The organism is Amycolatopsis heterodermiae (assembly GCF_034929455.1).
Lineage (GTDB): Bacteria > Actinomycetota > Actinomycetes > Mycobacteriales > Pseudonocardiaceae > Amycolatopsis > Amycolatopsis heterodermiae.
In genome coordinates this window covers 226,319-598,490 of the sequence record NZ_JAYFSI010000006.1, presented here as the reverse complement: position 1 = coordinate 598,490, position 372,172 = coordinate 226,319, and the positions used below count along the sequence as shown (strand labels likewise).

The 372,172-nt window shown below is 72.4% G+C and carries 364 protein-coding genes, 4 pseudogenes and 3 riboswitches (1 of these 371 only partly in view); of the genes and pseudogenes, 164 read left to right on the top strand and 204 right to left on the bottom strand.

The features are described 5' to 3' along the window. Nucleotides 1-144, top strand: a pseudogene (locus VA596_RS27820) (cellulose binding domain-containing protein); the annotation flags it as partial. Nucleotides 145-173: 29 nt separating this feature from the next. Here VA596_RS27820 and VA596_RS27815 read toward each other — a convergent pair. The 3 genes from VA596_RS27815 to VA596_RS27805 form a co-directional block, all read right to left on the bottom strand. After that, the gene (locus tag VA596_RS27815) at nucleotides 174-1,478 is read right to left on the bottom strand and encodes a sugar ABC transporter substrate-binding protein (protein ID WP_323331116.1); all 1,305 of its coding nucleotides are present in this window, start codon (nucleotides 1,476-1,478) and stop codon (nucleotides 174-176) included. A 309-nt stretch (nucleotides 1,479-1,787) separates the two neighbouring features. Next, nucleotides 1,788-3,596, bottom strand: a complete 1,809-nt coding sequence (locus VA596_RS27810; RefSeq protein ID WP_323331115.1) for a sugar phosphate isomerase/epimerase and 4-hydroxyphenylpyruvate domain-containing protein — start codon at nucleotides 3,594-3,596, stop codon at nucleotides 1,788-1,790. After that, nucleotides 3,586-4,434: a shikimate dehydrogenase gene (locus VA596_RS27805; protein WP_323331114.1), complete on the bottom strand. Its 849-nt coding sequence runs from the start codon at nucleotides 4,432-4,434 to the stop codon at nucleotides 3,586-3,588. The genes VA596_RS27810 and VA596_RS27805 overlap by 11 nt, the downstream gene beginning before the upstream one ends. Before the next feature lie 114 nt (nucleotides 4,435-4,548). Here VA596_RS27805 and VA596_RS27800 point away from each other — a divergent pair, with 114 nt between their 5' ends. Together VA596_RS27800 and VA596_RS27795 are read left to right on the top strand one after the other, a co-directional pair. Next, nucleotides 4,549-5,193: a TetR/AcrR family transcriptional regulator gene (locus tag VA596_RS27800; RefSeq protein ID WP_323331113.1), complete on the top strand. Its 645-nt coding sequence runs from the start codon at nucleotides 4,549-4,551 to the stop codon at nucleotides 5,191-5,193. 132 nt (nucleotides 5,194-5,325) lie between these two features. Continuing rightward, nucleotides 5,326-6,645, top strand: coding sequence for an MFS transporter (locus tag VA596_RS27795; RefSeq protein WP_323331112.1), 1,320 nt, complete (start codon nucleotides 5,326-5,328; stop codon nucleotides 6,643-6,645). Here the strand turns inward: VA596_RS27795 and VA596_RS27790 are convergent. From VA596_RS27790 to VA596_RS27780, 3 genes are read right to left on the bottom strand one after another with little or no spacing between them, the layout of a single operon-like run. Then, entirely contained in the window at nucleotides 6,623-7,168 is a 546-nt protein-coding gene (locus VA596_RS27790) for an FHA domain-containing protein (protein WP_323331111.1), read from the bottom strand. The two genes, VA596_RS27795 and VA596_RS27790, sit on opposite strands and share 23 nt — an antisense overlap. Nucleotides 7,169-7,218: 50 nt before the next feature. Further along, the gene (locus VA596_RS27785) at nucleotides 7,219-9,318 is read right to left on the bottom strand and encodes a (Fe-S)-binding protein (protein ID WP_323331110.1); all 2,100 of its coding nucleotides are present in this window, start codon (nucleotides 9,316-9,318) and stop codon (nucleotides 7,219-7,221) included. 30 nt (nucleotides 9,319-9,348) lie between these two features. After that, nucleotides 9,349-9,783 (bottom strand): hypothetical protein, encoded by a 435-nt coding sequence (locus VA596_RS27780; protein WP_323331109.1) that lies wholly within the window; start codon nucleotides 9,781-9,783, stop codon nucleotides 9,349-9,351. A 233-nt stretch (nucleotides 9,784-10,016) separates the two neighbouring features. On the opposite strand from VA596_RS27780, the gene VA596_RS27775 reads away from it, so the two are divergent. After that, complete coding sequence (locus VA596_RS27775; RefSeq protein ID WP_323331108.1) at nucleotides 10,017-10,679, top strand: nitroreductase family protein; 663 nt, start codon at nucleotides 10,017-10,019, stop codon at nucleotides 10,677-10,679. Between the two features lie 199 nt (nucleotides 10,680-10,878). Here VA596_RS27775 and VA596_RS27770 read toward each other — a convergent pair whose 3' ends face one another. The 3 genes from VA596_RS27770 to VA596_RS27760 all read right to left on the bottom strand — a co-directional run bounded on the left by VA596_RS27770 (nucleotide 10,879) and on the right by VA596_RS27760 (nucleotide 15,579). Next, on the bottom strand, nucleotides 10,879-12,990 hold the full coding sequence (locus VA596_RS27770) for a putative bifunctional diguanylate cyclase/phosphodiesterase (protein WP_323331107.1): 2,112 nt from the start codon (nucleotides 12,988-12,990) through the stop codon (nucleotides 10,879-10,881). A gap of 89 nt (nucleotides 12,991-13,079) precedes the next feature. After that, the gene (locus tag VA596_RS27765; protein WP_323331106.1) at nucleotides 13,080-14,171 is read right to left on the bottom strand and encodes an alpha/beta fold hydrolase; all 1,092 of its coding nucleotides are present in this window, start codon (nucleotides 14,169-14,171) and stop codon (nucleotides 13,080-13,082) included. A gap of 73 nt (nucleotides 14,172-14,244) precedes the next feature. Further along, nucleotides 14,245-15,579 (bottom strand): cytochrome P450, encoded by a 1,335-nt coding sequence (locus tag VA596_RS27760; RefSeq protein ID WP_323331105.1) that lies wholly within the window; start codon nucleotides 15,577-15,579, stop codon nucleotides 14,245-14,247. 110 nt (nucleotides 15,580-15,689) lie between these two features. Between VA596_RS27760 and VA596_RS27755 the strand changes: the two genes are divergently transcribed. The 11 genes from VA596_RS27755 to VA596_RS27705 all read left to right on the top strand — a co-directional run bounded on the left by VA596_RS27755 (nucleotide 15,690) and on the right by VA596_RS27705 (nucleotide 29,923). After that, a complete protein-coding gene (locus VA596_RS27755; RefSeq protein ID WP_323331104.1) occupies nucleotides 15,690-16,505 on the top strand; it encodes an SAM-dependent methyltransferase in 816 nt (271 codons plus the stop codon). A gap of 390 nt (nucleotides 16,506-16,895) precedes the next feature. After that, a complete protein-coding gene (locus VA596_RS27750) occupies nucleotides 16,896-17,903 on the top strand; it encodes a LacI family DNA-binding transcriptional regulator (protein WP_323331103.1) in 1,008 nt (335 codons plus the stop codon). A 34-nt stretch (nucleotides 17,904-17,937) separates the two neighbouring features. Further along, a complete protein-coding gene (locus VA596_RS27745) occupies nucleotides 17,938-19,161 on the top strand; it encodes a sugar ABC transporter substrate-binding protein (protein ID WP_323331102.1) in 1,224 nt (407 codons plus the stop codon). Further along, nucleotides 19,158-20,078, top strand: coding sequence for a carbohydrate ABC transporter permease (locus VA596_RS27740; protein WP_323331101.1), 921 nt, complete (start codon nucleotides 19,158-19,160; stop codon nucleotides 20,076-20,078). The genes VA596_RS27745 and VA596_RS27740 overlap by 4 nt, the downstream gene beginning before the upstream one ends. Before the next feature lie 53 nt (nucleotides 20,079-20,131). Further along, a complete protein-coding gene (locus tag VA596_RS27735; RefSeq protein ID WP_323331130.1) occupies nucleotides 20,132-20,872 on the top strand; it encodes a carbohydrate ABC transporter permease in 741 nt (246 codons plus the stop codon). A 9-nt stretch (nucleotides 20,873-20,881) separates the two neighbouring features. After that, on the top strand, nucleotides 20,882-22,885 hold the full coding sequence (locus VA596_RS27730; RefSeq protein WP_323331100.1) for a glycoside hydrolase family 31 protein: 2,004 nt from the start codon (nucleotides 20,882-20,884) through the stop codon (nucleotides 22,883-22,885). Between the two features lie 216 nt (nucleotides 22,886-23,101). Further along, nucleotides 23,102-24,082: an ABC transporter permease gene (locus tag VA596_RS27725; RefSeq protein ID WP_323331099.1), complete on the top strand. Its 981-nt coding sequence runs from the start codon at nucleotides 23,102-23,104 to the stop codon at nucleotides 24,080-24,082. Continuing rightward, on the top strand, nucleotides 24,082-25,092 hold the full coding sequence (locus tag VA596_RS27720) for an ABC transporter permease (RefSeq protein WP_323331098.1): 1,011 nt from the start codon (nucleotides 24,082-24,084) through the stop codon (nucleotides 25,090-25,092). Before VA596_RS27725 ends, VA596_RS27720 begins: the two co-directional genes overlap by 1 nt. After that, nucleotides 25,089-27,224, top strand: a complete 2,136-nt coding sequence (locus VA596_RS27715) for an ABC transporter ATP-binding protein (protein WP_323331097.1) — start codon at nucleotides 25,089-25,091, stop codon at nucleotides 27,222-27,224. The genes VA596_RS27720 and VA596_RS27715 overlap by 4 nt, the downstream gene beginning before the upstream one ends. 39 nt (nucleotides 27,225-27,263) lie before the next feature. Then, nucleotides 27,264-28,958: an ABC transporter family substrate-binding protein gene (locus VA596_RS27710; protein WP_323331096.1), complete on the top strand. Its 1,695-nt coding sequence runs from the start codon at nucleotides 27,264-27,266 to the stop codon at nucleotides 28,956-28,958. Nucleotides 28,959-29,047: 89 nt separating this feature from the next. Beyond that, on the top strand, nucleotides 29,048-29,923 hold the full coding sequence (locus VA596_RS27705) for a hypothetical protein (RefSeq protein WP_323331095.1): 876 nt from the start codon (nucleotides 29,048-29,050) through the stop codon (nucleotides 29,921-29,923). A 184-nt stretch (nucleotides 29,924-30,107) separates the two neighbouring features. Here the strand turns inward: VA596_RS27705 and VA596_RS50715 are convergent. Then, nucleotides 30,108-30,497 (bottom strand): annotated as a pseudogene (locus VA596_RS50715) (pentapeptide repeat-containing protein); the annotation flags it as partial. A 377-nt stretch (nucleotides 30,498-30,874) separates the two neighbouring features. On the opposite strand from VA596_RS50715, the gene VA596_RS27695 reads away from it, so the two are divergent. Further along, the gene (locus VA596_RS27695; protein ID WP_323331093.1) at nucleotides 30,875-31,495 is read left to right on the top strand and encodes a TetR/AcrR family transcriptional regulator; all 621 of its coding nucleotides are present in this window, start codon (nucleotides 30,875-30,877) and stop codon (nucleotides 31,493-31,495) included. A 61-nt stretch (nucleotides 31,496-31,556) separates the two neighbouring features. On the opposite strand, the gene VA596_RS27690 is transcribed toward VA596_RS27695, so the two are convergent. Beyond that, on the bottom strand, nucleotides 31,557-32,114 hold the full coding sequence (locus VA596_RS27690; protein ID WP_323331092.1) for a YceI family protein: 558 nt from the start codon (nucleotides 32,112-32,114) through the stop codon (nucleotides 31,557-31,559). A gap of 106 nt (nucleotides 32,115-32,220) precedes the next feature. Between VA596_RS27690 and VA596_RS27685 the strand changes: the two genes are divergently transcribed. Both VA596_RS27685 and VA596_RS27680 read left to right on the top strand, forming a co-directional pair. Beyond that, the gene (locus VA596_RS27685) at nucleotides 32,221-32,709 is read left to right on the top strand and encodes a MarR family winged helix-turn-helix transcriptional regulator (protein WP_323331091.1); all 489 of its coding nucleotides are present in this window, start codon (nucleotides 32,221-32,223) and stop codon (nucleotides 32,707-32,709) included. Further along, nucleotides 32,706-33,698 (top strand): glutathione S-transferase family protein, encoded by a 993-nt coding sequence (locus VA596_RS27680; RefSeq protein WP_323331090.1) that lies wholly within the window; start codon nucleotides 32,706-32,708, stop codon nucleotides 33,696-33,698. Before VA596_RS27685 ends, VA596_RS27680 begins: the two co-directional genes overlap by 4 nt. On the opposite strand, the gene VA596_RS27675 is transcribed toward VA596_RS27680, so the two are convergent. Then, a complete protein-coding gene (locus VA596_RS27675) occupies nucleotides 33,685-34,635 on the bottom strand; it encodes a helix-turn-helix transcriptional regulator (RefSeq protein WP_323331089.1) in 951 nt (316 codons plus the stop codon). The genes VA596_RS27680 and VA596_RS27675 overlap by 14 nt on opposite strands. Before the next feature lie 62 nt (nucleotides 34,636-34,697). Here VA596_RS27675 and VA596_RS27670 point away from each other — a divergent pair, with 62 nt between their 5' ends. Continuing rightward, nucleotides 34,698-35,828, top strand: coding sequence for an epoxide hydrolase family protein (locus VA596_RS27670; protein ID WP_323331088.1), 1,131 nt, complete (start codon nucleotides 34,698-34,700; stop codon nucleotides 35,826-35,828). Here the strand turns inward: VA596_RS27670 and VA596_RS27665 are convergent. After that, on the bottom strand, nucleotides 35,825-36,355 hold the full coding sequence (locus VA596_RS27665) for an LmrA/YxaF family transcription factor (protein WP_458364016.1): 531 nt from the start codon (nucleotides 36,353-36,355) through the stop codon (nucleotides 35,825-35,827). The two genes, VA596_RS27670 and VA596_RS27665, sit on opposite strands and share 4 nt — an antisense overlap. Continuing rightward, nucleotides 36,288-36,950: a GNAT family N-acetyltransferase gene (locus tag VA596_RS27660; RefSeq protein ID WP_323331087.1), complete on the bottom strand. Its 663-nt coding sequence runs from the start codon at nucleotides 36,948-36,950 to the stop codon at nucleotides 36,288-36,290. Before VA596_RS27660 ends, VA596_RS27665 begins: the two co-directional genes overlap by 68 nt. 302 nt (nucleotides 36,951-37,252) lie before the next feature. Here VA596_RS27660 and VA596_RS27655 point away from each other — a divergent pair, with 302 nt between their 5' ends. The 4 genes from VA596_RS27655 (at nucleotide 37,253) to VA596_RS27640 (ending at nucleotide 42,770) form a co-directional block, all read left to right on the top strand. Further along, nucleotides 37,253-38,479 carry a glycosyltransferase gene (locus tag VA596_RS27655; RefSeq protein WP_323331086.1) on the top strand — a complete coding sequence of 409 codons (1,227 nt, stop codon included), beginning with the start codon at nucleotides 37,253-37,255 and terminating at the stop codon, nucleotides 38,477-38,479. Nucleotides 38,480-38,511: 32 nt separating this feature from the next. Beyond that, nucleotides 38,512-39,960 carry a rifampin monooxygenase gene (gene rox, locus VA596_RS27650; protein WP_323331085.1) on the top strand — a complete coding sequence of 483 codons (1,449 nt, stop codon included), beginning with the start codon at nucleotides 38,512-38,514 and terminating at the stop codon, nucleotides 39,958-39,960. Next, nucleotides 39,941-42,100: an RNA polymerase recycling motor ATPase HelR gene (gene helR / locus VA596_RS27645; protein ID WP_323331084.1), complete on the top strand. Its 2,160-nt coding sequence runs from the start codon at nucleotides 39,941-39,943 to the stop codon at nucleotides 42,098-42,100. The genes rox and helR overlap by 20 nt, the downstream gene beginning before the upstream one ends. A 70-nt stretch (nucleotides 42,101-42,170) precedes the next feature. Continuing rightward, nucleotides 42,171-42,770, top strand: coding sequence for a hypothetical protein (locus VA596_RS27640; protein WP_323331083.1), 600 nt, complete (start codon nucleotides 42,171-42,173; stop codon nucleotides 42,768-42,770). Nucleotides 42,771-43,025: 255 nt separating this feature from the next. Here the strand turns inward: VA596_RS27640 and VA596_RS27635 are convergent, their stop codons facing one another. The 10 genes from VA596_RS27635 to VA596_RS27590 all read right to left on the bottom strand — a co-directional run bounded on the left by VA596_RS27635 (nucleotide 43,026) and on the right by VA596_RS27590 (nucleotide 52,621). Next, complete coding sequence (locus tag VA596_RS27635) at nucleotides 43,026-43,214, bottom strand: Z-ring associated ZapG family protein (protein ID WP_323331082.1); 189 nt, start codon at nucleotides 43,212-43,214, stop codon at nucleotides 43,026-43,028. Nucleotides 43,215-43,318: 104 nt separating this feature from the next. After that, the gene (gene groL / locus VA596_RS27630; RefSeq protein WP_323331081.1) at nucleotides 43,319-45,010 is read right to left on the bottom strand and encodes a chaperonin GroEL; all 1,692 of its coding nucleotides are present in this window, start codon (nucleotides 45,008-45,010) and stop codon (nucleotides 43,319-43,321) included. A gap of 10 nt (nucleotides 45,011-45,020) precedes the next feature. After that, nucleotides 45,021-46,046: an NAD(P)-dependent alcohol dehydrogenase gene (locus tag VA596_RS27625; protein WP_323331080.1), complete on the bottom strand. Its 1,026-nt coding sequence runs from the start codon at nucleotides 46,044-46,046 to the stop codon at nucleotides 45,021-45,023. After that, a complete protein-coding gene (locus VA596_RS27620; RefSeq protein ID WP_323331079.1) occupies nucleotides 46,043-46,759 on the bottom strand; it encodes an iron-sulfur cluster assembly protein in 717 nt (238 codons plus the stop codon). The genes VA596_RS27625 and VA596_RS27620 overlap by 4 nt, the downstream gene beginning before the upstream one ends. After that, a complete protein-coding gene (locus VA596_RS27615; protein ID WP_323331078.1) occupies nucleotides 46,756-47,793 on the bottom strand; it encodes an amidohydrolase family protein in 1,038 nt (345 codons plus the stop codon). Before VA596_RS27615 ends, VA596_RS27620 begins: the two co-directional genes overlap by 4 nt. A gap of 101 nt (nucleotides 47,794-47,894) precedes the next feature. After that, on the bottom strand, nucleotides 47,895-48,269 hold the full coding sequence (mimD, locus tag VA596_RS27610) for a propane 2-monooxygenase effector subunit MimD (protein ID WP_323331077.1): 375 nt from the start codon (nucleotides 48,267-48,269) through the stop codon (nucleotides 47,895-47,897). Then, the gene (locus tag VA596_RS27605; protein WP_323331076.1) at nucleotides 48,266-49,435 is read right to left on the bottom strand and encodes a ferritin family protein; all 1,170 of its coding nucleotides are present in this window, start codon (nucleotides 49,433-49,435) and stop codon (nucleotides 48,266-48,268) included. Before VA596_RS27605 ends, mimD begins: the two co-directional genes overlap by 4 nt. Nucleotides 49,436-49,453: 18 nt before the next feature. Beyond that, on the bottom strand, nucleotides 49,454-50,497 hold the full coding sequence (locus VA596_RS27600; RefSeq protein WP_323331075.1) for an NADH:ubiquinone reductase (Na(+)-transporting) subunit F: 1,044 nt from the start codon (nucleotides 50,495-50,497) through the stop codon (nucleotides 49,454-49,456). 87 nt (nucleotides 50,498-50,584) lie between these two features. Continuing rightward, nucleotides 50,585-52,237, bottom strand: coding sequence for a ferritin family protein (locus VA596_RS27595; protein ID WP_323331074.1), 1,653 nt, complete (start codon nucleotides 52,235-52,237; stop codon nucleotides 50,585-50,587). 144 nt (nucleotides 52,238-52,381) lie between these two features. Continuing rightward, nucleotides 52,382-52,621, bottom strand: a complete 240-nt coding sequence (locus tag VA596_RS27590; RefSeq protein WP_323331073.1) for a hypothetical protein — start codon at nucleotides 52,619-52,621, stop codon at nucleotides 52,382-52,384. 160 nt (nucleotides 52,622-52,781) lie between these two features. Between VA596_RS27590 and VA596_RS27585 the strand changes: the two genes are divergently transcribed. Continuing rightward, nucleotides 52,782-54,563: a sigma-54-dependent Fis family transcriptional regulator gene (locus VA596_RS27585; protein ID WP_323331128.1), complete on the top strand. Its 1,782-nt coding sequence runs from the start codon at nucleotides 52,782-52,784 to the stop codon at nucleotides 54,561-54,563. Nucleotides 54,564-55,277: 714 nt separating this feature from the next. Here the strand turns inward: VA596_RS27585 and VA596_RS27580 are convergent. Then, nucleotides 55,278-56,432 carry an FAD-dependent monooxygenase gene (locus VA596_RS27580; RefSeq protein ID WP_323331072.1) on the bottom strand — a complete coding sequence of 385 codons (1,155 nt, stop codon included), beginning with the start codon at nucleotides 56,430-56,432 and terminating at the stop codon, nucleotides 55,278-55,280. A gap of 92 nt (nucleotides 56,433-56,524) precedes the next feature. Here VA596_RS27580 and VA596_RS27575 point away from each other — a divergent pair, with 92 nt between their 5' ends. Both VA596_RS27575 and VA596_RS27570 read left to right on the top strand, forming a co-directional pair. After that, nucleotides 56,525-57,097 carry a TetR/AcrR family transcriptional regulator gene (locus VA596_RS27575; RefSeq protein WP_323331071.1) on the top strand — a complete coding sequence of 191 codons (573 nt, stop codon included), beginning with the start codon at nucleotides 56,525-56,527 and terminating at the stop codon, nucleotides 57,095-57,097. Next, nucleotides 57,094-57,528, top strand: coding sequence for a DUF5655 domain-containing protein (locus tag VA596_RS27570; RefSeq protein ID WP_323331070.1), 435 nt, complete (start codon nucleotides 57,094-57,096; stop codon nucleotides 57,526-57,528). Before VA596_RS27575 ends, VA596_RS27570 begins: the two co-directional genes overlap by 4 nt. On the opposite strand, the gene VA596_RS27565 is transcribed toward VA596_RS27570, so the two are convergent. After that, a complete protein-coding gene (locus VA596_RS27565; protein WP_323331069.1) occupies nucleotides 57,523-58,065 on the bottom strand; it encodes a TetR/AcrR family transcriptional regulator in 543 nt (180 codons plus the stop codon). The two genes, VA596_RS27570 and VA596_RS27565, sit on opposite strands and share 6 nt — an antisense overlap. Nucleotides 58,066-58,167: 102 nt before the next feature. Between VA596_RS27565 and VA596_RS27560 the strand changes: the two genes are divergently transcribed. Continuing rightward, nucleotides 58,168-59,076 (top strand): NmrA family NAD(P)-binding protein, encoded by a 909-nt coding sequence (locus VA596_RS27560; RefSeq protein ID WP_323331068.1) that lies wholly within the window; start codon nucleotides 58,168-58,170, stop codon nucleotides 59,074-59,076. Here VA596_RS27560 and VA596_RS27555 read toward each other — a convergent pair. The 3 genes from VA596_RS27555 to VA596_RS27545 are packed head-to-tail and all read right to left on the bottom strand — an operon-like array spanning nucleotide 59,058 to nucleotide 64,461. Beyond that, nucleotides 59,058-60,275 (bottom strand): FAD-dependent monooxygenase, encoded by a 1,218-nt coding sequence (locus VA596_RS27555; protein WP_323331067.1) that lies wholly within the window; start codon nucleotides 60,273-60,275, stop codon nucleotides 59,058-59,060. The two genes, VA596_RS27560 and VA596_RS27555, sit on opposite strands and share 19 nt — an antisense overlap. Nucleotides 60,276-60,306: 31 nt before the next feature. Next, nucleotides 60,307-63,312: an ATP-binding protein gene (locus VA596_RS27550; protein WP_323331066.1), complete on the bottom strand. Its 3,006-nt coding sequence runs from the start codon at nucleotides 63,310-63,312 to the stop codon at nucleotides 60,307-60,309. 18 nt (nucleotides 63,313-63,330) lie between these two features. Beyond that, entirely contained in the window at nucleotides 63,331-64,461 is a 1,131-nt protein-coding gene (locus tag VA596_RS27545) for an epoxide hydrolase family protein (RefSeq protein ID WP_323331065.1), read from the bottom strand. Between the two features lie 62 nt (nucleotides 64,462-64,523). Between VA596_RS27545 and VA596_RS27540 the strand changes: the two genes are divergently transcribed. Continuing rightward, nucleotides 64,524-65,489 carry a helix-turn-helix transcriptional regulator gene (locus VA596_RS27540; protein ID WP_323331064.1) on the top strand — a complete coding sequence of 322 codons (966 nt, stop codon included), beginning with the start codon at nucleotides 64,524-64,526 and terminating at the stop codon, nucleotides 65,487-65,489. On the opposite strand, the gene VA596_RS27535 is transcribed toward VA596_RS27540, so the two are convergent. Genes VA596_RS27535 through VA596_RS27525 form a run of 3 tightly spaced genes read right to left on the bottom strand, consistent with a single transcriptional unit; the run spans nucleotide 65,458 to nucleotide 67,510 of the window. Continuing rightward, entirely contained in the window at nucleotides 65,458-65,955 is a 498-nt protein-coding gene (locus VA596_RS27535) for an SRPBCC family protein (protein WP_323331063.1), read from the bottom strand. The genes VA596_RS27540 and VA596_RS27535 overlap by 32 nt on opposite strands. 1 nt (nucleotide 65,956) lies before the next feature. After that, the gene (locus VA596_RS27530; protein ID WP_323331062.1) at nucleotides 65,957-66,292 is read right to left on the bottom strand and encodes an ArsR/SmtB family transcription factor; all 336 of its coding nucleotides are present in this window, start codon (nucleotides 66,290-66,292) and stop codon (nucleotides 65,957-65,959) included. A gap of 30 nt (nucleotides 66,293-66,322) precedes the next feature. Continuing rightward, nucleotides 66,323-67,510, bottom strand: coding sequence for an amidohydrolase (locus VA596_RS27525; RefSeq protein WP_323331061.1), 1,188 nt, complete (start codon nucleotides 67,508-67,510; stop codon nucleotides 66,323-66,325). Between the two features lie 115 nt (nucleotides 67,511-67,625). Here VA596_RS27525 and VA596_RS27520 point away from each other — a divergent pair, with 115 nt between their 5' ends. After that, nucleotides 67,626-68,714 (top strand): carboxylate-amine ligase, encoded by a 1,089-nt coding sequence (locus tag VA596_RS27520; RefSeq protein ID WP_323331060.1) that lies wholly within the window; start codon nucleotides 67,626-67,628, stop codon nucleotides 68,712-68,714. A 6-nt stretch (nucleotides 68,715-68,720) separates the two neighbouring features. Here the strand turns inward: VA596_RS27520 and VA596_RS27515 are convergent, their stop codons facing one another. Genes VA596_RS27515 through VA596_RS27505 form a run of 3 tightly spaced genes read right to left on the bottom strand, consistent with a single transcriptional unit; the run spans nucleotide 68,721 to nucleotide 72,359 of the window. Next, complete coding sequence (locus VA596_RS27515) at nucleotides 68,721-70,577, bottom strand: CheR family methyltransferase (protein ID WP_323331059.1); 1,857 nt, start codon at nucleotides 70,575-70,577, stop codon at nucleotides 68,721-68,723. A gap of 10 nt (nucleotides 70,578-70,587) precedes the next feature. Next, the gene (locus VA596_RS27510; protein WP_323331058.1) at nucleotides 70,588-71,352 is read right to left on the bottom strand and encodes an ATP-binding protein; all 765 of its coding nucleotides are present in this window, start codon (nucleotides 71,350-71,352) and stop codon (nucleotides 70,588-70,590) included. Further along, nucleotides 71,349-72,359, bottom strand: a complete 1,011-nt coding sequence (locus tag VA596_RS27505) for a chemotaxis protein CheB (protein ID WP_323331057.1) — start codon at nucleotides 72,357-72,359, stop codon at nucleotides 71,349-71,351. Before VA596_RS27505 ends, VA596_RS27510 begins: the two co-directional genes overlap by 4 nt. A gap of 265 nt (nucleotides 72,360-72,624) precedes the next feature. Between VA596_RS27505 and VA596_RS27500 the strand changes: the two genes are divergently transcribed. Next, a complete protein-coding gene (locus tag VA596_RS27500) occupies nucleotides 72,625-72,984 on the top strand; it encodes a hypothetical protein (RefSeq protein WP_323331056.1) in 360 nt (119 codons plus the stop codon). Nucleotides 72,985-73,184: 200 nt separating this feature from the next. Here VA596_RS27500 and VA596_RS27495 read toward each other — a convergent pair whose 3' ends face one another. The 4 genes from VA596_RS27495 to htpG form a co-directional block, all read right to left on the bottom strand. Next, nucleotides 73,185-74,777 carry a phytoene desaturase family protein gene (locus VA596_RS27495; protein WP_323331055.1) on the bottom strand — a complete coding sequence of 531 codons (1,593 nt, stop codon included), beginning with the start codon at nucleotides 74,775-74,777 and terminating at the stop codon, nucleotides 73,185-73,187. Between the two features lie 122 nt (nucleotides 74,778-74,899). Further along, on the bottom strand, nucleotides 74,900-75,334 hold the full coding sequence (locus tag VA596_RS27490) for a DUF6292 family protein (RefSeq protein ID WP_323331054.1): 435 nt from the start codon (nucleotides 75,332-75,334) through the stop codon (nucleotides 74,900-74,902). Nucleotides 75,335-75,453: 119 nt separating this feature from the next. Then, nucleotides 75,454-76,089: a phosphoribosyltransferase gene (locus tag VA596_RS27485; protein ID WP_323331053.1), complete on the bottom strand. Its 636-nt coding sequence runs from the start codon at nucleotides 76,087-76,089 to the stop codon at nucleotides 75,454-75,456. Between the two features lie 117 nt (nucleotides 76,090-76,206). Beyond that, entirely contained in the window at nucleotides 76,207-78,129 is a 1,923-nt protein-coding gene (gene htpG, locus VA596_RS27480; protein ID WP_323331052.1) for a molecular chaperone HtpG, read from the bottom strand. A 158-nt stretch (nucleotides 78,130-78,287) separates the two neighbouring features. Between htpG and VA596_RS27475 the strand changes: the two genes are divergently transcribed. The 4 genes from VA596_RS27475 to VA596_RS27460 all read left to right on the top strand — a co-directional run bounded on the left by VA596_RS27475 (nucleotide 78,288) and on the right by VA596_RS27460 (nucleotide 81,937). Then, entirely contained in the window at nucleotides 78,288-79,241 is a 954-nt protein-coding gene (locus VA596_RS27475) for a CE1 family esterase (RefSeq protein WP_323331051.1), read from the top strand. A gap of 121 nt (nucleotides 79,242-79,362) precedes the next feature. After that, entirely contained in the window at nucleotides 79,363-79,824 is a 462-nt protein-coding gene (locus VA596_RS27470; protein ID WP_323331050.1) for an HNH endonuclease, read from the top strand. 376 nt (nucleotides 79,825-80,200) lie between these two features. Next, a complete protein-coding gene (locus VA596_RS27465) occupies nucleotides 80,201-81,556 on the top strand; it encodes a protein kinase domain-containing protein (protein WP_323331049.1) in 1,356 nt (451 codons plus the stop codon). A 51-nt stretch (nucleotides 81,557-81,607) separates the two neighbouring features. Next, nucleotides 81,608-81,937 carry a hypothetical protein gene (locus VA596_RS27460; RefSeq protein WP_323331048.1) on the top strand — a complete coding sequence of 110 codons (330 nt, stop codon included), beginning with the start codon at nucleotides 81,608-81,610 and terminating at the stop codon, nucleotides 81,935-81,937. Here the strand turns inward: VA596_RS27460 and VA596_RS27455 are convergent. Beyond that, nucleotides 81,928-82,848 (bottom strand): LysR family transcriptional regulator, encoded by a 921-nt coding sequence (locus VA596_RS27455; protein ID WP_323331047.1) that lies wholly within the window; start codon nucleotides 82,846-82,848, stop codon nucleotides 81,928-81,930. The genes VA596_RS27460 and VA596_RS27455 overlap by 10 nt on opposite strands. Before the next feature lie 72 nt (nucleotides 82,849-82,920). Between VA596_RS27455 and VA596_RS27450 the strand changes: the two genes are divergently transcribed. Beyond that, nucleotides 82,921-83,859 carry a DMT family transporter gene (locus VA596_RS27450; RefSeq protein ID WP_323331046.1) on the top strand — a complete coding sequence of 313 codons (939 nt, stop codon included), beginning with the start codon at nucleotides 82,921-82,923 and terminating at the stop codon, nucleotides 83,857-83,859. Here the strand turns inward: VA596_RS27450 and VA596_RS27445 are convergent. The 6 genes from VA596_RS27445 to VA596_RS27420 all read right to left on the bottom strand — a co-directional run bounded on the left by VA596_RS27445 (nucleotide 83,765) and on the right by VA596_RS27420 (nucleotide 92,005). Then, nucleotides 83,765-85,591 carry a sialidase family protein gene (locus VA596_RS27445; protein ID WP_323331045.1) on the bottom strand — a complete coding sequence of 609 codons (1,827 nt, stop codon included), beginning with the start codon at nucleotides 85,589-85,591 and terminating at the stop codon, nucleotides 83,765-83,767. The genes VA596_RS27450 and VA596_RS27445 overlap by 95 nt on opposite strands. A 63-nt stretch (nucleotides 85,592-85,654) precedes the next feature. Further along, nucleotides 85,655-86,578, bottom strand: a complete 924-nt coding sequence (locus VA596_RS27440; protein WP_323331044.1) for a dihydrodipicolinate synthase family protein — start codon at nucleotides 86,576-86,578, stop codon at nucleotides 85,655-85,657. After that, complete coding sequence (locus VA596_RS27435; protein ID WP_323331043.1) at nucleotides 86,578-87,537, bottom strand: ABC transporter ATP-binding protein; 960 nt, start codon at nucleotides 87,535-87,537, stop codon at nucleotides 86,578-86,580. The genes VA596_RS27440 and VA596_RS27435 overlap by 1 nt, the downstream gene beginning before the upstream one ends. Continuing rightward, nucleotides 87,534-89,438, bottom strand: coding sequence for a dipeptide/oligopeptide/nickel ABC transporter permease/ATP-binding protein (locus VA596_RS27430; protein WP_323331042.1), 1,905 nt, complete (start codon nucleotides 89,436-89,438; stop codon nucleotides 87,534-87,536). The genes VA596_RS27435 and VA596_RS27430 overlap by 4 nt, the downstream gene beginning before the upstream one ends. Continuing rightward, nucleotides 89,435-90,394, bottom strand: coding sequence for an ABC transporter permease (locus VA596_RS27425; RefSeq protein WP_323331041.1), 960 nt, complete (start codon nucleotides 90,392-90,394; stop codon nucleotides 89,435-89,437). The genes VA596_RS27430 and VA596_RS27425 overlap by 4 nt, the downstream gene beginning before the upstream one ends. Before the next feature lie 15 nt (nucleotides 90,395-90,409). Then, the gene (locus VA596_RS27420; protein ID WP_323331040.1) at nucleotides 90,410-92,005 is read right to left on the bottom strand and encodes an ABC transporter substrate-binding protein; all 1,596 of its coding nucleotides are present in this window, start codon (nucleotides 92,003-92,005) and stop codon (nucleotides 90,410-90,412) included. A 142-nt stretch (nucleotides 92,006-92,147) separates the two neighbouring features. Here VA596_RS27420 and VA596_RS27415 point away from each other — a divergent pair, with 142 nt between their 5' ends. The 3 genes from VA596_RS27415 (at nucleotide 92,148) to VA596_RS27405 (ending at nucleotide 96,307) form a co-directional block, all read left to right on the top strand. After that, nucleotides 92,148-92,873 (top strand): FadR/GntR family transcriptional regulator, encoded by a 726-nt coding sequence (locus VA596_RS27415; protein WP_323331039.1) that lies wholly within the window; start codon nucleotides 92,148-92,150, stop codon nucleotides 92,871-92,873. 138 nt (nucleotides 92,874-93,011) lie between these two features. Further along, nucleotides 93,012-95,141, top strand: coding sequence for a hypothetical protein (locus VA596_RS27410; protein ID WP_323331038.1), 2,130 nt, complete (start codon nucleotides 93,012-93,014; stop codon nucleotides 95,139-95,141). 35 nt (nucleotides 95,142-95,176) lie between these two features. Continuing rightward, nucleotides 95,177-96,307 carry a S53 family peptidase gene (locus VA596_RS27405; protein ID WP_323331037.1) on the top strand — a complete coding sequence of 377 codons (1,131 nt, stop codon included), beginning with the start codon at nucleotides 95,177-95,179 and terminating at the stop codon, nucleotides 96,305-96,307. A gap of 39 nt (nucleotides 96,308-96,346) precedes the next feature. Here VA596_RS27405 and VA596_RS27400 read toward each other — a convergent pair whose 3' ends face one another. The 5 genes from VA596_RS27400 to VA596_RS27380 all read right to left on the bottom strand — a co-directional run bounded on the left by VA596_RS27400 (nucleotide 96,347) and on the right by VA596_RS27380 (nucleotide 100,813). Next, nucleotides 96,347-96,982 carry a response regulator transcription factor gene (locus VA596_RS27400; protein ID WP_323331036.1) on the bottom strand — a complete coding sequence of 212 codons (636 nt, stop codon included), beginning with the start codon at nucleotides 96,980-96,982 and terminating at the stop codon, nucleotides 96,347-96,349. A gap of 2 nt (nucleotides 96,983-96,984) precedes the next feature. After that, nucleotides 96,985-97,386: a hypothetical protein gene (locus VA596_RS27395; RefSeq protein WP_323331035.1), complete on the bottom strand. Its 402-nt coding sequence runs from the start codon at nucleotides 97,384-97,386 to the stop codon at nucleotides 96,985-96,987. 45 nt (nucleotides 97,387-97,431) lie between these two features. Further along, nucleotides 97,432-98,646 carry a cytochrome P450 gene (locus VA596_RS27390; protein ID WP_323331034.1) on the bottom strand — a complete coding sequence of 405 codons (1,215 nt, stop codon included), beginning with the start codon at nucleotides 98,644-98,646 and terminating at the stop codon, nucleotides 97,432-97,434. A gap of 160 nt (nucleotides 98,647-98,806) precedes the next feature. Continuing rightward, nucleotides 98,807-100,201, bottom strand: coding sequence for an aspartate aminotransferase family protein (locus tag VA596_RS27385; protein WP_323331033.1), 1,395 nt, complete (start codon nucleotides 100,199-100,201; stop codon nucleotides 98,807-98,809). Between the two features lie 117 nt (nucleotides 100,202-100,318). Next, complete coding sequence (locus tag VA596_RS27380) at nucleotides 100,319-100,813, bottom strand: Lrp/AsnC family transcriptional regulator (RefSeq protein WP_410171930.1); 495 nt, start codon at nucleotides 100,811-100,813, stop codon at nucleotides 100,319-100,321. A 171-nt stretch (nucleotides 100,814-100,984) separates the two neighbouring features. Here VA596_RS27380 and VA596_RS27375 point away from each other — a divergent pair, with 171 nt between their 5' ends. Then, nucleotides 100,985-102,361: an APC family permease gene (locus VA596_RS27375; protein ID WP_323331031.1), complete on the top strand. Its 1,377-nt coding sequence runs from the start codon at nucleotides 100,985-100,987 to the stop codon at nucleotides 102,359-102,361. Between the two features lies 1 nt (nucleotide 102,362). On the opposite strand, the gene VA596_RS27370 is transcribed toward VA596_RS27375, so the two are convergent. After that, a complete protein-coding gene (locus VA596_RS27370; RefSeq protein WP_323331030.1) occupies nucleotides 102,363-102,509 on the bottom strand; it encodes a hypothetical protein in 147 nt (48 codons plus the stop codon). A 126-nt stretch (nucleotides 102,510-102,635) separates the two neighbouring features. Between VA596_RS27370 and VA596_RS27365 the strand changes: the two genes are divergently transcribed. The 5 genes from VA596_RS27365 (at nucleotide 102,636) to VA596_RS27350 (ending at nucleotide 106,194) form a co-directional block, all read left to right on the top strand. Next, nucleotides 102,636-103,109 (top strand): hypothetical protein, encoded by a 474-nt coding sequence (locus tag VA596_RS27365; protein WP_323331029.1) that lies wholly within the window; start codon nucleotides 102,636-102,638, stop codon nucleotides 103,107-103,109. Further along, on the top strand, nucleotides 103,102-104,274 hold the full coding sequence (locus VA596_RS27360; protein WP_323331028.1) for a PPE domain-containing protein: 1,173 nt from the start codon (nucleotides 103,102-103,104) through the stop codon (nucleotides 104,272-104,274). Before VA596_RS27365 ends, VA596_RS27360 begins: the two co-directional genes overlap by 8 nt. Next, complete coding sequence (locus tag VA596_RS50710; RefSeq protein WP_410171929.1) at nucleotides 104,271-104,660, top strand: type VII secretion target; 390 nt, start codon at nucleotides 104,271-104,273, stop codon at nucleotides 104,658-104,660. The genes VA596_RS27360 and VA596_RS50710 overlap by 4 nt, the downstream gene beginning before the upstream one ends. A 302-nt stretch (nucleotides 104,661-104,962) precedes the next feature. After that, a complete protein-coding gene (locus tag VA596_RS27355) occupies nucleotides 104,963-105,646 on the top strand; it encodes a hypothetical protein (RefSeq protein ID WP_323331027.1) in 684 nt (227 codons plus the stop codon). After that, the gene (locus VA596_RS27350; RefSeq protein ID WP_323331026.1) at nucleotides 105,643-106,194 is read left to right on the top strand and encodes a hypothetical protein; all 552 of its coding nucleotides are present in this window, start codon (nucleotides 105,643-105,645) and stop codon (nucleotides 106,192-106,194) included. Before VA596_RS27355 ends, VA596_RS27350 begins: the two co-directional genes overlap by 4 nt. A 4-nt stretch (nucleotides 106,195-106,198) precedes the next feature. Here the strand turns inward: VA596_RS27350 and VA596_RS27345 are convergent, their stop codons facing one another. Next, nucleotides 106,199-106,984 carry a helix-turn-helix transcriptional regulator gene (locus tag VA596_RS27345; RefSeq protein ID WP_323331025.1) on the bottom strand — a complete coding sequence of 262 codons (786 nt, stop codon included), beginning with the start codon at nucleotides 106,982-106,984 and terminating at the stop codon, nucleotides 106,199-106,201. 48 nt (nucleotides 106,985-107,032) lie between these two features. Between VA596_RS27345 and VA596_RS27340 the strand changes: the two genes are divergently transcribed. Continuing rightward, nucleotides 107,033-107,806: an ESX secretion-associated protein EspG gene (locus tag VA596_RS27340; RefSeq protein ID WP_323331024.1), complete on the top strand. Its 774-nt coding sequence runs from the start codon at nucleotides 107,033-107,035 to the stop codon at nucleotides 107,804-107,806. 16 nt (nucleotides 107,807-107,822) lie between these two features. On the opposite strand, the gene VA596_RS27335 is transcribed toward VA596_RS27340, so the two are convergent. Genes VA596_RS27335 through VA596_RS27320 form a run of 4 tightly spaced genes read right to left on the bottom strand, consistent with a single transcriptional unit; the run spans nucleotide 107,823 to nucleotide 110,269 of the window. Further along, a complete protein-coding gene (locus VA596_RS27335; protein WP_323331023.1) occupies nucleotides 107,823-108,251 on the bottom strand; it encodes a hypothetical protein in 429 nt (142 codons plus the stop codon). Then, complete coding sequence (locus VA596_RS27330; RefSeq protein ID WP_323331022.1) at nucleotides 108,248-108,517, bottom strand: YbaB/EbfC family DNA-binding protein; 270 nt, start codon at nucleotides 108,515-108,517, stop codon at nucleotides 108,248-108,250. The genes VA596_RS27335 and VA596_RS27330 overlap by 4 nt, the downstream gene beginning before the upstream one ends. Continuing rightward, nucleotides 108,514-109,542 (bottom strand): CHAP domain-containing protein, encoded by a 1,029-nt coding sequence (locus tag VA596_RS27325; RefSeq protein WP_323331021.1) that lies wholly within the window; start codon nucleotides 109,540-109,542, stop codon nucleotides 108,514-108,516. The genes VA596_RS27330 and VA596_RS27325 overlap by 4 nt, the downstream gene beginning before the upstream one ends. Nucleotide 109,543: 1 nt before the next feature. Then, nucleotides 109,544-110,269, bottom strand: a complete 726-nt coding sequence (locus VA596_RS27320; protein WP_323331020.1) for a transglycosylase SLT domain-containing protein — start codon at nucleotides 110,267-110,269, stop codon at nucleotides 109,544-109,546. Nucleotides 110,270-110,407: 138 nt separating this feature from the next. On the opposite strand from VA596_RS27320, the gene VA596_RS27315 reads away from it, so the two are divergent. The 8 genes from VA596_RS27315 (at nucleotide 110,408) to VA596_RS27280 (ending at nucleotide 116,706) form a co-directional block, all read left to right on the top strand. Further along, nucleotides 110,408-110,917 (top strand): L,D-transpeptidase, encoded by a 510-nt coding sequence (locus VA596_RS27315; RefSeq protein WP_323331019.1) that lies wholly within the window; start codon nucleotides 110,408-110,410, stop codon nucleotides 110,915-110,917. Nucleotides 110,918-110,937: 20 nt separating this feature from the next. Continuing rightward, nucleotides 110,938-111,711, top strand: coding sequence for a putative protein N(5)-glutamine methyltransferase (locus tag VA596_RS27310; RefSeq protein ID WP_323331018.1), 774 nt, complete (start codon nucleotides 110,938-110,940; stop codon nucleotides 111,709-111,711). Nucleotides 111,712-111,872: 161 nt separating this feature from the next. Continuing rightward, nucleotides 111,873-113,090 carry a transporter gene (locus tag VA596_RS27305; RefSeq protein ID WP_323331017.1) on the top strand — a complete coding sequence of 406 codons (1,218 nt, stop codon included), beginning with the start codon at nucleotides 111,873-111,875 and terminating at the stop codon, nucleotides 113,088-113,090. Between the two features lie 43 nt (nucleotides 113,091-113,133). Next, a complete protein-coding gene (locus VA596_RS27300; RefSeq protein ID WP_323331016.1) occupies nucleotides 113,134-113,616 on the top strand; it encodes an RNA polymerase sigma factor in 483 nt (160 codons plus the stop codon). Further along, a complete protein-coding gene (locus VA596_RS27295; protein ID WP_323331015.1) occupies nucleotides 113,613-114,206 on the top strand; it encodes a methylated-DNA--[protein]-cysteine S-methyltransferase in 594 nt (197 codons plus the stop codon). The genes VA596_RS27300 and VA596_RS27295 overlap by 4 nt, the downstream gene beginning before the upstream one ends. A 918-nt stretch (nucleotides 114,207-115,124) precedes the next feature. Beyond that, entirely contained in the window at nucleotides 115,125-115,838 is a 714-nt protein-coding gene (locus tag VA596_RS27290) for a 2OG-Fe(II) oxygenase (RefSeq protein WP_323331014.1), read from the top strand. After that, the gene (locus tag VA596_RS27285; RefSeq protein WP_323331013.1) at nucleotides 115,835-116,212 is read left to right on the top strand and encodes a hypothetical protein; all 378 of its coding nucleotides are present in this window, start codon (nucleotides 115,835-115,837) and stop codon (nucleotides 116,210-116,212) included. The genes VA596_RS27290 and VA596_RS27285 overlap by 4 nt, the downstream gene beginning before the upstream one ends. Further along, on the top strand, nucleotides 116,212-116,706 hold the full coding sequence (locus VA596_RS27280) for a methylated-DNA--[protein]-cysteine S-methyltransferase (RefSeq protein ID WP_323331012.1): 495 nt from the start codon (nucleotides 116,212-116,214) through the stop codon (nucleotides 116,704-116,706). Before VA596_RS27285 ends, VA596_RS27280 begins: the two co-directional genes overlap by 1 nt. Here the strand turns inward: VA596_RS27280 and VA596_RS27275 are convergent, their stop codons facing one another. After that, nucleotides 116,707-117,309: a LysE/ArgO family amino acid transporter gene (locus VA596_RS27275; RefSeq protein ID WP_323331011.1), complete on the bottom strand. Its 603-nt coding sequence runs from the start codon at nucleotides 117,307-117,309 to the stop codon at nucleotides 116,707-116,709. It lies immediately after the preceding gene. A 70-nt stretch (nucleotides 117,310-117,379) separates the two neighbouring features. Here VA596_RS27275 and VA596_RS27270 point away from each other — a divergent pair, with 70 nt between their 5' ends. Next, on the top strand, nucleotides 117,380-118,258 hold the full coding sequence (locus VA596_RS27270; RefSeq protein WP_458364017.1) for a LysR family transcriptional regulator ArgP: 879 nt from the start codon (nucleotides 117,380-117,382) through the stop codon (nucleotides 118,256-118,258). Nucleotides 118,259-118,275: 17 nt separating this feature from the next. Here the strand turns inward: VA596_RS27270 and VA596_RS27265 are convergent, their stop codons facing one another. Further along, nucleotides 118,276-118,899 (bottom strand): TetR/AcrR family transcriptional regulator, encoded by a 624-nt coding sequence (locus VA596_RS27265; RefSeq protein ID WP_323331009.1) that lies wholly within the window; start codon nucleotides 118,897-118,899, stop codon nucleotides 118,276-118,278. A gap of 65 nt (nucleotides 118,900-118,964) precedes the next feature. On the opposite strand from VA596_RS27265, the gene VA596_RS27260 reads away from it, so the two are divergent. Together VA596_RS27260 and pip are read left to right on the top strand one after the other, a co-directional pair. Then, nucleotides 118,965-120,473 carry an FAD-dependent oxidoreductase gene (locus VA596_RS27260; RefSeq protein WP_323331008.1) on the top strand — a complete coding sequence of 503 codons (1,509 nt, stop codon included), beginning with the start codon at nucleotides 118,965-118,967 and terminating at the stop codon, nucleotides 120,471-120,473. Between the two features lie 466 nt (nucleotides 120,474-120,939). Continuing rightward, complete coding sequence (gene pip / locus VA596_RS27255; RefSeq protein WP_323331007.1) at nucleotides 120,940-121,878, top strand: prolyl aminopeptidase; 939 nt, start codon at nucleotides 120,940-120,942, stop codon at nucleotides 121,876-121,878. Here pip and VA596_RS27250 read toward each other — a convergent pair. From VA596_RS27250 to VA596_RS27235, 4 genes are all read right to left on the bottom strand, one after another. After that, nucleotides 121,865-122,257, bottom strand: coding sequence for an RDD family protein (locus VA596_RS27250; RefSeq protein ID WP_323331006.1), 393 nt, complete (start codon nucleotides 122,255-122,257; stop codon nucleotides 121,865-121,867). The genes pip and VA596_RS27250 overlap by 14 nt on opposite strands. 33 nt (nucleotides 122,258-122,290) lie before the next feature. Beyond that, nucleotides 122,291-123,316: a 4-hydroxy-2-oxovalerate aldolase gene (dmpG, locus tag VA596_RS27245; protein ID WP_323331005.1), complete on the bottom strand. Its 1,026-nt coding sequence runs from the start codon at nucleotides 123,314-123,316 to the stop codon at nucleotides 122,291-122,293. After that, nucleotides 123,313-124,212, bottom strand: a complete 900-nt coding sequence (locus VA596_RS27240) for an acetaldehyde dehydrogenase (acetylating) (protein WP_323331004.1) — start codon at nucleotides 124,210-124,212, stop codon at nucleotides 123,313-123,315. Before VA596_RS27240 ends, dmpG begins: the two co-directional genes overlap by 4 nt. Nucleotides 124,213-124,275: 63 nt before the next feature. After that, nucleotides 124,276-125,223 (bottom strand): LysR family transcriptional regulator, encoded by a 948-nt coding sequence (locus VA596_RS27235; protein WP_323331003.1) that lies wholly within the window; start codon nucleotides 125,221-125,223, stop codon nucleotides 124,276-124,278. Between the two features lie 100 nt (nucleotides 125,224-125,323). Here VA596_RS27235 and VA596_RS27230 point away from each other — a divergent pair, with 100 nt between their 5' ends. The 7 genes from VA596_RS27230 to VA596_RS27200 all read left to right on the top strand — a co-directional run bounded on the left by VA596_RS27230 (nucleotide 125,324) and on the right by VA596_RS27200 (nucleotide 128,747). After that, the gene (locus VA596_RS27230; RefSeq protein ID WP_323331002.1) at nucleotides 125,324-125,560 is read left to right on the top strand and encodes a hypothetical protein; all 237 of its coding nucleotides are present in this window, start codon (nucleotides 125,324-125,326) and stop codon (nucleotides 125,558-125,560) included. Further along, entirely contained in the window at nucleotides 125,561-126,436 is an 876-nt protein-coding gene (locus tag VA596_RS27225) for an AAA family ATPase (protein ID WP_323331001.1), read from the top strand. Further along, nucleotides 126,429-127,529 (top strand): vWA domain-containing protein, encoded by a 1,101-nt coding sequence (locus VA596_RS27220; RefSeq protein WP_323331000.1) that lies wholly within the window; start codon nucleotides 126,429-126,431, stop codon nucleotides 127,527-127,529. Before VA596_RS27225 ends, VA596_RS27220 begins: the two co-directional genes overlap by 8 nt. Beyond that, nucleotides 127,526-127,915: a hypothetical protein gene (locus VA596_RS27215; protein WP_323330999.1), complete on the top strand. Its 390-nt coding sequence runs from the start codon at nucleotides 127,526-127,528 to the stop codon at nucleotides 127,913-127,915. The genes VA596_RS27220 and VA596_RS27215 overlap by 4 nt, the downstream gene beginning before the upstream one ends. After that, nucleotides 127,894-128,301 (top strand): OsmC family protein, encoded by a 408-nt coding sequence (locus VA596_RS27210; protein WP_323330998.1) that lies wholly within the window; start codon nucleotides 127,894-127,896, stop codon nucleotides 128,299-128,301. The genes VA596_RS27215 and VA596_RS27210 overlap by 22 nt, the downstream gene beginning before the upstream one ends. 61 nt (nucleotides 128,302-128,362) lie before the next feature. Continuing rightward, the gene (locus VA596_RS27205) at nucleotides 128,363-128,575 is read left to right on the top strand and encodes a hypothetical protein (protein ID WP_323330997.1); all 213 of its coding nucleotides are present in this window, start codon (nucleotides 128,363-128,365) and stop codon (nucleotides 128,573-128,575) included. A gap of 16 nt (nucleotides 128,576-128,591) precedes the next feature. After that, a complete protein-coding gene (locus tag VA596_RS27200) occupies nucleotides 128,592-128,747 on the top strand; it encodes a hypothetical protein (RefSeq protein WP_323330996.1) in 156 nt (51 codons plus the stop codon). On the opposite strand, the gene VA596_RS27195 is transcribed toward VA596_RS27200, so the two are convergent. The 13 genes from VA596_RS27195 to VA596_RS27135 form a co-directional block, all read right to left on the bottom strand. Further along, nucleotides 128,748-129,140: a hypothetical protein gene (locus VA596_RS27195; RefSeq protein ID WP_323330995.1), complete on the bottom strand. Its 393-nt coding sequence runs from the start codon at nucleotides 129,138-129,140 to the stop codon at nucleotides 128,748-128,750. 70 nt (nucleotides 129,141-129,210) lie between these two features. After that, nucleotides 129,211-129,471: a hypothetical protein gene (locus VA596_RS27190; protein WP_323330994.1), complete on the bottom strand. Its 261-nt coding sequence runs from the start codon at nucleotides 129,469-129,471 to the stop codon at nucleotides 129,211-129,213. A 46-nt stretch (nucleotides 129,472-129,517) separates the two neighbouring features. After that, nucleotides 129,518-129,862 (bottom strand): hypothetical protein, encoded by a 345-nt coding sequence (locus VA596_RS27185; protein WP_323330993.1) that lies wholly within the window; start codon nucleotides 129,860-129,862, stop codon nucleotides 129,518-129,520. Beyond that, nucleotides 129,859-130,107, bottom strand: a complete 249-nt coding sequence (locus tag VA596_RS27180) for a hypothetical protein (protein WP_323330992.1) — start codon at nucleotides 130,105-130,107, stop codon at nucleotides 129,859-129,861. Before VA596_RS27180 ends, VA596_RS27185 begins: the two co-directional genes overlap by 4 nt. 1 nt (nucleotide 130,108) lies before the next feature. Beyond that, nucleotides 130,109-130,351, bottom strand: a complete 243-nt coding sequence (locus VA596_RS27175) for a hypothetical protein (RefSeq protein WP_323330991.1) — start codon at nucleotides 130,349-130,351, stop codon at nucleotides 130,109-130,111. Beyond that, the gene (locus VA596_RS27170; protein WP_323330990.1) at nucleotides 130,348-130,575 is read right to left on the bottom strand and encodes a hypothetical protein; all 228 of its coding nucleotides are present in this window, start codon (nucleotides 130,573-130,575) and stop codon (nucleotides 130,348-130,350) included. Before VA596_RS27170 ends, VA596_RS27175 begins: the two co-directional genes overlap by 4 nt. Before the next feature lie 13 nt (nucleotides 130,576-130,588). Continuing rightward, nucleotides 130,589-130,843, bottom strand: a complete 255-nt coding sequence (locus VA596_RS27165) for a hypothetical protein (protein ID WP_323330989.1) — start codon at nucleotides 130,841-130,843, stop codon at nucleotides 130,589-130,591. A 9-nt stretch (nucleotides 130,844-130,852) separates the two neighbouring features. Next, complete coding sequence (locus VA596_RS27160; protein ID WP_323330988.1) at nucleotides 130,853-131,419, bottom strand: SRPBCC family protein; 567 nt, start codon at nucleotides 131,417-131,419, stop codon at nucleotides 130,853-130,855. Next, nucleotides 131,413-132,306: an XdhC family protein gene (locus tag VA596_RS27155; RefSeq protein ID WP_323330987.1), complete on the bottom strand. Its 894-nt coding sequence runs from the start codon at nucleotides 132,304-132,306 to the stop codon at nucleotides 131,413-131,415. The genes VA596_RS27160 and VA596_RS27155 overlap by 7 nt, the downstream gene beginning before the upstream one ends. Continuing rightward, on the bottom strand, nucleotides 132,306-134,696 hold the full coding sequence (locus VA596_RS27150; protein WP_323330986.1) for an aerobic carbon-monoxide dehydrogenase large subunit: 2,391 nt from the start codon (nucleotides 134,694-134,696) through the stop codon (nucleotides 132,306-132,308). Before VA596_RS27150 ends, VA596_RS27155 begins: the two co-directional genes overlap by 1 nt. Next, a complete protein-coding gene (locus VA596_RS27145) occupies nucleotides 134,693-135,223 on the bottom strand; it encodes a (2Fe-2S)-binding protein (protein ID WP_323330985.1) in 531 nt (176 codons plus the stop codon). Before VA596_RS27145 ends, VA596_RS27150 begins: the two co-directional genes overlap by 4 nt. Then, on the bottom strand, nucleotides 135,220-136,080 hold the full coding sequence (locus tag VA596_RS27140; protein ID WP_323330984.1) for an FAD binding domain-containing protein: 861 nt from the start codon (nucleotides 136,078-136,080) through the stop codon (nucleotides 135,220-135,222). The genes VA596_RS27145 and VA596_RS27140 overlap by 4 nt, the downstream gene beginning before the upstream one ends. 5 nt (nucleotides 136,081-136,085) lie before the next feature. Then, nucleotides 136,086-136,313, bottom strand: a complete 228-nt coding sequence (locus VA596_RS27135; RefSeq protein WP_323330983.1) for a hypothetical protein — start codon at nucleotides 136,311-136,313, stop codon at nucleotides 136,086-136,088. A 220-nt stretch (nucleotides 136,314-136,533) separates the two neighbouring features. Between VA596_RS27135 and VA596_RS27130 the strand changes: the two genes are divergently transcribed. Then, complete coding sequence (locus VA596_RS27130) at nucleotides 136,534-136,812, top strand: WhiB family transcriptional regulator (protein ID WP_323330982.1); 279 nt, start codon at nucleotides 136,534-136,536, stop codon at nucleotides 136,810-136,812. Here VA596_RS27130 and VA596_RS27125 read toward each other — a convergent pair. Beyond that, on the bottom strand, nucleotides 136,809-137,645 hold the full coding sequence (locus VA596_RS27125; protein WP_323330981.1) for a helix-turn-helix transcriptional regulator: 837 nt from the start codon (nucleotides 137,643-137,645) through the stop codon (nucleotides 136,809-136,811). The genes VA596_RS27130 and VA596_RS27125 overlap by 4 nt on opposite strands. An 85-nt stretch (nucleotides 137,646-137,730) precedes the next feature. Here VA596_RS27125 and VA596_RS27120 point away from each other — a divergent pair, with 85 nt between their 5' ends. Together VA596_RS27120 and VA596_RS27115 are read left to right on the top strand one after the other, a co-directional pair. Next, nucleotides 137,731-138,483: an SDR family NAD(P)-dependent oxidoreductase gene (locus tag VA596_RS27120; protein WP_323330980.1), complete on the top strand. Its 753-nt coding sequence runs from the start codon at nucleotides 137,731-137,733 to the stop codon at nucleotides 138,481-138,483. A 57-nt stretch (nucleotides 138,484-138,540) separates the two neighbouring features. Next, on the top strand, nucleotides 138,541-139,341 hold the full coding sequence (locus tag VA596_RS27115; protein WP_323330979.1) for an alpha/beta fold hydrolase: 801 nt from the start codon (nucleotides 138,541-138,543) through the stop codon (nucleotides 139,339-139,341). 41 nt (nucleotides 139,342-139,382) lie between these two features. Here the strand turns inward: VA596_RS27115 and VA596_RS27110 are convergent, their stop codons facing one another. From VA596_RS27110 to VA596_RS27100, 3 genes are all read right to left on the bottom strand, one after another. Further along, nucleotides 139,383-140,126 carry a pyrimidine reductase family protein gene (locus VA596_RS27110; protein ID WP_323331127.1) on the bottom strand — a complete coding sequence of 248 codons (744 nt, stop codon included), beginning with the start codon at nucleotides 140,124-140,126 and terminating at the stop codon, nucleotides 139,383-139,385. Beyond that, complete coding sequence (gene folP, locus VA596_RS27105) at nucleotides 140,123-140,992, bottom strand: dihydropteroate synthase (protein ID WP_323330978.1); 870 nt, start codon at nucleotides 140,990-140,992, stop codon at nucleotides 140,123-140,125. The genes VA596_RS27110 and folP overlap by 4 nt, the downstream gene beginning before the upstream one ends. Before the next feature lie 76 nt (nucleotides 140,993-141,068). Beyond that, nucleotides 141,069-142,610, bottom strand: a complete 1,542-nt coding sequence (locus VA596_RS27100) for a family 43 glycosylhydrolase (RefSeq protein WP_323330977.1) — start codon at nucleotides 142,608-142,610, stop codon at nucleotides 141,069-141,071. 110 nt (nucleotides 142,611-142,720) lie between these two features. Between VA596_RS27100 and VA596_RS27095 the strand changes: the two genes are divergently transcribed. After that, nucleotides 142,721-143,137 (top strand): DUF6892 domain-containing protein, encoded by a 417-nt coding sequence (locus tag VA596_RS27095; protein WP_323330976.1) that lies wholly within the window; start codon nucleotides 142,721-142,723, stop codon nucleotides 143,135-143,137. A gap of 3 nt (nucleotides 143,138-143,140) precedes the next feature. Here the strand turns inward: VA596_RS27095 and VA596_RS27090 are convergent, their stop codons facing one another. The 5 genes from VA596_RS27090 to VA596_RS27070 form a co-directional block, all read right to left on the bottom strand. Then, complete coding sequence (locus VA596_RS27090; protein ID WP_323330975.1) at nucleotides 143,141-144,022, bottom strand: SAM-dependent methyltransferase; 882 nt, start codon at nucleotides 144,020-144,022, stop codon at nucleotides 143,141-143,143. Further along, on the bottom strand, nucleotides 143,974-144,621 hold the full coding sequence (locus tag VA596_RS27085; RefSeq protein ID WP_323330974.1) for a cysteine hydrolase family protein: 648 nt from the start codon (nucleotides 144,619-144,621) through the stop codon (nucleotides 143,974-143,976). The genes VA596_RS27090 and VA596_RS27085 overlap by 49 nt, the downstream gene beginning before the upstream one ends. After that, the gene (locus VA596_RS27080; RefSeq protein WP_323330973.1) at nucleotides 144,618-145,694 is read right to left on the bottom strand and encodes an isocitrate/isopropylmalate family dehydrogenase; all 1,077 of its coding nucleotides are present in this window, start codon (nucleotides 145,692-145,694) and stop codon (nucleotides 144,618-144,620) included. The genes VA596_RS27085 and VA596_RS27080 overlap by 4 nt, the downstream gene beginning before the upstream one ends. Next, nucleotides 145,695-146,228: an EF-hand domain-containing protein gene (locus VA596_RS27075; RefSeq protein WP_323330972.1), complete on the bottom strand. Its 534-nt coding sequence runs from the start codon at nucleotides 146,226-146,228 to the stop codon at nucleotides 145,695-145,697. A 172-nt stretch (nucleotides 146,229-146,400) separates the two neighbouring features. Next, nucleotides 146,401-147,075, bottom strand: a complete 675-nt coding sequence (locus VA596_RS27070; RefSeq protein ID WP_323330971.1) for a TetR/AcrR family transcriptional regulator C-terminal domain-containing protein — start codon at nucleotides 147,073-147,075, stop codon at nucleotides 146,401-146,403. A 90-nt stretch (nucleotides 147,076-147,165) separates the two neighbouring features. Between VA596_RS27070 and VA596_RS27065 the strand changes: the two genes are divergently transcribed. Further along, nucleotides 147,166-147,705: an ester cyclase gene (locus VA596_RS27065; protein ID WP_323330970.1), complete on the top strand. Its 540-nt coding sequence runs from the start codon at nucleotides 147,166-147,168 to the stop codon at nucleotides 147,703-147,705. Here VA596_RS27065 and VA596_RS27060 read toward each other — a convergent pair. After that, nucleotides 147,702-147,860: a hypothetical protein gene (locus tag VA596_RS27060; RefSeq protein WP_323330969.1), complete on the bottom strand. Its 159-nt coding sequence runs from the start codon at nucleotides 147,858-147,860 to the stop codon at nucleotides 147,702-147,704. The genes VA596_RS27065 and VA596_RS27060 overlap by 4 nt on opposite strands. A gap of 53 nt (nucleotides 147,861-147,913) precedes the next feature. Next, complete coding sequence (locus VA596_RS27055; protein ID WP_323330968.1) at nucleotides 147,914-148,951, bottom strand: NAD(P)-dependent alcohol dehydrogenase; 1,038 nt, start codon at nucleotides 148,949-148,951, stop codon at nucleotides 147,914-147,916. A gap of 97 nt (nucleotides 148,952-149,048) precedes the next feature. On the opposite strand from VA596_RS27055, the gene VA596_RS27050 reads away from it, so the two are divergent. Continuing rightward, nucleotides 149,049-149,633: a TetR family transcriptional regulator gene (locus VA596_RS27050; RefSeq protein ID WP_323330967.1), complete on the top strand. Its 585-nt coding sequence runs from the start codon at nucleotides 149,049-149,051 to the stop codon at nucleotides 149,631-149,633. 89 nt (nucleotides 149,634-149,722) lie between these two features. Here VA596_RS27050 and VA596_RS27045 read toward each other — a convergent pair whose 3' ends face one another. Together VA596_RS27045 and VA596_RS27040 are read right to left on the bottom strand one after the other, a co-directional pair. Then, nucleotides 149,723-150,382, bottom strand: coding sequence for a hypothetical protein (locus VA596_RS27045; RefSeq protein WP_323330966.1), 660 nt, complete (start codon nucleotides 150,380-150,382; stop codon nucleotides 149,723-149,725). Between the two features lie 57 nt (nucleotides 150,383-150,439). Next, nucleotides 150,440-151,141, bottom strand: a complete 702-nt coding sequence (locus tag VA596_RS27040) for a helix-turn-helix transcriptional regulator (RefSeq protein WP_323330965.1) — start codon at nucleotides 151,139-151,141, stop codon at nucleotides 150,440-150,442. A 125-nt stretch (nucleotides 151,142-151,266) separates the two neighbouring features. Between VA596_RS27040 and VA596_RS27035 the strand changes: the two genes are divergently transcribed. The 4 genes from VA596_RS27035 to VA596_RS27020 are packed head-to-tail and all read left to right on the top strand — an operon-like array spanning nucleotide 151,267 to nucleotide 155,256. After that, nucleotides 151,267-151,506, top strand: coding sequence for a hypothetical protein (locus VA596_RS27035; protein WP_323330964.1), 240 nt, complete (start codon nucleotides 151,267-151,269; stop codon nucleotides 151,504-151,506). Between the two features lie 57 nt (nucleotides 151,507-151,563). Continuing rightward, entirely contained in the window at nucleotides 151,564-152,430 is an 867-nt protein-coding gene (locus VA596_RS27030) for an FAD binding domain-containing protein (RefSeq protein WP_323330963.1), read from the top strand. 1 nt (nucleotide 152,431) lies between these two features. Continuing rightward, nucleotides 152,432-152,902, top strand: a complete 471-nt coding sequence (locus VA596_RS27025) for a (2Fe-2S)-binding protein (RefSeq protein ID WP_323330962.1) — start codon at nucleotides 152,432-152,434, stop codon at nucleotides 152,900-152,902. Continuing rightward, nucleotides 152,899-155,256 (top strand): aerobic carbon-monoxide dehydrogenase large subunit, encoded by a 2,358-nt coding sequence (locus VA596_RS27020; RefSeq protein WP_323330961.1) that lies wholly within the window; start codon nucleotides 152,899-152,901, stop codon nucleotides 155,254-155,256. Before VA596_RS27025 ends, VA596_RS27020 begins: the two co-directional genes overlap by 4 nt. Before the next feature lie 38 nt (nucleotides 155,257-155,294). Here the strand turns inward: VA596_RS27020 and tuf are convergent, their stop codons facing one another. Continuing rightward, a complete protein-coding gene (gene tuf / locus VA596_RS27015) occupies nucleotides 155,295-156,482 on the bottom strand; it encodes an elongation factor Tu (RefSeq protein ID WP_323330960.1) in 1,188 nt (395 codons plus the stop codon). A gap of 244 nt (nucleotides 156,483-156,726) precedes the next feature. Here tuf and VA596_RS27010 point away from each other — a divergent pair, with 244 nt between their 5' ends. After that, nucleotides 156,727-157,719 (top strand): methyltransferase, encoded by a 993-nt coding sequence (locus VA596_RS27010; protein ID WP_323330959.1) that lies wholly within the window; start codon nucleotides 156,727-156,729, stop codon nucleotides 157,717-157,719. A gap of 57 nt (nucleotides 157,720-157,776) precedes the next feature. On the opposite strand, the gene VA596_RS27005 is transcribed toward VA596_RS27010, so the two are convergent. Then, complete coding sequence (locus tag VA596_RS27005; RefSeq protein WP_323330958.1) at nucleotides 157,777-158,424, bottom strand: FG-GAP repeat domain-containing protein; 648 nt, start codon at nucleotides 158,422-158,424, stop codon at nucleotides 157,777-157,779. Nucleotides 158,425-158,563: 139 nt separating this feature from the next. Here VA596_RS27005 and VA596_RS27000 point away from each other — a divergent pair, with 139 nt between their 5' ends. Further along, on the top strand, nucleotides 158,564-159,340 hold the full coding sequence (locus VA596_RS27000; RefSeq protein ID WP_323330957.1) for a hypothetical protein: 777 nt from the start codon (nucleotides 158,564-158,566) through the stop codon (nucleotides 159,338-159,340). Between the two features lie 348 nt (nucleotides 159,341-159,688). After that, the gene (locus tag VA596_RS26995) at nucleotides 159,689-160,699 is read left to right on the top strand and encodes an ABC transporter substrate-binding protein (protein ID WP_323330956.1); all 1,011 of its coding nucleotides are present in this window, start codon (nucleotides 159,689-159,691) and stop codon (nucleotides 160,697-160,699) included. Between the two features lie 55 nt (nucleotides 160,700-160,754). On the opposite strand, the gene VA596_RS26990 is transcribed toward VA596_RS26995, so the two are convergent. Further along, a complete protein-coding gene (locus VA596_RS26990) occupies nucleotides 160,755-163,451 on the bottom strand; it encodes a BTAD domain-containing putative transcriptional regulator (protein WP_323330955.1) in 2,697 nt (898 codons plus the stop codon). 205 nt (nucleotides 163,452-163,656) lie between these two features. After that, the gene (locus VA596_RS26985; RefSeq protein WP_323330954.1) at nucleotides 163,657-165,279 is read right to left on the bottom strand and encodes a phospholipid carrier-dependent glycosyltransferase; all 1,623 of its coding nucleotides are present in this window, start codon (nucleotides 165,277-165,279) and stop codon (nucleotides 163,657-163,659) included. Nucleotides 165,280-165,409: 130 nt separating this feature from the next. Between VA596_RS26985 and VA596_RS26980 the strand changes: the two genes are divergently transcribed. Together VA596_RS26980 and VA596_RS26975 are read left to right on the top strand one after the other, a co-directional pair. Then, nucleotides 165,410-166,972, top strand: a complete 1,563-nt coding sequence (locus VA596_RS26980) for an alpha/beta fold hydrolase (RefSeq protein WP_323330953.1) — start codon at nucleotides 165,410-165,412, stop codon at nucleotides 166,970-166,972. Between the two features lie 141 nt (nucleotides 166,973-167,113). Further along, nucleotides 167,114-168,478, top strand: coding sequence for an endo-1,4-beta-xylanase (locus tag VA596_RS26975; protein WP_323330952.1), 1,365 nt, complete (start codon nucleotides 167,114-167,116; stop codon nucleotides 168,476-168,478). Between the two features lie 11 nt (nucleotides 168,479-168,489). Here VA596_RS26975 and VA596_RS26970 read toward each other — a convergent pair whose 3' ends face one another. Then, nucleotides 168,490-170,085 (bottom strand): tannase/feruloyl esterase family alpha/beta hydrolase, encoded by a 1,596-nt coding sequence (locus VA596_RS26970; RefSeq protein WP_410171933.1) that lies wholly within the window; start codon nucleotides 170,083-170,085, stop codon nucleotides 168,490-168,492. Nucleotides 170,086-170,133: 48 nt separating this feature from the next. Continuing rightward, nucleotides 170,134-171,522: an MFS transporter gene (locus VA596_RS26965; RefSeq protein WP_323330950.1), complete on the bottom strand. Its 1,389-nt coding sequence runs from the start codon at nucleotides 171,520-171,522 to the stop codon at nucleotides 170,134-170,136. 142 nt (nucleotides 171,523-171,664) lie between these two features. Between VA596_RS26965 and VA596_RS26960 the strand changes: the two genes are divergently transcribed. Beyond that, nucleotides 171,665-173,428 carry a helix-turn-helix domain-containing protein gene (locus VA596_RS26960; protein WP_323330949.1) on the top strand — a complete coding sequence of 588 codons (1,764 nt, stop codon included), beginning with the start codon at nucleotides 171,665-171,667 and terminating at the stop codon, nucleotides 173,426-173,428. Between the two features lie 6 nt (nucleotides 173,429-173,434). Here VA596_RS26960 and VA596_RS26955 read toward each other — a convergent pair whose 3' ends face one another. From VA596_RS26955 to VA596_RS26920, 8 genes are all read right to left on the bottom strand, one after another. Then, nucleotides 173,435-175,072 carry a long-chain fatty acid--CoA ligase gene (locus tag VA596_RS26955; RefSeq protein ID WP_323330948.1) on the bottom strand — a complete coding sequence of 546 codons (1,638 nt, stop codon included), beginning with the start codon at nucleotides 175,070-175,072 and terminating at the stop codon, nucleotides 173,435-173,437. A 97-nt stretch (nucleotides 175,073-175,169) separates the two neighbouring features. Continuing rightward, nucleotides 175,170-175,736 carry a TetR/AcrR family transcriptional regulator gene (locus VA596_RS26950; protein WP_323330947.1) on the bottom strand — a complete coding sequence of 189 codons (567 nt, stop codon included), beginning with the start codon at nucleotides 175,734-175,736 and terminating at the stop codon, nucleotides 175,170-175,172. Between the two features lie 190 nt (nucleotides 175,737-175,926). After that, nucleotides 175,927-176,136 carry a hypothetical protein gene (locus VA596_RS26945; RefSeq protein ID WP_323330946.1) on the bottom strand — a complete coding sequence of 70 codons (210 nt, stop codon included), beginning with the start codon at nucleotides 176,134-176,136 and terminating at the stop codon, nucleotides 175,927-175,929. 208 nt (nucleotides 176,137-176,344) lie between these two features. After that, nucleotides 176,345-178,387, bottom strand: coding sequence for an MGH1-like glycoside hydrolase domain-containing protein (locus tag VA596_RS26940; protein ID WP_323330945.1), 2,043 nt, complete (start codon nucleotides 178,385-178,387; stop codon nucleotides 176,345-176,347). Between the two features lie 113 nt (nucleotides 178,388-178,500). Further along, on the bottom strand, nucleotides 178,501-179,457 hold the full coding sequence (locus tag VA596_RS26935; RefSeq protein ID WP_323330944.1) for a pyridoxal-phosphate dependent enzyme: 957 nt from the start codon (nucleotides 179,455-179,457) through the stop codon (nucleotides 178,501-178,503). Then, nucleotides 179,454-180,098 carry a helix-turn-helix transcriptional regulator gene (locus VA596_RS26930; RefSeq protein WP_323330943.1) on the bottom strand — a complete coding sequence of 215 codons (645 nt, stop codon included), beginning with the start codon at nucleotides 180,096-180,098 and terminating at the stop codon, nucleotides 179,454-179,456. Before VA596_RS26930 ends, VA596_RS26935 begins: the two co-directional genes overlap by 4 nt. Beyond that, a complete protein-coding gene (locus tag VA596_RS26925) occupies nucleotides 180,091-180,438 on the bottom strand; it encodes a RidA family protein (protein WP_323330942.1) in 348 nt (115 codons plus the stop codon). Before VA596_RS26925 ends, VA596_RS26930 begins: the two co-directional genes overlap by 8 nt. 313 nt (nucleotides 180,439-180,751) lie before the next feature. Further along, a complete protein-coding gene (locus VA596_RS26920) occupies nucleotides 180,752-181,624 on the bottom strand; it encodes a ketopantoate reductase family protein (protein ID WP_323330941.1) in 873 nt (290 codons plus the stop codon). 58 nt (nucleotides 181,625-181,682) lie between these two features. Here VA596_RS26920 and VA596_RS26915 point away from each other — a divergent pair, with 58 nt between their 5' ends. Then, complete coding sequence (locus tag VA596_RS26915; RefSeq protein ID WP_323330940.1) at nucleotides 181,683-182,303, top strand: TetR/AcrR family transcriptional regulator; 621 nt, start codon at nucleotides 181,683-181,685, stop codon at nucleotides 182,301-182,303. A 21-nt stretch (nucleotides 182,304-182,324) separates the two neighbouring features. Here the strand turns inward: VA596_RS26915 and VA596_RS26910 are convergent, their stop codons facing one another. Next, nucleotides 182,325-183,626: an amidohydrolase family protein gene (locus tag VA596_RS26910; RefSeq protein WP_323330939.1), complete on the bottom strand. Its 1,302-nt coding sequence runs from the start codon at nucleotides 183,624-183,626 to the stop codon at nucleotides 182,325-182,327. An 82-nt stretch (nucleotides 183,627-183,708) separates the two neighbouring features. On the opposite strand from VA596_RS26910, the gene VA596_RS26905 reads away from it, so the two are divergent. Together VA596_RS26905 and VA596_RS26895 are read left to right on the top strand one after the other, a co-directional pair. Continuing rightward, a complete protein-coding gene (locus VA596_RS26905; protein WP_323330938.1) occupies nucleotides 183,709-184,176 on the top strand; it encodes a MarR family winged helix-turn-helix transcriptional regulator in 468 nt (155 codons plus the stop codon). A 148-nt stretch (nucleotides 184,177-184,324) separates the two neighbouring features. After that, on the top strand, nucleotides 184,325-185,272 hold the full coding sequence (locus VA596_RS26895; RefSeq protein ID WP_410171928.1) for a cold-shock protein: 948 nt from the start codon (nucleotides 184,325-184,327) through the stop codon (nucleotides 185,270-185,272). Nucleotides 185,273-185,447: 175 nt separating this feature from the next. Here VA596_RS26895 and VA596_RS26890 read toward each other — a convergent pair whose 3' ends face one another. After that, nucleotides 185,448-186,035 (bottom strand): helix-turn-helix domain-containing protein, encoded by a 588-nt coding sequence (locus VA596_RS26890; protein WP_247052756.1) that lies wholly within the window; start codon nucleotides 186,033-186,035, stop codon nucleotides 185,448-185,450. Nucleotides 186,036-186,113: 78 nt separating this feature from the next. On the opposite strand from VA596_RS26890, the gene VA596_RS26885 reads away from it, so the two are divergent. The 3 genes from VA596_RS26885 (at nucleotide 186,114) to VA596_RS26875 (ending at nucleotide 188,413) form a co-directional block, all read left to right on the top strand. Continuing rightward, on the top strand, nucleotides 186,114-187,067 hold the full coding sequence (locus VA596_RS26885; RefSeq protein ID WP_323330937.1) for an NAD(P)/FAD-dependent oxidoreductase: 954 nt from the start codon (nucleotides 186,114-186,116) through the stop codon (nucleotides 187,065-187,067). Between the two features lie 37 nt (nucleotides 187,068-187,104). Further along, on the top strand, nucleotides 187,105-187,563 hold the full coding sequence (locus tag VA596_RS26880) for a group II truncated hemoglobin (protein ID WP_323330936.1): 459 nt from the start codon (nucleotides 187,105-187,107) through the stop codon (nucleotides 187,561-187,563). Nucleotides 187,564-187,831: 268 nt separating this feature from the next. Further along, nucleotides 187,832-188,413 (top strand): TIGR03086 family metal-binding protein, encoded by a 582-nt coding sequence (locus tag VA596_RS26875; protein ID WP_323330935.1) that lies wholly within the window; start codon nucleotides 187,832-187,834, stop codon nucleotides 188,411-188,413. Here the strand turns inward: VA596_RS26875 and VA596_RS26870 are convergent. Both VA596_RS26870 and VA596_RS26865 read right to left on the bottom strand, forming a co-directional pair. Next, nucleotides 188,385-189,293, bottom strand: coding sequence for an NAD-dependent protein deacetylase (locus VA596_RS26870; protein ID WP_323330934.1), 909 nt, complete (start codon nucleotides 189,291-189,293; stop codon nucleotides 188,385-188,387). The two genes, VA596_RS26875 and VA596_RS26870, sit on opposite strands and share 29 nt — an antisense overlap. Before the next feature lie 9 nt (nucleotides 189,294-189,302). Then, complete coding sequence (locus VA596_RS26865; protein WP_323330933.1) at nucleotides 189,303-190,184, bottom strand: bifunctional helix-turn-helix transcriptional regulator/GNAT family N-acetyltransferase; 882 nt, start codon at nucleotides 190,182-190,184, stop codon at nucleotides 189,303-189,305. Nucleotides 190,185-190,420: 236 nt separating this feature from the next. Between VA596_RS26865 and VA596_RS26860 the strand changes: the two genes are divergently transcribed. Then, complete coding sequence (locus VA596_RS26860) at nucleotides 190,421-190,894, top strand: CAP domain-containing protein (protein ID WP_323330932.1); 474 nt, start codon at nucleotides 190,421-190,423, stop codon at nucleotides 190,892-190,894. A gap of 1 nt (nucleotide 190,895) precedes the next feature. Here VA596_RS26860 and VA596_RS26855 read toward each other — a convergent pair whose 3' ends face one another. Beyond that, nucleotides 190,896-191,807 carry a glycoside hydrolase family 43 protein gene (locus VA596_RS26855; protein ID WP_323330931.1) on the bottom strand — a complete coding sequence of 304 codons (912 nt, stop codon included), beginning with the start codon at nucleotides 191,805-191,807 and terminating at the stop codon, nucleotides 190,896-190,898. Between the two features lie 294 nt (nucleotides 191,808-192,101). Here VA596_RS26855 and VA596_RS26850 point away from each other — a divergent pair, with 294 nt between their 5' ends. Then, nucleotides 192,102-193,541, top strand: a complete 1,440-nt coding sequence (locus VA596_RS26850; RefSeq protein WP_323330930.1) for a serine/threonine-protein kinase — start codon at nucleotides 192,102-192,104, stop codon at nucleotides 193,539-193,541. Here the strand turns inward: VA596_RS26850 and VA596_RS26845 are convergent. Beyond that, nucleotides 193,531-194,451 carry a DUF3800 domain-containing protein gene (locus VA596_RS26845; RefSeq protein ID WP_323330929.1) on the bottom strand — a complete coding sequence of 307 codons (921 nt, stop codon included), beginning with the start codon at nucleotides 194,449-194,451 and terminating at the stop codon, nucleotides 193,531-193,533. The two genes, VA596_RS26850 and VA596_RS26845, sit on opposite strands and share 11 nt — an antisense overlap. Before the next feature lie 168 nt (nucleotides 194,452-194,619). Here VA596_RS26845 and VA596_RS26840 point away from each other — a divergent pair, with 168 nt between their 5' ends. Next, nucleotides 194,620-196,272, top strand: a complete 1,653-nt coding sequence (locus tag VA596_RS26840; protein ID WP_323330928.1) for a hypothetical protein — start codon at nucleotides 194,620-194,622, stop codon at nucleotides 196,270-196,272. Here VA596_RS26840 and VA596_RS26835 read toward each other — a convergent pair. The 3 genes from VA596_RS26835 to VA596_RS26825 are packed head-to-tail and all read right to left on the bottom strand — an operon-like array spanning nucleotide 196,269 to nucleotide 197,918. Beyond that, complete coding sequence (locus VA596_RS26835; RefSeq protein ID WP_323330927.1) at nucleotides 196,269-196,676, bottom strand: Rieske (2Fe-2S) protein; 408 nt, start codon at nucleotides 196,674-196,676, stop codon at nucleotides 196,269-196,271. The two genes, VA596_RS26840 and VA596_RS26835, sit on opposite strands and share 4 nt — an antisense overlap. Before the next feature lie 10 nt (nucleotides 196,677-196,686). Then, nucleotides 196,687-197,238 (bottom strand): DUF6529 family protein, encoded by a 552-nt coding sequence (locus VA596_RS26830; RefSeq protein ID WP_323330926.1) that lies wholly within the window; start codon nucleotides 197,236-197,238, stop codon nucleotides 196,687-196,689. Continuing rightward, the gene (locus VA596_RS26825; protein ID WP_323330925.1) at nucleotides 197,238-197,918 is read right to left on the bottom strand and encodes a hypothetical protein; all 681 of its coding nucleotides are present in this window, start codon (nucleotides 197,916-197,918) and stop codon (nucleotides 197,238-197,240) included. The genes VA596_RS26830 and VA596_RS26825 overlap by 1 nt, the downstream gene beginning before the upstream one ends. Nucleotides 197,919-198,053: 135 nt before the next feature. On the opposite strand from VA596_RS26825, the gene VA596_RS26820 reads away from it, so the two are divergent. Next, a complete protein-coding gene (locus VA596_RS26820) occupies nucleotides 198,054-199,076 on the top strand; it encodes an alpha/beta hydrolase-fold protein (RefSeq protein WP_323330924.1) in 1,023 nt (340 codons plus the stop codon). Nucleotides 199,077-199,356: 280 nt separating this feature from the next. Next, a complete protein-coding gene (locus VA596_RS26815; protein WP_323330923.1) occupies nucleotides 199,357-200,181 on the top strand; it encodes an alpha/beta fold hydrolase in 825 nt (274 codons plus the stop codon). Here the strand turns inward: VA596_RS26815 and VA596_RS26810 are convergent, their stop codons facing one another. Continuing rightward, nucleotides 200,182-200,520: a DoxX family protein gene (locus tag VA596_RS26810; RefSeq protein WP_323330922.1), complete on the bottom strand. Its 339-nt coding sequence runs from the start codon at nucleotides 200,518-200,520 to the stop codon at nucleotides 200,182-200,184. Between the two features lie 159 nt (nucleotides 200,521-200,679). Between VA596_RS26810 and VA596_RS26805 the strand changes: the two genes are divergently transcribed. Continuing rightward, nucleotides 200,680-201,189, top strand: coding sequence for a hypothetical protein (locus tag VA596_RS26805; protein WP_323330921.1), 510 nt, complete (start codon nucleotides 200,680-200,682; stop codon nucleotides 201,187-201,189). A 1-nt stretch (nucleotide 201,190) separates the two neighbouring features. Here the strand turns inward: VA596_RS26805 and VA596_RS26800 are convergent, their stop codons facing one another. From VA596_RS26800 to ligD (VA596_RS26775), 6 genes are all read right to left on the bottom strand, one after another. Further along, the gene (locus VA596_RS26800; protein WP_323330920.1) at nucleotides 201,191-201,655 is read right to left on the bottom strand and encodes a GNAT family N-acetyltransferase; all 465 of its coding nucleotides are present in this window, start codon (nucleotides 201,653-201,655) and stop codon (nucleotides 201,191-201,193) included. Beyond that, nucleotides 201,652-202,080, bottom strand: coding sequence for a GyrI-like domain-containing protein (locus VA596_RS26795; protein WP_323330919.1), 429 nt, complete (start codon nucleotides 202,078-202,080; stop codon nucleotides 201,652-201,654). Before VA596_RS26795 ends, VA596_RS26800 begins: the two co-directional genes overlap by 4 nt. 40 nt (nucleotides 202,081-202,120) lie before the next feature. Further along, a complete protein-coding gene (gene ligD / locus VA596_RS26790; RefSeq protein ID WP_323330918.1) occupies nucleotides 202,121-203,104 on the bottom strand; it encodes a non-homologous end-joining DNA ligase in 984 nt (327 codons plus the stop codon). A gap of 33 nt (nucleotides 203,105-203,137) precedes the next feature. Next, entirely contained in the window at nucleotides 203,138-203,557 is a 420-nt protein-coding gene (locus tag VA596_RS26785; RefSeq protein WP_323330917.1) for a DUF6292 family protein, read from the bottom strand. Between the two features lie 61 nt (nucleotides 203,558-203,618). Then, nucleotides 203,619-204,023: an STAS domain-containing protein gene (locus VA596_RS26780; protein WP_323330916.1), complete on the bottom strand. Its 405-nt coding sequence runs from the start codon at nucleotides 204,021-204,023 to the stop codon at nucleotides 203,619-203,621. 247 nt (nucleotides 204,024-204,270) lie between these two features. Further along, complete coding sequence (gene ligD, locus VA596_RS26775) at nucleotides 204,271-205,191, bottom strand: non-homologous end-joining DNA ligase (protein ID WP_323331125.1); 921 nt, start codon at nucleotides 205,189-205,191, stop codon at nucleotides 204,271-204,273. Nucleotides 205,192-205,278: 87 nt separating this feature from the next. Between ligD (VA596_RS26775) and VA596_RS26770 the strand changes: the two genes are divergently transcribed. Continuing rightward, nucleotides 205,279-205,500: a hypothetical protein gene (locus tag VA596_RS26770; RefSeq protein WP_323330915.1), complete on the top strand. Its 222-nt coding sequence runs from the start codon at nucleotides 205,279-205,281 to the stop codon at nucleotides 205,498-205,500. A gap of 7 nt (nucleotides 205,501-205,507) precedes the next feature. Here VA596_RS26770 and VA596_RS26765 read toward each other — a convergent pair whose 3' ends face one another. The 4 genes from VA596_RS26765 to VA596_RS26750 all read right to left on the bottom strand — a co-directional run bounded on the left by VA596_RS26765 (nucleotide 205,508) and on the right by VA596_RS26750 (nucleotide 208,006). Next, a complete protein-coding gene (locus tag VA596_RS26765) occupies nucleotides 205,508-205,660 on the bottom strand; it encodes an MmyB family transcriptional regulator (RefSeq protein WP_323330914.1) in 153 nt (50 codons plus the stop codon). A gap of 65 nt (nucleotides 205,661-205,725) precedes the next feature. After that, the gene (locus VA596_RS26760; protein WP_323331124.1) at nucleotides 205,726-206,556 is read right to left on the bottom strand and encodes a fumarylacetoacetate hydrolase family protein; all 831 of its coding nucleotides are present in this window, start codon (nucleotides 206,554-206,556) and stop codon (nucleotides 205,726-205,728) included. Then, entirely contained in the window at nucleotides 206,556-207,428 is an 873-nt protein-coding gene (locus tag VA596_RS26755; RefSeq protein WP_323330913.1) for a fumarylacetoacetate hydrolase family protein, read from the bottom strand. Before VA596_RS26755 ends, VA596_RS26760 begins: the two co-directional genes overlap by 1 nt. Continuing rightward, on the bottom strand, nucleotides 207,425-208,006 hold the full coding sequence (locus VA596_RS26750) for a carboxymuconolactone decarboxylase family protein (RefSeq protein ID WP_323330912.1): 582 nt from the start codon (nucleotides 208,004-208,006) through the stop codon (nucleotides 207,425-207,427). Before VA596_RS26750 ends, VA596_RS26755 begins: the two co-directional genes overlap by 4 nt. 125 nt (nucleotides 208,007-208,131) lie before the next feature. Here VA596_RS26750 and VA596_RS26745 point away from each other — a divergent pair, with 125 nt between their 5' ends. The 4 genes from VA596_RS26745 to VA596_RS26730 are packed head-to-tail and all read left to right on the top strand — an operon-like array spanning nucleotide 208,132 to nucleotide 211,658. Then, the gene (locus VA596_RS26745) at nucleotides 208,132-208,860 is read left to right on the top strand and encodes an SDR family NAD(P)-dependent oxidoreductase (RefSeq protein ID WP_323330911.1); all 729 of its coding nucleotides are present in this window, start codon (nucleotides 208,132-208,134) and stop codon (nucleotides 208,858-208,860) included. A 9-nt stretch (nucleotides 208,861-208,869) separates the two neighbouring features. Then, a complete protein-coding gene (locus VA596_RS26740; protein ID WP_323330910.1) occupies nucleotides 208,870-209,634 on the top strand; it encodes an SDR family NAD(P)-dependent oxidoreductase in 765 nt (254 codons plus the stop codon). A 36-nt stretch (nucleotides 209,635-209,670) separates the two neighbouring features. Continuing rightward, nucleotides 209,671-210,930, top strand: coding sequence for an amidohydrolase family protein (locus VA596_RS26735; protein ID WP_323330909.1), 1,260 nt, complete (start codon nucleotides 209,671-209,673; stop codon nucleotides 210,928-210,930). Continuing rightward, the gene (locus VA596_RS26730; RefSeq protein ID WP_323330908.1) at nucleotides 210,927-211,658 is read left to right on the top strand and encodes an alpha/beta hydrolase; all 732 of its coding nucleotides are present in this window, start codon (nucleotides 210,927-210,929) and stop codon (nucleotides 211,656-211,658) included. The genes VA596_RS26735 and VA596_RS26730 overlap by 4 nt, the downstream gene beginning before the upstream one ends. On the opposite strand, the gene VA596_RS26725 is transcribed toward VA596_RS26730, so the two are convergent. From VA596_RS26725 to VA596_RS26715, 3 genes are all read right to left on the bottom strand, one after another. After that, nucleotides 211,636-212,544: an alpha/beta hydrolase fold domain-containing protein gene (locus VA596_RS26725; RefSeq protein WP_323330907.1), complete on the bottom strand. Its 909-nt coding sequence runs from the start codon at nucleotides 212,542-212,544 to the stop codon at nucleotides 211,636-211,638. The genes VA596_RS26730 and VA596_RS26725 overlap by 23 nt on opposite strands. A 5-nt stretch (nucleotides 212,545-212,549) precedes the next feature. Next, the gene (locus VA596_RS26720; protein WP_323330906.1) at nucleotides 212,550-214,358 is read right to left on the bottom strand and encodes a glycoside hydrolase family 3 protein; all 1,809 of its coding nucleotides are present in this window, start codon (nucleotides 214,356-214,358) and stop codon (nucleotides 212,550-212,552) included. A 61-nt stretch (nucleotides 214,359-214,419) separates the two neighbouring features. Continuing rightward, the gene (locus tag VA596_RS26715; protein WP_323330905.1) at nucleotides 214,420-215,211 is read right to left on the bottom strand and encodes an IclR family transcriptional regulator; all 792 of its coding nucleotides are present in this window, start codon (nucleotides 215,209-215,211) and stop codon (nucleotides 214,420-214,422) included. A gap of 106 nt (nucleotides 215,212-215,317) precedes the next feature. On the opposite strand from VA596_RS26715, the gene VA596_RS26710 reads away from it, so the two are divergent. From VA596_RS26710 to VA596_RS26700, 3 genes are read left to right on the top strand one after another with little or no spacing between them, the layout of a single operon-like run. Further along, nucleotides 215,318-216,598 carry an MFS transporter gene (locus VA596_RS26710; RefSeq protein ID WP_323330904.1) on the top strand — a complete coding sequence of 427 codons (1,281 nt, stop codon included), beginning with the start codon at nucleotides 215,318-215,320 and terminating at the stop codon, nucleotides 216,596-216,598. Further along, nucleotides 216,598-217,056, top strand: coding sequence for a DUF3237 family protein (locus VA596_RS26705; RefSeq protein WP_323330903.1), 459 nt, complete (start codon nucleotides 216,598-216,600; stop codon nucleotides 217,054-217,056). The genes VA596_RS26710 and VA596_RS26705 overlap by 1 nt, the downstream gene beginning before the upstream one ends. Continuing rightward, complete coding sequence (locus VA596_RS26700) at nucleotides 217,053-219,638, top strand: family 78 glycoside hydrolase catalytic domain (RefSeq protein ID WP_323330902.1); 2,586 nt, start codon at nucleotides 217,053-217,055, stop codon at nucleotides 219,636-219,638. The genes VA596_RS26705 and VA596_RS26700 overlap by 4 nt, the downstream gene beginning before the upstream one ends. Here the strand turns inward: VA596_RS26700 and VA596_RS26695 are convergent. Then, nucleotides 219,613-220,029: a hypothetical protein gene (locus tag VA596_RS26695; RefSeq protein WP_323330901.1), complete on the bottom strand. Its 417-nt coding sequence runs from the start codon at nucleotides 220,027-220,029 to the stop codon at nucleotides 219,613-219,615. The two genes, VA596_RS26700 and VA596_RS26695, sit on opposite strands and share 26 nt — an antisense overlap. A 178-nt stretch (nucleotides 220,030-220,207) precedes the next feature. Here VA596_RS26695 and VA596_RS26690 point away from each other — a divergent pair, with 178 nt between their 5' ends. Further along, nucleotides 220,208-221,533, top strand: a complete 1,326-nt coding sequence (locus tag VA596_RS26690) for a DUF5919 domain-containing protein (RefSeq protein ID WP_323330900.1) — start codon at nucleotides 220,208-220,210, stop codon at nucleotides 221,531-221,533. Here VA596_RS26690 and VA596_RS26685 read toward each other — a convergent pair. Beyond that, complete coding sequence (locus tag VA596_RS26685) at nucleotides 221,530-222,141, bottom strand: DUF3159 domain-containing protein (protein ID WP_323330899.1); 612 nt, start codon at nucleotides 222,139-222,141, stop codon at nucleotides 221,530-221,532. The two genes, VA596_RS26690 and VA596_RS26685, sit on opposite strands and share 4 nt — an antisense overlap. 64 nt (nucleotides 222,142-222,205) lie before the next feature. On the opposite strand from VA596_RS26685, the gene VA596_RS26680 reads away from it, so the two are divergent. Genes VA596_RS26680 through VA596_RS26670 form a run of 3 tightly spaced genes read left to right on the top strand, consistent with a single transcriptional unit; the run spans nucleotide 222,206 to nucleotide 224,184 of the window. Then, a complete protein-coding gene (locus VA596_RS26680) occupies nucleotides 222,206-222,667 on the top strand; it encodes a MarR family winged helix-turn-helix transcriptional regulator (protein WP_323330898.1) in 462 nt (153 codons plus the stop codon). Between the two features lie 32 nt (nucleotides 222,668-222,699). Further along, nucleotides 222,700-223,881, top strand: a complete 1,182-nt coding sequence (locus VA596_RS26675; protein WP_323330897.1) for an FAD-dependent oxidoreductase — start codon at nucleotides 222,700-222,702, stop codon at nucleotides 223,879-223,881. A gap of 3 nt (nucleotides 223,882-223,884) precedes the next feature. Next, nucleotides 223,885-224,184, top strand: a complete 300-nt coding sequence (locus tag VA596_RS26670; RefSeq protein WP_323330896.1) for an antibiotic biosynthesis monooxygenase family protein — start codon at nucleotides 223,885-223,887, stop codon at nucleotides 224,182-224,184. A 657-nt stretch (nucleotides 224,185-224,841) separates the two neighbouring features. Here VA596_RS26670 and VA596_RS26665 read toward each other — a convergent pair. Together VA596_RS26665 and VA596_RS26660 are read right to left on the bottom strand one after the other, a co-directional pair. Then, on the bottom strand, nucleotides 224,842-225,231 hold the full coding sequence (locus VA596_RS26665; protein WP_323330895.1) for a RidA family protein: 390 nt from the start codon (nucleotides 225,229-225,231) through the stop codon (nucleotides 224,842-224,844). A gap of 2 nt (nucleotides 225,232-225,233) precedes the next feature. Next, the gene (locus VA596_RS26660; RefSeq protein WP_323330894.1) at nucleotides 225,234-226,040 is read right to left on the bottom strand and encodes an SAM-dependent methyltransferase; all 807 of its coding nucleotides are present in this window, start codon (nucleotides 226,038-226,040) and stop codon (nucleotides 225,234-225,236) included. Between the two features lie 105 nt (nucleotides 226,041-226,145). On the opposite strand from VA596_RS26660, the gene wrbA reads away from it, so the two are divergent. Continuing rightward, nucleotides 226,146-226,772 carry an NAD(P)H:quinone oxidoreductase gene (wrbA, locus tag VA596_RS26655; RefSeq protein WP_323330893.1) on the top strand — a complete coding sequence of 209 codons (627 nt, stop codon included), beginning with the start codon at nucleotides 226,146-226,148 and terminating at the stop codon, nucleotides 226,770-226,772. A 3-nt stretch (nucleotides 226,773-226,775) separates the two neighbouring features. Here wrbA and VA596_RS26650 read toward each other — a convergent pair whose 3' ends face one another. Beyond that, nucleotides 226,776-227,246, bottom strand: coding sequence for a MarR family winged helix-turn-helix transcriptional regulator (locus VA596_RS26650; protein WP_323330892.1), 471 nt, complete (start codon nucleotides 227,244-227,246; stop codon nucleotides 226,776-226,778). 59 nt (nucleotides 227,247-227,305) lie between these two features. Here VA596_RS26650 and VA596_RS26645 point away from each other — a divergent pair, with 59 nt between their 5' ends. Beyond that, entirely contained in the window at nucleotides 227,306-227,854 is a 549-nt protein-coding gene (locus VA596_RS26645; protein WP_323330891.1) for an SRPBCC family protein, read from the top strand. A 14-nt stretch (nucleotides 227,855-227,868) separates the two neighbouring features. Here the strand turns inward: VA596_RS26645 and VA596_RS26640 are convergent, their stop codons facing one another. Then, nucleotides 227,869-228,651 (bottom strand): hypothetical protein, encoded by a 783-nt coding sequence (locus VA596_RS26640; RefSeq protein WP_323330890.1) that lies wholly within the window; start codon nucleotides 228,649-228,651, stop codon nucleotides 227,869-227,871. Nucleotides 228,652-228,659: 8 nt separating this feature from the next. Continuing rightward, the gene (locus VA596_RS26635; RefSeq protein ID WP_323330889.1) at nucleotides 228,660-229,340 is read right to left on the bottom strand and encodes a papain-like cysteine protease family protein; all 681 of its coding nucleotides are present in this window, start codon (nucleotides 229,338-229,340) and stop codon (nucleotides 228,660-228,662) included. 268 nt (nucleotides 229,341-229,608) lie between these two features. On the opposite strand from VA596_RS26635, the gene VA596_RS26630 reads away from it, so the two are divergent. Further along, the gene (locus VA596_RS26630) at nucleotides 229,609-230,460 is read left to right on the top strand and encodes a hypothetical protein (protein WP_323330888.1); all 852 of its coding nucleotides are present in this window, start codon (nucleotides 229,609-229,611) and stop codon (nucleotides 230,458-230,460) included. Between the two features lie 170 nt (nucleotides 230,461-230,630). On the opposite strand, the gene VA596_RS26625 is transcribed toward VA596_RS26630, so the two are convergent. After that, on the bottom strand, nucleotides 230,631-231,377 hold the full coding sequence (locus tag VA596_RS26625) for a DUF899 family protein (RefSeq protein ID WP_323330887.1): 747 nt from the start codon (nucleotides 231,375-231,377) through the stop codon (nucleotides 230,631-230,633). Nucleotides 231,378-231,459: 82 nt separating this feature from the next. Next, on the bottom strand, nucleotides 231,460-231,960 hold the full coding sequence (locus VA596_RS26620) for a DUF6630 family protein (protein WP_323330886.1): 501 nt from the start codon (nucleotides 231,958-231,960) through the stop codon (nucleotides 231,460-231,462). Nucleotides 231,961-232,035: 75 nt separating this feature from the next. On the opposite strand from VA596_RS26620, the gene VA596_RS26615 reads away from it, so the two are divergent. Next, nucleotides 232,036-233,610 carry an amidase gene (locus VA596_RS26615; RefSeq protein WP_410171927.1) on the top strand — a complete coding sequence of 525 codons (1,575 nt, stop codon included), beginning with the start codon at nucleotides 232,036-232,038 and terminating at the stop codon, nucleotides 233,608-233,610. A 3-nt stretch (nucleotides 233,611-233,613) separates the two neighbouring features. On the opposite strand, the gene VA596_RS26610 is transcribed toward VA596_RS26615, so the two are convergent. Continuing rightward, nucleotides 233,614-234,477, bottom strand: coding sequence for an AraC family transcriptional regulator (locus tag VA596_RS26610; protein WP_323330884.1), 864 nt, complete (start codon nucleotides 234,475-234,477; stop codon nucleotides 233,614-233,616). A 23-nt stretch (nucleotides 234,478-234,500) separates the two neighbouring features. Beyond that, complete coding sequence (locus VA596_RS26605; protein ID WP_323330883.1) at nucleotides 234,501-234,923, bottom strand: tautomerase family protein; 423 nt, start codon at nucleotides 234,921-234,923, stop codon at nucleotides 234,501-234,503. A gap of 133 nt (nucleotides 234,924-235,056) precedes the next feature. Between VA596_RS26605 and VA596_RS26600 the strand changes: the two genes are divergently transcribed. The 3 genes from VA596_RS26600 to VA596_RS26590 all read left to right on the top strand — a co-directional run bounded on the left by VA596_RS26600 (nucleotide 235,057) and on the right by VA596_RS26590 (nucleotide 237,470). Continuing rightward, complete coding sequence (locus VA596_RS26600) at nucleotides 235,057-235,950, top strand: isocitrate lyase/PEP mutase family protein (RefSeq protein WP_323330882.1); 894 nt, start codon at nucleotides 235,057-235,059, stop codon at nucleotides 235,948-235,950. An 84-nt stretch (nucleotides 235,951-236,034) separates the two neighbouring features. Next, on the top strand, nucleotides 236,035-236,853 hold the full coding sequence (locus VA596_RS26595; protein ID WP_323330881.1) for an alpha/beta fold hydrolase: 819 nt from the start codon (nucleotides 236,035-236,037) through the stop codon (nucleotides 236,851-236,853). Between the two features lie 44 nt (nucleotides 236,854-236,897). After that, nucleotides 236,898-237,470, top strand: coding sequence for a TetR/AcrR family transcriptional regulator (locus VA596_RS26590; RefSeq protein ID WP_323330880.1), 573 nt, complete (start codon nucleotides 236,898-236,900; stop codon nucleotides 237,468-237,470). 192 nt (nucleotides 237,471-237,662) lie between these two features. Here the strand turns inward: VA596_RS26590 and VA596_RS26585 are convergent, their stop codons facing one another. The 5 genes from VA596_RS26585 to VA596_RS26565 all read right to left on the bottom strand — a co-directional run bounded on the left by VA596_RS26585 (nucleotide 237,663) and on the right by VA596_RS26565 (nucleotide 244,010). After that, nucleotides 237,663-238,220: a TetR/AcrR family transcriptional regulator gene (locus tag VA596_RS26585; RefSeq protein WP_323330879.1), complete on the bottom strand. Its 558-nt coding sequence runs from the start codon at nucleotides 238,218-238,220 to the stop codon at nucleotides 237,663-237,665. Nucleotides 238,221-238,341: 121 nt separating this feature from the next. Beyond that, nucleotides 238,342-239,835, bottom strand: a complete 1,494-nt coding sequence (locus VA596_RS26580; protein WP_323330878.1) for an aldehyde dehydrogenase family protein — start codon at nucleotides 239,833-239,835, stop codon at nucleotides 238,342-238,344. A gap of 106 nt (nucleotides 239,836-239,941) precedes the next feature. Next, the gene (locus tag VA596_RS26575) at nucleotides 239,942-240,418 is read right to left on the bottom strand and encodes a hypothetical protein (RefSeq protein ID WP_323330877.1); all 477 of its coding nucleotides are present in this window, start codon (nucleotides 240,416-240,418) and stop codon (nucleotides 239,942-239,944) included. Nucleotides 240,419-240,483: 65 nt separating this feature from the next. Then, on the bottom strand, nucleotides 240,484-243,213 hold the full coding sequence (locus VA596_RS26570; protein WP_323330876.1) for a molybdopterin-dependent oxidoreductase: 2,730 nt from the start codon (nucleotides 243,211-243,213) through the stop codon (nucleotides 240,484-240,486). Then, nucleotides 243,210-244,010: an FAD binding domain-containing protein gene (locus tag VA596_RS26565; protein WP_323330875.1), complete on the bottom strand. Its 801-nt coding sequence runs from the start codon at nucleotides 244,008-244,010 to the stop codon at nucleotides 243,210-243,212. The genes VA596_RS26570 and VA596_RS26565 overlap by 4 nt, the downstream gene beginning before the upstream one ends. A gap of 114 nt (nucleotides 244,011-244,124) precedes the next feature. On the opposite strand from VA596_RS26565, the gene VA596_RS26560 reads away from it, so the two are divergent. Continuing rightward, nucleotides 244,125-245,588, top strand: a complete 1,464-nt coding sequence (locus VA596_RS26560; protein ID WP_323330874.1) for a PucR family transcriptional regulator — start codon at nucleotides 244,125-244,127, stop codon at nucleotides 245,586-245,588. 18 nt (nucleotides 245,589-245,606) lie between these two features. On the opposite strand, the gene VA596_RS26555 is transcribed toward VA596_RS26560, so the two are convergent. From VA596_RS26555 to metE, 4 genes are all read right to left on the bottom strand, one after another. Then, nucleotides 245,607-246,737 carry a PrsW family intramembrane metalloprotease gene (locus VA596_RS26555; RefSeq protein ID WP_323330873.1) on the bottom strand — a complete coding sequence of 377 codons (1,131 nt, stop codon included), beginning with the start codon at nucleotides 246,735-246,737 and terminating at the stop codon, nucleotides 245,607-245,609. After that, a complete protein-coding gene (locus tag VA596_RS26550) occupies nucleotides 246,734-247,372 on the bottom strand; it encodes a hypothetical protein (RefSeq protein ID WP_323330872.1) in 639 nt (212 codons plus the stop codon). Before VA596_RS26550 ends, VA596_RS26555 begins: the two co-directional genes overlap by 4 nt. Nucleotides 247,373-247,438: 66 nt before the next feature. Further along, nucleotides 247,439-248,365: a methylenetetrahydrofolate reductase gene (locus VA596_RS26545; RefSeq protein WP_323330871.1), complete on the bottom strand. Its 927-nt coding sequence runs from the start codon at nucleotides 248,363-248,365 to the stop codon at nucleotides 247,439-247,441. Next, nucleotides 248,362-250,671, bottom strand: a complete 2,310-nt coding sequence (gene metE / locus VA596_RS26540; protein WP_323330870.1) for a 5-methyltetrahydropteroyltriglutamate--homocysteine S-methyltransferase — start codon at nucleotides 250,669-250,671, stop codon at nucleotides 248,362-248,364. Before metE ends, VA596_RS26545 begins: the two co-directional genes overlap by 4 nt. A gap of 117 nt (nucleotides 250,672-250,788) precedes the next feature. Then, nucleotides 250,789-251,024: riboswitch (cobalamin riboswitch) on the bottom strand. Between the two features lie 51 nt (nucleotides 251,025-251,075). On the opposite strand from metE, the pseudogene VA596_RS50705 reads away from it, so the two are divergent. Both VA596_RS50705 and VA596_RS26530 read left to right on the top strand, forming a co-directional pair. Further along, a pseudogene (locus VA596_RS50705) lies at nucleotides 251,076-251,270 on the top strand (short-chain fatty acyl-CoA regulator family protein); the annotation flags it as partial. Nucleotides 251,271-251,357: 87 nt separating this feature from the next. Continuing rightward, nucleotides 251,358-251,531, top strand: a riboswitch (cobalamin riboswitch). A gap of 97 nt (nucleotides 251,532-251,628) precedes the next feature. After that, nucleotides 251,629-252,402, top strand: a complete 774-nt coding sequence (locus VA596_RS26530; protein ID WP_323330869.1) for an enoyl-CoA hydratase — start codon at nucleotides 251,629-251,631, stop codon at nucleotides 252,400-252,402. A 189-nt stretch (nucleotides 252,403-252,591) separates the two neighbouring features. Here the strand turns inward: VA596_RS26530 and VA596_RS26525 are convergent, their stop codons facing one another. The 7 genes from VA596_RS26525 to VA596_RS26495 are packed head-to-tail and all read right to left on the bottom strand — an operon-like array spanning nucleotide 252,592 to nucleotide 261,470. Then, a complete protein-coding gene (locus tag VA596_RS26525; RefSeq protein ID WP_323330868.1) occupies nucleotides 252,592-253,611 on the bottom strand; it encodes a prenyltransferase/squalene oxidase repeat-containing protein in 1,020 nt (339 codons plus the stop codon). Then, a complete protein-coding gene (locus VA596_RS26520) occupies nucleotides 253,608-254,471 on the bottom strand; it encodes an ECF transporter S component family protein (protein WP_410171926.1) in 864 nt (287 codons plus the stop codon). Before VA596_RS26520 ends, VA596_RS26525 begins: the two co-directional genes overlap by 4 nt. Then, nucleotides 254,468-256,060: an ABC transporter ATP-binding protein gene (locus VA596_RS26515; RefSeq protein ID WP_323330867.1), complete on the bottom strand. Its 1,593-nt coding sequence runs from the start codon at nucleotides 256,058-256,060 to the stop codon at nucleotides 254,468-254,470. Before VA596_RS26515 ends, VA596_RS26520 begins: the two co-directional genes overlap by 4 nt. Then, complete coding sequence (locus VA596_RS26510) at nucleotides 256,057-257,181, bottom strand: energy-coupling factor transporter transmembrane component T (RefSeq protein ID WP_323330866.1); 1,125 nt, start codon at nucleotides 257,179-257,181, stop codon at nucleotides 256,057-256,059. Before VA596_RS26510 ends, VA596_RS26515 begins: the two co-directional genes overlap by 4 nt. Beyond that, nucleotides 257,181-258,119 carry an ABC transporter substrate-binding protein gene (locus VA596_RS26505; protein ID WP_323330865.1) on the bottom strand — a complete coding sequence of 313 codons (939 nt, stop codon included), beginning with the start codon at nucleotides 258,117-258,119 and terminating at the stop codon, nucleotides 257,181-257,183. Before VA596_RS26505 ends, VA596_RS26510 begins: the two co-directional genes overlap by 1 nt. Beyond that, nucleotides 258,116-258,970 (bottom strand): ABC transporter substrate-binding protein, encoded by an 855-nt coding sequence (locus VA596_RS26500; protein WP_323330864.1) that lies wholly within the window; start codon nucleotides 258,968-258,970, stop codon nucleotides 258,116-258,118. The genes VA596_RS26505 and VA596_RS26500 overlap by 4 nt, the downstream gene beginning before the upstream one ends. 4 nt (nucleotides 258,971-258,974) lie before the next feature. Beyond that, nucleotides 258,975-261,470: an RAD23 family protein gene (locus VA596_RS26495; RefSeq protein ID WP_323330863.1), complete on the bottom strand. Its 2,496-nt coding sequence runs from the start codon at nucleotides 261,468-261,470 to the stop codon at nucleotides 258,975-258,977. A gap of 68 nt (nucleotides 261,471-261,538) precedes the next feature. Then, nucleotides 261,539-261,685: riboswitch (adenosylcobalamin (AdoCbl) riboswitch) on the bottom strand. Nucleotides 261,686-261,892: 207 nt separating this feature from the next. Here VA596_RS26495 and VA596_RS26490 point away from each other — a divergent pair. Continuing rightward, nucleotides 261,893-262,462, top strand: coding sequence for a methyltransferase family protein (locus VA596_RS26490; protein WP_323330862.1), 570 nt, complete (start codon nucleotides 261,893-261,895; stop codon nucleotides 262,460-262,462). A 5-nt stretch (nucleotides 262,463-262,467) separates the two neighbouring features. Here VA596_RS26490 and VA596_RS26485 read toward each other — a convergent pair whose 3' ends face one another. The 3 genes from VA596_RS26485 to VA596_RS26475 form a co-directional block, all read right to left on the bottom strand. Next, nucleotides 262,468-262,713 carry a hypothetical protein gene (locus tag VA596_RS26485; protein ID WP_323330861.1) on the bottom strand — a complete coding sequence of 82 codons (246 nt, stop codon included), beginning with the start codon at nucleotides 262,711-262,713 and terminating at the stop codon, nucleotides 262,468-262,470. Between the two features lie 11 nt (nucleotides 262,714-262,724). Further along, on the bottom strand, nucleotides 262,725-264,659 hold the full coding sequence (locus VA596_RS26480) for a potassium transporter Kup (protein WP_323330860.1): 1,935 nt from the start codon (nucleotides 264,657-264,659) through the stop codon (nucleotides 262,725-262,727). A gap of 133 nt (nucleotides 264,660-264,792) precedes the next feature. Next, a complete protein-coding gene (locus VA596_RS26475; protein WP_323330859.1) occupies nucleotides 264,793-266,601 on the bottom strand; it encodes a YncE family protein in 1,809 nt (602 codons plus the stop codon). A gap of 120 nt (nucleotides 266,602-266,721) precedes the next feature. On the opposite strand from VA596_RS26475, the gene VA596_RS26470 reads away from it, so the two are divergent. Continuing rightward, on the top strand, nucleotides 266,722-267,420 hold the full coding sequence (locus VA596_RS26470; protein WP_323330858.1) for a hypothetical protein: 699 nt from the start codon (nucleotides 266,722-266,724) through the stop codon (nucleotides 267,418-267,420). A gap of 10 nt (nucleotides 267,421-267,430) precedes the next feature. On the opposite strand, the gene VA596_RS26465 is transcribed toward VA596_RS26470, so the two are convergent. Then, nucleotides 267,431-268,210 carry a methyltransferase gene (locus VA596_RS26465; protein ID WP_323330857.1) on the bottom strand — a complete coding sequence of 260 codons (780 nt, stop codon included), beginning with the start codon at nucleotides 268,208-268,210 and terminating at the stop codon, nucleotides 267,431-267,433. 531 nt (nucleotides 268,211-268,741) lie between these two features. Between VA596_RS26465 and VA596_RS26460 the strand changes: the two genes are divergently transcribed. The 5 genes from VA596_RS26460 (at nucleotide 268,742) to VA596_RS26440 (ending at nucleotide 276,323) form a co-directional block, all read left to right on the top strand. After that, a complete protein-coding gene (locus tag VA596_RS26460; protein WP_323330856.1) occupies nucleotides 268,742-270,463 on the top strand; it encodes a non-ribosomal peptide synthetase in 1,722 nt (573 codons plus the stop codon). After that, complete coding sequence (locus VA596_RS26455; protein ID WP_323330855.1) at nucleotides 270,460-270,846, top strand: hypothetical protein; 387 nt, start codon at nucleotides 270,460-270,462, stop codon at nucleotides 270,844-270,846. The genes VA596_RS26460 and VA596_RS26455 overlap by 4 nt, the downstream gene beginning before the upstream one ends. After that, nucleotides 270,843-271,550, top strand: coding sequence for a thioesterase II family protein (locus tag VA596_RS26450; RefSeq protein ID WP_323330854.1), 708 nt, complete (start codon nucleotides 270,843-270,845; stop codon nucleotides 271,548-271,550). Before VA596_RS26455 ends, VA596_RS26450 begins: the two co-directional genes overlap by 4 nt. Beyond that, nucleotides 271,550-272,728: a cytochrome P450 gene (locus VA596_RS26445; RefSeq protein WP_323331122.1), complete on the top strand. Its 1,179-nt coding sequence runs from the start codon at nucleotides 271,550-271,552 to the stop codon at nucleotides 272,726-272,728. Before VA596_RS26450 ends, VA596_RS26445 begins: the two co-directional genes overlap by 1 nt. Before the next feature lie 208 nt (nucleotides 272,729-272,936). Then, nucleotides 272,937-276,323, top strand: coding sequence for a S8 family serine peptidase (locus VA596_RS26440; RefSeq protein ID WP_323330853.1), 3,387 nt, complete (start codon nucleotides 272,937-272,939; stop codon nucleotides 276,321-276,323). A gap of 65 nt (nucleotides 276,324-276,388) precedes the next feature. Here the strand turns inward: VA596_RS26440 and VA596_RS26435 are convergent, their stop codons facing one another. Further along, nucleotides 276,389-276,784: an STAS domain-containing protein gene (locus VA596_RS26435; RefSeq protein WP_323330852.1), complete on the bottom strand. Its 396-nt coding sequence runs from the start codon at nucleotides 276,782-276,784 to the stop codon at nucleotides 276,389-276,391. Between the two features lie 133 nt (nucleotides 276,785-276,917). Here VA596_RS26435 and VA596_RS26430 point away from each other — a divergent pair, with 133 nt between their 5' ends. After that, nucleotides 276,918-277,727 (top strand): class I SAM-dependent methyltransferase, encoded by an 810-nt coding sequence (locus VA596_RS26430; protein WP_323330851.1) that lies wholly within the window; start codon nucleotides 276,918-276,920, stop codon nucleotides 277,725-277,727. Nucleotides 277,728-277,907: 180 nt separating this feature from the next. After that, nucleotides 277,908-281,090 (top strand): TIM-barrel domain-containing protein, encoded by a 3,183-nt coding sequence (locus VA596_RS26425; RefSeq protein ID WP_323330850.1) that lies wholly within the window; start codon nucleotides 277,908-277,910, stop codon nucleotides 281,088-281,090. Here VA596_RS26425 and VA596_RS26420 read toward each other — a convergent pair. The 9 genes from VA596_RS26420 to VA596_RS26380 form a co-directional block, all read right to left on the bottom strand. Next, nucleotides 281,081-281,431, bottom strand: coding sequence for a nuclear transport factor 2 family protein (locus VA596_RS26420; protein ID WP_323330849.1), 351 nt, complete (start codon nucleotides 281,429-281,431; stop codon nucleotides 281,081-281,083). The genes VA596_RS26425 and VA596_RS26420 overlap by 10 nt on opposite strands. A gap of 14 nt (nucleotides 281,432-281,445) precedes the next feature. After that, entirely contained in the window at nucleotides 281,446-282,288 is an 843-nt protein-coding gene (locus VA596_RS26415; RefSeq protein WP_323330848.1) for an SDR family NAD(P)-dependent oxidoreductase, read from the bottom strand. Nucleotides 282,289-282,345: 57 nt separating this feature from the next. Further along, nucleotides 282,346-283,347, bottom strand: a complete 1,002-nt coding sequence (locus VA596_RS26410) for a proline racemase family protein (RefSeq protein WP_323330847.1) — start codon at nucleotides 283,345-283,347, stop codon at nucleotides 282,346-282,348. Continuing rightward, complete coding sequence (locus tag VA596_RS26405; protein ID WP_323330846.1) at nucleotides 283,347-284,258, bottom strand: dihydrodipicolinate synthase family protein; 912 nt, start codon at nucleotides 284,256-284,258, stop codon at nucleotides 283,347-283,349. Before VA596_RS26405 ends, VA596_RS26410 begins: the two co-directional genes overlap by 1 nt. Beyond that, entirely contained in the window at nucleotides 284,245-285,891 is a 1,647-nt protein-coding gene (locus VA596_RS26400; protein ID WP_323330845.1) for an FAD/NAD(P)-dependent oxidoreductase, read from the bottom strand. The genes VA596_RS26405 and VA596_RS26400 overlap by 14 nt, the downstream gene beginning before the upstream one ends. Further along, nucleotides 285,888-286,142 (bottom strand): (2Fe-2S)-binding protein, encoded by a 255-nt coding sequence (locus tag VA596_RS26395; RefSeq protein WP_323330844.1) that lies wholly within the window; start codon nucleotides 286,140-286,142, stop codon nucleotides 285,888-285,890. Before VA596_RS26395 ends, VA596_RS26400 begins: the two co-directional genes overlap by 4 nt. After that, nucleotides 286,139-287,305, bottom strand: a complete 1,167-nt coding sequence (locus VA596_RS26390; RefSeq protein ID WP_323330843.1) for an NAD(P)/FAD-dependent oxidoreductase — start codon at nucleotides 287,303-287,305, stop codon at nucleotides 286,139-286,141. The genes VA596_RS26395 and VA596_RS26390 overlap by 4 nt, the downstream gene beginning before the upstream one ends. Nucleotides 287,306-287,355: 50 nt before the next feature. Then, nucleotides 287,356-287,961, bottom strand: coding sequence for a helix-turn-helix domain-containing protein (locus tag VA596_RS26385; protein WP_323330842.1), 606 nt, complete (start codon nucleotides 287,959-287,961; stop codon nucleotides 287,356-287,358). 71 nt (nucleotides 287,962-288,032) lie between these two features. After that, nucleotides 288,033-289,442, bottom strand: coding sequence for an aminopeptidase P family protein (locus VA596_RS26380; RefSeq protein ID WP_323330841.1), 1,410 nt, complete (start codon nucleotides 289,440-289,442; stop codon nucleotides 288,033-288,035). A gap of 93 nt (nucleotides 289,443-289,535) precedes the next feature. On the opposite strand from VA596_RS26380, the pseudogene VA596_RS50700 reads away from it, so the two are divergent. Together VA596_RS50700 and VA596_RS26375 are read left to right on the top strand one after the other, a co-directional pair. Continuing rightward, nucleotides 289,536-289,601, top strand: a pseudogene (locus VA596_RS50700) (hypothetical protein); the annotation flags it as partial. A 106-nt stretch (nucleotides 289,602-289,707) separates the two neighbouring features. Beyond that, a complete protein-coding gene (locus tag VA596_RS26375) occupies nucleotides 289,708-290,583 on the top strand; it encodes a LysR family transcriptional regulator (protein ID WP_323330840.1) in 876 nt (291 codons plus the stop codon). Nucleotide 290,584: 1 nt separating this feature from the next. Here the strand turns inward: VA596_RS26375 and VA596_RS26370 are convergent, their stop codons facing one another. After that, nucleotides 290,585-291,100, bottom strand: a complete 516-nt coding sequence (locus VA596_RS26370; RefSeq protein WP_323330839.1) for a bifunctional nuclease family protein — start codon at nucleotides 291,098-291,100, stop codon at nucleotides 290,585-290,587. 193 nt (nucleotides 291,101-291,293) lie between these two features. Here VA596_RS26370 and VA596_RS26365 point away from each other — a divergent pair, with 193 nt between their 5' ends. Beyond that, nucleotides 291,294-291,767, top strand: coding sequence for an SRPBCC family protein (locus tag VA596_RS26365; protein ID WP_323330838.1), 474 nt, complete (start codon nucleotides 291,294-291,296; stop codon nucleotides 291,765-291,767). An 80-nt stretch (nucleotides 291,768-291,847) separates the two neighbouring features. Continuing rightward, the gene (locus VA596_RS26360; protein ID WP_323330837.1) at nucleotides 291,848-293,254 is read left to right on the top strand and encodes an MFS transporter; all 1,407 of its coding nucleotides are present in this window, start codon (nucleotides 291,848-291,850) and stop codon (nucleotides 293,252-293,254) included. A 24-nt stretch (nucleotides 293,255-293,278) separates the two neighbouring features. On the opposite strand, the gene pdxR is transcribed toward VA596_RS26360, so the two are convergent. Further along, nucleotides 293,279-294,688 (bottom strand): MocR-like pyridoxine biosynthesis transcription factor PdxR, encoded by a 1,410-nt coding sequence (pdxR, locus tag VA596_RS26355; RefSeq protein WP_323330836.1) that lies wholly within the window; start codon nucleotides 294,686-294,688, stop codon nucleotides 293,279-293,281. A gap of 81 nt (nucleotides 294,689-294,769) precedes the next feature. Between pdxR and VA596_RS26350 the strand changes: the two genes are divergently transcribed. Continuing rightward, complete coding sequence (locus VA596_RS26350; RefSeq protein WP_323330835.1) at nucleotides 294,770-295,993, top strand: MFS transporter; 1,224 nt, start codon at nucleotides 294,770-294,772, stop codon at nucleotides 295,991-295,993. Here VA596_RS26350 and VA596_RS26345 read toward each other — a convergent pair. After that, nucleotides 295,968-297,416, bottom strand: a complete 1,449-nt coding sequence (locus VA596_RS26345) for an AAA-type ATPase lid domain-containing protein (protein WP_323330834.1) — start codon at nucleotides 297,414-297,416, stop codon at nucleotides 295,968-295,970. The genes VA596_RS26350 and VA596_RS26345 overlap by 26 nt on opposite strands. A 154-nt stretch (nucleotides 297,417-297,570) precedes the next feature. On the opposite strand from VA596_RS26345, the gene VA596_RS26340 reads away from it, so the two are divergent. After that, nucleotides 297,571-298,584 carry an amidohydrolase family protein gene (locus VA596_RS26340; protein WP_323330833.1) on the top strand — a complete coding sequence of 338 codons (1,014 nt, stop codon included), beginning with the start codon at nucleotides 297,571-297,573 and terminating at the stop codon, nucleotides 298,582-298,584. A 1-nt stretch (nucleotide 298,585) separates the two neighbouring features. Further along, complete coding sequence (locus VA596_RS26335; protein ID WP_323330832.1) at nucleotides 298,586-299,257, top strand: iron-sulfur cluster assembly protein; 672 nt, start codon at nucleotides 298,586-298,588, stop codon at nucleotides 299,255-299,257. Between the two features lie 95 nt (nucleotides 299,258-299,352). Here VA596_RS26335 and VA596_RS26330 read toward each other — a convergent pair whose 3' ends face one another. Both VA596_RS26330 and VA596_RS26325 read right to left on the bottom strand, forming a co-directional pair. Further along, nucleotides 299,353-300,147: a hypothetical protein gene (locus VA596_RS26330; RefSeq protein ID WP_323330831.1), complete on the bottom strand. Its 795-nt coding sequence runs from the start codon at nucleotides 300,145-300,147 to the stop codon at nucleotides 299,353-299,355. 87 nt (nucleotides 300,148-300,234) lie between these two features. Continuing rightward, the gene (locus VA596_RS26325) at nucleotides 300,235-301,728 is read right to left on the bottom strand and encodes a CehA/McbA family metallohydrolase (protein WP_323330830.1); all 1,494 of its coding nucleotides are present in this window, start codon (nucleotides 301,726-301,728) and stop codon (nucleotides 300,235-300,237) included. Nucleotides 301,729-302,058: 330 nt separating this feature from the next. Here VA596_RS26325 and VA596_RS26320 point away from each other — a divergent pair, with 330 nt between their 5' ends. The 9 genes from VA596_RS26320 (at nucleotide 302,059) to VA596_RS26280 (ending at nucleotide 313,320) form a co-directional block, all read left to right on the top strand. After that, nucleotides 302,059-302,382 carry a PadR family transcriptional regulator gene (locus VA596_RS26320; RefSeq protein ID WP_323330829.1) on the top strand — a complete coding sequence of 108 codons (324 nt, stop codon included), beginning with the start codon at nucleotides 302,059-302,061 and terminating at the stop codon, nucleotides 302,380-302,382. After that, complete coding sequence (locus tag VA596_RS26315) at nucleotides 302,379-303,113, top strand: hypothetical protein (RefSeq protein WP_323330828.1); 735 nt, start codon at nucleotides 302,379-302,381, stop codon at nucleotides 303,111-303,113. Before VA596_RS26320 ends, VA596_RS26315 begins: the two co-directional genes overlap by 4 nt. 2 nt (nucleotides 303,114-303,115) lie before the next feature. Continuing rightward, nucleotides 303,116-303,334, top strand: coding sequence for a hypothetical protein (locus VA596_RS26310; protein WP_323330827.1), 219 nt, complete (start codon nucleotides 303,116-303,118; stop codon nucleotides 303,332-303,334). Nucleotides 303,335-303,436: 102 nt separating this feature from the next. Next, a complete protein-coding gene (locus VA596_RS26305; RefSeq protein ID WP_323330826.1) occupies nucleotides 303,437-303,676 on the top strand; it encodes a hypothetical protein in 240 nt (79 codons plus the stop codon). 267 nt (nucleotides 303,677-303,943) lie between these two features. Continuing rightward, complete coding sequence (locus tag VA596_RS26300; protein ID WP_323330825.1) at nucleotides 303,944-309,424, top strand: ATP-binding protein; 5,481 nt, start codon at nucleotides 303,944-303,946, stop codon at nucleotides 309,422-309,424. 129 nt (nucleotides 309,425-309,553) lie between these two features. Continuing rightward, on the top strand, nucleotides 309,554-309,880 hold the full coding sequence (locus VA596_RS26295) for a hypothetical protein (protein ID WP_323330824.1): 327 nt from the start codon (nucleotides 309,554-309,556) through the stop codon (nucleotides 309,878-309,880). A 19-nt stretch (nucleotides 309,881-309,899) separates the two neighbouring features. Continuing rightward, entirely contained in the window at nucleotides 309,900-311,153 is a 1,254-nt protein-coding gene (locus VA596_RS26290; RefSeq protein WP_323330823.1) for a hypothetical protein, read from the top strand. Between the two features lie 21 nt (nucleotides 311,154-311,174). After that, nucleotides 311,175-311,876, top strand: a complete 702-nt coding sequence (locus VA596_RS26285) for an ESX secretion-associated protein EspG (protein ID WP_323330822.1) — start codon at nucleotides 311,175-311,177, stop codon at nucleotides 311,874-311,876. A gap of 124 nt (nucleotides 311,877-312,000) precedes the next feature. Beyond that, a complete protein-coding gene (locus tag VA596_RS26280) occupies nucleotides 312,001-313,320 on the top strand; it encodes a M14 family zinc carboxypeptidase (RefSeq protein WP_323330821.1) in 1,320 nt (439 codons plus the stop codon). 1 nt (nucleotide 313,321) lies between these two features. On the opposite strand, the gene VA596_RS26275 is transcribed toward VA596_RS26280, so the two are convergent. The 3 genes from VA596_RS26275 to VA596_RS26265 form a co-directional block, all read right to left on the bottom strand. Beyond that, nucleotides 313,322-314,359 (bottom strand): class I SAM-dependent methyltransferase, encoded by a 1,038-nt coding sequence (locus VA596_RS26275; RefSeq protein WP_323330820.1) that lies wholly within the window; start codon nucleotides 314,357-314,359, stop codon nucleotides 313,322-313,324. Between the two features lie 527 nt (nucleotides 314,360-314,886). Next, complete coding sequence (locus VA596_RS26270) at nucleotides 314,887-315,696, bottom strand: PadR family transcriptional regulator (RefSeq protein ID WP_323330819.1); 810 nt, start codon at nucleotides 315,694-315,696, stop codon at nucleotides 314,887-314,889. Between the two features lie 70 nt (nucleotides 315,697-315,766). Then, nucleotides 315,767-316,666 carry a LysR family transcriptional regulator gene (locus VA596_RS26265; RefSeq protein WP_323330818.1) on the bottom strand — a complete coding sequence of 300 codons (900 nt, stop codon included), beginning with the start codon at nucleotides 316,664-316,666 and terminating at the stop codon, nucleotides 315,767-315,769. A gap of 70 nt (nucleotides 316,667-316,736) precedes the next feature. Between VA596_RS26265 and VA596_RS26260 the strand changes: the two genes are divergently transcribed. Then, nucleotides 316,737-317,711 carry a YeiH family protein gene (locus VA596_RS26260; RefSeq protein ID WP_323330817.1) on the top strand — a complete coding sequence of 325 codons (975 nt, stop codon included), beginning with the start codon at nucleotides 316,737-316,739 and terminating at the stop codon, nucleotides 317,709-317,711. Between the two features lie 123 nt (nucleotides 317,712-317,834). Beyond that, nucleotides 317,835-319,316 carry a sialidase family protein gene (locus tag VA596_RS26255; RefSeq protein WP_323330816.1) on the top strand — a complete coding sequence of 494 codons (1,482 nt, stop codon included), beginning with the start codon at nucleotides 317,835-317,837 and terminating at the stop codon, nucleotides 319,314-319,316. Between the two features lie 87 nt (nucleotides 319,317-319,403). On the opposite strand, the gene VA596_RS26250 is transcribed toward VA596_RS26255, so the two are convergent. Continuing rightward, entirely contained in the window at nucleotides 319,404-319,994 is a 591-nt protein-coding gene (locus VA596_RS26250) for an MmpS family transport accessory protein (RefSeq protein ID WP_323330815.1), read from the bottom strand. Nucleotides 319,995-320,160: 166 nt separating this feature from the next. Here VA596_RS26250 and VA596_RS26245 point away from each other — a divergent pair, with 166 nt between their 5' ends. From VA596_RS26245 to cpt, 3 genes are read left to right on the top strand one after another with little or no spacing between them, the layout of a single operon-like run. Further along, nucleotides 320,161-321,369, top strand: a complete 1,209-nt coding sequence (locus tag VA596_RS26245; protein ID WP_323330814.1) for a sensor histidine kinase — start codon at nucleotides 320,161-320,163, stop codon at nucleotides 321,367-321,369. A 9-nt stretch (nucleotides 321,370-321,378) separates the two neighbouring features. After that, entirely contained in the window at nucleotides 321,379-322,038 is a 660-nt protein-coding gene (locus VA596_RS26240) for a response regulator transcription factor (protein ID WP_323330813.1), read from the top strand. Further along, nucleotides 322,035-322,601 carry a chloramphenicol phosphotransferase CPT gene (gene cpt, locus VA596_RS26235; RefSeq protein WP_323330812.1) on the top strand — a complete coding sequence of 189 codons (567 nt, stop codon included), beginning with the start codon at nucleotides 322,035-322,037 and terminating at the stop codon, nucleotides 322,599-322,601. The genes VA596_RS26240 and cpt overlap by 4 nt, the downstream gene beginning before the upstream one ends. On the opposite strand, the gene VA596_RS26230 is transcribed toward cpt, so the two are convergent. From VA596_RS26230 to VA596_RS26220, 3 genes are all read right to left on the bottom strand, one after another. After that, nucleotides 322,552-323,847: an MFS transporter gene (locus tag VA596_RS26230; RefSeq protein ID WP_323330811.1), complete on the bottom strand. Its 1,296-nt coding sequence runs from the start codon at nucleotides 323,845-323,847 to the stop codon at nucleotides 322,552-322,554. The genes cpt and VA596_RS26230 overlap by 50 nt on opposite strands. Nucleotides 323,848-323,924: 77 nt before the next feature. Continuing rightward, complete coding sequence (locus VA596_RS26225) at nucleotides 323,925-324,431, bottom strand: flavodoxin domain-containing protein (RefSeq protein WP_323330810.1); 507 nt, start codon at nucleotides 324,429-324,431, stop codon at nucleotides 323,925-323,927. A 74-nt stretch (nucleotides 324,432-324,505) separates the two neighbouring features. Continuing rightward, the gene (locus VA596_RS26220) at nucleotides 324,506-325,606 is read right to left on the bottom strand and encodes a nitric oxide synthase oxygenase (RefSeq protein ID WP_323330809.1); all 1,101 of its coding nucleotides are present in this window, start codon (nucleotides 325,604-325,606) and stop codon (nucleotides 324,506-324,508) included. Nucleotides 325,607-326,092: 486 nt separating this feature from the next. On the opposite strand from VA596_RS26220, the gene VA596_RS26215 reads away from it, so the two are divergent. Both VA596_RS26215 and VA596_RS26210 read left to right on the top strand, forming a co-directional pair. Further along, nucleotides 326,093-327,094, top strand: a complete 1,002-nt coding sequence (locus tag VA596_RS26215) for a CobW family GTP-binding protein (RefSeq protein ID WP_323330808.1) — start codon at nucleotides 326,093-326,095, stop codon at nucleotides 327,092-327,094. Nucleotides 327,095-327,165: 71 nt separating this feature from the next. Continuing rightward, nucleotides 327,166-327,447 carry a hypothetical protein gene (locus tag VA596_RS26210; protein ID WP_323330807.1) on the top strand — a complete coding sequence of 94 codons (282 nt, stop codon included), beginning with the start codon at nucleotides 327,166-327,168 and terminating at the stop codon, nucleotides 327,445-327,447. Nucleotides 327,448-327,784: 337 nt separating this feature from the next. On the opposite strand, the gene VA596_RS26205 is transcribed toward VA596_RS26210, so the two are convergent. The 3 genes from VA596_RS26205 to VA596_RS26195 are packed head-to-tail and all read right to left on the bottom strand — an operon-like array spanning nucleotide 327,785 to nucleotide 330,313. Further along, entirely contained in the window at nucleotides 327,785-328,231 is a 447-nt protein-coding gene (locus VA596_RS26205; protein ID WP_323330806.1) for a GNAT family N-acetyltransferase, read from the bottom strand. Between the two features lies 1 nt (nucleotide 328,232). Then, the gene (gene ligD, locus VA596_RS26200) at nucleotides 328,233-329,237 is read right to left on the bottom strand and encodes a non-homologous end-joining DNA ligase (protein WP_323330805.1); all 1,005 of its coding nucleotides are present in this window, start codon (nucleotides 329,235-329,237) and stop codon (nucleotides 328,233-328,235) included. Then, on the bottom strand, nucleotides 329,234-330,313 hold the full coding sequence (locus VA596_RS26195) for an ATP-dependent DNA ligase (RefSeq protein ID WP_323330804.1): 1,080 nt from the start codon (nucleotides 330,311-330,313) through the stop codon (nucleotides 329,234-329,236). Before VA596_RS26195 ends, ligD (VA596_RS26200) begins: the two co-directional genes overlap by 4 nt. 54 nt (nucleotides 330,314-330,367) lie before the next feature. On the opposite strand from VA596_RS26195, the gene VA596_RS26190 reads away from it, so the two are divergent. Beyond that, nucleotides 330,368-330,874, top strand: a complete 507-nt coding sequence (locus tag VA596_RS26190) for a DinB family protein (RefSeq protein ID WP_323330803.1) — start codon at nucleotides 330,368-330,370, stop codon at nucleotides 330,872-330,874. After that, on the top strand, nucleotides 330,874-331,812 hold the full coding sequence (locus tag VA596_RS26185; protein ID WP_323330802.1) for a prenyltransferase/squalene oxidase repeat-containing protein: 939 nt from the start codon (nucleotides 330,874-330,876) through the stop codon (nucleotides 331,810-331,812). The genes VA596_RS26190 and VA596_RS26185 overlap by 1 nt, the downstream gene beginning before the upstream one ends. Here VA596_RS26185 and VA596_RS26180 read toward each other — a convergent pair. Then, nucleotides 331,809-332,969, bottom strand: a complete 1,161-nt coding sequence (locus VA596_RS26180; protein WP_323330801.1) for a DUF1015 family protein — start codon at nucleotides 332,967-332,969, stop codon at nucleotides 331,809-331,811. The genes VA596_RS26185 and VA596_RS26180 overlap by 4 nt on opposite strands. Before the next feature lie 125 nt (nucleotides 332,970-333,094). On the opposite strand from VA596_RS26180, the gene VA596_RS26175 reads away from it, so the two are divergent. Next, a complete protein-coding gene (locus tag VA596_RS26175; RefSeq protein ID WP_323330800.1) occupies nucleotides 333,095-334,609 on the top strand; it encodes an MDR family MFS transporter in 1,515 nt (504 codons plus the stop codon). Here VA596_RS26175 and VA596_RS26170 read toward each other — a convergent pair. Next, a complete protein-coding gene (locus tag VA596_RS26170; protein WP_323330799.1) occupies nucleotides 334,575-335,474 on the bottom strand; it encodes an AraC family transcriptional regulator in 900 nt (299 codons plus the stop codon). The genes VA596_RS26175 and VA596_RS26170 overlap by 35 nt on opposite strands. 87 nt (nucleotides 335,475-335,561) lie before the next feature. On the opposite strand from VA596_RS26170, the gene VA596_RS26165 reads away from it, so the two are divergent. Beyond that, the gene (locus tag VA596_RS26165) at nucleotides 335,562-336,458 is read left to right on the top strand and encodes an MBL fold metallo-hydrolase (protein WP_323330798.1); all 897 of its coding nucleotides are present in this window, start codon (nucleotides 335,562-335,564) and stop codon (nucleotides 336,456-336,458) included. Here the strand turns inward: VA596_RS26165 and VA596_RS26160 are convergent. Together VA596_RS26160 and VA596_RS26155 are read right to left on the bottom strand one after the other, a co-directional pair. Continuing rightward, nucleotides 336,455-337,336 (bottom strand): TIGR03854 family LLM class F420-dependent oxidoreductase, encoded by an 882-nt coding sequence (locus VA596_RS26160; RefSeq protein ID WP_323330797.1) that lies wholly within the window; start codon nucleotides 337,334-337,336, stop codon nucleotides 336,455-336,457. The genes VA596_RS26165 and VA596_RS26160 overlap by 4 nt on opposite strands. Nucleotides 337,337-337,391: 55 nt before the next feature. Further along, nucleotides 337,392-337,829, bottom strand: coding sequence for a MarR family winged helix-turn-helix transcriptional regulator (locus VA596_RS26155; protein WP_323330796.1), 438 nt, complete (start codon nucleotides 337,827-337,829; stop codon nucleotides 337,392-337,394). A 70-nt stretch (nucleotides 337,830-337,899) separates the two neighbouring features. On the opposite strand from VA596_RS26155, the gene VA596_RS26150 reads away from it, so the two are divergent. The 3 genes from VA596_RS26150 to VA596_RS26140 are packed head-to-tail and all read left to right on the top strand — an operon-like array spanning nucleotide 337,900 to nucleotide 339,626. Next, nucleotides 337,900-338,292, top strand: a complete 393-nt coding sequence (locus tag VA596_RS26150) for a DUF5313 family protein (protein ID WP_323330795.1) — start codon at nucleotides 337,900-337,902, stop codon at nucleotides 338,290-338,292. Nucleotides 338,293-338,308: 16 nt separating this feature from the next. Further along, entirely contained in the window at nucleotides 338,309-339,247 is a 939-nt protein-coding gene (locus tag VA596_RS26145; RefSeq protein WP_323330794.1) for an RluA family pseudouridine synthase, read from the top strand. 43 nt (nucleotides 339,248-339,290) lie between these two features. Next, nucleotides 339,291-339,626, top strand: coding sequence for a DUF3253 domain-containing protein (locus VA596_RS26140; protein WP_323330793.1), 336 nt, complete (start codon nucleotides 339,291-339,293; stop codon nucleotides 339,624-339,626). An 80-nt stretch (nucleotides 339,627-339,706) separates the two neighbouring features. Here the strand turns inward: VA596_RS26140 and VA596_RS26135 are convergent, their stop codons facing one another. Then, entirely contained in the window at nucleotides 339,707-340,990 is a 1,284-nt protein-coding gene (locus VA596_RS26135) for a serine/threonine-protein kinase (RefSeq protein ID WP_323330792.1), read from the bottom strand. A 136-nt stretch (nucleotides 340,991-341,126) separates the two neighbouring features. Further along, complete coding sequence (locus VA596_RS26130) at nucleotides 341,127-342,071, bottom strand: collagenase (protein WP_323330791.1); 945 nt, start codon at nucleotides 342,069-342,071, stop codon at nucleotides 341,127-341,129. Between the two features lie 295 nt (nucleotides 342,072-342,366). Here VA596_RS26130 and VA596_RS26125 point away from each other — a divergent pair, with 295 nt between their 5' ends. The 6 genes from VA596_RS26125 (at nucleotide 342,367) to VA596_RS26100 (ending at nucleotide 349,402) form a co-directional block, all read left to right on the top strand. Beyond that, nucleotides 342,367-345,030, top strand: coding sequence for a helix-turn-helix transcriptional regulator (locus VA596_RS26125; RefSeq protein ID WP_323330790.1), 2,664 nt, complete (start codon nucleotides 342,367-342,369; stop codon nucleotides 345,028-345,030). Between the two features lie 109 nt (nucleotides 345,031-345,139). Next, nucleotides 345,140-346,219, top strand: coding sequence for a sensor histidine kinase (locus VA596_RS26120; RefSeq protein WP_323330789.1), 1,080 nt, complete (start codon nucleotides 345,140-345,142; stop codon nucleotides 346,217-346,219). Beyond that, complete coding sequence (locus tag VA596_RS26115; RefSeq protein ID WP_323330788.1) at nucleotides 346,212-347,330, top strand: hypothetical protein; 1,119 nt, start codon at nucleotides 346,212-346,214, stop codon at nucleotides 347,328-347,330. The genes VA596_RS26120 and VA596_RS26115 overlap by 8 nt, the downstream gene beginning before the upstream one ends. Further along, nucleotides 347,315-347,965, top strand: a complete 651-nt coding sequence (locus VA596_RS26110; RefSeq protein WP_323330787.1) for a response regulator transcription factor — start codon at nucleotides 347,315-347,317, stop codon at nucleotides 347,963-347,965. The genes VA596_RS26115 and VA596_RS26110 overlap by 16 nt, the downstream gene beginning before the upstream one ends. 165 nt (nucleotides 347,966-348,130) lie before the next feature. After that, the gene (locus tag VA596_RS26105) at nucleotides 348,131-348,751 is read left to right on the top strand and encodes a hypothetical protein (RefSeq protein ID WP_323330786.1); all 621 of its coding nucleotides are present in this window, start codon (nucleotides 348,131-348,133) and stop codon (nucleotides 348,749-348,751) included. Nucleotides 348,752-348,790: 39 nt separating this feature from the next. Further along, nucleotides 348,791-349,402, top strand: a complete 612-nt coding sequence (locus VA596_RS26100; RefSeq protein WP_323330785.1) for a helix-turn-helix transcriptional regulator — start codon at nucleotides 348,791-348,793, stop codon at nucleotides 349,400-349,402. A 16-nt stretch (nucleotides 349,403-349,418) separates the two neighbouring features. On the opposite strand, the gene VA596_RS26095 is transcribed toward VA596_RS26100, so the two are convergent. The 3 genes from VA596_RS26095 to VA596_RS26085 all read right to left on the bottom strand — a co-directional run bounded on the left by VA596_RS26095 (nucleotide 349,419) and on the right by VA596_RS26085 (nucleotide 352,935). Next, entirely contained in the window at nucleotides 349,419-349,580 is a 162-nt protein-coding gene (locus tag VA596_RS26095) for a hypothetical protein (protein ID WP_323330784.1), read from the bottom strand. A 122-nt stretch (nucleotides 349,581-349,702) separates the two neighbouring features. Then, nucleotides 349,703-352,189, bottom strand: coding sequence for an FtsX-like permease family protein (locus tag VA596_RS26090; RefSeq protein WP_323330783.1), 2,487 nt, complete (start codon nucleotides 352,187-352,189; stop codon nucleotides 349,703-349,705). After that, nucleotides 352,189-352,935 carry an ABC transporter ATP-binding protein gene (locus VA596_RS26085; protein WP_323330782.1) on the bottom strand — a complete coding sequence of 249 codons (747 nt, stop codon included), beginning with the start codon at nucleotides 352,933-352,935 and terminating at the stop codon, nucleotides 352,189-352,191. The genes VA596_RS26090 and VA596_RS26085 overlap by 1 nt, the downstream gene beginning before the upstream one ends. Before the next feature lie 92 nt (nucleotides 352,936-353,027). Between VA596_RS26085 and VA596_RS26080 the strand changes: the two genes are divergently transcribed. Both VA596_RS26080 and VA596_RS26075 read left to right on the top strand, forming a co-directional pair. After that, complete coding sequence (locus VA596_RS26080; RefSeq protein WP_323330781.1) at nucleotides 353,028-353,702, top strand: response regulator transcription factor; 675 nt, start codon at nucleotides 353,028-353,030, stop codon at nucleotides 353,700-353,702. Next, nucleotides 353,695-355,176, top strand: coding sequence for a sensor histidine kinase (locus VA596_RS26075; RefSeq protein WP_410171925.1), 1,482 nt, complete (start codon nucleotides 353,695-353,697; stop codon nucleotides 355,174-355,176). The genes VA596_RS26080 and VA596_RS26075 overlap by 8 nt, the downstream gene beginning before the upstream one ends. Before the next feature lie 74 nt (nucleotides 355,177-355,250). On the opposite strand, the gene VA596_RS26070 is transcribed toward VA596_RS26075, so the two are convergent. Next, the gene (locus VA596_RS26070; RefSeq protein ID WP_323330779.1) at nucleotides 355,251-356,735 is read right to left on the bottom strand and encodes an FAD-dependent monooxygenase; all 1,485 of its coding nucleotides are present in this window, start codon (nucleotides 356,733-356,735) and stop codon (nucleotides 355,251-355,253) included. A gap of 62 nt (nucleotides 356,736-356,797) precedes the next feature. Here VA596_RS26070 and VA596_RS26065 point away from each other — a divergent pair, with 62 nt between their 5' ends. Next, nucleotides 356,798-357,424 carry a TetR/AcrR family transcriptional regulator gene (locus tag VA596_RS26065; protein WP_323330778.1) on the top strand — a complete coding sequence of 209 codons (627 nt, stop codon included), beginning with the start codon at nucleotides 356,798-356,800 and terminating at the stop codon, nucleotides 357,422-357,424. A 63-nt stretch (nucleotides 357,425-357,487) separates the two neighbouring features. On the opposite strand, the gene VA596_RS26060 is transcribed toward VA596_RS26065, so the two are convergent. Beyond that, complete coding sequence (locus VA596_RS26060) at nucleotides 357,488-358,324, bottom strand: helix-turn-helix transcriptional regulator (RefSeq protein ID WP_323330777.1); 837 nt, start codon at nucleotides 358,322-358,324, stop codon at nucleotides 357,488-357,490. 180 nt (nucleotides 358,325-358,504) lie between these two features. On the opposite strand from VA596_RS26060, the gene VA596_RS26055 reads away from it, so the two are divergent. Further along, nucleotides 358,505-359,449 (top strand): SDR family oxidoreductase, encoded by a 945-nt coding sequence (locus VA596_RS26055; RefSeq protein WP_323330776.1) that lies wholly within the window; start codon nucleotides 358,505-358,507, stop codon nucleotides 359,447-359,449. A 12-nt stretch (nucleotides 359,450-359,461) separates the two neighbouring features. On the opposite strand, the gene VA596_RS26050 is transcribed toward VA596_RS26055, so the two are convergent. The 6 genes from VA596_RS26050 to VA596_RS26025 all read right to left on the bottom strand — a co-directional run bounded on the left by VA596_RS26050 (nucleotide 359,462) and on the right by VA596_RS26025 (nucleotide 365,650). Beyond that, nucleotides 359,462-360,004, bottom strand: coding sequence for a cysteine hydrolase family protein (locus VA596_RS26050; protein ID WP_323330775.1), 543 nt, complete (start codon nucleotides 360,002-360,004; stop codon nucleotides 359,462-359,464). Between the two features lie 17 nt (nucleotides 360,005-360,021). Further along, nucleotides 360,022-360,504, bottom strand: a complete 483-nt coding sequence (locus VA596_RS26045; RefSeq protein ID WP_323330774.1) for an SRPBCC family protein — start codon at nucleotides 360,502-360,504, stop codon at nucleotides 360,022-360,024. 100 nt (nucleotides 360,505-360,604) lie between these two features. Beyond that, nucleotides 360,605-361,834, bottom strand: a complete 1,230-nt coding sequence (locus VA596_RS26040) for an RNA polymerase sigma factor (RefSeq protein ID WP_323330773.1) — start codon at nucleotides 361,832-361,834, stop codon at nucleotides 360,605-360,607. After that, on the bottom strand, nucleotides 361,831-362,166 hold the full coding sequence (locus VA596_RS26035; RefSeq protein WP_323330772.1) for a YciI family protein: 336 nt from the start codon (nucleotides 362,164-362,166) through the stop codon (nucleotides 361,831-361,833). The genes VA596_RS26040 and VA596_RS26035 overlap by 4 nt, the downstream gene beginning before the upstream one ends. Further along, nucleotides 362,163-362,723, bottom strand: coding sequence for a dihydrofolate reductase family protein (locus tag VA596_RS26030; RefSeq protein WP_323330771.1), 561 nt, complete (start codon nucleotides 362,721-362,723; stop codon nucleotides 362,163-362,165). Before VA596_RS26030 ends, VA596_RS26035 begins: the two co-directional genes overlap by 4 nt. A gap of 71 nt (nucleotides 362,724-362,794) precedes the next feature. After that, nucleotides 362,795-365,650: an AfsR/SARP family transcriptional regulator gene (locus VA596_RS26025; RefSeq protein WP_323330770.1), complete on the bottom strand. Its 2,856-nt coding sequence runs from the start codon at nucleotides 365,648-365,650 to the stop codon at nucleotides 362,795-362,797. Nucleotides 365,651-365,745: 95 nt separating this feature from the next. On the opposite strand from VA596_RS26025, the gene VA596_RS26020 reads away from it, so the two are divergent. Continuing rightward, nucleotides 365,746-366,201, top strand: a complete 456-nt coding sequence (locus tag VA596_RS26020; RefSeq protein WP_323330769.1) for an SRPBCC family protein — start codon at nucleotides 365,746-365,748, stop codon at nucleotides 366,199-366,201. A gap of 8 nt (nucleotides 366,202-366,209) precedes the next feature. Here VA596_RS26020 and VA596_RS26015 read toward each other — a convergent pair whose 3' ends face one another. The 4 genes from VA596_RS26015 to VA596_RS26000 form a co-directional block, all read right to left on the bottom strand. After that, on the bottom strand, nucleotides 366,210-367,691 hold the full coding sequence (locus VA596_RS26015) for a class I adenylate-forming enzyme family protein (protein ID WP_323330768.1): 1,482 nt from the start codon (nucleotides 367,689-367,691) through the stop codon (nucleotides 366,210-366,212). Between the two features lie 76 nt (nucleotides 367,692-367,767). Then, nucleotides 367,768-369,075, bottom strand: coding sequence for a serine hydrolase domain-containing protein (locus tag VA596_RS26010; RefSeq protein ID WP_323330767.1), 1,308 nt, complete (start codon nucleotides 369,073-369,075; stop codon nucleotides 367,768-367,770). A 27-nt stretch (nucleotides 369,076-369,102) separates the two neighbouring features. Next, nucleotides 369,103-369,990, bottom strand: a complete 888-nt coding sequence (locus VA596_RS26005; RefSeq protein WP_323330766.1) for a recombinase family protein — start codon at nucleotides 369,988-369,990, stop codon at nucleotides 369,103-369,105. Between the two features lie 60 nt (nucleotides 369,991-370,050). Beyond that, complete coding sequence (locus tag VA596_RS26000; protein ID WP_323330765.1) at nucleotides 370,051-370,668, bottom strand: dihydrofolate reductase family protein; 618 nt, start codon at nucleotides 370,666-370,668, stop codon at nucleotides 370,051-370,053. A 107-nt stretch (nucleotides 370,669-370,775) separates the two neighbouring features. Between VA596_RS26000 and VA596_RS25995 the strand changes: the two genes are divergently transcribed. Beyond that, entirely contained in the window at nucleotides 370,776-371,657 is an 882-nt protein-coding gene (locus VA596_RS25995; protein WP_323330764.1) for a LysR family transcriptional regulator, read from the top strand. Nucleotides 371,658-371,681: 24 nt separating this feature from the next. Here the strand turns inward: VA596_RS25995 and VA596_RS25990 are convergent, their stop codons facing one another. After that, nucleotides 371,682-372,172, bottom strand: partial view of a hypothetical protein gene (locus VA596_RS25990; protein WP_323330763.1) — the 3' portion only. Its footprint extends 28 nt past the window's final position; the window shows 491 of its 519 coding nt (coding positions 29-519); the start codon falls outside the window, past its right edge; its stop codon occupies nucleotides 371,682-371,684.

Here is a 372,172-nt window from a genome sequence, read left to right as displayed (position 1 = left end):
ACGGTCAAGAACACGTGGAACGGCAACGTCGGCAACGGCGGTAGCGCGAGCTTCGGCTTCAACGTGACGTACTCGGGGTCGTACGCCCCGCCGTCGAACTGCAAGCTCAACGGCGGGGGGGGGGGGGGCCGGGGGGGCCCCCCCCGCCGGCATCGTCACATTGGCGGTCGCTGTCATCCGCCGATGAGCTTGTTCAGCGCTGCGTTGGCGTCGGCGGTCGCCTGGTCGAGCGTCTTCTTGCCGGTCAGGTACGCGGTCAGCATGTCCTTGACCGGGTTCTGGCCGGACTCCACGTCACCCCACTTCGGGCTGGCCGGCACGGCCTTGCCGTTGGTGGAGGCCTTCGCCATCACGCTGCCCATCGGGTCCTTGTCCAGGCCGGTGAGGTCGGTCGACGTACCGGGCACGACGCCGGCGGCGGCGAGCTGGCTCTGGTACTTCGGGCTGGAGAGCAGCTTGATGTACTCCTTGGCCGCGGCCACGTTCTTGCTGTTGGCCGGGATGGCCAGGTTCGAGCCACCCAGGAAGACCGGGGCGCTCTGGCCGGCGGTCTTGCTCGGGATCGCGAACGCGCCGGTCTTGGCGGTCAGGCTCGGGTCGGTCTTCGCGGCGGTCGCGACCTCCCACGGAAGGCCGATCATCATGGCCACCTTGCCGGCACCGTAGACGGTCGCCTGCTGCGGCTTGGCCTCGTCGGCGTCCTTCGGCGCCTTGGTGCCGGAGGTGTCGACGAGCTTCTTGTAGAAGTCCAGGCCCGCCTTCGCACCGGCGCTGTCCAGCGTCGCCTTGAAGTTCTTGCCGTCGGGCTGGGCGATGTCGCCGCCGTTGTCCCAGATGAACGAGAGCAGCGCGTACCAGTTCTGACCCGGCATGTAGAGCGCCTGGAAGTCGGGGTCGGAGCCGAACTTGGTCTTCAGCTTGCCGATCGCGTCGACCCACTCGTCGTTCGAGGTCGGCGTCTTGGTGATGCCGGCCTGCTCGAACATGTCCTTGCGGTAGATGACCTCACGGTTGGCCGCGTAGAACGGGACGCCGTAGACCTTGCCGTCGTAGGTGCCCGAGTCGGCGAGGCCCTTCAGCCACTGCGAGCCGTTGAAGCTGTCCTTGTCGGCCGTCAGGTCGGTCAGGACACCGTCGTTCGAGGCGAACGCCGCGGTCTGCGTGTTGCCGATCTCGATCACGTCCGGCGGCGCGCCACTCGCCAGCGCGGTGGTCAGCTTCTGCTGGATGCCGTCCCACTGCTGGACTTCGTACTTGACCTTGACGCCCGGGTGGGCGGCCTCGAACTCCTTGTTGAGCGCGTCGGTCAGCGTGGCCGGGGCGGAACCCGTCATCAGCCAGACCGTGACGTCGCCGGTGATCTGCGCGGGAGCACCGCTCGACGAAGCGGCGGTGTCGGTGCCGCTGGAACCCGCGCATCCCGCGGTCGCGAGGGTGACTGCGGCGGCGCCCGCCGCCAGCTTGAGCCAGCGTTTCACTCGTTGCCGTCCTTTCGATGCCCGGCCACCGTGGCCAGGCGCCCCAAATGGTGTAGACCAATGTTGGGGTTAGAGTGGTACGTACCACAGGCCCTGTCAAGGCGGTTGCCAAGACGTTGTAATTGCTCCAGGCACTCTGACACGGAGTAGTCACACCGTTACCGCGACCTGCGCGAAAGGTGGCGGAAGTCGTCCGAATAGGAGGGTGTCCCGGACGTTTTTCACCGGCCCGGGTGGCTATTCCGGTACGCCGGAATAGCGCGGCGCGGGCGAAAGAAAGCCGCCCCGGGACGGGTCCCGGGGCGGCGGTCAGGCGAGCGTTGCGCCTGGTGGGACCGGGTGCCGGCGGGCGCGGTGCGCGGCCATCCGCACCGGCGCGTTGACGACGCCGAAACCGCGATAGCCACCGATCCGCTGGACCACCTCGAAGAACACGCGCGCGCCCGCGAGGGCGGTGTAGAAATGCAGGAACTCGCCGTGTTCGTCACGGTCGTGGAGCACGGAGTGCGCGCGCAACCGCGCGATCCGTTCGGCAGGCAGATCGAGCCGGGCGGCGAGGTCGTCGTAGTAGTTGCCCGGGATCTCCAGCAGCGGCGCGCCGAGCGCGAGCATCTTCCCGGCCGCGGCGACGGCGTCCGCGCACGCGAAGGCGACGTGCTGCGGCTCGGGCACCGCAGGCGCCCACTCCCCGCGCCGGACCAGGGCGCTGTCCAGGGTCAGCCGGACGTCCCCGGCCGTCACCACGCGGCTGCGCACCAGCCCGAACGGCGCGGCGAACTCCACGACCGGGGACGGCGCCAACCCGAGCACCGAGCGGTAGAACAACGCCGCCTCGTCGAAGTGGTCGAACGGCTGCGTAAGGGCGACGTGATCGATTCCGAAAACCCCGGTACCCACGGTCGTTTCGCCGGTCGGCTCGAAGTCGCCGCGCCACTCGTCGTTGCCGCAGAGGAACAGTTGGGTGCCGTCCGGCGCGGCGACCGCGGCGAGGTCCGCTTCCCGCGGTCCGTGCGTGCGCGGCAGGACCGGCGCGAGCAGCGCTTCGGCGCGGCGGGCCGAGCGTGCGGGGTCGGCGCTCGCCAGCGCGACCGCCCCGATCGCGCCGCCGGTGTCCCCGCCCTCGTTGACCAGCACCCGGGCCTCGCCCTGTTCCCACAGCTCGACCGGCTTGCTGCGGTGCACGCCCGTGCGCGCGAAGCCGAGTGACGCCAGCACCGCGCCGGTCCCGGCGCCCGCGCCGCCGACGACCTCGGCGAAGGCGTGGCCCGACAGGCGGGGCGCCGGCGGCAGGTCCAGCACGCCGAGGGACTCCTTCAGCGCGAGCAGCGAGCGCATCGCGTCGACCGCGGCCGGGCGCGGGTCGGACTGGCGGTAGACGTCGTTGAAGACCTCGAGCGACAGCGGGCCTTCGTAGCCGGTGGCGAGCACGTGCCCGGTGAACGCCGTCAGGTCGAACTCGCCCTGGCCGGGGAAGAGCCGGTGGTGGCGGCTCCACGGCAGGACGTCCATCGGGAGCCGCGGGGCGTCGGCCAGCTGGAGGAAGAAGACCTTCTCCCCCGGGATCGCGCGGATCGGCGCCGGGTCGTGACCCTTCGAGAGGATGTGGAAGCTGTCGAGGCAGACGCCGAGCGCGGGGTGCGCGGCCCGACGGACGATCCGCCACGCGTGCTCGTACCCGCTGACGTGCCGGCCCCAGGCCAGCGCCTCGTAGGCGATCCGCATCCCGCGTTCCGCGGCGCTCTCGGCGAGCGTGTGCAGCTGTTCGGCGGCCAGCTCGTCGTCGTCGATCGCGTCCGGCGACACGGACGAGCAGACCAGCACGGTGTCCGCGCCCAGCTCGGCCATGACGTCGAACTTGTGCGCCGCGCGGCGCAGGTTGGCCCGGTGCAGCGGCGGCGGCACCGCCTCGAAGTCGCGGAACGGCTGGTAGAGGTCGATCGAGAGGCCGAGGTCGTCGCAGCGCTTCCGGATCTCGGCCGGGCCGCTCGGCGAGACGATCAGGTCGTTCTCGAACAGCTCGACGCCGTCGAACCCGGCCGCGGCGGCCGCGGCGAGCTTGTCCTCCAGCGTGCCCGAGAGGCAGACGGTGGCGATCGCGGTACGCGGTTCAGGCCGCACGGGCGGTCCCTCCGTCCAGGGTGTCGAAGTGGCGGAGCATGCGCGCGGGGTCCGGTTCGACGCCGGTGAACAGCCGGAACGACTCGGCGGCCTGCAGCACGACCATGCCGCCGCCGTGCAGCACCCGGCAGCCGCGGGCGCGGGCGGCCTCGAGCAGGGCGGTCTCCAGCGGGCGGTAGACGATGTCGGCGACCCACAGCTCCGGGCGCAGCAGCTCGGCCGGCAGCGGCGTGCCGGGGTGCGCGGCCATGCCGGTGGGGGTCGCGTGGACCAGGCCGTCGGCGTCGCGGACGGCGTCCAGGCCGCCGGTGACCGCCCGGTCCGCGCCGAACCGGTCCCGCAGCGCGCCGGCGAGCCGGGCCGCCCGCTCGCCGTCGACGTCGTGGACGGTCAGCCGCCCGATGCCCGAGGAGAGCAGCGCGTGCGCGACGGCCGCGCCCGCTCCCCCGGCGCCGAGCAGGACGACGTCGTCACGCCGGACGTCCGGCAGGCCGCGGCGCAGGCTGCGGGCGAAGCCGGTGGCGTCGGTGTTGTGCCCGGTCGCGCGGCCGCGGTCGAAGACCACGGTGTTGACCGCGCCGAGGGCTTCGGCCTCGGGCGAGAGCTCGTCGAGGTGCGGGAGCACGGCCTGTTTGGCCGGGTGGGTGATGTTCAGGCCGTCGAACCCGGCGAGCCGGGCGGCGTCCAGGACGTCGGCGACCGGGCGGCGCAGGACGTCGAGGTCCAGGAGGCGGTAGACGTAGCGCAGGCCGAGCTCGTCGGCCTCGCGCTCGTGCAGGGCCGGGCTGGCGGACGGCCCGATGCCCGTGCCGACGAGCCCGATCAGGTAGCTGGTCACGCGGCACCCCTCCGGATTAATGTACGAACTAGTGAGTTCACAGTAGCGCGGCGCCCGCCCGTCCGGAAGTCCTCGACTAGAGTGAGGGCGTCGACCAGCAGCGGAGGGAGCCCGGTGGCCGCACCATCGTCCGAGGCCGAACGGCAGCGCGACAAGGAACGCACGCGCGCCGACATCCTCGAGGTGGCCACGCGGGAGTTCGCGGACAAGGGCTACACCGGCGCCCGCGTCGACGAGATCGCCGCCCGCACCAGCACGACCAAGCGGATGATCTACTACTACTTCGGCGGCAAGGAACAGCTCTACCTCGCGGTGCTGGAGCGGTCGTACGCCGCGATCCGCACCCTCGAGTCGCAGCTCGACGTCGAGCACCTCGAGCCGGAGGAAGCCCTGCGGGAGCTGGCCGCGCTGACGTTCGACCACCACGAGGCCCACCCGGACTTCATCCGGCTGGTCAGCATCGAGAACATCCACCACGCGGAGCACCTCAAGCAGTCGGCGATCCTGGCCGGCCTGGCCGACCCGGCGCTGGGCGGGCTGACCCGCATCCTCCAGCGCGGCCGCGCGGCCGGCCGCTTCCGCGCGGACGCCGACCCGCTGGACATCCACATGCTGATCAGCTCGTTCTGCGTGTTCCGGCTGGCGAACCGCCACACGTTCCAGGCGATCTTCAGCCGCGACATGCTGGACCCGGCCCGGCGCAAGCACTACCGCGAGATGCTGGGCGACCTGGTCGTCGGCTACCTGACGGCGCTCTAGCCGCCCCCGAAAAGGATCTCTTGACTCTCGAGGCCTCTTCTTCCACTCTGTATTAACTAACCAGATCGTACATTAGCAACCCGCTTCCCCGCCGACTCTGAGCAACGAAGCACGGACGTCAGGAGCACCCCTGTGACCGCATCGATGCCCCGCAAGGCGGCGCTGGCCGCCTGGATCGGCAGTGCGCTCGAGTACTACGACTTCTTCATCTACGGCACCGCCGCCGCACTGGTGTTCAACAAGGTCTTCTTCCCCGCCTCCTCCCCCGCGACCGGCACACTGCTCGCCTTGGCCACCTTCGGCGTCGGGTACGCCGCCCGGCCGGTCGGCGCGTTCATCCTCGGCCACGTCGGCGACCGCTTCGGCCGCAAGCGGGTCCTCGTCTTCACTCTGCTCTTGATGGGCTTCGCGACCTTCGCCGTCGGCTGCCTGCCGACCTACGCGACCGTCGGTGTGCTCGCGCCGGTCCTGCTGGTCGTTCTCCGCCTGCTGCAAGGACTTTCCGCGGCCGGCGAGCAGGCGGGCGCGAACTCGATGTCGCTGGAACACGCTCCCGAACGCCGTCGCGCGTACTTCACCAGCTTCACCCTGAGCGGCACGCAGGCCGGGCAGATCCTGGCCACCGCGATCTTCCTGCCCGTCGCCGCACTCCCCCAGGCCGACCTGCTGACGTGGGGCTGGCGGATCCCGTTCTGGTGCAGCGCGGCCGTCGTGCTCGTCGGCTTCGTCATCCGCCGCAAGCTCGACGAAACCCCGGTGTTCGCCCGCACCGACGTCGCGAAGCTGCCGGTCGCGGTGCTCTTCCGCAACCACTGGGCCGACGTCCTGCGCGTGGTCGTCGCCGCCACGATCGCCTCGGTCAGCACGATCTTCACCGTCTTCGCGCTGAGCTACGCGGTCAACACGATCGGCCTGGCGCGAACCCCGATGCTGTGGGTGGGCGTGCTCGCGAACATCGTGGCGCTGGCAGCGATCCCGCTGCTGGCCGGGCTCGCCGACCGGGTCGGGCGCAAGCCGGTGTTCATCACCGGCTGCCTCGCCTGCGGCGTGCTGATCTTCCCCTACCTGTGGTCGATCTCGATCGGCTCGTACGCGCTGCTGTTCGTGCTCGGCATCGTCCTCTTCGGCGTCGCGTACTCCGGCGTCAACGGCGTCTGGCCGTCGCTGTACGGCGAGATGTTCTCGGCGCGCGTCCGCCTGTCCGGCATGGCGATCGGCACCCAGCTCGGCTTCGCCGTAGCGGGTTTCGCCCCGAGCGTGGTGGCGGCGATCGGCACCGGAAAGTCCGACCGGCTCGGCGTTTCCATCTTCACGGCGGCGGTCTGCGTGGTGGCGGCGATCGCCGCGGCGACGGCCCGGGAGACCTACCGGGTGCCGACCGCGGAACTCGGCGGCAAGCCCCCGGCCAGCACCCCGGAGTCCACCATGGTCACCTCCACTGTGGACGGTTAGCCAGCACCAGCCCGAGCACCGTCACCACGACGCCCGCGGTCAGCAGGGTGCCGCCCAGGCCCACCTCCGGTCCGGCCGCGAAGTACCGGAGGAGCCTGGACGCGCCCAGCCCGAACCCGGCCACCACCAGGACCGGCCCGAGCACCAGCGCCACCCGGCCGGTTCCCGGCACCCGCACGACCTTCGCGAACACCGGCGGCTCGTCCTCGTCCGCCGGATCGGTGCCGCGGTAGACGGCGGTGATCGGCCCGAACGTCACCCGGTCGCCGTCGCGCAGCAACCGGGCCTGCCGCGGCGCCAGGGCCTCGCCGTTGACCAGGGTGCCGGTGCGCGAACCCGCGTCGGACACCCAGGTGCCGCGCGCGTCACGCCGGATCCAGGCGTGCCGCGGGCTCACCCGGTCCGAATACAGCCTCAGGTGCGCCTCCGGCCCACGGCCGACCAGCCACGAGCCGCGGCGCACCGCCAGTCTCGCCACGGCCCCGTCGAGCGTCTCGATCGTCGCCGTCTCCCGTTGTCCCATCGCCCCTCCCGCCGTTTCCCGGCAGAGCCGGGAAACGGCGGGAAGATACGTCAGGGTTTGGGCGCGGGCTCCGGGGCCTTGACCCGCTCCAGCAGCAGCTGCGCGACGTCGCGGACGTCGACGTTCTCCGCCTTCTGCTCGCTCTGGCGCTGGACCAGGCCGTCGGTGAGCATGGAGCGGCAGAAGGGGCAGCCCGTCACGATCGTCTCGGCGTCGGTCGCGATGGCCTCGTCGACGCGCTCGAGGTTGATGCGCTTGCCGATCTGCTCCTCCATCCACATCCGCGCGCCGCCCGCGCCGCAGCACAGCGCGCGGTCCGCGTGGCGGGGCATCTCCTCCAGGGTCGCGCCCGTGGCGCCGACCAGCTCACGCGGCGGGGTGTAGACCTTGTTGTGCCGCCCGAGGTAGCACGGGTCGTGGTAGGTCACCTTCGGGCCGTCGTCGACCGCCTTGACCGGCGTCAGCTGCCCGCCGCGCACCAGCCGGTTGAGCAGCTGCGTGTGGTGGACGACCTCGTAGTGCCCGTCGAGGTCCGGGTACTCGCGGTTGAGGGTGTTGAGGCAGTGCGGGCACGTCGTGACGATCTTGCGCAGCCGCTCCTCACGGCCCTCGAACACGGCGTTGAGCGTCTCCGCGGTCTGCTGCGCCATCATCTGGAAGAGGAACTCGTTGCCCGCGCGCCGCGCCGGGTCGCCGGTGCAGGACTCCTCCTTGCCGAGCACGACGTACTTCACGCCGGCGATGTGCAGCAGCTCCGCGGTGGCGCGGACGGTCTTGCGGGCGTTGTCGTCGAACGCGCCGGCGCAGCCGACCCAGTAGACGTACTCGACGTCCTCGGCCAGCTCGCCGTCGAACACCGGGACGTCGAAGCCGAGGTCCTTGGTCCAGGCGAGGCGTTCCGAGTTGTTCTGGCCCCAGGGGTTGCCCTTGGTCTCCAGGTTCTTGAACAGCCCGCCCAGCTCGGTCGGGAACGCCGACTCGATCATCACCTGGTAGCGGCGCATGTCGACGATGTGGTCGACGTGCTCGATGTCCACCGGGCACTGCTCGACGCAGGCGCCGCACGTGGTGCACGACCAGAGGACGTCCGGGTCGATGACGCCGTTGTCGGCCTCGGTCCCGACGAGCGGGCGCGCACCCTCGTGCTCCTCACCGCTGAGGATGTAGGGCGCCTCCTCGAACATGTTGTCGCGCAGGCTCATGATGAGCAGCTTGGGCGACAACGGCTTCCCGGTGTTCCAGGCCGGGCACTGCGACTGGCAGCGGCCGCACTCGGTGCACGTCGAGAAGTCGAGCATGCCCTTCCACGTGAAGTCGCCGATCTTGCCGCGGCCGAACGTGTCGTCCTCGCCCGGGTCCTCGAAGTCGATCGGCTTGCCCGCGGACTCCATCGGCAGCAGCGGGCCGAGCGCGTCCGGCAGCCGCTTCGCGGTGACGTTGAGCGGGGCCAGGAAGATGTGCAGGTGCTTGGAGTAGAGCACGATCGCCAGGAACACGAGCATCACGCCGATGTGCAGCAGCAGCCCGACGGTCTCCAGCACCTCGGTCGTCCCGTGCCCGAGCGGCTCCAGGAGGTTCCCGACGCCGAGCGAGACGTACGCGCCCGAGTCGTAGGGGAAGTTGCCGGACGCCGAGGAGGCGCCGCGGAAGAAGAACATCGTCCACACGACGTTGAAGATCATGAACAGGATCAGCCACGCGCCGCCTGTGTGCGAGCCGAAGAACCGCGACGCGCGGTCCTTGCGCTCGGGGGCCTGCTGGATCCGGAGCACGGCGAACACGCCCAGCGAGACGGCCACCATGACGGCGATGAAGTCCTGCAGGAAGCCGAGCACCGCCCAGTGCCCGATCCACGGGATCGCGAAGTCCTCGTCGAAGAGGGCGCCATACGCCTCGAGGTAGACCGAAGCGAGGATCACGAAGCCCCAGAACGTGAACAGGTGCGCGAGGCCGGGCACCGACCACTTGAGGAGCTTGCGCTGGCCGAAGACCTCGCGCAGCTGGGCGGCGGCGCGCTTGCCCAGCTCGCCGGAGCGTTTGGTGTCGGGCTGGCCCGCCTTGATCAGGTGGTACAGGAACAGGACCCGGCGCCCCGCGACGGCGAGGCCGACGGCGGTCATGAGCAGGCCGAGGATGAGACGAACGAGCACGGGTCCTCCGGACGTACTTTGAAGGAAGGCTCAGTGCGAGCCGGTGTAGTAGCGGCACGCCTTGCACGCGTACCGCATCTTCGCGACCCGCCAGTGTTTCCGGTACAGATCGAGGTCGGGCGACCGGCGGACGCCGAGGCGCTGGTAGCGCCCGGGACGGCGGCGGCCGGTTTCGTACTGCTCGGTCGCGCGGCCGAGGTGGGCGCGCCGCAGCACGCACCCCCGCGTCCGGCAGCGGCCGAGGGCGGTGCGGCAGAACCGGTGCAGCAGCACCAGGTCCGGGGCGGGCCCGTCCCCGGCGATCTGCTCGACCACGCCGTAGCCGGGGTGGTCGCCGGGTCCGGTCAGCCGGACCGGCAGCCCGCAGTACACGCATTTGAGGGTGCAGGTGAGGCAGCCGGTGATGTGCCTGAGCCGCGGGTCACGCCGGTCTTCGGAGGGGTTTCCCCGGACGCGCGACGTCATGGAGCCTCCTCCGGCGACTGTGAACGGCTGTGATCGGCACCACTTCGTTCTACTGGAGAGTAATGACGGGCTCACTGCACGCGACAGGTCCGAACGGCCTAGTTATATTGAGCCGCACGGCGTAATTTTTGAGGCAAGGCATGCCTAACTGTCCGCCTGCCGGACGCTGCTATGTCGCAAATCGTACGTTCGGCCCTGCTGCGCCGAAGGTGTCCCCCGCCACAATCCTGGGCATGACCTATCACCCGGTCCCCTACCGGCCCGCCCGCCTGCCCGCCGCCGAAGCCACGTCGAACGTCGCCGAACTCCGGCAGCGGATGGAGCAGCGCCGCTCGGTCCGGATGTTTTCCCCCGACCCCGTCCCCGAAGACGCGGTGCTGGACGCGATCGCCGTGGCCTCCACCGCCCCCAGCGGCGCGCACCAGCAGCCCTGGACGTTCGTCCTCGTCTCGGACCCCGAAGTGCGCCGGACGATCCGCGAAGCCGCCGAAGCCGAGGAACAGATCTCCTACGACGGCCGGCTCGGCGACGAGTGGCTCGAAGCCCTGCGCCCGCTGGGCACCGACGCCGTGAAGCCGCACCTGACGGACGCGCCGTACCTGATCGTCGTGTTCCAGCAGCGCTTCACCCTCGACTCCGGCGGCGGCGTCCACAAGAACTACTACGTCGACGAGTCGGTGGGCATCGCGGTCGGCATGCTGCTGACGGCGCTGCAGGTGGCCGGCCTCGCGGCCCTCACGCACACGCCGTCCCCGATGCGCTTCCTGGGCGAGCTGCTGGGCCGCCCCCGCAACGAACGGGCCTTCGCGGTGATCCCGGTCGGCTACCCGGCCGACGACTGCGTGGTCCCGGACCTGCGGCGCAAGTCCCTGGACGAGGTCCTGGTCCGCATCTGACGCACTGGTCGTGAGCGGGAAACCGTGTTCTGACGGACCGGCGTTGGGCGACCTGCCGGAACACCGCTGGTCCGCGACAAGCAAGGCGGCACCCAGCCACCCCCACCGCACCAGAAGTCACACGCGCCACGCCGGTACCGGTCGTGAGTGTTCAGAAGGGTTCTAACCCTTCTAAACACTCACGACAGCCGCGGCAGATTCAGCAAGTGGGTAGGTCGCCCGGCAGCTGCGCGAACACCGGGCCCGACCCGTAGTCCGCGCCGTGGTCTCGCCACCACTGCGCCTCCTCGTAGGTTTCCACGCCCGCCACCGACACCTTCGCGCCCGCCAGGTGGGCCACCTCGGTCAGGGCGGCCAGTGAGCGCACGACGAGCGGGTGGCTCCGGCGCGACACCAGCGTGCCGGCGATCCGGACCGTGCGGATCGGCAGGTCCGCCAGGAAAGTCACGTCGCCGGCCGCGCCGAAGTCGTGGATCTCCGCCGGGATGCCGATCTCCGCCAGCACCTTGAGGCTGTCGACCGCGTCGCCGGGCTCGGCGAGCAGGGTCTCCGCCGGGAAGGCGGGGCGCAGGCGCTCCGGCGGCATGCCCGTGTCGTCCAGCACGCGGCGGATCTCGCCGACCAGGTCGGGGTCCGCGGCCTGGTGCGGGCCGAGCTCGACCACCAGCGGCACCTCGACGCCCGCCGCGGTCAGGCGTTCGGCCGCCGTGCGCAGGAGCCACGTGCCCAGCGGGAGCGCCAGCCCGGTCTCGCCGGCCAGCCGGACGCACGTCTCGTGCGGCAGCACCCCTTCGACCGGGTGGGTCCAGCGCAGCCGCGCCTCGATCGCGGCCGGCTCGCCGTCGGCCAGGTCGGCCAGCACCCGGTAGCCGATCTCGACCTCGCCGTTCTCCCACGCGCCCGCCATCGACGCGGCGAGGCCGAATTCGTGGCGGTCGCGGCGATCGTGCTCGCGGTCGTAGAGGCCCCACTGGTTGCCCGCCCGCTGGGCGCGGCGCAGGGTCAGGTCCGACGCGCGGAGCAGCTCGGACGGCGCGATCTCGCGCGGCGGCCGGTGCACGACACCGATGCTGGCCGAGACGGCGACGCCGTGCCGGCCGTCGACGTACTCCGGTTCGGCGAGCTCGTGGTTGATCCGGCGGACCAGCGTCCCGACGTCCGGGGTGTCCTCGCCGTTCTGCACGACCACGCCGAACTCGTCGCCGCCGATCCGCGCGATGAGCGCCTTCTCGTCCTCGAACACCATTTCCAGCTTCCGCGCGACGCCGCGCAGGAGCTTGTCGCCGGGGTCCTGGCCGAGGCCGCCGGTGATCAGCGAGAAGCCGTCGAGGTCGAGGTGGAACAGCGTGATGCCACGGTCCTGGTCGGCCTCCCGCAGGGCGTTTTCCAAGCGGGTGCTGAAGAACTGCCGGTTCGGCAGGCCGGTCAGGACGTCGTGCAGGGCCTGGTGGCTCAGCCGGCGCTGCAGCAGGGACACCTCGGTGTCGTCGTCGACGAGCGTGATCAGCTGCTGGGCCTCGCCGGTGGCGTCGCGGACGACCGAGGCCACGAAGGTGGCCCACATCGGCTCGCCGTCCCGGCCGATCAGCCGCCGGCCCGCGCGCAGCTTGTGCAGCCGGCCCGACAGCAGGTCCGCGTACCCCTCCCGCAGCACGTCGACGTCCTCCGGGTGGACGAAGTCGAACAGGGTCCGCGACGCGATCTCGGCCGGGGTGCGGTTGAGCGTCTTGGCGAGCGCCGCGTTGGCGCGCAACACCCGGCCGTCCAGCTCGGTGACCGCGACCCCGCTGGCCGAACCGGTGAAGACCTCCTCGAACTGCGCGCGCGTGATGACCTGCTTGCGCCGGGTTTCCTGCTCCACCTTGAGCAACGCGCGGCTCAGGCCTTCCTGTCTCTTCTGGATGTCTTCACGCAGCGATTCGCTGTAGCCGGAGCTGAGGGCACCGAGCACCAGCACGACGCGTTCTCCGAGCTTGTCGAGGCCGCGCAGCTCCGGCTCGCGCAGCAGGCCCTTGCCCAGCACCTCCATGGTGCGGCGCAGGCTCTCCGGGCCGACGCAGCGCAGCTCGACCAGGCGCCCGCCGGCGGCCGCGGCCTCCTCGGCACCCGGCGGGTCGCTCGCGACCGCCTCGAAGAGCCAGCCGGTGAGGATCGTCAGCTCGGCTTCGATCTCGTCCGGCGTGTGCGGCAGGTAGGCGGTGGTGCTGACCAGGTAGGCCCACTTGCGCGCGAGGGTACGGAGCCGCCGCGCCGCTCGTTCGGCGGACGGCTTCGCGCGCGGGGCGCCGCCGCGGGGATGGGGAGCAGTCACTTCAGCCTGTCCAAGGGTCTGGTGCGCACTCCGGCTCGGGTAACCGACACATCCTGTCGTGAAATGGTGTCACGCGCACTGATCAGTGTTCATCCAATCGAGTGATAACCCTGAGCAGTTATCCCCATTCGGTCGTGCAGCCACGACCGGGTGGCGTCCCGGTACAGGCCCGCGTTTTCGTGCAGCGCAACGGAATGACCCGCGCCCGGCAGGACGAACATCGACAGTTTCGACGGATCCCGGTAATACGGCGCCTCCTGCGCCCGCAGCGTCGCCGCGCTCGAACAGTCGCGCAGGGCGAGCAGCCCGCAGAAAAGCACGTCCTTTTCCCCGACGACCTGGAAAACCGGGACGGTGATTCCCCACGTCGCCGGCAGCACGATGCCGAACAGCGCCACCGTGCCCATCCCGGGCACCGAGACCTGGTCCTTCGTGGCCTCGTCGGCCGCGATCACGGCCGGATCGGCGTCACCGGCGGCGTAGAACAGCCCGGCACGCGCGCCCGGCCGCGTCGTGAAGTACAGCGGGTCGCTGCCCAGGTGGGAGAGCTGGCCGTCCAGCAGCGCCGGTTGCAGGCCGAGCGCCGCGCCCAGCGCCAGCACCGGCAGCGCGGGCAGGTGCGTGATGCCGGTCAGGATCACGCCGTCGACGTCGTGGTAAGTGCCCGCCTCCACGGCGACCACCCCGGACCCGACCGAATGGCCGACGATGACGACCTTCGTGAACGACGTCCCCCCGGCGCGCCCGGCCCACAGGTGGCCGATCACCTCGTGCAGCGCCTCGGCTTCGGCCTGCACGGTCAGCGGCAGGCTGAGCGGGCGGCTGCTGCCGCCGGCGCCGAGCTGGTCCGCGGCGAAGGTCGCGTACCCGTGCGAGGCCATGTCCCGCTGGTAGGAGTAGCGCTCCGGCTGGTACGGCAGGTCCCAGTACGCGCTGTTGTACGTGCCGCCGTGCACCAGCAGCTGGACGCTGTCCGGCACGGCGCCGGCGGGCAGGCACAGCCGGCCGTGCACCTTCGCGGGCGCGCCCGGCACGAGCGGCGGCAGCCCGGGGCCGGTGACCGGCAGATCCGTGTCGGCGCAGGAGATCGCGGCCGCCTCGGCCGGCACCGCGGCGGTCAGGGACCCGAGCAGGACCGCGCAGGCGAACAACGCCGACGTCAGCTTGACCGGCAGTCTCACGCCGTTCTTCCCTCCGGACGGGTGACGAGCTGAGGACCACGAAACACTACACCTGGTAGCCGATCGGGCACCGTCAGGTCGGCCGCGGCACGACCGTCATCGGCAGCCGGTTCGGCTGCATCGTGGCCTTGAGCTGCGCGTGGACCTTCTTGCCCGGCACCGGGACCAGCCGCCAGCGGGCGCCGATGGTCGCGGCGACGATGCCGATCTCGGTCGGCGCGAACACGTGCCCCGGGCACAGCCGGGGCCCGGCACCGAACGGGATGTACGCGCCCTTCGGCAGCTCCGCGGTGCGCCCGGGCGCCCACCGGTCCGGGTCGAACCGGCCGGGATCGGGGAACCAGCGCGGATCCCGGTGCAGCGTGTGCTGGCTGACGGCGACCTCGCTGCCCGCGGGGATCCGGACGCCGCCGAGTTCGACGTCTTCGCGAGCCCGGCGCATGAGGATCAGCGGCGGGGTGCGGCGGACGATCTCGTTCACGATCTGGTGCGTGTACCCGAGTTCCGGCAGGTCCTCGAACCGCGCGGGACGGCCGCCGAGGACGTCGTCGACCTCCGCGTGGAACCGGCGCTCGACTCCCCTGTGCTGCCCGAGCTCGTGGAAGAACCAGGCCAGCGCCACGGCCGTCGTCTCGGCGCCGGTGGTCAGGATGGTGATGACCTCGTCGTGCACCTGGCGGTCGGACATGCCCTCCCCGGTGTCCTCGTCCCGGACCGCCAGCAGCATCGACAGCAGGTCACCGTGGTCGGCGCCGTCCTTCCGCGCGGCGACGACGGCCTTGCCGATCACGTCGCGCAGCCGGGCCGCGGCGGCGTCGAACCGGCGGTTCGCCGGGATCGGCAGCCGTTCCACGAACTTCGGCGAGAACGCCCGGACCAGCACGTACTTGAGCATGACCGGGATCGAGCGGCGGATCTCGGCGAGCACGTCGTCGCCGAGGGTGGTGGAGAACAGCGTCTGCCCGGCGATGGTGAGCACCAGGTCCTGCATCCGCTGGTCGAATTCGACGACTTCACCGGGCTGCCACGAACTCGCCAGCTCGTCGGCCAGCGTGGTCATCGTGTTCTCGGCGTAGCCCTCGATCCGCGCCCGGCCGAAGGCGGGCATGACCATGCGGCGCTGACGGCGGTTGTGCTCACCGTTCGACGTGGCCAGGCCGTCGCCGAACAGCGGGCGCATCTTGTCGAAGACCAGGCCCTTGTCGAACTTGTCGGCGTCGGTGGCCAGCACCTGCCAGGACAGCTCCGGGCTGGTGACGACGTGCACCGGCAGCGGGCCGAGGCGGAGGGTGACGACATCTCCGTGCGCGGGCAGGGAACCGAAGAGCTTCAGCGGGTCGCGGAGCAGGGCGACCGTGTGCCCGAGCACCGGCCAGCGACCGGGGACGGCGCGCGGCTCGTTCGTCACCGGGCACACCCTAGGACCGGCGGGGAGAACGGCGGCAGTCCCGCCACACGAACGGATGAGCGGCGCTAGACTCCGCCACGCCGCAGGGGTTCACGAGGGTGGGAGGGCACATGGCCGGGGAACGGGGCTGGGTACCGCCGGAGGTCGACACCACGGTGCCGAACCCGGCGCGGGTCTACGACTTCTGGCTCGACGGCGACCACAACTTCGCCGCCGACCGGGAACTCGGCGAGCAGATCCTCCGGATCATGCCGGGCATCCGCGACGCGGCCCGGCTCAACCGCGCGTTCCTGCGCCGCGCCGCGCGGTACATGGTCGACGCCGGCATCCGGCAGTTCCTCGACGTCGGCGCGGGCATCCCGACCGTGGGGAACCTGCACGAGATCGTCCAGCAGGCCGACCCGTCGTGCCGCGTGGTGTACGTCGACCGCGAATCGGTCGCGGTGGCCCACAGCGAGCTGCTCCTGCAGGACAACGACCGCTGCGCGGTGCTGCAGGCCGACCTGCGCGACGTCGACGAGATCTTCGCGGGAGCGGGCAAGCTGCTCGACCCGGACCAGCCGACCGGCGTGTTCATGTTGCTGCTGCTGCACTTCGTGCCCGACTCGTGGGACCCGGCCGGCATCCTCGCGCGGTACCGCGAGCGGCTGGCCCCGGGCAGTTTCCTGGCGCTGACGCACGTCGCGGCGGACACCGAGTCGACCGGCCTCGACGAGGCGATCGAGGTCTACACGAACCGCCAGAACCAGCAGAACCAGCCGTTCCCCCGCACGCACGACCAAGTGCTGCGCTTCTTCGACGGCTTCGACCTGGTCGAGCCGGGCCTGGTCGGCTGCGCGATGTGGAACCCCCAGGGCGCCGGCGACATGTCCGACGACCCGGCGATCAACACCCTCCCGTACGGTGGCGTCGGCCGGAAACCCTAGAAAGCCGGAGCCCGAATCCCGAAAATCCCGATTTCCGAATATCCGCGGCCGCCCGGAATCGTCGAAACGTTTCGACGTCGCGCCGCGGAACATTCGCGTCGCCCCGGCGGACAGTGACGCCTATTGCCGCGATGTCACTACAGGTCAACCCCTCCTGGGCGCGCTCCCACAGAATCGTGACACTGGACAAAAACTGGCCGTGAGCTGGAGAAAGATCCGCTATCAGCGGCGTTCGACGAATTCGACACAAGGGCCTCGTCGAATACGAATCGAATTATTGGCAGACTGATAACAGTGCTTGTGTTCCGGGCTGGTGTCCCTTATCTTCTTGCCATCGTCGATGCGCTTCGACTCGCACATCCCTACCGCCATGCCCTCAGGAGGCCGCCCGTGGTCACGATCAACGACGTCGCCAATGCCGCGGGGGTGGCCCCCAGCACGGTGTCGTACGTGATCAGCGGCAAGCGCTCGATCTCGCCGAAGACGCGGCGACTGGTCGAGGAGAGTATCCGCAAGCTCGGGTACCACCCGCACGCGGGGGCCCGCGCGCTCGCCAGCAGCAAGACGAACGTGCTCGCCCTGGTCGTCCCGCTGCGCACCGACCTCAACGTCGCCGTGGTGATGGAGTTCGTCGCCGCGGCCGTCACCGCGGCCCGCGCGCACGACCAGGACCTGTTGCTGCTGACCAAGGACGAAGGCCCGGCCGCGCTGCAGCGGGTGGCGTCCTCGGCCATCGCCGACGCGCTGATGGTGATGGACGTCGAGGCCGCCGACCCGCGCGTGCCGATGCTCATCGCGCTCGACCTGCCGGTGGTGCTCATCGGCGTGCCCGACCACCCGGCCGGGCTGAGCTGCGTCGACCTGGACTTCACCGCGGCCGGCGCGGCGTGCGTCGCGCACCTGGCCGACCTCGGCCACCGCTCGATCGCGCTGATCGGTCCCTCCCCCGCCGTGTACCGGCGCGGAACCAGTTACGCGACAAGGTTCCTGCGCGGCTTCGACGAAGCCGCGCAGGGCCGTGGTGTCCGCGCGGTGAGCCGGCCCTGCGCGCACTCCTACGAAGCGGTGAGCGCCTGCCTGGACGAGCTGCTCGCCGCCGACCCGGGCTTGACCGGACTGGTCGTCCACAACGAGGCCGTGCTTCCCGGGCTGCTCTCGGACCTGCGCCACCGCGGTCTGCGCGTGCCGCAGGACATTTCGGTCGTCGCCGTCTGCCCGGACACCATGGCCGAACAGCATCCGGTCGCGCTGACCACCGTCGCCATCCCGGCCGAGGAGGTCGGCGCCCAGGCCGTCGAGATGACCATGCGCCGGCTCGGCGGCCACACCACGCCGGAGGTCCGGCTGCTCGGGCCCCGCCTGACCCGGCGCGACAGCACCGCCGCGCCGCGCACCTGACCCGGTTCTGCTCCGCCGCCGAAGGGGAATCACCATGTCCGTAGCCCGTCGCGCCCTTTTGCTGGCCGCGAGTGCCGCGCTCCTGGCCGCGTGCAGCCCCGCCCCCGCCCCGCAGACGGCGAACGCCCCCGCCGCCACGTCCGTCACCGAACTCGACTACTACGCCGACGAACAGGGTTCCGCGGCCTGGCAGAAGATCCTCGACGCGTGCGCCGCGCAGACCGGGATCAGGATCGAGCGGCAGACCGTGCCGACGGCGCAGATGCTGCCGAAGATCCTGCAGGGCGCGAGCTCGAAGACACTGCCGGGCCTGCTCTTCACCGACAACCCGACGCTGCAGCAGGTCGCCGCCACCGGCGCGCTGACCCCGCTGTCGGACTACGGCATCTCCGCCGACGGGTACTACCCGGGCATCGTGAAGGCCGGTACCTACCAGGACAAGGTCTACGGTGTCGCGCCCGGGGTGAACGGGCTGGCCCTGATCTACAACCAGGACCTGCTGACGGCGGCCGGGGTGCGGCCGCCGTCGACCTGGGACGAGCTGAGCGCCGCCGCGGCGAAGCTGACCAAGGGCGGCAAGTACGGGCTCGCCTTCTCCGCGATCCCTTCGGAAGAGGGCACCTGGCAGTTCCTCCCGTTCTTCTGGAGCAACGGCGCCGAACTGTCCCGGCTGGACTCCCCGCAGGGCGTACAGGCCCTGACCTACGTCACGGGCCTCGTGACGAGCGGGTCGGCGTCGAAGTCCGTGGTGACGTGGAACCAGAACGACGTCGCCGACCAGTTCGTCGCGGGCAACGCGGCGATGATGGTCAACGGCTCGTGGAACCTCGCCCGCCTCGACGAGCAGAAGGCGCTGCACTACGGCGTCGTGCCGATCCCGGTGCCGAAGGCGGGCGCCAAGCCCGTGGTCGCCCTCGGCGGCGAGGTCGGGGCCGTGCCCGTCACCAGCGGGCCCACGCAGCAGGCCGCCGGGAAGGTGCTGTCCTGCATCCTCTCCGAACCCACCATGCTGCGGTGGAGCAAGGCCCACGCCTACATCCCGTCGAAGACGGCCGTCGCGGCGAAGTTTGGCGCGGAGCAGCCGGCGATGCAGGCGTTCGTCGACGAGGTCGGCTCCGCCCGCTCCCGCACCGCCGAGCTCGGCGAGAGGTACCCGAAGGTCTCCCAGGCGCTGGCCGACGCGGTCCAGGCGTCGCTCACCGGGAAGCAGTCCGCCGACCAGGCCCTCAAGACCGCGCAGCAGGCGGCCGGGTCGTGAACCTCGCGGCCCCGGTGCCGCGGCGAAGACCACGGCGGGACAACCGGTTCACCGCATGGGCGTTCCTCCTGCCCGCCGTCGCCTACGTCCTGGTGTTCTTCGGCTACCCCCTGGTCGCGAACCTGGTGATGAGCACGCAGGACTACACCGTCAAGTCGTTCTACACCGGCGAAGCGCCCTTCGTCGGCTTGGCCAACTACGCCGCCGTGCTGACCGCCCCACTGTTCACGACGGCGGTGCTGAACACGGTGCTGTTCACCGCCGGGTCGCTCGTCTTCCAGTTCGGCATCGGCCTCGCGCTGGCCGTGTTCTTCACCGGGCGCTTCCTCGGCAGCACGCTGCTGCGGTCGCTGCTCCTGCTCCCCTGGCTGCTGCCGCTGGTGGTCAGCGGCGCGGTGTGGCGGTGGATGTTCGACCAGGACCACGGCGTGCTCAACGCCGCGCTGCGCCTGACCGGCGTCGGCGCGGTCCCGTGGCTGAGCAGCACGGGCTGGGCCCTGCCGGCGGTGATCCTCACCAACATCTGGATCGGCATCCCGTTCAACCTGGTGATCCTGCACGGCGGCCTGCGCGCGATCCCCGCGTCGCTGCACGAAGCCGCCGCACTCGACGGCGCGGGCGCGTGGCAGCGGTTCCGGCACGTCACCTGGCCGCTGCTGCGCCCGGTCACCGGGATCGTGCTCATGCTCGGGCTGGTCTACACGATCAAGGTGTTCGACGTGATCATGGTCGTCACCGGCGGCGGCCCGGCCAACGCCACGCAGACGCTCACCACGTGGTCCTACCGGCTGTCCTTCCAGGACTTCACGTTCGGGCGGGGTGCCGCGGTCGGCAACCTGCTCATCCTGGTGGCGACCGGGTTCGGCCTGCTGTACCTGCGCTCGGCGAAGGCGACCCTGGCCGAGGCGGCGACGTGAAGACCGCGGCCGGGGTGGTGATCGTCGCGGTGCTGCTGTTCCCGCTGTACTGGATGGTCAACGCGTCGCTGCAGCCCAGCGGCGCGCTGCTGCGGCCGGACCCGGCCTTCTTCCCCATCGGAGGCACGCTCGACGGTTACCGCAGGGCCCTCGCGACGCAGGGACCGAACCTGGTGTCCAGTGTGGTCGTGGCACTGGGCACGGTGCTGGTGTCGCTGGTGGTCGCGGCGCCGGCGTCGTACGCGCTGGCGCAGCTGAAGGTCCGCGGCGGGCCGGTGCTGGTGTTCGTGCTGATCGTCGTGCAGATGATCCCGGGCATCGTGATGGCGAACGCGCTCTACACGGTGTTCTCCAACCTCGGCCTGATCGACAGCTACCTCGGGCTGGTGCTGGCGGACTCCACCGCGACCATCCCGTTCGCCGTGCTCCTGCTGCGGGCGTTCATGATCTCGGTGCCGCGGGAGCTCACCGAAGCGTCCCGTGTGGACGGTGCCGGGTACTGGCGGACGTTCTTCTCGATCATCCTCCCGGTCAGCCGCAACGCGCTGGTCACGGCCGGGCTGTTCGGGTTCCTGTTCGCCTGGGCGGACTTCCTGTTCGCCGTCACCCTCACCACCGGGCAGTCGTTCGAGCCCATCACGGTGGGCATCTACCGGTTCGTCGGCAACCAGTCCGCCGACTGGAACGGGATCATGGCCACCGCCGTCCTCGCCGCGATCCCCGCGGCCGTGCTGCTCGTCGTGGCCCAGCGGTACGTCGTCGCCGGGCTGACCAGCGGCGCCGTCAAAGACTGAGGAGTCCGCGTGATCACGACGACCGAAGACGGCCGCTCGATCGAAGTGCGGGTACGCCACGAGGTTCTGCTCGTCGAGCCGTGGGGCGCCGACAGCCTGCGGGTGCGAGCCGGGCGGCACCGGATCCTCGACGACGTCCCCGGCGCGCTCCTGCCCGCGAAGCCGTCCGCCGCCACGGCCGAGGCGGACGAGCGGACCGGCCGGGTGGTCAACGGCGCGCTGACCGCGCTCGTCCAGGTGGTGGACACCGACACCGGGCCCGACGCGCAGCTGCGGTTCGTCCGCACGGACACCGGCGAGGAGCTGCTGTCCGAGCAGCGGGCGCACTTCTGGTGGCCCGGGTCGCGGCTGTTCATGCCGTCGCGCAACGGCTACGGCCGGCTCGAGCAGCGGTTCACCGCCTACGACGGCGAGCGGATCTACGGCCTCGGCCAGCACACCCACGGCCGGCTGGACCAGAAGGGCCTGGTACTGGACCTGGTGCAGCGCAACGCCGAGGTGTCGGTGCCCTTCCTGCTGTCCAGCCGCGGGTACGGCTTCCTCTGGAACAGCCCCGCGGTCGGGCGGGTCGAGCTGGCCGCCAACGGCACCCGCTGGGTCGCCGACGACGCCCGCCAGGTGGACTACTGGATCACCACCGGCGACGACCCGCGCCGGCTGCTGGGCCACTACGCCGACGCGACCGGGTACGCGCCGATGCTGCCGGAGTGGGCGACCGGCTTCTGGCAGTCGAAGCTGCGCTACCGCTCGCAGGCCGAGCTGCTGGCCGTGGCCCGCGAGTACCACGAGCGCGGGTTGCCGCTTTCCGTGATCGTCGCGGACTTCTTCCACTGGACGCACCTGGGCGACTGGAGGTTCGACCCGGACGGGTGGCCCGACCCGGCCGGGCTCGTGCGGGAGCTGGCCGCCCTGGGCGTCAAGCTGATGGTGTCGGTGTGGCCGTCGGTCAGCCCGCTGTCGGAGAACTACCGGGAGATGCAGGAGCAGGGCCTGCTCGTCGCGGCCGAGAACGGCGTGCCGGCGCACGCGCCGTGGAAGGACAAGGGGTTCGACGTCGAGCTGCCGGTGGCCTTCTACGACCCGACGAACCCGGCGGCCCGGCGGTTCCTCTGGGACAAGGTCAAGGAGAACTACTACGACCTGGGCGTGCGCGCGTGGTGGCTGGACGGCGACGAGCCGGAGCTGCAGCCCGGCCACCCGCACAACCTCGGCTTCCACGCCGGCCCGGGCGCGGAGGTCGTCAACCTCTACCCGCAGGTCCACGCCCAGGCGTTCCACGACGGCATCCGCGGTGAGGGCGACGACGAGGTCGTGCTGCTCAGCCGCTCGGCGTGGGCCGGCAGCCAGCGCTACGGCGCCGCGCTGTGGTCCGGTGACGTCCCGGCGACCTGGGCGTCGCTGCGGGCGCAGGTACGGGCGGGCCTGAACGTCGCGATCGCCGGGATCCCCTGGTGGACCACGGACATCGGCGGGTTCCACGGCGGCGACCCGGACTCGCCGGAGTACCGCGAACTGCTCGTCCGCTGGTTCCAGTACGGCGTGTGCTGCCCGCTGCTGCGGCTGCACGGCTTCCGCGACCCGCGGCCGCCGTTCGGGCCGGAGATGACCGGCGGGCCCAACGAGGTGTGGTCCTACGGCCCCGAGGCGCTGGGCTTCATCGAGGACGCGCTGCGGCTGCGGGAGCGGCTGCGGCCGTACCTGGCGGCGCAGATGCGGGTGGCGCACGAGCAGGGCGTCCCGCCGATGCGGCCGCTGTTCGTCGACTTCCCCGCCGACGCCGTCGCCTGGGACACCGACGACCAGTTCCTGCTCGGCCCGGACCTGCTCGTGGCGCCGGTGCTCGACGCCGGCGTGACCCATCGGGCCGTGTACCTGCCCGAAGGTGCACTGTGGACGGACGCGGTGACCGGGACCCGGCATTCGGGTGGTACCAGCGTCGACGCGGCGGCCCCGGCCGGGCGCATCCCGTTGTTCCTGCGCGACTCCGCGCGGCTCCCGATCGGGAAACCGTGACCCGCTGTCCATTACGGGCAGTTCGTCCCCGGCCGCCTACACCGCCTCTCGCGGCGCGCGCAACATACCTACGTCGGGTATTGGGCGAAAGGTAACGAGACGCTCACATTCACAGCCGGATCGTAACTATCGGATTGTTCGCGGGGCGCGAAAAGAACCGCCTGTTCCCCTTATGCTGCGCCGACTACGAGCGTAAAGACTCTTGAAGGGCAGCAGGTGATCGGCTTCCTCCTCCGCCGTCTCGTCAACTACGTCGCGCTCTGCCTGGTCGCCACGTTCGCGGCGTTTTCCCTGGCCTCGCTGGCTTTCAGCCCGCTCGACGGCCTGAAGCTGCGCAACCCGCCGCCCCCGCAGGCGACGATCGACGCCAAGGCCGCGGAGCTCTACCTGAACCAGCCGATCCCCGAGCGGTTCTTCACCTGGCTCGGCGGCGTCTTCCAGGGCGACTTCGGGCGGACCATCACCGACCAGCCGATCACCGACGAGCTGCTGCGCCGGATGGGCGTCAGCCTGCGGTTGTTCGTCCTCGGCATCACCATCGGCATCGTGATCGGCGTGCTGGTCGGCGTGGTCAGCGCCATCCGCCAGTACAAGATCAGCGACTACCTCGCGACGACGTTCTCGTTCGTGGTGCTCTCCACCCCGGTGTTCGTCATCGCGACCATCCTCAAGGCCGGCGCCCAGTCGGTGAACGACAACCTGCTGGACGGCTACCAGTTCTTCATCGTGCAGGGCGAGAACTCCAGTGGGCTGAGCGGCGGGTTCGGGGAGGCGCTGCTCGACCGCGTGCAGCACCTGATCGTGCCGACGCTGGCGATCGTGCTCACCCAGGTCGCCTACTACAGCCGGTACCAGCGCTCGGCGATGCTCGACGTCCTCGGCTCGGACTTCCTGCGGACCGCGCAGGCCAAGGGCCTGACCCGGCGCCGCGCGCTGTTCAAGCACGGCCTGCGCACCGCGCTGATCCCGATGGCGACGCTGTTCGCGTTCGGCTTCGGCCTGCTCGTCACCGGCGGCATCTTCACCGAGAAGATCTTCGGCTGGTACGGCATGGGCGACTGGCTGGTCACCGGGATCCAGCAGCAGGACACCAACATCGTGGCGACGGTGACGCTGTTCATCGCCGTCTGCGTGCTGTTCGCCGGCTGGCTGTCGGACGTGCTGTACGCCGTGCTCGACCCGAGGGTGAGGATCTGATGTCGGCCTCCGTGAACGAAACCGAGGCGGCCGCCACCCCCGCGGGTGCCCCCGTCGACCTGGCCGTCGCCGGCCCCGCCTCGCCCGGTGCCGGGCGCGGCAAGCTCGTGCTGCGCCGCTTCCTGCGCAACCGCGCGGCCGTCGCCGCGCTCGGGTTGATCGTGCTGTTCTACGTGCTGGCGTTCACCTACACCTGGTACTCGCCATGGGCCTACGACGAGCTGGACCCGACGTCCTACCTGCTGCCACCGGACGGCTCGCACTGGTTCGGCACCAACCAGATCGGCGGCGACGTGTTCGCGCAGACCCTGCGCGGGCTGCAGAAGTCGCTGACCATCGGGCTGCTGGCCGCGCTGTTCTCCACCGGCGTCGCCTCGGTCGTCGGGGCCGCGGCGGGCTACTTCGGCGGCTGGACCGACCGGATCGCCATGTGGGTCGTCGACCTGCTGCTGATCCTCCCGCCGTTCCTGATCATCTCGATCCTCTCGCCGGCCTTCCGCGGCAGGACCTGGCTGATCCTGGTCGGGCTGATCGCGCTGTTCCAGTGGATGATCACCGCCCGGATCGTCCGCGGCATGACGCTCACCCTGCGCGAGCGGGAGTTCGTGAAGGCGGCCCGGTTCATGGGCCAGCCGGCGCGGCGGATCATCGCCAAGCACATCGTGCCGAACATGGCGTCCCTGCTCATCATCGACGCCACGATCAACGTCGGCGTCGCGATCATCACCGAGACTTCGCTGTCGTTCTTCGGCTTCGGCGTCCAGGCCCCGGACGTCTCGCTCGGCACCCTGATCGCGGCCGGGTCCGACGCCGTCCGCACGTTCCCGTGGCTGTTCTACATCCCGGCGGGCTTCCTCGTGGTCACCGTGCTCGCGGTGAACTTCGCCGGTGACGGCCTGCGAGACGCGCTGGACCCGGCGTCGAGCCGGTCGCGGCGCAAGGAGCGCAAGCGCGTCGAGGCCGCCACGAAGTCCCCCGCCGAGACCGTTTCCGCTGGAGCCGTTTCATGAGCAGCACCGCACTCGCCCTGGGCGCGGAGACCGGCAAGCCGACCGGGACCGTGCTGGAGGTGGCCGGCCTCGACGTGTCGTTCCCGTCCGAGTCGGGCCGGGTGCACGCCGTGCGCGGGCTGTCCTACCAGGTCGCCGCGGGCGAGGTGCTCGGCATCGTCGGCGAGTCCGGATCGGGCAAGTCCGTGTCGTCGCTGGCCGTGATGGGCCTGCTGCCGCCGCAGGCGCGGATCTCCGGGTCGATCCGGTTCCAGGGCAGCGAGATCATCGGCCGCTCCGACACCGAGCTGTCCCGGCTGCGTGGCAAGAAGATCTCGATGGTCTTCCAGGACCCGCTGTCTGCGCTCACCCCGGTGTACCCCGTTGGCGCGCAGATCGCCGAAGCCCTGCTGGTGCACGGAAAAGGGGTGGTCACCAAGGCGCAGGCGAACGCCCGCGCGGTCGAGCTGCTGGACTTGGTCGGGATCCCGAACGCCGCGCAGCGCGCGAAGGCGTTCCCCCACGAGTTCTCCGGCGGCATGCGCCAGCGCGCGGTGATCGCCATCGCGATCGCCAACGACCCGGACCTGATCATCGCCGACGAGCCGACCACCGCGCTGGACGTCACCGTGCAGGCGCAGGTGCTGGAGGTGCTCAAGACCGCGCAGGAGGTCACCGGCGCCGGCATCGTGATCATCACCCACGACCTCGGCGTGGTCGCCGGGTTCGCCGACCGGTTGATGGTGATGTACGCCGGGCGCGCGGTCGAGCAGGGGCCGGTCGAGACGATCTACGCCCGGCCGCGGATGCCGTACACGCTCGGGCTGCTGGGCTCGATCCCCCGGGTGGACGCGCACGAGAAGCAGCCGCTGGTGCCGATCGAGGGCCAGCCGCCGTCGCTGGTCGGCCTGCCGCCGGGCTGCCCGTTCTCGCCGCGCTGCCCGCTGGTGACCGACGACTGCCGTACGGCGGAGCCGGAGCTGCTCACCATCACCCCCGGGCGCCCGGACACGAGCGTCGACACCTCGCACCGCGCGGCCTGCATCCACACCGAGGTCCTCGACCGGCCGGACGCCGACGCGGCCGAGGTCTACGGCGCCGAACTCGTCGAGGAGCCGCCGCTGGCGGCGCTGCCGCGGGCCGAGCGGACGACCGTGCTCGACGTCCGGGACCTGGTCAAGCACTACCCGGTGACCAAGGGCCAGATCCTCAAGCGCCGCGTCGGCACCGTCCAGGCCGTCGACGGGATCAGCTTCGACATCGTCGAGGGCGAGACCCTCGGCCTGGTCGGCGAGTCCGGCTGCGGGAAGTCCACCACGCTGATGGAGATCCTCGAGCTGGTGAGCCCGGCCGCGGGCTCGGTCGCCGTGCTCGGCCAGGACGTCGCGAAGCTCGACGGCAAGGCGCGCAAGGCGATCCGCCGCGACCTGCAGGTGGTCTTCCAGGACCCGATGGCCGCACTGGACCCGCGGCTGCCGGTCGGCGACATCATCGCCGAGCCGATGCGGGTGCACGGCTACGACCGGGCGGCGATCGACCAGCGGATCCCCGAGCTGCTGCACCTGGTGGGGCTGCGGGCCGAGCACGCCGAGCGCTACCCCGCGGAGTTCTCCGGCGGGCAGCGCCAGCGCATCGGGATCGCCCGGGCGCTCGCCCTGGAGCCCAAGCTCATCGTGCTGGACGAGCCGGTCTCCGCGCTGGACGTCTCCATCCAGGCGGGCGTGATCAACCTGCTCGACGAGCTGAAGGCGAAGCTCGGCCTGTCGTACCTGTTCGTCGCGCACGACCTGTCGGTGGTGCGCCACATCGCCGACCGGGTGGCGGTGATGTACCTGGGCAAGATCGTCGAGATCGGCGACGTCCGGACCGTCTTCGAGCAGCCGCAGCACCCCTACACGCAGGCGCTGCTGTCCGCCATCCCGATTCCGGACCCGGTCAAGGAACGCGAGCGGACCCGGATCATCCTCACCGGCGACCTGCCCAGCCCGGCGGACCCGCCGTCCGGCTGCCGGTTCCGGACCCGCTGCTTCGTGTTCGCCCAACTGTCCGAAGAGGACAGGCAGCGGTGCGTCGAGGTCGAGCCGCCGCGCGAGCCGCGCGCCGCCGACCACGACGTCGCCTGCCACTACGCCAAGACCCGCGAAGTCGTGTAGCCACGCATCCGTTGGCGCACAGGAAAAGAGAGGTACCCGATGAACCGACGGAGGATGGCCGCCGTCATCGCCCCGGTGGTGGCGCTGACCCTCGCCCTCGCCGCCTGCAGTGGCAACTCTGGTGGCGGGAACAACGCGCTCCAGGACCAGGGCGCCCAGGGCGTGAAGACGGCCGACATCAACGAGAAGCCGCTCGACCAGGTCAAGGACGGCGGCGACTTCAAGTGGCCGGTCGACCAGCTGCCGGACAACTGGAACGTCGACCAGGTCGACGGCACGCCGCTCGACGGCCAGAGCATGTTCGGCGCCATCTTCCCGTACGTCTTCACGCAGAACGCCGACGCGACGGTCAGTGAGAACCCCAACTACGTCACGTCGGTCAAGCTGGTGAGCACCGACCCGCAGGTCGTCGAGTACCAGCTCAACCCCAAGGCCAAGTGGAGCAACGGCCGCGCGTTCTCCTGGGAGGACTTCGCCGCGCAGGCCAAGGTGCTCAACGGCAAGGACCCGGCCTACGAGGTCTCGCAGACCACCGGCTACCAGGACATCGCGAAGGTCGAAAAGGGCACGAGCGACCTCGACGTGAAGGTCACCTTCGCGAAGAAGTTCGCGGAGTGGAAGTCGCTGTTCGCGCCGCTGTACCCGAAGGAGCTCAACGCCGACGCGGAGACCTTCAACAAGTCGTTCGCGACCGAGCCGAAGATCACCGCCGGCGTGTTCAAGGTGCAGAAGATCGACCAGACCGCGAAGACCGTGGTCCTCGAGCGCGACCCGAGCTGGTGGGGCACCCCGGCCAAGCTCGACACGGTCACGTTCAAGAAGGTCGAGCGCCCGGCGCTGGCGGACGCGTTCGCCAACGGCCAGATCGACTTCTACAACCTCAACAACGACGTCAACGCGTTCAAGCGCGCGCAGGGCGACCCGAACACGGTGATCCGCCAGTCCACCTACCCGGACTACACGCACCTGACCTTCAACGGCGCGAGCTCGTCGATCCTGGCCGACAAGGACCTGCGCCTGGCGATCGTCCGCGGCATCGACACCGTCGCCATCTCCAAGGCGATCCTGGGGCAGATGCAGAAGGACACCCAGCCCCTGGGCAACCACATCTTCCTCAAGGGCGCCAAGCAGTACGTCGACAACTCCGGGCCGTACAAGTTCGACGCCGAAGCCGCGAAGAAGCAGCTCGACCAGCTCGGCTGGAAGACGGCCGGTGACTTCCGGGCCAAGGACGGCAAGCAGCTGAAGGTGCGGCTGATCATCCCGACCGGCACGCCGATCAGCCAGCAGACCGGGCAGATCCTGCAGTCGCAGCTCAAGGCCATCGGCGTGAACCTGGACATCCAGGCCGTGCCGAGCACCGAGTTCTTCAAGAACTACGTCAACGTCGGCAACTTCGACGTGACGCTGTTCCGCTGGATCTCGACGGCGTTCCCGATCGCCGGCGGCCAGGGCATCTACTACAACGACCCGAAGAACATCGGCCAGAACTACGGCCACGTCGGCGACGACAAGATCAACCAGCTCTACGACACCGCGGCCCAGGAGCTGGACGACAGCAAGCGGGCGGCGGACCTGAACGAGGTCGACAAGGAAATCTGGGCGGTCGGCCACCAGCTGCCGATCTTCCAGTCGGTCGGCGCGTTCGCGGTCCGCAAGACGGTCGCGAACTACGGTTCGCCCGGCTTCGCGAACACCCCGTACGACTTCGCGAAGATCGGCTTCGTGAAGTAACGGTCCTCTTCGAGGGCGGGCGGTGCTCCGGTACCGCCCGCCCTCCGTATCCGAGGCTTTTGGTGAAGACTCTCCTGACGCTCCGGCCGGTGCGGCACATCCTCCTGACGAGCGCCCTGGCCCTGCTGGCCTGCGCGCTCGTGTTCGCGGTGCAGCTGGCCGAGTACGCGGCCGCGGCCGGCGAGCTGCGCGGGATGACGGCCCGCTCGACCGCGACCGTCGTCCGCCTGGACGGCGATTCCGCGGTGATCCACATCGCCTCGCCGGACGCGACGGCCACCGTCGAGATGGACGTCCGGCCCGCGCCCGGGAGCACGCTCCCGGTGTTCTACGACCCGGCCGACCCCCGCCGCGCGGCGATCCGCGGCGCGACCCCGCTGGTGACGACCGACCGGACGACCACGTACGCGACGGCCACGGTGGTGGCCGCGGTCGGCGTGCTCGTGGTGGACGCCCTGGTGTTGCTGACCCGCTTCGCGCGCAGCTCCGGTGTGCGCCGGACCGTGCCGATCCGCCGGGTGAAGGTGCAGCGCGGCCTGCTGACGCGCTCGTGGCTGGAGCTGGAGACACCTCAGCCGGCGTGGCTCCCGGTGTACTTCTCCCCCGAGCTGATCGGCCTGCCTTCCCCTTCCATAGCCGAGCTGACCGGCGACCGCCGGGTACTGGTGCGCGCCGGCGGCACGGTCCTGTACCCGGCGGGCAGGCTCCGCCTCACCGAGCCCCGCGGCCGCCGCCTGGACAACCCCGCCGAACCGGACGACGAGCGCCGGGCGGCGGCCGTTCGTCCGGTCACCCTGCGCCGCCAGCTGCGGACCGACCTGCCGGTACTGGCCGTGGCCCCGGTGGTCGGGGTGTTCTGGGCCCTGGTCGACGGCACGGGAGTGGCGGGCTGGCTGGCGGTGACGATCCTGACCGCGGCCTTCGGCTTCTGGTGGGCCGCCCTGCGCGGCTCCGACCCGTCCTAGCTCTCGCGCACCTCGGCCCATAACTCCGGCGGCCGCGGCTCCGCCAGGTCCACCCCTTCGGGCCAGTCGCGGACGACCCGGACGTTCGTGCGGGCCCTCGCCCCGGCGAACCGGAACTCCCCCGCCGTGCCCCCGCGAAGCCGACGTGACTGCCGAACCGGGCGTCGGGGAACCTGGCTCCGGCGGCGAACCGTGCGTCGCGGAACGTCGTCGGGCCCGCGAATCCCGCGCCCAGGAACGAAACGTCGGCCGCGAACTCCGCGCCGGTGAAGTCGGTGCGGGCCGAGAACCGGGCCCCGTCGAACCCCGTGACGCCGCCGGCGGTCACCCCCGCGAACGACGTGTTGCCGGCGAACGTGGCGCCTGCGAAGTCCGCGCCCGTGCGGAAGCGGGTGCCGCGGAAGAACGCGTGGTACTCGAACCGGGACCGCTCGAAGGTCACCGAGCCGGTGAAGGCGACGTCGTCGAACCGCGTGCTGCCCAGGAACCGCGTGCCGCGGAACACGGCGTCGCGCACCTCGCAGCCGCGCAGATCCGCGTCGACCAGGTCCTGGGACTCCGCGCGCAGGTCCATGCCCGGCCAGAACCCCGGGGAGCCCGGCCGCAGGTGCGAGGCGAGCAGCCGCCACAGCCCGGCCGCGTACCAGTGGCCCCGCAGCAGCGCGACCGCTTCGTCGACCCAGGCCTGGCGCAGCACGGGATCCGCTTGGGCCCGCTCCGCGAACTCCCGCAGCGGACCGATGTCCTCTTCGGGTTCGTCCAGGACCAGCACCGATCCCGGCGGGGCCGGCACGACCTCGGCCCAGCCGCTGTCGCGCCGGGACCGCACCCACGCGATGATCCCGCCGCCGACCAGCGAGACCGTGATGAGCACCGGCAACGGGATGATCGTGGACATTTCGCCAGTGTGACCGCGTGGCCGCGACGGCGACAGCGGATTAAAGTGGACCCGTGAGTCCAACGCAGGCGAAGCAGCTGACCGCGAAGGGCGCCGCCACGCGGCAGCGGATCATCGAGGGCGCGGCGGCGGAGATCCGCGAACGCGGGGTCGCCGTGACGACGCTGGACGACGTCCGGGCGCGGACGGGCACCAGCAAGAGCCAGCTGTTCCACTACTTCCCCGACGGCAAGGACGAACTGCTGCTGGCCGTGGCGCGGTTCGAGGCCGACCAGGTGCTGGCCGTGCAGCAGCCGCAGCTGGGCAACCTGACGTCGTGGGCCGGCTGGCGGCGCTGGCGCGACACCGTCGTCTCGCACTACCGCGGACGGGGGCAGCACTGCCCGCTCAACGTGCTGATCTCCCAGCTGGGCCGCGCCACCCCGGGTGCGCAGGCGGTCGTCGGCGAGATGCTGCGGCTCTGGCAGGACGAGATCGCGGCCGGCATCGTCCACCTGCGCGACGCGGGCGAGGTGGCGCCGGACGTCGACCCGGAACGCACCGCGGCCGCCCTGCTGGCCGGCATCCAGGGCGGCGTGGTGGTGATGCTGTCCACGGGCCGCATCGACCACCTCGAAGCGGCCCTCGACGTCGGCATCGAAAACCTGCGCACCGGCAAGGCCCGAAATCCGTGAAGGCCACATTGAGGGACTCTAAGTCCCTCAATGTGGCCTTCACGGACGAAAAGTGCGGGGGTCAGGCGTTCTTGATCGCCGAGATCTCGAACTCGAGGGTGACCTTGTCGCTCACCAGCACGCCACCGGTCTCGAGGGCGGCGTTCCAGGTGATGCCGTAGTCCTTGCGGCTGATCGTGGTGGAGCCCTCGAAGCCGATCCGGTCGTTGCCGAACGGGTCCTTGGCGGAGCCCTCGAACGTGAACGGGATGGTCACCGAACGGGTGACGTCCTTGACGGTCAGGTCGCCGGTCACGTCGAAGTCGGTCTCACCGGTCTGCTTGATCTCGGTGGTGGTGAAGGTGATGGTCGGGTACTCGTCCATCGACAGGAAGTCGTTGCTCTTCAGGTGCCCGTCGCGGTCCGCGTTGCGGGTGTCGATGCTGTGCGCCTGAATGGTCACCTGGGCGGACGACTTCTCCGGGGCGTCACCGTCGATCGTGGCGGTGCCGGTGAACTCGTTGAAGCTGCCGCGCACCTTGGTCACCATGGCGTGCCGGGCGTTGAACCCGATCCGCGAGTGGGCGGCGTCCAGGGTGTACTCACCGGTCAGCTGGGGGTAGGTGGTCGCGCTGGTCATGCTGTCTTCTCTCCTCGGTGGTGGCGCCCCCCAGTGATTGAGGGCTCAACGACACTGTACTCATTTTCACTGGTTGCGCAAGCAAGCTTTCGCTAGACTCGCCGGTATGGGTGAACAGTCCGCGCTCGACCACGACGAGGCCCCGTTCTGGCGGTCCCTGATGCGCATCACGACCGCGCTGCCGCGTGCGCTCGAAGACCAGTTCCTGCCCGAGACCGGCCTCGCGATGACCGACTACGGCGTGCTGGTCGCGCTGTCCGAGGCGCCGGACCGCCTGCTCCGCATCTCCGCGCTGGCCGCGGCCACCGGCCTTTCGCTGAGCCGGATCAGCCGGGTCGTCGACGACCTCGCCCGCCGCGGGCTGGTCGAGAAGCGCAAGTGCGCCGACGACGGGCGCGCGTCCAACGCCGTGCTGACCGACGCGGGACTGGCCAGACTGGAGGCGGCCTACCCGACCCACCTCGCCCGGGCCCGGGCGGCGGTGTTCGACCACCTGAGCGCCGAGGACATCCGCACCGCCGGGCCGGTACTGGCCCGGCTGGCCGCGGCCCTCGACGCCGACCCCCTGTCCGAAGACTGCGAAGGAGCCCGATGAGCGACGACGTCCAAGGCGAGTTCAAGCGCGACCTGAACTACATCCCCGACCGGATCACCGCCGACGGCCGTGACGGCTGGCCGGTCGAGGCCGGCCGCTACCGCCTGGTCGTGGCCCGGGCGTGCCCGTGGGCGAACCGCGCGGTGATCGTGCGGCGGCTGCTCGGCCTGGAACCCGCGCTGTCGATGGGCATGGCCGGGCCGGTGCACGACGAACGAAGCTGGAGCTTCGACCTCGACCCGGACGGGCGCGACCCGGTACTCGGCATCGAGCGCCTGCAGGAGGCGTTCTTCAAGCGCGACCCGGAGTACCCGCGCGGCATCACCGTGCCCGCGTTCGTCGACGTCCCGACCGGCCAGGTCGTCACCAACGACTTCGCGCAGATGACGCTCGACATGTCCACCGAGTGGACGGCGTACCACCGCGACGGCGCGCCCGAGCTGTACCCGGACAAGCTGCGCGACGAAATCGACGACGTCGCGCAGAAGGTGTTCACCGACGTCAACAACGCGGTGTACCAGTGCGGTTTCGCGCGGTCGCAGGAGGCGTACGAGCACTCCTACCGCAAGCTGTTCGCCCGCCTGGACTGGCTGTCCGAGCGCCTCGCGGACCAGCGCTACCTGGTCGGCGACACGATCACCGAGGCCGACGTCCGCCTGTTCACCACACTGGTCCGCTTCGACGCGGTCTACCACGGCCACTTCAAGTGCAACCGCCAGAAGCTGAACGAGCTGCCGGTGCTGTGGGCGTACACGCGCGACCTGTTCCAGACGCCGGGTTTCGGCGACACGATCGACTTCGCGCAGACGAAGGAGCACTACTACGTGGTGCACCGCAACATCAACCCGAGCGGCATCGTCCCACTGGGCCCGGACGTGACGGGCTTCCTGACCCCGCACGGCCGCGAGCAGCTGGGCGGCCACCCGTTCGGCGACGGCACGCCGCCGGGCCCGCCGCTGGAGGCCGAGCGGGTGCCTAGCCTGGTTTGACGGCGTCGGCGTAGCGGGCCGACAGCGTCCGCAGTCGCTCCACCAGTTCGGGTGGTGACTCGACGGTGAACGGGACGTCCAAAGTGGACACCACGAACGCGATCAGGTCGAAGGAGTCCGAAGCCAGCTCCAGCAGGCAGCTCCGGTCGTCGAGCGGTGTGACGTCGCCGTCCACCCGGCCGCGGATGAGGTCCGCGGGCGCCGCCACGACGAGGCGGGCGCGGTAGGGCCACAGCTCGCGGCCCATCGTGCGGTTCAGGTACGCCGTCAGGTCGCCGTCCGGCGGGGCGCGGTGGGTGAAGCGCGGGCCGTTCGGGGTGCGCAGGGTCAGCCGGTCGGCGCGGAACGTGCGCCAGGCCGCGCGGCCGGTGTCCCAGCCGACCAGGTACCAGCGGCGGCCCCACGAGACGAGCCGGTGGGGTTCGACGTCGCGGCGGGACTCGGTGCCGTCGTGGCTCACGTAGTCGAAGCGCAGCGTCTCCGCGGCGCGGATCGCCGACGAAACGGACGTCAGCACGGCCGCTTCGACCACCGGGCCGCGCACCGGGAGCGCCAGCGAAGCCGCGCCGAAGGCCTCAACGCGGTGCCGCAGCCGGGACGGCAGCACCTGCTCGACCTTGTTCAACGCCCTCAGCGACGCCTCCTCCAGCCCGGCGACCCCGCCGGACGTGGCGCCGTGCAGGCCGACCGCGACCGCGACGGCCTCGTCGTCGTCCAGCAGCAGCGGCGGCAGCTCGGCACCCGCGCCGAGGCGGTAACCGCCGACCGGCCCCATCGCCGCGTGCACCGGGTAGCCCAGCTCGCGCAGGCGGTCGACGTCACGGCGGACCGTCCGCGTCGTCACGCCCAGCCGCTCGGCCAGCTCGGTGCCGGACCAGTCCCGGTGCATCTGCAGCAGCGACAGCAGCCGGAGCAGCCGGCCAGGGGTTTCCCGCATGCGTCCCAGGATGCCAGACGACTAGGACCGATCCTGTCCTACACGTGCGTGAGGCTACGGCCATGGATCCCTTCCGCATCGACGTCCCGCAGGCCGACCTCGACGAGCTGCACCACCGGCTCGCCCGCACCCGCTGGCCCGGCGAGCTGCCCGGCGCCGGCTGGGCGTACGGCGTGAGCGAGCCCTACCTGGCCGAGCTGGCGGAGTACTGGCGGACGGGCTTCGACTGGCGTGCACAGGAGGCCCGGCTCAACGCGTTCCCGCAGTTCACGACCACGATCGACGGCCAGCGGGTGCACTTCCTGCACGTCCGCTCCCCCGAGCCGGACGCGACCCCGCTGATCCTCACCCACGGCTGGCCGAGCACGGTCGCCGACTTCCTCGACGTCCTCGGCCCGCTCACCGACCCGAGGGCGCACGGGGGCGACCCGGCGGACGCGTTCCACGTCGTCGCCCCGTCGGTGCCCGGCTTCGCCTTCTCCGGGCCGACGAACGAACCCGGCTGGAACACCCGCCGGATCGCGCGGGCGTGGGCCGAGCTGATGCGGCGGCTGGGGTACGAGCGTTACGGCGCCCAGGGCGGCGACTTCGGCAGCATCGTCTCCCCCGAGCTGGGCCGGACCGCTCCCTCGGAGGTCCTCGGCGTGCACGTCAACGCCGTCGCGAACGCCGGTGTCCCGACCGCGCCCGGCGACCTCGAACGACTGTCCGAAGAGGACCGCAAGCGGGCGCAGGAGAACCAGGTGTGGTGGTACGCGCATTCCGGCTACGCCACGCAGATGGCGACCCGGCCGCAGACGCTGGCCTACGCGCTCAACGACTCCCCCGCCGGGCAGCTGGCGTGGAACCTCGAATGGTTCGTCGACTGGGATCCCACGGCCACCCCGCAGGCGCCGGTGTCGCGCGACGCGATCCTGACCAATGTGACGATCTTCTGGCTCACGGGCACCGCCGGCTCGGCCGCGCGCCTCTACCTGGAGGCGGGCCAGGACGGCTGGGGTGAGCGCCCGGCACCGTCCGGGGTGCCGACGTCGGTGACGAACTTCCGCGGTGACCACGCGATCCGCGGCCTGGCGGCGCTGTCCAACACGGTCACCCGCTGGCGGGAGTACGACTCCGGCGGGCACTTCGCGTCGCTCCAGGCGCCCGAGCTGCTGGTCGAGGACATCCGCGAGTTCTTCCGCGACCTCTAGTCCACAGTGGACGCGCGGCGGCGCCGCCGGTCCACGGCGCCGTCAAGCAGGGGCCGCAGCTCCTCGACCACCGTGTCCAGCGGCGCGACGTCCTGGTGCGCCCGCGCCAGGACGATCGCGCCCTCCAGCGTGCTCAGCATGAGCACCGCCAGTGACGCGCTGCGCGCCGACGGCACGCCGAACTGCTCCAGCGTCTCGGCCAGAGGTCGTTGCCAGCCCTCGAAAGCCTTGCCGACGGCGTCGCGCAGGCTCTCGCTCGTGGCCGCCGCGTCCGCGACCGTCGCCACCAGCGGGCAGCCCGCGTCGAAGCCGGTCGCCGTGAACTCGTCGCGCCACTGCGCGGCCATCGCGGCGAACAGCTTGCCTGGCGTCGGGTCCTCGAGCTTGGCCGCGACCCGCGCGACGCGGCGGGCGGCGTACCCCCCGGCCCAGGCGACGGCTTCGGCGATCAGCTGGTCCTTACCGCCCGGGAAGTAGTGCTGCAGGGACCCCCGCGGCGCCTCGGCGTGCGCGACCACGTCCCGCATGCCGGTCGCCCCGACACCCTGGATCCGCACCAGCTGCGCGGCGCTCAGCACGATCCGCTCGCGTGGCGTCCTCGTCATCGGCTGCCTCCTTCATGACACTCGTCATGGTAGCCCAGTGGGGCACGACCAGCGCGAAGTCGCGCTCGCCGCGTTCGTAGGCGGGCACCGGGCGGAAGCCCTGCCGCAGCAGCAGCGCCTCGGCGCCGGTGTTCCCGGCCTGCACGGTGGCCCGCACCGTCCACGCCGGCCACCGCCCGGACGCCCACAGCCACCGGCTGAGCGCGCTCGCGATCCCCCGCCGCTGCCAGGCGTCGGCGACCAGAATCCCGAGTTCGGCCTCCCCCGGTGCCTCCGAGACGAAGTTGAGCAGCCCCACCGGAATCCCGCCGGACGTGGCCAGCAGCGCGACGCCGCCGGGTGGGCCCGCGAGCAGGAACCGCTGGTAGCGCCGGAAGATCTCGCCCGGTTCGGCCGGGCCGCCCATCATGAAGCGCCGCCGGAGACTGCCCGGCGCACAGGCCGCGACCAGCGCGGTCACGCACTCCCGGTCTGCAGGACCCTCGCCCAGCTCCCGGATCTCTATGACAGCTGTCATAGAACCATGGGAGCACAGTCGGGCCGGGCGCACACTATGACGGGCGTCATAGATCGACTCGACCCGGCCGGGGATCCGTCGTTCAGGTGATCAGGAAAGCGCCACTCGACGACCGGCGGTACGAAGAACCATGCTGGAGGTGCGGAGAGGTCCGCGAGGAGGGCAGGAGGAAGAACCACTCCCTTCCGTATTAAACGTATACCGCACCCCAGGGCTTGTGGCAAGACCCCGGTCGTGCCGCAGAATCATCGGCCGTAGCCGTGAACTGCGGCTACGGGTTCGAATCAAACGGGGGTTTGCGAGTGCGTGTGCTGTTGTCGACCTACGGTTCGCGGGGAGACGTCGAACCACTGGTGGGGCTCGCGGTGGCGGTGCGGGCCCTCGGCGCGGAGGTCCGGGTGTGCGCGCCGGCGGACGAGGACTTCGCGCGGCGGCTGGCCGATATCGGGGTCGAGTTCGTGCCGGTCGGCCCGTCGGCCCGGGAACTGACCAGGGCGGCCCCGGCGCCGTCGTCCCTGCCGGAGCGCGCCGCGCAGCTGATCGCGGCGCAGTTCGAGGTGCTCCCGGCCGCGGCCGAGGGCTGTGACGTGCTGGTGGCGACCGGCATGCTGCCGACCGCCGCCGGCGCGCTGTCGGTGGCCGAACTGCTGGGCATCCCGTCGGTGTTCGTGGCCTTCCAGAAGTCCACGCTGCCGTCGCCGCACCACCCGCCGCTGGCCTACCCGGGCCGGCCGCACCCGCCGGGCGTGACCGGCAACGGGCAGCTGTGGGGGCTGGACGCCGAAAGCGTCGACGTGCTGTTCGAGGCCGCCCTCAACACCAACCGGGTGGCGAACGGCCTGCCCCCGGTGGAGGGCGTCCGGGACTTCGTCATCGGCGACCGGCCGTGGCTGGCGACCGACCCGGTCCTGGACCCGTGGCGGCCCACCGGCCTGAACGTCACGCAGACCGGGGCGTGGATCGTGCCGGACGACCGGCCGCTCCCCCGCGACCTCGAGGCGTTCCTGGCCGCCGGCACTCCGCCGGTCTACGTGGGTTTCGGCAGCATGCCGATGCACGCGGCGGCGGACGTCGCCGGCGTGGCCGTCGAGGCGGTCCGCGCGCAGGGGCGCCGGGTCCTCGTCCTCAAGGGCTGGGCGGACCTGGACGCGGTCGACGAACGGGACGACTGCTTCGTCGTCGGCGAGGTCAACCACCAGGCGCTGTTCGGCCGGTGCGCCGCCGTCGTGCACCACGGTGGCGCGGGCACCACGACGACGGCCACCCGGGCCGGCGCGCCCCAGGTGGTGGTGCCGCAGGCGACGGACCAGCCGTACTGGGCGGGGCGGGTGGCCGACCTGGGCGTCGGCGTGGCCCACGACGGGCCGGCACCCACCGTCGAGTCGCTCTCGGCCGCGCTCCGGACGGCCCTGGCCCCGGAGACCCGCGCTCGTGCGGCCGCGGTGGCGGCCACGATCCGCACCGACGGCGCGCAGTTCGCCGCGCGGCTGCTCGTCGATGCCGTCGCGCACGAAAAGGCCCTCGCGTGAACGATTCTTTTGCCAACAACCAAGGGGGATCCGTGGTCGACGTGATCGTGGCCGGCGGCGGCCCGACCGGCGTCATGCTGGCCAGCGAGCTGCGCCTGCAGGGCGTGGACGTGCTCGTGCTGGAGCGGGAGCCGCGGCCGTCGCCGGTGGTGCGCGCGCTCGGCATCCACGCGCGCACCATCGAGGTCATGGACCAGCGCGGGCTGCTGGACCGGTTCCTCGAGGCCGGCAAGAAGTACCCGCTCAACGGGTTCTTCGCCGGGATCAGCAAGCCGCAGCCCGCGCACCTGGACACGTCGCACCCGTACGTCCTGAGCATCCTGCAGCCCGTCACCGAGCGCCTGCTGAACGAGCACGCCGACGAGCTGGGTGTCGAGATCCGGCGCGGCTGCGAGGTGACCGGGCTGGTCCAGGACGACGACGGGGTGACCGTCGACCTGGCCGACGGCACGCAGCTGCGTTCCCGTTACCTCGTCGGCTGCGACGGCGGCCGCAGCACGGTGCGCAAGCTGCTCGGCGTCGGCTTCCCCGGCGAGCCCACGCGGGTCGACACGCTGCTGGGCGAGATGGAGCTGACCGAGGACCCCGAGACGCTCACCGCGGTGATGACCGAGATCCGCAAGACCCAGAAGCGGTTCGGGGTCGGGCCCATCGGCGACGGCCTGTACCGCCTCGTCGTCCCCGCCGACAGCGTCGCCGAGGACCGCTCGGCGCCGCCGGACTTCGAGGAGTTCAAGCGGCAGCTGCGCACCACCGCCGGCACCGACTTCGGGGTGCACTCGCCGCGTTGGCTCTCCCGTTTCGGCGACGCCACCCGGCAGGCCGAGCGGTACCGGGTCGGCCGCGTGCTGCTGGCCGGCGACGCCGCGCACATCCACCCGCCGATGGGCGGCCAGGGCCTCAACCTCGGCCTCCAGGACGCGTTCAACCTCGGCTGGAAGCTGGCCGCCGAGGTCGATGGCTGGGCGCCGGCGGACCTGCTGGACAGCTACGAGGCCGAACGGCACCCGGTCGCCACGCAGGTCCTGGTCAACACCCGCGCGCAGATGCACCTGACGTCCCTCGACGCGGGACCGCAGGCCGTGCGGCAGCTGCTGACGAAGCTGATGGACTTCGAGGACGTGAACCGGTACCTGACCGAGCAGCTCATCGCGGTCGGCATCCGCTACGACTTCGGCGACGGGCCCGACCTGCTCGGACGGCGGCTGCGGGACGTGGCGCTCAAGGACGGGCGGCTCTACGACCGGATGCACGACGGCCGCGGGCTGCTGCTCGACCAGGCCGGCCGGCTTTCGGTCGCGGGCTGGGCGGACCGCGTCGACCACGTCGTCGACGTCAGCGAGGAACTCGACGTGCCCGCGGTGCTGCTGCGCCCGGACGGGCACGTGGTCTGGGCCGGGGAAGACGGCGCACAGCTGCCCGCCGCGTTGCGGAAGTGGTTCGGGGAGGAGAAGGGGGACCGTGTCAGCACCGGGGTATGACGAAGAACTGGGGTCCGAGCGCGAGTACGTCGCCGGGCTCTACACGCGGCTCGACGCCGAGCGCGCGCGGGTGCAGGGCGAGTACCAGGCGGCGCTGGGCGGCAAGGGCCTCGGCGCCATGGAACGCGACGTCGGCGTGCGCGCGCTGGGCCGGGAGTCGAAGCGGCTGGACGTCGTCGACAACGGGCTGTGCTTCGGCCGGATGGACGCGATTTCGGGCGAGCGGTCCTACATCGGCCGGATCGGCCTGTTCGACGAGGAGCACGACTACCGGCCGGTGCTGCTCGACTGGCGGGCGCCGGCGGCGCGCGCGTTCTACACCGCCACCGGCGCGAACCCGGAGGACATGCGGCGGCGCCGGCAGTTCCACACGCGCGGGCGCCAGGTGCTCGGGTTCACGGACGAGGTGCTCGGCCGCCCCACCGAGGGCGACCAGGGTGACGCGGCGCTGCTCGCGGCGATCAACGCGCCGCGCGGGGAGGGCATGCGCGACATCGTCGCGACGATCCAGGCCGAGCAGGACGAGATCATCCGGCTCGACCACCCCGGCGTCCTGGTGATCGAGGGCGGGCCGGGCACCGGGAAGACCGTGGTGGCGCTGCACCGCGTCGCCTACCTGCTCTACACCCAGCGCGAGCGGATGGAACGCCACGGCGCCCTGGTGGTCGGGCCGAACCCGGCGTTCCTCAGCCACATCGGCCGCGTCCTGCCGTCGCTGGGCGAGACCGACGTCGTCTTCACGACCACCGGCGGTTTCGTGCCCGGCCTGCACGTCACGGCCGAGGACACCCCGGATGCCGCGCGGCTCAAGGGTTCCCTGAAGATCCTCGACGTCCTCGCGGCGGCGGTCGCCGACCGGCAGCGGCTGCCGGAGGAGCCGCTGCCGATCGAGCTGCGGGACGTCACCGTCCGGATCGACGCCGAGACGGCGGAGTGGGCCCGGCAGGAGGCGCGCGACAGCGGGCAGCCGCACAACGAGGCCCGCGCGGTGTTCACCGACATCGTCACCTACGTGCTCACCGAACGCGCGATGGGCCGGATCGGCCGCGGCTGGCTGTCCCGCGACGACAAAGCGGAGTGGGAGTCGCTGCGGAAGGACCTGCTCGGCGAGCTGGCGGCCGACGAGAAGTTCACCGCGGCGCTGGATGCGCTCTGGCCGGTCCTGACACCGGAAACGCTGCTGGCGCAGCTGTACGAGTCCGCCCCGGCGGACTCGGGGTTGTCCCGGGCCCGTGGTGACGCCTGGACCGTCTCGGACGTCCCGCTGCTCGACGAGCTGGTCGACCTGCTCGGCCACGACAAGTCGGCCGAGAAGGCGGCCGACGCGGCACTCGCGCGCGAGCGGAAGGCCGAGGCCGAATACGCCGAAGGCGTCTTCCAGACGATGAAGCTCGACCGGGAGGAGATGGACGAGGACGTCATGCTGTCCGCCGAAAACCTGCTCTACGCCGAGGATCTGGCCGACCGCTTCGTCGAGGCCGACACGCGCAGCCTCGTCGAACGCGCCACCGCCGACCGGGACTGGACCTACCGCCACGTCGTCGTCGACGAGGCCCAGGAACTGTCCGAAATGGACTGGCGGGTGCTGATGCGGCGCTGCCCGGGCCGGTCGTTCACGGTGGTCGGCGACCTCGCGCAGCGCCGGTCGGAGGCCGGGGCGCGGGCGTGGGACGACGTGCTGGCGCCGTACGTGCCCGGCCGCTGGGTCTACCGTTCGCTCACGGTGAACTACCGCACCCCGGCCGAGATCATGGCGGTCGCCGCCGCGGTGCTCGCCGAGTTCGCGCCCGGCGTCCGGCCGCCGGAGTCGGTCCGCGCGTGCGGCGTCCCGCCGTGGTCGAGGCACGTCACCGACGGCGAACTGCCCGCGGCGATCGAGGAGTTCGTGCGCGACGAAGCCGGCCGCGAGGGCACCAGCATCGTGATCGGGCCGCCGGGGGTGCCGGGCACGGTGCCGGCGTCGGAGACGAAAGGCCTGGAGTTCGACGCGGTCCTGGTCGTCGAGCCGGCGAGGATCCTGGCCGACAACGCGGCGGACCTCTACGTCGCGCTCACCCGGGCGACGCAACGCCTCGGCGTGCTGCACCGGGAGCCGTTGCCGGCGGCGCTGAGCGGGCTCGCGGAGGCCGTCCGGACCTAGCGGGATTCGCCCCGGGGGTGCGCGGGTACGTTGCCGTGGCCCGCGCTCCCCCACCGCGAAAGGCGTCCCGATGCAGTTCTACGCCGAACGGCCCATCCGCCGCACCGCCCAGCTCGTCAGCGACCTGCTGGCGTTGCTGCTCGTCGTGTTCGCGGTGTGGCTGGGAACCACGGTGTACGACGAGGTCATGAAGCTGCGCGCGCCCGGCGACGGGCTCGTGAGCGCCGGAACCGGGCTGACCGGGACGTTCGACTCCGCCGCGAACTCGGCCGACGGGATCCCGCTGATCGGCGACGCGCTCGCCAAGGCGCTGCACGGCGGTTCGGACGTCGGCACCAAGTTCGCCGACGCCGGCCGCTGGCAGATCGAAGCCGTCGAGAACCTGGCCTGGTGGATGGCGGCGATCATCATCGCCCTGCCGATCCTGACGCTGCTGGCGACGTGGCTCCCGATGCGCTGGCACTTCGCCCGCCGCGCGTCGGCGGCCGCCCAGCTGCGGGCCTTGGGCGACGAGGGCCTGGACCTGCTGGCGCTGCGCGCGTTGACCACCCAGCCCCTGCGACGGTTGGCCAAGTCCGGCGAGATCGCCACGGGCTGGCGGGCGCGGGACAAGGAGGTCATCGCGGTCCTGGCCGGGCACGAACTGGCCCGGCACGGCCTGGTCTCCTGACCTCGCCCGTCGCCGTGTCGTCCATCCAGGTACGCGTGTCGTCCACTCAGGTACGCGTGTCGTCCATCCAGGTACGCGTGGTGGCCATTCCGGCTCGCTCGCTCCGGACGACCGGGCCGCCGCCCTCGTGTCCAGCCGGGCATCACCCGTGATCCGAGCGGCATCGCGCGTGATTGAAGGGGCATCACTCGTGCTCGGCCGGACGACACGCGTACCCAGCTGGACGACACGTGTACCTGGACGGACGACACAGGCTCAGCGCGGGCCCTGGTTGCGGCCCACCGCGCGGCCGATGAAGAAGCCCAGCAGCAGGCCCACGATCAGGCCGATCGCGATGAAGAAGATGACCGTGGCCGCGGCGATCTTGCCGACCGTGCCGAGGAAGCCCTTGGCCTCGAGGTCCTGGACCGTCGCGAGGGTCTGGACGAGCGTGTAGTGCGTCATGATCACCAGGGTGACAGCACCGGGGCCACCCTGCACGCCGCGAAGGTCCCCCACCGGTGCTCAGGACACCGGTGGGGAGACCCCCGCACTCCGCGGGCCCGAGATCAGCCGACGGAGGGGCCCATCCCGAGCGACTGCGGCGTGCTGGCGTCGGGCGAGGGCTGGTGCAGCCCCTCGTCCAGCGGCCCGAACTCGGTCATCAGCGCCGCGCTGCCGCCCCACGGCGTCGCTTCCTCGGCGATCAGCGAGTTCGTCGTCAGCAGCAGGCCGGCCACCGAGGCGCCGTTCTGGATCGCCGAACGGCACACCCGCAGCGGGTCGACCACGCCCAGGGCGATCATGTCGCCGAACTGGTCGTTCAGGGCGTCGAAGCCCTCGTCCGAGCCGAGCTCCCGGGTGCGCGCGACGATCTCGTGCGCCGGGTGCCCGGCGTTGTGGGCGATGAGGAACGCCGGTTCGGCCAGGGCGCGGCGGACGATCTCCACCCCGATCGCCTGGTCGCCTTCCAGCCCCAGGCCCTCCAGGGCCTTCTCGGCGTGCAGGAGCGCCGCTCCCCCGCCGGCCACGATGCCCTCGGCCATCGCCGCCCGCGTCGCGGACAGCGCGTCCTCGACCCGGTGCTGCAGCTCCTTCAGCTCGGCCGGGGTCGCCGCCCCGACCCGCACCACCGCGACCTTGCCGGTCAGCGCGCCGATCCGCTCGGTCAGCACGTCCTCGTCGATGCCGAACTGCGCGCGCTCCAGCTCCGCCCGCAGCTGCCCGACCCGGAACTCGACGGCGTCGGACGTGCCGCCGCCACCGACGATCGTGGTGTTGTTCGCGGTGACCCGGACCTGCTTGGCCCGGCCGAGGTGCTCCAGCGTCATCGTCTCCATGCTGAAGCCGGACGTCTTCGACAGCACCGCGCCGCCGACGATCGCGGCGAGGTCGTCCAGCTTGTGCAGCCGCCGGTCGCCGAACCCGGGCGCGCGCACGGCCACCGACTGGAACGTGCCGTTCACGTGGTTGTGCACCAGCATGGACAGCGCCGTGCCCTCGATCGACTCCGCGATGATCACCAGGGGCCGCGGAGCCCGCATCACCTTGTCCAGCAACGGCATCAGCTGCTGCACCTTGGTGATCTTCTCCGCGGACATCAGGATGTACGGGTCGTCGAGCACCGCCTCGAGCCGGCCGGGGTCGGTGACCAGGTACGGCGAGATGTAGCCGTTGTCGAACTCGAAGCCCTCGACGAAGTCGACGCTCATCCCGATCGCCGGCGACTCCTCGACCGTCACCACCCCGCCGTCGCCGACGGTGTGCAGGGCCTTCGCGATGACGGCGCCGACCGTGTCGTCGTCGTTCGCCGAGATCGCCGCGACCCGCGCGTAGTCCGCTTCGGACACCACCGGGTGCGCCTGCTTCTCCAGGTACGCCACGAGAAGCCCGACGGCGTGGTCGATGCCGCGCTTGACGAGCACCGGGTTGCCGCCGGCCGAGATCGCCCGCATGCCTTCGTGGACGATCGCCTGGGCGAGCACGGTGGCCGTGGTGGTGCCGTCGCCGACGACGTCGTTGGTCTTGATCGCCGCTTCCTTGACCAGCTGCGCGCCCATGTTCTCGAACTGGTTCTTCAGGTGGATCTCGCGGGCGATGGTGACGCCGTCGTTGGTGACCACCGGCGAACCGGTGATCTTCTCGATGATCACGTTGCGGCCCTTGGGGCCGAGGGTGGACTTGACCGCTTCGGCCAGCTTGTCGACGCCCGCCAGCAGCAGGTCGCGGGCGTCCGAGCCGAACCGCAGTTCCTTCGCCATGTTCCTGCTCCTAGGGTGTGAGGATGGCCCGACCGCGCACGCGTCCGGCATCGAGGTCGGCGAGTGCGTCGAGAGCCGCGTCCAGCGGGTACTTCTTCGTGTGGAGCGTGACCTTCCCGGCCTGGGCGAGCACCATCAGCTCCACGAGGTCGTTGTACGTGCCGACCAGGTTGCCGACGACGCTGCGCTCGGTGGAGATGATGTCGATGGTCGGGATGTCGATGTTGCTGCCGTAGCCGATCACGAAGTGCGACCCGGCGCGCCGGGTCATCGCGAACGCGTCCTGCTGGGCGCCCTGCTCGGCGACGAAGTCGAGCACGACCTCGGCGCCGTTGCCACCGGTCAGGTCGAGCACGGCGTCGACCTGCTTGCCGTCGCCCAGCACCGTCTCGTCGGCGCCCAGCTCGGTCGCCAGCTTCAGCGCGTCGGCGTTGCGGTCGACCACGATCACGCGGGTCGCGGTCAGCGCCTTCAGCGACTGGATGCCGATGTGCCCGAGGCCGCCGGCGCCGTTGACGACGCAGGTGGTGCCCGGGTACAGCAGCGGGACGGCCTTGCGCACCGCGTGGTAGGCGGTGATGCCCGCGTCGGCCAGCGCCGCGACGTCCTCGGGCTGGGTCGACGGGTCGAGCTTGATGCACGCCCGCGCCGACGTCAGCAGGTACTCGGCCATGCCGCCGTCGCTGTCGATGCCCGGGAAGCTCCCGTTCGGGCAGTGCATGTCGTCACCCGCGCGGCAGGCGTGGCAGAGCCCGCACGTCGGGGTCGGGTGCAGGATGACCGTGTCCCCGACTTCGACGTTCGTCACCGCGGGGCCGACCTCGTGCACCCAGCCGGCGTTCTCGTGCCCGATCGTGTAGGGCAGCGTGACACCCGACTTGTCCCGCCACTGCTCTTCGATGATGTGCAGGTCGGTGCGGCACACGCCGGCACCGCCGATCTTCACGACGACGTCGAAGGGTCCGGTCGCGCGCGGCTCCGGTACGTCTTCGATCACCGGTTGCTGGTGGTACTTCTGCAGCCGCACGGCCTTCATCCCGTGCCCTCCTCATCTGACGTCAGCGAATACCGGGCGCGCAGCATGCCGCGGCACACGCCCGAGTTGGCCTCCATGCTCGTGCGGGTCAGCCGGGCGAAGGCCAGGTGCCGTTTCGCCTCGGCCGGCGCGACCGGCTGCCCGGTCGCCGGGTCGAGCAGCAACGGGTCGGCGTCGCCGGCGGGCAGGCCGAGCTCGCGGCGGCGGGCCCGCAGCCGGTCGAGGTCCGGGCTCGCCGGGACCTGCCCGAGGGTCAGCTCCGCCGGGTTCAGCCCGGTGCCCGACAGGGTCCGGCAGACCCGGTCGGTGCCGGCCAGCACGGCCTTGCGCACGAAGTCGTAGCGCAGCGTGTCGAGCTCGTCGACGGCCTCGCCCTCGAACGACGCGACGAACCCCTGCCGCGCCGCGACCCCGCGGTTGATGACGTCGGAGGCGAAGTGGTCGTCGAGCCGGATGTCGAGCCCGGTCAGGCCCGGCACCCCGGCGACGGCGTCGTAGGCGTCCGCGACCATCAGGAACGCGAAGTTGGGCGCGCAGAAGTAGGTCGGCAGCCGCAGCCGGATGAGGGCGTGGCCCGCCGCGCTCACCTCGCAGCGGGCCACGAAGCCGAGATCGGTGAGGGGCTCGTCCAGTTCGGGATCCCGGACCGTGCCCAGGGCAGACCACACTTCGGCGTGGCCGGCCCGGACACCCCGTTCGTCGAGAGCCGTCATGAGTTCGGCACGCCGACGGGCTCGACGTTCTCCGGGTCCTTGATCCGCAGCTCCTCCGGCACGTCGATGTCGTAGAGGCGCGCGGCGTTCAGGCCGAGGATCTTCCGCTTCTGGTCGACCGTGAGCGGCGCGAAGTCCGAGAGTTCCTCGTCACCCGGCATGTTCCAGTCGACGAAGCCCTCGACCTGCCACTTCGGTTCCCAGATGGCGTAGTCGGCGCCGAAGATCAGCTTGTCCTCGCCGATCCAGAACATCAGCTCGCCCATGACCTTCGCGAAGAACTTCGGCCGGGCGTGCATCAGGCCGCCGATGACGACGGCGAGGCCGGCGTAGACGTTCCGCTCCTGGGTGGCCATGAAGCAGAAGTCCTCGATGCGCGGCAGGCCGACGTGCTCGACGATGAAGTTCAGGCCCTGGAAGTTGGTCGCCACGTGGTCCACATCGGACACGTCGAAGGCGTCCTTGTCGAGCGGCCAGATCGTCGGTCCCTTGTGGATGTGGACGTTCTTGACGCCCAGTTCCTCGCACTTCTCGAGGTACTTGGCCGCTTCCGGGTCCTTGAGGCTCCAGCCGCGGGAGTCCCCGCGCCACTCGGCCGTGTAGAGCTTGACGCCCTTGCAGCCGTACTTCTTGACGCGCTCCTCGAACGCCTTCATGCCCTCGTCGCCTTCGCGCGGGTCGAAGGTGGTGTTGACGAGGAACTTGCCCGGGTGCCGTTCGGCCATCGCGCCGTCGGCCTCGGTCGTGTTGAACCCGTTCGTGTACCACTGCCGCAGGTTCGTCGGCTGGAAGATGGCCGTGTCGACGTGCCCGACCTCGAACAGGTCGTGCATCATCAGTTCCTCGGAGTACTTCTGGAACCGGTCGATCGGCCAGTGCGTCTCCTTCGGGCCGAGACCCTGGTAGGCGTGGAAGCACTCGATCCACCCCTTGGCGTATTCCTCCTGCCCCTTGACCCAGTTGTCCGGGCTGGCGTCCCAGAAATGGGTGTGGGCGTCGACCACGAAATACTTTTCGCCATCTTTTTCGTACATGGGTGACCCTCCTGAGCGGATCGAGTGCTTCTTGCCTGTGACATCCGGGGCTTCGCCCCGGGCCGGGGGCTCCGCCACCCGGAGCCCCCGAAAGCGTTTAACTACTTGGTGATGACCTTGAGGTCGAAGTCGAGGTACTCGGCCGCGTCCTCGGGGTTGGCGAACATGATCGTGCGGTCGTCCTCGTGGATCATCCGCCCGTAGTGGGTGGACATGCTCTCCTCGAACTCGGCCGCGTTGAACCAGCCCTCTTCCTCGCCGGCGGCCTCGTCGACCTCGGCGTAGATCAGGTCGGTCCGGCCCTTCGCGTCGACGCGGATCATCGACGGCAACGGCGTCACGGTCACGTTGTCCTTGCCGGCCATGACTTCCGCGATGATCGCGCCGACCTGGTTGTTCATCAACGTGAAACCGCACATGTTCGAGGCGGTGTTGTTGACCTTGTACGGGCTTTCCGAGGTTTTGAAGACGGTCACTGGCCCAGCTCCTCCGGTGCTTTGAGACCCAAATCGGACAGGATTCCGGCGAACCGGCTCTTCACGCGGTCGAGGCCGTCCTCGAACCGGATCGGCTTCGCGTCGGGCTGCGACCACAGGGGCTGCAGGGCGCGCGCGGCGGAGATGCACCGCGGAACCCAGTCCTCGAGCCACTTCTGCGCCAGCGCCTTGTTCTGGTCGGCGAACTCCTTGTCGTTGATCAGCAGGTCGAACATCGCCTTGGTGTAGCGGAGGTCGCGTTCGGAGAAGTCGAACTCCTCCGCGCCGATCAGCGTCGGGGTGACGAAGTCGCCGTTCGCCGGCGCCGCCTGCTGCACCAGGTTGCTGCGGAACAGCTCACCCACCAGCGGCTCGAAGACGATGTTCGAAGCGAAGATCGCCTCGCACCAGTCCCAGATCCCGGTCAGCTGCTCGGCGGTCTCCCGCACGCCCTGCCAGGCCGGGTCCTCGTTCCACGTCGCCAGGTGCGCGCCGCCGTCGAAGCCCGGGACCTCTTCGGTGAGCGTCAGCGTGTAGAGCGCCAGGTCCTGCGCCGCGCGGATCCGGTGCATGCTGTTCACCGAGATCGCGTTGTTGTGCATGTTGGTCGGGGCGCGGCGGTTGGCGTTGGCGTACAGGTACAGGCCGAGCCCGTGGTCCACGTGCATCCAGGCGCCGACGTGCTTGGCGACGAAGTCGACCCAGTTCGGGTTCCACTGCTCGAACGCCTTGGCCTGGCGGGCCGCGTCGATGTTCTGGTTGAGCTGGCGCACGACGTTCGCGTTGTACCGGTAGAGGGTGAGCTCCCACTCCTCGTTGGGGTCGCGGAACTCGTGCCAGCCGTGCGCGGGCCAGTCGTAGCCCTTGCCGCCGGAGCCGGGGCTGCGCTCGGGCACCGGTCGGTCGGACCCCCACGCCTTCATCGCCGTCCACTCGAGCGGGTAGCCGCCCTTGCCGTCGGCGAAGGCGTAGAGCCAGCCCTGCGACAGGTAGTGCCGCGGGTCCGGCTGGACTTCGACGGTGACGTCTTCGTAGTGACTCTGCTTGCGCTTGGCCGGGGTGAAGTAGTTGTACTGGCGGGCGCTGGAGTCCGGGAAGACCTTGGCGCCTGCCTCGGCGTCGGTGAACGCCGGCTTCGGCACACTGCGTTCGGAAGTGGCTGTCATGGGATCCGTCCTCTGGTGTCAGGCGTCGGATTCGCCCGTGGTGGTGAACTTGTCGTAGAAGACGCGCTTGTCGGGGACACCGAGCGCGGGCAGCAGCTCCAGCGCCGCTTCGACCATCGGCGGCGGGCCGCAGACGTAGGCGTCGGCACCTTTCAGGTCGAGGCCGGCCTGGCGCAGGACGTCGGTGATCAGGCCGGTCTCGCCGTCCCAGTCGTCGTCACCCGGCTCGGAAAGCGCCGGGACGTACCGGAAGTTCGGCAGTTTCTCCTCCAGCTCCCGCAGTTCGGCCTCGAAGCAGAGGTCCTGCCGGCGTCGGGCGCCGTAGTAGAAGGCCGCCTTCCGCTCGATGCCGCGCTCGGCCATGGTCCGCAGCAGCGCGAGGATGGGTGCCATCCCGGCCCCGCCGCCGACGAAGACCAGGTCCGCGCTCGGGTTGTCCCGGAGGGTGAACACCCCGAACGGGCCGGTGATCCGGAGCCGGTCGCCGACCGCGACTCGCGCGTCCAGGAACCGGGAGAACAGCCCGTCGGGATAGATCTTGATGACGAACTCCAGGAGCCCGTCGCGCGCCGAGGTGTTGGCCATCGAGAACGACCGGGACTCCTCGGTGTCCGGGATCGCGAAGTCCACGTACTGGCCCGGGAAGAACTTCAGCGGCTGGTCCGGGTCCGTCAGCTTGACCACGAGGTGACGCAGGTCGTGCGTGACGTTGTCGTTCGACACGACCTCGACTTCCGCCTCCTGGATCGGCAGCCCGGACTGGATCATCTCCTCGTCGTAGTTGAGGAGCTCGATCGTGAGGTCTTCGTAGGCGTGGGCCCGGCACAGCAGGGTGAAACCCTCCTCCTTTTCGTAGTCCGGCAACGCGAAGGTCGAGTACTTGTCGTGTTCGACGTCGTCGCCGTCGAGGATGAACGACTTGCAGGCCGCGCACTGCCCTTCCTTGCAGCCGTGCATGAGCATCACGCCCTGCTCGGCCGCGGCACGCAGGATGGTCTGCTCCTCGGCGACGTCGATCTCGATCCCGACCGGCTCGAACCGGACGCGGTGTTTCTCCGACATGCCAGCCCCGTCCCGTTCCGGCACTTTCACGTGAAAGCGCCCACCTGGGGGCGGCACTTTCACGTGAAAGTGCCGCCCCTGTGGTTGTCAGGCCTTCTGCGGTGCCGGGCGCCCGGCCGGGCCCTGGCGGTTGTAGTCGGCCACGAACGCGGCGCGCTCCTCGTCGGACATCTGGTTCAGCAGCACGTTCGGCGACTGCACCTCGGGCATCCGGCGCAGGTGGTCGAGCGTCCACATCTTCTTCGGGTCCAGGTCGAGGTGCGGCTGCGCGACCATGGTCTTGCCGTCGTCGCGCACGAAGCCCATGTCGGTGACGACGTCGGCCCAGTTCCAGCCGTGGTACAGCGTCTCCCACTCGCGGGCCCCGACCAGCTTGCCCATGTTCGGGGTGTTGCGGCCCTGGTAGGTGGGCCGGAACGCCTCGGCGTCGGTCCAGCGGCACGTCTCCGAGCAGTACGTGCGGTGCTGGCCGTCGACCTCGTCGACCACCATGTCCTCACGGATGAGGCACGGCACCATGCACGTCCAGCAGCGGTGCGGGTACACGTAGTTGACGTCCTCGGCGACGATCGGGTGGTGCCCGTTCGGCGTCGCGAGCCGGCTGTAGTTCTCCCACCAGGCGCCGTACTTGTCGTACCAGCCGGGGTACTTGTACTCGAACCACTCGAAGTCCTCGTCGGTCATCGGGTCGATGCGCCAGTAGTTGGCGAGCCACCCGGTGGCGAAGAACTGCGCGACCTCGTGGACGTAGCCCTTGTTCCAGATCCGGTTCCACGCCTCCTCGATGAGGTCGTGCGGGATGACCAAGCCGTACTTCTCGAGCGGGACGAGGTAGCTGCGGTAGTAGTCGTCGTAGATCCAGCGACGCCACATCTCCGCGTAGCTTTCCCGGTCCTTGCGGCGGTCCTTCGTGCCGTACTCGATGAACGTGCCGATCGCGGCGTCGACGACGGCGTGGTTGTTCCACCACGCGTACCGCAGGTCGCGCTCGAGCAGCTGGTGGTTGCTCTCGTCCGACAACGCCATCAGCAGCGTCGCGTAGCCGTTGCTGATGTGCCGGGACTCGTCCGACTGCACCGAGTGGAACACCGTCGGCAGCAGGTAGTCGCCGTTCGCGGCGGCTTCGGCCGGCATCGCCACGAACAGCGTGTTGGTGAACGCCGTCTCCGCCACGATGGTGAGGTAGATGCTGGCTGCGGTGATCGCGTCACCGGTGATGAAGCCTTCCGCGAACTGGCGGCCGATGGTGCCGCAGTAGTCGTTCTGGAAGTTGCGCAGGCTCGAGTTGAAGCCCGCCGGGTCGATGTAGTTCTGCATGTACAGGCGCTTGAGGTTCTGCTGGATCGTCGAGTGCCGGACCTCGTCGATCATCTGGATCGCCTGGCCGTTGTGCAGTTCCGGGTTGGGCACCGTGCGGAACAGCAGCGGCATCGCCCGCGCGGCGGAGATCTCCGGCAGCGGGATGATCGACAGGAACAGCTTCTGCCATTCCAGCCACCGTTCCTGCACCTGGCGGAACATGTTGCCGCGGATCGCGCCGTCCTCGGCGCCGTAGACCCGGTGGTCCTTTTCTTCCTGCATCGGGAAGTACGAACGGAGGACCTGCTTCAGCGGGTCCTTCTTCTTGGCCTTCTGGAAGGTGTAGTCGGTCCCGTAGTGCGAAACCGGGGTGTGGTACGCCGGTTCCCACGACAGTTCCTGGATCTTCTGGTGGGCTTTCGCCACACTCTGGCGACTCATGGATCACTCCTTATCCGTGGCTCCTGCCTACGGCGGCCGAGCGGCTCCCCTCCCGGCCGGGGGATGCGGGGCGCACGTCCTGCGCTCACCATTCAAGGGGCGGCCCGAGGTGACGCGGGTCTCAATCTGAGACAGAACCGCTGCTCAGGGCTCTTCACGCTCACTGAACATCCGGGCGCGCAGCTCGGCGAGCTCGTTTTGAACGCCGTTCCGCACCCGCGCGTCTCCTTCGACGGTCGGCGTGATGCCGAGCGCGCGCAGCAGCGCCGCCGCCGGTTCACCCGGGTGGCCTTCACCGCCGAACACGGGATGCAGGCCCTGCTCGGCCAGATGCGTGAAAACCAGGTTCACAATCGTCCACGGGTTGTACGTCTCAGCGGCCATGACTCCATCGCACCGCTGCCCCGCCGGCCAGAGCGTCTCAATTTGAGACACCGTGACCGGCCTAACGCGCTTAGGCTGGACGGGCGGCACAACGGGTGTGCCCGCACCCACGTGGGCCGCGGGATTCAGGAGGTTCTGCGTGGACGACAAGGTGCCCGGCATGCTGCTCGCGGACGACGAGCTCGCCCGGACCCGGGTGCGGTTCCTCACCGCCGAGCAGGTCCCGGCCGGCACCGTCCGGCAGACCATCCTCGCCTCGTGGCGGCGTTCGCGGGAGTTCCAGGTCGAGGCCGACCGGATCGACCCGCTGTACCTCGGCGACCAGAACCTCGACATCCCCCTGATGCGCGGCGCGGAGCCGGTCCTGGGCAAGCTGAGCGAGCAGTTCGACGGCCAGCCGATCAGCCTCATCCTCACCGACGCGAACGGCGTCGTGCTGACCCAGCGGACGGGCGACGGCGACCTGCGGCGGCACCTGGAACGCGTCGAGCTGGTCCCCGGGTTCAGCTACGGCGAGCAGTCGGTGGGCACGAACGGGATCGGCACCGCGCTGGAGGACGGCCGCGCGACCACGGTGTTCGGCCACGAGCACTACGCCGAGCACCTGGAGAACCTGGCCTGCGCCGGCGTCCCGATCCACCACCCGATCTCGGGCAAGAAGATCGGCGCCGTCGACCTCACCTGCTGGTACAAGGACGCGGGCGGCCTGCTCATCGCGCTGGCCCGCTCGACCGCCGAGCAGATCCGGCAGGCGCTGCTGCGCCACAGCGACCTGCGGGAGATGATCCTCTTCCAGGCCTACCTGCAGACCTGCCGCCGCTGGACCGGCATCGTGCTGGCGTTCAACGACGACATCGTGATGATGAACGACCGGGCGCGGCAGCTGCTCGACCCGTCCGACCAGTCCCTGTTGCTGGGCTACGCGACCGAGGCCCTGGCGGACGGCCAGCGGACGTCGGCCATGCTCGCCCTCTCGAGCGGCCTGCGCGTACGGGTGTACTGCCGTCGCGTGCCGGGCCAGCGCGAGACGGACACCGCGGGCGGCGTGCTGTCGGTGAAGCTGATCGAGGCGGAGGAGACCCTGGCCGCGTCGACCCCGATGCTGCCGATGTACCTGCCGGGCGTCGTCGGCTCGGCGCCGCTGTGGCTGCGCTGCGGCCACGAGCTGGACGCCGGCCTCCAGCGCGGCGAGTGGGTCGCGCTGGAGGGTGAGCCGGGCACCGGCAAGCTGACCCTGGCCAAGGGCCTGCACCAGCGCCACCACCCGGCCGCCCGCCTGCTGACCGTGGACGCGGCGGTCGCCACCGGCCCGGACTGGACGGAAGCGCTGCTGCGCGAGCACGCCGAGACCCCGATCCGCACCTTGGTGATCTGCCACGCCGACCGCCTGTCGGTAGCCGCCGCGACGGCGCTGGCCGGCGTGCTGCGCGACCTCCGCGAACGCGAAGACGCGCCATGGGTGGTGGCAACGCTCGCCCCGGGCGCCGAGACCAAGCCGGCGCTGGCGGAGCTGCTGAAGTTCTTCCCCCGCACGGTCCGGGTACCCCCGCTGCGCCACCACGTCGACGACCTGGCCGAGCTGGTCCCCCTGGTCCTGAGCAAACTAGGCTACGGCGGCAGGCTGACCTGCTCGGCGGCGGCGCTGCACCTGCTGATGAGGGCGGAGTGGCCGGGCAACACCGGGCAGCTGTACCAGGTCCTGCGCAAGGTGGCCCAACGCCGCCGAGCGGGCACCATCCGCCCGGGCGACCTCCCAGCCGAGTTCCACGCGGTGACGCGCCGTCCGTTGAACCGCTTTGAGTCGATCGAGCGTGATGCGATCGTGCGGTGCCTGGAGGACGCGGACGGCAACAAGGTGCGCGCGGCGAAGCTGCTGGGGATTTCGAGGGCGACGATTTACCGGAAAATCCACGAGTACGGGATCGTTCCCCCGACCCGGTGAGCCCGGGGTCGGTCGTCGGGGCCCACACGTTTGGATGATTCCCAGCGGGTCTTGTGTGCCTGAGGCCGGACCTCGCTCGATTCGCCGCGGAACCCACGCATTTCGCGACCGATCTCGCGAACCTGGCGCCGGAACTCGTGAGTGCCGCAAAGGCACTCGCATGTCCGGAGCCGGACCCCACGTGACACCCGGCGGATCTTGCGTGGTTCTCGGCCGAACCCGCGCATTTAACGACCGAACCCGCGAACCTTGCACCGGAACTCACAAGCACTGCAAAGGCACTCGCATGTTTGGGAACCGGATCCACGTGATCCGACGGGTCTCGCGTGATTCCCGACGGATCCGGCGTGTCCGAACCCGAAACTCACGTTTCTGGAACCGGACCTCGCTTGGTCGGAGCCCGACCTCACGTGATCCGGTGGGACCTCGATTGCCCGGAACTGAATCGAGTTCGCCGCCAAGCGGCTCAAATCACCCTCGCCGAGCCCGCATCGCAATCGTGTGCGCCGGACCGGAACCCGCGTGATTCCGAGCGGATCCGGTGTGGCCAAGGCCGGACCTCGCGTGGCTCCCGGCGGAACTCGCGTGCCCGAAAGCGGATCTCGCGCGTCCAGAGGTGCATCACCCGTGTCCAGCGGGGCATCACCCGTGTCCAGTGGGGCATTGCGCGTGATTGCCGGGGCATCACGTGTGTCTGGAGGGGCATCGCGAGAGTCAGCGGGCTGCCAGTTCCGCCAGCTGGTAGGCCATCTTCGAGCGGACCGGGGGCAGGCCGAAGGCCAGCTTCATCACCGTGTTGCGCAGCAGGCGCGCGGGGCGGGGGCGGAGGGTCGCCAGGCGGGTCATGCGGTCGGTGAAGGCGACCACGCCCGTCGCCACCGGGCGGCGGGTCTGCTCGTAGGTGTCCAGCAGCGTGTCCGGCGAGCCGGCGACCACTCGGGCCAGCAGGCGGCCCAGCACCACCGCGTCCTGGATGCCCGTGTTCATGCCCTGGCCGCCGGCCGGGCTGTGCACGTGGGCCGCGTCGCCCGCCAGCAGGATCCGGCCCGCGCGGTAGCGGTCGGCCACCCGGTGGTGCACCCGGAACCGCGAGCTCCACAGCACCTCCGTCACCCGCGACCGCGCCCCCTCCGGGCCGCGATTGTCCACAATGGACTGGATGTCCTCGATGCCCGGCTTCTCGACGGCGGAGGCAACCGTCGCGACGAGCCGGTAGCGGTCGTCCGCGCCGGGCAGCGGCGCGACCACCGTCACCCCTTCCGGTGACAGGTGCAGGCTGACCTCCTCGCGGTCCAGCGGCCAGCTCATCCGGACGTCGGCGAGCACGAACGACTCGCCGTACGACGCGCCGGTGAAGCCGATCCCGGCCTGGTCGCGCACGGTGCTGTGCATGCCGTCGGCCCCGATCACGTACTTCGCGCGCACCGTGCCGCCGGTCGTCGTGACCGTGACGCCGGTGTCGTCGCCCGCGACCGCGGTGACCTCGTACGGCCGGTGGACGTCGCCGCCGGCCTCGCGCAGCCGCTGCAGCAACACCGCCTCGGTCCGGTCCTGCGGCACCATCAGCGTGTACGGGTACGCGGTCGGCAGCCCGCCGAACGGCACCCGCGCCAGCACCGTGGCGCCGTCGCGGACCGTGAACGTCGGGACCACGACGCCCAGCTCCTTCAGCCGCTCGGTGACGCCGAGCTCGGCGAGCACCTCCAGCGTCCGGGCGTGGATCACGCAGGCCCGGGACGTGTTCGCGCCCTCGGCCTGGCGGTCGAGCAGCACGAAGTCGATCCCGGCCTCGGCCAGCGCGATCGCGGCGGCGAGCCCGGCGGGGCCGGCTCCGGAGATCAGGACGTCGGTGCGGGCGGGCAGGTTCATGACGGTCTCCTCGAGTTTGCCAACAACTGTTGGCATCCACGTAAGCACCGCCGCGCTGGCTTGTCAACAAGTGTTGGCCTACACTTGTTGACATGAGTGCCGAGCCCTCCCCCCGCCGCTCCGACGCCACCCGCGCGGCCATCCTCGACGCGGCGCGCCGCCGGTTCGCCGCCGACGGCTTCCGCCGCGCGACCATCCGCTCGATCGCGGCCGACGCGGGCATCGACCCGTCGATGGTGATGCGCTACTACGGCAGCAAGGACGGCCTGTTCGCGGCGGCCGTGGACGTCGCGCTCGACCTGCCCGACCTCGGCGAAGCCGACCCGGCCACGGTCGGCGAGCTGCTGACGCGGCAGTTCCTCGTGCTCTGGGAGCAGCCGCCGACCGACGAGATCCTGCTGACGCTGCTGCGCTCGGCCGTGGCCGACGACGCCGTCGTCGAGAAGATCCGCGAGGTGTTCGCCGGCCAGGTGACACCGGCGGTCCTGCGGTTCGGCGCCCCGGCCGACGCACCCCGCCGCGCCGGACTCGTCGTGGCCCAACTGTTCGGCCTGGCGCTGACCCGGTACGTCCTGCGGCTGCCACCGGTGGTCGCGCTGACGCCGGCGGAGATCGTCAAGGAGATCGCCCCAACGATCCAGCGGTATCTCACCTCGGCGGGATGAGTGCCATCCTGGACGGCATGCCGACCCGGTGGACGTGCCCGCGTTGCGACCGCGAGTTCGCGCGCGCCGGTCAGGGGCACACGTGCGTGCCGGGCTGCACGGTCGACGACACCTTCGCCGGGCGCTCCCCGGGACAGCGCGCGGTGTACGACGCGATCGCCGCCCACCTGCGCACCCTTGGCGAGTTCCACGAGGACGCCGTCAAGGTCGGCGTGTTCCTCAAGCGCGACCGCAAGCTCGCCGAGGTGCGCCCGCGCTCCCGCGACGTCCTGCTGTACCTGTTCCTGCCGGGCCCGGTCGAGACGGCCCGGATCCGCCCGGCATGGGGCACCGACGGCGCGCGGGTCGGGCACCGGGTGAGCCTGCGCGAGGTGTCCGATGTGGACGACGAGGTGCGCGGCTGGCTGACCGCCGCGTACGACTTCTCATGACGGGCTGATCCCCCGCACCGCCAAACCCAGCAGCCGCAACGCTTCCCCCGCCGGGTCACGCCCGTGCTCGGTCGCCAGCACGATCCCCGTGACCACCGCGACCAGGTCCGCCGACGTCACCCCGGCCGCCACCGCGCCCGCCTCGATCGCCCGGCGCAGCAACGGTTCGCCCGCGTCCGTGAGGCGGACGCAGACGTGGTCGCGGTCCGGGGCCTCGTCCTGGATCAGCGCCGCGGCCATGCCGCGCGCGGAAGCGGCGTACTCGGTCAACGCCGTGAGCCAGTCGAGCAACGCGGCCCGCGGGTCGTCGGCGTCGGCCAACTCCAGGGCACGGCCGTCCAGCGCGTCGACCCGCTCGCGGAAGACGGCGTCCAGCAGGGCGCGCCGGCTCGGGAAGTGGCGCCGCACGGTCGCCGAGCCCACCTCGGCGGTGCGGGCGATCTGCTCGAGGGACGCGTCCGCGCCGTGCTCGGCGACCTCCCGCTCGGCGACGGCGAGGATCCGCGCGTAGTTGCGCTGGGCGTCGGAACGCGGCACGGACACCTCCCGGAAACGGAAGTGGCGGGGGCCGCCACTTAGTGGCTATCGTAGCGGACACGAAGTGGCGGGCCCCGCCACTTAGCCGTCGAAGGAGTCCCCATGTCCCCCGTCCTCGTCACCGGCGCCACCGGCAAGCAGGGTGGCGCCACCGCCCGCGCCCTGCTCGCCGCGGGCGCCGAAGTCCGTGCGCTGGTCCGCGACCCCGGTACCGAACGCGCCGAGGCCGTCCGGGCGCTCGGCGCCGAGCTCGTCACCGGCGACCTGTACGACCCCGGTTCGCTCGCCCCGGCGCTCGAGGGGGTACGCGGCGTGTTTTCCGTGCAGCTGCCCGACATGACCGACCTTGACGGCGACTCCGAGTGGGTCCAGGGCCGCAACCTGGTCGACGCCGCCCGGGACGCGGGGGTGCCGCAGTTCGTGCACACGTCGGTCTCGGGCGCCGGGCAGCACCGCACTGCGCCGGGCTGGAAGGAGGGCCGCTGGAAGTCGATGGAGCACTACCTCGAGACGAAGACCGCGATCCAGGACCGCGTCCGCGAAGCCGGTTTCGCGCATTGGACGGTGCTGGAGCCGGGGTTCTTCATGGAGAACTTCCTCCCGCCGTCGTTCCTGCTCCCCCACGGCGTCGGCGGCGGGATCGTCACGATCATCAAGCCGGACACGGAACTCGCACTGGTCGCGGTCGACGACATCGGCGCGGCGGCCGCGGCGGCCTTCGCCGACCCGGCCCGCTTCGACGGCGTCGAGCTGGAGCTGGCGAGCGAGCGCCGCACGATGGCGGCCGTCGCCGAGGTGCTCTCCCGCGCCTTCGGCACCGATCTCACCGCGCCGGACCTGACCGCCGAAGAAGCCCTGGCGGCCGGCGCGCCGGCGTTCACGCTGCGGCACGAGTGGCAGAACGCGATCGGCCACCCCGCCGACCCGAAGTTCGCGCGGGACCTCGGCATCCCCCTGACGTCGTTCGCGGACTGGGCGAGCGCGCACCTGCCTCACGCGGCGACCGCGTAGTCCTTCAGCACCAAGGCGTTCGCCGCGTCACGGATGGGGGCGGCGATCTGCTCCAGGATGCGGTTGCGGCCCGGCAGGTAGGGCATCAGCTTGATCATCCGGGTGTTGAACCACGCGAACGCGCGGGACTGCGGGATGATGCCGCGCAGGGCCGCCTTCGCCAGAGCCTGGTTCTTCTCGATGTACGGCCGCATTTCCGCTTCGTACCGCTCGAACGCCAGCTCGTGGTCGCCCGCCGCCGCGGCGAGTTGGCCCGCCAGGACGTACGCGCCCGCCAGGGCCAGGCTCGTGCCCTGGCCCGAGGCCGGGGACGGGCAGTAACCCGCGTCGCCGACCAGCGTGACGCGGCCGGCCGACACCCGGTCCATCAGGATCTGGCACACCGGGTCGAAGTAGAAGTCGCCGGCTTCGCGCATCGAGTCCAGCAGCTCGGGGATCTGCCAGCCGAGGCCCGCGAACTGGTCGGCGACGAGGTTCTTCTGGCCGTCGACGTCGCGGCGGTCGTACGGCAGATCCTTGCCGGTGAACCAGAACGCGGCCTTCGCGTCGTCGGCGCGGGCGGTGCTGTAGACGTTCACCATCTTGCCCGGCGCCGCCGAGTGCAGCAGTTCCCAGCGGTCCAGGTCGAAGCTGTTCGGCACGGTCGAGATCGAGATGTAGGCGTCGAACCGCTTCAGGAACTCCTCCTCCGGGCCGAACGCCAGGGCGCGGACGCCGGAGTGCAGGCCGTCGGCGCCGACGACCAGGTCGAACCGGCGGGGCGCGCCGTGGGCGAAGGTGACGTGGACGCCGTCGGGGCGCTGGTCGAGGCCGGTGATCCAGTCGCCGAAGACGTACTCGACGTCGTCGCGGGTGTGGTCGTAGAGGATCTTCGCCAGGTCGCCGCGCAGGATCTCGGTGTCGTCGCCGTCGCGGAAGCCGAACGTGTCGGCGTCCAGCTTCGCGATCTGCTTGCCGCGCTTGTTCACGAACCCGGCGCCCCGCATGTCGGTCGCCACCGCGTGGACCTCTTCGAGCAGGCCCATCCGGCGGACGACGTCGACGGCGGTGCCGCGGATGTCCACCTTGTACCCGCCTTCACGCAGGCTGGGGGCGCGTTCGACGACGGTCGGGCGGAAGCCGTGGTGGTGCAGCCACCAGGCGAGGGCGGGGCCGGCGACGCTGGCGCCGGAGATCAGGATTTCTCGGTTGTTCGTCATGCCCCGCAGCGTGGGCGCGGCCGCTGACCGCTCACGAACCGAGCGCCGACCGCCACTGACCGAAATCCTGAAGCGCCTGGTCAGGCGGCATTTCCCGGCCCTGCTCGAAGGCCTTGACGTAGGCGTCGCCGCCGATGCGGGCGCGGACCGTGCTGGTCACCGCGGCGACGTCGGTGTCCCCGGTGACGTCCGTGCCGCGCAGCCCGACGGCGACGCCGAGCAGGAACGCCGCCCGCTCGTCCTCGGCGCGCGCGGCCAGCACCCCGGCCAGCCCTTCGACGGCCCGCGCCGCGCCCGGCAGGTTCGCGTGCTCCAGCGCCGTGGCCAGGGCCTCCTGGTGCAGCTCGGTCGCTTCGTCGAGGTCGCCTTCGGCCGCGGCCGTCCAGCCGAACCCGGTGTACAGCCCGATCCGCGTCTCGCCGCCGGTCACCGGATCGGCGGCCAGGCCGACCGCCGAGGTGTACCAGCGCCGGGCCGCGGCCAGGTCCCCCGCGTGCCGCGCGAGCTCGCCGAGCCCGCCGCGCGCCCGGGCGAGGGTCAGCGTCGTGCCCGCCGCCCGCGCCAGCTCCGCCGCGGCTTCGTAGTCCGCCTGCGCCCCTTCGGTGTCGTCGGCCCGCAGGGCACCGTCGGCGCGGCGGCAGAGCAGGTCGGCCGCGTCCTCGGCGGCGCCGAGCTCCCCGGCCAGCCGGACGGACTCGTCCATCAGCTCGCGGAACCGCGCGTGGTCGCCGCGCCAGTCCGCGAACTCCGCGAGCTTCTCCAGCGTGGTCGCCTCGCCCCAGCGGTCACCGAGCTCGCGAAAACCTTGCAGTGACGCCGAAAAGTGCGCCTCGGCGTCGTCGAGCCGGCCGCGGTACTGCGCGCCGAGGCCGTCGCCGATCCGCGCGAACGCCCGCGACCAGGTGTCCTGGCCGATCAGCGCGGCCAGCCGTTCGCCTTCCTTCGCCTTGGTGCGCGGGGAAAACGCCCACAGCAGGAAGAGGTACGGGTGCCGCAGGGGGCCGTCGAGCGCCTGCATGATCGGCTCGATCCCGACGTCGGTGGCCGACGCGTGGATCAGGCAGACGACGTACTCCTCTTCGAGGCCGGGCGGCGGCTCCGGGCCGACGGCGGCGAGTACGGCGTCGGCGAACGGCCGGGCCTCGCTGCGCAGGCCGCGCAGCCACCAGTACCACGTCAGGGCCGCGAACAGCCGCAACGCGGTTTCCGGGGCCTCGGCGGCACTCCAGCGCAGGGCCGCGTGCAGGTCGGCGTGCTCGGCGGTCAGCTGCGCCAGCACGGTGAGCTGGTCCGCGCCCCGCAGTTTCGGCTCGGCCGCGCGGGCGACGTCCAGGAAGTACTTCGCGTGCGCCGCGGGGTCGGCGGTGCCCTGCTCCGCGCAGAACGCCCGGATCGTCTCCAGCATCCGGTACCGGCCGCCCGCGTACTCGACGAGGGACTTCTCGACGAGCCCGGTGAGCAGGCCGTCGGTGTCCCCGGCGGCGCAGACCCGCTCGACGGCGTCGAGCCGCGCCCCGCCGGCGAACACCGCGAACCGGCCGGCCAGCAGCTGTTCGTCCGGGTCGAGCAGGTCCCAGCTCCACTCGACGACCCCGCGCAGCGTCCGGTGCCGCGGCTCGGCGGTCCGCTCGCCCCGCGACAGCAGCCGGAAGCGGTCGTCGAGCCGGGCCGCGACGTCTTCGGCGGCCATCGACCGCAGCCGCGCGGCGGCCAGCTCGATCGCCAGGGGCAGGCCGTCGAGCGCGACGCAGATCCGAGACACGGTCGCGGGATCGAGGTCCACGCCTGGGACGACGGCCGCGGCGCGGTCGGTGAACAGCCGCTGGGCCGCGTCGGCGGACAGCGCGCCGACCGGCACCAGTGTCTCGCCGGTGAGGCCGAGCGCCTCCCGGCTGGTGGCCAGCACCCGCAGGCCGGGGCACGCGCCGAGTAGCCGCCGGACGAGCCGCGCGGCGTCGGCGACGACGTGTTCGCAGTTGTCGAGGATCAGCAGCAGCGGCCGGTCGGCGAGGCCCGCGACCAGGCGGTCCGCCGGGTCCGCCGCCGCACCCGGCGACAGCACGCCCTGTTCGCGCAGGCCCAGCGCGGCCAGGACCGCCTGCGGCACCTCGGTCGTCGTCGCCAGTTCGACGAAACACACTTCGCCGGGTTCGCGGGACGCGGCTTCGACGGCGAGCCGCGTCTTGCCCGCGCCGCCCGGGCCGGTGAGCGTGACGAGCCGGGCGTCGCGCGTCGCCGTGGTCAGCCGGTCGAGTTCGGCGCGGGCGACGAACCCGCCGATCGGCACCGGAACCCGGCGCGCCGGGGCGGGCGCGGCGGCCCGCAGGACGGCGACGTGCGCGTCCGCGAGGTCCGGCGACGGGTCGGCACCGAGTTCGTCGGCGAGGCGTTCCCGGATCTCGGCGAACACGGCCAGGGCCTCGGCGGACCGGCCGCTGCCGTGCAGCGCGCGCATCAGCTGGGCCACGAGCCGTTCGCGCAGCGGGTGCTCGCCGGTCAGCTCCCGCAGCGGCGCGACGAGCCGCTCGTGGTGGCCGAGGGCCAGCCCGGCTTCGATCCGGTCCTCGGCGGCGGCCACGCGCAGCTCCGCCAGCCGGGCCGCGCGCGGCGGGTCCGCGAGCCCGTCGAGCGCCGGTCCCCGCCACAGCGCGAGCGCGTCACCGAACAGCTCCAGCTTGGCTGCCGGGTCCGCGGTGTCCCGCGCCCGCGCGGTGAGCGCCTCGAAACGGTGGACGTCGACGTCCTGGGGGTCCACGGCCAGCCGGTACCCGGCGGGGGTGAACTCGACCAGGCCGTCGGGGGCCCCGCCGTCCCGCAGCCGCCGACGCAGCCGCGACACCTGGGACTGCAACGCCTCGGCGGCGCCCTCGGGCGGGTTTTCGCCGTGCAGGCCGTCGATGAGCCGCTCGGCGCTGACGACGCGCCCGGCGTCGAGGGCCAGCAACGCGAGCAGCCCGCGCAACTGTGGACCACCGAGGGCGACGGGGGTCCCGTCCGGACCATGGGCTTCGACCGGCCCGAGAATGGCGAACTGCACGCCGCCGAGTATGGCGACTCAGGCGCGCAGCTTGCGGAAGAACGCGCGAACGTCGGCCACGAGCAGCTCCCCCGCCTCCATCGCCGCGAAGTGGCCGCCCTCGGTGAAGTCCGACCAGTGCTCGATCTTCTCCTCGGGATCCATGATCCGCCGGACCACGGGCGAGCTGTTGAACACCGCCCAGCCCGCCGGGACGTCCGAGGGGGCCAGCCAGCCGTGGCCGGAATGGGCGGCCTCGTAGAGGAACCGGGCCGCGGTCGCGCCGCTGCGGGTGAACCAGTACAGGCTGACCGTCGTGAGCAGCCGGTCGCAGCCGATTCCGCCGTCGGCGTTCGTCCACGCCTCGAACTTCTCGGCGATCCAGGCGAGCTGCCCCACCGGCGAGTCGGTGAGCCCGGCGGCGAGCGTCTCGGGCTGGTGCGACTGGAGGTCCAGGTACCCGCGCCCGGCCTTCCACGCCTCCCGGGCCGCGTCCAGTTCGGACTGTTCGGCCTCGGTCAGGTTCTCCGGCATCGGGAGCTGCTCGCCGGCGAGGGCGATGGTCCCGCGGTCGCTGTTCACGTGCGTGCCGAGGACGCGCTCCGGGTACAGCGCCGCGAGCCGGCCGGTGACGCCCGCACCGATGTCGCCGCCCTGCGCGGCGAAGCGGTCGTAACCCAGGCGCGTCATCAGCACGGCGAAGGCGTCGGTCGTGCGCGCCAGCTCCCACCCGGGCCCGCTCAACGGCGTCGAGAAGCCGAATCCCGGCAGGGACGGGACGACGACGTGGAAGGCGTCCGGGCCGGGCTCGGTCAGCGGGCCGAGCACGTCGAGGAACTCGGCGAACGAGCTGGGATAGCCGTGGGTGAGCAGCAGCGGCATCGCGTCGGCGCGGGGCGAGCGGACGTGCAGGAAGTGGATCCGCTGACCGTCGATCTCGGTCGTGAACTGCGGGAAGGCGTTGAGCGCGGCCTCCTGCGCGCGCCAGTCGTAGCCGGTCCGCCAGTACTCGGCCAGCTCGCGGACCCGCGACGGCGGGATGCCGCGGGACCAGTCCGGCCGGTCGCCGGGCACCGGCTCGGGGTAGCGGGCGTCGGCCAGGCGCCGGTGCAGCTCGTCCAGCTCGGCCTGCGGGATCTCGACGCGGAAGGGGCGGATGTCGTTCGTCATGGACAGGACGTTAGGGACGATTGCGGAAGGGTTCCTTCCGCAATTTCTGGCATCCTCGAACGATGTTGCAGACCTCCGCGCGGCTCCTGCGGTTGCTGTCGCTGCTCGAAACGCGGCGCGACTGGACCGGCGCCGACCTGGCCGGCCGCCTCGGCGTCACCACCCGCACCGTCCGCGCCGACGTCGGCAAGCTGCGCGACCTCGGCTACCCGGTCGAGGCCTCCCCCGGCGTCCAGGGCGGGTACCGGCTCGGCGCGGGCGCGCAGCTGCCGCCGTTGCTGCTGGACGACGACGAGGCGGTGGCCGTCGCGGTCGGGCTGCGGACCGCCGCCGGCGTCGCCGGGATCGAGGAGACGTCGGTGCGTGCGCTGGCGAAGCTGGAGCAGGTGCTGCCGTCGCGGCTGCGGCACCGGGTGCACGCGCTGCAGGCCGCGACGGTCGCGGTGCCCGGCACCGGCCCGGCCGTCGACGCCGACGTGCTGAGCGTGATCGCGTCGGCGATCCGGGCCGGTGAGCGGCTGCGGTTCGGCTACACCAGCCACGAGCGGGCCGAGAGCCGCCGCGACGTCGAGCCGCACCGGCTGGTCAGCTGGGGACGGCGCTGGTACCTGGTCGCGTGGGACACCGGCCGCGAAGATTGGCGCACGTTCCGCGTCGACCGGATGACGCCGCGGACGCCGAACGGGCCGCGGTTCGCCCCGCGCGAGCCGCCCGAGGGTGACGTCGTGCGGTTCGTGCAGCGCAGCGCGGGCGCCGCGACCTGGCGGTACCACGCGAAGGTGCGCCTGCACGCCTCGGCCGGGCACGTGCGGGCCCGGCTGCCGCTCGCCGTCGACGTCACGGCCGAAGGTCCGGACCGGTGCGTCGCCGAGGTCGGCTCCGACCACGCGCCGATGCTCGCGCTGTACCTCGGCCTGCTCGAAGTGGACTTCGAGGTGCTCGACGCGCCGGAGCTCGCCCGGGAGCTGGCGAAGACGGGCGAGCGGTTCCTGCGGGCTAGCGCAGCGAGTTCGCCAGCTCCTCGATGAGGTTCATCTGCTCCTGCATCCCGGTTTCCATGCCGGATTCGATGATCGTGTCCCGCAACGCCTTGCTCGTCGTCTGCGTCAGCAGGTGCACGACCGTGCGGTCGCCTTCGAGGGCGGTGAACGTGACGGTGGTGACCGGCACGTCGGCCTCCGGCAACGGGTCGGCGCCTTCGAACATCTCGGTGAAGACGAGCTTTTCGTCTGGCACGATTTCGCGGTACTCGCCGTGGAACGCGACTTCGAAGCCCCCGTTCGCCGTGATCACGTACCGCCAGCGGCCGCCGGGCCGCAGGTCCATCTCGACCTCGGTGGTCGTGCCGCGATGCCCGGCCCACCAGCGCTTCACCAGCTCGGGCGTGGTCCACGCGCGGTAGACCAGGTGCTTCGGCGCGTCGAACTCGCGCGTGATCAGGATCTGGTCGTCCGCAGGCAGGGTGATCTTCGCGCTGCTCGCCGTCTCCACCATGTCACTTCTCCTCTTGCTTCAGTTCGTCCAGGACGTCGTCCAGCAGCTCGAAGCGTTCCGACCACGTCCGCTCGTAACGCTTCACCCAGTCGTGGATGGGTTTCAGCGCGGCGCCGTTGAGCCGGTAGACGCGCTGACGGCCGTCCTCGCGCACGTCCACCGCCCCCACCTCGCGCAGTACCCGCAGGTGCTTCGACACCTGGGGCTGGGCCAGCCCGAGCAGGCCGACGAGGTCGCCGACCGACCGTTCGCCGGCCATGAGCTCGTCGAGGATCTGCCGCCGCCGGGGTTCGGCGACCGCGTTGAAGGTGTCCGCCGTCGTCGCTGCTCGTGCCACGCGGCAATCATATGCCCATATGGGTATGCGTCAAGACCCGGTGCGCTCCTGGGCGCGGAAGTGGTCCCAGGCCCGGCTGACGAGCGACGGGTGCGTCCGCAGGTCGATCGCCGTGCGGGCCAGCGCGGACGCCGAGGCCAGCATCGCCGCGCGGCCCCGCGGCGACGCCGCCGCTTCCGCGAACTCCCGCGTGTGGTCGGGGTACTCCTGGGCCGCGATCGCCACGAACGGGTGGATCGCCGGGACGCGGAGGCTGACGTCGCCGATGTCCGACGAACCCAGGTACACCCCCGGCTCGGGCGGTCCGGCGTGGATGCCGCACGCGGCGAGGTGCTCGGTGAACCGCTCCGACAGCACCGGGTTGTCGCGGAAGTGCGCGTAGCCGCGGCCGAGGCGTTCGACGTCCACCTTCGCGCCGGTCGCCATGGCCGCGCCCTGCACGCAGGTCGTGACGTCTTCGACCAGCCGGTCCAGGGCCTCCGTGGTGAGCGCGCGGAGGCCGAAGCGGCCTTCGGCGCGGTCGGGGACCACGGTGGTCGCCTCGCCGCCGTCGGTGACGATGCCCTGCACGTGCGAGCCCGCGGGCAGCCGCTGGCGCAGGGCCGACAGCGCGCCGAACGCCTGGATCAGCGCGGCGAGCGCGTCGACGCCGTGTTCGGGGTCGCCGGTCGGGTGCGCGGCGCGGCCGTGGAAGGTGACCTTCAGCTCGACCCGCGCGGTCAGCGGCGCCCACGACCACGAGTGCACTCCCGGGTGGACCATCAGGACGGCGTCCACGTCGTCGAAGATCCCGGCCTCGGCGAGCGCCTGCTTGCCACCGCCGCTCTCCTCGGCCGGTGCGCCCACGGCGAGCAGCGAGCCCCGGCTGTCGCCGAGCACGTCCTTGGCGGCCAGCGCGGCGCCGAGCCCGGCCGCCGCGACCAGGTTGTGGCCCGAAGCGTGGCCCAGGCCGGGCACCGCGTCGTACTCCAGCAGCAACGCCACGCACGGACGCCCGGTGCCGGCGCGCGCGACGAACGCCGTGGGCATCCCGGCGGTGCCGGTCTCGACCTCGAAGCCGTCCGCGGCCAGCTCGCCGGTCAGCAGCTTCGCCGCGGCATGCTCCTCGAAGGACGGTTCCGGCCGCTCGTGCAGCCTGGCCGCCACGGCCCACAGCCGCTCGTCCAGGCGCTCGACGCACTCGTCGGCGCGCTCGTGCAGCTCCTCGTGCCACTCCATGCCCTCGGAATACCCGCAGTGGGCCCGGTCACACAAGAGTAGTCGTCCGGTCACGCGGTTTGCCCCATACCGCGTGCGGGTATCCAGGCGGTTCCCCATCCCCAGGAGAACCCCGGTGACAGACCAGGTATTGACCTTCGGCGTCGAAGAGGAGTTCTTCGTCGTCGACCGGCGTGGACTGCTGTCCCACGCCGGGGACGACGTCGTCGACGCCGCGGAAGCGGCCGGCGGCGACCAAGGCGAGCTCCAGCACGAGCTCACGCGCACCCAGGCCGAGGCCGCCAGCGACGTCTGCCGGACCCATTCCGGTGCGCTGAGCCAGCTCCGCGGGATGCGCGCCGACCTGGCCTCCGCCGCGGGCAAGCGCGGGCTCCGGCTGCTGCCCAGCGGCTGCGCACCGCTGTCCGAAGAGGACCTGCCGGTGATCTCGCCGACGCCGCGCTACCAGCAGATGGCCGAGCACTTCGGCGCCACCGCGCGGACGTCGCTCACCTGCGGCTGCCACGTGCACGTCGCGATCCCGGACAAGGAGACCGGGATCCGGGTGCTCGCCCGGGTCCGGCCGTGGCTGCCGGCGCTGCTCACCGTGACCGCCAACTCGCCGATCGCCGACGGCTACGACACCGGCTACCACAGCTGGCGCTACCAGCAGTGGAGCCGCTGGCCCTCGGCCGGCCCGCCGCCGAAGTTCGGCTCCCTCGACGAGTACGAGAGCGTCGTCGACGCGTGGCTGCGCGCGGGCTCGATCCTCGACCGCGGGATGGTCTACTGGGACGTCCGGCTCTCGGAGAACCAGCCGACGCTGGAGTTCCGCATCGCCGACGTCGCCGCCACCCCGGAGGACGCGGTCCTGCTCGCCGTACTGGCGCGCGGCTTGGTGGCCACCGCGCTGGACGACGACGCTCCCCCGCCGGACCTGCCCAACGAGGTGCTGCGCGCCCAGCTGTGGCGGGCGTCGCGGGACGGCGTCTCCGGCCGCTGCCCGCACCCGCGCACCGGTGACCTGGAGCCGGCCTCGGCGGTGCTCGACGACCTGATCAAGCTGACGAGCACCGCCCTCGAAGCGGCGGGCGACCGGGAGTTCGCTTTGGAGGGAACGGCTCGCCTGGCCACCGGTGAGGGCGGAGCCGACCGGCAGCGGCGCTCGTTCGCGAAGCGGCAACGCGGGGAGGACGTCGTCGACCTGCTGGCCGTGACCGGCTGACCGGCGCTAGCCGGGCCGGCCGACCTCCTCCATCATCAGGAGCGCGCCCTGGCTCTTCCCGGCCGCGCCTCGCAGCGCGCTGCACAGCAGCCGGACCACGACCGCCCGGCCACGGCGGTTGATCGCGTCCAGGGTCAGCTCGGCGCTCGACTCGGCGTCGCCCAGCGCGTCGCGGACCACCGGGCGCAGCTCGGCGAGCGGCAGCCCGATGTCCAGGTTCAGCAGGTGGGTGCCCTCGGCCTCTTCGCGGCGCACGCCCCAGAGCTCCTCGGCACCGCGGTTCCAGGCCTTGATCCGCATCTCCGTGTCGAGCACGACGATCCCGGCCTGGATCGAGGTCAGCACCGACTCCAGGAAGTCGTTGAGGTCGTCGAGCTCCAGGCTGCGGTCACGCAGGGCGTCGTTGATCGTCTGCAGCTCGTCGTTGGTGGAGTGCAGCTCCTCGTTCATGGTTTCGAGCTCTTCGTTGGTGGACTGGAGCTCCTCGTTCGTCGTCTCCAGCTCCTCCACGGTGGACTGGAGCTCCTCGTTGGTGGTCTCCAGCTCCTCGTTGGTGGACTGGAGCTCCTCGTAGGCCGATTCGAGCTGCCGGTTGGAGTGCTCGAGCTCGGTGAGCAGCAGCCGCGCCCAGCTGACGTCGTGGAACACCACCGACACGCCGAGCAGGCTCTTCTCCTTGCCCAGCAACGGGTTGACGTGCACCTCGTACCACACCACGTCCCCGGCGCGGCGCCACTCGACGTCCTTGATGCGCAGCGACCGGCGCTCCAGCCGGGCCTGCTCGACGTAGGGGCGCAGGGCGACCGGGCGGTAGGAGACGTCCAGGTCCCACAGCTTGCGGCCGATGTCGCGTTCGGACAGTCCGAACGCGATCTCCGCCTGCTGGTTGATCAGCGCCGTGACCTCTTCGCCGGTCACCACGATCTGGGCGACGGGACTGGCCGAGAACGCGTGCTCGCGCAGCTGGTCCAGCCCCGAGACGTCGGCCGGGCGCCGGCCCGGGTAGCCGTGGGAGACGAAGTGGCTGTACCCGACCGGCGAGTTCGCCACCTTGCGGAACACCCGCCGCTTGAGGTCGAGCGGCTCGAAGATGCGGGTGTGGCTGAGCAGCATCTCGGCCTTGCCCAGGAACATCATGCCCCGCGGGGCGAGCGCGAAGTGGAACCGCTCGAGGATCTTCGTCTGGGTGTCGGCGTTGAAGTACATCAGCGTGTTCCGGCACACCAGGAGGTCGATCCGCGAGATCGGGGCGTCCTGCACGAGGTCGTTGCGGCCGAAGATGACCGAGCGGCGCAGGTCCTTGCGGAAGCTGTACCGGCCGCCGTACTGCTCGAAGTACTCCTCGAGCTTGCCCTCCGGCAGTCCTTCGAGCTCGGCCGCGGTGTAGGACGCCTGCCGCGCCTGGGCGAGCGCCTCTTCGTCGACGTCGGTCGCGTAGATCTTGACCCGCTGGCGGAAGGCGTCGACACCGATCGCCTCGGCGAACGCGATCGCGAGGCTGTAGGCCTCCTGGCCGGCCGCGCAGCCCGCGCTCCACACCCGGATCGGCTCCTCCGGGGAACGCTCGGCCAGCAGCGCGGGGATCACCTGGTCCCGCAGGTAGTCCCAGGCGTCGGGGTCCCGGAAGAACCCCGTCACGTTGATCAGGATCGTGTTGAACAGCGCGACGAACTCGTCCGCGTTGACCTGGAGCTGGTCGATGTAGTCGGCGAAGGTGCCGGCCCCCACCTGGCTCATCCGCCGCTGGACCCGCCGCATGAGGCTGGTGCGCTTGTAACCGGTGAAGTCGAACCCCCGGGACTCCTTGAGGTAGGCGAGCACCGATTCGAACTCGTCGTCGGCTTCCGGTGGGGGATTTGTCACCTGGGACACGCTACCCGTGCGGGCTCGCGGGCCGTCCGCGCCTGGTCAGCACCGCCCAGACCACCTTGCCGCCCGACCAGGACCGGCTGCACCCCCACACCCGGGCGACCTGCGCGACCAGCCGCAGCCCGATGCCGGCTTCCCCGGGGTTGAGCCGCTCGTGGAGCACGGCCGGGTGCGGATCGTCGTCGCCGACCGCGATGGTGAACAGGCCGCGCCTCAGCTCCAGCCGCAGCCGCGGCGCGGAGACCGTGTGCCGGATCGTGTTCTCGACCAGCTCGGTGGCGACGAGCCTGCCGTCCTCCTCGTACTCCGGCACGTCCCACTGCGCGCAGACCCGGCTGACGAACTCCCGGGCGAGGGCCGAGGCACCGACGGTGGGCGCGAGCAGCTGCACCGCGCGGCGCCGCCGCGGGCAGTCCCGGGCCGCCTCGGCCTCGCCGACGCCGGCGTGCACCGCCACGAACCGGTCGATCACGCGGCTTTCGAACAGCTCCAGGTGTTCCGGCCGCCTCGAGACGAGCGAGAAGGGGATGCCGGGCCAGTCGCTGATCCGCATGGCGATGACGGAGAAGACGCTCGCCAGGCTCGCGTCGCGGATGCGGAGGCCTTCGATGTCGGCGATCACGCCGTCCGGGGCGTCCGTGGCGATCTTGAGCAGGCCGTCGCGCAGGTCCGGGTAGCTGTGCAGGTCGAGCGTCCCGGTCACCGTCACCACGGTCGAGCCGGGGCGGTGCACCGGCACCAGGCTCACCGCCGCGCCCTCGCCGGTCATGCGGGCGGCCCGGTCTCCGGGTGCTGGGCGATGAGGAACCTCCGGAGGGTTTCGGCGGCCGTCGTGCATTCGCGCGCGGTCGTGTCGTACCGGCTGGTCAGCCCGGCCAGTCCGCGGTGGGTGGAGTCGCGTTGCATGCGCTGGGCCAGTGCCGCCTTCTCGTCGAGCGAACGCAGCGCCGTCCACAGCGCCCGCTCGAACTCGGCGTCGTGCGCGTTCAGCAGGGCTTCGGCCGACCACGCGTGCCCGATGCGGCAGCGGTACCGCCCGTGCGGGTGGTCGATCTCCAGCAGCGTGCCCTGGCAGTCCGGGCAGCTGTACCCGGACGCGGGGGTCCCGTCGCCGGGCACGACCGCGTCCAGCCGGACGCTGTCCCGGGCGATCCGGTCTTCGAGCAGCAGCCCCGGTGACGGCGGGTTCGCCGGGGCCTGGTCGACCGGGACGCGCACCAGCTGGTCGAGCACCTTGCCGAGCACTTCGGCCGGGTAGACGTGCTCGGTCGGGGTGAGGGCCAGCGCGTTCGCGGGCATCCCCGGGTAGAGCGCCTCCTCCGGGTCCTGGACCATCGCCAGGCCACCGCGCTCCACCACCGAGCAGAGCCCGGCCGCGCCGTCGTCGAGCGCCCCGGAGAGCACGACGCCGATCGCCGCGGGGCCCGCGGTGACCGCCGCCGAACGGAGGGTGGCGTTGACGGCGGGGCGGTGGCCGTTCTCCGTCGGGCCGTGGCTGAGCAGCAGGGTGCCCTCGTCGATGAGCAGGTGGAAGTCGGGCGGCGCCACGTGGATGACGCCGCCGGTCAGCGGCCCGCGGTGCTGCGCGGGAACGGCCGGCAGGGCGCCGGAGCGGCTCAGGATCTGCGGCAGGGCGCTCGACGCGCCGGGCGAGAGGTGCATGACGACGAGGACCGCGGCCGGGAAGTCCGCCGGCAGGGCCCCGACCAGGCTGCGGAGTGCCTCGACGCCGCCGGCGGAGGCGCCGAGCACCACCACGTCACGCTGGAAGGGCACGTCGACCACCTCCTCACCCCGTCACGGTAGTCGCCTCGGCGGCGGCGGGTAACCGGGGCGGGCGGATCGATATTGTCCACAGTGGACTTCCGGTGGGGTCGACCGATTCGGGTCCCCGCCGCGATCCGTGGTTAAACATCACTCGGACGGGGAAGATCTTGACGGTACCGAGGTCCCGCACGCGCCAGGGGGCACCGTGAGTGAACGTCGAACCATGCGAACGTGTAATGGCCCGCGGACCCGGTCGTCCGGGACCCTTGACGGGATGTCTGAAGGCACGGGACCCGACCGGCGGAGCACCGCCACCGTGCGCTGGCGTGCGTCGATCGGCTTGACCGTCGGCGCCGGCGGCCCGGTGTCGAGCATCGTCGAATCCGAGCACGGCAGCGAAGGGTCCGCCCGCGAGTGGATCGAACGAAAGCTGCCCGGAACCCGCTTCCCCGCCTGGATCCCGGCCGCCCGCCGAGCGGACGGCATCGAGTTGTTCGGCCGCGTCGCCCGGGGCCGGATCGTCACGGGCCGCTTGGTCCCCACGTGGGAATCGGACACGGCCACCGAAATCTGGCACGCGGACCGGACCGGTGACGAAGTCCAGTGGCGCCGCTGCGCCGCCGAAGACCACTAACAGCCCCGCGCGCGTTCCCGGCAGAGACCGATCTTTCGCCGAGAAAGATGCGTTTGGTGAGACCGGGGTTTCACTATGTGGGCCGCAACTCCGCCTGGCGTCGGCGTGCCGGCCTCTGGAACAGCGAAATGGCGGTTGCGGCTGCCATTAGCTGCGATCCGTGCGGGGCCTTGAACTCCGGCAATGTGACTCCGGGCGGGTCAGCTGTAGAGGGCTCGGTGGGCCGCCCTGATCACCGCCGCGTAGCCGCCGCCCAGTTTGCCTGCTCGGGCCAGAGCCGCTCGGGCCGCGTTGGCTCCCGGGCCGCCGTGGACCGCTCCGCCCGGGTGGGCCGACGCGCCCGCCAAGTACAGGCGGTCGACCGGGGTGTCCGCGCGGCCCGTGCCCGGGACCGGGCGGAAGAAGAGCTGCTGGTGGATCGCCGTCGTGCCGCCGTTGATCGCGCCGCCGACCAGGGCCGGGTTGTGCTGCGCCAGCTCGGCCGGGCCCTGGACGTGACGGTTCTTGATCAGGCCGGCGAACCCCGGCGCGTGCGCCTCGACCGTCTCCTCGATCCGCTTGACCCGCCGCTCCAGCGCACCCCGGCCCGCCATCGAGCCCCGCGGCACGTGCGTGTAGGCCCAGGCCGCCTCGGTGCCCGCGGGCGAACGGTCCGGGTCGCTGGTCGTCATCTGGCCGAACAGCAGGAACGGGCGGCGCGGCGTCTTCCCCCGCGCGAGCTCACCGCCGAAGGCCGACAGGCCGTCGAGGTCCGCGCCGAGGTGGATCGTGCCCCCGCCGCGCGCGTTTTCGGCCGTCCACGGCACCGGGCCGGACAGCGCCCAGTTCACCTTCACCGTCGCGCTGTCCCACTCGAACGTCCGCAGGTCGTCCAGCAGCCGCGACGGCAGCCACTCCGACGCGACCAGCCCGCCGTACAGCACCGGCGCCGGCACGTCCGCGAGCACCGCGCGGTGCGCCCGGACCGGGTCACCCGCGGCGTCACGCACCCCCAGGGCCCGTCCGCCGGCCACGAGCACCTCGCCGACCGGGCGTCCACAGTGGACTTTCCCGCCGCGGGACTCCAGGCGCCGCACCAGCGCCGCGGTCAGCTCCCCGGCGCCACCCGCGGGCACCGGGAACCCGGTGTCCTGCCCGACCATCGCGAGCAGCCAGCCGAACACCGCGCTGCCCGCGTTGTCCACGGAAAGGTCGCTGTGCGCGGCATTCCCGGCCAGCAGCAGCTTCGCGCCTTCGCCGGTGAACAGCTCGTCGGCCAGCCGCCGCGCCGGCAGCGTCAGCATCCGCGCCAGGCGCACGGCGTCGCCCGTGCCGGTGCGCCGCAGCAGTTTCAGCGCCGGGCGAACGGGCGGGAACGGCGTGAACAACGCGGCCAGCAGCGGGTCACGCAGCTCTTGCCACTGCTCGGACAACCGGCGCCAGGCGGCGCCGTCACCCGGCGCGAACTCGTCCACGGACGCGGTGGTGCGATCGAGGTTCCGCGACAGCACCGCGCACCGGTCGTCGGGCAGCACGTGCGCGAGCACGTCGGGGGCGTGCCGCCACCGCAGGCCGTGCTCCTCGAGCCCGAGTCCCCGCAGCACCGGCGACACCGCGCCGAGCGGGTAGAACGAGCTGAACAGGTCGTTGTGGAAGCCGGGTTCGGTGAGCTCGGCGGTCTGGACCGCGCCGCCCGGCTGCTCCGTCGCCTCCAGGACCAGCACCGACCAGCCGGCGTCGGCCAGGAGGTTCGCCGCGACCAGGCCGTTGTGGCCGGCGCCGATCACCACCGCGTCGGCGGCTTCCGTGCTCACTCGGCCTCCCGGCTGGTCGGGACTCGTGACTGGTCCCTCCAGCGTAGTGCGGCCGGCGTCCGGACGGGGGACGGTTTTCGCCCGGCCGCCACGTTGTGTCCGATGTGGACGGACCGCGAACCTCAGGCCTGGCCTTCCGGCAGGCAGACGTTCTTCCCGGCGTAGGCGGCGAGACGCTCGTCGAAGCCATCGGCGCTGCCCGGTCTTCGGAAGTTCGGCGGATCGGGCTGCCCCGGATACTTGTCGCCGTAGAGATCGCGTACGAATTCCGCGACGGCGCACGGGTCCGGCAGCAGATCCTCGCCAAGGTAGGCCAGCACCACCACGTCTTCGCCGGACGCCGACTCGACGGCCGCGGCCCAGCCGTCGCGCTCGTCCCACAGCAGCGCCGTCTCGTGGTCCGGGAACCGCTCGAGCCGTTGTTCGAGCGCGAGGTAGGCGGTGGCGGGCACCTCGACCTCGCAGAACCAGGCGGGCGCGTCGAGCTTGCTCGCGACCGCGAGCAGGTACTGCCGCAGTCCGAGCGCCGGTGCGCCGAGTCCGTCCCGTTCCGCCATGACACCTGCCCATCCGTCGGATCCCCGGCCCGGAGATACCCCGCCACCGGCCCGCTCAACCGGGCGTTCCCCAGGTGGAGCAGCACGTCACGGCGCGTCCTCAGTGGATCGGCCGAGGGTCACCGGGCGAGCAGGGCCAGCACCTCCTCGTCGCGGGTCTGGCGGAAATCGGCGTACCACTGACCGACCGCGCGAAACTCCGGCGGCTCGACGACGCAGACGACGTCGTCGGCCTCGGGCAGCAGCGCGGCCGCGCCCGGGGCGCACACCGGCGCCGCGAAGACGAGGGTGGACGGCCTGCCGGCCCGCAGATCGCGCAGGGCGGCCCGCGCGGTGACGCCGGTGGCGAGCCCGTCGTCGACGAGGATGACGTCCCGGCCGGCGCAGACCACCGGCCCGCGTCCCGCGCGATAACGCTCGAGACGCCGGCGCGCTTCGGCCCGTTCGCGGTTTTCCGCCCGCGCCAGCCGGCCGGTGGTGAGTTTCAGCGCGTGCAGGCTCGCTTCGGCGTAGATGGCCGGGCCGTAGGGCGTCACCGCGCCGACGCCGTACTCCCGGTGCCCCGGCGCGCCGATCTTCCGCGCGACCGCGACGTCCAGCTCGGCACCGAGCACCCGCGCGACGACGGCCGCCACCGGCATCCCCCCGCGAGCGAGGCCGAGCACCAGCGGATCGGCCCACGTGCGGCGCGCGAGCTCCCGTGCCAGCCGCCGCCCGCCGTCCTCGCGGTTGGTGAACACCTGCGAAGCGGGCACGAGAAACTCCTCTCACCCGTGGTGCGCTCACGGGTGAGTGTCCTCCTCCCCCGGTGGCACCGCCGCGAGCGAAGACCGCGGGCCCGGGCGAGGAAGTCCTCGCCCGGGCCGCCGGTCTCAGAGGGTCTTCTCCAGCCGGTTGGCCAGCAGCTTGATGAAGCGGCCCGGGTCACCCAGCTCGCCGCCTTCGGCGAGCAGGGCCATTCCGTAGAGCAGCTCGGCGGTCTCGGCCAGGCCCTCGTCTTCCGGGCGCGCGGTGTGCGCCTCGCGCAGGCCCGTGACCAGGGCGTGCTCCGGGTTGAGCTCCAGGATCCGCTTGATCGGCGGCAGCTCCTGACCCATCGCGCGGTACATCTTCTCGAGCGTCGGGGTCAGGTCGTGGGTGTCGCCGACGATGCAGGCCGGGGACGTCGTCAGCCGCGACGAGAGCCGGACCTCCTTGACGTCCTCGCCCAGCGACGTGCCCATCCACGAGAGCAGGCCCTCGAAGTCCTTCTGCTGCTGCTCGCGGGCGACCTCGGTGGCCTTCTTGTCCTCGTCCGAGTCCAGGTCGACCTGGCCCTTCGCGATGGACTGGAACTGCTTGCCGTCGAAGCCCGGGACCGCGTCGACCCACATCTCGTCGATCGGGTCGGTGAGCACGAGCACCTCGTAGCCCTTGGCCCGGAATGCCTCCATGTGCGGCGAGTTCTCGACGGCCGAACGCGACTCTCCGGTCATGTAGTAGACGTGCTCCTGGCCCTCCTTCATGCGCTCGACGTACTCGCGCAGCGAGGTCGGCTTCTCGGCGTCGTGCGTCGAGGGGAACGACGAGATCTCGAGGATCGCCTCGCGGTTCTCGAAGTCGTCGAGCAGGCCTTCCTTGACCGCGCGGCCGAACTCGCGCCAGAACGTCGCGTACTTGTCGGCGTCGGAAGACATCATCGACTTGACCGTCGAGAGGACCTTCTTGACCAGGCGGCGGCGGATCAGCTGGATCTGGCGGTCCTGCTGCAGGATCTCCCGCGACACGTTCAGCGAGAGGTCCTGCGCGTCGACGACACCCTTGACGAACCGCAGGTACTCGGGGACGAGCGACTCGCAGTCGTCCATGATGAAGACGCGCTTGACGTAGAGCTGCACGCCGCGCTTGCGCTCCCGCAGGAACAGGTCCATCGGCGCGTGCGACGGCAGGAACAGCAGCGCCTGGTACTCGAACGTGCCCTCGGCCTGCAGCCGGATGGTCTCCAGCGGGTCCTGCCAGTCGTGGCTGACGTGCTTGTAGAACTCGCTGTACTCCTCTTCGGTGACCTCGCTCGACGACCGCGCCCACAGCGCCTTCATCGAGTTCACGGTCTCGACCGCCGGCTCGGCGGGCTCTTCGCCCTCGGCGGCCGGCGCGGCTTCCGCCGTCATCCGGATCGGCCAGGTGATGAAGTCCGAGTACTTCTTCACGATCTCCCGGATCTTCGCCGGGGACGTGTAGTCGTACAGCGCGTCTTCGGTGTCCTCCGGCTTGAGGTGCAGCGTGACCGCGGTGCCCTGCGGCGCGTCCTCGACCGGCTCGATCGTGTAGGTGCCTTCGCCCTCGGACTCCCAGCGGACGCCCTCGGCGCTGCCCGCGTGGCGCGTCACGAGGGTGACCTTGTCGGCGACCATGAAGCTCGCGTAGAACCCGACGCCGAACTGGCCGATCAGGTCCTGCGACGCGGCGGCGTCCTTCGCCTCCTTGAGCTTGGCGAGGAAGTCGGCGGTGCCGGACTTCGCGATCGTGCCGATGAGGCCGACGACGTCGTCGCGGGTCATGCCGATGCCGTTGTCCCGCACCGTCAGCGTGCGCTCGGCCGGGTCCGACTCGATCGTGATGTGCAGATCGGCCGTGTCCGCCACGAGGTCCTTGTCGCGGTACGACTCCAGCCGCAGCTTGTCGAGCGCGTCCGAAGCGTTCGACACCAGTTCCCGCAGGAACGTGTCCTTGTTCGAATAGATCGAATGGATCATCAGCTGGAGCAGCTGACGCGCCTCGGACTGGAACTCGAGCGTCTCGATCGGGGTGGTCACGGGCTTCCTTCCGGGTTTCGGCGAACGGCCCGATCGTACCGAGGGGGTCCGACGGTCCCGGCCGTCACCCGGCCGCGCACTTTATGAACGCAATGTAGGCGGGTGACGACGGCCGGTGTGATGCTGGCCACGCCCTGCTGCCGATCAAGGAGGATCGAGTGCCCGGACGCTTCCCCCGGCCCCGGTGGGCGGCCGCGTTCGCCGCGGCCTGCGCGCTGACCACCGGCTTCGCCGCACCCGCCGCGGCCGCGACCCCGTCGCGCGTCGTCGACCACCCCGTCCGCACCACCGGCTGCGGCCGCACCGCGCCCGTCCCGGCCGGGGTGACGACGACCCAGCACCTCACCTCGGGCGGCCTCGACCGCACGTACACCGTGCACCTGCCGGCGCACTACAACCCGCGCAGGTCGTACCCGCTGCTCCTGTCGTTCCACGGGCACAAGCGCACGTCCGCGTACCAGGAGGAGCTGTCCGGCTTCTCGGCGCTGGACGCGATCTCGGTCTACCCGCAGGGCCTCGTCGGCACCGACGGCGAGACCGCCTGGACCGGCGCGCCCTACTCGGCGGCCGCGGACGACGTCCTGCTCACCAGCGACCTCGTCACGAAGCTGCAGAAGACGTTGTGCGTCGACGCGAACCGCGTCTTCGCCGCCGGGAAGTCCAACGGCGGCGGGTTCGTCGGCGTGCTGGCCTGCCGCCTGGCGAGCCGGATCGCGGCGTTCGCCCCGGTGTCCGGCGCCTTCTACCCGCAGGGCGGCGCGTGCCACCCGAGCCGCTCGGTGCCGATCCTCGACTTCCACGGCACGGCCGACACGACCATCCCGTACACCGGCGTTCCGGAGAAGGGCCTGCCGCCGATCCCCGACTGGCTCGCCGCTTGGTCCACAAGGGACGGTTGCCGCGCGAAGCCGGTGTCGTGGACGCCGGTGAAGGGCGTGGTCGCGCAGAAGTGGCTCGGCTGCGACCGGCGCGGCACCGTCGAGCACTACCGCGTCGAGGGCGCCGGGCACGTCTGGCCGAGCACCAAGCCGAACCTCGATTCGGCCACGCCGACGGTCATCGACGCGACCCCGGTGATCTGGCGGTTCTTCCGGAGCCACCCGCTGCGCTGAAACGGGATTGACGCCCTTCGCGAAGCTCGGCGACCATGAACGGGTCGCTTCGCGGAAAGCCGCCCGGATCACCGCGATCCGGGCGGCTTTTCGCGTCCGTTCCGAAGAAAGAAGTCGCGCCATGGGGGTTCTCGTCCTCAACGCCGGTTACGAGCCGCTGCACACCGTTTCCGTCCCGCACGCCATCCGCATGCTGGTCCGGGACGTCGCCGTCGTCCACGAGGCCGAGGACGGTCTCGCGTACGGCCTGTTCCCGCGCCCGAAGATCGTGCGGTTACTGCGTTACGTCGTCATGAAGTGGCGATATACGCAGCCGCCGCGCTGGTCCCGGCGCGGTGTGCTGGCGCGCGACGGGCACCGCTGCGCCTACTGTGGCCAGCGCGCGACGACGATCGACCACGTGGTCCCGCTCAGCCGCGGCGGCGCGCGCACCGACTGGCTCAACACGGTCGCCGCGTGCGGCGGGACCGCGCGCAGCTGCAACGCCCGCAAGGCCGACAAGCTGCCCGCCGAGGCCGGCATGAAGCTGCGGATCACCCCGCGCGTTCCGTCGTGGGACCAGCTGCACCCGCTCGGCACGTGAGCGTGGCGACGGCCTGCTCGTCGGCGCGGCGGGCAGGCCGTTAAGCCGGGTGCTCGGACCGACCCGCTCTACACCGTCGCGGCGTGCGGCGGGACCGCCCACATCGTCCGTTCCGGAGCCAAGCTGCGCCCGCTCGGCGCGGGAACGCGGCTGCAGCCGGGGCGCCCGGACCGACCCGCTCAACCCATCACCGCGTGTGCGGCGGGACGGCCCGCATCGCCCTTCCCGGAACCAAGCCGCACCCCTCGGCGTGGGAACGCGGCGGCGGCCTGCTCGTCGGCGGGGCGGCGGGCAGGCCGTTAAGCTCGAACCGATCGGTCCCCGGATCCGTGTCACCGGGGAAGGCCTGGGCGAGCACCGGTACCGGAGGGTCGTCGTGACCGAGGCAGGACAGCTGATCGCCGGGCGCTACCGGCTGGTCGACCGGATCGGGCAGGGCGCGATGGGCGTCGTCTGGCGTGCCCGTGACGAGCGGCTCGACCGGGTCGTCGCGGTGAAGCAGCTGGGCTACGACCCGTCCGGCGGCGGCCAGGGCGGCCCGCGGGCGCTGCGCGAGGCGCGGCTCACCGCGCGGCTGCGGCACCCGCACGCCATCACCGTGCACGACGTCGTCGAGCACGACGGCGCGCCGTTCCTGGTCATGGAGTACCTGCCGTCGCGCAGCCTCGCGGACGTCCTGCTGGAGCGGGAAACCCTGCCGGCCGACCAGGTCGCGCGCATCGGCGAGCAGGTAGCTTCGGCGCTCGCCGCCGCGCACGCCGAAGGCATCGTGCACCGGGACGTCACGCCCGGCAACGTCCTGCTGGCCCCCGACGACGTCACGAAGATCGCCGACTTCGGCATCTCCCGCGCCACCGGCGAGGGGGCCGTGACCGGCGGCGGGTTCATCGCCGGCACCCCCGCCTACCTGGCGCCGGAAGTCGCCGGGGGCGCCGAGGCCGGGTTCCCAGCGGACGTCTTCTCCCTCGGCGCGACGCTCTACCGCGCGCTGGAGGGCACCCCGCCGTTCGGCACCGAGGACAACACCATCGTCCTGCTGCGGCGGATCGCCCAGGACGACGTCATCCCGCCGAAGCACACCGGCCCGCTGGCCGAGGTGCTCGGGCGGCTCCTGCAGCGGGATCCCGTGCAGCGGCCGGCCATGGCCGAGGTGCAGGAGCTGTTCGAAGCCGTCACCGGCGGCCGTCCGCTGCCGCCGCCCCGCGTCACCCCTCAGGTCGGGACGCGCCTGCTGCAGGTCCGCAAACCACGGCGGCGGCTCGTCCTCGCCTGCGCGGCGGGCGCGTTGCTGCTGGCCCTGGGGGTCCTCATCGGCACGGTCCTGGTGCCCGACAGCACTCCGGCGGCCGCCCCGGCACCCGTGCCGCCCACCACCGCTCCCCCGTCGACTACTCCGGTCACCACCTCCTCGACGCCGGCGGACCTCGGGTGCGCGGCCGACTACCGGGTGACGAACTCCTGGCCCGGCGGCTACCAGGTCGAGGTGACCGTCCGCAACGACCGGGCGGTCGGCCTCCTCGGCTGGCGCGTCTACTGGACCCTGCCCCGCGGCCACCACATCACCGGCCTGTGGAACGGCACCTTCACCGTCGACGGCTCGACCGTCACGGTCGACAACGCGGACTGGAACGCGAAGCTCGACGCGAACGGCTCGACGTCGTTCGGCCTGACCGCGCTGACGGGCCAGGGCAGCGGCTCCGCGCGCCCGGAGCTGACCTGCAAGACGCTCTGAGCACCCGGAAGCACCTGTCCCCCGGGGTCCGCGCTCTGCGATAGTCGGACGGTGCATCTGAGAGCCAGGCGCCGATCGCTCCGCTTCGACGGCCACACCGTCACCCTCAGCATCGCGACGAAGAGCTTGTTCATCCTCCCGGGCGACACCAAGAACACGTTCCCGGTCGAGAAGATCAGCAAGATCCAGCACACGCCGCCGACCACGTGGAAACCGGGCAAGATCGTTTTCGTGGTGCCGGACGCGAATCCGGACGTCGTGACGAACGTGCCGCTGTTCGCCGACAAGCTGGCCGGGAACACGTTCCTGTACCCGTACGGGATGCGCGCGAAGGTCGCGAAGTTCCTGGACGCCGTGGAGAAGGCGCGGCCTCAGAAGTAGCGTCCCGTCCAGTCCCGGGCCGAGCGCTCCAGGTGGTCGAGCACGGTCCGGATGTCCGGGCGCCGCGCGGTGCCCGTCCGGGTCAGCGCGAACACCTTGCGCGTCAACGGTTCCTCGAGCGGGTGGAGGCTCACCCCCAGCGGACCGTCCGGCAACGCCATGGCGGGCACCAAGGCCACGCCCGCGCCGGACGCGGCGAACGCGACGAGGACCGCGAAGTCGCTTGCCTCCGCCGTCACCGGCGGGACGAAACCCGCCGCGCCGCACGCGCGGTGGATCATCTCGCGGCAGGAGAGATCGGCGGCGGGGACGAGCCACGGATGATCCGCGAACCGCTCGAGCCGCACGGGTTCGCCGGGTGCGAGGCCGGCGGCGCGAGCCGGGTCGAGCGCCAGCAGGACCGGGTCCTCCAGCAGGCGCCGGTCCTCGCAGCGCGGCGGGATGCTGCGCGGCAGCAGCGAATAGCTGTGCACCAGCGCGATGTCGACGTCCTGGCGGCGCAACGACTCCAGCGCGTCGTCCGGCTCCTCCTGGACCAGGCGCAGCGAGACCGTCCCGGCCTCCCGGAGCCCGGCCCACGCCGACGGCAGCAGCTGCCGGGCCGCCGAGGCGAACGAGGCCAGCCGGACCGTGCCGGTGCCGCCGTTCTCGGACACGGCCGCCATCGCCGACTCCGCGGCGGCGAGGTCGTCGAGGATCACCTCGGCGTGCGAAACCAGCAGCCGCCCCGCCGGGGTGAAGGCCAGGGTGCGGCCCTGCTTCTCCAGCAGCGGCGTGCCCGCTTCGCGTTCGAGGGCGGCCAGGTGCTGCGAGACGGCCGGGCCGGTCAGGTGCAGCGCGGCCGCGGTCGCGGCCACCGTCCCGTGCTGCGAGAGGCCGTGCAGGATGCGCAGGCGGCGGAGATCCAACATTAAGTCCGGCTTTCTCTTGAGCGAAGAAACCGTAACTGGTACTTCAGCTTTGTCCGGCCGACGATAGACGCCGTGAAGCGCACTCTCAAGGCAACCCTCGCCCTGGCCGTCACCGTCGTCCTGTGGGCCTCGGCGTTCCCGGCGATCAAGGTGGGTCTCGACGGTTACGGCGTCGCCGGACTGTCGTTCGCCCGGCTCGCGGTGGCCTCGGCCGTCCTCCTGCTCGCCGCGCCGCTGCTGGGCGTACGGCGGCCGCGCGCGGCCGACCTGCCGCTGATCGCGGTGTGCGGGCTGGCCGGGATGAGCGCGTACCAGCTGCTGCTCAACTGGGGTGAGGTGCACGTCCCGGCGGGCACGGCGAGCCTGCTCGTGTCGGTGGCACCGGTGTTCAGCGTGCTGCTCGCGACGGCGTCCCTGGGCGAGCGGCTGACCGCGGCGAAGGTGGCGGGCAGCGCGGTGGCCCTCGGCGGCAGCGCGCTCATCGCGATCGGCGGCGGCCTCGGGTACACGGGCGCCGCTTGGGCCGTCCTGGCCGCCGCCGCGGTCCAGGGCGTCTACCACTTCGGCAGCAAGCCGCTGCTCAAGCGCTACACCGGGCTCGAGGTCGCCTGCTACGCGATGTGGGCCGGGACGCTGTTCCTGCTCCCGCTCGCCCCCGCGGCCCTGCGCGGTGTCGAAGCGGCGCCGCCGGGCGCGACCCTCGCCGTCGTGTTCCTCGGCGTGCTGCCCTCGGCCGCCGGGTTCGTCGCGTGGGGTTACGCCGTCGCGCGGCACACGATCGCCGTCGCGACGGGCGCGCTCTACCTCGTTCCCGCGGTCGCGCTGCTCGTGGCGTTCGCCTGGCTCGGCGAGACGCCGACCTGGGTGGACGCCGCCGGCGGTGCGCTCAGCATCGCCGGCGTCGTCCTGCTGTCCCTCAGCCGCGGACGCGGTCGAAGGGCAGCCGCAGCACCTGACCGGCCGGAACCGGCGCGTTCCGCAGGCGGATCGCGTCGAGTTCCGTCGCTGTGAGCGCACGGCGGTAGAAGCGGACTTCGTCGAACGAGCCGTTCCAGCGGTAGGCGTTGTCCAGCCGCTGGCCCAGCTGCAGCTGGAACGACACGGTCTGGCTGACCGACCCGGCGGCTGCGGCGCCGGACGCGACCTGGGTGCCGTCCACCCACAGCAGCAGCTTGCCGCCGGTCCGCTCCAGGACGACGTGGTGCCAGGCCTGGTCGTCGTAGGCCTCGGTCGACGAGACCGACGCGCTCCCGGCCGACGTCGTCATCATCGCGATCAGCCGGTGGTTCGCCGGTTCCCCGCGCAGCCAGAGCTGGGGCGCCGTCGTGCCCATCCCGCCGAGCCAGAAGAGCACCTGGTTGCCCTTGGTGGCGCCATAACGGAACCAGCCCGTCCACGTCAGGTCGCCGTCGCCCGGCGGCTGCGCCGGGTCGTACGGCACGCGGACGTAGTCGTCGACGCCGTCGAGCGTCAGGCCGCCGCCGAACCGCCCGGCCGCCACGGACGCGCCGCCCAGCACCCGGGCATCGGCGTGCCCCGAAACGTCTGGTGTGGACGGTCCGGCCGAGTTGTGCCGTCCCAGGTACTCCTCGTTGAACCGCGCGAAACGAATCTCGTCACGCGCGTCCACCGCGCCGCCTTCGTATAGGAGCCCGATGTCCGAGCGGTCGATCACCACCAGGTCCGAATAGCCGGACCAGTCCGTCGTGATCCGGGTGCCCTGCTCGGCGTTGTCCCAGGTCCGGCCGTTGTCGTAGGACGAGCGGATCATCATCCAGCGGCGGCGGTCGGTGTCCGACGGCGACGAGAACAGGAGGCGGTCGCCGACCCGGACGATCGCCCCCTGCACCATCGGCGTCACCAGGTCGGGGATGGTGGTGAAGGGCCTGGTGAACGTCTCGCCGCCGTCGCGGCTCAGGGCGTGGTCGCGGTTGCCGATGTCGGTGCCGCCCTGCTCGCGGCCGCCGGCGTAGATCGTGCCGTCGGCCAGTTCGACGACGGTGACTTCGGACGGCTTCTGCGTGTACGTCCCGCCGACCGGATGCGGGTAGCTGCTGACGGCGCCGACGTGCCAGCTGCGGCCGCCGTCGTCGCTGTAGACGAGCCCCGCGTGGTTCTCGATCGAGTTCGTGCCGTCGCTGGTCTCGGCGTTGAAGCCGAACACCAAGCGCCCGGCGTGGCGGCCGTGGGCCAGCTGGATCCCGTGCACCGGCCCCGAGGCGTACCAGGCGTCCCAGCCCGGCAGCTTCGCCTGGGCGCCGATGTCGACCGATGCCGACCACGTGCGGCCGTCGTCGTCGCTGTACTGCGAGTGCGGGGTGCGCGGGCACGGGACGTCGCACGCCTTGTCGTCGTCACGGCCCTTGTTGTACGTGGTGATCAGAACGATCCGGCCGGTGCGACTGTCCACAATGGGCACCGGGTTGCCGTGTGTGTCGCCACCGCCGCGGTTGACGACCTGCAGCGGCGACCACGTCCTGCCGCCGTCGGCCGAGCGTTTCAGCACCAGGTCGATGTCGCCGGTGTCGCCGCAGTTGTCGATGCGGCCCTCGGCGAAGGCCAGCAGCGTGCCGTGGGTGCTCTTGACGATCGCTGGAATCCGGAAGCAGCTGTAGCCGGGGTCTTGTGCGGCCTTGAACAGGACCTGCTGGTCGAACTGCGGCGCGGCCTGGGCCGGGCCGACGGCGAGCAGCGCACTCGCCACCAGGGCCACCAGCGCGGCACCTCTCCCCAGTGTTCGCATTCTCATCCCTTCAGGACGGCGACATCTCGCGAAGCGAGCCGGACCCGGCCCCGTGGCGGATCATCAGAGCAGGCCCGCCTCGGCCAGCTTCTCCTTGATCCGCAGCAGTTCCTCGTCGTCCAGCGGCAGCTGCGGCGGGGCCATGACGGCGTTGTCGATGAAGCCGCGCATCTTCATCGCGGCCTTGAACGCGCCCAGGCCGGCCGAGCCGCGGCCCATCCGGCTCGGCGGCGCCACCGACGTGATCGAGAACAGCTTCAGCAGGCGCTCCTGCTCGCGGCGCGCCGCGGCGAGGTTGCCGGACTTGAAGTGGTCGTGGACGAGGACGTACCCGACCGGGTCGACGTTGCCGAGGCCCGGGACGGCGCCGTCCGCGCCCATCGCGAGCGCCGCGTCCACGACGAGCTCGGACCCGGTGAAGACCGAGAAGGCGTCGAGACCGCGTTCGCGCTTGCCGAGCAGCACCGAACGGAACGCCGCTTCGTCGCCACTGGAGTCCTTCAGCCCGGCGATGACCCCGTCGGCGGCGAGGTCGAGCACCATCGCGCCGTCGAGCTTCGTGTGGACCGCGACCGGGATGTCGTAGGCGACGATCGGCAGCGACGTCCGCTCGCGCAGCAGCCGGAAGTGCCGGTCGATCTCGGCGACGTGCGTCCGCGTGTAGTACGGCGCGGTGACGACCACGGCGTCGGCCCCGGCGGCCTCGGCGGTCTTGATGTGCTCGGCGACCCGCAACGTCGTCATGTCGATACAGCCGGCCAGCACCGGGACGCGCCCGGCGACCTGCTCGACCGTCGTCTCGACGACCACACGACGCTGGGCGTCCGGGAGGAAGGCGACCTCGCTGGAGGAGCCGAGGACGAAGACACCGTGCACGCCGGCGTCGAGCTGGACCTCGACGTGGCGCCGCAGCGAGTCGGTGTCCACGCTGAAGTCGTCGTGGAATGGCGTGCACAGCGGCGGGACGATTCCGGCGAACTTCGGCATCAGGCGCTCACTCCGGTCGGGATCTCGGGATGGATGCAGCGGTAGGTGTGCCCGGCCTCGCCCTCGGCGACGGCGAGCGGCGGCAGGTCGGCCGCGCACTCGCCGGTCGCCTTCGGGCAGCGGGTGCGGAACGCGCAGCCGCTCGGCGGGCGGGTCGCCGACGGCACCGGGCCGGTGAGCACGATCGGCTCGACCTGGTGCAGCAGGCTGGGCGTCGCCGAGAACAGCGCCCGGGTGTACGGGTGCCGGGCGGCCTCGGGCAGCTCCGGGGCCGGGGCCTCTTCGACGATCCGGCCCAGGTACATCGTGACGATCCGGTCGCTCATCTTCTTGACCGTCTGGATGTCGTGGGAGACGAACACCATCGCCAGCCCGAGCTGTTCGCGCAGGTCGAGCAGCAGGTTGAGGATCTGGGCGCGGACCGAGACGTCGAGCGCGGACGTCGGCTCGTCGGCGACCAGCAGGGCCGGGCGCAGGGCCAGCGCGCGAGCGATCGCGACGCGCTGGCGCTGGCCGCCCGACAGCTGGCCGGGCACCGCGTCGGCGACGCTGTCGGGCAGCCCGACCAGCGTCATCAGCTCGCGGACCCGGTCGTCGCGCTCGTCCGGCGTGCCCACGCGGTGGACGTCGAGGGGGTCACGGATGATCTTGGCGACGGCCAGCCGGCGGTTGAGCGCGGTGGCCGGGTCCTGGAAGACCATGCCGACCTCGCGGCCGAAGCCGCGGCCCAGCGGCTCGCCGCGGAACCGCACGGTGCCCGCGGTCGGGCGCTGGAGGCCGACGATCACCTTCGCGAGCGTCGACTTGCCGCAGCCGGACTCGCCGACGACGCCGATGGTCTCGCCCGGGTTGACGACCAGGTGGGCGTCGGTCAGGGCGTAGACGTTGTCGTGGCCGAAGAGGTTCGCGCCGCGGATCCGGTGGACGACGTGGACGCCGTCGAGTTCGAGCAGGTTCACGCGGTCGCCTCCTTCTCGCGGGACAGGTCGACGGCCGGGAAGTGGCACGCGACGAGGTGCTCGACCGGCTCGCCGAAGCGGACCGGCGGCTCGTCGTGGCACTTCGCGCGAGCCGCCGGGCAGCGGTCGGCGAACCGGCAGCCCGCCGGGAACTCGGCCGGGGCCGGTACGACCCCCTTGATCTGGGTGAGCCGCGCCTCGTTCTCCTCCAGCGAGAGCACCGCGCTGAGCAGGCCGCGCGTGTAGTGGTGCCGCGGCGAGCCGACGACCTCGGCGGTGGTGCCCAGCTCGGCGACCTGGCCGCCGTACATGACGACGACGCGGTCGGCGATCTCCGAGACCAGCGCGAGGTCGTGGGAGACGAGGACGAGCGCGAACCCGAGCTCCTCCTGCAGCCGCAGCAGCAGCGCCATGATCTGCGCCTGCACGGTGACGTCGAGCGCGGTGGTCGGCTCGTCCGCGACGATCAGCTTCGGGTCGCGGGACAGCGCCATCGCGATCAGGACCCGCTGCCTCTGCCCGCCCGACAGCTCGTGCGGGTAGGCCCGCAGCGTCCGGCCGGGGTCGAGGTTGACCAGGTCCAGAAGCTCGGCCGGGGTGCGGGTGCCGCCGCGGCGGGTGAACTGCTTGAGCTGCGCGCGGATCGTCATCGCCGGGTTGAGCGAGCTAAGCGCGTCCTGGTAGATCATCGCGATGTCGTGGCCGAGGTGCCGCCGGCGCTCGCCGGGGCGCAACGCGAGCAGGTCGCGCTGGGCGAACCGGACCTGGCCGGTCACCGTGGCCGTCGGCGGCTGGAGGCCGAGGATCGACAGCGACGTCAGCGACTTGCCGCAGCCGGACTCGCCGATCAGGCCGAGCACCTCGCCCGCGCGCACGCTGAACGAGACGCCGTCGACGACGTTCACGCCCTCGTGGCGGCCGGGGAAGGCGATCGCCAGCCGGTCGACCTCGAGGACCGTCTCGCGGTGGTCCAGGGAGCGGGCGCGGCGGGCGAGCCGCTCCCCCGCCTCCCGCAGCCCCGCGATCGGCAGGACGGGTGCCGTGTCGGCGTCTTCACGCGCGGCGACGGCCTTCGCCACCGCGCCGGCCCGGGCGGAGCGGGCTGAGGGCGCGGCCCAGGCGTCGGACACCCGCTCGGACAGGATGTTCAGCGCCAGCACGGTGATGAGGATCAGCAGGCCGGGGAACAGCGTCGCCCACCAGCCGCCGGTGAGCACCAGGTCCTTGCCGTCGGCCAGGACCGAGCCCCACGACGGGTCCGGCGGCTGGATGCCGGCGCCGATGAACGACAGCGACGCCTCGAACACGATCGCGTCGGCCACCGTGACCGTGCAGTAGACCAGCACCGGGGCGGCGCAGTTGATCGCGACGTGCCGGGTCAGCACGAAGAACCGGCGCGCCCCGATGACGCGTTCGGCCGCGACGTAGTCCTCGCCGTACTGGGCCAGCACGTTCGCCCGGATCACCCGGGCCACCGGCGGCGTGTTGAGGAACCCGATGGCCAGGATCAGCACCAGGATCCCGTGCCCGAAGACCGCGACCAGCACCGCGGCCAGCGCGATGCCCGGGAACGCCATGACGACGTCGAGCACGCGCATCACCACCGCGTCCACCCGGCGGCCCGAGGTCGCCGCGAAGGCCCCGATCACCGCGCCGGACACGAGTGCGAGCGCCACCGCCCCCAGGCCGATGGCGAGCGACCAGCGTGTCCCGGCGACCAGCCGGGAGAAGATGTCCCGGCCGGACTGGTCGGTGCCGAACCAGTGCGCGGCGCTCGGGCCGCCGGTGTCGGTGCTCAGCGCGTCCGGGTTGTGCGTGGCGACGAGCGTGCCGACGACGGCGACGAGCAGCAGGACACCGAGGATCGCGAGCGCGGGCCAAGCTCCGCGAAGGCGCTTCACGAGTGGCTCCGCAGGCGCGGGTTGGCCATCAGGTACAGGACGTCGACGATCAGGTTGACCAGCACGAACCCGATCGCGATGGTGATCACGAAACCCTGCACCTTCGCGGTGTCGCCGTCCTTGACGGCCTGGATCATGTTCTGCCCCATTCCCGGCAGCGCGAACATCGTCTCGATGACGACCGCGCCGCCCAGCAGGTAGCCGACCCGCAGGCCGAGCACGGTCAGCGGGGTGACCAGCGCGTTGCGCAGCACGTTGCGGCCGACCACGACCACCGGCGGCAGCCCGCCGCCGCGCGCGGTGCGGACGTAGTCCTTGTCGAGCTCCTCGACCATCGACGTCCGGATCACCCGGGTCAGCTGCGCCGCGACCGGCAGCGCGAGGGAGATCGCGGGCAGCGTCAGCGAGTTCAGCCAGCCGCCGAAGGAGTCGGCCGGGCTGACGTACCCGCTGGTCGGGAAGAGCCCGCGGTCGACGGCCAGCCACTGAACCAGCAACAACGCCACCCAGAACGCCGGGGCGGCGACTCCGGCGAGCGTCACGATCCGGATCAGCTTGTCCGGCCAGCGGTCGCGGAACAGCGCCGACGTCACGCCGAGCACCAGCGAGGCCACCAGCGCGAGGACCAGGCCGAGCAGGGTCAGCTGCACGGTCAGCGGCAGCGCGGTGGCGATGGTCTCGCCGACCGGCTGCTTGGTGATCACGCTCGTGCCGAAGTCCCCCTGGACCAGGTGCCAGACGAAGTGCACGTACTGCAGGGGCAGCGGGTCGAGCAGGCCGTTCTCCAGCCGGAACCGCTGCAGCTGCTCGGCGGTGGCGTTCGCGCCGTCGAACGCGGCGAGCGCCGGGTCGGTCGGCGCGAACCGCATCACGACGAAGACGAACAGGATCACGCCGAGCAGCAGCGGGATCAGGGCGAGGACGCGGCTCAGCAGCATCCGCACGACGACGACCACGGGGGTTCTCCTCGCTCAGGCCGGCTTGGCCTGGTTCAGGTAGATGCCCGGGTAACCCTGGGCGCGCACGCCGCTGATCGCCTTCGGGTCCCACGCGGTACCGAGCTGGGTGAACACCACCGGGTAGATGACGGCCTGCTCGGAGATCCGGTCGAGCAGCTGCTTGTTGAGGGCCGTCCGCTTGGCTTCGTCCGCCTCCGCCGCGGCCTGGTCCTGCAGGGCCAGCAGCGACTGGGCGTCCGGGCCGGTCCATCGGGCGTACTTGCTGGTGAGGATGGACTTGGCGTCGTAGTAGTAGCGGATGAGCAGGTCCGGGTCGTTGCCGAACTGCATCGGGTTGTTGGTCGTCGCGACGACCTGGAAGTCGGTGCCCGCGTCCAGCTTGGAGAACAGCGCCTTGGTGTCCTGGGAGTCCAAAGTGGTCTGGACGCCGATCGCGTCCCAGCCCTCCTTGATCACCTTGACGCAGTCGGCGACCAGCGAGGTGTTCGTCGTCGAGAGCGTCACCCTGAGCCCGCTGACGCCGGCCTGCTGCAGCAGCTGCTTCGCCTTGTCCGGGTTGTAGGCGAAGTCCTGCGACGCCGGCTGCGAGGACGGCAGCTTCGGGTTGATGAACGACGTCCCCGGCGAGCCCGCGCCTTTCAGCCCGATCTCGACCATCTTCTTCTTGTCGATGGCGTAGTGCAGGGCCTGGCGAACCAGGTTGCTGTCGAACGGCTTGTGCTGGGTGTTGAACAGCAGGAACAGGTTGTTGCCGCCGTCGGCGAACTCGACCGTCCGGCCCGCCGCGCGGAGCTGGTCGGCGTTGGCGGCGGGGATGTTCTCGACGATCTGCGCGTCCGGCTTCGCCCCGGAGATCGCGGCGACGCGCGGCGCGGAGTCCACGATGGACTTCCACAGCATCTTGTCGTAGGCCGCCGGGCGCGGGCCGTTGTAGTCGGCGAACTTTTCGAAGCTCGTGTGCGACAGCGGTGCCTGCTCGACGACCTTGTACGGGCCGGAGCCGACGACCTTGCCCGCCGCGGCGTCGGCCCACTTGCCGTCGTAGACGTGTTTGGGGACGATCTTGCAGCACTGGATCCGCTGCAGCGCGTAGGGGAACGGGAACTTGAGGACGAACTCGACCGAGCGGTCGCCGGTCTTGCGCACCTCCTGCAGCCAGGTGGAGAAGAAGCTGTGGATCAGCACGTTCTCCTTGTCGTCGAGGGCCCGCGCGTAGGTGAAGACGACGTCGTCGGCGGTGACCGGCCGGCCGTCGTGCCACTTCGCGCCGTCGCGGAGGTCGAACTTGAGGCTCGTGCCGCTCGCGTCGGGCAGGGCCTTCGCCAGGCCGGGGAACGGCGCGCGGGTGATCGGGTCACCCTCCACGAGGGACTCGTAGCAGTGCAGGATCGCGGCCATCGAGAAGGCCGACGCGGTCTGCAGTGGGTCCCACGTCTGGTTGTTGCCGTAGCCGATCACGGCGGTCAAGGAACCCGCCGAGCTGCCGGTCTTGTTGGTGGACGCGGGTCCGCCACACGCGGCGAGCACGGTGGGGAACGCCAGGGCCGCGCCGGCGAAGGTGGTGTAGCGCAGCAACTGGCGGCGGCTGAGCGACGGGCTCTGGGACATCGCTGTCTCCTGCGGGCCTCGAACGGTAGGACATGGGACGTCCTATGACCGGCGTGAGCCTAGGATGGCTTGGCGTGCCGGTCAAGAGTTCTGGACGTATGACGTAGGATGTCCTCTCACGACGCATCCGGGGAGGACAGCAGTGGCCCGTCCGCAGCGCAGCGAAGAGATCACCAAGCGCATCATCGACCTGATCGTCGAACGGGAGCTCCCGCCGGGCGCGCCGATGCCGACCGAGCTGAGCCTCATGGAGGACATCGGGGTCAGCCGCAACTCGATCCGCGAGGCGATCAAGGCCCTGCAGGCCCTCGGCATCGTCGAGATCCGCCACGGTTACGGCACGTTCGTCGGCTCGGCGGGTTCGGAGTCGCTGCAGACGTGGCTGCTGTTCCGCACCCGGGCCCGCGGCGCGACCGACGTCGGCCGGCTGCGCGACCTGCTGGAGGTCCGCGAAATGCTGGAGACGGAGCTGACCCGCCGCGTCGCCGTCGACCATCGGCCGGAGCTGGTCGAGCAGCTGCAGTCGTGCGTCGCCCGGATGCGCCGCAAGGGCCCGGACGCTGCGGAGGCCGACCGCGAGTTCCACGACCTGATCTGCGCGGAGGCCGGTTTCGACCTGGCCCGCGAGCTGACGGGCTTGTTCTGGGACGTCTACCGCATCGCGGAGAGCGAGCTGGGCGGCCCGGCGGGCTCCCCGACGGCGACGGCCAAGCGGCACCAGGTGATCGTCGACGCGCTCCTGCTGCGCGACGCGGATGCCGCGGCGGAGGCGGTGCACCGGCACTTCGACGAGGTCCGCAAACGCGCGAAAGCGGGCCCGTACGGCGGTTTCGGCGTCGCCCGCCCTGTGCCTGCCGCGCTTTCCTGACTCTGCCCCGGCTCCCTGCGGTTCTGACTCTCGGTGGTTGACCCGTTCGAGGTAACTTCCGGAAGTACGAGAACCGGGCTCAACGGTCCCGGCGTCTGGCTCGTCGTAGTGGTGATCAACCACCACGAGGAGGAGCCAGTGCGAAGAACTCTTTCGGTGCTCGCGGTTGTGCTCGCCGGCCAGGCGGGCCTGACCGGGCTCGCCCCGCCACCCGCGGGTGCGGCGGCCCGGGCGTCCACCGCCACGCTCGTCACCGGTGACCGCGTCACCGTCCGGACCGCTCCGGACGGGCGGGACACCTTCGAGGTCCTGCCGGCCGCGGCCAAGGGCATGGCGCGGGCGCTCGTCCACCTGCGCCTCGGCGGCCGTGACTACGAGGTTCCCGGCACCGCGCTCCCCTACCTCGGGCGCGGTCTCGACCTGAGCCTGTTCGACGTCAAGGCGCTGCTGGCCGGCGGCCAGGTCGACACCCCGAAACCCGATTTCGGCGCGGCGCTGGCGAAACAGTTCAAGGAGGACAACGCTCGCGGCCACTTCGGCGGGCAAGGGCTCTTCGCCGACGGCGCAAGCTATGCGCTGAAGGGCGCGAAACAGCCGAAAGCGCAGCCGCGGTCGGTGATGCGCACGGTTTCGGTGGACGCCACCGACATCGGCGGGAAGCCCGCCGACACCGGGATCGCGTTCCTCTACAACACCGACGACGGCAACGTCCTCGACGGCGGCGAGAACTACAACTACTTCACCGGCGGAACGGCGAAGTTCAGCGCCCCGGACGGGAACTACAGCGCGCTCGGCGTCTTCTGGACCGCCGACGCCGACGGCAACCCGACCGAGCTGCGCTTCAGCGCGCAGCCCGAGTTCGCGGTGAAGGCCGACACGACCGTCCGCGTCGACGCGAAGCGCGCCACCAGCAAGCTGACCTGGGTGACCCCGCGCCCCGCGCTGCTCGACGACACCGGGTTCCTGTTCCGCCGGGCCGCGAAGACCGGGCCGGCCCTGCTCGTCGACTTCGACGCCGGTCCCGGCGTGCCGATCTCCGTTTCCCCGACGGCGAAACCCGTCACCACCGGCGCGCTGCAGACGTACCCGTACAGCAGGCTCGTGTCCCCGCCCGGACCCGGCACGCCGTACGAATACGTGCTGCAGAAGGCGAGTGCGGGCACGATCCCGCAGCAGCGGTACGTCATCACGGCGAAGGACGTCGCCACGGTCGACGCCACCTACTACAGCGAGTACGCCTCGGCCGGCCTGCGCCAGCGCAGCGGCATGTTCGCCTTCGAGGACGGCGGCGGGCGGCCGTCGCACCCGATCGACCTGCCCCGCCGGCAGACCGAGTACGTCTCGGCCGCGCCGGACCTCGTCTGGTTCGGCGGGGTCTCGAAGTACGTCCTGCCGGGGCCGTTCCCCGGCTGGGCGGGCGGCCAGTACGAGGCGTTCCACGGCTACCGGGGCGGCACCGCCGTCACCGAGGGCTGGAACCGGTTCCCGCTGCACCCGGCCGGCGCCGTCGCCCTGGAGCCGCTCGACCACGCGACCGTCTACACCCAACCGGCCGCGACGCGCGCCGGCGACCTGCTGCGGTTCGCGATCACGCCGTTCAGCGACAACGAACCCGGCCACACCGGGTTCGGCTACTACGGCGAGGTCCGCGACACGATCACCGGGCACTACACGCTGACCCAGGACGGCACGACGGTCGCCGAGGGCGATCCCGTCGGCGGCTTCGCGCTGAACCTGGAGCAGGAGGTGGGTGCCGGGCCGTCGACGCTGGGGCTGACGCTCGACGCGGGCCGCACCGGCCCGATGTACAACCAGAGCACGGCCAGCCACACCGAGTGGACGTGGAAGTCGCAGCACGTCGACGGCGTCACCCTCCCGCAGGCGCTGTACTGCGCACGCGGGGCGGACGGGCCGGACCGGTCCTGCGCGGTCGAACCGTTGCTGACGCTGGGCTACGCGGTCGGCGGGCTCCGGCCGGACGGCTCCACCGCGTCCGGGCCGCAGGGTCTCGACCTCAGTGCCGGGCACCTGCAACTGGGCGCCGCGAGTGCGATCACGGGGGCGACCGTGCAGTACTCAACCGACGGTACGACCTGGCGGGACGCGGCCGTCACCGCCCGCGGGAACGGCGTCTACCACGCGGACTTCGTCGCGACCACGGACACCTTCCGCGGCACGGACGTCTCGCTGCGGGTCACGGCGTCCGACGCCGCCGGAGCGACCATCGCGGAGACGATCACCGCCGCCTACCACGTCTACGCGTCCTGAGAGGAGTGTCCACTGTGTACATCAGAAAACTCGGTGTGCTGATTGCCTTGTGCGCGGCGACGATCGCACTGGCGCCGGCCGCGTCCGCCGCGCCTGCGCCACGCGCGGCCTGTCCCGACACGGGACCGGGCGTCTTGCGCTGCCTCACCACGTTCACGCCGGGGGCCACCCGTGCCCTGGCCGACGGCCCGGCCGGCTGGGGTGCCGACGACCTGGCCTCGACCTACCGGCTGCCCGCGGGCACCGGGCCCGGCACGGTCGTCGGCATCTCGATCGCCTACGACGCGCCCAATCTGGAGGCCGACCTCGCCACCTACCGGGCGCAGTACGGCCTGCCGCCGTGCACCACGGCGAACGGCTGCTTCCGGAAGGTGAACCAGCAGGGCGGTGCGGCGCCGTTGCCGGAAGCCGACTTCGGCTGGGCGGTGGAGTCCACTTTGGACGTCTCGATGGTGTCCGCGGCGTGCCCGTCGTGCCGGATCGTCGTCGTGGAGGGCACCACGCCCGGGTTCGCCGACCTCGCGGAGACCGAGGACACGGCCGTCCGGCTGGGCGCGAAGGTGGTGTCGAACAGCTACGGATCCCGGGAAGGCGGCGCGCAACTGGCGTTCGCGAGCCACTACCAGCACGTGGGCGTAACGGTGGTGGCCTCCTCGGGCGACTCCGGGTTCACCGCGGCGAGCTACCCGGCGGCGCTGGCGACGACCGTCGCGGTCGGCGGGACATCACTGGCGAGGAACCCGGACTCCCCGCGTGGCTGGGAAGAACAGGCGTGGACCTACGGCGGCAGCGGCTGCTCGGCCTACGTCGCGAAACCGAAGTGGCAGAAGGACACTCACTGCGGCAAGCGGGCGGTCGCGGACGTCTCGGCGGTCGCCGACGGCCTGGCGATCTACAACACCGACGCGGGTGGCTGGCTGCCGGTGTACGGCACCAGCGCGTCGGCGCCGTTCGTCGCCGGGCTGTACGGCCGGTCCGGCCGCGCGGGGGTCGCGCAACCGGCTGATCTCTACGCACGGGCAGCACAGTTCACCGACGTCACGGCAGGGAACAACGACCCGGTGGGCGGCGGCGCGAAATGCGGCGGCGACTACCTGTGCGTGGCCGGTGCGGGGTACGACGCCCCGACCGGCGTCGGCGTCCCGAACGGCCTCGGCGGGTTCTGATTGACCGGTGACGGCCTCCCCGAGCGCCCGGGGAGGCCGTCAGCGGCAGAGGCCGCGTTCGATCGCCAGCAGGCCGGCCTCGGTCCGGTGCGCGCAGCCGAGCTTCCGCACGACCTGCGCGACGAGTGCCCGCACCACCGGCCCCGGCAGCTCGAGCCGCGTCGCGATCTCGACGTTCGTCAGGGCGGAGCCGATGCCGACCAGCACCTCCCGCTCGCGCTCCGACAGCAGGTCCACCCGGGCCAGCCGTTCGTCGCGGGGGCCGGACAGGCGCGTCGCCGCGGAGACCAGGCGGCGGGAGGCGTCCGGGGAGAGCACCACGTGACCGTCGGCCGCCAGCCGGACCACCTTGATCAGCTCGTTGCGGCGGGCCGAGCGCAGCAGGAACCCCGCCGCACCGTCCCCCAGCGCGCGCAGGATCCCCGCCTCGGAGTCGAACGTGGCCAGCACGACCACCGCCGGGCGCCGGGAAACCGGGTCCAGCGGCGCCAGGCGCGGGTCCAGCAGCACCACGTCGGGCAGCCGCCGCCGGAGGGTGGCGCGGGTCGCCGTCGCGTCGCCGACCGAGCCGACCACCTCGATGCCGTCCGCCTCAGCGAGGATCCCGCTCAGGCGGTCCCGCACGCCGGGGTCGCGCTCGGCCACCATGACCCGGACCGGCGGCGGTGGGAGCATCCTCAGTCCTCGGGCTTGTCTTTGGGCCGCAGGCGGATCAGCGGCAGGTCGGTGCGCGACGCGCCGACCAGGTCGCGCCCGCCCGGACCGCGCAGCCGCAGCTCGCGGAACCGCACGGACGACAGCTGGGCGGCTTCGATCGGGTACACGTCACCGTAGCGCTTGATCTTGTCGACCAGCTCCTTGCCGAGCAGCTCGACGAGCCCGTTGTGCCGGCTCGCGCCACCGCCCAGCGGCACGTCGAGCTGGCGGCGCACCTCCGGGAACCGCTGGTCGAGCTCCACCGCAAGCTGGTGGATCGTCACGTAGGCGGGACCGAAGTCCCCCGCGTCCGGGCCCGGCGGAATCTCCTTCAGCACCTTGACGAGCTTGTCGTCCATCGCGAGCGTGTCCCACAGCGCCATGCTGCCCTGTCTTTCCGGTGATAGCGGCGTCGAAGCCGCTTCGGTCTACCAGAGGACCGGCACGCGGTCCACTCCCCCGGTGACCCGATTCACGCGGACCTCGAGTTCGTCGACGCCGACGGCCAGCCGCAGGCCGGGGAACCGGCGGAACAGCGAGCCGAACACCACCCGCAGCTCGGTGCGCGCGAGGCTGGCGCCGATGCAGAACCAGCCGCCGTAGGCGAAGGCGACGTGCCCGTTCGGCTTGCGGTCCGGGTCGAACGTCGCGGCGTCGGGGAACACCGACTCGTCGCGGTTGGCGGCCCCGAGCGACAAGACCATCGCATCGCCGCGGGCGATCGCCACGCCGCCGAGGTCGACGTCGTCGTGCGCGTACCGCAGGATGCCGAGCCCACCCGGCGCCGACATCCGGAGGATCTCCTCGACGACGCCGTGGACGCGGCCCTCGGGGTCGGCGACCAGCGCGTCGCGCCGCGCGAGGTCGGTGAGCAGGAACAACACGCCGAGGTCGATCCGGTTGGACGTCGTCTCGTGGCCGGCGAACAGCAGGCCGGCGGCGAGCCGGGCGAGGTCGTCGTCGCTGAACGACGGGTCGCCGGCCTGGGCGCGGACCATGTCCGACACGACGTCCTGGGCGGGATTGCGCCGCTTCGCCGCGGCGAGCCCGCCCATGTACTCCGCGAACTCGTCGAGCGCGGCGTCGGCGCCGGACCCGATGTCCGTGCGGCCCATCCGGTCCGAGAGCACCCGGAACTTGTCACGGTCCTCGTACGGGACGCCGAGCAGCTCGCAGATCACCAGCACCGGCAGCGGGAACGAGAGAACCTCGTGCAGGTCGACCGGCTCACCCGGGTTCTCGGCGTGGGCGCGGTCCATCGCGTCGAAGCAGCCGTCGGCCAGCTCCTGGACGTGGCCGGCCAGCCGCCGCATCCGGTTGGCGGAGAACGACGGGACCAGCATCTTCCGCATCCGGGCGTGCTCGGCGTGCTCGGTGTCGTGGTCACCCTGCGGCCGGCTGAGGATCGCCGCGTCCGACAAGGAGGACGCCTCTTCCGGCGCCGGGTGCGACCGGCCGAACCGCGGGTCCGACAGCACGGTCCGCACCTGGTCGAACCCGGTGACGAGCCACGCCGGGTCACCCACCGGCGTCGTCACGCGCACCACCGGCCCCTGGCGCCGCAGCACGTCGTAGAGCGGGGCGATCTCCAGGACGTTCGGCCGCGCGAACGGCAGGCGCGGGGTGTCCGTGGTCGCGGTCATCGAGGATCCTCCCGGGTGCGCGGCCGACGGCGCGAGCAGGCCGGCGACGGCCGCTCCCCCCGGTCCCAAGATCCACGGTACCCAGCCGGGCGGGCACCCCGCAGAATCGTTGCCCGTCCGGGCTAACCGGCTCGCACGAACACGACTTTTCCGGCAGCGCCTAGAGGAGCTTCCACGCCTGGGTCAGGGTGTCGCGCAGGATCTGCTCCATCTCGTCGAACTGGCGCCGGTCGCAGATCAGCGGCGGCGACAGCTGCACGACCGGCTCGGCGCGGTCGTCCGCTCGGCAGTAGAGCCCGGCTTCGAACAGCGCGTCGGACAGGTAACCGCGCAGCACGCGCTCGGATTCGGCGGCGCTGAACGTCTCCTTGGTCGCCTTGTCCTTGACCAGCTCGATGCCGTAGAAGAACCCCGCGCCGCGGACGTCACCGACGATCGGCAGGTCGGTCAGCTTGTCCAAAGTGGACCGGAACGCGGACTCGTTCGCCAGCACGTGGCCGTAGAGATCCTCGCGCTCCATCAGGTCGAGGTTGGCCAGCGCCACCGCGCAGGACACCGGGTGCCCGCCGTAGGTCGAGCCGTGCATGAACGTCGTGGCGCCGCGGGTGAACGGGTCCATCAGCCGCTCGCTCGCGAGCACCGCGCCCAGCGGCGCGTACCCGGACGTCAGGCCCTTCGCGGTGGTGATGATGTCCGGCTGGTAGCCGTAGCGCTTGGCGGCGAAGTCGTACCCGAGCCGGCCGAACGCGCAGATCACCTCGTCCGACACCAGGAGCACGTCGTGCTTGTCGCAGATCTCGCGCACGCGCTCGAAGTAGCCGGGCGGCGGGACGAAGCAGCCGCCGGTGTTCTGCACCGGCTCGAGGAACACCGCGGCGACGGTGTCCGCGCCCTCGAACTCGATGGCCTGCTCGATCTGGTCGGCGGCCCAGCGGCCGTAGGCGGCGTAGTCGTCGGCGTGCTCGGTGGCGCGGTAGAAGTTCGTGTTGGGCACGCGCATCGTGCTCGGCACCAGCGGCTCGAAGTCGGCCTTCGCGCCGGGGATGCCGGTGATCGACAGCGCGCCCTGGGACGTCCCGTGGTAGGCCAGCGCGCGGCTGATCACCTTGTGCTTGGTCGGTTTCCCGACGAGCTTGAAGTACTGCTTGGCGAGCTTCCAGGCCGTCTCGACCGATTCGCCGCCGCTCACGGTGAAGAACACGCGGTTGAGATCGCCGGGTGACGCGGCGGCCAGCCGCTCGGCCAGCTCGATCGCCGACGGGTGCGCGTGGCCCCACAGCGGGAAGTACGCGAGCTGCTTCGTCTGGCGCGCGGCAGCTTCGGCGAGCTCCTCACGGCCGTGGCCGACCTGGACCGCGAACAGTCCGGCGAGCCCGTCGAGGTAGCGCTTCCCGCGGGCGTCCCAGATGTAGGGGCCCTCGCCGCGCACGATCACCGGGACGTCGGTCTCGTCGAAGGCGGAGTGGCGGGTGAAGTGCATCCAGAGGTTGCTGCGAGCGGACTGGGCGAGGCTCGCGGCGTCGGCGGTGGCGGCCGGCTCGGCGGTAGTGGTCATGGCTCGGTTATCGCACGCGCCGTCAAGGTTACGCAAGCGATCCAGTCGCCGAAACAATCGTTAACAACTAATTCATGGCAGAGTTGCCGATCACTGCTTCGGATTTAGTCGTCACGGTCAGCGAGTGCCCCACTGGTAGGTCTGCTTCCGCAGCTTGAGGTAGACCATCGCCTCCGCGTGCCGGACGCCCGGCAGCGCGCGGATCCGGGTGGAGATCAGCTCGAGCAGCGCCTCGTCGTCGGCACAGACCGCCTCGCAGAGCACGTCGTAGCGCCCGGCGCAGAGGATCACGTACGCGATTTCGTCCATTTCGGCCAGTGCGTCGCCGACCGGCTCGAGCGGACCGTCCACCGTGATCGCGATCATCGCCTGCCGGAACAGCCCGACCTGCAAGGGATCCGAGACGGCGACGATCTGGATGACGCCGGAGTCCGACAGCCGCTGCACCCGCTGGCGCACCGCGGCCTCGGACAGGCCGACGGCCTTGCCGATCGTCGCGTACGCGCGCCGGCCGTCCTCCTGCAGTTGCGCGATGATCTGCCGCGAGATGTCGTCGAGCACCGGCGGCGCGGGCCGGTTCGGGGTGTCCTGGCTGCTCACGCCCGGGATCATCCCTGACGCGGGCGACCGCAGGCAAACGCGGCGAATCGATCACGGATGGTCACCGAATGCGAAGGCTTTGCGCACTCGGGACAACGGATTTAGTCGTCTTTGCGGCGTTGACAACACCGAAACCCTTGCTGTTCCATCCGTCGCACCTTGCCCCGGCCGGAGGGAACGCCCATGCCCCGCACCCCAGCCCCGCCCGAGGCCGCCACGGCCACCGCACCCGCCGGACCCCGCACGCTGACCCGCTCCATCGGCGTCGGCGGCGGCACCCTGCTCACGCTCAGCTGCGTGACACCGGCGTCCTCCCTGTTCGTCTTGGTGCCGCCGCTGTTCGGCGAACTCGGCACCGGCACCGCGCTCACCATCACCCTCGCCGTGCTGCTCTGCGTCGGCGTCGCCTTCTGCTACTCCGAGCTGGGCACGCTGGTTCCCAGCGCCGGCGGCGAATACGCGATGGTCACCACGGTCGCGAACCGGTTCGCCGGCTGGATGACGTTCATGCTGTCGTTCGTCGTCATCCTCGTCGTCCCGCCGATCATCGCCATCGGCGTCTCGGACTACCTCGCCGCGGTCGTCGACATCAACCCCTCGGTGGCGGGTGCGGCCGTGATGCTCGCGGCGACCGTGATGGGCCTGCTCAACCTGCGCTCCAACGCCTGGATCACCGGGATCTTCCTGGTCATCGAACTGGTCGCGATCTTCGTCGTGTCGCTGCTGGCCTTCACGCACACCTCACAGAGCCCGGCCGTTCTGGTCAAGCCGACCCTCGGCGGCGGGGGCACGATCGGCCTGATCGCGGTGATCGCCGGGCTCGCCGTCGCACTGTTCGTCGTGCAGGGCTTCAGCACCGCCGTCTACCTCGCCGAGGAGATGCGCGAGCCGCGCCGGACCGTCGCGCGGACGGTGTTCTGGACGCTCGGCATCAGCGCGCTCGTCATCCTGGTGCCGGTCGTCGCGATCACGCTCGCCGTGCCGGACGCCGCTTCGCTCGCCGGGCTCGACCTGACCGCGCTGGTCGTCGGCTGGAGCAACACCGCCGTCGGCGCCGCGATCAGCCTCTGCATCGCAGCGGCGATCGTCAACGCCGTGATCGTCATGGTCATCCAGAACTCGCGGGTGCTGTTCTCCTCGGCCCGCGACCGCGCGTGGCCGGAACCGGTCAACCGCGCGATGAGCGTGGTCGGGCGCCGCTACGGGTCGCCGTGGGTGGCGACGCTGGTGACCGGGCTGTCCGAGGCCGTCCTGTGCTTCGTGCCGGTGGACACGCTGAACGGCGTGACCGGGGTCGCCGTCGTCGCGCTCTACCTGAGCGTCGCGGCCGCCGCGCTCGGCGCCCGCCGGGCCGCGCACCGGAAGCCGCACGTCTGGCGGATGCCGGCGTGGCCGGTCGTGCCGGTGCTCGCCGTCGCCGCGCTGCTCTACATCCTGGTCGAGCAGAGTGCCCTCGACCTGGGCATCACGGCCGGTGTGCTGCTGGTTTCGGCGCTGTATTGGTGGGGCTACCTGCGCCGGCGTCCCGGCCGGTGGGTCGTGACGGTGCCGCAGGAGTAGGTCACCGCTTCGGGCCGCCGCGCAGGAACCGGATGCCGACGACGATCACGGCCAGCAGGCCGACGACGGCGACCGCGATCCAGATCCAGCCCGGCAGGCTCCCGGTGTCCACGGTGACGGCGGCGGTCAGGAAGCGGCTCGGGATCATTCGGACATCCTGCCCTATCCGGTGCGTGCAGTGTTCGTGTCCACCTGTGCAGCGGTGGGGGTGCCGCTGGTCTCCGCGCCGGGCATTGGTCAAGATGGACGCCTGGGTGGCGAGGGAAGGACCTCCATGGCGACAGTGCGCGACGAGGCCGACGCGCGGCGGCAGCTGCGCGCGGAGCACCAGCGGGAGAAGCAGGAGGAGCACGGACCCCGGGAGAAGGCCTCGGGCGTCGACCGGCCGACGGGTGGCGGCTCGGCCGCGCTCGTGGCCGACGGCGGTGACGTGCTCGCGCTGGACTACGCCGAGATCGCGGCCGCGCAGAAGGCCCTCGACGACCGGTACCAGGAGGTCGCCGGCTACCTCGACAGCGCCCGTGACCTGGGCACCCCGCTGGCCGACGGCAAGGGTCCCGTCTCGCACTGGATGCGCGCGTCGTTCGGGCTGCGCGGCGGCGCCGAGGCCGGCGGCGTCCAGACGGCGCTGCAGTCGTACCTGACCGAGCTGGCCTCGCTGCGGCAGGCGCTCGACACCGTCGCCGCGACCCACCGGCGCAACGACGAGCAGGCCGCCGAGACGCTCGCGGGGGCGCAGGATGCCTGAATTCCACTCCACGCACCACGAGCCGACCAAGCGTGAGAAGGCCAAGGCGCGGCGCGTCCGTCGCGAGAAGGCCGTCAACAACCAGGAAGACACCTTCGGGAAGATCAACTGGGACAGCTACGACCACCGCGAGCTGTGGGACATGGTGCAGTCGGCCGAGCCGCCGAAGCTCGGGGAGCAGGCGCACCGCTGGGCCGAGCTCGCCGAGGGCGTCGGCAACGCCACCGACGACGTCCACGCGGTGGTGCAGAAGCTGCTGCTGTCGTGGCGCGGGCCGTCGGCCGCGCAGGCCGCGGACTCGGTGCAGCGGCTGACGGGCTGGGCGTCGACGGCGGGCGAGAACGCCCGGCACATCGGCGACGGCCTGGACACCTACACCTCGGCGATCGGCGAGGCCCAGAAGAGGATGCCGGAACCGGTGCACTACTGGGCCGAGCGGTGGTTCAAGGAGGGCTACGCGGTCAAGCGGCTGGACGGGCCCGAGGGCACGTACATGCTGGACCAGCTGCTCGACGACAAGCTCCCGACGAAGAAGCAGGCCGACGACGCGAAGGCCGAAGCGGTCCGGGTGATGGAGCAGTACGAGGGCGCAAGCCACGACGTGCGCCACCGCCTCCCACCCGCCTTCGACGCGGCGCCGCAGGTGAGCGCCGTCGACGGGGACCCGGTGGTGCCGCGTGTGCCGCCTTCTCCTTCTCCCACGCCCACGCCCACACCCACGCCTTCGCCGTCGCCTTCTCCTGGGCCCGGCTCCTCGCCCGACGATTCGACGACGACGGCGGGGGTACTGCCGGGCACGCTCACCGGCTCGGGCCCCGGCCTGGCTGGACTCTCCGGCCTGTCCGGTTTGCCCGGAGTCGACGGAGTGATCGGCGCGGGCAGCTCCGTCCCCGGCTTCGCGGGCGTCCCGGGCATGCCGGGCGGCACCGGAGCACTCGGCGAGGGCACGGGGACGGGCGCGGGCCGCTTGGGCACCGGAACGTCCGGCTTCGGCCCCGGAACCAGCGGAACCCGCGGCGCGGCAGGCGGCTACGGCATGTACCCACCGGGCAACCAGGGCGGCGCACGAGGCGAGGAGGACACGGAGCACCGAGACAAGTACGCCAACGGCTACGACTTGCTCGACGACCTGCCCCCAGCCTACCCCCCGGTGTTCGGCGAATGACGGGCTTCCAAGCCGACCCAGCGGCCCTGAACGCCCTGGCCCGCCGCCTGGAGGAGACAGCCGAGGACTTCGCAACAGCCTCAGCCGACGTGGACTCGACCACAACCGGCGACCTGGGTCCACGGGCGGTGACGGCAGCACTCACGTCGCTGACCGCGGAATGGTCCGGAAGGATAAGAGCCGTGCAGACGGACTACGCGGCAGCAGCGGAAAGCGTCCGCACGGCCGCGAAGGCCTACAGCGGTGCGGACACGAGCGCAGCAGAGGTCCTCGGCCGCATCGCCGGACCGGACGACCACGGCCTCGGTCGAACCCCGTCTCGGCCCCCTGCCCCAGGCCGGTTCGGCCAGTCCATAGTCGACGATTCCGGCCGAGCCGATGGCTGAGCCCCAGGGCCGCGAGTCCGCCCGGGCCAACCTCCGCCCCAGCCAACCGCCGACCGAACCGGCCGGCCCGACGGCCGAGCCCCAAGGCCACGAGTTTGCCTCGGCCACCGCGCCGGCGAACCTGCGCCCAGCCGACCACCGACCGAACCGGCCGGGCGGATCGCTAAGCCCCAGGGTCACGAGTTCGCCCCGGCCACGGCTGGCCCACTCCCCAGCCGGGCCGATGGCTGAGCCCCAGGGCCACGAGTCCGCTCCGGCCAACCCCACACCCAGCCGGATCACCGACCGAACCGGCCGAGTCCATGGCTGAGTTCCAGGGTCTCGGCTTCGACCCCGTCCCCGGCAGCGCCGATGCCGTCGCCGAAGCGGCGCGTAGCTGTTCAGCGGCCGCCGCCAAGCTCGGTGACGCGCCCACCCCCGGCGAGATCCCCGAGTGGGCCGGCCCCTCCGCGCAGGCCCTGGCCGACCGCGCCGGACGCACCCGTGCCGGCCTCGCCGCCGTGCCCGGGGCACTCCGCGAAGCCGCCGCCGTGCTCGACGGCTGGGCCGGGGTCCTCGCCGCGCACCGCCGCCAGGCCGAAGACCTCGACAACCAGGCCGTCACCGCTCGGCGCAAGCTCGTCGACGCCCAGGACGACGTCGAACGCGCCCAGACGACCGTCCAGTTTTCCCCTGGTACAGAAGCAGAACTGACCGCAGCTCACGATAACCTCGCGGCCGTACAACGAGAACTCGACCAAATCCTCGACCAAGCCCGCGACCTCGAACGCGCCCACACAACCGAAGCAACCCGCGTCGCCGAGCGGCTGCGGGCCCTCGGCGACGGCGCCCCGCTCCTCGCCACACCCGATTTCCGAAGCCTGGCAACACATCTCGACACCTTCTCCCGAGCCGGACGCGATCTCGGCGTCATCGTCGCGCGGACCCCGGTCACCCCGCCCTCCGGCGCCGTCGGCGCGTTCACCGCGGCTCTGGGTGGCCGGTGAAACTGCCCGCCGTGCCGGGGATCAGCCCGGTGAGCCTGGCCTCGGTCGAGCGCACGACCGCCGAGCTCCACGCACTCATGGTGCGCCTGCGCGGCCCCGACGCCGCCCGCGACCTCGGCCTCGAAGCGGCCGCCGTGCAGTCCGCCGAGATCGCCCACGAACAGCGGGCCGGCCTGCTCGCGCTGGTCGAGCACCGCGACGCCGACCCGGCCCTGCTCATCGCCGGGATCGTCCCGGTCGACGGCCCGCTCGACGAGACGGCCGCCGCGGACCTCGGCCATTTCGTCGCCGACCAGACCCCCGGCATCCGCGAGGTCAGCAGCGCGCGCACCGGCCGCGGCTACCCGGTGGTGATCGTCGAGCGGATCGGTCTCGCGGGCGCGCAGCTGCAGGCCGTCGTGCTCGACCCGGACCGTCCGCGCGCCGCGGTGTTCACCCTGCACTCCCCCGGCGGCCGCGGCTGGCTGGAGGTCGCGGGGCTGGCCGGGACGCTCGTCGCGGGCGTCGACCTGACGCCGGCGGAACCCCGCGCCGAGGCGAGGCGCTGATGCGTCAGCCCCGCAGGGCCTGCTCCCGGAACTCGCGCGGCGTCCGGCCGGTCGCGCGGCGGAACGTCCGCGAGAAGTGCGGCGCGCTGACGAACCCGCAGTCGCGCGCGATCTCCGCGATGCCGCGGCCCGCTTTCGCCGGGTCGGTCAGCAGCGTCTTGGCCCGCTCGATCCGTAGTCCCTTCAGCCGTTCCGAGACGCCCTGGCCGTCGTCGAACAGCTGGTACAGCCGCCGTCGCGAGATGTACAGCGCTTCGGCGATCTTGTCCGCGCTCAGCGACTGCTCACCCAGGTGCGCGCGCATGTACTCGAGCGCTTCCCGCCTTCGCGCCGCGAGCGCGTCGACCCGGTCCAGCTCGACGCGCAGCGCGCTGCGCAGCACCAGCTCGGCGAGCCCGAGCAGGTGGTGGGCCAGGCCGTGCGGATCGAGCCGCGGCCCCGCGGCCAGGACGTGCGCGACCGCGCCGGCGAACAGCGACCGCAGCGGCGCGTCCACCTCGACCGGCCGGAACATCAGCGGCCGCAGCTCGGCGAACGAGATCGACAGCCTCGCCGCCGCGACGGTCAGCATCACGACACCGGACGGCTGCAGGTGCAGGGTCGCGTCGGCGAACGTCAGCTTGGCCCCGGATTCGGCGACCGCCCGCGGGACCGGGCAGCGCAGCAGCAGCTGGACGCTCTCGGGCGCGGCCGGGCCCCCGAGAATGGCCGCGCGGGCGGCCGCGGCACCGGAAGCACGGACGACGAGGTACCCGGTCGCGGGTACGTCGACTGAGTGCGGCTCGGCCATCGGCACCATCGTGCCCGACGGCGGCCGCATCCCACGGGAAGGGGGACCATGGCGCGGCGTACCGCGACGGCGTCGGGAGTGATCCTGTCGCATCTGGAATTCGATCTCCTCTGGGAGGACCTGGGGCCGGGCGGGCCGCCGCCGTACCCGTTCGACGTGCCGGCGCACGGCGCCACCCACGCCGAGCGCGACGACCTGGGCGTGCGCGTCTTCGCCGGGCTCACCGAGGCCGGTCTCACCGACGGCGACGACGTCGATCCGGCGCTGGCGGACCTGTTCGTGCTGCTGGGGGCGCCCGCGCTGAGCGTGGACGCGCTGGTGCTCGGGGAGGCGCCGTGGCGGCTGCTCGCCGCCGTCCAGGGCCCGGCCGGGGTGCTGGCGGTGCTGGACGAGCGGGACCTGGTGCTGGAGCCGCTGCGCGCCGCCGACCTCGTGCCGGCGGTGACGCGCATGCTGGGCACGCAGCCGCCGGGCCCGGGTGACCAGCTGCGGCTGCCGCGCGCGGCGTACTCGGCGGCGATGGACGCCTACGCGCAGGCCGGGTACGACGCGTTCGAGCGGGCGCTGGGCGCGGCCGGGATCACCGGCCGCGCCGTCCGGCCGCTGGCGACCCTGGTCACGGCCGAGCGGTACGCCGCGGGCCAGCTGGCCGCGACCGGCCCGGCGGGCCGGACCCCGGTGCTCGCCTGGTTCGACACGGCGGCGGGCCGCTACGCCGTGACGCCGGAGAACGCGGGCGGCGAACCGTGGGTGATGGTGACCCCGGCCGACGACGCCTGGTTCGCCGACCGCGTCACCCGCCTGACCGACGACGCCCGGTAGCGCATCCCCGGCCGGGTCAGGTGGCCCATTTCGACGGGGTGAACGAGTCCTCTTCGGGCACCGGGCGCGCCAGCCGCACGGGCCGGGTTTCCGGCCCCCAGGCCTGCTCCGCGTACGGCTCGCCGGACCGGACCGGCCGTGTCTCCGGGCCCCACTCCCGCTCGGCGGGCAGCAGCTCCCCCAGCACCTCGCGGCCCTGCCGCAGCGCGTCGGCCGCGGCCTCGGCCGCCAGCCGCTTCACCACTGCCGACAGCTCCCCCGGCGAGCGGTTCAGCGCCCACCGGTCGAACCTCAGGTCCACCAGGGACCCGTGCAGGTCCACCACCACCGAGACACCGTCGGCGGCCGCGGCGGCGCGGATCGACGCCAGCCGGGCACCGTAGCCCGGGTCGGGCGCCGCGAAGGCGTCGTCGGCCAGTTCCACGGCCGTGCGCTCGGCGCTCATTGGGCTCGCCAGCTTTCGGGCGTCGTCTCTTCGGCCGTCTCCCCGGGCGTGTTCAGGCCGAGCGCGTCCAGGTCGCCTTCGGGAAGGGTGTGGAGGAGTGACGCCGTGGCGCGGGCCGACGCGGCCGCGGTGAGCAGCAGGATCCGGCGCGCCAGCTCGTCCGGCTCGAGCCGCAGCGCCGACACCTCGAGCGTCAGCTCCTGCAGCGCCCCGCCGGGCGCGACCTCCACGGCGACCGTCCGGTCGGCGGCTTTTCCGGTGATCACGGGTGGACCCCTCCGTAGAACGTCGACGACGAGAGCGTGTGCGTGTTCCGGCGGACGGCGTCCCCGGAGTTGCCCTCGATCATCGTGACCTTGTCGCCCTCGACCTTCTCGACGATGCCGATGTGCGTGCTCGTCGACGTGTTCTGCGGGCCGGTGCCGAAGATCAGCACGTCACCCGGGCGCGCGTCGTGCAGCGAGTTCTTGCCGTACGCGTGCCCGTTCTCCTGGCCCCAGTGGTAGACGTCGCCACTGAACGGCAGGATCGGGATCTTCACGCCGGCCTTGCGCCACATCGCCGTCGCGAACGACGAGCACCACGCGGCGGTCGGCCCGTACGGGTTCTTGTTGCTGCCCGGCGGGTTCTCGCGGACGCCGAGCTGCGTGCGCGCCGCGTGGACGACGTCCTTGCCCTTGGCGGACGCCTTGCTCGTGCCGCCGCCGTGGGGCTTTTTGGCATGTGCGGCAACGGCTTTGTCCATGACGCCGTCGTGCGTCAGGTCCTTCCGCAGCGCCTGCAGCTTCTTCGCCGCCGCCTTCAGCTCGGCGTCGACGTGCCGCAGCGTGGACGCCGACTGCCGCGTGTAGTGCGGCGCGAGGTCGGCGGCGTGCCCGACGGCCCGCATCAGCGCGGCCTGCGTCCCGGCGGACGTGCCGGCGTCGAGGACCTGCTTGGCCTTGGCGGTGTACTCCTCGACGAGCCGCTGCACGGCCGTGTGCCCGGCGTCCACTGTGGACGCCACGTGCGCGACGACCTTCTCGGCCGCCGCCCCCGCGGCGCCGGTCACCTTCAGCTCCTTCGTCAGCTTCGCGCTGTTGTGCTTGAAGCCGTCGGAACCGTGGCCGTCCCAGTGGCCCAGGACGGTGCTGCTTTCCTTGTGGTAGGCGGCGTGCTGGTCGTCCAGGGAGGCCGCCACCCGGTTGAGGGCGTATTCGGCGCGGATGGCGTCCTCGGCCTTCCCGGCGAGCTTGTTGCGGTGCGCGATGAGGTCCTGCGCGAACGAGTGCGCGAGCGCGGTGGTGTCCATGTCAGCTCCGTCGGGCGTGTTCGTCGAGGGCGGCGGCGGTGGCCGTCTCGTGGTCGCGGTAGGACTTGGCGGCCTTCTGCGCGGCGGTCGCGAGCCCCGTGGCGTGCGTGCCGACGCCCTTGACCTGCTTCTGCAGGGCCAGCCCGAAGCCGGCGAGCGCGTCGGCGAACCCGGACTCCTTGCCGATCCTGCCGAAGCTGTCCCCGGCGATGTCCCGGACGTCACCGAGGTGCCCGCCCGCGCCACCCAGCGCGTCGGCGACGCCGTGGGTGCGCTTGACGTAGGCGTGCAGCACCGCGTCGTCCACGCGGAGCGCGCCACTCGAGGTCCCCGCGGACTGCGGCTTGCCGTGGTGCTTCGTGACGTCCTGGGCGGCCTTGCGCGCCGCGGCCAGGTGGTCCTTGTAGGCGCCGTTCGTGTACGTCGACCAGGGCGTGAAGTCGTGGCCGTCGCTCGAGATGTCCTTCGCGACCCGGGCGTTCGTGTCCGGGTCGAACAGCGCGTCGTTCGACTTCAGGTGGTACTGGTGGCGCCGGTCCGGGCCGAGCGCGCCCAGCATGTTGATCTGCCAGAGGCCGTAGGAGTTGTCCGGCGGGGTCGCGTTGTGCGCGGTCGTGCGCCCGCCGGACTCGGCCAGCGCGACGGCGACCGCGGTGGTCAGGCCCTGGCCGCGGAACCCGGCGTCGTAGGCGTGCCGGGCGATCTGCTCGGCGCTCAGCTTGGTCATGGTTCGACCTTGACCGTCCGGGTACCCGCCGCGGTAGCCGGGCTGCACGCAGGGACACGCCGGTTGCACGCCCGGCTCAACCTTCGAGGCCCTTCACCCGTACTGGTCTGCGGACGCACGACAACGAGGAGACGACGGATGCGCAGCACGCGGGCGGTGGCCCTGCTGGGGTTCCTGCTGGTCACGGCGGCCTGCGCCGCGCCGAGGGAGACGACGCCCAGCCTGATCGCGGAGCCTTCGACGCTCCCGCCGACCACCTCGGCGACCCCGACGCCGGCCACCACCACGCCGCCGCCGTCGCCGCCCTGCGACGTCAAGACCGGCGCGTGCGTGAGCCTGTCGCAGCACCTGGCCTGGCTGCTGCGCGATGGCCACGTGGTGCGCGGCCCGGTCCCGGCCGGGTTCGGCCCGCCGGACCAGGCGACGCCGGCCGGGTCGTTCCACGTCGTCTGGAAGGACCGCGACCACCACAGCAGCATCTACGGCACGAACATGCCCAACTCGGTGTTCTTCGCCGCCGGCGGCATCGCGTTCCATGCCGGGCCCCTGGACGCGCCGTCCCACGGCTGCGTGCACCTGTCCGACACGGACTCGGCGGCGTTCTTCGACGGGCTCGGCGTCGGCGACGCGGTGCAGGTCCGGGCCTGAGCCGCGGGGTACGGTGATCCGTGCCCGCCACCCCCCACGCCGACGTCGTCCTGAAGCTGCGCGCCGCCGGCTGCGTGTTCGCCGAAGACGAGGCGGACCTGCTGCTCGCCGCCGCGACCACGGACGCCGAGCTCGACGAGCTGGTCGAGCGCCGCGTCGCGGGCCTCCCCCTGGAGCACCTGCTCGGCTGGGCGGAGTTCCACGGCCTGCGGATCACCGTGGCGCCCGGGGTGTTCGTGCCGCGGCGCCGCACGGAGTTCCTGGTCGACGTCGCCGTCGCGCTGGCTCCCCCGAAGCCGGTCGTGCTCGACCTGTGCTGCGGGTCCGGCGCGCTCGGGGCCGCGTTCGCCGCCGCTCGCCGTCCGGCCGAGCTGCACGCCACCGACGTCGAGCCGGCGGCCGTCGAGTGCGCCCGCGTCAACGTGCCCGGCGAGGTGTACCTGGGCGATCTCTACGACGCCCTGCCGGCTTCCCTGCGCGGCCGCGTCGACGTGCTGCTGGCGAACGTGCCGTACGTGCCGTCGGACGCCGTCGCGACCATGCCGCCGGAGGCTCGGCTGCACGAACCGCTGTCCGCGCTCGACGGCGGCGCGGACGGCCTCGACCTCGCCCGGAGGGTGGCCGCGGGTGCTCCGGACTGGCTCGCCCCGGGCGGCGTGCTGCTGATCGAATCGAGTGAGCGGCAGGCTCCCGTCGCCGGGGAAATTTTCGCCGCGGCCGGACTGTCACCGCGGGTGCACAATTCCGCGGAACTGGGTGCCACCGTCGTGAGCGGAACCGCCTCGAACGTGTGATTGCCTCATAGGGCAACACTTTCCGTTCACTCCTTCGTCGGAGTGACCCCGCCGATCGGGCTGCGCTAGCGTGACAGCCCTTGTCCGTGAATCGATTTCCGGATCGGCAGAAATGGGGAGTAATGCCTTTTCGAAGAAGGCTCGGTGGCGCGCTCGGAATCGTGGCCGTGCTGTTCTCGATCATTCCGGGCGTCGCGCACGCGGCGCCCGACCGGTCGGTCGGCGTCTTCCGCGCCGTCCCCGCCGCCACCGCGGCGCAGGCCCAGCAGCTTTCGGGCCTCGACCAGAACGTCCCGACCCCGGTGACGTTCGACGAATGCCACAAGGACATCAAGAACGGCTACTGGACGAAGAACCGGTTCGCCAGCTGCACCATCACGGACATGACCTACCAGCGTTTCGCCTGTCCCGAGGCGGGCTGCGCGGTCATCGGCACGGCCTGGGCGCGGGTCATCTCGACCAGCAACCTCCTGCCCGCACAACGGCGTCTCGAGGTCGCGACGCGGATGGTCGGCTGGTCGCTGACCGGCGTGGTCACCGACGCGATGAGGTTCGGCGTCTCGATGAGCTGCGGCCCGCGGTACACCACCGGCACCGCGCACTGCGACGACGCGAGCGCGCAGGTGCTCAAGAGCGTCGCGGACTGGCGGGCGCAGTCCGACGAGACGCACGTGTTCACCATGGAGGGCACGGATCCCGCCTCCCCCGCCGACTCGCCGTCGGTGCAGGCCGAGCAGCGCACCTGGTACGTCGGCGAGCGGCACCTGGTCGCCGAGGAGACCGGTGACCGGACGACGCTCGTGACGGGCGCGCACAGCGCGTACCTCCGCTGCGACATCGCCCGCCAGCTGGACCCGGCGTACGCGGCGGGCAGCGACTGCGCGTTCGGGTTCCAGCCGCTCTACATCCTGGACAACTCCGCGACGTCCGGCTTCACGGCGTCGGCCACGCTGGTCCGGAACGCGATGACCAGCTTCTCGAACACCTATCCCGGCCTCCGGCAGGGCCACTTCGTCCCGGGCAACCCCGGCTACCAGGGCACCGGCGCGAACCGGACGTACCCGGTCACGCGGCTGCACTACGACACGGCGGCCCAGGCGGCCCACCGCACGACCGCCGAGCTGGCCTGCACCCAGCACTGGGGCCCGGGCTACGCGACCCGGCCGGACGGGCTGGTCAACGCCTGCGCGGCCTACCCGTTCGACACCACCTACGACGGCGCGACGCTGCCCACGCCGGGCGTCGACCGCGGCGCGTCCTACGCGGTCCAGCCGGTACTGAGCGGTGATTACCAGGCACTGCTGGCGAACGTCCGGCAGTTCCTCGTCGCGAACCACCTGCTCGACGGGGACGGCTACTGGGTCTACCCGTACGCGTGACAAACTCGATCTCACGTTTCGGCGTCGTGGGCGTCTACAAGGTGTGATCGTGAAACCGTTCGAGCAAGTCGTGGCCGAGCACGGGCCGATGGTCCTCCGGGTCTGCCGGGCCGTGCTCGGCCCCGCCGACGCCGAAGACGCCTGGTCGGAGACCTTCCTCTCGGCGCTGAAGGCGTACCCCGAGCTGCCCGCCGACGCGAACGTCCAGGCGTGGCTCGTCACGATCGCGCACCGCAAGGCCATCGACGTCACCCGCGCCCAAGCACGTAGCCCGGTCCCGGTCGGCGAAGTCCCAGACCGGCCCGGACGAGCCGAGGAATGGGACGGCGACCTGTGGAACGCGCTGGCGAAGCTGCCGGACAAGCAGCGCGCCGCCGTCGCCTACCACTACCTGGCCGGGCTGCCCTACCGCGAGATCGCGGAGATCACCGGGGGCACCACGGACGCCGCCCGCCGGGCGGCCGCCGACGGCGTCAAGGCCCTGCGGGCCACCTACCCCGTGAGCTTGGAAGGAGCGCACTCATGACGGACATCTTCGCGTCGCTTCCGATGGACATCGAACTCAACCCGGACCACCTGCACGAGCGGCTGGTCGCCGACGCGGAGCGTGAGGGTCTGCTGGACCTCGCCTACCGCACGGTCGACTCCCCGGTCGGCCCCCTGCTGCTCGCCGCAACGGACCGCGGCCTGGTCAAGGTGGCCTTCGACCGCCAGGACCACGACGCGGTCCTGGCCGCCCTGGCGTCGACGATCAGCCCCCGCATCCTCCGGGCCCCGTCCCGCCTGGACCCGGTGGCCCGCCAGCTGGACGAGTACTTCACCGGCGGCCGCCGCGCGTTCGACGTCCCCCTGGACTTCCGCCTGGCCCGCGGCTTCCGCCTGTCGGTCCTGGAACACCTCCCGGACATCGGCTACGGCCACACGGAAAGCTACGCCCAGGTGGCCGCGGCCGCAGGAAGCCCGAAGGCAGTCCGAGCAGTAGGCACGGCGTGCGCGATGAACCCCTTGCCGCTGGTGGTCCCCTGCCACCGAGTGGTCCGCTCGGACGGCTCGTACGGCCAGTACGCGGGAGGCGAGGACGCCAAGCGAACCCTGCTGACGATGGAAGCGGCCTGAGTTTCGGGTCGATCGAGCCGGACCTCGCGAGCAACGACCCCCTCACGCGAGTCCCAGCCCCAATCACTCGACTCTCGCCTCTGACCACACAGGTCTCTGCCCCCGATCGCGGGACTTCCGGCCCAGCCTCGCGAGTCCGACCCCAACCACACGAACCGCGGCGCGGATCAGCCGAGTCCCACCCCTGAGCACACAGGTATCTGGCCCGCCGATCGCTGGACTTCCGACCCAGTCACGCGAGTCCCGACCCCAACTGCATGAGCCGCAGCCCCGATCACCCGAGTCCCGCCCCTGAGCACCAGCTCTGCCCCTGATCGCGGAAAGACCGCCCCAGGTCATACAAGCCGCAGCCCAGATCACGAGTCGCACCGCCGCGGGCGGAGTCCGGTCCTGGACACACGAGCCCCCGACCACAACCACATCAATCACCACCCCACTCACGCTGATTCCGATCCTGACCACGTGAGTTTCGGCTCTGATCACGCGAATCACGGCCCTCATCACGCAAGCCCCGTCCCACTCACCCCAATCCGGCCCCAACGACACGAGTCCCGGCCCCGATCACCGGTTCCACCCCTGAAAACGCAGGTTCTGCCGCTGTTAACACGAGCCCCAGCCCTGGCCGCACAGGCCTGCCTCTGCTCGCGGAGTCCGGCCCTGGTCACACGAGTCACGGCTCGGATCACGCCAATTCCGAGCCTGATCACGCGAGTTACGGCTCTGATCACGCGAATCCCGGCCTCAACGACTCACATCCCTCAACACGCAAGACCCGCCCACTCAAGCCAATCCGGCCCCAGCCACGCGAGCCCCGACTCCACCACGTGCGTCCAGCTTCCAGACAGGCCCGGAAACCTCGCCACCACCCGGCGAAAAACCCCGATCTCACGTTTCGCCCCGCCCACGCGTCTACCTGATATGAGCACTTTCGAGAAGCGCGTCGCCTCGGCTGACTGGGCCGCGGTCACCACCGAGGTCGACGACTACGGCTGCGCGTTGCTGCCGCGGCTGCTCACGCCCGCGGAGTGCGCGAAACTCGTCGCGCTCTGGGATGAACCCGAGCGCTTCCGGGCGACGGTGAACCTGCGGCGGCACCGGTTCGGGGACCACGGCGACTACCACTACTTCGCCGAGCCGTTCCCGGAACCGGTCCACGCGCTGCAGCAGGCGCTCTACCCGCGGCTGCTGCCGATCGCGCGGGACTGGGCAGCCCGGCTCGGCCGGGACGCCGAGTGGCCCGACACCCTCGACGAGTGGCTGGCGATCTGCCACGACGCCGGCCAGGCCCGGCCGACACCGATCCTGCTGCGCTACCAAGAGGGCGGCTGGAACGCCCTGCACCGCGACCTCTACGGCGACAAGGTCTTCCCGCTGCAGGTGGTGATCAACCTGAACGACCCGGGCACCGACCACACCGGCGGCGAGTTCCTCCTGGTCGAGCAGCGGCCGCGGGCGCAGTCCCGTGGCACGGCGACGCTCATCCCCCAGGGCCACGGCCTGGTGTTCACCACCCGCGACCGCCCCGTCCGCTCGGCCCGCGGCTGGTCGGCGTCCCCGGTGCGCCACGGCGTCTCGGCCGTCCGCTCGGGGCGCCGCCACACGCTCGGCCTCGTCTTCCACGACGCGGCATGACCGACGAGGAACTCAAGGCGGTGATGCGCATGCTGGGGAAAGCTCGGCACATCGTGATCGGCACCGCGGCCGACACCGTGTCACGGGCGGACGGCGAGCGGATCGCCGAAGCGTGGGGCGGGCTGGTCCTGGCGACGGTGACCTGGCCGGAGACGGCGGCGTCGTGGCTGCGTCAGGCCCGCCGGTTCGCGGCACCCGACCCGGACGTCTGGGTCGTCAGCGCGACCCCGGCCGGCTGGGCCGGAATGGCCCGGCGGCTGGCGGCCTCGACGTCGTGGAGTCCATATCGGACGGTGGTCACGGCCGCCCTCGAAGAATGTCCGTTGCCCGGCCTGCGTGGCGTGCGGGCGGACGGCAGTAGTTGGGAGAACTGATGAAACACGCGATCATCGACTCGCCGATCGGCGAACTCACCCTGGTCGGCGACGACGACGGCACCGTCGTCACCGGCCTGTACTTCCCGCACCACTGGACGCGACCGGACCGGACGACGTTCGGCGAGCGTGACGACACGGCGTTCCCGGAAGCCGTCCGGCAGCTGAAGGAGTACTTCGCCGGTCAGCGCACGGAGTTCGACGTCCCGACGCGCGCCGAGGGTGACCAGTTCCAGCGGGACGTCTGGGCCGCGATCGACCAGATCCCGTACGGCGAGACGGCCACGTACGGCGACCTCGCGAAGGCCGTCGGCGGGCTGCCGCACGAAGTGGGCGCGGCGGTCGGGCGCAACCCACTGAGCATCCTGGTGGCGTGCCACCGCGTCGTCGGGAAGAACGGCAAGCTCACCGGGTACGCGGGCGGCCTGAAGCGCAAGGAGTTCCTGCTGGACCTGGAACGCCCGCCGGCCGAGGACAGGGGGCAGCTCTGGTGATCAGACGCGGCTGAGCAGCATCGTCGCGCCGAGGCCGGTCATCGTCACGGCGATGAGGACGTCGAGGGCGCGCCACGCCGCCGGCCGGGCGAACACCCCGGCCAGGCGGCGGGCGCCGAACCCCAGCGCGCTGAACCAGACGGCGCTGGCGATGCAGGCACCGAAGCCGAAGAGCCAGCGTCCGTCGCCGTGGGCGACCGCGATCGAGCCGAGCAGCAGCACGGTGTCGAGGTAGACGTGCGGGTTGAGCCAGGTGAAGCCGATGCAGGTGAGGACGGCTTTGCGCAGCGGCGTGCGCTCTTCGCCGACGTTCATCACCGACGGCCGGAACGCCCGCCGCGCGGCCAGCGCGCCGTAGCCGAGCAGGAACAGGCCGCCGCCCACGGCGATCACGCCGATCGCGGTCGGCCACCGGCCGAGGACGGCGCCGAGGCCGCTGACCCCGAGGCCGATCAGGACCAGGTCGGACACGGCGCAGATGACGACGAGGGGCACCACGGCGCCGCCGCGCAGGCCCTGTTGCAGCAGGAAGGCGTTCTGTGAGCCGATCGCGACGATGAGGGACAGGCCGGTACCGAACCCGGCCAGCAGAAGAGCGAGCACGACACCGACGTTAGGGGGCGACCGCTGTATTACTCCAGCTAAAGATTCTTACGTAACATTAGCGCTCGTGATGTCGGATCTGCCGCTCGACCAGGTCAGGACCCTGCTCGCCGTCGTCGACGAGCAAAGCTTCGACGCCGCGGCGTCGGTGCTGCACGTGACGCCGTCGGCGGTGAGCCAACGGGTGAAGGCCCTGGAGCAGCGCACCGGCCGTGTGCTGCTGCTGCGGACGAAACCGGTGCGCCTCACGGAGTCGGGCAAGGTGGTGGTGCGGTTCGCGCGGTCGCTGGCCCAGCTGGAGCAGGACGCGCTCGGCGAGCTGGGCCTCGGCGCGGAGGGCACGCGAACGCTGTCGATCGCGGTGAACGCCGACTCCCTGGCGACGTGGTTCCTGCCCGCCCTCGCCGCGGTGCCCGAGAACCTGGGGATCTGCTTCGACCTCCAGCGCGAGGACCAGGACCACACGGCGGCACTCCTGCGCGAAGGCCTGGTGATGGCCGCGGTCACGGCGGCGCCCCAGCCGGTGCAGGGCTGCACGTCCCGCCGCCTCGGCCGGATGCGCTACCGCGCGATGGCGTCCCCGGAGTTCGTCGAACGCCGCCTGACGGGCGCCCCGCTCCCCCAGCTGCTCCCCACGGCCCCGGTGGTCGTGTTCGACCGCAAGGACGACCTCCAGGACCGCTTCCTCCGCGCCCTCACCCGGCGCCGGAGCTTCACGATGGTGCGCCACCACATCCCGGCATCGGAGTCCTTCTCGGACGCGGTGGCGGCCGGCCTCGGCTGGGGCATGGTCCCGGAAGCCCAAGCGGCCGAGCGCACCCTGGTGGACCTCGCCCCGGACCACCCACTCGACGTCCCGCTGCACTGGCAGCAGTGGAAACTCGATTCACCAGCCCTGGCCGCGGTGGCCGACGCGGTCGCGAAAGGCGCGAAGCGAGCACTGCGCTGACGGGACGCCCACCAAGCTCAGCCCGGGTAGTTGCCCACCCCGTGTTCCGCCAGGTCAAACGCCTGGTCGATGACCGCGACCTGCTCTCGGCGAACCGTCTCCGTGTCGTCGCCTGCGACTATGCGGTTCATTGCGTGGCTGAAGACCGTCGTGATCGCCGTGGTCAGGAGGCCGGCCGCCATGCGGGAGCGGAACGCGTCGCCCGTTTCCTCCGTGAAGACCTCGGCGAACGCCTCCGCGATCTCGCGCTCCTGCTCGTACCAACGCGCCGTCAGGGCCGGGCTCGACTTCAGCACCCACCAGAAACCCGGGCCGCCCGCGATTGCTCCCGACAGGGGGTGACCCGCGGCCAGCAGATCGTGCTGGTGGCGTCTCAATGCCTCGGCCGCCGAAACGCCGGGCGGACGGGTCCGCACCGCCGAGACCAGGTCGGCCAAGCGATCGGCGTGGCGGTCGAGGAACAGGTCCTCCTTGCGCGGGAAGTAGTTGAAGACGGTCATCTTGGACACGCCGGCCGCTTCGGCCACCTCGGCGACCGTCACCTCTTCGAAGCCGCGCTGGATGAACAACCCGGACGCGACGTCCGCGATGAGCTGCCGGGTCGCCCGCTTCTTGCGCTCGCGCAGTCCGTGATCCGCCATGGACCGAGAGTATAGACCGAGCACAAAGTTTGACTCGGTAAAAGTTTGTCGGCATCATCGAAGGCATGAACAGGGATGTGGTGATCTCCGGGGGCGGACCGGTGGGCCTGATGCTCGCCTGCGAACTGCGGATGGCGGGCGTCGACGTGCTCGTCGCCGAACGGCTGCCCGAACCGGACCAGACGATCAAGGCGGGGTCCATCAACCTGCCGACGGCCGAGGCGTTCTACCGCCGCGGCATGCTGCCCGCGCTCCAGGCGCTGGTGCAGGAAGACATGGCACGGATGCGCGAGTTCATGAAGAGCCGTGGCGCCCCCACGGGCAAGATGGTGCCGCCGGTGGGGCACTTCGCCGGGATCATGGTGAGCTCGGCGGGCGTCGACTTCGAGGATCCGGCGTTCCGTGACGTCGGGCCGGCCGCGGGGGTGGTCGTGGTCCGGCAGCAGGCGATCGAGGCCCTGCTCGCCGAACGCGCCGCCGAGCTGGGGGTCGAGGTGCGCCGCGGGGTCGAGCTGACCGGGTTCGAGGCGGACGACGACGGCGTGACCGTCCACCTCGGCGACGACGAGATCCGCGCGGGCTGGCTGGTCGGCTGCGACGGCGGCCGCAGCCTGGTGCGCAAGGGGGCCGGGTTCGACTTCCCGGGCACCGACCCCGCCGTCACCGGGCGGCAGGCGCTGGTCGAGCTGACCGGCGCCGAAGCGCTCCGGCCCGGCTGGAACCACACCGACGGCGGCATCTACGTCCACGGGCCGATGCCCGGCCGGATCCTGACCGTCGAGTTCGACGGGCCGCCCGAGGACCGTGACGCGCCGATCACCGCGCAGGAGCTGGAAGACAGCCTGCGTCGAGTGTCCGGAATGGACGTTCGCGTCACGAAGGTGCACACCGCGACGCGCTTCACCGACAACGCGCGCCAGGCGAGCACCTACCGCCGTGGCCGGGTCCTGCTGGCGGGCGACGCGGCGCACGTGCACTCGCCGTTCGGCGGGCAGGGCCTCAACCTGGGCGTCGGCGACGCGGTCAACCTCGGCTGGAAGCTGGCCGCGACGATCCGCGGCTGGGCGCCGGACGGCCTGCTCGACAGCTACACCTCCGAACGGCACCCGATCGGCGAGTGGGTGCTCGAGTGGACGCGGGCGCAGATCGCGCTGATGCGCACCGACGAGCGGGCGAAGGCCCTGCGCCACGTCGTCACCGACCTGCTGAACACCGGCGACGGCGCGACCTACCTGGCCAAGAAGCTCTCCGGCGTGCTGCACCGCTACCCGATCGAGGGCGAGCACGACCTCACCGGCCGCGGCGCCCCCGACTTCGCGTTCGCCGACGGCACCCGGCTCGGCGAGCACCTCCAGGACGGCAAGGGCCTGCTGCTGGACCTCGCCGACTCCCCGGACCTGCGCGGCACGGCGAGCGGCTGGGCCGATCGGGTCGGGGTGCTCACCGCGAAGACCGAGCCCGCCCTGACGGGGGTGCTGATCCGCCCGGACGGGCACATCGCCTGGGCCACCGAGGACGGCACCACCGCGGGCCTGGAACCCGCGCTGCACCGGTGGTTCGGCGAACCCGCCTGACCGAAAAGGGACACGCCGGTGGCCCGGCGAACCTGCCCGACCGAAAAGGGGCGCGTCAGGGACCTGGCGCGCCCCTGACCGGAAGGAGCCACGCCGGTGGTTCAGCCGAACCGACCCCATCGGAAATAGGCCACCAGCGCTTCGGCGAACCCGTCCGACCGCAAAGGGACACGCCGGTGGCCCGGCGAACCTGCCCGACCGAAAGGGGCGCGCCAGGGACCTGGCGCGCCCCTAGCCGGCAGGAGCCGCGCCGGTGGTTCGGCGATCCGCCTGCCTGGGAAGAGCGGCCAAAACCGGCGCGCCCCTCCATCGCTCAGGACGTGTTCGACCCTGTGTTCACCCGCAAGGTCGAAGTGACGTTCTGCGGACGGCGAGCCCGGCCGCGGCGCGAATCCCGCGTTTGCTCAAAATCCCCTCGTGTGGACGGCGACGACCCGGAATGATCAGCGACCGGAAGGGGACGCCGATGACCGAGCTGTATCCGCCGATCGAGCCGTACGACCACGGGCTGCTCGACGTCGGTGACGGGCACCGCGTGTACTGGGAGACCTGCGGCAACCCGGACGGCAAGCCGGCGATCATGCTGCACGGCGGGCCCGGCCAGGGGTGCGCTCCGGGGATGCGGCGGGTGTTCGACCCGGCCCGCTACCGCGCGGTGCTGCTCGACCAGCGCGGCTGCGGCCGCAGCCTCCCCCACGCCGCCGACCCGGCGACGTCGCTCGAACACAACACGACCGATCACCTGGTCGCCGACCTGGAACGGCTGCGTGAGCACCTCGGCATCGAACGCTGGCTGCTGACGGGCGGTTCGTGGGGCACGACGCTCGCGCTGGTCTACGCGCAGCGGTACCCGCACCGGGTGTCGGAAATCGTGGTCAGCGCGATCAGCACGACGCGGCGGTCCGAGATCGACTGGCTCTACCGCGGGGTCGGCCGGTTCTTCCCGGAAGCGTGGCAGCGGTTCAGCGGCGGATCCGACGACGTCGTGGCCGACTACGTCCGGCTGCTGGAAGACCCTGCGCAGCGGGATCGCGCGGCCCTCGCCTGGCGTGAATGGGAAGACACCGTGCTGTCCCTCGAACCGGGCGCCACCCCGCGTGTCCACAGTGGACCGCCCGACGACGCGACGATGGCGTTCGTGCGGCTGACCGCCCACTACTACGCGAACGCGGGCTGGCTCGAGGAAGGCGCGGTGATCCGTGACGCCGGACGGCTCGCGGGCATCCCCGGCGTGCTGGTCCACGGCCGCCTCGACCTGAGCTGCCCGGTGACGACGGCGTGGGAGCTGGCACGGGCGTGGCCGGGCTCGGAACTGCTGGTCGACGACCACTCCGGGCACCGCGGCAGCCCGGTGAAGCGTGCCTGGACGCTCGACGCGCTGGACCGGTTCGCTAGCCGCCGGTGAGCGCCGTCAGGACCGAGAACAGGGACGCGAAGAGCCACAGCACCGCCAGCTGCCCCAGGGTCGGCGTCAGGCCGGTTTCGATTTCGACCCAGCGAACCTGGGCGATGCCCCCGCCGAGGGTGACGCCCCACCACCGGCGCAGCAGGACCCGGTGCACGAACGACGCCACGACGTACGTCGTCACCAGAGTGACGAAGAACGACCAGGATTCGGCGCCCGACAACCCCGCGACGATCAGCCCGATCATCAGGTGCAGCAGCATGTCGATCACCACCGCGGGGGCCTGCCGCCACCCGGACGCTTCCCGGTACGGCGGGCCTTCCCGCAGGGCGCGGAAGGTCACGATCTCCAGCGAGGCCTGAGTCGTCGCGGTGTCCATGCCTCCACCACGCGCGAACCCCCGATCCGGTTGCTACCCCTCCGCGGCCAGTTGCACCGCGACATCGATGATCATGTCCTCCTGGCCGCCGACCAGGGCGAGCTCGCCGCAGCGGCGCAGGATCGCCTGGGCCGGCACCCCGTAGCGCTCGGCCGCGCGCTCCGCGTGCAGCAGGAAGCTCGAGTACACCCCGGCCCAGCCCTGGACGATCGCGTTGCGGTCCATCTTCGGCCAGCGCTGCAGGTACGGGCGGACGATCTCCTCGGCCGCGTCCAGCAGGCCGCCGACGTCCAGGCCGGTGTCGACCTCCAGCCGGTCGAACACGGCCGCGAGGACCTCCGTCGGCGAGTTGCCCGCCCCGGCGCCGAGGGCGCAGAGCGACCCGTCGATGTAGCGGACCCCGGCTTCGTAGGCCAGCACGGAGTTCGCGACACCCAGCGAAATGTTCTGGTGCCCGTGGTATCCGACCCAGGCCTGGTCGCCGACCTCGGCCACCAGCGCCTCGAACCGCGCGCGGGCCTCGTGCATCAGCAGCGCGCCCGCCGAGTCGGTGACGTACGCCGCCTGGCAGCCCGCGTCCACCATGATCCGGGCCTGCTTCGCCAGATCCTCCGGCGGCGTGCGGTGCGCCATCATCAGGAACCCGGCCGTCTCCATGCCCAGCTCCCGGGCCAGGCCGAAGTGCTGCGGCGAGACGTCGGCCTCGGTGCAGTGCGTCGCGACGCGGACCATCCCCGCGCCCGCGTCGAACGCGCGCTGCAGGTCCTCGGCCGTGCCGATGCCGGGCACCAGAAGGACCGCGATCTTCGCCTGCTTCGCCTCTTCCCGCGCCGCGGCGATCAGCTTCAGCTCGTCGACGGCGGAAAACCCGTACGTGAACGACGATCCGCCGAGGCCGTCGCCGTGGGTCACCTCGATCACCTCGACACCGGCGCGGTCCAGCGCGCGCACCGTGTCGCGCACCTGCTGCTCGGTGAAGCGGTGCGCCATGGCGTGACTGCCATCGCGCAGAGTGGTGTCGACGATCCGGACGTCGTGCTTCAACTCTGGCCTGCTCACGCGGGCACCTCCTGCTTCGCCCGTGCCATCAGCTCGCCCACCCGGGCGGCCGCGGCTGTCATGATGTCCAGGTTCCCGGCGTACTCCGGCAGGTAGTCGCCGTTGCCGCGGACCTCGAGGAAGATCCCGACCCGCGCGTGGCCGTCCCACTCCTCGCGCGAGTCGTCGAACTGCGGATCCGCCCGCAGCGCATAACCGGGGACGTACTTGCGGACCTCGTCGGCCATCTCGTGGATCGACGCGGTGATCGCGTCACGGTCGGCGTCGATCCCGATCGCGCAGAACACCGTGTCCCGCATGATCATCGGCGGCTCGACCGGGTTGAGGATGATGATCGCCTTGCCGCGCCCGGCCCCGCCGATCTCGGCCACCGCCCCGGACGTCGTGCGGGTGAATTCGTCGATGTTGGCCCGGGTTCCGGGGCCCGCACCCCGTGACGCCACCGAGGCGACGATCTCCGCGTACGGCACCGGCGTCACCCGGGAAACCGCGTGCACCATGGGGATCGTGGCCTGGCCGCCGCAGGTGATCATCGAGACGTTGGGGGCGTCGAGGTGCGCGCCGAGGTTCACCGGCGGGCACACCATCGGGCCCAGGTGCGCCGGGGTCAGGTCGATCGCCTGGATGCCGGCGGCCTCGTAGCGCGGCGCGTTGGCGGCGTGTGCCTTCGCCGACGTCGCCTCGAACACCAGTTGGGGCAACGGATCCTGCCGTAGCAGCCAGTCGACGCCCTCGGCGGACGCCGCGATCCCTTGCGCGCGAGCGCGTTCGAGCCCGTCGGACTCGACCACGCCGACGACGTAACCGACTTCGATAACTTCACTGCGTCGCAGCTTCGCCAGCAGATCGGTGCCGATGTTGCCGGGGCCGACGATCGCCGCCATCACGGGAGCCATGCTCCGACCGTCGCACCGGCCCGGCTCGCGGGACAGTCCGGTGTTCCGGCCAGTGGAACGTCGTCAGCTCCAGATCGTCACGTAGACCGGCGGCCGGAAGCGTGACGGCGGCACCCCGCTGCCCGGCGCCCGCATGACGTGCATCGCGCCCGGCGTACCGAGGAAGTGCCGCAGCGAGTTGGCCGCGCCGGTGCGGCGGTCCGTCGGCAGCGTCGTCACGAACCAGCAGGCCGACACCGGGGTCGCGCGGGTCGGGACCACCGCCAGCTCCTTGCGCCGCAGCTGCGGCGCCACCAGGTGTTCCAGCGCGACCGACACCCCGCCACCACTGGCCGCGGCCGACCAGGCCGCCGTCTGGTTGGGGAACACCTGGATCGCGTCGTCCGCGACGCCCAGCGCCCGCAGCAGCCGCCCGGTGTCGCTGCCCGGGTCGGCGCCCGCCGGGTCGAGCAGCCACGGCCAGTGCGCCGGACTGCCCTGGTGGCGCGCGTTCGGCGCACCCACCACGACCAGCGAGCCGCGGAAGATCGGCACGCTGTCGAGGTCCTGCCCGCCTTCCACGCTCAGCTGCGGGCCGAGCGTGACGTCGGCGAGGCGGTTGGCGACCAGCACCGGCAGCTCGGCCGTGCGCGCCACGCCGGCGTTCGCGTCGATCGTGTTCCCCGCGCGCCTGCGGAACGCCTCCAGCAGCGGGTTCGCGACGAACTCGGCGATCTCGCTGGTCACCGCGAGCCGCAGCCGCGCGGCGACGCCGTTGGCCTGCCGGACGGCGGCGTCCGCCTCGGCGCCGAGCGCGACCATCTGCGAGGCGATCGGCAGCAGCCGGCTGCCGCCCGCGGTCAGCGTCATCCCGCCGGAGCGCTTGATGAGCAGCTTGTCGCCGTGGTGCTGGCGCAGTGCGGCCAGGGCCTGGGACACCGCGGGTTCGCTGACACCGAGCGCCTTCGCCGCGTCGGTGACCGAACCCAGCCTGGCCACCAGGACGAAAGCGTTCAGCTGGCCCAACGTCATGCTCAGATACTCTCTGTGACCCCGGTCCCGATACAGGCGTGGATAAGCGAACCATTAATCCGCGCCCGGGCCCAGCGTCCGGCCGGGTTACCGTCCACCCATGGACGAGCCCGGCGACGCGCTGAAGGTGCTCCGCGCGGTCTGGCGTTCCGGCGGCCAGACCGAAGAGGACCTCGACTGCGGACCGCAGAAATCGTGCAAGAGCATGGCGAACGTCGGTTTCGACCGGTTCGCCGAGGACGACCACCCGGCCGCCGCCTGGCGCGCGCGGCTCGCCCGCGAGGGCAAGCTGGGCGGCTCGACGGTCCGCGACCTCGTGCTCGGCCCGGACCGGTAGATGGACTACCCGGACACCGTCGCGGGCCTCACCGGGGCGCTGCGCGGCGGCGGTTACCTCGCCGACCGCGGCCTCGCCACCGCGCTGCTCGTGGCCGTCTCCCTGCACCGCCCGCTGCTGTTGGAGGGCGAGGTCGGCGTCGGCAAGACCGAGCTGGCGCGCACCCTCGCCGCGGTCTTCGGGAAACGCCTGATCCGGTTGCAGTGTTACGAAGGCATCGACACCGCGCAGGCGCTCTACGAGTGGGACTACGCGCGCCAGCTGCTGCAGATCCGGGCGCTGCCGGAGCACGAGGCGTCCGGCGAGAAGGCCGTCGACCAGCTCTTCGGGCCGAAGTTCCTGGTGGAACGGCCGCTGCTGGCCGCCGTCCGCGCGGGTGCCGGCGCGGTGCTGCTCATCGACGAAATCGACCGCGCCGACGACGAGTTCGAAGCCTTCCTGCTGGAGCTGCTGGCCGACTTCCAGGTGACGATCCCCGAGATCGGCACGATCACCGCGGACAGTCCCCCGGTCGTGGTGCTGACGTCCAACCGCACCCGCGAGCTGCACGACGCGCTGAAACGCCGTTGTCTCTACCACTGGATCGACTACCCGGACGCCGGGCGCGAGGCCGAGATCGTGCGCGTCCGCGAGCCCGGTGTCACCGAGACGTTGACCCGCAAGGTGGTCGCCGCGGTGCACCGGCTGCGGGAGCTCGACCTGGCGAAGCCGCCGGGGGTCGCGGAAACCGTCGACTGGGCGCGGATGCTCACCTTTCTCGGCGCGGCCGACCTCGACGAGGTTTCGGCCGCCGACACCCTCGGCGCCGTGGTCAAGGACCGCGACGACCTCGAGCTCGTGCGCGAGCACCTGGCGGAGCTCACCTCCGGTGGCTGAGTTCGCCGGGGTCCTCGCCGGGTTCGGGCGCGCGCTGCGGGCCGAGGGACTCGCGGTCGGCACCGGCGACGTGCTCGTCTACTGCCAGGCCGCGGCCCGGCTCGACCCCGCCGACCTCGTTGACGTCTACTGGGCGGGCCGGGTGACGCTGGTGCGCCGCCGTGAGGACATCGCTTGCTACGACACGGTTTTCCGCGCCTACTTCCTGGGCGCCGAAGCCGCGTCCCCCGAGTTCGCCACGCTCACCGCCACCCTGGAGTCCGACGCCGTGCTCTCCCTGCCGGAGTCCGCGTCCCCCGGGGAAGAACAGGAGACCCCGCATGCCGCCGGACTCGCCGCGTCCACTGCAGACAGCCTGCGGTACAAGGCGTTCGGCGCCTGCACGCCCGAGGAGCTGGCGGCGATCCGGCGCATGACCGTCCGCCTGCGCCTCACGCCCCCGCGGCGGCGGACCCGCCGGAGCCGGCCCGCGCGGACCGGGCCGATCCCGGATCTGCGGCGCACGGTGCGCGAGACCCTGCGGCTGTTCGGTGAACCCGCCCGGCTGCACCGGCGCCGCCGCCGGGTGCGGCCGCGTCCGCTGACGCTGATCCTGGACGTCTCCGGGTCGATGGCGGACTATTCGCGCGCACTGCTGCAATTCGCGTACTCGGCGGGCCGGGCGGCCACGCACGTCGAGGTGTTCTGCTTCGGCACCCGGCTCTCGCGGATCACCGACGAGCTGCGCACCCGCGACGCCGACGAGGCCCTCGACCGCGCCGCGAAGGCCGTCTTCGACTGGGACGGCGGCACGCGGATCGGCGCGTCGCTGGCCGAGTTCGTCGGCACCTGGGGCCGGCGGGGGCGGTGCCGCGGCGGCATCGTCGTCGTCTGCTCCGACGGCCTCGACCGCGGCGACCCGGACGTCCTGGCGCGCGCGGCCGAAGGGCTGTCCCGGCTGTGCCACCGTCTCGTGTGGACGAACCCGCACCCGGGCGGCGACTCGCTCGGGATGAGCGTGGTGCGCCCGCACGTCGACGTCCTCGTCTCCGGCCAGGACCTGCGCGGGCTCGAGGAGCTGGCGGCGCTGCTGCCGGCGCTGGAGCGGTCGTGATCCGCCTCGGCACGGCGGCGGGCTACCCGTTCGAAGGCCCCCGCCTGCTCGGCGGCTGGGCCCCGCCCGCGGCCCCGGCCGTCTACGCGATCCTCTGCCGTCCCGACGCCGAAGCCCACCCGGACCGCTACGCCGTGATCTACGTCGGGCAGGCCGAGGACCTCGCCGCCGAGCGCCTCCCGTTCCGCCACCCGCGGGCGCCGTGCTGGATCGCCCGGGCGGGTTCGCGGTGGAAGGTGCACATCTGCACGTACGATCCGCCGGGCGGCCTGCGGCCGCACCGCGAGCAGATCGTCCGCGAGCTGACGGCGGTGTACCGGCCGCGCTGCAACCGCGAACGGTACGAGCACGCCTGGGAGGACGAATGGATCGGGCACAGCCGGTGACGCCGGCGTTCGAGGTGGTCGCGGGGGCGGGTTCGCTGCGCAGCGTCAGCGGGGTGACGTTCCCCCACCGGTGGACACCCGCGGGAGTGAGCGTCGAGACCGACTTCACCGGCGGTCACCTGCTGAACCTCGCCGCCGCCGGGTGCGTCCTCAACGACCTGTACCGCGAGGCCGAGCCGCTGGGCATCAAGCTGCGCGGCGTCCGCGTGACGGCGGGCGGTGGCTTCGACCCGGAGACGTGGGCGTCCACCGGGATCAGCTACCGGGTGGAGCTGGACTCGGGTGCGTCCCCCGAGGAGGTGGACCGGCTGCTGGCGGCGGTCGACGCCGTCGCCGAGATCCCGCGCGCGCTGCGAGCCGGGGCTTCGGTACGGCGGGTGCCCTGAGCTGTTTGATCATCCGCGGTTCGGGGCACGTTCGTCGGGAAGATCCGATCGAGGAGGTGCGATGGCCACGCGCTGGCAACTGATCCCGCGAACCACTCCGCTCTGCTGGCTCAGCCTGGTGGCCGGCGTCCTGCTGCTGGTCTCGAGCATCATCACCCTGACGACGGCGGCCGCGAGAGTGCCGGTCCTCGAGGTGATCGTGGCGGTGGTGGCCGTGTTCCTCATCGTCTGCGCCGTGCTGGGCCTGGCGAAACCGCAGCTCAGGAACCGCTGAACCCCTAGGAGCCGTCATGACCGACCAGCCCCCTGAGCTCGCCGAGGTCCGCGAGCACATCAAGGAAGCCAAGGACGCCGCCGAGCAGGCGGAGCAGTCCGGCATCGCGGACGCGACGCCGGACAAGCCCTTCGACGAAGGGGACGCCGAAGAGGCCGCCGACACGGACTGATCAGGGGCGGATGCAACGCTGGGTGTCGACGTCCCAGGTTCCGCCTCCGTCGAGGCAGCTGGTGAACTCCAGCTGCCCGTCCACCCACGCCTTGTGGCCCGCGCAGACCTCGTATTTGGTCTCGTCGCCATCGCGGCACTGGTAGCCGTACTGCGGTGCTTTGCGGGTGGGTGTCGCCTTCCGGACCGGCGCCTTGGTGGTCGCCTTGGGCGGCGGCACTGAAGTCGCGGTCGGCGGCAGCGTCACGGTCGTGGTCGCGGGTGCCTGCTCCACCGTGACGACAGTGGTGGAGGCGGGCGCAGTCGTGGGCGCCGGGGCGGTCGCCGGAGTCGTGCCGCACCCGGCCACCACGACGGCGGCCGCGAGCAGCGTTGCCGGGAACCATGCCTTCACGTCCGGTGGTCGCCCGAACCGGTCCGAAGGTTACGGACGGGCGGAAACCGTGCCCGGATCGCGACGGGCGCTAGCCCGGGCGGCGGCGGGTGGTCGTGCGGCGGCGGGTTGTCGTCTTCTTCGTGGTCGCCGTTGTGGTGTGGGCCCGAGTCGTCGTGGTGTCCGGGGCCGCCGACGTCGGCGGTGTCATCGTGGTCACCGGGGACTCCGTTGTGGACGGAACCGCGGTGGTCGTCGGCGGCACCACCTGGCCGTTGCCCGATCGGCCGCCGCCGCAGGCGGCCAGCACCACGCCCGCCGTCAGCACCAGGCCGCACCACCACATCCGCACCTTCGGGACGCTACCAGCGCGACCCGGGCGAAGAGGGCGGAATGGGTCAACGCGGGGCGAAGCCGACCGCGTCGTGCAGGCGGGAACGGCGGGTGCCCGACGCCGGGCGGGCCACCGGGTCCGCGGGTGCCGGGGCCTCGCGGACGATGTCCTCCGCCATTCCGTACAGGAGCGGCAGGGCGCCCGCCACCACTCCCCCCGTGCGGTTGATGTGGGCCACCCCCGGGACGATCAGGGCCGCGTGGCCGTTGATCGTCCTGACCGTCTCCGCGCACTCCTCCAGGTTCGCCGCGATGCGGGCCAGCAGCGAGCCGACCCAGTACAGGTAGAACGCCAGGCCTGCGATCAGCAGCGCGATGTCCAGCACCGTCAGGACCACCAGCAGCGTCATGTCCGAGCCCTCCCCAGGAACAGGTGGTGTTCCAGGCCTTCGGCCAGCACCGCGTCCACTCGCGCCGCCGTCTCCGGGATCAGGGTTGTCGACGCGGTGTTCGCCGCGGCCGATGACAGCGTGTCCCGGACCGCCACCACCCGCTGGTCGATGATCCGGACCAGGACGATCAGGACCGTCAGCAGCGCCGCCACCGCGAGCACCACCACGAAACCGGCGATCACGGCTATCCACCACTCGGTCATGTCAGCCTCCCAGCCGGGTCCGGCCGCGGCGCAGCCCCGCGACGATCACTTCCGCGTGCTCGATGGTCGTGCTCAGCTCCGCGAGCGGCGCCGTGGCGCGGACGGCGTCCCGCAGCGCGCCGTCGATCAGCGGGGCCTCGCGGCCGATGGACCGGGCCAGCAGCAGGATCGGCACCACCAGCGCGACGACGACCAGCACGACCACGATCCCGATCACGAACCCCACCACCCAGCCGGTGCTCATACCGACTCGCAGAAGTCGCGCACGGGCTTGAGGTTCGCGTTGACCGAGGCGAGCGCGCCCGGCACCGGGGCGGTCCGTTCGGCGACCACCCGCACGCCGCCGGTCACCGCCCGGAGCGTGTCGCGGATGTGTCGCAAGTGGAGGATCACCCGCAGCAGCCCGACGGCGGCGAACAGGATGATCAGCGCGGCGATGGCCAGGGTGCACCAGGCGACGACGGGCATCACGGAACTCCTTTCAGCCCAGCAGTTTCGCGACGCTGCCGGCGTACCGGGTGGCGCCGACGGCGACTTCGCGGATGGTCCGGTCGGTCTGCGCGAGCACCGCCGGCACCGGCTCCAGCTGCCCGGCCAGTTCGACACCGCCCTCGAGAATCGCGTCCGTGGCCGCGCGGATCCGTTCGCACGCCGCCAGCACGCGGTTCAACAACGCGATCACCACCGGCAGCACCACGAACAGCAGCACCGCGTTGCCGATCCACCACAAGGTCATGGCTCCTCCTCAAGCGGGATAGGGCAGGAAGAACCGGCGGAACACGCGTCTCAACGCCATCAGCGTCGCCTGCAGGCCGATGCTGAACCCGCGGGCCGGCGCCGCGCCGGTGACCTCCTCGCCGCGTTCGGCGCGGTCGATGCCGTTCTGCAGGTTGGCCGCGAAGTCACGCATCAGGACCGAGGTGACGTCGGCGATCATGCCGCGCCCGTACTGCGCCGCCGCGCCGGAGACCTGCAGGTCCTGGGTGACGTGCACCCGCGTGACGCCGCCGGCCGACGTCAGGGTCGCGGTGACGGTCATGCTCGCCTGGCCGCGGCCCTTCTCGTCGGCACCCGCCGCGTCGACGACGATCCGCTTCGCGGCATCGTCACGGGAAGCGATCTTCGCCGTACCACCGAACTTCAGCGAAACCGGTCCCATGTGGACGCTCACGCGGCCCTCGTACGCCTCTTCGCCCAGGTCCTCGGTCAGCTCGGCGCCGGGCAGGCACGCGGCCACCTTCGGGACGTCGTCGAAGAACCGCCAGACCTTCTCGATCGGCTGCCCGACCGCGAATTCGTTCTCGATCAGCATCGGCTCTCCTTCTTCGCGTACGCGGCCGGGTCGCGCTCGAACGCGCCACGGCACCCGGAGCAGCAGAAGTGGTACGCGACGCCCTCGTACTCGACCGGATCACGCGGCGAAACGGTCATCCCGCACACCGGGTCCACGGCCTCCTCGACGACGACGGGCACCGGGCGCCGCACCGCGCGCAGCCGGACCAGCTCGGCGAGCACCGCGACGGCGATCTCCCGGTGCGCGACCGCGCCGAGGTCGACGCCGGCGGGCACCTGGACGCGGGCGAGCCGGTCGGGCGCCACCCCGCGGTCGGCGAGGTACCCGAGCACGGCCTCACCCCGCCGGCGCGAGCCCACCAGCCCGACGTACGCCGGATCCCGCGCCAGCGCCCGTTCGAGGGCTTCTTCGTCGTTGTGGCCCTGGGTCGCGATGACCACATAGGACTGCCCGGTCACCGCCGCGAGGTCTTCGCTCAGCTCCGCCCGCCAGTCCAGCGCCGCGGCCAGCGCGACCAGCGTGTGCGCCAGCGGCGACCGCCCGGCCACCACCAGGTGCGGGGCCGGGACCACCGGTTCGACGTAGATTTCGAGGGCGCCTTCGCTCTGGCACGCGATCGGCACGACGGTCATCCCGTCGGGCACCGTCCCGAACCGCTCCGGGGTCCCGAGCAGCAGCAGCCGGGGCGTGCCCTCGGCCAGCGCCTGCCGGGCTTCGCGCAGCACCACGGGTTCCGCGCAGGCGCCGCCGATCCAGCCGTGCAGCTCGCCGTCCTCGGTGACGATCGCGCGGCAGCTCTCCTTGCCCGACGACGGCCCTTCGCGCCACACCACGGTCGCGAGCGCGAACGCCTCACCGCGGCGGGCCCGGTCGCCCGCCTCGGCCAGGACGTCCCAGCCGCCCATCAGTCGTCCGTCCGGACCGGCGGCACGCCCGAGACGTCCTGCCCGGTCCGCAGCGCCTGCCACACGCGGTCCGGCAGCAGGGGCATGTCGATGTTGCGGACGCCGGTGCCGTCGAGCGCGTCCATCACGGCGTTGACGAACGCCGCCGGCCCGCCGACCGCCGCGCACTCGCCGATGCCCTTGGCGCCGATCGGGTGGTGCGGAGACGGCGTGACGACCTCGCTGTGCAGCTCGAACCCCGGCGTCTCCCAGGCGGTGGGCAGCAGGTAGTCCATGTAGTTCGAGCCGACGCAGTTGCCTTCCTCGTCGAAGGTGATGAACTGCATGTTCGACATCGCGTAGGCCTCGGTGAGGCCGCCCATGATCTGCCCCTCGACGATCATCGGGTTGATGCGGACCCCGCAGTCGTCGACGGCGACGAGGTTCAGCACGTCCCACACGCCGCTCTCCGGATCCACCTCGACGGTCGCGATGTAGACGGCGAACGGCCAGGTCAGGTTCGGCGGGTCGTAGTAGGCGTGGTTCTCCAGCCCGGGTTCCATCCCGTCCGGCATGTTCGAGTACGCGGCCATCGCGCACTCCTGGATGGTGACGCCGCGGTCGGGCACGCCGCGGACGTAGAACCGGCCCAGCTCCCACTCGACGTCCTCTTCGGACACTTCGAGCAGGTGCGCCGCGAGTTTCCGGGCCTTGGCGCGGATCTTGCGCGACACCATCGAGATCGCCGCGCCGCCGACCGGCGTGCTGCGGGAGGCGTAGGTCCCCATCCCGAACGGCGCGGTGTCGGTGTCCCCCTCCTCGACGGTGACGTCCTCGGCCGGGATGCCCAGCTCGTGGCTGACGATCTGCGCCCACGTCGTCTCGTGGCCCTGCCCCTGGCTCTTCGTCCCGACGCGCAGCAGCGCCTTGCCGGTGAGGTGCACCCGCAGCTCGGCGGAGTCGAACATCTTGATGCCGAGGATGTCGTATTCGCGGCTGTTTCCGGCACCCAGCGGCTCGGTCATCGTCGAGATGCCGATGCCCAGCAGGCGTCCGCGTTTGCGCGCTTCTTCCTTCTGTTTCAGGAAGTTCTCGTACCCGATCGCCTCCAGGCCGACGTCGAGGCACTTCTCCGGCTGGCCGGAGTCGACGAGGAACCCGAACGGCGTCCGGTACGGGAACTGGTCCGCGCGCACGAAGTTGCGGCGCCGGAACTCCGCCGGGTCGATGCCCAGGTCCTTCGCGGCCTGGTGCACCATGCGTTCCTGGAAGAACATCGCCTCGGTGACGCGGAACGAGCAGCGGTAGGCGACCCCGCCCGGCGCCTTGTTCGTGTAGACGCCGCGCGCGGTGAGGTGCGCGGCCGGGATGTCGTAACAGGCGAACGCCGAGTGCAGCAGGCCGATCTTGAACTTGCTCGGCTGGGCGTCGGCGAAGAACGCGCCGTGGTCGGCGTCGGCGTGGATGCGGACGCCGAGGATCTTCCCGTCCTCGCGCAGGGCCAGCTCGCTGTCGAGGTACATGTCGCGGGCGAACCCGGTGGAGATGAGGTTGCCGGTCTTGTCCTCGATCCACTTGACCGGGCGTTCCAGCAGGATCGAGCACAGGATCGAGCAGACGTACCCCGGGTACACCGGCACCTTGTTGCCGAAGCCGCCGCCGATGTCGGGCGAGACGATCCGGATCATGTGCTCGGGCAGCTCGGCGATCATCGCGACGGCGGCGCGGACGATGTGCGGCGCCTGCGTGGTCATGTAGACGGTCAGCTTCTGCGTCGCGCGGTCGTAGTCGGCGACCGACGCGCAGCACTCGATCGGCGACGGGTGCGAGCGCGGGTAATGCAGGCGCAGCTTGGAGATCCGGTCGGCGTTCGCGAACGCCCGGTCAGTACCCGCTTTGTCGCCGACCTCCCAGTGGTAGACGACGTTGCCGTCCTGGCCGGCCTTGTCGTCGCGGATCACCGGGGCGTCCTCGGCGAGCGCCTGCTCCGGGTTGACGACCACCGGCAGTGGCTCGTATTCGACGTCGATCGCGTCGCAGGCGTCCTTGGCGATGTACGGGTCGTCGGCGACGACGCAGGCGACCTCCTGGCCCTGGAACCGGACCTTGTCGGTGGCCAGCACGGCCTGCGTGTCGTACGACAGCGTCGGCATCCACGCCAGGTTGCGCGTCGCCGCCATCTCCCCGGTCAGGACCAGGCGGACACCGGGGATCTCCCACGCCTTGCTCGCGTCGATCGACTTGATCCGCGCGTGCGCCATCGGGCTGCGCAGGATCTCCATGTGCAGCATGCCCGGCAGCACGATGTCGTCGGTGTAGCGGCCCTGGCCGCGGATGAACCGGCTGTCCTCGACGCGCTTGCGGCTGGCGCCGATGCCGCCGATCCCGACCTCGTCGAGTGCCTTGGTCACTGGTCCTCCCGTTCCGACCGCAGTTTCGCGGCGGCCCAGAGCACCGACTTGACGATGTTCTGGTAGCCGGTGCAGCGGCAGAGGTTGCCCGACAGCGCCCACCGGACGTCCTCTTCGGACGGATCGGGATCGCGGTCCAGCAACGCTTTCGAGGCGAGCATCATGCCGGGCGTGCAGAACCCGCACTGCAGGCCGTGCTCCTCGCGGAAGCCCTCCTGCACCGGGTGCAGCTCGCTGGCCGTGGCCAGGCCTTCGACGGTGGTCACCTCGTGGCCGTCGGCCTGGACGGCGAGCATCGTGCAGGACTTCACCGGCGTGCCGTCGAGCAGGACCGTGCAGGCGCCGCAGTTGGTCGTGTCGCAGCCCATGTGCGTGCCGGTGAGCCGCAGCCCCTGCCGCAGCAGGTGCGACAGCAGCAGCCGGGGCTCGCACTCGACGACCCTGCGGGCGCCGTTCACCGTCACGGTGATCCGGCGTTCGGGGACGCCGGCGGCCGGTTCGTCGCGGACTTCGTGCACGATCGTCATCGGGTCGTCCCTTCCAGGGCGCGCACCACGAAGGTGTGCACCATGTGCCGCTTGTACTGCGCACTACCGCGGTGGTCGGACTTGGGCCGCGCGTCGCGGGCCGCGAGCGTCGCCGCCTCTTCGATCGCCTCGGCGTCGAGCGACCGGCCGAGGAGCGCTTCGGCCGCGTCGGCGCAGGCGATGGTGGCGCCGCCGACGCCGGTGAGCGCGATCCCGGCCCGGGTGACCCGGCCGTCCGCGGCGGTGTCGACGGCGACCGCGACGCCGACCGTCGCGAAGTCGCCGACCCGGCGCTCCAGCTTGAGGTAGCCACCCGACGGCGTCCCCCGCGGCGCGGGGATCACGGCTTCGACGGCGATCTCGTCCGGGGCGAGGGCGTTCTGGAACGGGCCGAGCACGAAGTCCCGTGCCGGGATGCGGCGCCGTCCGGCCGGCCCGGCCGCGACGATCGAGCCGTCCAGGGCCAGCACCACCGACGCCCAGTCGCCCTGCGGATCGGCGTGGCACAACGACCCGACGAGCGTGCCGCGGTTGCGGACGATCGGGTCGGCGATGAGCGGCGCGGCCGCGGCCATGGTCGGCTGCTTCTCGCGCAGCAGGTCCGACCGTTCGAGCGTCACGTGCCGGCAGAGCGCGCCGACGTGCAGGTTCCCGTCGGCGTCGACCTCGTGGTGGCCGAGCCCGGGGACGTTGTTGATGTCGACGAGGAGCGCGGGCGCGGCGAAGCGGAGCTTCATCAGCGGGACGAGGCTCTGCCCGCCTGCCAAGACCTTCGCCTCGTCACCGTGTTCGCGCAGCAAGGCGAGCGCTTCGTCGAGTTCTCGTGGGGCTTCGTAGGAGAACCGGGTCGGGTACATCGGCGTCAGTCCTCGTCCGGGACGGCGACCGGCAGGGTGTCCTCCTCGGGATCCGGCCGCGGCCGCTGGTGCGGCGGCCACGGCCCGGCCACCGGCTGCCCGGCCACCTTGAGGAAGCCGATCAGCTGGGGCCACGCCCAGACGGTCGGGCCCGGTCCCTCCTTCGGCGCGTTCTCGACGAGTTCGTACAGCCGCGGGTTGCCGCGGCTGTGCCCGTCGGACTCGATCCGCATGACGCGTACCCGCTTCCGCCGTCGATCAGGTGATCGGATGGTCCACCCGGAGTACACCCAGGGCAACGAGGGAATAACCCTTCGCTTAACCGTCGAGGCAGGCCCGGTGTCCCACACGCGGGTGATCTTCACCGCCGCGTGGGTTATCAAGGCGCCGACCGGGTAACCCGCCGCTCGGAGGCCGGAACGCGGCCCGAAAACGCGAGGGGATGTGGTCCCGGTGTCCGAAGTGTCCCGGCTTCCGGTGGTCGTCAGCGAGAACTGGGATTGGCAGATGCGCGGCGCGTGCCGGGGGATGGACGCCGCCGTGTTCTTCCACAGCGACAACGAACGCGGGATGGCGCGCAAGCGGCGCGAGGAGCTCGCCAAGCAGATCTGCGCGAGCTGCCCGGTGCGCCTGCAGTGCCTCGACCACGCCGTCGCGGTCCGGGAGACGCACGGCATCTGGGGCGGGCTCGGCGAGGGTGAGCTGCGGCAGCTGATCGCCACCCAGGTTTAAGTCAGCTGCTGGAGGCCGACCACCGACAGCAGCCGCAGGGCGTCGTGGGCCGGGGTGCCGGCCTCGGCGGTGAAGAGCACCACGTGCTGGTCGCGTTCCGGCACCAGGAGGATGTCGCAGATCAGGGGGATCGGCCCGACCTGCGGGTGGTCGACGGTCTTGAGCAGGTGCCGCTCGTCGGAGACCTCGGGGCTCGGCCACAGCGCGGCGAACTCGGGGCTGTCGCGCAGCAGCTCGCGCACGAGCGCCTGGGTCGCGGGGTCGTCCGGGTAGCGCGCGGCCGCCGCGCGCAGGTGCCCGGCGGCGAAGACCCCGAAGTCACCGCCCCCGCTGATGCCGTAGTGCCGCCGGCTCGGGTCCGGGTGCAGGAAGTAGCGGCGGATCATGTTCCGCTCGCGGCGCGGCCGGGCCGAGAAGTCCTCCAGGAGCGCCGCGGCGAGCGGGTTCCAGGCCAGGACGTCGTACTTCGCGTCAAGCACGATCGCGGCGGTGTCCGGCAGCCGCTCGATCAAATCCATGATCCGGTCCGGGACGTCGGCCGAGGGCCCCGGCGGCTCCGCGAGCTGCCCGCCGAGCGTGTACAGGTGGTTCCGCTCGGCGTCGTTGAGCCGCAGCGCGCGGCCGAGCGCGGCCAGGACGTGCCGCGACGGATGCGGACCGCGGGCCTGCTCCAGGCGCGTGTAGTACTGCGTCGAGATGTGCGCCAGCTGGGCCACCTCCTCGCGGCGCAGGCCCGGCGTGCGCCGCGGCCCGGCCGCGGGCAGGCCCACCGTCGACGGGGTCAGCCGCTCCCGGTGCAGCCGCAGGAAGCGGCCGAGTGCGAGCTTGTCCATGCTTCGAGTGTCACCCCGGCGTCACGGTCCTGCCAGGTACAGCCAGGGCCTGCCAGCGCGCGCGACGGCGTCGCACGGTGGAGGCATGACCCAGAACGGAATGTTGTCCGGCAAGATCGCCCTCGTCACCGGAGCCAGCCGCGGTATCGGCGCGGCGGCGGCCCGCCTGTTCACGGCGGAGGGCGCGACGGTCGTCCTCGCCGCCCGCACCGAGAGCGCCCTGAAGACCATCGCTTCGGACCTGCCTGGTGCGTCTTACGTAGTCGCCGACCTCGGTGACGTCGCGAGCATCGAACGCGCGGTGGACACCGTGGTCGAGCGGCACGGGCGGCTCGACGTCGCGTTCAACAACGGCGCCGTCGGCGTCCCGCCGCACCCCATCGCCGACTTCCCCGAAGACGACTTCGACCTCGTCGTGAACGTCAACCTCAAGGGCGTGTTCTACGCCGTGTCGGCCGAGGTGAAGGCCATGCAGCGCACCGGCGGCGGGGCGATCGTCAACACCAGCAGCGTCGGCAGCCTGATCGGCAACCCGGCCCTGCCCGCGTACGGGGCCGCCAAGCGCGCGGTCAACAGCATCACGGAGTCGGCCGCCGTGACGTACGGCCCGGCCGGGATCCGGGTCAACGCGATCGCGCCGGGCCTGACCCTCACCGAGATGGTCGAGGAGTGGAACCACCACGACCCCGGCATCGTCGACCGGATCGTCGCGGGCACCCCGCTCGGGCGGGCCGCCGCGCCGGAGGAGATCGCGGAGTCGGCCGCGTGGCTGCTGAGCGACCGGGCGTCCTTCGTGACGGGCGTCGTGCTGCCGGTCACCGGAGGCACGGCGGTCTGACCGCCGTGTCAGCCCGGCGTCAGGTCCGTGTCAGCTCGGCCCGCGATGGTTCCTCCCATGACGAAGAACAGCGCAACCTGGTCCGGCATGGTGGAGATCGACGACACGGCCCTCGCGGTCACCGACACCGGCGGCACCGGCATCCCCGTGGTCTACCTCAACGGCCAGTTCGCCACCCAGGGCTACTGGCGCCGGGTCCTCGCCGAGCTCGGCGACGGCTTCCGGCACATCACCTTCGACGAGCGAGCGCGCGGCAAGTCGAAGCGCTCGGCCGACTACTCCTTCGAGGTCGCCGTCCGCGACGTCGACGCCGTGCTCGCCGCCCGGGGCGTGGACCGGGCCATCCTGGTCGGCTGGTCCTACGGCGCCCTGGTCGGCGCGCACTGGGCCGCCCGCAACCCGGAGCGCACGATCGGCGCGGTCCTGGTCGACGGCGCCTTCCCGTACGACTGGCTCGACGACGCGATGGAGCAGCGGATCCGCAAGATGTTCAAGCGGATGAGCTGGTTCCTGCCGCTGCTGCGCCCGACCGGCCTAGCCCCGCGGATGACGGCCGAGCAGCAGGCCGAGAGCAACATCGAGGTCGGCGTGCTCTCCCGCGAGCGCGCACTGGGCCCGGTGCTGGACACGATCACCGTCCCGACGCGGTTCGTGGTCGCGTCGGGCACGTCGCTGGGCAGCCGCGGCGACGAGCAGGAGCAGATCCGCGCGGGACTTGACGCGGCGGTTGCCCGCAACCCGCACATCGAGGTGAGCGCCAAGGTCACGAGCAACCACGGCGCGATCCTGCGCAAGGACTTCGCCGCGGTCGCCGGGGCGGTGCGTGAGGTCGCCGCGCGTGAGCCCGCGGACCGCTGAGGGACAACGGCGCCGGGCACCACGGCGAGAAGGCTGAAGCCTTACGGCACCAGGTAGCGGGTCAGCAGGCTGTCGCCGTCGGTGAGGACCGTGTCCAGGTTCAGCTTCAGGGGGTCGAACGCGCCGCCTACCGCCGCGCGGTCCGCGGTGCCCGCCACCAGGAACGGTGCCACCGTCAGGCGGAACTCGTCGACCAGGCCCGCCTCCGCCAGTGAGGCGAACAGGTGCGGGCCGCCCTCGCAGTCGATGCGGCGGAGGCCGCGTTCGGTCAGGGCGGCGACGGCGAGGTCCAGCGCCACGTGCTCCTCACCCGCGACGATCACCTCGGCGCCCGCCGCGATCCAGGCGTCGCGCTGGTTCTCCGGGGTCCGTTCGCTGGTGATGACGATCGTCGGGACCGCGGCGCCGGTGATCACCGGGGCGTCGGGCGGCAGGCTGCGGCCCGTGGTGACGACGGCGATCGGCGGGACCGGCTCGAGGCCGTGGCGCCGGCGGCGGTCGGCGGTCTCCTCGTCCGGGTGGACGCCGTCGAACTGCTCGATCACCGCGGTGCCGGCGCCGAGCAGCACGACGTCGGCGAGGTCGCTGCCCAGCTTGAAGACGACCCGGTCGGGCTCGGTCGACAGCGGGAGCGACCGGCCGGCGACGGTGATCGCGCCGTCCGTGCTCGACACGAAGTTGACGACCAGCCACTTCGCGACGTCGGGGAAGCGGTAGAGGGCTTCGAGGCCGTCCAGGCCGAGCTCGCGGACGCTCTCCGGCGGCCAGATCTGCTGGAGCTTCACAGCCACCGCACCGCGTTCTTCGGCGGCCGGGTGCCGACGATGCTCGCGACCATCTCGGCCACGTGCCGCGTCTCGCGGACCTGGTGCGCCCGGAACATCGCGGCGCCGTGCGCGGCGGCGAGCGCGGTGGCCGCCAGCGTCCCGGTGACCCGGTCGTCCATGCCGACGTCGAGGGTCTCCCCCACGACCCCCTTGTTGGACAACGCCATCAGCACCGGCCAGCCGGTGGCGACCAGCTTGTCGACGTTCCGCAGCACGGTCAGGGACTGGTGGGTGTTCTTCGAGAAGTCGATGCAGGGGTCGATCATGATGCCTTCGCGCGGGACACCGCGTTCGAGCGCGCGTTCGGCGAGCGCGGTCGTGTCGGCCACCACCGACGCGACGACGTCGTCGTACACCGGCTTGACCGGGTCCGTGCGGGGGTCGAGTCCGTCGACGTGGGCGCAGACGTACCCCGCGCCGTGCTCGGCCGCGACGTCCAGGATCTCCGGCTCGTAGGCGGCCCAGTTGTCGTTGATCAGGTCGGCGCCGGCCCGGCAGACCGCGTCGGCGACCTCGGCGCGGTAGGTGTCGACGCTGATCACCACGTCCGGGAAGTGCTCGCGAGCCCATTCGACGGTCGGCACGACCCGGGCGATCTCCTCCTTGACGGTGACCTCCGGGCCGGGGCTGGCCGGGACGCCGCCGATGTCGATCACCGCCGCGCCGTCCTCGAGCGCCCGGCCGATCGCCGCCTGCGCCCGCTCCTCCTCGAACGTCACCCCGTTGTCGTAGAACGAGTCCGGGGTCCGGTTGACGATCGCCATCACCAGCGCGTTGTCACTGGTGAGGCGCCGGCCCCGGAAGACGAGGTCGTGGATCGGCATGCGGTTCTCTCCCGTGCAGGACCGGACGTGGCAGCTCCCCGAGCATAGGCGATCATCGTTCTCGCGAGGTGCTCTCTCACGCTCGGCCGACGCTGGTGGAGAACTTCAGGGACCGGCCCGTCTCCGCGCGGAACGTCGCGGCGTGGTCGTTGCTGTAGGCCTCGCCGCCGCCCGGGTAGGGGCCGGAGTCGTTGTACTCCAGCCCGTAGCAGCCGGTGGTGGTCGCCGAGCGGACCAGCAGTCCGTAGCGCTTCCCGGCGGTCACCGCGATGCCGGGGTTCACCGTGACGTCCCGCGGCGACCAGCCGATCCGCGCGGCGGGCACGACCGTCGAGCTGAGGGCGGCGCCGGTCGGCTGGAACGTGGCGGTCGACTCGTAGACGCCGATTTCGAGGCCCGCGTCCGGGTTCCCGGCCTGGAAGCTGGTGTAGGAGACGGCGGACAGCGTCCCGCTCCGGCTCGGGACGAACGTCTGGAACCGGGCGACGCCGGACCCGACGTCGCAGTAGGTGCGGAACCCGCTCACCCCGTCGGCCTGGTCCACCCCGGGCGGCGGGACCTGCTGCCCGGCCGAGCCCGTGGCGAGAGTGAGCGAGAACGTGTTCCGGCAGGTCATCGGGGCGATCGCGCCGGTGGCCGTGAACTCGAGCGGTGCCCAGTAGTAGTTCGCGAGGGCTTCGTTGCGCTGCCCGTTGTTCCAGAGGTCGCTGGCGTAGACGTAGGCGGTGCCCGACGTCGTCGGGATGGCCGAGACGAACGCCGGCTGCCCGCCGCAGGAGTCCGCGCTGATCTTGGTCGGTGCCGACCACGGCCCCAGCGGGCTCGACGCCGTCCGGTAGGACGTGCCGGTGCCCGCGCAGTAGCCGCAGTTCGGGTCGGAGTAGGTCAGGTAGTAGACGCCGTTGCGCTTGAACAGGGCGGGCGCCTCGGTCTGGCTCTGGCCGAGCCGCGTGTACTGCCCGGTCCCGGTGAGGTACCCGGCGGCCAGCCGTTCGACGACGATGTCACCGTTGCTGCGCCAGTCGGTGTAGGCGAGGTACGCGGTGCCGTCGGTGTCGACGAAGACGTCGTGGTCGCCGTTGTTGACCCCGCCCGCCGGGGCGGTGTTGTTGACTGCGAGTGTCGGCACCGGCGCCTCGGTGAACGGGCCGGCCGGGTTCGCGCTGGTGAGCACCCGGAAGCCGACGCTGTTGTCGTAGACGTTGACCCAGAGCACGTACTTGCGGCTGGCCGCGTCGTACCCGACGTGCGGCCGGAAGCAGCCGTAGGTCGCGCCGTTGCAGCGGGACTGCCAGACGCTGCCGGTGGCGTCGAAGAGCTGTCCCCGGTCGGTCCAGTGCACCAGGTCCGGCGAGGTGTAGACCTTGAAGCCGCAGAACGGCGAGCTGGTCGCCTGCCAGGCGAACCCGCAGTCGTAACTGGTGCCGTAGAGGTAGTAGGTGCCGCCGAAGAGGGCGATCTCGCCGTCGTGCGCGTCGACGGCGTTGCCCCGGGTGTCGAAGCGGACGACCTGGTTGCCCTGCGCGTCGAAGTTGGTGACGGTCGTGGTGAACGACCGCGCTTCGGCGGGGGTGGCCAGGGTCAATGCCAGCAGAGCCGCCAGCACGAAGGTGAGCACGAACCGGATCCTGCGTGTTCCCGGGGAACCCCTCATCGCGCCGGCCTCCTCGCCGAGTATGAAACGTTTCAAGTTCCGTGCCCGACAACGTTAGCGCATAGATTGGCCCCATGACCGACTTCCGCGACTTCAACCTCAAGCTGATCGTCGTCGAGCAGCTGATGTACACGGAGAAGAAGCTGGCACCCGCGTTCCGCATCGCCGACGTCCTGGGTGTCACCGACCCGTGGGACCACACCTACCAGCGCGGGCTGGCGTACCAGGTGGTCCCGGAGGCCCGCGAGTACTTCGAGGCGCTGGAGATCGGCGCCGAGCTGCTCGCCTCGGTCGAGCAGCTGGTCATGGACGGCGGGCTGCAGGTGTACCAGGAGTGCTCGCCGATCTGGGACGGCGAAGACGACCTCTACGACGTCACCTCGCTCGACGACCTCGCCCTGCTGCCGAACCTCCGGCGTGTCGTCGGGTCGGAGTTCCTGGGGCCGGAGCTGCGCGACGTGCTGCGCGCCCGCGGCATCGAGGCCGGCTGACGGTCACGGCGGCCCGGGACCTCCCGCCGGTTTGCCCGCGAACACCCAGCGGTTGCTCGCCAGCGCGTCTTCGTTCTCCGGCACCAGGTGCACGCCGTGCTCGGCCGCGCAGGCGAACGGGGTGCGGACCGTCGTCGTCCAGCCGCGGGCCCGCAGCGCACCCGCCGAGTCCGGGCGCGGTCCGTCGTCGAACAGCGCGGTCAGGTCCACCCCGATCTGCTCCTTCGCGCTGCGGTAGATCGGGCTCGCCCGGTGTTCCACCGCGAGCTTCACCTCGTACGCCAGAACGCTTCCGGGTGTGGCCAGGCGATCGACGGCCGAGACGAGCCGGCGCTCGGTGTCGGCCCCCAGGTAGAGCAGCAGGCCCTCGGCGAGCCACGCCGTCGGGACAGCCGGGTCGAAACCCGCTCCGCACAACGGTTCCGCCCAGTCGTCGCGCAGGTCCACCGCGACGGTCGTGCGGGCCGCGGTGGCCGTCGCGCCGAGACCGTTCAGGACGTCCCGCTTGAACGCCAGCACGTCCGGCCGGTCGAGCTCGAACACGCGGCACCCGGGTGGCCACGCGAGCCGGAACGCCCGCGAGTCCAGCCCGGCACCCAGCAGGACCACTTGCGCGGCACCGGTACCGAGCAGGAAGTCGTCGAGTACCCGGGTGCGCAGGCCGAAGTACCGGCCGAGCCGGCCCCACAACGGGTTCGCCGCCCCGCCGGGGACGTCGTGCCAGTGCACCGGCCACTCCCCCGACACCCTTGCCGACCGGACGAAGTGGCGCGCGAACCCGTCCCGTGCCAGGGAATCCGGCCTCGTCGCCTCGATCGCCCGGGCCGCGGCGACCATCAGCGCGGTCCGGCCGACGCCGCCTTCGACGCCTCGGGTGGTGACCACTCGCCCTCCTCGCCGTCGCATCGCGTCCACGACCCGGGCCGGTCGTGCGTGACCGTCCGGGCGCCGTAGACGGTTTCCATGAACCGCAGGGTTTCCTCGTCGCTCCGGTGCAGCGCGGCCGTGCAGTCGGTCAGGACGGTGAGGTGGAATCCCTTCTGGAACGCCGTTCTCGCCGTCGAGTCGACGCAGACGTCGGCGTAGACCCCGGCGAGGACGAGGTGCCCGATCCGGCGGCGCCGCAGGTGCTGCCCGAAGCCGTGGGCGAAGAACGCGTCGAAACAGGCGTACTTGGTGAAGACGCGTTCGCCGGGCGCGGGCGCGACCCCGTGGAACTGCGCGCCCCACGACCCGGCCAGGCACTTCGGGGCCTTGCCCAGCACCCGGTCCCGGCGCCGCCAGCTCGGCCGCTGGTACTCGACGTCGCCGAGGAAGCGCACGAAGACGACCTCGGTGCCGGCCCGCCGCGCGAGCTCGACGGCCCGCCCGGCGTTCGCGGTGACGCGCTCCAGCGTCCCCGGCCGGCCGCGGAACCGGGCCGCGGCGAGCGGCCCGGCGCAGAAGTCGTTCTGCAGGTCCACCACGACCAGGGCCGTCCTCATGCGCCCGCCACCGAAACCCGGTCCGGGGCGGGGTCCAGCGCGTCCAGCACCTCGGCCACGACCTCGGTGGTCGAGTGGCGGCCCCCGGCGTCGGGAGTGCCGACGCCGCGGTCGCGCGCCTCGCGCAGGGCCTGCTCCATCGCGGTGATGGCGCCCGGGCAGCCCGCGTGCCGCTCCGCGATCGCCGCCGCGGCCCGCAGCGTCGCCGTCGGGTTGACCCGGCCGGTGCCCGCGAGGTCGTCGGCCGAGCCGTGCACGGTCTGGTACTCGACCAGGCCGTCGACGGCCGGATGGAGGTGGACGTTCTCGGTGTACCGGTTCTCCTGGCGCTCGCCGCCGAACGCGGCCAGCAGGACGACGTGCATGATGTCGGCCCATTCGTTACCGGCCACCAGCAGTGTGCGCGGCGCGAGGCCGTGCTCGACCAGGTTGCGGTTGACCGTGTCGGGCTGGCCGAGCTCGACGGCCACCCCGAGCCGCCCGGCGATCTCCGCCACCCAGGCGCCGAACGCGCCGTCGAGCAGGTGGAACTTGTACGCCAGGAAGATCCGGGCCGGCCCGTCGTCCGGCCACTCCGCCCACGCGCGGCGCACCGCGAACGTGAGCACCTTCTCGGTGATCTCCTTGCTGAACACCATCGTGCGGGTCACGGTGTCCGGCGTGTGCTGGTTCTCGCCGGTGTAGAACCCCTGGGCCTCGTCCCGGACCAGCAGCAGGGACGGCGTGACGGGGTCGACCTTCACCGCCTGCAGCCGTTCGCGGACCAGGTAGAGCGACTGCGCGTTGATCGCCGTGCGGAAGACCGCCGAGACGCCGGCGTTCGCCTGTTCACGGCAGAACCGCTCGTAGTGGTCCGCGTCCTCTTCGGTGAGGCGGCGGATCCGCTCGGTTCCGCCGGCGTCGTTCAACGAGGAATAGGAATGGTACGTCCGGGGCGAGCGCGTGATGCCGATTTCGGTCGAGCACAGCAGGCCGATCCGGGTCAGCACGGTTTCGAAGACGTCCGCGAGTTCTCCCCCGGTGCCCCGGCCGACCGCCAGCCCGACGACCGGCCGCGCGCGGTGCGCGCCCATTCAGCCGGCCACGTTCGCGACCAGGTGGTCGCCGGCGATGCCGACCTTGTCCGGGCGGTAGTAGTCCTTGATCGCCGCGGCCCAGACCGGCACCCGGACACGGTCGCCCGCCGACGGCGCGAGGGCGTCGAAGAGCGCGTCGATGTTGGGGCGGTCGAAGCCGATGGCCGTCATCAGGGCGGCGAACAGCGGCCGTTCGATCATCCCGTCGCCGTCCGGATCCCCCAGTGCCGTCAGGGTTTTCGCGAACTCCGTCACCGTGCCGTCGAACCGCTCCGGCGACAGCACGCAGGCCGCGTACTCCTCGTAGCTCACCCGGCCGTCGTGGTTCGCGTCGAGCTCCCGTTCCAGGGTTGTCCAGTATCGCTGGAAGGCCGCCTCCATCGCCCGCTTCGCGGCACCGCCGGAGCCCTCGGCCGCCCGCACCACGCGATCCGCCATCGCCGCAAAGTCCCGCTCTTCGAGATAACCGTTCCCGTCGACGTCGAACAGCGTGAAAACGAGCTTGATCCGGTCGGCCGCGGTGGCACCCATCGATTGTTCACCTTTCCGTCGGGCTTGGTCCCGAGCAGTTTGCGCCCGGCCGGACGCGACCCGGATCCGTTTCACCCCAAGGTGTGGAATCACCATTCCGGCACGTTTTCACCGGGGCGCACCAGCAGTTCGCCCCGGCCGGGGCACGCATCGGCACGCACCGTGATGCCCGTCAGCCGCGGACGGCCTCCAGCGCGGCGACCAGTGCGGCCAGGCCGAATTCGAACTCTTCGTCGTGGTCGCAGACCGCGAGGTCCGGCGCGGCCGCCGCCACGTGCGGCAGCCCCGAAGCCCGCAGCTCCACTTCCCGCTGTTGGGCGCCTTCGACGTCGGCGCCGCTGAAAGCCGGCCCCGCGGACACTTCCCGCATCAGGGAACCGACGAGGAAGGCGAGCGCCGTCCGCAGCGCGTGCACGGCGCGGCCGGGCGGGAACCCGGCCCGGTCGAGGACGGCCAGCACCGCCTCGGTCGGCCCGAGTGCCGCGGGCGCGCCGAGCTGGCGGGTGAGCACCAGCGTCGCGCAGCGCGGGTACTGCTGCGCGGCCGAGCGGAAAGCGCCCGCGACCGCCCGGACGTCGGCCTCGAGGTCGCCGCTGGGCGCGGGCAGGCGCAAGCCGGCCAGTACCGCTTCGGTGATGGCGTCGAGCAGCGCGTCCCGGCTCGCGACGTGGTTGTAGAGGCTCATCGCGTCTACCCCGAGGTGCTTGGCGACGCCGCGCATGGTCAGCCGTTCGACGCCCTCGGCTTCGGCGAGCGCCATCGCCGCGTCGACGATCCGCCGCCGCGACAACGGTTCCTGCCCGCGCCGCGGCCGTCCTCGCCGCGGCGGTCCGGTCCGGGTGTCCATCACGCACCTCCTGGACAAAACCTACAGCGTAGGTCTACGGTCAGCACATACCTACGGCGTAGGTTTTAACCGCGACACAGAGGACCCCGGATGACGACCGCCTACACCCTGCCGCCGGAAGACGTGCTGCACGCACGCGAAAAGCTCGTCCTCGACCACTTCCACGACGAGGTGCGGCAGGCCTGGGACGACGTACTCGAGACGTTCCCGCACCCGCACTACGAGCTGATCGCGTCGATGACGGTGCACGACGGCGACGGCGAGGTGCGCGGTTACTACCACGACACCCGCGTCGCCTTCCCGGACCAGGACCACGAGATCATCGCGCTGCGGCACACCGCCGACGCCGTGGTCGTGGAGTTCTGGCTGACCGGGACCCATCTCGGGCCGCTGGGCAAGATCCCCGCGACCGGCAGCAGGCACCGCACCCGGATGACCGCGTTCTTCGTGTTCGACGAGCACGAGAACCTGGTCACCGAGCGCGTCTACTTCGACCAGCTGACGGTGCTGAAACAGCTCGTGGGCGGGCTCGACAAGAAGAACCCGAAGGACCTGGTCACCCTGGCACGTGCGGTTTTCGGCGCCCTGGGCGAAGCCGGCGGCGAGCCGGACCCGCGGTTGCTCGGTTAATTGCGGCCGAGCGTCTTCCGCTTGACGAAACCGATGACACCGGTCGCCACGAACAGGACGATCCCGACGAACAACAGCCAGAACAGGCTCTTGATCGCCAGGCCGAGCACGATCAGCACCACCCACACGACGAGCAACCCGACGAGCAATCCCATGGTTCTCTCCCTTCGCCTGCCGGCGGATACCCCGCACCGGTAAGCGCAAACCGTCAGGACAGGTCGGAGAGGTCGAGCACGAACCGGTAGCGGACGTCGTTGCGGCCGAGCCGTTCGAGCGCCTCGTTGACCTGCTTCGAGGGCAGCAGCTCGATGTCGGCGGTGACGTCGTGCTCGGCGCAGAACGCCAGCATCTCCGCGGTCGCGGGACGCCCGCCGCTGCCCGCCGAACCGAGCCGCTTGCGGCCGGCCAGCAGGTCCATCATCGGGACGGTGACCGGGCCCAGGTACCCGACGACGCCGAGCGTGCCGTCCAGGGCGACGAGCTTCAGGTACGGCCCGAGGTCGTGGGGCACCGCGATCGTGTCGAGGACGACGTCGAACCGGTCCCGCGCCGCGGCCAGCTGCCGCTCGTCGGTCGAGACGATCAGGTCGTGGGCGCCGAGGCGGCGGGCGTCCTCCGCCTTGTCCGCCGAGCGGCTGAGGACGGTGGTTTCGGCCCCGAGCGCGACGGCGAGCTTGACCGCGAGGTGCCCCAGGCCGCCGAGCCCGGCCACCGCGACCCGGCTGTCCGGCCCGACTCCGAGCGCCCGCAGCGGTTCCCAGACGGTGATCCCCGCGCACAGCAGCGGTGCCGCGGCCGCCGGGTCGAGCCCCGCTGGCAGCGGGTAGGTGAACCCCTCGCGGACGACGTACTCGCGGGAGTAGCCGCCGAGGGTGGTGGAGCCGTCGTGGCGGTCGGTGCCGTCGTAGGTCAGGGTCGGGAACTCGTGGCAGAAGTTCTCCTGCCCCCGCTCGCACATCGGGCACTCGCCGCACGAGTCCACGATGTTGCCGACGGCGACCGCGTCCCCGGCGGCGAACCTCGTGACGCCGCTCCCCACTTCGGTCACCACGCCGGTGAACTCGTGGCCGGGCACCAGCGACGTGTCCCGGCCGTCGCGCCGCAGCGCGTGGAGGTCGCTGTGGCAGACCCCGCAGTAGTCCACGCGCACGGCGACGTCGTCCGGGCGGAGGTCACGGCGCTCGAGCGGTACCTGGTGCAGCTCGGCGCCGGCGGGGCCGGCCTGCCAGCCCACGGTTGTCCTCATGGTTCCTCCTCAAGCAAACAGACTGTTCGGTCTGTTTGACCGTAGCCGAGGATCCGCGATCCGGCAAACCGACTGGTCTGTTGTTATCGTGGAGGCCATGCCCCTGACCTCGCGCGGTGCCGCGACGAAACAGCGCATCGTGGACGTCGCGACCCAGGAATTCGCCCAGTACGGGCTGGCCGGGGCGCGCGTCGAGCGGATCGTGGCCGCGGCCCGCACGAACAAGGCGCAGCTCTACGCCTACTTCGGCAGCAAGGAAGAGCTGTTCGACGCGATCTTCATGGATTCGATGGACTCGATCCGCAACGTCGTCCCGATCGACGCCGGCGACCTCGCGGACTGGGCCGTCCGCCTGTACGACGAGTACCTCCGCCGCCCCGACCTGATCCGGCTGGCCACCTGGGTCCGCCTGGAACGCCGCCCGGCCGGGCACCTCGTCGAGCAGGCCGACCGCCTCGACGCCGAGAAGCTGGGCGCGATCGCCGACGCGCAGGCCGCGGGGCTCGTCCGGGCCGGGGACCCGTTCGACCTGATGGCGATGGTGATCGCGATGTCCATGGCCTGGTCGCCGGTCAGCAACGTCTACGCCGCCAACGCCGAGGAGCCACCGGAGCTGCACGAGCAACGCCGGACGCTCCTGAGGGAGAGCGTCCGGCGCGCGGTCGCACCCGACGGTCAGTAGCGGAACGACCGGGTGCCGGTCAGGGACGAGGCACGGGCAACCCGACCGTCGCGCACGGACAGCAGCCGACGTGCCACCGCACCCGCGACTCAGTAGCCGAATGGCCGGGTCCCGGTCAGCGACCACGCCCGGGCAACCCGCCCCTCACGCACCGACAGCAGGTCGGCGCCGCTTGCCGCGGGGCCGGTCCACAGGAACGCGACCGTGCCCCGGTCCGGATCCACGATGGGCTCGCGGTGCGGTGTCAGGGCCGCGGGTTCCGGCCGCGCGAGCGGGCCCGCCGCGCCGGAGAAGTAGCCGAAGTCCTCGGTGAGCACGTCCACCGGGTCACCTGCGCGCCACCGGAGCCAGCTGTCGAGGACCTTGTCCAGGTCGCCGCCGGAATAGGCCGGGTCGGGCGTGGGGTCGCGCCGCTCCCCCACGAACGTCCAGTTCTCCGCGATCCGGTCGCCGTGGCGGATGTTGAAGTCGAAGCCGGTCAGCTTATGGCCGTCGGCCTTGTCGACGTCCCACAGGTAGGCGAAGTGGTCACCGCCGTCGGCGAGCACCCGGGGGCGGAAGATGTTGACGTGCTTGGCGCGGTAGCCCTCCAGGAACCGCACCTGCTCGGCGGGCCCGACCACGCCGTCGAGGCCCGGCGTCTGCCCGGACCACTGCACGCAGGCGGGGCTCATCAGCTCGTGCGCCAGCGCGGGGTCCTCGTTCCACATGCGGCACCACTGCCGCATCCGTTCTTCGTTGGTTTCCATACCGGCCACGATTCAGCAGGACCGCGACACCGTCCTGTCGGTGTTCGCCGTCACATTTCAGCGCAGGGCTTCGGCGTCCAGCCGGTCCAATTCCGCGGCCCACTCCGCCTCGCGCGGGCGGAACGGCTCGCCGGTCGGCGCGGCGGCGGCGATCCGGTGCAGCTGAAACCCCCGCACGCCCTCGCGCCACCGGCACCACGCGACCAGGTACCAGCCGTGCGGGCCCCACAGCAGGCCCATCGGCTCGACGTCACGCTCGGAGATCGCCCCCGCCCGGTCCGTGTAGGTCAGGTGCAGCACGCGGCTCGCCACCACGGCGTCCTCGACCGTGTCCGCCACCGCGCCGCTGATCACCGGCAGGTCGGGGTGCGGGCCGACCCGGTGCACCCGGGCGGCCAGCGCGTCCTCCCGGCGGCGCACGTCGGCGGGCAGGACGGCCAGGACCTTCTGGGCCGCCCGCCGCGCCGCGTCCGCGAACGGCGTGGCCGACGCGGCCCGCAGCGCGACGCTGATCGCCAGGGCCTCGCGCGCGGTCAGCGTCACGGGCGGGAGGGTGCGCTCGCGGTCCAGGCTGTACCCACCGTTACGCCCCGTGTCGCTCCGGATGGCGACGCCGGACTCCCGCAGCGCGTCGAGGTCCCGTTCGACCGTCCGGACGCTGACCTCGAACCGGCGCGCCAGCCAGGTCGCGCTGCGCGGCCGCGGCGAAATGGCCCGAAGTTCTTCCACGAGGGCGTACAGCCGTTCAGTGCGATTCACGACAGCTAATTTATCTGCCGTCCACCGGCCGATTCCGGCCGCTCACCGCAATTCACCGGCTCGGGCTGTTACACAACCCGGCCCATTCGCGACAGCACTGTCGAGAATGAAGGGGAGGGTGGTCGGTGACGGGCGAACGACAGGTGCGGCTGCGGCTGGGCACCCGCGCGGTCTCCGCCCCGGCCGAGTTCGGTACCGAGGTGCTGGAGTACACCGGGATCACGGTCCAGCGCGTCGAGGCCGGCGAGCTGATGGACCAGACGTGGGTCCCGGTGGGCACGACCCCGACCTTCGCGGACGACGAGGCGCTGATCGCGGAGTGGCACCAGGCCCTGCGGTGGACCCAGGCCCGCGCCGACGTCTGAAGCGTTCCCTTAATCCACTGTTGCGGACCACCCGCGCGCCGGGAACGATCCACGGTCATGCAGGTGCCGGCGCAGTTCGAGTACGAGCGGGCCACCAGTGTCGGGCACGCCCTCGAGCTGCTGGCCAAGTACGGCCCCGAGGGCCGGGTGATCGCCGGCGGGCACAGCCTCATCCCGATGATGAAGCTGCGCCTGGCGCGGCCCGAGGCCCTGATCGACATCAACGAGCTCAGCGAGCTGTCCCGGATCGAGGTCGTCGGCGGCGAGCTGCGGATCGGCGCCCTGGTCCGGCACGCCGAGCTGCTCGAATCGGCCGAAGCCGGACGGCTGTTCCCGATCCTGCACGACGCCGAACGCGTGGTCGCCGACCCGATCGTGCGCAACCGCGGGACCGTCGGGGGCTCGCTGTGCCAGGCCGACCCGTCGGAGGACCTGTCGGCCGCGTTCACCGCCGTCCGCGCCGAGGCCGTCGTCGAGGGGGTGGACGGAACGCGGGTGGTGCCCGTGCGGGAGTTCTTCACCGGGCCGTACGAGACCGCCGTCGGGCCGGGTGAGCTGCTGGTCCAGCTGCGGCTGCCGATCCGCGACGGCACGGGGAGCGCGTACGCCAAGGTCGGCCGGCGGGCCGGCGACTGGGCGATCGCCGCGGTCGGCGCGTCGCTGCGGGTGGACGGCGGTGTGGTCGTCGAGGCTGGGCTCGGGCTGACCGCGGTCGGCGCGTCACACTTCGTAGCCGTCGAGGCCGAAGACTTCCTGCACGGCGGCCCGGCGACGCCGGAGCGGTTCGAAGAGGCCGGCGCGATCGCCGCCGCGCACTGCTCCCCCGCCGCCGACCAGCGCGGGCCCGCCGACTACAAGCGGCACCTCGTCGCGCAGCTGACCACCCGGGCCCTGCACCGGGCCCACGACCGGCGGGCGGGGTGACGTGGAGATCACCGTGACCGTCAACGACGAGCCGTACCGGCGCAGTGTCGAGCCGCGGCTGCTGCTGGTGCACTTCCTGCGCGACGAGCTCGGCCTGACCGGCACGCATTGGGGCTGCGACACCTCCAACTGCGGCACCTGCGTGGTCTGGCTCGACGGGCTGCCGGTCAAGTCCTGCACGGTGCTCGCGGCGATGGCCGACGGCAAGCGCGTCCGGACCGTCGAGGACCTCGCCGACGGCCCGCGGCTCGACCCGGTGCAGCAGGGGTTCGTCGCCTGCCACGGCGTCCAGTGCGGGTTCTGCACCCCGGCGATGCTGATGACCGCGCGCTGGCTGCTGGACCGCGACCCCGACCCGGACGAGGGCACCATCCGCGAGGCCATCTCCGGGCAGCTGTGCCGCTGCACCGGCTACGAGAACATCGTCCGCGCGGTCCGCTGGGCCGCCGAGCACCCGGACGGTGAGACATGACCGCGAACGGCCACGGTTCCCTGCGCCGCAAGGAGGACGGCCGGTTCGTCCGCGGGCGCGGCACGTTCCTCGACGACGTCACCCGGCCCGGGATGCTGCACGGCGCGATCCTGCGCAGCCCGCACGCGCACGCCCGGGTCGTCGCGATCGACACCAGCGCGGCCGAGGCGCACCCGAAGGTCCGGGCCGTGCTCACCGGCGCGATGCTCGCCGAGCGCGGCATGGCGTGGATGCCGACGCTGTCCCACGACGTCCAGGCCGTGCTGGCCACCGACAAGGTGCGGTTCCAGGGCCAGGAGGTCGCGTTCGTCGTCGCCGAAGACCGTTACGCCGCAAGGGACGCGCTCGAGCTGATCGACGTCGAGTACGAGCCGCTGCCGGTGGTCGCCGACGCGCGGACCACCCTCGACGACGGCGCCGCCCTGATCCGCGACGACGTCGAAGGCCGTACGGACAACCGGATCTTCGACTGGGAGTCCGGCGACGCCGCGGCGACCGACGACGCCTTCGCCCGCGCGGACGTCGTCGCGACGCAGGACATGCTCTACCCGCGCGTGCACCCGGCGCCGATGGAGACCTGCGGCGCGGTCGCCGAGCTGGACCCGGTCACCGGGAAGCTCACCGTCTGGGCCACGGCGCAGGCGCCGCACGCGCACCGGCTACTCTACTCGATGGTGACCGGCCTGCCCGAGCACCGGATCCGGATCGTCGCCCAGGACATCGGCGGCGGGTTCGGCAACAAGGTCGGGATGTACCCCGGTTACCTGTGCGCCGTGGCCGCCACGATGGTCACCGGACGGCCGGTCAAGTGGGTCGAGGACCGCTCCGAAAACCTGATGAGCACGTCGTTCGCCCGCGACTACCACATGCACGGCGAGATCGCGGCCACGCGCGGCGGGAAGCTGCTCGGCCTGCGGGTACGGGTGCTGGCCGACCACGGCGCGTTCAACGGCACCGCCCAGCCGTCCAAGTTCCCGGCCGGGTTCTTCCAGGTCTTCACCGGCTCCTACGACCTGCCGGCGGCGCACTGCGCGGTCACCGGCGTCCACACCAACAAGGCCCCCGGCGGCGTGGCGTACGCGTGTTCCTTCCGCATCACCGAAGCCGTCTACCTGGTCGAGCGGATGATGGACGTCCTGGCCTACGACCTCGGCCTCGACCCGGCGGAGCTGCGGGAGCGGAACCTGTTGCGGCCCGGGCAGTTCCCCTACACCTGCGCGACCGGCTGGGAGTACGACTCCGGCGACTACCCCGCGGCGCTGGCGCTGGCCAAGGGGATCGCCGGGTACGACGACCTCCGCCGGGAGCAGAAGGAGAAGCGGGAACGCGGTGAGCTGATGGGCATCGGGCTGAGCTTCTTCACCGAGGCCGTCGGCGCGGGCCCGCGCGAGCACATGGACATCATGGGCCTCGGCATGGCCGACGGCGCCGAGCTGCGGGTGCACCCGAGCGGTTCCGCCGTGCTGCGGCTGTCGTGCATGTCCCAAGGGCAGGGGCACGAAACGACGTTCGCCCAGATCGTGGCGCACGAGCTGGGCCTCCCGACCGACGAGGTCGAAGTGGTGCAGGGGGACACCGACCGCACGCCGTTCGGCCTCGGCACCTACGGCTCGCGCTCGACGCCGGTGTCCGGCGCCGCCACCGTGCTGGTCGCGCGGAAGGTGCGGGCGCGGGCGCAGCTGGTCGCGTCGGCGATGCTCGAGGTGAGCCCGGACGACCTGGAGTGGGAGCCCGGGCGCTGGTTCGTCCGCGGGGTGCCGGGGCAGGGCGTCACGATGCGCGAGATCGCCCGCGCCGCGCACTCGGACCTGGCGCTGCCCGAAGGCGTCGAGGGCCAGCTGGACGCGTCCTGTGTGTACAACCCGCCGAACCTGACCTACCCGTTCGGCGCCTACATCTGCGTGGTGGACGTGGATCCCGGGACCGGGCAGGTGGCGGTGCGCCGGTTCGTCGCCGTCGACGACTGCGGGGTGCGGATCAACCCGGCGATCGTGGCCGGGCAGGTCCACCGCGGCCTCGCCGACGGGATCGGCATGGCGCTGATGGAGCTGATCGCGTTCGACGACGACGGCAATCACCTCGGCGGGTCCTTTATGGACTACCTGCTGCCGACGGCGTTGGAGTGCCCGTCGTGGGAACTCGGCGAGACGTGCACGCCGTCCCCGCACCACCCGATCGGCGCCAAGGGCATCGGCGAGTCCGCGACGGTCGGCTCCCCCGCCGCCGTGGTCAACGCCGTCGTCGACGCCTTGCGGCCGTACGGGGTGCGGCACGCGGACATGCCGCTGACCCCGGCGGCGGTGTGGTGCGCGATGCAGGGCCGTCCACTTCGGACGGACCTGGCGATCACGTGACGGCGGCCCCGCCCGGGTTTCCGGGCGGAGCCGCCGGTTCAGTCCAGGACCTCCGTGACGGTCCCGGCGGCCACGGTCAGGCGGCCCTCGCGCATGGCGAAGCCGAGACCCGGGCTTATCGCGATCGGCAGCCCGAGCTCGACGGTCAGCTCGGCCGCCTCACCCGGCCGGACCACCGCGATGCCCTCGGCGAGGGTGACCGCGCCGACGACGTCGCTGGTGCGGAAGTGGAACTGCGGCCGGTAGTTCGCCGCGAACGGCGTCCGCCGGCCCCCTTCCGCGGCCGACAGCACGTGGACGTCCGCGCGGAACCGCGTGTGCGGCCGGACGCTGCCCGGCAGGCAGACGACCTGGCCGCGCCGGACCTCGCCGCGCTTCACCCCGCGCAGCAGCACCGCGGCGTTGTCCCCCGCCTCGGCGCGCTCCATCGGCTTGCCGAACGTCTCCAGCCCGGTGGCCACGCTCGTGACCGCCGGGCCGAGCCCGATCACCTCGACCGTCTCGCCGACCGCGAGGGTGCCCTGCTCCACCGCGCCGGTCACGACGGTGCCGCGGCCGGTGATGGTCAGGACGTTCTCGATCGGCATCAGGAACGGCAGGTCGAGCCGCCGCGGCGGGATCGGCACGTGCTCGTCGACGGCGGCGAGCAGGTCCAGGATCCGGTGCGTCCACAGCGGTTCGCCCTCGAGCGCGCGCAGCCCCGACACGCGGACCACCGGCACGGCGTCGCCGTCGAACCCGTAGCGGGTCAGCAGCTCCCGGACCTCCAGCTCGACCAGGTCGAGCAGGTCCTCGTCGTCGGCGAGGTCGGCCTTGTTGAGCGCCACCACGAGGTGCTCGACCCCGATCCGCCGCGCGAGCACGACGTGCTCCCGCGTCTGCGGCATCGCGCCGTCCTGCGCCGAGACGACCAGCACGGCGCCGTCGAGCTGGGCCGCGCCGGTGATCATGTTCTTGACGTAGTCGGCGTGGCCCGGCATGTCGACGTGCGCGTAGTGCCGGGTGGCCGTCTCGTACTCGACGTGCGCGATGGTGATCGTGATGCCGCGCTCGATCTCCTCCGGCGCGCGGTCGATGCGGTCGAAGGCGACGTAGGAGTTGTTCCCGCCCTGCTCGGCGAGCACCTTGGTGATGGCCGCGGTGAGGGTGGTCTTGCCGTGGTCGACGTGCCCCATCGTGCCGATGTTCAGGTGCGGCTTGGTCCGCACGTACTGCTGCTTGGTCATGGTCTTTCCCTGTACTGACGGGGTGATTGCGCGAAACCGGGCGAACGCGTCGACCCTCCCCCGGCGGTTCCGCGTCAGGACAGGGGAATCGGGGAAGGGTCAGCTTCGAGCGCCGGTCAGCAGCCGTGCCGACAGGGCGCTCGGCAGGGACACGCCTGCGAACGTCGCGCTATCGGACACGGGGAACATGGCGGGAAGCGTGCCACGGCCGGGGTGCCGTGTCATCCCGTTTTACGATCTGGGCATGAGCGAGCTGTCGATCATGACCTTGGCCGATCTGGCCACCCCGATGGCCGTCCGCGTCGCGGCGACCCTCGGCCTGGCGGAGCACGCGGGCGTCGCGGGAGCGACCGCGGAGCACCTCGCCGCCGCGACCGGAACCCCACCGCGAGTCCTCCGGCGCCTGCTCGACCACCTCGTCACCGCCGGGGTTTTCGCGTTCGACCCGGAGTCCGCGCGGTACCGGCCGACCGCGCTCGGCGCGCAGCTGGGCGACGACGGGGTCAAGCGGCTGCTCGACATCACCTGCGCCGGCGGCCGTGCCGAACTCGCGTTCACCGACCTTCTCGAGACGATCACCACCGGCGAACCGGCCTACCCACGCCGGTACGGGCGCGGCTTCTGGGCGGACCTCGACGCCGACCCGAAACTGCGGAGCTCGTTCGACGCCCAGATGAACTGGCGCTTCCGCGAACAGGCCCCGCTGATCGCCCGGGATTTCGATTGGAGCCGGTTCCCCCACATCGTCGACGTCGGCGGCGGCGACGGGCCGCTGCTCAGGGAGATCCTGCACGCCCACCCCGGTGTCCGGGGCACGCTGCTGGACCTCGCACCCACCGCGGCCGCGGCCGCCGAGCGGTTCGCCGCCGACGGCCTCGGCGACCGGGTGAGCACCGTGGCGGGCAGCTTCTTCGACCCGCTCCCGGCGGGCGCCGACGCCTACCTGCTGTCCGACATCGTGCACAACTGGGACGACGACCACGCCCGCACGATCCTGACCGGCTGCCGCCGGGCCGCCGCCCCGGACGCCACGGTGGTGCTGATCGAACCGGTACGAGGGCACGGCGCCCACACCGGAATCGACCTGTTCATGCTGATGTGCTTCGGCGGCGAGGAAAGAACCCTGGACGAGCTGATCGAGCTGTGCACCGAGTGCGGACTCGTGTTCCGCGGTGCGATGCCGGTGACGGCAGGCCGGCTGGCACTGGAGTTCGGCGTCGAGTCCAGCTGTCCGTGAAGGCCACATCGAGGGACTCTGAGTCCCTCGATGTGGCCTTCACGGACTTGCGGATGGTCAGGCGCAGCTGGCGGGATCCTCGGTGAGCACCGGGTCCGTCAGCTTGCGGCCGCTGAAGGGCGTCGTGTCCTGGATGCTCAGCGCGCCGTCCCGGAGGGTGTAGACCGTGCGCTTGCCCGAGTAGGTGAGCTGGTCCACCGGGCGGCTGATGTCGTCCGTCTCGGCGGCTACCGTCGCGAATGCGCGGCCTCCCTCGAAGGGGGTGCACTGGTAGCCCAGGTGGGCGGCGATGCCGCCGCCTTCGGCGACCGTGAAGGGCTTGTCGTCGGCTCCGACGACCTGGCTCAGGTTGCGGCCGTCGTAGTGCAGGACCGAGTAGAACGTCGTGTTGGCGCCGATGGACTGCGCGACGATCAGTTCGGCCCAGCCGTCGCCGTTGAGGTCGGTCACTCGCGGGGCCTGGATGCCGAACTGGCTGTCGGCCGGCAGGTGGATCGACGTGTACGTCCCGTTCACCGTGGCCGAGATCAGCTGGTCGCCCTCGCCGGTCAGCTGCGCGGTCACGGTCTCGGGCTGCCCGTCGCCGTTCAGGTCGGCGACCGTGGTGATCGGTTCCGCGGCCAGCGCCGGTGCGGCGGCGGTGAGGCCGAGCGCGGCGGCCAGGCCGGCGACGGCGGCGGTGCGGACGAGTCCGGTGCGGTTCATGAGATCTCCCTCCGTGATTCGGTGATCTTTTCACCGAAATCCTTCTCGCCAGGAAAGACGCTCACTGTCGGGTCGAGTGCACCGGGAGTGCGATGTGCCACACGGACGCAACCCCGGGGGCACTGGCAAGATCACGCCCATGCGAGTGACGCGCTACGCACCGTCCGAGAAGGTGCTGCGGGGACGGCTGAACACGAACACCGTCGCGCGGCTCGACGAGGTCGCCACGTTCACCGAGCTGCTCGAAGTCCTCGCCGGCCTGCGCACCGAACACGGTCCGGCGCGGATCCTCTGCACGCTCGACGACGTCGGCCAGTGCGCCTACACGAGCGGACACGCTTCCGAAGACGACCGGCTCTGGTTCGACGCCGGCGACCCGGACGAGGACGACCCCGCCGCGCAACGCCGGGCGGACGACGCCCGGGCCACCCACGTCGCCGCCGCCCTGGAAGATCCCGCCGAACGGGTCGCGTGGGACGACCTGCCCGGCGAGCGCCTCGGCGGCGAAGCCGACGTCGCCGCGCTGGTCGCGGTCAACCGCACCCCGGACACCTTCCTCGACGACGTCGTCCTCGTACAGCGGGCGCCCGTGTCCCGTGACGACCTCGCCGTCGCAGGCCTCCCGAACGGCTACTTCACCAGCGACTGGAACGTCTTCCAGAACCACGCGGTCATCCGCCGGATGGCCGGACACGGTTACCGCCACATCGGGATCGGCGCGTCCCTGCTCGGGTTCGACCGGGCGGCCGCCCCGTCCGCGAAAGAGGCCGAGGCCGTGGTCGCCGACCTGAAGCACCTCTTCGGGGCACCCGGCGCCGCCGGCTGGGCCGAACTGGCCGCCCTGCTGCCCCAGCGACCGCTGCTACTCCTGGGCTACACGGAAAATTTCCCCGACATGATCGAGGATTTCTCCTGATTAACCGCATTGCGATTAATCGTATTCGCCGGTCGCGCCGGTAACTCTCCGTGACAACCTTTGAACCCTGTTGATTCCGCGGTTTCGCCACCCTTTCGCGCAGAAAGTCGGGGTCAACCACCCTTTGATCACGTATATTCGTAGCATCCCGCAATATTCGATGATCAAACAACGACAATTGATCAACTATTCACGCGGCCATTCTGGTGAAATTCCTCGCCCGATGTACTGACGCGTTGTCAAGCGATGTCACGGGTACCTACAGTGGCCTGCCTGACTCCCGGGACTTATTCACGCGTCTTCCCCGGATTCGGTACATCAACCGTGACCTCCGTCAAGGAGCAGGCCTTGTTTCGAATCGCCAGGCACACTGGCCGGCATCGCACACGTCACGCCGCACTCGCCCTCGCGACCGTCATGGTCGTGTCCGGCTGCGGCGCACTAGGGATGGACACCTCGAAAGCATCGTCAGGCAGCGGCGGCCTGGAGAAGTCGACGTTGAAGGTTTCGATCCTGCCCACCACCGACCTCGGGCCGTTCTGGCTGGCCCAGGACGAGGGGTTCTTCAAGGACGAAGGGCTCAACGTCGAGTCCGTCGTCGCCGCCAGCGGTCAGGCTTCGCTCGCGAAGTCGATCTCGGGCGAGGCCGACATCGCGTTCTCGACCTACCCGCCGTTCTTCACCGCGAAGAGCACCGGCACCGCGGACATGCAGCTGGTCGCCGACGCGACCTCGGTCAACGCCAAGACCAATGCGATCGTCACGGTGCCGAATTCGCCGGTGAAAACAATCTTCGACCTGGCCACCGCCAAGATCGCCATCACGGCCAAGAACACCGCGTCGGATCTGCTCACCCGTTCGGTGATGCAGGACCACGGTGTGGACTTCAGCAAAGTGAAATGGGTCCTGATCCCGTTGCCGAACATCGCGGCCGCATTGCAGCAAGGTGAAGCCGACGCCGCGTACCTGCCGGAGCCGTACATCACGCAGGCCGCCAAGACGGCCAGCGCGATCCCCGTGGTCGACATCAACACCGGCGCGACCCAGGACTTCCCGCTGACGGGCTACGGCGCGACCAGGAAGTGGGTGCAGGAGCACCCGAAGACCCTCGCCGCGTTCCAGCGGGCGATGCAGAAGGCCACCCACGAGGCCACGAACGACCGCGCCAAGGTCGAGCCGCTGCTGGTGCGGTTCGCCAAGATCGACGAGGACACGGCCAAGCTGCTCACCCTGCCGGGGTACGGCTCGACCCTGGACTCACGGCGCCTCCAGCGAGTGCCGGACCTGCTGCTGCAACTGGGCACGATCCCGTCCCCGATCGACGTCAACACGATGATCGGCCCGCAGGTCGGGCGCTGACCGGACGTCGATGAGGTGCGGATCCCCCGCTCCGCACCTCATCGGCGGCCGGCCGTCAACCCTTCCGCGCACTCACCGCGGCCAGCCGCTCCTGCACGCGGGCGTGGCGGAACTGGTAGACCCCGCCGGCCTGGCGGAGGACGCCGCGGCGGTGGGCGTCGTCGAGGAAGTGCATGAGGCGCCAGGGAAGCCGGCCGGTCGCGGCGAGCCAGACGTGGTGGACGAAGTAGTTGCCCCAGGCGCGCGTCACGAGCACGGTCAGGCCGATGCCACCGCCGAAGCACACGCCGACCACGACCGGCAGCACCGCGTTCGTCGCCGGCGGGAACACCTGGCCGCCGGCGATCGCGCCCGCGAGGCCGTAGCAGACCGCGGCGGTACCGCGGGCCATGAACCAGCCGAACGACGCGCCCGCGATCCCGCCGGCGACGGCCAGCGCGAGGTCGTACCGGCCGCCCAGCACCGGCAGGAACCGGGTGTTCGCGGTGAACGCGAACGCCATGCCGTCGAACAGGCCCAGCGACACCAGGAACGAGACGGACAACGCGATCGCGCCGGTCCGTTCGTTGCGCAGGATCGTCCCCGGGCTGGACACGCGGCTCGCGTCGACCGGTTTCGCGAGCCACACGTGCACCGCGAACACCAGGCCGAACACGAGGGCGAGGAAGACGACCAGGCCGGTGGCCAGCGACCAGCCCAGGCCGAGCAGCACACCCACGACCGCGCCGATCGCGAACCGGCCGGCGAACTTCCGGGTGGCCCCGGCGAAGCGCAGTTCGGTGCGCAGCGGCTCCGGCGGGCGGCCGAAGCGATGGGTGAGATAACCGGCGCCCCCGAAGGAAAGTCCGTAGATCGCGGCCAGCGCCGGTCCGTCGTCGAGCCAGCCGGTGACGACGAAGAACAGCGCGATCAGCAGGCCGATCAGGCCCGAGCGGGTGCCGACGGGCACCGCGCGGTACAGCTGCCACCAGGCCAGGTCCCGGCTGCGCGCCTGTTCGAGGTGCCGCGCCAGGAACCCCAGCCAGTGCGTCGCCTGCTCGGCCGTGTACCGCCCGGACGGGCTGGTCTTCGGGTTGCGCCCCGGCGGCTGCGGCACCTGCGCGTAGGCGTTGGGGACGAACGAGTCGAGCAACCGCCCTTCGAGCGCGCCCGCGTCTTCGGCACCGAGCAGCTCGGCGGGATCCGCGCCCGGACGGCCGTAGCCGATCCGCGCCAGGTCGACCATCAACGGCGTCCGCAGCACTCGGGCCAGCGCCGCGTCCGGGTCCCGGCGCAGCCGCTCGGCCACGGGGAGCCAGCGGTCGCTCCCCCGCGCCGAGAGGTAGGTGATCGCCTCCTGCCGGGCCACGGGTTCGAGCCGCACGACGGTGGCGGCGCCCAGGACCGTCGCGGATTCGCGGGTGGCCTGCTCGTACTCGGCGGGGCGGCAGGTCAGCACCAGGGAGCGGCCCACGGCCATGGTCTGGTCGAGAGCGTCGAGAGCCGCGACGCGCAGATCGGCCGGCATCTCGTCCAGGCCGTCGAGAATCGGGACGACGTGACCGCCGAGGACGAGCCGGGTCGGGGCGTCGGGGCCGTACACGCGCGCGTTGAGCAGGGCGGGGTGGTTGTCGGCGAGCCGGCGCGCCAGCCACCGGTCGAGGTGGTCGCGCCCCGGATCCCAGGAGGCCAGCGACAACAGGACGGGGACCGGCGCGCCCGGGACGCGGGCGCGCAGCAGCTCCAGCGTCAGCATCAGGGCCAGCACGGACTTGCCGGAACCGGGATCGCCGAGCACGACCAGCTGCCGCACGGGCAGCGCGGTGAACGTCTCCGCGATGTTGTCGAGATCGCCCCGCATCGCCGGCCTTCCCGGGCGCGCGAGCGCCGACCAGCGCAGGGCGATCGGCTGCGGCCGGTGCAGGGAACGCAGCTCGGCTTCGGCGCGCCACTGCCACGTGACGGCTTCGGCCAGCTCGGTGACCGCGCGGTCGTGGTGATGCTCCGGCGAGGAAGCCGCCGGCTCGGGATCTTCGGCGGGTGTGGCTTCGGCGAGGATCCGGTCGTGCAGCCGCCGCAGGTCGGGGTTCGGATCGACGCCGAGCTCGTCGGCCAGCCGCCGGCGCAGGCCGTGGAAGAGCGTCGAGGCCTCGGCGTAGCGGCCTTCCTTCGCGAGGGCACGCATAAGGAGCAGGTGGGACAGCTCGCGCATCGGGTGCTCACCGCAGAACTCGGTCAGCTCGCGGACGACCTCACCCGTCTCGCCGAGCCGCAGCTGCCACTCGGCCCGGAGTTCGACGGCGTCGACGCGCTGTTCGTCGAGCACCGCGGCCCGGCCGGCGAGCGCGGTCGTCCGCAGCCCGTCGAGCGCCGGGCCACGCCACAGGGCGAGCCCGGCGCGGATCTCTTCGATGGCGTCGACGAACTTGGCCTGCCCGGCCAATCCCCGCGCCGCGGTGACGTGACGGCGGAAGCGCAGCGAGTCGAGATCGTCGGCGTCGGCCTGCAGGCGGTACCCGGGGCCGTCGGTGACGATCAAGCCGCCGGTCTCGCCGAGCCGGCCGCGCAGGGCGGAAACGCAGTTGCGCACCTGCTTCACGGCCGTCGCCGGCGGCTCGTTCTCCCACAGCGCGTCGACCAGACGCTCCACCGGGACGACCGAGCCGGGGTTGAGCAGCAGGGCGGCGAGCGCGCGCTGCTCACGCAGGCTCGCCAGGGCGACCCGGCTCCCGTACGCCTGCACTTCGAGCGTCCCGAGAATCCGGAACCTCATCGCATCACCCCTCGCCGTCCAGGCTAGCGCCCGGCGTCCGGGCGCCGAAACGCGCAGGTGCGCCTCGCGGATGCCGCCGCGAGGACGAAACGAGGACGGCGTCGGGAACCCTGGGGGCACGGCGAGGGGGTTGCCGGGGACGCCCCGGTGGCGGGCGTGGATGTTGGGGGTCGCGCCCACCACCGGGACCGTCGGTGGTTCCCGCCTAGGGACGGCGGTAGATCGTGATCGAGTGGCCGACCTCGTCGATCGGGGTGCTGCCGCCGATCAGCGCCCGCAGGCGGTCGTCCGCCTTGACGGCCGCGGAATCCGACACCACGAGCAGCCCGTGGACCTGCCCGGCCGGCGCGGTGAGCGGGTCGGCGGCGGTGATGCCGTAGGACGGCGGCACGCCACTCCCCTTGTAGACGAGCCAGACGCGCTCGCCGGGATAGCGCTGTCTCAGGCGGTCGGCCAGCCGGCCCAGGTCCTGGCCCCAGTCGACGTTCGAGTCGTGCAGGCGCAGGTGGGTCTCCGCCGGGCCGCCGAACGCTTCGTTGGAATACGGCAGGTAATACGGGAAAGTCCGTAAAGAACTGACGGCGGCGAACCCGGTCAGGACCGCCACCGCGGCGTACGCCCACCGCCGGCGGATCGCGACCACGCCGGCCGCCGCGATCGCCAGGAACATCGGCACGAAGATGACGTACCGGACGCCGAGGTCGCGGCTGCCGGTCATGGCCGCGATCAGCAGCACGGCCGCCGGGACGAGGACGTAGGGCGCGGCCGGGCGCAGCTGCCGGACCGCCACCAGAACGACGGCGCCGGCCAGCCCGAGGGCCAGCGCGCCCAGCGGCGTCTTCACCAGCAGTGCGGCCGGCAGGTAGTACCACAACGCACCGAAGTAGAGCCGGCCGAACAGGAAGCCGCCCCACACCTGGTCCTCGAAGCCGAACTGGACATGCAGGCCGTCGCGGTACGGCTGGGGCAGCGGCAGCCAGTCACCGAGCACGCCCAAACCATGGACGGCGGGCAGGTCCGGCGGTGTCGCCCAGCGCAGCCGTGGATCCACGGCGAGGTAGGAGATCCACACGACGGCGATCGCGATCAGCGCCACCCCGGCGACCGCCGCGACGGATCCGGCGATCCGGGAGCTCCCGTCGCGGCGGGCGTGCCGGACGGACAGCACGACGAGCGGCGGCAGCACCGGAACCGCGGCCAGTGCGCTCATCTTCGTGGCCAGCGCCGCGCCGAAGGCCAGCCCCGCCAAGGGAAGGTAAAGACCGGGACGGTCCCGGGCCCGCCACAGCAGCCAGGCCGACGTCAGCACGAACCCGGCGACCGGCACGTCGAGCGTGGCCAAGGAGCCGTTGGCGATGACGTCCGGCGAGAACGCGTACAGCGCGAGCGCCGCCAAGCCACCGACCGGGCCGGCGAGATCACGCGCGAACAGGAAGACGACCAGGCCGAACAGCAGCGTCAGCACGATCACCGGGAGCCGGGCCAGGAGTAGCAGCCGCGCTGGATCGTTGCCCGACTCGTACAGCACGCGCCGGCCGAGCTGCGACTGGTCGCCGTCGAAGGCCGGGTCGAGGTGGACGTCGGCGAAGGCCAGCCCGGTCGCGATGATCAGCTTGCCCAGCGGCGGGTGCTCCGGGTTGTACCGCAGGCTGTGCTGCTGCAGGTAGACGACCGCCGTGCCCACGTAGACCGGCTCGTCGATCGTCGGCGTCTGCTCCACGGCCGTCGTGATCATCGCGACGGCCATCCCGGCCAGGAGCGCGGCCACGACGAGCCCGAACGCCCACCGCCGCAGCCGCCCGGTGGTGGTCCTTCGCGGACTGTCCACATCGGACACCGGGGCTGGTTGTCCCCCGCGCGAGCTACAAATTCTGTGCACTCCGGGGTGACTTCCGCTTCGTCCCGTTCCCGATAACTTCGGCGCCGTCAACGCAAACGGGAATTCGGAGGGCACCACCATGCACAAGATACGCAGGTCCGGGTCACGCGGCCACCGGCTCGCCGCGGCCTTGGCGGTCACCGCTGTGACCGTGCTCGGCGTGGCCGCCTGTGACAGCGCGGACGACGAGGACGGCCCGGCGGCCGCGGCACCGGCCCTGGCGTGGGGACCGTGCCCGGCGCCGGCGGCGGGCACACCGCGCGATCCGCGGCTCACCTGCGCGAAGGTGAAGGTCCCGCTCGACTACGGCCACCCGGACGGCACGTCGATCGAGGTCGCCGTCTCCCGGCTGGCGAGCACCGACACCGCCAAGCGCCACGGCGTCCTGCTGCTGAACCCGGGCGGCCCGGCGCTGCCCGGCCTCGACACACCGAGCGCGATGGCCCCGACGCTGCCGAAGTCCGTCCTGGACGGTTACGACCTGATCGGCTTCGACCCGCGCGGGGTCGGGACCAGCACGCCGCAGAGCTGCGGCCTCCAGAACCCCAGTGTCGCCGCGCTCTTCCCCTACCCCGCCGCCGACGGCTCGATCGACGCGAACGTCCAGGCCGCCCGCGCCACCGCTCAGCAGTGCGCGAGCAAGGCCGGGGACAACCTGCGGTACTTCACCACGGCCAACACCGCCCGCGACCTCGACCGCGTCCGCGAAGCGCTCGGTGAAGCCAAGATCTCCTACTGGGGCCAGTCCTACGGCACCTACCTCGGCACCGTGTACAGCTCCCTGTTCGCGGACAAGACCGACCGGATGATCCTCGAGGGGAACGTCGACCCCACCCACGTCTGGGCCGGTGAAGCCGAGAGCTGGGGCAAGGGCATGGCCGAACGGTTCCCCGACGTGGCCGCCGTCGCCGCCGCGCAGAACGCCGCCCTCGGGCTCGGCGCCACCGCCGACGAGGTCACGCGGACCTACCTCGCCCTCGCCGACCGGCTCGACCACACCCCGGCGCCGGTTCCGGGCACCCCGCAGGCGTTGAGCGGAGCGATGCTGCGCGGCGTCACGTACGCGCTGCTGATCCACAACAACACGGTGCCGGTGCTCGCGCAGGTCTGGAAGGCGGCCGCGGACCTGGCCGACGGGCACGTCACCGACGCCGATGGCAAGGTGCTGCAGCAGGTGTTCGCCGACGCCCCGGCGGCCCCGGGCGTGCCCGCGGACAACCAGGCGACGATGTTCCTGGCCCTCACGTGCGGAGACGCCGAGTGGTCCCACGACGTCGGCAGCTACGCCCGCGCCACCGCCGCCGACCGGAAGGCCTGGCCGCTGACCGCGGGGATGCCGTCGAACATCTGGCCGTGCGCGTTCTGGCCGCAGCCGATCGAGAAACCGGTCGCCGTGTCCGGCAAGGGCCCGCGCACCACCCTCATCCTGCAGAACCGCCGTGACCACGCGACGCCGTGGGACTCGGGCGTCGGCCTGCGCCACGTCCTGGGCGACCGCGCGGCCTTCGTCGGCGTCGGCAACGGCGGGCACTACGTCTACCACGAGGGCTCGGCCTGCGCCGACAACGCCACCGTCACGTTCCTGGACTCCGGGCGGCTGCCGGAGAAGGACCTCGACTGCACGGACGTCGCGCAGCACTGACCAACCCCGAAACTCGGCCGAAACTCTTTGCCCGGCCACAGCGCGCCGTGCTCTGCTGCTCGCGGTAGGTGACCATCACCGACTTCGCCCGGACCGCCGACGTTTCGGTCTTCCGGACGTGCGCCCGGAAGGAGACCCCGAATGGCGGGAAGTGCGTCAGAGCAGCGGAAGAGCCGGTGGTGGCGGTCGACGGCCGGCCGGGTACTGGCCGGCGTCGTCACCGTCGCCACCGCTTCGGCCGTCCTGGTGACCGCGCCGGGCGCGGACGCCGCGGCCAGTACCCTCGGTGCCGCGGCCGCCCAGTCCGGCCGGTACTTCGGCACCGCGATCGCCGCCGGGAAGCTGAGCAACTCGGCCTACACCACGATCGCGGCTCGCGAGTTCAACATGGTGACGCCGGAAAACGAGATGAAGCCGGACGCCACCGAGCCGAACCAGAACCAGTTCAACTTCTCGGCGGGCGACCAGGTCTACAACTGGGCGATCAGCCACGGGTCCCAGGTCCGCGGGCACACCCTCGCCTGGCACTCGCAGCAGCCGGGCTGGATGCAGAGCATGAGCGGCACCACGCTGCGCAACGCGATGATCAACCACATCCAGAAGGTCATGGCCCACTACCAAGGAAAACTCGCGTACTGGGACGTCGTCAACGAAGCCTTCAACGAAGACGGCAGCCGCCGGTCGTCGAACCTGCAGGGCACCGGGAACGACTGGATCGAGGTCGCGTTCAAGACCGCGCGCGCGGCCGACCCGTCGACCAAGCTCTGCTACAACGACTACAACATCGACAACTGGACCTACGCGAAGACGCAGGGGGTCTACAACATGGTGCGGGACTTCAAGTCCCGCGGGGTGCCGATCGACTGCGTCGGCCTGCAGGCGCACTTCACCGGCGGCAGCTCGGCGCCGGGCAACCTGCAGACCACGATCTCCAGCTTCGCGGCCCTCGGCGTCGACGTGGCGCTCACCGAGGTCGACGTCACGAACGCGTCCACCTCGCAGTACGCGGCGCTGACCCAGGCGTGCGTGAACGTCGCGCGCTGCGTCGGCATCACCGTGTGGGGCGTGCGGGACAGCGACTCCTGGCGCTCCGGCGAAAGCCCCCTCCTGTTCGACGGCAACGGAAACAAGAAGGCCGCCTACACCTCGGTGCTGAACGTCCTCAACGGCGGTGGCACGACCACGCCACCCACCACCACACCGACGAACCCCACCACCACTCCCACGAACCCGGGTGGGGGCAGCTGCACCGCCTCGCTCTCGGCGGGACAGTCCTGGAACGACCGGTACAACCTCAACGTCTCGGTCAGCGGCTCCAGTTCGTGGACGGTCACCATGACCGTGCCGAGTCCCGCGCGGATCAGCGCCACCTGGAACGTCAACGCCACGTGGCCCAGCAGCCAGGTCCTCGTCGCGACACCCAACGGCAGCGGCAACAACTGGGGCGTCACCATCCAGCACAACGGGAACCGTAACTGGCCCAGCGTCAGCTGCAGCGCTTCCTGAAGCAGGGTTCGTCAGCGGGTGCAGGCGAAGCTCGAGGCCTGGTCCGGATCCCCGCCGCGGTAGCGGGGCCAGGACGGGTAGGCACAGAGCGGACGGGTGCGGAGGTGGGTCAGGTCGGCCACGACGGGGTTCACGGGCGGCCGGCCCCCTTCCACCCAGTGCTCGAGCGCCGTGAGCGAGTCCCAGCCGGCCGCGAACGCCGGGGTGCCGAAGTTGGCGTGGTTCGCCCCGGGCACGACGTAGTAGCGCAGGAACGCGTCGGTCGCCCGGGGTCCCACCACGTGGCGCACCCGCTCGTAGTAGTCGCTCGTCGAGTACGGGGAGACCAGCTCGTCGGCGGCGCCGTGCAGCAGGATCAGCTTGCCGCCGGCCCGGGCGAACGGGCCGAGGTCGGCGTTGTTGCGGTCCTCGATCGTGGACAGCGCGCTGATCCGGCTGAGCCACTTCCCCGGGTGCCGGGGATCCACCGCGAGGGAGTTCTGGTTCGGGTCCCGGGTCAGGAAGTACTTGACCCACTGGTCCCAGTACTGCAGGCCGTACCCGCTCGTCACCGGCATCGGGTTGGCGGGCGCGGTCGTCCCGAACCCGAGGAACGGCGTCCGCATGTCCGCCCCCGAAAGGAACGGGAAGCCCGGGTACTCGGTCTCGCCGCTGGCGACCCGGTACGGCCACCGGAACGGCGACGACATCGCTTGCACCGCACCGATCTGGGCGTCCGACAGGCAGGCCGGACCGGCGTCCACACCGCCCGGACAGCGAAGCGCGCGCGGATCGAAGTGACAGCCGGCCGGGTTCGAGATGACGCCGTCTTTGACGCCGTCCAGGCCGTCACACGCGTTGACGACGCTGGTGTAGAGAAGCCCTTGCTTGTCCACACCGGGGAAAGCGCCGGGGCGCGACAGAACCTGGGCCAGGTAACCGAGATCCAGGATCTCGGCGAGGTTGTTCCAGGCCGGGAAAGCGGAGATCACGCCGTCGAACGCGGTCGGCCACCGCTGGGCGACGTTGAGCGCTTCGCGGCCGCCGGTCGAACCCCCGGCGAAGAAGACCTCGCCCGGCGTCGCCGCGTAGGCGCGCCGGATGAGGAACAGGCTCGCGTCGCGCGTCTTCTTGAGCGCGTCACCGGCGGCGAAGTTCTTCAACGCCTCGTCGTTCATCCCGAACGAACCGTCCAGCGACGGCGGGGACGCCGGGTTCTGCTGGTGGCCGGAGTCGCTCGCGAACGTCGCGTACCCCCGGGCCAGGGGCACGGGCTGGTCACCCGGGCCGAACGGCACGTTCGACGCCGGATCGGGGATCGTGCCGTTGAAGCCGCCGCCACCGAACATCAGCGCCTTGTGGTTCCAGCCGTCGGGCAGGTCGACGCGCATCTTGATGGCGGGCGCCGCCGGGTCGACGGGGTAGAGATCGGCGTCGACCTGGCAGTACCGGATCGTCTTGCCGCTGACCACGCTCGTCATGACCGACGCCGCCGTGACGCGGCCGCCGCTGGTCGGCAGGCTCATCACCGACGCCGGGATCTTCAGCTGGGCCAGTCCGGCGCACGCCGGCACCGACGCCGTCGCGGCAGCGGGGCCGGCCGTGACGGCCGCCGTCAGGACCAGCATCGCCGGGATCGCGAGCAGGCGGGTTCTCGATGTCACTTCGGCCTCGTCTCAGCGGTAGAGGTGCGTGCCCGGGACGGCTTCCGGATCGGCGCGGACTTCGGCGGTGTTCGTCTCCGGCAGGAACCACGCGCTGGCGAAGGTGATGAGCCCCATCAGCGTGATGTAGCCGGCCACCGCCACCGTGCTCCCGGTCTTCGCGATGAGCGCGGTCATCAGGAACGGCGTGCCGCCGCTGACGATGATCGCGGAAAGCTGGTAGGCCAGCGACGCCCCCGAGTAGCGGACGCCGGGTGCGAACAGCTCGCCGAGGAAGCTCGCGACCGGGCCGTAGGTGAGGCACTGGAACACGAAGCCCACCGCCACCGCCACGAAGATCAGCGGCAGGGACGCGGTGCCGACGAGCCCGAAGTACGGGAAGCCCCACGCGGCGACACCCAAGCCACCGATCAGGATCAGCGGCCGACGCCCGAGTTTGTCCGACAGGTGCCCGGACCACGGGATGATCACGAGCATCGCCACGGACGCGAGCAGCACGACCGCGAGCAGGCCGTTGCGCTTGAGCCCGAGCGTTCCGGTGCCGTAGCTCAGCAGGCCGGAAATGCTGACGTAGAACAGGCTGTTGGTGGCGGACAGCATCCCGCAGCCGAGCAGGATGGTGCCCCACTTGCTGCGCAGGACCTGGGCCAGGGGCGCCCGGACCACCGCGACGTCGGGCTTGCCCACCTCCCGTTGCAGTTCGCGGAACTCGGGCGTGTCCTCGACCTTGGCCTGGATGTAGAGGACCACGGAGAACATCACGACGCTGAGCAGGAACGGGATGCGCCAGCCCCAGCTGAGGAACGCGGCGTCCGGCATCAGGCCGCTGGCCGCCACGAAGATCAGGTTCGAGAGGATGACGGCGACGGGAACGCTGGTCTGGCCGAAGGTTCCGGCGAAACCCCGCCGTTTGGGCCCGGCGGATTCGGTGAGCAGGAGCACGATGCCGCCCCACTGGCCACCGGTCGCGAGCCCCTGGATGAACCGCAGCACGACCAGCAGCGTCGGGGCCAGCGCCCCGACCGCCGACGCGGTGGGCAGGCAGCCGATCAGGAACGTCGCGGCCCCCATGATCGCCAGGCAGGCGACGACGACCGGCTTGCGCCCGTACTTGTCGCCGAGGTGCCCGGCGAGCACCCCGCCGATCGGCCGCGCCACGAAGCCCGCCCAGAACGTGCTGAAGGCGAGCAAAGTCCCGGTCAGCGCCGAGGAATGCGGGAAGAACACCTTGGGGAACACCAGCGCGGCCGCGGTGCCGTAGAGGAAGAAGTCGTACCACTCGATCGAGCTGCCGACGAGTCCCGCGGCCAGCAGCTTGCGGAAGGCCCGGCGCCGGGTCGTGACCGGATCGGGCTCGACCCGGCCGGACTGTCCTTCGGGTTCGGTGAGCGGGATGGCCATGGTGCCGCCTTCGTCGATGAGCGCAGCCGGGTGATGGCGGTCATATTAAGGCGCCGTTACGCTGCGGTTCAGGTGTGGACCACCCACTCCTCCCGCCGCGGCGGTGGGCCTTTCGCCCACCCGACACCGAAGGGACGGCGCCGTGACCGAGGACGTCAAGGACACGGAACCGGGTTCGCTCGTGCGCCGCCGGCGAGAGCTGGCGTCGTTGTACGCGACGGTCAAGTCGCTCACCGCGCTGGGCGAGCTGGACGAGGTCCTGCAGTCGATCGTGCACCACGCCCACGACCTGATCGGCACGGACTTCACCTACCTTTCGCTGGTGGGCGCGGACGGCCGGTTGTCGGCCCGGGCGTCGGAGGGCACGATCTCCGCCGAGTTCCTCGCGGCGGCCATCCCCGCCACGGTCGGGCTCGGGGGCCGGGTCCTGGCTTCGCGGAGCCCGCACTGGGTGCGCGACTACGCCACCTCGACGCTGATCGAGCACGATCCGAACTTCGACCGCCTGGTCGTCACCGAGGATCTGGTGGCACTGCTCGGGGTTCCGCTCGTGATCCGGGGTGAAGCGGTGGGCGCGCTGTTCGCCGCCGACCGCTCCGAACGTTCGTTCCAGGCCGACGAAATCGCGTTGCTGAACGCGTTCGCCGACCACGCCGCGGTCGCGCTCGACAACGCCCGGCTCTACGAAGCCAGCCGGACCGCCCTGCGCGAGCTGCGGGGCGCGTACCGGAGAATCGAGCGGGCGCAAGCGATCCACGAGGCCCTGACCGGGGTCGTGCTGGGCGGCGGGACACCCGGTGACGTCACCCAGCTCCTCGCCGACCAGCTGGGCGGCAGCGTCACGCTGCTCGACCGGGCCGGGACCACGCCCGTGCACCGGGATTCCGCGTCGGGTCCGTGCCCGAGCCCGTCGGAGACCGACTTGGCCGGTGCTGTCGAGGCCGCGCGCCGTTCCGGCCGCTGCACGACGTCGCCCGGCGCCGGCGGCACGACCCGCAGCGTGGCGGCGATCCAGGCGGGTGACAGTTACCTCGGAGCCCTGGCGTGGAGCCGGAAAACCGGCGACGGCGTCCCGGACGACACGGACCTGCGCACCCTCGAGCGGGCCACCCACATCCTCGGGCTGCTCATCCTCAAGGAACGCGCGGTGGCCGAAGCCAGCGAACGGCTGAGCGGCGAGCTCCTGACCGAGCTGATGGTCGGCAGCCCCGGGATCAGCCCGGCCCAGCGCGCCCGCACCCGCGCGCGCGACATCGACGCCGACCGCCTGGACCTCGTCCTCGTCGCGCTCTCCCCCACGGTGTCGTCCACCGATCTCGCCCGCCACCTGCACGACATCGCCCGGGAGAGGTCCGGCCTCGCCGGTGAGCACCTGGGCCGCGCCACGATGATCCTGCCCGGCGCCGACGACGACCGGACCGTCGCGGAAGTCCACAGTAGACTGCGGCGCACGCTGGGCGTGCCCCTCGTCGTCGTCGGCGAACGGGCGGCCGGCCAGGACTGGGCCCGGGCCTTCGCGCTGGCCGGCCGCTGCGGCGCCGTGATGCGGGCGCTCGGGCACACCGACACCGGCGCCACCACCCGCCGGTATGCCTTGTACGCCATGGTCTTCGACCCCGACCGGGCCGGCGAGCTCGACCGGTTCCTCGACGCCTCCATCGGCTCGCTCCTCGACTACGACCGGCGGCGCGGCACCGATCTCGTCGAGACGCTCACCGCGTACTACGGCCACCAGGCCAACGTCGCGGCGACCGCGCGGGCGTTGCACGTCCACGTCAACACCCTGCTCAAACGGCTGGACCGCGCGGGTAGCGTCCTGGGGGCCGACTGGCGCCACGAGAACGACCTGGAGCTGCGTCTCGGGCTCCGGCTGCACCAGCTCCGATCGCTCGACGGCCCGGCCTGAAGCGGGTCAGGCGATCCGCGCCGCCTCCCGCAGCTCGGTCTTCGAGAGCTTGCCGGTGCCCGTCTTGGGCAGGGCGGTCATGAAGAAGAACTCGTCGGGCAGCCACCACTTGGCGACCATCGGCGTGATGTGGGCCAGGAGCTCGTCCGCCGTGGCGGTGCCGCCCGCGCGCAGGGCGACGTAGGCGACGGGGCGTTCCATCCACCGCGGGTCCGGGCGGCCGATCACGGCGACCTCGACGACGTCGGGGTGCGAGGCGATGGCGCCCTCCAGCTCGACCGAGGAGATCCACTCGCCCCCGGACTTGATCAGGTCCTTGATCCGGTCCACGAGCCGCAGGTAGCCGTCGGCGTCGATGGTGGCCAGGTCGCCGGTGCGCAGCCAGCCGTCGGCGGTGAAGCTGTCGGGCGCGTCCACCCGGTAGTAGCCCCCGGCCACCCAGGGCCCCGCCACCTGCACCTCGCCGACGGCCCGGCCGTCGCGCGGCAGCTCCCGACCGGTTTCGACGTCGGCGATCCGGATGTTCACCAGCGGCAGCGGCTGGCCCTGGGCGGCTCGCACGGCCACCTGCTCCGCCTCGGTCGCGTCCTGGTGCTGGGTGCGCGTGCCGCCGATGACCCCGGTGGGGCTGATCTCGGTCATCCCCCAGGAGTGGGTGATGGGCAGGCCGATCGCGGCGCGGTAGGTCTCGGACAGCGCCGGGGCGACGGCGGAACCGCCGCTGAGCAGGACCCGCGCGGCCCCCAGGTCGTAGGCCCGTAGTTCGGGAGCCAGGCTCGTCCAGACCGTCGGCACCGCACCGGCGACGGTCACGCGCTCGGCCGCCATCAGCCGCAGCAGGTGAGCCGGCTCCGCGGACGCGCCGGGCAGCACCAGTGACGCGCCCGCCATCATCGCGCCGTACGGCAGGCCCCAGGCGTTGGCGTGGAACATCGGCACGATCGGCAGCACGACGTCGCTCTCGCGGAGGCCGACGAAGCCGGCCGCGAGCGTCCCCAGGGTGTGCAGGACCGTCGAGCGGTGGCTGTAGAGCACGCCTTTCGGCGGCCCGGTCGTGCCGGAGGTGTAGCAGAGCCCGGAGGCCAGGTTCTCGTCCGCGAGCGTGAACGCGTCCTCGAACGAGCCGGTGAACGGCTCGGCCCCGGCGATCAGCTCGTCGTAGTCCAGGATCCGGGGGTCCGACGGGATCTCTCCGCCGGTGCCGTCGTCCATGACCACCCAGTGCCGCACCGTCGGCAGCCGGCCGGCGCTCGGCCAGATCCGCGGCAGCAGCCCGCGGTCGACGAACACGACGTCGTCCTCGGCGTGGTTGACGATGTATTCGAGGTGCTCGGCCGAGAGCCGGATGTTGATCGAGTGCAGCACCCTCTTGGCGGCCGGCACCCCGAGGTAGACCTCCAGGTGGCGCCGGTTGTTGCCGGCGAAGGTGCCGACGCGGGCGCCGGCCGGGACGCCGTGGGCGTCCAGCGCGGTGGCGAGGCGCCGGGCGTGCTCCGCCACCTCGGCGTAGGTGAGCCGCCGGCCTTCGGCGGTGACGACGTACTTGTGCGCGTAGAGCCGTTCGGCGCGCTCCAGGACGTGGGCGACGGTGAGCGGGCGTGGCTGCATCAGCCCGTCCGTGGGACCGCGGGACTGCTCAGGCATGCGAGTCACCCTAGGAGCGGTCCCGTCCGGAGGAGAGGTCGGAAACTTCCACTCGTACCGGGTTTCCGGCGGCGGTTACCCACACCCGGCCGGGTCGTCAGCGGCGCCAGGTCCCGACGCCGTCGAGGAGCCGGTCGATGAGGTCGTCGGAGACCTCGGCCCGCTGCATGGCCGTGCGGTAGACGACCGGCCCGACCAGCATCGCCGGCAGCTCCGCCGGATCGACGCCGGTCGCCAGCTCACCGGAGTCGACCGCCGACCGGACCGCGGCCCGGATCCGGTCGCTGATCACCTGGTTCGACTCGTCGCGCCGCCGGGCGATCTCCGGGTCCCAGATCGCCGACTGCATCAGCGTGAGCGACAGGCCGGCCACGGCCGGGGGCATCAGCTCGTCGGCCAGCTGCCGGAGCTGGCGGTGCAGCCACGGGCGGACCGGCGTCGCGGGCTCCTTGAACAGGGGCAGGTCGGCGCCGGTCATGACGTCGAGGAGCAGCTGCTCGGGGCGCGGCCAGTGCCGGTAGACGGTGGCCCGGCCCACGCCGGCCTGCTGCGCGAGCCGCTGGTGGGTGACGGCGGCGGGTCCCTCGTCCGCCAGCAACCGCCGTGCCGCGACCAGGATCGCCTCCCGGCTGCGCGCCGCCCGCGGGTCCGTCGAGTAACTCACCGTCGCATGATACGAGCCGTGGTGACCGGACGCCGGTGACCGGCCGGGCCTCGCTGCCGCTGGTCCGGTGACCGCACAAGCGCGGCACGACCAGGCCGATCGCCGCGGCGACCCGGCGCGAGACCGGCCACGGCCCGCGAGCACGGCGACCTCACCGGCGTGGGCCATCGGCAAGATCACCACCGGGCGATCACTTGCCGAGCGCGGCCCGGATGGCGTCGCGGGCCCGGTCCATGATCGCCACCGGCGGGCCCAGCAGCAGGTTGGCCTTCGCGCTCTCCACGCCAGCGTGCGGCCGGGTCGGCGCCACCGCCTCGGCCAGCCGGACGGTCACCGCCATCGCCCGCAGCCGCTCCGGCGTGTGGTGCGCGCAGGAACGGGAACTCGTGCCGTTCCTCACGCTTCGCGTGCGCCAGCACGTCGTCGCGCAACCGGCCGAGCAGCGTGTCGAAGCCCTCGGCGTCGGGGCCCATCGACTGCAACGTCGTCAGCAGTTCCTTGGCCCGGTGCTCCTCGGGTGCTGTCGCTTCAGCAAAGCGATGACGTCGACCGAGGGATCGCCGTCTCCGGTCCAGGTACCGCGACCCCGGCCGCCAAACGAACGGGCCTCAGGAGCCGTGGTACTCGAGCCAGTCGAGGTTGATGGAGCCGGTGTCGCCCGCGGCGTAGGACAGCGTCACCACCGGGTCGCGGCCGGTCAGGAGGACGTCGGTGAAGGTCGCCGTGCCCCAGTCGTCCCAGCTGCCGGAGACCTTCGGGAAGCTCACCTGCCGGACCGCCCGGCCGTCCACCGACAGCGTCATCGTGCGCGTGTCGTTGTTGGCGTTCGCGTACCGCAGGGTGACCGCGCCGGTCGTGGCGCCGTCCGACGCGCGGTGCAGCGTGAACGACGACGCCGCGCCCTGGGCCCAGAGCCCGTCGAGGAACGCGCGGCCGGAGTAGCCGGTGTGGTTGACGTTCGTCTTGACCCCGCCGGTGTTGTACGCGTCTTCGGCTTCGAGGTGCCCGGGCGCGGGACAGCCGGCGACCGTGCCCGCGGTGTCGGCGCACCGGTCCTGGGCGTCGGGCACCCCGTCGCCGTCCCGGTCGCCGCCGGTCGCGCCGGTGAGGGTGATCTCGACGCGGTGCGAGCCGGTGAGCGTGGCCGGGACGGTGGTGCCGGGGACGGCGCGGCCGTCGAGGGTGAACGAGCCGATCGTGGTGCCCGACCCGTGCAGCGCGATCGTCAGGTCCGCCGCGCGGTACCGCAGGTTCCGCAGGGTGACGTCACCCCAGCCCGCGGGCAGGTCCGGCGCGAACGCCAGGCCGCCGTTGGTGAAGGTCAGCCCGAACAGTCCACTGTGGACCATGTCGAGGAACGCGGTGGCCGACCAGGTCTGGTCGGGCTGGGAGCCCCAGTGGAACTTCACCGTGTCGCCCAGCCGCTGGTAACCGCCGTCGACGACGCCGGTGTCCCCGTTGTAGATCTCCCAGAACCCGCTGTTGCCGGTGGCGAGCTTGGCCAGGCGCGCGGTTTCCGCGGCGAACCCGTTCTGGTCGCCCTGCCGGGCCAGTGCCTTGGCCCACAGGCCCTGCACGAGCGGCCAGACGATCCCGTTGTGCCGCCCGGGCTGGGCGGCGGAATACCGGTCCCAGTGCGGGTACGTGTCGGGCATGCCCCAGGTCATCTCGCGGGCGTGCGCGACGATCGACCGGGCCTGGGCCGGGTCGGCGACACCGAACAGGATCGCGAACGCCAGCCCGGTGCCCTCCTGGTAGGCGCCTCGCGTGCCGTCGGCGAGCAGCTGGTAGTCGTACAGGCCGGTCGCGCGGTTCCAGAAGTGGTTGTTGATGGCCGTTTTCAGCGCCGCGGCCTTGGTGCGGAGACCGGCGACCTCGGCGGCGGGACGTCCGAGCCGCTCGGCCATGTTCGCCGCGTTGACGTAGGCGGCGTAGTAGACCTCGTTGGTGCTCAGGTACATCCCGCTCGCGACGCCCGGCCACGGCGAGCTGCCCGTGCTCACCGACTCGGTCGCGTCGGCGGGCGGCGCGGGGTAGCCGGCGATGCCGTCGTTGAAGAACGACGGGCCGGTGAACAGCCCGTACGCCGGGTTGAAGCCCGCCGTGGTGGCGTGTTCCCGGATGGTCAGGGTGTTCCCCGCCGCGCGGTAGGCGTTGTCGAGGAACGCCCGGTCGCCCGTGACCAGGAAGTGGTTCCACGCGGCGCTCACCCAGACGACCTGGTCCCACTGCTGGTCGTCCTGCTGCACCCGCAGGGCGCCGGCGGCGTCCTTGTCGACGACCGCCCAGAGCGTGTTCTTCGCCAGGGCCGGGGAGAGCAGGCTCGTCGCGTTCCAGCTGTTGATCGACGCGTCACGGGTCCAGGGCTGGTCGTACCCGCCGCCGGCGCGGACGATGCCGACGGCCGGGTCGAGCAGGCCGCTCTTGTCGTAGCGGGCGTCGTAGCCGATGGTGTTGGTACGCAGCAGGTTGTCCAGCGCGGCCGCGTAGGCGGTGCCGAACAGCGCTTGGCTACCGGGGTTGGCGAACTCGAGCGACGGTGTCGCGGCCGCCGCCGTGGCCGGAGCGGCACCGGCGACGTTGCCGCACGCGGTCGTCAACGCCAGGAGCACGAGAGCGATGCGCCGACCGGCCGTACGTGTGTGCCTCATGCCGTGCACCTTCCCCGGTGCCGGGCCCGCCGGACCGAAAGCCCATTGCACCACGGAATCCCGCCCGTGCGGAGAGCAGGCGAAGATCCTGTCCGCTCTTGTCAGTGACTAACTCACTGGCCGTCGATCAGCTCCGCGAACCGCTCGGGGCTGACGTTGCCGCCGCTGATGATCACGCCGACCCGGCCCGGCGCCGTGACCTGCCCGCCGATCAGCGCGGCGATGCCCGTCGCGCCACTGGGTTCGGCGACGAGCTTCAGGCGCTCGAACAGGAACCGCATCGCCTCGCGGATGGCGTCGTCGCTGACCAGCGCGATCTCGTCGACCAGGTGCCGGTTGATGGAGAAGGTGAGCTCACCGGGGATTTCGGCGGCCTGGCCGTCGGCGATGGTGCGGGGCACGGGGATCGCGACGCGTTCCCCGGCGGCCAGGGACCGCTTCGTGTCGTCGCCCGCGGCGGGTTCGACGCCGACGACTCGGATACCGGGCTGCAGCGCCTTCGCGGCCGTCGAACTGCCCGCGATCAGGCCACCGCCGCCGACCGGGACGACCAGGGTGTCCAGCGTTCCCGCTTCCTCCAGCAGTTCCAGGGCCGCGGTGCCCTGGCCGGCGATGACGTGGGGGTGCTCGTAGGGCGGGATGAGCGCGAGCCCGCGCTCGGCGGCCAGTGCCTGGCCGATCGCGACCCGGTCGCCGGTGTAGCGGTCGTAGGTGACGATCTCGGCGCCGTATCCGCGCGTCGCGTCCACTTTGGACTTCGGGGTGTCCTCCGGGACCAGGATCACCGCGCTGCTCCCGAGTTCGCGCGCGGCGAGCGCGACGGCCTGGGCGTGGTTGCCCGAAGAGTAGGCGGCGACGCCCTTGGCCAGCTGCTCCGGCGCGAGCCGGGAGACGGCGTTGTACGCGCCGCGGAACTTGAAGGCGCCGATGCGCTGCAGGTTCTCGCACTTGATCAGGACTTCGGCGCCGACGAGGTCGTCGAGGGTGCGGGAGCGCACCACCGGCGTCCGGTGCGCGACGCCGGCCAGGCGGGCGGCGGCGTCGCGGATGTCTTCGAGGGTCACGGTCATGGTGCTCCTTGGGCGCGGATGTCGGAGAGGTAGTTGTAGGCGGAGGCACGGGAGATCCCGATGCGGGCGGCGACCTGCGGGACCGCGCGCCGCACGGCGAAGACCCCGCGGTCCTGCAGGCTGCGGAACAGGTCGAGCCGTTCGTCGCGGCTGAGCGCGGTCCACGGTTTGTTCAGGCGCAGCTGGTGCTCGTCGACGATCGCGTCGATCACGGCCTCGACGTCGTCACCGAAGGTGGTCGTCGGCGTTTCGGTGGTCGTGCCGACGTCGGCCAGCTCGCCGACCAGGGTGCGCAGCTGCCCCAGCGCGGTGACGTCGAGGTTCACGCACAGCGCGCCGAACACCGAGCCGCCGCTGTCGCGGACCAGCATCGTCGACGACTTCACCAGTTTCCCGGAAGCTGTGCGGGTGACGTAGTTCAGCTGGTCCTCGGCCGCGTCACCGCGGGCGAGCAGACCCATGCCGATCTCGCTCATCGACCCGCCGACGGTGCGTTCGGTGACCGAGCCGGCGATCGCGACGACGGAGGCGTCCGGCTGCCGGAAGTCGTGCACGACGACCTCGCAGAACGAGCCGAGCGTCGCGGCGATGCCGTCGGCGACCGGGGCGAGCGCGGCGAGAATCGCGTCCTGCTCAGACATCGCGCGCCAGCGCTTCGACCTCGACGGCGGCACCGTAAGGCAGCGACGCCACCCCGACGCAGGTGCGCGCGGGCCGGGGTTCGGCGAAGAACCGCTCGTAGACCGTGTTGAGGCCGGGGCGATCGGCGATGTCGGTCAGGTAGGCCACGACCTTGACCACGTCGGACCGGCTCGCGCCCACGGATTTCAGTGCGGCGTCGAGGTTGTCGAAGGCCTGCGCGCATTCGGCGTCGAACCCGCCCGGCACCAGCTCGCCGGCGTCGGTCACGCCGAGCCGCCCGGACACGGAGACCAGATCGCCACTGCGGAAGGCGGCGGGGTAAGGGTGCTCGCTCGTCATGGACTTACTGTATATCGGCTGGACGAATCGTCCAGATGGCGTGCGTCACCCCCTCGGCCGATCAGCTCCTTACTGGAGCGGCCGCCTCACTGGAGTACTAGCCGACACACAACCTTCTCAGCCAGCCGCCGGAGTTCGCTGGCCGCCGCTACTCGTACCAGCCCAGCCAGCCGCCCGAATTCATCCGCCACCGCAGGTGCGGCGGTGCCGAACCCGCCGCGCGAGGTCATTGAACGGGAGCACCAGCCGGTTCAGCCGCCACCGCGGGCGAGGCATTGCTGAGCCTGCGGTGTGCGGCAACGTCACCGCGGTCCTAACTGTTCGCACCGGCCCCCAGTTGCTCGGCCAGCCGCTCCAACTCGGCTGCCACTGCGGGCGAGGCGTTGCTGAGTCCACTGTGGACAGCCGTCGGGCTCCGCAGGAAACGCCGGACCACCGCCACCAGCAGCGGCTCCGGTAGCACCTGCAACGCGACGAAGCCGCGAGGGACCGGCGGTCCCGGCATCGCGGCCAGGTAGTGGCGTACGCGGCGGATCATGGTGCGGATCGCGGCTGGGTCGGCGGACAGCGGAAGCGGGCCGCCCGCGGTCTGGGAGGCTTGCTCCAGGGGTACCGCGAACGCGGCGTGCGTGTGGTGCCAGGCTTCCATGCGCGGCTCGGCCTTGGCGTTGATGCCTGCGGCGCGGAACGTCCGCACGATCCGGTCCAGTCGCGGCGTGGTGCGGCCGCCGGGTTCGCCGATCGGCATGGGGAAGCGGCGGGTCAGCAGGCTTGGCACGCGGTAGCGGACCACGTCGCCGTCCATCGTGCCGCCCGCGGTGGGGGCGCCGAGCAGCACTCGGCCGGGGCCGAGCACCGCGGTCAGCGGCTCCGTGCCGCCGGCCCAGCTGAGCAGGAACAGTACGTCGCCGCGGACTGCGGTGAGGGCCTCGAGCGCCGCGTCCACCTGGTGGGCGCGGACCATGACGGCGATCAGGTCGTACCCGCCGTCCGGGTGCTCGACCACCGGCACCGGCACCCGCCTGACCTCCGGGCTGTCCCCCTCGGCGAGCAGCACGCCGCCGTGCCGGCGCAGGGCGGCCAGCCGCTCGCCCCGGGCGAGGAGCGCGACCTCGTGCCCGGCCTCGTGCAGCCGGACGGCGAACTGGCTTCCGAGCACCCCGGCGCCGTAGACCAGCAGTTTCATGGTGACCCCATCCGTCATTCATACGTTCGTTTGAATCATACGCCTGTACGATACGCCCGTGACGCCACCGGACACCCGCACCCAGCTCCTCGACGCGGCGGAGCACCTCTTCGCCGAGCGCGGCTTCCACGGCGCCTCCATCCGCGCGATCACCGACCTCGCCGGCGCGAACCTGGCCGCCGTCGGGTACCACTTCGGCTCGAAGGCGCAGCTGCTGACCGCCGTCGTCCTCCGGGTGGTCGAGCCGATCAACGCCGCGCAGTCCGCCGGGCTCGACAAGCTGCTCGCCCGGACGCCGGACCCCGAGGTCACCGAGCTGGTCGAGGCGTTCGCCGGGCCGCTGTTCGACGAGATGGCGACGGCCGACGAGGGCGGCGCGCGGAAGTCCCGGCTGATCATGCGCATCCTCGGCGACCCGGCCGAGGAGATGCGCGAGTGGCCCGGCCCGGCCGAGGACACGGTCCGCGACCGCTACCTGGCGGCCTTCGCGCACGCGCTGCCCGCCCTTTCCGCGAACGAGCTGTGGTTCCGGATCCGCGGGATCCTCGCGGTGGCGGCCGTGGACCGGGTCGACGTCCACAATGGACAGCCGCCGCCCGGCCGATCTTCGGCCGCGGCCCGGCGCTGGGCGATCACGTTCCTGACGGCGGCGATGAGCGCACCCCCGACCGGGACCTGACGGCCCGGCACAGCAGACTCACTACGCCCGGGCCTCGACCGCCGGAGCCACCCAGGAGCCGTCCACCGGAATCCCCGCGGCCGCCGCGATCCGGTCCCGGGACTCCAGCACCCGCGCACGCAACGCCGGCAGGTCCACACCGAGCAGCCGCCCATCCCGCTTGACCGCTTTACCGGCGACGAAGACGCTGTCCACCAACCCGGGATGCCCCGCCGCGACGATCGAGCCCACCGCGTTGCTCACCGGGAAGATCGACGGGTCCTCGGCGTCGAGCAGGACCACGTCCGCGTCCTTGCCGACGGTGAGACTGCCCGTCCGGGCCTCGCGGCCGCACGCGCGGGCGCCGTCCAGCGTGGCGAACTCGAGGAAGTCCCGCGCGGTCAAGCCGCCGTCCACTCCGCGCTGCACGGCGAAGGCCGTACGCATCGCGCCGAACATGTCGCCGCCCGCGGACGGGCAGTTGTCGGCCGACAGGGACGGGCGGATCCCGGCGGCCAGCATGCGGCCGGTCTCGGGCCAGCCGAAGCCCATCTTCAGCTCGACGTCCGGGCTGATCGACACCGAACAGCCCGCGTCGGCCAGCATCGCCACCTGATCGCCGGACAGACCATTGCCGTGGACGATGGTCGTGCGGTCGTCGAGCAGCCCCCGCGCCCGCATCCCGGCGATCGGGCGGCGGCCGCCGGGCCAGCCGGCGGCGCCGTGCACGTGGACGCTCACCCGCAGCCCGAGTTCCCGCGCCAGCGCGACATCGGCGGCAGTGGTGTCCATTGTGGTCAGTTGCGGCCCGCGCAGGCCCAGCGCCATGTCGTCGCCGGGCACCAAAGACCGCACGCGCTCGATCTCGGACGCGTCTCCAACGCAGTAACAGAACACCGAATGACCGGGCGCCTCCCGCAACGCCTCGATCGCGGCGTCGGCGTTCTCCGGGCGCTCGGAGCAGTGGAACCAGTCGAGCAATGTCGTCACGCCCGAACCGACGGCCTCGATCCGGCCGAGCAGGTTGCCCAGGTACACGTCTTCGGGGCGGTAGTGCGGTTTGAGCACGCCGTGCATCGCGACGCGGTTCTGGTCGAACGTCCAGTCCGCGCCGAGGCCGCGGAACGCGGTCGGCCAGGTGTGCCGGTGGGTGTCGACGAACCCGGGCAGCACGATCTTGCCCGTGGCGTCGACGATCTCGGCGCCGTCCGCCTCGACCGCAGCGGCCACCGCGGCGATCCGGCCGTCCTCGATGAGCACGTCGCCCCGCGCGAGATCACCGATCGCCGGGTCCATGCTGACGACCGTGCCGCCCCGCAGCAGGGTTCTGGTGTGCAGCGTCATGAGATCCCCTCACTAGAAGTTGACGCGTCAACTCTAGGACCGTCGAGTTGATGCGTCAACTTCGGCTGGTTATGCTTCCGCCATGGCCGAGCCCCGCACGCTGGAACCCGAAGAGTGGGAGTTCTGGGACACCTGGATGCGGGCGCAGCGCCTGCTCGCCCGGGAGCTCGACCGCGGCCTGCAGGACGACTGCGGCATCTCGAAGGCCGAGTTCAGCGTGCTGGTCAGCCTGTGGCGGGCGCCCGGCCGGGAGCTGCGCGTCGGCGAGCTGGCCGACGCGCTCGACTGGGAGAAGAGCCGCGTCTCGCACATGCTGACCCGCATGGAGAACCGCGGCTTCGTGGAACGGACCTCGTCCGGCACCACCGGCCGCCGCACCGGGATCGGCCTGACCACCGAGGGCGGCCGGGTCGCGCGGGACGCCATCGCACACCACGCGGGCAACATCCGCCGCCTCTTCTTCGACTCGCTGACGCCCGACCACGCCGCGACCCTCCGGGCCTGGAGCGAGCAGCTGATCACCCGCGTCGAGGGCGGCGAAGTCCCTTAGACCTGGTCTCGAAACTCGGCGTGTCGCCAGGTGAACCAACGGCCCGCCCCTGGCTCCGCACCGCCCGCCGGTGGACCCGGCCCGACGGACCGGAGGTCTGTCAGAGAGACTGGGGGCCAGTGCCCGCCCTCTCGACCTGGAGTCTTTGATGCCGCAAGGAACCGTCCGCTGGTTCGACGCCGAACGGGGTTTCGGCTTCCTCGCGCCCGAGGACGGCTCGCCGGACGTGTTCGTGCACGCCTCCGAGATCGTCGGGGACGGCGGCGCGAAACTGCTCCGCGAGGGTCAGGCCGTCGTGTTCGAGGCCGGCGAGAACGACCGCGGGCCCGAGGCGCTGCGCGTTCGCGTCACCGCCGATGCGGCCACCGGCAGCACCGTGGGCCTGCTCGGCACCGTCACCTGGTACGAGCCGGGCAAGGGGTACGGCTTCGCGTCGCCGGACGGCGGCGGCGCCGATATCTTCGTGCACAGCTCCGCCATCGTGACCGGCGGCGTGGTCACCGAGGGACAGCGGGTGGCCTTCCTGATCGTCGACGGCGAGCGCGGCCCGCAGGCCGGGCACGTGATCCCGCTGGGAGCAGGGGCCGGCTCACCCGCTGCGGCCGGTATCGCGGACGGTGCCGACGGCACGGTGGCCTGGTACGACGAGGACAAGGGCTTCGGCTTCATCAACCCCGACTCCGGCGCCGGGGACGTCTTCGTTCACGCCCGGGCCCTGGCCGAGGGGCTGACGTGGCTCGCGGAGGGTGACCGCGTCGCCTACGAGGTGGCCAGTGGAGACAAGGGCCCGCAGGCCCGCGACGTGCACCTGGTCCGCGGCGCCGAGCCCCAGACGGCGCCGCAGCGGTCGGCACCTGCCGCGGCCGCAGGGCCGGCGGCGCGGGACGTGCCCGTACGAGGCGGCGAGGGCGTCGTCGCGCGCTACGACGACGACCGCGGCTTCGGCTTCATCACCCCGGACGCAGGCGGCGACGATCTCTTCGCCCACGCGTCCGTGATCATGGGGTCCGAGCCGCTGCAGAAGGGTGACCGGGTCCGGTACGCGGTGCGTCAGAGCGACCGGGGCCCGCAGGCCGACCGCATCGAACGCCTCTGACGAGGCGGCCCCACCGATGGCTGCTCACTTCCCCGGTGACGGGCCCCGTGCCGACCCGAGGACCTGCTCCGCGCTCGGAAGCTCACCAGTCACCCCCACCCGACGACACAGAGATCAGGGGTTCGATCAGTTCCCAGAGCCGGTCTTCGACCCGCTTCAGTTTTGAGACCAGGTCTTAACGCGACTTGGCCCGCAGGTGCAGCCGCTCCCCCTGCTTGCCGAACAGGCTGAGGATCTCCGCCGGGCGCCCGTCGACCGCGCCGAACCAGTGCGGCAGCCGCGTGTCGAACTCCGCCGCCTCGCCCGGGCCCAGCGTCATGTCGCGGTCGGCCAGGACCAGCCGCAGCCGCCCCGAGAGCACGTACAGCCACTCGTAACCCTCGTGGACCTGGGGATCCGGCTCCCCCGTCTCCGGTTCGAGGATCATCTTGAACGCCTGCGGCGCGCCCGGCTGGCGGGTCAGCGGCAGCACCGTCATCGTCGCGCCGTTGTGGCGCGGGATGCGGCGGGCCGTCAGGCGGACGCGCGGGTCGCCGACCTCCGGGGCGCCGACCAGCTCGTCCAGCGGGACCTGGTGCGCCTGCGCGATCGGCAGCAGCAGCTCCAGGCTCGGCTTCCGCTGTCCGGCCTCCAGGCGCGACAGCGTGCTCTTCGAGATGCCCGTCGCCTCCGACAGGTCGGCGAGAGTGACGCGCCGCTGCGTGCGCACCCGCTTGAGCCGGGGGCCGACCTCGGCCAGGGCCTGGTTGATCGCGTCCGTCATGCCCTCCAGGAAACCCCTTCGTCCCGGAAACGGCAACATTTGTTGTCGAATTCGCGACGTCCGGGTCATGGTGGGCGCATGAGCGAAAACAGCAGGTACGACGTGGTGGTGGTGGGTGGCGGCGCCGCGGGACTCAACGCCGCCCTGATGCTCGGCCGGGCGCGCAGGCGCGTCGCGGTCGTCGACGGCGGTGCGCCGCGCAACGCCCCCGCCGCCCACATGCACGGCTTCCTCTCCCGCGACGGGCTCCCGCCGGGCGAGCTCCTCAAGATCGGCCGCGAAGAGCTCCTGGGCTACGGCGTCGACCTGATCGACGACGACGTCGAGCGCCTCGAGCCCGGGTTCACGCTGCGGCTGGCCGGCGGCCGCGAGCTGAGCGCGCGGCGCGTCCTGTGGGCCACCGGGGTCCACGACGACCTTCCCGATATCCCGGGCCTGCGCGAAAGCTGGGGCACCGACGCGGTGACCTGCCCCTACTGCCACGGTTACGAGGTGCGCGACCAGCCGCTCGGCGTGCTCGGCACCGAGCCCGCGAGCGTCGAGCACGCCCTGCTCGTCCGCCAGTGGTCGCCGGACGTCGTGTACTTCGCCCACACCGCGCCACCGTCCGAAGAGGACCGTGAGCGGCTCGACGCGCGGGGCGTCCGGGTCGTCGAAGGGACGGTGACCGGGGTGCGCCGCGAGCACGGCGCGATGACCGGCGTCGAGCTGGGCGGCCGGTTCGTGCCGCGGGTGGCGCTGTTCATCCGCACCCGGACCGTGCCGCACGACGCGCCGCTGCGCGCCCTCGGCTGCGCGGTCGAGGCCGACGTCGTCAAGGTCGACGCCGGCGGGCAGACGAGCGTCCCCGGCGTGTGGGCGGCGGGCAACGTCGTGGACGCGCGGGCCACCGTGATCATCGCCGCGGCGCAGGGCGCGGCGGCCGCGGGCATGCTCAACCACGACCTCGTCACCGAGGACGTCCGCGACGCCGTCGCCGCGTTCGGCGGGTTCACGCCGGCCGCGGAACGCGCCGCCGCGGCCGCGCGCTGACCTGGTGTTCGCGGGCCGCGCGTGCCAGGCTCGGCCCGTGCGCCCGACCCTCTACGACTTCGCCGGCGGGGAACCCGCGTTCCTCGCGCTGGCCGCCGCCCACCACGAACGCTGCCTGGCCGACCCCGAGCTGAACCACCCGTTCTCGCACCCGGGGCAGAACCCGAGGCACGTGGAGCGGCTGGCCTGGTACTGGGGCGAGGTCATGGGCGGCCCGCCGCGGTTCTCGGCCGAGTGCGCCGACCACTCGGCGATGCTCCGGATGCACGCCGGCAACGGCGACATGAGCGACCTCGGCCGCCGGTTCGTCGACTGCTTCGTGCGCGCCGCCGACGACGCCGAACTGCCCGCCGATCCCGAGTTCCGCGCCGCGCTGCGGTCCTACATGGAATGGGCGGTGGCCGAGGTGCTGACCTACCCGGGACCGGCCGAGGAAGTGCCCGCCGACCTGGCCGTCCCGCGCTGGTCGTGGAACGGGTTGCAGACCTTGTACTGAGCCGATCGTTACTGATCCGGCCACAGTCACGGCCGAACAACTTCCCCGGCAACGGTTACCCGCCGCTGCAGCGGTCGGCCTACTTTTGGCCGGATCAGTAACGCCCGGGGCGGCCCCGGCGTCTTGTTGGCAACGACTGGCTGTGGAGGTCCGTCGCAGAGCCGTCCCGGGCGTGTTTCCCCCCAACCCGCCCGGGCCGGTTCGTCCACCGGGCGCCGCGTCCGAAACCCGCCTGCCCCCGCCGCGCATGCCCGGCAGACTGGGCACCATGGCCGACACCTTCACCGGGCTCCTGGACCGGTTCCTCTTCGCCAGCAAGGGTTTCGAACACCACCTGCGCACGGTGGCGCCGGACGGCTGGCACGCGCCGACCCCCTGCACCGAGTGGGACGTCCGGCAGCTGGCCAACCACATGACCCGCGGCAACCTGAACTACGTCGGCCTCGTGCACGGCGCGACCCGCGAGGAGTTCCTGGCTCTACGGGACGAGGACGCGCTCGGCGACGACCCGGTCACGGCGTTCACCGCGTCGGTCACCGCCTGCGCGGACGCCTTCGCCGGGAGCGGCGCGCTGGACCGCGTCGTCGACTACCCGATGGGCGCGCTGACCGGGCGGCAGGCGCTGGCGGTGCGGACCGCCGACAGCGTCGTCCACACCTGGGACCTGGCCCGCGCCCTCGGCGCCGACGACACGCTCGACGCCGACCTCGTCGCGTGGGTCGGCGACGGGTACGACGACATCTTCGCCGGGCTCGCGGTGGACCGCTTCTTCGCCGGTCAACCGGCCGTCCCGCCCACGGCGTCGCGCCAGGACCGGCTGCTCACGCGGTTCGGCCGGGATCCCCGCTGACCGGGCAGTCCAGCCGGTCCGCCAGCTCGGTCAGCGCCTGGCCCAGCGGCCGGTCCACCCGCACCGTCGCGTAGCGGTCGCCACGGGTCTCGCCGTGGTTGACGATCACCACCGGCTTGCCCGCGTTCGCCGCGTGCCGGACGAACCGCAGGCCGGACATCACGGTCAGGGACGAGCCGAGGACGACCAGCGCGTCGGCGTCGTCGACCAGCCGGAAGCACTGCTCGACGCGCGGGCGCGGCACGTTCTCGCCGAAGAACACCACGTCGGGCTTGAGCACGCCGGACACGCAGTCCGCGCACGGCACCAGGCTGAACCGGCGCACGACGTCCTCGGGCAGCTCGACGTCGCCGTCCGGGTTGATCCGGGTCGCGGTGCCTTCGAAGCCCGGGTTGGCCGCGCGCAGCCGCCGGTCCAGCTCCCCGCGCGGGCTCGTGCGGCGGCAATCGAGGCAGATCACGCGGTCGAGGCTGCCGTGCAGCTCGACGGCATCCGCGGTGCCCGCCGCCTGGTGCAGCCCGTCGACGTTCTGGGTGATCACGCCGGAGACGAACCCGCCGTCGCACAGGGCGGTCACCGCGCGGTGACCGTCGTTCGGGTCGGCGCGGGCGATCGTGCGCCAGCCGAGGTGGCTGCGCGCCCAGTAGCGCTGCCGGCCGGCGTCGCTGGTGACGAACTCGTCGTAGGTCATCGGCGTGTGGCGGCGCAGGCTGCCGCCTTCGCCGCGGTAGTCGGGGATCCCCGACTCGGTGGACAGCCCGGCGCCGCTCAGCACGGCGACCCGCCGCCGGGAGACGACGTCGGTCAGCTCGTCGAGGCTGGACGTCCGCGGCAGCGGCGCGTCCGCCGAAGTCCAGGTCAGGGTGGGCCGGGTCCGCACCGGACCAGCCTACGTGGACTTCTCGAACCAGTGGTCGGCGTAGTGCTCGTCGTTGAACGCCGGGACCTCGCGGTAGCCGGCCGCGCGGTACAGGCCGATCGCCTCGGCGAGCGCGCGGTTCGTCTCCAGCCGCAGCGTGCGGACGCCGTTCGCGGCCGCGTGCGCCTCCAGCTCGCCCAGCAGCCGCCGGCCGAGCCCGAGGCCGCGCGCCGACGGCGCCACCCACATCCGCTTGACCTCCGCGGGCGCGCCGTCGTGGAACTTCAGCGCACCGCAGCCGACCGGCTCGCCGCGGAGCGTGGCCACCAGCAGCACCCCGGCGGGCGGGGTCATCTCGTCGTCGGCCGCGGGGTTGCTGCGCTCCGGCTCGAAGCCGCCGTCGAACCGCCGGGCCAGCTCCGCGAAGTACTCCCCCAGGCAGAACCGGGCGTCCGGGTGCCCGGGCAGGCGCGCGTCGACCGTGACGGCCGACGCCGTCAGGAGCCGCTCGACCTCGGCCATCGCGGCCACGAGCCGGGTGCGCTGCCCCTCGGACAGCGGTTCGAGGATCGCGGTGGCCGAGGCGTCGGAAAGCTCGTCCAGCGTGCCGCGCTCGGCGAGCCCGGCCTCGGTCGGGCGCGCGACGCGGACCCGGCCGTCGTCGCCGCTGCGCTCGACGCGGACGAGGCCGTCCTGCTCCAGCGCGCGCAGCAGCCTGCTGAGGTAGCCGGAGTCGAGGTCGAGCCGTTCCCGCAGCTCCCGGACGTCGCGCCCGGCCTCGCCGAGCTCCCACAGCACGCGCGCCTGCCCGAGCGGCCGGGCGCGGGCCAGGAACGCGTCCTCGAGCGCGCCGATCCGCTGGGTGACGGTCCGGTTGAACCGCCGCACGCCGTCCACCAGGTCCCGGTCCATTCTCTGACTGTAGTCAGCGATCCTTCCGCACGTGTGCCTGCACGTGCCGCGACTCTTCGTCGGCAAGGTTCCCGGAGATCCACCCGCCCTGGTGTCGGCGAGGCCCGCTTCCGGTGAAAATCCGCCGCCGCGGGCACGGCCCGTACCGGCGGGAACCGCCCCATGGGCGGGTTTGGTCACCCGGTCCCGGTGCGCAGTCCTCGGAAGTCGGAGAACCGTCCATCGAGGAGGTTGTGATGTTCCGGAAAATGGTGGCCTGCGCAGCGGCGGCACTGGCGCTCGTCCCGGTGGTGTCCACGCCCGCGTACGCGTCCCCCGCGGACCTCTATCCCGCGCAAGTCCTCCAGCTGACCAACAGCAACCGGGTGCAGAACGGGTGCAAGCCGCTCACCGCCGACCCGCAGCTCGCGGTGGCCGCCCAGGCGCACAACGACGAGATGGCCCAGTACCGCTACTTCAGCCATACCGGCCGCAAGGGCGAGAACCCCGCGGCGCGGATCACCGACGCCGGCTACCGCTGGGCGCAGTGGGCCGAGAACATCGCCGCCGGCCAGCGCACGCCCACCGCGGTCGTCGACGCGTGGATGCACAGCCCGGTGCACCGGGCCAACATCCTCGACTGCTCGCTGCGCGAGATCGGCATCGGCTACAGCCTCGATTCGGCGAAGAAGGCGTACTGGACGCAGGACTTCGGGACGCCCCGGACGTAGCTCAGCCGAGCACCGGCCGGGTGCTCTCGAAGTGGATCGGCAGGGTGTACAGCCCGCGCGCCCGGTGGCCGGGCAGCCAGCCGTGGAAGTAGATCCGGTCCCCGGCGACGTCCGCGCCGCCGGGACCGTCCACGGCGGACCCCAGGCCGCCGGTCGTGAGCAGGTCACCGGCCTTGCGGTACGGACCGGCCAGCGCGGCCGAGACGGCGTACGAGGTGTGGTAGCTGGAGTCCGTGAACTTCCCGGCCGAGTACAGCAGCGTGTAACCGCCGGGGGTCTTCACCAGGCACGGTGCTTCGATGACGCCCTGCTCGGCGGGCGCGTCCACGCGCAGCAGCGTCCGGCGCCCGCCGACGAGCGTCAGGCCGGCGGGATCGACCTGCTGCAGCCAGATCGTGGACGCGCCGCCGGGGCCGTGAAGGCTCTTGTACAGCAGGTAGGTCGTGCCGCCGGTGTCGGTGAACGCCTGCGGGTCGATGTCGCTCCCGTCGCCGGGCCGGCAGACCAGCGGCCGGTCGCCCGCCGGCCGGTACGGCCCGGTGACGGCGCCGGCCACCGCGGCGCCGACGCACATGAAGCCGGTGGCGACCGCCGTCGCCGAGAAGTACATGAGCCACGAGCCGTCGGCCCGCCGCGAAACGTCCGGCGCCCAGTACGACGTCCCCTCGGCGGCCCAGGACGGGCGGGCGGCGAGCGCGTCCCCGGTGATCGTCCACGCCCCGGACGCGGACGACGCCATCGGGATCGAGCCGGCGGGACCGGCCGTGGCGAAGGCGACCTGCTCGCCCGGCACCACGCCGGGGTCCGGGAAGTCCTGGCCCAGCAGCAGATCCGGCGCCGGGCCCCGCCCCGCCGCGGGCAACAGCAGCACGGCCAGGAGACAGAGTGTCCACAGTGGACTTCGCAGGTTCATCGTCGGCTCCCCGGGCCGCGATGGTCGGTTCCGCCATGATCGAGGCAGGCCGGTTCCCCTGCCACCGTCGCGGTTTCCGGGCCGCCGCCGCGCTGACGGTCCGCGACCGGGCGGACGTACCCCGGGTCCCCCGAGCCGGGAACGGGGAGACCCCCGTCCGGCCCAATCGGCCGCGCCCGCGGGGACCGCCCGTGACGCAAACCCGGCCGTCTCACACTTTCCATCGAACCCGCCCCGCCACCGCCCGGATCGCGTAGTCTCCTCACGCCCGGTGACGAAGGGGAGGAAACGCGCGTGAGCTGGCAGTTCGGGCCGTACCGGGTGGAGTCCCTGATCGCCCGCGGCGGGATGGGCGAGGTCCTGCGGGCCTACGACACCCGCCACGACCGCGTCGTCGCGCTGAAGCTGCTCGCCCCGGAGTTCGCCGCCGACCAGGCGTTCCAGGAGCGTTTCCGGCGCGAGGCGCACGCGGTGGCGCGGCTGCGGGAGCCGCACGTCATCCCGATCCACGCCTACGGCGAGATCGACGGGCGGCTCTACCTCGACATGCGCCTGGTCGAGGGCGACGACCTCGGCACCCGGCTCACCGCGGGCGGGCCGCTGCCGGCCGCCGACGCCGTCGACGTCGTCGGCCAGATCGCGCAGGCACTGGCCGCCGCGCACGCCGAAGGCCTGGTGCACCGGGACGTCAAGCCGTCGAACGTGCTCGTCGGGCCGACCGGGTTCGCCTACCTCGTGGACTTCGGCATCGCCCGCGCCGCGGGCCTCAGCACCGAGCTGACCGCGACCGGCGGCGCCGTCGGCACCCTCGACTACATGGCGCCGGAACGGTTCACCGACGCGCCCGCCGACCACCGCGTCGACGTCTATTCGCTGGCCTGCGTGCTGCACCAGTGCCTGACCGGCAGCAAGCCGTTCGCGGCGACGACCGCCGCGGCCCTGATCGGCGCCCACCTCCACCAGCCGCCGCCGCGGCCGAGCGAACTGCGGCCCGGCCTGCCCGCGGCGTTCGACGACGTCGTCGCGCGCGGCATGGCGAAGGACCCGGCGGAGCGGTTCGGGACCGTCGCGGAACTCGCCGGCGCCGCGCGGGCCGCGCTCGGCGGCACGAGCCCGGTCCCCTCCCCCGCACCGCCGACCCGGCAGGCGACGCGGACGGTACCGCCGCCCGACACGGTGGTCACGCGGAGTTCGAAGGCGCCGTGGCTGGTCGCCGGGGTGGCGGTCCTCGCCCTGGTGGCCGTCGGCGTGTGGTTCGTGGTCGAGAAGTCGTCGTCGCAGGCCGGGGCGACGCCGAGCCCGTCGGCGCCGTCGTCGACAACGCCGCCGCCGACGTCCAGTTCACCGACCTCGAGTGCACCGCCGCCGGTGACGACCACCCAGGTGACCGTGCAGACCTCGGTCGTCTCCAGCGCCGACCTCGGGCTGGCGACCCCGCTGAGCACCCCCGCGTGCGACGGCTCCTACGTCGTGGTGCTCGGCTCCGCGATCACCCCGGCCCGCTACCGCGCCGACGTCCAGCAGTTCCTGACCGCCCACCCGGGCGCGCACTACCTGCACACGCCGAGCACCGGCTGCGGCTCGCTGCGCCAGCAGGTGAACGGCGCCGACGTGTACGCCATCTACGACGGGCCGTTCCCCGCCAAGGAGAGCGCGTGCGCACGGCGGTCCGGAGCCGCCTACGTCAAGAAGCTCGACAACACGACGTCGCCGGCCACGGTCGTCACCTGCTGACGAACGGGCCGTCCCAGACCGACTCCGCGTCCACAAAGGACTGAAGGAGCGTGGTCAGGGTGGTGTCGCCGCGGGCGTTCAGCTCCTCGGAGGCGATGCGCCGGGCGACCCCGGCGAGGAAGTCGGCGACCTGGACGCGGGCGTCGGACCGCGAGTCGACGAACCGCACCCCCGCCAGCCGGGGCCCGAGCGTGGCCTTGAGCTGCAGGACGCGCTCGGCGGTCAGCGCGAGCTGCTCGTCGTGCACCACGGCGACCGGGGTGCCGCCGGCGCTCCAGTGCCGGATGGTGCGGAGCACCGCGGGCACGAGCGGATCCAGCACCGGCACGACGCTCGGGTCCTCGGCCAGCCGGGCCCGGTAGGCGGCCACGCGCTCGCCGCCGTCGCGGAAGCGGCCCATGATCTCGCCGGCCTCGCCCGGGGTCCCGGCGAGCTCGCCGACCAGGGTGAAGAACTCGGCGGGTGACGTCGTCAGGCCGCGGCGCGGGTTGAGCCGCAGCACGCTGGTGAAGGCCGCCAGGAAGAAGTCCCAGCGGGCGCCGAACGCCGCCCGGCCGCCGCGGTGCAGCGTGCGGGCCATGGCGTCGGTGCCGGGCTCGGCCAGCAGCGTCACGGCGGCCCGCACGGCGAAGAACGTCTTGTCGGTCAGGTGCACGTGGCCGCGGCCGGCGAGCGGGCCCGCCGGGTCGAGCAGCCATTCGAGCACCGGCCGGTGCTTGGCGCGCAGCAGGTGGTTGGCCTTGTACTCCTCGGCGGGCGAGCCGATGCGGCGCCGGATCTCCCGCACGCAGGCGCGGGCCTCGTCCGGCGTCATCCGGATCCCGGCGTGCGCGAAGACGTCCGTTTCGCCGCCGACGAGGTTCTCCCCCTCCGAACCCGACTCGTCGCAGGCGATCTCGACCGGGTTCACCCGCCCGATGGTGCCAGACGGGCCGGGCCGCGGCGAGCCCATTACCTGGGCGAAGCCTCGCGCACGGGGCAGCGGAGGCACATAATGCGTCCCGGTCACGGTTGGGCGACGACGGCTAACGAGCACGCGCCCTCCGGAGACTCGAGGAGCAGGTGTTGGGAGGCGCGGATGGCCACGGACCACGGGCCGGCCCGGCTGGCCCTGGCGGCGGCCGTGGTCGCGCTGCTGCTGGGCGGCGGCGGGGTGCTGGTGCAGCAACGGCTGGCGGCCGCCGGCGACGCGTCCGAGGTGACCGGGGCCGGCGGCGCCACGCTCAGCGTCGGGGACATCGAGGTCGTCGTGCCCCCGGACGCCGTCGTGGCCGGCACCCGGCTGTCCGCCCACGCCGCGCCGGAGCCGGGTGCCCTGACCCCGGCGGCGCGCCGGACCGGCGGCGGCGCCGAGCTGACCTTCGACGCCGGTGCGCGGCCGCGGCTGCCGGTCCAGGTGCGGATCCCGGTGCCCGCCGCACCGCCGCCCGGGTTCGCACCGGTCGTCGTCACCGCGAACGGGACGCGCCTCGCCCTCGCGACCTACGACGCCGCGAGCGGCAGGATCGTCGCCGACCTGGCACCCGACGGCGCCTTCTGGGGCGGGCTGCTCGACTTCGCCGCGCTCGGCCGCGGGGTCGGCCAGGCCGCGGCGGACCCGCCGGCGACGTGCCTCGGGCGCGCGGCCAGTTCGTCCGGCCTCACCGTCGAAGTCGGCGGGACGGCGGGCACCGACCCGCGGTCGCCGGTCCGGGCGTGCGTGACCGCGAACGGCGGCGGCGCGAGCGTCACCCTGACGTCGAACGCGCGGGTGCCCTACCGGCTCGTCGTGCCGCCGGGCTGGCCGGAGCCGACCGCCCGCACCGCGGCGCCGAGCACGTCCGCCGTCCAGCTGTTCCCGCAGCCCCGGTTCCACGACCTGCTCTGGCCCGGCGCGGGTGTCACCTACGACGTCGCCGTCACGCGGCTGCCGGCGACCCTCCGCGGCCAGGCCGATCCCGGCCCGTACCTCGGGCTGGTGCTGGCCTGGACGGCCCACCGCGCGGCCGGGCTCTTCGGCATGGCGCTCGACCGGCCCGGCCAGCTCGAGCAGGACCCGGGTGTGCTGGCCTGCGCGGCGGAGGCGGGCGCCGCGCACTACGCCGCCGAACGGCCGTTCGCCCAGGTCGCGGCGGAGACCTGGACGGCGCTCGCGGCGTGCGGCACGGCGGACGCGGGCGCGTTGCACAGCTTCCTGGCCGCCGGGATCGGCCCGTTGACCTCCTGGCTCGCGGACGCCGCGGGCAGCCCCGGCGTCGAGGTGCCGCTGACCGCGAGCCGCGGCACCGGGCGGTTCACGCAGGCCGTCGCCTACCGGGCGTGGACCGGCACGCGGGTCGCCGCCGGGATCCGGACCACGGCCGCGTCCGGCACCTGTCCGGCGGTGTCCGCGGTGACCGGCCGGCACGACGCCTACCGCTGCACGGCCGGCGACAAGGTGTACGACCCGTGTTTCGCCGCCACGGCGGCGAACGCGCGGCACCAGGTCGTCTGCCCGACGGCGCCGACCCGGGCCGTGCTGCTGTCCTACAGCGGCGCCCTGCCGTCACCGCCCGCGGCCGGCGGGATGGCCAGCCCGTTCCTGCTCACCCTCGAAAGCGGCCTGCAGTGCGGCGCCGCGCCCCCGCCCGCGCGCTACACCTGCACCGACGGCCGGACCGTGCTGTCCGGCGACCCGGACACCTCGACTCCACTGTGGACGGTCCCGGCGGGGGCCGCCCCGCCGGCGACGATCACGAAGGCCTACACCTAGGCCAGCGTGATCTTGCCGCCGGTGACCGTGACCGACTTCTTCTCCAGGGGCTGCGTCGCCGGCCCGGCCGCCACCGAGCCGTCGGCGATCTTGAACTTGCTGCCGTGGCAGGGACAGTTGATGGTGCCGCCGGAGACGGCGTCGACCGCGCAGCCCTGGTGCGTGCAGATCGCCGAGAAGGCGGCGAACGTGCCCGCCGCCGGCTGCGTCACCACGACCTGCTTGTCCGCGAACACCTTCCCGCCGCCGACCGGGACGTCACCCGCCGCGCCGAGCTCGGTGCCACTGCCCGCGGCGGGTTGCGGCGAGGACGTCCCGCCGCCGTAGGTGCTGCAGCCCGCCACCAGCCCGGCGCCCAGCACCGCGAGCGCCGTCCGGCGGCCCAGCGTTTCGTCGTCGCGCACGATCGTCCCCCTAGAAGGTCAAGCCGGATTGGGTGAAGAACCACAACGACGCGCTCAGCCAGAGCCCGACCAGCGCGGTGAAGACGAGCCCGCCGATGAGCGGGAGCGACCAGCCGGGCGCCCCGTCGCGGCGCAGCAGCAGCATCTTCACGACGAAGACGCCGTAGAAGAAGCAGCCCAGCAGCGAATGCAGCAGGACGCGGGTGTCGAACGACTGGAACCCGAGCGCGTAGAGGCAGTGCAGCGCCACCGGGATCGACACCAGGAACGCCAGGCGGCCCGACCAGCGGTGCACCGGCGAAACCCACGCGGGCGCGGTGCGCCCGAGCTTGCCGTACAGCACCAAGGCCGTGACGAGCTGCACGAGCGCCAGCACGACGACGACCGTGGCCAGCCACGCCTTCACCGACTGCGGGCTCGAGAAGCCCGCGACGTTCACCGCCACCCCGGTCGGGGTGTGCAGGTTGCCGTAGACGCCGAGCGCCACCGCCACGACGGCGCCGACCAGCAGCGGCACGAGGAGCACGGACCCGGCCCGGTTGCCGGCCGCGGGGGCGGTCATCAGAACTCACCCGATCCGTCGACGCCGCTGATCGGCTCGGCGACCACCAGGGCGCCCTCGACCGTCGCGGTCCGCTCCGCCGGGTCGAGCACCGGCGCGGCGGCGGACTGGTCGTCCGTCGTGAGGATGCCGACCTGGCTGCCGTCGGCCTGGACGATCCAGCCGGCCTTCGAGGCCTTGCCCCGCACCTTCGGCGCCGCCCGGTAGAGCCCGGCGGGCTTCTTGGCCGGTCCCGCGGTGAACCGCCACGTCTTGCCGCCCGCGGTGACCGAGCCGGTCACCGCCGTGGCGTCGTAGCTCCCGGTGAGGCTCGCGCCCTTGGGGCCCGTGAGGTCCAGCTTCCCGCCGGCCGTCACGCCCTGCAGCCAGGCTTCGACCTTTTTGCCGTCACAGACGTAGGCGATCGCGTGGCCGTCACGGATCGACACCGCGACCGACGCGCCGCCGCCCTCGACACGACCGGCGTAGTCCGCCCGCGCCGGCGCGTCGACGGTCTTCGCCGGCTGCGTCGAGGGCGGCGATGTCGTCACCGCCGGTGCCGTCGTGGGCGGCGCGCCCGCGGCGTTCGCGGCGCCGGCGACCGGCGTCGCGCCGGTCCCCGTCACCAGGTTGGTGATCCCGATCCCGCCGGCCAGCACGACCCCGGCGAGCAAGGTGAACAACGGCCCCGCACGTTTCATGGTCTTCCCCGCATCTCCCGACCCACCACCGTGCCCCTTAACACGGAAGCCGGGCCGAAGCGGCTCAAACGCTACGCGAGGAAAACAGCTATCGCTTAGCCCGCGCAACTGGTCGGTGCGTGGTTGACTGGCGCCATGCTGCCCTGGGACGGCGTTCTCGCCGGCCGGCTCGACCGGCACACCGTGAACTCCGCGCTGCTGCGCGGCAATCCGCTCGGCGACCCGCACGAGCGGCCGCTGTGGGTGTACGTCCCCCCGGGCTACGACGACGGCGCCGAGCGGTACCCGGTGGTGTACGTGATCCAGGGCTACACCGGGCACCTGGCCATGTGGGCCAACCGGACGCCGTTCCGGCAGCCGTTCCCCGAAACGGCCGATGCCGTGTTCGCCAATGGCGCACCGCCCTGCGTCGTGGTGTACGTCGACGCGTGGACCGCTTACGGGGGCTCGCAGTTCGTCGACTCGCCGGGCACCGGCCGGTACCACTCGTACCTGTGCGACGAGATCGTGCCGTGGGTCGACGAGCACTACCGCACCATCCCGGACCGCGAATCCCGGGCCATCACGGGCAAGTCGTCGGGCGGCTTCGGCGCGATGATCACGCCGATGCTGCGCCCGGACCTGTTCGGCGCGCTGGCCACCCACGCCGGCGACACGCTGTACGAACTCTGTTACGTCCCGGACTTCGGCGACGCGGTCCGCGCCCTGCGCGGCTACGACCAGGACATCCAGCGGTGGTGGGCGGACTTCCGCGCCCGCCCGGCGTTCACCAAGCCGGAGGACGGGAACCTGCTGCAGCTGATCGGTGTCTCGGCCTGTTTCTCCCCCGGCTCGGACGGCAAACCGGAGCTGCCGTTCGACCCCGCGACGGGCGTGCTGCGGCCGGAGACGTGGCAGCGCTGGCTCGACTGGGACCCGGTCCGGATGGTGCCGGACCACGCGGAGGCGGTCCGTTCCCTGCGCGCGGTCTGGATCGACGCGGGCACCCGCGACGAGTACCACCTCGACGTCGGCGCGCAGGCGTTCCGTGACCAGCTGGCGAAGGTGGGCGTCCCGGACGAGCGGGTGCATTTCGAGCTGTTCGACGCGGGCCACGCCGCGATCGACTACCGCTACCCGCTTTCCCTGGCCTGGCTGGCGGAACGGCTGGCCCGCTGAGCCCGGGACCGGCGGGCGACCACGTGCGGATCCGCCCGGTGCAAGTTCTCGTGAGTGGTTAGGGCGGTTCCAGCGTTCGGCCACCTACCGGAACACCGCCGGTCCGCGTCGAGCAGGCCCGGCACCCAGCCACGGCAGGCCAACCCACCGCACCAGAAGCCACACGCGCCACGCCGGTACCGCTCGTGAGTGGTTAAGGCGGTTAGAACCGCCCTAACCACTCACGAGAAGCCGCGGCAGACCGCCCACTGAGGTTTCGTACAGCCGCTAGGGTCGGGCCATGGTGACCGAGACCGACCTGGTGCTGCCCGACGGCCGGACGTTGCGCGTCCACGACACCGGCGGGCCCGCCCGGCTCACCGTCCTGTGGCACCACGGCACGCCCAACACCGGGACGCCGCCCGCGCCGCTCGTGCGGACGTCCCCCGATGTCCGGTGGGTGGCCTACGACCGGCCCGGTTACGGGACCTCGACGCCGGTGCCCGGGCGGGACGTCGCGAACGCCGCCGAGTGCGCCACCGCCGTCGCCGATGCGCTGGGGCTCGGCGAGTTCGCCGTGATGGGGCACTCGGGCGGCGGGGCGCACGCCCTCGCCTGCGCCGCGCTCCTGCCCGGCCGGGTCGTCGCCGCGGTGAGCGTTTCCGCCATGGCGCCGTTCGACGCGGCGGGGCTCGACTGGTTCGGCGGCATGGCCGCGGCGAGCGCGGCCTCCCTGCGCGCGGCCGCCGAAGGCCGTGCGGCCAAGGAAAAGCACGAGGCCACCGCCGCATTCGACCCGGGTATCTTCACGGCCGCGGACTTCGCCGCGCTCGAGGGTTCGCAGTCGTGGCTGAACGACGTCGTCCGCGCGGCCCAGGACGGCGGCAACGGCGGGCTGATCGACGACGACCTCGCGTACGTCACGCCGTGGGGCTGCGATCCGGCGTCGATCACCGCGCCCCTGCTGGTGCTGCACGGCGAAGACGACCGGCTGATCCCCGCGACGCACGGCGCGTGGCTCGCCGAGCACTGCCCCACCGCGGAGTTCCGGGCCTACCCAGCCGAGGGGCACCTGTCCGTGCTCGACCACGCCGCCGACGCCCTTGAGTGGCTCGCGCACCGCTGATCAGGTCAGCACCAGCGCGGCGACCACCGGCGCCATGTACATCAGCGGGAAAGCCAGGTGCGCGTACGACTTCGCCCGCGCGACCGTGATGACGGCGCCGGTGAAGTACAGCACCAGCCCGATTCCGGCGGCGACGCCGATCACCGGCACGAACAGGCCGGCGACGAGCCCCACCGCGCCGGCGGCCTTGGCGGTGCCGAGCCACGGCCACCACGAGCGGGGCACGCCGTACTCGGCGAGCGGCTCGACGACCCACTTCGCGTGGGTGAAGACCGAGCAGGCCGAGAACCCGGCCATGGCGGCACCGAGGATGCTGACGATCAGGTAGGCGGTGGACATCGGGGCTCCCCAAGGGTTTCCGGCCCCCGGGGTTCGGGGGTCCGTCACCTGCTCGACCCCGGGGACCGCGCCCGTGTGACAGCCGCCGGGGTGACCGTGGTCACCGTTGCGCCCGGACGGCCCCTTCCGCGCGGCGCGGCCCGGGCGCACGCTGGAGGGATGTTCGTGCTGCGGCTCGTCGGCACCCTCCTGTGGTTCGGCATCCCGGCCGCCCTGCTGACCCACGGCCTCCAGGACCTCGCGGTGCGGGACGCGCCGACCCACAGCATCGAGGGCACGATCGCCGGGCACCGGCAGCAGTACCACCCGGCCACGCAGGACGCGCCCTCGTACACGACCTACTACATCACCGTCCGCAGCGCGACCGACGACTTCGAGGTCGGAGACGAACAAGAGGCGCTCGACACCGAGCCGGGCACGCAGGTGGTCGTGCAGGTGTCGGAGACGACGGACGACGTCGTGTTCGTGCGCAAGAACGACACGGTCGTGGACCTGCGCAACACGGTCGGCAAGGACGTCGGCACCATCGTGATCGCCTCGATCGGCCTCCTCATCGCGCTCGGGCGGGAGTTCCTGGTGGACGACTACGCCTTCCCGCGGTGGCCGGGGTTCCTCGTGGGCCTGCTCGCCGCGGGAGGCGGCGTGTACGTGGCGTTCCTGCTCGGCTGAGTCACAGCACGAGCCGCACCACGACCTCACCGTGGTCGATCTCGCCGGTCGGACGGAACCCCAGCTTCTCGTAGAAGGGACCCGGTCCGTCGTCGGCGGGGTGGTGGCTGGTGAGCAGTTCGGTGCCGCCGTCCGCGCGCACGAGACCGGCCACGTGCGCGAGCACCGCGCGGCCCAGCCCGCGCCCCTGGTGGCGCGCGTCGATCAGCAGCCGCCAGAGGAAGTACGGCCCGAGGAGGCCCGACCGCCCGGGCGGCACGTTCCAGCTGAGCATGACGAACCCGGCGGGCTCGCCGCCGGTGTAGACGGCCCGGTACCAGGGCTCGGCTTCGGGTGTCGCCGCCGCGTCCTCCAGCGACCTCGCCACCGACGCGACGAACCGCTCCTGACCGGGCCGCACGCGCAGCGCGCACACGGCGTCCCGGTTCTCGCCGGTGATCTCGACCAGCTCCATCGGCCCGGTCACGCCGGAAACACCGGCACCCACAGCTCGATGACGTCGTTGCGGCGGTAGAACTCGACGAGCGGGCGGCCGTGGTCGACGGGTTCGGCGCCTTCCAGCTCGGCCATGCCGGGCCCGATCTTCTCGAAGATCGCCGGTGGTTCCCCGGTCAGGGTCCCGCGCAGGTACCAGCCGCCGGCCAGCACGCCGGTCGCCAGCCCGAACGCCTCCGGCCGGTCGTCGTCCTTGACCGGTGTGCAGGCGGTGTAGGTGCCGGCCTCGACGTCGGCGCGCCCGTACATCTTGCGCCCGCGCAACCCGACCAGCCGCTCGAACGCGGGCCAGAGCTTCTGGATCTCGGGCAGCTCGTCGGCGGTCGCCTGTTCCATGACCGTGACGTCCGGCCGGTGGATGCGCGTGGGGGGAGCCTGCAGGACCGATGTCGTCATGGCCCCCATGAAACCACCGGGCACCGACGGTTTCCGGCCCTCACGACCGCGGAATCCGGATCTCGCCCGGGGTCCGGTCCGGGCGCAGGCCGCGCCAGGAGGTGTGGCGCAGCCGCATGTCCGGGGTGATCCGCCGGTAGACGACCTCGCCGACCAGCGACGGCTCGACCCAGTGCGCGCCGCGGGCGCGGTCGCGCGGGACCTCGGTGTCGAACGGGCTCGCCGGGCGGGCCAGCGGGGCCAGCACCGCGCTGAGGTGGTCGAGCGCGTCGTCGGTGAAGCCGGTGCCGACGTCGCCGAGGTAGACCAGTGCGCCTTCGTCGTCGTACGCGCCCAGCAGGAGCGCGCCCAGGGTGCCCGCGCGGCGGCCGGCGCCGGGACGCCAGCCGCCGACGATCACCTCGTCCGTGTGGGTCAGCGCGCGCTTGGTCCACAGCGGCGACCGGGCGCCGGGCAGGTACGGCGCGTCCAGGCGCTTCGCGACGACGCCCTCGATGCCGTGCTCGGCCGCGGTCGCCAGCAGCTGGGCCGGCGCGATGTCGGCGCGGGTGTACCAGGGCGGGACGACGATCCGGCCGTCCGCCGGGCGGACCAGCTCGGCCAGCAGCTCGCGCCGCTGCTCGTACGGCACGGTCAGCAGCGACTCGCCGTCGATCCGCAGCAGGTCGAAGGCGAAGTAGACGACCGGGACCTCCGCGCGCAGCTTCGGCGTCGGCTCGTGCATCGCGCGGCGCTGCATCAGCTCGAACTCCGGCCGCCCGGCCGCGTTCAGCGCGACGACCTCGCCGTCCAGCACCGCGGCCCGGCCGCCGAGCGCGGGCCCGAAGACGTCGCCCAGCTCCGGGTAGCGGGGCGTGTGGTCGCTGCCGCTGCGGCTGGTGATCCGGGTTTCGCCGGTGGCCGCGACGCGCACGCAGCCGCGGAAGCCGTCCCACTTCCACTCGTAGCCGTGCCGGTCGTCGTCGGGGAGGAGCCCGTCGACGGCCAGCATCGGCGAAACCGCGTCCGGCACCGTCCCCGCCATGCCGTCCAGTGTGGAGGATCGGCGCCCGCCGCGCTAACCGGTCGGCAGCAGGGGCAGCAGCTCCTGGTGGCTGCCGGCGCGGCGCAGCACGGGCGAACCGGGCCCGTCCGGGGCCAGGTCACCGGCGCGCAGGTCGGCCAGGAACCGGACGATCACCCGCGGGTCCGGCAGGATGTCGGCCCCGCCCAGGTAGGCCAGCACGATCATCTCCTCCCCGCAGGCGGCCTCGACCGCGACGGCCCAGCCGTGGACCTCGTCCCACAGCAACGCGACGTCACGTTCCGGGAAGTGCCGCAGGCGCCAGTCGACCGCGAGGTAGGCCGACACCGGGACGTCGACGTCCACGGTGCACGACTCGAGGCCGAAGCCGAGCGCCCTGGCCACCTCGCCCAGGTAGGCGCGCAGGCCGCGCTGGAACCACAACTCGAGATCGGCGTCGATCAGGCCGGACACCCGTTTCCTTTCCCTCCTCCGAAGCCGGCCGGGCGCCCTGCCCGGCCGGTCGTGACCGCGATCAGCCGACGGCGGCGAGCGCGTCGGCGCGATCCCGGTAGCAGGCGAACCCGGCGACGCCGGTCCCCCGCAGCAACCGCCACATCCGCGGGCTCCGCACCACCCACGCGACGGGCACGCCCGCCAGCTCGGCGCCGCGCCGCAGCCCGTGCAGCGCGCGGACGCCGGCGCCGGAGCAGAACGTCACCCCCGTCAGGTCGACGACGAGCACCCCGCCCGCCCGTATCGCGGTCTCAATACATTCGACAAGAATTCCGACGGTGGCGAGATCAATGTCGCCCACCACGGCGACGATCGCGCACCGATCACCTTCGAACGTCGTGGTGACCGAGAACGGCTCGCACAACGCGCCCGGCGAACTGCGGCCGAAGGCTCGCGAAAGCCGCGGTGGTTTCTGGATCCTCATGACCGGCTCCGGCGGCTCATCCTGACGGTTTACGCGTAGACCGTACCCAGTCCGTCCACCTTGGTGCACAACGGGAAGATCCCGATCCGGCGGGGCGTGCACCGACACGGCCGTCTGCACGTGCACCGGTCCGAAGAGGACGATCGAATCGCCCTGGTCCCGCCCGTTTCCCGCAATTCTTCCGATCGGTTCGGCAGCCGCGGCCGGAACCGGAGCCCATTCAGCGGGGAATTGCGTTTTCCGAAATTCAGCCGAATGCCGGAATCGGCACGCGCGTGCGTTCCAGGTCCGCGAAGAGGTCGCCGATGTCCGCGACGCGCTCCAGGACCTCGTCCGCGGTGAACCGCAGGTGCGTGACGTGCCGGCAGGCGCGCACCTCGTCCCAGGTGACCGGGGTCGACACCGTCGGCTCGTCGCGCCCGCGCAGCGAGTAGGGCGCCACGGTGGTCTTGAACGGGTTGTTCTGGCTCCAGTCGATGAAGATCTTGCCCGGGCGCAGGGTCTTCGTCATCCGCGCGACCACCAGGTCCGGCGTCTCCGTGGCCAGCCGCTCGGCCAGCGCCTTCGCGTACTGCGAGGTCTCGCCGCCGCCAGAGGTCACCACGCCCGCGTAGAGCTGCATGCCCTTGGAGCCGCTCGTCTTCGCAACCGGGGTGAGGCCGTCCTCGGTGAGCACGTCGTAGAGCCGCTCGGCGACCCGGCAGCAGTCGACGACGGTCGCGCCCGGCCCGGGGTCGAGGTCGAACACCAGCCGGTCCGGGGTGCTCCGCTCGTCGTCGGCGTCGACGGTCCACTGGTGGACGTGCAGCTCGAGCGCGGCGAGGTTGGCCGCCCAGACGAGCTCGGGCAGGTCGTTGATCAGCGGGTAGGCGACGATCTCGTGCTCCTTGCCGCGGCCGCCGACGGCGAGGCGGGCGGTGCGGACCCAGTCCGGGGCGTGCCGGGAGACGTCCTTCTCGAAGAACGAGCCGCCGGTGACGCCGTCGGGGAACCGCACGAAGGTCATGGCCCGGTCGCGGATGTGCGGCAGCAGCAGCGGCGCGATCCGGGTGTAGTAGTCGAGCACCTCGCCCTTGGTGAACCCGGTCTTCGGGTAGAGCACCTTTTCGAGGTTCGACAGCGTCAGCTGCCGCTCGCCCACCCGCACCGTGATCCGGCTCCCCGCCACGCCGGACACGCTACCGCGCTCCCCGCGGTTGAGCGCGTCGGTCACTCCTGGTTATGATGCAGTCGTATCACCAACGGGAGGGGACCCATGAAGTTCGACGTGCTGCAGGTGCTGGGGATGGTCGTGACGGTGGCCGGGGCGCAGGGTGCGATCCGCCTGCTGATCGACCACGGGAACGTCGGCCTGCTCGGCTGGCTCCATGCAGGGTTCGCGGGGACGCTGGTCTGCTACCTGGTCGCGACGGCGATCGGGATCGTGCTGACGGGGTGGGCGCACGACCGCGCCAAGGCGGCCGGGCGCCGGAGGTAGCGGTGCGTCAGACCGCCGGCGCCGCGAGCAGGCCCAGGCGCTGCGCGGTCGGCGTCCCGGGCTCGGGCTGGTAGACGACCAGCACGTGCTCGTCGTCGCCGGCCACGCCGAGCCGCTCGTACGTCAGGGACAGCGGCCCGGCCACCGCGCTGTGCCACAACGGTCGTGAGTGTTTAGGAGGGTTAGAACCCTCCTAAACACTCACGACAAGCCGCGGCAGACCTCTCACCGGAACCGCGTGCGCAGCTCGCCGATACCCTCGATTCGGCTGACCAGGACGTCGTCCGGGCCGAGGTAACGTGGCGGGGTCATCCGATTGCCCACGCCTGCTGGGGTTCCGGTGAAGATCAGGTCGCCCGGCAGCAGCGGGCAGATCGCCGACAGGCGGGCGATCAGCTCCGGGACGCCGAAGATCATCTCGCCGGTCCGGGCCTTCTGGACCACCGTTCCGTTCAGCTCGGTCGTCAGCCGCAGGTCGGCCGGGTCGGGGAACTCGTCCGGGGTCACCAGGGCCGGCCCGGTCGGGCCGAAACCCGGGAACGACTTGCCCAGCGAGAACTGCGGCGGGGTGCCGAGCAGCTGGACGCCGCGTTCGGACAGGTCCTGCCCGACGGTCAGCCCGGCGACGTGCTCCCACGCGTCCTCGGCCGCGATCCGGTGCCCGCCGACGCCGATCACCGCGACCAGCTCGACCTCCCAGTCGACGCGGTCGCCGGGCAGCTCCACCGTGGTGTCCGGGCCGGTGATGCAGGTCGGGAACTTGGTGAACACCAGCGGATCCGCGGGCGGCTGAAAGCCCGCTTCGGCGGCGTGCGGCGGGTAGTTCAGGGCGATCGCGAAGACCTGGCGCGGCCGTGGCACAGGCGCGTCGAGGCCACGGTCCAGGGGCTGCGCGGGCGGCAGCGGCGCGTTCGCCGCCCACACCCGGAACGCCGTCCAGTGTTCGAGGACGGCCATCGGGTCGGGACCGAACCGGCCGTCGCTCGCGAGGGCGACGTCCACGAAACCGTCACCGGACAGCAGGACGGCGCGGTCGTCCACTGTGGACAGGCGCATCAGACCCACTGGTCCGCGGCCGGCGGCGGGGTGCCGTGGGCGTCCTCCCAGGACACGACCGGGTTGCGCAGCACGCCGATGCCCTCGATCTCGGCCTCGACGACGTCGCCGGGCTTGAGGTAGTTCGCGAACGGGTCCTCCGTGCTGGCCGCGACACCCGCGACCGTGCCGGTCGTGATGAGGTCACCCGCGCTGTAGGTCTGCGGCGAGTGGTAGGCGATCAGCTGCGGGATCGACACGGACATCCGCCCGGTGTTGGACTTCTGCCGGACGTCGCCGTTGACGCGCAGCTCCATGTCCAGGTTGTGCGGGTCCTCGATCTCGTCGGCAGTGACGATGTACGGGCCGATCGGGCAGAACGTCTCGATGGCCTTGGAAAACGAAAACACACCGGACTGCATCTCGCGGCGCTGGATGTCGCGCGCGGTGATGTCGTTGAACACGAGGTAGCCGCCGATGTGCTCGGCCGCCTGCTCGGCGCTGAAGAACTTGCCCGGCTTGCCGAGCACGATCGCCAGTTCCAGCTCGTAGTCCAGCTCGGACGTCAGGTGCGACGGGTAGACGATCGGCTCCTCCGGGCCGATGATCGCGTCGACGTTCTGGAAGAAGACGATCCCCTTGTTCACCGGGTGCGACCAGTTCACCCGGACGAGGTCCTCGTGGTGCTCGCGGAAGTTCCCGGCGGTGTGGAAGAACTTCTTCGGCACGATCGGCGCGCGCAGGCGCACGTCGGCCAGGGGGTAGCGCCGGCCGGTCTCGGGCACGTCCCGGTCGCGTTCGAAGAACTCGCGCGTCGACGCGGTGTCGAGTTCCAGCACCTGGTCGTCGGCGATGCGCCCGACCTGGTTGTCGTTGAAGGTGACGAGCTTCATCGGGGTCCACTTCCTGCGGGGTCGGCCACGCGGAACACACGCAGCTGGAGGGCCAGCGTCGCGTAGTAGCCCACCAAAGTCGTGAGCTCGACGGCCATCCGGTTGCCAATGATTGGCACGACCTCGGCGTAAGTCACGTCGTCGACGTCCTCTTCGCGCAGCAGCGCGGACACGAACCGCAGCGCCGCCCGTTCGGTCTCGTCGGCCAGGTCCGGAAGCGACCCGTCGCGGACGGCCTCGACCTGCGCTTCGGTGAGCCCGGCGGCGAGCGCGTGCGGCTCGTGGGCGTACCGCTCGAACGCGCTGTCCCAGCGGGCCGCGACGGCGAGGACGGCCAGCTCCCGGATCCGGTCCCCCAGCGTCGTCGAGTACCGGATCGCGGCGCCGAGCGCCTGCAGCGCCTGCCCGGCCGGCGGCGCCACGAGCATCGCGTTGAACGGCCCGGCCAGCCGGCCGGCCGCGTCGACCAGCGGAAACCGCTGCGGACCGGCCGCGCGGGGGCCGCCGGTGATCTCGTCGTACAGCGCCCGCTGCTCGGGATCGAGGTCGTCGGGGGTGAGGTGCGGCAGCCTGCTCATGCCGTCCATCCCACCAGCGGCCCCGGCCGGCGTGCCCGGACGTGCCAACCAATGGCACGCCCGTTCCCCGTCCCGGCCTCTCGATCTAGCGTCGGTGCGGACCAAGGACCGAAGAGGAGCGTGCGGTGGACTGGCTCGGGCTGGGCGGGCGGAAGGCCCTGGTGGCCGGCGCCGGCGGGATCGGCGGCGGGGTCGCCGCAGCGCTCGCCGCAGCGGGGGCCGAGGTCGTGGTCGCCGACGTCGACGAGGAGCGGCTGGCCGCCGTCGGGACCAAGACGCTCCAGGCCGACCTGACCACCGCCGACGGCAGCCGGGAGTGCGTCGCCCGGGCGGCCGAGCTGCTGGGCGGGCTGGACGTCTTCGTGCACGCCGTCGGCGTCAACGACCGGCGCCCGGTGCTCGACACCCCGGACGAGGTCTGGGACGACATCGTCACGCTCAACCTGGGCAGCGCGTTCTGGACCGGGAAGGCTGCGGGCGCGGTGATGACGGCGGCCGGGTACGGCCGGATCGTCTACCTGTCGTCGGTCTCCGGCCTGCTCGCGCACCCCCACCACGCGCCCTACGCCGCCACGAAGGGCGGCGTCAACCAACTCGCCCGGGTGATGGCCCGGGAGTGGGCGGCGAGCGGTGTCACCGTGAACGCCGTCGCCCCCGGGTACACCGAGACCGGGCTGACCCGGCACCATCTCGGCAGGCCCGGCGTCCGCGACGAGCTGACGTCGCTGGTCCCCGCCGGGCGCCTCGGCACGGTGGACGACCTGCTCGGCCCGATCCTGTTCCTCTGCTCCGACCGCTCGGCGTTCGTCACGGGACACGTCCTGTACGCCGACGGCGGCCGCACCCTCGTTTAAGGAGTTTTCGTGCGATTCACCGACAAGGTCGTCCTCGTCACCGGCGCCGGCACCGGGTTCGGCGCCGCGATCGCCGTGCGCGCCGCCGAAGAGGGCGCCGACGTGGCCGTGCACTACCGCGGCTCCCGGGAGGGCGCCGAACGCACCGCGGAACGCGTCGAAGCGCTGGGCCGCAAGGCGTTCCTCGTGCAGGCCGACATCGCCGAGCACGAGCAGATCCGCCGGATGGCCGACGAGGTGTGGAGCCACTTCGGCCGGGTCGACGTCGCCGTGAACAACGTCGGGGACGTCGCCCGCGAGCAGATGTCGTGGCGGGACATCACCGAGGAGTCGATCGACCACGTGCTCGCCGTGGACATCAAGGGCACGCTGCTGTGCACCCACGAGTTCGGCGACCGGATGCTCGCCCAGGGCGGCGGCGCGATCGTCAACATCGGCTCGACCGTCGTCGCGCGCGGCAGCGCCCGCGCCCCGCAGTACGCGGCGGCGAAGTACGGGATCATCGGCCTGACCAAGTCGTACGCGCACGCCCTCGCCCCCACCGTGCGGGTGAACGTGTTCGCGCCGGGGTTCATGGAGACCGAAGCGACGCTCGGGCGTGAGGACTGGAAGACCGGCCGGGCGGAGAAGCTGCGGGACGCCACCCCGCTGGGCCGGATCCCCGGCCCGGAGGAGCTCGCCGGGACGGCGCTGTTCCTCGCCTCCGACGACGCGAGCCACATGACCGGCAGCTTCATGGTCGCCGACGGCGGCTACAACATGATCGGCGCATGATCTCGTCAGCTTGATTTCGTCAGTGAGGACGGAAAAATGAGCGAAACCAGGGTGATCTTCACCGGCGGCCGGGTGTTCGACGGGACGGGCTCCCCGGCCGTGCCGGGTGACGTCGCGGTGCGCGGCGACCGGATCGAAGCCGTGCGCGCGGGCGTCGAACCGGAGCCGGGCGACCGGGTCGTCGACTGCCGCGGCGCCACGGTCATGCCGGGCCTGATCGAGTCGCACGCGCACCTGACGTTCCCGTCCGCGGTCGGGCACGTCGACCCGTCGTTCAACCCGCCGCTGGACGTCTCGTTCTTCCACCACATGCCGACGCCCGACGAGCACCTCGCGCTCGCCGAGCGCAACGCGCGGATCCTCCTGGACCACGGCTTCACCAGCGCGTACTCCGCGGGCTCGCTGACGCCGGTGCCGACCGAGGTCCGGCTGCGCGACCGCATCGCCGCGGGTCTCGTCCCCGGTCCCCGGATGCGCGCGGCGTCGTTCGAGCGGGACAACAACCCGGTGCAGATGGGCCCGGACGGCCCGACTCCGAAGGAGATCGGGCCCGAGGCGGTCCGCGCGTTCATCCGTGAGCAGGCCGCGCTCGGCTTCGACAGCGTCAAGCTGCTGATGAGCAACGACGACGTTTTCTTCGAGGGCGGCTCGATGGTCACGCAGTACAGCGCCGAAGAGGCCGCCGCGGCGGGCGAGCAGGCCCGCGAGTCCGGGGTGTGGCTCAACTGCCACGCGCAGTCGCCCGAGTCGATCAAGCTGGCCGTGCGCAGCGGGTTCCGGTCGGTCTACCACTGCTCCTACGCCGACCAGGAGGCGATCGACCTGCTGGAGGAGCACAAGGACGAGATCTTCCTGTCCCCCGCCGTCGGCATCATGTGGGCGAACGTCCACGAGGGCGCCGAATTCGGCATCGACGCGGCGCTGGCGGAGAAGATGGGGTCGGTGAAGTCGCTGGCCGCGATGGAACAGCTCTACCCGGAGCTGCGCAAACGCGGCCTGCGGGTGCTGCCCGGCGGCGACTACGGTTTCCCGAACAACCCGATCGGGCGCAACGCGCGGGATCTGGAGCTGTTCGTGCGGCTGTTCGGCTACTCCCCCGCCGAGGCGCTGCGCGCCACCACGCAGTACGGCGGGCAGGTGCTGGACATGCCGGTCGGTGTCCTGACGGAGGACTACCTCGCCGATGTCCTGGTGGTGCGCGGCGACCCGACTCTCGACGTGACCCTGCTGCAGGACAAGGACAATCTCCTGGCGATCATGCAGGGCGGCCGGTTCCACAAGGCGCCCGCCGCGTGACGGTCTACCGCGAAGTCCTCGGCTTCCGCCCGCTGGAGCTGGACCTCCACCTGCCGTCCGGCCCCGGCCCGCATCCGGCGATCGTGTACCTGCACGGCGGCGGCTGGCGGCGCGGCTCGCGGCGGACGACGATCCCCGCGAACCTGTGCTCGACCTTGGCGGAGCGGGGTTTCGCGGTCGCCGCGGCGGACTACCGGCTCAGCGGCGAGGCGCGTTTTCCCGCGCAGCTGGACGACGTCCGCGCGGCGATCACCTGGCTGCGGTCCGAAGTGGACTGCAGCCGGACGTTCCTGTGGGGCGAGTCGGCGGGCGCCCACCTGGCCCTGCTGACGGCCCTGGACGGCGGCGACGTCGACGGTGTCGTCGCGTGGTACCCGCCGACGGACTTCCTGGGCCTGGCCGGCGACCTCACCGGCGCCGCCGACGACTCACGCGAGACGGAACTGCTCGGTGTGGCCCCCTCGGCGGATCCCGAGCGGGCGCGAGCGGCGAGCCCGATCACCTTCGCACGCCGTGACGCCCCGCCGATCCTGCTGATGCACGGCGACGCCGACGATCTCGTGCCCGCCACCCAAAGCGTCCGGCTGGCCGAGGTACTGCGGGCGGCCGGTGCGCCGGTGGAGCTGGACCTGGTACCGGGCGCCCGTCACATGTGGACGGACGCCCGCGACGTCGGCGCGATCGTCGACCGCTCCGCGGAGTTCCTCAGGCGACAGCTTCCGCGATGAGCGTCAAGGCGCGGTCCACCGGCTCGATCGCCGAGGGCAGGCCCAGGAAGCCGTGCAGCATCGAGCGGATCTGGACGTGGTGGACGTCCACTCCGGCGGCCGCCAGGGCTCCCGCGAACCGCTCCCCCGACGGCCGCAGGTCGTCGTACTCCGCCGTGAGCAGCAGGGTCGGGCACAGGTCCGCCAGCACGGCCAGGCCCGGCATCGCGTAGCCGTCCGCGCTGCTCACCGAGCCGCCGAGGTATGCCTCCGTGATCGAGCGGACCTCGGCCGGCGGGAAGTGCAGCAGCGGCGGCACCTCGGTCATGAGCTGGGTCAGGGACGCCGGCGGGGGCGGGAGTTCCGGGTGCAGCACCGGGTACACCAGGGCCAGCGACGCGGGCTGCCAGCCGTCGGCGTCGCGCAGGCGCAGGGCCGCACCCGCCGCGAGGTTGCCGCCCGCGCTGGCGCCGCCCAGCACGATCCGGGGCGGGCCCAGGGTGTCGCGGACCCAGCGGACCGCGGCGACGACGTCGTCGTGCGGAACCGGGTACGGGACGGCGAGCCGGTAGTCGACGCTGACCACCGTCGCGCCCGCGCGGCCGGCGATCTCGCGCGCCACCCAGTCCGCCTCCGGCATGTCGAGGTCGCCCATCTTGAACGCGCCGCCGTGCAGCCACACCAGGCACGGCCCGTCGCCGGGTGCGTAGACGCGGACCGGGACCGGCCCGTGCGGACCGGGCACCTTCTCGTCGCGGGTCTCGACGGCCGGCGGCGGGCCGCCGACGGACGGCGTCATGAACCGGATCATCCGGTCGCGGAACGCGGGGTCGGTCACCAGCGCCTCGAACGACGGGACGCCGTCGAGCAGCGGGAGCTTCCCGGCGACGGCGGGGTGGATCGGCATGCGGCTCAGCCTTTCTGGGGGTGTCCGAGGGGGAAGAGCGGGTCGGCGGTCCCGCCGGGCAGGTCTTCGGGGTGCGCCTCGACGGCGGCCATCGAGCGGGGCAGTTCGAACGGCAACCGGCCTTCGGCCCGCGCGCGGCCGAAGACGACGTCCAGCACGGCTTCGTCGGACGCGCCGAAGTCGGCGAGCAGCGCGTCCGCGGCCGACGCGATCTCAGGCAGGACGGCGGGGCGCTCGAGGAAGACGTCCACGACGGTCGGCACCGTCGCGGCCAAGGAGACCAGCTGATCACGGCGGTCGTCCGGCAGGTCCAGCCGTCCCTGGTGGAAGAACGCCTCGGGCAGCTGCCGCGCGGCCTCGTAGGGCGTGCCGATGCGCACCAGCGCCGCGTCGGCCGCGGCCGGGGTGTCCACAAGGGACGCGTACCGGACCGCGACCGCCGGATCGACGCCTTCGACGTAGAGCCGGATGCCCTCGGCGAGCGGCAGGATTCCGGAGTCGAGCAGGACCATCGACCGCCGCTGGGCCGCCGCGCCCGCGGCCGCGAAGTCCGCTTGGCCGACCGTGCAGACCGCGGTTTCCTCGGAGACGTAAGGGTTCTCGAACAGTCCCAAGTGGACCATCAGCGTCAGGACCCGGCCCGCGGACTCGTCGAGCCGCGCTTCGGGCACCCGGCCCGCCGCCACCAGGCCCGTGATCACCTCGGGGCACCACTCCCCGCCGAACTGGTCGACCCCGGCGTCCAGCAGCAGCAACGCGCGTTCGGTGCGGTCGAGGTGCTCCACACCCCAGGCCCGCGCGGGCCACACCGTCCCGTCGGCCAGCACGCTGTCGGTCAGCAGCCCGAAGTCCGTGCACACCAGGCCGTCGAAGCCTTCGCCGCGGCGAAGCTGCCCGGCCACCACCTCCGGGTCGAACGCGAACCCGACCTCACGCAGCCCCGGCACGCCCACCGGACGGCCGTAGTACGGCATCACCGCCGCGGCCCCGGCCCGCAGCGCCGGGCGGAACCGGTCGCGGTGCAGCTCGTACCGCCCGGCCGGGTAGACCTGGTCCGGCCCGGACGCGAAGTGCGCGTCGAGCCCGCCCGCCTGCGGCCCCGCGCCCGGCCAGTGCTTGACCATCGCGGCCACCGAGCCCGGGCCGAGCGCCGGTCCCTGCAGGCCCTCGACGTAGGCCGCGGCCAGGCGCGCGACGACGTCCGGGTCGGCGCCGAAGGTCCCGGAGATCCGCGCCCAGCGCGGCTCGCTGGCCAGGTCGGCCATCGGGTGCAGCGCCAGCCGGATGCCGACCGCGGTGTACTCCGCCCGCACGGTGCGGGCGAACGCGCGCACCAGCTCCTCGTCGTCCAGGGCGCCGAACCCGAGCGGCTCGGGCCAGCGCGAACACCCGCCGGAGGCCACCGACGTCAGCGGGTTCTCGGTGGCCGAGTGCCGCGGGTCCGACGACAGCAGCACCGGGATCCCCAGCCGGCTGTGCGCCGCGACGTCCTGGACCCGGTTGTGCCAGCGGGCCAGCGGCCCGGCGGCGACCGGGGCCATCAGGCTCAGGCAGCGCAGGTGCCCGTCGCGCAGCACGGACGTCGTGGGCGCCGTCGGCAGCAGCCCGGCGGGGGCGTCGACCAGCCCGCCGTCCGGCGCCACCGACACCGGCGCGTGGCACAGCAACCCGGCCTTCTCCACCACCGTCATCCGGGAGAGCAGGTCGCGCACCCGTTCCTCCGCCGGGCGGCGCGGGTCTTCGTAGGGGGCCATCACCCCGTCGCCGTCGAGATCGCGGAAGGCGACGCCGTTGTCGTCGAGCACAGGGAGCATGGCGCCGAGGATGACCGCACGCGGGCGCGCCCACCTACGTCCATGCCATTGAATGGCAGCGTCAGAGGCGCGTGGCGGCGGCGCCGAGCTCGCGGGAGATGCCCCGCGCGGTGGTCTGCACCGCGAGCCCCAGCCGGCGCGGCTGGGCGACGCGCTTCGGGACGAGGACGCCCACCACCCCCAGCACGACGTCGTCGCGGCCGAACACCGGCGCGGCGACGGAGACGATCGACTCGTGCTCGTCCTCCCGCCGGAAGATCGCCAGCCGCTCGCGCCGGACGTCGGCCAGCGTGCGGCGCAGGACGTCCGCGGCGATCAGGCGGTTGTCCGGCTCGCTGTAGACCGGCTTCGAGAGCAGTTCTTCCTGCACCTCTTTCGGCGCGAAAGCCAGCAGCGCGAGCCCGACACCGGTGGAGTGCAAGGGAAGCCGCCCGCCGATCCGGTAGTCGACCGGCGCGGCCTGGTGCGCCGAAAGCCGTTCGACGAGCATCGCCTGCATCCCGTCGCGCACCGCCAGCTGGACGTGCTGGTGGGTCACCTCGGCGAGGTCGTTCATGAACGGCAGCGCCACCTGCCGCAGGCCGTGGCCGCGCGGCGCGAGCGTCGCGACCTCCAGGAGCCGGAGCCCGACGCAGAACCGGCCGGCGTCGTCCCGCTCCAGCGCACCCCAGTCCACGAGCCGGTTCGCGAGCCGCAACGCCGAACTGGGCGGGATCTCGGCCCGCCGGCTCAGCTCCGCCAGGGTGAGGGTCCGATGCTCCGCGTCGAACGTCGCCAGCAGGGAGAGGGCGCGATCGACGACCGGTTCGCCTTGGGCCGGACGGCGGCCCCGCACCCGCGCGGAATCGGTCATATCGACATCGGTGTTCCATTGATTGGCATCCCCCTCACGGTACACCGCGCGAGGCGCTCATCCTTCCCCGCAGGTCAGCCGACCGAGACGCGAAAGGTGCCCAACGATGAGTACTTCTTTCCGCCAAGAGTCCACGTCCTCCGCGGGAGCGGCGTTTCCCGGACCCCGGCGCGGGTTCCTCTTCTTCTTCGCCTTCGCCGCGGTCGGTGCGGGGATGGCCGTGCTCGTCCCGGCCGTGCTGACCCTGTCGGTCAAGGCGACCCTGCTCGACCCGGCGGGCGCCACGACGATGGTGTCGATCGTGACCAGCATCAGCGCCCTGTGCTCCCTCGTGGCCTTCCCGGTGTTCGGCAGGCTGAGCGACCGGACCACGGGCCGGTTCGGCCGGCGCCGGCCGTTCCTCCTGCTCGGTGCCGTCCTGTTCACCCTCGGCGCGATCGGCCTGCAGCTGGGGACCACGACGTTCGCGCTGACCGTCGCGGCGAGCTGCACGACGGTCGGGGCGAGCGCGGCCACCGTCGCGTTCACCTCGGTCATCCCCGACCAGCTGCCGCCGGACTGCCGCGGCCCGGCGTCCGCGGTGGTCGGGCTGAGCCTGCCGGTCGGCGCGGTGGTCGGCCTGTTCATCGCGCAGCTGGTCGCCCCGAACCTGCCCGCGATGATCCTGCTGCCGGCCGGGCTCGCGGTCCTCGGCACGCTCCTGCTCACCTTCACGATGCGGGACCGGCGCCTGTCGCCGGAGGAGCGGCCCGCGTTCGCGTGGCGCGACCTGCCCCGCACCTTCTGGGTGAACCCGGTGCGCCACCCCAACTTCGGCTACACCTGGCTGAGCCGGCTGCTGATCTTCTTCGGCGTCGCCGCGATCCAGGCGTACCAGGCCTTCTACCTGATGAACGTCTTCCACATCTCGCCGGCCGGCATCGCGAACGCGGTCTTCCTGTCCACGCTCGTGCTCACCGGCGCGGCCCTGCTGTTCGCTCCCCTGGCCGGCAAGATCTCCGACCGCGTCGGGCGCCGCAAGCCGTTCGTCGTCACCGCCGCCGTGATCTTCGGGATCGGGCTGCTGTTCGCCACCTTCACCAGCACCTACCCGCTGTTCCTGGTCGCGATGGGCATCATCGGCCTCGGCCAGGGTGTCTACTTCGCCGTCGACATCGCCCTCATCACCCAGGTGCTGCCCCACCCGGACGACACGGCCAAGGACCTGGGGCTGATGAACCTGGCCGGCAACCTGCCGACGTCGATCGTGCCGGCGCTGGCCCCGGCGATCCTCGCCATCGGCGCGACGGCCGCCGTGCCGCAGAACTTCCCCGCGCTGTTCATCGCGGGCGCGGTCGCCGGGCTGCTCGGCGCGGTGCTGATCCTGCCGATCCGGAAGGTGCGCTAGTGCCACTGTTCGCCGCGCCCGCACTCGAGTACGTCAGCAGCGCGGTCGTCGAACTCGGCGAACCCCTGGACGTCGGCGAAACGCTCGAGGGACACCGCCGGGTCGTCCCCATCATCGGCGGGAAGTTCGACGGCCCGGGGCTCGCCGGGCGGATCCGGCCGGTCGGCGCGGACTGGCAGCGGATCCTGCCCGACGGCACCACGCTGGTCGAGGCGCGCTACCAAGTCGAGACCGGCGAGGGGCTCGTCTCGATCACCTCCACCGGCGTCCGCACCGGGCCGCCCGAGGTGCTGGCCGCGCTCGCCCGCGGGGAGCGCGTCGACCGGTCCCGGTACGAATTCCGGCTGACCGTAACGGTTTCCGGTGCGGTCGAGCGGCGGCTGTCCGCCGCTGTCCTGGTGGCGTCGGCGGAACGCACCCCGGACACCGTCCGCTACGACCTCTACCGGCTGACGTGAGCAGCGCGCCTACCCGGCTGCGGCTCGACCACCTCACGCCGGGCCGGCCGTCGGGACCACGTCCTCGGCTTTCGTGGTGGCTGCCCGAGGGCGCGGCCGTGCAGCACGCGTACGAAGTGCGGCTGACCGGCCCGGACTGGACGTCGGGCCGGTGCGAGAGCGACCAGTCGGTGCTCGTCGAGCTGCCGGAGCGCCGGGCCACGGCGTGGCAGGTCCGTGTCTGGACGGACGTCGGAGAGAGCGACTGGTCGGAGCCCGCGCCTTGGGCCGTCGTCACCTTGCCCACGGCGACGGCGATGTGGATCGAGCCGCACGAGCCGGTGCTCGCGCCGCCCGGACTGCGCCCCGCGCACCAGTTGCGTCACGAGTTCACGCTCGCCGAGCCGGTCGAGACCGCGACGGCGTGGGCGACCGCGCACGGGATCTACGAACTGTTCGTCAACGGCACCCGCGTCGGCGACCTCGAGCTGACGCCGGGGTTCACCGCCTACCGCAAGCGGCTCCAGGTCGAGCCTTTCGACGTGCGCGCCCTGCTCCGGCCGGGCGTCAACGCGATCGAGTTCCTGGTGTCCGACGGCTGGTTCCGCGGCCGCCACGGGTTCGAACGCGCCGCGGACGGCTTCGGCGACCGCGTCGCCGCGTGGCTGGTGCTGGAGGTCGACGGCGTCACCACGGTCACCACCGGCCCGGGCTGGTGGTCGCGGCCGAGCCGGATCACCGCGGACCTGATGGACGGCCAGGCGACCGACTTCCGGCGGCCCGCACCGGGTTCCGTGGGCCTGGACGCGCCCGGCTGGCGCACGGCACGCGTTCGCGACGGCGGGCCGGACCAGCTAGTGCTCACCGAAGCGCCGCCGGTGCGGCGGATCGAGGAAATCCCGCCGGTCTCGATCAGCCGGGTCGGCGAGAGCGTGGTCGTGGACTTCGGGCAGAACCTCACCGGCTGGGTCCGGCTGTGCGACCTCGGCCCGGCCGGCACCCGGCTGAGGCTGACCCACGGCGAGCACCTCGGCCCGGACGGCCGGGTCACCACCGACCACCTGCGGGCGTTCGACTTCGCCACCAAACAGCTCCTGCCCGCCGGGCAGGTCGACACGGTGGTGTCGGCGGGCCCGGGCGTCTTCGAGCCGCGCCACACCACCCACGGCTTCCGCTACGTCCAGCTCGACGTGCTGCCGGGCGCGCTCGCCGCGTCCGACATCACCGCCGTCGTCGTGCACACCGACCTCCCCGAGGCCGGCTGGTTCCGGTGCGGCGACGCCCGTCTCGAGGCCTTGCACCGAGCCGCGGTGTGGAGCCTTCGCGGCAACGCCTGCGACGTCCCGACCGACTGCCCGCAGCGGGAACGCTCCGGGTTCACCGGCGACTGGCAGGTGTACGTCGCCACCGCCGCCCTGACCCACGACGTCGCCGGGTTTTCCGCGAAGTGGCTGAACGACCTGGCCGCCGACCAGTGGCCCGACGGCCGCGTCCCGACGATCACGCCCGACCCCGCGGGTGACGGCCCGTCCGGGAACCCGTTCACCGACGCGATGGCCGGGTCCGCGGGCTGGGGTGACGCGGCCGTGCTGGTGCCCTGGGAACTCTGGCGCGCCTACGGCGACCGGGAGCTCCTGGCCCGACAGTACGCGTCGATGGTCCGCTGGGTCGAGTACGCGGCGGCGTCCGCGCGCGAACGGCGTCACCCCGATCGCGCGGGGAGTCCGCGGCCGCACGAGGAGTTCCTGTGGGACACCGGCGGGCACTTCGGCGAATGGCTCGAGCCGGGCGTCCCGCCGAACCCCAACCCGACGGCGGACCACGGCATCGTCGCGACGGCCTACCTCGCCCGCTCCGCGCGGGTGCTCGGCCGCGTCGCCGCCCTGCTGGGCCACGCGCCGGACGCCGTCCGGTTCGGGCGGCTCGCGGACCGCGTCCGGGACGCGTGGCAGCGCGAGTACCTCGGCACGCTCGGCGAGTCCACGCAGGGCAACCACGTCCGGGCGCTCGCGTTCGGGCTGGTGCCCTCGCACCTGCGCGACGCCGTGGCCGCCCGCCTCGCCTCGCTGGTCGCCGACGCCGGCGACCACGTCGGCACCGGCTTCCTCACCACGGGCCTGCTGCTGCCCGCGCTCGCCGACCACGGCTACCTCGACGTCGCCTACCGGGTGCTGCTGTCGACGGGAATCCCGTCGTGGCTGGAGATGCTCGACCGCGGCGCGACGACGTTCTGGGAACGCTGGGACGCCGTCGACGGCGGCGAGGTCCGGGGTTCGCTCAACCACTACAGCAAGGGTGCCGCGATCTCGTTCCTGTACACGCACATCGCGGGCATCCGGCTGCCCGAGGACCCCGGCCCCGAAGAGGCCGGGTACCGCCGGTTCATCGTCGAGCCCCGTCCGGGCGGCGGCCTGGACCGGGCCGAAGCGGAGCACCTCAGCCCCTACGGCCCGATCCGCAGTGCGTGGCACCGCGGCGGCGACCAGCTGCGGCTCACCGTCGAGGTACCGCCCGGAACCCGCGCCGAGATCCGGCTTCCCAGCGGAGCCACGACCGAAGGCCCGGGACGGCACACGTTCACGGCGCCGCTCGCTCCACAGTAGACGGACGCGACCGCCAGGACCACGCGGCCAGCACCGACGCCAGCACCACCAGCCCCACCCCGAACGGCACGTGCAGCGCCCGGTTCCCCATCCCGCCGAGCATCGCCTGCACGACCGTCATCACGACCAGGGCCGCGCTCGCCCACACGGGCCACGCGGGACTACGCCCCTGCCGCCACAGCACCGCGGCGACGACGAGCTCGGCCACCGCGAACACGGACACCGGGATCGCCCCGGCCCCGTGCAGGGTCCGTGCCGAGGCCACCCCCTCCAGCAGCTGCCCCGCGGTGGCCGCCTGCAGCAGCACCAGCAGCACCTCCCCGGTCGCGGCGACCCGCATCGCCCACGCCCAGCCCGCCTTCGTCCGTTCGCCGAGCACTGTCCCGGTCATGAGCGCCACCTTCGATCCGTCACGGATGCCTTGACGCGCAAAGTGTCCCGGGCCGGGCACACCGCCGTCGCCGGTCGAGAGGCGGCTTCGCGCGTACGTCCGCCGCCGTATGCGTGAACCCTCCCTACGCACGCTGCGGTACGGATAGGGTGGACCGCGACTGGGGAGGTGGCGCTGCGTGGCGGACGAGCACGGCCGGATCAGGCGGTCCCTGGTCCGGGTGATCAACGACGACAACCTCGATCTCTACCTCCTGGGCGTGGTCGCCCTGGCGTTCACCGTGCTCGGGGCGACCGGCATCTCCGATGTGAAGACGTTGTCGTCCGTGGTCCTCGCGCTGCTGGCGCTGCTTGCCTTCTCCCAGATCAGGTCCCGGCGCCTGACCGAGCAGATCCGGCGCTCGCACCAGGCCGGCCCGACTGCCCTGTTCAAAACCAAGTTCCCGGTCGACCTCATCCCCCGGCGGGCCGGCGCGTTCGACATCCTGCTCATCGGCCACTCGATGACCCGGACCGTGCAGGGCATGCGCAGCGACATCCTCGCGATACTCGAAGCCGGCGGCCGCGTCCGCGTGCTCGTCCTGGACCCGACCGACGATCCGCTCATCGAAACCGCCGACCGCCGCATCTCGCAGAGCCTCGGCCCCGGCCGGCTGCGCCAGCGGATCATGACGACGCTGGAAGACCTGGCAACATTGCGGGCCAAGACCACCGGGCGGCTGGAGGTGCGCGTCTCGTCCCGGATCTCGTCCGCGGGGTTCAACTGCCTCGACGTTTCCGGGCCGCGCGGGCTGGTCTGCATCCAGCACTACGAGTACCACCCGGTCGGCGAGGCATCGCCGGTGTTCGTCCTCGAACCGCAGGACGCGCCCTGGTACCAGCACTTCGCCGCCGAAGCCGAGCGGCTGTGGGAGGCCGGCACGCCCTGGCCGCTGTCGACCGCGCAGCAGCTCGCCCGCGCCCGCCGCCCGGTCTTCAGCGAAAGTTTCGGCCCCGAGCTGGAGCGGGCGATCGAGGGCGCCGGCGATCTGTTTCTCACCGGCATGGCCCGCAACACCTTCGTCAACAACCACTACTCCCGGCTGGAAAAGCTCCTCAAGCGCGGGGCCGAGGTCCGGTTCGTTCTCATCGACCCCGAGTCGGCGGCGATCGACGCGGCCGCGGCGCGCTACTACGCGGAGCGGTCACCCGCCAGCGCCCGGGAACGGGTGCGCCACACCCTGCGGCTGCTGGCCGAGCTGAAGACGACGACGGACGGCGACCTGACCGTCCGGCTCGTCCCGCACCCGATCGCCGTCGGCGTCATCGCCACGGACAGCCACCCGGAGCGCACCGGCCCGCTGTCTGCCGTCTTCGCCGAGTACTACACGTACCAGGCGCCCGGGGAACCGAAATTCGTTCTCCAGCCCGGTGCCCCGGGCTACCAGACCTTTCTCGACGAGGCCGAAGCGCTGTGGAACAACGCCATACCCCATGAACTCTCAAGAAGCGTGCCTACGGACTAGCCGCGCCGGGCGCGCCGGACGCAGGCGACCGTCACCGCGACGATGACGGCGAAGACCGGACCCGTCGCGATGTGCACCGCGCCCAGGACCAACGGCTGGTTGCCCTGGTAGTAGATCACCTGGAGCGCGCCGTTGACGACGTTGACCGCCGCGCAGGTGAGCGTCGAGACGGTGTAGATCCGCCTTAGCCGGGGCACCGACCGCCAGTCGGCGGGGCCGCCGGCGACCCGGTTGAGGATGAGGCCGGTCAGCGGGCGTCCGATGAGGACGGTCGTGACGCAGACGGCGATGACCGCGAACGGGATCAGCGCGGGGATGAGGAAGAACCCGCGCGCCTCGCCGGTGACGGCCGCCACCACCGCGCACGCCGCGACCAGCAGCAGGCCCAGCACGGCCTGGCGCACCGGCTGACGCCGGTACAGACGCCAGCCGAACGCGGCGATCGCGGTGACCGCGGCGGTCACCAGGCCGGCGGTGAGATCGCCGACGGCGTTGGCGGCCACGAAGGCCACCGTCGGCGCGGCGGTCACCACGATTCCTTCCCAGCGGTTCTTGCGCGGCGGCGCCGCGGGTTCGGACGGGACGCGGACTTCCTGGTTCGTGTTCACACCAGAGAACGTCTCACATGAAACGTTCTTGCGCAAGGTCGTATCGACTGATACGTTCTCGGTCATGACGATGCAGCTGTGCACGGCGAGAGCGACGGACGGACCGGGGGACGAGTCCCCCTTCGCCCTCGGCCTGCTGCTGCGGCGCGCCCACGACCGCGTCGCCGCGGAGCTGCTGGGCGTCCTGCGGCCGCTGGGGCTGGAGTTCCGGCACTTCATCGTGCTCGTCGCGCTCCACCACGGCGGGCCGATGAGCCAGCGGGCGCTCGTCGGCGCCGTCGGCAGCGACAAGGCCACGATGGTCCGCGTCGTCGACGACCTCGAACGCGCCGGGCTCGTCACCCGCGATCCGCGCCCCGGCGACCGGCGGGTGCACACGATCACCCCGACCCCCGCCGGGACGGCCGTGTTCGACACCGCCCACCGCCACGCCGAGCCTGTCGCCGCACGCCTGAGTGATGGCCTCGGCGACGTCCGGCTCCTGCTCGACCTGCTCACCCGGCTCGCCTTTCCCGGCGAAGCCTGATCCACCTGATCCATCGACGAGGGAGAACCTTCATGCGAGTCGTCATCGCCGGCGCCGGGCTCGGCGGCCTGTGCCTGGCCCACGGACTGCGCCGCGGCGGCGTGGACGTCGTCGTGCTCGAACGCCACCCGACCCGGGATGCCCGGCCGGCCAGCTACGGCATCCACCTCAACGCCGACGGCCTGCGCGCCCTGCACACCTGTCTCCCCGGGGAGAACTGGGCGCGGCTGGTCGAGACGTCGACCCTGGCGCCGGACATCGTCCGCTTTCACGACCAGGACCTGCGGGTGCTCGCCGAGCGCGACCACACCGGCACCCCGGCCAACACGGATCCCGTCACACGACGGCGGGCGGTGAACCGTGACGCGCTGCGTGACGCCCTGCTCCTCGGCTGCGACGACGTGATCCGCTGGGGCACCGCGTTCGACCGCTTCGAGTACACCGGCGAGGGCGTCCGCGTGCACGGCGCCGACGGCCGCGCGATCGAGGCGGACCTGCTCGTCGGGGCCGACGGCGCGAACTCCCGCGTCCGCGAGCAGCGGCTGCCCGGCCTCCGGCGTGAAGACCTGGGCATCGTCAACATCGCCGGCCGCGTCCGGCTCACCCCCGAACTGGCGAGCGCCCTGCCGGAGACGCTGATCGACGGCGCCGTCAACAACGTCGTGCCCGCGCGACCCGGCTGGATGTTCCTGTCCACCTGGGACGCCGGCGCCGAGGCGCGGTACGTCGTGTGGGCGTGGGCCGCGGACCGCTCGACGTACCCGGACGACCTCGACGTCGTCGACCTGCGCGAACTGGTCCAGGAACGGACCGCCACCTGGGCACCCCCGCTCCGGCGGATCATCGCCGAGACCGACCCCGCGACCCTCGCGGCGATCCCGCTCAAGACGATGCCGGAGCTGCCGCACTGGGCACCCACGGCCGTCACCCTGCTGGGCGACGCGATCCACAACATGACCCCGATGGCCGGAATCGGCGCCAACACGGCGTTGCGCGACGCCGACACGCTGCGCCGTCACCTGGCCGGCGGCGGTGGCGTGCGGGCCTACGAAGACGAGATGCGCGATTACGCCAACGCGGCGCTGGCGCTGTCCACCCGCAACGCCCGCGGCGCGGCGACAACGTCCCGGCTGCCGCGGCACGCCTTCCGGACGGTGCTGCGCCTCGCCGAAGCGCTGCCGCCGGTCAAGCAGCGCATGTTCCCGGTGCGCTGAGCCGTGCTCGTGGTGATCTCGACCTTTGCTGTGCCGCCCGGACGGCAGCAGGAACTCCTGGACCTGTTGCGCACCAACGCGGAGGAGGTGCTGCGCCACCAGCCCGGTTTCCTGACGGCGGACCTGCTGGCCACCCCCGACGGCACCACGGTGGTCAACCACGCCCACTGGACCAACGCGGCAGCGGTGCGCGCAATGACGGCCGACCCGGCGGTGCGGGCACGGATGGCAGCCGCGTGGGCAATCGCGCGGCCGGTGGTGCAGCAGTTCACGCTGTCGTCGAGCCACGAGGCGGCGGAGTGAGTGAGCGGTGCTGGGGACGGTTGCCCGGCGCTGCTGCCGTCTCAGCGAGTGACCGCGGCCCACCTGGCCGCACAGCAATTCACGGCGCCACCAAACCACGGTGACGGTGGGATGAGCGGTGCCAGGGACGGTCCCCCTGCACTCCCACCTCCTCGGGAGGTGACCGCCGCACTGCAGTCCACGGTGCCACCGAGCCACGGCTGCGGCGGGATGAGCGGCGCCGGGGACGGCTTCCCAGGACACCTGCCTCCTCCGCGAGGTGACCGCGGCAAACCTTGCCGCACAGCAATTCACGGTGTCACCGAACCACGGTGGCGGCAGGATGATCGGCGCTGGGGGCCCCCGGCACTCCCACCTCCCCAGCGAGGCGACCGCAGCCACCTCTACAACGGCCGAGGCTCGCATGGCGCCCGTCCACTCGGCCATGCACCAGCCCACGGTGTCGTCTAGCCACCAACCAGCGGGGATGAGCGGCGCCGGGACACCTCCCCCGACACCGCTCTCTCAGCGCGGCAGCACCGTGACCGCGGGCACCTCGAACAACAGCCGAAGCTCGCATGGCGTCCACCCACCCGGCCGCACAACAGCCCACGGCGCCGGCGAGCCACCAACCAGCGGGATGAGCGGTGCCGGGGCACCTCCCCCGGCACCGCCCTCTCAACGCGGCAGCACCGCGACCGCGTCCACCTCGAACAGCAGTCCCGGCATGGCGAAGGCCTTCACCGCGTGCAGGGTGCTCGCCGGGCGGTGGGCCAGGTACTTCGCCGCGAGCGGGAGGTACTTGCGGACGTCGGCGGTCTCGGCGACCAGGACGGTCACCTTCACCACGTCGGCCAGCCCGGCGCCGCACGCCTCGAGCACCACCTTCAGGTTCTCGAACGCCTGCTTCGCCTGGCCCTCGAAACCGTCCAGCAGCAGGCCGTCCGGGCTCATGCCGACCTGGCCCGAGGTGTGCACCAGGCCGCCGGCGACGACCGCGTGCGAAAACGCGTTGCCCGGCGGCTGGTGCACGCCGTCGGGGTGGGTGACGAACTTCGTTACACTCATGATCACCTTTCTTGTCCAAGTAACACGGCACGGCCCAGCCAGGCCCGCGCCGTGCCACCGGCCGCCGGGTCGTAGGCCAGGTGGATCCGCCGCCCGTATTTCGCGGCGATGTCGGCGAGGTCACTCACGTCCGGCTCCCAGCCATGCCGGGTCAGCCACCGCGCCGGATCGGTCGGCCCCGACCGCCACAACCGCAGCAACTCGGGCCCGATCGCCGTTCGCAGGGCATCGCTGGCCTCGACGTGGTCGAACGCGATTGTGCTGCCCGTCGCGCTGAGCCCGGTGATCGTCGACAGCAGCCCGTCCGCGGCGGCCTCGTCCAGCGCGTAGAGCAGGCCCTCGGTCAGCCACGCCGTGGGCCGCTCCGGGCGGAACCCGGCCTCCTGCAAGGCCACCGCCCAGTCCGAACGCAGGTCGGCGACGACGGGACGCCGGACGCACCGAGCCGTCAAGGACGCCGCGGCGGCGTCCTTGAACCGCAGCACCGGGGCCTGGTCGATCTCGAAGACCTCGGTGCCGCCGGGCCAGCCGAGCCGCCATGGACGTCCGTCCATTCCGGACGCCACGAGCACGACCTGCCGAGCCTCGCCGGACAGCAGCGCGTCGTCCAGGAACCGCGTCCGCACGGCGACCTGCGGTCCCATCACCGCGGCGAATTCGGGCTTCTCCCCGGTGATCCCGGCGGCGTCCAGGAACAGCCGCGCGCACGGATCGGCGAACAGCCGGTCCGGGCGGCGGTCCTCGGCCGCGCGCAGCAGCGCCACCTCGAACGCGGTCCGCCCGATCGCGTCGATCCCGTCCAGGTCCATACGCCTCCTCCCGTCGAAGTCATTTGGTTGCGTTCGCGACGGTATCATGTGATACGTTCAGTCGTGAAGGATTCACCGAGTGATGAATCAACGAGGAGAGCGGTCATGTCCGAGCCGACCTGTCACGTCGCCGTCGTCTACTACTCCGCGACCGGAACGATCTTCACCCTCGCCGACGCCGTGCGCGCCGGCGCCGCCGACGCCGGGGCGGAGGTGCGGCTGCGGCGGGTCGAGGAGATCGCGCCCGTACAGGCGATCGCCCGCAACGGCGCCTGGGTCGAGCACCTGGCCGGCACCGGGCACATCCCGGTGGCCACCCACGACGACCTGCTCTGGGCCGACGCGATCGTGTTCGGCACCCCGGCGCGGTTCGGGAACGTCGCGAGCCAGCTCAAGCAGTTCCTGGACACCCTGTCCGGGCTCTGGATGCGCGATCTGCTCGCAGACAAGGTCTACAGTGGATTCACTTCGACCGCGTCCGCGCACGGCGGCCAGGAGTCGACGCTGCTGGCGCTCTACAACTCCGTCTACCACTTCGGCGGCGTCATCGTCCCGCCCGGGTACAAGGACCACCACGACGACTCCGGCGGAAACCCTTACGGTGCAAGCCATGTCACCGGCGACGACGGCTCGATCGCCGTCGGCGAAACGGCGTTGACGGCGGCCCGCTCGCAGGGCCACCGGGTCGCGACGATGGCCGCGGCCCTCAGGCACGGGCTCGCCGCGGTGTGACGCCTACGCCTCGCCCCCGGGCGGATAGGTGAACCTGGTCAGCAGGTCCATCAGCTTCGCCGGCTCGCCGGCCCGCAGGTGCGAGACCAGCTCTTCGGCCGGGGCGAGCGCGTCCTCGTGCGCGGCGTCGAAGGCCTTCACGCCGTCGGGGGTGATCTCGACCTCGCGCACCCGACGGTCGCCCGGCACGGCGTTGCGGACCGCGAACCCCTTCGCCTCCAGGTCGTCGACGACGCGCATGATCCCGGCCTTGTCCGAACCGGTCGCCTCGACCAGGTCGCGCTGCGTCGTCGGCCCGCGGTCGGCAAGGATGATCAGCACGGCGAAGTGCCGCAGCTCCAGCCCGTGCGGGCGCATCGCGGCGGCCATCGCCCCCGCCGCGCGGGCGTGCGCCCGGCGCAGCAGCAGCCCCAGCGCGAACGGGGACACGTCCCCCGGGCGGTCGGTGGCGCGGGTCCTGGGCTTACCGGTCATGCGAGCACCCTACCCCAAAGGGCGTCGGGTGATACGGTTTCATTCGATACGGAATGGTGGTGGTCGAGGTGATCGGCTTCGGAGTGGCACCGCGCGCGGAGGAGGTCGCCGCCACCGTGCCCGGCGACGACCTCGTCCCCCGCCCGGACGTCGTGATGGACCGGGGGTTCACCCTGGACGCGCCGCCCGAGCGGGTCTGGCCGTGGTTCGCCCAGCTCGGCAAGAACCGCGCCGGCTGGTACCTGCCCACGGGGATCGAGGCGCTCCTCCCCCGGCGCCGCCGCGCGCTGCGCCGCCTCGACCCCGCGCTGCAGCACCTGAGCCCGGGCGACGTGATCGACGACTGGGGCGGCCGCGACGCGACCTTCGAGATCGTCACCCACGACCCGCCGCACACCCTCGTCCACCGTTCCACCCGCGGCCGCCTGGAGATCAGCTGGGCGATCCGCCTCACGGACGACGGCGACGGCACCACCCGCGTCCACCTCCGCTTCCGGCTCAGCGGCGCGCGACGGCCGTGGCTGGCCGAGTACGGCGGCGGGCTGCTCGACCTGCTGACGGTGGCCGGGCTCGCCGCCGGTCTGCGCGACCGGCTGCGGGCGCCCTGACCCCGGCACCGCCGTCACGGGTTCCCGGACATTTCCTTCCTGGGCCAAGACTTCCGGCGAGCGAACAGGACGATGAGGACGATCGCCAGCAGCGCGACGAGGCCGGACCACCACCACCCCGACGTTCCGGCCGCGGCCGTTTCGGGGTGCCGGGCGAAGCCGAGGCCGCCGTCGCGCTGGTACTGGGAGCCGGGTTGCTTGTCCGCATACCGGTCGTGGACCTGGCGCTGGTAGTCCGGCAGCGGGACGAACGCGCCGACCGGCGTCTGCGGCAGGCTGGCCTGCAGCAGCCGGACGCCGTCGGCGCCCAGCGCGTACCAGCCGTTGATCTGCGGCTCGTCGAGCAGGACGGCACCGGCCGGCAGCCGGGTGGCGAGCCGGGTCTCGTCGTCCCCGGAGAGGACGCTGCCGACCTGCCACCCCGCCTGCGCGTCCGGGGCCGCCTGGATGGTGGCGGTGCGGCCGTCCTGGGCGCGCGCGACGACCGCGACGTACTCGAGGACCGCCACCCGGCCGTCGCCGTCGCCCCGCACGAACGCCGGGTCGAGGGTGTAGGCCGGGACGCCCGTGTCCGCCACGGTGATGACGCCCGGGTCGGGCTGACCAGGTCTGCGGAAGTTGGTCCTGGCGAAGCTGATCGCCCGGTCCGAGTGGGCCGCGGTCACCGCCGCCGCCACCTGGGCGGCCGGCACCGGCACCCACACGGGTGGCGCGGCCGAGGCCGCCGCGCCGAACCCGGCCGGGGCCGCCAGCGCCAGCACCACCGCCGTCAGGATCTTCGTCGCAGACCTGGTCATGGCCTAGCTCACCGCCCGCCCGTGATGCCGACGACCGTGTCGCCCCAGGTGAACTCGCTGTTGCGGAGGTAGTCGTTGTAGGACTGCGTGCGGTAGCGCTGGTAGGTCGGCCACGGGTCGCCGACGTTCATCGACTGGTTGCCCGCGTCGTAGCCGTAGATCACCTCGGCGTGGCCGCCGCCGGAGGTCCAGTAGATCCCGGTGAGCGCCGGGTTCCCGGCGTCGATCTGCTGGGTGATCGTCGAGAACGACACCGCTCCCCCGGCGCTGCTCGCGGAGAACCCGGTGCCGCGGAAGCCGTTGACGATCTCGCCGATCTGCGCGGCCTGGTTCGGGCAGTTGCCCGCGGTGGTGCCCTTGCCGGCGGCGCAGAACTCGTCCTGCGACGTCGAGGCGCCGTGGAACTGCTCGATGCTCGCGCCGTCGGCGGCCCAGCACCATTCGTCGTTCTGCTGCACCTGCTGGCTGTAGTCGAGGCTGCGCGCGGCCTGGGCGTCGCGGGCCACGTTCGCCGGGAGGCGCAGGGCGGCGTTGTCGCCGAGGGGGTGGGTGAGCGTCACGCCGTTCGGCGCCGACGGCTCGACCGGCTGGGCCCCGGCCGCCGGGGTGAGCGCGAGCGTGGCCGTGACCACGACCGCACCACACGTGAGAACCAGGCCCGTCATTCGTTTGTCCAGCGCGATGACCACGAGCTTCTCCTTGCAGCAAAGGGAAAGGGGAACCATCACTGTGCGGCAGGAGAAAATCTCCAACAACCGACGCAAGTCGGTAAACGACGAGTAAACGACCGGCCGGCCGTGCGGTGGCCCGCGTCACGTATCCGCTGGTCAGGACGCCGAGTTCGCGGCGCGCGGCGGACTTCCCCGCCTCGGTGTTATGCCAGGTGTTATGGGTGCGCCGCGTGCGGTTTCCGGGCCTTTCGGATCCCGGCGGCAAGCGGGCTGACAGACTCGACCGGTGATCCTCGGTTACGTCCTCGCCCTGCTGGCCGCCGTCGCGTCGGGCAGCGGTTCGATCCTGGAGTCCGCCGGCGTGCGGCGGGCCGGTGCCTACGGCGGCGCGCCCCAGGATCTCGTCGCCCTGCGCAGCCAGCCGCTCTACTTCCTCGGGGTGGGCGTGGACCTGCTGGGCTTCGTCTTCGCCGCGGCGGCGCTGCACCGGCTGCCGCTGTTCCTCGTCCAGTCGGTGCTGGCGTTCAGCGTCGGCGTCACCGCGACGATCTCCGCGTTCCTCGGCATCCGGCTGGCGTCGGCCGGTTGGGCCGCGCTGGGCGTCGGCGCGACCGGGCTCGTCCTGCTGGGCCTGTCCGCGGACCCGGGTCCCGCGCACCTGCTGCCCACCTTCGCCAAGTACCTGCTGCTGGCCGCGGCCGTGCCGATCGCGGCGACGGGCTTCTACATCCAGCGCCACGACCGCCGCTGGTCGGCGCCGATCCTCGGGTTCTGCGGCGGCCTGGGCTTCAGCGTCGTGGGCATCTCCGCCCGGACCCTGGACACGTCGGGCCCGGCCTGGCGGGTCGCGCTGGACCCGGCGATCTGGGCGATGATCGCCAACGGCCTGGTCGCCGCGGTGGTGTTCGCGATGGCCCTGCAACGCGGCCGCGCGACCGCCGTCACCGCGACGATGTTCACCACCAACACCGCCGTGTCGTCCCTGATCGGCGTGACCATCCTGGACGACCGCGTCCGCGACGGCTTCACGGCCGCGGCCATCGCCGGGTTCGTACTCGCCGTCGCGGGCGCGATCGGCACCGCGCACTACGCGGCCGCCCACCAGGCGCCCGCCGCGGAGACGGCGGAGCCCGTCTGAGGGACGGGTGTCAGTGGCCGCCTCGCCGGCCGAGGGTCGCAGCGGGGCCGGCTGGCAACCGTCCGAGCGACGAGTGTGGGTGATCGCCCTGCCAGCCGGGTGTCTCGACGGGGGTCGCGCCGGGGCGAGTCCACTTCGGTACCGGCCGATAACCGTCTAAGCCACCGGCGTCAGTGGCCGCCTTGCCGGCCGAGGGTCTCCACCGGGCCCGCGCCGGGGCGGGTCCACTGTGGCACCGGCCTGCTGGTCGGGCCCCAGTTCGCGGCGCCGTCCGCGTCCGAGCGCCAGGACCAGCAGGCGTGGCGGCCCTCGGACTCGTGCCACTCCGGGTTGCCCTCCCAGGACTCCCCGCGGCCGTACGGGGTCATGTCGAGCAGGCCCATCGACGAATTGACCCGCTCGTTGCCCCGGCCCGTCGTCGAGTAGGTGAGGAACACGCGGTCGCCGTCGCGCAGGAAGCAGGTGATGAACCCCATTTCGCCACCGACCGGCGCGGGCACGTCGCGCACCGAGTACCAGGGTTCGGTGTAGCCCATGAACTCGACGTAGGGGGCCACCTCGTCCCACGGTCCCGAGGTCAGCACGGCGTACGACACGCCGCGGGCGTTGAGGTAGACGGCGTCCCGGATGTGCCAGGCCGTGGTGGTGCAGCCCTCGCACTGTCCCTGGTGCGGCGCGCCGTCGTGCCACATGTGCTTGTAGACCACGAGCTCGTCGCGGCCCTGGAACAGGTCCGTGAACGGGACCGGGCCGCCCGGTCCGGTGACCTCGGCCGTGGCGTCGAACTCCACCACCGGCAGCCGGCGGCGGGCCGCGGCGATGGCGTCGCCCTCGCGGGTGTGGGCCTTCTCTCGGACCAGCAGCTCGTCACGGGCGTGCTGCCAGGTGGCCAGGTCGACGACGGGCGGGTTCGTCACGGGTCTCTCCGTTCGGTGCCGGTGCTCCTACACGGACACAACGAACTCACCCACGCCGTTTCGACACCGCCCGGAAACCCTTCTAAGCCGGGAGCACCGTGGCCGTGAACCCGGCCGCCGCGGCGAGGGCCGTCAGGTCACCGGCGCCGGCGGCCGGCAGGAGCACGAGCGGGTAGCAGTCGGACTCGATGTCGAGGACGGCCAGCGCGGTGCCCGCCCCGGCCAGCCGCTCCCCCGCCAGCACGAGGAACTCGTAGGTCGGCAGCTCGGCCTCGGCGAGCGACGTCCAGATCTCGTCGGCCGTCGGCGCGGACCGCAGCACCCGCAGCTGCCCGGTGATCTCGTCGGGCGCTTCCTTCCAGTCCACTTCGGCCAGCAGCCCGTGGTCGGTGAGCGCGTTCACCAGCGCGATCCAGGCCAGCAGCTCGAACGGCTCGTCGATGCCGCGGTCGTCGAGCCGGTCGGCGTGGTCGCGCAGGTAGGCGCCGGGATCGTCGTGTGCGGCCACGGCCAGGTCACGGACCTGCGCCACGTCCGGCGCGAGCAGGCCGGCCACGGCGATGAGCGCGTCGCGAGGTGTCACGAGCGCCCATGATGGCACCCGGGCACGACGAATGGCGGCTTGACCCCCGCCGGGATCCGGAGTGGCATGTACGCCGTGATCCGACTGCGCTCGACCGCCGTCCTGCTCGCTCTCGCCGGCCTCGTCGCGGCCCCGGTGCCCGCGCTGGCCGCCGTACCCGCCCAGCCCGGCCCGTCGCTCGGCTTCGACCTGGACGCGGCCACCATCCCCGAGCTCCAGCAGCGGATGGACCACGGACGGCTGAGCGCCGTGGCGCTGACCCAGGCGTACCTGCGCCGGATCGATGCGCTGGACGGCAAGGTCCACGCCGTGGTCGCCGTCGACCCGGCGGCCCTGCGCGCGGCCGCCGCCAGCGACGTCCGCCGCCGCACCGGTCACACCCTCGGGCAGCTGGACGGGATCCCGGTGCTGCTCAAGGACAACATCGACACCCGGACGCTGCCGGCCACCGCGGGTTCGCGGGCCCTGCCCCGCAGCCGTCCGGCCGCCGACGCCGCCCTCGTCGACCGGCTCCAGCGCGGCGGCGCGGTGATCCTCGGCAAGACCAACCTCTCCGAGTGGGCCAACTACCGCTCCACCCATGCGACGTCCGGCTGGTCCGGGATCGGCGGCCAGACGAACGACCCGTACGTCCTCGACCGCAACCCGTGCGGCTCGTCCTCGGGCTCCGGCGCCGCCGTGGCGGCCACCCTGGCGCAGGTCGCGATCGGCACCGAGACCGACGGCTCGATCGTCTGCCCGGCCGGCGCCAACGACGTCGTCGGCGAGAAGCCGACGCTCGGCCTGGTCAGCCGGACCGGGGTCGTGCCGATCTCGGCCGAACAGGACACCGCCGGCCCGATGGCGCGCCACGTCGTCGACACCGCCATCACGCTGTCCGTCCTGCAGGGACGCGACGCCGCGGACCCGGCGACGGCGGCGATCCCCGCGAACCAGCCCCGCGACTACGCGGCCCTGCTGCGTCCCGGCGCCCTGCGCGGCGCCCGGATCGGGGTCTGGCGGATGGCCGGCCAGGACGCCGACGTCGACCGGGTCGTCCAGGACGCCGTCCGCACGCTGACCTCCCGCGGCGCCACCGTCGTCGAGGTCGACCCGCCGTACCAGGACCAGATCGGCGCCGCCGAGTCCCCCGCGCTGCTCACCGAGTTCAAGCGCGACGTCAACGCCTACCTGACTCATCGGCCGGGCCACCCCGCGAACCTGAACGAGCTGATCGCCTTCAACAGGAAGGACCCGGTCGAGCTGTCGAAGTTCGGCCAGGAGCTGTTCGAGCAGGCGGCGGCCGCCCCGTCCCCGGCCGACCCCACGTACCGTGCCCAGCGCGCGACGGCGACGTCGCTGGCCCGCCGGTCGATCGACGAAACCCTGGCCGCGCAGCACCTGGACGCCATCGTCGCGCCGACCAACAGCCCGGCGTGGAAGACGACCTACGGCACCGGCGACGCGTTCGTCCTCGGCTCCTCGACCCCGGCGGCCGTCGCGGGTTACCCCAACGTGTCGGTGCCGGCCGGGTTCGCCGGCCCGCTCCCGATCGGCGTCTCGTTCTTCGCGGGACGCTGGGCCGACGCGCGGGTCCTCGCGCTCGCGGCGGCGTTCGAGAAGGCGGCCCCGGCCCGCCGGGCCCCGGCCTTCATCCCGACCATCGGCTGACGATCAGAGCGCCGCGCGGTACTCCGACGGGCTGATGCCGCGCGCCCGGCGGAACGCGGTGCTGAGGTGCTGCGGGTGGCTGAACCCGCAGTCCGCGGCGATCACGCCGATCGGATCGGACGTCCCGGCGAGCCGGTGTTCGGCCTCGCGCAGGCGGAGGTCCAGGACCCAGCGCATCGGTGTCACGCCGGTGCTGCGCCGGAACGAACGCAGGAAGTGGCGCGGGCTGAAGCCGGCCACCGCGGCGAGGGTGCCGACGGTGACGGGATCGCGGAGGTTCCGCCGGACGTGGGCGTCCAGACGCGCCACCGTTCCCGGCGGCAGACCGGCCGAGGGTGGTTCCGGCGCCGCGTCGCGGGTCAGGCGGACCAGGTGCGCGAGGCTCTGGCGGGCGACGCCGTCGACGAACAGGGCGAACGTCTCGTCCGGTTCCGCCGCCTCCTGGGCGAGTTCGCGCAGGGCCCGGACGAGCGGGGGCCGGTCGAACCCGACGAGCGCGCGCCGCGGCGCCGGGAGGTCGTGGTCCGCGGCGAGATCCGGGTCGAGGAACAGCACCGTGTAGCGGCACAGCCCGTCGATCACGAAGGTGCCGGTGACCTCGGTGTCCGGCGGGATGTAGCAGAGGCTGGTGGTCGCGGTGACGACGTCGTGGAAGGGACGGCCGTCCACCGCGAGCCGCAGCTCGCGCACCCCGGAGCCCCACCAGAACAGCGCCGCGGCCGGCTGGCGGAAGCGCCAGCCGATCGGGTCCGCCGAGGTGCGGGCCAGGGTTTCGAGCCGGGCGAGCGCGGTGCCGCCCGCCGCGCGCTCGACCACCCGGCCGCCGACCTCCCGCCAGGCGGGCCGCTCCTCACCCGAAACCGTCATGAAGACATTCGTACCAGCGTCCGTCAGGACTTCCCGAGCAGTGAACGCACGTGCTGGACGATCTCCTCGTTCGTGTAGGCGTGCCCGCCGATCCCCCAGCCGCCCGGAACGGCCTCGGTGAGCGCGACCCACGTCCGCTCGGCCAGGCCCGGGTCACCCGCGGCCGCGGCGACCTGGGCGGTGATGTCCTGGACGACGCCGAGCTGCTGCTCCCGGTCCAGCGCGCCGGCGTTGGTCGTCACCTGGACGCGGACGTGGTCGCCGCCGCCCCCGGCGTCCGACAGCGCGTCGGCGGGCAGTTCGTGCACGAAGGCCGCGGTGTTCTCGGTGAAGAACGGGATCACCGGGACCTTTTCCCACCGCATCACCGTCTGCGCGAGTTCCTGGGCGAGCTTCTTCTTGTCGCCGATGACGCCCGCCGGGGCGTACACGTCGATCATGGGCATGGCGGTTCTCCGTTCCGGCCGGTTCAGGACGGTTCAAGGGGCGCAGTCATCCTTGAGTGGTCCGGGCGCGGCGCACTTCCACCAGAGCGCCGTCTGCTACACAGGAACGTCGGGAAACGAGGAGGTGATCGGCGTGGCCGATCTGCTGGGACCGCGGATCCCCGGTCCGGCGCGGTTGCGGGACCTGCTGGCCGGTGACGACCTCGTCGTCGCGCCCGGGGCGTACGACGCGCTCAGCGCCCGGCTGGTCGAGGCGGCCGGGTTCCCCGCCGTCTACATGACCGGGTTCGGCACGACGGCGTCGCTGCTCGGCCGCCCGGACGTCGGCCTGCTGACGATGACCGAGATGGTCCAGGCCGCGGCCCGGATCCGGTCGGTGGTCGAGGTGCCGGTGATCGCCGACGCCGACACCGGCTACGGGAACGCCCTCAACGTCATCCGCACCGTCCGCGAGTACGAGGCCGCCGGTGTCGCCGCGATCCACCTCGAGGACCAGGTCGCGCCGAAGCGCTGCGGGCACCTGGAGGGCAAGCGCGTCGTACCCGCCGAGACGATGGCCGACCGCGTCCGCGCCGCGGCCGACGCCCGGAACAACCCCGACTTCGTGCTCATCGCCCGCACCGACGCCCGCGCCGTCGAAGGCCTCGACGCGGCGATCGACCGCGCCCGCCGCTACCGGGATGCCGGCGCCGACATGCTCTTCGTCGAGGCGCTGCAGTCCGAGGCCGAGATCGAGCGGGTCGCGGACACCTTCCGCGACGTCCCGCTGCTGTTCAACTGGGCCGAGGGCGGCAAGACGCCGCCGCTGGGCCGGGATCGCCTGCGGGAGCTGGGTTTCCGGCTGGTGATCTGCCCGATCTCGACGCTGCTCGCGGCCACCCAGGCCATGCAGTCGGTGCTCGCCCGCATCGCGCAGGACGGCACTCCGGTCGACGCCGTCCGGGAGCTGCCCGGCCTCACCGACTTCGCCGAGCTGGTCGGCCTGCCCGAGATCGAGGAGATCGGCGAGAAGTACGGCAACGGCTGAGCCCCTCGTTGTTCCCTGCGTCACTCGCCTTGACGATTCTAAGACGACCGGTCATATTGAAAGGACCCAAGAGAGGACGAGGACATGAGCGAGATCAAGCCCCGGTTCCGCAGCATCGACGGGTTGTCCGTCCGCTACGCCGAGAGCGACGGGACGCACGAGGCCGAGGCCCTGCTGCTGAGCCCGTGGCCCGAAAGCCTGTACGCCTTCGACGCGAGCTGGTCGCGGCTGGCGGAGCACGCCCGCCTGGTCGCGGTCGACCTGCCCGGCTTCGGGCACTCCGAGCTGCGCGAGGACCTGCTCTCACCCCAGGCGATGGGTGAGTTCGTCGTCCGGATCGCCGACGAGCTGGGGCTGGCGAAGCCGCACGTCGTGGGCCCGGACGTCGGTACAGCGGCGGCACTGTTCGCCGCGGCGAAGCACCCGGGCCGGTTCGCGACCGTGACCGTGGGCAGCGGCGGGACGGCCGTTCCGCTGAACCTGGGCGGGGTGCTCGACGAGTGGGTGCGGGCCGAGGATCTGGCGCCGTACCGGGCGCTGGGCCCGAAGGACGTCGTGAAGGTCGCGCTCGGCAACATCGAGGGGTACGAGCTGCCCGACGTCGTGCGCGAGGACTACCTGGCCGCGTACTGGGGCCAGCGGTTCGTCGAGCAACTGCCGTACGTCCGGGCCTACCCCACCGAGCTGCCGATCCTCGGCGACCTGCTGCCCGGCATCACCACGCCGGTCCAGATCGTCGTCGGCGGCAAGGACCCGGTGGTGCCGGTGGCCAACGCCGAGTACCTGCACGAGCGGCTCCCGCACAGCAGGCTCGACGTCCTCGACGCGGGTCACTTCGTCTGGGAGGAAGCCGCGGCCGGCTACGCGCGGGCGATCACCGACTGGTGGCGCGCGAACATTTGACCTAACGTAGACGACCGCCCATATTGAACCCCGGGAGGAGACCCATGGCCAGGGCCAGCGTGCGGGAGCAGATCGTGGACGCCGCGTTCGAGCAGTTCCACCGGCTCGGCTACAACGCCTGCGGCGTCAAGCTCATCACCGACAGCGCGGGCGTGCCCAAGGGGTCGTTCTACAACCACTTCGAGAGCAAGGAAGCGCTCGCCCTGGTCGTGATGGAGCGCTACGGCGCCACCCGGCGGGTGCCGGCGCTGGCCGACACCGCCGTCGCCCCGCTGACCAGGCTGCGTGACCACTTCGAGTTCCTGGCGAGCGACATCGAGAAGTACGGCTACGAGCGCGGGTGCGTGTTCGGCAACTTCAGCAACGAAGCGGCCGACCACAGCCCCGCCATCCGCGACGGCCTGGTGACGAGCTTCGGCAGCTGGTCGGCGGCCGTCGCGGGGGCGATCCGCGAAGCCCAGGCCGACGGCTCGGTGACGTCCCAGCAGGACCCGGAGGTACTGGCCCGGTTCCTCGTCAACGCCTGGGAAGGCGCGATCGTCGGCGAGCGCGCGGCGAAGGACGGATCGTCCTTCGCCGCGTTCTTCACCCTCGCGTTCGGAACGGTGCTGCGCTGAACGCGGCCACCGGCGATCAGGCGTAGCCGCCGAAGTGCTCGCCCTCGGCCTTGAACCAGGCCATCCGGCCCGGTTGCCGTCGTCGCTGTAGACCTCGGTGTCCTGCGACGCCGCACCGCCTTTCCCGTTCTTGCGAACGCTTCGTGGGTCAGGCCGCTTCGGTTCTCCTCCTCCGCGCTTCCGCGGGGCCGATCACGCGTGGAGGCCGCGGATGGCCAGCTCCAGCAGGCGGTCGCCCTGGTCCGTGCCGGGCTCGCCGGTGCCCACCTGCCACAGGCCGCTCATCAGGACCAGCACGTCCGCCGGGTCGAGGCCCGGCCGCATGCTGCCCGCGGCGACGCAGGCGTCGAGCAGCCGGCCGACCGCGGCGGTGATCGGCGCGTACGTCTCGTCGATCGCGTCCTGCATCGCGGCCGTGTGCAGCGCTTCGCCGAGGCCGCGCTTGAGGCGGACGTAGGCGGCCAGGCGGCGGAACCAGACGCGGAAGGCGTCCAGCGGCTCGTGCCCGCCGATCTCGTCGTCGACCGCGTCCAGCAGGCGCTGCACGTCGTGCCGGTAGACTGCGAGGATCAGGGCTTCGCGCGTCGGGAAGTGCCGGTACACCGTGGCCGGCCCGACCCCGGCGAGCTTGGCGACGGTGTTCATCGAGACCGCGCCGGACTCGGCGAGCATGCCGCGCGCGACCTCGACGATGAGCCGGCGGTTGCGCATCGCGTCGACACGCGACGGCCGGGGCCGGGCCAGGGACAACGTTCAGCTCGCTTTCGGGGCGGTTCTTCCGACGAGCTGAGCCTACGGTTCGAAGGGACCTCTTGCGACCGCATCTGCGTGACGAAACCGGCAGTTCGCCCCGCAGATGCGGTCGCGGCCGTCAGCCGCCGAGGTCGGTGATGACGGTCTTGGTCTCCATGTAGTTGTTGAACACCGCGCTGCCCATCTCGCGGCCCCAGCCGGATTCCTTGTAGCCGCCGAACGGCAGCGACGCGTCGAAGACGTTCCACGTGTTCACCCACACCGTGCCCGCCCGCATCCGCCGCGCGGTCCGGTAGGCCTTGCCGACGTCCTTGGTGAAGACGCCGGCGCCGAGGCCGTAGTTCGTGTTGTTCGCGGTCGGCATGATGTCGGACTCCGAGTCGAACGGCGCCGCGGCGACGACCGGGCCGAAGATCTCCTCGCGGACCGCGGTCATCTCCTCCCGCGTCTCGGTCAGCACCGTCGGGGCCACGAAGTAGCCGCGGTCGCCGACCCGGTCGCCGCCGCTGATCGTCGCGCCGTCGTCGCGGCCCGACCTGATGTAGCCGGTCACCCGGTCGAACTGCTCCTGCGACACGAGCGGGCCCATCGTGGTCTCCGGGTCCAGGCCGTTGCCGACCTTGATCAGCTCGGCCTGCTCGCGGATGCCGGCGACGACCTCGTCGTAGACCGGTGCCTCGACGTAGAGCCGGGAGCCGGCGACGCAGCATTCGCCCTGGTTGAAGAAGATCGCGTTCGCCGAGCCGGCGATGGCCGCGTCGAGGTCGGCGTCGGCGTACACCACGTTCGGGGACTTGCCGCCCAGCTCGAGCGTCACCTTCTTCAGGTTCCCGGCCGCGGCCTTGACGATCTCCCGGCCGACCTCGGTCGAGCCGGTGAAGGCGACCTTGTCGACGTCCCGGTGCGCGGCGAGCGCGGCGCCCGCCTCGCCGAAGCCGGTGACGATGTTCAGCACGCCCGGCGGCAGCCCGGCCTGCATGGCGAGCTCGCCCAGCAGCAACGCCGACAGCGGCGTCTGCTCGGCCGGCTTCAGCACCGTGGTGCAGCCGGCCGCGAGGACCGGGCCCACCTTCCACGCGGCCATCAGCAGCGGGAAGTTCCACGGGATGATCTGCCCGCAGACCCCGACCGGCTCCCGCAGCGTGAAGCCGAGGTAGCGCGCGGGGTCCAGGCCGGACGTCGGGATCGTGGCGCCCTCGATCTTGGTCGCCCAGCCCGACATGTAGTGGAACAGGTCGGCGGCCAGCGGCACGTCGGCGGCCTTGGCGACCGCGTAGGGCTTGCCGTTGTCCAGCGATTCCAGCAGCGCGAAGTCCTCGAGGTGCTCGAGGACCAGGTCGCCGAGCTTGTGGATGATCCGGCCGCGCTGGCCGTGCGGCATCCTCCGCCACGGCGAGCTGTCGTCGAAGGCGGCGCGCGCGGCCCGCACGGCGCGGTCGACGTCTTCGGCTTCGCCGTGGGCGACCGAAGCCAGCACCTCTTCGGTGGCCGGGTTCAGCGTTTCGAACGTCCGGCCCGACGCCGAATCGACCCACTCCCCGTTGATCAGCATCTTCCTGCTGAGCGATTTCACGACCTCGTCGACACGGTTCTCGTCCACGGCCAGAGTCATCAGTGACCTCCTCGTCACCCGGAGTCAAAGCCGCATATGCGGTGTGATAGCCATCACAACACCGCAGGTGCGGCCTGTCTACGGGTTCGGGGACGCGGCCTCGAATTCACCCGGCCCGGGTCGCCACGCACGGGCAGCTGCCGGCGACGTGGCAGATCCGGCCCTCGCTCTCGGGCACCCGCCGGTACCGGGTCCCGTCCTCGAGCTCGACCTCGATGACGTCCAGCGGGTCGACGTCGGCGACGGTGCCGTAGCGCACCCGCCGGGTCCCGTTCTCCGGATCGGGTTCGCTGAAGACGATCACCCGGTCACCGCGGTGGAAGTGGTTCCACTCCCAGCCGTTGAGGTCGAACCAGGTCCCGGTGAAGGCCCGGGACACGACCGAGAGGTCCGCGCCGGTGGCGCCGGCGAGCCGGATCATCGTGTCGACCGGGACCAGCGCGCCCGGCTGGTCGGCCGAGCCGGCGTCGAGCCAGCCGTGCAGGCCCGAGACCGGCACCCCGGCCGACGCGGCGATCGACCGCACGGACCGGCCCGGCTGGTAGCGCTCCAGCAGCACCGCGACCCGCGTCTTGTCGATCATGAGCGTCTCCCGTCCGACGCCCTGATTGTGCCGCATGCGCGGCGGAAAAACTTCTTTCAAACCGCTTACGCGGGACAAGTACCTCCCAGGCGCCGGCGGTCGAGGGCGAGCCAGAGGCGGTCACGGGTCAGCGGGAGCTCGGTGAAGCGGACGCCGGTCGCCGCGCGCACGGCGTTGGCCAGCGCCGGGGCGACCGGGTTGAACGGGCTCTCGCTCATCGACTTCGCCCCGAGCGGGCCCAGCGCGTCGTCCGTGGTCATGAAGTGCACCTCGGTCCGGGGGACGTCGGCGAAGGCGGGCAGCCGGTACTGGCGGAACGCCGCCGTGGTCACGGTGCCGTCGGCCGCGGTGCGGACGTGCTCGAACAGGGTCGCGCCGAGGGCCTGCGCGACGCCGCCCTCGACCTGGCCGCGGCACTGCATCGGGTTCATCACCCTCCCGGCGTCGGCGGCGTGGACGCTGCGCAGGATCCGCAGCTCGCCGGTGCCCGGGTCGACCGCGACCCGGAACCACTGCGCGTTGAACGCCACCGACCGCGGCGTCCCGCCGAAGTGCCCGTCGGCGCTCAGGGTGCGTCCCACGGCTGCCGCCGCCTGGTGGAGTTCCTTGAGCAGCAACCGGTTCTCACCGTGCACCACGGCGTCCTCGACCAGCCGCAGCGCCGCCCGGTCCACGCCCAGGTGACCGGCGGCGAAGCCGAGCAGCCAGCCGGCGAGGGCGTCCGCGGCGAGGAGCACGGCCTTGCCGGCGACGACGGTGCCGGTCGAGCCGAAGGCGCCGGTGTCGTGGCGGACGACGTCGGTGTCGGACTGGCGGATCGCGATCCGGGCCGCGGTCGTGCCGAGGCGGCCCGCGGCGATCTGCCGGTGCACCGTGGTGGTGCCGTTACCGAACTCGGCGGTGCCGACCGCGACGTCGTAGGTGCCGTCGGGCAGCAGCGCGACGGTCGCGTCGGCGAAGTGCCCGCGCGGCGGCGCGGTGGCGATCATCGCGAGCGCGCTGCCCTCCCCGACGAGCCAGCCCTCGGGCGCGGGCTCGGCGGGTTCGGCGCGCGCGGCGCGGACGACGTCCAGGCATTCGCCGAGGCCGTAGCTGGCGAGGTGCAGGTCCTCCTCCTCGCCGTGCGCGTCGACCATCGGCTCGCCCGCCTTGATCACGTTGCGTTCCCGCAGCACGAGCGGGTCGAGGCCGAGCAGGTGCGCCAGCTCGTCCAGGACGGACTCCAGCGCGAAGATCACCTGGCCGAGGCCGTAACCGCGGAACGCGCCGGAGGGCACGTTGTGCGTGTAGACGGCGTAGGCGTCGGCTTTCTTGTGCGGGCAGCGGTAGACGGCGAGGGACTCGCCGCAGGCGTGGAACAGCACGCCCGGACCGTGGTTGCCGTAGGCGCCGGTGTCGGACACGACGTGCAGCTGCAGCGCGGTGAGCGTGCCGTCGCCGCGGGCGCCGGCCTTGACGCGCACGGTGAACGGGTGGCGGACGGTCGCGCCGAAGAACTGCTCGGCGCGGGTGAACTCCAGCTTCACCGGCCGCCGCAGCCGCAGCGCGGCCAGCACGACGACGTCCTCGGCGAGCATCTCCTGCTTGCCGCCGAAGCCGCCGCCGACCCGCCCGGCGACCACCCGGATCGCGTCCTCGGGCAGCCCGAACAGCGCGCACAGGGCGCGGCGCGTCAGGAACGGCACCTGGGTGCTGGACCGCACGACCAGCCGCCCGTCGTCCTCGAACCACGCGAGGGCGCCATGGGTCTCCAGGCTGGCGTGCTGCACCCGCTGCGTCCGGAAGGTGTTCTCGTAGACGACATCCGCGGCGGCGAAGCCGGTCGCGACGTCCCCGACCTCACCGTGCAGCTCGGCCACGACGTTGTCCACGGGCCGCGCGATGCCGCTGGTTTCCGGGTCCTTCTCGTGCACGACCGGGGCACCGGGCCGCATCGCCGCGTCCGGGTCGGTGACCGCGGGCCGCACCTCGTACGTCACCACGATCCGGCGGCAGCCCTCCTCGGCGGCGGCTTCGGAATCGGCGACCACGGCGGCGACGCGCTGGCCCACGTGTCGCACGACGTCGTCGAACACGCGGGTGTCGGCCGGGTCGTCCTCGACGTGTTCGTGCTGGGCGCTCGAGAAGTGCGTCGGCGGGGCGTCGTGGTGGGTCAGCACCAGGCGCACCCCGGGGACGTCGTAGGCGGGCGAGGGGTCGATCGCGGTGATCCGGGCGTGCGCGTGCGGCGAGCGCAGCAGCTTGAGGTGCAGCAGGCCGGGCACGTCGAGGTCGAACGTGTAGCGCGCGGTGCCGGTGACGACCTCCGGCCCGGCCGGGGCGGCCAGGTTCCGCCCGACCGTCTCCCCCGCAGCGGGCTCCTCGACGTGCTTGACCCCGCGGACGGCGTCCTCGATCGCGCGGTATCCGGTGCAGCGGCACAGGTTTCCCTTGAACCCGCGCGGCAGGTCGGTGGTGTCCTCCAGCGCCGCGGTCGTCATCAGGAACCCCGCGGTGCAGAACCCGCACTGGAAACCCTGGGCGTCCAGGAACTTCTGCTGCACGGGGTGCAGTTCGCCGTCGCGGGCCAGACCCTCCACAGTGGTCACTTGCCGACCGCTCGCGCGCACGGCCGGGTACAGGCAGCTGTGCACCGGGACGCCGTCGACGTGCACGGTGCACGCGCCGCAGTCCCCCGCGTCGCAGCCCTTCTTGACGCCGAACCAGCCGCGCTCGCGCAGGTAGGTGCGCAGGCACTGGCCGGGCCGCGGCTCGGCCTCGGTGCGCTGCCCGTTGACGTCCAGCTCGAAGCTCACGCCAGGTCCTCCCGGATCTCCCCGGCGAGCCGGAACGTCATGTGACGGCGCCAGGCGGGCAGGCCGTGGATGTCGTCGAACCAGTCGCCGTCGCCCACCGCGGCCTCGATCGCGGTGCGCAGGCCGTCCGCGTCCGGCACGCGCGGGAAGGTGAGCACGAAGGGACGGGTGGTGGCCGCGGTGATCGTGAGGGTGAACGTCGAGCCGAGGGTGCCGATCAGGAGCACGCCGGACCGGCCGAGGCCGTGGAGCGACGCCTGCCGGAACGCCGTCCGCCGGCCGAGCGCGGCCGCGGGCAGCGTCACCGACCGCAGGAGCTCCCCGTCCGCGAGGACGTTCCGGCCGGCGCCGGTGACGAACGCGGCGGCCGGGACCCGGCGCTCGGTGCCGTCCTGGGCGCGGAGCAGGCAGACACCGTCGAGGGCGGCGGTCAGGGAGATCATCGGGCCCGCGGGCAGGGCGTTGCAGAGGTTGCCGCCGACGGTGGCCAGGTTCCAGATCTTGAACGACGCGAGGAACGCCCGGCAGCACTGCTCGACCAGCGGCGCGACCGCCGGGCCGTGGCCCGCGGCGAACCGGGACAGCTCGGCGATCGTGCAGGTCGCGGCCAGCTCGAGCGAGCCGTCGCCGTGCCCGGTGACGGACGGCCAGCCGAACCGGCTCAGGTCGACCAGCCGGCGCAGGTACGGCTGCGGCTCGGAGAACAGGTACGTGCCGCCGGCCAGCCAGGCGTCACCCGGCCGCCACGCGCCGGGCCGGCGCGGATCACGGATCGCCGTCACGGTGTTCAGGTCCATGGCACCTCCTCGCGGTCGTCCCCCAGCCAAACAACACCGCGCTCCCGGGACGAGAGGCGAACAGCACCGAAAACACCTGGTAAACGCACACGCTTTTGGAGGATCATCCAAGCCATGCGCGTGCGCGACCTGCTTGACCTCCCCGAACTGCGGCTGCGGCTCGTCTGGGGCGGCGAGGCCCTGACCGGCCGGGACGTCACCGGCGTCACGGTCACCGACCTGGCCGACCCGGCCCGGTTCGTCCGGCCCGGCGACGTCGTGCTGACCGGCCTGGTCTGGTGGTCCGCCGACGGCGGCGACACCAAGGCCGAGCGGTTCGCCGACGCCGTCGCGGGTGCCCACGCCGCCGCGCTGCTCGCCGGGGAGGAGACCCACGGGCAGGTGCCCGAAGCGCTCGCCGACGCCTGCGCCCGGCTGGACCTGCCGCTGCTGTCGGTGCCGGCCGACACCGACTTCCGGGCCATCACCGACGCCGTCTACCTGCGTCAATGGGGTGGTTTCGACGCCTCGGCCCGGCCCGCGCTCCCGGAACCCGCCCGGCGCGAAGTGGACCGGCTGCTCGCCGAAGGCGCGCCCCTGGACGACGTCCTCGCGGCCGCCTGCGCGCCCCTGGGCGATCTCGCGTGTTACGTGGTGACCGCGACCGGGCGGGTGCTGGCCCGGACGGCGGCCGCGACCGCGCCGATCGAGCCCGGCGAGGACGTCCGCCGCCGGGTCGGCACGACCCTGCGCGTCGACGCCGGGGCGTCGCCCTACGACACGTGGCTGGTGCACGCGCCGGCCGGCACCGGCACCCCGCCCGGCGCGCTGCGGGAGATCACCGCCGTCGTCGGCCGGTTCCGGCACGCCTGGGACGAGCAGCTCGAGCCCGGCCGCAGGACGGCGAACCGGCTGGCCGCCGCCGTCGCGTCCGGAGCCGAGGAAGCCACGCTCCGGTCCGCGCTGCGCCGGTCCGGCCTGCCCGCCGACGGGCCGTACGTGGTCCACACCCTGACCCTGGACGACGCGGCCGCCGCGGCCCGCGCGCTCACCGAAGCGCTCGCCGGGGTGCCGTGCGCGGTCGGCGTCCTGCCGCGCGGCGAGGCGGTCGCGATCCAGGCCGGCGCCGACGTCCCGGACCCGGGCCGCTGGAAGGCGTTGCAGGCGTGCGATCCCCGGACACCGCTGGCCGCGGGAACGAGCACGACCCTCGCCGGGCCGGACGACCTGCCGTCCGGCCTCGCCCAGGCCCGGCACGCCGCCGCGGTGTCCCGGCCGGCCGGGAGCCTGGTGACGTCCGCGGCCGAGCTGACGGGGTTCGGCGCGCTGGTGTCGGGGCTCGATCCGGCGTTGCGCACGGCGTTCCGCGAGCGGGTGCTGGGCCCGCTGCTCGGCCTGGAGCGCGGAAGCGGCCCGGTGCTGCTGGACACGGTCGCGGCCTTCCTGGACTGCGACGGGTCGTGGGCCCGCGCGGCGCGGGCCCTGCACGTCCATGTGAACACGGTGCACTACCGGATCGAGCGGGCCGAGGAGTTGCTGGGCCGCGACCTGTCCCGGCTCGACGACCGGCTCGACCTACGCGCGGCGCTGCTCTGCTGAGCGGTAGCCAGATGCGGTTCAGGACAGGCGGGCGACCTCGGCCCGGGCGTGCGTGACCCGGCCGGTTTCCCGGCCACCGGCGCGGGCGATCTCGCGGGCCAGGTCACCCGCGGCCTCGATGCGGTGCCGGGCCCGGCGCCGGCTGTGGACGTGCTTGCGGTAGGCCTTGCGCTGCTTGCGCAGGCCGCTGACGGCGTCGAGCAGGGCCGGGTCGAGCGCGCCCGCGTCGACCTCCGGCCCGAGCAGGTCCCGCATCCAGGCCCGCTCCCGGCGGGCGGCGCGGCGCAGCACTGCGGACAGGGCGACGAGTTCGACGGCCGCGATCACGAACGGCAGCACCGCGACCAGGGCACTGCGGCCGCCGAGGCCGGCCATGTCGTCCCACGCGAAGTGGAAGACCATCGCCATCAGCATGGTCAGCACGCCCCGGACGACGTCGCGCTCGCCCGGGGTCCGGCCCAGCACCCACATCAGGCCGGTGCAGAAGATCGCGCTGAACAGGGCGTGCGAGACGATCCCGGCCGCGCCCCGGGACACGAACACCTGCAGCGACGTGCCGAGCTGGTTGGCGCCGAAGGTCTGGGCCGCGCCGTTGTAGACGTAGAGCACGTCCTCGAAGACCTGGAAACCCAGGCCGATGAACGCGCCGATGATGAACCCGTCGTAGGCGCTGCGGACCAGCCGCGGCGCCAGCCCGATCAGCAGCACCAGGCCGAGCGCCTTGCCCCACTCCTCGGTGATCGGGGCGGTCAGGCCGGCGGCCCAGTCGGCGGCGAAGGCGGTGCCGCCGACCTTCGTCCAGAACTCGAGCAGCGCGGTGTTCGCCGGCAGGGCGATCCAGAACGGGGCGGCGACGCCACCCCAGGCGAAGGCCGCGGCGAGCAGCCCGGCGGGCTGGGCGGTGTAGCGGTTCTGGTGGCGCAGCAACAACAGCCACGGCACCAGGTACAGCCCGAACAGCAGCACGCCGCCGGCCAGGGCCGGGGCGTAGAAGCCGCTGGAGCCGAAGTACCGCACGATCGCCAGCGCGCCCCCGCCGACGCCGAGCAGGTAGACCCACAGCGCCAGGTTGTGCGGCTGGAAGAACCGGAACGGCAGGCCCCAGCCCGAATCCTCGATCGCGGCCAGCTGCGCCGCCTTGCCGCTCATCGGCCGGCTCCCGGGGTGATGCTGCGCAGCAACGCCGTGACGTCGTCGCGGTAGCGCTCGAACTGGTCCGGCGCGGTGCGCACCCGGACCAGCAACGCCGGCGCGGCCTCGGCGGCCTGGCCGGCCGCGGGCACCTTGAACGCGACGTCGAGCGCGTCCCCGCCCGGCCCGGTCCCGGCCTGCACGACGCCGGTCAGTCCGGCGTCGCTCCGGACGGTGCCCCGCGCCGCGTCGACGCCCGGCTCGCCGCCTTCGGATCGCTCGACCTGGTCGAGAAAGGCACTGGCGGTGCCGGTGTACGGCGCGCCGCGCAGGGCGATGGTCGCGCCCCCGGTGGCCAGCAGGATCTGCAGGGACGTCGAATTCGCCGCGTCGGCGCCGGTGAGCGTGCCGCTTTCCAGCTGCCAGCCCACGGGCGGGACCGCGGTCGCCCCGCTGCCGAGGTCGAGCACGTCGCCGGCCCGGATTTGGTTGCGCCACGGGATCACCGCGTTGAGCGCCGGCAATCCGTAGATCAGCACCAGCGCGATGACGAGGGTGATCAGCGCCGGGGTGAACGTCCGGCGGTCGAGCCCGAGGAACCGGTGCTCCACCGGTACCCAGCCCCGCGGCGGTTCCTGTACGTCAGCGGTCACTCCGGGACTGTAAGCACGGGCAATCCGATCCGCACCCGGAAGGACCCCACCGCGGGACCGGCTCGGTCACCCCAGCGTCGGGAGTTCGGCGACGACCTCCGTGGTGGCCTTGGCGAAGTTGAACGTGATGAAGTGCAGCCCCGGGACCCCTTCGGTGAGCAGCCGCCGGGCGAGGAGGATCGCCTGCTCGATGCCCAGCGCGCGGACCGCCGCCGGGTCGTCGGCGACGGCGGCGAACCGCTCCGCCAGGTGCGGTGGGAACGGCGCGCCGGACAGCTGCTCCGAGCGGGCGATGGTTCTCATCGTCGTGACCGGCATCAGCGCGGGGATGATCGGCGTGTCGCAGCCGGCCGCCGTCACCCGGTCACGCAGCCTCAGGTAGTCGTCGGCGTCGAAGAGCATCTGGGTGATCGCGTAGTCCGCGCCCGCCCGGCACTTCGCCACGAACTGCCGCGTGTCCTCCTCGGTGCTCGCCGAGCGCGGATGCCCGTGCGGGAACGCGGCCACGCCCACGCAGAAGTCGCCGTGTTCACGCAGCAGCGTCACGAGCTCACTCGCGTAGCCGAGGCCCTCCGGGTGCCGGACCCACTCCCCCGTGACGTCGCCGGGCGGGTCGCCCCGCACCGCCAGGACGTTGACGACCCCGGCGTCGGCCAGCGCCCCGACGAACGACCGCAGCTGCCGGACCGAATGGCCGACGGCGGTGAGGTGGACGACCGGCAGCATCGTGGTCTCCCGGCCGATCCGCGCGGCCACCGCGACGGTGTTGTCCCGGGTCGACCCGCCCGCCCCGTAGGTCACCGACACGAAACCCGGGTGCAGCGACTCCAGCTTGCGGACGTTCTGCCAGATCCGCTCCGCGTCGTCGGTCTCGCGGGGCGGCATGAACTCCAGCGAGAGCACCGGAGCGCCGGCGGCCAGGCGGTCGCGGACCGTGCGGCCCGCGGCGGGGGGGGTGACCGCCCGCCGCGGGGAAAGCCGCCCGCTCGTCACGCGCGTGCCCTCAGCTGCCCGGTGGCCTCCACCAGGTTGGCCAGGGTCGCCCGCACCTCGGCGTACCCGCGGGTCTTGAGGCCGCAGTCGGGGTTGACCCACAGCCGGTCGGCGGGGAACGCCGCGACGGCCGTGCGCAGGTGCCCGGCGATCTCCTCGACCGACGGCACCCGCGGCGAATGGATGTCCCAGACGCCGGGGCCGGCCTCGTTGGGGTACCCCGCGCGGGCGAGGTCGGCGACGATGGCCATGTTCGAGCGGGCCGCCTCCAGGCTGATCACGTCGGCGTCCATGTCGACGATCGCCTGCAGGACGTCGCCGAACTCGGCGTAACACATGTGGGTGTGGATCTGGGTGTCGTCCCGCACGCCCGCGGTCGCCAGGCGGAACGAGTCGACGGCCCACTCCAGGTACGCGGCCCGGTCGGCGGTGCGCAGCGGCAGCGTTTCGCGCAGCGCCGGCTCGTCGACCTGGATGACCGCGATCCCGGCGTTCTCCAGGTCGGCGACCTCGTCCCGCAGGGCGAGCGCGACCTGGCGGGCGGTGTCGCCCTCGGGCTGGTCGTCGCGCACGAACGACCAGGCCAGCATGGTGACCGGGCCGGTCAGCATGCCCTTGACCGGCCGCTCGGTCAGGCTCTGGGCGTAGGTGGCCCAGTCGACGGTCATCGGCTCCGGGCGGGAGACGTCCCCGACGATCAGCGGCGGCCGGACGTACCGGGTGCCGTAGGACTGGACCCAGCCCTGCTGGGTGGCCAGGAACCCGGTGAGCTGCTCGCCGAAGTACTGGACCATGTCGTTGCGCTCGGGCTCGCCGTGCACCAGCACGTCGAGGCCGAGCTTCTCCTGCTCGGCGACGACCGCGCGGACCTCGGCGCGCATCGCCTCGCGGTAGGCGTCCCGATCGAGCTTGCCCGACCGCAGCGCGGCACGCGCCTGGCGCAGCTCCGAGGTCTGCGGGAACGAGCCGATCGTCGTGGTCGGCAGTTCCGGCAGCCGCAGGCGCTCCTCCTGGGCCAGGTGGCGCCGGCCGTACGGGCTGACGCGGCGCAGGTCGGCGTCGGTGACCGCGGCGGCCCGCTCCCGGACGGCGGGCACCCGCACGATCGGCGAGGCCGCCCGGGAGGCCAGGCGCTCGGCGTTGACGCGCAGGACGTCACCGATCGCGGACCGGTCTTCGGTCAGGCCGCGGCGCAGCGTGACGATCTCCTCGAGCTTCTGCCGCGCGAACGACAGCCACCCGGCGATCTCGGGGTCCAGGTCCGTTTCGAGGGTGACGTCCAGCGGGACGTGCAGCAGCGAGCAGGACGCGGCGACGTCGACCGAACCGGCCAGGCCGAGCAGCGTGGCCAGGGTGCCCAGCGCGGCGGCCAGGTCCGCGGCCCAGATGTTGCGCCCGTTCACCACCCCGGCGACCAGCCGCTTGTCCAGGATCCCGCCGGCGGCGGCCAGGTCGTCGAGGTTGGCCGCGGCGCTCCCGGTGAAGTCCAGCGCCAGGCCCTCGACCGGCGAAGACGCCAGCACCGGCAGGACGTCCCCGAGCCGGTCGAAGTAGGACGCGACCAGGATCTTCGGGCGCGCGGTCGCGGCCGCCAAGGTGGCGTAGGTGTCGGCGACCTCGGCCAGCACGTCCGCCGGCTGGTCGGTGACGAGCGCGGGCTCGTCGAGCTGAACCCACTCCGCGCCCGCTTCGTGCAGCTGCCGCAGCAGGTCGGCGTAGAGCGGGACGATCCGGTCGAGCAGGTCGAGCGGCCGGAACCCGTCGGTGCCGGTGGGGTCCTTGGCCAGCAGCAGGAAGGTGACCGGGCCGACGAGCACCGGCCGGGTGGTCACTCCCTGCGCCAGCGCCTCGGCGAACTCGGCGAGGGGCTTGGCCGCGTTCAGGGTGAACGTCGTGTCCGGCCCCAGCTCGGGCACCAGGTAGTGGTAGTTCGTGTCGAACCACTTGGTCATCTCCAGCGGCGGCGCGTCCGCGGTGCCGCGGGCCATGGCGAAGTAGCGGTCCAGCTCACCGGCCGGGGTCGTGACGTCCGGGACGGCGGCGACGTGCCGTTCGGGAATGGCGCCGAGCAGGACCGAGGTGTCCAGGACGTGGTCGTAGAACGAGAAGTGGTTGCCGGGGATCTCGTCGATCCCGGCGTCGCGCAGTTCGGCCAGGGTCTGCAGCCGCAGGTCACGGGCCGTGCCCAGCAGGGCGTCGGCGTCGACGCGGCCCTTCCAGTACGCCTCGACGGCCTTCTTCAGCTGCCGGGCGGCACCTTGGCGCGGGTAGCCGTACACGGTGGCAAGGCTGGTGGGGGATGTCACGGGGCTCTCCTTCGCGAGTCCACGTGGACCCCGGGGGAGGGCACGGCAAGCCACGACCGTCGTCCGGTCGCGACTCGGCGAGGACCCACCCACGAGGTCGCGGCCAGCACCCCGAGGTCACGGGGTGCGCAGCGGGCAGGTCTTCGGACTCGTGGGCGTTCGCGCTCTTTCCTACTGGCCGTCGCTTCCCAAGCCGGGTGGCTCAGTGCTCGTCCTCGCTTGTTCCTCGAGGACTGACGGCGTTCGTTCCCACTCACCGCTGCGGGGCAGTCCCGGATTCACACCGGGTTCCCTCTTGCCTCGGTCACCGCGGGCGTGCGTGCGGATCCCGAACCTGCTGCCTCGTCACTGTACCGCCTCCGGCTTGGGTTCTCCTCGACGCGCGCTGCGGCCGGCCGCGGTGGGTGCTCGACGGGCAGCTCCCATCAAGTGGGACGCGGGGCCGGCCAAGTAGACCCGCGCCGGTTGGTAAGCGCTTTCTTCAGCCAGGCTTCTCGTTCGTCCGGGTCGACCGGCCGAGCTTGTGTCCACTGTGGATCGTCTGCGAGGCGTTCGGCTCGCCGGGGCGGATCGTCACCCGGGTCGCCGAACTGCCGGACGGCAAGAAGTACTTCTGGCCGGCCCGCACGGCGACCCGGCCTTCCGTACCCACCACCCGGGTAGCCGTCGACACGGCCGGACTTCCTCCTTTAGGGTGTCCCCCAGGTCTGCGGTGCAGGGAAGCCGGTGTGAAACCGGCGCGGTCCCGCCACTGTGACCGGGGAGCGGCGCCTCCGTGAGATGGCCACTGGCGCGAGCCGGGAAGGCCGGGGCGTCGTGGATCCGGGAGCCAGGATACCGGCCGCGGGTGTTCGTGTTCGTCCACGAGGATGGAGCTGAACGCATGCGGATTCCCCCTGCCTGCGCGAAAACCGGCGAACCGGTTCCCGGAACCGGCCCGACCGGGGACGGTCCGGCATGAGCGTGACCATCCTCGTCGACCGGCCAGCCGAGCGGGTCGCCCGCATCACGCTCAACCGGCCGGAGGCCCTCAACGCGCTGAACCTCCAGGCGATGCGGGAGATCACCACCGCGGCGGCCGGGCTGGACCGCGACCCGGACGTCGGCGCGATCGTCGTCACCGGCTCGGCGAAGGCGTTCGCGGCCGGGGCGGACGTCAAGGAGATGGCACCGCGGAGCTTCGGCGACGTCTTCGCCGCGGACTGGTTCGCCGGCTGGGACGCCCTGTCCCGGGTCCGGACCCCGCTGGTGGCGGGCGTGGCGGGCTACGCCCTGGGCGGCGGCTGCGAGCTGGCGATGATGTGCGACGTGCTGATCGCGGCGGACACGGCGAAGTTCGGCCAGCCGGAGATCACCCTCGGCGTCATCCCCGGCATGGGCGGCTCCCAGCGCCTCACCCGGGCCATCGGCAAGGCCAAGGCGATGGACCTGATCCTCACCGGCCGGACGATCGACGCCGCCGAGGCCGAACGCGCCGGTCTGGTTTCCCGGCTCGTCGCGGCGGACGCCCTCCTGGCCGAGACCACGGCCACGGCGTCGAAGATCGCGTCGATGTCCAAGCCCGCGGCGATGCTGGCCAAGGAGGCGGTGAACCGGGCGTTCGAAAGCAGCCTGTCCGAGGGCCTGCTGTTCGAGCGCCGCCTGTTCCACGCGACCTTCGCGACGCACGACCAGAAGGAAGGCATGGCCGCGTTCACCGAGAAGCGCCCGGCGGAGTTCCGACACGCCTGAACCACCGAGGAGCCCGGCACCGCACCGGCGCCGGGCTCCCGCGGTCACGGGCAGCTGAGAGCCAGCTCCGCGGCCGATGTCAGCTGAGCCAGGCCGCGGCCGCGTTCACCGAAAAACGCCCGGCGGAGTTCCGGCACGCCTGAACCACCGAGGAGCCCGGCACCACACCGGCGCCGGGCTCCCCCGCGGTCACGGGCAGGCGAGAACCGGCTCCACGGCCGACGAACCAGCCGACGTCAGCTGGGCCAGACCCCGGCCGCCGAGGCCGAGGATGCCCTGCGTGGTGGCGCGCACGACGGTGTCGGCGTTGTAGCCCGTGGCGTCGTAGGCGATCGCGCCGCGGTTCGCGACGATGCCCGCGCAGCCGAGCTGCAGGCCGGTGAGGAATGTCTTCGCCTTCTGGGCCGCGGCGAGCCTGAGGCCCGCGCGGAACGCCTGCCCGGCCAGGCCGGTCGTGTTGGTGTTCGGCGCGACCGCCGGGTCACCGGTGCCGGCCGAGATTCCGCCGCCTGCCTGCTGCTTGCCCGCCAGCCAGGTCAGGCCCTGCTGGGACTTGCCGCGCCGGCCGGTCGCCTGCAGTGCCTGGGCGGCCATCGCCGTCGAGTCGGTGTCGCTCACGCACGGCGTCACGCCGAAGTCCAGCGGGAAACCGCCGTCCGCGCACTGGGTGCCGGCGAGGAAGGTCACCGCGGACGCCGGTGCGCCACCGGGCGTCCGGTCGAGGGCGAGGAGCGCGAGGGACTGGCTGAAGGCGTTGCTGAAGTCGCCGAAGGCGGAGTGGTCGGAGAACCGGCCGGACGGCGTGAGCAGGGCCCGCAGCCGGGTCGGCAGGTCGGTCCCGCCGAAGGCAGCCGGGTCGAGGCCGCGGACCTCGGCAGCCAGCGCGGCTTTGGCGGTAGCGCCGGCGTAGGACTCGTCGACGCCGTCACCGATGTAGCCGGCGAGGTTCGACGCCACGTACGTCGTCGCTCGCCCGGCCGCGGTGTCCGCGACGCCCGCGGAGGCGAACGCGAAGATGCCGTCGATGGTCAGGCCGGTGTCCGGAAAGGACGTTCCGCCGAAGACGGTTTCAAGGTGGTCGCCGCCCACCAGCTGTCTGGCGAGCCAGCCGGCGGCGGACTGCGACGGCGGCGTCGCGGCCGACGCCGTGGCCGGGACGGCGAGCGAGGCCGCGGCGGCGAGAACGACGGCGAGAGCACGGAGTTTCATCGGTTCTTCCTTTCGAGGGGAACTTCGGCGAAGGTCGGGGCGACGCCGTAGGAGGCCTTGCGCGAGGCCCGCCGCAACGTGGCGAGCACCGCGGGGCCGAGCACGGCGATCGCCACGGTGTTGGTGATCGCGCGGCCGGTGTCCCACCCGGCCGTCGACGTCAGCAGCGTGAAGACGGCGAAACGGTGCAGGTTCTCCCCCACCGGATCCCCGGCCACGTAGGAAATGTGGCCCGCGTAGTACGGGACTTCGGCGCCGGTGATGAACGGCCAGAACCACAGGTTCATCAGCAACCCGAACAGGTACGACACGACGATGCCGTAGCCGATCAGCATCGCGATCTCGGCCTTGCCCGTCACGCGGCGCGGCAGCAGGCCCGCGCCCATCCCGATCCACGCCGAGCACAGCATCTGGAACGGCAGCCACGGCCCGACCCCGGCGGTCAGCAGGGCCGAGGCGAACAGCGACGTGCAGCCGAGCACGAACCCGAAGCCCGCGCCGAACACCCGCCCGGCCAGGACGAGCACGAAGAACACCGTCTCGATCCCGGCCGTGCCCGCGCCGAGCGGCCGCAGGGCGGCATTGACGGCCGACAGCACGCCGAGCATCGCGAGGGCCTTCGCGTCCATGCCGCCTTCGGACAGCTCGGCGAGCACGATGACGATCAGGATCGGCAGGATGCCGAAGAAGACGAACGGCGCGTCCGGGCCGTGCTGCATGCTCTGCGGCTCGACGCGGACCAGCAGCGGCCAGACGAACATCATCAGCCCGGCCAGTGACGCCAGCCCCAGCACGACGGCCGAGCGCGGGCCGACGCGCACGGCCTGGTCGGCCCGCCCCCACTGGCGGATCCGCGTCACGAGACCGCCGCCTCGACCTCGGCGACGGTCAGCCAGCCGCCACCGAGGATCTTGGCCACCTGCGTCGCGAACGCCGGGGACCCGCCGAGCACCTCCGCGGTGGCGCCGTCGGAGACGATCTCGCCCTCGGCCATGACCACGACCCGGTCGGCGACCGTCGCGACGAACTCGACGTCGTGCGTCGCCACGACCACCGCGCACCCCTCGGCGGTCATCGCGGCGATCATCGCCGCCAGCGCCGCCTTGGCCGGGTAGTCGAGCCCGCGGGTCGGCTCGTCGAGCAGCATGATCGACGGCGACGCGGACAGCTGCACCGCCAGCACCAGCGCGAGCCGCTGCCCTTCGGACAGGTCCCGCGGGTGCCGCTCCGGGTCGATCCCGGGGGCGAGCCGGTCGAGCAGTCCCCGGCAGGAGCCGGGTTCGGACCCCGTCTCGGCGTCGGCCGCGGCGCATTCGGCGGCAACGGACTCGAGGTAGAGCAGGTCACTCGCGGTCTGCGGCACGAGCCCGACGACCTTGCGCGCCTTCGCGCTCGGCAGCTCCCCGGGGTCGACCCCGGCGGCGCGGACCTTCCCGCCCTGCCGCGGCCCGGACCCCTGCAGGGCCCACAGCAGCGACGACTTCCCCGAGCCGTTGCGGCCCATCATCGCGACCACCCGCCCGGGCCGCAGATCCAGGTCGAGCCCGCGGACGGCCACCACCGGCCCGTACCGGACGACCACGCCGGACGCGGTCAGCACCGACTCCCCCGGTTCGGCTTCGGCCGGATCCGGGCGCGAGCCGAGGCGCTCGCGCAACGGCCGGGCGACCCGGCGGGCGTCACGCACGGACATCGGCAGCGGCTCCCACCCGGCGAGGCGGCCGAGCCGGACGATCGGCGGCGCGATCGGGGTGGTGCGCAGGATCTCCGGCGGGGTGCCGTCGGTGACGCTGCCGTCGCCCGGGACGTAGAGCATCCGGTCGGCGAACGGGATCACCCGTTCCATCCGGTGCTCGGCCAGCACGACGGTGGTGCCGAGGTCCTGCACCAGCCGGGCGAGCGTCGCGAGCACCTCCTCGGCCGCGATCGGGTCGAGCGCCGACGTCGGCTCGTCGAGCACGAGGACCTTCGGGTGCATGGTCAGCACCGACCCGACGGCGACCCGCTGCTGCTGCCCGCCCGACAGTGTCCGAAGTGGACGGCGGCGCAGCTCCGCGATGCCCAGCAGGTCCAGGGTTTCCTCGACGCGGCGGCGCATGACCTGCGGGGCCAGGCCGAGCTGTTCCATGCCGTAGGCGAGTTCGTCCTCGACGACGTCGGTGACGAACCCGGCGAGCGGGTCCTGCCCGACGACGCCGACGAGGTGCGCGAACTCCCGCGGCGGCCGGTCCCGGGTGGTGACCTCCTCGACCGACACCGTGCCTTCGAGGTGCCCGCCGGTGAAGTGCGGGACCAGGCCGTTGAACGTGCCGAGCAGCGTCGACTTGCCCGAGCCGGTGCGCCCGGCGACGAGCACCAGCTCCCCCTCCCCGATCGTCAGCGACACGTCGGCGAGCACGGGTTCCGGTTGCCCGTGGTACCAGAAGGAAACGCGGTCCAGCTCGATCATGCGGGGACCTTCTCGGTCTCGGGCACCGGTTCCGCCTCGAACGGCAGCGCGGGCGGCGGGGTCAGGAACGCGGGCAGGACGCCGAGGAGCACACCGGCGAGCGGCACCCAGGACAGCAGCGGCCAGGACAGCGTGCTCAGCGACGGGTTGAGGTTCGTCGGGTCCACACTGGACGTCGCGAACAGCACCGCCGCCACCCCGATGCCGCTCGCCGCGGTGACGAACTCGGGCGGGTGCCAGCGATCGGGCCGGTAGCGGCTGCGCCGGACCCGGGTGCCGGCGGTCCGGAACCCGATCAGGCCGAGCACCAGGCCGGCCACGAGGAACGGCGTCGCGAGGAACCGTGGCGTCGAACCGTCCAAAGTGGCGTAGACCCCGACGCAGATGCCGATCAGGCCGGTGATCATCAACGTCCCGGTCAGCCGCGCTCGTGCCTTCACGACCCCAGCGCGGCCGTAGCCACGGGAGTCCATCGACGACGCGAGCTGCAGCGACCGGTCCAGCGCGTCCTCCAGCACCGGGATGATCACGGCGTGCAGGGCCCGGAACCGGCGCCCCTTCGCACCACCCCGCAGCTTCCGCGCGCGGTGCACCCGCTGGACGCTCTCGGCCAGCTGCGGGAACACCGACAGCGCGACGATCACCGCCGTGCCGATCTCGTACAGCGCCGGCGGCATCGCCTTCAGCAGCCGCTTCGGGTTGGCCAACGCGTTCGCCGCGCCGAGGCACAGCACCATCGTCGCCAGCCGAAGCCCGTCGTAGAGGCCACCCAGGACGGACTCCGCGGAGACGTCGCCGAGCAACCGGATCCCCGCGGCCCAGGCGGGCAGCGGGATTTCGGGCAGGCGCAGGATGATCGTCGAGCCCTCGGCGCCGCCGAAGACGATCCGGAAGAACACCCGCACGCCGATGATCACCGCGGCCAGGTAGGCGTACATCCGGAACGCCATCGCCCACGGCGCGTCCGCCCGCCGCGCGATGACGACGTACCAGAGCACCGCGCAGATCGTCAGCAGCAGCCACGGGTTCGTCGTCCGGCCGGCCGCGACCGCCAGCCCGAGCGCCCACACCCACCACGCGGCGGGATGCAGGTCGCGGGGCAGGAACCAGGACGCGCGCATCACCTTTCCCGGGCGCGCTTGCGCTGCCGCGCGGTGAACCACGCCGCGGCGGCGAGCAGCACGACCGCTCCCCCGGCCACCCAGGGCGCGTAGTCGCTCGCCCCGGCCTGCTCCTTGATCGCCTGGTCGACGTCGGGCGCGCCTTCACCACCGGTGAACGTCACGTTCTTCGCGGGATCGGGTGCCCCCTGCGCGCCCCCTCCCGGCCGCGGCTTCGGCGGCGGCAACGCCCGGCTGCTCTCCCCGGACGGCGCCGGCTGCCCGGGAGTGGCGGCCGAGGTGCCGGACGCGGGCGCCCCCGGCGTGTCCCCGGTGGCCCCGGGCCCGGCACCACCGGGCTGCTTTTCGTTGACGTCGTTGGAGTTCGGCGGCGCCTCCGCCGCGGTGGTGCACCCCTGACCGGCCGTCCCGGGCCGGACCGGGGCGATGCGGGGCACCGGGTTCGCGTCGGCGGTCGCGTTGAGCGAGAACGACCAGCCTTCGAACCCGCCGGTGGTGAAGTCGCGGTTCTTCACGCCCCACTGGCTGTATTCCCAGGCGCAGTTGTTCCCCGAGTGCCAGTAGGACCAGTACCCCGCGGCGGGCGGAGTGTCCACACAGGTCTCTTTGTAGTGCTCGTTACCCTTGACCGGGATCTCCTCGACCGCGGACGGGCGGTTCTCGACGCGGCAGATGAACGCCTCACCCCAGCGCTGCACCCCGGCGATCTGGAAGCCGGCGTTCTTGAGCGCGTCCAGGCCGGTGCCGCGGCCGGTCTGCGGGTCGCAGCGGACGATCGTCGTGCCGCCGAGCTGCTGGAAGTCGACCACGACCGTGACGCCGGTGCCGTCCGCGCAGAAACCGGGCTTACCCTTGCCCTGGTCGACGGCGTGCGCCGGGCCGGTGGTGAGCGCGGCCGTCAACAGCACGACAGCCGCGCCCGTGAGGATCCGCCTCATTGCACCGTCAGCGACGCGGTCGCGTAGACCGTGCCGCCGGTCCCGGCCGCCTTGATCGTGTACGTGTAGGTACCCGCCGCCGTCGGCGTGATCGTCTGCGACCCGCCGGGCCCGGCGAGCGAGCCGGACCAGGCGCCGCCGCCGGCCGCCGGGGCGACCGACTGCGCGGTGAGCGTCGTGGCGTTGGCAGACGTCCAGGTCAGCGTGGTGCTCTGGCCCAGGGTGATCTTGTGGTCGAGGTCGTCGGCCGACAGGCTCACAGTCGGGTTGCCCGCGTTCACGGCCGGGTTGAGCGGGGTCACCCGCGGCACCGGGTTCGAGCTCGCCGACCGGTTGAGGGAGAACGACCAGCCCTCGAAACCGCCGGGGACGACGTTGCGGTTGAGGGCGCCGTAGCTGCTGTACGTCCAGGTCGAGGTCGCACCGGTGGCGTTCCAGTACGACCAGTACGCGCCGGCCGGCGGCGTCCGCACGCAGGCTTCCTTGTAGGTGGGGTTGCCCGAGACCGGGATCGCCTCGGTCGCCGCGGGCCGGCCCTCCAGCCGGCACACGAACCCGAGCCCCCACTGCGCGACGCCGGCCACGGCGATCCCCGCGTCCTGCAGGGCCTTGATGCCGGTGCGGTCCGTGCCGGGCGTGGCGTTCGGCGAGCAGCGGGTGATGGTCGGCGCGGCGGTGCCGCCGTTGCCGTCCAGCTCCTGGAAGTCGACGACGACGGTGACGCCGGTCAGCGCGTCGTTGCCGGTGCAGATGCCGTTGTAGCCCTTGGCCGGGTCGACGGCCGAGGCCGGCGTCGCCGATGCGGCGATCAGGCCGGCCACCGCGGCGATCACGAGTGGAAGACGTCTCATGGTGTTACCCCCTGGTGCGTGGTGTGCGGGTGATCAGGTGGCGCAGGCCGGCGGCCAGCGCGAAGGCGAGGACGAGCGCGGCGCCGGACAGGCGGACGGCCAGCCAGAGCGTGGAGTTGTGCGCGGCTGACTGCACCGGGACGACGCCGGGGCCGGCCGCAGCGGCGAGCGGCGGCGCCAGCGGCAGCCGGACCGCCGTCGTGAGCGGGGAGCCGTCCGCGTCGAGCCAGCTCCGGCCGGCGATCCCGCTCGCCGTCGCGATGCTCGCGCCGGGATCGCTTGGCCCGCCCGGGGTCTTCGGGAACCCGCCGTCGGCCAGGACGAGCGCGCCGAGGGCCTGCGCGGCCTTACTCGCGTCAAGCCCGGCGGAGCCGGAACCGCGGGCCGCGGCCGCCGTGAGCACGGGATCGGGCTGCCCGTCCGGCCCGGCGACCGTGCCGTCGGGCCCGGTCCGGGCGGTCAGCGCTGCGGCAGCCGACTCGAGGGCCCGCCGGTGTTCGGCGGTCCAGCCGGGCGGTGGGACGTTGCCGGTCTCCACCGCGGCCGGGTCCCGGCGTTGCGCGTTCAACGCTTCGATCGCGGCGGCCGTCGCGGCGACATCGCCGGTGGCACAAGGCTTTTCCGTCAGGACAGGCGGGAAGAGACCATCCGCGCACTGGTGCGCGGCGAGCGTCCCGATCGCGGCTTCGGCCGGCGCGACGATCGTCGTCGCCATCGTGGCCCACGCGTGCCGTTGCAGGGATCCGGTGGTGTCGGCGAATTCCCCGGTGTCGGTGAACCCGCCCGATGCGGTGCGCAGGGCGGCGAGGTCCGCGTCCAGCCGGCCGGCGGCCGGATCCGCCGCGAAGTGGGCGATGACGTCCAGCTTGGCCAGCGGTTCGGCGTAAGCCGCCTGGCCCTGCTCATAAGGCGCACCATGGGCGTACGCCTTGATCGAGTCCGGGCTCAGCAGGAAGCGGGAGGCCCGGGCCGTGGCGTCCGGCTGCTGCCCGAGGGTGCGCAGGGCCAGGACCAGGTCCGCGGTGAGGTCGTAGTCGACGAAGGTCTGGCCGTCCTGGGCGACTTCGACGTGGTCGCCGTCGACGAGCCGGCTCGCTAGGTAGCTGCCCAGCCGGTCGGCCGGGGTCGGGCCGCTCACCTGCGCCGGGGCGTCGGCGGGGACGACTACGGTGCCGCGCGGCGAGCCGGGCCGCACCGCCGGGGTGCCGGCCTTCTTGCTGACCGGCGGCGGAGCGGCGGGATTGCTTGTCGCCGGGGGCTTTTCGCCCGGTGGCGGGGGTGGCGGTGGCGTGCAGCCGGGGTCCGGCGGTGTCGGCGCTCCGGTGTGTCCCAGGGTGAGGTCGTGGAACCCGGTCCGGGACAGGCCGAGTGCGGCCTGGGAGCTCGCGCGGATCCAGGCGTCGAGGGCGCTGATCCCGGTGGTGCGCGCCGATGCGTACTCGGCCGGGGTGTAGGCGATGGCGCCGAGCTGGTCGCCGAGCCGGGTGCCCGCGTCGGCCGCGGTCGCTTCGGCGGACTCGAGGAAAGCGGTTCCCGCGTCCATCGCGGCGTCCGCGCACCCGGCGTCGGCGAGCGCCTGCACGATCAGGCCGGTGCTGTTGGTGTTGGGCGCTTCGGTGCCGACACCGCCGCCCCAGCCGCCACTCGCGGCCTGGTGGGCCTTCAGCCACCGCACGGTCTTAGTGATGGGCTCGTCGAGGTCCGCCGCGCCGGCGGCCCGCGCGGCGAGCAGGGCCGAGAGCGCGATCCCGGTGGTGTCGCCGTCCGGTGACGACTGGCCGAGCGCCTTGCCCTCGTCACACGTCGAGATCCGGTGGCCGTCCGGGGTCACCTGGTCGCCGGTCTCGGTGGTGGCGATCAGCCCGAAGAAGATCCGGAAGTAGCCTTCCGAGCACTGCTGCTTGAGCATCGTGTCGATCGCGAGGCGGTCGGTCAGTCCGGCGCCCGCCAGCCCGATCACGGCCAAGGCCTGGCCGAACATGTTGGCGTTGTTGCTGACGAAGTCCTTGAAGTCGGGGTTCTTCGAGTAGTCGCTGACGCGGCCCTTGTCGACGCCCGAGCGCGCGATCGTGCCCAGGGTTTCGGCGACCATGTCGTGCCCGCCGAAGGATCTCGGGTCCCGTCCGGCGATTTCCGCGGCGACCAGCACCTTCGCCGCGGCGCCACCGGTGATGATCGCGTCGTAGCCCTGGCCGGGGACGAGGCCGTCCCAGGTGTAGTAGTCGGTGGCGTGGTGCTCGTCGTCGAGGTACTTCACGATCGGGGCGGCCAGCGCGCCGTCGCCGGAGGCGTACATCGCGAAGAGCGTGTCGATCATCAGGCCGTGGTCGGGCAGGTCCCCACCGAGCGGGTTCTGCAGGGTCCCGTCGGGCGAGAGCTGCGCGGCGAGCCACTGTGAAGTCGCCTTCGAGGCGGCGAAGGCCGGGGTCACCGCGCCGACGGTGAACACGACGACCGCGGACATCACCGCCGCGAGGGGTCCGAACCGCTTGCCGGCCACCTGATCTTTCCTCTCCCCAGACGCCGGCGCGGCACAGCGCTCGAGGGAGAGACCGGCCCTGGGGACCGGGCGTCCACTCACTGTTTACGCGACAGCGGTTCGACATCACCTGCCCGAGGAGGTAGCCCGACTCGTCACCCAAGGTGACCCACGGTTGCGCGACAGTGCCGGATTTCGACCGGCTTCCCCTGCCACGGGCAGAAAACTCATGTAGTTGTCCGAGCCAAACTAACACCCGGCCGCCCGGACGGGAACGGCAGAACTCACTTCGACCGGCTCGGCCCCTCGGACAGCGGGGCCGAGCACCTTCCGGCAGGTCACGTTACCGGGACGCTCCTGCTCGCCGCCGTGGCGCGGGCTCGCCGTGGTCACCGTCGTGCTCGTGGCCAGGCTGGACCGCCGTCGCCGCGCATAATGGCCGTGTGCTCGCACCTTGGGGAGGACTGCCGCCGGCCATCAGCGCCGGCGCCTTCTTCGCGGGCGAACTGGTCCAGGCCTTCCGCACGCGGCGCGGCGCGAAACTCGTCGACGTGCGCGCGGAAGTCGTCTTCCGGGCGCTGTTCTTCGGGGCGATCCTGCTGTGGCCGATCGGCCGGGCGGTCGTCCCGGCCGCCCGCATCGGCGGCGGCACGTGGCCGTGCACGCTCGGGATCGTCCTCGGGTGGCTCGGCCTGCTCCTGCGCTGGTGGTCCTTCGCCAGCCTGGGCCGGTACTTCACCGTGACGGTGCGGACCAGCGCAGACCAGCCCGTCGTCGACCACGGCCCGTACCGGGTCCTGCGCCACCCGAGTTACACCGGCCTGCTGCTCGTTTTCGCCGGCGGCGGCCTGGTCGTCGGCAACTGGGTCGGCGCGGCGGGCGCGGTCGCGGTGCTGCTGCTCGCCCTGATCCACCGCCTCCGCATCGAGGAACGTGCCCTCGGCGACGCGCTCGGCGACCGGTACCGGCAGTTCGCCGCGAGCCGCGCCCGGCTCGTCCCGTACGTGTGGTGAGCGGGTCAGTCGCCTTCCAGCTCGGCCAGCTGCTCGGCGGCCGTCCGGCTGCCCTCCGCGGCCAGGCGGCGCAGCTCGCCGAGGTCTTCGCGCTCGGTCGCGAGCTCGATCAAGAGGTCGACGGCGTCCGGATTCCCCGCCGCGGCCCACGTGCGCAGCTCTTCGGCGTCACCCCGCTCCCCCGCCAGCTCGACCAGCTGGTCGACGGCGTCCGGGTCACCGGCCGCGGCCCGGGCACGCAGATCGGTCATGCCACTCCTGACTAGACGTCGATGCGGGAACCCATGATGACCGTGCGGTCGCGGGGCAGGCCGAAGTACTCCGCGGCGTCCGCCGTGATGTAGGAGGTGGCGATGAACAGCCGCTTGCGCCAGCCCGCCATCGTCGGTTTCGTCCCGCGCTGCAGCTCGATCTTCGACAGGAAGTAGGACGCGTCGTCGAGCTGCAGCCGGCCTTCGGTGGCGGCCGGGTCCAGCAGGGCCAGGGCCGCGGGCACGTCCGGCGTCTCCATGTAGCCGTACCGGGCGGTGACGAAGACGATCCCGTCGTCCTTGTGCCCCAGGTCTTCGACGCTCACCCGCTGCTCCGCGGCGACCCGCGGGACCGGCTCGGTCTCCAGCGACATGATGACGACGTGCTCGTGCCGCACGTGGTTGTGCTCGGCGTTGGCGCGCAGCGCGAGCGGCGCCGTCGCCCCGCCCCGGTTGAGGAACACCGCCGTGCCCGGAACCTTCTGCGTCGGGGTGTCGCGGTTGCGCAGCTGCTCGACGAACTCCCGCAGCGAGCCTTCGTGACGTTCCCGCTCGGCGGTGACGATGTGGCGGCCCCGCTGCCACGTCGTCATGATCGTGAACACCGTCAGGCCGATCAGCAGCGGCAGCCACGCGCCGTGCACCAGCTTGGTCAGGTTGGCCGCCACGAAGAGCAGGTCGACGACCAGCAGCACGGCCGCGCCGGCGCCGATCAGCCACCGCGGTGTCCCCCACTTGGACCGGGCGACGTAGAAGAACAGCAACGTCGTGATGGTGATCGTGCCGGTGACCGCCATGCCGAAGGCGAACGCGAGCGCCGTCGAGCTGCGGAAGGCGAAGACCAGCGTCAGCACCGAAACCAGCAGCAGCCAGTTGATCCACGGGACGTAGATCTGCCCGCGCTCGGTCTCCGACGTGTGCGCGATCCGCAGCCGCGGCAGGTACCCGAGCTGCGCGGCCTGGGCGGTGACCGAGTAGGCCCCGGTGATCACCGCCTGGGAGGCGATGACGGTGGCCGCCGTCGCCAGCACCACCATCGGCAGCCGGCCCCACGACGGGACCAGCAGGAAGAACGGGCTGCTGATGTTCGCCTGGTCCTCGAGGATCAGCGCGCCCTGCCCGAGGTAGCTGAGCACGCAGGCCGGGAACACCAGGAACAGCCAGCCGCGGGTGATCGCCCGGCGGCCGAAGTGCCCCATGTCGGCGTAGAGGGCCTCGGCGCCCGTGACGGCGAGGACGACGGCCGCCAGCGCGAAGAACGCGATGTCGAAGTGCCCGGCCATGAACCCGATGGCGTAGGTGGGCGAGAGGGCTTTGAGGATGTCCGGGTGCCCGGCGATCCCGCCCACGCCGCACGCGCCGACCACCATGAACCAGGCGATCATGACCGGCCCGAACACCCGCCCGACCGCGGCGGTTCCCCGCCGCTGCACCAGGAACAGCCCGATGATGATCACCACGGTGATCGGCACGATCCAGGCGTCGAGCGAGTCCGAGACGACCTTCAGGCCCTCCACCGCGGACAGCACCGAGATGGCCGGGGTGATCATGCTGTCGCCGAAGAACAGGGCGGCGCCGAAGATGCCCAGGCCGGCCAGCAGGACGGCCGCGCGCTTGCCGCGCTGCGAGCCGAGGCGGCGCAGCAGGGTGATCAGCGCCATGATGCCGCCCTCACCGTCGTTGTCCGCGCGCATCGCGAGCAGCACGTAGGTGACCGTGACGATGATCATCACCGACCAGAAGATCAGCGACACCACGCCGAACACGTTGTCCGTGGTCACCGGCACGGGGTGCGGGTCGGCCGGGTTGAAGACCGTCTGCAGGGTGTAGATCGGGCTGGTGCCGATGTCCCCGAAGACCACGCCGAGCGCCCCGACCACGATGCCCAGCCGCACCGAATCCCGGACGTGCGACGGCTTCTCCGCCGTCGTCGTCTCCTCGCTCACGCACCCCTCCTCCGGCCCGGCGGGCCCACCCCCGCGGACCCTACCGGTCCACTGTGGCCGGACGCCGGACGTCCAGGGCGGACGCGGAGGCGGCCGGTCGGAATTTACGAAATCTTAGCGCCGGGACGCCCGGTCACGGGATGTCGAGGAGCCAGAGGTCGCCGGCGGCGGCGATCGCGTGGTGGCCGTCCGGGCCGGGCGCGATCCGGTACACGGCGGGGAGCGTGATCACGCCGGTCGTGCGCCGGGTCGCGGGATCGACGACGGTGAGCAGCGGCAGCGGCGCCGTGCCCGGGCTGGACCGGCCCACCAGCAGGCGGCGGCCGTCGGGGGTCAGGGCGAGCGCGCCGGGCCCGCCCGCACCCGGCGGCGGGGCGCCGAGGTCGACCGGCGCGGGTGCGAGGGTGGTGGTGTCGATCGCGGTCAGCGCGGCACGGGGGTCGGACTCGGTCTGGCCGGCCACCCACAGCGTGTGCCGGCGCGAGTCGAGCACCAGGCCGCCCGGCCCGGCCGTGGTGTCCACTGTGGACACCAGGGCATTCCGGCCGGTGTCGAGGACCGAGACCGTGTTCTCGCCGAAGTTGGCCACGTACGCCCGGCCGGCGTCGACGGCGATCGCGTCCGGGTTGACGCCGACCGGGATCGACGCCGTGACCGCACCTCGCGCGATGTCGATCGCGACGGCCGTGCCCGCGTCGTACGCGCTGGCGCCGGAGACCACGCACCAGGCGGTCTGCCCGTCCGGTGACACCGCGACGTCGAGCGGCGGGCCGGGAAGGGGAATCGTCGCAACGACTCGGCGCGCGTCCGGGTCCAGGACGGTGAAGGCGCCAGCCGGGGTCTTGGCCGGGCCGGTGCTCGCCACCACGAGCCGGTGGCCGTCCGGGGTCAGGGCCAGCGCCATCGGGTGCGGCGCCACCGGGAGCGCCGCCGTGACCGACTGGGTCCCGAGGTCGACGACGGCGACGGTGTCGTCGGGCCGGTCGGGCGGGCCGGCGTTGCCGACGTAGGCGTGCCGGCCGTCCGGAGCGACGGCGACTCCCGAGGGCCAGTCCACCGGGACGGCGACCTTGCGGCCGGCCGGCTGCGTCGGCACGGCCGAGAAGTCGGGAGCCGGGCCGGCGGGCGGGGCCGGGGCGCTCTCGACGGTGAACCCGCCGGCCAGGACGAGGGCCGCCAGGCTCGCCAGCCCGACCACCGGCACCGCGGCGAAGGTCCCCTTGCCCTGCTTGATCGGCGGCAGGTGCGCGGGCCCGGGGCGCGCGGCGGGCGGCTGCGCGTCGTAGAGGGCCGCCTCACGGTGCCGGCGCCGGGCCGCGACGAGGTTGGCCTTGGTGACGGCCGGCCGGCCGCCGGTCGCGAGCGTCGCCACGACTTCGAAGGCGACGACGGCGCAGCAGACCGTGCCCAGCAGGAGCAGCCGGGATCCCCACGCCGCCGGCCACGGCGTGCCGAGCAGGGTGAGCGCCGCGGCGAAGGCACCGGTGACGCCGGCCGCGGCGGTGAGCGCGCCGATCAGCTGCCACCGCGTGCGCCGCCGGTCCGCCCGGGCGTCGTCGAGGTCGTCGAGCAGCCGCTGCCGTTCACCGGCGTCGCCGTCACCCGGTTCCGGCCAGCCCGCGAGCCGGTGGCCGCGGTGGAGGCGAAGGGACGTGCGCAGCCGCAGGACGTCCTCCTCGTGCGTGCGCAGCCAGCCGTGCACCTCGGCCGAGAGACCGTGCCCGACGAGCAGGAGGACCGCGAGCCCGGCGCCGGACCCGAACGGGTGCGCGGCCAGGGCCGCCGGCTCCGCCAGCCCCGCGAGCACGCCCAGGGGCACGAGCGCCGCCAGCGACCAGCCGGCCAGCCGGGCCGCGCGGCGGAACCGGTTCACCCGGGCGCCGGAACGTTCGTCTTCCACCCGGTCGAGCAGGACCCGCAGCTCGGCTTCGCGATCGGTCACGCTCGGCCCCCTCGGTGTCGCGGCACCTCACGAGTATGACCCGGTTTCCGGGAGTTCTGGGACCATGCTTCCCGCACCACCGGGAACCACCACCGCCCCCGGGTCGAACCAGGAGCAACGATGGACGGACTCGCGCCCGGCGCCCGGCTCACCGGGCTGCCCACCCTGATCCGCACCGACGCCGGCTACCGCGTCCACGACCCGCGGCTGCTGGCCGGCGGCTACACCCTGACCCCCGCCGGCCGGGTGACCCACCGCGCCGACGAGCTCCTCGGCGGCCTCGCCGTCCTGCTCCTCCTGGGACCGGCCATCGCGTTCCCGATCCTCTTCGCCGGCGGCGGGTTCTGGTCGGCCGTCCTGTGGACCGCCCTCGGCGCGGTCGCCGGCCTCGTGCTCGTCGGCGTCGAACTGTTCCTCGGTCCCGGCGACGCGCTGGAGCGCTACCGCAAGCAGACCGCGGAGGAGCCCGGACTCGACGTCACCGAGGAAGACACTCAGGCCATGCGCCTCTGCGCGCTGGGCGAGCGGATCGCGAAGAGCACGGCGTGGCGCACCGGCGCCTTCGACCGGGACCGCCGGCTCGAGCACGTCGTCTGGAGCGCGGTGCGCCGCGCACTCCACGGCGTCGAGGAGGCCGAACTCACCCTGATCGAGAACCGGCTCCGCACGATCGAAATCGCCGCCGACGCGATCGAGTTCAAGGTCGATCCGTCCCACCGCCCGCGCCGCCCGGCCGCCACCGCGGCGCACCGGGCCGACCCGCTCCAGGACGCCGACCTGCTCGTGGTGGAGGCCGGCGCCCTGCGCGACTACCTCTGACGGCCGTGGCTCAGCTCCGCTGGCCGCGCGCCCCGACGGTCATCCAGCTGTAGTCCACAAAGGACGGATCCTCGTACAGCGCGTACGCCTCGTCGAGCACCTCGCGGGTGACCAGGCCGGTGGCGAGCGCGTGCTCCTCGACGAGCTTCGTGGTGTTCTTGAGCCAGAACGCCAGCGGCTGCCCGCCCCGCGCCGGCAGGACCACGCCCTCGGCGGCGCAGTCGGCCAAGCCCGCCGCTTCCAGCGGGACCGGGAGGGTGCGGGCCCAGTCCGGGTCGGTGCCGACCCGGTCCGCCATGACCCGGGAGAGCGCCGCCATGGTCTGTCGGGTCGCCGGCCGCGAGGACAGCTCGGGCAGCGTGGCGCCGATCTCGATGAGCAGCCACCCGCCGGGCTTGAGCCACGACGCCAGCCGCTTGATCACGGCGTCGCGCTCCGTCAGGTGCTCCAGCACGAACCGGGTGTGGATGACGTCGAACTCCCCGGGCGCGTCGTCCGTGGTGACGTCGTGGTGCAGCACGGTGACCCCGCTTTCGGCGAGCGGGCCGAGGAACGCGAGGCTGAGGTCCGTCGCCACCACGTTCTCCGGGCCGGCCAGCTCGGCCATCCGGGTCGCCACCGACCCCGCCCCGGCGCCGACCTCCAGGCACCGCCACCCCGGCCGCACCCCGAGGCTTTCGAGCTGGCGGAAGCTGAAGGGATCGAAGCTCGCCTCCAGCAGGTGGAGCCGGCGGCGCTCGGCCTGCGCCTGGGTGTCGACGAAGTTGTTCCAGCCGATGGTCTGCGACATCCGGTGTTTTCCCCATTCGATCAGATCGTGCGACGCCGCATCGTACGGCCCACCACACCGGGTCCGACAGGGTCTTTTTCGGGACCCTCCGGCAAAGGCGGCCGGATCGGCGCGCCCGCGATCACAAAAGCCGACGTCGCGGTCCGATGGCGACTCTCCGAATTGGACCGACTGGCGTAGTCGCCACCGGCGGACGTGACGGGGGTCACTACGCAGCCGCCTCTCACTGTACACAGTGGACACTTGCGGGATCCGCCGATCCCTACGCTGATCGGGTTATCCACCCTGCCACGAACGGTGGCACGCCGTGGCCGGCCGGCGCATTCGGAGCAGGTGCGACGCATACGGTCCAGCCGGGGCAACGACGTCGATCACCCTTCGAGCGGTATTGCCTCGAACGCGAGATCACCGTAACTTCTCCAGCGATCAGCCGCCTTCCCCGAACCCTGCCGACCGCGCCCCGCCGAAGAAGGCGCCGGGCCGCCCATTGTCGGTTTCATTGTCGCGCCCGAAAGAATGGATTCCAGCACGATGACGGATCTCGCGTTACCGGTGAACGCCGCCCGGAGCAGCAGCATCGGGTTGCTGGAGCACGCGGTCGAGCGGTGGGCGGCCGAACAGCCCGCCGCCACGGCGTGCTCCGCACCGGACGGCGTGCTCGACTTCGCCGGCCTCGCCGAGCGGACGGCGGCGATCGCCGGGGCGCTCGCGGCCGCCGGGGCGGGGCCGGGCACGACGGTCGCGCTGACCACCGGGCGGTCCCGGCTGGCCGTGGCGAGCCTGCTCGCCGTGTGGCGCCTGGGCGCGACGGCGGTGCCGCTGGACGAGCGGCACCCCGCCGCCCGGACCGCCGAGGTGCTCGACGGCGTGTCACTGGTCCTCGGCCGACGGCCTCCTGGCGCACCGGCCGACCTGCCGGTGCTCGATCCGGAGACCGCCGCGGGCGGGCCGTTCACCGCGGCCGGGGGCGAGATCGCCTACCTCATCCACACTTCGGGCAGCGCGGGGCGGCCGAAGGCCGTCGAAGTCACCTACGCGGGCCTGGAAACGGCGCTGGACGCCATGAGCACCCTCCACATCGGACCGGGCGGCCTGGGGATCAACCCGCTCTCGCCCGCGTTCGACGGCTGGCTCTGGTGCGTGCTGCTGCACCTGCTCAACGGCATCGGCACGGCGATCCTCGACCTCGCCGAGGACGGCGAGCACGTCGACCTCGCCGGCCGGATCGCCGCGGTCGCACCGCGCACGGCCAGCCTCACCCCGTCGCTGCTGGCCTCCTGCGCCGACGCGCTCGCCGGGGCCGAGGTCGTGGTGGTCGCCGGGGAACACTGCCCGCGCGGACTGCTCGAGGTGCTGCTGGCCCGGCACCGGGTGCTGAACGTCTACGGCCCCACCGAGGCCACGATCGCCGCGACCTGCGCCGACAGCGCCCGCGGCGACGACGTCACGACCATCGGGCGCCCGATGCCCGGCTACCTGGCCCGGGTGCTCGACGACGACCTGCGTCCGGTGCCCGCCGGCACCCGCGGCGAGCTGTGCCTCGGCGGGCCCGCGCTGGCCCGGGGCTACCGCGGCGACCCGGAACTCACCGCGCGCAAGTTCGTGACGGTGGACGGGGAACGGCTGTTCCGCACCGGTGACGAGGTGCTCGCCCGCCCGGACGGGCAGCTCGAGTTCCTCGGCCGGCTCGACACCCAGGTCAAGGTGCGCGGGTTCCGGATCGAACTCGGCGAGCTCGAGCGGGTCGTCGAGCAGCTGCCGGCCGTGATCGCGGCGACGGCGTTCGTGCGGACCGCGGGCGGCACCCTCGGCGTCGCCGCCGTGCTCGCCGACGGGCACGACCGGGTCGCCGGCGCCCTGCTCGTGCGCGAGCACTGCCGGACGTTCCTGCCCGAGCACCTGCTGCCGTCCACAGTGGACTTCGTGCCGGCCCTGCCCTACGACGACCGCGGCAAGGTCGACCGGGCGGCGCTCGCGCTGGCCGCCGACGCGGCCCGGCCCGCCGGCCGAGCCCCGGCCACCGCCCGCGAACACGAGGTCTGCGCCGTCTTCGCCGAGGTGCTGGACCAGCCGGTGACCGACGTGGCCGCCGACTTCTTCGAGCTAGGCGGACACTCGCTGCTCGCCGCCCGGATGGTCGCGGCGCTGCGCAAACGGACCGGGCTGCGGGCGTCGATCCCGTTGCTGCTGGGCAACCCCAACCCGGCCGCCCTGGCCGCGGAACTGGACCGGCTCGCGGAGGTGCCGGCGTGAGCGCCCGGACGATGCCGTGGCCCGTTTCCGTGGTTGGCGCGCAACGACCCGGCCAGGAGAATCGACTCGCCGAGATGCGCGCGAGCGGCCCGACGGTGCCATGGCCAGCCCGGCTCGAGCGACCCGTGCCCGCGGTCGCCGCGCAGCCGCCCGGCCGGGAGAACCAGCTCGCCGAGGTGCACGTGAGCGGCCGGACGGTGCCGCGGCCGACCCGGCTCGAGCGACCCGTGCCCGCGGTCGCCGCGCAGCCGCCCGGCCGGGAGAACCAGCTCGCCGAGATGCGCGCGAGCGGCCCGACGGTGCCGTGGCCGTCGCAGCCCGTGTCCGCGGCCGGCGCGCAGCTGCCCGGCCAAAAGAACCAGCTCGCCGAGGTGTCCGCATGAGCGGCTGGGTGGTGCCGTGGCACCCCTCCCCCGCCGGCCGTCCGACCCTGGTCTGCGCGCCGCCCGGTGGTGCCGGCTGCAATCGCTTTCGCGGCTGGCAGGCGCGGCTCGGGCTGGCCGTCTCGGTGGTCGGGGTGCAGCTGCCCGGGCGGGAGAACCGGTTCGCCGAAGAACATCCGGCGACCTTTGCCGAAGCCGTCGATGCCGTCGCCGCCGATCTCGCCGAACTCCGGGCCGGCGCGCCGCTCGTCATCGTCGGCGAGAGTTTCGGCGGGCTGCTCGCCTACGAGCTCGCGCGAGCGACCGGGCCGGACGCGCTCGTGCTCGCCGCGACCGAACCCCCGGGCAACCGGAGCGCCGCCGAGCACCTCGTCATCGACGAGCAGATCCTGCGCGACCTGTTCGTCTCCGGCCCGCCCGAGCTCCGCGACCTCGACGAGGACAGCCAGGAGTTCCTGCTCGACGTGCTGCGCCGCGACGACAAGCTCGCCGACACCCACGTCCTCGCCGAACGGTTCCGGCTCGACTGCCCGATCCACGCCTGGTCCGGCGACCTGGACACGGTGGTGCCCGGGCACCTGCTCGACGGCTGGGCCGGCTACACCACCGCCGGGGCCACCCGGCGCTCCTTCGCCGGGAGCCACACCTTCCTGACCGACCTCGCCGACGAGACCGTGCCCGCACTGGGGAGCCTGCTGTGCTGATGGACCTGACCGACGACCTGAGCTTCGCCGGCACCGAGTTCTGGCCCCACTTCGCGTGGCTGCGCGAGCACGACCCGGTGAGCCGGCACCCCGACTCCCGCGGCGGCTTCTGGGTCGTCACCCGGTACGCCGACGTGCTGTCGGTCTACCGCGACGCGACCGGGTTCAGCTCCCGGCACGGGATGCGGCTCGGCACCAACCCGACCGCGGTGGACGCGGTGACCGGGCAGATGCTGATCGTCTCCGACCAGCCGGACCACGCGCAGCTGAAGACGGTGCTGGCCAAGGGGTTCTCGCCCGCCGCGATCCCGCACGCGGAGGACCTGGTGCGCTCCGTGGTGCGGGGCCTGCTCGACGACGCCCTCGCCGCGGGCGAGGTGGACGTCGTCGAGACCGCGCGCCGGCTGCCGACGCGCGTGGTGTGCGCGCTGATGGGCGTGCCGCGGGAGGAGTGGGACTGGCTCGGCGGCACGATGAACGACGCCTTCGAGGGCGAGGACGAACAGAGCAGGCTCGCCGCGCACGCGGAGATCTTCCTGTACTTCTCGGAACTGGTGCTCGACCGCCGCGACAACCCGGGCGACGACTTCGTCAGCCGGATCGCCGCCGACCGGCGGTCCACATCGGACGGTACGAAGCGGCCGCTGACCGACACCGAGATCGTGGTCAACTGCAACGGCGTCCTCGCGGGCGGCAACGAGACCACGCGCTACTCGGCGGCCGGTGCCGTGCTGGCGCTGATCGAGCACCCGGACCAGTGGGCGGCGCTGCGCGCCGATCGCGCGCTGCTGCCGGGCGCGGTCGAGGAGGTCCTGCGCTGGACCACCCCCGGCGTGCACGTGCTGCGCACCGCGACCGCGCCCACCACGATCGGCGGCGTCGACATCGCCGAGGGCGACCGGGTGACCCTGTGGAACGTCTCGGCCAACCGCGACGACGCCGAGTTCGGCGACGCCGGCCGCTTCCGGGTGGACCGCACGCCCAACCGCCACCTCGCCTTCGGCGGCGGCCGCCACCAATGCCTGGGAGCGCGCCTCGCCCGCCTCGAACTGACGGTGTTCCTGGAGGAACTGCTCGACCGGGTGGCCGCCGTCGAAATCGTCGGCGAGCCCCGCTACACCGCGTCGAACTTCACCTGGGGCGTGCGCGAACTGCCCGTGCGGCTGCACTCCGCCTGACCGGTTTGACAGAATTGTTCGAAAGCGTCATTCATCCCACGAGAATTTCCCACGATTGTCGCTTGTGGACCGGAGTCGGAGAGGCAATAGTCGCCAGGCGGTGAAATCGAACCCGGGAAAACGGGGTCCGATTTGACCAGGTCTGATGGATTTGAACCTTACGACCAGGGAGCTGCACATGCGGCGTTCGTCGTTGATACTTCGTCCGGTGGTCTTGGCCGCCGTCGGCGGCTTGGTACTGGCCGGATCGGCCCAGCCGGCCGGGGCGGCGGCTCCGGCGGCGAGCGCCGGCACCGAACCCCAGGCGGTGATCGTGGTGCTGGCCGACCAGATCGCGTCCGCTCCACCGACGAAGACGGCGTCCGGGAACAGACGGGACCAAACGACCAGAGCGCAGAACGCGGTGCTGGGCAAGCTCGCCGGACCGGCACCGGCGAACGTCAAGCACTTCGCCGTCGGCAACGCTTTCTCCGCGACCGTCAGCCCCGCGCAGGCGGCCGCGCTCGCGCAGGACCCGGCCGTGGCGTCCGTGCTGCCGGACAGCAAGGTCACCCTCCCCGCGCCGAGCGCCCCGGCGGCGGCCGGGACGCGCGGTGCGGCACCGAACGCCCAGCCCCGGACCCCGTCGGCGCCCGGCGCCATCTGCCCGTCCGACCCCGCGAAGCCGCTGCTGGAACCGGAAGCGCTCACCTCGATCCACGCCTTCAGCACCGACGGCTCGAAGAGCGCGTCCGACCTCGCCGACGGCTCCGGCGTCAAGGTCGCTTTCCTCGCCGACAACATGGATCCGAACTACGCCGACTTCATCCGCCCCGACGGGTCGAAGGTGTTCTCGGACTACCAGGACTTCTCCGGCGACGGCCCGGCGACCACGGACTCCGGCGCCGAGGCGTTCGGTGACGCGTCGTCGATCGCCGCGCAGGGCACCGTCGTGCACGACCTCTCGAAGTTCGTCAACCAGGCGCACCCGCTGCCACCGGGCTGCAACATCGTCGTCAAGGGCGTCTCGCCGGGTGCGAGCCTGGTCGGGCTCAACGTGTTCGGCTCCACCGCGACGAACTCCGCGATCCTGCAGGCCATCGACTACGCGGTGACGGTCGACCACGTCGACGTCATCAACGAGTCGCTCGGCCTCAACCAGTACCCGGACGCCAGCTCGCGCGAGCTGTTCCAGGTGTTCAACGACGAGGCCGTCGCCGCGGGCGTCACGGTCACCACCTCCAGCGGCGACGCGGGCACGACCTCGACCATCGGCAGCCCGGCCACCGACCCGCTGGTCATCTCCGCCGGCGCGACCACGGACAACCGGCTGTACGCGCAGACCACCTACGCGGCTTTCCCGTTCTCCAACGGGAAGTGGATCAGCGACAACATCTCCGCGCTGTCGTCCTCGGGCATCACGCAGAACGGCCGCACGATCGACCTGGTCGCCCCCGGTGAGGGCAACTGGGCCGACTGCGAACCGACCTACGCGGAGTGCCGGACGTTCCAGTCCCCGCCGCAGGGAGCGGACCTGGAGTCCTTCGGTGGCACCAGCGAATCGGCGCCGCTGACCGCGGGCGTCGCGGCGCTGGTCATCCAGGCCTACCGCGGCACGCACCACGGCGCGTCGCCGGCCCCGGCCCTGGTCAAGCAGCTGATCACCGGCACCACCCGCGACCTCGGCCTGCCGGCCGACGAGCAGGGCGCCGGCCTGCTGGACGCGCGCGCGGCCGTCGAGGCGGCGACGACCGCCTCCGGCACCACCGGCGCGCCGGCCGGCGTCTCGTCGAACATCGCGCTCTCGACCGACCAGCTGACCCTCGAAGGCGCGCCCGGCAGCACGCAGACCGCGACGGTCAAGGTGTCGAACATCGGCACCAAGCCGCTCACGGTGTCCACCGGCACCCGCGGGTTCACGACGTCGTCGACGCAGACCCAGACCGTGCCGTTCGACTCCACCAAGCTGCCGACGTTCACCTACTACAACGGCGCGCAGTGGGCGCAGAAGACGGTGAAGTTCACCGTCCCGCCGGCGACCGACCGGCTGCTGTCGAGGATGGCGTGGCAGGGCAGTCCCAAGACGGTCAACGGCTCCCCGGTCACCCCGGTGGTGCGACTGACGCTGCTCGCGCCGGACGGCACGTTCGTCGCGAACAGCCGCCCGCAGGGTGGCGCGGCGACCGCGAACTACGCCAACGTCGACGTCCGGCACCCGGCCCCGGGCACCTGGACGGCGGTGCTGTACTCGGTCGCGGGCGCGTCCGGGTACACCGGTGACATCCAGCTGGCCGCGGACGCGCAGCGCGCGGTGCCCTACGGCCAGGTCTCGCCGCAGATCCTCAGCCTGGCCCCGGGCCAGACCAAGCCGGTCAAGGTCTCCCTGCCGACCCCGGCCTCGGGCGGCGACGCGGACTACTCGGTGACCTTCGGCAGCTCCGACGGCCACCAGACGTCCGTGTCGGCGGTGCTGCGCTCGCTCATCCCGACCGGCAACGGCCCCGGGAAGTTCGGCGGTACCATCACCGGCGGCAACGCCCGCGCGGTCTCCCCCGCGCAGACGTTCAGCTACGAGTTCGACGTGCCCCGCGGCAAGAAGGACGTCGACGTCGCCGTGCACCTGTCCGACCCGGGCACGGTCCTCGACGGCGTCCTGGTCGACCCGAACGGCGAGCTCGCCGACGTCAACAGCAACATCTCCCTGGCCTCGCCGACGACCGTGTCGCAGGGTCCGGGGCTGCAGCTGACCGACGCGAACCCGCTGCCCGGGCGCTGGCACCTGGTGCTGGTGGTGCAGAACCCGGTCACCGGCAAGGAACTGCAGCAGCCGTTCACCGGCACGGTCGCCTTCGACCAGGCCTCGGTGTCCGCGCCGGCGCTGCCGAACGGCGGCAAGCTGGCCGCGGGCAAGGCGGTCACGGTGCCGGTGACCGTGCACAACACCGGGATCGAGCCGATCGCGATCGGCGTCGACGCCCGCACCAACACCGCCCAGACGCTGCAGCCGGTCCCGGTGGGCGGCCAGACCGAGGTCGACCTGCCCGAGCCGGGCTCGATCGCGCCGGTCTACGAGGTGCCGCCGGACACGAGCAAGCTGACGGTGGCGACGTCGTCGACCGTGCCGGCCCAGGTCGAGCTGCAGGGCTCGGCCGCCGGCATCGACGTGTTCGGCGACCTGAAGAAGGCGCAGGGTGGCAGCACGGTCTCGGTCGCCACGATCGGGGAGAAGAAGGGCTACGTCACCAAGGGCATCTGGTTCGCCGACGTGCAGGAGCTCGGCCCGTTCGGGCCGTCCGGCGCCCCCGCCGGGCACGCGAGCTACACCTCGTCGATCGTGACCGCGGGCTTCGACCACGCCGTGACGTCGTCGACCGGAGACCCGTACGACCAGGCGGTCGACCCCGCGGGCACCGGCGGCACGCCGGTGATCATCCCGCCGGGGCGCTCGGCCACCGTCCAGGTGACGATCACCCCGTCCGGCGCCCGCGGCACCGACGTCGCCGGCCACCTCAACCTGGTGACCGTCCCGACCCTGCCGACCGGTTCCACCGGCCTGCCGGAGGAGGGCACCGGCGAGGTCATCGCGACCCTGCCGTACCACTACCGCGTCGGCTGACCCGGTAGCGCTCAGCGAAGGGCCTCCGGCTTCCTCTCAGGGAGCCGGAGGCCCTTGCTCGTGGTTCAGCCGGCGTCCTGGAGGCCGGCGGCGAGCAGTTCCCGCAGGGCGTCGGACAGGGACGCGAACATCGGGACGCCCGCGGCCAGCCCGGTGATGCGGAACAGCCGGGCGAGCGTCCTGCTGCTCGCGACCAGCCCGAAGCGCCGTCCTTCGGCACCGGCCCGTTCCGCGGCCGCCGCCAGGGCGCGGGCGCCGGCCAGGCCGACGAAGGCGATCTGGGTGAGGTCCACCAGCGTCGTGCCCGGCGGGGTCTCCCGCAGTTCGCGTTCCAGGATCGGGACGGTCAGGGTGTCGATCTCCCCGGCGAAGGTCAGGACCAGCAGGCCGGGGCGGTACTCCGTCCGGCGGGCCGCGAGGGGGCGTCCGGCCGGGACGGGGATCGGTGACTGAGGGGACACGGGTTCGGCGGGCCTTCCGCGCCGGCGGGCCGGCGTTCGCAGGGAAGTGATCAACGACGGGATCTTGATACCCAAACTTCCGGCGGGGAAACGCGCTTTCCGGGGGCGATCGGGTCGTTCTAGGGTCGGCACCGTGACCACCTGGAGCTGGGATCCTTCGCTGTACTCCGGCAGTGCCGCCTACTACGCGCGCGGCCGCGCCGCGTATCCGCAGGCCCTCGCCGACGCCGTGGCCGCCGAGCTGGAGCTGGACGGCTCGGGCCGCCTGCTCGACGTCGGCTGCGGACCGGGGTCGCTGACCCTGCTCCTGTCCGGCAAGGTCGAAGAAGCCGTCGGCCTGGACGCCGACCCGGACATGCTCGGCGAAGCCGCCCGGCGCGCGTCCGAGGCGGGAATCCGCACCTGCCGGTGGGTGCACCGCCGGGCCGAGGAGCTGCCCGCCGATCTGGGTGAGTTCCGGCTGGTCACGTTCGCCCAGTCGTTCCACTGGCTGGACCGCCCGCGCGTCGCCGCGGCCGTGCACGGGATGCTGGCCGCCGGCGGGGCCTGCGCCCACGTCCACGCCACGACGCACCAGGGTGCCGGCGACTCCGCGCCACCGTACGACGCGATCACGGACCTCGTGCGGCGGCACCTCGGCTCGGTCCGCCGCGCGGGCCAGGGTGTCCTCCCCGGCGGCACGGCCTCGGGCGAGACGGAGATCTACCGCGCGGCCGGCTTCCGCGGCCCGCGGCGGCTCGAGATCCCCGGCGCGGTCGTCACCCGGGACGTCGACGACGTCGTCGCCGCGATCTTCTCGCTGTCCAGCTCGGCGCCGCACCTGTTCGGCGGCCGGCTCGCCGAGTTCGAAACCGAGCTGCGGGAGCTCCTGCACGAGGCGAGCCCGGACGGGACGTTCCGCGAACAGCTGCGGGAGATCGCCGTCGACGTCTGGCGCCCTTGATCCGTTCGGCCGCAGCGGTGCGCCAGATCGCCGGACACATCCCGGCCGGCTCTGGACAGCCGTCGAACGCCTGTGCTCTGATCACTACCGCCTGATTTACAACGTTGTAAGCGGTCCCGGGAACGGAGCAGCCCGTTGGCATCGAAAATGTGGCGGAGGTCGTGCGCGGTCGCAGCGATCGTGAGCACGGTGGCGGCGTTGACCGTGGCGGCATCGAGTCCGGCGGCCGGCACGTCCCGGCCGAGGGCGGTGACCGCGGGTGACGCGCGCTTCCAGGTGCTCTCCCCGACGCTGATCCGGACCGAGTACGCCGCCGACGGCAAGTTCCTCGACAGCCCCACCTACACCGCGATCGGGCGGGACGGCTTCGCGCCGACGTCGTTCACCTCCAGTACCTCGGGCGGCTGGCTGACGATCCGGACGAGCGCGGTCACCCTGCGGTACCAGGTGGGCTCGGGCCCGTTCACCGCCCAGAACCTGGTGGTGCAGGAGAGCGCCGGGACGACGCCGGTGACGTCGACGCCGTGGCAGCACCTGACGTGCGCGGCCGGCGCGCTGTGCGAGGCGGAAGACCTGTCGTACAACGGCTTGGCCGTCGCCTCCGACCACACCGGCTACACCGGCGGCGGGTTCGTGGCCGGGTTCGAGGGCACGGGCAACTCGCTGTCCGCCGACGTGAACGTCACCACCGCGGGCCAGTACCGCTTCGACACGCGGTACGCCAACTCCGGCGGCGGGGACGGCCAGACCAGCACGCGCACCCTGTCCCTGTCGGCCGACGGCGGCGCGAGCACGACGGTGTCCCTGCCGGTGACCGCGAACTGGGACACGTGGAACGTCGCGTCCGTCCCGCTGCAGCTGGCCGCGGGGCGGCACACGGTCACCCTGACGCGCACGGCCACGGATTCGGGCAACGTCAACGTCGACAGCGTCGCCCTGCTCACGCCGGACGCGAATTATCCGCCGTCGTCGGCGAAGGCAATGCTGGACTGCCGTTTCGGGGTCGACTGCGAGGCCGAGTCGGCCCGCGCCGCCGGGTCGGCGAAGCTCGCGTCCGACCACGCCGGGTACGCCGGCCCGGGCTTCATCGCGGAGCTGAACCAGGGCTCGAGCCTGACCCAGCGCGTCGTCGCCGTGCCCGCCGACGGCACCTACGCGCTGCAGGTGCGCTACGCCAACGGCACCGGCGGCGACGGCCTGCACCAGACGCGCACGGCGACCGTCTCGGCCGGGGGCGCCGCGCAGGTGCTTTCCCTGCCCGCGACGAACGACTGGGACACCTGGGGCACCGCGTCGGTCCCGGTCGCGCTCAAGGCCGGGACCAACGACGTCACCCTCGCCTGCCCCGACGTCGCCAGCTGCCACGTCAACCTGGACACCCTCGCGGTGACCCCCGCCGGTGCGCCCGCCCCGGCCCCGCACCTCGCGCTCGGCGGCTACCGCCGCGGCCTCGACGGCGTGAACGGGGACAACGGCGACCCGAAGACCGTCCCCGGCCTGCTCTACCAGGACGGCTGGTACCTGCTCGACGACTCGGGGTCGGCCGTCTACAACCCGGCCACGAAGAAGGTCACCCCGCGCGGTGACCACGGCGGCAAGGCCTACCGCGACGGGTACGTCTTCGCCTACGGCCACGACTACAAGCGGGCGCTGGGCGACCTGGCCACCCTCACCGGGCCGCCGCAGTTGCTGCCCCGCTGGGCCTACGGCGTCTGGTACTCGGAGTACTTCGACCGCACCGCGGCCGACTACGAGAACACCATCGTGCCCCGGTTCCGCGCGGAGGGCGTCCCGCTGGACGTCCTGGTCACCGACACCGACTTCAAGGCGCCGGACACCTGGAACGGCTGGGAGATCGATCGCAAGAAGTTCCCGGACCCGAAGGCGTTCTTCGACTGGTCGGCCGCGCAGGGCCTGCACAACACGCTCAACACGCACCCGAGCATCCGCAGCACCGACCCGCAGTTCGCGCAGGCGCAGGCCACGGCCAAGGGCAAGCTGACGAAGTCGTCCAACTGCGGCTCCGGCGGGGGCGGCGGCGACTGCTACACCTTCGACTGGGGCGACCCGAACCAGCTGAAGGCCTACTTCGACCTGCACCGGACGATGGACCAGCAGGGTGTGGACTTCTGGTGGCTGGACTGGTGCTGCGACGGCTCGCAGTCCTCTTTGGACGGCGTGACGCCGGACGCGTGGATCAACCAGCAGTACGCCGACGACTCGGCCCCGGCGGTCGGGCGCGGGTTCGTCATCTCCCGCGCCTACGGGTCCCTGCAGTCGGGCGGCTACAGCAACCCGGCCGGGGTGCCGACCGGGCCGTGGGCCGACAAGCGCTCGACGATCCACTTCACCGGCGACACGTCCTCCACCTGGGGCACGCTGCGCATGGAGGTCGGCTACACGCCGGGTGAGGCCGCCGCCACCGGGATGTCCGCGGTCAGCCACGACATCGGCGGGCACAACGACACCACCGGCCTGCCGGGCTCGGAGACGGACCCGTCCGGCCGGCACACCGTCAAGCTGCCGGACGACCTCTACGCGCGCTGGGTGCAGCTCGGCACGTTCCAGCCGATCGACCGCCTGCACAGCAACCACAGCGACCGGCTTCCCTGGCAGTACGGGCCGGAAGCGAAGGCGTCGGCGACGAAGTTCCTCAACCTGCGCGAAAACCTCGTCCCGTACACCTACACCCTCGCGCAGCAGGCCGCCACGACCGGTGTGCCGGTGACCCGGCCGCTCTACCTCGACTATCCCGAGGAGGCGAACGCGTACCGGCTCGCGGGCAGCGAATACCTGTACGGGCCGGACATGCTGGTCGCCCCGGTCACCACGCCGGGCACGACCGCCACCACGAACGTCTGGTTCCCGCCGGGCACGTGGACGGACTACTTCACCGGCAAGACCTACGCCGGCGGCACGACCCAGGCGATCACCACCGACCTGAGCACGATGCCGGTGTTCGTCAAGGCCGGCGGCATGGTGCCGAGCCGGGCGAAGAACGTCACCGACGACGTCCGCAACCCGCTCGACGCGCTGACGCTCACCGTCGCCGAAGGCGCTTCGAGCACCTTCACCCTCTACGACGACAACGGCAGCAGCGGCCGAAGCGCGACCACCAAGGTCCGTTACACCGCAGGGAACCACACCGTGCGGATCGAGCCGGCCGACGGGTCGTTCCGCGGCCAGGTGCGGGACCGGCGGTGGACCGTCGCGTTCCTCGGGGCGACCGCGCCGAAGGCGGTCACCGTCGGCGGTGACCGGCTGGCGCCGAGCGCGTACCACTGGGACGACGGGACGCACACCCTGACCGTGACGCTGCCCGCGCGGAACGTCCACCTGCCGGTGACGGTTGCCTATAGGTGAGGTCCGATCACCAGCCGCGCGATGCGGCGGGTCTCGTCGAGGGTGAACCGGTAGTCCAGGTCGACGAGCCCGCCGGGGAAGTTCCCCTCGACGCGGCAGGTGACGAGCGCCTCGCCGTCCTCTGTGTCCATTGTGGACTTCGCGGACAGCGGGGTCGTGGTGAAGGTGTAGTCGCCGGCGGGGCGGTCGAGCCAGGCGCGGACGGCGGTGACGCCGTCGTGGCTCGCACCGTCGTCGGTGACGTGGGCGTCCTCGGCGAACGCGACGATCGCGGCGGTGCGGTCACCGGCGATGGTCAGCGCGAGGTAGGCGCGGACAGCGTCCGGCATGTTCTCGAGCACGGGAGTCTCCTTTTCTAGGCCGCGTCGGGGAAGTCGACGCCGCGGGACACGGTCTCGTCCGCGCGAACGGCGTCGAGGGTCCGCTGGAGCTTCGACGTGACCTTGTCGAACGCCGGGCCGCCGAGGACGAGGCGGTGCGGTGGGTCCGGCCGTTCCATGGCGGCCAGCACCGCCCGCACGCCACGCTCGGGATCGCCCGGCTGGCGCCCGTCCTGCTCGACGAACGCGACGCGGACGGCGTCGAGCAGCGGTGCGTAGGCGTCGACGGTCTCGCGGGCCGGTTCCCCGGAGAAGCCGGCGTAGGCGTGCGTCCGGAACGCGCCGGGCTCGACCAGCAGGACCTTGACCCCGAACGGCTCGACCTCCTGGCGCAGCGCGTCGGACAGCCCTTCGACCGCGAACTTCGCCGCGCTGTAGAAACCGAAGCCCGGGACGGCGTCCATCCCGGCGGCCGACGACATCGTGACGACCCAGCCGCGGCCGCGGGCGCGCATGGCCGGCAGCACTTCGCGCAGCACCGTGACCACGGAGAAGAAGTTCAGCTCGAACGAGCCGCGCACGACGTCGTCGGCCGTACCCTCGACCGAGCCGTACCAGCCGCGCCCGGCGTTGTTGACCAGCACGTCGATCTCGCCGAAGTGCGCCCGCGCCTCGGCGACGGCTCGCCGCACCTCGTCCGGCGCGGTGACGTCCAGCCGCACCGCGTGGGCGCGCTCGCCGTGCTCGGCCACCCACTCCTTGAGTTCCTCCGGACGCCGGGCCGTCAGCACGACCCGGTCGCCCGCCTCGAGCGCGGCCTCGGCGTACGCCATCCCGAAGCCGCCCGGCGTGCCGCCGGTGATGAACCAGTTCCGCACGATCCCACCTCCACTACAGACGCTATAGAGATGACTATAACATCTGTAGCGGAGGGCTCAGAGGACGAACCCCGTCGGGAAGGGGTCGGCCGGGTCGAGCAGGTAGGTGGCGGTGCCGGTGATCCACGCGCGGCCCGAGAACTCCGGGACCACCGCGGGCACACCCCCGACCGTGGTCTCGGCGACCAGCTCGCCGGTGAACGTCGTGCCGATGAACGAGCTGTTCTCGAACGGCGTGTGCAGCGGCAGCTCGCCGCGGGCGTGCAGCTGGGCCATCCGCGCCGACGTGCCGGTGCCGCAGGGCGAGCGGTCGAACCAGCCCGGGTGGATGGCCATGGCGTTGCGCGACGTGCGGGCGTCCGAGCCCGGGGCGAGGAACTGGACGTGCTTGCAGCCGCCGATCAGCGGGTCGGCCGGGTGCTTCGGCGGCCGCTGCTCGTTGATCGCGTCCATGATGGACAGTCCGGCCTTCAGGATCCGGTCCTTCTCGGCGCGTTCGAACGGGATGTCCAGTGTGGACAGTTCGAGGATGGCGTAGAAGTTCCCGCCGTAGGCCAGGTCGTAGCGCACCTCCCCCAGCCCTGGAACGTCCACTGTGGCGTCTCGCTCGGCCAGGAACGACGGCACGTTGCGGAGCTTGACCCGCTCGGCCCGGCCGTCGCGCACGGTGACCTCGGCGTGCACGAGCCCGGCCGGCGTGTCGAGGCGGACGACGGTCGTCGGCTCGGTGACCTCGACCATGCCGGTCTCCACCAGGACCGTGGCGACGCCGATCGTGCCGTGGCCGCACATCGGCAGGCAGCCGGACACCTCGATGTAGACCACGCCCCAGTCGGCATCGGGGTGGCACGGCGGCTGCAGGATCGCGCCGCTCATCGCGGAGTGGCCGCGGGGCTCGTTCATCAGGAACAGCCGCAGGTCGTCGAGGTGCTCCAGGAAGTACCGGCGGCGCTCGGCCATCGTGTCGCCGGGGATGACGGCGACACCGCCGGTCACCACCCGCGTAGGCATGCCCTCGGTGTGCGAGTCGACGGCGGTGATCGCGCGCGAGGCCCGCACTACGCCACCCCCAGCGCGTTCAGCGCGCGGTTCATGTCCTCGGTGACCTGCGCGCGGTTCTCGCCGGTGAGCGGGCCGCGCGGCGGGCGGCACGGGCCGCCGTACCGGCCGACGAGGTCCATGCCCAGCTTGATGGCCTGGACGAACTCGGTGCGCGAGTCCCAGCGGAACGCGGCGACCAGCGGCTCGTAAAGCGCTTTCGCCTCGGTGAGCTTGCCCGAGGTGGCCAGGTCGAACAGGCGCGCCGACTCGGCCGGGAAGACGTTCGGGAAGCCGGCGAACCAGCCGGTGGCACCCATCAGCAGGCTCTCCAGCACGACGTCGTCGGCGCCGCTGACCACGGCCAGCTCCGGGGCGCGCTCGCGGATCTCCAGCACGCGCCGGACGTCACCGGAGAACTCCTTGACCGCCACGACGTTGTCGAACTGCGCGATCTCGGCGAGCAGGTCGGGCGTGAGGTCGACCTTGGTGTCGAAGGGGTTGTTGTAGACCATGACGGGCAGCCCGACCGAGGCGACGGCCTCGAAGTGGGCGAGCACCTCGCCGCGGTTGGCCCGGTAGAGGGTCGGCGGCAGGCAGAGCAGGCCGTCGGCGCCGTCCTCGGCGGCGGCTTCGGCCCACTGTTTTGCTTGGTGCGCGCCGGGCCCGTGGACGCCGACGACCACGATGCCGTCGTCCCCGACGGCCTCGATCGCGGTGCGGGCGACGCGGCGGCGTTCGACGTCGGTGAGCGAGGAGTACTCGCCGAGGGAGCCGTTGGGCCCGACGCCGCGGCAGCCGTTGGCCACCAGCCACCGGCAGTGCTCGGCGTAGGCGTCGTAGTCGACGGCGAGGCCGGCGGGCGCGGCGTCGTCCGGCCGGTAGGGCAGGGCGGTGGCGACGATGACGCCACCGAGGTCACGGGTGCTCATGGGTCTCCTTCTGGGCCAGTTCGCCGAGCCGGATGGGCTGGGCGATCGGACGGTGGTGCGCGGCGGTCCCCCCGCAGAGCTCGGCAACGGCCGGACCGCACATCCGGCCCTGACACGGCCCGAGCCCGGCGCGGGTACCGAGTTTCAGTGCGTGCGGCCCGGCTTGAACGGGATCGCCCGCGGCTTCCCGCAGCTCGGCAACGGTGGTTTCCTCACACCGGCAGACGACCGTGTCCGGCCGCAGCCACCCGGCCCAGGCGTTCCCGATCGGATGTCCTTGGGCCAGCCTCTGCGCAAACTCCCCGCTCTGGTCCCTGGCTCTTCGCAGCTTCTGATCCGCCACACCCCCGGCAGCCACCCGCCCCGCAACGGCCCCCTCCGCCGCGGCGGCAACGGCCCCACCGATCCCGGTGACCTCCCCGGCGGCGAAGACCCCTCTTGCCGTGGTGCGCTGATCCCGGTCGACACGCACAAAGCCGCCGTCAAGGTCACACCCCGCGGCGACGGCGAGTTCGAGCTGCGGCACGAACCCGTGCCCGACGCAGACAGCGTCGACCTGATAGGTGCGCTCCGTGCCGTTGATGACCGACCAGTCCGGGTTCACCCGCGCGGTGACCACTTCCCGAACGCGCCCCTCCCCCTTTGCCTCGACCACGGTGCGGCCCATGCGGTAACTGACGCGATGCCGGGCCAGAGTTCCCGCGTACCTGATCAGTTCCCCGGCCTTGCCCACATGGCGAATCAGCCGCCAGGGTTGTCTCGACCATCCTTTCCGGACAGTCGCTATGTTGTTGGCCTCAAGCACAGCAACAACATCGGCCCCAACACCCAGCAACGACTCGGCAACGGGCAGCAGAAACGGCCCGCTACCGGCCACAAGCACCCGCCGCCCAACGGCGACGCCCTCACCCTTAGCGAGGGCTTGGGCAGCACCGGCAGTGAAGACGCCCGGGAGCTGCCACCCGGGAAAGGGCAAGGTCCGATCATGCGCTCCGGTAGCGATGATCAACGCATCGGGAGTGAGAACGTGCCGCTCGCGCGCAGAGCCATCGGCGTCACCGCGAAGCACATGAACCAGTGGCGGCCGACCGGCGCCGGGGCTGTCACCCTCGAAGTGGTCCGCACCAAGTCGATCGACCCCGGCACGACCTGGGACTACCGGATCCGCACCCTGCCCACCAACACCGGCATGGCCCGCACCCGGCTCCCCGGCACCAAGCCCACCAACCCCAGCACGGCCCCGGTCTGCCTGGTCCGCCCCAAGCCCACCCACCTCAGTACGGTCGCCGCCCGACCGGTCCACCCCAAGCCCGCCGCCACTGGCATGGCCTGTCTGGTCCACCCCAAGCCGATCGGCGGCGATGTTGTCCGCGTCGCGGCGCTCCAGCGCCCATACCGTGCTGTTCGGCCACCATCGGCAACGCGGGTGCTCCAAGACCCGCCGTTGCCGCGAGAAATCTGCGTGGCCGTGCCGGGTCCCTGCCTCGTACTCCTCCGGGAGCGTCCGGTGGTATTGCCCGCCGGGCGCGTCGGCCTGGTCCAGGACCGTGACCTCCGCGCCCGCCAGCAGCGCCTGCTCGGCCGCCGCCAGGCCCGCCAGGCCGGCGCCGATGATCACCACGTGCCGCGTCATGGGTTCTCCTCGCGGGTCTGGGTGCGGATCTCGTCCCCATCCACCGCGCGGCGGCGGCAGGCTCGGACGTCCGGGACTCCGTTCACCGTCACCACGCAGTCGAAACACGCGCCGATTCCGCAGAAAACTCCGCGCGGGGCGCCCGATCTCGTGGTGCGCCACGACAAGCGGCCCGAGGCCAGCAGGATTCCCGCCACCGTCTGGCCTGCCATGCCCGCCACTGGTTCGCCGTCCACCGTGATGTGGATCATGACAGCACCGCCGGACGGTCCACAGTGAACTCCTCCACCGGGCACGACGGCGCGACCCCGGTCAGCATCTCCCGCAGCACCAACGCCGTCCCCACGCTCAGGCCGATGCCCGCCCCCTCGTGGCCGGTCGCGTGCCACAGGTTCGGCAGCCGCGGGTCGGGACCGACCACCGGGAGATGGTCGTCCACGTACGGCCGGAACCCGCCGTACGCGCGCATCACCGCCGCCTCCGCGAGCGCCGGGAACAGCCGCAACGCCTTCTCCGCGATCGCGCCCAGCACGTCCGGTCGCAGCGTGTCGTCGAATCCCACTTGCCGCCGGGACGAGCCGATCAGCACCGTGCCACCCCGCGTCGACTCCACGACGGCGGACGTCTGCAGCTCACCGCTGTCCGCCCCGACCGCGCCGACGTAGTCCGCGTCGTACACCTTGTGCCGCACCACCCCCGGCATCGGCGTGGTCACCAGCACCTCACCCCGCCGCGGCCGGACCGCGATCGGGGCGCCGAGCCGCCCGGACGCGATCCCTGCCCACGGGCCCGCCGCGTTCACCACGACGTCGGCGCCGATCACCGCACCGGGCACGCGGACGCCGGTGATCCGCCCGCCGGCCACGACCGCACCGACGACCTCGGTGTCCGCCCGCAGCCGCGCGCCGTGGGCGAGGGCCGAGCCCAGCAGCGCCAGCGCCGCGCCCGCGGGCTGGACCTGCGCATCCTCCGGGTAGTGGACGGCCGCGACCACCGAACGGGTCAACGCGGGTTCGAGAGCCGCCACTTCGAGTGCAGTCAACGACTTCGTGACGACGCCGGCCGCGGCCTGCGCTTCGGCGAACGCCGTCAAGGCGGCCGCTCCGGCCGACGTGGTGGCCACGACGATGCCGCCCTTGGCGTCGAACTCCGCCGCGGCCGCGGCCCGCGGGCCCTCGGCGGCGATCTCGGCGAGCACCCGCGGCCACAGCCGGTTCGACAGCCGGGCGAGCGCGAGTTCCGCGCCCGGCGCCTTGTCCGAGACGAGCAGGTTGCCTTCGCCGTGTGACGTGGTTCCCCCGGCGGGACGGCCGCGGTCCACGACCACGACGTCGAACCCGGCCAGGCTCAGCTCACGAGCGCACGCGGCGCCGACGACACCGGCCCCGAGCACCACCACCCGCGTTCCGTTCATCGACCCTCCGCGTTCGTCAAACCGAACGCTAGGTTCTCGGAACGGCCGTGTCAACGCCCGGTCGGCAGCACCGGGTGCGGCCGGCCGTCGAGCCGCTCGTCCGCGCGGTACTGCAGCAGCAGCACCGAGTGCACCGGTGCCTCCAGCGCGGTGTAGCAGTGCGGCTCGCAGGCGTCGAACGCGACGTAGTCGCCGGGGCCGACGTCGACCGTCCTCCCGGCCACCTCCACCCGCAGGCTGCCGGTCTGCACGACGGTGTGCTCGATCCCGACGTGCCCCTGCGACTGCTGCGGCGCGTCCCCGCGCACGACCTGGTCGTAGACCTCGAAGACGCCGTCGCCGGCGTCGATCCGGCGCAGCGGGCGCAGGTCGACGCCCTCCCCGCGCAGCACCTCGACGTCCGCCCCGCGCACCACCGTGAGCGCGCCGCCCGCGCGGTGGTCGAGCAGGTCGGAGATGGCCACCTCGAGCACCCGCGACAGGCTGAACACGGTCTCGATCGTCGGGTTGCCGCCGCCCGACTCCAGCTGCGAGAGCGTGGCCTTCCCGATCCCCGACCGGCGAGACAGCTCGGACAGCGAAAGCCCCCGGGCCGTCCGCGCGGCCCGCAGGTTGACCGCCAGCATGTCCCGGATCGACGGCGTCCCGTCCTCCACCGCAGCGTCCCTTCGTTCGGCAAACCGTACGATCGGCGGCGCACATCGTTCGCTTTACCGATCGACGGCCATCATGCCACGCGGACCCAGGCCTCGACCTCGTCGGCGGTCGAAGGGAACGAAGAGGACAGCAGGTCGTACCCCGACGCCGTGACCACGACGTCGTCCTCGATGCGCACGCCGAGGCCGCGCAGCTCCGGCGGCACCGTGCGGTCGCCCGCGTGGAAGTACAGGCCGGGCTCGACGGCCAGCGCCATGCCCTCGGCCAGCGGGCCCAGCCGGTAGGCGGCCGGGCTCGCGGCGGCGCAGTCGTGGACGTCCAGCCCGAGGAAGTGGCCGGTGCCGCAGACGATGTACCGCCGGTGGTGCTGCCCGTCCGGCGCCAGCGCCTCGTCCACGGACACCGGGAGCAGGCCCCAGTCGTGCAGGCCCCCGGCCAGCACCTCCAGCGCCCTCGTCTGGAACGCGCCGAAGTCGTTGCCCGCGCGAACCTCGGCGAGCGCGGCGAGATGGGCCGCGTGCACCAGGCCGTAGACGTCGCGCTGGGCCGTCGTGAACGCGCCGGACACCGGGAAGGTGCGGGTGATGTCGGCCGTGTACAGCGAATCCAGCTCGACACCGGCGTCCAGCAGCACGACGCTGTCCTCGGCCACCGGCCCGTCGCAGCGGGTCCAGTGCAGCACCGGCGCGTTCCGCCCGGCCGCGACGATCGACGTGTACCCGGGCCCGGTGCCCTCGGTGCGGGCGCGCCGGTCGAACGTGCCCTGCAGCCAGCGTTCCCCGCCGCCGCGCACCGCCTCCGGGAGCGCGGCGAGCACGTCGGCGAAGCCGCGGGCGGTGGCGTCGACGGCGGCCCGCAGCTGGCCCACCTCCCAGTCGTCCTTGATCCGGCGCAGCTCCGCGAGGACCGTGCGCAGCCGCTCGCTGTGGCCCTGCCCGTACGCGTCGAGCACCGGGTCGACCCCGGCGGCGACCAGCACCTGCGGGTGCCGTCCGCGCAGGCCGCGCGGCAGGTCCTCCAGCGGGCGGCACTCGAGGCCGAGCGCCTCGGCGTACGCGGCGGGCGTCGCGGCGGAGCCGACCCAGAGCGGGCTGGTGTCGGCGTCGCCGATGAAGTCGGTCTCGTCCGGCTCGGCCGGGCGCGGGACGTAGAGCGTGGCGTGGTGGCTGTCGCCGGCCGGGGTCAGCACCAGGATCGCGCCTTCCCGCTGGCAGCCGGTGAGCCAGACGAAGTCGCTGTCGGCGCGGAAGCCGTGGAACGTGTCGTTGGACCGCACCACGGCACGCCCGGCCGCGAGCGCGATCCGGTGCCCGGGCAGCGCCGCGGACAGCCGGCCGCGGTGCGCGGCGGCCGCCTCGGCAGCGCCTTCCGGCACGTCGACGGCGTCCGCGGCGGGCTCCCAGCCCTCGCGGAACCAGCTCCGGAACCCCTTCGCGCCCAGCAGCGCGCGCAGGTCGGGCCGCGTTCGGTCGCCGGTCATCGGCTCCCCCTCCACCTCGTCGGAAGACATGCGAGCCCAGCCTCACACCGCGCGCGCCCGGGAAGTCATGGCCCGCGGCGATAGACTCCGGCTATGGCCCTGGAGATCCGGCAGCTGCGGGCGATCTGCGCCATCGCCGAGGCGGGCAGCCTGTCGCGGGCGGCCGCCGCGCTGGGCATGTCCCAGCCGTCGCTGACGTACCGTAACATCCGGGCCTTCGCCCCGGGCCGGGGGCTCCGCCACCCGGAACCCCCGCAAAGCCGCTGTGCTGCAGCGGTTCGAACGGCAGATCGGCACGAAGCTGTTCGTCCGCAGCCACACCGGCGTCACCCCGACCCCCGCCGGCGAGCAGACGCTGCGCCGGGCTTTGGTGCTGCTGCTGGACTTCGACCGGTTCGAGGCCGATCTCCTCGGCGTGGCCGGCACCGGCCCGCTCCGGCTGGGATCGTCGCAAATGGACTGTCTCCCGACGTTCGTCGAGCGGCTGGACGACGCGCTGCCCGGCCTCGAGGTGACCGTCCACTTGGAACCGTCGAGTGCGGTGCTGGCGCGGTCGCTGGCCCGCGCCACGCTCGACATCGCCGTCATCGCCATGTCGGACGACCAGGAGGTGCCGCTGGCGAAGCACCTCGGGCACCGGGTGCTGCTCCCCTGGGTCCCGGTCTTCGTCGGCCTGCCCGCGCGGCACCCGCTGGCCGGCCGGGACGACGTCGACCTGGCCGACCTCGCGGACGAGGCCTGGATCGGGCCGCCCGGCCCCGAGGACGGTTCGCTGACGTCGCTGCGCGCGGCCGCCCACCGCGCCGGGTTCACCCCGCGGATCCGCTTCGAGTGCCCGAACGGCGGCGGCCGCCCGCTCATCGCGGCCGGTGACTGCGCTGGGCAGCTCGAGCCCACCGCACCCGAGCTGCCCGGCATGGTCGTGCGCCCCTTGAAGAACGACCCGATGCGCCTGCGGCTCGTGCTGGCCTGGCGCAAGGAACGCGTGACCTGGGACCAGGCCGAGCAGGTCTACCGCGCGGCCATGACGTCCTACACCCGCCACGCGATGGCGTCGGTCCCGTTCCGGTCGTGGTGGACCCGGCGGCGGGACGAGCGGTCCTGGGACAGCCTGGTCGGCTACTTCGGCGAAACCGGCTGAGTCAGAGGTCGAAGTCCTCGGGCCGCAGCCCGTCGAGCTCGGCACGGAAGCGGGCGACCTCGGCCTCGGTGTCGAGCGCGTCGGCCGCCGGGCTCTCGGCCTCCTGCTCCTCGACCTCGAGCTGCACCGACGCGACGTCGAGGACCTCCTCGGCGACCCGGATCGGCGCGCCCTGGCGCAGGCCGAGCGCGACCGCGTCGCTCGGGCGGGCCGAGACGCGGGTGCCGTCCACGAGGACGAGGTCGGCGTAGAAGATGCCGTCGCGGACCTCGGTCAGCTCGACCGCCGCGACCCCCTGGCCGAACGCCGAGAGCACGTCGCCGAGCAGCTCGATCGTGCCCGGCCGCGGCTGCTCGATCTGCTCGCGGGCCCGGACCAGGGCCTCGGCCTCGCCGTACCCGATCATGATCGCGAGCCAGCGGCGGGCGCCGTCGGGCTCCCGCAGCAGCATCAAGGGGGCCTCGCCCGGCACCGGGACGGCCATCCCCACAACCTCGATCGGGATCACGCTGACCACCGCACCCTCCGTGTAAGGACCCTCCGCGCGCGAAGTACCCAGAAAGTCCGGGTTCACACCCTGCTTTCGGCCGCTACTTTTTCACCAACTCGGCCTACCCCGTCCGACCACCCGAAACGTCCGGTTCTCCTCCGCTGCGGACAACGCCGGAGCCCCTTGTCCGGCGGCACCGGCCGCTGTCACCGTCACCAGTGTGGAACCGACGATTTCGCGCAGCATCGACGTGCCCGTGGACGCGGGCACGGTGTGGTCGTGGGTCACCGACCTGCCGCGGATGGGCGAGCTGAGCCCGGAGAACATCGGCGGCCGCTGGCTCGACGGCACCGGCCCGGCGCTGGGCGCGCGGTTCCGCGGCCGCAACCGCAACGGCGCGCTGCAGTGGTGGACGCGGGTGCTGGTGGTCACCTGCGAGCCGGACCGCCGGTTCGCCTTCGACGTGCGGACGCCGCTCGGCTCGCGCGTGTCGCGGTGGGAGTACGTGCTGACGCCGACCGCGACCGGCTGCGTCGTCACCGAGAACTGGTACCGGATCGGCAGCTGGGTCGTCCGGAAGTTCATGGGCCCCAAGGTCACCGGCCGTGTCGACCGGCCCGGGTACAACGTCGAGTCGATCGAGCACACCCTCGCGGCACTCAAGGCGCGGGCGGAGCTGCGGGCCGCGGCGTGAGCTAGGTCGCTCCGAACTGCTCAGTCTCTTGTTTAAACCCACTCTCCCGGCTAGGTTGCTTTTTCAAACCTAGGAGGGACATGCCCGCCACCGCGCCGAAGCCCGGCCTCGTGCTGCTGGTCGTCTCGACGGCGGCCTTCCTGGCCAGCCTCGACACGTTCATCGTCACCATCGCCTTCCCCGGCATCCGGGCCGCGTTCCCGGGCGACGACCTCGCGACGCTGTCGTGGGTGCTCAACGGCTACACGGTCCTGTTCGCCGCCTGCCTCGCGCCCGCCGGGCGCCTCGCCGACCGCTACGGCCGCAAGCGGCTGTTCCTCATCGGCGTCGCGGTGTTCACGCTCGCCTCGGCCGCGTGCGCGGTCGCGCCGTCGATCCCCGTGCTGATCGCCTTCCGCGCGGTGCAGGCCATCGGCGCGGCGCTCGTCATGCCGACGTCGCTGGCGCTGCTGCTGACGGCGTTCCCCGCGCACCGGCGCCCGATGGCGGTCGGCGTCTGGGCCTCGGTGGGCGCGGCGGCCGCGGCGCTCGGCCCGCCGGTCGGCGGCCTGCTCGTGGAAGCGTCGTGGCGCTGGGTGTTCCTGGTGAACCTGCCGATCTGCGCGGCGACGCTGCTGGCCGGCCCTCGCGTGCTGCGCGAGTCGCGCGACACGAGCACCGGCGTCCCGGACCTGCTCGGCGCGGCCGGGCTCCTGGTCGGCGTCGGCGCGCTGGCCTACGCGCTGGTCGAAGCGCCCGACCACGGCTGGGGCTCCCCCGCCGTGCTGCTCGCGTTCGCCGTGGCCGTCGTCGCGCTGGCCTGGGTGCCGCTGCGGTCGGCGCGCCACGCCGTGCCGGTGCTGGACCTGCCCGCGCTGCGCGTCCCGACGTTGTGGCTGGCCTGCGTGACCACCGGGGTGTTCGCCGCCGGGTTCGCCGCGATGCTGTTCGGCAACGTCCTGTTCCTGACGTCGGTCTGGCACGACTCGGTGCTGCTCGCCGGGCTGTCGCTCGCGCCGGGACCGCTGATGGTGGTGCCGGTGTCGATCCTCGGCGGCCGGTTCGTGCACCGCTTCGGGCCGGGCCCGATCGTCGCGCTCGGCGGCGTCTCGTTCGGGCTGGGCGTGCTGATCTGGTTGCTGCGCATGGATTCCACGCGCGACTACGCCGGCGCGATGCTCCCCGGCCAGCTGCTGACCGGGATCGGCGTCGGCCTGATCCTGCCGTCGCTGTCCGGCGTGGTGGGCACGGTCCTGCCGCCCGCTCGCTGGGGCGCGGGGTCGTCGATGGTCAACACGACCCGCCAGATCGGCACGGTCCTGGGCGTCGCGGTTCTGGTCGCGATCTTCGCGGGCACCGCGGACCTGACGGACTTCCGCCGCGGCTGGCTCCTGATCCTGGCCACGGCGGTGGCGACGTCAGCCGGCGGCCTGCTGATCGCGGCGCGGCGCCGGACCGACCACCACGTCGAACCACCCAGCCCTGCCGCACCTGTCGTGAGTGTTTAGGGCGGTTAGAACCGCCCTAAACACTCACGAGACCCAGGCACGGTCCAACGCCGCGAGGCCCTCGTCGATCCTCTCCAGGGGGATCGCGCCGTACCCCAGCACCAGTCCCCGCCCGGGATAGCCGCCGCAGAGGTCGGAGAGCGTCTGGACTTCCGCGCCGGCCAGGGAAGCGCGGGCCGCGACGGGCTCGAGGTCGTCGTCGGCCAGGGCGCACAGGTGCAGGCCCGCGGCCGACGGGACCAGCCGCAGGCGGCCGGCGAACACCCGGTCCAGCGTCGACGTGATCCGCTCGTGCCGCTCGGCGTAGACCTTCGTCGCGCGGCGGATGTGGCGGGCGAACAGGCCTTCGTCGACGAACCGGGCCAGCGCCGCCTGCGCGGGCAGGTCGCCGTGCCAGTCCGAGAGCTGGCGGGCGTGGCGCAGCGCGTCCCGCAGCGACGCCGGCGCGACCAGGAAACCCAGGCGCAGCATGGGAAGCAGCGTCTTGGAGAACGACCCGACGTACGCGACCCGGCCACCGCGGTCGAGGCTCTGCAGCGGTTCCAGGGGCCGGTCGGAGAACCGGAACTCGCTGTCGTAGTCATCCTCGACGATCACCGCGTCCGCCCGCTCGGCCCAGGCGAGCAACGCCGTGCGCCGGGCCAGCGACATCGGCGTGCCGAGCGGGAACTGGTGGGACGGCGTGACGTACACCAGGCGCGTCCGCGGCGGCAGCGCGGCGACGTCGAGGCCTTCACCGTCGACGGGCACTCCGACGACTTCCGCTCCGTGCGACTGGAAAAGCAGCTTCGCGAGCCGGTAGCCCGGTTCCTCGACGGCCACCCGGTCCCCCGGTTCGAGCAGCACCCGGCACAGCAGGTCGAGCGCCTGCTGGGCACCCTGGGTGACGAGCACGTCGTCCGCGCCCGCCCGCACCGAACGCGAGACGCCGACGTGCCGGGCGATGGCCGCGCGCAGGCCCGGGTGGCCGGCCGGGTCGACGTAGTGCGCGAACCACGCGGCGTCCCGCAGCTCCCGCGCGAGGAACCGCCGCCAGGTCTCGAGGGGGAACAGCCCGGCGTCGGGGATGCCGACGCGGAAGTCGTAGGCCGGGACCTGCGTCACCGGCGCGACCGGCGGCGGCAGCGAACGCCACACAGCCTTCGGCTGGGGCCCGGCACCCGAAGGCGCCTTGCGGGGTTTCGCCCGGGCGGGCAGCTCGGCGCACACGAACGTCCCGGCGCCGACGCGCCCGGTGAGGAAGCCGTCGGCGGTCAACCGGTCGTAGGCCACCGCGACGGTGTTGCGCGAGACCGCCAGCCGCCGCGCCAGCTCACGGGTCGGCGGGAGCCGCTCCCCCGCGCGCAGCCTGCCGTCGAGCACGGCGTCACGCAGCTGCCGGTAGATCCGGACGCTGAGGTCGCCCCGCCCGGCGAGACTCACGTGGAAGTCCATCCGCCGAGGCTACATTGGCCCAACCAACCAGACCACAATTGGATCTGGGATCGGGCCAAGTCTCGATCTACCGTTACCCCCATGACAGTGACTCTGGACCGCCCCGCGAAGGCCCCCAAGACGGCGCCCGGCCGGTTGCTCGCGGCCGCCCAGCTGGCCGGCTCCCTCGGCGACGGCGCGTTCCTGACCTGCTCGGTCCTGTTCTTCACGCGGATCGTCGGCCTGACGCCGGCCCAGGTCGGGCTCGGCCTCACGCTCGGCTGGGCCGTCGGCTCGGTCGCCGGCGTGCCCCTCGGCCACCTCGCCGACCGCCACGGCGCCCGCGGCTCCGCGGTGCTGCTGGCCCTCGCGACGAGCGTGTCGATCCTCGCCTTCCTGGTCGTCCGGTCGCCGCTGCTGTTCGTCCTGGCCGCGTGCCTCTACGCCAGCTGCCAGACCGGCCTCGCCGCCGCCCGCCAGGCGCTGCTGGCCGCGCTCGCCGACCCGGAGCACCGCACCCGCATCCGCGCGCAGCTGCAGTCGGCGGGCAACGCCGGTCTCGCCGTCGGCGCCGGGCTGGGCGGGCTCGCGCTGTCGGCCGACACGGCGTCGGCGTACCTGACGGTCTTCGTGCTCGACGCCGTGACCTTCCTGGTCACCGCGGCGATGCTCTTCGCGCTCCCCTCCGTCACGACTTCGGCGCCGCGGGAGGGCGAGCCGAAGCTGGCCGTGCTGCGCGACCGGCCGTACGCGGTGGTGACGCTGCTGAACGCGATCCTGTTGCTGCGCATGCCGTTGCTGAGCGTCGCGATCCCGCTGTGGGTCGTGGAACGCACCGCCGCGCCGGGCTGGACGGTGTCCGCGCTGTTCGTGCTCAACACCGTCGTCGTGGTGCTGTTCCAGGTCCGGGTCGCGGGACGGCTGGCGAGCATCGGCTCGGCGGCGCGGATGGTCCGCCGGTCCGGCGTGCTGCTGTTCGCCTCTTGCGTCGCCTTCGCGCTGTCGGCGTCGGGCACCTCGCCGTGGGTCGCGTTCGCCGTGCTGGTCGTCGGCGCGCTGGTGCAGGTGTTCGGCGAGATGCTGCAGTCGGCGGGGACCTGGGAGATCGGCTTCGCGCTCGCGCCGGCCGACAAGCAGGGCCAGTACCAGGGTTTCTTCGGTACCGGGACGTCGGTGGCCCGCGCGATCGGCCCGGTGCTGCTGAGCACGGTCGTCATCGGCTGGGGCCTGCCGGGCTGGCTGCTCATGGGCGCGATCTTCCTGGCCGCGGGCTTCGCCATGGGGCCGGCGGTGCGCTGGGCTAGGACTTCAGCTGGCGCGCGTTGAGCCCGTACTGCGCCATCTTGCGGTAGAGGGTCGCGCGGCCCATGCCGAGCCGCGCGGCCGCGTGCACCACCGTCGTGCCCGGCTCGGACAGGCAGCGCACGATCTCGTCGCGTTCCAGGGCCTGCAGCCGGCTCAGCCGGTGCCCGACGCCGGTGAACACCTCGGCCGGCAGGTGCTGGGTGTCGACGACGTCCGATCGCGCGGCAGCTTCGCGCATCACGCGCCGAAGCTGCTTCGCGTTCTCCGGCCAGTCATAGGCCATCAGCGCCCGCGACGCCGCGGACGTGAACGTGACGTCGCGGCCGCGGTCCCGCCGGGCGAAGTGGTGGGCCAGCGGGAGGACGTCGTCGGGGCGGAACCGCAGCGCCGGCACCTCGACGACCCGGTCGACCAGCGGGCTCAGCGCCGCGGGCAGCGCGCCCGCGTCCTCGGCGGTGAGCACGAACGGGACCAGCCCGCCCGCGGCGCGCGCCTCGGCGAACAGCCGCGCCAGCTCCCCCGCCGCCCACGCGGGCAGCGCGTCCACCCCCGACACGATGACGCACGTGTCATCCTTGGTCAGTTCGGGCGTCCAGAGCGTGAGCCACGTGTCGACGTCGTCGGGCGCGGGCGGGCGCGCGTTGAGCACGCGGTCGCGGGGCCGCACCGCCCGGTGCGCGAGCGAGGCCAGCGCCGTCTTGCCCGCTCCCGGTTCGCCGACGACGGCGACCACCCGGCCACCCGCCAGCGCCGCCCGCGTCTCGGCGAGCGCGGTGGTCCACGCGGGTGAGAGCCGTGGCAGGGTCCCGGGGTCGACGCGGTCGGCGTAGACCCGGAACACCTCGCCGCGCGGGGTCGGGCGGGCGATCCGGCCGGACGCGCGGGCCAGCATCAGCGCCGCGGTGTTGCCAGCGGCGGCCTGGGCCAGCGCCAGCAGCAGCTCGGACGACTGCTCCGACCACGTCGTCAGGTTGACGCTCCCGGCGAGCGTGCCGGTGAGCGGGTCCAGCACCGGCACCGCCGCGCAGGTGTACCCGCGCAGGTCGGTGCAGTAGTGCTCCCCGGCGCGCACCAGCGACGGCGCCCGGTCGGCCAGCGCCAGGCCGAGCCCGTTGGTGCCCGCGTTGCTCTCGGCGTAGTAAAAACCGGGCGCGAGGTACACCTTGTCGAGTGAGCGCGTCATCGAGACGTCCGTGCAGAGGCGGTTCAGCACCAGTCCTTCGCTGTCGGTGATCATCAGGCTGATCGGCTCGTTGGCCAGGGTCGTCTGCAGGCCGCGCAGCACTTCGGTGCCGCATTCGTAGAGCAGCGATCCGGTGTCGACCGCGCCCGAGAACACCGGCAGGACCTCGTCCTCGGGCACGCCGTAGCGCTCGCTGCGCCGCCAGGACGCCCGCAGCCGGGGCGCGAACGACCGCGTGACGTGCACCTGCGGGTGCTCCACCTCGGCCTCCCGGGACGTCGGACTCCCTGACGCTACGTCCGCCGGGAGCGTTCGCCTGTCTCATATCGAGACACCACGAGGGTCCCCGACCGGGGTCCGCGTGCCTACCGTCGCCAGCACGGGCCAACGGAGGTCACGGACGCGGAGGACGCACATGTACAGCAAGGACGGCGAAAACTACTTCATCGTGGACGCCCACGTGGCGCTCTGGGACGCGCGCCCGGAGAACCAGCGCAACATCCACGGCAAGCAGTTCATCGACTGCTTCTACGACTACCACCGCAACCTCAGCCCGGAGTCCGAGGTGTGGCCGTACGAGGACTACCTCTACCAGGGCGGCGAGCGGCTGCTGAAGGACCTGTTCGAGGACGGCTACGTCGACCACGCGATCTTCCAGCCCGCCCACCTCGGCGCGTTCTACAACAACGGCTTCGGCCAGACCGAAGAAGCCTTCGCGCTGGCGCAGAAGCACCCCGGCAAGCTGACCTACAACCACAACTTCGACCCGCGGCTCGAACAGGCCGGGCTCGACCGGTTCAAGAGCGACGCCAAGCGCTTCGGCCTCAAGGGGGTCAAGCTCTACACCGCCGAATGGCAGGGTGATTCGCGCGGGTACAAGCTGAACGACCCGTGGACGTACAAGTACCTGGAAGCCTGCCAGGAACTGGGCGTCAAGAACATCCACGTCCACAAGGGACCGACGATCCGGCCCCTCGATCGCGACGCCTTCGACGTCGCCGACGTCGACCACGCCGCGACCGACTTCACCGACCTGAACTTCGTCGTGGAGCACTGCGGCCTGCCGCGCCTGGAGGACTTCTGCTGGATCGCGACGCAGGAGCCGAACGTCCACGCGGGCCTCGCGGTGGCGATGCCGTTCATCCACACCCGGCCGAAGTACTTCGCGCAGATCGTCGGCGAGCTGCTGTACTGGCTGGACGAGGACCGCATCCAGTTCTCCAGCGACTACGCGATCTGGACGCCCAAGTGGCTGATCGAGCGGTTCGTCGACTTCCAGATCCCGGAGGACCTGCCCGAGTACGCGCCGCTGACGGTGAACCAGAAGAAGAAGATCCTCGGGCTCAACGCGGCGAAGATGTACGACATCCCGGTGCCCTCGGAGCTGCAGCTCGCGCCGATCGAGACCCAGGCCGTCTCGGTGGCCTGAGGTGGACGCCCACACCGCGCTGGACGCGGTTCTCGACCCGGAGCTCGACGAGCCCATCACCGACCTCGGCTTCGTGCGTTCGGTCGACGTCGACGGCGGGCGCGTCACCGTCCACTTGCGACTCCCGACGTCGTTCTGCGCGCCGAACTTCGCCTACCTCATGGCGTCGGACGCGAAGGACGTGCTGACGGCGCTGCCCTGGACGACCGAAGTGGTGGTCGAACTCGACGACCACCACGACTCGGACCTGATCAACCGCGGCCTCGCGGCGGACGCGGGCTACCGCGGCACGTTCGGCCACGAGGCCGAGGAGGACCTCGAAGAGCTGCGGCAGACGTTCCGCCGCAAGGCCCACCAGGCGGCGATGGAACGCGCGCTGACGGTGCTGGTGCGCGCGGACGAGCACGTCGACCTGCACGCGGTGACGCTCGCCGACCTGCCTTCGGCGCCCTCGTCCGAGGCGCTGTTACGCCGTCGCGAGGCGCTCGGGCTTTCGCTCGACCCGTCGTCGCCGGTGCTGGTCGACGAGCACGGGACGCCGTTCCCGCCCGAGGAGATCCCGCTGCGGCTGCGGTTCGCGCGGTCGGTCCGCATCTCCATCGAGGGCAACGCGCACTTCTGCCGCGGCCTGCTCCGTACCCGCTACCCGGAGTCCACAGTAGAGGCTTCCTGAGAGCGCCCCAATGTGGCGTTGGGTGCGTCCAACGCACCCAACGTGGCGTTCGGTGCGTCAGATGCACCCAACGCCACATTGGGGCGCTTTGGGCCTTACTGGCTGGGAGGGGCTGCCGGGGCCTGGTGCAGCGAGAGGTCCGGACCGGCGGCGGTGTCCTGGGCCCAGGACCCGGACGCCGCCGTCCACGTCTGGCCGGCGAAGCTCACCTTGTCGATGCCCAGTGCCTCCGCGCGGCCGACCAGCCAGCTCGCGTACGTCCAGCCCTGGGCGGCCGGGTGCGCTCCGCTCAACCGTGAAGTGCCCAGCTCCGCCGTGGCCGCGGCCGCGATGTCCGCGGGCGGCGCCAGGGTCAGGTTGCGGCAGGTCAGCGACGCCGGGAACTGGCCGTTGAACGCCGCCGCCATCGCCCGCGACTGCGGCTCCCACTGCGCGTATGCGTCCGGGGCGCCCGAGCGCTGGATGGCCTGCGCCGCCTCGGTGATCGGCATCGTCTCCCAGCCCGGCAGCTTCTCGAGCTTCTCGTAGAACGCCGTCGACGCGTAGACCGGGTCACGCAGCTGCGCGACCGTGCCCCAGCCCTGGCTGGGCCGCTGCTGGAACAGCCCGACCGAGTCGCGGTCGCCGCCCTCGAGGTTCTGCAGCTTCGACTCCTGCAACGCCGTGGCCAGGGCGATCGTCGCCGCGTGCGGGGCCAGGCCCAGCTTGGTGCCGACGGCCGAGATCTTCGCGGCGTTGTCCATCTGCTCCGGCGTGAACGTGACCGTCGTCGCGTTCTCCCCCGGGGGCGTCACCGTGCACCCGGGCGTCCGGACCGGGCTGCGCACGAGCACCGACACCACGACGATCCCCGCCGTCAGCACGACGACCGCCCCCAGGAAGATGGCCACCTTCAGGCCACATCCACGCACACTGCCTCCCCGTCACCCGTTCGCACCAGTCTGCCCTGTCGGAAGACGCGGGGCGCGGGCCGGGGTTCAGTCGCCGGTACCGAGGAAGATCGGGTTGGACATCGCGACCATGGCGTTGGGCATCGTCGTGTTCGGGCCGCCCGACGGGCGCCGGACCTCGACGCGCACCCAGCGGCTGTAGCGGGGGTAGGTCGTCCACGTGACGGTCGCCGCGCCGGAGTCGCCGATCGTCTCGGTGTGCTCCGGGCCGAGCTGGTCGAGGAACGTCACCGTCGTGCCCGGCACGCCGCCGACCGCCGCGCTGACCGTCACCGGCGTGCCGATCCCGGCCGGGAGCCGGTCGCCGATGCCCGCGGTGCGGCCGCCGCCGGAGACCGTGAAGTCCAGCTGGACCGCCGACGACTCGGCCAGCCACGACCGGCCGGCCTTCAGCCCGGCCAGGAGTTCCTTGCGGCGCAGCCGATCGGCGTGGACGACGGTGTGCGGCAGCGCGACGCGCTGGTCCGGGTTGTGCGCGTCCGAGTCGCCGATCGCCGGGATGAACCGGCCGCCGCGCAGCAGGCCGTCCCAGTGGATGACGCTCGCCTCGTCGTCCTGGGTCCACGGCCCGTTCCACACCTCGACGAGGTCGGCGATCTCGTAGGCGAACTCGTACGTGCAGCCGAAGCAGTTGGCGAACGGGTGCGCGGCGGTGACCAGGCCGCCCGCGCGGTGCACCTGGTCGGTGAACCGGCGGAAGTCCTGCGGGTCGGCCGCGCGGTAGCGCCAGTCGATCCAGGTGCCGGCGGGCAGGCCGATCGCGGGCCAGTGCCCGGACCGCGTCGTCACCTCTTCGCCGTTGAGGATCAGCAGGTCGTCAGTGGCGTGCGCACCCCACTGCAGCTGCGCGCTGGAGGTGTTGTGGTCGGTCGAGACGATGAAGTCCAGGCCCGCGGCGCGGGCGTCGGCGACCAGCTGCTCCGGGGTGCGGCGGCCGTCGGAGTGCACGGTGTGCAGGTGGCCGTCGCCGCGGTACCAGGCGCGGCCCCTCTCGCGGGCGGGCGCGGACTCCGGCGCCGGGTTCGGCTTGAACGGCGCGCCGTCGGGGCCGAAGGTGAGCGTGATGTCCACCTTGTAGTTCAGGCCCTGCGGCGCGACGGTGTACGGGCCCAAGATGACGTGCCAGCGGCCGGGCTTGACCGGCCCGGCGAGGTAGCCGGGCGTCGCCTCGGACGCGCTGATCGAGAACCGGTCGCGGAACCCGCCGGACCAGCCGCGGAACCCGCGGGCGTTGCCCAGGTCGTGCCCCTCCGGGCCGAACATGCCGATGTCACAGGCGTTCCCGCGGGTGCCGGCGGGCACCTGCGGCTTGTCGTAGGAGTACACGACGTCGATCTGCTCGACCCCGCGCGGGACGTCGACGGGCAGGTAGTACCAGTCCGGGATGTCGGGCCGGAAGGTGCCGGTGACGGTCTGCGTCCGGGTACCGCCGGCCTGCTCGGCGAACGCGACGCCGGGCAGCATCCCCGCGGCCGCGGCCAGCCCGCTCGCCCGGAGCAACGTACGCCTGCTGACATCCATGCCGACCTCCGCATCAGTGACGGCCCGACGCTAGGACAGCAACGCGAACGCGGACAAGAACCGGCGGTGAACTCTTCACCTCCCGGCCCGCACGGCGACAACTCTCACCAACGCGGCGAGCCCGAGCCGCGTCACGTCGAAGGCCGGCGCCCACTTCACGAGGCTGTTCCACAGGACGAACTCCCCGGCGGACCACGAGCACCCCGAACCCGGCGCCTTCCCACAGAGGCAGCGCGGCCGAGGTGTCTTTCGCAGGCATGGCCGTTCCCTACCTCTATCTCTACCTAGCCATGGTAGAGTAAAGGCATGGGTGCCCGGACCGGACCACGGATGACACTGCCGACGCAACTGGTGCTGCGCGCGTTGCTCGCCGAGCCCGCGCGAGAGATGTACGGGCTGGAGATCTGCGCTGTCGCCGAACTTCCCAGCGGCACGATCCACCCGATCCTGGCCCGGCTGGAAGGCATCGGCTGGCTCGAAAGCCGCTGGGAAGACGTCGACCCGCGCGAAGCCGGACGGCCGAGGCGCCGCTTCTACCGCCTGAGCCCCGACGGCGCGGCCTCGGCACTGACCGCGCTGGCCCGCGCGGACGCCGCCGCGGCCAAGCTCGCCGGCCGGCGTCTGCGGCCCGGACTCGCCGGCGGTGCCGGATGAGACGCCGCCACACCGACCAGGACGTCGCCGACCTCGCGCTGGCCCGCCGGCTCGAGGACACCCTGGACCGCGCTCGCGCCAAGAAGGACAACGCCGAAGAGCTGGCCACGGCCCGGCGGCTGGCACACATCCTGTCCAACAACCGTGCCTTGGCCTTCGCCCCCAACCGGGAGCTCACCCGCCGCCTGGCCAACAGCCTCGACCTGGCCTGCGACCTGGCCGCCGCCTCGGACGTCGACACCGCCCTGCACCTGGCTTGGGCCGCGGAGGGCACGGCCAGGGCGGCGCTGCGCGCGGAGAACACCCTGGACCAGGCGGCGACCACCGTCGAAGCCGTCCACGCGGCACGGGCCATGGCACTCGACGCCCGCCGCGCGCGGGCCGAGCTGTTCCGGCGGCTCGAGTTCGCCCGCACCTTCGCCTGGCCTGCCGACGGCGATCCCGTCGGCGAGGCGCGCGTCACGGTCGCCAAGGTCATCCGGCAGCTGGCGCGGGACACGACCGCGGTCATCTCCGGGCGGCCCGGCCTGGTCTGCCGCAACGTCCTGGGCCTCGCGCTGCAAGTACTGCCGCGCACCCACCGTCCCCGCTTCGAAGAGGAGTTCCGCAGCGAGCTGGCCGAGCTGCCTCGCGGGCGCCAGATCCGCTACGCGGCAAGGCAACTCGCCCATTCCTTCGCGCTGCGGCGGTACCTCGTCCGCGCCGCCGCGGCCGAGCACGGACGGAGCTGACCGTGGCGAACAGCGCCGACAACGCCTACACCGCGCTCGTGCGCCACGTCGTGGCCGACGGCGCGCGCACCGCCAGAGCCGCGGCGCTCATCCTCGTCCTGACGGTCGCCGTGGCCGGCGTGGTCGCGACGGTGGCGCTGACTGCGGGCGGCCTCGGCGCCACCTGCCTGGGCGGTGTCACGCTGGCCGGCACCGCCCTCCGCGCGTTCCGGCGGCGGTGAAAACGGAATTTCAGTCCTCCGGCGTGTGAACCGGGTGTATCCGGGGCACTAACCCGTGACACCTGTGCTCGGGGAGAACGCCCGTTCCGAGGGAGGACCGCGATGACCTTCGACTTCGTCAGCCGCTGGATGGGCCGGCATCGCGAGCGGCCCGGGGTCACCGTGGACCTCGCCTGCGGCGGCCGCGTCACCCTGCGTGAGATCGACGGGCGGCCCGTGCTGGCCATCACCACCGCGCCCGGGCCGGACGGGCGGTGCAGCGTAGCCGCCGTGCCGTTGTCGGAGGCCGAACGCCGGGAACTGGGGCAGGTACTGGAGTCGGACGTGCTGCTGGCCTCCTGAACATAGGGGTGGCAACCAGATGTTTTCCTAGTCACCCCCGGCGTAGGGTTCCCCGTGTGCTTTGTGGCAGTCCTCGCGAGAATCCGGCGCCGCGCGGTGTGGCGCCGGTCGCTTTTTGTCGGGTTCCCACAAAGCATCGCCTCCGGCATGCGCCATGCCGGACATTGGCCAGCCCGTCGGTCATCGACCAGGGTGTAGGCAGGTGCAGGCGACGCCCCGGGGCAGGTGCGTCGCCTTCTGTGCGTGGGTACTTGGGAGGCTCAGCCGGTGTTCAGTCGTGTCGCCATCGTCAACCGTGGAGAAGCCGCAATGCGGCTGATCCACGCCGTCCGGGATCTCTCCGCGGAAACCGGGGAGCGGATCGAGACGGTCGCCCTCTACACCGACGCGGACCGCACCGCGACCTTCGTCCGCGAAGCCGACGTCGCCTACAACCTGGGCCCGGCCTCGGCGCGGCCCTACCTCGACCTCGCCAAGCTGGAGCAGGCGCTGGTCGACACGAAGGCCGACGCCGCCTGGGTCGGCTGGGGTTTCGTCGCTGAGGACCCCGCCTTCGCCGAGCTGTGCGAGAAGGTCGGCGTCACGTTCGTCGGCCCGAGCGCGGACGCGATGCGCAAGCTCGGGGACAAGATCGGCGCCAAGCTGATCGCCGAAGAGGTCGGTGTCCCGGTCGCGCCGTGGAGCCGCGGCGAGGTCGCCACCCTCGAGGACGCCCTGCGCGCCGGCGACGAGATCGGCTACCCGCTGATGCTCAAGGCAACGGCGGGCGGCGGCGGGCGCGGCATCCGCATGGTGGCCTCCGGCGAAGACCTCGCCGACGCCTACGAGCGCACCAGCCAGGAAGCGCTGCGCGCCTTCGGTTCCGGTGTCGTGTTCCTGGAGCGCCTGGTCACCGGCGCCCGGCACGTCGAGGTCCAGGTGATCTCCGACGGCGGGACGGCGTGGGCGCTGGGCGTGCGCGACTGCTCGGTGCAGCGCCGCAACCAGAAGATCATCGAAGAGTCCGCCTCCCCCGTCCTGGGCCCGGAGCAGACGGCCGAGCTGAAGTCCTCGGCCGAGCGGCTCGCCGTCAAGGTCGGCTACCGCGGCGCCTGCACCGTCGAGTTCCTCTACCACCCGGGCGAGAAGCTGTTCGCCTTCCTCGAGGTCAACACCCGGCTGCAGGTCGAGCACCCGATCACCGAGATCACCACCGGCACCGACCTGGTCAAGCTGCAGCTGCACGTCGCCGGCGGCGGCAAGCTCGAAGGCGGGCAGCCGGCCGAAAGCGGCCACGCCGTCGAGGCGCGGCTCAACGCCGAGGACCCCGACCGCGACTTCGCCCCCTCCCCCGGCCGCATCGCCCGGCTGGCCCTGCCCGCCGGCCCCGGCATCCGCGTCGACACCGGAGTCAGCGAAGGCGACACGATCCCGGCCGACTTCGACTCGATGATCGCGAAGATCATCGCCTACGGCCGCGACCGCGACGAGGCGCTCGCCCGGCTGCGCCGCGCGATGGCCGAGACCATCGTGATCATCGAGGGCGGCGCCACCAACAAGAGCTTCGTGCTCGACCTGCTCGACCAGCCCGAGGTGATCGACGCCAGCGCCGACACCGGCTGGATCGACCGCGTCCGCGCCGAGGGCCGCCTGGTCACCCACCGGCACTCCGCGATCGCGCTGGCCGCGGCCGCCATCGAGGCCTACCAGGACGAGGAAGAGGTTTCCGTCCAGCGGCTGCTGACCACCGCGTACGGTGGCCGCCCGCAGGTGCAGCACGAGTCCGGCCGCCCGCTGGACCTCAAGCTGCGCGGCGTCGGCTACCGCGTCACCGTGGCCCGCTGCGGCCAGAAGCGCTTCCGCGTCGGCATCTCGGGCGGCGGCGACGTGCACCCGGCCGACGTGGAGATCGACCGGTTCGACGCCCACAGCGGCCTGATCGTCGTCAACGGGCAGCGGTTCCGGTTCATCTCCGCCACGCACGGCCCGATCCACCTGGTCGAGGTCGACGGCGTCACCCACCGGATCAGCCGCGACGAAGGCGGCGTCGTCCGCTCCCCCGCGCCCGCGCTGGTCGTCGCGACGCCGCTGTCGGTGGGCGACGAGGTCGAGGCGAACGCGCCGATCCTGGTGCTCGAGAGCATGAAGATGGAGACGGTGCTGCGCGCGCCGTTCCGCGCCCGGGTCCGCGAGTGCCCGGTGTCGGTGGGCAGCCAGGTCGAGACCGGCGCCCCGCTGATGCGGCTCGAGCCGCTGGCCGACGGCGCCGAAGAGGAAGCGGCCGCCGAGACCGAGACCGTCGAGATCGAGCTGCCCGCCGTGCCGTCGGGCGTGTCGGCCGAGGCCCGGGTCGAACGCGGCCTGCAGGACCTCCGCAGCCTGTTGCTGGGCTTCGACGTCGACCCGGCCGAGCGCAAGCGCGTGCTGTCGGCCTACCTGGCCGCCCGCGCCGAGCTGGGCGCCCGCCCGCTCGAGGGCGAGCGCGAGCTGCTGACCGTGTTCGCCGACCTGTCCGAGCTGAGCCGCAACAAGCCGGGCGGCGAGCTCGACACCGAGCCGGGCAGCCCGGTGCACAGCGCGCGGGAGTTCTTCCACAGCTACCTGCAGAGCCTCGACGTCGAGCGCGCGGGCGTCACCGAAGGCTTCCAGGCCAAGCTGAAGAAGGTCCTGGGCCACTACGGCGTCACCGACCTCGACCGCACGCCGGAGCTGGAAGGCGCGGTCTTCCGGATCTTCCTGGCGCAGCAGAGGATGTCGTCGGACGTCGCCGTCGTCTCCGAGCTGCTGCGGCAGTGGCTGGCCGGCGCCCCGCCGCTCGAGTCGGACAGCGAGCGCGCCGGGCTCACCCTGGAGCACCTGGTCGAGGCGACGCAGGTGCGCTTCCCGACGGTGTCGGACCTGGCCCGCGGCGTGGTGTTCCGCTGGTTCGCCCAGCCGCTGCTGCGCCGCAGCCGCGCCCGCGTCTACGCCGCGGTCCGCGACGAGCTGCGTCACCTCGACCGGAACCCGGACGCCCCGGACCGCGCCGAGCGGATCCAGACCATGGTCGCCAGCGCCGAGCCGCTGGTCCGGCTGATCGGCCAGCGGATCGGGCGGCCCGGCCGCGACCAGGCGCCGCTGCTGGAGGTCGTGACCCGCCGCTACTACGGCAACCGCGGCCTGGCCGAGGTCACCGCGCGCGACGCCGCGGGCTGCCGGTTCGTCACCGCCGAGCACACCGGGCGCCACGGCGTGACGCGAGTGGTCACCACCGCCGTCGACATCGCCGCCCTGCCCGACGCGATCGGCGCGGTCGGCACGTTCGCCGCCGACGTCCCCGAGCGCGGCCTGGTCGCCGACCTCTACGTCACGTGGGAGGGCCAGCCGGACGCCGACGCGATGGCCGTGCGGCTCGGCGAGATCCTGGCCGGGCAGTCGCTGCCCGCCGGGGTCCGCCGGATCACCACCACCGTGGCCGGCACCAGCGGCGCGGTGATGCACCACCACTTCACCTTCCGCCCCGACGGGGCCGGCTTCGCCGAGGACAGGCTGATCCGCGGCCTGCACCCGATGATCGCGCAGCGCCTGCAGCTGCAGCGGCTGCGCGAGTTCGACCTCACCCGGCTGCCGTCGTCGGACGAGGAGATCTACCTCTTCAAGGCCGTCGCCCAGAGCAACCCGGCCGACGAGCGGCTCATCGCGATGGGCCAGGTCCGCGACCTGACGCCGCTGCGGGAGGCCGACGGCCGGCTGGTCTCGCTGCCCGCGGTCGAAGACGCGATCACCGCGTGCCTCGACGCGATCCGCAACATCCAGGCGCAGCGGCCGCAGAACAAGCGGTTCGACACCAACCGGATCATGATGTACGTCTGGCCGTCGACCGAGATCACCCCGGAAGAGCTGAACACGCTGGTCCAGCGCATCCTGCCGACCACGGCGGGCGCCGGGCTGGAGGAGGTCCAGTTCCTGGCCCGCCAGCGCGCCCACTCCGGTGAGCTGACCGAGATCGCCGTCCGGATCACCCTCGACCCGGGCAACGGCGCGCGCCTGCACGTCGGCGCACCGACCGACGAGCCGCTGCAGCCCCTGGACGACTACCGCCAGAAGGTGCTGCGCGCGGCGCGGCGCGGCAACGTCTACCCGTACGAGCTGACCGGCCTGCTCTCCGGGACCGACGGCAGCTTCGTCGAGCACGACTTCGACGAGGCCGGCGCCCTGGTGCCGGTGGATCGCCCGAAGGGCAAGAACTCCGCCGCGATCATCGCGGGCGTCGTGACCACGCCGACCGAGCGGCACCCCGAGGGCGTCACCCGCGTCGTGCTGCTCGGCGACCCGACGAAGGCGCTCGGCGCGCTGTCGGAACCGGAGTGCTCGCGGGTCATCGCGGCGCTGGACCTGGCCGAGCGGATGCAGGTCCCGCTCGAGTGGTTCGCGGTGTCCGCGGGTGCCCGGATCTCGATGTCCTCGGGCACCGAGAACATGGACTGGGTCGCCGCGGCGCTCAAGCGGATCGTCACATTCACCCAGGACGGCGGCGAGATCAACGTCGTGGTCGTCGGCATCAACGTCGGCGCCCAGCCGTACTGGAACGCCGAAGCGACGATGCTCATGCACACCAAGGGCGTCCTGATCATGACGCCGGACTCCGCGATGGTGCTCACCGGCAAGCAGGCCCTGGACTTCTCCGGTGGCGTGTCGGCCGAGGACAACTTCGGCATCGGCGGTTACGACCGCGTGATGGGCCCGAACGGCCAGGCGCAGTACTGGGCGCCGAACCTGACGGCCGCCCGCGACGTGCTGATGGCGCACTACGACCACACCTACGTCGTGCCGGGCGAGACCGGCCCGCGCCGGGCCACCTCGAACGACCCGGTGGACCGCGACGTCTCGCCGTACCCGCACGCGATCGTCGGCAGCGACTTCAAGACGGTCGGGGAGATCTTCTCGGCCGAGCACAACCCGGACCGCAAGAAGGCGTTCGACATCCGCACCGTGATGCGCGCGCTGTCGGACCAGGACCACCCGGTGCTGGAGCGCTGGGCGGGCATGGCCGACGCCGACACCTCGGCGGTGCAGGACGTGCACATCGGCGGCTGGCCGGTCTGCCTGGTCGGCATCGAGTCGCGCTCGGTGCCGCGCCGCGGCTTCCCGCCCACCGACGGCCCGGACGCCTACACCGCGGGCACGCTGTTCCCGCGGTCGTCGAAGAAGACCGCGCGGGCGATCAACGCCGCGTCGGGCAACCGGCCGCTGGTGGTGCTGGCGAACCTGTCCGGGTTCGACGGCTCGCCGGAGTCGCTGCGCAAGCTGCAACTGGAGTACGGCGCGGAGATCGGCCGGGCGATCGTCAACTTCGACGGCCCGATCGTGTTCTGCGTGATCTCCCGCTACCACGGCGGCGCGTTCGTGGTGTTCTCCAAGGCGCTCAACCCGAACATGACGGTGCTGGCGCTGGAAGGCTCGTTCGCCTCGGTGCTGGGCGGCGCCCCGGCCGCGGCGGTGGTCTTCTCCGGCGACGTCAACAACCGCACGGCGACCGACCCGCGGGTCACGGAGCTGCAGGCCAAGGTGTCGGCGGCCAGCGGCGCCGAGCGGGCGGCGCTGAACGCCCAGCTGGCGGAGGTCCAGTCCGCGGTCCGCGCGGAGAAGGTCGGCGAGGTGGCCGCGGAGTTCGACCGCGTCCACAACATCCAGCGCGCGGTCGAGGTCGGCTCGGTGGACGCGATCATCAGCGCGGCGGAACTGCGGCCGCGCATCATCGAGTCGATCGAGCACGGCCTGAAGAAGTAACCGATCCCGCGAACCGGGGCCGATCACCGAGGTGGTCGGCCCCGGTTTTCGTTTCCGCCGTAACGGCCCGGGCGAACCGCACGACTGTCCCCTTGCGACGCACACCCGTGCCGTGCCGGAGGGAGGACCGTGACGTCGTTCGACGCCCGGTTCCCGGACATCGCACTGGATCCGGCGCGGCTGCGGGAGATCTCCGGCCGGCTCGCGGACGCCGCGGATCTGTTGCGCCGCGCGGGATCCGCGCACGCCGACTCGGTGTCCTCCCCCGCGGACGATCCCGCCAGCCTGGGGTACACCGCGCGGCTCACGCCCCTGTTCGCCGCCGGGCAGGAGCACCTCGAGCACGAAACCGCGTACCTGAACGAGCTGATCGCGAAGACCCGCGAAGCGCTGCGGAGGCTGAGCGGGCAGGACGCCGACGCGGCCCGGGCCTTGCCGCCGGTCGGGCCCCGCTGACCCGGATTCGGAGGCCTTCTTGCTGTTCCCGTGGTCGAACCATCATGCGCAGGCCGTCGCGCACCGGGCCGCGCCCGCGTCCGTGCGCACGACGGAGGAGGCCGTCGCGTGGTCCGCCGACCTCGTGCGCCAGGGCACCGAGGCCAGGGTGGTCTCCGTCCAGGACCTGACGGGCATGGTCACGCGGGGCAGCGGCACCGAGTGGGCCCGGGCCGCGAAGACGGCGCAGGAAGCCGCGATCGCGCACCGCGAAGCCGCCGACATCCTCTACGACGTGCTCGCGCAGCTCGACTCGGCCTGGCAGGGCGGCGGTGCCGACGCGGCCGCCGTCAGCGCCCGGAGGTTCGGGCGGACCGTGGAGACGACCGAGTCGACGTTCGCCCGCAACTGCCTCAACATCACCGAAGCCGACCACGCCTTCCAGAACCTGCGGACCCAGCTGGCCCATCTGGGGCCGCGGCCGGAGAAGAACCTGTTCGACACCCTGTCGTTCTGGGACACCGACACCGAGAAGGCGATCACGGCCTACAACGGGAAGGCCGCGCAGTACCTGGAGCGGTACCACGCCTACGCCGCCCACCTCGACGACCAGGCTCGCGCTCTCAGGTACGACTGGGGCACCGAAGAACCCGAGGGCGCCACGGCGTCATCCGCTCGACCCGCTCGGGGTCCGCTGGGCACCCGCGGGGCAGCGGCCACCGCCGGGGCCTCGACCGGCCACCCACCCGGCGCACCGGGCGCAGCCGCGTCGCCGGGTGCGTCGCCGAGTGCAGTGCCGGGTGTGGTGCCGGGTGCCGCCGGCGCGCAGCTCGGCGCCGCGCCGGTGCCGGACGGAGCAGACCCCCACGTCGCGGCCGGTCCCCCGTCACCCGCCGGTGCTTCCTCCGCCGGGACGACCTCGGCCACCGGTTACGTGGTGACCGGCACCCCGGCGTCCCCGGCGACCCCGCAGTGGCCCGGCGGCACGGCGGCCTCCGCTCCGCCGCCGTCCGGCACCCCCTCCCCGGGGTTCGGCGGGGCCTTCCGCGGAACCCTGCCCGGCGGCCCGGCGGGAGCGGCCCGCGGTGGCGCGAGCGGTGTGCGCGAAGGTGTCCGTGGCGGTGGGCGTCCGTCCTCCCCGGGCTCGACCGCGCGGTCCCGGCGCGAGGACGACCGGGTGCACGAACGCAAGTACGTCCTCGACGACGGCTCCCTGTTCACCGACGACGAGCGCTACGCCCTCGTGGACCCCGAAACCGGCCTGACCACCGTCGATCCCACCATCGGCGCCTGAGCACCCGACCGGAGAACCGCCATGCCCGTCCTCGACGAGCCCGTCGTCCTGCCCCGGCTCGCGTTCCTCACCGCCTGGCGGATGCTGGACCTCGGCGAGGCCCCCGCCGCCCTCGGCACGGACCGGCACCACTGGATCCGCGAAGACGCGGTGCGGGAGCTCGAAGACCGCACGATGGCCGCGCTCACCCGGCTCGGGCTCGCCCGCAACCACCGCCTCAACGACCTCTGGCGCGGGTCGTTGCGGATCCTCGCGCACGCCGACCACGAGTTCTATTCGTGGACCGAGCACCGCGACGGCGGGTGCGGCGCGGTCCTGGTCGCCGCGCGCGAGGAGGAAGCCGTGCGGCTCGTCGCCGACGACGCGGCGGTGCTCGTCGAGCCCGTGCGGCCCGCCTGGCTCGCGACCAGCCTGCTCGACACCCTGCCCGACGCCGACGGCGCCGGCGTGCCGGATCTGGCGGTGCCGGACCACGCCCTGCCGGCCTGGCTGACGCAGGCCCCGCGCGACGCCGTCCACCAGCTCTACACCGCACGGCGCACCCGAGCCGGCCGGATCCGCTCCCGCCCGCTCACCGCACTCGACCTCACCGACGGCGGCCGCGTGCTGACCTACCCCGCCGAAGACCGGACCGTCGTGGTGACTTCGGGAACGCCCCAGGCGATCGTCACCCTGCTGAACGAGACCCATTCCGGGCTGGGCCGACCGGGCGCGGGCCGTTGACCGGTTTCGCGACTTTCGGGGGTATGGCGCGTTTGTCCCGCACCGACACACTGTGCGTGCCGGGTCGGTGACCGTGGGATGCCGAGCCTGGCGCCCATCCGTGCGGCCGTGAGGAGATCCCCCGATGGCGTCAAGGTCCCTGTCCCGGCTCGCCCTGGTGGCGGCCGGCACCCTGCTCGCGTCCCTGCTGGGGAGCAGCGCCACCGCGCAGCCCGCCGACACGCCCGTGTTCTGGCGCGTCCCGGCGTCCGCCGCGCAGGCCGCCGCCCTGACCGGCGCCGGGTTCGACGTCGAAGAGGGTGACGCCGGTTCGGTGTACGTCGTCGGCGGCCGGTCCGTGGCGGACCAGCTGCGGGGCCTCGGGTACCGCCCCACCTTCTACGACACCGTCTACAAGGAACTGCCCGCCCAGGCGAACTCCCTGGCCGCGGACACCTTCTACGGCGGATACCGCACGGTCACCGCGCACGAGGCCCACCTCACGAGCGTCGCCGCCGCGCACCCCGACCTGGCCACGAAGTACACGATCGGCCAGTCCTGGAAGAAGCAGCAGGGTCAGGGCGGCCACGACATCCAGGCGATCTGCCTGACCAAGAAGCAGACCGGCGACTGCACGCTCTCGACGACCTCGAAGAAGCCGAAGTTCTTCCTGATGGCCCAGATCCACGCGCGCGAGCTGTCGACCGGAGAGCTCGCCTGGCGCTGGATCGACTACCTCGCCGACGGTTACGCCACCGACGCCACCGCGAAGTCCATTTTGGACACCACCGAGGTCTGGGTGGTGCCGATCTCGAACCCGGACGGCGTCGACATCGTCGCCTCCGGCGGGAACTCGCCGAAGCTGCAGCGCAAGAACGCGAACAACACCCGCGGCGGCTGCTCCGGCACCAACATCGGCATCGACCTCAACCGCAACTCGACGTTCAAGTGGGGCGGCGACTCCAACTCCCCCTGCGCCGAGACCTACCAGGGCGCGAGCGCCGGCTCCGAACCCGAGGTGAAGGCGCTCGAAGGCCTGGCCCGCTCGATCTTCCCGGACCAGCGCGGCACCGGCAACAACGACCCGGCGCCGACGACGGCCAAGGGCACGATGATCACGTTGCACAGCTACGGCAACGACATCATCATCCCGTGGGGCTTCACCCAGGCCACCTCGCCGAACGACGCGCAGTACCGCAAGCTCGGCGCGAAGTACGCCGCGTCCAACGGCTACCTCGTCGGCACCAACGAGGAGACCGTCGGCTACGACACCAGCGGTACCACCGACGACTTCACCTACGGCGAGCTCGGCGTCGCCAGCGTGACGTTCGAGGTCGGCGGCTCCAGCGGCACCTGCGGCGGGTTCCTGCCGCGCTACACCTGCGTCGACAGCACGTTCTGGCCGAAGAACAAGGGCGCGCTGGTCACCGCCGCGAAGGCCGCGGCGGCGCCGTACCAGCAGTGATTCACCGGCGGCAGACGTAGATGCAGTTCTGCGGACGCGGGGACCCGAGCACGTCGACGTGCCGGAACCCCGCGTCCGCGAGCATTTCCGACGCCTTTTCGGTGCCCCACATCGCCCCCAGCGCCGCGCCGCCCTCGGCGAGCGACGTCGTGGTGCAGTACATCAGGCTGATCGAGTAGCACAGCGCGGCGAGCGGGTTGCCGACGTTCTTCTCCACGTGGCTGGAGAAGTTGGTGTCCACCATGAAGAACAGCCCGTCCGGCGCGAGCGCGCCGCGAATCCGCCGCAGCACGACGTCCGGGCGGTCCTGGTCGTGGATCGCGTCAAACGCGGTGATCAGGTCGTACGGCGGGTCGGCCGTCAGCTCGGCCGCGTCCCCCACCGCGAACTCGGCGTTGGGCAGCTCCGCGTTGGTCGCTTCCGCTTGTGCGACAACACCGGGATTGATGTCGACGCCGGTGAACCGCGACGCGGGAAACGCCCGAGCGGCCACCGCGATGGCGTTCCCGGTGCCGCAGCCCAGGTCGAGCACCCGCGCACCCTCGGTCAGCTTCTCGGTCAGACCGGGGACGGCGCCGAAGAACCCGTCGACCAGGTGCTCGCGGTAGATGTGCTTCCAGCTGTCCCCGGTCTTGGCGCCGAGCGTCTCGAGATAGGGCCCGTACGCCGACCGCGGCACCCCACCCCCCTCGGCGAAGCTGCGCTCGAGATCGGGCAGGATCCCGGTGAACGCGCTGAGCGTCAACAGCGACGGCATCAGGTTCGACGCCGTGTCGCCGAGCAGGAACTTCGCGTGCCCGGGCGGGAAGGTGTACTCCCCCGCATTGCAGGTGAAGATGCCGCCGGTGACCATCGCGCCCAGCCACTCGCGGACGTAACGTTCCTGCAGCCCGGCCCGCTCGGCGAGCCCGGCACTGGTCGCGGGCCCCCGAGCAGCCGCTTCGAGCAACCCGGTGCGATGCCCGAGCCCGATCAGCATGGTCAGCGCGCTGCCGGTCATGGTCGCGGTCAGATGCGCCGCGAAGTCCTTTTCCTCCATGCGGAGCGAGCTTACCCGCCGGGCCAACTGTCCGATGTGGACGGTTTTGCGCAGGTCACCCCGCCATGAGGGGCGCCCTCACGGCTTATCTGTCCCTAAGGGCGCCCTTCAGGACATCCGAGGGCCGTGCGGGCTGCTGTGAGGGGCACCCACAAGGCTTATCTGTCGCTAGGGGTGCCCCAGCGCCGAGGGCCAGGCGGGCCCGCTGCGAGGTCCCCTCAGGGCTTATCGGTCCCTGGCTGCCCGTCACGACATTCGACAACCGAGCGCCAAGCGGGCCACCGTGAGGGCGCCCTCATGGACTTCGGGCGCCGAAGGCCAGGCAGGCCCGCAGTGAGGGCCCTCAGGGCTCACCTGTCCCTGGGATGCCCCTCACGACATTCGACAACCGAGGGCCAAGCGGGCCACCGTGAGGGCGCCCCTCACGGACTTCGAGTGCCGAAGCCCAGGCAGACCCGCCGTGAGGGGCGCCTTCAGGGCTTATCCATCCCCGAGGGTGCCCCTCACGGCATTCGGTACCTGGGCGGTCAGGCGTCCTCGTCCTCCAGGTCCGCGTCGGCGAGGACCGCGTAGACCCGGCGGCGCGCGTCGGCGAGGATCTTCTTCACCTCGGCCACCTGGGCTTCGTTGCCGCTGTAGCCGACCTGGGCGGCCGCGCCGGACAGCTCGCCCAGGGCGTTCCACAGCGCGGCGAAGCGGTCGGCGTTCGGCTCGTCCTCGGGGGCGCCGTCGGACCACAGGGCGGCGAACTCCTCTTCACGGCCGGCAACGTGCTCGCGCCCGGCGTCGGTCAGCTCGGCGACGCGCCGGCCGCCCGACTCGACCGTGCGGACCAGGCCCTCGTCCTCGAGCTGCTGCAGGATCGGGTACACCGAACCGGGGCTGGGCCGCCACCGGTCCTGGGTGCGCCGCCGGATCTCCTGCATCAGCTGGTAACCGTGCCTCGGCTCCTCGGCCAGCAGCGCGAGCACGGCCGGCCGCACCGGACGCGCCGCCGGCCGCCCGCCACCGCGGAAGTCCCGCACCCGATGGAACGCGCCGCCGCCCCAGCCACCCGGGCCGCCGAACGACCCCGGCCCGCCCGGGAACCCCGGAAAGCCGCCGGGAACCCCAGGCGGCTGCGGCGGGTGGGGTGGGTGCGGCGGAAAACCCCCCGGCGGCCCGCCGCGCAGGTCGGGGACGCCGTCCCAGTCCTCGTGGCCCGGCATCCCACGCTCGTGGTCCGGGTGCCCGCGGTGCCCCGGGTGGCCGGGATGCCCCGGGTGCCCGTGGCCGCCGAAGGGCTCCCCGCCCCCGAACCCGCCGAACATCCGCCCCGCTCCGGTGTGCATCTCCATGGTGGCCTCCTCAGGCTCATCGTATCGCCGACATTCGCACGATATATCGCCGTTGGATCGACGGCAACTCTCAGCTCCCGGACTTGACCGCCAGCGCCAGCAGCTCCGCGGCCGGTCCGGCCAGCCGGCGGCCCGCCGGCCACACCGCGCGCAGCACCCGGCCGAGCTCGACGCCGTCGACCGCCACCGGCACCAGGCGGCGCCCGGCCAGCTCGCGGACGACGTCGAGGTCGCTGATCACCGCGGGCCCGGCCCCGGAGATCACGGCGTTGCGCACCGCCGACGCCGATCCCAGCTCCAGCAACGGGTGCACCGGCCCGGCGCCCGCGCGGCGCAACGCCGCCTCGACGGTCTCGCGGGTGCCCGACCCGGGCTCGCGCACCACCAGCGGTGTCGCGGCGAGCTCCGCGGCGGTGAGCGGACGCCGTCGCCGCGCCCACTTGTGCCCGGCCGGGACAACCACGACCAGCCGGTCCGTCGCGACCCGGCGAGTGCTCAGGCCCGGCCACGGCCCCGGCGACTCGACGAACCCGAGGTCCACCTTCCCGTGCGTGACGAGGTCCGCGACGTGCTCGGAGTTGACCACCTCGAGCCCGACGTAGGTGTCCGGCCCGGTCCGCTTCACCTCGCCGATCCACGCCGGCACGAAGTGCTCGGCCAGCGTCATGCTCGCCGCGACGCGCAGTTTCGCCCCGCGCTGGGTGCGCAGTGCCTCGGCGCCGGTCCGCAGCCCGTCCACCTCGGCCAGCACCCGGTGGGCCCAGCCCGCGATGACCCGGCCGTCCGGGGTCAGCGCCGAGCCCCGCCGCGTCCGGTCCACGAGGGACAGTCCCAGCTGACGCTCCAAAGTGGACAAACGTTTGCTCGCCGAGGGTTGCGCGATGCCCAGTGCGGTGGCCGCCTGGCCGATGCTGCCGAGGTCGCCGACGAGCACCAGCAGGCGCAGCGAGTCCAGATCCGGTCCGGTCATAGCTCCAGTCTATGACCTGGGCCGTCACCGACGGCTACCGGAACGCGCGCGCCCGGGCGACGCTGGGTCCATGGCACTCACGACGGCGAAACCGCTCCTGCCCGGCCTCGTGATCACCGGTCTGGGTGTCGCCGCCGCGTACGCGCTCAGCTCGGCGTGGCCGGTCGCCGGCGCGCTCACCGTCGCCGTGGTGCTCGGCATCGCCGTCGGGAGCACACCCCTGCTGGCCGACGAGCACCGGCAAGCCGTCGCGCGCGTCACGAAACGCCTGCTGCGCGCGGGTGTCGTCCTGCTCGGGCTGCAACTCGCCCTGCCGACGGTGCTCGGCCTCGGCGCCGGCACCCTCGCCGCCGTGGTGGTGACGGTCGCGGTCACCTTCCTCGGCACCCTCGGCCTCGGCAAGCTGGTGCGGGTGCCGCGCGGGCTCGCCCTGCTCGTCGCCACCGGCTTCTCGATCTGCGGCGCGTCGGCGATCGCCGCCATGGAGGGCGTCGTCGACCGCGAGGACTCCGACGTCGCGACCGCGGTCGCACTCGTCACCTGCTACGGCAGCATCGCCCTCGGGGTGCTCCCGCTGCTCGCCCACTGGCTCGGGCTGGACGCGGTCCGCACCGGCAGCTGGGCCGGGATCTCGGTGCACGAGGTCGCCCAGGTCGTCGCCGCGGCCGGGCCGGCGGGCGCCGGCGCGGTGACGATCGCGATCGTGGTCAAGCTGAGCCGGGTCGTGCTGCTCGCCCCGATGGTCGCGATCGTCGGCGCTGCCGAACGCACCCGCCGCGGCGGCCACGCGCCGCTCGTGCCGCTGTTCGTCCTCGGGTTCCTCGCCATGGTCGCCGTCCGCAGCACCGGACTGGTCCCGGCGTTCGCACTCGACGTCGCGAAGACCGCGTCCACCCTCCTGCTCGCGGGCGCGCTGTTCGGCCTCGGCTGCGCCGTCCGGCTCGGCCCGCTCCTGCGCGGTGGCGGCCGAGCCCTGCTCCTGGGTCTCCTGTCCACGCTTCTCGTGTTCGGGACCGGTTTCGCCACGCTGGCCGCGTTCACCTGATGTTTCCCTCCCGGCCAGGGATATAGCTCGTTATACGCCGGGTTGTACGGGTCTTGTACGGGCCGGGTCGACGCTTCCGCCGAGACGTAGGACGTAGAACGAACTCGTAGGGAGTCCCCCACCGTGAAGTTCACCCGTATCGCGAGAGGCCTGCTGGCCGGGCTGCTGGGGTGCGCGGCCGTGGTCGCCGTCCCGGCGTCCATCGGCACCGCGCAGGCCGACGTGACCAGCACCCTGGTCTTCACCAAGAACACCGAAGGCCACGACTGTTACCGCATCCCCACCATCGTGAAGGCCAACGACGGCGCGCTGCTCGCGTTCGCCGAAGGCCGCAACGACGGCGCCAGCGTCTGCAACGACCTCGGCGCGATCGACCTCGTGATGAAGCGCTCCACCGACGGCGGCAAGACGTGGAGCGCGCTGCAGACCGTCATCAAGGCCAACGGCGACACGAAGGGCAACCCGGCGCCGATCGTCATCCCGGGCAGCAACCGCGTGGTGCTGCTGTCGACGATGCAGTGCTACACCAACCCCGCCTGCGGCCGGATCCCGCGCGTCTCGCTCAGTGAGGACAACGGGAAGACGTGGGGCGCGCCGCGCGTGCTGACCACCGAGCTCGGCTTCTCCGCGGCGCCGAGCTGGCTGGCCACCGGGCCGTCGCACGGGATCGTGCTGACCCGCGGCGCGCACAAGGGCCGTCTCGTCGCCGGCATGAGCTACTCGAACATCGGCGCGCTGGTCTACAGCGACGACAACGGTTCCACCTGGCACCTCGGCGCCACCGACAAGCCGAGCGCCAGCACGATGAACCCGCAGGAGATCAGCGTCACCGAGCTGGCCGACGGCCGGGTCTACGCCGCCGCGCGCAACCAGGCCAACGACGGCGACAAGTGCCTGGCCGACGGCACGCACAACCGGGCGTACGCGATCAGCTCGGACGGCGGCGCGACGTTCAGCACGAAGTTCACCTTCGCCACCGACCTCGTCGCCCCGACCGTCGAGGGCTCGACGGCCCGGATGAGCGCCACCGACACCGGCGGCAAGTACGACCGGATCGTGTTCGCCGCACCGTCCACTTGCGACCGTCGCAAGCAGCTGCGGGTGCACTCCTCGTTCGACGAGGGCGGCAACTGGACGGGCACCGACGCGAGCCTGCTCGTGTGGGGCCAGGACGCGGCGTACTCGGACATGGTCCAGCTTTCGCAGTCGTCGGTCGGCGTGCTGTTCGAGGCGGGCCCGGAGCTGCACGCGAACGACACCATCCGCTTCGCCACGGTGACCGAAGCCGCGCTGGGCGCCCCCGCCTGCGGTGGCGGTTACGGCGTCATCGACTCGCAGCCGCTCGGCACGGCGGGCACGGTTTACCTGTCCTACAACGCTTCCAACGGGCAGAACTGCGTCAGCACGATGAAGAGCGCGTCCGCCGGGACGGCCACGGCGACCTCGGCGTTCCTGGAGGTCCAGGGCGCGGCGCGGCAGACCGACTCGGGGTCGTTCTCCTACTTCGCCGGCCCGGTCAAGGCGGCCGCGGCGAACAAGTGCGTCAAGTGGGGCGGGACGGCCGGCGGCGTGTCCTACACCAGCGAGTTCGAGCACTGCGGCTGATCCACCGGCGGCAGGACCCGCCCCCTGGCCGGGTCCTGCCGCCGTCCCCGTACCGCCCGGCCCCCTCGTCCGGGCGGTACGGGCGGTTCAGAAGCCGGTGCAGCTCGCGACGGCGCCCGGCCCCGCCGCGGTCGCCGTCTTAGCGTCCTTGCCGTCCACGACGACCTTGCAGGTCACCGAGCCGCCGTCGGGCCCGGCCGTCGCGGTGAACTGGGCCCCTTCGAGGAACCCGGTGGCCTCGACGGTCTTGGTCCACGGCACCGGGGCGGACAGCTCGGTGTTGATGAGGATCGTGTGCGCTTCGAAGGTGCTGTAGTCGATGTTGACGGCCTTCGCGTCCCCGCTCACCTCGTAGGTGATCGTGTGGTGCTGGGTGGCCTGGTCCTGGACGTCGGACACGGCCTTGCCGATCACCACCCCCCACAGCACGCTCACGACCAGGCCGAGCACCGACACGACGATGCCGGCGATCGTGAGTCCCCGGTTCGTCGCCTTCCCGGCGCGGACCCGCGCCAGGCCCACCGCCGAGAGGATCAGCCCGGCGACCGCCAGCGGCCAGGCGACCACCCCGGCGAGCGGGATCGGCGCGACCACCAGCCCGAGCAGGCCGAGGACGAAGCCCGCCGTGCCGAGGCCGTTGCGCGGCGGTGCCTGCTGGAGAGTGGAGTTGTCGGTCATCGGGTTCCTTTCGCCACTGCTTGACGGCGAGAAGGAAAGCAGTGCGACGCCGGGCTCCGCGTCATCCGCGGGACTCGACGCCGTACGACCAAAGTCGTCACCGGCGCCCGGGTGAATCGGCGGAACGGCTGATGGGCACCGCGCGGGCGCCTCGTAGGCTCTGCGCATGGAACGGTCCGGGCTGCGCGTCGTGTGCACCGTGTTCGCGGTGTTCGCGTGCGTGCTGGTCAGCACCGGGAACCTCGTCGGCGACGCGAGTGTCGCGGGCACCGAAGACCTCCAGCCGTCCGCGCTGATGGTGCTGAGCTGGCCCGTGGCGCTGGCCGCCGCGGTGCTGCTGGTGTGGCGGCACCGCTGGCCCGTCGTCGTCACGGGCGTCGCGCTCCTCGCGCCGCTGCTCATGCGCGGCGACTCCTTGGCCGCGCTGATCGCCCTGGCCGCCCTCACCGCGCACCACGCCGGCTGGCGGCGCTGGACCGGGACCGCGCTGGTCTTAGTCGCGACCGGGTTCGCCGTCTGGCGCGACGCCGGGCGCGTGACCGACCTGTCGCTCGCGGAGGCGTGGCTGTCCACCGAGACGACGACGTCGAAGCTGACCGGCGTGATCATCACGGCGCTGGTGTTCACGGCCGTGCCGTTCACCGTCGGGGTCGTCCGGTACAGCGTCCTCGAGACCCGCCGCCGCGACGTCGAAGAGCGGGCGCTGCGCGACCAGGTCGCCCGCCGCGAGGAGCAGACGCGGATCGCGCGCGAGATGCACGACGTCCTCGGCCACCGGCTTTCCCTGCTGTCGCTGCAGGCGGGCGCGCTGGAGGTCACCGCGGCGACCACGCCGGACGCGGCGGAGGCGGCCAAGACCGTCCGGACCACGGCCCGGCAGTCCCTCGACGACCTGCGCCAGGTGATCGGCGTGCTGCGCGACAACGGCTTCACCGACCGTGGCCCCGCGGGTCCCGGTGGCCCCGCCGAGCCGCCGCAGCCGACGTTGACCGATGTCCCGGAGCTGATCGCGGGTGCCCGGCGGGCGGGCCTCGCGGCGAACGTCACCATCCTGCTCGACCAGGCCACGACGGCTCCCGCGCCGCTCGGCACGGCCGCCTACCGGATCCTGCAGGAGGCGCTGACCAACGTCCTGCGCCACTCGCCGGGCGCGCCCGCGGAGGTCACCGTCCGCGGCGGGCCGGGCGCCGGCCTGGGGATCGAGGTCGTCAACCCGCTGCCGCCGCAGCCGGTGCCCTCCCCCGGCTCCGGCACCGGGCTCACCGGCGTCAACGAGCGGGTCTCCCTGCTCGGCGGCACCCTGACCGCCGGCCCCGGCGCGGACGGGTTCTTCGCGTTGCGGGCCTGGCTGCCCTGGGTGGCGCCGACGCCCTAGCATGGGCGGGTGAGCGTGCGCGTACTGCTCGTCGACGACGACCCGCTGGTCCGCACCGGGTTGTCGATGATCCTCGGCAGCACCCCCGACCTCGAGGTGGTCGCCGAGGCGGGCGACGGCGACGAGGCCGTCCAGCAGGTCGCCCGGCACGCCCCGGACGTCGTGCTCATGGACATCCGGATGCGCCGGATGAACGGCCTCGCCGCGACCGCCGCGGTGCTCGCCCAGCCGCGGCCGCCGAAGGTGCTGATCCTGACGACGTTCGACCTCGACGAGTACGTCTTCGAGGCCCTCGCGGCCGGCGCGAGCGGCTTCCTGCTCAAGGAGGGCTCGCCGCAGGAGATCATCGAAGGCGTCCGGGTGGTGGCCCGCGGCGAGGCGATGCTGTCACCGCGCACGACGAAGCAGCTGATCGGCCAGTTCGTGGCGGCGCGAGTCAGCCCCCGGCGGGCGCGGGCCCGTGCGGGCCTCGAGCTGCTCAGCGAGCGTGAACGCCAGATCGTCACGGCGGTCGCCCAGGGGAAGCCGAACGCCGACATAGCCGGGGAGCTGTTCCTCAGCGAGGCCACGGTGAAGACGCACATCACCCGGACGTTCGCGAAGCTGGACGTCAGCAATCGGGTGCAGCTGACCATCTTCGCCTACGAGGCCGGGCTCGTCACGCCGTGACGCGGCCCCGGGTGATCGTCCTCAATGGAGGGTCCAGCTCCGGCAAGTCCACCATCGCCCGGTGCCTGCAGGCGCTCTTTCCCGAGCCGTGGCTCACGTTCGGCACCGACACGCTCGTGGACGCGATGCCCGGGGCCGGTACGGACATCGACTTCGCCGCCGACGGTGCGGTCACGGTCGGCGAAGACTTCCGCGTCCTCGAAGCGGCGTGGATCGAGGGCCTCGCCGCGATGGCCCGGGCGGGCGCCCGGATCGTCGTCGACGAGGTCTTCCTCGGCGGCGCCGGGTCTCAGCGGCGGTGGCAGCGCGCGCTCGGCGGCCTGGCCGTGCTCTGGGTCGGCGTCCGCTGCGACCCCGCCGTCGCCGCGGAACGCGAAGCCGGCCGAGGTGACCGGATCCCCGGAATGGCCGCCCGCCAAGCGGATCTCGTCCACCGGGGTGTCCACTACGACCTCGAAGTGGACACCACCCACGCCGAACCCGAGGCGTGCGCCCGGGAAATCGCCGAGGCGGTCACTTCGCGGACGCCGGAGCCGTCGCCACCGCCGAGTCGCCGAACCTGATGCCCTTGGCCTCCTTGCCGATCGCGGTCAGCACCGCGACGGCGACCAGTCCGGGCACCACCGTCCACAGTAGAGCCGACGAGTACCCGTGCGACTCCGCGATCGCCTGCTGGATCGGGAGGTTGAGGGCCGCGAGGAGGTTGCCCAGCTGGTACGTCACGCCCGGGTAGAAGCCGCGGATCGCGTCCGGCGACATCTCGGTCAGGTGCGCGGGGATCACGCCCCAGGCGCCCTGGACCATCACCTGCATCAGGAACGACCCGAGCGCCAGCATGCCCGCCCCGTGGTCGAACGCGAAGATCGGGATCACCGGCAGGCCGAGCACCGCCGCCGCGACGATCGTGCGGCGGCGCCCCAGCCGCTCGGACAGCGTGCCGAACGTCAGGCCGCCGATGATGGCGCCGACGTTGTACAGCACCGCGATCCACGTACTCGTCGTCGCGGTCAGCCCGGCGCCGCCGTTGTCGTGTGCCTTGAGGAAACTCGGGTAGACGTCCTGGGTGCCGTGGCTCATCCAGTTGAACGCCGTCATCAGCAGGATCAGGTACCCGAAGCGGCGGATCACCTTCGGGTTCAGCAGCACGTCCTTGACCGACGTGCGCGTCACGCGCAGCTTCTCCCGGGTCGCCTCCCAGACCTCCGACTCGCGCACCCGGGCGCGGATCAGCAGGCTGATCAGCGCCGGGAAGATGCTGAGAACGAAGATCCAACGCCACTCGAGGTTCAGTGCCGAGTGGAACAGCAGGTACGCCAGCGCGGCCAGCAGGTACCCGATCGAATAGCCCACCTGCAGCAGTCCCGAGAAGAACCCGCGGCGCGCCACCGGGATCTTCTCCATCGCCAGCGCCGCGCCCAGGCCCCATTCGCCGCCCATCCCGACGCCGTAGACGAACCGCAGGATCAGCAGCACGGTGAAGTTCGGGGCGAACGCGCACAGCAGCCCGGCCACCGAGTACACCAGGACGTCCACGATCAGCGGCACCCGGCGCCCGACGCGGTCGGCCCACAGGCCGAACAGGAGCGCGCCGACCGGGCGCATCACCAGGGTGGCCGTCGTGATGAACGCCAGCTGCGTCGCGGTCGCGCCGAACGACTTGTCCTTGGCGATGTCCGCCAGGACGAACACCACGAGGAAGTAGTCGAAGGAGTCCATGCTCCAGCCGAGCAGCGCCGCGAGGAACGAGTTCCGCTGATCCGCTGTAAGCGCTTTCTTGGCCTGGGCCGGTTCCGCCTGCCGATCCGTCACGTTTGCCCCGTCCCGTCGGTTCTTCACCGGAAGACTTCAGGCTTGGTCTAGCACCGACGACCCCGTGCGGGCAAGGGTCAGTGCGGCACGCCGATGCGCACCCGGCGCCCGACGTCCCGCGCCCAGGCCTTGATCCGGTCCCAGTCGCGGAAGTCGCCGGCGCGGTGCCCCGAGGCCATCAGCCGCGGGATCAGCCCGCGCACCGTCGCCGGGTCCAGCCGGCCGCCGAAGGTCGCGGTGCGCTCCGCGTCGATGCGCGCCGCGAGCAGCGCCACGTTCGCCGGCAGGCTGACCTGGTGCAGGGCCGCACCGGGTCCGCACGGTCCGCTGTGGAACAGCCACACCGGACGCTCGGCCAGGTCCCGCGCGTGGTGCTCCAGGAGGCGGACCGCGTCCGGCCGCCACCGGTGGTAGTACAGGGCGCTGCCGACGACCACCGCGGCGTAACCGTCGACGGTCGCGACGTCGGCGGCGTCGCGCAGGTCCACGGTCAGGCCGGTTTCGCGGAGCTCCTCGGCGATGACCTCGGCGATCTGCCGGGTACCGCCGTGGCGTCCGGAATGGGCGACGAGGACTGCGGTCATCACTCCATTGTCGGCCCTCCCGCTCGAATCGGCGCCGCGGGCCGGTCACGATCCGCCGAACGGGCGTTCCGGGCTCAGTCCGGCAGCAGGAACGCCGGTCGCGCCGCGGGATCCGGTTCGTCGTAGTAGCGGCGGAACACAGCGGTCTGACCACCCGAAACGGGCGGCACGATCCAGCTCCAGTCGGCCGGGCACCGGCGCCCGGCGCGTTCCTCCTTCTCCAGGTGCGTCAGGAACCGCCGCGACTCCGTGTGGTGGTCGGCCATCGTCACCCCGGCCGTGTCGAACGAGTGCTGCACCGCCAGCGTCAGCTCGACGAGCGCCCGGTCGCGCCACATCGTGCGCTCGGAGCCGGTCTCCAGGCCCATCAGCTCCGCGATGACCGGCAGCAGGTCGTAGCGGTCCTCGTCGGCCAGGTTCCGGGCGCCGATCTCGGTGCCCAGGTACCAGCCGTTGAACGGCGCGGCCGGGTAGGTGACGCCGCCGATCTCGAGCGGCATGTTGCTGATCGCCGGCACGGCGTGCCAGCGCAGCCCCAGCCCGGCGAACCAGCGGTGGTCGGGGTGGGTCAGCGGCACCTCCAGCACGGCGTCCGGGGGCAGCGCGAACAGGCGTGGATCGCCGGGGTCCGCCTCGACCAGCAGCGGGAGGACGTCGAAGGAGCCTCTCCGCTCCGGTGGACGCCAGCCGAGCCGCCGCACCTCGTCGGTGAACCCGGCGTTGCGCGGGTCGCCGAGCACGGAACCGTCCTCCAGCCGGTACCCGGCGTAGCGGATCAGTTGCTCGTTGTGGATGCGCGGGCCCGCGACGACCGGGGTTTCCGGGGCGAAGACGGTGACCGTCGGGCGGATCCGGCCGGCGCGGGTGGCCTGGCGCAGGTGGGCGACGCACTCGCCGGCGATGCCGGCGGGGTCGGTGACCCGGCGCCGGTCGCGGACGCGGAGGCTGTTCCAGTAGAGCCGGCCGATGCAGCGGGCCGAGTTGCGCCAGGCGACCCGGGCGCCGTACGCCAGCTCGGCGGGCGTGTGCCGGTAGGTGCCGGTTTCGGCGATTTCGGTGCGCACCTCGGCCAGGCGCGTCTCGAGCCACGTGCCCTCCTCGGCCGCCCCTTCTTCGAACATCAGGTTGAGGAATTCTTCGGCCTCCGCGGAATTGACGCTCTGTTCTCCCGACACCCGTTGGTGGTAAAGTGCCGGCGCGGTTGTCACCCGCTCGGACGTAGCCGTCACCGCACTACCCCACTCTCCGAAATCGTGATCTGCATCCCGACGGGAAGGTTCACCGTTCCTCCGATGGTCGCCGACAACACTGTCGGCCGGAAACGCCTGCAGCACGGGCACTTCCGACCAGGCGGGGGAGGATACCCCACGTTTCGGGGGCCACGGACACCGAATGCCCAGTACCTCCCGCGGTTCTCGAAATATCGCCGCCACCTGGGAAAACGCCGGAAAATAGCCGTTACCAAGCGTTATCCGGACATGTCGCAGCGCAATTCCCGTCAATCGATCACAATTGCGCCCGACGTCCGCGTGATTGTTTCCCGGGCGCCGATCTTCGGCTTTTCGTGGACAATCGCCGAACGGCCTTTTCCGGCGCCGGTCCCCCGTGTACACGCGCGTGCGGGGGCGTCGTTTAGAGTCGGGTGATCGGCAGAGGAGGGAATGTTCGTGAGCCGGATCCCCGTGGTCCTCGTCGCCGGGTTCCTCGGCGCGGGCAAGACGACGCTGCTCAACCACCTGCTCGCCAACCGCGAGGGCGCCCGGGTCGGCGTGGTGGTCAACGACTTCGGCAGCGTGAACGTCGACGCGCTGGCCGTGGCCGGGCAGGTCGACACGATGGTCTCGCTCGGCAACGGCTGCCTGTGCTGCGCCGTCGACGCCAGCGGGCTGGACGCGATGCTGGGCCGGCTGTCGTCGGCCGAGGCGGGCATCGACGTCATCGTCGTCGAGGCCAGCGGCATCGCCGAGCCACGTGACCTGATCCGGCTGATGATCGCCAGCGAGAACCCGGACATCCGCTACGGCGGCCTGGCCGAGGTGGTGGACGCCGCCGAGTTCGAGGCCGCGCGCGAACGCCATCCCGAGCTGGCCGACCACCTGCGGCTGGCCGACCTGGTGGTGCTCAACAAGGCCGACCGGGTCTCCGCCGAGGCCTTGGCGAAGGTCACCGCGACGGTCGAGGAACTGGCCCCGGGCGCTCCGCTGCTGGTCACCTCGCACGGCCGGGTCGATCCGAGGCTGTTCTTCGACCCCGAGCCGCGCGGCGAGCGCGTCGGCCAGCTGTCCTTCGACGACCTGCGCGAGGACCACGACCACGCGGAGCACCTGCACGCGCGGTACGAGACGGTCACCTTCACCGCGGACACCCCGCTCGCCCCGCGCGCGTTCGTCGGCTTCCTGGAGCGCCGCCCGGCCGGCCTCTACCGCATGAAAGGCCGGGCCGACTTCGGCGCCGAGACAAGCTTCCAGCTGCACACCGTCGGCGGGTTCGTGCAGGTGGAACGCTCGGCTGCCCGGCACGGGACGGAACTGGTGCTGATCGGCGCCGGCCTGGACACCGCGGCGGTGCTGGCCGACCTGCGGAGCTGCGTCGCGCCCGACCCGGACGTGCTCGACGAGCGCGGCCTGCTGCACATCCTCCGCTACCTCCCCGACGAAGCCTGAGTCCCGCTCCCGCCACGCCGAAGATCGGCAAAACCAAGGATTCCCGCCGGCCCCGGCAGAGACTGGCGGCCATGACGACCACCGAGGTGAGCGCACCACGCTGGTACCTGGTCGGCGTGCTGCCCGAAGAGGTGCCGCTGGCGCACCTGATGACCCGATCGGGCGACCTCCGCTACCGCAGGTCGGCCTGCGGCGAGCGCGAGTCCCGCAGCTGGAAGCCGGTCGACTTGACGACATCCGAGGTAGCGCCCTGTTCGGCGTGCGTTGCCACGCTGCCCGCTCCCCCGGTGGGCCTGCGGGTGGCGCCGGGAGACATGGACCGGGGTCAGCTGTCTCTCGAACTGGAGCTATAGCCGCCCGGCACGGGTTCGACGGCTGAGCCCGACGGACCCTCCCGAGTCGCAGCAAAAGCCCGGCAATCAGAGTCGCCGCCAAACACTCCTGGCTCTCGCACGAACCGGAGATCAGCCGCGGCGGGTGGTTTGGCAGCCAGGGTCACCCGGCTGGCTCTCCTCGCTCACACGAGCCGAAAGTCCGGCGGCGAGAGCTTCGAGACCACCAGAATCACCCGCTATCGGGCAGGCACGGCATCCCCCCACTCGCGCCGAGCGCCTCCGACTGCCGGGGTCGCCTGAGCAACAAGCACGCCCGCCTCCCCCGCGCTGAGCACAGCCACCCCGTGCCGGGCGCCTACGCCAGCGCCTTCTCGTAGCAGATCGACTCCGGGTCGGACTCGTGTGGTGGGAAGTTCGGTACTCGGCGATACCCCGCGCGCTCGTACAGCCTCATCGCCGCCGGTTGGCGGATGCCTGTCTCCAGGCGGATGCGGGCTCCTCCCGCCTCGCGGGCCAAGCGCTCGGACGAGGCCATCAGCGCGCTCGACACGCCCGTGCCGCGGGCGTCCGGGGCTACGAACATGCGCTTCAGCTCGTACAGGCCCGGCTCGATCGGCTCCACCGCGCAGCAGCCGATCGCGCGCTCGCCGTCGCGGGCCAGGAGGTAGCGGCTTTCCGGGTGCAGGGGCGGCGGTTGTGCGTCGACCGGCAGGTTGTAGGCCACCACCAGTTCGGCGGTCATCGCCGTGACCAGCGCGCGCAGGAAACCGTCGTCGGCCGCGCACTCCGCGACGGTGGCCACTTCAGGCCTTCTTCGCCCGGCTCGGCGCGACGCGGGGCGGCTCGTTCGGCATCTTCGGGTAGACCGGCGGCCACGGCGCGTCCATCAGCCCGGCGGCCATGTCGGCCTCCGACATCGCCAGCAGCGGCTCGATCGACTGCGGCCGCTCCCCCGCGCCGGCCCACGGGTCGCCATCCTTCAAGAGACGCGCGGGCACCGTGCTCAAGGTGAACGTGTCCGGCTCGACGCCGTCCAGCTCGTCCCACGAGATCGGCGTCGACACCTGGCCGCCGACGCGCGGGCGCACGCACCACGTGCCGAACACGGTCTTGTGCGGCGCGTTCTGGTTGAAGTCGACGAACACGCGCGAGCCGCGCTCCTCCTTCCACCACTGCGCCGTGATCTTCGACGGGTGCCGCCGCTCCAGCGCCCGCGCCAGCGCGACCGCCGCGGCCCGCACCTGGAAGCTGTCCCAGCGCGGTTCCAGCAGCACGTACAGGTGCAGGCCCCGCGACCCGGACGTCTTGAGGTGGCCTTCGATCCCGTGCTCACCCAGGAACTCGCGGGTCAGCACCGCGGCCTCGCGCAGGTCGTCGAAGCCGATGCCCGGTGACGGGTCGAGGTCGACGCGCAGCTCGTCGGCGACCTCCGGCGTGTCGGCGCGGTACGGCCACACGTGGAAGCCGAGGCAGCCGAGGTTCACCGCCCACAGGATGTGGGCCAGGTCCTTCGCGACCAGCGCGTCACTCGTCGTGCCGTTCGGCGTCGACACCACCGTGGTGGTCAGCCACGGCGGCACCCCCTTCGGGACGCGCTTCTGGAACCAGTTCTTGCCGCCCGCGCCGTCCGGGTAGCGCTCCAGCAGCAGCGGACGCTCGCCGAGCCGGTCGAGCAGCGGCCCGGAGACCGCGCGGTAGTACTCGACGAGGTCGAGCTTCGTCTCGCCGCGCTCGGGGAAGTAGACCTTGTCCGGGCTGCTGATCTTGACCTCGACGCCGTCGACGTCCAGCAGCACCGCGCCGCTCATCGTGCCTCCCCGAACAGCTTCGCGAGCTCGGCGGGCGGTGCCTCGTCGAGCTGGGCGTACGTGCAGGACTCCGGGGTGCGGTCCGGCCGGAACCGGACCAGCCGCCCGCCGTGGCGGAAGCGCCCGCCCTGCAGGTGCTCGTAGCGGACCTCGGCCACCCACTCGGTGCGCAGCGGCTCCCAGGAGAGGTCCTTGCCGGGCGCCCACCGGCTGTTCGGGCCCGGTTTGCGGCCCGGGTCCGGTTCGTACTCCGCCCAGGACCGCCACGGATGGCCTTCCAGCGCGTTTTCCCGCAACGGCGCCAGCTCGTCGACCAGCTCGGCCCGCCGCGCCTTCGTGAAGCTGCTGGCGACGCCGACGTGGTGCAGCACGCCCTCGCCGTCGTACAGCCCCAGCAGCAGCGAGCCGACGCCCACGCCGTCCTTGTGCCAGCGGAAGCCGACGACGACGCAGTCCGCCGTGCGCTCGTGCTTGACCTTCCACATGACCCGTTTGTCCTGCTCGTACGGCTCGTCGGCGGGCTTGGCCATGACCCCGTCGAACCCCGCGCCCTCGAACCGGGTGAACCAGTCCTCGGCCTGGTCCGGGTCCTCGCTCAGCGGGGTCAGGTGGACGCGCTGGAGTCCTTCCGCGTCGGTCCGCAGGACGCTCTCCAGCTGCTTGCGCCGCTCCCGGAACGGCGCCCCGGTGAGGTCGGTGTCGCCGAGCGCGAGCAGGTCGAAGGCGACGAAACTGGCCGGCGTCTCCTCCGCGAGCTTCTTCACGCGCGACGCCGCCGGGTGCAGCCGCAGCTGCAGCACCTCGAAGTCGAGGCCGGCCGGGGTGACCAGGACGATCTCGCCGTCCACCACGCACCTCGGCGGCAGCGCGGCGGCCAGCAGCTCCACCAGCTCCGGGAAGTACCGGGTGAGCGGGCGGTCTTTGCGGGAGCCGAGCTCGATCTCGTCGCCGTCGCGGAACACGATGCAGCGGAAACCGTCCCACTTGGGCTCGTAGAGCAGCCCCGGGTCACGGGGCACCTCGTGCACGGCTTTCGCGAGCATCGGCCGCACGGGCGGCATCACGGGCAGGTCCACGCCGGCGATCCTAATTGACCCCACCGACATTTCTCGGCGTGATACACACTGTCGGTGACCACCGAACGTCCCGAACCGCCCCTGGTCGGGGGCGAGCGCGAAATGCTGCGCACGTTCCTCGACTTCCACCGCGCCACCCTCGCCATGAAGTGCGACGGACTGTCCGACGAGGACCTGCGCCGCGCGTCCAGCCCGCCGTCCACGCTGTCGCTGCTCGGCCTGGTCCGGCACATGGCCGAGGTCGAGCGCACGTGGTTCCGGCGGGTGATCAACGCCGAGGACGTCCCGCTGCGGTGGTCGGCCGAGGGCGACTTCCAGGCCGCCTACGACGCGAGCACCTCGACGCGCGCGGAGGCGTTCGAGGCGTGGCAGGCCGAAGTGGAGCAGTCCCGCAAGATCGAAGAAGCCGCCGAGTCCCTGGACGTCACCGGGCACCAGGCGCGCTGGGGCGAGGACGTCTCGCTGCGGCTCGTGATGCTCCACATGATCCACGAGTACGCCCGCCACAACGGCCACGCGGACTTCCTCCGGGAAGCCATCGACGGCGTCACGGGGGCCTGATGGACGTGCTCGCCTGGCTGCGCGACTCCGACCCCGCCCTGCGCTGGCAGGTCGAGCGCGACCTGCTGGGTGAGCCGCCGCCGGTCTGGGAGGCCACCCGAGCGCGCGTGACGACCGAGGGTTTCGGCGCACGCCTGCTGGAAAAGCAGGATCCGGACGGCCGGTGGGACGGCGGCGCGTTCTTCCCGGCAGGCTTCGACTTCGCGAGCATGAAGACGGACGGCCAGCCGTGGACGGCGACGACCTGGGTGCTCAACGACCTGCGCGAGTGGGGCGTCGACGCCGCTGCTCTGCAGGGGACGGCCGAGCTGCTCGCCGAGAACGCCCGCTGGGAGTACGACGACCTGCCGTACTGGGGCGGCGAAGTCGACTGCTGCATCAACGCGTGGACGCTCATGAACGGCCTGTGGCTCGGCGCGGACGTCGCCGGGATCGCCGACTGGTTCGTCGAGCACCGGCAGCCGGACGGCGGCTGGAACTGCGAATGGGTCGAAGGCTCGAAGCGCTCCTCCGTCCACTCGACACTCAACTCGCTCAAAGCCCTCCTGGCGCGGGAGACGGCGACCGGCGGCACGGCGGAGACCCGCGAGGCCCGCCGCGGCGGTGAGGAGTACCTGCTGGAACGCGGGCTCTTCCGGAGGCTGTCCACAGGCGAGCCCGTGGCGCCGTGGGTGAGCCGGTTCGCGTATCCGTTCCGCTGGCACTACGACGTGCTCAACGCGGCCGACTACTTCCGCCTGGCGTCGCCCCAGCCGGACCCGCGGATGGCGGAGGCGATCGAGCTGATCCGCGCGGCCCGGCAGCCGGACGGCACGTGGCTGCAGGGGCGGCGGCAGCCCGGCCGGGTGTGGTTCGAGATCGACGTCCCGGAGGGCGAGCCGTCGAAGTGGCTGACGCTCGCCGGCACCCGGGTCCTGAACTGGTGGGACGCGCGTTAGAGCGCCGCCAGGACCAGGCCGCTGCGCGGCTTCGGGGTGAAGTACGTGGCCTTCCGCGGCATCCGGCGGCCCGCCGCGTGCACGGCCAGGACGTCGGAATAGGCCACCGGGGCCAGCAGGACCACCGCGTCCGCGTCCGCCGGGACGGGACGCCCGGCCGGGAGCGGGTGGACGTGCGGGCCGTCCGGGTCGAGGCCGAGCGCGTCGGCGAACAGGACGCGCTCGACGATCTCGTGGTCGATCACCGGGCCCGGCCAGTCCTGCTTCGGCAGCGGGACCCGCAGCACGGCCGAGCCCGCGCGCACCACCACCTCGCCCCGCACCGGGACCGCGTGGTCGTCGAAGCGGACGTCGAGGCCGGCCGCGCACCAGCGTGACACCAGCTCTTCGGCGTCGAAGCCGGTGCCCGTCAGCACTCGGTTGATCGCGCCGATCCGCAGCTGCGGACCCGCCGTGACCAGGGCGAGGAGCGCGCCGTTGCCGGCCGCGACGGCCGCGGCCACGCGGTGGTTGCCGTCGGCGACCAGCAGGTCGGCGCCCGCGACCGCGGCCAGCAGCCGGTGCTGCAGCGGCCCTTCGGGCACCACCCACAGCTCGTGCCGGCGGCCCGCGGCGTCCGAAGTGGACAGATCGGGCAGGCCGAGACCGGCGCACGCGCGCTCGACCTGCTCGGTCAGCAGGTCGCCGTCGACGGCCGGGACGAGCAGCGCCGCGCTGGTCGCGCAGCCCAGCCCGGCCAGCACGGCGGCCCGCTCGGCGACGACGTCCGGGTAGACGTCCTCGGTGTGGCGCACCCGCGCGGACCCGTCGTCGGTCACCGCGGCCGGATCGACCAGGCAGAGCAGGCCCAGCGCCACGCCGTCCGGGCCCTCGATCCGGTAGGGCGCGACGAACCGCGGCACCGGCCGGTAGAACCGCTTGCGGAGCCGTTCGAGCACGGCCCGGGCGATCGGGACCGCCGCGGCCAGGTCGAGCCCGCGGGCCAGCGCCGCCGGGGTGCGCGCCGGGTGCTGCACGGCCAGCAGGCCGTCCGCGGCGCCGGGGGCGGCCAGCGCGGCGATCACGCGGTCGGGCTCGGCGAACTCGTCGACGTCCGGGCCGGGCACCGCGTCGCGGGCCACCCACCCCTGCTCGATCGGCCGGATCCAGTCGCTCATCCTGACCATCTTCCGCGCCTCGGGCCGTGACGGAAATTCGCTGGGGTGCGGGCCACCCCGATGGAATGCTTAGGGCTGCAAAGCAGTTGACTCCGGTCATGGCCACCCCGAGGAGCACGCCACCCATGACGACCCCGGCCCCCGCCAGCGCGAAAGGGGTCGGCTTCCGGTCCGAACGCGGCCCGGTGCTGATCGCCGTCATGCTCAGCACGGCCCTGGTCGCGCTGGACAGCACGATCATCGCGACCGCCGTGCCGTCGGTGGTGCGGGACCTCGGCGGCTTCTCGCAGTTCCCGTGGCTGTTCTCGATCTACCTGCTGACCCAGGCGGTCACCGTCCCGCTCTACGGCAAGTTCGCCGACGTGCTGGGCCGCCGCCCGGTGATGTTCTTCGGGATCGCGGCGTTCCTCGTCGGCTCGGTGCTCTGCGGCGCCGCGTGGAGCATGCCGGTGCTGATCGCCGCCCGCGCGGTCCAGGGCATCGGCGCGGGAGCGATCCAGCCGATGTCGATGACGGTCATCGGCGACCTCTACTCGGTGGAGGAACGCGCCCGCGTCCAGGGGTACGTCGCGAGCGTGTGGGGCGTCGCGTCGGTCGTCGGGCCGACGCTCGGCGGGGTCTTCGCGGAGTACCTGGACTGGCGCTGGATCTTCTTCATCAACCTGCCGCTCGGCGCGATCGCCGCGCTGATGCTGCACCGGAACTTCGCCGAGAAGGTCGAGCGCAAGGCGCACAAGGTCGACTACACGGGCGCGGCGCTGCTCACGATCGGCTGCTCGCTGGTGATCCTCGGCCTGCTCGAAGGCGGCGTCGCGTGGGGCTGGGGTTCGGTGCCGAGCGTGGCGATCTTCGTGGCGGGCGCGGCGCTGCTCGTGGCGTTCGTGCTGGTCGAGAAGCGGGTCGCCGAGCCGGTGCTGCCGCTGTGGGTGTTCACCCGGCGGGTGCTGGTGGGCGGCAACCTCGTCGCGGTGGTCGTCGGCGCGGTCCTGATGGGCCTGACGTCCTACCTGCCGACGTACGCCCAGGGCGTGCTGGGCGCGGGCGCGCTGGTGGCCGGGTTCGCGGTGGCCGCGCTGACCGTCGGCTGGCCGCTCTCGGCGTCCCTGGCCGGCAAGATCTACCTGAAGATCGGCTTCCGCGACACGGCGCTGATCGGCAGTGTGTTCGTCATCGCGGGCGGCGTGCTGGTGGCGATGCTGAGCGCGGAGTCGTCGATCTGGGCGGCGGCCTTCGCGGCGTTCGTGCTGGGGCTGGGGCTGGGCCTGTCGTCGAGCCCGACGCTCGTGGCGGTGCAGTCGGTGGTGGGCTGGGACCGCCGGGGCGTGGTGACCGGGACGAACCTGTTCAGCCGCTCGCTGGGCAGCGCGGTCGGCGCGGCCGTCTTCGGCGCGATCGCGAACGCGACGCTGGCTTCGCGGTTCGCGAACCCGCCCGCGGAGGTGGCGGGAAAGCTGCCGCCGTCGGTCGACGCGACGAGCCTGGCGCTCAGCGGCCACGCGGACGACCCGGTGTCGAGGTTCGTCCGCGGCGCGCTGGCGGACGCGACGCACCACGTGTTCCTCGGCCTGCTGGTGGTCGCGGCGTTCTCCGTGGTGGCGCTGCTGCTCATGCCGAGGAAGACCGAACAGCTGGAGTTCTAGCGGCCCGGTAACCGCCGGGGGCGACGCCGAACTGGCGCTTGAACGCGTGCGAGAACGCGAACGGCGAGCCGTAGCCCGCTTTCGCGGCGATCGACGGCAGCGGCAGATCCGTGTCCAGGAGCAGCCTGGCCGCGGTCGTCAGGCGCCACCACGTCAGGTAGGCCATCGGCGGCTGCCCGGTCAGGGCCGTGAACCGGCGGGCCAGGGTCGCGCGCGACAGCCCGACCCGGGCGGCGAGGTCCTCGATCCGCCACGGCGCCGCCGGGTTCGCGTGCAACTCCTCCAGCGCGGCGGCGATTTCGCGGTCGCGCAGCGCCTGCGGCCAGCCCGCGTCCGGGTGGCCGTCGAGCCAGGCGCGGATCAGGAGCACCAGCAGGAGGTCCAGCAGGCCGGCGAGCGCGGTCGCCCGACCCGGCCGCGGTTCGGCGACCTCGGCGCCGAGCAGGTCGATGGCCGCCCGCAGCCCGGGATGGCGGCCGACGTCGGCCGGCAGGTGGACGACCTCGGGCAGACCCGCGAGCACCGGGTGGCGCCGGGTGTGGTCCAGCCGGTACTTGCCGCAGAGGAACTCGGTCCGGCCGCCGGGCTCGGGCACCGCCGTCTCGAACGGGACCGCCCCGGCCGCGTCCGGCGTGGCGGACAGCGTGTGGGCGCTGCCGTGCGGCACCAGGACGGCGTCCCCGGCCCCGAGCGGGACCGGCTCACCGCCGTCGGGCACCAGCCAGCCGCTCCCCCGCAGCAGCACGTGGAAGCCCGCGCCGTCGTAGGGCGCGAAGCGGTAGCACCACGACGTGCCGGCGCGCAGCCGGTTCGACGTCGGCTGCCCGATCCGCACCGCGGCGATCGCGTCGCTCAGCAGGTCCACGCACTCATCGTAGCTCTGAGACGCTCACGCATCATCCTGAGCATTTCAGCCATGGAAACGCTCAGGTGGGCGTCCTAGCGTGGCGGTATGAACATCGGTGACGTCGAAGTGCTGAAGGTCGTCGAGTGGCAGGGCGAGATCGCCCCGGCGCGGACCATCGTGCCGGGCAGCCCGCCCGGGCTGTGGGCGGACAACGCGTCCTGGCTCGCGCCCGACCACTGGAACCCGGAGACCGGCGGCTACCGCGGCGCCGTCCAGACGTGGGTGCTGCGCAGCGAAGGCCGGACGATCCTGGTCGACACCGGCGTCGGCAACGACCGGCAGCGCCCGCAGATCCCGCTGTTCGACCACCTGCGGACGGACTTCCCGGCCCGGCTGGCCGCGGCCGGCGTCCGGCCCGAGGACGTCGACGTCGTCGTCAACACGCACATCCACTACGACCACGTCGGCTGGAACACCGAGCTGCGCAACGGCGAGTGGGTGCCGGCGTTCCCGAACGCGACTTACCTCGTCCCGCGCGCCGACCAGGTGTACTTCGACCCCCGCAACGCCCACCGCCGCCCCGCGCCGCGCGACGAGCGCGAGCAGCTGCGCCGGGACGGGAGCCTGCTGGTCTACGCCGACAGCGTCGCGCCCGTGCTGGGCCGTGCGGTGCTGTGGGAGGGCAGCCACCGCATCGACGGCAACCTGACGCTCGAAGCCGCGCCCGGCCACACTCCGGGCTCGTCGGTGCTGCGCGTGGCGTCCGGCTCGGACCGCGCGGTCTTCGTCGGGGACCTGCTGCACAGCCCGGTGCAGATCCTCGAGCCGGAGCACAGCAGCTGCTTCTGCGAGGACCCTTTGGAAGCGGCGAAAACGCGTCACGAAGTCCTGGAGCGCGCGGCCGACCACCGGGAACTGGTCGTCCCGGCCCATTTCGGCGGCTCCGGCGCGGCCGAGGTGCGTCGCGACGGCAGCCGGTTCTCGATCCACCGCTGGGCCTAGTTCTGCAGCGGCACCAGCTCGGCCTGGAACTTGTCCAGGAAGCCGTCGAAGTCGGCGTGCCCCGGCCGGATCACGAACTTGCTGAGCCCGGCTTCGATGTACTGCTCCACCAGCCGCCGCGCTTCGGGCCAGCTCGTCGCGATCAGGTCCGTCACCGGCGTGTCCGGGCTGCGGCGGGCGGCCAGCGCCGTCAGCTCCGGCGGGAGGCCCTTGTCCGCGACCACCAGGCTCAGGCCGAAGTGGTCCTCCTCGATCTCGCGCCCGGCGTCGGCCGCCGCGCGCTGGATCGCGACGCGGGCATCGCGAGCTTGGGACGGCGTGTGGAAGCTGCCGAGCCAGCCGTCCGCCAGGCGGCCCGCCCGGGCCAGCGCCGCCGGGGCCGTCCCGCCCAGCCAGACGTCCAGGCGCTTGCCCGGCCGGGGACCGAGGCCGGCGCCGGAGACCTGGAAGAACTCGCCTTCGAAGGACACCTCGTCCTCTTCCAGCAGGCGGCGAAGCAGCGTCAAGGACTCGTCGAACACCGCCGCGCGGCGGCCGGCAGGCACCGGGAACAGGTCGTGCTCGGCCGGGCGGGCCGGGCGCAGGCCGAACACCGGCAGCACCCGCTTCGGCGCGAGCCCGGCCAGGGTGAGCAGCTGCTTGGCGACCAGGACCGGGTGCCGGCCCGGCAGGATCGCGACGCCGGTGCCGACCTTCAGCTTCGACGTCCGGGCCAGCGCGTGCGCCATCCCGATCATCGGGTCGACCTCCGGCGAGTAGACCAGCTCCGAGAGCCATAGCGAGTCGACGCCCGCCGCCTCCAGCCGTTCCGCCAGCCCGGCGAACTCCGCCGGCCCGGTCCCCGGCGCCGGTGCGACGCCCAGCCTGACTTTCAGCACCCTGCCCCCTAGCTCGACTACAGATCACAACGCGCGGGACGGCCCGGCATTCCGCTCAAGCCGTGGCGGCGATGACCCGGCCGAGCGCCGCGTGCAGGGCTTCCAGCTCGGCCACCTCCATGCCGAGCGTCTCCACGACGCGGTACGGGATCTTCTCGGCCTCGGCCCGCAGCGCGCGGCCCTTGTCGGTCAGCTCGACGATCAGCTGGCGTTCGTCGGACCGGCTGCGGTCGCGGGTGACGTACCCGAGCGCCTCCAGCCGCTTGAGCAGCGGCGACAGCGTCGCCGGCTCGTGGCGCAGGGACTCGCCGATGTCCTTGACCGAGCGCGGCGAGCGTTCCCACAGCGCCAGCATCACCAGGTACTGCGGGTGGGTGAGCCCGTGCGGCTCCAGCAGCGGCCGGTAGATCGCGATCACGCTGCGCGAAGCCACCGACAGCGCGAAACACACCTGCCGGTCCAGCTTCAGCGGGTCCTCGCCCAGATCGATCATGACCGGATCCTATCGTGTCGCCCGTCGCACTAATGATTAGTGCACTAAGCATTAGTGTACTCTCGGTCTCATGGAACGACCTGGAGTGCTCCGCTGGTTCGGTTACGCCGTCGGCCTGCGGCTGCCCAGCCGCTACGCGGACTGGGTGCTGCACGACGCGACGTCGAAGCACTGGCGGGCCCGGTACGTGCTCGAGCGGTCGACCGGCATCGTGCCGCTGTGCCTCGTCTGGCTGCTGCTGCCCGGGCCGCTCGGGCTCCGGCTCTCGCTGGTCCTCATGGCGGCGCTGGTCGCGTACTTCTACTCCTGCGCGTACATGGAGGAGAGCATCGAGCACCGCCTCGGCAAGCACGGCTTCCCGCACGGCACCGGACGGCGTCTCCGCGCCGAAGCGGCCGAAGCCGCCCACGCCGAGGCCACCGCGCGGTACATCGCGCGCTACCGGGCCCATCCGGAGGGTTAGCTACAGTCGGGGCACGATGAGACGCAAGCTCCGGCCGCCGATCCCGCCCCGCCACGGGCTCGACCCCGCCCGGCTGAAACTGCCCGCCGAGGGCGCGTGGCCGACCCTGCTGGCCCACCTCGTCGACCGGCTGCCGCGGGAGACGCCGTCCCGCATCGAGCAGATGCTGCGCGAAGAGCGCATCCACGGCGCCGACGGCCCGCTGGGCGTCGACACGCCGTTCGAGCCGGGCTCGTTCATCTGGTTCCACCGCGACCTGCCCGTCGAGGTGCCGGTGCCGTTCACGATCGACGTCGTGCACCGCGACGAGCACCTGCTGGTCGTCGACAAGCCGCACTTCCTGGCCACCATCCCGCGCGGCCAGCACATCCTCGAGACGGCGCTCGTGCGCCTGCGCCGCGACCTCGACCTGCCGCAGCTGTCCCCCGCGCACCGCCTGGACCGCGTCACCGCCGGGCTGGTGATGTTCGTGATCACCCCGGAAAAACGCGGCAATTACCAGACGCTCTTCCGGGATCGCAAGGTGCACAAGGAATACGAGGCGATCGCGCCGCACGACCCGGCGCTCGAGCTGCCCCGGACCGTGCGGAGCCGGATCCTCAAGGAGCGCGGGGTGCTCGCCGCGCAGGAGGTCCCGGGCGAGCCGAACGCCGAGACGTACGTCGAACTGCTCGAACACCGCGACGGCCTGGGCCGCTACCGCCTCGCGCCGTCGACCGGCCGCACGCACCAGCTGCGCGTCCACCTGAGCGGCCTGGGCATCCCGATCCTCGGCGACGACTTCTACCCCGACCTGGTCGAGAACCCCCTCGACGACTTCACGAAGCCGTTGCAGCTGCTGGCCAAGGTCCTCGACTTCGACGACCCGGTGACGGGCGCGCACCGCCACTTCACCAGCGGCCGCCGCCTGACCGCCTGGGACGACCTCGCCGCGTGGGCCGCACCCCCGGCGTGAACCGCGGCCGGCGACCTCAGGCGGACAGTGCGATGCTGGCTCGATGAGTGATCCGCGGCGGAAACTCCGGCGAGTTCGCGACGACGGCGGCCCTGGCGCCGGCCAGGCTCGCACCGCCCTGTCCGCGACAACGACGCGGGACCAGCTGCGCGCCGCGATTCTCGCCCTCACCACCAAGCGGGGGCCGGCCGGCAGCACCTGTCCCTCCGACGCGGCACGAGCGGTCGCCGACGACTGGCGGCCGCTGCTGCCGCAGGCCCGTGACCTCGCCCGGGAACTGGCCCGGACCGGTGAAGTGCGCCTCACCCAGGGAAACCGCACCCTCGACCCGGACGGCGAATGGCGCGGGCCGATCCGCATCCGGCTCGCCGACGGCTGATACGGCTTCCGACACGTCGCGCACGTGACCCAGAAGTGGCACGTACGGGGGCATCCGCGTGGAGCGGTTCCGCCGGCCGGTCACCGTCTTCCCGGCAGCCCTCCCGGGCCCGCGCCCCGCGCGGCGTCCGGACCAGGGCCGCCGTGCGGCTTCACCGGGCCGCCACCGAACCTCCGTCGATCATCGGCCAGGCCGGCCTTCGGAGGCACGACGGCACCCCCACCCGCGGTCACCGGCTTCGCGGCGTGCGAGGTCGCCAGCACCACGGCCGAGGCCGGAGACAACGTGACCTGCGTGGGGACCACGACGGAACTGGTGGGCGGCGCGGCTGCGGGCAGCCGGGCCGGCGTGCCGCCGGAACCGGGCGGCTGCGCGAGCACCACCGCGAGCGCGGCCGCCGCGGCGGCGGTCACCACACCCCCGGTCAGGACCAGCGCACGCCGTCGCCGCACCGGTTCCGGGACGCCGAGAGGAACCACCGCGGCTTCGATGGTGCCGGAAGGCTCGCGCAGCGACGCCAGAAGTGCCGCGGCGCCGGGCCGGTCCGCGGGGTCACGGGCGGTCATCCAGCTCAGCGCGTGCGCGAGCGGTTCCGGCGTGCCGTCGGGAATCCGCGGCGCGCGGTGCAGGCGGGCCAGCGCCGACTCCGCCAGCGTGCCGGGGAACTCGCGCTGCCCGGTCAGGCACTCCAACAGGATCAGGCCGAGGGCGTAGACGTCGGCCGGCGGGCCGGCCTGCTCCCCCAGGATCTGCTCCGGCGCCAGGTACGCGGCCGTGCCGGTGACCAGGCCGGTGCCGGTGATGTGCGTGGAGTCCAGCGCGTGCGCGATGCCGAAGTCGGTGATCACCGGCCCGCCGGGGCCGAGCAGGACGTTCGCGGGTTTCAGGTCCCGGTGCACGATGCCCCGGGCGTGCACGTGGGCCAGCGCGTCGGCCAGCCGGATCGCCAGCTCGCTCACTTCGTCCGCGGTGAACGGCCCGTCCGGCACCCGTTCGGCGAGGTTCTCCCCCTCGACCAGCTGCATCACCAGGTACGGCCGGTCCCCTTCGGTGCCGCTGTCGAACAACGCGACGACGTTCGGGTGCTGAACGCTGGCCAGCAGCGTCCTTTCCCGCACCCGGCGCAGCTGGTCCACCGCCAGCACGTGCCGGTCGTAGAACTTGACCGCGACCGCCCGCCCGAGCACCCGATCGACGGCCCGGTGGACCCTCGCGGTCGCCCCGCGGCCGATCAGCGGCCCGACCTCGTACCGTCCCGCGATCACGTCCGGCAGTTCGTTCCCGGCCGGCCTCGGAGGGCTGTCGGCCGAACCCGGCGAGATCCGCGTGGACGTCTCGCCGTCCTCTGATCCATCGATCGTCATCGACAGGCACCCCATCCGGCTCGTGGTCCCTACCGATACCCGGAACGTGTGCCCGGGCAAACACGAAGAGTCCGGAAATGTCGGGTCGGGGCGCCGGGCCGGCCCGGCGGGCACACCACCGTCCACATCGGACGGATCAGGTGAGCAGCCAGCGGTACCAGTCGGTGTCGTAGCGGGTGCCGATCGTCTGCTTGAGGAACGTGCGCGCCGCGGTCCACGCGCCGGTGCGGTAGTAGCCGAGCACCGTGGCGACGTCGGCCGGGTGGTTCTCCGCCAGGTACCAGACCGCCAGGTACCCCCAGACGTACGTGCGCGTCTGGTCGTTGCCGGGCCCGTTGTCGAACAGCGTGCTCAACGGGTACGTGCGCTTTCCGGCCTCGGTCGCGGCCTGGCCGTAGAACACCTGGCGGTAGCCGTAGCTCACGTATTCGGCCAGGCCTTCGATCCACCACTGCGTCGGCGTCGAGGTGTTGGCCTGGTAGTCGCCGTACAGGTCGAAGCGGCCGTCGAGGTAGTGGGTGTACTCGTGGTTGAGGTTCTTGATCTCGAACGCGGTCTTCGAGTCGTCGCGGTAGGCGACGAACCGGGCCTGGTTGCCCGCCGCGGACGGGTCGCCTTCGAGGTAGACGCCGCCGTTGTCGGTGCTGATGCCGAACATCGACGGCGCGTAGTACTGGTAGTCGGCGCGGGAGTCGAACACGTCCACCTCGAGGGAGGTGTTGCGGTCCCCGGCGACCGGGCCGGTGTCCTTGACCAGCCGGTGGAAGTAGGCGTCCTGGCCGGTGAGGCTCGAGCAGGTCGAGCTCAGCTGGGCGGCGGTCATCCGCTGGGCGCGGATCCGCAGCGTGGCCGAGCAGGACCTGGTCACCGGCAGGACGTCCGCGGCCGGTTTCGCAGGTGCGTTCGCGGTGGCGACGTCGCCGCCGGGACCGAAGGGGTGGACGGCGGTCCCGGCCGGTGTGCCGGGGTGGCTGCTCAACGCGGAGGCGGGTGGCACGGTGACGAGCGCGAGCGTCGCGCAGACACCGAGGACGGGGACGGCGAAGCGCTTGAGGCCGCGCCGGAACGGCGAGTCGTACATGGTTGTGCTCCAGGGGTGGAGTGGAGTGAGGAGGCGGCCCCGGCTCGCGGAGTACCGGAGCCGCCCTCGGGCACCGGACAGCGGTGGCGTCTTCGACCCGGCAGGTCCGGTGCCGTCCGATCGCGCGATCGGGGCGCGGGATCGTCCGCCGGCGCCGGTGCCCTGCGGTGGAGATCCTCACTCCGGCCGGCGGCGCGGGACCATGCGCGCACCGGGAAGTACGGATACCCAAACAAATGCCGGCCCCCGTCTTTCGTCTGGTGTCCCCCTCCCGGGCCCGGCCTACGATGCGCCGATGAGCCCCCGCACCGCCGGCGACGACGCCCGGTCGAGTACCGGGCTGGTGCGGCGGACCCTGCTGGGCGAGCGGGATCGGCCGCTGCTGGTGCTGGTCACCGGGGCGGCGGGCACCGGGAAGACCGCGCGGGCCGCGGAGCTGCTCGCGCTGGCCCGCGACGCGCGGGTGTCGCACGTGGACCTGTCGTTCACCTCCGCCCGCGGCCCGCTCGTGCGGTCCGCCGTGGGGGTCGGCCCGCCGCCGGACCACGCGCGGCGCGACGACGTCGGCGCCTGGCGTGATCGCCTGGCCCGGGAGGTGCCCGCGCTGCTGGTCGTCGAGGACGTCCAGCGCGCCCCGGACGGGTTCGTCTCGCTGGTGCGCGACTGGGTGGAGCGGGCCGGGAGCGGGTGCGTCACCGTCGTCACGGCCCGCCCGGAGGAGCTCGCCGATCCCGAGCTCCCGCTCGGCCCCGGGCTCGCGCTGCCGGCGGCGCTGACCGTGCGGCACGAACGGCTGACCCCCTGGCCCGCGGTCCGGGTGCGGGACCTGGTCCACGCGCGGCTCGGGCCCGAGCGGTGCCCGCGCCAGGTCGTGGCGCGGATCGCCCGGCTCTCGGGCGGCAACGTCCAGGTGGTCGCCGACCTGCTGGAGCTGCTCGGCGCGGCGGGCCCGGCGGACGAGCCGTTCACCACGCAGGACGTCGACGCGCTCGGGGTGCCCGCCCGGCTCGCGCAGCTGACCGCCACCCGCCTCGCCGCCCTGCCCTCGCCCGCGCGCGTACTCGTGGCGGCCGCGGCCGTCCTCGACGGCCCGGCGGGCGCCACCGACCTGGCCGACGTGGCCGAGCTGTCCCTCGAAGACGCCGAAGCAGCTCTGCCCGAGGCCGGAGCGCTGCTCGCCGAAGACGCCCGTGGCGACCACGGGTTCGCCGTCCCGCTCGCCGCGGCCGCGGTCCGGGACCGGCTGCCGGGACACCGGCGGCGGCGCCTGCACCTGCGGGCCGCGGACGTGCTGGGCCGCCGGGAGCCCGTCCCGTGGGTGCACGTCGCCGAACACCGCCGCCGGGGCGGCGCCACGGAGGAGTGGCTGCGTGCGGTCGAGCACGCCGCCGGTGACGCGGGCGCGTTCGCCGACCCCGAGTCGGTCGTCGACGCGGTGCGGCCGGTGCTCGCCGCCCCGGAGATCGGGGAGAACGTGCGGGCGCGCTTGGCGCTGCGGCTGTCCCGCAACGCGATCCTGACCTTGCCTTCGCCCCGCACGGTGGCGGTGCTGCGCGAGATCGTCGGCCTCCAGGGGCTCGCGCCCGGCGTGCGCGGCGAAATCCGGCTCGAACTCGGCGTACTGCTGCACAAGCAGCTCAACCGGGCGGAAGGCTGGGTGGAGCTGGAACGAGCCATCGGCGAGCTGCGGGAGCGCCCGGCCCTGCTCGTCCGCGCGATGACCGCGCTGGCCAACCCGTTCCAGCCCGGCGCCGGCGTCGCCGAACACGAGTCCTGGCTGTCGCGGGCCGAGCAGGTGGCCGACGACGACGTCTCGCGGGCGGCCGTCGCCGCGGCGCGCACGTCCTTGGCCGTCGCGTGCGGGGAAGCCGCGCCGTTGCGGCGGGTGCGGCCGCCACGGGCCGGGCTGGACCCGCGGCACAACGAATACCTGGCGCGCGGGCTGACGAACACGGCGGTCGGGGCGGTGTTCGCGGGCCGGTTCCCCGCCGCGGGCGAGCTCCTCGACCAGGCCGGCCGGTGCGCGGACGTGCTCGGGGCGCCGTTCTTCGAGCAGTGCGACCGCGGCACCCGGCTGCTGTACGACTTCGAGCGCGGCGCCTGGGACGGGCTGGCCGAGCGGTGCCGCGGGGGCATGTCGGACGCGGGTGTCCACTCCGACGCGCGCCTGGTGCTCGTCCAGCTGGCCGTGGCGCGCGGCGACTGGGCCGAGGCCGAAGACGTCTGGCCCGGCCGGGACGGCTTCGCGTTCGTGCCCTACGACGCCGCCGCGGCGGCCACCCGCGCCCGGATGGCCCTGGCCCAGGGCCGGGTCGAGGAGGCCGTCGCGACGGTCGAAGACGCCTGGGAATCGCTGGCGGACAAGGGGATCTGGGTATGGGCGGCCCGGCTGGCCCCGATCGCCACGCAGACCTGGCTCACGGCCGGCGTCCCCGGCCGGGCGGCCGAGGCGGCCGCCCAGTTCGCCGCCGGCCTGCGCGGCCGGAACAGCCCGATGGCCGCCGCGGCGCTGCGCTGGACCCGCGCACTGCTGGCCGACGGCGACCCCGCGTCGTTCGAACGCGCCTCGGCGCTGTACGCGCGGCTCGCCGCCCCGTACCCGGCGGCGCTGGCGTTGGAGGACGCCGCCGGCCCCCAGCACCTCGAAGCGGCGCTGGAGACGTTCACCCGCCTCGGAGCGGCGTGGGACGCGACCCGGGTGCGCGGCCGCCTGCGCGCTCTGAAAGGGGACGCCGCCCCACCCCGCGGCCGTGGCCGCCCGGCCTACGACGACACCCTCTCCCCGCGCGAACGGGAGGTCGCCGAGCTGGCCTCGGGCGGGATGACCAACCGCGCGATCGCCGAGACCCTGCACCTCTCGCAGCGCACGGTCGAGCACCACGTCTCCCGGGCGATGCAGAAGTCGGGAACCCGATCCCGCCGAGCCCTGCCGGCCGCGCTCGAGAGCGTCGAACCCTGAGCACTTCCGGCGCCGGGTGCCCGTTCCGGCGTGGATTGCGCGCCCGGCGGCCTGGTAGCGTCCGATTTCCGCAGTTCGACCGGGTTGTTCGAGGGTGTCCGGGGGTGTGATGACGGCCAGCGCGCCGGGGCCGGTCGAGGCGCAGTTCCGGGCGTCCGTCACGCGGTTCGCCGGGCCCGCGCGAGCGGTGGCCACCACGGTCGTCGGGATCTTCGGGGTGGTGGCCGCGCCCGGTGGCTTCCTGCCTTTCGGTCTGCTCGCCTTGACGCTCGTCGCGGGTGCGGCCGACGTCTTCGCCGGGCGGCGGACGTCGTTCGTGCTGGGGGCGGTGCGGGCCGGGGCGGTGGTCGCGTGCCAGCCGTGGATCACGTCGGTGCCCGGCGAGGCGAGCCTGTGGGCGGTGAACGTCCTGACGATCACGGCGATCACGTGGCAGTGGGAGCACCCGCCGCGGCTGACCGGGCCGGCCCTGGTGGTGCTGCTGGCGGTGGGGATCGGCGAGGACTGGCTGCTCGTGGCGCTGCGGGTGGTGGTGGAGAGCGTGCTGGCGCGGGCGGCGTTCGTGCTGCTGGTCCGCTCGACGGCCCGGACGGACGCGGCGCGCGCCGAGCAGGCGGCCCTCGAGCAGGCGGCGGCGCTCGAGCGGGACCGCCGCCGCCGGGAGCGCGAGTACCTGGCGCTGCTGCACGACACGGCGTCGGCGACGTTCCTGGCCGTCGCCTCCGGTGCGGCGGCGGATCCTTCGACGGTGGCCGGGTACGCGGCCCGGGACCTGGCGATCCTGACCGGGACGCACCGGGAGGAGGACACGCCGGCGGACCTGGAGGCGGGCCTGCGCGCGACGTTGGCGAGGCGCGCCGTGCCGGTCGAGGCGGTGTGGGAGCCGGTGCCGCTGATCCCGGCGTCGGCGGCGCTGGCGCTGGTGCGCGCGACGGAAGAGGCGCTGCGGAACGCCGAACGGCATGCGGGGGCGGACTCGGTTTCGGTGCGGCTGGGGTCGTCGCCGGGCGGGGTCACGGTGACGATCACCGACGACGGCCGGGGCTTCGACCCCGCTGCGGTATCGCCGGCGCGACGCGGGGTGCGGGGCTCGGTGGTGGAACGGATGCGCGCGGCCGGCGGGACCGCGGAGGTCACGTCGAGCCCGGGTGCGGGGACGGCCGTGACGTTGAGGTGGTCCCGTGGCTGACGCTTTCACCGGAACCGCACCCCGTTCCGCGCGCGAGCCCGCTGTCCGGCTCGCCGCGGCCATCCGGATCGCACTGCTCGGCGTCACCGGGATCATCCAGCTCGGCCTCGGACTCCCACCCCTGCTGCGCCACCACGCCGCCTACCGGCCACCCGTCGTCGCCGACCTCGCCTATGCCGTCCTCGCCGGGGTCACCGCCCTCTGCGCCCTCTGGGTCCTGCGCCGCAAACCCCTCCCCGCCGCTCTCACCGCCGGCGGGACCCTCGTCGTCCTCGTCGCTTCCGCGGCCGCGACCACCGCGCTGCCGCCCGACTCCTTCTTCCGCGAACCGCACTGGTCCTTCGGGCTCGTCGGGTGGCACCTGCTCGTCCTGCTCGCCGACCGGCCGCCCGCCCTGCTCACCGCGCTCGCCGCGCACACCGCCACCAGCGTCGCCCAGTTCCTGCTCACCGGGACGCCCACCCGCACCGAGCTCGGCGACGCCGCGATCGTGCTCTTCGGGGTCACCGTCTTCCAGCTCACCATCGCCGGGCTGATCCGGCTGGTCGACCGCCGCGCCGGTGAGGCCGCCGCGGCCGCCGCCGAAAGCGAACGCCTCGCCATCCTGGCCGCCCTCGCCGCTCAGGCCGGCCGGGACCTGCGCGCCGGGTTCGCCGAACAGCTCGGGGCCACCCTCCCGCTGCTCGCCGGTCTCGCCGACGGCACCCTCGACCCCCGCACACCGGACGCCCGCGCCCGCTGCGCGCTGGCCGCCGCGCAGCTGCGGCGGCTCTTCGCCGAGAACGACGACGTGCCCGACCCGCTCGTGCACGAGGTCACCGCCTGCCTCGACGTCGCCGAGCGGCGCGGGGTCGCCGTGACGCTCGCCGTGAGCGGGGACGTCGTCGACGTCCCGGCACCGGCCCGGCGCGAGCTGACCGGCCCCGTGCTCACCGCACTGGCCGCCGCCCGCACCCGGGCGCGGGTGAGCGTGCTGCGCACCCCCGAACTCGTCCGCGTCGCCGTCGTCGCGGACGGCCGCGCGGAACCCGCGGGATCGGCGGCGGTCCCCGTCACGTCCCACTCCCGGGACGGGCAGACCTGGATGGAGGCGCGGTGGCGACCCGAGTGACGGCCGTCGTGGTCGACGACCACCCGGCGGTGCGCGCCGGCGTGGCGTACTGGCTGGCGGGCGGCGACCCGCCGATCGACGTCGTCGCCGAGGGCGAGGACGTCAAGGCCGCCTGGCTCGGCGCGGGCGCCGCCGCCGACGTCGTGATCTTCGACCTGCACCTCGGCGGCCCCGCGCCGGCGTTCGGCGACCTGCGGCGGCTGGCCGAGGCCGGGCGCCGCGTCGTCGTCTACTCGATGCGCGCGGACGACGACGTCGCCCTGCAGTGCCTCGAACTGGGCGCGCTCTGCTACCTGACGAAGGCCGAAGGCGCCGGGCACCTGGTGGAGGCGACGCGCGCCGCGGCGCAGGACCGGCCCTACACCCCGCCGTCGCTGGCCGGGGCGCTGGCCGGCGACCGCTCGGAGACGCGGCCCGCGCTCTCGGCGCGGGAGGCCGAGGTGCTCGTCGAGTGGTTCCAGTCGGAGTCGAAGGAGTTCGTCGCGCACCGGCTGGGGATCTCGGCCAGCACGGTGAACTCCCACCTGGAGCGGATCCGCGTCAAGTACGCGCGCATCGGCCGCGACGCGCCGACCAAGGCCGCGCTCGTCGCCCGGGCCATCCAGGACGGCCTGATCGGCGTCGACGATCTGTGATCTTCGTGTGGTGCGAACGGCCCACACCACCGGCAGGGCGGCCGGGTTAGCGTCCGGCTGACGGAGCCGCGAGGGCGCCCCGTTCCGGCCGCCGCGACCGACCTGGGGGTGGCCGCGGCGCCCGGCTCCGGCCGGAACCCGTCCGGCAGCTTTCCGAGGAGATCCATGAAGCACGTCCGCACCACCGCCCTGCTCGCCGCCTGCGCCGCCGGCCTCCTGCTGTCCGCGTGCGGCGGGGAGTCCGGCCAGGCCGCGCCCGCCGCCCCGGCCAGTACCCCGGCCGCCCCGGCATCGGAGTCCCCCGAGTCGTCGACGGCCGCGGCCGCTCCGGCCGGCGACGTCACGAAGCCCGGCACCGAACTGAAGCTCGGCGAGCGCGCGGTGGTGCCGTTCAAGTACGGCACCACCAAGTCCGGCACGATCGCGATCACCGTGACCGCGATCGAGAAGGGCGCCAACGCCGACCTCGCGAAGTACGGCGACAAGGCGAAGGGAATCACGCCCTTCTACCTGCGCGCGACGATCGAGAACGTCGACGGCGCCGACCTGGCCTACGCCTCGGTGAGCCTGCGCGCCCTCGGCACCGACGGCCGCTCGACCGGCGTGATCATCACCGGCAGCACCGACGGGTGCAAGTCCGGCACCGCGGGCAAGGACTTCACCACGGCGGGCGCGAAGTTCGAGACGTGCACGCTGCAGGGCGCCCGCGAAGGCAGCGAGGTCGGCGCCGCGACGTTCGACAAGGGCGACGGCTACGACAAGTCCCCGCTGGTCTGGAAGGGCTGACCCGGATGTCCGGGCGCTAGCGGAACTCGGCGAACTGTCATGAAGGACGCCATCCTCATCGGCCCGGACACCGTCACTCGCGCGGCGATCGCCGCGCTCCTCGAACTGGTTCACGGCTTCGACCCGAACCGCGTGTTCGCTTTCGAGGAGCTCGCCCTCGCCCGCGACGCTCTCGCCACCGACGACGGTCTGGTCTTCGTCCTCTTTCCCGACCAGGACCACCGCTCCCCCCGGCCGGTCTCCGATGACGCCACACCGCGCGGGGACCGGAAACTCATCTTCCTCGTGTCCTCGTTGTCCCCTCAGGACGCACGGGACATCCTCGCGCTGAAACCCCGCGGGGTCGTCTTCCTGCACGAAAGCGCCGATCGCCTGCACGACGTCATCCACACCGTCCACAACGGACATCGCGCCGTCAGCAGCCACTTCACCCTGTCGGCGTGGACGGTGAGCGAGTCCCCGCTGACCCCACGGGAAACCCAGGTGCTCGCCTCGGCCGCCGGGGGAAGTCCGCCCAAGGAGATCGCCACCACACTGGGCCTGGCCGCCGGAACCGTCCGCAACCACCTCACCGCGGTCCAGACGAAGCTGCGCACCCGCTCTCTGGTCGACAGCATCCGCGTCGCCCGCGAAGCCGGTTGGCTCGAATAGGAGTCGCGACACCGGCTCACGGCGCCTGACAAACGTGCTCAGGCAGCCGGCGCTCACCGCCGCCGCCCTTCGCGCGGATTGCCCAGCCCACAGCGAGATCCTGCCGGCCCACCTCATGCGCCAGGCCGTCCCGCTTGATCAGCTCGATCCGCCCGGCCGCATTGATCACCTCCTCCAACCTCGCCAGATCGACTCGATCGCTTGCCGCAGCCGGTGGATCGCGTGCAGATCTTCGACCTGGAGCGCGTGACCATCGCGCTCCGAGCCCAAGCAGCCCACGCGATCCCTGGGCTGACCCGTTCAGAGTTCAGCCATCCCCGCTGTCAGCGAGCCTCGCGCCGCGCGGCGAGCCGGGAGTAGCGCGGCCAGCGGCGCCGCCAGCACCGCCGCCGCCACGAGCACCCCGAGCCGGGCCCACGGCAGCGCGAACAGCACCGGCTCGCCCGGTGTCGACGCCACCCGGGTCATCAGCCACGCCGAGCCCACACCCAGAGCCAGGCCGCACGCCGCGCCGAGCAGGGCGACGAACACCGATTCCGCGGCGATCGTGGCGCCGAGGCCGGCGCGGGTCAGGCCGAGCGCGCGCAGCAGCGCCGACTCCCGCGTGCGCTCCAGGACCGACAGCGACAGCGTGTTCGCGATGCCGGCGAACGCGATCAGCACCGCCAGTGCGGTCAGCGCCCACAGCAGGTCCAACGTGCCCCGCAGCGGCGCCGACAGCTGGTCCTCGACCTCGGCGACGCTGTCCAGCCGGGCCAGCGGAGCCCCGGCGAGGGCCTGCTCCAAGGCCGGGCGGACCTGGTTCGCGCTGACGCCGGAGTCGAGACGCACCAGGACGCTGTCGTCGTAGCCGTGGTCGCCGCGCGCGATCGCGGCCTGCTGGCCGAGGTCGACCAGCGCGAGTCCCAGGTCGGCACCTGGCGCGTCGACAGCGTCGTAGACCGCGACGACACGCAGGGGCACCGGCCGGTCCACCGGCCCGGCGCGCACGGTATCGCCGACCGCAAGGCCGGTCTGCGCGGCGAGTTCCTTGCTCACCGCCAGCTCCCCCGGGCCGAGCCGGTCGAGCCGTCCCGAAAGCACCGCCGGCCGCAGCAGGCTGCCGAGCACGTCACCGCGAACGGCGGCCATCGCGTAGGGACCGTAGGGCCCCAGGTCGCCGGAGAACGAGTGCCGGGGCGCGGCGACCGCGACCCCCGGCACCGCCGCGAGGGTGTCGGCGAGGGTCGTGGGCAACGGCCGGGTCGCGGCCACCGACGTCACGACGAAGTCCGCCCGCAGTTGCTCGTCCAGGCCCTGACCACGACCGGCTTCGACGCCCGCGGCCATCGTGGTCACGAGGGCCACGACGGCGAGCCCGATGGTGAGCGCGGCGGCGCTGGCGGCGGTCCGCTTCGGGTTGCGGTCCGCGTTCAGCGCGGCCAGGCGCGCCGGGCGGCCGAGCAGCGGGGTCCCCGCCACGCCCAGCAGCCGGACGACCGGGCCGGCCAGCAGCGGGCCGGCCGCCAGCAGCGCGGCGAGGCACGCGACCATCGCCGTCACCGCGAACGCGGCGCCGGACTCCGCCCCGACGTTCAACGCGACCACAACAGCCGCGACACCGCCGGCCAGCAGGACGCCCGCCACCACCGCCCGCGGCCACCTCGGGCGGGCGGAGCGGCCTTCCAGCGGGGTCCGCAGGGCCTCGACCGGAGCGACGCGGGTCGCGGCCCAGGCCGGGAGAGCCGCGGCGGCCACCGTCACCAGGACCCCGATCGCCGACGCCGCGACGATCGTCCGGCCGGCCAGCGGCAGGTGGACCGTCTCCCCGGTGATCGCCTGCAGGACGGCCGCGATCCCGAGCCCGCCGGACAGCCCGGCCACCGACGCGACCGCGCCCACCACCACCGCCTCCGCGAGCACGCCCGCGAAGACCTGCCGCTTCCCCGCACCGATGCAGCGCAGCAGCGCCAGTTCCCGCGCCCGCTGCGTGACGAGGATGGTGAAGGAGTTGGTGATCACCATCGCGGCCACGATCATCGCGAGCACCGCGAACGCCGTGAAGAACTTCGTCAGCCCCGTCGAGTCCGGGGCGGTCTCGCGCAGCAATTGCGCCGCGGCCTCCCGTCCGGTCAGCACGTCGACGCCCCGGCCGCCCACCGCCCGCGTCAGATCGGCGACGAGCCGCGGGGCGTCCGGAGCGCGCACGACGATCTCGCCGATCGCCGTGCTCGGAGCCAGCTCGTGCACGGCCTCCGGCAGCAGCACCAGCGGAGCACCACCGAGACCGGAGTCCGCCGGCCGGGTGACCGTGCCGACGAGGGTGAACGTGCGCGGCCGGCCGTCCTCGCCGAACACGGTCACCGGTTGCCCGAGTGCCCGGCCCGCGGCCGTGGGCCCGTCCATCGCGATTTCGCCGTCCGTGCGCGGGAACCGGCCGCCGGCGAGGTCGAACGGCCGCAGCCCCGGATCCGCGGCCAACGCCGTGACGGCCGAATCCCGCGGGCGCCCGGTGGTGTCGCGCAGGGGCGCGCTCGCGGTGACGCGGCCCTCCGCCGCGGCGACGCCGGGCACGGCGCGGACCTTCGCCACCGTCGTATCGTCCAGCACCGCGCCCCGGCCGGTGGCGCTGATCGACGCGTCCACCCCGCGCGTCTCGAACGCGACCCCGGCGCGCAGCCGGGCGCCGACGGCGTCGGACAGGATGAACGCCCCGGCGACGAAAGCGACGCCGAGCGCGATGGCGACCGCCGACAGCAGCAGCCGCAGGGGCCGGGCCCGGAGCCCGGCGAGGACGGTCCGCAGCATCACGCCCCCAGGCCGGTGAGGGCCGAGAGCACGGTCTCGGCGGTCGGACGGGCGAGGTGCGCGGCGACGCGGCCGTCGGCGAGCAGCACGCCGTGGTCGGCGTAGGACGCGGCGACCGGGTCGTGGGTCACCATCACGACCGTCTGGCCGAGCTCGCGGACCGACGTGCGCAGGAAGTCCAGCACCTCGGCACCCGAGCGGGAGTCCAGGCTGCCGGTCGGCTCGTCGGCGAACACGACGTCCGGCCGGCCGACCAGGGCACGCGCGCACGCGACCCGCTGCTGCTGCCCGCCGGAGAGTTCGCCCGGCTTGTGCCGCAACCGCGGCCCCAGGCCGAGTGCGCCGACGACCGTGGTGAACCACGCCCGGTCCGGCCGGCGCCCGGCCAGCCGCAGGCCCAGCAGGATGTTCTCCTCCGCGCTCATGGTCGGCAGGAGGTTGAACGACTGGAACACGAACCCGGCGCGGTCGCGCCGCAGCCGGGTCAGCGCCGCGTCGGACAGCCCGGTGAGCTCCGACCGTCCGATCCGGACACTCCCACTGTCCACTGTGTCCAGACCGGCCAGGCAGTGCAGCAACGTCGACTTGCCCGAGCCGGAGGGGCCCATGATCGCGGTGAAGCGCCGAGCGGGGAAGCCGAGCGTGACGCCGTCCAGCGCCCGCACGGCGATGTCGCCCCGGCCGTGGGTCTTCACGACGTCCGTCACCCCCGCCGCGACGGGACCGTCCTCTGTGTCCGACTGCATGCGGCGATCTTGACCCAGGTCGCCTGAACGCTTCCTGAACCGACCTGAAGAACGGTTCAGGAAGCCTCGCGCGGATCTGGGAAGATCGTCGTATGCGGGTGCTCGTGGTGGAGGACGAAGCGCGGCTGGCCGAGACGCTGCAGTGGGGACTGGAGGCGGACGGTTACGCCGTGGATCTCGCGCGCGACGGCGAGGAAGGCCTGGAGCTGGCGCAGCAGTACCCCTACCAGGTGATCGTGCTCGACATCATGCTGCCGAAGCTGAACGGTTATCGCGTCTGCGCGGCGCTACGAGATCGCGGGGTCGGCACGCCGATCCTCATGCTCACGGCGAAGAACGGCGAGTACGACGAAGCCGAGGCACTCGACACCGGCGCCGACGACTTCCTGAGCAAGCCCTTCTCCTACGTGGTGCTCACCGCGCGGCTGCGCGCCCTCACCCGGCGAGGGCGCACCGGGGCGCCCGCCGCGCTCGCGTTCGGCGATCTCGTGCTCGACCCCGCGAGGCGGACGTGCCGCCGGGCCGGGCAGCCGGTGTCGCTGACCACCAAGGAGTTCGCGGTGCTCGAGTGCCTGCTGCGGCACGACGGCCAGGTCGTGGCCAAGCACGAGATCCTGGAGCAGGTCTGGGACCTCGCCTACCGGGGCGACCCGAACATCGTGGAGGTCTACGTGAGCGCGCTGCGGCGGAAGCTGGACGCGCCGTTCGGGCGGCGCACCATCACCACCGTGCGCGGCATCGGCTACCGGCTGGTCGCCGATGACTAGGTGGTGGCCGGTTTCGGTGCGGCGCAGCACGGCGCTCTCGGCGACGCTGCTCTGCATCGCCGTCTTCACGCTGGGCTGGCTGGGCACGCGGCAGTTCGTCAGCGACCAGCTGAGCAACTCCGCCGTCAACCGGACCGATGCCGAGCTCCGGCAGATGACCGACGCCTACTCGGTCGCCGCCGCCGGGGGCGGCCGGGCCGCCCTCGCCGCGGGCATCAGCTCCGGCGACGCGCTCTTCAGCGTGGTCGCCGACTCGGGACAGGCCGTGGTGACCAGCCCCGACCTGCGGCGCTGGGACCCCGCGTGGAGCCCGCTGCCGCCCGCGCCCGCGGACGCGGCGCCGAACTGGCTCGCGATCACCAGCGTCACGCTGCGGCCGGGCGCCCACCCCGGCTGGCGGGAGTACCGCAGCTACACCGTGCTGGGCCGGGTCGTCGAGCACGTCCCGGCCGCCCTGGTCGAGCCCTTAGGCCGGGAAGGCTTCACCCTGGACCACGGGTTGGGCGCCGGTTCCGGCGCGGCTCCGCAACGGCTGACGGTGTACCTGTTCGTGCTGCCCTGGGACACACTCCGCACGCTGACGCTGTTCGACGAAACCCTGCTGTTCTTCGTCCCGCTCGCGGTGGTGCTCACGGCGCTGGTCGCGTGGTACACGGCGGGGCGCGCGCTGCAGCCGGTCGAGGCGATCCGGCAGGAGCTGGCCGGGGTCAGCGGCAGCAGGCTCGACCGGCGCGTCCCGGTCCCCCGCTCCCGCGACGAGATCGAACAGCTGGCCCGCACCACCAACGAGACCTTGGAACGGCTGCAGCAGGCGCACGACCAGCAGGAGCAGTTCGTCGCCGACGCCAGCCACGAGTTGCGCAGCCCGCTGGCCAACCTGCGCGCGGCCCTCGAGGTCGCGCTCACCCACCCGGACCGGGCGGACTGGCCGGCGGTCGCGCACCGGTCGCTGGACGACGTGCGGCGCCTGCAGCGCATCACGGCGGACCTGCTGCAGCTCGCGGCCGACCCGGCCGAGGCCGCGCCACCGTCCGGGGTCGTCGACCTCGCGGACGTCGTGGCGGAACAGGTCGCCGAACGCGCACTCGGCACCGGCGGCCCGGTGGTGCGGTCCGTTGTGGACGGTCCGGCGCCGGTGCCCGGCGAAGCGGTGCAGCTGGAACGCCTGCTGCGCAACCTCTTGGACAACGCGGTGCGGCACGCGCGGACCACGGTCACGGTGACCCTCGGACGAACGGCGGACGAGGTCGTCCTGGAGGTGCTCGACGACGGCCCCGGCATCCCGCCTGGGGACCGCGAACGCGTCTTCGAGCGTTTCGCCCGGCTGGACGACGCCCGCACCCGCGACGCCGGCGGCTCAGGCCTAGGCCTCACCCTCGCCCGCGACATCGCCACCCGCCACGGCGGCTCACTCCACGCGGCGGACAGCCCGGCGGGTGCTCGGCTGATCGCGCGGCTTCCGCGTCCACAGTAGACACCGCTCGGACGGCCTGCTCGGCGACGGCCGGAGTGCGGGAGGAGCAGCGGTCGCGGCGGCGGGAGTTCCGCTCAGCGTGGTTTGCCGAACCAGGTGGACAGGGCTTCGCGCAGTGAGGTCGTGTCGGGTGTGCCGTCCGTGGCCCAGGCGACGTAGCCGTCCGGGCGGAGCAGCAACGCGGTCACCCCGGGCGTCTCGGGTAGCCGGCGCAGGTCGACCCGGTCGCTCCAGCCGTCCGCGACGGCCCGCACCTCCGTCGAGCCGGTTCGATCGGCCAGGATCGGCCGCGGGGTTTCGGCCAGGCCGGCCAGGTCGGGCAGGTACCGGCCGGTCAGCGGATGGGGCCAAGGGCTTACGCCGTAACGGATGTCGAGGCCTTGCAGCCGGGCTCCCAGCAGCTCGGTCAGGGTCACGTCGGCCTCGAGCAGCTGGGCGAACAGCGCGCGCATCGCGCGGCTGTGCGGATCCGGCCGCATGATCGCGATCTGGGCGCGGGTGTTCTCCAGCACCCGCTCGGCCACCGGGTGACGTTCGGCGGTGTAGCTGTCCAGCAGGCCGTCGGGCGCCCACCCCCGCACGGCCGCGGCCAGCTTCCACCCCAGGTTGGCGGCGTCCTGCAGGCCGGTGTTCAGGCCCTGGCCGCCGAAGGGCGGGTGCACGTGCGCGGCGTCGCCGGCCAGCAGCACCCGGCCCGTCCGGTAGGTCGCCGCCTGGCGGGTGTTGTCGGTGAACCGCGCCGCCGAATCGACCGCGGTGACGACCACGTCCGTGTCGCTGACGCGGCGCAGGGCGTCCTGCAGCTCGGCCCGGGTGACCGGGGCGTCGCGGTCGGCGGGTGGCCCGGCGAACTCCACGGTGAGGATCCGCCCGGGTTTCGGCCCGTGCGCGTACAACCCGCGGCCGGTGACGTGCCATCCGGTGGGCAACGGCACGGCGGGGTCCAGGGTGAGCGTCGCCTGGTAGCCGGTGGTCAGCGGGTCGGTGCCGGGGAACGCGAACCCCGCCAGCTTGCGGACGGTGCTGCGGCCGCCGTCGCACCCGGCGAGGTAGGCGCACCGGATGGTCTTCACGCCGCCGCCGGTGCGCGCGTGCACGGTCACGCCGTCGGCGTCCTGGGTGAGGCCGGTGATCTCGTGGCCGGTCAGCACCGGCACGCCCAGCTCGGCCACCCACGCGCCGAGCAGCCGCTCGAGTGCCTGCTGCGGCAGGACTGCGGGCGGCGGGATCTCGAGGGACGACTCGGCGTTCAGCGGCAAGCCCGCGAAGTGCCCGCCGAACCGGGCCCGCGGTCGCCCGTCGACGCCGGAGGCGGCGCGCTCGCGGGCGAACGACGCGAACCCCTCGCCGTACTTCGCGCTCTCCTCGGCGATCCGCGCGGCGAGCCCGCGCCGGGCGAGCAGCTGGGTGCTGCGCCCGCTGATCCCGCCTGCCTTGAGGGCTTGGTTCTGTTCGGTCAGGCGCTCGAGCACGGCCACGGAGACGCCGGACAGGCTCAGCTCGGCCGCGAGCAGGAGCCCCACCGGGCCGGCGCCGACCACCACTACGTCAGGGTTCATGAACTTAGCATCGTCCTAAATTTATGATCGTGTCAAGTTTGACTCTGGTATAACGTTCAGCCATGCACGAGGGACTGCGGGAACGCAAGAAGCGGGAGGCTAGGCAGCACATCTCCGATGTCGCGACGCGCCTGTTCGCCGAGCGTGGATTCGAGGCTGTCACGGTCGTGGAGATCGCCGAGGCGGCCGGGGTCGCCAAGGCCACGGTCACCAACTACTTCCCGCGCAAGGAGGACCTGCTCCTGGATCTGCAGGCCGAGGCCGAACGCCTGCTCGTCGACGCCCTCCGGGAACGTCCGCCCGGCCAGCCCGCCGTTGAGGCGGTCCGGACCCTGATGCACCGGCTGCTGGCCCAGCGGCACGTGCTGTCCACCGCCGCGCCGGGCATGGCGCGATTCGGCCGCCTGATCGCGGAGAGCCCCGCGCTGCTCTCCCGGGCCCGGGAACAACGCGAGCACCTGGAATCGGCCGCGACCCGCCGGCTGACCGAGGAAACCGGCGACCCGGTCCGCGCCGACCTGGTCGCCCGCCTGCTCCTGGCCACGGCGACCACCGTCGTGGTCACCCCGATCCGGCGCCTCGTCGCCGGCGAACCGGCCACGGCGGTCGCCGCGGACCAGAAACAGGTGATAGACGAGGCGTTCGACCTGCTGGCCGCCGGGATCAGCACCTTCGGCAGCGAGACCTGACCACCCGGCGTCGTGGACGGCGCGACACATTCGATCGTCGCCGAGCGGGACGGCGGCCGGTCGTCAGGAAAGCGTCTGCGTGCCGATGACGGACAGCATCTGCAGCTTTTCGTGGCTCTCGCTGCCGGGAACGGCGGTGTAGACCATCAGCGAGTGGGCCTGCCCCGGGTCCACGAGGCGCTGGCAGGTCAGCTCCAGCGCGCCGACCTCGGGGTGGACGAAGTGCTTCACCTCGTGCGGGCGGATCCCGATCTCGTGGTCGTCCCACACGCGGCGGAACTCCTCGCTCGCGCCCAGGAGCAGCTCGGCCAGGTGCGCGGCCCGCGATCCGGGGCCGCGGAGCGTGACGAGCTCGCGCAGGCCGGCCGCGTACATCCGGGTGAGGAACGGGTGCTCCTCCGGCGCGTAGAGCCGCCGGACGGCGGGATCGGTGAACCACCGGTACCCGGAGCTGCGGGCCGGTCCGGTGTACCGCGTGGTGTCCCCGGTGAGCGCCACGCCCATCGGGGACTGCCGCAGGGTTTCCCCGAGCTCGGTGACGATCTCCGCGGGGGTGTCGTCCAGCCGGTCGAGCACCCGCAGCAGGCCGGGACTGATGTGGTCACCGGCTCCCCTGGCCGGCGGGTTGTGGCCAGCCAGGCGGAACAGGTGGTCACGTTCGTCGATCGACAGGTGCAGGCCCTGCGCGATCGACGCGAGCATCCGCTCGGAAGGCTGCGGACCGCGCTCCCGCTCGAGCCGGGAGTAGTAGTCGGCGGACATGTGGCACAGGCCCGCAACCTCCTCGCGCCGCAACCCGGCGGTCCGGCGGCGGGGCCCGCGGAGCAGGCCGACGTCTTCGGGTTGCAGCGCCTCACGCCGATGGCGGAGGAACTCCGCGAGCCCGGTCCGGTCGATCACAACGCCCCCTCTGCGAGTACTGCCTCGTTTCTACCTCCCGCCGCACCGGCGAGCCACGACCTGCCGATCCCCCTCTCCGCACTCGGAAGGGTGATCTTGGTGAGCCTGTGATCGGGAGGTCCTGGATAGCCCCGCACCGTCGGCCGAAGATCGAGGGCACGACCACCGAAGGAGCCGGCCATGCCCCGCAAGAAGATCGACATCGACGTCCCCGACCTGACCGGGCGACGCGCTCTCGTCACCGGCGCGAGCGACGGGATGGGACTGGGCATCGCGGCCCGGCTGGCCGCGGCCGGTGCGGAGGTGATCATGCCCGTCCGCAACCCGCGCAAGGGCGAGGCCGCCCTCACCAGGATCAAGCAGGCCACCCCCGCCGCCGACGTCTCGCTGCGCAGCCTCGACCTGTCCTCACTGGACTCGGTCGCCGCGCTGGCCGGCACCCTGCGCGACGAGGGACGTCCGATCCACCTCCTGGTCAACAACGCCGGCGTGATGACACCACCGGACCGGCAGACCACGGCCGACGGGTTCGAACTGCAGTTCGGCACCAACCACCTCGGCCACTTCGCGCTGGTCGCCGGGCTCCTCCCGCTGCTGCGCGCCGGCCGCGCCCGGGTGACCTCCCAGATCAGCGTCGCCGCCGCCCGGGGCCGCATCAACTGGGACGACCTGAACTGGGAACGCTCCTACGACGGCATGCGCGCCTACCGCCAGTCCAAGATCGCGTTCGGGCTCTTCGGGCTCGAACTCCACCGTCGCAGCGAAGCGGCGGGCTGGGGCATCACCAGCACCCTGTCCCACCCCGGCGTCGCTCCCACCAGCCTCCTGGCCGCCCGCCCTGAGCTCGGCCGGGGCAAGGACACCCTCCAGGTCCGCCTGATCCGGGCGCTCTCGGCCCGCGGCATCCTGATGGGCACCGTCGAGACCGCGAAGCTGCCCGCCCTGCTGGCCGCGACCGACCCGCACGCCGAGCCGGGCACCCTCTACGGCCCGAGCGGCCCCGGCAACCTGGGCGGCCCACCCGCCGCCCAGCGCCTCTACCCGCCGTTGCGCAGCGAGGAAGAGGCCCGGCGCGTCTGGCAGACCTCCGAGCAGCTCACCGGAACCGCGTTCGTCACCGCCTGACCGAAGGACGCATCACCGCCACTTCGCGCAGGACACGATTTCGAAACCCCGGGACGGGAACACCTTGTCCAGGAAGAAGTCGTGCACCGCGGGATCCGCGTCGGCACAACCGTCGGACAGCACCGTCACGCGGTAGCCGCGATCGGCCGCGTCGTAACAGGTCGCGGCGACCATCGCGCTGGTCGCGACGCCGGCCACGGCCACCGAGTCCACACCTTGGGCCCGCAGCACGAGATCCAGGTCCGTGGCGGCGAAGGCGCTGGCGCGGCGCTTGAGGATCACCACGTCCTCGGGCTGCACCGGCAAGTCCACTTCGGACCCGGCCGAGCCTTCGTGGAAAGCGTCCCCCGCATCGTAGAAACCGGCGTACAGCGCATCACCCGGCGGCAGATCCGCCTTGTTGACGCGGAACGCGGTGCGGATGAACACGACGAGCGTGCCCGCGGCACGCGCGCGCGGCAGCAGGTCACGCAGCGGCTCGACGACGGCCCGGGTGAACGCGAACCGGCCGGTGATACCGCGTTGGAGGTCCCCCACGACGAGAGCGGTCTTCATGGCTTCAGCCTCCTCTTTCAGTCGTCGCTGCGGGCGTTTTCCCGGAAGGTGACCTCGTCGGGGTTGGAACTGGGCTGTCCGGTGCCCGTGACGAGGAGGTCGCGGAGGCTGGCGCCGGCGTAGAGGTTCCACGCGCCGGAGCAGGCGTCGTAGCACTCGTCGGCGGGACGCAGGCCGACGTGCGTGAAGCGGACCGTGGTGCCGCCGTCGGCGGGCGAGATCTCGAACCGGATCCGGGTGCCGGTCCATTCGTCCTGGTCGGCGACGAACATGACCTTGCCCTCGACGACCTCCCAGACGACGAGCTCGCCCGGGACCAGGTCGGTGACCCGGAGCTTCGAATAGTGCACACCGGGGACCTCGAAGGAGAACTCGTCGCCGACCTGCCGGGTGGCGCCGGTGAGGTCGGCCATCCACCAGGCCCGCGGATCGGTGATCGCGTCGGTGACCTCGGCGGCGGTGTTGGGGACGGTGAAGGTGGTGGTGTAGCTGTCGTTCACGGCTGTCTCCTCGTGGTCGGTGCGGGTCCCTGGAGGACCCTGTTGTGCCACCGACGAACGACGGGAGCCGGTTTTGCCGACTACCGGGAAAAATCTTCGCTCAGTTTTCCGGTGCCAGATCAAGGAGCCGTTTGGCCAGGTAGCGGCGCTCCACCTCGGAGGGAACCAGCTCCAGGGCCTGCTCGTAGGACGCACGGGCCTCGGCGTCGCGGCCATCACGGCGCAGCAGGTCCGCGCGGGTCGCCGGCAGCAGGTGGTAGCCCTCCAGGCTGCCGGACTCCGCCAGGGCGTCCACGATCGCCAGGCCGGCCGGGATACCGTCCGCCATGGCCACCGCCACGGCGCGGTTGAGCTCCACCACCGGTGACGACGTCAGCTTGCTCAGGTCCGCGTACAGCCCGGCGATCCGCGCCCAGTCGGTCGCCGCGGCGTCCGGCGCCGTCGCGTGGCAGGCCGCGATCGCCGCCTGCAGCTGGTAGGGGCCGGTCCGGCGCATCGCCCGGGCTTCGTCCAGGATCCGGACGCCCTCGTCGATCAGGGCGGCGTCCCACCGGGACCGGTCCTGGTGCTCCAGGGTGACGAGCTCGCCGTCGCGCAGCCGGGTGGCGCGTCTCGACTCGTGCAGCAGCATCAGGGCCAGCAGGCCGCGTGGTTCGGCCTCCGCGGGCATCAAGGTCGCCAGCACCCGGGCCAGGCGGATGGCCTCGACGGTCAGCGCCCGCTGGTCCGCCCCGCCGTAGCCCTCGTTGAAGATCAGGTACAGGACGGCCAGCACCGCCGCCAGGCGTTCCGGCAGCAGCTCCGCCGGTGGTACGCGGTAGGGGATGCCGGCGTCCTGGATCTTGCGCTTCGCCCGGCTCAGCCGCTGGCCCGTGGTGGTTTCGGCGGACAGCAGGGCCCGGGCGATCTCGGCGGTCGTGAGGCCGGCGAGCGTGCGCAGCGTGAGCGCCACCCGCGCGGGCAGCGGCAGCGCGGGATGACAGCAGGTGAAGATCAGCCGCAGCCGCTCGTCCGGGATGTCCTCCGAGCCGGCGCCGGCGGGGTCGTCGTGGACGGGCTGCCCCGCGGCCAGGTCCCGGAGCTTGGCCGCCCCGACCGCGTCACGGCGGATCCGGTCGGTCGCCCGGTTGCGGGCCGCGATGGTCAGCCACGCCCCCGGGTTGCGCGGGACGCCGTCGCGCGCCCACGTCGTGAGCGCGGCCGCGAACGCCTCCTGCGCGCTGTCTTCGGCCAGGTCCCAGTTGCCGGTGAAGCCGATCAGCGTCGCGACGACCTGGCCCCACTCCTCCCGGTAGGCCGTCTCGACCGCCGCGCGGACGTCCGCGCTCATTCCCAGACGGGGCGGACCTCGACGCAGCCCCGGTGCGCGTACGGATGGCCGGCGGCGATCGCGACCGCCTCGTCCAGGTTCGCGCAGTCGACGATGACGACGCCGCCCACGAAGTCCTTCGTCTCGGCGAACGGACCGTCCGAGATCAGGGTCTCGCCCTCCCGGACCCGGACGGTGGTCGCGCTCTCCACCGGGCGCAGCCGCGCCATGCCGCTGACCCGCCCCCGCCGGGCGAGGTCCGCCAGCCACGCCGTGTGGACGGGGTCGGCCGCGAGCTGCTCGTTCGTCGGTGCGTCGACCTCGTCGTCGCAGATCAGGAGGACGTACTTCATGACGTCATCCAAGCGCAGTCCCGGGGCTCCGACAGGACGAGGACCACCGTGCCGCTGGCGAACGCGCGGGTTTCGACCTTGCCGAACGCCCCGGTCACCCCTTCGCCGAAGAGCTGCCCGCCGGCGCCGCGCAGCACCGGGTGGATCCACAGCCGCAGCTCGTCGAGCAGCCCGTGCGCGATCAGCGTGCGGGCGACGGGACCGTAGCCGTACATCAGGATGTCCGCGCCCGGCGCCTGCTTCAGCTCCCGCACGGCCCCGGCCAGGTCGCCGGACAGCACGGTCGTGTTGTTCCACTCCGGCGAGGTCAGCGTGGACGAAGCGACGTACTTGGCCATCTTGTTCATGGTGTCGCTGAACTCGTCGCCGCCGCGGGCCGGCCAGGCTTCGGCGAACCCGTCGTAGGTGGCGCGGCCCATCAGCAGCGCGTCGCTCGCGCGCAGCTGGCCGAGGGCGAACGCGGCGGCGTCCTCGTCGAAGTAGTCCAGCGACCACAGGTGCGGGTCGGAGACGACGCCGTCGAGGGTCACGTAGGTCGAGTTGACGATCTTGCGCATCGGCTGCTCCCGGGGTTCGCTTGCTGTGCCCCGAGATTCGGCCGTTCCCCTTCCGGTGGGCTATCGGCGCGCTATCGGTGCCCGCTCGCGTGCTGGGCGACGTCGGCGAGGAGCCGCTCGGCCCGGCGGGTGTGCTCGGCGGCCGTCGCGGCGTCCTCGGCCAGCTCGCCGAGCCGCCGGTGGGCCCGGGCCTGCAGGTGCCGGTCGCCGGTCACCCCGGCCACGGTGACCGCCTCGGTGAACCGGGTGACGGCCGTGACGGCGTCTCCCGCCGCGACGGCGACGCGGCCCTGGCCGAACAGGGCGTACCCGACGCCGATCCGGTCCCCCAGACCGGAAGCGATCTCCAGGACCCGGTCCACCGCCACCCCCGCGGCGCCGACGTGCCCGGCGGCCAGCTCGACGTCGGCGCTGCGGTAGAGGATCTGCGCCTCGGTGCGCGACGCGCCCGCCTCCCGCGCGAGCCGCAGCGCTTCGGCCACCTGGCCGGCGGCGTCGCCGAGCGCGCGGTCGTCGAGGTCGAGGCGGGCGAGCTCGGACCGCGCGTGCGCTTCGCCGCTGCGGTCGCCGGCCGCGTGCAGGAGCGGCAGCGCCTCGGTCGCGCACGCGCGGGCCGCGGCGAGGTCGCCGTTCAGCCGCCGGACGGTGGCGAGCTGCCGCAGCGTCGCGCCCACGCCGTGGCCGATCCCGGCGGCGCGGAACCCGGCCAGCGCGGGTTCGAGGACCCGGGCCGCATCCTCGGGGCGGCCCTGGTGGACGAGCAGCGCACCCAGGGAATGGCGGGCCGCGGCGGCGCCGGCCGCGTCGCCCGCGCGGTCCGCCGCCGTGATCGCGAGCTGGGCGATCTCCCGCCAGTCGTCGAAGTAGCCGCGGATCTCGAACAGGGCCGCGGCCGTGACGGCCAGTTCCCAGCACAGGTCGTCCCACTCCGCGGCCGCCGCCTCCCGCACCGCCGCGACGAGCGCGAAGCGTTCTTCGTCGACCCACTGCAACGGCGCCCGGCGGACGACGGCCGTCGCCGAAGCCGGCGGCTCCCGGCGCGGCGCGCTCCCGCGCAGGTCGAGCCGGTCGCCGAACTCGGGACGCCGGGCCTGCTCGGCGAGGCCGAGCCAGCCCGCGCCGAGGCGGCGCAGGGCCGCCGCGTGCTCGGCGACGCCGTCCTCGGCGGAGGCGCGCTCGGTCGCGAAGACCCGCACGAGGTCGTGGAACCGCCAGCGCCGCGACAACGCCGAGGACGGCGCGCCGTCGGCGATCAGGTTGGCTTCGAGCAGCTCCGCGAGCGCGTCCTCGGCCGTGACGTGCGGGACGTCGAGCAGCGCGCCCGGCGCCCAGTGCGGCAGGTCGGGGTGCTGCGGGGTGGCCATCCGGCGGAACAGGGACCGGGCCGGCTCGCTCAAGCCGTGGTAGGACAACGCGATCGTCGACCGCAGCTGGACCCCGCGGAAGGACAGCTCGTCCAGCCGCCGCTTCTCGTCGGTCAGCCGGTCCAGCAGGTCGCCGAGCGCCCAGTGGTCGCGGGACGCGAGCTTCGCCCCGGCGATGCTCAACGCGAGCGGCAGCCGGTCGCACGCGGCGACCAGCGCCTCGGCCGCCTCCGGCTCGGCGGTCAGCCGGTCTTCGCCGACGAAGGTCGCGAGCAGCCGCAGCGCGACGTCGTCCTCGAGGACGTCGAGCTGGACGCCGGCCGCGCCGGGCAGGCCGGTGAGCCGCGCCCGTGACGTCGTGAGGACCGCGCAGCCGGCCGAACCGGGCAGCAGCGGCAGGACGTCCGCCTCCCGACGGACGCCGTCGAGCACCACGAGGACCCGCCGGCCGGCCAGCCGCGTGCGGTACAGCTCGGCGCGTTCGCGCGGGTCCCGGGGCAGCAGCTCCTCGGCCATGCCCAGGGCACGCAGGAAGCTGCCGAGCACCCGCGCCGACCAGGTCGTGCTGTCCTCGGCCGAGTCGTCGTGCAGGTCGGCGTAGAGCTGCCCGTCCGGGAAGTGCGCGGAGAGCTCGTGCGCGGCCCGCACCGCCAGCGCCGACTTGCCCACTCCCCCGGCACCGGAGATCCCGACGACCCGCACCGCGAACGGCGTCTGCGGGTCGGCGGGCCCGCACAGCCGCGCGCCGATGGCCCGCAGCGCGGCGTCGCGGCCGGTGAAGTTCGCGGCGGGCGCGGGCAGCTGGCGCGGCACCGGCGTCGCGACGACGGCCTGGACGGCGGGCTGCTCGCCGGCCAGGATCGCGGCCTGCAGCTCCCGCAGCTCGGGTCCCGGTTCGACGCCGAGCTCGTCGACCAGGACGTCCCGCGCCCGCCGGAACGCGGTCAGCGCCTCGGCCCGGCCGCCGCCGCGGTGCAGCGCCCGCATCAGCAGCAGGTGCAGGTTCTCCCGCAGCGGGTGCTCGTCGACCAGGGCGGTCAGTTCGGGCAGGACGTCGTCGCCGCGCTCGAGCCGGGCGCGGACGCGCTGCTCGACCAGGTCCAGCCGGCGTTCCGCGAGCCGGGTGGCCGCGCGGGTCAGGGCCTCGCTGTCCAGGCCGGCGAACGCGGGCCCGCGCCACAGCGCGAGCGCCGCTTCGCAGGCGTCGTCGTCCGTCCGCGCCCGCACGGCCAGCTCCGCGAAGCGGGTCAGGTCGAGGTCGTCGGCGGCGACGTCGAGCCGGTAGCCCGGGGCCCGGGTGGTGATCGTCGCGAACCCGCCCGCGTCCCGCAGCCGGCGGCGCAGCGCGGACACGCAGATCTGGACCTGCGAGCGGGCCGTCGCCGGCGGCTGCTCGCCCCAGAGCGCGTCGACCAGCCGGTCGGCCGCGACTTCGCGGTTGGCGTCGAGCGCGAGGACGGCCAGGACGACGGACTCCCGCGGGCTGCCCACCGGCGCGGCCGGGGACCCGAGTTCGGCGGGCCCGAGCAGGCGGAGTCGCGGCGGGGCGGTGGGCTCGGTCATCACCACCAGTGTCGTCCATAGCGGATCGATAGCGGCAGGATGGGCCACCCGGCGAAGGTGGTTCCCGTCACCGACGAACCCGAGGAGTGGTCCGCATGTCCGAAGTGGAAACGCCGCACGAGCTGGTGCTCACCGACACCTTCCCGGTGCCCCGCGACGAGGTGTGGGCGGCCTGGACCGACCCCGAGCGGTTCGCGAGCTGGTGGGTCGGCCCCGGCTTCCGCACCCACGACCTCGTCATGGAGGTCGAGCCGCGCGGCCGGTTCGCCGCGACGCAGTCGTCCGAAGCGGGCGACTTCGCGATGCCCTTCGCCGGGTTCTACGTCGACGTCGTCCCGAACGAGCGGCTGGTGTTCGGCCTGAGCGACAACCCGTCGCCCGACGAGCCGCAGCGCACGGAGATGACCGTGACGCTGACCGACGTCGACGGCGGCACCCGGCAGGAGTTCCGGCAGACCGGCGTGGTGACCGACGAGCACTTCGCGGCGCTGGAGGCCGGGACGCGGGTCTTCTTCACCCAGCTCGGCGCGCACCTGACCGGGCGGGGCTGAACCCGGTCTCACAGCCCGGCCAGCTCGCGCCGTTTGATCTTCCCCGACGGCGTCGCGGGCAGCCGGTCGACGAACCGGACCAGCCGCGGCCGCTTGTACGGCGCGAGGTGCGGGGTCGTGAACGCGATCAGCTCGTCGGCCGTGGCGGTCTCGCCGGGACGAAGCACGACGTACGCGCAGGCGAGCTCGCCCTTGACCGCGTCGGGCACCGGCCCGGCGGCGACCATCGCGACGGCCGGGTGCCCGGCGAGCACGCGCTCGATCTCGGCCGGGTAGACGTTGTAGCCGCCGGTGATGATCAGGTCCTTCTTGCGGTCGACGACGAACAGGTGCCCGGTGGGGTCCCGGTAGCCGAGGTCGCCGGTGCGCAGCCAGCCGTCCGCGCCGATCGTCTCGGCGGTGGCCCCGGGCCGGTCGTGGTAGCCGAGCATCACGACCGGGCCACGCACCATCAGCTCGCCGCGGACGCCGTCCGGGGCGTCGCGGGCCGGGTCGCCGAGATCGGCGACGCGGATCTGCACGCCGGGGTAGGCGACGCCGATGGAGCCGAGGACCTCGGGCGCGTGCGGGCTGTGCGTGGTGGCGTGCCCGGACAGCTCGGTCATCCCCCAGACCTGCAGCAGCGGCGCACCGCTGCGGTCCTGCCAGGCCCGCATGGTCGTGACGGCGATCGTCTGGCCGCCCACGGTGCTGCGGGTCAGCGACGAGAGGTCGGCGGTCGCGAGGGCCGGGTCGGCGAGCAGCATCGCGTACATCGCGGGCACGCCTTCGAACATCGTCGCGCGGTGCGCTTCGATCGCGGCGAAGACGTCCTCGGGCGAGAACCGCTCCCGCAGCACCACGGTCCCGCCGGCGCAGAACGTGCTGTGCACGGCGACGTTCCCGTAGACGTGCGGCAACGGCAGCGCGGTGACGACGACGTCGTCTTCGCGGCGGGCGTGCATCGTGGCGGTGAGCGCGCAGTTGACCAGGACGCCGTACTGGCTCTGCACCGCGCCCTTCGGGTGGCCGGTGGTGCCGGAGGTGTAGGCGATCGTGCACGGACCGGCACCGTCCACTTCGGCCGGTTCAAGAGGTTGTGCGTCCAGGAGGTCCGCGAACCCGACGGCGTCGCCGCCGTTGTCGAGGTCCACGACGAGCCGGACGCCTTCGACGCGCTCCTTGAGGGCGCTGGTCGTGATGACGGCCGCGGCTCGGCAGTCGCCGGTGACGTAGCGCAGTTCTTCGGCGGTGAGCAGGGCGTTGGCCGGGTTCACGATCGCGCCGGCCCGCAGGACGCCGTGGTAGGCGGCCAGCCATTCCCAGCGGTTCGGCGCGTACAGCGTGACGACGTCGCCGGGCGTGATCCCGCGGTCGCGCAGGCCGCCGGCCACCGCGGCCGCGGCCGTGTCCAGCTCGCGATAGGTCAGCGTGCGCGTTGCGGTGATCAGCGCGATCCGGCCGGGGTGGCGCCGCGCGGCTGTGCGAAGGATGTCGGCGGGGCCGGTCATGGGACGGATCCTAAGCCGGGCACCGGGGACGGGTCCCCGGCCTCGACCGGTACCGGCCGGTCTCGGGCGCGGGGGTCTATGCGGGACTCGGCAGGAGTGCCAGGCCGCCGAGCTCCCCGGAGGGGAGGATGACCATCCGCAGGCGTTGCGGGCTGGTGGCGAACGGGAGCGTGACGTCCGCGACGACGGCTCCGGACGCGGCTATCTCGTGGTGGGCGATCAGGATCTCCCCGGCCGGGCCGGCGGGCCGGATCTTGCTCGTCCAGACGCGTTCGAGTTGTTCAGGGGTGATCTTGGCGCGGGCCTGCGGGGCCAGCCGCGCGTGCACCTGAAGGTGTTGTCCGTCCAGGAAGGCGCGGGCGACCGCGTGGGCGTCGTCCCGCCAGGAGGGCCACGGTTGCGGCGTGCCGGCTTGCCGGGGATCCTCGCCGGCCAGCGCCAGCTGCGCGGCTTGCTTGAGGTGCGACGAGTAGGCCGGGCTGCCTTGGCTGCTGACGAGGATCGCGACGGCCCGTTCGCGCCCGTGATCGACGGCGACGCAGGCGCTGAACCCACCGGTGCCGCCGCTGTGCTCGCGCACGCCGCCCGGACGGACGATCCAGGCGAGGGCTTGTTCCGCGCCGTCGTCGACCCGCAGCACGGGGGTCTGGGCGAGCGTGATCGCCGTGCCCAGCGCCGTCTTCGGCGGGAACAGGCAGGCGCGGGCGTAGCGGGCCAGGTCCTCGATCGTCGCCTCGACCCCGCCGGCGCCGAGCGGATGGTCCCAGTGGAGCACCTCGCGGCCGTCGGCGTGGCCGGGCAGCAGGGTGCCCGCGCCGCATGACCCCACCCCGGAGTGGGTCATTCCCAGCGGGTCCAGCAGGCGCTCGGTGACCAGTGCCGGGTAGTCGTGCCCGCTCGCGCGGTGCAGGATCAGGCCGAGCAGCTGGTAGCCGAGGTTGGAGTAGCGCCAAGGGTTTCCGGGCGTCACCCTCGCCTGGCGCAAGCCCTCCTCGGCACGGTCGAAGCCGTAGCCGGCCCAGGGATTGCGTGGATCGCCCTGGCCGATCCGAAGGTTCGGCGCCGTCGAAGGCAGGCCGGAGGTGTGCGTGGCCAGCTGGCGGAGCGTGATCGCGCCGTTTTGACCGGCCGACAGCCACCGCCCGATCTCGTCGTCCAGCCGCAGGGTGCCGTCCCCGGCCAGCAACGCCAGCAGGGTCGCCGTCATGGTCTTGGTGACCGAACCGATCTCGAACCGCCGATCCGCGGCGGTGGTCGTCGGGGTGACCGCGGTGGCCGTCTCGGCGCGGTCGAGGGCGGCAGCCGCGAACACCACCCCTTCCGTGCCGGACGAGCCGCTGAGGGCCTCGGTCAGCGAGTGGGCCGCCTGGCGGGTCCAGGTCATGGTCGCTTCCTTCCGGTGATCGGTGGATCAGCGCACCGGCGCGGGGTGGTCCGGGTGGGACGCCACAGGCTCGGCGAGTGCCCGGTAGACGGAGGCGACCGAAGGGTGCCGTCCGGCGTTCTTGCCGGTCCTGATGGTCAGCTGCCGGGCGATGTCGGGAACGGACACGCCCTGGCCGTGCAGGCGGCGGGCGAGGGCGAGCATCTCCTCGTCCAGGGCCTTCGGCCGGCCGCTGCGATGTCCCTTGGCTGTGGCCGCTTGCTGGCCTTCCCGGGTTTTCTCCCGGACGTGGTCCCGGTCCAGGTGGGCCGCCGCCGCGAGGACGGCGAACAAGGTCTGGCCCGGCCCGTTCGGGTCGTGGATCCCGGCGAGCGGGCCGGTCAGCACTTCGAGCTCGAGGCCGGCGGCCTCGACCTCGGCGGACACGGTGATCAGCTCGGCGGTGGTGCGCGCGAGCCGCTTCAGTTCGTGCACGGTCAGGATCACGGTCCGGCCGGGCGCCGCTCGGGTGCTCCCGATGGCCAGGGCCTTCTCCAGTTCGGCGCGTGTCTTGATTCGGGCGCCGACCTGCTCGGCGAAGACGTGGTCGCACCGCGCGGTTGTGAGAGCGCCGAGTTGGCGGTCCAGGTCCGGTGACGCGGGCGAACAGCAGGCGTACCCGATGCGGATCGGCGTGCCTGCTTCGCCTGTTGTTCGAGCGGGGCCGCCTTGCCAAGGACGCCCCGGCCCGCGGTCGTCCGGGACGTCGACCTCGTGCGCGTCACGCAGCGCGGGAATGAGGAGAAACCGCGGCGTGTGGTACTTGAGCGCGGTGGTGCCGCTGCGGTTACGGCACGGGCTGCCGGCCGGGACGCCGCAGGTGGGGCAGTCGAGTTGCTCCGCTGCCGAGGCGGCTTGGTCCGGGGTCAGATCCACACCGCAGACTCTCGCAAAACTGTCTATCAAAAGTCAAGACGCCGGCCAGTGACTCCCGGGTCAGGGCAGCACGTGGTAGGTCAGGTGCATGACCGAGTCGGCTGCTCGCGACTCCACCTGCCGCAGATTCATCGGCGGGACGCCGTCGAACAGCCGCGTCCCGGCACCGAGCGTGAGCGGCACGATGTGCAGCCGCAGCTCGTCGATCAGGCCGGCGGCGAGGTACTGGTTGACGGTGGTCGCGCCGCCGTGGATGGAGATGGCGCCGTCCCCGACCGCTTCGCGGGCGCGTTTCAGCGCGGCTTCGATTCCGTCGGTGACGAAGTGGAACGTGGTGCCGCCGTCCATCGGCTGCGGATCGCGCGCGTGGTGGGTGAGCACGAAGACCGGGCCGTGGTACGGCGGGTTGTCGCCCCACCAGCCGTTCCACTGCCGGTCCCACTCGCCACGGACGGGGCCGAACATGTTGCGCCCCATGATGAACGCCTTGGCCGCGGTCCCCCGGTCGAGCTCGACCCGGTTCTCCTCGGCGGCGGCGTACCAGGCGTGCAGCTTGTCACCCCAGCCGTCTCCGCCGTCGTCGCCGAACGGCCGTTGCTCGCTCTGGTTGAGCCCCGCCGAGTAGCCGTCGAGCGAGATCGTCAGATCGCAGGTCACCCTGCCCAGCCGCGTGGTCATGTGCGTTGCCCTCCTCGTGGCGACCTGCTGTCACGTGCCAGCATGGAGATGACGACGCATGACATCCAATGCCAATTCCGCCCGGAATACATCGATATCCTTGATCCATGCTCACCCTGCTCCAGCTCAAGGTTCTGGCCGCGGTGGCCCGGCACGGCTCGGTCACCGAAGCAGCGGTGGAGTTGCACTACTCCCAGCCGTCGGTGAGCCACCACCTGGCCCGCCTGGAAGCGGCCACCGGCGTCAAGCTCGTTCAGCGGATCGGCCGCGGGATCCGGCTGACACCCGAAGGGCAGCTGCTGGCCGGCCGGGCCGCCGAGATCCTGGGCCGGGTCGACGCGGCGGCCGGCGAGCTGGCCGCCCAGGTCGGCCTGCAGGCCGGGCGGGTCCGGCTGGCCGCCAACGCGTCCACGCTGAGCACCATCGTGCCCACGGCGGCCGCCGCGCTGGCCCAGGCCCACCCGGGACTCCAGCTGAGCGTGTTCGACCGCCACCCCGTCGAGGCGCTCCACATGCTGCGCCACGGCGAGGTCGACGTCGCCCTCGTCTACCGCTACGCCGACGCCCCCGTCGAGGAGGAGGGCTTCCGCCTCGAGCACCTCGGCGACGACCCGATCCACCTCATCAGCCGGCAACCCGGCGACAGCCTCGCCAACCACCGCAACTCCGCTTGGATCGGCGGTTGCGACCGGTGCCAGGACGAGCTGAACGCCGTGTGCCGGCAGGAGAACTTCACGCCCCGCATCGCCTCGCACAGCGACGACATGGTCGTCGTGCAGTCCCTCGTCGCCGCCGGCATCGGCGTCGCCACCCTGCCCGGCCTCGCGCTCGAAGCCCACCGCCGACCCGACATCCACACGACCGAACTCACCGGCCACCACCGCCGGCTCCACGCCGCCACCTACGGCGACCCACCCGACCCACCCGCGGTGACCGCCGTACTGGCCGCCCTTGCCGACGCAACCGGGTCCCGCCGGAACAAGAGGTGATCAGCTTCGAGCGCGGCCGCCGAGCTATGCATCGTGAAGCTCGCCCGGATAGGGAATCTTGATACCGGTCCAGAGCGGTAACAGGTTGCCTCGACGCACAACTGTCCCCTCGTCGCTGACTGTCGTCGTGTAATGCTGGCCGCTCTGGTCCGTGTAGGCGATCCCGAAGCTGGTCACGCCGGGCGCCATCCTGGTTCGGTAGACCGGCGGAATCCGCTCCGCTCCGCCGACCGGAATGGGCTGCAGGTGAACGGGATGAAACCAGCTCCCACCGACGTCCGCATCGGCGGACAGCGGAATCCGCTGCTCATCACCGTCAGACCGCCAGCTCGCCAAGAACACGTTCAACGCCGGTCCCCAGCCGACGTTCGTCACCCGGATTCCGCCGTCCGGCTCTCCGAAGGACACGAGAACGGGCATCCGCTGCTGCCGCGCACGCTCGTCTTCGGCGCGTCGGGCCGTCCGGAACAAGGCCACGTTGACCACGACGGCAACCAAAGCGATCACGGCGCTCG

Bases quoted from the DNA above. Each gene is read 5' to 3' on its own strand.
- VA596_RS27355 (WP_323331027.1), top strand. From the start codon at position 104,963: ATGGCTGAGTTCCAGGGTCTCGGCTTCGACCCCGTCCCCGGCAGCGCC.
- VA596_RS26140 (WP_323330793.1), top strand. From the start codon at position 339,291: ATGAGTGATCCGCGGCGGAAACTCCGGCGAGTTCGCGACGACGGCGGC.
- VA596_RS26020 (WP_323330769.1), top strand. From the start codon at position 365,746: ATGTCCGAAGTGGAAACGCCGCACGAGCTGGTGCTCACCGACACCTTC.
- VA596_RS26145 (WP_323330794.1), top strand. From the start codon at position 338,309: ATGAGACGCAAGCTCCGGCCGCCGATCCCGCCCCGCCACGGGCTCGAC.
- VA596_RS26035 (WP_323330772.1), bottom strand. From the start codon at position 362,166: ATGAAGTACGTCCTCCTGATCTGCGACGACGAGGTCGACGCACCGACG.
- VA596_RS27115 (WP_323330979.1), top strand. From the start codon at position 138,541: ATGACGAAGAACAGCGCAACCTGGTCCGGCATGGTGGAGATCGACGAC.
- VA596_RS27525 (WP_323331061.1), bottom strand. From the start codon at position 67,510: ATGGAGTGGCACGAGGAGCTGCACGAGCGCGCCGACGAGTGCGTCGAG.
- VA596_RS27660 (WP_323331087.1), bottom strand. From the start codon at position 36,950: ATGACAGCTGTCATAGAGATCCGGGAGCTGGGCGAGGGTCCTGCAGAC.
- VA596_RS27675 (WP_323331089.1), bottom strand. From the start codon at position 34,635: ATGCGGGAAACCCCTGGCCGGCTGCTCCGGCTGCTGTCGCTGCTGCAG.
- VA596_RS27140 (WP_323330984.1), bottom strand. From the start codon at position 136,080: ATGTACCCGACCCGGTTCTCCTACGAAGCCCCACGAGAACTCGACGAA.
- VA596_RS27375 (WP_323331031.1), top strand. From the start codon at position 100,985: ATGCCCCGCACCCCAGCCCCGCCCGAGGCCGCCACGGCCACCGCACCC.
- ligD (WP_323330805.1), bottom strand. From the start codon at position 329,237: ATGAGCGGCGCGGTGCTGCTGGACGTCGACGGCGTCGAGGTCAAGATC.
- VA596_RS26015 (WP_323330768.1), bottom strand. From the start codon at position 367,691: ATGACCGGCCCCGCCGACATCCTTCGCACAGCCGCGCGGCGCCACCCC.
- VA596_RS27325 (WP_323331021.1), bottom strand. From the start codon at position 109,542: ATGGACACCACCGCGCTCGCGCACTCGTTCGCGCAGGACCTCATCGCG.
- VA596_RS26770 (WP_323330915.1), top strand. From the start codon at position 205,279: ATGAAGTTCGACGTGCTGCAGGTGCTGGGGATGGTCGTGACGGTGGCC.
- VA596_RS26325 (WP_323330830.1), bottom strand. From the start codon at position 301,728: ATGGATGTCAGCAGGCGTACGTTGCTCCGGGCGAGCGGGCTGGCCGCG.
- VA596_RS26510 (WP_323330866.1), bottom strand. From the start codon at position 257,181: ATGCGCGCGTCCTGGTTCCTGCCCCGCGACCTGCATCCCGCCGCGTGG.
- VA596_RS25995 (WP_323330764.1), top strand. From the start codon at position 370,776: ATGCTCACCCTGCTCCAGCTCAAGGTTCTGGCCGCGGTGGCCCGGCAC.
- VA596_RS26000 (WP_323330765.1), bottom strand. From the start codon at position 370,668: ATGACCACGCGGCTGGGCAGGGTGACCTGCGATCTGACGATCTCGCTC.
- VA596_RS27045 (WP_323330966.1), bottom strand. From the start codon at position 150,382: ATGGAAACCAACGAAGAACGGATGCGGCAGTGGTGCCGCATGTGGAAC.
- VA596_RS27575 (WP_323331071.1), top strand. From the start codon at position 56,525: ATGAGTGCCGAGCCCTCCCCCCGCCGCTCCGACGCCACCCGCGCGGCC.
- VA596_RS27400 (WP_323331036.1), bottom strand. From the start codon at position 96,982: ATGCTCCCACCGCCGCCGGTCCGGGTCATGGTGGCCGAGCGCGACCCC.
- VA596_RS27605 (WP_323331076.1), bottom strand. From the start codon at position 49,435: ATGACAGCCACTTCCGAACGCAGTGTGCCGAAGCCGGCGTTCACCGAC.
- VA596_RS26340 (WP_323330833.1), top strand. From the start codon at position 297,571: ATGTACAGCAAGGACGGCGAAAACTACTTCATCGTGGACGCCCACGTG.
- VA596_RS26720 (WP_323330906.1), bottom strand. From the start codon at position 214,358: ATGCTCCCTGTGCTCGACGACAACGGCGTCGCCTTCCGCGATCTCGAC.
- VA596_RS27535 (WP_323331063.1), bottom strand. From the start codon at position 65,955: ATGGTGGAGACGGCGAGCAGCGCGAAGATCACCCTGCCTGCGGACGAC.
- VA596_RS27145 (WP_323330985.1), bottom strand. From the start codon at position 135,223: ATGACGATCGTGCACGAAGTCCGCGACGAACCGGCCGCCGGCGTCCCC.
- VA596_RS27625 (WP_323331080.1), bottom strand. From the start codon at position 46,046: ATGAAGGCCGTGCGGCTGCAGAAGTACCACCAGCAACCGGTGATCGAA.
- VA596_RS27685 (WP_323331091.1), top strand. From the start codon at position 32,221: ATGGGTGAACAGTCCGCGCTCGACCACGACGAGGCCCCGTTCTGGCGG.
- VA596_RS27585 (WP_323331128.1), top strand. From the start codon at position 52,782: ATGCTGCTCGCGGACGACGAGCTCGCCCGGACCCGGGTGCGGTTCCTC.
- VA596_RS27470 (WP_323331050.1), top strand. From the start codon at position 79,363: ATGGGGGTTCTCGTCCTCAACGCCGGTTACGAGCCGCTGCACACCGTT.
- VA596_RS26725 (WP_323330907.1), bottom strand. From the start codon at position 212,544: ATGCCGATCCACCCCGCCGTCGCCGGGAAGCTCCCGCTGCTCGACGGC.
- VA596_RS26070 (WP_323330779.1), bottom strand. From the start codon at position 356,735: ATGAACCCTGACGTAGTGGTGGTCGGCGCCGGCCCGGTGGGGCTCCTG.
- VA596_RS27580 (WP_323331072.1), bottom strand. From the start codon at position 56,432: ATGAACCTGCCCGCCCGCACCGACGTCCTGATCTCCGGAGCCGGCCCC.
- tuf (WP_323330960.1), bottom strand. From the start codon at position 156,482: ATGACCAAGCAGCAGTACGTGCGGACCAAGCCGCACCTGAACATCGGC.
- pdxR (WP_323330836.1), bottom strand. From the start codon at position 294,688: ATGGACTTCCACGTGAGTCTCGCCGGGCGGGGCGACCTCAGCGTCCGG.
- VA596_RS26090 (WP_323330783.1), bottom strand. From the start codon at position 352,189: ATGCTGCGGACCGTCCTCGCCGGGCTCCGGGCCCGGCCCCTGCGGCTG.
- VA596_RS27030 (WP_323330963.1), top strand. From the start codon at position 151,564: ATGCAGGTGCCGGCGCAGTTCGAGTACGAGCGGGCCACCAGTGTCGGG.
- VA596_RS27290 (WP_323331014.1), top strand. From the start codon at position 115,125: ATGAGCACTTTCGAGAAGCGCGTCGCCTCGGCTGACTGGGCCGCGGTC.
- VA596_RS26075 (WP_410171925.1), top strand. From the start codon at position 353,695: ATGACTAGGTGGTGGCCGGTTTCGGTGCGGCGCAGCACGGCGCTCTCG.
- VA596_RS26500 (WP_323330864.1), bottom strand. From the start codon at position 258,970: ATGAGACGTCTTCCACTCGTGATCGCCGCGGTGGCCGGCCTGATCGCC.
- VA596_RS26920 (WP_323330941.1), bottom strand. From the start codon at position 181,624: ATGAAACTGCTGGTCTACGGCGCCGGGGTGCTCGGAAGCCAGTTCGCC.
- VA596_RS27600 (WP_323331075.1), bottom strand. From the start codon at position 50,497: ATGTCGGAGAAACACCGCGTCCGGTTCGAGCCGGTCGGGATCGAGATC.
- VA596_RS27545 (WP_323331065.1), bottom strand. From the start codon at position 64,461: ATGACGAACGACATCCGCCCCTTCCGCGTCGAGATCCCGCAGGCCGAG.
- VA596_RS27570 (WP_323331070.1), top strand. From the start codon at position 57,094: ATGAGTGCCATCCTGGACGGCATGCCGACCCGGTGGACGTGCCCGCGT.
- VA596_RS26080 (WP_323330781.1), top strand. From the start codon at position 353,028: ATGCGGGTGCTCGTGGTGGAGGACGAAGCGCGGCTGGCCGAGACGCTG.
- VA596_RS27780 (WP_323331109.1), bottom strand. From the start codon at position 9,783: ATGACGTCGCGCGTCCGGGGAAACCCCTCCGAAGACCGGCGTGACCCG.
- VA596_RS27070 (WP_323330971.1), bottom strand. From the start codon at position 147,075: ATGGACACCCGGACCGGACCGCCGCGGCGAGGACGGCCGCGGCGCGGG.
- VA596_RS27370 (WP_323331030.1), bottom strand. From the start codon at position 102,509: ATGATCCCGAGCCGCTTCCTGACCGCCGCCGTCACCGTGGACACCGGG.
- VA596_RS26530 (WP_323330869.1), top strand. From the start codon at position 251,629: ATGAGCGTGACCATCCTCGTCGACCGGCCAGCCGAGCGGGTCGCCCGC.
- VA596_RS26165 (WP_323330798.1), top strand. From the start codon at position 335,562: ATGAACATCGGTGACGTCGAAGTGCTGAAGGTCGTCGAGTGGCAGGGC.
- VA596_RS26350 (WP_323330835.1), top strand. From the start codon at position 294,770: ATGACAGTGACTCTGGACCGCCCCGCGAAGGCCCCCAAGACGGCGCCC.
- VA596_RS26895 (WP_410171928.1), top strand. From the start codon at position 184,325: ATGCCGCAAGGAACCGTCCGCTGGTTCGACGCCGAACGGGGTTTCGGC.
- VA596_RS27775 (WP_323331108.1), top strand. From the start codon at position 10,017: ATGACCTATCACCCGGTCCCCTACCGGCCCGCCCGCCTGCCCGCCGCC.
- VA596_RS26485 (WP_323330861.1), bottom strand. From the start codon at position 262,713: ATGACCGATCTGCGTGCCCGGGCCGCGGCCGGTGACCCGGACGCCGTC.
- VA596_RS26180 (WP_323330801.1), bottom strand. From the start codon at position 332,969: ATGAGCGACTGGATCCGGCCGATCGAGCAGGGGTGGGTGGCCCGCGAC.
- VA596_RS26935 (WP_323330944.1), bottom strand. From the start codon at position 179,457: ATGACCGTGACCCTCGAAGACATCCGCGACGCCGCCGCCCGCCTGGCC.
- VA596_RS27315 (WP_323331019.1), top strand. From the start codon at position 110,408: ATGCGCAGCACGCGGGCGGTGGCCCTGCTGGGGTTCCTGCTGGTCACG.
- pip (WP_323331007.1), top strand. From the start codon at position 120,940: ATGACCGAGCTGTATCCGCCGATCGAGCCGTACGACCACGGGCTGCTC.
- VA596_RS26980 (WP_323330953.1), top strand. From the start codon at position 165,410: ATGCACAAGATACGCAGGTCCGGGTCACGCGGCCACCGGCTCGCCGCG.
- VA596_RS26695 (WP_323330901.1), bottom strand. From the start codon at position 220,029: ATGACCGGGACAGTGCTCGGCGAACGGACGAAGGCGGGCTGGGCGTGG.
- VA596_RS26470 (WP_323330858.1), top strand. From the start codon at position 266,722: ATGGACGGACTCGCGCCCGGCGCCCGGCTCACCGGGCTGCCCACCCTG.
- VA596_RS26245 (WP_323330814.1), top strand. From the start codon at position 320,161: ATGGAACGGTCCGGGCTGCGCGTCGTGTGCACCGTGTTCGCGGTGTTC.
- VA596_RS26940 (WP_323330945.1), bottom strand. From the start codon at position 178,387: ATGAGGCACACACGTACGGCCGGTCGGCGCATCGCTCTCGTGCTCCTG.
- VA596_RS26965 (WP_323330950.1), bottom strand. From the start codon at position 171,522: ATGGCCATCCCGCTCACCGAACCCGAAGGACAGTCCGGCCGGGTCGAG.
- VA596_RS26315 (WP_323330828.1), top strand. From the start codon at position 302,379: ATGAGACGCCGCCACACCGACCAGGACGTCGCCGACCTCGCGCTGGCC.
- VA596_RS26105 (WP_323330786.1), top strand. From the start codon at position 348,131: ATGAAGCACGTCCGCACCACCGCCCTGCTCGCCGCCTGCGCCGCCGGC.
- VA596_RS26465 (WP_323330857.1), bottom strand. From the start codon at position 268,210: ATGTCGCAGACCATCGGCTGGAACAACTTCGTCGACACCCAGGCGCAG.
- VA596_RS26390 (WP_323330843.1), bottom strand. From the start codon at position 287,305: ATGAACGGAACGCGGGTGGTGGTGCTCGGGGCCGGTGTCGTCGGCGCC.
- VA596_RS27095 (WP_323330976.1), top strand. From the start codon at position 142,721: ATGACCGACTTCCGCGACTTCAACCTCAAGCTGATCGTCGTCGAGCAG.
- VA596_RS27735 (WP_323331130.1), top strand. From the start codon at position 20,132: ATGGTCAACGCGTCGCTGCAGCCCAGCGGCGCGCTGCTGCGGCCGGAC.
- VA596_RS26735 (WP_323330909.1), top strand. From the start codon at position 209,671: ATGAGCGAAACCAGGGTGATCTTCACCGGCGGCCGGGTGTTCGACGGG.
- VA596_RS26750 (WP_323330912.1), bottom strand. From the start codon at position 208,006: ATGAGCAGGCTGCCGCACCTCACCCCCGACGACCTCGATCCCGAGCAG.
- VA596_RS26715 (WP_323330905.1), bottom strand. From the start codon at position 215,211: ATGACCGATTCCGCGCGGGTGCGGGGCCGCCGTCCGGCCCAAGGCGAA.
- VA596_RS27755 (WP_323331104.1), top strand. From the start codon at position 15,690: ATGGCCGGGGAACGGGGCTGGGTACCGCCGGAGGTCGACACCACGGTG.
- VA596_RS26320 (WP_323330829.1), top strand. From the start codon at position 302,059: ATGACACTGCCGACGCAACTGGTGCTGCGCGCGTTGCTCGCCGAGCCC.
- VA596_RS27320 (WP_323331020.1), bottom strand. From the start codon at position 110,269: ATGACCAAGCTGAGCGCCGAGCAGATCGCCCGGCACGCCTACGACGCC.
- VA596_RS27180 (WP_323330992.1), bottom strand. From the start codon at position 130,107: ATGACCGAGTGGTGGATAGCCGTGATCGCCGGTTTCGTGGTGGTGCTC.
- VA596_RS27060 (WP_323330969.1), bottom strand. From the start codon at position 147,860: ATGGGATTGCTCGTCGGGTTGCTCGTCGTGTGGGTGGTGCTGATCGTG.
- VA596_RS26665 (WP_323330895.1), bottom strand. From the start codon at position 225,231: ATGAGTGTAACGAAGTTCGTCACCCACCCCGACGGCGTGCACCAGCCG.
- VA596_RS27390 (WP_323331034.1), bottom strand. From the start codon at position 98,646: ATGACCGCGACCACGGACACCCCGCGCCTGCCGTTCGCGCGGCCGAAC.
- VA596_RS27455 (WP_323331047.1), bottom strand. From the start codon at position 82,848: ATGTTGGATCTCCGCCGCCTGCGCATCCTGCACGGCCTCTCGCAGCAC.
- VA596_RS27225 (WP_323331001.1), top strand. From the start codon at position 125,561: ATGGACTACCCGGACACCGTCGCGGGCCTCACCGGGGCGCTGCGCGGC.
- VA596_RS27285 (WP_323331013.1), top strand. From the start codon at position 115,835: ATGACCGACGAGGAACTCAAGGCGGTGATGCGCATGCTGGGGAAAGCT.
- VA596_RS27720 (WP_323331098.1), top strand. From the start codon at position 24,082: ATGTCGGCCTCCGTGAACGAAACCGAGGCGGCCGCCACCCCCGCGGGT.
- VA596_RS27135 (WP_323330983.1), bottom strand. From the start codon at position 136,313: ATGCGGATCGAGTCCGACGGGCACAGCCGCGGCAACCCGCGGCTGTAC.
- VA596_RS27395 (WP_323331035.1), bottom strand. From the start codon at position 97,386: ATGGCGCTGTGGGACACGCTCGCGATGGACGACAAGCTCGTCAAGGTG.
- VA596_RS27160 (WP_323330988.1), bottom strand. From the start codon at position 131,419: ATGCTGATCGAGAACGAATTCGCGGTCGGGCAGCCGATCGAGAAGGTC.
- VA596_RS26955 (WP_323330948.1), bottom strand. From the start codon at position 175,072: ATGCCTGAGCAGTCCCGCGGTCCCACGGACGGGCTGATGCAGCCACGC.
- VA596_RS27000 (WP_323330957.1), top strand. From the start codon at position 158,564: ATGCGAGTGACGCGCTACGCACCGTCCGAGAAGGTGCTGCGGGGACGG.
- VA596_RS26925 (WP_323330942.1), bottom strand. From the start codon at position 180,438: ATGACGAGCGAGCACCCTTACCCCGCCGCCTTCCGCAGTGGCGATCTG.
- VA596_RS26795 (WP_323330919.1), bottom strand. From the start codon at position 202,080: ATGACGACATCGGTCCTGCAGGCTCCCCCCACGCGCATCCACCGGCCG.
- VA596_RS27120 (WP_323330980.1), top strand. From the start codon at position 137,731: ATGACCCAGAACGGAATGTTGTCCGGCAAGATCGCCCTCGTCACCGGA.
- VA596_RS26575 (WP_323330877.1), bottom strand. From the start codon at position 240,418: ATGATCGACAAGACGCGGGTCGCGGTGCTGCTGGAGCGCTACCAGCCG.
- VA596_RS26085 (WP_323330782.1), bottom strand. From the start codon at position 352,935: ATGCAGTCGGACACAGAGGACGGTCCCGTCGCGGCGGGGGTGACGGAC.
- VA596_RS26130 (WP_323330791.1), bottom strand. From the start codon at position 342,071: ATGTACGACTCGCCGTTCCGGCGCGGCCTCAAGCGCTTCGCCGTCCCC.
- VA596_RS27715 (WP_323331097.1), top strand. From the start codon at position 25,089: ATGAGCAGCACCGCACTCGCCCTGGGCGCGGAGACCGGCAAGCCGACC.
- VA596_RS26975 (WP_323330952.1), top strand. From the start codon at position 167,114: ATGGCGGGAAGTGCGTCAGAGCAGCGGAAGAGCCGGTGGTGGCGGTCG.
- VA596_RS26250 (WP_323330815.1), bottom strand. From the start codon at position 319,994: ATGACCGACAACTCCACTCTCCAGCAGGCACCGCCGCGCAACGGCCTC.
- VA596_RS27250 (WP_323331006.1), bottom strand. From the start codon at position 122,257: ATGGACACCGCGACGACTCAGGCCTCGCTGGAGATCGTGACCTTCCGC.
- VA596_RS26820 (WP_323330924.1), top strand. From the start codon at position 198,054: ATGCTGCCCTGGGACGGCGTTCTCGCCGGCCGGCTCGACCGGCACACC.
- VA596_RS26565 (WP_323330875.1), bottom strand. From the start codon at position 244,010: ATGGACCTGAACACCGTGACGGCGATCCGTGATCCGCGCCGGCCCGGC.
- VA596_RS27620 (WP_323331079.1), bottom strand. From the start codon at position 46,759: ATGACGGCTCTCGACGAACGGGGTGTCCGGGCCGGCCACGCCGAAGTG.
- VA596_RS26030 (WP_323330771.1), bottom strand. From the start codon at position 362,723: ATGCGCAAGATCGTCAACTCGACCTACGTGACCCTCGACGGCGTCGTC.
- ligD (WP_323330918.1), bottom strand. From the start codon at position 203,104: ATGGCGGGGACGGTGCCGGACGCGGTTTCGCCGATGCTGGCCGTCGAC.
- VA596_RS27210 (WP_323330998.1), top strand. From the start codon at position 127,894: ATGGATCGGGCACAGCCGGTGACGCCGGCGTTCGAGGTGGTCGCGGGG.
- VA596_RS26590 (WP_323330880.1), top strand. From the start codon at position 236,898: ATGGCCAGGGCCAGCGTGCGGGAGCAGATCGTGGACGCCGCGTTCGAG.
- VA596_RS26755 (WP_323330913.1), bottom strand. From the start codon at position 207,428: ATGAAGCTCGTCACCTTCAACGACAACCAGGTCGGGCGCATCGCCGAC.
- VA596_RS26515 (WP_323330867.1), bottom strand. From the start codon at position 256,060: ATGATCGAGCTGGACCGCGTTTCCTTCTGGTACCACGGGCAACCGGAA.
- VA596_RS26050 (WP_323330775.1), bottom strand. From the start codon at position 360,004: ATGAAGACCGCTCTCGTCGTGGGGGACCTCCAACGCGGTATCACCGGC.
- VA596_RS26395 (WP_323330844.1), bottom strand. From the start codon at position 286,142: ATGATCCACATCACGGTGGACGGCGAACCAGTGGCGGGCATGGCAGGC.
- VA596_RS26680 (WP_323330898.1), top strand. From the start codon at position 222,206: ATGACGATGCAGCTGTGCACGGCGAGAGCGACGGACGGACCGGGGGAC.
- VA596_RS27065 (WP_323330970.1), top strand. From the start codon at position 147,166: ATGACGACCGCCTACACCCTGCCGCCGGAAGACGTGCTGCACGCACGC.
- VA596_RS27335 (WP_323331023.1), bottom strand. From the start codon at position 108,251: ATGAGCGCCGAGCGCACGGCCGTGGAACTGGCCGACGACGCCTTCGCG.
- VA596_RS27595 (WP_323331074.1), bottom strand. From the start codon at position 52,237: ATGAGTCGCCAGAGTGTGGCGAAAGCCCACCAGAAGATCCAGGAACTG.
- VA596_RS27710 (WP_323331096.1), top strand. From the start codon at position 27,264: ATGAACCGACGGAGGATGGCCGCCGTCATCGCCCCGGTGGTGGCGCTG.
- VA596_RS27745 (WP_323331102.1), top strand. From the start codon at position 17,938: ATGTCCGTAGCCCGTCGCGCCCTTTTGCTGGCCGCGAGTGCCGCGCTC.
- VA596_RS27020 (WP_323330961.1), top strand. From the start codon at position 152,899: ATGACCGCGAACGGCCACGGTTCCCTGCGCCGCAAGGAGGACGGCCGG.
- VA596_RS27260 (WP_323331008.1), top strand. From the start codon at position 118,965: ATGAACAGGGATGTGGTGATCTCCGGGGGCGGACCGGTGGGCCTGATG.
- VA596_RS26840 (WP_323330928.1), top strand. From the start codon at position 194,620: ATGGCCACGGACCACGGGCCGGCCCGGCTGGCCCTGGCGGCGGCCGTG.
- VA596_RS27360 (WP_323331028.1), top strand. From the start codon at position 103,102: ATGCCTGAATTCCACTCCACGCACCACGAGCCGACCAAGCGTGAGAAG.
- VA596_RS26760 (WP_323331124.1), bottom strand. From the start codon at position 206,556: ATGCGCCTGTCCACAGTGGACGACCGCGCCGTCCTGCTGTCCGGTGAC.
- VA596_RS27590 (WP_323331073.1), bottom strand. From the start codon at position 52,621: ATGGCCGCTGAGACGTACAACCCGTGGACGATTGTGAACCTGGTTTTC.
- VA596_RS27380 (WP_410171930.1), bottom strand. From the start codon at position 100,813: ATGATCCCGGGCGTGAGCAGCCAGGACACCCCGAACCGGCCCGCGCCG.
- VA596_RS26150 (WP_323330795.1), top strand. From the start codon at position 337,900: ATGGAACGACCTGGAGTGCTCCGCTGGTTCGGTTACGCCGTCGGCCTG.
- VA596_RS26305 (WP_323330826.1), top strand. From the start codon at position 303,437: ATGACCTTCGACTTCGTCAGCCGCTGGATGGGCCGGCATCGCGAGCGG.
- VA596_RS27170 (WP_323330990.1), bottom strand. From the start codon at position 130,575: ATGCCCGTCGTCGCCTGGTGCACCCTGGCCATCGCCGCGCTGATCATC.
- VA596_RS26405 (WP_323330846.1), bottom strand. From the start codon at position 284,258: ATGAGCACCCGTGACCTCGGTGGCGTCATCGTCGCCACCGCCCTGCCC.
- VA596_RS26905 (WP_323330938.1), top strand. From the start codon at position 183,709: ATGGCCGAGCCCCGCACGCTGGAACCCGAAGAGTGGGAGTTCTGGGAC.
- VA596_RS27235 (WP_323331003.1), bottom strand. From the start codon at position 125,223: ATGACGTTGGGCCAGCTGAACGCTTTCGTCCTGGTGGCCAGGCTGGGT.
- VA596_RS27420 (WP_323331040.1), bottom strand. From the start codon at position 92,005: ATGTCCCAGAGCCCGTCGCTCAGCCGCCGCCAGTTGCTGCGCTACACC.
- VA596_RS27050 (WP_323330967.1), top strand. From the start codon at position 149,049: ATGCCCCTGACCTCGCGCGGTGCCGCGACGAAACAGCGCATCGTGGAC.
- VA596_RS26065 (WP_323330778.1), top strand. From the start codon at position 356,798: ATGCACGAGGGACTGCGGGAACGCAAGAAGCGGGAGGCTAGGCAGCAC.
- VA596_RS26560 (WP_323330874.1), top strand. From the start codon at position 244,125: ATGCGCGTGCGCGACCTGCTTGACCTCCCCGAACTGCGGCTGCGGCTC.
- VA596_RS27280 (WP_323331012.1), top strand. From the start codon at position 116,212: ATGAAACACGCGATCATCGACTCGCCGATCGGCGAACTCACCCTGGTC.
- VA596_RS26640 (WP_323330890.1), bottom strand. From the start codon at position 228,651: ATGACCAGGTCTGCGACGAAGATCCTGACGGCGGTGGTGCTGGCGCTG.
- VA596_RS26185 (WP_323330802.1), top strand. From the start codon at position 330,874: ATGGACGTGCTCGCCTGGCTGCGCGACTCCGACCCCGCCCTGCGCTGG.
- VA596_RS27510 (WP_323331058.1), bottom strand. From the start codon at position 71,352: ATGACCGGCGAGGGCGCGGCGGTGAGCCTGGTGCCGGTGCACCGCCCC.
- VA596_RS26175 (WP_323330800.1), top strand. From the start codon at position 333,095: ATGACGACCCCGGCCCCCGCCAGCGCGAAAGGGGTCGGCTTCCGGTCC.
- VA596_RS27240 (WP_323331004.1), bottom strand. From the start codon at position 124,212: ATGGCTCCCGTGATGGCGGCGATCGTCGGCCCCGGCAACATCGGCACC.
- folP (WP_323330978.1), bottom strand. From the start codon at position 140,992: ATGCCGATCCACGACCTCGTCTTCCGGGGCCGGCGCCTCACCAGTGAC.
- VA596_RS26360 (WP_323330837.1), top strand. From the start codon at position 291,848: ATGCCCGCCACCGCGCCGAAGCCCGGCCTCGTGCTGCTGGTCGTCTCG.
- VA596_RS26505 (WP_323330865.1), bottom strand. From the start codon at position 258,119: ATGAGGCGGATCCTCACGGGCGCGGCTGTCGTGCTGTTGACGGCCGCG.
- VA596_RS26825 (WP_323330925.1), bottom strand. From the start codon at position 197,918: ATGAAACGTGCGGGGCCGTTGTTCACCTTGCTCGCCGGGGTCGTGCTG.
- VA596_RS27005 (WP_323330958.1), bottom strand. From the start codon at position 158,424: ATGAACCGCACCGGACTCGTCCGCACCGCCGCCGTCGCCGGCCTGGCC.
- VA596_RS27635 (WP_323331082.1), bottom strand. From the start codon at position 43,214: ATGACGCACTACACGCTCGTCCAGACCCTCGCGACGGTCCAGGACCTC.
- wrbA (WP_323330893.1), top strand. From the start codon at position 226,146: ATGTCCGAGCCGACCTGTCACGTCGCCGTCGTCTACTACTCCGCGACC.
- VA596_RS26225 (WP_323330810.1), bottom strand. From the start codon at position 324,431: ATGACCGCAGTCCTCGTCGCCCATTCCGGACGCCACGGCGGTACCCGG.
- VA596_RS26040 (WP_323330773.1), bottom strand. From the start codon at position 361,834: ATGAGCGCGGACGTCCGCGCGGCGGTCGAGACGGCCTACCGGGAGGAG.
- VA596_RS26120 (WP_323330789.1), top strand. From the start codon at position 345,140: ATGACGGCCAGCGCGCCGGGGCCGGTCGAGGCGCAGTTCCGGGCGTCC.
- VA596_RS27075 (WP_323330972.1), bottom strand. From the start codon at position 146,228: ATGGGTGCCACCGCGGCCGACCGGATCAAGCTCGTTTTCACGCTGTTC.
- VA596_RS26815 (WP_323330923.1), top strand. From the start codon at position 199,357: ATGGTGACCGAGACCGACCTGGTGCTGCCCGACGGCCGGACGTTGCGC.
- VA596_RS27445 (WP_323331045.1), bottom strand. From the start codon at position 85,591: ATGCGAACACTGGGGAGAGGTGCCGCGCTGGTGGCCCTGGTGGCGAGT.
- VA596_RS26580 (WP_323330878.1), bottom strand. From the start codon at position 239,835: ATGACTCTGGCCGTGGACGAGAACCGTGTCGACGAGGTCGTGAAATCG.
- VA596_RS26135 (WP_323330792.1), bottom strand. From the start codon at position 340,990: ATGACGATCGATGGATCAGAGGACGGCGAGACGTCCACGCGGATCTCG.
- VA596_RS26010 (WP_323330767.1), bottom strand. From the start codon at position 369,075: ATGACCTGGACCCGCCAGGCGGCCCACTCGCTGACCGAGGCCCTCAGC.
- VA596_RS27680 (WP_323331090.1), top strand. From the start codon at position 32,706: ATGAGCGACGACGTCCAAGGCGAGTTCAAGCGCGACCTGAACTACATC.
- VA596_RS27640 (WP_323331083.1), top strand. From the start codon at position 42,171: ATGCAGTTCTACGCCGAACGGCCCATCCGCCGCACCGCCCAGCTCGTC.
- VA596_RS26100 (WP_323330785.1), top strand. From the start codon at position 348,791: ATGAAGGACGCCATCCTCATCGGCCCGGACACCGTCACTCGCGCGGCG.
- VA596_RS27205 (WP_323330997.1), top strand. From the start codon at position 128,363: ATGGCCACGCGCTGGCAACTGATCCCGCGAACCACTCCGCTCTGCTGG.
- VA596_RS26215 (WP_323330808.1), top strand. From the start codon at position 326,093: ATGTTCGTGAGCCGGATCCCCGTGGTCCTCGTCGCCGGGTTCCTCGGC.
- VA596_RS26990 (WP_323330955.1), bottom strand. From the start codon at position 163,451: ATGAGGTTCCGGATTCTCGGGACGCTCGAAGTGCAGGCGTACGGGAGC.
- VA596_RS26380 (WP_323330841.1), bottom strand. From the start codon at position 289,442: ATGACCGGCGACCGAACGCGGCCCGACCTGCGCGCGCTGCTGGGCGCG.
- VA596_RS27010 (WP_323330959.1), top strand. From the start codon at position 156,727: ATGAGCGAGCTGTCGATCATGACCTTGGCCGATCTGGCCACCCCGATG.
- VA596_RS26890 (WP_247052756.1), bottom strand. From the start codon at position 186,035: ATGACGGACGCGATCAACCAGGCCCTGGCCGAGGTCGGCCCCCGGCTC.
- VA596_RS26865 (WP_323330933.1), bottom strand. From the start codon at position 190,184: ATGGACCGGGACCTGGTGGACGGCGTGCGGCGGTTCAACCGGACCGTC.
- VA596_RS26460 (WP_323330856.1), top strand. From the start codon at position 268,742: ATGACGGATCTCGCGTTACCGGTGAACGCCGCCCGGAGCAGCAGCATC.
- VA596_RS27440 (WP_323331044.1), bottom strand. From the start codon at position 86,578: ATGCCGAAGTTCGCCGGAATCGTCCCGCCGCTGTGCACGCCATTCCAC.
- VA596_RS27540 (WP_323331064.1), top strand. From the start codon at position 64,524: ATGTTGCAGACCTCCGCGCGGCTCCTGCGGTTGCTGTCGCTGCTCGAA.
- VA596_RS26280 (WP_323330821.1), top strand. From the start codon at position 312,001: ATGGCGTCAAGGTCCCTGTCCCGGCTCGCCCTGGTGGCGGCCGGCACC.
- VA596_RS27230 (WP_323331002.1), top strand. From the start codon at position 125,324: ATGGACGAGCCCGGCGACGCGCTGAAGGTGCTCCGCGCGGTCTGGCGT.
- VA596_RS27270 (WP_458364017.1), top strand. From the start codon at position 117,380: ATGTCGGATCTGCCGCTCGACCAGGTCAGGACCCTGCTCGCCGTCGTC.
- VA596_RS26610 (WP_323330884.1), bottom strand. From the start codon at position 234,477: ATGACGGTTTCGGGTGAGGAGCGGCCCGCCTGGCGGGAGGTCGGCGGC.
- VA596_RS26660 (WP_323330894.1), bottom strand. From the start codon at position 226,040: ATGGACCTGGACGGGATCGACGCGATCGGGCGGACCGCGTTCGAGGTG.
- VA596_RS27295 (WP_323331015.1), top strand. From the start codon at position 113,613: ATGACGGACATCTTCGCGTCGCTTCCGATGGACATCGAACTCAACCCG.
- VA596_RS26265 (WP_323330818.1), bottom strand. From the start codon at position 316,666: ATGACCGGACCGGATCTGGACTCGCTGCGCCTGCTGGTGCTCGTCGGC.
- VA596_RS27385 (WP_323331033.1), bottom strand. From the start codon at position 100,201: ATGACCACTACCGCCGAGCCGGCCGCCACCGCCGACGCCGCGAGCCTC.
- VA596_RS26910 (WP_323330939.1), bottom strand. From the start codon at position 183,626: ATGACGCTGCACACCAGAACCCTGCTGCGGGGCGGCACGGTCGTCAGC.
- VA596_RS26780 (WP_323330916.1), bottom strand. From the start codon at position 204,023: ATGAGGATCCAGAAACCACCGCGGCTTTCGCGAGCCTTCGGCCGCAGT.
- VA596_RS27500 (WP_323331056.1), top strand. From the start codon at position 72,625: ATGTCTGAAGGCACGGGACCCGACCGGCGGAGCACCGCCACCGTGCGC.
- VA596_RS26930 (WP_323330943.1), bottom strand. From the start codon at position 180,098: ATGTCTGAGCAGGACGCGATTCTCGCCGCGCTCGCCCCGGTCGCCGAC.
- VA596_RS26025 (WP_323330770.1), bottom strand. From the start codon at position 365,650: ATGACCGAGCCCACCGCCCCGCCGCGACTCCGCCTGCTCGGGCCCGCC.
- VA596_RS27185 (WP_323330993.1), bottom strand. From the start codon at position 129,862: ATGACGCTGCTGGTGGTCCTGACGGTGCTGGACATCGCGCTGCTGATC.
- VA596_RS27125 (WP_323330981.1), bottom strand. From the start codon at position 137,645: ATGGACAAGCTCGCACTCGGCCGCTTCCTGCGGCTGCACCGGGAGCGG.
- VA596_RS27345 (WP_323331025.1), bottom strand. From the start codon at position 106,984: ATGGCCGAGCCGCACTCAGTCGACGTACCCGCGACCGGGTACCTCGTC.
- VA596_RS27155 (WP_323330987.1), bottom strand. From the start codon at position 132,306: ATGGGCGGCTGGGACGTCCTGGCCGAGGCGGGCGACCGGGCCCGCCGC.
- VA596_RS26875 (WP_323330935.1), top strand. From the start codon at position 187,832: ATGGCCGACACCTTCACCGGGCTCCTGGACCGGTTCCTCTTCGCCAGC.
- VA596_RS27490 (WP_323331054.1), bottom strand. From the start codon at position 75,334: ATGGCGGAACGGGACGGACTCGGCGCACCGGCGCTCGGACTGCGGCAG.
- VA596_RS26285 (WP_323330822.1), top strand. From the start codon at position 311,175: ATGCCCGTCCTCGACGAGCCCGTCGTCCTGCCCCGGCTCGCGTTCCTC.
- VA596_RS26810 (WP_323330922.1), bottom strand. From the start codon at position 200,520: ATGTCCACCGCCTACCTGATCGTCAGCATCCTCGGTGCCGCCATGGCC.
- VA596_RS26855 (WP_323330931.1), bottom strand. From the start codon at position 191,807: ATGAACCTGCGAAGTCCACTGTGGACACTCTGTCTCCTGGCCGTGCTG.
- VA596_RS27055 (WP_323330968.1), bottom strand. From the start codon at position 148,951: ATGAGGACAACCGTGGGCTGGCAGGCCGGCCCCGCCGGCGCCGAGCTG.
- VA596_RS26830 (WP_323330926.1), bottom strand. From the start codon at position 197,238: ATGACCGCCCCCGCGGCCGGCAACCGGGCCGGGTCCGTGCTCCTCGTG.
- VA596_RS26450 (WP_323330854.1), top strand. From the start codon at position 270,843: ATGAGCGGCTGGGTGGTGCCGTGGCACCCCTCCCCCGCCGGCCGTCCG.
- VA596_RS26210 (WP_323330807.1), top strand. From the start codon at position 327,166: ATGACGACCACCGAGGTGAGCGCACCACGCTGGTACCTGGTCGGCGTG.
- VA596_RS26275 (WP_323330820.1), bottom strand. From the start codon at position 314,359: ATGGAGGAAAAGGACTTCGCGGCGCATCTGACCGCGACCATGACCGGC.
- groL (WP_323331081.1), bottom strand. From the start codon at position 45,010: ATGGCGAAGGAACTGCGGTTCGGCTCGGACGCCCGCGACCTGCTGCTG.
- VA596_RS26805 (WP_323330921.1), top strand. From the start codon at position 200,680: ATGTTCGTGCTGCGGCTCGTCGGCACCCTCCTGTGGTTCGGCATCCCG.
- VA596_RS27670 (WP_323331088.1), top strand. From the start codon at position 34,698: ATGGATCCCTTCCGCATCGACGTCCCGCAGGCCGACCTCGACGAGCTG.
- VA596_RS26860 (WP_323330932.1), top strand. From the start codon at position 190,421: ATGTTCCGGAAAATGGTGGCCTGCGCAGCGGCGGCACTGGCGCTCGTC.
- VA596_RS26525 (WP_323330868.1), bottom strand. From the start codon at position 253,611: ATGAAACTCCGTGCTCTCGCCGTCGTTCTCGCCGCCGCGGCCTCGCTC.
- VA596_RS26650 (WP_323330892.1), bottom strand. From the start codon at position 227,246: ATGACCGGTAAGCCCAGGACCCGCGCCACCGACCGCCCGGGGGACGTG.
- VA596_RS27085 (WP_323330974.1), bottom strand. From the start codon at position 144,621: ATGAGGACGGCCCTGGTCGTGGTGGACCTGCAGAACGACTTCTGCGCC.
- VA596_RS26885 (WP_323330937.1), top strand. From the start codon at position 186,114: ATGAGCGAAAACAGCAGGTACGACGTGGTGGTGGTGGGTGGCGGCGCC.
- VA596_RS27555 (WP_323331067.1), bottom strand. From the start codon at position 60,275: ATGACGAACAACCGAGAAATCCTGATCTCCGGCGCCAGCGTCGCCGGC.
- VA596_RS27615 (WP_323331078.1), bottom strand. From the start codon at position 47,793: ATGTACGAAAAAGATGGCGAAAAGTATTTCGTGGTCGACGCCCACACC.
- VA596_RS26605 (WP_323330883.1), bottom strand. From the start codon at position 234,923: ATGCCCATGATCGACGTGTACGCCCCGGCGGGCGTCATCGGCGACAAG.
- VA596_RS26445 (WP_323331122.1), top strand. From the start codon at position 271,550: ATGGACCTGACCGACGACCTGAGCTTCGCCGGCACCGAGTTCTGGCCC.
- VA596_RS27340 (WP_323331024.1), top strand. From the start codon at position 107,033: ATGGCGCGGCGTACCGCGACGGCGTCGGGAGTGATCCTGTCGCATCTG.
- VA596_RS26970 (WP_410171933.1), bottom strand. From the start codon at position 170,085: ATGCTGGTCCTGACGGCGGCCGTCACGGCCGGCCCCGCTGCCGCGACG.
- VA596_RS27175 (WP_323330991.1), bottom strand. From the start codon at position 130,351: ATGAGCACCGGCTGGGTGGTGGGGTTCGTGATCGGGATCGTGGTCGTG.
- VA596_RS27365 (WP_323331029.1), top strand. From the start codon at position 102,636: ATGGCGACAGTGCGCGACGAGGCCGACGCGCGGCGGCAGCTGCGCGCG.
- VA596_RS27790 (WP_323331111.1), bottom strand. From the start codon at position 7,168: ATGGGACAACGGGAGACGGCGACGATCGAGACGCTCGACGGGGCCGTG.
- VA596_RS26555 (WP_323330873.1), bottom strand. From the start codon at position 246,737: ATGAGCGGCAAGGCGGCGCAGCTGGCCGCGATCGAGGATTCGGGCTGG.
- VA596_RS26595 (WP_323330881.1), top strand. From the start codon at position 236,035: ATGAGCGAGATCAAGCCCCGGTTCCGCAGCATCGACGGGTTGTCCGTC.
- VA596_RS27200 (WP_323330996.1), top strand. From the start codon at position 128,592: ATGACCGACCAGCCCCCTGAGCTCGCCGAGGTCCGCGAGCACATCAAG.
- VA596_RS26055 (WP_323330776.1), top strand. From the start codon at position 358,505: ATGCCCCGCAAGAAGATCGACATCGACGTCCCCGACCTGACCGGGCGA.
- VA596_RS26270 (WP_323330819.1), bottom strand. From the start codon at position 315,696: ATGGAGATGCACACCGGAGCGGGGCGGATGTTCGGCGGGTTCGGGGGC.
- VA596_RS26400 (WP_323330845.1), bottom strand. From the start codon at position 285,891: ATGACGCGGCACGTGGTGATCATCGGCGCCGGCCTGGCGGGCCTGGCG.
- VA596_RS26675 (WP_323330897.1), top strand. From the start codon at position 222,700: ATGCGAGTCGTCATCGCCGGCGCCGGGCTCGGCGGCCTGTGCCTGGCC.
- VA596_RS27665 (WP_458364016.1), bottom strand. From the start codon at position 36,355: ATGCGGGACGTGGTCGCGCACGCCGAGGCGCCGCGGGGGTCCCTGCAG.
- VA596_RS27560 (WP_323331068.1), top strand. From the start codon at position 58,168: ATGTCCCCCGTCCTCGTCACCGGCGCCACCGGCAAGCAGGGTGGCGCC.
- VA596_RS26155 (WP_323330796.1), bottom strand. From the start codon at position 337,829: ATGATCGATCTGGGCGAGGACCCGCTGAAGCTGGACCGGCAGGTGTGT.
- VA596_RS27690 (WP_323331092.1), bottom strand. From the start codon at position 32,114: ATGACCAGCGCGACCACCTACCCCCAGCTGACCGGTGAGTACACCCTG.
- VA596_RS27080 (WP_323330973.1), bottom strand. From the start codon at position 145,694: ATGGGCGCGCACCGCGCGCGGCCGGTCGTCGGGCTGGCGGTCGGCCGG.
- VA596_RS26710 (WP_323330904.1), top strand. From the start codon at position 215,318: ATGAGTACTTCTTTCCGCCAAGAGTCCACGTCCTCCGCGGGAGCGGCG.
- VA596_RS50710 (WP_410171929.1), top strand. From the start codon at position 104,271: ATGACGGGCTTCCAAGCCGACCCAGCGGCCCTGAACGCCCTGGCCCGC.
- VA596_RS27265 (WP_323331009.1), bottom strand. From the start codon at position 118,899: ATGGCGGATCACGGACTGCGCGAGCGCAAGAAGCGGGCGACCCGGCAG.
- VA596_RS26125 (WP_323330790.1), top strand. From the start codon at position 342,367: ATGAGCCCCCGCACCGCCGGCGACGACGCCCGGTCGAGTACCGGGCTG.
- VA596_RS27165 (WP_323330989.1), bottom strand. From the start codon at position 130,843: ATGACCTTGTGGTGGATCGGCAACGCGGTGCTGCTGTTCGTGGTGCTG.
- VA596_RS26260 (WP_323330817.1), top strand. From the start codon at position 316,737: ATGGCACTCACGACGGCGAAACCGCTCCTGCCCGGCCTCGTGATCACC.